Annotated in this window: 425 protein-coding genes, 7 tRNA genes and 11 pseudogenes (1 of these 443 only partly in view); 269 read left to right on the top strand and 174 right to left on the bottom strand. The window is 51.9% G+C overall.

Going from position 1 to position 461,373, the window contains the following annotated elements; genetic code table 11:
- Positions 1-7 precede the first annotated feature (7 nt).
- From LX59_RS02325 to LX59_RS15540, 4 genes are read right to left on the bottom strand one after another with little or no spacing between them, the layout of a single operon-like run.
- Positions 8-268, bottom strand: coding sequence for a hypothetical protein (locus LX59_RS02325; RefSeq protein WP_246118638.1), 261 nt, complete (start codon positions 266-268; stop codon positions 8-10).
- Positions 265-597 carry a hypothetical protein gene (locus LX59_RS02330; protein WP_144569801.1) on the bottom strand — a complete coding sequence of 111 codons (333 nt, stop codon included), beginning with the start codon at positions 595-597 and terminating at the stop codon, positions 265-267. The genes LX59_RS02325 and LX59_RS02330 overlap by 4 nt, the downstream gene beginning before the upstream one ends.
- Positions 597-866 carry a hypothetical protein gene (locus LX59_RS02335; RefSeq protein WP_144569802.1) on the bottom strand — a complete coding sequence of 90 codons (270 nt, stop codon included), beginning with the start codon at positions 864-866 and terminating at the stop codon, positions 597-599. The genes LX59_RS02330 and LX59_RS02335 overlap by 1 nt, the downstream gene beginning before the upstream one ends.
- Positions 863-1,036 (bottom strand): hypothetical protein, encoded by a 174-nt coding sequence (locus tag LX59_RS15540; protein ID WP_170234308.1) that lies wholly within the window; start codon positions 1,034-1,036, stop codon positions 863-865. The genes LX59_RS02335 and LX59_RS15540 overlap by 4 nt, the downstream gene beginning before the upstream one ends.
- 330 nt (positions 1,037-1,366) lie before the next feature.
- Between LX59_RS15540 and LX59_RS02340 the strand changes: the two genes are divergently transcribed.
- From LX59_RS02340 to LX59_RS02350, 3 genes are read left to right on the top strand one after another with little or no spacing between them, the layout of a single operon-like run.
- On the top strand, positions 1,367-1,645 hold the full coding sequence (locus LX59_RS02340) for a BrnT family toxin (protein WP_211354805.1): 279 nt from the start codon (positions 1,367-1,369) through the stop codon (positions 1,643-1,645).
- Positions 1,605-1,919, top strand: a complete 315-nt coding sequence (locus LX59_RS02345; RefSeq protein ID WP_144570248.1) for a BrnA antitoxin family protein — start codon at positions 1,605-1,607, stop codon at positions 1,917-1,919. The genes LX59_RS02340 and LX59_RS02345 overlap by 41 nt, the downstream gene beginning before the upstream one ends.
- Positions 1,920-1,954: 35 nt before the next feature.
- Positions 1,955-2,425 (top strand): DUF2442 domain-containing protein, encoded by a 471-nt coding sequence (locus LX59_RS02350; protein ID WP_144570249.1) that lies wholly within the window; start codon positions 1,955-1,957, stop codon positions 2,423-2,425.
- Positions 2,426-2,536: 111 nt separating this feature from the next.
- Here LX59_RS02350 and LX59_RS02355 read toward each other — a convergent pair whose 3' ends face one another.
- From LX59_RS02355 to LX59_RS02370, 4 genes are all read right to left on the bottom strand, one after another.
- Positions 2,537-2,812 carry a helix-turn-helix transcriptional regulator gene (locus LX59_RS02355; protein ID WP_144570250.1) on the bottom strand — a complete coding sequence of 92 codons (276 nt, stop codon included), beginning with the start codon at positions 2,810-2,812 and terminating at the stop codon, positions 2,537-2,539.
- 160 nt (positions 2,813-2,972) lie between these two features.
- Positions 2,973-3,944, bottom strand: coding sequence for a hypothetical protein (locus LX59_RS02360; RefSeq protein WP_144570251.1), 972 nt, complete (start codon positions 3,942-3,944; stop codon positions 2,973-2,975).
- Between the two features lie 78 nt (positions 3,945-4,022).
- On the bottom strand, positions 4,023-5,228 hold the full coding sequence (locus LX59_RS02365; RefSeq protein ID WP_144570252.1) for a tyrosine-type recombinase/integrase: 1,206 nt from the start codon (positions 5,226-5,228) through the stop codon (positions 4,023-4,025).
- Between the two features lie 173 nt (positions 5,229-5,401).
- Positions 5,402-5,488: transfer RNA gene (locus tag LX59_RS02370), tRNA-Leu, on the bottom strand.
- Positions 5,489-5,601: 113 nt separating this feature from the next.
- On the opposite strand from LX59_RS02370, the gene queA reads away from it, so the two are divergent.
- The 5 genes from queA to secF all read left to right on the top strand — a co-directional run bounded on the left by queA (position 5,602) and on the right by secF (position 11,038).
- Entirely contained in the window at positions 5,602-6,651 is a 1,050-nt protein-coding gene (queA, locus tag LX59_RS02375) for a tRNA preQ1(34) S-adenosylmethionine ribosyltransferase-isomerase QueA (protein WP_144570253.1), read from the top strand.
- An 11-nt stretch (positions 6,652-6,662) separates the two neighbouring features.
- Entirely contained in the window at positions 6,663-7,778 is a 1,116-nt protein-coding gene (tgt, locus tag LX59_RS02380) for a tRNA guanosine(34) transglycosylase Tgt (protein WP_211354818.1), read from the top strand.
- Between the two features lie 71 nt (positions 7,779-7,849).
- Complete coding sequence (gene yajC / locus LX59_RS02385; RefSeq protein WP_144570255.1) at positions 7,850-8,188, top strand: preprotein translocase subunit YajC; 339 nt, start codon at positions 7,850-7,852, stop codon at positions 8,186-8,188.
- 64 nt (positions 8,189-8,252) lie between these two features.
- Complete coding sequence (secD, locus tag LX59_RS02390; RefSeq protein WP_144570256.1) at positions 8,253-10,121, top strand: protein translocase subunit SecD; 1,869 nt, start codon at positions 8,253-8,255, stop codon at positions 10,119-10,121.
- A gap of 11 nt (positions 10,122-10,132) precedes the next feature.
- Positions 10,133-11,038, top strand: a complete 906-nt coding sequence (gene secF / locus LX59_RS02395) for a protein translocase subunit SecF (protein ID WP_144570257.1) — start codon at positions 10,133-10,135, stop codon at positions 11,036-11,038.
- Between the two features lie 59 nt (positions 11,039-11,097).
- On the opposite strand, the gene suhB is transcribed toward secF, so the two are convergent.
- On the bottom strand, positions 11,098-11,913 hold the full coding sequence (suhB, locus tag LX59_RS02400; protein ID WP_144570258.1) for a type III secretion system regulator SuhB: 816 nt from the start codon (positions 11,911-11,913) through the stop codon (positions 11,098-11,100).
- 125 nt (positions 11,914-12,038) lie between these two features.
- Here suhB and trmJ point away from each other — a divergent pair, with 125 nt between their 5' ends.
- The 4 genes from trmJ (at position 12,039) to purT (ending at position 15,274) form a co-directional block, all read left to right on the top strand.
- Complete coding sequence (gene trmJ, locus LX59_RS02405) at positions 12,039-12,788, top strand: tRNA (cytosine(32)/uridine(32)-2'-O)-methyltransferase TrmJ (protein WP_144570259.1); 750 nt, start codon at positions 12,039-12,041, stop codon at positions 12,786-12,788.
- Between the two features lie 105 nt (positions 12,789-12,893).
- Complete coding sequence (locus LX59_RS02410) at positions 12,894-13,502, top strand: CoA pyrophosphatase (protein WP_144570260.1); 609 nt, start codon at positions 12,894-12,896, stop codon at positions 13,500-13,502.
- A gap of 2 nt (positions 13,503-13,504) precedes the next feature.
- Positions 13,505-14,029, top strand: a complete 525-nt coding sequence (locus LX59_RS02415; protein WP_144570261.1) for a gamma carbonic anhydrase family protein — start codon at positions 13,505-13,507, stop codon at positions 14,027-14,029.
- A gap of 63 nt (positions 14,030-14,092) precedes the next feature.
- A complete protein-coding gene (purT, locus tag LX59_RS02420; RefSeq protein WP_144570262.1) occupies positions 14,093-15,274 on the top strand; it encodes a formate-dependent phosphoribosylglycinamide formyltransferase in 1,182 nt (393 codons plus the stop codon).
- 68 nt (positions 15,275-15,342) lie between these two features.
- Here the strand turns inward: purT and LX59_RS02425 are convergent, their stop codons facing one another.
- Positions 15,343-16,143: a cytochrome C assembly family protein gene (locus LX59_RS02425; protein ID WP_144570263.1), complete on the bottom strand. Its 801-nt coding sequence runs from the start codon at positions 16,141-16,143 to the stop codon at positions 15,343-15,345.
- Between the two features lie 156 nt (positions 16,144-16,299).
- On the opposite strand from LX59_RS02425, the gene ffh reads away from it, so the two are divergent.
- From ffh to LX59_RS02465, 8 genes are all read left to right on the top strand, one after another.
- Entirely contained in the window at positions 16,300-17,676 is a 1,377-nt protein-coding gene (ffh, locus tag LX59_RS02430) for a signal recognition particle protein (protein WP_144570264.1), read from the top strand.
- A gap of 162 nt (positions 17,677-17,838) precedes the next feature.
- Positions 17,839-18,090 carry a 30S ribosomal protein S16 gene (rpsP, locus tag LX59_RS02435; protein ID WP_144570265.1) on the top strand — a complete coding sequence of 84 codons (252 nt, stop codon included), beginning with the start codon at positions 17,839-17,841 and terminating at the stop codon, positions 18,088-18,090.
- A 5-nt stretch (positions 18,091-18,095) separates the two neighbouring features.
- Positions 18,096-18,632: a ribosome maturation factor RimM gene (gene rimM / locus LX59_RS02440; RefSeq protein WP_144570266.1), complete on the top strand. Its 537-nt coding sequence runs from the start codon at positions 18,096-18,098 to the stop codon at positions 18,630-18,632.
- A gap of 21 nt (positions 18,633-18,653) precedes the next feature.
- Complete coding sequence (gene trmD / locus LX59_RS02445) at positions 18,654-19,400, top strand: tRNA (guanosine(37)-N1)-methyltransferase TrmD (protein WP_144570267.1); 747 nt, start codon at positions 18,654-18,656, stop codon at positions 19,398-19,400.
- A 45-nt stretch (positions 19,401-19,445) separates the two neighbouring features.
- Positions 19,446-19,796, top strand: coding sequence for a 50S ribosomal protein L19 (gene rplS / locus LX59_RS02450; protein ID WP_144570268.1), 351 nt, complete (start codon positions 19,446-19,448; stop codon positions 19,794-19,796).
- Positions 19,797-19,895: 99 nt separating this feature from the next.
- Complete coding sequence (xerD, locus tag LX59_RS02455) at positions 19,896-20,786, top strand: site-specific tyrosine recombinase XerD (protein ID WP_144570666.1); 891 nt, start codon at positions 19,896-19,898, stop codon at positions 20,784-20,786.
- Positions 20,787-20,848: 62 nt separating this feature from the next.
- Positions 20,849-21,598, top strand: coding sequence for a thioredoxin fold domain-containing protein (locus LX59_RS02460; RefSeq protein ID WP_144570269.1), 750 nt, complete (start codon positions 20,849-20,851; stop codon positions 21,596-21,598).
- A gap of 20 nt (positions 21,599-21,618) precedes the next feature.
- Positions 21,619-22,599 (top strand): alpha/beta hydrolase, encoded by a 981-nt coding sequence (locus LX59_RS02465; RefSeq protein ID WP_144570270.1) that lies wholly within the window; start codon positions 21,619-21,621, stop codon positions 22,597-22,599.
- 67 nt (positions 22,600-22,666) lie between these two features.
- Here LX59_RS02465 and LX59_RS02470 read toward each other — a convergent pair whose 3' ends face one another.
- Entirely contained in the window at positions 22,667-28,687 is a 6,021-nt protein-coding gene (locus LX59_RS02470; protein WP_144570271.1) for a hypothetical protein, read from the bottom strand.
- A gap of 344 nt (positions 28,688-29,031) precedes the next feature.
- Here LX59_RS02470 and LX59_RS15835 point away from each other — a divergent pair, with 344 nt between their 5' ends.
- The 4 genes from LX59_RS15835 to thrC all read left to right on the top strand — a co-directional run bounded on the left by LX59_RS15835 (position 29,032) and on the right by thrC (position 32,810).
- Entirely contained in the window at positions 29,032-29,358 is a 327-nt protein-coding gene (locus LX59_RS15835; RefSeq protein ID WP_246118658.1) for a hypothetical protein, read from the top strand.
- Positions 29,358-29,951, top strand: coding sequence for an RNA-guided endonuclease InsQ/TnpB family protein (locus tag LX59_RS15840; RefSeq protein WP_246118659.1), 594 nt, complete (start codon positions 29,358-29,360; stop codon positions 29,949-29,951). Before LX59_RS15835 ends, LX59_RS15840 begins: the two co-directional genes overlap by 1 nt.
- 53 nt (positions 29,952-30,004) lie before the next feature.
- Positions 30,005-31,309: a homoserine dehydrogenase gene (locus tag LX59_RS02480; RefSeq protein ID WP_144570272.1), complete on the top strand. Its 1,305-nt coding sequence runs from the start codon at positions 30,005-30,007 to the stop codon at positions 31,307-31,309.
- A gap of 91 nt (positions 31,310-31,400) precedes the next feature.
- On the top strand, positions 31,401-32,810 hold the full coding sequence (gene thrC, locus LX59_RS02485; protein WP_144570273.1) for a threonine synthase: 1,410 nt from the start codon (positions 31,401-31,403) through the stop codon (positions 32,808-32,810).
- 57 nt (positions 32,811-32,867) lie between these two features.
- Here thrC and LX59_RS02490 read toward each other — a convergent pair whose 3' ends face one another.
- Entirely contained in the window at positions 32,868-33,542 is a 675-nt protein-coding gene (locus LX59_RS02490; RefSeq protein WP_144570274.1) for an FCD domain-containing protein, read from the bottom strand.
- 135 nt (positions 33,543-33,677) lie between these two features.
- Between LX59_RS02490 and LX59_RS02495 the strand changes: the two genes are divergently transcribed.
- From LX59_RS02495 to phnA, 4 genes are read left to right on the top strand one after another with little or no spacing between them, the layout of a single operon-like run.
- Positions 33,678-34,559 carry a PhnD/SsuA/transferrin family substrate-binding protein gene (locus LX59_RS02495; RefSeq protein ID WP_144570275.1) on the top strand — a complete coding sequence of 294 codons (882 nt, stop codon included), beginning with the start codon at positions 33,678-33,680 and terminating at the stop codon, positions 34,557-34,559.
- 1 nt (position 34,560) lies between these two features.
- Positions 34,561-35,334, top strand: a complete 774-nt coding sequence (locus tag LX59_RS02500) for a phosphonate ABC transporter ATP-binding protein (RefSeq protein WP_144570276.1) — start codon at positions 34,561-34,563, stop codon at positions 35,332-35,334.
- Entirely contained in the window at positions 35,327-36,136 is an 810-nt protein-coding gene (phnE, locus tag LX59_RS02505) for a phosphonate ABC transporter, permease protein PhnE (RefSeq protein WP_144570277.1), read from the top strand. Before LX59_RS02500 ends, phnE begins: the two co-directional genes overlap by 8 nt.
- Before the next feature lie 35 nt (positions 36,137-36,171).
- Positions 36,172-37,422 carry a phosphonoacetate hydrolase gene (phnA, locus tag LX59_RS02510; RefSeq protein ID WP_144570278.1) on the top strand — a complete coding sequence of 417 codons (1,251 nt, stop codon included), beginning with the start codon at positions 36,172-36,174 and terminating at the stop codon, positions 37,420-37,422.
- A 70-nt stretch (positions 37,423-37,492) separates the two neighbouring features.
- On the opposite strand, the gene rnt is transcribed toward phnA, so the two are convergent.
- Positions 37,493-38,161 (bottom strand): ribonuclease T, encoded by a 669-nt coding sequence (gene rnt / locus LX59_RS02515; protein ID WP_144570279.1) that lies wholly within the window; start codon positions 38,159-38,161, stop codon positions 37,493-37,495.
- Positions 38,158-39,201, bottom strand: a complete 1,044-nt coding sequence (gene pyrC, locus LX59_RS02520) for a dihydroorotase (protein ID WP_144570280.1) — start codon at positions 39,199-39,201, stop codon at positions 38,158-38,160. Before pyrC ends, rnt begins: the two co-directional genes overlap by 4 nt.
- 185 nt (positions 39,202-39,386) lie before the next feature.
- Here pyrC and LX59_RS02525 point away from each other — a divergent pair, with 185 nt between their 5' ends.
- The 3 genes from LX59_RS02525 to gloA all read left to right on the top strand — a co-directional run bounded on the left by LX59_RS02525 (position 39,387) and on the right by gloA (position 42,130).
- Positions 39,387-40,322 carry a flagellar protein MotY gene (locus LX59_RS02525; protein WP_144570281.1) on the top strand — a complete coding sequence of 312 codons (936 nt, stop codon included), beginning with the start codon at positions 39,387-39,389 and terminating at the stop codon, positions 40,320-40,322.
- Positions 40,323-40,415: 93 nt separating this feature from the next.
- Positions 40,416-41,633 carry an argininosuccinate synthase gene (locus tag LX59_RS02530; protein WP_144570282.1) on the top strand — a complete coding sequence of 406 codons (1,218 nt, stop codon included), beginning with the start codon at positions 40,416-40,418 and terminating at the stop codon, positions 41,631-41,633.
- Between the two features lie 104 nt (positions 41,634-41,737).
- Positions 41,738-42,130, top strand: a complete 393-nt coding sequence (gene gloA / locus LX59_RS02535; protein ID WP_144570283.1) for a lactoylglutathione lyase — start codon at positions 41,738-41,740, stop codon at positions 42,128-42,130.
- 83 nt (positions 42,131-42,213) lie between these two features.
- Here gloA and LX59_RS02540 read toward each other — a convergent pair whose 3' ends face one another.
- The 4 genes and pseudogenes from LX59_RS02540 to metG all read right to left on the bottom strand — a co-directional run bounded on the left by LX59_RS02540 (position 42,214) and on the right by metG (position 46,173).
- A complete protein-coding gene (locus tag LX59_RS02540; RefSeq protein ID WP_144570284.1) occupies positions 42,214-42,393 on the bottom strand; it encodes a PA3496 family putative envelope integrity protein in 180 nt (59 codons plus the stop codon).
- Between the two features lie 109 nt (positions 42,394-42,502).
- Positions 42,503-43,141, bottom strand: a complete 639-nt coding sequence (gene nth / locus LX59_RS02545; RefSeq protein WP_144570285.1) for an endonuclease III — start codon at positions 43,139-43,141, stop codon at positions 42,503-42,505.
- A gap of 719 nt (positions 43,142-43,860) precedes the next feature.
- Positions 43,861-44,049: pseudogene (locus tag LX59_RS16110) on the bottom strand (RnfABCDGE type electron transport complex subunit B); the annotation flags it as partial.
- Between the two features lie 78 nt (positions 44,050-44,127).
- A complete protein-coding gene (gene metG, locus LX59_RS02555; RefSeq protein WP_144570287.1) occupies positions 44,128-46,173 on the bottom strand; it encodes a methionine--tRNA ligase in 2,046 nt (681 codons plus the stop codon).
- A 338-nt stretch (positions 46,174-46,511) separates the two neighbouring features.
- Here metG and apbC point away from each other — a divergent pair, with 338 nt between their 5' ends.
- The 4 genes from apbC (at position 46,512) to LX59_RS02575 (ending at position 52,073) form a co-directional block, all read left to right on the top strand.
- Positions 46,512-47,603 (top strand): iron-sulfur cluster carrier protein ApbC, encoded by a 1,092-nt coding sequence (apbC, locus tag LX59_RS02560; RefSeq protein ID WP_144570288.1) that lies wholly within the window; start codon positions 46,512-46,514, stop codon positions 47,601-47,603.
- A gap of 35 nt (positions 47,604-47,638) precedes the next feature.
- The gene (locus tag LX59_RS02565; RefSeq protein ID WP_170234319.1) at positions 47,639-50,002 is read left to right on the top strand and encodes a putative bifunctional diguanylate cyclase/phosphodiesterase; all 2,364 of its coding nucleotides are present in this window, start codon (positions 47,639-47,641) and stop codon (positions 50,000-50,002) included.
- An 84-nt stretch (positions 50,003-50,086) separates the two neighbouring features.
- Positions 50,087-51,235 carry a pyridoxal phosphate-dependent aminotransferase gene (locus LX59_RS02570; protein ID WP_144570290.1) on the top strand — a complete coding sequence of 383 codons (1,149 nt, stop codon included), beginning with the start codon at positions 50,087-50,089 and terminating at the stop codon, positions 51,233-51,235.
- A gap of 43 nt (positions 51,236-51,278) precedes the next feature.
- A complete protein-coding gene (locus LX59_RS02575) occupies positions 51,279-52,073 on the top strand; it encodes an amidohydrolase (protein WP_144570291.1) in 795 nt (264 codons plus the stop codon).
- On the opposite strand, the gene LX59_RS02580 is transcribed toward LX59_RS02575, so the two are convergent.
- Entirely contained in the window at positions 52,063-54,726 is a 2,664-nt protein-coding gene (locus LX59_RS02580; protein WP_170234320.1) for a sensor domain-containing protein, read from the bottom strand. The two genes, LX59_RS02575 and LX59_RS02580, sit on opposite strands and share 11 nt — an antisense overlap.
- Before the next feature lie 256 nt (positions 54,727-54,982).
- Between LX59_RS02580 and LX59_RS02585 the strand changes: the two genes are divergently transcribed.
- The 8 genes from LX59_RS02585 to murB are packed head-to-tail and all read left to right on the top strand — an operon-like array spanning position 54,983 to position 61,789.
- Positions 54,983-57,214 (top strand): DNA internalization-related competence protein ComEC/Rec2, encoded by a 2,232-nt coding sequence (locus tag LX59_RS02585; protein WP_144570293.1) that lies wholly within the window; start codon positions 54,983-54,985, stop codon positions 57,212-57,214.
- A gap of 53 nt (positions 57,215-57,267) precedes the next feature.
- The gene (locus LX59_RS02590; RefSeq protein ID WP_144570294.1) at positions 57,268-57,903 is read left to right on the top strand and encodes a MotA/TolQ/ExbB proton channel family protein; all 636 of its coding nucleotides are present in this window, start codon (positions 57,268-57,270) and stop codon (positions 57,901-57,903) included.
- Positions 57,900-58,325, top strand: coding sequence for an ExbD/TolR family protein (locus LX59_RS02595; protein ID WP_144570295.1), 426 nt, complete (start codon positions 57,900-57,902; stop codon positions 58,323-58,325). The genes LX59_RS02590 and LX59_RS02595 overlap by 4 nt, the downstream gene beginning before the upstream one ends.
- Positions 58,325-59,335, top strand: coding sequence for a tetraacyldisaccharide 4'-kinase (lpxK, locus tag LX59_RS02600; protein ID WP_144570296.1), 1,011 nt, complete (start codon positions 58,325-58,327; stop codon positions 59,333-59,335). The genes LX59_RS02595 and lpxK overlap by 1 nt, the downstream gene beginning before the upstream one ends.
- Before the next feature lie 20 nt (positions 59,336-59,355).
- Entirely contained in the window at positions 59,356-59,541 is a 186-nt protein-coding gene (locus tag LX59_RS02605; protein ID WP_144570297.1) for a Trm112 family protein, read from the top strand.
- Positions 59,538-60,305, top strand: a complete 768-nt coding sequence (kdsB, locus tag LX59_RS02610; RefSeq protein WP_144570298.1) for a 3-deoxy-manno-octulosonate cytidylyltransferase — start codon at positions 59,538-59,540, stop codon at positions 60,303-60,305. The genes LX59_RS02605 and kdsB overlap by 4 nt, the downstream gene beginning before the upstream one ends.
- Before the next feature lie 3 nt (positions 60,306-60,308).
- Positions 60,309-60,773: a low molecular weight protein-tyrosine-phosphatase gene (locus LX59_RS02615; RefSeq protein ID WP_144570299.1), complete on the top strand. Its 465-nt coding sequence runs from the start codon at positions 60,309-60,311 to the stop codon at positions 60,771-60,773.
- Complete coding sequence (gene murB, locus LX59_RS02620; protein ID WP_144570300.1) at positions 60,770-61,789, top strand: UDP-N-acetylmuramate dehydrogenase; 1,020 nt, start codon at positions 60,770-60,772, stop codon at positions 61,787-61,789. The genes LX59_RS02615 and murB overlap by 4 nt, the downstream gene beginning before the upstream one ends.
- Here the strand turns inward: murB and LX59_RS02625 are convergent, their stop codons facing one another.
- On the bottom strand, positions 61,790-63,409 hold the full coding sequence (locus tag LX59_RS02625) for an FMN-binding glutamate synthase family protein (protein ID WP_144570301.1): 1,620 nt from the start codon (positions 63,407-63,409) through the stop codon (positions 61,790-61,792).
- Positions 63,410-63,570: 161 nt separating this feature from the next.
- Positions 63,571-67,080, bottom strand: a complete 3,510-nt coding sequence (rne, locus tag LX59_RS02630; protein WP_144570302.1) for a ribonuclease E — start codon at positions 67,078-67,080, stop codon at positions 63,571-63,573.
- A 676-nt stretch (positions 67,081-67,756) separates the two neighbouring features.
- Here rne and rluC point away from each other — a divergent pair.
- Genes rluC through LX59_RS02645 form a run of 3 tightly spaced genes read left to right on the top strand, consistent with a single transcriptional unit; the run spans position 67,757 to position 70,377 of the window.
- On the top strand, positions 67,757-68,713 hold the full coding sequence (gene rluC, locus LX59_RS02635) for a 23S rRNA pseudouridine(955/2504/2580) synthase RluC (protein WP_144570303.1): 957 nt from the start codon (positions 67,757-67,759) through the stop codon (positions 68,711-68,713).
- Positions 68,706-69,371, top strand: coding sequence for an HAD-IA family hydrolase (locus LX59_RS02640; protein ID WP_246118660.1), 666 nt, complete (start codon positions 68,706-68,708; stop codon positions 69,369-69,371). Before rluC ends, LX59_RS02640 begins: the two co-directional genes overlap by 8 nt.
- Before the next feature lie 13 nt (positions 69,372-69,384).
- Positions 69,385-70,377 carry a S49 family peptidase gene (locus LX59_RS02645; protein WP_144570304.1) on the top strand — a complete coding sequence of 331 codons (993 nt, stop codon included), beginning with the start codon at positions 69,385-69,387 and terminating at the stop codon, positions 70,375-70,377.
- A gap of 3 nt (positions 70,378-70,380) precedes the next feature.
- On the opposite strand, the gene LX59_RS02650 is transcribed toward LX59_RS02645, so the two are convergent.
- Entirely contained in the window at positions 70,381-70,962 is a 582-nt protein-coding gene (locus LX59_RS02650) for a Maf family protein (RefSeq protein ID WP_144570305.1), read from the bottom strand.
- 141 nt (positions 70,963-71,103) lie between these two features.
- Between LX59_RS02650 and LX59_RS02655 the strand changes: the two genes are divergently transcribed.
- The 14 genes from LX59_RS02655 (at position 71,104) to LX59_RS02720 (ending at position 82,496) form a co-directional block, all read left to right on the top strand.
- Positions 71,104-71,634: a YceD family protein gene (locus LX59_RS02655; RefSeq protein WP_144570306.1), complete on the top strand. Its 531-nt coding sequence runs from the start codon at positions 71,104-71,106 to the stop codon at positions 71,632-71,634.
- An 11-nt stretch (positions 71,635-71,645) separates the two neighbouring features.
- Complete coding sequence (rpmF, locus tag LX59_RS02660) at positions 71,646-71,828, top strand: 50S ribosomal protein L32 (RefSeq protein WP_144570307.1); 183 nt, start codon at positions 71,646-71,648, stop codon at positions 71,826-71,828.
- Between the two features lie 2 nt (positions 71,829-71,830).
- Entirely contained in the window at positions 71,831-72,856 is a 1,026-nt protein-coding gene (gene plsX, locus LX59_RS02665) for a phosphate acyltransferase PlsX (protein ID WP_144570308.1), read from the top strand.
- A 38-nt stretch (positions 72,857-72,894) separates the two neighbouring features.
- Entirely contained in the window at positions 72,895-73,830 is a 936-nt protein-coding gene (fabD, locus tag LX59_RS02670) for an ACP S-malonyltransferase (RefSeq protein WP_144570309.1), read from the top strand.
- 13 nt (positions 73,831-73,843) lie between these two features.
- A complete protein-coding gene (gene fabG, locus LX59_RS02675) occupies positions 73,844-74,584 on the top strand; it encodes a 3-oxoacyl-ACP reductase FabG (protein ID WP_144570310.1) in 741 nt (246 codons plus the stop codon).
- A 190-nt stretch (positions 74,585-74,774) separates the two neighbouring features.
- Positions 74,775-75,011 carry an acyl carrier protein gene (gene acpP / locus LX59_RS02680; RefSeq protein WP_144570311.1) on the top strand — a complete coding sequence of 79 codons (237 nt, stop codon included), beginning with the start codon at positions 74,775-74,777 and terminating at the stop codon, positions 75,009-75,011.
- Between the two features lie 158 nt (positions 75,012-75,169).
- Complete coding sequence (fabF, locus tag LX59_RS02685; RefSeq protein WP_144570312.1) at positions 75,170-76,414, top strand: beta-ketoacyl-ACP synthase II; 1,245 nt, start codon at positions 75,170-75,172, stop codon at positions 76,412-76,414.
- The gene (gene pabC, locus LX59_RS02690) at positions 76,411-77,244 is read left to right on the top strand and encodes an aminodeoxychorismate lyase (protein ID WP_144570313.1); all 834 of its coding nucleotides are present in this window, start codon (positions 76,411-76,413) and stop codon (positions 77,242-77,244) included. The genes fabF and pabC overlap by 4 nt, the downstream gene beginning before the upstream one ends.
- Entirely contained in the window at positions 77,234-78,295 is a 1,062-nt protein-coding gene (gene mltG, locus LX59_RS02695) for an endolytic transglycosylase MltG (protein WP_144570314.1), read from the top strand. The genes pabC and mltG overlap by 11 nt, the downstream gene beginning before the upstream one ends.
- The gene (gene tmk, locus LX59_RS02700; RefSeq protein WP_144570315.1) at positions 78,292-78,927 is read left to right on the top strand and encodes a dTMP kinase; all 636 of its coding nucleotides are present in this window, start codon (positions 78,292-78,294) and stop codon (positions 78,925-78,927) included. Before mltG ends, tmk begins: the two co-directional genes overlap by 4 nt.
- Positions 78,920-79,906, top strand: a complete 987-nt coding sequence (locus LX59_RS02705; RefSeq protein ID WP_144570316.1) for a DNA polymerase III subunit delta' — start codon at positions 78,920-78,922, stop codon at positions 79,904-79,906. The genes tmk and LX59_RS02705 overlap by 8 nt, the downstream gene beginning before the upstream one ends.
- Positions 79,907-79,938: 32 nt before the next feature.
- Positions 79,939-80,283, top strand: a complete 345-nt coding sequence (locus LX59_RS02710) for a PilZ domain-containing protein (RefSeq protein ID WP_144570317.1) — start codon at positions 79,939-79,941, stop codon at positions 80,281-80,283.
- Between the two features lie 31 nt (positions 80,284-80,314).
- Positions 80,315-81,100, top strand: a complete 786-nt coding sequence (locus LX59_RS02715; protein ID WP_144570318.1) for a TatD family hydrolase — start codon at positions 80,315-80,317, stop codon at positions 81,098-81,100.
- A 31-nt stretch (positions 81,101-81,131) separates the two neighbouring features.
- Positions 81,132-82,496, top strand: a complete 1,365-nt coding sequence (locus LX59_RS02720) for an amino acid permease (RefSeq protein WP_144570319.1) — start codon at positions 81,132-81,134, stop codon at positions 82,494-82,496.
- On the opposite strand, the gene LX59_RS02725 is transcribed toward LX59_RS02720, so the two are convergent.
- Positions 82,493-83,617: an aminotransferase class V-fold PLP-dependent enzyme gene (locus tag LX59_RS02725; protein ID WP_144570320.1), complete on the bottom strand. Its 1,125-nt coding sequence runs from the start codon at positions 83,615-83,617 to the stop codon at positions 82,493-82,495. The two genes, LX59_RS02720 and LX59_RS02725, sit on opposite strands and share 4 nt — an antisense overlap.
- 116 nt (positions 83,618-83,733) lie before the next feature.
- Between LX59_RS02725 and LX59_RS02730 the strand changes: the two genes are divergently transcribed.
- Complete coding sequence (locus LX59_RS02730) at positions 83,734-84,336, top strand: DUF4823 domain-containing protein (RefSeq protein ID WP_144570321.1); 603 nt, start codon at positions 83,734-83,736, stop codon at positions 84,334-84,336.
- Here LX59_RS02730 and LX59_RS02735 read toward each other — a convergent pair.
- From LX59_RS02735 to LX59_RS02760, 6 genes are all read right to left on the bottom strand, one after another.
- A complete protein-coding gene (locus LX59_RS02735; protein ID WP_144570322.1) occupies positions 84,333-84,743 on the bottom strand; it encodes a protease inhibitor I42 family protein in 411 nt (136 codons plus the stop codon). The two genes, LX59_RS02730 and LX59_RS02735, sit on opposite strands and share 4 nt — an antisense overlap.
- 75 nt (positions 84,744-84,818) lie before the next feature.
- On the bottom strand, positions 84,819-87,221 hold the full coding sequence (gene lon / locus LX59_RS02740; protein WP_144570323.1) for an endopeptidase La: 2,403 nt from the start codon (positions 87,219-87,221) through the stop codon (positions 84,819-84,821).
- 906 nt (positions 87,222-88,127) lie between these two features.
- The gene (locus tag LX59_RS16115; RefSeq protein ID WP_144570668.1) at positions 88,128-88,256 is read right to left on the bottom strand and encodes an RHS repeat-associated core domain-containing protein; all 129 of its coding nucleotides are present in this window, start codon (positions 88,254-88,256) and stop codon (positions 88,128-88,130) included.
- An 80-nt stretch (positions 88,257-88,336) separates the two neighbouring features.
- Complete coding sequence (locus LX59_RS02750; protein ID WP_144570324.1) at positions 88,337-89,170, bottom strand: RHS repeat protein; 834 nt, start codon at positions 89,168-89,170, stop codon at positions 88,337-88,339.
- A gap of 239 nt (positions 89,171-89,409) precedes the next feature.
- Positions 89,410-89,709 carry a GW dipeptide domain-containing protein gene (locus LX59_RS02755; protein WP_144570325.1) on the bottom strand — a complete coding sequence of 100 codons (300 nt, stop codon included), beginning with the start codon at positions 89,707-89,709 and terminating at the stop codon, positions 89,410-89,412.
- Between the two features lie 4 nt (positions 89,710-89,713).
- The gene (locus tag LX59_RS02760) at positions 89,714-93,982 is read right to left on the bottom strand and encodes an RHS repeat domain-containing protein (protein ID WP_170234322.1); all 4,269 of its coding nucleotides are present in this window, start codon (positions 93,980-93,982) and stop codon (positions 89,714-89,716) included.
- A gap of 508 nt (positions 93,983-94,490) precedes the next feature.
- Between LX59_RS02760 and LX59_RS02765 the strand changes: the two genes are divergently transcribed.
- Positions 94,491-96,548, top strand: a complete 2,058-nt coding sequence (locus LX59_RS02765) for a TonB-dependent receptor (RefSeq protein ID WP_144570327.1) — start codon at positions 94,491-94,493, stop codon at positions 96,546-96,548.
- A gap of 45 nt (positions 96,549-96,593) precedes the next feature.
- Here the strand turns inward: LX59_RS02765 and LX59_RS02770 are convergent, their stop codons facing one another.
- Complete coding sequence (locus tag LX59_RS02770) at positions 96,594-98,147, bottom strand: TerC family protein (protein WP_144570328.1); 1,554 nt, start codon at positions 98,145-98,147, stop codon at positions 96,594-96,596.
- A gap of 293 nt (positions 98,148-98,440) precedes the next feature.
- Between LX59_RS02770 and LX59_RS02775 the strand changes: the two genes are divergently transcribed.
- Positions 98,441-99,064: a glutathione S-transferase family protein gene (locus LX59_RS02775; protein ID WP_144570329.1), complete on the top strand. Its 624-nt coding sequence runs from the start codon at positions 98,441-98,443 to the stop codon at positions 99,062-99,064.
- A 4-nt stretch (positions 99,065-99,068) separates the two neighbouring features.
- Here LX59_RS02775 and metR read toward each other — a convergent pair whose 3' ends face one another.
- From metR to LX59_RS02795, 4 genes are all read right to left on the bottom strand, one after another.
- Complete coding sequence (metR, locus tag LX59_RS02780) at positions 99,069-99,992, bottom strand: transcriptional regulator MetR (RefSeq protein ID WP_144570330.1); 924 nt, start codon at positions 99,990-99,992, stop codon at positions 99,069-99,071.
- A 45-nt stretch (positions 99,993-100,037) separates the two neighbouring features.
- Positions 100,038-101,321 carry a hemolysin family protein gene (locus LX59_RS02785; protein ID WP_144570331.1) on the bottom strand — a complete coding sequence of 428 codons (1,284 nt, stop codon included), beginning with the start codon at positions 101,319-101,321 and terminating at the stop codon, positions 100,038-100,040.
- 160 nt (positions 101,322-101,481) lie between these two features.
- A tRNA-Met gene (locus LX59_RS02790) sits at positions 101,482-101,558 on the bottom strand.
- A 114-nt stretch (positions 101,559-101,672) separates the two neighbouring features.
- Positions 101,673-101,749: transfer RNA gene (locus LX59_RS02795), tRNA-Met, on the bottom strand.
- Between the two features lie 137 nt (positions 101,750-101,886).
- Here LX59_RS02795 and LX59_RS02800 point away from each other — a divergent pair.
- The 7 genes from LX59_RS02800 (at position 101,887) to LX59_RS02830 (ending at position 108,236) form a co-directional block, all read left to right on the top strand.
- Positions 101,887-102,861 carry a tRNA dihydrouridine synthase gene (locus LX59_RS02800; protein ID WP_144570332.1) on the top strand — a complete coding sequence of 325 codons (975 nt, stop codon included), beginning with the start codon at positions 101,887-101,889 and terminating at the stop codon, positions 102,859-102,861.
- A 71-nt stretch (positions 102,862-102,932) separates the two neighbouring features.
- A complete protein-coding gene (locus LX59_RS02805) occupies positions 102,933-103,502 on the top strand; it encodes a HupE/UreJ family protein (protein ID WP_144570333.1) in 570 nt (189 codons plus the stop codon).
- 62 nt (positions 103,503-103,564) lie between these two features.
- Positions 103,565-104,125 carry a 4Fe-4S dicluster domain-containing protein gene (locus LX59_RS02810; protein ID WP_144570334.1) on the top strand — a complete coding sequence of 187 codons (561 nt, stop codon included), beginning with the start codon at positions 103,565-103,567 and terminating at the stop codon, positions 104,123-104,125.
- A 2-nt stretch (positions 104,126-104,127) separates the two neighbouring features.
- The gene (gene cooS, locus LX59_RS02815; RefSeq protein WP_144570335.1) at positions 104,128-106,026 is read left to right on the top strand and encodes an anaerobic carbon-monoxide dehydrogenase catalytic subunit; all 1,899 of its coding nucleotides are present in this window, start codon (positions 104,128-104,130) and stop codon (positions 106,024-106,026) included.
- 10 nt (positions 106,027-106,036) lie between these two features.
- Positions 106,037-107,269: an NAD(P)/FAD-dependent oxidoreductase gene (locus LX59_RS02820; protein ID WP_144570336.1), complete on the top strand. Its 1,233-nt coding sequence runs from the start codon at positions 106,037-106,039 to the stop codon at positions 107,267-107,269.
- Complete coding sequence (locus LX59_RS02825; RefSeq protein ID WP_144570337.1) at positions 107,260-108,051, top strand: ATP-binding protein; 792 nt, start codon at positions 107,260-107,262, stop codon at positions 108,049-108,051. The genes LX59_RS02820 and LX59_RS02825 overlap by 10 nt, the downstream gene beginning before the upstream one ends.
- A 5-nt stretch (positions 108,052-108,056) precedes the next feature.
- A complete protein-coding gene (locus LX59_RS02830; protein ID WP_144570338.1) occupies positions 108,057-108,236 on the top strand; it encodes a hypothetical protein in 180 nt (59 codons plus the stop codon).
- Positions 108,237-108,326: 90 nt separating this feature from the next.
- Here LX59_RS02830 and LX59_RS02835 read toward each other — a convergent pair whose 3' ends face one another.
- From LX59_RS02835 to LX59_RS02845, 3 genes are all read right to left on the bottom strand, one after another.
- On the bottom strand, positions 108,327-109,403 hold the full coding sequence (locus LX59_RS02835) for a DUF4214 domain-containing protein (RefSeq protein WP_144570339.1): 1,077 nt from the start codon (positions 109,401-109,403) through the stop codon (positions 108,327-108,329).
- A gap of 49 nt (positions 109,404-109,452) precedes the next feature.
- Positions 109,453-110,214 carry an energy transducer TonB gene (locus LX59_RS02840; protein ID WP_246118673.1) on the bottom strand — a complete coding sequence of 254 codons (762 nt, stop codon included), beginning with the start codon at positions 110,212-110,214 and terminating at the stop codon, positions 109,453-109,455.
- Between the two features lie 101 nt (positions 110,215-110,315).
- Positions 110,316-112,055, bottom strand: coding sequence for a ShlB/FhaC/HecB family hemolysin secretion/activation protein (locus LX59_RS02845; protein ID WP_170234324.1), 1,740 nt, complete (start codon positions 112,053-112,055; stop codon positions 110,316-110,318).
- Positions 112,056-112,635: 580 nt separating this feature from the next.
- On the opposite strand from LX59_RS02845, the gene LX59_RS02850 reads away from it, so the two are divergent.
- From LX59_RS02850 to LX59_RS02870, 5 genes are all read left to right on the top strand, one after another.
- On the top strand, positions 112,636-115,674 hold the full coding sequence (locus LX59_RS02850; protein WP_144570342.1) for a two-partner secretion domain-containing protein: 3,039 nt from the start codon (positions 112,636-112,638) through the stop codon (positions 115,672-115,674).
- 43 nt (positions 115,675-115,717) lie between these two features.
- The gene (locus tag LX59_RS02855; protein WP_144570343.1) at positions 115,718-116,776 is read left to right on the top strand and encodes a FecCD family ABC transporter permease; all 1,059 of its coding nucleotides are present in this window, start codon (positions 115,718-115,720) and stop codon (positions 116,774-116,776) included.
- Entirely contained in the window at positions 116,776-117,546 is a 771-nt protein-coding gene (locus LX59_RS02860) for an ABC transporter ATP-binding protein (RefSeq protein ID WP_144570344.1), read from the top strand. The genes LX59_RS02855 and LX59_RS02860 overlap by 1 nt, the downstream gene beginning before the upstream one ends.
- A gap of 25 nt (positions 117,547-117,571) precedes the next feature.
- Entirely contained in the window at positions 117,572-118,675 is a 1,104-nt protein-coding gene (locus LX59_RS02865) for an ABC transporter substrate-binding protein (RefSeq protein ID WP_170234325.1), read from the top strand.
- Positions 118,676-118,803: 128 nt separating this feature from the next.
- Entirely contained in the window at positions 118,804-119,898 is a 1,095-nt protein-coding gene (locus LX59_RS02870) for a calcium/sodium antiporter (protein WP_281284831.1), read from the top strand.
- Here LX59_RS02870 and LX59_RS02875 read toward each other — a convergent pair.
- Positions 119,895-120,767, bottom strand: a complete 873-nt coding sequence (locus LX59_RS02875; RefSeq protein WP_144570347.1) for a LysR family transcriptional regulator — start codon at positions 120,765-120,767, stop codon at positions 119,895-119,897. The two genes, LX59_RS02870 and LX59_RS02875, sit on opposite strands and share 4 nt — an antisense overlap.
- 123 nt (positions 120,768-120,890) lie before the next feature.
- Between LX59_RS02875 and leuC the strand changes: the two genes are divergently transcribed.
- The 13 genes and pseudogenes from leuC (at position 120,891) to LX59_RS02940 (ending at position 136,026) form a co-directional block, all read left to right on the top strand.
- Positions 120,891-122,312, top strand: coding sequence for a 3-isopropylmalate dehydratase large subunit (gene leuC / locus LX59_RS02880; RefSeq protein WP_144570348.1), 1,422 nt, complete (start codon positions 120,891-120,893; stop codon positions 122,310-122,312).
- Positions 122,313-122,323: 11 nt separating this feature from the next.
- Positions 122,324-122,977: a 3-isopropylmalate dehydratase small subunit gene (leuD, locus tag LX59_RS02885; RefSeq protein WP_144570349.1), complete on the top strand. Its 654-nt coding sequence runs from the start codon at positions 122,324-122,326 to the stop codon at positions 122,975-122,977.
- Positions 122,978-123,055: 78 nt separating this feature from the next.
- Complete coding sequence (gene leuB / locus LX59_RS02890; protein ID WP_144570669.1) at positions 123,056-124,135, top strand: 3-isopropylmalate dehydrogenase; 1,080 nt, start codon at positions 123,056-123,058, stop codon at positions 124,133-124,135.
- A 59-nt stretch (positions 124,136-124,194) separates the two neighbouring features.
- Positions 124,195-125,304, top strand: coding sequence for an aspartate-semialdehyde dehydrogenase (gene asd / locus LX59_RS02895; protein WP_144570350.1), 1,110 nt, complete (start codon positions 124,195-124,197; stop codon positions 125,302-125,304).
- Between the two features lie 367 nt (positions 125,305-125,671).
- Positions 125,672-128,038: a motility hub landmark protein FimV gene (locus LX59_RS02900; protein ID WP_144570351.1), complete on the top strand. Its 2,367-nt coding sequence runs from the start codon at positions 125,672-125,674 to the stop codon at positions 128,036-128,038.
- A gap of 14 nt (positions 128,039-128,052) precedes the next feature.
- Positions 128,053-128,910: a tRNA pseudouridine(38-40) synthase TruA gene (gene truA / locus LX59_RS02905; RefSeq protein ID WP_144570352.1), complete on the top strand. Its 858-nt coding sequence runs from the start codon at positions 128,053-128,055 to the stop codon at positions 128,908-128,910.
- 68 nt (positions 128,911-128,978) lie between these two features.
- Positions 128,979-129,602 (top strand): phosphoribosylanthranilate isomerase, encoded by a 624-nt coding sequence (locus tag LX59_RS02910; RefSeq protein WP_144570353.1) that lies wholly within the window; start codon positions 128,979-128,981, stop codon positions 129,600-129,602.
- Positions 129,603-129,782: 180 nt separating this feature from the next.
- Positions 129,783-130,643: pseudogene (accD, locus tag LX59_RS02915) on the top strand (acetyl-CoA carboxylase, carboxyltransferase subunit beta); the annotation flags it as partial.
- 122 nt (positions 130,644-130,765) lie between these two features.
- On the top strand, positions 130,766-132,070 hold the full coding sequence (gene folC / locus LX59_RS02920; RefSeq protein ID WP_144570355.1) for a bifunctional tetrahydrofolate synthase/dihydrofolate synthase: 1,305 nt from the start codon (positions 130,766-130,768) through the stop codon (positions 132,068-132,070).
- The gene (locus LX59_RS02925) at positions 132,054-132,623 is read left to right on the top strand and encodes an SPOR domain-containing protein (protein WP_144570356.1); all 570 of its coding nucleotides are present in this window, start codon (positions 132,054-132,056) and stop codon (positions 132,621-132,623) included. The genes folC and LX59_RS02925 overlap by 17 nt, the downstream gene beginning before the upstream one ends.
- A gap of 74 nt (positions 132,624-132,697) precedes the next feature.
- Entirely contained in the window at positions 132,698-133,213 is a 516-nt protein-coding gene (locus tag LX59_RS02930) for a CvpA family protein (protein ID WP_144570357.1), read from the top strand.
- A 60-nt stretch (positions 133,214-133,273) separates the two neighbouring features.
- Positions 133,274-134,779 (top strand): amidophosphoribosyltransferase, encoded by a 1,506-nt coding sequence (purF, locus tag LX59_RS02935; protein WP_144570358.1) that lies wholly within the window; start codon positions 133,274-133,276, stop codon positions 134,777-134,779.
- Between the two features lie 35 nt (positions 134,780-134,814).
- Positions 134,815-136,026 (top strand): O-succinylhomoserine sulfhydrylase, encoded by a 1,212-nt coding sequence (locus LX59_RS02940; RefSeq protein WP_144570359.1) that lies wholly within the window; start codon positions 134,815-134,817, stop codon positions 136,024-136,026.
- Between the two features lie 50 nt (positions 136,027-136,076).
- Here LX59_RS02940 and ssuE read toward each other — a convergent pair whose 3' ends face one another.
- Complete coding sequence (gene ssuE / locus LX59_RS02945; RefSeq protein WP_144570360.1) at positions 136,077-136,601, bottom strand: NADPH-dependent FMN reductase; 525 nt, start codon at positions 136,599-136,601, stop codon at positions 136,077-136,079.
- A gap of 114 nt (positions 136,602-136,715) precedes the next feature.
- Between ssuE and LX59_RS02950 the strand changes: the two genes are divergently transcribed.
- Together LX59_RS02950 and LX59_RS02955 are read left to right on the top strand one after the other, a co-directional pair.
- Positions 136,716-137,606 (top strand): NAD(P)-dependent oxidoreductase, encoded by an 891-nt coding sequence (locus LX59_RS02950; RefSeq protein WP_144570361.1) that lies wholly within the window; start codon positions 136,716-136,718, stop codon positions 137,604-137,606.
- Entirely contained in the window at positions 137,603-138,406 is an 804-nt protein-coding gene (locus tag LX59_RS02955; RefSeq protein WP_144570362.1) for a hydroxypyruvate isomerase family protein, read from the top strand. The genes LX59_RS02950 and LX59_RS02955 overlap by 4 nt, the downstream gene beginning before the upstream one ends.
- A 20-nt stretch (positions 138,407-138,426) precedes the next feature.
- Here the strand turns inward: LX59_RS02955 and LX59_RS02960 are convergent, their stop codons facing one another.
- Positions 138,427-140,526 (bottom strand): carboxy terminal-processing peptidase, encoded by a 2,100-nt coding sequence (locus LX59_RS02960; protein WP_144570363.1) that lies wholly within the window; start codon positions 140,524-140,526, stop codon positions 138,427-138,429.
- Positions 140,527-140,691: 165 nt separating this feature from the next.
- On the opposite strand from LX59_RS02960, the gene LX59_RS02965 reads away from it, so the two are divergent.
- Complete coding sequence (locus LX59_RS02965) at positions 140,692-141,657, top strand: NAD(P)H-quinone oxidoreductase (protein WP_144570364.1); 966 nt, start codon at positions 140,692-140,694, stop codon at positions 141,655-141,657.
- Positions 141,658-141,832: 175 nt separating this feature from the next.
- Entirely contained in the window at positions 141,833-142,567 is a 735-nt protein-coding gene (locus tag LX59_RS02970) for a DUF2076 domain-containing protein (protein WP_144570365.1), read from the top strand.
- Between the two features lie 75 nt (positions 142,568-142,642).
- On the opposite strand, the gene LX59_RS02975 is transcribed toward LX59_RS02970, so the two are convergent.
- From LX59_RS02975 to minC, 5 genes are all read right to left on the bottom strand, one after another.
- Entirely contained in the window at positions 142,643-143,932 is a 1,290-nt protein-coding gene (locus tag LX59_RS02975) for a M18 family aminopeptidase (RefSeq protein ID WP_144570366.1), read from the bottom strand.
- A 75-nt stretch (positions 143,933-144,007) separates the two neighbouring features.
- Positions 144,008-144,643 carry an RluA family pseudouridine synthase gene (locus tag LX59_RS02980; protein WP_144570367.1) on the bottom strand — a complete coding sequence of 212 codons (636 nt, stop codon included), beginning with the start codon at positions 144,641-144,643 and terminating at the stop codon, positions 144,008-144,010.
- A 40-nt stretch (positions 144,644-144,683) separates the two neighbouring features.
- Entirely contained in the window at positions 144,684-144,938 is a 255-nt protein-coding gene (gene minE / locus LX59_RS02985; RefSeq protein WP_144570368.1) for a cell division topological specificity factor MinE, read from the bottom strand.
- Positions 144,935-145,750 (bottom strand): septum site-determining protein MinD, encoded by an 816-nt coding sequence (gene minD, locus LX59_RS02990; RefSeq protein WP_144570369.1) that lies wholly within the window; start codon positions 145,748-145,750, stop codon positions 144,935-144,937. The genes minE and minD overlap by 4 nt, the downstream gene beginning before the upstream one ends.
- An 89-nt stretch (positions 145,751-145,839) precedes the next feature.
- Entirely contained in the window at positions 145,840-146,571 is a 732-nt protein-coding gene (gene minC, locus LX59_RS02995) for a septum site-determining protein MinC (RefSeq protein WP_144570370.1), read from the bottom strand.
- 183 nt (positions 146,572-146,754) lie between these two features.
- Between minC and LX59_RS03000 the strand changes: the two genes are divergently transcribed.
- The 3 genes from LX59_RS03000 (at position 146,755) to LX59_RS03010 (ending at position 149,844) form a co-directional block, all read left to right on the top strand.
- Entirely contained in the window at positions 146,755-147,678 is a 924-nt protein-coding gene (locus tag LX59_RS03000) for a lipid A biosynthesis lauroyl acyltransferase (protein ID WP_144570371.1), read from the top strand.
- Between the two features lie 175 nt (positions 147,679-147,853).
- The gene (locus LX59_RS03005; RefSeq protein ID WP_144570372.1) at positions 147,854-148,171 is read left to right on the top strand and encodes a DUF485 domain-containing protein; all 318 of its coding nucleotides are present in this window, start codon (positions 147,854-147,856) and stop codon (positions 148,169-148,171) included.
- On the top strand, positions 148,168-149,844 hold the full coding sequence (locus LX59_RS03010; RefSeq protein WP_144570373.1) for a cation acetate symporter: 1,677 nt from the start codon (positions 148,168-148,170) through the stop codon (positions 149,842-149,844). The genes LX59_RS03005 and LX59_RS03010 overlap by 4 nt, the downstream gene beginning before the upstream one ends.
- A gap of 52 nt (positions 149,845-149,896) precedes the next feature.
- On the opposite strand, the gene LX59_RS03015 is transcribed toward LX59_RS03010, so the two are convergent.
- A complete protein-coding gene (locus LX59_RS03015; RefSeq protein WP_144570374.1) occupies positions 149,897-151,183 on the bottom strand; it encodes an NAD(P)/FAD-dependent oxidoreductase in 1,287 nt (428 codons plus the stop codon).
- 129 nt (positions 151,184-151,312) lie between these two features.
- On the opposite strand from LX59_RS03015, the gene LX59_RS03020 reads away from it, so the two are divergent.
- The 18 genes and pseudogenes from LX59_RS03020 to LX59_RS03105 form a co-directional block, all read left to right on the top strand.
- Positions 151,313-151,389 (top strand) — tRNA-Val (locus tag LX59_RS03020).
- A 298-nt stretch (positions 151,390-151,687) separates the two neighbouring features.
- Positions 151,688-153,613, top strand: a complete 1,926-nt coding sequence (gene thrS / locus LX59_RS03025) for a threonine--tRNA ligase (RefSeq protein WP_144570375.1) — start codon at positions 151,688-151,690, stop codon at positions 153,611-153,613.
- 18 nt (positions 153,614-153,631) lie between these two features.
- Positions 153,632-154,165 carry a translation initiation factor IF-3 gene (gene infC / locus LX59_RS03030; RefSeq protein WP_144570376.1) on the top strand — a complete coding sequence of 178 codons (534 nt, stop codon included), beginning with the start codon at positions 153,632-153,634 and terminating at the stop codon, positions 154,163-154,165.
- A 62-nt stretch (positions 154,166-154,227) separates the two neighbouring features.
- A complete protein-coding gene (rpmI, locus tag LX59_RS03035; protein ID WP_144570377.1) occupies positions 154,228-154,422 on the top strand; it encodes a 50S ribosomal protein L35 in 195 nt (64 codons plus the stop codon).
- A 24-nt stretch (positions 154,423-154,446) separates the two neighbouring features.
- On the top strand, positions 154,447-154,803 hold the full coding sequence (rplT, locus tag LX59_RS03040) for a 50S ribosomal protein L20 (RefSeq protein ID WP_144570378.1): 357 nt from the start codon (positions 154,447-154,449) through the stop codon (positions 154,801-154,803).
- Positions 154,804-154,902: 99 nt separating this feature from the next.
- On the top strand, positions 154,903-155,907 hold the full coding sequence (gene pheS / locus LX59_RS03045) for a phenylalanine--tRNA ligase subunit alpha (protein WP_144570379.1): 1,005 nt from the start codon (positions 154,903-154,905) through the stop codon (positions 155,905-155,907).
- 34 nt (positions 155,908-155,941) lie between these two features.
- Entirely contained in the window at positions 155,942-158,323 is a 2,382-nt protein-coding gene (gene pheT, locus LX59_RS03050; protein ID WP_144570380.1) for a phenylalanine--tRNA ligase subunit beta, read from the top strand.
- Between the two features lie 3 nt (positions 158,324-158,326).
- Positions 158,327-158,632 (top strand): integration host factor subunit alpha, encoded by a 306-nt coding sequence (gene ihfA, locus LX59_RS03055; RefSeq protein ID WP_144570381.1) that lies wholly within the window; start codon positions 158,327-158,329, stop codon positions 158,630-158,632.
- A 1-nt stretch (position 158,633) separates the two neighbouring features.
- On the top strand, positions 158,634-158,975 hold the full coding sequence (locus tag LX59_RS03060) for a hypothetical protein (RefSeq protein WP_144570382.1): 342 nt from the start codon (positions 158,634-158,636) through the stop codon (positions 158,973-158,975).
- A gap of 365 nt (positions 158,976-159,340) precedes the next feature.
- Positions 159,341-160,864, top strand: a complete 1,524-nt coding sequence (locus tag LX59_RS03065; protein ID WP_211354820.1) for a glucan biosynthesis protein G — start codon at positions 159,341-159,343, stop codon at positions 160,862-160,864.
- On the top strand, positions 160,857-163,406 hold the full coding sequence (gene mdoH, locus LX59_RS03070) for a glucans biosynthesis glucosyltransferase MdoH (RefSeq protein ID WP_144570384.1): 2,550 nt from the start codon (positions 160,857-160,859) through the stop codon (positions 163,404-163,406). The genes LX59_RS03065 and mdoH overlap by 8 nt, the downstream gene beginning before the upstream one ends.
- 74 nt (positions 163,407-163,480) lie before the next feature.
- Positions 163,481-164,626, top strand: a complete 1,146-nt coding sequence (gene earP, locus LX59_RS03075) for an elongation factor P maturation arginine rhamnosyltransferase EarP (protein WP_144570385.1) — start codon at positions 163,481-163,483, stop codon at positions 164,624-164,626.
- A gap of 422 nt (positions 164,627-165,048) precedes the next feature.
- Positions 165,049-165,735, top strand: a complete 687-nt coding sequence (locus LX59_RS03080; RefSeq protein ID WP_144570386.1) for a hypothetical protein — start codon at positions 165,049-165,051, stop codon at positions 165,733-165,735.
- Positions 165,736-165,749: 14 nt separating this feature from the next.
- Entirely contained in the window at positions 165,750-166,391 is a 642-nt protein-coding gene (locus LX59_RS03085; protein WP_211354809.1) for a DUF4198 domain-containing protein, read from the top strand.
- Between the two features lies 1 nt (position 166,392).
- Positions 166,393-166,956 carry a sigma-70 family RNA polymerase sigma factor gene (locus tag LX59_RS03090; protein ID WP_144570387.1) on the top strand — a complete coding sequence of 188 codons (564 nt, stop codon included), beginning with the start codon at positions 166,393-166,395 and terminating at the stop codon, positions 166,954-166,956.
- Positions 166,956-167,909 carry a FecR domain-containing protein gene (locus LX59_RS03095; RefSeq protein ID WP_246118661.1) on the top strand — a complete coding sequence of 318 codons (954 nt, stop codon included), beginning with the start codon at positions 166,956-166,958 and terminating at the stop codon, positions 167,907-167,909. Before LX59_RS03090 ends, LX59_RS03095 begins: the two co-directional genes overlap by 1 nt.
- Positions 167,910-168,006: 97 nt before the next feature.
- Positions 168,007-170,472, top strand: coding sequence for a TonB-dependent siderophore receptor (locus LX59_RS03100; RefSeq protein WP_144570388.1), 2,466 nt, complete (start codon positions 168,007-168,009; stop codon positions 170,470-170,472).
- 91 nt (positions 170,473-170,563) lie between these two features.
- Positions 170,564-171,874, top strand: a pseudogene (locus tag LX59_RS03105) (MFS transporter); the annotation flags it as partial.
- 5 nt (positions 171,875-171,879) lie between these two features.
- Here the strand turns inward: LX59_RS03105 and rdgC are convergent.
- Positions 171,880-172,800, bottom strand: coding sequence for a recombination-associated protein RdgC (gene rdgC / locus LX59_RS03110; RefSeq protein WP_144570390.1), 921 nt, complete (start codon positions 172,798-172,800; stop codon positions 171,880-171,882).
- Positions 172,801-172,994: 194 nt separating this feature from the next.
- Between rdgC and LX59_RS03115 the strand changes: the two genes are divergently transcribed.
- The 26 genes from LX59_RS03115 to nosR all read left to right on the top strand — a co-directional run bounded on the left by LX59_RS03115 (position 172,995) and on the right by nosR (position 192,030).
- A tRNA-Val gene (locus tag LX59_RS03115) sits at positions 172,995-173,070 on the top strand.
- Between the two features lie 13 nt (positions 173,071-173,083).
- Positions 173,084-173,160, top strand: a tRNA-Asp gene (locus LX59_RS03120).
- A gap of 82 nt (positions 173,161-173,242) precedes the next feature.
- A tRNA-Asp gene (locus tag LX59_RS03125) sits at positions 173,243-173,319 on the top strand.
- Positions 173,320-173,613: 294 nt separating this feature from the next.
- Positions 173,614-174,453 carry a BamJ family beta-barrel-assembly machinery protein gene (gene bamJ, locus LX59_RS03130; protein WP_144570391.1) on the top strand — a complete coding sequence of 280 codons (840 nt, stop codon included), beginning with the start codon at positions 173,614-173,616 and terminating at the stop codon, positions 174,451-174,453.
- A 69-nt stretch (positions 174,454-174,522) separates the two neighbouring features.
- Positions 174,523-175,251 carry an SIR2 family NAD-dependent protein deacylase gene (locus tag LX59_RS03135; RefSeq protein WP_144570672.1) on the top strand — a complete coding sequence of 243 codons (729 nt, stop codon included), beginning with the start codon at positions 174,523-174,525 and terminating at the stop codon, positions 175,249-175,251.
- A gap of 216 nt (positions 175,252-175,467) precedes the next feature.
- Positions 175,468-176,547, top strand: a complete 1,080-nt coding sequence (locus tag LX59_RS03140; RefSeq protein ID WP_144570392.1) for a hydrogenase small subunit — start codon at positions 175,468-175,470, stop codon at positions 176,545-176,547.
- A complete protein-coding gene (locus tag LX59_RS03145) occupies positions 176,544-178,346 on the top strand; it encodes a nickel-dependent hydrogenase large subunit (protein ID WP_144570393.1) in 1,803 nt (600 codons plus the stop codon). The genes LX59_RS03140 and LX59_RS03145 overlap by 4 nt, the downstream gene beginning before the upstream one ends.
- A gap of 15 nt (positions 178,347-178,361) precedes the next feature.
- Positions 178,362-179,075 carry a Ni/Fe-hydrogenase, b-type cytochrome subunit gene (cybH, locus tag LX59_RS03150; protein ID WP_144570394.1) on the top strand — a complete coding sequence of 238 codons (714 nt, stop codon included), beginning with the start codon at positions 178,362-178,364 and terminating at the stop codon, positions 179,073-179,075.
- Positions 179,076-179,138: 63 nt separating this feature from the next.
- Entirely contained in the window at positions 179,139-179,762 is a 624-nt protein-coding gene (locus LX59_RS03155) for a HyaD/HybD family hydrogenase maturation endopeptidase (RefSeq protein ID WP_144570395.1), read from the top strand.
- A gap of 2 nt (positions 179,763-179,764) precedes the next feature.
- Positions 179,765-180,082 carry a HypC/HybG/HupF family hydrogenase formation chaperone gene (locus tag LX59_RS03160; RefSeq protein WP_144570396.1) on the top strand — a complete coding sequence of 106 codons (318 nt, stop codon included), beginning with the start codon at positions 179,765-179,767 and terminating at the stop codon, positions 180,080-180,082.
- Positions 180,082-180,516 carry a thioredoxin domain-containing protein gene (locus LX59_RS03165; protein WP_144570397.1) on the top strand — a complete coding sequence of 145 codons (435 nt, stop codon included), beginning with the start codon at positions 180,082-180,084 and terminating at the stop codon, positions 180,514-180,516. The genes LX59_RS03160 and LX59_RS03165 overlap by 1 nt, the downstream gene beginning before the upstream one ends.
- Entirely contained in the window at positions 180,513-181,376 is an 864-nt protein-coding gene (locus tag LX59_RS03170) for a hydrogenase expression/formation protein (protein WP_144570398.1), read from the top strand. Before LX59_RS03165 ends, LX59_RS03170 begins: the two co-directional genes overlap by 4 nt.
- On the top strand, positions 181,373-181,591 hold the full coding sequence (locus LX59_RS03175) for a rubredoxin (protein WP_144570399.1): 219 nt from the start codon (positions 181,373-181,375) through the stop codon (positions 181,589-181,591). The genes LX59_RS03170 and LX59_RS03175 overlap by 4 nt, the downstream gene beginning before the upstream one ends.
- 3 nt (positions 181,592-181,594) lie before the next feature.
- The gene (hybE, locus tag LX59_RS03180) at positions 181,595-182,047 is read left to right on the top strand and encodes a [NiFe]-hydrogenase assembly chaperone HybE (protein ID WP_144570673.1); all 453 of its coding nucleotides are present in this window, start codon (positions 181,595-181,597) and stop codon (positions 182,045-182,047) included.
- Positions 182,044-183,090 carry a nickel-dependent hydrogenase large subunit gene (locus tag LX59_RS03185; RefSeq protein WP_144570400.1) on the top strand — a complete coding sequence of 349 codons (1,047 nt, stop codon included), beginning with the start codon at positions 182,044-182,046 and terminating at the stop codon, positions 183,088-183,090. The genes hybE and LX59_RS03185 overlap by 4 nt, the downstream gene beginning before the upstream one ends.
- Positions 183,083-183,424: a hydrogenase maturation nickel metallochaperone HypA gene (hypA, locus tag LX59_RS03190; RefSeq protein ID WP_246118663.1), complete on the top strand. Its 342-nt coding sequence runs from the start codon at positions 183,083-183,085 to the stop codon at positions 183,422-183,424. Before LX59_RS03185 ends, hypA begins: the two co-directional genes overlap by 8 nt.
- 2 nt (positions 183,425-183,426) lie before the next feature.
- Positions 183,427-184,362 (top strand): hydrogenase nickel incorporation protein HypB, encoded by a 936-nt coding sequence (gene hypB / locus LX59_RS03195; RefSeq protein WP_144570401.1) that lies wholly within the window; start codon positions 183,427-183,429, stop codon positions 184,360-184,362.
- 32 nt (positions 184,363-184,394) lie between these two features.
- Positions 184,395-186,707: a carbamoyltransferase HypF gene (gene hypF, locus LX59_RS03200; protein WP_281284832.1), complete on the top strand. Its 2,313-nt coding sequence runs from the start codon at positions 184,395-184,397 to the stop codon at positions 186,705-186,707.
- Positions 186,708-186,962 carry a HypC/HybG/HupF family hydrogenase formation chaperone gene (locus LX59_RS03205; RefSeq protein ID WP_144570403.1) on the top strand — a complete coding sequence of 85 codons (255 nt, stop codon included), beginning with the start codon at positions 186,708-186,710 and terminating at the stop codon, positions 186,960-186,962. It abuts the gene before it with no gap.
- Entirely contained in the window at positions 186,959-188,092 is a 1,134-nt protein-coding gene (hypD, locus tag LX59_RS03210) for a hydrogenase formation protein HypD (RefSeq protein ID WP_144570404.1), read from the top strand. The genes LX59_RS03205 and hypD overlap by 4 nt, the downstream gene beginning before the upstream one ends.
- Entirely contained in the window at positions 188,092-189,111 is a 1,020-nt protein-coding gene (hypE, locus tag LX59_RS03215; RefSeq protein WP_144570405.1) for a hydrogenase expression/formation protein HypE, read from the top strand. Before hypD ends, hypE begins: the two co-directional genes overlap by 1 nt.
- 9 nt (positions 189,112-189,120) lie before the next feature.
- The gene (locus tag LX59_RS03220; RefSeq protein ID WP_144570406.1) at positions 189,121-189,639 is read left to right on the top strand and encodes an ATPase; all 519 of its coding nucleotides are present in this window, start codon (positions 189,121-189,123) and stop codon (positions 189,637-189,639) included.
- Positions 189,636-189,821 (top strand): hypothetical protein, encoded by a 186-nt coding sequence (locus LX59_RS03225; RefSeq protein WP_144570407.1) that lies wholly within the window; start codon positions 189,636-189,638, stop codon positions 189,819-189,821. The genes LX59_RS03220 and LX59_RS03225 overlap by 4 nt, the downstream gene beginning before the upstream one ends.
- Positions 189,822-189,974: 153 nt before the next feature.
- Positions 189,975-190,208: a GNAT family N-acetyltransferase gene (locus tag LX59_RS03235; RefSeq protein WP_144570408.1), complete on the top strand. Its 234-nt coding sequence runs from the start codon at positions 189,975-189,977 to the stop codon at positions 190,206-190,208.
- Positions 190,177-190,479, top strand: a complete 303-nt coding sequence (locus tag LX59_RS03240) for a GNAT family N-acetyltransferase (protein ID WP_342779669.1) — start codon at positions 190,177-190,179, stop codon at positions 190,477-190,479. Before LX59_RS03235 ends, LX59_RS03240 begins: the two co-directional genes overlap by 32 nt.
- A 207-nt stretch (positions 190,480-190,686) precedes the next feature.
- On the top strand, positions 190,687-192,030 hold the full coding sequence (gene nosR, locus LX59_RS03245; RefSeq protein ID WP_144570410.1) for a response regulator c-di-GMP phosphodiesterase, NosR family: 1,344 nt from the start codon (positions 190,687-190,689) through the stop codon (positions 192,028-192,030).
- A 7-nt stretch (positions 192,031-192,037) separates the two neighbouring features.
- On the opposite strand, the gene LX59_RS03250 is transcribed toward nosR, so the two are convergent.
- The 6 genes from LX59_RS03250 to LX59_RS03275 all read right to left on the bottom strand — a co-directional run bounded on the left by LX59_RS03250 (position 192,038) and on the right by LX59_RS03275 (position 199,372).
- Positions 192,038-193,477, bottom strand: coding sequence for an ABC transporter ATP-binding protein (locus LX59_RS03250; protein WP_246118665.1), 1,440 nt, complete (start codon positions 193,475-193,477; stop codon positions 192,038-192,040).
- On the bottom strand, positions 193,474-194,268 hold the full coding sequence (locus LX59_RS03255) for an ABC transporter permease (RefSeq protein ID WP_144570411.1): 795 nt from the start codon (positions 194,266-194,268) through the stop codon (positions 193,474-193,476). Before LX59_RS03255 ends, LX59_RS03250 begins: the two co-directional genes overlap by 4 nt.
- Entirely contained in the window at positions 194,265-195,203 is a 939-nt protein-coding gene (locus tag LX59_RS03260; protein ID WP_144570412.1) for an ABC transporter permease, read from the bottom strand. Before LX59_RS03260 ends, LX59_RS03255 begins: the two co-directional genes overlap by 4 nt.
- Positions 195,200-196,732, bottom strand: coding sequence for an ABC transporter substrate-binding protein (locus tag LX59_RS03265; RefSeq protein ID WP_246118666.1), 1,533 nt, complete (start codon positions 196,730-196,732; stop codon positions 195,200-195,202). Before LX59_RS03265 ends, LX59_RS03260 begins: the two co-directional genes overlap by 4 nt.
- Before the next feature lie 26 nt (positions 196,733-196,758).
- Complete coding sequence (locus LX59_RS03270) at positions 196,759-198,930, bottom strand: TonB-dependent siderophore receptor (protein WP_144570414.1); 2,172 nt, start codon at positions 198,928-198,930, stop codon at positions 196,759-196,761.
- 67 nt (positions 198,931-198,997) lie between these two features.
- On the bottom strand, positions 198,998-199,372 hold the full coding sequence (locus LX59_RS03275) for a DUF2946 family protein (protein WP_144570415.1): 375 nt from the start codon (positions 199,370-199,372) through the stop codon (positions 198,998-199,000).
- Positions 199,373-199,569: 197 nt separating this feature from the next.
- On the opposite strand from LX59_RS03275, the gene LX59_RS03280 reads away from it, so the two are divergent.
- From LX59_RS03280 to LX59_RS03305, 6 genes are read left to right on the top strand one after another with little or no spacing between them, the layout of a single operon-like run.
- Positions 199,570-200,895 (top strand): MFS transporter, encoded by a 1,326-nt coding sequence (locus tag LX59_RS03280; protein WP_144570416.1) that lies wholly within the window; start codon positions 199,570-199,572, stop codon positions 200,893-200,895.
- 12 nt (positions 200,896-200,907) lie between these two features.
- A complete protein-coding gene (locus LX59_RS03285) occupies positions 200,908-201,729 on the top strand; it encodes an NADPH-dependent oxidoreductase (protein ID WP_144570417.1) in 822 nt (273 codons plus the stop codon).
- Positions 201,730-201,764: 35 nt separating this feature from the next.
- Complete coding sequence (gene nadE / locus LX59_RS03290; protein ID WP_144570418.1) at positions 201,765-202,595, top strand: ammonia-dependent NAD(+) synthetase; 831 nt, start codon at positions 201,765-201,767, stop codon at positions 202,593-202,595.
- A 13-nt stretch (positions 202,596-202,608) separates the two neighbouring features.
- The gene (locus tag LX59_RS03295) at positions 202,609-203,202 is read left to right on the top strand and encodes a BglII/BstYI family type II restriction endonuclease (protein ID WP_144570419.1); all 594 of its coding nucleotides are present in this window, start codon (positions 202,609-202,611) and stop codon (positions 203,200-203,202) included.
- The gene (locus LX59_RS03300; RefSeq protein WP_144570420.1) at positions 203,199-203,846 is read left to right on the top strand and encodes an MT-A70 family methyltransferase; all 648 of its coding nucleotides are present in this window, start codon (positions 203,199-203,201) and stop codon (positions 203,844-203,846) included. The genes LX59_RS03295 and LX59_RS03300 overlap by 4 nt, the downstream gene beginning before the upstream one ends.
- Positions 203,847-203,895: 49 nt before the next feature.
- Complete coding sequence (locus tag LX59_RS03305) at positions 203,896-204,234, top strand: zinc ribbon domain-containing protein YjdM (RefSeq protein ID WP_144570421.1); 339 nt, start codon at positions 203,896-203,898, stop codon at positions 204,232-204,234.
- 67 nt (positions 204,235-204,301) lie between these two features.
- Here LX59_RS03305 and LX59_RS03310 read toward each other — a convergent pair whose 3' ends face one another.
- Complete coding sequence (locus LX59_RS03310) at positions 204,302-204,862, bottom strand: gamma carbonic anhydrase family protein (RefSeq protein WP_144570422.1); 561 nt, start codon at positions 204,860-204,862, stop codon at positions 204,302-204,304.
- A 194-nt stretch (positions 204,863-205,056) separates the two neighbouring features.
- Between LX59_RS03310 and prfB the strand changes: the two genes are divergently transcribed.
- The 5 genes from prfB to tsaB all read left to right on the top strand — a co-directional run bounded on the left by prfB (position 205,057) and on the right by tsaB (position 210,745).
- Positions 205,057-206,152 (top strand): peptide chain release factor 2 gene (gene prfB / locus LX59_RS03315; RefSeq protein WP_144570423.1). Its coding sequence is split into 2 segments (ribosomal slippage): positions 205,057-205,128 and positions 205,130-206,152, totalling 1,095 coding nucleotides; the frame shifts between segments, so codons are not numbered across the junction.
- A gap of 85 nt (positions 206,153-206,237) precedes the next feature.
- Positions 206,238-207,740 carry a lysine--tRNA ligase gene (gene lysS, locus LX59_RS03320; protein WP_144570676.1) on the top strand — a complete coding sequence of 501 codons (1,503 nt, stop codon included), beginning with the start codon at positions 206,238-206,240 and terminating at the stop codon, positions 207,738-207,740.
- 51 nt (positions 207,741-207,791) lie between these two features.
- Positions 207,792-209,084: a flavohemoglobin expression-modulating QEGLA motif protein gene (locus LX59_RS03325; RefSeq protein WP_170234327.1), complete on the top strand. Its 1,293-nt coding sequence runs from the start codon at positions 207,792-207,794 to the stop codon at positions 209,082-209,084.
- 239 nt (positions 209,085-209,323) lie between these two features.
- Positions 209,324-209,971 (top strand): adenylate kinase, encoded by a 648-nt coding sequence (gene adk / locus LX59_RS03330; protein ID WP_144570424.1) that lies wholly within the window; start codon positions 209,324-209,326, stop codon positions 209,969-209,971.
- Between the two features lie 96 nt (positions 209,972-210,067).
- Positions 210,068-210,745 (top strand): tRNA (adenosine(37)-N6)-threonylcarbamoyltransferase complex dimerization subunit type 1 TsaB, encoded by a 678-nt coding sequence (tsaB, locus tag LX59_RS03335; protein ID WP_144570425.1) that lies wholly within the window; start codon positions 210,068-210,070, stop codon positions 210,743-210,745.
- A 9-nt stretch (positions 210,746-210,754) separates the two neighbouring features.
- On the opposite strand, the gene LX59_RS16120 is transcribed toward tsaB, so the two are convergent.
- Together LX59_RS16120 and LX59_RS03345 are read right to left on the bottom strand one after the other, a co-directional pair.
- Complete coding sequence (locus LX59_RS16120; protein ID WP_144570426.1) at positions 210,755-211,021, bottom strand: type II toxin-antitoxin system RelE family toxin; 267 nt, start codon at positions 211,019-211,021, stop codon at positions 210,755-210,757.
- Positions 211,008-211,241, bottom strand: coding sequence for a CopG family transcriptional regulator (locus LX59_RS03345; protein ID WP_144570427.1), 234 nt, complete (start codon positions 211,239-211,241; stop codon positions 211,008-211,010). The genes LX59_RS16120 and LX59_RS03345 overlap by 14 nt, the downstream gene beginning before the upstream one ends.
- Before the next feature lie 222 nt (positions 211,242-211,463).
- Between LX59_RS03345 and LX59_RS03350 the strand changes: the two genes are divergently transcribed.
- Both LX59_RS03350 and LX59_RS03355 read left to right on the top strand, forming a co-directional pair.
- Positions 211,464-211,730, top strand: a complete 267-nt coding sequence (locus LX59_RS03350) for a hypothetical protein (protein ID WP_144570428.1) — start codon at positions 211,464-211,466, stop codon at positions 211,728-211,730.
- Positions 211,723-212,598 (top strand): DUF72 domain-containing protein, encoded by an 876-nt coding sequence (locus LX59_RS03355; protein WP_144570429.1) that lies wholly within the window; start codon positions 211,723-211,725, stop codon positions 212,596-212,598. The genes LX59_RS03350 and LX59_RS03355 overlap by 8 nt, the downstream gene beginning before the upstream one ends.
- On the opposite strand, the gene LX59_RS03360 is transcribed toward LX59_RS03355, so the two are convergent.
- A complete protein-coding gene (locus LX59_RS03360; protein ID WP_144570430.1) occupies positions 212,595-213,311 on the bottom strand; it encodes a ribonuclease T2 family protein in 717 nt (238 codons plus the stop codon). The genes LX59_RS03355 and LX59_RS03360 overlap by 4 nt on opposite strands.
- Before the next feature lie 9 nt (positions 213,312-213,320).
- A complete protein-coding gene (locus LX59_RS03365; RefSeq protein ID WP_144570431.1) occupies positions 213,321-215,246 on the bottom strand; it encodes a transglycosylase SLT domain-containing protein in 1,926 nt (641 codons plus the stop codon).
- A 131-nt stretch (positions 215,247-215,377) separates the two neighbouring features.
- Here LX59_RS03365 and LX59_RS03370 point away from each other — a divergent pair, with 131 nt between their 5' ends.
- The 3 genes from LX59_RS03370 to LX59_RS03380 are packed head-to-tail and all read left to right on the top strand — an operon-like array spanning position 215,378 to position 218,618.
- Positions 215,378-217,279, top strand: coding sequence for an ATP-binding cassette domain-containing protein (locus tag LX59_RS03370; protein WP_144570432.1), 1,902 nt, complete (start codon positions 215,378-215,380; stop codon positions 217,277-217,279).
- A gap of 56 nt (positions 217,280-217,335) precedes the next feature.
- Positions 217,336-217,818 (top strand): MFS transporter, encoded by a 483-nt coding sequence (locus LX59_RS03375; RefSeq protein ID WP_144570433.1) that lies wholly within the window; start codon positions 217,336-217,338, stop codon positions 217,816-217,818.
- Positions 217,819-217,829: 11 nt separating this feature from the next.
- Positions 217,830-218,618 carry a class II glutamine amidotransferase gene (locus LX59_RS03380; protein WP_144570434.1) on the top strand — a complete coding sequence of 263 codons (789 nt, stop codon included), beginning with the start codon at positions 217,830-217,832 and terminating at the stop codon, positions 218,616-218,618.
- Here the strand turns inward: LX59_RS03380 and LX59_RS03385 are convergent, their stop codons facing one another.
- Together LX59_RS03385 and LX59_RS03390 are read right to left on the bottom strand one after the other, a co-directional pair.
- Entirely contained in the window at positions 218,619-219,797 is a 1,179-nt protein-coding gene (locus tag LX59_RS03385; protein WP_144570435.1) for a vWA domain-containing protein, read from the bottom strand. It abuts the gene before it with no gap.
- 14 nt (positions 219,798-219,811) lie between these two features.
- On the bottom strand, positions 219,812-220,654 hold the full coding sequence (locus LX59_RS03390; protein WP_144570436.1) for an AAA family ATPase: 843 nt from the start codon (positions 220,652-220,654) through the stop codon (positions 219,812-219,814).
- Between the two features lie 143 nt (positions 220,655-220,797).
- Between LX59_RS03390 and cysK the strand changes: the two genes are divergently transcribed.
- From cysK to LX59_RS03405, 3 genes are all read left to right on the top strand, one after another.
- Positions 220,798-221,772, top strand: coding sequence for a cysteine synthase A (gene cysK, locus LX59_RS03395; RefSeq protein WP_144570437.1), 975 nt, complete (start codon positions 220,798-220,800; stop codon positions 221,770-221,772).
- A gap of 64 nt (positions 221,773-221,836) precedes the next feature.
- Positions 221,837-222,664 carry a TOBE domain-containing protein gene (locus LX59_RS03400; RefSeq protein WP_144570438.1) on the top strand — a complete coding sequence of 276 codons (828 nt, stop codon included), beginning with the start codon at positions 221,837-221,839 and terminating at the stop codon, positions 222,662-222,664.
- A complete protein-coding gene (locus tag LX59_RS03405; RefSeq protein ID WP_144570439.1) occupies positions 222,664-223,251 on the top strand; it encodes a tRNA-uridine aminocarboxypropyltransferase in 588 nt (195 codons plus the stop codon). Before LX59_RS03400 ends, LX59_RS03405 begins: the two co-directional genes overlap by 1 nt.
- Here LX59_RS03405 and LX59_RS03410 read toward each other — a convergent pair.
- Both LX59_RS03410 and LX59_RS03415 read right to left on the bottom strand, forming a co-directional pair.
- On the bottom strand, positions 223,248-223,640 hold the full coding sequence (locus LX59_RS03410; protein WP_144570440.1) for a YbaN family protein: 393 nt from the start codon (positions 223,638-223,640) through the stop codon (positions 223,248-223,250). The two genes, LX59_RS03405 and LX59_RS03410, sit on opposite strands and share 4 nt — an antisense overlap.
- 10 nt (positions 223,641-223,650) lie before the next feature.
- Positions 223,651-224,238 (bottom strand): UPF0149 family protein, encoded by a 588-nt coding sequence (locus tag LX59_RS03415; RefSeq protein ID WP_144570441.1) that lies wholly within the window; start codon positions 224,236-224,238, stop codon positions 223,651-223,653.
- Between the two features lie 137 nt (positions 224,239-224,375).
- On the opposite strand from LX59_RS03415, the gene recQ reads away from it, so the two are divergent.
- From recQ to LX59_RS15545, 3 genes are all read left to right on the top strand, one after another.
- Positions 224,376-226,511, top strand: coding sequence for a DNA helicase RecQ (gene recQ / locus LX59_RS03420; protein WP_144570442.1), 2,136 nt, complete (start codon positions 224,376-224,378; stop codon positions 226,509-226,511).
- A 108-nt stretch (positions 226,512-226,619) separates the two neighbouring features.
- On the top strand, positions 226,620-227,054 hold the full coding sequence (locus LX59_RS03425) for a MarR family transcriptional regulator (RefSeq protein ID WP_144570443.1): 435 nt from the start codon (positions 226,620-226,622) through the stop codon (positions 227,052-227,054).
- A 53-nt stretch (positions 227,055-227,107) separates the two neighbouring features.
- Positions 227,108-227,281 carry a hypothetical protein gene (locus LX59_RS15545; protein WP_170234328.1) on the top strand — a complete coding sequence of 58 codons (174 nt, stop codon included), beginning with the start codon at positions 227,108-227,110 and terminating at the stop codon, positions 227,279-227,281.
- A 495-nt stretch (positions 227,282-227,776) separates the two neighbouring features.
- Here LX59_RS15545 and LX59_RS03430 read toward each other — a convergent pair whose 3' ends face one another.
- The gene (locus LX59_RS03430; protein ID WP_144570678.1) at positions 227,777-228,247 is read right to left on the bottom strand and encodes a MaoC family dehydratase; all 471 of its coding nucleotides are present in this window, start codon (positions 228,245-228,247) and stop codon (positions 227,777-227,779) included.
- Positions 228,248-228,420: 173 nt separating this feature from the next.
- On the bottom strand, positions 228,421-229,782 hold the full coding sequence (locus LX59_RS03435; protein ID WP_144570444.1) for a (Fe-S)-binding protein: 1,362 nt from the start codon (positions 229,780-229,782) through the stop codon (positions 228,421-228,423).
- A gap of 269 nt (positions 229,783-230,051) precedes the next feature.
- Between LX59_RS03435 and LX59_RS03440 the strand changes: the two genes are divergently transcribed.
- The 3 genes from LX59_RS03440 to hrpA are packed head-to-tail and all read left to right on the top strand — an operon-like array spanning position 230,052 to position 236,965.
- On the top strand, positions 230,052-231,722 hold the full coding sequence (locus LX59_RS03440; RefSeq protein WP_144570445.1) for an AMP-binding protein: 1,671 nt from the start codon (positions 230,052-230,054) through the stop codon (positions 231,720-231,722).
- A gap of 16 nt (positions 231,723-231,738) precedes the next feature.
- Complete coding sequence (locus LX59_RS03445; protein WP_144570446.1) at positions 231,739-232,932, top strand: MFS transporter; 1,194 nt, start codon at positions 231,739-231,741, stop codon at positions 232,930-232,932.
- A 55-nt stretch (positions 232,933-232,987) separates the two neighbouring features.
- The gene (hrpA, locus tag LX59_RS03450; RefSeq protein WP_144570447.1) at positions 232,988-236,965 is read left to right on the top strand and encodes an ATP-dependent RNA helicase HrpA; all 3,978 of its coding nucleotides are present in this window, start codon (positions 232,988-232,990) and stop codon (positions 236,963-236,965) included.
- Positions 236,966-236,990: 25 nt separating this feature from the next.
- Here hrpA and LX59_RS03455 read toward each other — a convergent pair whose 3' ends face one another.
- Positions 236,991-237,542, bottom strand: coding sequence for a hypothetical protein (locus tag LX59_RS03455; protein ID WP_144570448.1), 552 nt, complete (start codon positions 237,540-237,542; stop codon positions 236,991-236,993).
- Positions 237,543-237,846: 304 nt separating this feature from the next.
- Positions 237,847-238,077, bottom strand: a pseudogene (locus tag LX59_RS03460) (helix-turn-helix domain-containing protein); the annotation flags it as partial.
- Between the two features lie 124 nt (positions 238,078-238,201).
- Here LX59_RS03460 and LX59_RS03465 point away from each other — a divergent pair.
- From LX59_RS03465 to LX59_RS03540, 15 genes are all read left to right on the top strand, one after another.
- Positions 238,202-238,489 carry a hypothetical protein gene (locus LX59_RS03465; RefSeq protein WP_144570449.1) on the top strand — a complete coding sequence of 96 codons (288 nt, stop codon included), beginning with the start codon at positions 238,202-238,204 and terminating at the stop codon, positions 238,487-238,489.
- 306 nt (positions 238,490-238,795) lie between these two features.
- The gene (locus LX59_RS03470; RefSeq protein ID WP_144570450.1) at positions 238,796-239,377 is read left to right on the top strand and encodes a gluconokinase; all 582 of its coding nucleotides are present in this window, start codon (positions 238,796-238,798) and stop codon (positions 239,375-239,377) included.
- A gap of 189 nt (positions 239,378-239,566) precedes the next feature.
- The gene (locus LX59_RS03475) at positions 239,567-240,919 is read left to right on the top strand and encodes a GntP family permease (RefSeq protein ID WP_144570451.1); all 1,353 of its coding nucleotides are present in this window, start codon (positions 239,567-239,569) and stop codon (positions 240,917-240,919) included.
- Between the two features lie 209 nt (positions 240,920-241,128).
- Positions 241,129-242,346, top strand: coding sequence for an OprD family porin (locus tag LX59_RS03480; protein ID WP_144570680.1), 1,218 nt, complete (start codon positions 241,129-241,131; stop codon positions 242,344-242,346).
- 435 nt (positions 242,347-242,781) lie between these two features.
- On the top strand, positions 242,782-243,699 hold the full coding sequence (locus LX59_RS03490; protein WP_144570453.1) for a LysR family transcriptional regulator: 918 nt from the start codon (positions 242,782-242,784) through the stop codon (positions 243,697-243,699).
- 111 nt (positions 243,700-243,810) lie between these two features.
- Positions 243,811-245,469 (top strand): malonate decarboxylase subunit alpha, encoded by a 1,659-nt coding sequence (gene mdcA / locus LX59_RS03495; protein WP_144570454.1) that lies wholly within the window; start codon positions 243,811-243,813, stop codon positions 245,467-245,469.
- Positions 245,470-245,471: 2 nt separating this feature from the next.
- The gene (locus LX59_RS03500) at positions 245,472-246,350 is read left to right on the top strand and encodes a triphosphoribosyl-dephospho-CoA synthase (protein WP_144570455.1); all 879 of its coding nucleotides are present in this window, start codon (positions 245,472-245,474) and stop codon (positions 246,348-246,350) included.
- Positions 246,350-246,649, top strand: a complete 300-nt coding sequence (locus LX59_RS03505) for a malonate decarboxylase subunit delta (protein ID WP_144570456.1) — start codon at positions 246,350-246,352, stop codon at positions 246,647-246,649. The genes LX59_RS03500 and LX59_RS03505 overlap by 1 nt, the downstream gene beginning before the upstream one ends.
- The gene (locus LX59_RS03510) at positions 246,642-247,493 is read left to right on the top strand and encodes a biotin-independent malonate decarboxylase subunit beta (RefSeq protein ID WP_144570457.1); all 852 of its coding nucleotides are present in this window, start codon (positions 246,642-246,644) and stop codon (positions 247,491-247,493) included. Before LX59_RS03505 ends, LX59_RS03510 begins: the two co-directional genes overlap by 8 nt.
- On the top strand, positions 247,490-248,299 hold the full coding sequence (mdcE, locus tag LX59_RS03515) for a biotin-independent malonate decarboxylase subunit gamma (protein WP_144570458.1): 810 nt from the start codon (positions 247,490-247,492) through the stop codon (positions 248,297-248,299). The genes LX59_RS03510 and mdcE overlap by 4 nt, the downstream gene beginning before the upstream one ends.
- Positions 248,300-248,311: 12 nt before the next feature.
- The gene (locus tag LX59_RS03520) at positions 248,312-248,941 is read left to right on the top strand and encodes a malonate decarboxylase holo-ACP synthase (RefSeq protein ID WP_144570459.1); all 630 of its coding nucleotides are present in this window, start codon (positions 248,312-248,314) and stop codon (positions 248,939-248,941) included.
- Positions 248,938-249,870, top strand: a complete 933-nt coding sequence (gene mdcH, locus LX59_RS03525; protein ID WP_144570460.1) for a malonate decarboxylase subunit epsilon — start codon at positions 248,938-248,940, stop codon at positions 249,868-249,870. The genes LX59_RS03520 and mdcH overlap by 4 nt, the downstream gene beginning before the upstream one ends.
- A gap of 62 nt (positions 249,871-249,932) precedes the next feature.
- Complete coding sequence (madL, locus tag LX59_RS03530; protein WP_144570461.1) at positions 249,933-250,373, top strand: malonate transporter subunit MadL; 441 nt, start codon at positions 249,933-249,935, stop codon at positions 250,371-250,373.
- Positions 250,374-250,379: 6 nt separating this feature from the next.
- Positions 250,380-251,147: a malonate transporter subunit MadM gene (madM, locus tag LX59_RS03535; RefSeq protein ID WP_144570462.1), complete on the top strand. Its 768-nt coding sequence runs from the start codon at positions 250,380-250,382 to the stop codon at positions 251,145-251,147.
- A gap of 144 nt (positions 251,148-251,291) precedes the next feature.
- On the top strand, positions 251,292-252,707 hold the full coding sequence (locus tag LX59_RS03540) for a sodium:proton antiporter (protein ID WP_144570463.1): 1,416 nt from the start codon (positions 251,292-251,294) through the stop codon (positions 252,705-252,707).
- Between the two features lie 369 nt (positions 252,708-253,076).
- Here LX59_RS03540 and LX59_RS03545 read toward each other — a convergent pair whose 3' ends face one another.
- The gene (locus LX59_RS03545; protein WP_144570464.1) at positions 253,077-254,078 is read right to left on the bottom strand and encodes an RNA methyltransferase; all 1,002 of its coding nucleotides are present in this window, start codon (positions 254,076-254,078) and stop codon (positions 253,077-253,079) included.
- 161 nt (positions 254,079-254,239) lie between these two features.
- On the opposite strand from LX59_RS03545, the gene LX59_RS03550 reads away from it, so the two are divergent.
- From LX59_RS03550 to LX59_RS15860, 21 genes and pseudogenes are all read left to right on the top strand, one after another.
- Positions 254,240-254,791: a hypothetical protein gene (locus LX59_RS03550; protein ID WP_144570465.1), complete on the top strand. Its 552-nt coding sequence runs from the start codon at positions 254,240-254,242 to the stop codon at positions 254,789-254,791.
- 107 nt (positions 254,792-254,898) lie between these two features.
- Positions 254,899-255,393, top strand: coding sequence for a Fe-S cluster assembly transcriptional regulator IscR (gene iscR, locus LX59_RS03555; protein ID WP_144570466.1), 495 nt, complete (start codon positions 254,899-254,901; stop codon positions 255,391-255,393).
- A gap of 25 nt (positions 255,394-255,418) precedes the next feature.
- A complete protein-coding gene (locus LX59_RS03560; protein ID WP_144570467.1) occupies positions 255,419-256,633 on the top strand; it encodes an IscS subfamily cysteine desulfurase in 1,215 nt (404 codons plus the stop codon).
- A gap of 41 nt (positions 256,634-256,674) precedes the next feature.
- Entirely contained in the window at positions 256,675-257,073 is a 399-nt protein-coding gene (iscU, locus tag LX59_RS03565) for a Fe-S cluster assembly scaffold IscU (RefSeq protein WP_144570468.1), read from the top strand.
- Positions 257,073-257,396, top strand: a complete 324-nt coding sequence (gene iscA / locus LX59_RS03570; protein WP_144570469.1) for an iron-sulfur cluster assembly protein IscA — start codon at positions 257,073-257,075, stop codon at positions 257,394-257,396. Before iscU ends, iscA begins: the two co-directional genes overlap by 1 nt.
- A gap of 8 nt (positions 257,397-257,404) precedes the next feature.
- A complete protein-coding gene (gene hscB, locus LX59_RS03575; RefSeq protein ID WP_144570470.1) occupies positions 257,405-257,926 on the top strand; it encodes a co-chaperone HscB in 522 nt (173 codons plus the stop codon).
- 36 nt (positions 257,927-257,962) lie between these two features.
- A complete protein-coding gene (hscA, locus tag LX59_RS03580) occupies positions 257,963-259,825 on the top strand; it encodes a Fe-S protein assembly chaperone HscA (RefSeq protein ID WP_144570471.1) in 1,863 nt (620 codons plus the stop codon).
- A 2-nt stretch (positions 259,826-259,827) separates the two neighbouring features.
- Positions 259,828-260,166 (top strand): ISC system 2Fe-2S type ferredoxin, encoded by a 339-nt coding sequence (gene fdx / locus LX59_RS03585; RefSeq protein WP_144570472.1) that lies wholly within the window; start codon positions 259,828-259,830, stop codon positions 260,164-260,166.
- Positions 260,167-260,188: 22 nt separating this feature from the next.
- Positions 260,189-260,389: a Fe-S cluster assembly protein IscX gene (iscX, locus tag LX59_RS03590; protein WP_144570473.1), complete on the top strand. Its 201-nt coding sequence runs from the start codon at positions 260,189-260,191 to the stop codon at positions 260,387-260,389.
- Positions 260,390-260,487: 98 nt separating this feature from the next.
- On the top strand, positions 260,488-260,919 hold the full coding sequence (gene ndk / locus LX59_RS03595; protein WP_144570474.1) for a nucleoside-diphosphate kinase: 432 nt from the start codon (positions 260,488-260,490) through the stop codon (positions 260,917-260,919).
- Between the two features lie 15 nt (positions 260,920-260,934).
- Entirely contained in the window at positions 260,935-262,080 is a 1,146-nt protein-coding gene (gene rlmN, locus LX59_RS03600; RefSeq protein WP_144570475.1) for a dual-specificity RNA methyltransferase RlmN, read from the top strand.
- A gap of 8 nt (positions 262,081-262,088) precedes the next feature.
- Positions 262,089-262,859, top strand: a complete 771-nt coding sequence (gene pilW / locus LX59_RS03605) for a type IV pilus biogenesis/stability protein PilW (protein WP_144570476.1) — start codon at positions 262,089-262,091, stop codon at positions 262,857-262,859.
- Complete coding sequence (locus tag LX59_RS03610) at positions 262,856-263,890, top strand: RodZ domain-containing protein (RefSeq protein ID WP_144570477.1); 1,035 nt, start codon at positions 262,856-262,858, stop codon at positions 263,888-263,890. Before pilW ends, LX59_RS03610 begins: the two co-directional genes overlap by 4 nt.
- A 3-nt stretch (positions 263,891-263,893) precedes the next feature.
- Complete coding sequence (ispG, locus tag LX59_RS03615; protein ID WP_144570478.1) at positions 263,894-265,006, top strand: flavodoxin-dependent (E)-4-hydroxy-3-methylbut-2-enyl-diphosphate synthase; 1,113 nt, start codon at positions 263,894-263,896, stop codon at positions 265,004-265,006.
- Between the two features lie 8 nt (positions 265,007-265,014).
- Complete coding sequence (gene hisS / locus LX59_RS03620) at positions 265,015-266,298, top strand: histidine--tRNA ligase (protein ID WP_144570479.1); 1,284 nt, start codon at positions 265,015-265,017, stop codon at positions 266,296-266,298.
- A gap of 41 nt (positions 266,299-266,339) precedes the next feature.
- On the top strand, positions 266,340-266,993 hold the full coding sequence (locus tag LX59_RS03625) for a YfgM family protein (RefSeq protein WP_144570480.1): 654 nt from the start codon (positions 266,340-266,342) through the stop codon (positions 266,991-266,993).
- A complete protein-coding gene (bamB, locus tag LX59_RS03630) occupies positions 266,986-268,209 on the top strand; it encodes an outer membrane protein assembly factor BamB (protein ID WP_144570481.1) in 1,224 nt (407 codons plus the stop codon). Before LX59_RS03625 ends, bamB begins: the two co-directional genes overlap by 8 nt.
- A 99-nt stretch (positions 268,210-268,308) precedes the next feature.
- Complete coding sequence (gene der / locus LX59_RS03635) at positions 268,309-269,778, top strand: ribosome biogenesis GTPase Der (protein WP_144570482.1); 1,470 nt, start codon at positions 268,309-268,311, stop codon at positions 269,776-269,778.
- Positions 269,779-269,829: 51 nt separating this feature from the next.
- A pseudogene (locus LX59_RS15850) lies at positions 269,830-270,180 on the top strand (dCTP deaminase); the annotation flags it as partial.
- A pseudogene (locus tag LX59_RS15855) lies at positions 270,154-270,768 on the top strand (Hint domain-containing protein); the annotation flags it as partial. The pseudogenes LX59_RS15850 and LX59_RS15855, both read left to right, overlap by 27 nt.
- Before the next feature lie 6 nt (positions 270,769-270,774).
- Positions 270,775-270,993 (top strand): annotated as a pseudogene (locus LX59_RS15860) (dCTP deaminase); the annotation flags it as partial.
- A 95-nt stretch (positions 270,994-271,088) separates the two neighbouring features.
- On the opposite strand, the gene LX59_RS15685 reads toward LX59_RS15860, so the two are convergent.
- From LX59_RS15685 to LX59_RS03680, 8 genes are all read right to left on the bottom strand, one after another.
- On the bottom strand, positions 271,089-271,901 hold the full coding sequence (locus LX59_RS15685; RefSeq protein WP_211354811.1) for a nucleotidyltransferase domain-containing protein: 813 nt from the start codon (positions 271,899-271,901) through the stop codon (positions 271,089-271,091).
- Between the two features lie 87 nt (positions 271,902-271,988).
- On the bottom strand, positions 271,989-272,819 hold the full coding sequence (locus tag LX59_RS03650) for a class I SAM-dependent methyltransferase (RefSeq protein ID WP_144570484.1): 831 nt from the start codon (positions 272,817-272,819) through the stop codon (positions 271,989-271,991).
- Between the two features lie 92 nt (positions 272,820-272,911).
- Positions 272,912-275,059 carry a coiled-coil domain-containing protein gene (locus LX59_RS03655; RefSeq protein ID WP_144570485.1) on the bottom strand — a complete coding sequence of 716 codons (2,148 nt, stop codon included), beginning with the start codon at positions 275,057-275,059 and terminating at the stop codon, positions 272,912-272,914.
- 53 nt (positions 275,060-275,112) lie between these two features.
- Positions 275,113-276,279, bottom strand: a complete 1,167-nt coding sequence (locus LX59_RS03660; protein ID WP_144570486.1) for a nucleotide sugar dehydrogenase — start codon at positions 276,277-276,279, stop codon at positions 275,113-275,115.
- Positions 276,280-276,290: 11 nt separating this feature from the next.
- Positions 276,291-277,127, bottom strand: a complete 837-nt coding sequence (locus LX59_RS03665) for a glycosyltransferase family 2 protein (RefSeq protein ID WP_144570487.1) — start codon at positions 277,125-277,127, stop codon at positions 276,291-276,293.
- A gap of 158 nt (positions 277,128-277,285) precedes the next feature.
- Positions 277,286-278,311: an NAD-dependent epimerase gene (locus LX59_RS03670; protein ID WP_144570488.1), complete on the bottom strand. Its 1,026-nt coding sequence runs from the start codon at positions 278,309-278,311 to the stop codon at positions 277,286-277,288.
- 35 nt (positions 278,312-278,346) lie between these two features.
- A complete protein-coding gene (locus tag LX59_RS03675) occupies positions 278,347-281,745 on the bottom strand; it encodes a rhamnan synthesis F family protein (protein ID WP_144570489.1) in 3,399 nt (1,132 codons plus the stop codon).
- An 83-nt stretch (positions 281,746-281,828) separates the two neighbouring features.
- Positions 281,829-282,944 carry a tetratricopeptide repeat protein gene (locus LX59_RS03680; protein ID WP_144570490.1) on the bottom strand — a complete coding sequence of 372 codons (1,116 nt, stop codon included), beginning with the start codon at positions 282,942-282,944 and terminating at the stop codon, positions 281,829-281,831.
- Positions 282,945-283,262: 318 nt separating this feature from the next.
- On the opposite strand from LX59_RS03680, the gene LX59_RS03685 reads away from it, so the two are divergent.
- Entirely contained in the window at positions 283,263-283,568 is a 306-nt protein-coding gene (locus LX59_RS03685; RefSeq protein WP_144570491.1) for a DUF2288 domain-containing protein, read from the top strand.
- A gap of 86 nt (positions 283,569-283,654) precedes the next feature.
- Here LX59_RS03685 and LX59_RS03690 read toward each other — a convergent pair whose 3' ends face one another.
- From LX59_RS03690 to ppa, 3 genes are all read right to left on the bottom strand, one after another.
- Positions 283,655-283,936 carry a helix-turn-helix domain-containing protein gene (locus LX59_RS03690; RefSeq protein ID WP_144570492.1) on the bottom strand — a complete coding sequence of 94 codons (282 nt, stop codon included), beginning with the start codon at positions 283,934-283,936 and terminating at the stop codon, positions 283,655-283,657.
- Positions 283,920-284,255: a type II toxin-antitoxin system RelE/ParE family toxin gene (locus LX59_RS03695; protein WP_144570493.1), complete on the bottom strand. Its 336-nt coding sequence runs from the start codon at positions 284,253-284,255 to the stop codon at positions 283,920-283,922. The genes LX59_RS03690 and LX59_RS03695 overlap by 17 nt, the downstream gene beginning before the upstream one ends.
- 164 nt (positions 284,256-284,419) lie before the next feature.
- A complete protein-coding gene (ppa, locus tag LX59_RS03700; RefSeq protein WP_144570494.1) occupies positions 284,420-284,947 on the bottom strand; it encodes an inorganic diphosphatase in 528 nt (175 codons plus the stop codon).
- Positions 284,948-285,158: 211 nt separating this feature from the next.
- Between ppa and LX59_RS03705 the strand changes: the two genes are divergently transcribed.
- Both LX59_RS03705 and LX59_RS03710 read left to right on the top strand, forming a co-directional pair.
- The gene (locus LX59_RS03705; RefSeq protein WP_144570495.1) at positions 285,159-286,220 is read left to right on the top strand and encodes an RNA-guided endonuclease InsQ/TnpB family protein; all 1,062 of its coding nucleotides are present in this window, start codon (positions 285,159-285,161) and stop codon (positions 286,218-286,220) included.
- Positions 286,221-286,270: 50 nt separating this feature from the next.
- Positions 286,271-286,969, top strand: a complete 699-nt coding sequence (locus LX59_RS03710; protein WP_144570496.1) for a MarC family protein — start codon at positions 286,271-286,273, stop codon at positions 286,967-286,969.
- 1 nt (position 286,970) lies between these two features.
- Here the strand turns inward: LX59_RS03710 and eutC are convergent, their stop codons facing one another.
- From eutC to exaC, 4 genes are all read right to left on the bottom strand, one after another.
- Positions 286,971-287,801 (bottom strand): ethanolamine ammonia-lyase subunit EutC, encoded by an 831-nt coding sequence (gene eutC, locus LX59_RS03715; protein ID WP_144570497.1) that lies wholly within the window; start codon positions 287,799-287,801, stop codon positions 286,971-286,973.
- 11 nt (positions 287,802-287,812) lie between these two features.
- On the bottom strand, positions 287,813-289,201 hold the full coding sequence (locus tag LX59_RS03720) for an ethanolamine ammonia-lyase subunit EutB (RefSeq protein WP_144570498.1): 1,389 nt from the start codon (positions 289,199-289,201) through the stop codon (positions 287,813-287,815).
- 190 nt (positions 289,202-289,391) lie between these two features.
- Positions 289,392-290,540 (bottom strand): L-threonine dehydrogenase, encoded by a 1,149-nt coding sequence (yiaY, locus tag LX59_RS03725; RefSeq protein ID WP_144570499.1) that lies wholly within the window; start codon positions 290,538-290,540, stop codon positions 289,392-289,394.
- A gap of 180 nt (positions 290,541-290,720) precedes the next feature.
- The gene (exaC, locus tag LX59_RS03730) at positions 290,721-292,241 is read right to left on the bottom strand and encodes an acetaldehyde dehydrogenase ExaC (RefSeq protein ID WP_144570500.1); all 1,521 of its coding nucleotides are present in this window, start codon (positions 292,239-292,241) and stop codon (positions 290,721-290,723) included.
- A 241-nt stretch (positions 292,242-292,482) separates the two neighbouring features.
- Between exaC and mpl the strand changes: the two genes are divergently transcribed.
- From mpl to LX59_RS03745, 3 genes are read left to right on the top strand one after another with little or no spacing between them, the layout of a single operon-like run.
- The gene (gene mpl, locus LX59_RS03735; RefSeq protein WP_144570501.1) at positions 292,483-293,832 is read left to right on the top strand and encodes a UDP-N-acetylmuramate:L-alanyl-gamma-D-glutamyl-meso-diaminopimelate ligase; all 1,350 of its coding nucleotides are present in this window, start codon (positions 292,483-292,485) and stop codon (positions 293,830-293,832) included.
- Positions 293,829-294,467 (top strand): flavin prenyltransferase UbiX, encoded by a 639-nt coding sequence (ubiX, locus tag LX59_RS03740; RefSeq protein ID WP_144570502.1) that lies wholly within the window; start codon positions 293,829-293,831, stop codon positions 294,465-294,467. Before mpl ends, ubiX begins: the two co-directional genes overlap by 4 nt.
- Complete coding sequence (locus LX59_RS03745; protein WP_144570503.1) at positions 294,460-294,756, top strand: YceK/YidQ family lipoprotein; 297 nt, start codon at positions 294,460-294,462, stop codon at positions 294,754-294,756. Before ubiX ends, LX59_RS03745 begins: the two co-directional genes overlap by 8 nt.
- Here LX59_RS03745 and LX59_RS03750 read toward each other — a convergent pair.
- Both LX59_RS03750 and LX59_RS03755 read right to left on the bottom strand, forming a co-directional pair.
- On the bottom strand, positions 294,727-295,083 hold the full coding sequence (locus LX59_RS03750) for a cupin domain-containing protein (RefSeq protein WP_144570504.1): 357 nt from the start codon (positions 295,081-295,083) through the stop codon (positions 294,727-294,729). The genes LX59_RS03745 and LX59_RS03750 overlap by 30 nt on opposite strands.
- Positions 295,080-295,622 carry a lipocalin family protein gene (locus LX59_RS03755; protein WP_144570505.1) on the bottom strand — a complete coding sequence of 181 codons (543 nt, stop codon included), beginning with the start codon at positions 295,620-295,622 and terminating at the stop codon, positions 295,080-295,082. The genes LX59_RS03750 and LX59_RS03755 overlap by 4 nt, the downstream gene beginning before the upstream one ends.
- A gap of 209 nt (positions 295,623-295,831) precedes the next feature.
- Between LX59_RS03755 and LX59_RS03760 the strand changes: the two genes are divergently transcribed.
- From LX59_RS03760 to LX59_RS03775, 4 genes are all read left to right on the top strand, one after another.
- Positions 295,832-296,356 (top strand): rhodanese-like domain-containing protein, encoded by a 525-nt coding sequence (locus LX59_RS03760; protein ID WP_144570506.1) that lies wholly within the window; start codon positions 295,832-295,834, stop codon positions 296,354-296,356.
- A gap of 195 nt (positions 296,357-296,551) precedes the next feature.
- Positions 296,552-297,505: a serine O-acetyltransferase EpsC gene (gene epsC, locus LX59_RS03765; RefSeq protein WP_211354812.1), complete on the top strand. Its 954-nt coding sequence runs from the start codon at positions 296,552-296,554 to the stop codon at positions 297,503-297,505.
- A gap of 54 nt (positions 297,506-297,559) precedes the next feature.
- A complete protein-coding gene (locus LX59_RS03770; protein WP_144570508.1) occupies positions 297,560-298,492 on the top strand; it encodes a family 2A encapsulin nanocompartment shell protein in 933 nt (310 codons plus the stop codon).
- Positions 298,467-300,308, top strand: a complete 1,842-nt coding sequence (locus LX59_RS03775) for a family 2A encapsulin nanocompartment cargo protein cysteine desulfurase (RefSeq protein WP_144570509.1) — start codon at positions 298,467-298,469, stop codon at positions 300,306-300,308. The genes LX59_RS03770 and LX59_RS03775 overlap by 26 nt, the downstream gene beginning before the upstream one ends.
- 72 nt (positions 300,309-300,380) lie before the next feature.
- On the opposite strand, the gene LX59_RS15690 is transcribed toward LX59_RS03775, so the two are convergent.
- The 6 genes from LX59_RS15690 to gatC all read right to left on the bottom strand — a co-directional run bounded on the left by LX59_RS15690 (position 300,381) and on the right by gatC (position 305,772).
- Positions 300,381-300,707, bottom strand: coding sequence for a hypothetical protein (locus LX59_RS15690; protein ID WP_211354813.1), 327 nt, complete (start codon positions 300,705-300,707; stop codon positions 300,381-300,383).
- Between the two features lie 67 nt (positions 300,708-300,774).
- Positions 300,775-301,518, bottom strand: coding sequence for a hypothetical protein (locus LX59_RS03785; RefSeq protein ID WP_425457469.1), 744 nt, complete (start codon positions 301,516-301,518; stop codon positions 300,775-300,777).
- A gap of 140 nt (positions 301,519-301,658) precedes the next feature.
- Positions 301,659-302,288, bottom strand: a complete 630-nt coding sequence (locus LX59_RS03790; protein WP_144570510.1) for a hypothetical protein — start codon at positions 302,286-302,288, stop codon at positions 301,659-301,661.
- Between the two features lie 276 nt (positions 302,289-302,564).
- Entirely contained in the window at positions 302,565-304,013 is a 1,449-nt protein-coding gene (gene gatB / locus LX59_RS03795; protein ID WP_144570511.1) for an Asp-tRNA(Asn)/Glu-tRNA(Gln) amidotransferase subunit GatB, read from the bottom strand.
- Between the two features lie 11 nt (positions 304,014-304,024).
- Entirely contained in the window at positions 304,025-305,476 is a 1,452-nt protein-coding gene (gatA, locus tag LX59_RS03800) for an Asp-tRNA(Asn)/Glu-tRNA(Gln) amidotransferase subunit GatA (protein ID WP_144570512.1), read from the bottom strand.
- Between the two features lie 8 nt (positions 305,477-305,484).
- Positions 305,485-305,772 carry an Asp-tRNA(Asn)/Glu-tRNA(Gln) amidotransferase subunit GatC gene (gene gatC / locus LX59_RS03805; RefSeq protein WP_144570513.1) on the bottom strand — a complete coding sequence of 96 codons (288 nt, stop codon included), beginning with the start codon at positions 305,770-305,772 and terminating at the stop codon, positions 305,485-305,487.
- A 400-nt stretch (positions 305,773-306,172) separates the two neighbouring features.
- Here gatC and LX59_RS15550 point away from each other — a divergent pair, with 400 nt between their 5' ends.
- From LX59_RS15550 to tldD, 9 genes are all read left to right on the top strand, one after another.
- The gene (locus LX59_RS15550) at positions 306,173-306,328 is read left to right on the top strand and encodes a hypothetical protein (protein WP_170234329.1); all 156 of its coding nucleotides are present in this window, start codon (positions 306,173-306,175) and stop codon (positions 306,326-306,328) included.
- Positions 306,329-306,651: 323 nt separating this feature from the next.
- Entirely contained in the window at positions 306,652-307,689 is a 1,038-nt protein-coding gene (locus LX59_RS03810) for a rod shape-determining protein (protein WP_144570514.1), read from the top strand.
- 76 nt (positions 307,690-307,765) lie between these two features.
- The gene (gene mreC / locus LX59_RS03815; protein WP_246118667.1) at positions 307,766-308,686 is read left to right on the top strand and encodes a rod shape-determining protein MreC; all 921 of its coding nucleotides are present in this window, start codon (positions 307,766-307,768) and stop codon (positions 308,684-308,686) included.
- Positions 308,683-309,174, top strand: coding sequence for a rod shape-determining protein MreD (gene mreD, locus LX59_RS03820; protein ID WP_144570516.1), 492 nt, complete (start codon positions 308,683-308,685; stop codon positions 309,172-309,174). The genes mreC and mreD overlap by 4 nt, the downstream gene beginning before the upstream one ends.
- Before the next feature lie 51 nt (positions 309,175-309,225).
- A complete protein-coding gene (locus LX59_RS03825; protein WP_144570517.1) occupies positions 309,226-309,816 on the top strand; it encodes a Maf family protein in 591 nt (196 codons plus the stop codon).
- 44 nt (positions 309,817-309,860) lie between these two features.
- Positions 309,861-311,315 (top strand): ribonuclease G, encoded by a 1,455-nt coding sequence (gene rng / locus LX59_RS03830; protein ID WP_144570518.1) that lies wholly within the window; start codon positions 309,861-309,863, stop codon positions 311,313-311,315.
- Positions 311,316-311,364: 49 nt separating this feature from the next.
- Positions 311,365-315,195, top strand: a complete 3,831-nt coding sequence (locus LX59_RS03835) for a YhdP family protein (RefSeq protein ID WP_144570519.1) — start codon at positions 311,365-311,367, stop codon at positions 315,193-315,195.
- 38 nt (positions 315,196-315,233) lie between these two features.
- Positions 315,234-316,082 carry a carbon-nitrogen hydrolase family protein gene (locus LX59_RS03840; RefSeq protein WP_144570520.1) on the top strand — a complete coding sequence of 283 codons (849 nt, stop codon included), beginning with the start codon at positions 315,234-315,236 and terminating at the stop codon, positions 316,080-316,082.
- A 2-nt stretch (positions 316,083-316,084) separates the two neighbouring features.
- On the top strand, positions 316,085-317,527 hold the full coding sequence (tldD, locus tag LX59_RS03845) for a metalloprotease TldD (protein ID WP_144570521.1): 1,443 nt from the start codon (positions 316,085-316,087) through the stop codon (positions 317,525-317,527).
- Here the strand turns inward: tldD and yjgA are convergent.
- Complete coding sequence (yjgA, locus tag LX59_RS03850; protein WP_144570522.1) at positions 317,524-318,045, bottom strand: ribosome biogenesis factor YjgA; 522 nt, start codon at positions 318,043-318,045, stop codon at positions 317,524-317,526. The two genes, tldD and yjgA, sit on opposite strands and share 4 nt — an antisense overlap.
- 97 nt (positions 318,046-318,142) lie before the next feature.
- Between yjgA and pmbA the strand changes: the two genes are divergently transcribed.
- Together pmbA and LX59_RS03860 are read left to right on the top strand one after the other, a co-directional pair.
- Positions 318,143-319,489 (top strand): metalloprotease PmbA, encoded by a 1,347-nt coding sequence (pmbA, locus tag LX59_RS03855; protein WP_144570523.1) that lies wholly within the window; start codon positions 318,143-318,145, stop codon positions 319,487-319,489.
- 33 nt (positions 319,490-319,522) lie between these two features.
- A complete protein-coding gene (locus tag LX59_RS03860; RefSeq protein WP_144570524.1) occupies positions 319,523-320,101 on the top strand; it encodes a DUF4136 domain-containing protein in 579 nt (192 codons plus the stop codon).
- 12 nt (positions 320,102-320,113) lie between these two features.
- Here LX59_RS03860 and LX59_RS03865 read toward each other — a convergent pair whose 3' ends face one another.
- The 10 genes from LX59_RS03865 to LX59_RS03910 all read right to left on the bottom strand — a co-directional run bounded on the left by LX59_RS03865 (position 320,114) and on the right by LX59_RS03910 (position 327,084).
- On the bottom strand, positions 320,114-320,386 hold the full coding sequence (locus LX59_RS03865) for an HPr family phosphocarrier protein (protein ID WP_144570525.1): 273 nt from the start codon (positions 320,384-320,386) through the stop codon (positions 320,114-320,116).
- A gap of 2 nt (positions 320,387-320,388) precedes the next feature.
- Complete coding sequence (rapZ, locus tag LX59_RS03870) at positions 320,389-321,243, bottom strand: RNase adapter RapZ (RefSeq protein WP_144570526.1); 855 nt, start codon at positions 321,241-321,243, stop codon at positions 320,389-320,391.
- A gap of 8 nt (positions 321,244-321,251) precedes the next feature.
- Entirely contained in the window at positions 321,252-321,716 is a 465-nt protein-coding gene (gene ptsN, locus LX59_RS03875; protein WP_144570527.1) for a PTS IIA-like nitrogen regulatory protein PtsN, read from the bottom strand.
- Between the two features lie 16 nt (positions 321,717-321,732).
- Complete coding sequence (gene hpf / locus LX59_RS03880) at positions 321,733-322,032, bottom strand: ribosome hibernation promoting factor (RefSeq protein ID WP_144570528.1); 300 nt, start codon at positions 322,030-322,032, stop codon at positions 321,733-321,735.
- A 57-nt stretch (positions 322,033-322,089) separates the two neighbouring features.
- Positions 322,090-323,607: an RNA polymerase factor sigma-54 gene (locus LX59_RS03885; protein ID WP_144570529.1), complete on the bottom strand. Its 1,518-nt coding sequence runs from the start codon at positions 323,605-323,607 to the stop codon at positions 322,090-322,092.
- Between the two features lie 133 nt (positions 323,608-323,740).
- Complete coding sequence (lptB, locus tag LX59_RS03890; protein ID WP_144570530.1) at positions 323,741-324,466, bottom strand: LPS export ABC transporter ATP-binding protein; 726 nt, start codon at positions 324,464-324,466, stop codon at positions 323,741-323,743.
- On the bottom strand, positions 324,466-325,005 hold the full coding sequence (gene lptA / locus LX59_RS03895; RefSeq protein ID WP_144570531.1) for a lipopolysaccharide transport periplasmic protein LptA: 540 nt from the start codon (positions 325,003-325,005) through the stop codon (positions 324,466-324,468). Before lptA ends, lptB begins: the two co-directional genes overlap by 1 nt.
- Complete coding sequence (lptC, locus tag LX59_RS03900; RefSeq protein ID WP_144570532.1) at positions 324,992-325,561, bottom strand: LPS export ABC transporter periplasmic protein LptC; 570 nt, start codon at positions 325,559-325,561, stop codon at positions 324,992-324,994. The genes lptA and lptC overlap by 14 nt, the downstream gene beginning before the upstream one ends.
- A 21-nt stretch (positions 325,562-325,582) precedes the next feature.
- Positions 325,583-326,110, bottom strand: a complete 528-nt coding sequence (locus tag LX59_RS03905) for a KdsC family phosphatase (RefSeq protein ID WP_144570533.1) — start codon at positions 326,108-326,110, stop codon at positions 325,583-325,585.
- Positions 326,110-327,084 (bottom strand): KpsF/GutQ family sugar-phosphate isomerase, encoded by a 975-nt coding sequence (locus tag LX59_RS03910; protein WP_144570534.1) that lies wholly within the window; start codon positions 327,082-327,084, stop codon positions 326,110-326,112. The genes LX59_RS03905 and LX59_RS03910 overlap by 1 nt, the downstream gene beginning before the upstream one ends.
- A 297-nt stretch (positions 327,085-327,381) precedes the next feature.
- Here LX59_RS03910 and LX59_RS03915 point away from each other — a divergent pair, with 297 nt between their 5' ends.
- The 10 genes from LX59_RS03915 (at position 327,382) to hisC (ending at position 335,303) form a co-directional block, all read left to right on the top strand.
- On the top strand, positions 327,382-328,191 hold the full coding sequence (locus LX59_RS03915) for an ATP-binding cassette domain-containing protein (RefSeq protein ID WP_144570535.1): 810 nt from the start codon (positions 327,382-327,384) through the stop codon (positions 328,189-328,191).
- The gene (mlaE, locus tag LX59_RS03920) at positions 328,191-328,988 is read left to right on the top strand and encodes a lipid asymmetry maintenance ABC transporter permease subunit MlaE (protein WP_144570536.1); all 798 of its coding nucleotides are present in this window, start codon (positions 328,191-328,193) and stop codon (positions 328,986-328,988) included. Before LX59_RS03915 ends, mlaE begins: the two co-directional genes overlap by 1 nt.
- The gene (mlaD, locus tag LX59_RS03925; protein WP_144570537.1) at positions 328,988-329,467 is read left to right on the top strand and encodes an outer membrane lipid asymmetry maintenance protein MlaD; all 480 of its coding nucleotides are present in this window, start codon (positions 328,988-328,990) and stop codon (positions 329,465-329,467) included. The genes mlaE and mlaD overlap by 1 nt, the downstream gene beginning before the upstream one ends.
- A 21-nt stretch (positions 329,468-329,488) precedes the next feature.
- Positions 329,489-330,142 carry an MlaC/ttg2D family ABC transporter substrate-binding protein gene (locus tag LX59_RS03930; RefSeq protein ID WP_144570682.1) on the top strand — a complete coding sequence of 218 codons (654 nt, stop codon included), beginning with the start codon at positions 329,489-329,491 and terminating at the stop codon, positions 330,140-330,142.
- Entirely contained in the window at positions 330,139-330,453 is a 315-nt protein-coding gene (locus LX59_RS03935; protein WP_144570538.1) for an STAS domain-containing protein, read from the top strand. Before LX59_RS03930 ends, LX59_RS03935 begins: the two co-directional genes overlap by 4 nt.
- A 78-nt stretch (positions 330,454-330,531) precedes the next feature.
- Positions 330,532-330,768 (top strand): BolA family protein, encoded by a 237-nt coding sequence (locus tag LX59_RS03940; protein ID WP_144570539.1) that lies wholly within the window; start codon positions 330,532-330,534, stop codon positions 330,766-330,768.
- 101 nt (positions 330,769-330,869) lie between these two features.
- Positions 330,870-332,135 (top strand): UDP-N-acetylglucosamine 1-carboxyvinyltransferase, encoded by a 1,266-nt coding sequence (gene murA / locus LX59_RS03945; RefSeq protein WP_144570540.1) that lies wholly within the window; start codon positions 330,870-330,872, stop codon positions 332,133-332,135.
- 11 nt (positions 332,136-332,146) lie between these two features.
- Positions 332,147-332,782: an ATP phosphoribosyltransferase gene (gene hisG / locus LX59_RS03950; RefSeq protein WP_144570541.1), complete on the top strand. Its 636-nt coding sequence runs from the start codon at positions 332,147-332,149 to the stop codon at positions 332,780-332,782.
- 113 nt (positions 332,783-332,895) lie between these two features.
- A complete protein-coding gene (hisD, locus tag LX59_RS03955) occupies positions 332,896-334,206 on the top strand; it encodes a histidinol dehydrogenase (protein ID WP_144570542.1) in 1,311 nt (436 codons plus the stop codon).
- Positions 334,207-334,259: 53 nt separating this feature from the next.
- Positions 334,260-335,303, top strand: coding sequence for a histidinol-phosphate transaminase (gene hisC, locus LX59_RS03960; RefSeq protein ID WP_144570543.1), 1,044 nt, complete (start codon positions 334,260-334,262; stop codon positions 335,301-335,303).
- Positions 335,304-335,305: 2 nt separating this feature from the next.
- Here hisC and LX59_RS03965 read toward each other — a convergent pair whose 3' ends face one another.
- Positions 335,306-336,412 carry a S1C family serine protease gene (locus tag LX59_RS03965; protein ID WP_144570544.1) on the bottom strand — a complete coding sequence of 369 codons (1,107 nt, stop codon included), beginning with the start codon at positions 336,410-336,412 and terminating at the stop codon, positions 335,306-335,308.
- A 105-nt stretch (positions 336,413-336,517) separates the two neighbouring features.
- Here LX59_RS03965 and LX59_RS03970 point away from each other — a divergent pair, with 105 nt between their 5' ends.
- From LX59_RS03970 to cysN, 4 genes are all read left to right on the top strand, one after another.
- On the top strand, positions 336,518-337,276 hold the full coding sequence (locus LX59_RS03970) for a Nif3-like dinuclear metal center hexameric protein (protein WP_144570545.1): 759 nt from the start codon (positions 336,518-336,520) through the stop codon (positions 337,274-337,276).
- A gap of 136 nt (positions 337,277-337,412) precedes the next feature.
- Complete coding sequence (gene cysD / locus LX59_RS03975; protein WP_144570546.1) at positions 337,413-338,330, top strand: sulfate adenylyltransferase subunit CysD; 918 nt, start codon at positions 337,413-337,415, stop codon at positions 338,328-338,330.
- Positions 338,331-338,368: 38 nt separating this feature from the next.
- Entirely contained in the window at positions 338,369-338,713 is a 345-nt protein-coding gene (locus LX59_RS03980; protein ID WP_144570547.1) for a four helix bundle protein, read from the top strand.
- 70 nt (positions 338,714-338,783) lie between these two features.
- Entirely contained in the window at positions 338,784-340,685 is a 1,902-nt protein-coding gene (gene cysN, locus LX59_RS03985; RefSeq protein WP_144570548.1) for a sulfate adenylyltransferase subunit CysN, read from the top strand.
- A 55-nt stretch (positions 340,686-340,740) separates the two neighbouring features.
- On the opposite strand, the gene LX59_RS03990 is transcribed toward cysN, so the two are convergent.
- Positions 340,741-341,421, bottom strand: a complete 681-nt coding sequence (locus tag LX59_RS03990) for a hypothetical protein (RefSeq protein WP_246118668.1) — start codon at positions 341,419-341,421, stop codon at positions 340,741-340,743.
- Between the two features lie 353 nt (positions 341,422-341,774).
- Here LX59_RS03990 and LX59_RS03995 point away from each other — a divergent pair, with 353 nt between their 5' ends.
- A complete protein-coding gene (locus tag LX59_RS03995) occupies positions 341,775-342,995 on the top strand; it encodes a molybdopterin molybdotransferase MoeA (RefSeq protein ID WP_144570550.1) in 1,221 nt (406 codons plus the stop codon).
- Between the two features lie 98 nt (positions 342,996-343,093).
- Here the strand turns inward: LX59_RS03995 and LX59_RS04000 are convergent, their stop codons facing one another.
- The 11 genes and pseudogenes from LX59_RS04000 to fdhD form a co-directional block, all read right to left on the bottom strand.
- Complete coding sequence (locus LX59_RS04000) at positions 343,094-343,378, bottom strand: peptidylprolyl isomerase (protein WP_144570551.1); 285 nt, start codon at positions 343,376-343,378, stop codon at positions 343,094-343,096.
- A 178-nt stretch (positions 343,379-343,556) separates the two neighbouring features.
- Positions 343,557-345,017, bottom strand: coding sequence for a DUF262 domain-containing protein (locus tag LX59_RS04005; RefSeq protein WP_144570552.1), 1,461 nt, complete (start codon positions 345,015-345,017; stop codon positions 343,557-343,559).
- A 155-nt stretch (positions 345,018-345,172) separates the two neighbouring features.
- On the bottom strand, positions 345,173-345,607 hold the full coding sequence (locus LX59_RS04010) for a molybdenum cofactor biosynthesis protein MoaE (protein ID WP_144570553.1): 435 nt from the start codon (positions 345,605-345,607) through the stop codon (positions 345,173-345,175).
- A gap of 1 nt (position 345,608) precedes the next feature.
- A complete protein-coding gene (locus LX59_RS04015; protein ID WP_144570554.1) occupies positions 345,609-345,851 on the bottom strand; it encodes a MoaD/ThiS family protein in 243 nt (80 codons plus the stop codon).
- Positions 345,848-346,333, bottom strand: coding sequence for a cyclic pyranopterin monophosphate synthase MoaC (gene moaC / locus LX59_RS04020; protein WP_144570555.1), 486 nt, complete (start codon positions 346,331-346,333; stop codon positions 345,848-345,850). The genes LX59_RS04015 and moaC overlap by 4 nt, the downstream gene beginning before the upstream one ends.
- A 2-nt stretch (positions 346,334-346,335) precedes the next feature.
- Complete coding sequence (gene moaB, locus LX59_RS04025) at positions 346,336-346,878, bottom strand: molybdenum cofactor biosynthesis protein B (RefSeq protein ID WP_144570556.1); 543 nt, start codon at positions 346,876-346,878, stop codon at positions 346,336-346,338.
- Positions 346,879-346,933: 55 nt separating this feature from the next.
- Positions 346,934-347,977 (bottom strand): GTP 3',8-cyclase MoaA, encoded by a 1,044-nt coding sequence (gene moaA, locus LX59_RS04030; RefSeq protein ID WP_144570557.1) that lies wholly within the window; start codon positions 347,975-347,977, stop codon positions 346,934-346,936.
- An 84-nt stretch (positions 347,978-348,061) separates the two neighbouring features.
- Positions 348,062-348,997 (bottom strand): LysR family transcriptional regulator, encoded by a 936-nt coding sequence (locus LX59_RS04035; protein ID WP_144570558.1) that lies wholly within the window; start codon positions 348,995-348,997, stop codon positions 348,062-348,064.
- 88 nt (positions 348,998-349,085) lie between these two features.
- Positions 349,086-350,643, bottom strand: a pseudogene (locus tag LX59_RS04045) (L-lactate MFS transporter).
- Between the two features lie 100 nt (positions 350,644-350,743).
- Positions 350,744-353,062, bottom strand: a complete 2,319-nt coding sequence (locus LX59_RS04050; protein WP_144570561.1) for an FdhF/YdeP family oxidoreductase — start codon at positions 353,060-353,062, stop codon at positions 350,744-350,746.
- On the bottom strand, positions 353,059-353,928 hold the full coding sequence (fdhD, locus tag LX59_RS04055) for a formate dehydrogenase accessory sulfurtransferase FdhD (protein WP_144570562.1): 870 nt from the start codon (positions 353,926-353,928) through the stop codon (positions 353,059-353,061). Before fdhD ends, LX59_RS04050 begins: the two co-directional genes overlap by 4 nt.
- 171 nt (positions 353,929-354,099) lie before the next feature.
- Here fdhD and mobA point away from each other — a divergent pair, with 171 nt between their 5' ends.
- Together mobA and mobB are read left to right on the top strand one after the other, a co-directional pair.
- A complete protein-coding gene (gene mobA, locus LX59_RS04060) occupies positions 354,100-354,717 on the top strand; it encodes a molybdenum cofactor guanylyltransferase MobA (RefSeq protein ID WP_144570563.1) in 618 nt (205 codons plus the stop codon).
- Positions 354,707-355,240 (top strand): molybdopterin-guanine dinucleotide biosynthesis protein B, encoded by a 534-nt coding sequence (gene mobB / locus LX59_RS04065; protein WP_144570564.1) that lies wholly within the window; start codon positions 354,707-354,709, stop codon positions 355,238-355,240. The genes mobA and mobB overlap by 11 nt, the downstream gene beginning before the upstream one ends.
- A 52-nt stretch (positions 355,241-355,292) precedes the next feature.
- Here mobB and LX59_RS04070 read toward each other — a convergent pair whose 3' ends face one another.
- The 3 genes from LX59_RS04070 to folM all read right to left on the bottom strand — a co-directional run bounded on the left by LX59_RS04070 (position 355,293) and on the right by folM (position 357,588).
- A complete protein-coding gene (locus LX59_RS04070) occupies positions 355,293-356,177 on the bottom strand; it encodes a GT-D fold domain-containing glycosyltransferase (protein ID WP_144570565.1) in 885 nt (294 codons plus the stop codon).
- Positions 356,178-356,485: 308 nt separating this feature from the next.
- Positions 356,486-356,860 (bottom strand): dihydroneopterin triphosphate 2'-epimerase, encoded by a 375-nt coding sequence (gene folX, locus LX59_RS04075; protein ID WP_144570566.1) that lies wholly within the window; start codon positions 356,858-356,860, stop codon positions 356,486-356,488.
- Positions 356,861-356,877: 17 nt separating this feature from the next.
- Positions 356,878-357,588, bottom strand: coding sequence for a dihydromonapterin reductase (folM, locus tag LX59_RS04080; protein WP_144570567.1), 711 nt, complete (start codon positions 357,586-357,588; stop codon positions 356,878-356,880).
- Positions 357,589-357,667: 79 nt separating this feature from the next.
- Here folM and LX59_RS04085 point away from each other — a divergent pair, with 79 nt between their 5' ends.
- Complete coding sequence (locus LX59_RS04085; protein ID WP_144570568.1) at positions 357,668-358,120, top strand: flavodoxin; 453 nt, start codon at positions 357,668-357,670, stop codon at positions 358,118-358,120.
- Between the two features lie 155 nt (positions 358,121-358,275).
- On the opposite strand, the gene LX59_RS04090 is transcribed toward LX59_RS04085, so the two are convergent.
- A complete protein-coding gene (locus LX59_RS04090; protein ID WP_144570569.1) occupies positions 358,276-358,467 on the bottom strand; it encodes a hypothetical protein in 192 nt (63 codons plus the stop codon).
- Positions 358,468-358,832: 365 nt separating this feature from the next.
- Here LX59_RS04090 and LX59_RS04095 point away from each other — a divergent pair, with 365 nt between their 5' ends.
- The gene (locus LX59_RS04095; protein WP_144570570.1) at positions 358,833-359,285 is read left to right on the top strand and encodes a hypothetical protein; all 453 of its coding nucleotides are present in this window, start codon (positions 358,833-358,835) and stop codon (positions 359,283-359,285) included.
- 65 nt (positions 359,286-359,350) lie between these two features.
- Here the strand turns inward: LX59_RS04095 and LX59_RS04100 are convergent, their stop codons facing one another.
- Positions 359,351-359,797, bottom strand: a complete 447-nt coding sequence (locus tag LX59_RS04100) for a phosphate-starvation-inducible PsiE family protein (RefSeq protein WP_144570571.1) — start codon at positions 359,795-359,797, stop codon at positions 359,351-359,353.
- A gap of 315 nt (positions 359,798-360,112) precedes the next feature.
- On the opposite strand from LX59_RS04100, the gene nfuA reads away from it, so the two are divergent.
- On the top strand, positions 360,113-360,697 hold the full coding sequence (gene nfuA, locus LX59_RS04105) for a Fe-S biogenesis protein NfuA (RefSeq protein WP_144570572.1): 585 nt from the start codon (positions 360,113-360,115) through the stop codon (positions 360,695-360,697).
- A 45-nt stretch (positions 360,698-360,742) separates the two neighbouring features.
- On the opposite strand, the gene queD is transcribed toward nfuA, so the two are convergent.
- The 26 genes from queD to cspD all read right to left on the bottom strand — a co-directional run bounded on the left by queD (position 360,743) and on the right by cspD (position 390,429).
- Positions 360,743-361,102 carry a 6-carboxytetrahydropterin synthase QueD gene (gene queD, locus LX59_RS04110; RefSeq protein WP_144570573.1) on the bottom strand — a complete coding sequence of 120 codons (360 nt, stop codon included), beginning with the start codon at positions 361,100-361,102 and terminating at the stop codon, positions 360,743-360,745.
- A gap of 70 nt (positions 361,103-361,172) precedes the next feature.
- The gene (locus LX59_RS04115) at positions 361,173-361,670 is read right to left on the bottom strand and encodes a hypothetical protein (RefSeq protein ID WP_211354814.1); all 498 of its coding nucleotides are present in this window, start codon (positions 361,668-361,670) and stop codon (positions 361,173-361,175) included.
- Between the two features lie 230 nt (positions 361,671-361,900).
- Complete coding sequence (gene nuoN, locus LX59_RS04120) at positions 361,901-363,355, bottom strand: NADH-quinone oxidoreductase subunit NuoN (RefSeq protein WP_144570575.1); 1,455 nt, start codon at positions 363,353-363,355, stop codon at positions 361,901-361,903.
- Between the two features lie 22 nt (positions 363,356-363,377).
- Positions 363,378-364,901 (bottom strand): NADH-quinone oxidoreductase subunit M, encoded by a 1,524-nt coding sequence (gene nuoM, locus LX59_RS04125; protein WP_144570576.1) that lies wholly within the window; start codon positions 364,899-364,901, stop codon positions 363,378-363,380.
- Positions 364,902-364,925: 24 nt separating this feature from the next.
- Positions 364,926-366,770, bottom strand: a complete 1,845-nt coding sequence (nuoL, locus tag LX59_RS04130; RefSeq protein WP_144570577.1) for an NADH-quinone oxidoreductase subunit L — start codon at positions 366,768-366,770, stop codon at positions 364,926-364,928.
- Positions 366,767-367,075 (bottom strand): NADH-quinone oxidoreductase subunit NuoK, encoded by a 309-nt coding sequence (nuoK, locus tag LX59_RS04135; RefSeq protein WP_144570578.1) that lies wholly within the window; start codon positions 367,073-367,075, stop codon positions 366,767-366,769. Before nuoK ends, nuoL begins: the two co-directional genes overlap by 4 nt.
- On the bottom strand, positions 367,072-367,578 hold the full coding sequence (nuoJ, locus tag LX59_RS04140) for an NADH-quinone oxidoreductase subunit J (protein ID WP_144570579.1): 507 nt from the start codon (positions 367,576-367,578) through the stop codon (positions 367,072-367,074). Before nuoJ ends, nuoK begins: the two co-directional genes overlap by 4 nt.
- Positions 367,579-367,588: 10 nt before the next feature.
- On the bottom strand, positions 367,589-368,137 hold the full coding sequence (gene nuoI / locus LX59_RS04145; protein WP_144570580.1) for an NADH-quinone oxidoreductase subunit NuoI: 549 nt from the start codon (positions 368,135-368,137) through the stop codon (positions 367,589-367,591).
- Between the two features lie 10 nt (positions 368,138-368,147).
- A complete protein-coding gene (gene nuoH, locus LX59_RS04150) occupies positions 368,148-369,137 on the bottom strand; it encodes an NADH-quinone oxidoreductase subunit NuoH (protein ID WP_144570581.1) in 990 nt (329 codons plus the stop codon).
- Entirely contained in the window at positions 369,134-371,827 is a 2,694-nt protein-coding gene (gene nuoG / locus LX59_RS04155; protein WP_144570582.1) for an NADH-quinone oxidoreductase subunit NuoG, read from the bottom strand. Before nuoG ends, nuoH begins: the two co-directional genes overlap by 4 nt.
- Positions 371,828-371,915: 88 nt before the next feature.
- The gene (gene nuoF, locus LX59_RS04160; RefSeq protein ID WP_144570583.1) at positions 371,916-373,220 is read right to left on the bottom strand and encodes an NADH-quinone oxidoreductase subunit NuoF; all 1,305 of its coding nucleotides are present in this window, start codon (positions 373,218-373,220) and stop codon (positions 371,916-371,918) included.
- Entirely contained in the window at positions 373,217-373,717 is a 501-nt protein-coding gene (nuoE, locus tag LX59_RS04165) for an NADH-quinone oxidoreductase subunit NuoE (RefSeq protein ID WP_144570584.1), read from the bottom strand. Before nuoE ends, nuoF begins: the two co-directional genes overlap by 4 nt.
- Before the next feature lie 2 nt (positions 373,718-373,719).
- On the bottom strand, positions 373,720-375,501 hold the full coding sequence (gene nuoC, locus LX59_RS04170) for an NADH-quinone oxidoreductase subunit C/D (protein ID WP_144570585.1): 1,782 nt from the start codon (positions 375,499-375,501) through the stop codon (positions 373,720-373,722).
- Positions 375,502-375,552: 51 nt separating this feature from the next.
- Positions 375,553-376,224 (bottom strand): NADH-quinone oxidoreductase subunit B, encoded by a 672-nt coding sequence (locus LX59_RS04175; RefSeq protein ID WP_144570586.1) that lies wholly within the window; start codon positions 376,222-376,224, stop codon positions 375,553-375,555.
- Positions 376,225-376,236: 12 nt separating this feature from the next.
- Positions 376,237-376,647, bottom strand: a complete 411-nt coding sequence (locus tag LX59_RS04180) for an NADH-quinone oxidoreductase subunit A (RefSeq protein ID WP_144570587.1) — start codon at positions 376,645-376,647, stop codon at positions 376,237-376,239.
- Positions 376,648-377,076: 429 nt separating this feature from the next.
- Positions 377,077-379,062, bottom strand: a complete 1,986-nt coding sequence (locus LX59_RS04185) for a PhoX family protein (RefSeq protein WP_144570588.1) — start codon at positions 379,060-379,062, stop codon at positions 377,077-377,079.
- Positions 379,063-379,276: 214 nt separating this feature from the next.
- Positions 379,277-380,872 (bottom strand): isocitrate lyase, encoded by a 1,596-nt coding sequence (locus LX59_RS04190; RefSeq protein ID WP_144570589.1) that lies wholly within the window; start codon positions 380,870-380,872, stop codon positions 379,277-379,279.
- Positions 380,873-381,305: 433 nt separating this feature from the next.
- A complete protein-coding gene (locus LX59_RS04195) occupies positions 381,306-382,109 on the bottom strand; it encodes a secretin N-terminal domain-containing protein (protein ID WP_144570590.1) in 804 nt (267 codons plus the stop codon).
- A gap of 41 nt (positions 382,110-382,150) precedes the next feature.
- A complete protein-coding gene (locus tag LX59_RS04200; RefSeq protein ID WP_144570591.1) occupies positions 382,151-382,573 on the bottom strand; it encodes a GNAT family N-acetyltransferase in 423 nt (140 codons plus the stop codon).
- A complete protein-coding gene (locus LX59_RS04205; RefSeq protein ID WP_144570592.1) occupies positions 382,557-383,753 on the bottom strand; it encodes a ribosomal protein uL16 3-hydroxylase in 1,197 nt (398 codons plus the stop codon). The genes LX59_RS04200 and LX59_RS04205 overlap by 17 nt, the downstream gene beginning before the upstream one ends.
- Before the next feature lie 86 nt (positions 383,754-383,839).
- Positions 383,840-385,210, bottom strand: coding sequence for an adenylosuccinate lyase (gene purB / locus LX59_RS04210; RefSeq protein WP_144570593.1), 1,371 nt, complete (start codon positions 385,208-385,210; stop codon positions 383,840-383,842).
- Positions 385,211-385,296: 86 nt separating this feature from the next.
- Positions 385,297-385,923 (bottom strand): high frequency lysogenization protein HflD, encoded by a 627-nt coding sequence (gene hflD / locus LX59_RS04215; protein ID WP_144570594.1) that lies wholly within the window; start codon positions 385,921-385,923, stop codon positions 385,297-385,299.
- Positions 385,920-387,029, bottom strand: a complete 1,110-nt coding sequence (gene mnmA, locus LX59_RS04220) for a tRNA 2-thiouridine(34) synthase MnmA (protein ID WP_425457470.1) — start codon at positions 387,027-387,029, stop codon at positions 385,920-385,922. Before mnmA ends, hflD begins: the two co-directional genes overlap by 4 nt.
- Before the next feature lie 19 nt (positions 387,030-387,048).
- Positions 387,049-387,486, bottom strand: a complete 438-nt coding sequence (locus tag LX59_RS04225) for an NUDIX hydrolase (RefSeq protein WP_144570596.1) — start codon at positions 387,484-387,486, stop codon at positions 387,049-387,051.
- Positions 387,487-387,643: 157 nt separating this feature from the next.
- Complete coding sequence (locus tag LX59_RS04230) at positions 387,644-389,860, bottom strand: NADP-dependent isocitrate dehydrogenase (RefSeq protein WP_144570597.1); 2,217 nt, start codon at positions 389,858-389,860, stop codon at positions 387,644-387,646.
- Between the two features lie 338 nt (positions 389,861-390,198).
- Positions 390,199-390,429, bottom strand: a complete 231-nt coding sequence (gene cspD, locus LX59_RS04235) for a cold shock domain-containing protein CspD (protein ID WP_144570683.1) — start codon at positions 390,427-390,429, stop codon at positions 390,199-390,201.
- Between the two features lie 247 nt (positions 390,430-390,676).
- Here cspD and clpS point away from each other — a divergent pair, with 247 nt between their 5' ends.
- Together clpS and clpA are read left to right on the top strand one after the other, a co-directional pair.
- Positions 390,677-391,009 (top strand): ATP-dependent Clp protease adapter ClpS, encoded by a 333-nt coding sequence (gene clpS / locus LX59_RS04240; protein WP_144570684.1) that lies wholly within the window; start codon positions 390,677-390,679, stop codon positions 391,007-391,009.
- Between the two features lie 32 nt (positions 391,010-391,041).
- Positions 391,042-393,321, top strand: coding sequence for an ATP-dependent Clp protease ATP-binding subunit ClpA (clpA, locus tag LX59_RS04245; RefSeq protein ID WP_144570598.1), 2,280 nt, complete (start codon positions 391,042-391,044; stop codon positions 393,319-393,321).
- Between the two features lie 68 nt (positions 393,322-393,389).
- Here clpA and infA read toward each other — a convergent pair whose 3' ends face one another.
- The 4 genes from infA to trxB all read right to left on the bottom strand — a co-directional run bounded on the left by infA (position 393,390) and on the right by trxB (position 396,115).
- Positions 393,390-393,608, bottom strand: coding sequence for a translation initiation factor IF-1 (gene infA, locus LX59_RS04250; RefSeq protein WP_002553999.1), 219 nt, complete (start codon positions 393,606-393,608; stop codon positions 393,390-393,392).
- Between the two features lie 91 nt (positions 393,609-393,699).
- Positions 393,700-394,407, bottom strand: coding sequence for an arginyltransferase (locus LX59_RS04255; protein WP_144570599.1), 708 nt, complete (start codon positions 394,405-394,407; stop codon positions 393,700-393,702).
- A gap of 30 nt (positions 394,408-394,437) precedes the next feature.
- Positions 394,438-395,145, bottom strand: coding sequence for a leucyl/phenylalanyl-tRNA--protein transferase (aat, locus tag LX59_RS04260; RefSeq protein ID WP_144570600.1), 708 nt, complete (start codon positions 395,143-395,145; stop codon positions 394,438-394,440).
- 16 nt (positions 395,146-395,161) lie between these two features.
- A complete protein-coding gene (gene trxB / locus LX59_RS04265; protein ID WP_144570601.1) occupies positions 395,162-396,115 on the bottom strand; it encodes a thioredoxin-disulfide reductase in 954 nt (317 codons plus the stop codon).
- 161 nt (positions 396,116-396,276) lie between these two features.
- Here trxB and LX59_RS16035 point away from each other — a divergent pair.
- From LX59_RS16035 to crcB, 5 genes and pseudogenes are all read left to right on the top strand, one after another.
- Positions 396,277-396,873 (top strand): annotated as a pseudogene (locus tag LX59_RS16035) (DNA translocase FtsK 4TM domain-containing protein); the annotation flags it as partial.
- A 1,263-nt stretch (positions 396,874-398,136) separates the two neighbouring features.
- Positions 398,137-399,636 (top strand): annotated as a pseudogene (locus LX59_RS16040) (DNA translocase FtsK); the annotation flags it as partial.
- 15 nt (positions 399,637-399,651) lie between these two features.
- The gene (gene lolA, locus LX59_RS04275; RefSeq protein ID WP_425457471.1) at positions 399,652-400,302 is read left to right on the top strand and encodes an outer membrane lipoprotein periplasmic chaperone LolA; all 651 of its coding nucleotides are present in this window, start codon (positions 399,652-399,654) and stop codon (positions 400,300-400,302) included.
- Between the two features lie 7 nt (positions 400,303-400,309).
- The gene (locus tag LX59_RS04280; RefSeq protein WP_144570603.1) at positions 400,310-401,635 is read left to right on the top strand and encodes a replication-associated recombination protein A; all 1,326 of its coding nucleotides are present in this window, start codon (positions 400,310-400,312) and stop codon (positions 401,633-401,635) included.
- Positions 401,636-401,637: 2 nt separating this feature from the next.
- A complete protein-coding gene (gene crcB, locus LX59_RS04285) occupies positions 401,638-402,006 on the top strand; it encodes a fluoride efflux transporter CrcB (protein ID WP_144570604.1) in 369 nt (122 codons plus the stop codon).
- Between the two features lie 2 nt (positions 402,007-402,008).
- Here crcB and LX59_RS04290 read toward each other — a convergent pair whose 3' ends face one another.
- A complete protein-coding gene (locus LX59_RS04290; protein ID WP_144570605.1) occupies positions 402,009-402,311 on the bottom strand; it encodes a putative quinol monooxygenase in 303 nt (100 codons plus the stop codon).
- 32 nt (positions 402,312-402,343) lie between these two features.
- A complete protein-coding gene (locus LX59_RS04295) occupies positions 402,344-402,730 on the bottom strand; it encodes a nuclear transport factor 2 family protein (protein WP_144570606.1) in 387 nt (128 codons plus the stop codon).
- A 235-nt stretch (positions 402,731-402,965) separates the two neighbouring features.
- On the opposite strand from LX59_RS04295, the gene LX59_RS04300 reads away from it, so the two are divergent.
- Positions 402,966-404,216, top strand: a complete 1,251-nt coding sequence (locus LX59_RS04300) for a GGDEF domain-containing response regulator (RefSeq protein WP_144570607.1) — start codon at positions 402,966-402,968, stop codon at positions 404,214-404,216.
- A gap of 58 nt (positions 404,217-404,274) precedes the next feature.
- On the opposite strand, the gene LX59_RS04305 is transcribed toward LX59_RS04300, so the two are convergent.
- From LX59_RS04305 to metH, 6 genes are all read right to left on the bottom strand, one after another.
- Positions 404,275-404,493 carry a Txe/YoeB family addiction module toxin gene (locus tag LX59_RS04305; RefSeq protein ID WP_342779670.1) on the bottom strand — a complete coding sequence of 73 codons (219 nt, stop codon included), beginning with the start codon at positions 404,491-404,493 and terminating at the stop codon, positions 404,275-404,277.
- Positions 404,494-404,510: 17 nt separating this feature from the next.
- The gene (locus tag LX59_RS16125; protein ID WP_425457472.1) at positions 404,511-404,648 is read right to left on the bottom strand and encodes a type II toxin-antitoxin system Phd/YefM family antitoxin; all 138 of its coding nucleotides are present in this window, start codon (positions 404,646-404,648) and stop codon (positions 404,511-404,513) included.
- Between the two features lie 221 nt (positions 404,649-404,869).
- Positions 404,870-405,241: a lysozyme inhibitor LprI family protein gene (locus LX59_RS04315; RefSeq protein WP_144570608.1), complete on the bottom strand. Its 372-nt coding sequence runs from the start codon at positions 405,239-405,241 to the stop codon at positions 404,870-404,872.
- Positions 405,242-405,383: 142 nt separating this feature from the next.
- Positions 405,384-405,854: an RDD family protein gene (locus LX59_RS04320; RefSeq protein ID WP_144570609.1), complete on the bottom strand. Its 471-nt coding sequence runs from the start codon at positions 405,852-405,854 to the stop codon at positions 405,384-405,386.
- Between the two features lie 197 nt (positions 405,855-406,051).
- Entirely contained in the window at positions 406,052-406,444 is a 393-nt protein-coding gene (locus LX59_RS04325) for a hypothetical protein (RefSeq protein WP_144570610.1), read from the bottom strand.
- Between the two features lie 184 nt (positions 406,445-406,628).
- Positions 406,629-410,321 carry a methionine synthase gene (gene metH, locus LX59_RS04330; RefSeq protein WP_144570611.1) on the bottom strand — a complete coding sequence of 1,231 codons (3,693 nt, stop codon included), beginning with the start codon at positions 410,319-410,321 and terminating at the stop codon, positions 406,629-406,631.
- 290 nt (positions 410,322-410,611) lie between these two features.
- Here metH and LX59_RS04335 point away from each other — a divergent pair, with 290 nt between their 5' ends.
- Entirely contained in the window at positions 410,612-411,958 is a 1,347-nt protein-coding gene (locus tag LX59_RS04335) for an OprD family porin (protein WP_144570686.1), read from the top strand.
- Positions 411,959-412,289: 331 nt separating this feature from the next.
- On the opposite strand, the gene LX59_RS16045 is transcribed toward LX59_RS04335, so the two are convergent.
- On the bottom strand, positions 412,290-416,030 hold the full coding sequence (locus tag LX59_RS16045; protein WP_170234330.1) for a beta strand repeat-containing protein: 3,741 nt from the start codon (positions 416,028-416,030) through the stop codon (positions 412,290-412,292).
- A gap of 294 nt (positions 416,031-416,324) precedes the next feature.
- Between LX59_RS16045 and LX59_RS04380 the strand changes: the two genes are divergently transcribed.
- Both LX59_RS04380 and LX59_RS04385 read left to right on the top strand, forming a co-directional pair.
- Positions 416,325-418,625, top strand: coding sequence for a fatty acid cis/trans isomerase (locus tag LX59_RS04380; RefSeq protein ID WP_144570612.1), 2,301 nt, complete (start codon positions 416,325-416,327; stop codon positions 418,623-418,625).
- 80 nt (positions 418,626-418,705) lie between these two features.
- The gene (locus tag LX59_RS04385; protein WP_144570613.1) at positions 418,706-419,887 is read left to right on the top strand and encodes a phage head spike fiber domain-containing protein; all 1,182 of its coding nucleotides are present in this window, start codon (positions 418,706-418,708) and stop codon (positions 419,885-419,887) included.
- Between the two features lie 10 nt (positions 419,888-419,897).
- Here LX59_RS04385 and LX59_RS04390 read toward each other — a convergent pair whose 3' ends face one another.
- The 10 genes from LX59_RS04390 to LX59_RS04435 all read right to left on the bottom strand — a co-directional run bounded on the left by LX59_RS04390 (position 419,898) and on the right by LX59_RS04435 (position 431,334).
- Positions 419,898-420,581 carry a sulfite exporter TauE/SafE family protein gene (locus LX59_RS04390; RefSeq protein ID WP_144570614.1) on the bottom strand — a complete coding sequence of 228 codons (684 nt, stop codon included), beginning with the start codon at positions 420,579-420,581 and terminating at the stop codon, positions 419,898-419,900.
- Positions 420,571-420,771: a cbb3-type cytochrome oxidase assembly protein CcoS gene (gene ccoS / locus LX59_RS04395; protein ID WP_144570615.1), complete on the bottom strand. Its 201-nt coding sequence runs from the start codon at positions 420,769-420,771 to the stop codon at positions 420,571-420,573. Before ccoS ends, LX59_RS04390 begins: the two co-directional genes overlap by 11 nt.
- Positions 420,768-423,191: a heavy metal translocating P-type ATPase gene (locus LX59_RS04400; protein WP_144570616.1), complete on the bottom strand. Its 2,424-nt coding sequence runs from the start codon at positions 423,189-423,191 to the stop codon at positions 420,768-420,770. The genes ccoS and LX59_RS04400 overlap by 4 nt, the downstream gene beginning before the upstream one ends.
- Complete coding sequence (locus tag LX59_RS04405) at positions 423,191-423,706, bottom strand: FixH family protein (protein ID WP_144570617.1); 516 nt, start codon at positions 423,704-423,706, stop codon at positions 423,191-423,193. The genes LX59_RS04400 and LX59_RS04405 overlap by 1 nt, the downstream gene beginning before the upstream one ends.
- 27 nt (positions 423,707-423,733) lie before the next feature.
- Positions 423,734-425,131, bottom strand: a complete 1,398-nt coding sequence (gene ccoG, locus LX59_RS04410; protein WP_144570618.1) for a cytochrome c oxidase accessory protein CcoG — start codon at positions 425,129-425,131, stop codon at positions 423,734-423,736.
- 70 nt (positions 425,132-425,201) lie between these two features.
- The gene (locus tag LX59_RS04415) at positions 425,202-425,378 is read right to left on the bottom strand and encodes a cbb3-type cytochrome oxidase subunit 3 (protein WP_144570619.1); all 177 of its coding nucleotides are present in this window, start codon (positions 425,376-425,378) and stop codon (positions 425,202-425,204) included.
- Positions 425,379-425,443: 65 nt separating this feature from the next.
- Entirely contained in the window at positions 425,444-426,376 is a 933-nt protein-coding gene (gene ccoP, locus LX59_RS04420) for a cytochrome-c oxidase, cbb3-type subunit III (RefSeq protein ID WP_144570620.1), read from the bottom strand.
- 19 nt (positions 426,377-426,395) lie between these two features.
- Positions 426,396-427,007 (bottom strand): cytochrome-c oxidase, cbb3-type subunit II, encoded by a 612-nt coding sequence (gene ccoO, locus LX59_RS04425; RefSeq protein WP_144570621.1) that lies wholly within the window; start codon positions 427,005-427,007, stop codon positions 426,396-426,398.
- Positions 427,008-427,018: 11 nt separating this feature from the next.
- Positions 427,019-428,446 carry a cytochrome-c oxidase, cbb3-type subunit I gene (gene ccoN / locus LX59_RS04430; protein WP_144570622.1) on the bottom strand — a complete coding sequence of 476 codons (1,428 nt, stop codon included), beginning with the start codon at positions 428,444-428,446 and terminating at the stop codon, positions 427,019-427,021.
- Positions 428,447-428,643: 197 nt separating this feature from the next.
- Positions 428,644-431,334, bottom strand: a complete 2,691-nt coding sequence (locus tag LX59_RS04435) for a cation-transporting P-type ATPase (RefSeq protein ID WP_144570623.1) — start codon at positions 431,332-431,334, stop codon at positions 428,644-428,646.
- Positions 431,335-431,545: 211 nt separating this feature from the next.
- Between LX59_RS04435 and LX59_RS15890 the strand changes: the two are divergent.
- Both LX59_RS15890 and LX59_RS04445 read left to right on the top strand, forming a co-directional pair.
- A pseudogene (locus LX59_RS15890) lies at positions 431,546-432,346 on the top strand (AAA family ATPase); the annotation flags it as partial.
- 845 nt (positions 432,347-433,191) lie between these two features.
- A complete protein-coding gene (locus tag LX59_RS04445) occupies positions 433,192-435,171 on the top strand; it encodes a transglutaminase TgpA family protein (RefSeq protein ID WP_144570625.1) in 1,980 nt (659 codons plus the stop codon).
- Between the two features lie 30 nt (positions 435,172-435,201).
- Here the strand turns inward: LX59_RS04445 and LX59_RS04450 are convergent, their stop codons facing one another.
- On the bottom strand, positions 435,202-436,686 hold the full coding sequence (locus LX59_RS04450; protein WP_144570626.1) for a methyl-accepting chemotaxis protein: 1,485 nt from the start codon (positions 436,684-436,686) through the stop codon (positions 435,202-435,204).
- Between the two features lie 407 nt (positions 436,687-437,093).
- On the opposite strand from LX59_RS04450, the gene LX59_RS04455 reads away from it, so the two are divergent.
- Entirely contained in the window at positions 437,094-438,491 is a 1,398-nt protein-coding gene (locus LX59_RS04455) for an MltF family protein (RefSeq protein WP_144570627.1), read from the top strand.
- A gap of 9 nt (positions 438,492-438,500) precedes the next feature.
- Here LX59_RS04455 and greB read toward each other — a convergent pair whose 3' ends face one another.
- The 3 genes from greB to LX59_RS04470 are packed head-to-tail and all read right to left on the bottom strand — an operon-like array spanning position 438,501 to position 442,204.
- Positions 438,501-438,998, bottom strand: coding sequence for a transcription elongation factor GreB (gene greB / locus LX59_RS04460; protein ID WP_144570628.1), 498 nt, complete (start codon positions 438,996-438,998; stop codon positions 438,501-438,503).
- Between the two features lie 3 nt (positions 438,999-439,001).
- Positions 439,002-441,515, bottom strand: a complete 2,514-nt coding sequence (locus LX59_RS04465; protein WP_144570629.1) for an ABC transporter permease — start codon at positions 441,513-441,515, stop codon at positions 439,002-439,004.
- Positions 441,515-442,204: an ABC transporter ATP-binding protein gene (locus LX59_RS04470; RefSeq protein ID WP_144570630.1), complete on the bottom strand. Its 690-nt coding sequence runs from the start codon at positions 442,202-442,204 to the stop codon at positions 441,515-441,517. Before LX59_RS04470 ends, LX59_RS04465 begins: the two co-directional genes overlap by 1 nt.
- A 12-nt stretch (positions 442,205-442,216) precedes the next feature.
- Here LX59_RS04470 and LX59_RS04475 point away from each other — a divergent pair, with 12 nt between their 5' ends.
- The 5 genes from LX59_RS04475 to LX59_RS04495 all read left to right on the top strand — a co-directional run bounded on the left by LX59_RS04475 (position 442,217) and on the right by LX59_RS04495 (position 446,164).
- Entirely contained in the window at positions 442,217-442,828 is a 612-nt protein-coding gene (locus LX59_RS04475; RefSeq protein WP_144570631.1) for an arylesterase, read from the top strand.
- A 126-nt stretch (positions 442,829-442,954) separates the two neighbouring features.
- Entirely contained in the window at positions 442,955-443,968 is a 1,014-nt protein-coding gene (locus LX59_RS04480; RefSeq protein ID WP_144570632.1) for a L,D-transpeptidase family protein, read from the top strand.
- A gap of 88 nt (positions 443,969-444,056) precedes the next feature.
- On the top strand, positions 444,057-444,329 hold the full coding sequence (locus LX59_RS04485) for a GNAT family N-acetyltransferase (protein ID WP_144570633.1): 273 nt from the start codon (positions 444,057-444,059) through the stop codon (positions 444,327-444,329).
- Positions 444,330-444,478: 149 nt separating this feature from the next.
- A complete protein-coding gene (gene sigX, locus LX59_RS04490) occupies positions 444,479-445,075 on the top strand; it encodes an RNA polymerase sigma factor SigX (RefSeq protein ID WP_144570634.1) in 597 nt (198 codons plus the stop codon).
- Between the two features lie 96 nt (positions 445,076-445,171).
- On the top strand, positions 445,172-446,164 hold the full coding sequence (locus tag LX59_RS04495; protein WP_144570635.1) for an OmpA family protein: 993 nt from the start codon (positions 445,172-445,174) through the stop codon (positions 446,162-446,164).
- Between the two features lie 94 nt (positions 446,165-446,258).
- Here the strand turns inward: LX59_RS04495 and rapA are convergent, their stop codons facing one another.
- A complete protein-coding gene (rapA, locus tag LX59_RS04500) occupies positions 446,259-449,078 on the bottom strand; it encodes an RNA polymerase-associated protein RapA (protein ID WP_144570636.1) in 2,820 nt (939 codons plus the stop codon).
- A gap of 151 nt (positions 449,079-449,229) precedes the next feature.
- Here rapA and LX59_RS04505 point away from each other — a divergent pair, with 151 nt between their 5' ends.
- The 7 genes from LX59_RS04505 (at position 449,230) to LX59_RS04535 (ending at position 457,962) form a co-directional block, all read left to right on the top strand.
- Positions 449,230-449,541 carry an aspartate-semialdehyde dehydrogenase gene (locus LX59_RS04505; RefSeq protein WP_144570637.1) on the top strand — a complete coding sequence of 104 codons (312 nt, stop codon included), beginning with the start codon at positions 449,230-449,232 and terminating at the stop codon, positions 449,539-449,541.
- Between the two features lie 346 nt (positions 449,542-449,887).
- On the top strand, positions 449,888-450,853 hold the full coding sequence (locus LX59_RS04510) for a glucokinase (RefSeq protein WP_144570638.1): 966 nt from the start codon (positions 449,888-449,890) through the stop codon (positions 450,851-450,853).
- Positions 450,854-450,991: 138 nt separating this feature from the next.
- On the top strand, positions 450,992-452,275 hold the full coding sequence (locus tag LX59_RS04515) for a sugar MFS transporter (protein WP_144570639.1): 1,284 nt from the start codon (positions 450,992-450,994) through the stop codon (positions 452,273-452,275).
- Positions 452,276-452,378: 103 nt separating this feature from the next.
- On the top strand, positions 452,379-452,783 hold the full coding sequence (gene gloA2, locus LX59_RS04520) for an SMU1112c/YaeR family gloxylase I-like metalloprotein (RefSeq protein WP_170234331.1): 405 nt from the start codon (positions 452,379-452,381) through the stop codon (positions 452,781-452,783).
- A 92-nt stretch (positions 452,784-452,875) separates the two neighbouring features.
- Entirely contained in the window at positions 452,876-453,907 is a 1,032-nt protein-coding gene (gene gntR, locus LX59_RS04525; protein WP_144570640.1) for an HTH-type transcriptional regulator GntR, read from the top strand.
- A 97-nt stretch (positions 453,908-454,004) separates the two neighbouring features.
- Positions 454,005-455,831: a phosphogluconate dehydratase gene (gene edd / locus LX59_RS04530; RefSeq protein ID WP_144570689.1), complete on the top strand. Its 1,827-nt coding sequence runs from the start codon at positions 454,005-454,007 to the stop codon at positions 455,829-455,831.
- A gap of 397 nt (positions 455,832-456,228) precedes the next feature.
- A complete protein-coding gene (locus LX59_RS04535; RefSeq protein ID WP_144570641.1) occupies positions 456,229-457,962 on the top strand; it encodes a glycoside hydrolase family 13 protein in 1,734 nt (577 codons plus the stop codon).
- A gap of 102 nt (positions 457,963-458,064) precedes the next feature.
- Here LX59_RS04535 and LX59_RS04540 read toward each other — a convergent pair whose 3' ends face one another.
- Positions 458,065-458,934 (bottom strand): MurR/RpiR family transcriptional regulator, encoded by an 870-nt coding sequence (locus LX59_RS04540; RefSeq protein ID WP_144570642.1) that lies wholly within the window; start codon positions 458,932-458,934, stop codon positions 458,065-458,067.
- Between the two features lie 352 nt (positions 458,935-459,286).
- Here LX59_RS04540 and LX59_RS04545 point away from each other — a divergent pair, with 352 nt between their 5' ends.
- Both LX59_RS04545 and pyk read left to right on the top strand, forming a co-directional pair.
- The gene (locus tag LX59_RS04545; RefSeq protein ID WP_246118669.1) at positions 459,287-459,955 is read left to right on the top strand and encodes a bifunctional 4-hydroxy-2-oxoglutarate aldolase/2-dehydro-3-deoxy-phosphogluconate aldolase; all 669 of its coding nucleotides are present in this window, start codon (positions 459,287-459,289) and stop codon (positions 459,953-459,955) included.
- Positions 459,956-459,992: 37 nt separating this feature from the next.
- Positions 459,993-461,373, top strand: the 5' portion of a protein-coding gene (gene pyk / locus LX59_RS04550; RefSeq protein WP_144570643.1) for a pyruvate kinase. It continues 68 nt past the right edge of the window; the window shows 1,381 of its 1,449 coding nt (coding positions 1-1,381); it begins with the start codon at positions 459,993-459,995; its stop codon lies beyond the right edge, outside the window.

The raw sequence follows: 461,373 nt of genomic DNA on the forward strand, positions 1-461,373 counted from the left end.
GTCATGGTTAGTCCTCGGTGGGGGCGTTCAGCAGATCAGGGTCAAACTGGTCGCACAGCTCATAACCTGTTTGTTGCACCAGCACGGCTAGGGCTTTGGCTGCATTAGCTAAACCGCTTTCCAATTCATGATGCAGGTGGTGTTCACTACCATCGGCCCCCAGCAGATCAGCAATGGCGCTTAAACCAAGTCCGGCACAGGTCAGGGTATTGGCCCGCTCATAAGCCAAAGCATCATTGTGGCGGCGATTGATCGGAGGGCGGCTCATGGAGTCACCTCCAGCGCTTGAGCCAGACTCAGACGTTCTTCAGCACCTCGGCTTAAATCCGTCATCACCAGACTGAGGTTACCCAGCTCTTGGAGTAACCAGCCAAGGCTCATTAGCTCATCGGCATTTAAGCCAAAGTCTTGGTTGTGGGCGGCACTGGCGATGCACCAGCCAATGGCAGAAACACCCGTAGTCAGGGTGCCAAAGCATGAATCCGCTGCTTGTGTAATACGTTGCAGTCGCTCGGTCTGCTCAGTGGTTAGTGGGGTATTTCTAAAGGCTGGGGCGATGCTGTCCAGATCCACCAGTAACTCACGCAGGCGGCTCATTACTTCACCTCCTGTACGGCGTTTAGGGCGTTATCCAGTCGCTCTGATTCAGCGTTTAAATACTGAGAACAGTCGTGGGCCAAGTAATGCCCCAAGCGGGCCAGATCCTTGGCTACGTCCATACGGTTTTCAGCGGGGGATGAGGCATCCAGTACCGCCGGAATAGCCGCCATCAATGCCGTGAGCCAGCGGGTGTGCTCTACGCCATAACGGACGGTTTCTAGGCTTTCATCAGCTACTTGAGCGGCACTAAAAACAGGCTGTTTCACTGAACACCTCCTAGGGTTTCCAGCGCGCGGGCCTTGTTCATGTGGTCGTTGTAGCGATTAAGGCGGGTAGAGAGGGAGGAATCAGCGTGTAAGGCAGCTAAGGCCATGCGCCGATGGGCGATTGCCCGAATTTTGGACGGATTGAGGCTGAGGATATGACGTAGTGTCATGGGTGTAGCTCCTTGATTAATGGAGCTGCCACGAATCGCTGCTAAACGATTTTGGGTGGCAGCTGTACGCGGGTTAGCAGACCGGGAATCAAGGCACCCGGCAGGCGCAAGCGCCTCCCACGCACAGCCGCCATGACGAAACATTGCAGGCATAAAAAAACGCCACACAATGGTCATTGGGGCGCTGTTGCGCCTTGATTTGTTCGGGCTGCTAAACCCGTCCCCTGTCGCTTTCACAAGGGCAGGCACAGAGTAGCGGGGGTGGCCTGTGCTGGTCAAGGTTGCTCTATGTAGCGTACAGCCGTAGACTATTTTTGTAGTTACAGAAATATGGCTATAGATATTGAATTTGATCCCGCAAAAGCGGCTAAAGCTTTGGAGGATCGAGGGCTGGATTTCAGTAAAGCGGGCCAGATTTTCCAAGGTAAACATCTGACCAGACGGGATGATCGAGCTGATTATGGCGAAGACCGCTATAACACAGTTGGATGGTATGAAGGACGGTTGGTTTTCGTTACTTGGACACCGCGTGGCCAGAAGCGCCGTATCATCTCCATGAGGCACACACATGAAAAAGAGCAGCGAAAAATCAGACATCTCTTGGGTTGATCCAGACGATGCACCCGAAATTACAGATGATTGGATTGCCGAAGCGGACTTACTCCAAGGGGAAACGCTGATCCGCCGAGGCAGACCGCGCAAAATAAACCCTAAAACCCAAGTAACCTTACGCATAGATAGAGAGGTGCTCGACTTCTTCAAAGACACCGGCCCCGGTTGGCAAACGCGCCTGAATGAGGCTTTGTATCTGGTGGTGGCTAATGCCCAAGGGGAACGCCATGCCTCTAAGCTCAAACGGGGTTCTGCCAGTAAAAGAGCCTGATGAGTCGGTAGTCGGCTCTGATGAGGACATGAGCAATGACTACTCGTAATCCGCGTATTACCCGCGTTCAGCCCATTGCAGGGCAGCACAAACTCCAGATTGAGTTCAGCAACAGCAAGACCTATACCCTTGATCTGCTGGACTACCTTCAGAGCTTTACCATCCTCAAACCCTTGGAAGACTTGGAGCGGTTTGCTCAAGCCCAGATTGGGGATTGGGGCTTTGATGTGACATGGGGCGATGACTTGGAACTGGCAGCCACTACGCTGTACCGATTGGCCTTGGAGCAAGCGGGAGAAGTGATGCCGACCCAAGCCTTTCGCCAATGGATGTCGGCTAACAGTCTGTCGCTGACTACGGCAGCGGAGGAACTGGGTTTTACTCGGCGCACCATTACCGCCTACAGCAGTGGCAAGGCCATGATCCCCAAGCATGTGGCCTTGGCCTGTAAGGGCTGGGAAGCGCTGAACCGAAACAGCAGTGCCAATCAGCGTAAGCGAGTCTGAACAGGGCACCAGCAACCCCACATCCACAGGGTTTTGGTTATACTGGCTGTGCAATTTGCTGATTGTTTTAATGAGGCTGCTCTGACTGGCAGCCTTTTTTATGACTGCCATTTAAGCCACCTCGTTATCGTGACGCTCAGCAATACGGGCTTCCACCCACGCGACGACTTCTTCCTCAATCCAAACCGCAGACTTTGGCCCCAACATGACTTGCTTAGGGAGGGCTTCTAAGGAAATCCGGCGGTAAATCTCCGAGGTGGAGAGGGTGGTTAGTTCCCGGACTGCGGGCAGTTTGATAAAGCGGCGGACTGGGGCCAGCTCTTTTGGGGTTGAGGCTTCGCGTTGGGGTTCGCGCTGTTGGCGCAAGGGTAGGGCAATGGTCGGCATGTTTAGCACCTTGTTGGGTGGTGTTGGGAACATGGCCGTCATCTTGGCGAGTGCAGTGCAGGCGAAACAGGTCACAGCTTCCAGTAAAGGTGTGACACCTTTCAGGATTTTGGCTGTGGATAACTGCTAGAGGCGAAAGCACATCGGGCTTGGAAAGGTGTTACATCTTTTTTTCGGGATAGCGGGCAACTGCGCCCCCTCTCTTACGCGCAGGCCAGCCCAAAGCCCAAGTGAAACGCGATACCACCGAGTTGAGGGACTGGCCAAAGTGTTGGTCGAGCCAGCGCTGGCAATGGACTTTGAGGCCGATGCCGGTGTCGGTGACCAGATCCAAGGTGCCGTTTTCCGTGAGGTCACACCATGCGCTGACAAGGCGGCGACCTTCAGGAGGCGATAACGGATTATCGGGATTCATAAAGGCCACGATCCCGGCGTATTGATCCAGCACAGCTTGGAGCTGGGTAGTTCTGCGTCGTTCTTCAATCAGCGCTCTACGCCAATGCTCCTTTTCCTCAGCAATCTGCTGAAGCTGGGTATCTCGACCGATCAAGGCTTCTTTGAGACTTTGGGCTTTTAACTCAGCGTTGTGGCGGGCTGTGCGCTCGGTGTCCAGTTGTTGGCTGGCCGTGTGTTCACCTTCTGCACGTTGCTGGTGTTCACGAATGGCTAAACAGGTGGGGTCACTGCCTGAGATGAACTGCGGGCTATTTTGGGCTAAGGCCGTGTTGCCCTGCGTGGGGGCGCTGGCGGTCATGCTGTGCATGAGGCCGTTGGCGATCAGAGCGCGGTCGGTGGCTTCTTTAACCAGTCGGTCAATCCAGTAACGGGCTACTAGGACAGCACTGGCACGGGCTCTCCCCTGAGTGGTGGCCACCGTACTTGGGGTGCGTCCTTGGCCAAGAGCATCAAAGTATTCGGCGATGCCCCATAGGGTGAGTGCATCGGGTTTAGCCTGTACGTCAGAGGGGCCAACCAGTAGGGCACAGTCAGCCGGTAGCAGAGTGCCCGGTTTACTGAGGGAGCGAATGAGTTCCGCCAGTTCGGTTGCTAACAGGCGAGGGTTAAGAGGCTGGTGCTCTAGCCACTCATCAACAATTTGGCTCAAGGCTATGCGACCGGCACGCAGCTCCATTCCTTTCATTCCTCCCTAAAACCCGCTTCCATATCGAGTGAAGGGGGTATTGTGGGAGTTAAGGCTCTAGGATGGGGGTCAGGCACGCCGAATACTCACAATATTGCCCCCAGCACAGAGGGCATCTATTGAGTCTGCCCACTCCTGCATCATCTGGCGGCGTTGCTCTAAGTAGGCGGCATGGTTGTAGGTATCGCGGATCTCGTCTTGGTCGCCATGAGCCAACTGGCGCTCAATCCAGTCTCGGTTATAGCCTCGGCTATTGAGTTCGGTACTCAGTAAATGGCGAAAGCCGTGTCCAGTTTGGCGGCCTTTATAGCCCAGCTCTGCCAAGACTTTGTTTACCGTGTTCTCACTCATGGGGCGATTGGCATTGTTACGCCCTGCAAACACCAGCTTATAACCTCCGGTGATTTCGCGTAGCAGTCCCAAAATAGCGAGTGCCTGATGGGATAAAGGCACAGTATGAGGGCGGCGGGCTTTCATGCGTTCTTTGGGTATCGTCCAGACAGCATCATCCAGATCAAACTCACACCAAGGCGCGGCCCTTAGTTCGCCCGGTCTAACCCCTGTCAGCATCAGCAGTCGGATGGCGTAGCGAGTCATCACATGGATATTCGCTTGGTCTATCTGCTTGAGTAGTTCAGGGAGTTCAGTAAAGGGAATGCTGGGGTGATGGCGGGTAGGGGGCGCATGAGCTGCAACTACATCAAGGTCTGTTGCAGGGTTTGATTCGACACTGCCCTTAGCTAATCCGAAACGAAAAATTTGATTCAGCCACTGGCGGGTTTTCTTGGCGACATTATAAGCCCCTCGATCCTCAATACCTCGAACCAAACTCGCCAGTTCAGGGCGGGTAATGGTTTTGACGGGTCGATGACCTAAAACAGGTAGAAGGTCTGAAGCTATATAAGCAGCCGTCTTATCAGCCGTTGATTGAGCCCAGCGTGGAGCGCGGTAGGAGTGCCACTCCAAAGCCAACTCTTTAAAGGTGAGGCCATCTAGTTGCTGAGCTTCCTTTTCGGCTTGTCGCTCAAGGCTTGGGTCTTTGCCTTCAGCTAAGGTCTGGCGTACAGCATCGCGTAGTTGGCGGGCTCTTTGGAGGGTAACTGCTGGGTAGGCACCTAAAGCCAGCATTTTGGCTTTGCCATTGAAGCGATAACGGTAGCGCCACAGCTTGGAGCCGCTGGGTGTGATTTCCAGACATAACCCGTTGGCATCGGCCAACCGATACAGCTTGGCCTTGGGCTTGGCAGTGCGGATTGAGCTGTCTGAAAGCGCCATGAGCAGTCTGGGTGTGAGTAGATTTAATGACCGAACTCGGTCTACTCACGAATCTACTCACAATCTTCTGGGCTTACAAGGGAAGTTTGGGGAATACCTAGGAACTAAAAATCGCTCAAGGGCTGATTCTTCTAGGGATTTTGGAGGTTTGGGGAAGGCTTGAGAAGATTAAGTGGTGCCCCGGGAGAGACTCGAACTCTCACTCTGTCTCCAGAAACGGATTTTGAATCCGCCGCGTCTACCGATTCCGCCACCGAGGCACTGTGGGCGCGCAGTATAGAGATGAATGTACTAAAGGTCAATCAGTTCTCGTGGTTATTAAGCGGTCTTTCAGATAAGCTGTACGACTTTAAGCAAGTACCCGATTTTCTACATGCGCGTCGCTGACTTTTCCTTCGATTTACCCGAATCCTTAATTGCCCGTTATCCCTTATCCGAGCGTAGGGCCAGTCGTTTGTTGGTACTGGATGGAGTAACCGGGGCTTTAGAACACCATCAATTTGTTGATGTGCTGGATTACGTTCAGCCCGGGGATTTGATGGTGTTTAATGATACCCGCGTGATTCCAGCCCGTTTGTTTGGGCAAAAAGCCACCGGCGGTAAATTAGAGATCCTGATTGAGCGGGTATTGGATGAGCAGCGAGCTTTAGCCCATGTACGTTCTAGCAAATCTCCCAAGCCAGGATCGCGCCTTTTGTTGGACGGTTGTGCCGAAGCGGAAGTTTTGAGCCGTCAAGAGGCTTTATTTGAGCTGCGCTTTAATGAGCCTTTATTGCCTTTGCTAGATCGTATAGGCCATATGCCGCTTCCTCCTTACATGGAGCGCTTAGATGAGGATAGCGACCGAGAGCGTTATCAGACCGTCTATGCGCGTCACGCGGGTGCTGTTGCGGCTCCTACTGCAGGACTGCATTTTGACCCGTCTTTACTCGAAAGCTTGATGACTAAAGGCGTGGAAACAGCTTTTGTGACCTTGCATGTGGGGGCGGGTACTTTTCAACCGGTGCGGGTTGAGCGGCTGGAAGAGCATCTTATGCACACTGAATGGCTGAATGTCAGCGCAGAGGTGGTTGAGGCGGTTAAAGCCTGCAAAGCGCGGGGCGGGCGTGTGATTGCCGTGGGGACTACCAGCGTGCGCTCACTGGAAAGCGCTGCCCGCGATGGCGAGTTAAAACCCTTTACGGGAAATACCGATATTTTTCTTTATCCCGGTAAGCCTTTTCATGTGGTGGACGTGCTGATTACTAACTTCCACCTACCTGAATCCACCCTCATCATGTTGGTGTCGGCCTTTGCTGGTTATTCCGAAACCCTGAAGGCTTATGCTGAGGCTATTGCTCAGGGCTACCGTTTTTACAGCTACGGGGATGCCATGCTGGTGCTTCGCAACCCAAATGCCCGTGGCCCAGAGGATCATTCATGAGTCAGTGTCACATGAGCTTCGAGCTGCTGGCCACCGAGGGTCGAGCGCGGCGTGGGCGTTTGGTGTTCCCGCGTGGTGTGGTGGAAACCCCAGCCTTTATGCCTGTAGGTACCTATGGCACAGTTAAGGGCATGTTACCCCGCGATCTGGAAGCCATTGGTGCGCAGATTATTTTGGGCAATACCTTTCACCTGTGGTTGCGACCCGGTACCGACATTATTCGCGCGCATGGTGATTTGCACGACTTCGCCCAGTGGCAGCGGCCTATCTTGACCGACTCCGGCGGCTTTCAAGTCTTTAGCTTGGGGGCGCTGCGCAAGATTAAGGAAGAGGGCGTGTACTTTGCCTCGCCGGTGGATGGGCGCAAAGTGTTTATGGGGCCGGAAGAGTCCATGCAAGTGCAGCGTGACCTAGGCTCTGATGTGGTAATGATCTTTGACGAATGCACCCCCTATCCTGCCGATGAAGCCACCGCCCGCCAGTCGATGGAGTTATCTTTGCGTTGGGCGCTGCGCTCTAAACAGGCTCATGCTGATAATCCAGCGGCTCTGTTTGGCATTGTGCAAGGTGGTATGCACGAGTCTCTGCGCATGCGCTCCTTGGAGGGTTTGTGCGAGATTGGCTTTGATGGATTGGCGATTGGTGGTCTGTCCGTAGGCGAGCCTAAAGAGGACATGCTGCGCATTTTGGATTTCCTACCGCCGCAGATGCCAGCCGACAAACCGCGTTACTTAATGGGCGTAGGCAAGCCTGAGGATTTAGTAGAAGCTGTGCGCCGCGGTATTGATATGTTCGATTGTGTCATGCCGACCCGCAATGCCCGCAATGGCCATCTTTTTACCGATACTGGTGTAGTGAAAATCCGCAATTCAGCCCATAAGCACGACGATACCCCTTTAGATCCTACCTGCGATTGCTATACCTGCAAACACTTCTCCCGTGCTTACCTGCATCATCTGGATAAGTGCGGTGAAATGCTGGGGAGCATGCTGAATACCATCCATAATCTGCGCTATTACCAGTATTTAATGGCTGGTTTACGGGATGCTATCCAACAGGGTACATTGGCTGCCTTTGTCGACAGCTTCTATGCCAAGCGCGGATTACCCACACCAGCACTGGTATAAATAGATAAGAAGAAGTCCGGCTTTCTTGATTCAAGTAAGTACCTAAGTACGTTATGCAACAGGAGTAGTACATGAGTTTTCTGATTTCCGCTGCCCATGCTCAAGAGGCTGCCGCACCTGCTGCTGCGCCTGGTAACGAGATGATGAGCCTGCTGATGCTGGTTGGCTTCATGGTGATTTTCTACTTTATGATCTGGCGGCCACAGGCTAAGCGCGCTAAAGAGCACAAAAACCTGCTGGCCAGCCTGCAAAAAGGCGACGAAGTCATCACTTCAGGCGGTATTGCTGGTCGCGTATCTAAAGTGGCTGATGATTTCGTCGTAGTAGAAGTCTCTGATACGGTTGAGCTGAAAATTCAGAAAGGAGCCATCGTTGCTTCTTTGCCTAAGGGCACGCTGAAAGCCATCTAAGGTGTTCAACCTCTCATTTCAACGGGGCGCATTGAGCGCCCCGTGTCGTTAAGCGGGCTATGTCATGCTTAATAAATACCCTCTGTGGAAGTATGTCTTGATACTGGTCGTGCTGCTGTTGGCCAGTCTGTATTCTTTACCCAATTTGTTTCCGGACGACCCTGCGATTCAAATTACGGGGGCTAGCAGTGCGCGGGCAGTGACCCAAGCAGACTTAGACCAGACGCGTTCTGCGTTAGAGACTGCAGGTATTCAGGTTAAAGCCACTTCTTTATCGGAGCAGGGGCGGGCTGGTTTACTGCGCTTGGTTAAGCAAAGCGATCAACTCCCGGCTAAAGATGTGGTACGTAAAGCGCTGGGTGAAGACTTTGTAGTCGCTCTGAATTTGGCGCCTACTACGCCTGCTTGGTTGCGTGCCATTGGCGCTAACCCGATGAAATTGGGTTTGGATTTATCCGGTGGGGTGCATTTCCTGCTGGCGGTGGATATGGATAAAGCCATTAAAACGCGGCTGAATATCCAAGAGAACGAAATCAAATCCCTGTTGCGTAAAGAACAGGTGCGGTATCGCAGCTTACCGGGGCAAGATAAAAGCATCGCCGTGGGCTTTAGCGATGAAGCACAGTTAGAGAAAGCCCAAAAGCTGATTCGTGATAACTACAACGACTTTAACTTCAGCACCCGCACCTTAGATGACTTGCAGGTACTGGAGCTGAGCTTTACCGAAACGCGCTTGGCCGAAATTCGGGAATACTCCATCAAACAAAACTTGACCACCGTGCGTAACCGGGTCAATGAGTTGGGAGTGTCTGAGCCTTTGGTGCAGCGTCAGGGGGCTGACCGCATTGTAGTAGAGCTACCTGGTGTTCAGGATACAGCGGAAGCCAAACGTATTTTGGGTAAAACCGCTAACTTGGAGTTTCGTTTAGCCGCTTCATCGGATGCTCCTCGCGCTACCTCAGAAAGCTTTGAATTCCGTGAGTCAGGACGAGCACCTGCTTTATTGGAGCGGAGCGTCATCATCACCGGCGATCAGGTCAGTGATGCTCAAGCCAGTTTTGACGAGAATGGCCGCCCACAGGTCAATATTCGTTTGGATGGCTACGGAGGCGAGCTGATGAGCCGTGCCACCCGTACCAACGTAGGTCGCAGCATGGCGGTGCTGTTTATTGAGCAAAAGCCAGTTACTCGGACGGTACGCCAAACGGTGGATGGTGTAGAGAAAGAGGTTAGCGTCCAAAGCTTCCAAGAAGACAAAAAGATCATTAGTTTAGCCACGATCCAATCTCAGCTTGGCAGTCAATTTCGGATTACGGGCCTGAATGGACAGGGTGAGTCTTCGGAGTTAGCTCTGTTGCTGCGTGCCGGTGGTTTAGCGGCACCCATGTACTTTGCGGAAGAGCGCACCATTGGCCCAAGCTTGGGGGCTGAAAACATTGAGCTGGGGCTACAGTCCGCTGTTTGGGGCTTTATTTTCGTAGCCGTTTTTATGGTGGCAATTTACAAGCAGTTCGGAGTAATTGCGACCCTAGCCTTGCTGTTTAATATGTTCTGCCTAATGGCGCTAATGTCCATGCTTGGGGCCACGCTGACCTTGCCGGGCATCGCGGGTATTGTGCTGACCATCGGTATGGCGGTGGATGCGAATGTGCTGATCTTCTCGCGGATTCGGGAGGAAATTGCTCGGGGTATATCCATTCAAAGGGCGCTGCACGAAGGTTTTGATCGAGCCTTTTCCGCAATTTTGGACAGTAACCTTACTACGTTATTAGTAGGGGCTATCCTGTTCTCTTTGGGAACAGGGCCGGTAAAAGGCTTTGCCGTCACCATGTCGTTGGGGATCTTGACCTCCTTGTTTACTGCTGTGGTGGTAACGCGGGGTATGGTCAACCTGATATACGGTGGTCGTGACATTAAGAAGCTGTGGATCTGAGGAAGCAACCGATGAAATCGACGATTAACTTCATGGGTGTGCGCCGAATTGTCATGGGCTTCACCCTAGTGGTATTGGTTATTTCTGTCCTGAGTTTGGTCTTTCGCGGGCTGAATTATGGTCTGGATTTTACCGGTGGTACCTTGGTAGAGCTGAGTTATCAGCATGGCGTTGAGCTGGACACCCTGCGCGGACAATTGGCGCAAGCAGGCTTGGGTGACGCACTGGTGCAGAGTTTTGGCGTCAGCACCGATGTTGTGGTACGGATGGCCGGTGACGATGGAAAGGTAGGTCAGCATATTGCTCAAGTGCTGCAAGCGGCTGATCCCAGTAACCCGGTTACGGTTAAGCGGGTGGACTTTGTTGGCCCTGCGGTCGGCGAGGAGTTACGCGACCAAGGTGGCTTGGGCATGTTGCTGGCTTTAGGCGGCATCATGTTATACATGGCCTTCCGTTTTCAGTGGAAGTTTGGTTGTGGCGCGGTGTTGTCCCTGTTTCACGACACTATTATCGTGCTGGGCGTGTTCTCCCTGTTTGGCATTCCTTTCGATCTGACGGTATTGGCAGCGGTATTGGCCATGATCGCCTATTCGCTGAACGATACCATCGTAGTATTCGACCGTGTGCGGGAGAACTTCCGCATACTGCGTAAAGTTGAGCTGATCGAAAACATCAATATCTCTACCACCCAAACCTTGTTGCGTACCTTGGCCACCTCAATCTCCACGTTGTTGGTAGTGGGTGCGCTGATGTTGTTTGGCGGTGATAGCCTGTGGGGATTTTCGCTGGCACTGTTCATCGGCATTGTGGTGGGGACCACTTCGTCTATCTATGTGGCCAACGTCACTTTGATTGAGCTGAAGTTGACCCGTGAGGACTTAATTCCGCCTCCGGTGACGGAAGATGCTCGTCCTTAGGATGCCTTAAGGTAATAAAAACGCCCGGAAGGGCGTTTTTTTATGACTATGACTAGCCCTTAGCGTCTTAGGGCTGGAGGCAGGTGCGGTTGAATGTTGGTCAACACCGCTTTAAAACATTTGGTATTACCCGCAACAATATGTCCACGCTCCAAGAATTGGTGATCGCCGGTAAAATCGCTGACCAGTCCACCGGCTTCTTGGATTAACAAAGCTCCGGCCGCCATATCCCATTCGGCTAAACCAAACTCCCAAAAGGCATCGTAGCGGCCTGCTGCCACATAGGCCAAATCCAGGCTAGCAGCTCCTGCGCGGCGCAATCCTGCGGTTTGGCCGACTAAAGAGCGGAACATATTTAGATAGCTGTCTAGGTAGTCTAACTGTCCTTCGCGGAAGGGGAAGCCTGTAGCTAACAGAGCGCCCTCCAATCCTTTGCGGCTGCTGACGCGCAGACGTTTACCGTTCAGCGCAGCGCCTCGGCCTCGGCTAGCGGTGAATTCCTCTTGGCGTATAGGATCGAGCACTACGGCATGTTCCAAACGTCCGCGATACTTGCAGGCAATGCTGACGGCAAAATGGGGAACACCGTGGATAAAGTTAGTAGTGCCATCCAGAGGGTCGATGACCCACAGATAATCCGCACCATCCCCTGATCCCGGTTGCAGGCCAGTTTCTTCCCCTAAAATCCCGTGGGTGGGGTAGGCTTTACGCAGAGCAGCGATGATGCTTTGTTCGGCCGCATGATCGACTTCGGTGACATAGTCCTTGGCCTCTTTTTCGTTGATGGCGAGGACATCCAGGCGCTCAATGGATCGAACAATAAGTTCACCGGCGCCGCGAGCGGCGCGCAGCGCGATATTCAGCATGGGCTGCATGTTGCGTATACCTGGGCTTTTAAAGAAAGCTGGCAATTCTAGCAGAATACTGTTTTCAGGTAAGGGTTAGCGCGTGGACTGTAGTAAGCTTATACGTTCCGTTTTGCTGTTTGAGAGTATTTGCCTTGCTGCACAAGTTTCGTATTGTTTTGGTGAACACCAGTCATCCCGGTAACATTGGGGGTGCAGCGCGTGCCATGAAAACCATGGGATTATCCCGTCTTGTGCTGGTGCAGCCTGAGATTTTCCCCAGCGAAATTGCTGATGCTCGTGCCTCCGGGGCAACCGATCTTTTGCAGTCAGCACAGGTAGTAAACTCCCTAGATGAAGCTCTGGTTGGTTGTCAATTAGTATTAGGAACCAGCGCGCGAGAGCGGCATATTCCTTGGCCCCTATTAGAGCCCCGTGCCGCTGCCGAGCGTTGTGGAGCCTGTACCCAGCAAGGCGGAGAAGTTGCCTTGGTGTTCGGTCGGGAGCACGCCGGTCTGACTAATGAAGAGTTACAGCGCTGCCACATCCATATTCATATTCCCTCAGACCCCAACTTTGCCTCACTGAATTTAGCCGCAGCGGTGCAGGTTTTGGCCTATGAGCTGCGTCTAGTGGCTTTGAGCGCAGAGAAAGACTCAGTAGCGCCTGTCCATACCCCAGATCCTGACACTCAACCCGTTACCGCTGACGAGTTGGAACAGTTCTATCAGCACTTGGAGCAGACACTAATTGATATCCGCTTTCTTGATCCTGAGCGGCCGCGCCATTTGATGGCTCGTTTGCGCCGTCTGTATGGACGAGCTGATATTGAGCGGCTGGAGATGAATATCCTGCGCGGCATTTTGACCGAGACTCGGAAGATCGCTCGTCAATCCATCACATAATAGCGCCTGCTGCTTTTGAGGACTCCCGATTGAACAGTTCAAGGCTTGGGAGCCTCAAGTATTCGTGCCATGATGCCAATACGAATTTAAATCGTGGAGTTGGGCATGTTGGATTATTTACTCCAGCGTGTACGGGACTACGCTCCGGGTAGTGGCCCAGTGGGGTGCTTCTCAGAAGCCGCAGTACTCATGCCGATCACGCGCACTGATTCACCAGAACTGGTGTTAACCCTAAGGGCGAGCGGACTTTCTACCCACAGCGGTGAGGTGGCTTTTCCCGGTGGTCGGCGTGACCCTACTGATCTGAGTTTAAAGCATACCGCTTTGCGTGAAGCCGAGGAGGAGGTAGGTTTACCCCCCGGTATGGTTGAGATGATGGGATCGCTCACCCCCTTAGTATCGCGTTACGGCATCAAGGTTACGCCCTATGTGGGGTTGGTGCCTAACTACGTCGAATACCGCCCCAATGATGCCGAAATCGCCAGCGTATTTTTTGTGCCGCTGAAGTTTTTTTGCCAGCCGCCGCAAGAGATACAGTGGCGTATGGATGCTCAGGGCCAAGCTTGGCCTGTACCGAGCTATTACTACGATAATTATAAAATCTGGGGACTCACCGCTTTGATGATCATTGAGCTGGTCAATGTAGTCTGTGATGCAGGGGTATGCTTACAGCAGCCTACCTCACTGTCCCTAACTGCTATGAGGAGATCCTGAAAGTGAAATACCGTCTAGGCGAAGCCCAAGTAGAAGCCCATCCTGAGAGCTGGATCGCACCCAATGCCACTCTAATTGGCAAAGTGCGTTTAGAGGCGGGAGCCAGTGTTTGGTTTAACACTGTACTGCGTGGCGATAATGAGCTGATCCATATTGGTGAGCGCAGTAATGTGCAAGATGGCAGCGTATTACATACCGATATGGGCCAGCCTTTAACCCTAGGAAGAGGTGTGACTGTGGGCCATAACGTCATGCTGCACGGTTGCACGGTAGGGGATCATAGTTTGATTGGTATTAATGCGGTCATACTTAATGGCGCTAAAATTGGCCGCTACTGCTTGATTGGTGCTAATACCCTAATCCCCGAAGGAAAAGAAATTCCTGATGGCTCTTTGGTCATGGGTTCTCCGGGTAAAGTGGTGCGTACCCTGACGGATGAGCAGAAAAAAATGCTAGAAAAAAGTGCTGAAAACTACGTCCTTAACGCCCAGCGTTATGCCCGTGAGTTGCAGCCACAGGAAGATTAAATACTGCGTTTAATGCTGCGCAGCCTATATTTTTAACTACTAAAATCTCCTGCCGAGGAAGATATGCCCCATATAGGTACGCCCCTATCGGTGAGTGCAACGCGCGTTCTGCTTTGTGGCTCTGGTGAGTTGGGAAAAGAACTGGTCATTGAGCTACAGCGTCTGGGGGTTGAGGTCATCGCCGTTGACCGTTATGCCGATGCACCGGCTATGCAAGTGGCCCATCGTAGCTACGTTATTGATATGCTGGATGGTGCTGCGTTACGGGCGTTGATTGAGCAAGAAAAACCCCACTACATCGTGCCCGAAATTGAAGCCATCGCCACAGCTACCTTGGTGGAATTGGAATCCGAAGGCTTTACCGTCATCCCCAGTGCGCGTGCGGCCCACTTGACCATGAATCGCGAGGGCATCCGCCGTTTGGCGGCTGAGGAATTGGGCTTGCCCACCTCCCCGTATTTCTTCGCAGATACTGAAGCCGACTACCGTAAAGCTGCGGAGACTCTGGGCTTTCCCTGTGTTGTCAAACCCATTATGAGCTCATCGGGTAAAGGTCAAAGTGTCCTCAAAGGGCCAGAGGATTTAGCCACGGCTTGGCAATATGCCCAAGAAGGTGGTCGCGCTGGGAAAGGCCGTGTCATCGTAGAAGGCTTTATTGAGTTTGACTATGAAATCACCCTATTAACCGTGCGTCATACGGGTGGAACCAGCTTCTGTGCGCCTATTGGCCATCGTCAGGTCAAGGGGGATTACCACGAGTCTTGGCAACCCCAAGCGATGAGCGCCACCGCCTTATCTGAAGCCGAGCGTATTGCCTTACGCATTACCGAGGCGTTAGGTGGACGCGGGCTGTTTGGTGTGGAGCTGTTTATCAAAGGCGACCAAGTTTGGTTTAGCGAGGTTTCGCCACGTCCTCATGATACGGGCATGGTGACTCTGATTTCTCAGGATTTGTCTGAATTTGCCTTACATGCGCGCGCGATTTTGGGTCTACCCATTCCCTTGATCCGCCAGTTTGGGCCATCCGCTTCTGCCGTACTCTTGGTGGAGGGCGAGTCCGAGTCTTTGAGCTTTGGCAACTTAGCCACTGCTTTGAGCGAGCCGGATACTAACTTACGCCTATTTGGTAAGCCTTGGGTGAAAGGGCAACGGCGCATGGGTGTTGCTTTGGCGCGTCATCAGTCGATTGAGGAAGCACGGGGGCGCGCTCAGCGGGTAGCGGGTGCGGTGTCTGTGACCCTCTAACCTTGAATCAGCCCTAAACCAAGGAGTGCCTAACTCAGGGGTTTAGGGCTATCAAGGCATGATCTGGGTTAGATATGCAGGATAAATTCGCGTACCAGTTTGGTACCGAAGTAAGCCAGCATCAGCAGACAAAAGCCCCCTAGCGTTAAGCGAATCGCCGTTGGGCCACGCCAGCCTAAATAGTGGTGAGCTGCCAATAACAAACCAAAGACCAGCCACGCGAACAGCGATAACAGCGTCTTATGTACGAGGTGTTGAGCCAGCAGGTTATCGACGAAAAACCAGCCTGACAGCAAAGAAATACAGAGCAAAATCCAGCCTGCCCACAAAAAGCTGAACAGTAAATGTTCCATCGTTTGTAGGGGCGGGAAGTTACGAATAATGCCGTTAGGGTGTTTACGTTTTAATGCAAAATTTTGCAGCAACAGCAGCAAGGCTTGCAGTGCTGCCATAGTAAAAATGCCGTAAGCCAATATAGAAAACAGAATATGGGCCAGCATGCCGGGTTGTTCTGCAATAGGCGGTGCAGTGCCAGTGGGTGCAAACTGTGCCAATAACACCGCCAGCGCCGTCATAGGGAACAAAGGCAGTAGCAGGTTTTCGACGGGTAGGCGGCGCATCGCCAAAAAAATCAGCGAAACAACAGAGGCTGCAATCAGGCTAGAGGCGGTGAAAAAGTTCAGATTTAATCCAGCAGGGACAAAGAGATGCTGGGCAAGGCTCACCACATGCATCAACAGTGCTAGACCGCCAAGGGATACTAAAATAGAGCGATTAGGAGCAATGTGCTGTATCAGTCTTAGGCCTTGATATCCCGTGATACCGGCATAAAGACAGGCCGCTGTAAGGCTGGGTAGCAAAGAATGCATAAGTCTGAAAGCATGTTTTTAAGGGTCTTGAGTTTGGCACAAATTGTTCTTTGTGCAACAGCGATAAAGCGCACAAAACATAAAACCTAATGCTTGAAGTCGACACTAGCTTCTATAATCGTCTTCATCCATCACCAAAGCCTGCGTGGAATGGCCATGTTTGACAACCTGAGCGACCGACTTTCCCAAACCCTGCGTCAAGTAACTGGCAAGGCCAAACTAAGCGAAGACAACATCAAAGATGCTCTGCGCGATGTGCGTATGGCTTTGTTGGAAGCGGATGTAGCCTTACCCGTCGTTAAAGACTTTATTAATAAGGTCAAAGAGCGGGCTATTGGTACCGAGGTTTCCAAAAGCCTGACTCCAGGTCAAAGCTTTATCAAAATTGTTAAGGCTGAGTTGGAAGACCTAATGGGTAAATCCAACGAAGACCTAAACCTCAACGCAATACCGCCTGCTGTAGTGCTGATGGCGGGTCTGCAAGGTGCGGGTAAAACCACTACCGTGGGTAAGCTGGCACGCTTTTTAAAAGAGCGTAAGAAAAAATCTGTGATGGTGGTGTCGGTAGATGTATATCGTCCTGCAGCCATTAAGCAGTTGGAAACCTTAGCCCAAGAAGTTGGGGTAGTGTTTTATCCTTCAGAAGCCCATCAAAAACCTGCTGACATTGCCAAAGCAGCCATTCAAGAGGCCAAGCTTAAATTCATTGATGTCGTATTGGTGGATACCGCCGGTCGTCTGCACGTTGATGGCGAGATGATGCAGGAGATTGAGCAACTACACGCCCTGATCAAGCCGGTGGAAACCCTGTTTGTGGTAGATGCCATGACCGGGCAGGATGCCGCCAATACGGCTAAAGCCTTTAACGACAGTCTACCGCTGACGGGCGTTATTCTGACCAAGGTAGATGGTGATGCACGGGGCGGGGCGGCATTATCAGTACGCTCCATCACGGGTAAACCCATCAAGTTTGTGGGGATGGGGGAGCGTACCGATGCTTTAGATCCTTTCCATCCGGATCGGGTCGCCTCGCGTATTTTGGGCATGGGGGATGTGTTGAGCCTGATCGAACAGGCTGAGCAAAATCTGGACAAGGAAAAAGCCCAAAAACTCACCCAAAAGCTGAAAAAAGGCAAAGGCTTTGACCTAGAGGATTTCCGCGACCAAATTCAGCAAATGAAAAGCATGGGCGGATTTGGCGGAATGATGGATAAGTTACCTTCCATAGGTGGGGTTAATTTATCCCAAATGGGTAACGTGCAGGATGCGGCGGAGAAACAATTCCGGCAAATGGAAGCCATCATCAACTCAATGACCCCTGAAGAGCGCCGTAACCCTGATGTGGTTAGTGGTTCGCGCAAACGGCGTATTGCTTTAGGTTCTGGAACACAGATTCAGGACGTAGGCCGTTTGATTAAGCAACACAAACAGATGCAAAAAATGATGAAAAAAGTTACCGGAAAAGGCGGCTTAAGCAAAATGATGCGTGGTATGGGCAGCCTATTTCCGGGGGGCGGATTACCGAAACTCTAAGGCTTGAAGCCTAAATCAACAGGCTATGGGCTTGATCTTTGATCAAGCCTAGCCGAAAAGCCATTTGCAAACTGGTGGATAATCCTTAAAATACGCGGCCTTCTGGCCTTCATAAGGCCCAAGTATTCCAGATGTGTCGCATCACTACAGGATTATCTTCATATGGTAACTATTCGCCTCGCTCGCGGTGGCTCTAAAAAGCGCCCCTTCTATCACCTGACCGTAACCAACAGCCGTAATGCTCGTGACGGTCGTTTCGTTGAGCGTATTGGTTTCTTTAACCCCGTTGCAGCGGGTGCAGAGCCTCGTCTGTCCGTAAACCAAGAGCGCGTTAGCTACTGGTTAAGCCAAGGTGCTCAGCCTTCAGAGCGCGTTGCTCAACTGCTGAAAGAAGCGGCCAAGACTGCAGCCTGACCCTTATGACAACAGTACCTGCTGTGACTGATAATGTGCTGGTACTGGGGAAGATTGTATCGGTTCAGGGCATTCGTGGAGAAGTGAGGGTTTATTCTTACACTGATCCTATTGCCAATCTGCTGAACTACCGCTACTGGACGTTACGGCGCGGAACCGAGCTTAGGCGCGTTGAAGTAGCCCGTGGGCGTGTTCAAGGCAATGTGTTGGTGGTTAAGCTAAAAGGGCTTAACGATCGCGAGTTAGCACAAACCTACGCCGAGTTTGAAATTTATATTCCCAAACACGAACTACCTGAGTTGCCCGCTGGAGAATACTACTGGCATCAGCTAGAAGGCTTGAGGGTCATTGATCAAGCGGGTCAATGTTTGGGGCGTGTGGATCATCTGCTGGAAACCGGAGCTAATGACGTACTCGTAGTACGGCCCTGTGATGGCAGCTTAGATGATCGAGAACGGCTATTGCCTTACATCGACTCCTGCGTGCAACGGGTTGATTTAGAGCTAGGTGAGCTGCACGTGGATTGGGATGCAGACTTTTAAGGTTTGAGGCCAAATCCCAAAATGCGGATTGATGTGATTAGCTTGTTCCCAGAAATGTTTGCTGCGATTCAGGACTACGGTATTACCGGACGCGCAGTGAAGCAGGGAATTTTGAATCTGCATTGCTGGAATCCCCGTGCTTATACGGATGATCGTCATCAAACGGTGGATGACCGCCCTTTTGGGGGTGGCCCCGGAATGGTGATGAAAGTTGAACCCTTAGAACGGGCTCTGATGGATGTGCGGCAACAGGTGGGTACGCAAGCGCTCGTTGTTTATCTGTCACCTCAGGGTCGCCCTTTAGACCAAGAACGTGTTCGGGCTTGGGCAGGGCAACAGCAGGGATTAATCCTCATTGCTGGGCGTTATGAAGGCATTGATGAGCGTTTTATTGAAGCGCATGTCGATGAAGAGTGTTCCATTGGTGACTATGTGCTATCGGGGGGTGAGCTACCCGCCATGGTACTGATTGATGCCGTCACTCGGCTGTTACCGGGCGCTTTAGGGCATTCGGGATCGGCAGAAGAAGATTCCTTCAGTGATGGTTTGCTGGATTGTCCCCACTACACACGCCCTGAAGTGTATGCGGGGAAGGCTGTTCCTGAGGTGCTGCTCAGCGGCAATCATGAACACATCCGGCGTTGGCGTTTACAACAGTCCCTCGGTCGGACTTGGGAACGCCGCGCTGATCTTCTGGATAGCCGCTCGCTTTCTGGAGAAGAACAAAAGCTGCTGGATGAATACATTCGCCAGCGGAACGATAGTTAAGGTATCGATGGCTGCATTCATTAGACAGCCTGAAGGAGCATGAGCATGACCAACAAGATTATTCAGCGTATTGAAGCTGAACAAATGACTAAGGAAATCCCGGCTTTTGCCCCGGGTGACACCGTTATCGTGCAAGTAAAAGTAAAGGAAGGCGACCGTCAGCGTCTGCAAGCCTTTGAAGGCGTTGTGATTGGCAAGCGTAACCGCGGCCTGAACAGTGCCTTTACGGTACGTAAGATCTCCAACGGTGTAGGCGTTGAGCGTACCTTCCAAACCTATAGCCCATTGGTTGACAGCATCAGCGTCAAACGTCGTGGTGATGTACGCAAAGCCAAACTCTACTATCTGCGTGAGCTGTCTGGTAAAGCGGCCCGTATCAAAGAAAAACTGGCCTGATCCTCATTTACGGATTGCCCGTTTTCAGCTACAAAAAGCCCGTGTTGCCCACACGGGCTTTTTGTTTCTAAGGACTTTTTACCGCTAATGCCAGAGCTAATCCCCCTACATGACCCTCTAGTGGATCAGTTTTTAGACAGCCTTTGGTTAGAAAAGGGGTTAGCCGAAAACACACGCCAGGCCTATTCCAGCGACTTAGCTTTGTTTAATGCTTGGCTACATACTCAAGGCTTGAGTTTGATTCAGGTTGAGCGTGAACAGATTTTGGATCATCTGGCTTGGCGGGTGAACGCAGCCTATACCGCTCGCTCTACGGCGCGCTTATTGTCGGCATTGCGGGGGCTGTATCGCTATGCGCTGCGTGAACACCTGATTAAGCAAGATCCCACCTTGCGCGTGGGGATGCCTCGTGTGGGACGACCTTTACCTAAAGTAATGTCTGAGGCCCATGTGGAGGCTCTATTGCGTGCTCCAGATTTGGATACACCTCTAGGGCTTAGAGATCGCGCTATGCTAGAGCTGTTGTATGCCACCGGATTGCGGGTGACAGAGCTGGTGAGCTTAACCTTAGATCAGGTCAGTGTGCGCCAAGGCGTGTTACGTATCTTCGGCAAAGGTGGGCGGGAGCGCCTATTACCCTTTGGTGACGAAGCTCTGCACTGGATAGAGCGTTACCTCAAAGAGGCTCGAATGCACCTAGTGCACGGAGCCACTGAGGTTTTGTTTCCCAGTCAACGCGGTGAGCAGATGACCCGCCAGACCTTTTGGTATCGCATTAAGCTGCACGCTAAAGTGGCTGGTATCAGTGTGACCATTTCTCCCCACACACTGCGACATGCTTTTGCGACCCACTTGTTAAATCACGGTGCGGATTTAAGAACCGTGCAGATGTTGCTAGGGCACAGCGATCTCTCCACTACACAGATTTACACCCATATAGCCATCGTGCGTCTGCAAGAGCTGCATGCCAAACATCATCCGCGTGGCTAAGGCGCGTAGGATCAACCCCTGTGATATTCTGAACCATCAATCGCTCCTTACGAGGAATCTTTATGTCTGTGATTCGTGGGTTTTGGACTGCTTTAGCATTACTGAGTTGTACCCATTTAGCCTATGCAGACAGCCCCAGCAGCCCAGAGCAAGCTATCCGTAAAACCCTGCAATCTTTACAGTCGGATATGGTGGTGGAGTCCATCAGTAAAAGCCCTGTGGCCGGTTTATACCAAGTGGCTTTGCAGGGTGGTCGTCAGATTTATGCCAGCACCGATGGACAGTTTTTGCTGCAAGGCTATTTGTTTCAGTACAAAGAGGGCGCTGTGGTCAACTTGACCGAACAGGCGCAAGAGACGGCAGTGGCTAAGACTATTGCGGGTCTGTCAGAGCAGGAAATGGTGGTGTTTTCCCCTAAAGATCCCAAAACCACCATTACCGTGTTTACCGATACCGACTGCCCTTACTGCCAAAAGCTGCACGATGAAGTGCCAGAGCTGAATAAGCGCGGGGTGGCGGTTCGTTATTTGGCCTTTCCCCGTCAAGGCTTGAAAAGCCACGCGGCTGAAATCTTAGAGAGCGTTTGGTGTGCCAAAGATCGCCAAAAAGCAATGGATTTGGCCAAGGCGCGCAAAGAGGTTGATAAAGCCAGTTGCAGCGCCAGCCCCATTGCTAAGCAATATGCTTTAGGACAAAACATCGGTATTCAGGGTACACCGGCCATTATCTTGGCTAATGGACAGATTATTCCTGGTTATCAACCTGCTGCTGTTTTGGCTGATCAGGCGCTTAAAGCGGCTAAAGTTAATTAAATTCTAGGTCAAGGATTTTCATGGATAAACTATCAAGACGCTCGGTATTGTGGGCTGGTTTGAGTCTGGCTGCGGCTGGGCCTGTATTGGCTCAGACTCGCCCTCAAGAGACGCAGACTGAAGCGACTGCTACGGCCCAACGAGCACAGGCCATCGGTCAGCCAGCAGAGTTGATAGAAGATCCTCGGGTTGAAACCCTTGATCTAACCGTATCAGGCCATACTTGGCGGTTGTTGATCGGTGCTCCAGCGGTAGAGGTACCGCCCGAAGGTTATTCGGTACTCTATGTTTTGGATGGCAATGCCTGCTTTCCTATGCTGTGGCATGCACGGGAGCAACTGGCTCCCAAAGCGCCTGTAGTTATCGTGGGGGTCGGTTATCCCATTACTCAGCGTTTTGACGTGGTTCGGCGTTATTGGGATTTAACTCCAGAAACGGCGGCTGAATATCTGCGTATGCGGGGTTCAGCAGAGTCACGAAGCACAGGAGGGCAGGCCGTATTTCTGGACTTTTTGGCTCAGGAAGTCAAACAGGCGATCAGTCAGCGCTTTAAGGTTAATCCTAAGCAGCAGACCCTATTTGGGCATTCTTTGGCGGGGCTTTTTACCCTATACACGCTATTTAATCGTCCAACTCTATTTCAAAACTATGTCGCCGCCGATCCGGCTATTTGGTGGAATAATCGATCCATTCTGCACGAAGAGTCCGCGTTTAGGGCCGGTGTTTCCATCGCAGGCGGTGCTGTGGTTGATCCGTTACGGCTTTTGGTAGAAAAGTCGGGTCAAGCCCACGGCAGCCATACGCGCGAAGAAATCCAAGAGGGAATTGATATCGCTAAGGCCTTAGGAGGGCGATTAGCGAATATTAAAGGGTTGGATGTGTTTTATCGGGATTTCCCTGAGCATAGTCATCCTTCCATGATCGAACCCTCGGTGCGGGATGCTTTGTTGTTTCATATGCATCAGCAGCTCCCCGAGGACGTGGTGAAACTGACTGCTTAACTGCTTAACTGCTTAACTGCTTAGTAGAAGGGGAGAGCTTAGGGCTCCCCCTTCTATGTACCTAAGGCTAGGCCACAAAGTCATCCACACTAAGAGTGCTGGTACCCGTCAGCGTGATGACGAACTCTGCATCTGAGTCTGCATCGGTACTGCCGTACAGATAGCGAGCGTTGTTGGCAGCGTCCACCACATAACGCAACTGGCCGGAGGCATCGCTACTGCTGAAAGCGTCCGTACCGATAAACAGGAAGGCATCATCGGCAGCGGTGGTACTGTTAGCATCCAAGGCTGAGAGATCAATCAGATCACCCGTAGTAAAGTCGGTAATCAGATCACTTTGGGCTCTGGTTAAGCCAAGGTCAGACAGGCTCTCAAATACAAAACGGTCGTTACCCTCTCCTCCCGTCAGCTTATCGGCTCCAGCCCCTCCTACTAGGATATCGTCGCCACTACCACCAAGTAGGTTATCTTTGCCTGCACCACCATATAGAATATCGTCACCGGCACCGCCGCTGAGGTTGTTACCTGAAGCGTTGCCGGTCAGCAGATTGTTGAGGGCATTACCCGCCCCTGTAACGGCATTGCCGGTCAGCGTTAGGTTCTCCAGATTGTTACCCAAAGTGTAACTGACGCTGGAGAGTACACTGTCGATACCCTGATTAGCCGCTTCCACGATGATGTTAGTGGTGGCACTACCAATAATGTAAGTATCGTTGCCCGAACCACCTTCCAGTCGGTCGGTACCGGTACCGCCTTCTAGGGTGTCGTTTCCTGCACCCGCTCGTAAGGTGTCATTGCCGCCTTCACCGCGTAGGTAGTTAGCGCCACTGTTCCCAAGGATCAGGTTATTTAGGGCATTACCGGTGCCGTCAATGGAAGCATTACCGGTCAGGGTCAGGTTTTCTAGGTGATTACCAAGGGTATAGGTGACGCTAGATTGCACGGTGTCGATGCCCTGATTAGCCGCTTCAATAATCAGGTTTGTCGTGGCACTACCGATGATATAGGTATCGTCACCACTGCCGCCTTCTAGCTGATCGTTGCCAGCACCGCCTTCTAAGGTATCGTTACCAGCTCCACCTCGTAAGGTATCGTTGCCACCCTCACCGCGTAGGTAGTTAGCGCCACTGTTGCCGAGGATCAGGTTATTTAGGGCATTACCGGTGCCGTCAATGGAAGCATTACTGGTCAGAGTCAGATTTTCTAGGTGGTTACCAAGGGTATAGGTGACGCTGGATTGCACCGTGTCTGTACCTTGGTTGGCCGCTTCTACAATGAGGTTAGTAGCCGCATTACCAATGATGTAGGTGTCATCACCGCTGCCGCCTTCCAACCGATCATTGCCGATACCTCCTTCTAGGGTATCGTTGCCTTGACCACCGCGTAGAGTGTCGTTACCGCCTTCACCGCGTAGGTAGTTATTGCCGCTGTTGCCGAGGATCAGGTTGTTTAGGGCGTTACCTGTACCATCAATGTGGCGATTACCGGTCAGGGTTAGGTTTTCTAGGTGGTTACCAAGGGTATAGGTGACGCTGGATTGCACCGTATCCGTGCCTTGGTTGGCTGCCTCTACAATGAGGTTAGTAGCTGCATTACCGATAATGTAGGTATCGTCCCCGGAGCCGCCCTCCAGACGATCATTACCGGTACCCCCTTCTAAGGTGTCGTTGCCTTGACCACCGCGTAGGGTGTCATTACCGCCCTCACCGCGTAGGTAATTATTGCCACTGTTGCCTAGAATAAGATTGTTTAAAGCATTGCCTGTACCGTTGATGGCAGCACTACCCGTTAGGGTTAGGTTCTCAACGTAGTTGCCTAGGGTATAGCTGATACTGGCCAGTACGCTATCAGTGCCACCTGTAGCAGATGACAGCTCTATCACTAAATCGCCGGGGTTATCTACGATGTAGGTATCGTTGCCGCTACCACCCTCCATACGATCAGCGCCAGTACCGCCGTCTAGGGTGTCATTACCTTGGCCTCCGATTAGGGTGTCTTTGCCACCCCAGCCTTCTAGCAAGTCATTTCCGGCCTTTCCGTCAATACGATTGTCTCCAGCTCCGCCACGGAGTATGTCATCTCCTTCTGTACTAACAATTTGTGGGCCATCTGTGTAGGGGCTGGCTAGATCGACAATGTTGCTACTTAACTGGGAAGCTACGCTGGATAGATCTCCACCGTAATTGTTATTACCCCAGGTGACGATGGAGCCATCTTCTTTTAAGGCTACAAAAGCTCGGTTATTGGAGAAAATATCCACTACACCACTGGAGAGCTGGTCGGCAACACTGCGGCTATCGCCACCGTAATACCCGCCCCAAGTCACTACGGATCCATCGGATTTTAGGGCGGCAAAGGCTTCGTTATTGGAGTAGATTTTGACTACACCGCTGCTTAAATCCAGATCTTTGCCGCTATACGCATTCTTGCTGCTATCGCCGCCGTATGTGGCATCTCCCCAAGTAACAACAGAACCATCAGTCTTGAGTGCCGCAAACGCAGAGCTGGTTGAGAATATTTGAACGACACCACTGGATAATTTGCTTGAAATATCGACAGGATCTTCCTCCTTCTCTGGAGGCCAAATAATCTTCGAGTTACCCCCTGAGTTAGTATCCCCCCAAGTCACCACTGAACCATTGGTTTTAAGGGCTGCAAAAGCCCAATCCGTTGAAAATATTTGGCTAACACCGCTGTCGAGAGCGACACTACTGCTGTTTCCTCCTGCGGTATCCTTACCCCAAGTGACTACAGAACCATTGCTTTTTAGGGCTGCAAAAGCCTGATTGTTTGAATAAATGCCTGTGACACCAGAGGCTAGTTTCGTTGCGACACTACTGCTGTTACCGCCTTCAGTAGAATTTCCCCAAGTAACCACAGAGCCGTCAGTTTTGAGCGCTGCAAAAGCTTGAAGTGTGGCACTTACCTCAGTGACTCCGGAGGTTAATTGGGCGGCCACGCTATGGCTATTTCCTCCAGCATCATCTTCGCCCCAAGTGACTACGGAGCCGTCTTCTTTGAGCGCTGCAAAAGCGCGGCTACTGGAGTAAATATCCACTACACCGCTGGAGAGTTCTGCAACAACTTCGCTATGGTCTCCTCCGGAGTTGACGAGATTTCCCCCCCAGCTGACAGTAGCTCCGTTGTTTTTTACGGCGGTAAACGTAGAGTCGGTGGTGTAAATGTCTTTAACACCTTCCGATAGCTCGATGGCTACATAACGGCTATCCCCACCACTTGAGTCATCGCCCCAAGTGACCACTGAACCGTCTGATTTAAGGGCAGCAAAGGCACTTTTGGTGGCGAAAATTTTGGTGATATCCGCGGTTAATTTGCTAGCGACGCTACTAGTGTCACCTCCTGTAGCACTATTCCCCCAAGCAACTATAGAGCCGTCTTCCTTACGAGCAACAAAGGCGGAGTTAGTGGAACGTATTTCTACTACACCACTAGCTAATTCGCTGTTGGGTATCAGAATCAGAACAGGCTCATTGTCTTCGTTGTACACAGGTTGGCCATCTAGGTCGACTTTAGGCCCGCTGACTCTACTATCCGCCCCGTAATTATCATCACCCCAAGTGACCACAGAGCCATCTTGTTTAAGGGCGGCAAAAGCACCGTCAGTAGCAAATAGTTCTTCAACTCCGCTTTGGAGTTGAGTAGAAACGGTGCTGCTGTTTCCACCAGTGGTGCTGCTGCCCCAAGTGACCACAGAACCATCTTCTTTCAGGGCGGCAAAAGCACCGTCAGTAGCGAAAATTTCGACTACGCCGCTTTGGAGTTGAGTGGAAACGCTACTGCTGTTTCCGCCCGCGGTACTGCTGCCCCAAGTGACCACGGAGCCGTCTTGTTTAAGGGCGGCAAAAGCCCCATTACTGGCAAATAGTTCTTTAACCCCGCTGCTGAGTGAGCTAGCAACACTGCTGCTGTTTCCTCCCTGAGCTGCATTGCCTGAGGTAGTAACAGATCCATTGCTTTTCAGGGTTGCAGTGGCACTGTCCGTCGAGATTTTTTGTAGCTCATCGCTGTTTAAGGCTTCAGGCTCATCACTTCCACCGCCCCAAGTGACCACAGAGCCATTTTCTTTCAGGGCGGCAAAAGCGCCGTCAGTAGCGAAAATTTCGACTACGCCGCTTTGGAGTTGAGTGGAAACGCTACTGCTGTTTCCGCCCGCGGTACTGCTGCCCCAAGTGACTACGGAGCCGTCTTGTTTAAGGGCGGCAAAAGCCCCATTACTGGCAAATAGTTCTTTAACCCCGCTGCTGAGTGAGCTAGCAACACTGCTGCTGTTTCCTCCCTGAGCTGCATTGCCTGAGGTAGTAACAGATCCATTGCTTTTCAGGGTTGCAGTGGCACTGTCCGTCGAGATTTTTTGTAGCTCATCGCTGTTTAAGGCTTCAGGCTCATCACTTCCACCGCCCCAAGTCACTACAGAGCCATTTTCTTTCAGCGCTGCAAAGGCTCCCTCTGTAGCAAATAGTTTTTTGACTCCGGTAAGGTCGTTGGTGACATCGCTGGAGTCACCGCCATAGTCATTCCCCCAAGTGACCACCGAACCATTGGATTTTAAGGCCGCGAAGGAAGTGGCTGTTGCCGCAATGGTTGTGATCCCTGCGGATAAAGAAGTGGCAACTCCTAAGCTATTACCTCCTTCTTCATGACTCCCCCAAGTCACTACAGAACCATCCGTTTTTAGGGCAGCAAAGGCGTAGTCATTGGAAAAGATGGTTTCAATAGTTCCAAGCGCCACCGTTGTATTAACGGCCGAAATGGAGCCCCCTTGATCGTAGTTGCCCCAGGTGACCACAGAACCATCGCTTTTTAAGGCGCTGAAGGCACCGCCGTTGGCGTATATCTGAATCACTCCGCTACTGAGTTGAGCCGCTACTGCTTGACTGTTGCCGCCTTGCTCTGATGCTCCCCAAGTGACCACTGAGCCATCGGCTTTTAAAGCGGCAAACGCCTGTCCAGTGGCAAATATATCCACAACATCGGCGGCCAGTTTTGAACTGACACTGTTGCTGTTTCCACCGTCAACACTATTCCCCCAAGTGACTACGGAGCCATCTTCTTTTAGGGCCGCAAACGCGGAGTCGGTCACGTAAATTTGGACAACATCGGTTAGAACAGTAGCAACGTTGTTGCTATTCCCCCCCGCTGCACTCTTCCCCCAAGTAACTACGGAGCCGTCTTCCTTGAGTGCCGCAAAAGCGGAGTCGGTCGCATAGATGTGGGTAATATCTTTTAAAGCAGTAGAAACGCTGTTGCTATCGGCTCCCGCCGAACTGTTACCCCAAGTGACTACGGAGCCATCTTCTTTTAAGGCAGCAAAAGCCGATCCGGTGGCGTAAATTTGGACGACATCGGTTAGAGCAGTAGAAACGCTGTTGCTATTTCCCCCCGCTGAACTATTACCCCAAGTGACTACGGAGCCATCTTGTTTAAGGGCGGCAAAGGCTCCCCAACTGATATCGGTATCGTCGCCAAGAGGCTGTGAGGGGCCTGTGGCTACAATCTGAGTCACATCCGTTAATTTTGATGCAACACTTGAGCTATTACCGCCTGCCGTACTACTCCCCCAAGTGACTACCGAGCCGTCTTCTTTGAGTGCTGCAAAGGCTCCATGAGCCACTACATCACCGTTGGCATTTAAGGTGGTAAAGGCCGGCCCTGATGAGTAAATTTGTTTGACACCACTGCTCAGTAGAGCAGCGACCGCATCACTATTTCCACTTCCACCTGTCCCCGTGTTACCCCAAGTGACTACCGAGCCGTCTTCCTTTAAGGCAGCAAAGGCAGAGCTACTGGAGAAGATTTGTACAACACCGCTTGTTAAGTTATTAGAAACGGAGTCGCTATCTGCCCCGTAACTATCATCGCCCCAAGTGACTACGGAGCCATCGGCTTTTAGGGCTGCAAAGGCTTTAGTCGTGGAGAATATTTGCACCACATCCGTTAATTCTGAGGCTACGGCGCGGCTGTCTCCACCTGAATAGGCATAGCCCCAAGTTACAACTGAGCCATCAGCTTTTATGGCTGCAAAAGCATCTGTATTGGAGTATTGGCCTGAAGTACGTCCGGTACCCATGAGTTACATTTCCTGAGTTTTGCGTGTTGATGAACAGCCTCCATGCGTCACCACTTATATAAATATCACCTTAAAAACAGATAAAAGAGGTTGGCAAAATCCCATAGCTGGGGTTGATTTAAAGGAGGCGGCGTATCGTAATGCTACTACGTCTTAAGATTCTGGATGAGATTAATGGTCTAGCTTTTATGATTCTTGGAGTCTGTCTTACTATCCACTGCGCATAGATTGACTAACCGTAGTCTGGTTCGTAATGTGCGACTCCTTTGGAGTGGGCTTATCAGTCTTGCGCGAAAAATCCCGTACTTTAGTGCGGGGATGGATAGCGCGGGAGTGGGCGGTTTTTGTCTGCTTTTGACCTGCATCCCTACACCAAAGGCGCGAACAAAGAATTGGGGTTGCACTCTCAAACCTTACAAGAGATTGCCCGCGAATACGTCACACGCCGTAAGCAGTTTAATAAGTCCCGCCTGAACTGGCGCAAATCGGGCGGGGTTCGGCGTTCGCTGGGCTGGATACCCATCAATACCGGCGCGGCACGCTGGAAGAATGGACAGCTTTACCACAATGGCCATTACTTCAACGTGTGGGACTCCTATGGCCTGAGCCAGTATTCGTTTCGCTCCGGCAGCTTTAACGAGGATGCTCGTGGGCGCTGGTACTCAATGTAGTGGTTGAAGTAGAGGCTGTTGTTCCTGCGGGTCAGGACAAAATTGGGATTGATCTGGGCTTAAAAGACACCGCCACCTGCTCTGATGGCACGAAACTGGAAGCAGGCCGTTTCTATCGTGACTTAGAGCCCAAACTGGCCATTGCCCAACGCGCCAAAAATAAAAAGCGTGTGCAGGCAATACACGCTAAGATAGCCAACCGACGCAAAGATGCCCTGCACCAGTTCAGCCGACAGTTGGTCAATCGTGCCGGTGAACTCTATGTTGGTCATGTAAAACCTTCCTCACTCACTCAAACCAAGATGGCCAAATCCGTACTGGATGTGGGTTGGGGTATGTTGAAAACCATGCTGGAATACAAGTGCGCGGGCGCAGGCATTGTTTTTAAAGCAGTGAACGAGGCGTACACCACCCAAACCTGCTCGAATTGCGGCGCATTGCCCGATTCAAGGCCAAAAGGTATCGCAGGACTTGGAATAAGAGAATGGACATGCAGTGCCTGTGGTGTCAGGCACGACCGCGACATCAACGCGGCCCAAAACATTCTCGCGGTCGGGCATGGCCGTCCAGTGGTGGGAATCCCTGTCCTTTAGGCCGGGGAGGATGTCAAACAAAGGCTATTCCGTCGCAGAATGAGAGGATCAGCGTGAAACCGGTCAAGGTAGGAATCTGTGGGTTAGGCACCGTGGGTGGCGGTACCTTCAATGTACTTAAACGCAATGCGGGCGAGATTGCCCGCCGTGCAGGGCGTGAGATTGAAGTGGCACAGATTGCCATGCGCTCACCCAATCCCAAGTGCGATATTGCCAATACGCCCGTGGCCCAAGACGTTTTCGAGCTGGTCAATAACCCGGAAATCGACGTAGTAGTTGAACTGATCGGCGGCTATACCTTGGCCCGTGACTTGGTACTCAAAGCCATTGAAAACGGCAAGCACGTGGTCACCGCTAATAAAGCGCTGATTGCCGTACACGGTGATGAGATTTTTGCCAAAGCTCGCGAGAAGGGCGTGATCGTGGCCTTTGAGGCGGCGGTAGCCGGTGGTATTCCGGTGATTAAAGCCATTCGTGAAGGTCTGGCGGGCAATCGTATCAATTGGGTGGCTGGCATCATCAACGGCACGGGCAACTTCATCCTCAGCGAGATGCGCGAAAAAGGCCGTGCTTTTGAGGACGTGCTCAAAGAAGCCCAAGCCCTAGGTTACGCCGAAGCCGATCCCACTTTTGACGTGGAAGGTATTGATGCCGCCCACAAGCTGACCATTTTGGCTTCCATTGCCTTTGGCATCCCGCTGCAATTTGACAAAGCCTATACCGAAGGCATCACCAAGCTGACCAGTGCCGATGTAAATTACGCGGAAGCTCTGGGTTATCGCATTAAACATTTAGGCGTGGCGCGTCGGACTCAAGAAGGTGTTGAACTGCGCGTGCATCCGACTTTGATTCCTGCGGAGCGCCTGATTGCCAACGTCAATGGTGTAATGAACGCGGTAATGGTGCACGGCGATGCCGTCGGTCCAACCCTGTTCTGCGGTGCCGGTGCCGGCATGGAGCCTACCGCTTCAGCCGCAGTGGCCGACTTGGTGGACATCGTGCGGGCCATGACTTCTGACCCGGAAAACCGCGTGCCTCACTTGGCCTTTCAGCCAGACTCCCTGTCCGCTCATCCGATTTTATCCATCAGCCAATGTGAGAGTGCCTACTACCTGCGTATTCAGGCTAAAGACCATCCGGGCGTATTAGCGCAAGTGGCCACGATTCTGTCGGAGCGCGGCATTAACATTGAATCCATCATGCAGAAAGAAGCCGAAGAGCAAGACGGCTTGGTGCCTTTAATTCTGCTGACCCACCGTGTGATTGAGCAAAAAATCAACGAAGCCATCCAAGCGATGGAAGCGCTGGAAGGCGTTGCAGGCTCCATCGTTCGCATCCGTGTCGAGCAGCTCAACTGAGGCTGAAAGCTAGAGGCTGAGCGCAATAGGTAGCTTTGCGTCCGGCCTTAAGCCTCCAGCGCTTTCATCGGCTTAATTAAAGGTTTGATCTATGCGTTATATCAGTACCCGTGGCCAAGCACCGGCCCTGAATTTTGAAGATGTGCTGTTGGCCGGTTTGGCTTCCGATGGCGGCCTCTATGTGCCGGAAAACTTGCCGCGCTTTACGGTAGAGGAAATCGCTTCTTGGGCGGGATTGCCGTACCACGAGTTGGCCTTCCGCGTGATGCATCCCTTTGTGGCGGGTAGCATTCCCGATGCCGATTTTAAAAAGATTCTGGAAGCGACCTACGCCAACTTCGCCCACAGTTCGGTTGCACCACTGCGGCAACTGAACGGCAACGAGTGGGTGTTGGAGCTGTTCCACGGCCCGACCTTGGCGTTTAAAGACTTTGCCCTGCAACTCTTAGGTCGTTTGTTGGACTATGTGCTGGCCAAACGTGGTGAGCGCGTGGTGATCATGGGCGCGACTTCTGGGGATACCGGATCAGCGGCCATTGAGGGCTGTAAAGCCTGCGAAAATGTGGATATCTTCATCATGCACCCGCACAACCGTGTGTCGGAAGTGCAGCGTCGGCAGATGACCACCATTCTGGGCGACAACATCCACAACATCGCCATTGAAGGGAATTTCGACGATTGCCAAGAGATGGTGAAGGCCAGCTTTGCCGATCAAGGATTCCTAAAAGGCATCCGTTTGGTGGCGGTGAACTCGATCAACTGGGCGCGGATCATGGCCCAGATCGTGTACTACTTCCACGCGGCGCTGCAATTGGGCGGCCCAGCGCGCTCCATCGCCTTCTCCGTGCCTACCGGTAACTTTGGCGACATTTTTGCCGGTTACTTGGCGCGCAATATGGGCCTGCCGGTCAGCCAGCTGATTGTGGCGACCAACCGCAACGACATTCTGCATCGCTTTATGTCCGGTAATCGCTACGACAAGGACACGCTGCATCCATCGCTGTCGCCGTCGATGGACATCATGGTGTCCTCCAACTTTGAGCGCCTGCTGTTTGACTTGCACGGTCGCAACGGCGCGGCAGTCGCAGCTTTGTTGGATAGCTTTAAAGCCACCGGCAAGCTGTCGGTAGAAGAAGATCGTTGGACAGAAGCCCGTCGTCTGTTCGATTCGCTGGCGGTCAGCGATGAGCAAACCTGCGAAACCATTGCTGAGGTGTTCAAAACCACCGGCGAAATCCTCGATCCGCATACCGCTATTGGTGTACGTGCGGCACGGGAATGTCGTCGCAGTCTGGATATCCCAATGGTTATTCTAGGCACTGCGCATCCGGTGAAATTCCCTGAGGCGGTGGAGAAGGCCGAAGTTAAGGCAACCCTGAATCTGCCCGCACATTTGGCCGATCTGTTCCAGCGCCCTGAGCGTTGCACCGTATTGGCTAATGATCTGAAGGCGGTGCAAGCCTTTGTCAGTCAGCACGGTAATCGGGGTAAGCCGCTGTAAGTGGAGCGACAAAGTATTGCTGCAACCCGAACCTGCTTCTTTAAGCAGGTTCAGGGGTTAGGAAGATTGTGAGGCAGCTTGAAGGCGAATCAAGCTGTCTTGTGCGTGCTGACGCAAAAGCGCTTTGGACGCTGCAATATCCCGTGCGGCGATGGTTTCAAAGATGGTTTGGTGTTCTTGTAAAGATAGGGCGATGGTTTCAGGATTGTGCCGAAAGGTATAGCTTCTAAACAGCTTAAGCTGCACAACCAAACGCCGGTACGTGTCGTAAAGACTTGGGTTAGCGGTGTATTTAGCCAGCAGATCATGGAAGAGAAAGTTCAGCTCCGTGTAACAAGGAATGTCCTGCCGTGTCACCGTCAGCCTCATTTGCTCCACTACCTGTTGCAGGGATGCGTGAGTTTCTGGCGTTAACCTATGTGCCACTAATTCGCCAATTAGGGCCTCCAGCGGAATCCGTACCTGATAAATCTGCATGGCCTGTTCAAGGTCTAGTTGCCGAACACGAACGCCGCAGTTTTTTTCAAACTCCACTAAACCGCGCTCTTCCAGCATGCGGAAGGCTTCGCGCACGGGCCCCCGCGAAATGCCCAGATCGGTCGCGATACTGGCTTCACGCAGAGGTGTACCAGGAAGTAGCTGTCCCGCTGCAATTCGGCGCTCCAACTCCTCATGCACCAGGTTGGTTAGAGACTGTGTACGCAGCAATTTGATGGTTTCTGGAGCATTCATAGGCATCCCTAGCGTTAGAGCGATGGCCGAGCAATTGTAGCTGATTCGATCTCGCTATTGTAAATTGTCAACAATATGCAATATAAGCTTCTTAGCATGGAGCTGTACTGGTCTTATCTGAGGAGGTGATACAGCATGCTACGTCAGCGAATAACCCATGCCGTTTTGAGCGTTTTGTTATTAGTCAGCGCTGTGAGCGTTCAGGCGCAAAACATCAAACTGGCGGTGACAGATCTTGTGGGTCTTGAGGAATTACAGCGAGAGTTTGAGCCTTTCAAAAAAGAATTGGAGCGGGTTACTGGCCTTGGGATTGATTTTCTACCGGTTACGAACCGCACGGCGGCCTTGGAAGCCTTGCGTTTTAAAAAGGTGGATTTTTTGTTGGCGGGGCCAGCCGAGTATGTGGTGATGCAAAAGCGCGCCAATGCCAAGGTGGTGGTGGGGCTTTACCGTCCCAATTATTACTCTTTGGTGGTGGTTAAGGCCGATAGCCCGATTTTTTTGATACAAGAACTTAAGGGCCAACGGATTGGTGTGGGCTCGGTGGGATCTACTTCGCGTCACCTAGGGCCTATTCAGCTGCTAGCGAGTGCTGGTTTGGAACCCTTGAAGGACACCCAGATCACGCACACTAATCTGCGTTTAGCTTGGGAAGGGTTGAAGAAGGGCGACCTTCAAGCAGTTGGTATGGGCCGATCTGACCTAGAAGGCTTTTTGGCCCAAGAACCCAAGGATCAGCAAAACGCCTACCGAGTTTTGGCTCGTAGTGGGGACTTACCTAACGATTTGCTGATGGTCGGTGAGCATGTACCGCAGCAGACCTTAGAGCAAATGCGTAAGGCCATTGTAGATCACTCAGCAAGCCTGATTGCCAGCATCGCTCAGGGCGGCGATTACGTTAAACGCTATCAAGGCATGCGCTTTTTGATGTCGATCGCTGACAAGGATTACAACCTCGTACGCACTATGTATCGCACAGCCGGTTATCCCGAATATTCAGAATTCATCGGTAACTGACATGTCCGTATCCATCAATCATCCCGGTGAGGGTGTTGCGTTGCGGGTACATGGCCTTAGTAAGTGTTTTGCGGGTGCGACTCATCCAGTTTGGTCGGATGTTTCCTTTGATATTCCGCAGGGGCAGCGGGTAGCCATTATTGGGGGAAACGGAGCCGGTAAAAGTACCTTATTGCGCTGCTGTATGCGCTTGATCGAGCCAGATACCGGAGAGGTGTACTTTGGTAACCACAACATCAGCGGGCTACGTGGTCAGGCTTTGTCGAGGGTGCGCTCTCGAGTTGGCTTTATCTTCCAAAAGCATAATTTGGTTAATCGTCTTTCCGTCCTGACCAACGTATTGCACGGCGGCATGGCTTGGGCCAGAACTCCGCGTATGTGGTTTCAAGGGATAGCTGCCTGTGAGCATCGTGAGTATGCCTTGCATTGTTTGGAGCAGGTCAAGCTAGCGCATCTGTCCAAGCAATTGGCCGGTGAACTTTCTGGTGGGCAATCCCAACGCGTTGCTATTGCGCGGGCCTTGATGCAAAAGCCCGACATGATATTCGCTGATGAGCCGGTGGCCAGCTTAGACCCGCAAGCCGGTGAGGATGTGATGCAAGTGTTCTCCAACCTAGCACACACCCAATCGCTAACCTTGGTATTTGTGACACATCACCTAGAACATGCAGTGCGATATGCGGATCGGGTATTGGGCCTTCAGAATTTCGGCCTCAGTCTTGATGCGGCCAGTCACAGCCTGAGCGCATCACAATTGCGGGGGATGTATGACTGAAAAATCTCCCGTCAATCTCCCAGCGCGTTTTGAACGGCCCAGCCCCGGTTCGCTACTGGCTTTTTTAGCCTTTGTCGCACTACTGGCTTGGTCGATTTCAGCGGCGGGCATCTCAGTGTCGGAGTTACTCACGGGCCTACCCAATATGGCCAAAATTGCTTCTGAGATGATGCCGCCGGCAACGGATCGCCTCCAACCGATGATGTATTCGGTATGGGTTACCTTCCAAATGGCTCTGGTGGGCACCGTAATCGGTATTGGGATCAGCCTACCGCTGGCCGTGCTGATGTCTCGCAACTATACGCCCCATCAGGTCGTACGCGCGTTCATACGCAGTCTGGTCAGCTTTATCCGCACCATTCCTGACTTAGCATGGGCTTTATTTTTCGTGGCTTCCGTTGGGTTGGGCCCTTTTGCTGGCACCCTGACTTTGGTAATGGACACCATTGGTTTTTGCGCGCGCTTCTTTGCAGAGTCTATTGAGGAAGTTGAAGAAGGCCCGCCCGAGGCTTTAGCAGCAATCGGTGCTTCTAAGCTCTCGGTAATTCTGTGCGCGATCTTACCCATGAGTATGCCAAGCCTTATCAATACCGGCTTGTTTGCTCTGGAGAAAGCCGTGCGCTCATCCGTGGTTTTGGGATTGGTGGGCGCAGGGGGCATTGGGGCTGAACTGGCGACCTCAATGGAGCTTTTCCGCTTCGATCAGGCGGCCACCATCATTCTGATGATTTTTTTGCTGGTGCTAGGCGTGGAAAAAGTCTCCTCGCGGGCTCGTACCTCCTTGCTTAAAAAACGCCAATAAACGGCTTTTCTTGCGTTGTTTACAAAGGAAATAACATGACTCGTTGCGTCAATATCAACGGCAATTCGTATCAGTGGCCGAAGCGTCCAGTAGTGGTGGTCTGTATCGATGGTGGTGATCCTGAATACCTGAGCCAGTTTCTAGCGGAAGGTCTATTGCCCAATATTCAGCGTTTTATCTGTGAGGGATTTTCTACGCTAGCGATGGGCTCAATGCCATCCTTCACCTGCCCCAATAACATGTCCATTATTACGGGGACACCCAGTGCTCAACACGGTATTTCAGGAAATTTCTATTTAGATACGAAAACTTGGGAGCCGGTAGTGATGACCGGGCCGGAGTTGCTGCGCGGTGAAACCCTCTTGGCAGGTTTTGCCGCCGCCGGAGCCAAGGTGGTATCCATTACCGCCAAAGATAAGTTGCGCAAACAATTGGGCAAAGGTTTGGACGTTAGCCAAGGCCATGTGTCCTTTTCATCGGAGTACGCTGATCGCTGTACCGTGCAGGAAAACGGCATTGAGGCAGTGCTGGAATTTGTCGGTATGGCCCAGCCGTCCATGTACTCGATGGAGCTGTCTTTATTCGTGCTGGAGGCCGGTATCAAGTTGCTCAGAGAGCGGCGGCCTGAGCTGATGTATCTCTCGTTGACCGACTTTGTGCAACACAAGTGGAAGCCTCAGGATGCCGAAGCGCGTTATTTCTATCAGCAATTGGATGAAGCTTTTGGCCGTTTAGCTCAGGAAGATATTGTGCTGGGCCTTACGGCTGATCACGGTATGAGTGATAAAAGCGATGCCGCAGGTGAGCCTAACGTAATCTGGTTGCAGGATATTTTGGACGCTGAGTTTGGCGTGGGGGAAACCACGGTTATCTGTCCAATCACGGATGCTTTTGTGGCGCATCACGGGGCTTTGGGTAGCTTTGTGCGTGTATGGAAAAAGGAGCAGGTCAGCGTATCGGCGCTTATTGAGCGTATTGCTGCCCTAGAAGGGGTTGATTTAGCCCTGACTAAAGCGGCAGCTTGTCGTCTGTTTGAGCTTCCAGAAGACCGAGAGGCGGATGTGGTCGTGGTTGCCCAGAAAAACGTAGTCATCGGTGGCTCAGTTCAGCGGCATGACCTGAGTGGACTCAAAGGCCATCGCTTACGCTCACATGGCGGTCTGAGTGAAGCCAAAGTGCCTTTTATTTTAAATCGCCCCTTAAACCCTGAATACAAACAGCAACTGGCCCATCGGGAGATTAAAAGCTACCACCTGTTTGAGTTTGCCCTAAATGGTGTCGTGTAAGTTTTAGGGATTTTTGGGTGATAAAAAAGGCCCAATGACGGGCCTTTGAATGCTGAGGTTAAACTTAGGATTAATCCTCAAACTCTTCCCATCCGCCCATCTCCTTCCACCGATTGACAATGCCGCAGAACAGTTCGGCGGTTTTTTCGGTGTCGTAGCGGGCCGAGTGGGCTTCCCGACCATCAAAATCAATTCCAGCGGCTTGGCAGGCTTTGGCCAGTACGGTTTGGCCATAGGCTAGTCCAGCCAAGGTTGCCGTATCAAAGCTGGAAAAGGGGTGAAAGGGATTGCGTTTGATGCCACAACGATTGATGGCGGCATTTAAAAAGCCCAAATCAAAACTGCTGTTATGGCCGACTAAGACAGCACGTTTGCAACCAGTGGACTTTAAGGCTTTGCGTATTCCCTTAAAGATTTCGCCAAGTGCATAGTCTTCTTTTACCGCTTGGCGCAGCGGGTGGTTGAGCTTGATGCCAGTGAATTCTAAGGCGGCGGCTTCAATGTTGGCCCCTTCAAAAGGCTCGACACGGAAGAAGTAGCTGTGGTCAGGGTAGAGTAAACCTTGTTCGTCCATATTGACGGTTACGGCGGCGATTTCCAGCAGCGCATCGGTGACGCAATTGAACCCGCCGCACTCCACATCCACCACCACGGGCAGGTAGCCGCGAAAGCGGCGCGACATGGCGGTACGTGGGCGGTTGGTGTTGTTGTCCAGATCGTCTAAATCATCGTCACTCATGGGCGGTTCTCCAAACGCCAGCGCAGGGTTTCACCGGCGCGTAATGGAATCAACTCCTGCTCGCCAAAGGTAAGGCTACTCGGCAGTGTCCAGTCTTCACGCACCAAAGTGATGGTTTCAGTATTGCGCGCTAGACCGTAGAAGTCGGGGCCAAAGTGGCTGGCGAAAGCTTCCAATTTATCCAAGGCGTTGCGCTGCTCAAAGGCTTCGGCGTACAGCTCAAGGGCGGCTAAGGCGGTATAGCAACCGGCACAGCCACAGGCCGCTTCTTTGGCGTGGCGTGCATGAGGAGCGGAGTCAGTGCCGAGGAAGAACTTAGGATTACCGCTGGTGGCCGCATCCAACAAGGCGTGCTGGTGCGTGTTGCGCTTGAGGATCGGCAGGCAGTAAAAGTGCGGACGCACGCCCCCGACCAGTAAGTGGTTGCGGTTGTACAACAGGTGATGAGCGGTGATGGTAGCCGCTACGTTCGGGCCAGCCTCGGTGACGAACTGGGCAGCATCACGGGTGGTAATGTGTTCAAACACGACCTTCAAGTTGGGGAAGCGCTCGACGATGCGGGTCATCTGCTCGTCAATAAAATGTTTTTCTCGGTCAAAAACGTCAATTTCACTGCGTGTTACTTCGCCATGAACCAGCAATTTCATCCCTGTTTCGGCCATGACCTCTAAAACCGGGAAGATTTTGTCGATGGCGGTAACGCCGGAGGCGGAGTTAGTCGTAGCACCGGCGGGATACAGTTTGGCCGCCTGTACGATACCGCTGGCACTGGCTTGACGAATCTCTTCAGGGGTGGTGCTGTCGGTTAAATACAGCACCATCAGAGGTTCAAAAGTACTACCTTGGGGGCGAGCGGCCAGAATACGCTCACGGTAGGCTTGGGCCTCTGAGGCGTTGCGTACCGGTGGAACCAGATTAGGCATGACGATGGCCCGTCCGAACTGGCGAGCGGCATCGGCTACGGTTTGGGGTAAGGCAGCACCGTCGCGCAGATGGATGTGCCAATCATCAGGGCGCACTAGGGTTAGTCGATCAATCATGCAAAATTCCAAAAAGAACTCATTTAAAGGATGTCAGGCATGCTACCGGAAAAGCTTCTATAAAGGGTGCTAAGGCGGTACTAAGTCTTTGTTTTCCTATATCGGCTAAAGCCGGAGTACACTTCAAGTTCTGTCTATGCGGGTCGATAGATCAAACAGTCCCTTTGAGTTCTGGAGCCTGTGCCGTGCGTTCCTTTATCTTAATTCTGATCGGCTTACTGATGAGTTCGAGTCTTTCTGCTCTGACGTTCCAGACCCGCTTGGAAAAGGTGGCCTGGCAGGTTGAGGGCGATCAGTTTGAGTGCCGTTTGATGCAGCCTGTGACCGGTTTTGGGTCTGGTGGCTTTGTGCGGCGCGCTGGTGAGTCGGCTCGATTTCAGTTACATGCCCATGATCCTTGGTTCAGCCAAGGCTCAGCCCAATTAGTAGCTGCTGCGGCTCCTTGGCAGCCTGGGCGTACCGATGTGACCCTTGGGCAGGTATCGGTACAGTCTGGCGATAAGGTATTTACGAGTTCTTTTGAACAGGCAGGTCGTTTACTCAGTGGACTATTAGAGGGACGCAGCCCTTTAGTTCAGCATCGGCAACGCTACGGTGGTGGCCCACTGGAAGTGCGTTTACTGCCGGTGCGTTTTGAAAAGGCCTATCAAGATTATCTGGGGTGCACAGCTAAGCTATTACCGGTCAATTTTGATCAAGTCAGTCAAATGCAGTTGAGCTTTACCGGGGGCGATGTTGAGCTCAGTGAACAGGCTCAGCGTAATTTGGATCATTTGCTGATCTACCTTAAAGCTGACCCCAGCGTAAACCATATCCAGTTGGATGGACATTCAGATAACAGCGGTGATCGTTTGACTAATCGGGAGTTATCACGGCAGCGGGCTTTAGCGGTGCAGAATTATCTGGTGTCTAAAGGAATTCCGGCGGAACAGATTACTCTGCGTTTTCACGGCGAGCGTTATCCGCTGGTACCCAATAACTCCAAGGCTAATCGGGCTAAAAATCGGCGCGTGACCCTAAAAGCGGAACGGGTAACGCCTCAACCCACACCGCCCAGCGCTCCGGCAGGGGGTAGTCCAGACAACAAAGCAGCTCAGGCACACACGGCAGCCAGCTTGTGAGGTCTAATCTCTTATAAAGCCCGCCTCTTATAAAGCACCGCATGGAGCATGTAGAATCGACCCTTTCCGTAAATCCTCCGGGAGTGGATGGCAATGGCCGATGTAAAGAAGGTGGTTCTGGCGTACTCTGGTGGCCTGGACACCTCAGTGATCCTGAAATGGTTGCAGGACACCTACCAGTGTGAAGTTGTAACCTTCACCGCTGATTTGGGGCAGGGCGAAGAAGTGGAGCCGGCCCGTGCCAAGGCTCAAGCCTTGGGCGTTAAGGAAATCTACATTGATGACCTGCGCGAAGAGTTTGTGCGTGACTTCGTGTTCCCTATGTTTCGCGCCAACACCCTTTACGAAGGTGAGTACCTGCTGGGTACCTCCATCGCCCGTCCGCTGATCGCCAAGCGTCTGATCGAAATTGCCAACGAAACCGGTGCGGATGCCATATCCCACGGTGCCACCGGCAAAGGTAACGACCAAGTGCGCTTTGAGCTGGGTGCTTACGCCCTGAAGCCCGGCGTTAAGGTGATTGCTCCTTGGCGTGAGTGGGATCTGCTATCCCGCGAAAAACTGATGGACTATGCTGACAAGCACGCCATCCCGATTGAGCGCCACGGTAAGAAAAAATCCCCGTACTCCATGGATGCCAACCTGCTGCACATTTCCTACGAAGGCGGCGTGCTGGAAGACACTTGGACCGAGCACGAAGAGGATATGTGGCGCTGGACTAAATCCCCAGAAGCCGCTCCTGATACCCCCACTTATATCGAACTGACCTACCGTAAGGGCGATATTGTCGCCATTGACGGTAAGGAGCTGAGCCCCGCTCAGGTATTGACCGAATTAAACCGTATCGGTGGTGAAAACGGCATTGGCCGCCTAGATATCGTAGAAAACCGCTATGTAGGTATGAAGTCCCGTGGCTGCTATGAAACCCCCGGCGGCACCATCATGCTGCGCGCCCACCGTGCCATCGAATCCATCACCTTGGATCGTGAAGTAGCGCACCTAAAAGACGAGCTGATGCCGAAATACGCCAGTCTGATTTACAACGGCTACTGGTGGAGCCCTGAGCGTCTGATGCTGCAACAAATGATTGATGCCTCCCAAGCCACGGTGAACGGTGTGGTACGCCTGAAGCTGTACAAAGGCAACGTCATCGTCACCGGCCGTAAATCCGACGACTCTCTGTTCGATGCCAACATCGCCACCTTTGAAGAGGACGGCGGTGCTTACAACCAAGCTGATGCGGCGGGCTTTATTAAACTCAATGCGCTGCGGATGCGTATTGCGGCGGGCAAAGGCCGCAGTCCTTTATAAGAGGCTATAATCAGCCTGTGAAATCTTGCTGATAGATAGCCTATATAAAAAACAGCCCCGGCCTTGAGCCGGGGTTTGTTTTACACCCTGAGGAGAATCCGAATATGCGCCTATTGCATACCATGTTACGTGTTGGCGATCTGGAGAAATCCCTAGCTTTTTATACCGATGTCTTGGGCATGACCCTGTTGCGTCGTAAAGACTACCCCGATGGCCAATTTACGCTGGCTTTTGTGGGGTATGGCAATGAGGCGGAACAAGCCGTGATTGAGCTGACCTATAACTGGGGTGTGACTCAGTACGAGTTAGGCACCGCTTTTGGCCATATCGCGCTGGAGGTGGATGATGTGTACAAAGCCTGTGAGGACATTCGAGCACGGGGGGGCAAGATTGTGCGCGAAGCTGGCCCTATGAAGCACGGCAGCAGTATTTTAGCTTTTGTGGAAGATCCAGACGGCTATCGCATTGAGCTGTTATCTCCCAGCCGAGGCGATTAATTAGGCGGGTAATGAAAACGCCCTGTACTACAGGGCGTTTTTCTTAGTTAGGCAGGCAAGGAAATGGGGCGTTCATCACTTGATCATAGATCGTAGTCATAATCAGCCAGTTGTTTTTTTAAACGACGCTCTTCTAATAAATTGTCGATCACCCGACGCTTGGTCAAATTGTTTTTAGCCACCTCGACCGGCGCGTCAGAGGAGTCAGCCTCTTCATCAGCAAGAAAATCGTCTTCAAGCTCGATATCGTCTTTGTCAGCCACGTGCGTTACTCCATAGCTAAGCAAGTGCTCTTCGCGCACCTTATAACCACAAAGTTCGAGTCGGTAAAAAAGATTTTTTCAATCAGGCTGATTGATTTGTTTTAAAAAATTAATCGCTTGTTGTTTTGTCGGGAAAATCGCACAAATCTTCGATCCGACAGCTACCGCATTGGGGCTTGCGTGCCTTGCAAACGTAGCGCCCGTGTAGGATTAACCAGTGGTGAGCATCCATCAAAAATTCTTTGGGCGTGTTGCGTAATAGGTTGCGCTCAACTTCCAACACGTTCTTGCCGGATGCGAGCCCAGTGCGGTTACTGACCCGAAAAATATGGGTATCTACGGCTAAGGTCGGTTGGCCAAAGGCGGTATTGAGTACCACATTGGCGGTTTTTCGACCGACTCCGGGGAGTGCTTCCAATGCTTCTCGGGTTTGGGGAACCATGCCTTGATGCCGCTCTAGCAACAGGCGGCAGGTCTCAATGATATTTTTGGCTTTGCCTCGATACAGGCCAATGCTTTTGATGTAGGGCGTTAATCCTTCAACACCAAGGGCATAAATGGCTTCGGGGGTGTGGGCCACTGGGTAGAGCTTAGCGGTGGCCTTGTTAACGCCTACATCTGTTGCTTGAGCAGACAGAATCACTGCAATCAGCAGCTCAAAGGGCGACTGATACACCAGTTCACTGCGCGGGTGCGGGTTGTCTTGCTGAAGTCGCTGGTAGAGTGTGTGACGTTGAGCGGCATTCATGCGGAGGGCATCTCAGGGGTTGAAGATTGGGCAAGGTAATCGGCCAGTTGCTGCTCAGCCTTCTGCAAGCGAATACGCGCTTGTTGTAAAACGGCCGGATCAGTCAGGGGCTGCCGCTCAAACTTATGTACCGCCGCGCGCGCTAAGGCCAATTCAGTTTTTAAATCCCGCACTTGGGTAGAGACCGGCTGTTTGTAGCTGAGGACGCGCTCCGGTTGCGGGCGCTCAGTTGAGGCTTCGGCCTGATGGAGCGCTTGTTCAGCCTTCGCCACGGCTTGACGTAGCGGTGCTAGCTCAGCCTCTGTCACTCCGCGCTGCTCTGCCTGTTTTAAAGCGGCCCGCTGTTCGACTAGATGGACTTTGGCCTGATGAAGCTCATCTCTAGCGGCGAGATGGGGGCTGGGCGTAAGTGCCTGATTTAAGCGCTCCTGAGCCTGTTGAGCGGCCAGACGTAGCTTGGCTATCTGAGCTTCTAAAACAGGGCTTGGGCGGCGTTTAAATTGCTGCTCTGCCTTGCTTAGGGCAACCTGGGTCATACTGACGGCGGTTTTAAGCTTTTGGTGCTCGTCCGCTGTTTTAGTTACTACAGGTTTTGGGGTTGGGTTGAAGAGAACCGGAGTTTTTGAGGCGTTTGTCGTTTCCCCAAATTGGGCGGCGACACGCTTAAGTTTGCGTTGCTTGAGCCAGTCAACTCGTGCGTTTTCTACGGGCTGCATGGCGGGGCGTAACTCAATGCAGTCCATCGGGCAAGGTGTTATACAGAGCGCACAGCCCGTACAGTCGGCAGTGATTACGGTGTGCAAAAAGCGCGTGCTGCCCACAATGGCATCCACAGGACAGGCATTGCGGCACTTAGTGCAGCCAATGCACTCATCTTCCCGGATGAAGGCCACTTGTGGTGTGGGGGAGGAGGTTGTTGTATTCATGCTGAGGGAGTGGAGCCGCCGTTAAGAAGACTCAGACAAGAGCCTTCTTAACGACTTGTGTTAGTGAACGCGCTGACCGGGTTTAGCGCCCGCATCAGGGCTGAGCAGGAAGATTTCCTCACCGCCGGGGCCAGCCGCCAGCACCATGCCTTCGGACAGGCCAAATTTCATTTTGCGCGGCGCGAGGTTGGCCACATACAGCGTCAAGCGGCCTTCCAGCTTGCTCGGGTCTGGGTAGGCGCTCTTGATGCCGGAGAACACATTGCGCTTGGCATCGCCGATGTCCAGCGTCAGACGCAGCAGCTTGTCCGCACCCTCGACGAATTCGGCCTTTTCAATCAAGGCAATCCGCAGGTCTACGGCTGCGAAGGCATCGAAGTTGATTTCGGGGGCGAGGGGTTCTTTCACCAGTTCGCCGTTACCCGCAGGCGCAGCAGGAGCTTCAGCGGCGAGGTCTTCTTTAGAGGCTTCAATCATGGCATCAATGTTTGCAGATTCAATACGGGTCATTAGGGGGCTAAAGGCGTTGAGCTGATGGTTGGCTAGGGGTGTGCTCAAATCAGTCCAGCTCAAAGGCGCGACCCTGAGGAAGGCTTCGGCATCGCTGGCCAGCTTAGGCAGCACGGGTTTCAGCAGAATCACCAATTGGCGGAACAGGTTCACGCCCAGCGCGCAAATGGCCTGAACCTCGGCCTGTTTGCCTTCTTGCTTGTTCAGGGCCCAAGGCGCTTTGTCGGCGATCCAAGCATTGGCGCGGTCAGCCAGTGCCATGATTTCGCGCATCGCACGGGCAAAGTCACGGGCTTCGTAGGCTTCGGCAATGGAGGGGGCCGCCTGTTGGAACGTGGCCCAGAGTTCCGGTTCTGGATTGGCATCCACCAGAACGCCTTCGTTGCCCTTGAGGATAAAGCCGGCGCAGCGGCTGGCGATATTGACCACCTTGCCCACCAGATCGGCGTTGACCTTTTGCACGAAGTCTTCGAGGTTCAGATCGAGGTCATCCACGCTACGGCCCAGCTTGCTGGCGTAGTAGTAGCGCAGGTATTCCGGATTTAAGTGATCCAGATAGGTGCGCGCCTTGATGAAGGTGCCGCGCGACTTGGACATCTTCTGCCCATTCACAGTCAGATAGCCGTGGACGTTCAGGGCGGTAGGTTTGCGGAACCCAGCTCCTTCTAACATCGCAGGCCAGAACAGGGCGTGGAAGTTGACGATATCTTTGCCGATAAAGTGGTACAGCTCGGCGCTGGAGTCTTTGTTCCAGAACGCATCGAAGCTCAGTTCAGGGCATTTGGCGCACAGGTTTTGGAAGCTGGCCATGTAGCCAATGGGGGCATCCAACCACACATAGAAGTATTTGCCGGGCTCGTCGGGAATCTCGAAACCAAAGTAGGGTGCATCGCGGGAGATGTCCCACTCTTGCAGGCCGGTGTCGCTGTCCAACCATTCGGCGATTTTGTTGGCCACCGCTTCTTGCAAGGCACCGCTGCGCGTCCATTCTTTCAGCATGGCGGCAAATTCCGGCAGCTTGAAGAAGAAGTGCTTGGAGTCTTTAAGTACCGGTGTAGCCCCGGAAATCGCTGAGCGCGGATCTTTTAAGTCCGTGGGCGCATAGGTAGCGCCGCATTTTTCGCAGTTATCGCCGTACTGATCTTCAGCGCCGCATTTAGGGCAGGTCCCCTTGATAAAACGGTCGGCGAGGAACATGCCTTTGTCGGGGTCAAAATACTGGGTTACGGAGCGGGTGTTGATATGGCCCGCATCACGTAACTTAAGATAGATCGCCGCCGACAGAGCGCGGTTTTCTTCCGAGTGGGTGGAGTGGTAGTTATCAAAGGCCACGCCAAAATCGGCAAAGTCGGCAGTGTGTTCGGCCTGAACCTTAGCAATCAATTGCTCTGGAGTAATACCTTCCTTCTCGGCCCGCAGCATAATGGCAGAGCCGTGGGCATCATCGGCACAGACGTACCAGCATTGATGGCCGCGCAGTTTTTGGAAGCGCACCCAAATGTCGGTCTGGATGTACTCCAACATATGACCCAAATGAATCGAACCGTTGGCATAGGGCAGGGCGCTGGTAACGAGAATCTGGCGAGTAGGAGACATGATCGACTTAATCTGGGAAAGCGGGGAAGTGGGCCACTATAGCGAGTTATGTAGCTTTTTTCACCCGCTCTTAGGGAGGGACGGCGGTTAATAGAAAGGCTGGTATTTTAAACTAGCACTCTGCTATTAATTGAGTTGTGTGCAGTATTGAAATACGGCGCTGGTATAGCATAAAAATGCTAGAAAATGGATTTCATCAGCAGATATTTGGCATCTAAGGCTATTTTTTGCAAGACTTCACTCGAATTTAAGGGTTTAGTTCTGATGCGGTATACATTTTGTTACCGTGCGTGTTCCGCTAAATACGGCTTAACTTTGCCATTTTTGAGGGTGCAATTATGAGTTTTGTGAGCCGTGAATTGGTTGAGGCGACCCTAGCCCGTTTGAGTGATCCCCATTTAGATCAAGATCCTGTCAGCGCGGGTTGTCTAAAGTCTGTGGAGATTCAAGACGGACGGGTCTTGGTACAGCTCGAATTAAACTACCCCGCCGCCCAGTTTAAAAATGGTTGGGCCCAGATGTTGCGCATGGCGTTAGAGCATTTGGAGGGCGTAGATCAGGCTCAAGTCGAAATCAGTTGGAGCATACCCAGTCACTCCGGGGTTGTGGGTGTGCCTGCTGTAGCCCAAGTTAAAAATATTATTGCGGTGGCCTCGGGTAAAGGTGGTGTGGGCAAGTCCACCACAGCGGCTAATTTGGCCTTAGCTCTGATGCGTGAGGGGGCCCGGGTTGGGGTTTTGGATGCTGATATCTACGGCCCGAGTCAGGGGATTTTATTTGGAATCCCTGAAGGCACACGCCCCGAAGTTCGTGACCAAAAATGGTTTGTTCCCCTAGAGGCTTATGGAGTGCAGTTAATGTCCATGGCCTTCTTAACTGACGATCGTACCCCGATGGTATGGCGTGGCCCGGTGGTTTCTGGAGCTTTGCTGCAACTGATCAATCAGACCGCTTGGGACAATTTGGACTATTTGATTGTAGATATGCCGCCGGGAACGGGGGATATTCAACTAACCTTGGCTCAAAAGGTTCCGGTGGCAGGAGCGGTAATTGTGACCACACCACAAGACCTCGCCCTGTTGGATGCCTGTAAAGGAATTGAAATGTTCCACAAGGTCAATATTCCCGTGCTAGGGGTTGTGGAAAATATGGCCGTGCATGTCTGTACCCAATGTGGGCATGTGGAGCATCTGTTTGGCACTGGAGGGGGTGAAAAGCTAGCCAGCCAATATGGGGTTGGTGTGCTTGCTTCCTTACCCTTGGCTATGGATATTCGCACCCAAGCTGATGCAGGTCGTCCTACTGTCATTGCAGAGCCTGAAAGCCCCATTGCCCTGTTGTATCAGCAGTTGGCTCGTTTGGTAGGCGCTAGGTTGGCGCAGTTGGATCAGCGTTTAGATCCAATGCCAATGATTGAAATTGAACCCTAACTCAGGGCCTGATGATTGCTAGGGAGCTGGTCGTTTTGTTGCCCCATATACCTCAGAAGAGTCAGGCTATATCTCCAGACTCCCCAAGCTTTGTAAGCCAATGTACCGGGTTGACGGATGCAGAGCGGCAATTATTGTTGAGTTTAGAGTGCGGTGAGGTGAGCCCTATACCCTCAAGGGCAGAGGACTACCATCAATTGACGGCGGCTGAGCAGCTAGAAATCTTGCAGTTACAGCACGAAATTCTGGCCACCGTGGTTCAAAGCCGCGAATACATGGATGTACTGTGCCAAATCTGCCGTTTAGAGGAGCGTTTACTGCCAGACTCTGTGGCCTCTGTCATGCTGTTGGACGAACAACAGCGGCTAAATATTTTGGCAGCCCCCAGTATACCTTTAGAGGTTGCAGCACGTTTTAATGGCTTGTGTCCAGGGCCCTATGCAGGATCCTGCGGTAATGCAGTCTATCGCCGAGGGGGAATTTTTGTCAGTAATACGCTGATTGATCCCCGCTGGAAAGATTTGCGGCCTTTAGCTCAGGAGTTGGGCATTTTATCCTGCTGGTCAGTCCCCATTTGGGGATTACAAGGGCGTTTATTAGGTACCTTTGCCCTGTCTAGCTTTGTGCATCGTGAGCCGAGCATTTTTCACCGTAAAGCCTTGGAAATTGCCGCAGCCATTGTGGGCGTGGTGTTGGATCGTCAGTTTCAGACTGAGCACCTCAATCTGTTAGGCAAGGTGTTTGAAGGCAGCAATCAAGCCATCATGATTACGGGCCGACGGGCGCATATCCAGTCGGTAAACCAAGCTTTTATCCGCATGACTGGCTATGAAGCGATAGAGGTTCAGGGCGTGCGGCCAGGCCCTCAACTTCTGATTTCTGATCGGCATGGCTCCGCATTTTACAACGGCCTGTGGCGCACTCTGCTGCGGCGAGACTATTGGCAAGGCGAGGTTTGGATTCGGCGTAAAGATCAGGAAGTGTTTCCTACTTGGTTGAGTTTGACCTTGGTGCGTGATGGAAAGGATCAAGATATTACCCATATCGTAGGGTTCTTTTTTGATATCTCTGAGCAAAAAGCCACCGAAGATCGCCTTGCCTTTCTCATCGGACATGATGTGCTGACCGGATTACCCAATCGGTTGATTTTACGCACCCGTTTGAGCCAAATCCTTATGCAAGCGGAACGACGACACCACCGCGTAGCACTCCTGTACTTAGACCTAGACGGTTTTAAGAGTGTTAATGCCTCCTTTGGGGAGTTAGGTGGCGATGAGCTATTGCGGATCGCAGGTCATCGGATTGCGGATCAATTGAATGATGGCGTTTTGTTGGCGCGCTTGGACTCGGATGAGTTTGCTATTGTCCTACCTACCGTTACCGATTTGCAGCAGATTTCGTGGTTGGCAGAGCGGGTACTAAACAGTTTTGCCCAACCCTTCCAAATCTTCGAGCATGAATTGGACTGTACCCTGTCCGTAGGCATCTCTCTGTATCCCGAGGATGGTCTTGATCAAGATAGCCTGTTGAAAAATGCACGTAATGCGATGGAGCACGCCAAACGGGCTGGGCGCAATACCTACCACTTTTATGCCGAGTTTATGAATACCCATTCGGACGACTCCCTGATTCTGCGTAATAGCCTGCGTCAGGCGCTGGCCCGAGGCGAGTTCTTTTTGGAATATCAGCCCCAGATTGACCTATTGACGGGGCGCATCATTGGGGCTGAGGCGCTCGTACGTTGGATGCATCCAGAACGAGGACGTATTGGCCCTGTAACCTTTATTGAGCTGGCAGAGCAATGTGGTGTGATTATCCCGCTCGGAGAATGGGTATTGCAGGAGGCCTGCCGCCAAGGTGCGATTTGGCATCAGCAAGGATATTCCCTTGTGATAGCCGTCAATTTATCCAGTGTGCAATTTAAACGGGGTAATTTGGAGCACAGTGTGGTGCAGGCGCTTTCTGCTTCAGGGTTGCCCGCCCATTTATTGGAGCTGGAGCTGACCGAGTCGATTCTAATTGAGAACACCACCGGCGTATTAAATACGGTACAGCGCCTAAAATCTTTGGGCATTAAGCTGTCTATTGATGACTTTGGAACCGGTTATTCCAGCTTGGCTTACTTAACCCGCTTAGCGGTAGATAAGCTGAAGGTAGATCAGTCCTTTGTGCGTTTTATGACCGAAGTGCCGGCCAATGCGGCCATCATTCGAGCCATTATTCAGATGGCCCACAGTTTGGGGCTAAAAGCTATTGCAGAAGGCGTAGAGAATGATCGAGCGCGGCAGTTCTTGCTAGCAAATCACTGCGACGAGGCACAAGGCTATTGGTTTAGCAAACCGGTTTCAGCGCAGGATTTTGTAGCACTGTTGGAAGCAGAAGAGCAGCGGGATGTCTGAGGTCTATTTTGGGGTCTACGCGCCTGCTAGAGTTTATGTCACATTATTCACTCCACCATTTTGACCTCTATTTGGCCCACCCCCATGATTGCCAGTAAGCTGCCCCACGTGGGAACGACTATTTTCACGACCATGTCTCGTCTAGCAGCCGAAACGGGTGCGCTGAATCTATCCCAAGGATTTCCAGATTTTGACGGCCCACCTGCCTTATTAGAGGCGGTAGGGCGGCATGTGCTGGCTGGGCACAATCAGTATGCCCCCATGATTGGTTTACCCGCGCTGCGGGAGCAGGTTGGGTTAAAGATTCAACGCCTCTACGGTCGTATCCTAGATATTGAGCAAGAAATAACTATTACGCCTGGTGCCACCCAAGGGATTTTCTGTGCTATCCAAGCTTTGGTGCGTGCAGGAGACGAAGTGATCGTCTTTGATCCCTGCTACGACAGTTATGAGCCTTCGGTACAATTATCTGGAGGGCATTGCGTGCATGTGCCTCTACAGCCTCCAGAGTTTGCTATGGATTGGCAGCGTGTTCGGGAAGCTATCACGCCCCGTACCCGTTTGATTATCCTTAACTCACCCCATAATCCCAGTGGCGCGGTATTAAGCCCAACCGATTTAGACCAGCTAGCGGCCTTAATTCGGGATCGGGATATTTACCTGCTCAGCGACGAAGTCTATGAGCATCTGGTGTTTGACGGTCAGCAACATGCCAGTGTCCTGTGCCACGATGAACTGTACCACCGCGCCTTTGTAATCAGCTCTTTTGGCAAAACCTGCCATGTAACCGGTTGGAAAACCGGCTATGTGGTAGCTCCGCCCGCGCTCTCAGAAGAGCTGAGAAAGATACACCAGTACGTCAGTTTTGCCGGAGTTACGCCGTTACAGTGGGCTTTAGCTGAGTTTATGGCCGCTCACCCTGAGCATGTAACAGAGCTTCCGGGCTTTTATCAGCAAAAACGGGATTTATTCTGTCAGCAGCTAGCACATTCGCGCTTTAAATTTGTACCCACAGCGGGTACTTATTTCCAGATTGCGGATTATTCGGCAATATGCCCCGATCTCCCAGATTTAGAGATGGCTTTTTGGTTAACACGTGAGCAGGGCGTGGCCTGTATTCCAGTATCTGTGTTTTATCAACGGCCACCTGCCGACCTGCGTTTGGTGCGCTTTTGCTTTGCAAAACGCGAAGATACGCTACGTCAGGCTGCTGAACGGCTGTGCCGGGTATAGGACAGACTTGGCTGCGGGCACCTGTTTTTCTTTGGAGACTGTGATGCGTGACTTAGCTGCTCTGCCTGATCTTAAGTTAGCGCTGGTGCAAACCAGCATGCATTGGCAGGATACTGCCGCCAACCACGAGCATTTTTCGGCCCTGTTGGAGCAGGCACAGGGGGCTGACTTAATCATCCTGCCGGAAATGTTCACCACCGGCTATTCGATGGATGCGGTCGCCTTGGCTGAGCCCGAAGATGGGGTAACGCGCCAATGGATGCTTAATCAAGCTAAAAAGCTCAATGCCGTGGTCACTGGAAGTTTGATTGTTCGGACATCCGATGGCAGTTACCGCAACCGTTTGTACTGGGCCCGTCCAGACGGTACCCATGCCAGCTACGATAAGCGTCATCTGTTTCGCATGGCCGGTGAGCACAAGCACTACAGTGGCGGTGAGCGGCGTGTGCTGTTGGAAGTAAAGGGCTGGCATGTGCGCCCACTGATCTGCTACGACCTGCGTTTTCCAGTCTGGAGTCGCGATCCCTACGATACTGACTTGCTAATTTATGTGGCCAGTTGGCCTAAAGCGCGGCGGGATGCTTGGAATCGTCTACTCCCAGCGCGTGCGATCGAAAACCTTTGTTATGTAGCAGCGGTTAACCGAGTAGGTATGGATGGCAAAGGCTATCCTTACAGCGGTGACAGTCAGGTTTTAGATTTTCAGGGGGAAACGCTGTGTGCCGCACAGGAAGAGGATGGAGTCTTCCTAACCACGCTTACAGGTGCCGCTTTGGCCACTTATCGGCAGCGCTTTCCTGCTTATCAGGATGCCGATGCTTTTGAGCTTAAATTTTAGCCGTTTGAGTTTGGATAAGCTGTTGTTCAAAGCGATCGGCAGGGAGTGGGTAGCCAAACAGGTACCCTTGGAAGTTTTGGCATCCCGCTTCAGTGAGGGTTTGTCGTTGTTCGGGCTTCTCGACTCCTTCGGCTAATACTTCTAAACCAAGGCTATTACCTAAGGCACAGATGGCTCGAATAATCGCTAGGCTGTTGTCATCGTTAGGCAGTGATTGAACGAAGGTGCGGTCAATTTTTAGCTGATCTAAGGGTAAGCGGTGTAGATAGAGCATGGACGAATATCCAGTGCCAAAGTCATCAATAGAGAAGCGAATTCCCAGTACCCGTAACTCATCCATGCGCTGTGCAGCTAAGGGCATATCATCCAACAGCAAAGACTCAGTGAGCTCCAGCTTGAGTTGATGGGGATTGGCCCCGGTTTGTTGCAGAATTTGGGTGAGGTATTCCACAAAGTCCGGTTGATACAGCAAAGAGGCGCTGATATTGACCGCCACTACTAAGGAGGCCAGTTCTGTTTGATCAACCCAACGGGCTAATTGGCAACAGGCGTGTTGTAGTACATAACGATCTAAGGCAGGCGTTAAACCGGCTCTTCGGGCGCTGTCCATAAATTCGCCCGGGAGCAATAGGCTGCGTGTGGGGTGTTGCCAACGCACCAGCACTTCAGCCCCGATGAGCTTGGGCTGATGGTCGTATTGTGGCTGAAAATATAAAACCAGTTGCTGCTCTTCTAGGGCAATGCGCAAGTCCTCTTCTAAACCAAGGCGTTGGTTGAGTAGATCTTGCATTTGCGGATCAAAAAAGCGTAAGCGGTTCTTGCCCGCTTGTTTGGCTTCATACATGGCAATGTCGGCCCGCTTCATCAACTCTTCTACTTCTTGGGCGATACAGTCGGTAGTTGTGTCACGGAATAGGGCGATACCAATACTGGCACTGCTGTGCAAAATCAGATCATCAAGGGTGTAAGGCTGACTCAGGCTTAGTAAGATGCGTTCTGCGAAGTGGCTGACGTGTTGCTGGGCTTCTTGCACATTGGTTTTTAAGCCCTCTAGTACAATGACAAATTCATCACCTCCTAGGCGGGCTACGGTATCTCCTGCGCGTACTTTATCGGTGAGGCGGTGGGCTACTTCACACAGGAAGCGGTCACCCGCAGCGTGCCCGTGGTGGTCATTGATGTTTTTGAAGTTATCTAAGTCAAACATCATCAAGGCCGCATATTGGCGTGTCCTTGTACTGGTGCCTAAGGTTTGCTGGAGGCGCTCAAAAAGCAGGCGGCGGTTTGGTAAGCCTGTGAGCGGATCGTAAAAGGCTAAGCGGTGAATGTGGTGTTCAGCCGCTTTTTGCTGGCTGATGTTGGTTTGGGCAGACACATAGTGGGTAATTAGACCCTCTGTGTTGTATATAGCACTGATAGATACCCAAGCCGGATAGACCTCCCCAGTTTTACGCCGGTTTTGTAACTCACCTTGCCAGCTACCCGTGTTTAAAATGCTGTACCACATGGCTTGATACAGGCTTTTAGATTGCAGTCCTGAGCTGAGTATGCGGGTAGATTGTCCAATTACATCTTCTGGGGTGTAGCCCGTCATCCGACAGAAGGCTGGATTGACTTGAATAATCTGGTTTTTTGCATCTGCAATCAGCATCCCCTGCTGTGACTCAAAGGCAATGGCAGCCACTCGCTGTTCTTGCTCGGTTTGAATACGCTGTGTTACTTCACGGATAAGTACGGCCACGGCTGGAGGGCTGTCGGGAACTAAATAAATCCGGTGGGCACATCCTTCAAAAAAGCGGGTGCCTGTTGTAAGGGGGAGGTTATAGTCTAAATACTGCGTATTAGCGCTGGCTAAAGTTTTTTCGATTAACCGTTCAAATTGCTTGGCGGGCCAAGGGGGTAAAAAATCCTGAATACGCTGTCCCTGTACCTCCGTCATATTAGCGCTATCGAACGGGGGAATAGAAGGATAAGTAGGCCGAACTTCTAAGCAATATCCTTGCTGATCCAAAATCAGCAGCGTATCTGGGATTGCCTCAAGGAGTATGGCCAAAGGTGGTTCTTGTTCAACAGGTAACCTTGCAGGTTTCAAGCGTTTTAGGTGCAATAACCAACCCAAGCCCAGAACTAGAATGGGCAGCACTCCAAGGAAAAAAAGTCGAGTGAGCAAAATATTCTGAGCATTTAGCTCGGAAGACAGCCACGCTTTCTGAAGTAAAAGTTGGCCAATACCCAAGATTAGGCCACATCCCAGTAAAGGTAGAGGCTTAAATGAATCTTGCGGGCCTCGTCGAATGAGTTGATAACCTATACCCACACTGAGGGCCAGCAAGCTGCTGCTGACATTTAGGCCGATACTGTGGTTCTCTTGAAACGCGAGGGGAGTCAAACTGATGAGGCTGGCTAAAACAGCAACAGGTCTCTGGGCAAAAGCCGCTCCTATCAGCAGGGGAAGTGTGTGGAGACTTAGGGTAAATTCATTCCCTATATTAGGGGCAAGCCATAATCCCAACGCGCTGATTGCACCCAATAAACAGCCGTAGCGCAATTCTAATTGTGTGCCTTGAGCCTGCATCCAATTAGGGTAGTAAAGTTGTAAAAGTAGGCAAAGAGCCATTAATGCAATGGTATTCCCGAGCAGTATCTGAATCATAATTGTCATTATCCCGCTCGATGCGGTCAGAGTCACGCATATCAAAATGCAGTGAAGACTAGCTCCTGATTTTGCATTGGCAAGCCGCTTTAAGAAAATATTTTGAGAAACCCTCAATATTTTAAAGGGGAGCAAGTGGTTCTGAGTTTTTGACATTCTCCCCACTATACATTCTCCCCACTATCAAGGATGGGGCTTTCCGCGTATCTCGGTAAAATGCCCCGAATTCACTGGGGAGACTGAGCGGGATGTTCAGATGATAAGGCTTAGGGATTGGCTGTCGTTGCCTCTTGGATTGTTGACACTGCGCTTTCTGCCCGAGCTACCTTCCGCTTGGATTATAGGCTTGGGATTTTGTATCGCCTTGCTGCTATGGCCCTATGTTCGGCCTTTTGCCCTCTTTTTGCTGGGGTTAGGTTGGGCCTGTGTGCAAGGGCATTGGGCTTTAGAGCAACGCTTGCCCGCGTCTCACGATGGGCGAACATTTTGGCTTGAGGGACAGGTTGTAGGGTTGCCAGAGTACAGTGAATCTGTCGTGCGCTTTGATTTGGATTCAGTAACCTCCCGGCATATCGGGATACCTGCACGCATTCGGGTATCTTGGTACAAAGGCCCAAAGGTGCAGGCTGGTGAGCGTTGGCGTTTAGCCGTTACCTTAAAACAGGCCAGAGGAAGTATTAATCCCGGTGGTTTTGATTATGAGGCTTGGGCCTTAGCGCGGGGCTTGGGTGCGGTGGGAACCGTTAAAGCCGGCCAGCTTGTACAGGGCGCTGAGTCTTCCTTAGGTGGTTGGCGAGATCAATTAAGGACGCGTCTTTTAAGCATTGAGGCAACAGGTCGGGCGGGTGGCTTAGCAGCCTTAGTTGTGGGCGATGGCTCGGGTTTATCTCGTGCGGATTGGCAGGTATTGCAAGATACCGGCACTGTGCATTTGATGGTCATTTCTGGACAGCATGTCAGTCTGTTGGCGGCGGTATTGTTTGCTGGCGTAGCACTGCTATTCCGTTGGGGGATTTGGCCCCAAACGCTGCCTTGGCTCCCCGTCGCTGTAGGTCTAGCTTTATTCGGTGCTTTGGGTTATGGCTGGTTAGCCGGTTTTGAGGTTCCGGTACAGCGGGCCTGTTTGATGGTGGCTTTGGCTCTGATATGGCGTTTATGTTTTTGGCATTTGGGTGTCTGGCTGCCTCTATTAGTCAGTTTGACACTGGTTTTAGTGATCAATCCCTTGGTGGGCTTGCAGGCTGGATTTTGGTTGTCCTTTGCAGCGGTTGCCTTACTTATCCTTGGGTTTTCAGGGCGTTTAGGCCGTTGGACAGCCCTTGTCTCTTTATGGCGGGCTCAGTGGTTAATCGCTGTGGGCCTGTTACCGCTTTTGCTGGCTCTGTCGCTGCCCGTTAGCTTAACCGGGCCTATTGCCAATTTAGTCGCTGTACCTTGGGTCAGCATCTTAGTGGTGCCTTTGGCTTTATTGGGGAGCGCTTTGCTATGGATTCCTCCCTTGGCTGATCCTTTGCTGGGACTGGCGGGTTATTTATTAGAGGGATTGTTTCAGTTGTTAAGGGTTTTAGCGACATGGCAATCGGCTTGGCAAGCACCAGAGCTGAGTTGGGGGGTGAGGCTGTTATTAATCTTAGGCGCTCTGCTGATGGTTTTGCCGGCGGGTCTACCTGTGCGTACTTTGGGGTTGGTTCTGTGGCTACCTTTGTTCTTCCCATCCACAATAGTTCCAGCAGCAGGGCGAGCAGAGGTCTGGGTATTAGACGTGGGGCAAGGTCTATCGGTTTTGATTCGCACGGCTCAGCACAGCCTGCTATACGACACTGGCCCTCGTTGGGGCGATTTGGACATGGGCGAGCGGCTGGTGCTGCCCAGTTTGCGTGCCTTGGGTGTACAGCGTTTGGATCGCTTAATACTCAGCCATGAAGATAACGACCATGCGGGTGGCCTGCTGTCGATTGTTCAGACGATGCCCGTCCTTGAGGTGATGAGCGGTACTCAAGGTGCCTTAGCTCAGGGTTTAGGTGCTAAGGATTGCCAAACAGGCAGTACATGGGAATGGGATCAGGTGCGTTTTTCCCTGTGGCGTTGGGAGCAGGCCCGCGATGATAACCAGTCATCCTGTGTGTTATCGGTGGAAGCCTCTGGGGAGCGCCTGCTGTTGACTGGGGATATCGACCAGCGCGCTGAACGCGCTTGGCTTACCTCCGATGGAGCTGGTCAAGCGGACTGGCTTCTGTTGGGTCATCATGGTAGTCGTACTTCCAGTTCGGCTACCTTTTTAAAGGCAGTGCGACCTCAAGCAGCCTTGGTATCACGAGGCTGGGGCAATTCCTTTGGTCATCCACATCCTGAGGTTGTGCAACGCTTAGAATCCTTAGGGATTTCTCTGTTTGATACCGCAAAGCTGGGCGCTTTACGCTTGGAGCTGGGCGCTAGGGGCTCGCTTGAGGGGCTACGAGTGCGTCAAAGATTTTGGTTTCGCCTCTGAGTAATCCCAGCAGCGCTCTATGATAGAGTGCAGCAATTTATAGGAGGTGCTTTGTGTGGGAATTGATTGAGGCAGGCGGCTGGCTGATGTGGCCGATTTTGCTGTGTTCTGTGGTAGCCAGCGGCATAATTTTAGAGCGTTTGTGGACGTTACGAACTCGGCGGGTAGCACCCCCTAATTTACTGGGTGTTGCGTGGGGGCTGGTGCAGGAGAAGCGCTTAAATAATCGTGCGTTGAAAGAATTGCACAGTAACTCACCTTTAGGTGAGTTGTTTGCAGTGGGTTTGGCCAATGCCCGTCATGGCCGTGAGGTAATGAAAGAATGCCTAGAAGAAACAGGCGCTCGGATTGTTCACGACTTGGAGCGTTACCTCAATGCGTTAGGTACTATCGCTGCTACTGCGCCCTTATTAGGGTTGTTGGGCACAGTTTTGGGAATGATTGAGATTTTTAGCTCCTTTATGGGGACATCAGGTGCAGCTAACCCAGCCGTACTGGCCGGTGGTATTGCTAAGGCTTTAATCACTACCGCCGCCGGTTTAATCGTGGCTATTCCTGCCTTGTTTTTTCATCGTTACCTGCAACGTCGGGTGGATGAGCTGGTCGTGGGTATGGAGCAAGAAGCCATTCGCTTAGTCGAGATGGTTCAGGGTGATCGTGAAGTCAATCTGGATGAGGGCAAAGCGTGAAGTTCCGACGTAAGCCACGGGAAAACGTGGAAATTAATCTGGTTTCCCTGATGGATGTCGTCTTCATCCTATTACTGTTTTTTGTTGTCACCACCACCTTTACCCGTGAGACACAGCTTAAGGTTGATTTGCCGGAGGCCGTCAGTGGTACCCCATCGGAGTCATCAGCCGAGCGTAAGCAGTTGGAAATCGTGATTGATGTAACGGGAAACTTTTCTCTAAATGGCCAAGCCCTAGTTCGGAATGATCTGGACACCCTAATGGCCGCTTTAGAAAAGGAATCTGGGGGGGATAACAGTCTGCCGGTAATGATCAGCGCTGATGGACAGGCTCCGCACCAATCCGTTGTGATGGCGATGGATGCGGCAGGCAAGCTGGGTTTTTCACGTCTCAGCATCGCTACCTTAGAGGCCGCTCCCTGATGTCTTTGGCCCGTTGGATGCAAAAGGCTTGGTATCAAGGGCATCCCTTGATGCGCAGCTTAGCGCCCTTAGCAAGCTTATACCAATGGGTTGTGGTGCGTCGTCGCCAGCGCTTCTTGAGTGGGCAAAGTCCCTGTTATCGCGCTCCGGTGCCTGTGTTAGTGGTGGGGAATATTACCCTCGGTGGCACGGGTAAAACGCCGCTGATTCTGTGGCTGATTGAGCACTTACGGGCTCGTGGGCTGCGGGTTGGGGTGGTTAGCCGAGGGTATGGAGCCAAGCCGCCTAGCCTGCCGTGGCTTGTTCAGGCTGGGCAAGCGGCGCAGGTGTGTGGCGATGAGCCTCTGTTGATCGTTGAGCGCACCGGCGTGCCCTTGATGATTGACCCTCAGCGTCCTAGGGCTGTTGCCGCACTCTTAGCCCAGGAGCCGTTGGATATTGTGCTATCCGACGATGGGCTTCAGCACTATGCTCTAGGGCGCGATCTGGAATTGGTGCTGATGGATGAGCGCGGGCTGGGCAATGGTCGTTGCTTGCCTGCTGGGCCTCTACGAGAGCCGGCTGAGCGTTTACAGAAGGTGGATGCCGTGCTTTGCAACGGCGCTACAGAAGACACCTTAGAAGGTTTTGCCCTGCAGTTAGTGGCGCAGGATTTGGTGCAGCTCACGACAGGCCAGCGTTTTGCCCTAGAACACTTTCCAGCGGGGCAGACCCTGCATGCGGTGGCTGGGATTGGGAATCCAGCACGGTTTTTTGCCACGATTCGGCAATTGCGTTGGCATCCGATAGAGCATCCTTTTCCTGACCATGCTCGGTACCGGCCTCAGGATTTTAACTTTCAATCGGCCCATCCTGTGCTGATGACCGAAAAAGATGCCGTGAAATGCCAGAGTTTTGCCCAGCCAGACTGGTATTATATACGCGTACAGGCGCAGCCTTCCCCAGCATTTGTCCAGTGGCTTAATCAGCGGCTGGATACTCTGATTGTTCAATCATCCACACCTAGCTGAACAGGTGGCTTAGAGGTTGTATGGATAGCAAACTGCTCGATATTTTGGCCTGTCCCTTGTGTAAAGGCCCTTTAATTCTGACTTCGGATAAAACCGAGTTGGTGTGCAAGCACGATGCACTGGCCTATCCCATTCGTGAGGGTATCCCGGTGATGCTGGAAACAGAAGCCCGTACGCTGACGGTTGATGAGCGCTTGGATAAATGAGCACGCCCTACAGTGTGGTCATTCCTGCACGCTACGCCTCTACGCGTTTACCAGGCAAGCCGCTGCTGGAGATTGCAGGCTTACCTATGATCCAGCACGTTTGGGCGCAGGCTCGGCACAGTAGTGCGCAACAGGTGGTCATTGCTACGGATGATCCGCGTATTTTCGAGGTATGCCAAGGCTTCGGCGCTGAGGTTTTGATGACACGGCCTGAGCATGAGTCGGGTACGGATCGTTTAGCCGAGGTGGTGGCGCAGTTGGGATTAACTCCTGAGCGCATTGTGGTCAATGTGCAGGGAGATGAACCCTTAATTCCTCCTGCGGTGATTGACCAAGTCGCTGCTAATTTGGCAGCCCATCCTCAAGCGGCTATGGCGACCTTAGCCGAACCTTTGAGCACGGCGGAGGCGCTGTTTAACCCCAATGTAGTGAAGGTAATCAGCAATCAGCAAGGCATGGCCCTAACCTTTAGCCGTGCTCCCTTGCCTTGGGCGCGGGATGCTTTTGCTCAGGCTCCGAATCAAATGCCGGCTGATGTTCCTTACCGGCGGCATATCGGCATTTACGCCTATCGTGTCGGTTTTTTAGCCGACTTCGTTTCTTGGGGGCCGTGTGCCTTAGAGCAGACTGAGCGTTTGGAGCAACTACGGGCACTATGGCACGGTTGTTTGATCCATGTGGCGGATGCCTGTACCCCCATCCTTGCCGGTGTGGATACCCTTGAGGATTTGGAGCGAGTACGCCGTTTATTGGAGGCTCGTTAATTCATGCGCATCTTATTTGTGTGTCTGGGCAATATTTGTCGCTCACCCAGTGCTGAGGCGGTGATGCGCCATTACCTGCAACAAGCCGGTTTAGCCGAGCGTGTTCACCTCGATTCAGCAGGAACGGGGGATTGGCACATTGGTAAAGCGCCGGATGCACGAGCCCGCAGAGCGGGGCAGCAGCGTGGCTACGATTTAGACAGTCTAAGAGCACGCCAAGTGACTTCCAGTGATTTTCAGCAATTTGATTTAATTTTGGCGATGGATCGCAGCAACTTGACTGATTTAGAGCGCTTGCGTCCTGCTTTGGCATCGGCAGAGCTGGACTTATTTTTACAGCGCTATCAGTTAGCTCCGGCTGAAGTCCCTGATCCCTACTACGGTGGGCCTGAAGGCTTTGAGCAGGTTTTGGATTTACTGGAGCAAGGATGCGAGGCCTTGACGCAAGAAATCAGAGGACGACTGTGACCTTAGTAGTGCGTGAGCAGGTTGATCTGCGCCCCTATAACAGCTTTGCCTTGGCGGTGCGGGCGCGTTGGTTCGCTGAGCTAACCACGGATGAGCAGGCTATTGAGGCACTAAATATCAGCCAAACCTTGGATCGTCCTATCCGTGTATTAGGCGGTGGTAGTAATGTGCTTCTAACCTCTGATTTAGAGGCTTTAGTGCTGCATGTACGCACTCAAGGGATACGCATCCTCTCGGATGATGGGGCGCAGGTGATCCTAGAAGCTGAAGCCGGAGAGCTTTGGCAGGATGTGGTGCAGTATTCGTTGCAGCAAGGCTTGAGTGGGCTGGAAAACCTAAGTCTGATTCCGGGCACAGCAGGGGCCGCGCCCGTGCAAAATATCGGAGCTTATGGCGTAGAGCTGCGCGATGTCTGTGCAGGGCTGACGGCACTGGATTGCTATAGCGGGCAGCTTAAGGACTTTACCCCAGAAGACTGTGCTTTTGCCTATCGCGACAGCCGGTTTAAGCGAGAGGCCGGGCGGTGGTTGGTGTTGCGTGTGCGATTTTGTTTATCGCGCTATGCCCCTTTACATCTTGAGTACGGGCTAATCCGCCAACGCCTGCACGAGCAAGGCTGCACTGAGCCAACGGCGGCGGCGGTAAGTGCGGTGGTCTGTGCCATTCGCCAAGAAAAGCTCCCTGATCCCAAAATATTAGGTAATGCTGGAAGTTTTTTTAAAAATCCCGTTATTTCGGAGCAGCAAGCCCAGAGTTTGCGCGCTGCTTACCCTAATTTAGTGGCTTATCCTCAAGCTCATGGACAGGTCAAGCTGGCGGCTGCTTGGTTGATTGATCAAGCAGGATGGAAAGGATTTCGTGAAGGAGATGCAGGGGTGCATCGTCTACAGGCTTTGGTGCTGGTTAACTACGGTCAGGCTACGGGGGCACAAATCCTAGATTTGGCTCGACGTATCCAAGAGGATGTCGTCGAGCGCTTTGGGGTGTTGTTAGAGATGGAGCCTGTTCTCTTTTAGTTAGGCCCAACTCTGTGCTTTAGGGTCAGGGTCGAAGCTGTCCGCCCGAGCCATATTCCAAACCTTGGCGTAGAACTCATCACCCGGATCATCCCGCAGTAGAGCTCCGGGCTCTAAGAAGGTGTGAATCTGCGACAGCAGCTTAATCTCTGTGGTCGAGGTTCGGCGTGCTAAATGGCGGGCGGTGAGTTGATAGGGATACTCCAAGCCCGCCGCCGCCAGCAGCTCAGATAAGGCTTTTAGCGTGTTGCGATGGAAGTTGTGTACGCGCTCTGCCTTATCGGGAACCACTAGGGCGTGTTGGCGTAGGGGATCTTGGGTGGCAATGCCGGTGGGGCAGCGGTTGGTGTGACAGCTCTGTGATTGAATGCAGCCGAGGGCAAACATAAAGCCACGGGCCGCATTGACCCAGTCAGCCCCTAAAGCCAAGACACTGGCAATATCAAAAGCGCTGATGATTTTGCCGCTGGCCCCGATACGGATGTGTTGCCGCAAGTTAGTTCCCACCAGCGTGTTATGTACCAGCAATAAGCCTTCGCGCAGGGGAAGGCCAATATGGTTGGTAAACTCAGGCGGCGCGGCTCCAGTACCTCCTTCCTTGCCATCCACCACGATAAAGTCGGGGTAAATGCCAGTGTGCAGCATGGCCTTAACAATGGCCATAAACTCCCAAGGATGGCCGACACAGAGTTTAAAACCCACCGGCTTACCTTGGCTGAGCTTACGCAGTTGGACAATAAAATCCAGCAGCTCTAAAGGAGTGGCAAAGGTACTGTGGCATGAAGGAGAAACGCAGTCCCGATCCATAGGAACCCCGCGTGTGACTGCGATTTCGGGGGTAATCTTATGTTTGGGGAGAATGCCACCGTGTCCCGGTTTTGCACCCTGACTGAGTTTAATCTCAATCATCTTCACCTGAGGCAACTGGGCTTGTTGTGCAAAGCGCTCAGGGTCAAAGCGGCCTTGGCCATCCCGACAGCCAAAATAGCCAGTACCCAGTTCCCAAATCAGATCGCCTCCTTCTTGGCGATGGTAAATACTGATGCTGCCCTCTCCAGTATCGTGGGCAAATCCCCCCATACGAGCGCCTCGGTTGAGAGAGCGAATAGCGTTGGCACTTAAAGAGCCAAAGCTCATGGCCGAAATGTTAAACAGCGAAGACGAGTAAGGCTGAGTACACTGAGGCCCACCGATGTTGACCCGAAACCCTGAAGGATCTGTGGGTTTTTTGGGAATAACAGCATGTCCAATCAATTCAAAACCGTGGCCGTACACATCCAGCAAGGTTCCGAAAGGCTTGTCTGCATCTTCGTTTTTAGCCCGAGCATAGACTAAAGCCCGTTGGTTTTTGGAGAAGGGTAGCTTTTCAATATCGCCTTCAATCAAATACTGGCGAATCTCAGGGCGTATGGACTGAATAAGGTAACGGAGATTACCCAATACAGGGTAATTACGCCGGATGGCGCGCTGTGTCTGGAGTAAATCCAGAATACCGATGAAGGTCAAAGCAGCACAGGGCAAGGTGATGAACCAGAGCTGCTGTACCCAGGGTAGGGTGCCCAAGGTGAGAATAATACAGCCGATAAAGAAGGCATAACGGCTGAATATGGAAAAGTCCATGATAAGTCCCGGTTCCGATCGTCGAAATCGGGTTTAACTATTATGCCAACGCCATCACATTGCAAGCCTAGGTTGGGCTGAAGTATTGAGGGGCTTGGAAACAGCACAAAAGAAAAGGATGCTAAAGCATCCTTTTCTTGGGTTGGGCTTAGTATAAAGGCTTAGGATTCATTGGGTTGTGGATTGCTGGACTCGGCTTCTGACTCCTGCGGTTGGGGCGCAACGGAGTCTGCGGCCTTGTGCTTATGGCCATGACTCCGTTCCCGACGTGGACGAGCAGGTGCTTCTGTAGCCGTCGAACTAGGCGTGGATGCTGCTTCAGGAGCCTCAGTTGTTGAGGTTTTTCCATCCAATACTTCTATAGGACGTACTTGAGCGGCTTCTTGTGCTTGAGGTACCTGTGCCAGTAAGCGTTTTAGCTCGGCCTCAATGCTGTTCGAGTCTTCTTGAGTGCTAGGAGTTTCTGTCTCCGGCTCTGGAGTGGTTTGTTGCACAACTGAAGCAGGGACTGGCTCTGGTTCGGTTGTAGCAAACTCCACAGGGGCTTCCACCAATGCGGGTATCACCTCTGTGGGGGCTGGAGGTTCAATGGCTGCGGGTGTTTCCACTGCAACAACTTCTGGTTGCTGGGCTTCCTCAGGAAGGATGGTCGCCGCTCTAGGCTCTGGTTCCGGTTGGTTTAGGATCACCGTTACTGGAGCCTCAACGGGGGCCGTTACAATAATCTCAGCAGGCTGTGCAGCAACTACAACCGGCTCATTGGGCACAACTACAGGCTCTGGTTCTACTTGAGGAGCCGGTTGCTCAACTTGGGTAGCTGGAGCTATGACCTCAGGCTGAGTGGCCGCTTGTTGAGCCTTTTGCTGGGCTTCCAACTCCCGCTGACGACGACGGATTTCGCGGGGGTCGTTGGGCGCTCGGCCGGTATTACGGGGTGTGGGTTCAGGTGTTACCACAGGCTCTACAGGGGCTGGTGTTACAGGCGTGGATACCTGAGGCACTTCAGCCACAGTGACTGCAGGCGCAGGTACAGGCTCTGGGGCAGGAGCTGTTTCAGTGACCACTACCTCAGCGCGGGGAGTAACGACTTCGGTTTGAGTTGGCTGAGGCTGTGGCTCAGGTGCAGGGGTTGGAGCTGAAACTTGGGGCGCAGCAGCCGGCGGCTCAATAGCAGCCACAACTGCTACAGGCTCAGGTTTAGGCTCGGGGGCGGCAACAGGGGTCGGTGGTTCAGCCACTACAGGCACAGGTTTGACTTCTGGAACTGGAGCCGGAGCTTGAGTTGCGACTTTAGGCGCTGCTGTCTGATCTAAGGGATCATCGGACTCGTCGTTGAGCTCATCAGTACCGTTATCTGTAGAAACATCGCGTTGGCGTTCACGGCGATTACTGCGGCGGCGTTGGCCACGAGAGCGGCGGCGTGGACGATCTTCATCTCCAGAGTAGTCATCTTGGAAGTCTTCAGAGCCGCTATTTGCCTCAACCGCATTTTGAGTAGCGGGCTCTTCTGCCACGACTTCTTCTTCGTAGTAGGGTTTACGCTCTTCGCGCACGGGGCGTGGCTTGGGCTCAGGACGCTCAAAATAGCGTTCTTCAACAGCAGCAGGAGCCAGTGTTTCTGGTGCGGGGGCTTGGTTAAAGTATTCGTTATTGCTCAGGGGCGGGCGCAGTTCGCGCTTGCGCTCACGGTCTTCGCGAGGGTAACGATCTTCTCGTGCTGGACGTTCACGACGTACTGGTGGCTCGTACAGATCGGCTTCAGGCTTGCGCTCTTCCCGTACAGGCCGTGTTGGGCGTTCTTCCCGTGACCGATAGTCTTCAAAGCGGCTGTTATCACGCTCTCTGAAATCACGTCTACGGTGTTGAGGACGAGCGGGACGGCGCTCATCAGAACGACTGCTGCGCTCGATAATCTGTTTTTCGGGCTTTTTGTGCTCTTCAGCTCCATGCTTGCTGGCAAATAAGCTGACCAGTGACTTCACTAAACCTTTAAACACATTGGCTTGAGCGGCTAAAGGCGCTTGAATCTCAAGGGTTTTAGGTGTTTTAGGCGCTTCTTCAGGTTGGGCTGTGCGTTGGGGCGCAATTTTTACTGCCGCCTCCTGACGAATTAGAGTGCGCGTGCTGCTGACAGGCGCTGTTTCTTCTTCGACTGTTGTGCTAGGAGCCATTTCATAGCTGGCTTGACCGATGATCAAATCGGAGCTGTCATCGCGCAGGCGCGTCACTTCAAAATGCGGGGTCTCTAACTGAGCATCGGGCAAAATGAAGATGCGGGCACGGGTACGCAGTTCGATTTTGGTGATGGCATTGCGCTTCTCATTGAGTAAGAAGGCCGCTACTTGGAAGGGGACACGCGCTCGAACTTCAGCGGTTCGCTCCTTCAAGGCTTCCTCTTCGATCAGGCGCAAAATGGCCAGTGACAGAGATTCGACATCCCGGATGATGCCTTGACCGTTACAGCGTGGGCAGACAATACCACTGGTTTCGCCCAGTGAAGGCCGCAGGCGCTGACGAGACATTTCCAGCAAACCAAAACGGGAGATACGTCCTACCTGTACGCGCGCCCGATCTGCTTCTAGGGCTTCGCGCATCTTATCTTCCACAGCGCGTTGGTTTTTAACCGGCGTCATGTCGATAAAGTCGATGACAATCAGACCGCCGATGTCGCGCAGGCGCAATTGACGGGCGATTTCTTCAGCGGCTTCTAAGTTGGTTTGCAGGGCGGTTTCTTCAATATCGCCGCCTTTGGTGGCTCGCGCCGAGTTGATATCAATAGATACCAAGGCTTCCGTCGGGTCAATGACGATAGAGCCACCCGAAGGTAACTTCACTTCACGTTGGAAAGCAGTTTCGATCTGGCTCTCGATTTGGAAGCGGTTGAACAGAGGCACGCTATCTTCGTATAGCTTGATCTTGCTGGCGTACTGGGGCATGACTTGGCGGATGAAGCTTAGGGCTTCTTCCTGAGCCTCGACACTGTCAACCAGAACTTCGCCGATATCCTGACGCAAGTAGTCACGAATGGCGCGGATAATGACGTTGGATTCCTGATAGATCAGGAAGGGCGCTCGGTGTTCTTGGGAGGCCTCTTTAATGGCATTCCACAGTTGCAGCAGGTAGTCCAGATCCCATTGCAACTCTTGGCTGCTGCGACCTAAACCGGCGGTACGCACGATCAGGCCCATGTCCGCAGGGACGTTCAGGCCGTTTAAGGTTTCCCGTAACTCGTTACGTTCTTCACCTTCAATACGGCGTGAGATACCGCCTGCGCGTGGGTTATTGGGCATCAATACCAAATAACGGCCCGCTAGACTGATAAAGGTCGTAAGGGCTGCGCCTTTGTTTCCGCGCTCTTCTTTTTCAACCTGAACGATCAGCTCTTGGCCTTCGGTCAATACTTCGCGGATGTTAATCCGGCCTTCTGGAGGTCTGCGGAAGTATTCGCGGGAAATTTCTTTGAGGGGGAGAAAGCCGTGGCGCTCGGCTCCAAAGTCTACGAAGGCAGCTTCAAGGCTGGGTTCAACGCGGGTAATACGCCCTTTGTAGATATTGGCTTTTTTCTGTTCGCGGGAGCCGGACTCAATGTCCAGATCGAACAGGCGTTGTCCATCAACAAGTGCGACACGCAACTCTTCGGGTTGGGTCGCATTGATTAGCATTCTTTTCATGTAGTACCAATCATTTTCGAGCTATCCGAAAGGGACTGGCACACACGACTCTCACGGTCGGTGTTTGGTGCGTATCAGGGCTGCACCAAGCGGCCACTGTGTCTAGCAGCACTCGAACAAGCGGTGCCGCGACTACGTCTCCTGCTCTGTGTGTTAGGACAGAAGCACTGGGTCAGGAGGAGGAATCAGGTGCAGCCCAGACCAAACGTCATCAATAGACGAGTGCTGTATTATCTGAACACTGTGCATCTCCACCTAGGTTCTATACAGCTATCGTAATCGAGGTCTTAGCCTGTTGAGGTGCGAGTTGGGCAAAACCCAAACGACTCCTCACGCAGATTGCAGACCAATGTATTGAGCTACGATACTCTGATGAGAACCAACACTTATCCTTAGAAAATCGGGTGCCACTCACAAAATCGGGGAGCGGTTAGCTATGGGCGACCCCTAATCACAATGGGGTCGCAGTACAAATCGTGTATCCTTTAAGGTTGCTGCGATTGTCCGAAATTCGGGGAAGGCTCTTCAGCGGCCTTTTACATTCTTTGAACTGATTTTTCTGACTACAAAGTGGCAACGTGCCTAGTTACTTCATGTCAGGCCAGCCCAACTGGCTTTTTGACTATAGCAGTAACCTTGGAGTGCTTCAATTGTGCAAACTTGTTAAAATACGGCCATGACAACTCATACCGCTCAACCTACTGCCGTGCAATGGCTGGTGGTCGCTCCCGAATACGCAGGACAACGCATCGATAACTTTTTGCGTACTCAGCTTAAGGGTGCTCCTAAGACGTTAATTTATCGCATCTTGCGCACGGGCGAAGTACGGGTCAATAAAGGCCGGATTAAGCCTGAGTATCGCTTGCAGGCCGGTGACTCTATCCGTTTGCCGCCTTTGCGTTTAGCAGAACCTGATGAGGCTGTACCTGTAGCTCAGGCGTTATTACAGCGTCTTGAGGCAGCCATCCTGTATGAAGATAAAGGATTACTGGTGCTGAATAAACCCGCCGGTATTGCTGTTCACGGTGGCAGTGGTTTGAGTTTTGGGGTGATTGAGGCGATGCGCCAATTGCGTCCTGAGGCTAGCGAGTTGGAGCTAGTGCACCGTCTAGACCGCGATACCTCTGGTTTATTGATGATCGCTAAACGCCGTAGTGTGTTGCGCCATTTGCACCAAGCTTTGCGGAGTGAGGGTGGGGTAGATAAACGCTATATGGCGTTAGTGCGAGGCCATTGGGATAGCTCCAAAAAACAAATCAGTGCCCCTTTATTGAAAAATACCCTGCGCTCAGGGGAGCGTATGGTTGAGGTCAACCCTGAGGGTAAAGAGGCTTTGACTCTGTTTAAAGTGCTGCGCCGTTTTGGAAACTTTGCCACGCTGATTGAGGCTAGCCCCATTACTGGGCGCACCCATCAGATCCGGGTGCATGCTCGACAAGCTGGCCATCCCATTGGTGGTGATAGCAAATACGGCGATGAGCAATTTACTCAAACGCTGCGGGATTTGGGTGGTAAGCGTTTGTTTTTACATGCCTTTAGCCTAAAAATACCACTACCTGATGGCCAGCTATTACAGCTTGAAGCCGAGCCCGACGAGATTTGGAAACACACTGTGGAGAAGTTGGGTGCCTAACTCTGACTACGAATTGCTGATCTTTGATTGGGATGGCACCTTGGTCGACTCGATTGACCGTATTGTGGCTGCTATTCGTCATGCTGCTGCTGGCTGCGATTTACCGCGTTTAGATGAGGTGCCGATTAAGGGGATTATTGGGTTGGCCATTCAAGAGGCCATAGTAACCCTGTATCCCCAGTTGACGGGTACTCAAACCTTGACCGAGTTTCAGCGCCTGTATGCGGATCATTACCTGTCCCTAGAGGCTACGCCTTCGCTGGCTTATCCGGGAGTGGCCAAGACGCTACAGACTCTGCATCAACAAGGCTACCGCATGGCGGTGGCAACCGGAAAAACTCGGCGCGGTTTGGATCGTGTCGCTGCTTGTCATGGGTGGAGTGCTCTGTTTGAAACCACGCGCTGTGCTGATGAAACTGCCAGTAAGCCCCATCCCCGTATGTTGTTGGAGATTTTAGAGCAGTGCCAAGTGGCTCCAGAGCGGGCGATTATGATTGGTGACTCGGCATTTGATCTGCAAATGGCTCATAACGCAGGAATGGGGGCAGTAGCAGTCAGTTATGGGGCACAGCCTGTCCAGGTCTTGCAGCAGTATCCACACTGTTTAATGATTGACCGCTTTGAGCACTTGTTGCCTTGGTTGAATCATCGCCCATAACGAGGTTTTTGGCATGACGGATAATTGGAAGGCCCCTGAGGGTAAGGATAATGACTCTGAGGTGGGTAATAGCTGGAAGCTGTTAGAAAAAACACTATTAGCTGGAGTCCAAGAGCAGCGCCGTGCTCGGCGTTGGGGCATTTTCTTTAAACTTTTGACCTTTTCTTACCTGTTGGTGGTGGTGTTGCTGTTTTCACCTAGCTTGCAGATGGATCAGGCCAAACGCACGGGCAATCACACCGCCTTGATTGAAATCCGGGGCATGATTGCTGATCAAGAAGAAGCCAGTGCCGATAATGTCGTAGGGGCTTTGCGGGCTGCTTTCGAGGATAAGGCCACTAAGGGCATTATCCTGCGCATTAATAGTCCTGGCGGCACGCCCGTTCAAGCGGGCTATATTTACGATGAAATTAAGCGGCTGCGTTTGGACAAGCCAGAGATCAAAGTGTATGCCGTGATCAGCGATTTAGGAGCCTCAGGGGCCTACTACATTGCCAGTGCCGCGGACGAAATTTATGCCGATAAGGCCAGTTTGGTCGGATCTATTGGTGTGACGGCCACTACCTTTGGTTTTGTAGAAGCCATGCAAAAGCTGGGGGTGGAGCGGCGCGTTTATACCTCCGGAGAGCACAAAGGCTTCCTTGATCCCTTCCTTCCGCAAAAGTCCGCCGAAACGGAGTTTTGGCAAGAGGTGTTGCGTACTACCCATCAACAGTTCATCAGCAGTGTTAAACAAGGGCGGGGTGATCGGTTGAAGGTTGAAGGGCATCCCGAGTTATTTTCGGGATTGGTGTGGTCAGGCGAGCAGGCTTTGGCTTTAGGGCTGGTCGATGGACTAGGCAGTGCCAGCTATGTGGCGCGTGAGCACATTGGTGAAGAGAATATTGTGGACTTCACCATTAAGCCCACGCCCTTTGATCGCTTTGCGAAAAAGTTGGGAACCAATGTTGCGGATCGATTGGCCGTTTGGTTGGGCCTGCAATCAACAATTCCCAGTCTGCAATAGCGATTAGGGAATATTGATTCCTTCTTTTCTCAGTAGTTCAGTCAGCTTGATTAGGGGTAACCCTATCAGGCTGGTACTGTCTTCCCCCTCGGTTTTTTGAAATAGGCTCACGCCTAAACCTTCAGCTTTGAAGCTACCGGCACAATCGTAGGGTTGTTCTAGGTGCAAGTAGCGCTCAATTTCAGCCTCGCTCAGTGGGCGGAAATACACCTTGAATATCGTATGCTCAAGCTGTACTTGGTTCGTGCGGCTGTTTAATACAGCCAGTCCCGTAAAAAAGCTCAACATTTGGCCACTCGCTGCTTGCAGTTGGGCTTTAGCTTGGTCGAAATGGCCGGGCTTACCGAGTATCTTTCCTTCTAATACAGCTACCTGATCTGAGCCAATTATCAACTGATCCGCTTGGGCTGAGGGGTATAAGGCCTTGGCTTTAGCTTGGGCCAGTCGGCGCACTAGCTCTTCAGGGGCTTCATTTGGATAGGGGCGCTCATCGACATCTGGAGATTGCCAGACAAAGGGGAGTTTTAATCGAGCAAGAAGCTCTCGACGGTATAAAGAGCTGGAAGCAAGCAACAGAGGTGTCATGTTCAGGATGCTGTATGATGGAGTGTAAGGTGGTATATAGAGAACCAAGCGGCTTAGGATAAGCGCTATTTCCCTGCATGCTGTTCAGGAAACGGAATTCTTTTTGACAGGATGCAAATGCCTACATAGAATGCCGCGCCTATGTCAAAAGTATCCATACCCTTGCGTGTTGATCCGCGCAAAATGGCCGATCGGGCTGCCGTTCTCGAGGATGAGATACCTCTGTCCAGTTTTGCACGTCTGACGGAAGCCTTAGAAGACGTTCAGGGGCAGGTTCATCTGCGGATATCCTTTGGCCGCGATGAGCAGCGTACCGTCGTAGCGTACAGCGAGCTTGATGTGGTGGTCAAAATGGTATGCCAGCGGTGTCTGGATGTGGTCGAGCTACCGATTCATAGTGCATGTGAATATGCCATTGTGGAGCCGGAAGCCAGTACCCAGCACCTGCCCAAGAGCTATGACGTGCTGGAGGTAGGAGAAGATCCTTTGGATTTGCTGGCATTGGTAGAGGACGAGCTATTGCTTGCACTACCCATTGTTCCACTCCATGCCTCTGAAGATTGCCAGATGCTAGGTTCACAAGATGCTGAGCCTGAGGGTAAAGACGAGTCATCCCCAGCCTCTAGCCCCTTTAGTATACTGGCGCAATTGAAGCGTGATTCAAAAGTTTAGGAGTTGATTCAATGGCTGTTCAGCAGAACAAAAAATCCCGTTCCGCACGCGATATGCGTCGTTCTCACGATGCACTGGATGCGCGTGCTCTGTCTGTTGAAAAAACAACGGGCGAAGTACACCTGCGTCATCATGTATCTCCCGATGGTTTTTACCGTGGTCGCAAGGTCATCAGCAAAGGCGCTGATGCCTGATTTTGTCCACTACGGTCATTGCAGTTGATGCTATGGGTGGGGACTTCGGTCCCCACTGTATTGTTCCGGCTTGTCTGGAATGCCTCTCTGAAATGCCTTCTTTGCACTTAGTTCTAGTGGGGCAAGTGTCCGTACTTAAGCCTTTACTTGAGCCTGCCAAACAGAAGGTTGATTTCGCACGTATCTCTGTTATAGAGGCCAGCGAAGCGATTCGTATGGATGAGCGGCCTACCCAAGCGCTTCGGGGCAAGCCTCGTTCGTCCATGCATATTGCTTTAGAAATGGTGCGCGCAGGGCAGGCACAGGCGTGTGTCAGTGCCGGAAATACCGGAGCTTTAATGGCGGTTGCGCGCCATGTGTTAAAAACAGTACCGGGTATTGATCGTCCTGCTATTGCAGCGTCGATTCCAACGGAACAAGGATTTTGTTTGTTGTTGGACTTGGGTGCTAATGTGGACTGCAGCGCAGAGCACTTGTATCAATTTGCTCTGATGGGGTCGGTTGCGGCTCAGGTATCGGGCATTGCAAACCCCCGAGTAGCCTTGCTGAACGTGGGTACTGAGACGATTAAAGGCAGTCAGCAGGTTAAGCGTGCGGCACAGCTTTTATCCCAAGGGCAGCGCCTAAATTATCAAGGCTTTATTGAGGGAGACGGGCTGTTTCGAGGCGAAGCAGACGTTGTGGTCTGTGATGGTTTTGCGGGTAATGTGGTGCTGAAGTCCAGTGAGGGCTTGGCCCAGATGATTAGCCATAAGGTTGAGCACTTATTTAAACGCTCCCTATGGTCTCGGTTTGTAGGGCTGTTGAGCTTGCCTTTATTAATAGAGCTTAAGGCCGAATTAATGCCCTCTCGATATAATGGGGCCAGCTTCCTTGGCTTACAGGGTGTAGTGGTTAAAAGTCATGGTAGTGCGGGTCCTGAAGGTATTAAGGCGGCTATTCGTCAGGCTGTTCGGGATGTACAGCAAGATGTTCCAGGACAGTTACGCATGCGGCTGGAGCCTTTGTTGTCACAGAGTGCTTTTTAAAAAATCCAGTGCCTTAAATCCTATAAGAGACTTATAAGATGTCTGTAACCTTTGCCTTCGTATTTCCCGGTCAAGGCTCTCAATCCCTAGGCATGCTCTCTGGGATGGAGCAACATTCAGCAGTGGCCGAAACCTATGCAGAGGCTTCTGAAGTTCTTGGTTATGATCTGTGGGCTTTAACCCAGACAGGCCCAGAAGCTGTATTGAATCAGACGGATAAAACTCAGCCAGCCATTCTAACGGCCTCCATTGCGTTGTGGCGTTATTGGCAGGCAGAGACAGCCTTAGCACCGGCTGCTGTAGCAGGCCATAGCTTAGGCGAGTACTCCGCCTTAGTAGCGGCAGGCAGTTTGAGTTTTGCAGAGGCGGTTGCCTTGGTAGAGCGCCGTGGCCAGTTGATGCAACAGGCTGTTCCTGCTGGTGAAGGGGGTATGGCTGCTGTTTTGGGTTTAGAAGATGCCGATGTGATGGCTGCCTGTGATGAAGCGTCACAAGGACAAGTAGTCAGCGCAGTGAACTTTAATGCACCCGGACAGGTGGTGATCGCTGGGGCTTCAGAGGCAGTAGCGCGTGCGGTGGAAGCCTGTAAAGCACGGGGTGCTAAGCGGGCTATGTCCTTGCCCGTGAGTGTTCCTTCCCATTGTGCCTTGATGCGTCCTGCGGCTGAGCGTTTTGCGGAGTCGGTATCGGCTTTGAATTGGCAAACGCCTAAAATCCCGCTGGTGCAAAACGTTACCGCAGCAATACCCGCGGACTTAACTCAGTTGAAGCAGGACTTATTGGCCCAGTTGTATAGTCCAGTGCGCTGGGTAGAGTCCATCGTGACCTTAAGTCAGCAAGGGATCACGGATTTGGTAGAGTGTGGGCCAGGTAAAGTGTTGTCAGGCTTGAATAAGCGCTGTGTCAAAGGCATTGTGACCCATAATTTGGACACGCCAGAAGCTTTTGCGGCTACGCGTGTAGCGCTGGCCTAAACAGGAGAATGCTATGAGTCTGCAAGGCAAGGTGGCACTGGTAACCGGTGCTAGTCGCGGGATTGGCCAAGCCATCGCTTTAGAATTGGGCCGTCAAGGTGCTATTGTGATCGGAACTGCTACCTCTGCATCTGGAGCAGAGCGCATTGCAGATGTGCTGAAGGATCACGGCATTCAGGGTGCAGGGTTGGTATTGGATGTCAGTAATGATGAGTCTGTTAGCACGACTTTGGAGCACATTCAGCAGCATCTGGGACAGCCCGCGATTTTAGTAAATAATGCAGGCATCACCCGTGATAACCTCATGCTGCGCATGAAGGATGATGAGTGGTATGACGTGATTAATACCAACCTAAACAGCTTATACCGTCTATCTAAGGCTGTTCTGCGTGGTATGACCAAAGCCCGCTGGGGACGTATTATTAATATTGGTTCTGTTGTGGGCGCAATGGGTAATGCCGGACAGGTAAACTACGCGGCCGCCAAAGCGGGTCTTGAGGGCTTCAGCCGTGCCTTAGCCCGTGAAGTAGGTGGTCGAGGGATTACGGTTAACTCGGTAGCTCCAGGCTTTATCGACACGGATATGACCCGTGATCTGGCAGAAGCCCATAAAACAGCCTTATTGGGACAAATTCCCCTAGGCCGTTTGGGGCAGGCAGAAGAGATTGCCCAAGTAGTGGCTTTTTTAGCCTCTGAACAAGCAAGCTATGTGACGGGAGCGACTATTCCCGTCAATGGTGGCATGTATATGTAGTAGGTAAAGAACACAGAATTGCCTCGAAAATAACTTCGGCTTTACCCTAAAGCCGAGCGTTTTTTCGTAGGGAATTGGTTAAAGGCAGTTGCCCAGCAGGCTGCTTTTGGCTTGAAATGCGGAAAAAGCTTTCTATAAACTACCGCGCGAACCAGCTGGCTGAATTTTCCATAGGAGTTTAAACAAGTTTATGAGCACCATCGAAGAACGCGTCAAGAAAATCGTTGCTGAACAACTTGGCGTCAAAGCAGACGAAGTTACCAACAGTGCTTCCTTCGTCGAAGACCTGGGTGCCGACTCTCTTGATACCGTCGAGCTGGTTATGGCTTTGGAAGAGGAATTCGAAACTGAGATTCCTGACGAGCAAGCTGAGAAGATCACTACTGTTCAAGAAGCCATTGATTACATTACGACCAACGCTCAGTAACGCGTTCAGTCAGCTGTAATACTCGGCTTCGAGTCTGAAAAGCCGCACTGCCTTACACCAAGACAGTGCGGCTTTTACATAGTGAAAACGATTTTAAAAGCTGGTCCGTTTGCAGGCGGTTTAGAGGCAGGGCCGGTATCTAAGAAAGGAGAAGCGCTGTGTCGCGTAGACGCGTCGTGGTCACCGGGATGGGGATGGTTTCGCCACTGGGTAACGATGTGCCGAACAGCTGGCGGGGGGTTTTAGCCGGCCAGAGCGGTATTGCCCCGATCACCCACATGGACGTTTCGGCCTATTCCACTCATTTTGGTGGCGAAATCAAAGACTTTCAGGTTGAACAATATCTGTCAGCCAAAGAAGCCCGTAAGTTGGATTTGTTTATCCAATATGGATTGGCCGCTTGTTTTCAGGCGATGCAGAATTCAGGGATAGAGGTAACGGATGCCAATCGTGAGCGTATTGGTGTGGCTATGGGCTCAGGAATCGGAGGTTTAACCAACATCCAAGGTAACTGTGAGCTATTGTTGCACCAAGGCCCGCGCCGTATTTCTCCTTTCTTTGTCCCTGGTTCCATCATCAATATGGTGTCGGGATTTTTGTCGATTCATTTAGGTATTCAAGGCCCTAACTACGCCATTGCCACCGCCTGTACTTCGGCGACCCACTGCATTGGTCAGGCTTTCCGCAATATTCAGTACGGTGAGGCGGATGTGATGATTGCCGGTGGTTCAGAGCGCGCCTCCTGTGGCTTAGGCTTGGGCGGTTTTGCCGCTGCCCGTGCGCTGTCCACCCGTAACGACAATCCAACCGCTGCCAGTCGTCCTTGGGATCGTGGCCGTGACGGTTTTGTGCTCTCCGATGGCTCAGGGGCTTTGGTGCTGGAAGAGTTGGAGCATGCAAAAGCCCGTGGTGCGCGTATCTATGCTGAGCTGATTGGCTTTGGGATGAGTGGAGATGCCTACCATATGACGGCCCCGCCCGAAGATGGTGCAGGGGCGGCCCGCTGTATGCGTAATGCGTTGCAAGATGCTCAGCTAAACCCTGAAGCTATTGATTACGTTAATGCCCACGGTACTTCAACCCCAGCGGGTGATCGTGCTGAGGCAGCGGCGTTAAAGAAAATCTTTGGTGAACATGCCTACCGTTTTGCAGTGAGCTCCACCAAGTCCATGACCGGACATTTGTTGGGTGCGGCGGGTGCGGTAGAGGCTATTTTCACCGTGCTGTCTCTACAAGATCAGGTAGCTCCTCCCACCATCAACTTGGATGATCCAGATGACGGCTGCGATTTAGATTTTGTACCCCATGAGGCGCGCACTCTACCTATGGATATTGCACTGTCCAACTCTTTTGGCTTTGGAGGGACTAACGGCTCACTGATTTTCCGCCGTTTTTCCTCATGAGTTTGGTGTGGCTAAATGGGGTTCCTGCTACGGAAATAGCCTGTGACGATCGAGGGTTAGCCTATGGCGATGGTCTGTTTGAAACCCTCCGTGTACAAAATGGGCAGATTCCGCTGCTGGAGCGTCATTTACAGCGCTTAGAGTTGGGCTGTCAGCGCCTGATGATGCCGACCCATAAAGCTCAGTGGCAAGCGGATGTGTTGGCCTTTGCTGCTGAGTTGGGTACAGGTGTATGCAAGCTGCTGCTCACCCGAGGCAGTGGCTTGCGTGGCTATAGCCTTCCTGACCCCTGCCAGCCTAGATGCCTGTTGTTGGGATCTGAGTTACCCAAGTATCCCGTCGAGCGTTCGACGCAAGGGATTGCTCTATTTCCCTGCGCTACTCGTTTGGCAGAGCAGCCTTTATTGGCCGGTCTAAAGCACTTAAATCGTCTGGAACAGGTATTGGCTCGATCCGAATGGCAAGACCCCCAGTATGCTGAAGGTTTAATGCGAGATACTTCAGGACGAGTGATTGAGGGCGTATTTAGCAATCTATTCATGGTGCAGGCGGGGCAGTTGGTGACACCGGTACTAAGCCGCTGCGGGGTAGCTGGGGTAATGCGAGCAGAGTTATTGGCGGCGGCATCCAGTCTAAATATCCCCTGTGTGGTGCGGGACTTAGCCTATGTGGAGTTACTCAAGGCGGATGAGGTCTTTATGTGTAACAGCATTTATGGCATCTGGCCGGTGAATCGTCTGCAAGACTCTAGTTGGCCCCAAGGCCCGGTTACTCGTCGTTTACAAGAGCACCTTAGCTTGCTGTGGAGTACGTCCTCGAATGCTGCGTAAGATAGGCTATGGGTTGTTGGCGTTGTGTTTGCTGACGGCTTTAATGCTAGGGGTTGCACTATGGCTGCAACAGCAGGCGCTGGAGCAGGAGTTACATCTATCCGAAGCCCAGCTTTTGGACGTTGCACCGGGAAGCACGCCGGGACAACAGTTTTTGGAGTTAGAGCGTAATGGGCTGATTGAAGGCGCGTTTTGGTTACGTCTGTACTGGCGTTTGCACCATGCTGAAACCTCCCTGTATGCGGGTGAATATGCCTTGACACCCGGTATGCGTATGCAGGATCTGCTAGAACGCTGGTTAGATCGTGAAGTGGTGCAATACCACCTCACTTTGGTGGAAGGTTGGAGCTTTCGCCAACTGCGCGCTAATTTGGAGGCATCACCTAAGCTGGCCCAAAGCCTTGAGGGTTTGACTGATGAGCAAGTTATGGCGCAGTTAGGGTACCCTGACCTGCATCCTGAGGGCCGCTTTTTTCCAGACACCTATCAGTACACCAAGGGGGTAACGGATCTGGATATCCTAAAGCGGGCTTTTGCCCGTCTTGAGCGGATTTTGCAGGAGGAGTGGGCAAAACGTGCCAAAAACCTGCCTTACGATACGCCCTATCAAGCATTAATTATGGCCTCCATCATCGAAAAAGAGACGGGTGTACCGGAGGAGCGGGATCAGATTGCCGGGGTTTTTGTTCGGCGGCTGGAGAAGGGCATGCTGCTGCAAACCGATCCCACCGTCATTTATGGTTTGGGTGAGCACTATACTGGCCAGCTAAACCGTACCCATCTGCGCACGCCAACGCCTTATAACACCTATACCCAAGCGGGATTACCGCCTACTCCTATTGCCATGCCCGGTAGAGCAGCTATACAAGCGGCGTTGCACCCGGCGGCGGGGACTAGCCTGTATTTTGTGGCTAAGGGCGATGGTAGCCATGTGTTTAGCGATACCTTGGAGCAGCACAATCTGGCTGTCCGCCAGTATCAGCTCAATCGCAGGGCCGATTATCGTTCTAGCCCCGCACCTCGTCCTGCAGAATCGGAGCCCTCTGAATGACAGGATTCTTCATTACCCTAGAAGGCCCGGAAGGGGCCGGTAAAACCACCAACAGAGCTTGGTTGGCTGAGCAGCTACAAAAACAGGGACTCGAAGTCGTATTAACCCGCGAGCCCGGAGGCACTCCTTTAGCAGAGCAAATCCGTGATTTACTGTTGCACGGCAGTGATGAGGAACAGATGGACTCCACCACGGAGCTATTGTTGGTGTTTGCGGCTCGATCTCAACATCTAGCACAGGTGATTCGGCCCGCCTTAGCGCGGGGCGCTTGGGTGCTCTGTGATCGCTTTACCGATGCAACCTACGCCTATCAAGGCGGTGGGCGTAAGCTGCCTGTAGAGCGTATCGCCTTATTAGAGCGTTTAGTACAGGGCGACTTAGTACCGGATTTAACTCTACTGTTTGATTTGCCGGTTTCAGTAGGCTTGAGCCGTGCAGCCGCCCGAGGCCGTTTAGATCGGTTTGAGCAAGAGGGATTAGCCTTTTTTGAAGCGGTACGGCATAGCTATCTGCAACGGGCGCAGCAGTGGCCTGAGCGTTATCGTATTTTGGATGCCGCTCAGCCTTTGGCGCAGGTACAGCAGTCTTTAGCTCAACTGCTGCCAGAAATCCTGAAGCTGTCCCGTGGTTGAGCTTTATCCTTGGCAGCACACTCAGTGGGCTCAGCTAGCGAATCGAACTCAGCATCCCCATGCCTACCTGTTTCACGGGCCACAAGGCATTGGTAAGCATGTTTTGGCCCAGCGGTTAGGGCAGTTATTACTCTGCTCAAACCCTCAGCAGCATCAACCCTGTGGTCAGTGTAAGTCCTGCCTGTTATTAAGTGCGGGTAGTCATCCAGATTTTTACGCGGTGCAACCTGAGGAAGCTGATAAAGCCATTCGAGTGGATCAAATTCGGGCGTTGGTGGATTTTGTGGGGACTACCGCTCAGCTCGGCGGGCGTAAGCTGGTATTACTTGACCCCGCAGAAGCTATGAACACTCAGGCAGCCAACGCGCTGTTAAAAAGCTTAGAAGAGCCTTCTGGGGATACGGTATTACTGCTGGTCACTCATCAATTGAGCAGTCTTTTACCCACTATTCGTAGCCGATGTGTAAAGCAGGCATGTCGGGTTCCCTCACCCTCAGAGGCCGTTCGTTGGTTGCAAGCTCAACTGCCTGAGGTTTCGAAAGAAGACTTAGCTCAGCTCTTAAGTTTGGCGAGGGGCTTTCCGCTACAGGCTTTCCGTTTGCATGAGCAGGGCGCTGTGCAGTGGCAAAATCTGATGCTAGAGGAGCTGGATAAACTGCGGCAAGGTCAGCAATGGCCCAGTGCAGTGGCGGATGCTTGGCAAGCCATTCCCTTATTACTGATCTTTGATTGGTTTTATCAATGGACTCTGCTCTTGGTGCGCCAGCAGATCACCCGCAGTCCTTGTCAGACACCTAATCCCTTATTGAGGGATTATTTATATGAGCTCACCGCTCAGACCGAATGTACTCAGGTTTTGGCTTTTCAAGACTGGTTGTTACAGCAGCGCCATGCGGTGCAAAACCGTGCCAATCTAAATCGCACTTTGCTGCTGGAAGCCTTGCTGGTGCAGTGGTCAGACTTAATCAGCGCAGGCTAAAATCCAAGGATCTTTTATGCAGGAGTGTGCGTATGAACACCATGCCGACGGCAGAGCCACTGTCTTTGAGTATTAAAGATCGAGCCGTGTTGTATACCGCTTATATGTCCTGCGTGCGTCATGGCGGACTTTTTATCCCTACCAGTCGCCCTTCACACATCGGCGAAGAGATCGTTTTGTTGCTGGATTTAATGGATGAGGCAGAGAGAATCCCAGTAAAAGGGCGCATCATTTGGATTACTCCGCGTAATACTCAGGATAATAGAACTCAGGGCGTGGGCATCCAGTTTACCGAAGCTAACTCCTTAGCCAGAACCAAAATTGAAACCTATCTGGCTGGGGTACTGGCTTCAGAGCGCCCCACCCATACCATGTAATGGCTGATAGCCCTTTTTGAGAGCAACGACGATGTTGGTAGATTCCCACTGTCACCTTGACCGACTGGACTTGAGCGCTTTTGGCGGATCCTTGGACGCTGTTTTAGAAGCAGCCAGAGCTCAGGGCGTAGGGCATTTTCTGTGCATTGGCGTTAATGCAGAAAATGCCGCCAAGGTGAAGGCATTGTCTGAGCGTTACCCCGATGTGGACTGCTCCGTGGGCATTCATCCCTTGGACTTAGCAGAAAGCGGGGAGCCCCATTTAGACTGGCTGTTGGCAGAATTGAATCATCCCCATGTGGTGGCTGTGGGTGAGGTGGGTTTGGATTGCCATTACGGGCAGGATTCCTTAGAAGCACAAAAGCAATCCTTCCGCCTGCATTTGGAGGCCGCTCGCATTACCGGCAAGCCTGTTGTAGTGCACACTCGCGAAGCCCGCGCCGATACCCTAGCCCTGTTGCGTGAAGCCAATCTCCCGCAGGCCGGTGTGTTGCACTGTTTTACCGAGGATTGGGACATGGCCAAGGCGGCTTTGGATTTGGGATTTTATATTTCACTGTCGGGGATTATCACCTTCCGTAATGCGGAAGATTTGCGTCAGATTGCCCGCCGTATTCCCGAAGATCGCCTGTTAGTAGAAACCGATGCACCTTATTTAGCGCCGATGCCCTATCGGGGTAAGTCCAATTTACCCCAGTACGTGCGAGAAACTGCCAAGCTGCTGGCTGAACTGCGTGGCGTGGATTTAGAAACCCTAGCCGCCCAAACTACTGCAAACTTTAAGCGCCTCTTTCCCTTGGCCCGAGTCGCGGCTTAATGGGTTAGCAGCACCAGAGTGAGCCCCTGATATGACCGACACTGCGCTGCATCGAGGCTTATCAAACCGCCATATTCAGTTGATTGCCTTAGGTGGAGCCGTAGGCACGGGCTTATTTTTGGGTTCCTCCGGTGTGTTGGGCTTGGCGGGGCCGTCTCTGCTCTTAGGCTATGCCCTTGCAGGCTTAGTAGCCTTTTTCATCATGCGCCAGTTGGGGGAAATGGTCGTTGAAGAGCCGGTAGCCGGTTCTTTTAGCCATTTTGCCCATCGTTATTGGGGACGTTACGCGGGCTTTTTGTCCGGTTGGAATTATTGGGCCTTGTATGTACTGGTGGGCATGGCGGAACTGACTGCCGTAGGCAAGTACATACAATTTTGGTGGCCTGAAATCCCCACATGGCTCACGGTAGCCCTGTGTTTTGCACTGATCAATGCCGTGAATTTAACCAGTGTCAGAGCCTTTGGTGAGGCCGAATTCTGGTTTGCCCTGATCAAGGTGGTTGCCATTGTGGCTATGATCTTATTCGGGCTGTATCTGCTGTTGGGTGGCTCAGACCCCCAAGCCTCGGTGACTAATCTGTGGGCTCATGGGGGATTTTTCCCTTTTGGGGCCACGGGCTTGTTGATGTCTTTGGCCTTTATCATGTTCTCCTTTGGTGGATTAGAGTTGGTGGGAATAACCGCCGCTGAAGTACGCAATCCACAACAAGTGATTCCCAAAGCCATCAATCAGGTGGTGTACCGGATTCTGATTTTTTATCTGGGCGCTCTGAGTATTTTGCTGATGCTGTGCCCTTGGGATCAGTTATTGGCCCAGTTGAGGGCTGCGGGTGATCCTTACAGCAGCAGCCCCTTTGTACAGATTTTTGCCTTGATAGGGCGCGATTTGGCCGCCCATGTACTGAATTTTGTGGTGTTGACGGCGGCGTTATCGGTTTATAACAGCGCGGTGTATTGCAACAGTCGCATGCTGTACGGATTAGCGGTGCAGCAGGATGCGCCCGCTTGGTTAACTTATACCGATCGGCGTGGCGTGCCCGTAGCGGCTTTAGCCCTATCTGCCGCGGTGACTTTGTTGTGTGTGCTGGTGAACTATGTGTTACCCCAAGGTGCTTTAGAGCTGCTGATGTCCCTTGTAGTGGCAACTTTGGTTATTAACTGGGCCATGATCAGTTTGACCCATCTGCGGTTTCGTAAAGCCTTACAAACCCAAGGTATAGCCCCTCTGTTTCCAGCACTCTGGCATCCTTGGAGCAATTATCTGTGCTTGGCCTTTATGGGACTAATTGTGCTGGTGCTTTGGTTAACGCCCAGTGTTCGCCTATCGGTATTAGCCATACCCTTTTGGCTCGGCTTGATGTATGGCTGCTACCGTTGGCGTATGCGAGCCTCTTAACGCAGGGTGCGAATCAGGTCTAGGGTGTCTTCGAGTACCTGAATGGGTGTGTAGAAGTGGGGCGATAGACGAATGCCGCCGCCGCGTTGAGCACACACTACCTGATGGCTTTTGAGGTATTCAAACAGGCTGCTGTTATCGACTCCGGCCCGTCGAAACGTCAGGATACCGGCTTGGCGCTCGGAGGTTTTGGGGCTGAGCAGTTCAACGCCGGGAATGCGTTCTAACTCTTGTTGTAAAAAGCGGATGCGCTCTTGGATGCTTTGGGCCACTTCGACTAGGCTCACCTCTTCGAGTAGGCTTAGGCTAGCCTCTAAAGCCACAGCACCCAGCATATTGGGGCTACCACACTCAAAGCGTCGAGCGGTGCGAGCGGGTTGCCATTCGGTACGGTCGTAATCTCCGGCATGCTCCAGCATATGCCAACCGTATTCATGCAGACTGAGTCGTTCGCGCAGATCGCGGCGGCAATAAAACACCCCTAAACCCTCAGGGCCGAGCATCCATTTATGCCCATCGGCCATGGCAAAGGTGCATTGGCTGGCCTGTACATCAAAAGGCAAAGCTCCTAATTGTTGAATCGCATCCACGCAGAGTAGAACGCCGCGTTGTTGGCAGCCGGCTCCCAGTCGCTCTAAATCCATACGCAGGCCGCTGCCAAATTGTACCGCGCTGATGGACAGCACTCGGGTACGTGGCCCGCAGGCGTTTAACAAAGCGGCTTCAGGATCGCTGCCGGTAAGGCTGACCGCGATGACTTCCACTCCTTTGGGCCTTAAGGCTTCCCATACCACCCGATTGGAGGGAAATTCTTGGTCGCTAATCACCACTTGATCCCCGGCCTGCCAGTCCAAGCCAAAGGCCACAAAGGACAGCGCTTCGGAGGTGTTTTTAACCAGCGCAATATCGGCGGTACTGGGGGCATTGAGTAAACGCATTAAACGCTGACGCAGCAGTTGTTCAATTTTTAGCCACTCTGGATAATCCCGAGCCCCGATGCGTAAATTCTGCTCGGTAAAGGCTTTAACGGCTTCGGCGGCGCGCAAGGGCCAAGGCGCTACGGCGGCGTGGTTGAGGTAGCGTAACTCAGGGTTTTGGGGAAACTCGTGGCTAAACGACATACAAAGGCTCCGCAAGCGATGGGCAAATATCAGTCAAGGATGGCCCGGATACTGCAAAGAGAGCAAGATAAGGGTATAGAGTCCGCCAGTTTTCCGACGTTGAGGGAGCTACATACATGCGCTTGGTGATCCTGAGCCTTCTTTTGTTGTCTGTAAGTGCGTGCATGAAAGTCAGCGATATGGCGGATGGCACGGCCTACCATATGCGTGATGCCGGATTATTGGATCACAACACGACTACGCGCGTGTATAACCGGCGCTTGCAGCCGGACTCTTACATCTACATCGCCCAAGGGAGTTTCGTGCCGCCGGGCAAGGTCTATCCTCGACCTAATGTGGTGGCTGAAGAGGCATTTAAGGGGTTTGTTGAGTACTTTCCCATGATTCGCCGTGCCAATCGGCCCCAAAATTTGGAGGAGGCGCTGACCGAAGCTTTAAATATGGGAGCCAACTATGTGCTTTATACCCGCTTTGCCGCTGCGGATGATCGCGTGGGCAGTTTTGACGAGTTTAATAACCAAAGGGCTTTAGATCGGGTAGGTGTTGATAGTGGCGTGATTCAAGCCATGCTGATTGAAACAACCACCCGTTATCTGGTGGATACGGTACGGATTCACAATCGTGGAGGGCTGTTCAATATTTACGAGGCCCGCCCTGAGGATTTAATCAGAAGACCCTTTGAGGATTATGCCCAGACATTGTTGGGGTTAGGCGGCTAATCAGCCACGCTAATGCGACAATCGAACAAGCCGGCGGCTTCTCCTGTGGCTTCCCAAGGGCGTTGATAGCTCATCAAAATGCGCCCGGCTCCTTCCTGTTTGGCCTTAAAGCGCCAGCGGGCCGTGCCCTCTGCGCCGACTAAGCTGCCCTCAGGTTGCAGATAATCTTCGGGTGCAAGGCTGCTCAAAAGTTCGGAGGCATGGTCTTGGACTTTCCAACGAAATCCGGTAGAGGGATTGCTAGGGAGGTCTAGGGTAAGGTTTTGCCCAACTACTAGGTTAATGGGGCACTGATTGTCGTCAGTGACCCGAACATCAGCCGCTGAAAAAGGACGAGAGCTGCTACAGGCGCTCAGTGCCAGCATTAAACCTGCGGTTAAGGGCAGACGTAACAGGGTAGAGATCATCTTGAATCCAGTGGGCCGCTGAGGATAACTCAGCATAGCGGGCCTGAGGTTGAACCCCAAGGCCCGCCGTCAATTTTAGAACAGTACCTTGGCTACATCGGCATAACGTTTGGCAAAGTGTACCGTTAAGCCTTCTTTCAGGTATTCGGGTAACTCCTCAAAGTCCCCTCGGTTGGCTTCCGGCAAGATCAGCTCAAAAATCTTCTGCCGCCGCGCCGCGATCACTTTTTCTCGTACTCCACCGATGGGCAGAACATGGCCGGTTAGGGTCAGTTCGCCAGTCATGGCTACGCCTTTTTTCGGTGCTTGGTTACGGGCCAAGGAAAGCAGGGCACTGGCCATGGTAATACCGGCGCTGGGGCCGTCTTTGGGCGTAGCACCTTCGGGGACGTGCAGATGCACAAAGGCTTGGTCGAAAAATTCGGGGTCGCCTTTATAGTCTCTCAGGTGCGAGCTGATGTAACTGTAGGCAATCTCGGCGGACTCTTTCATTACCTCGCCCAGTTTGCCGGTGAGTTTAAAGCCACGATTCAGGGTGTGGATGCGCGTAGCTTCAATGGGCAATGTAGCGCCCCCCATGCTCGTCCAAGCCAGTCCGGTAATCACGCCCACGCCAGAGAGCAGTTGCTCGGTACGAAACAGGGGTTTACCCAGATAGTCTTCCAGATCCTTTGGCCCCACCCGCACATTCAGTTCGGGATCGTCCAGCAATCTGATCACGGTTTTGCGAATCACTTTGCCTAGTTGTTTTTCCAACTGACGTACACCGGCTTCCCGTGCATAACCTTCAATAATGGTTTTTAGCGCCCCATCGTTAATACCAATCCGGTTTTTAGGTACGCCGGTTTTCTCCAGCAATCTTGGCCACAAATGGCGTTTGGCGATGGCTAGCTTTTCTTCCGCGATGTAGCCAGAGAGACGAATCACCTCCATGCGATCCAGCAGCGGGCTGGGAATGGAGTCTAGGGTGTTGGCGGTACAGACAAACAGCACCTTAGACAGATCCAGCCGCATGTCTAAGTAGTGGTCGAGGAACTCCACGTTCTGCTCAGGATCAAGGGTTTCCAACAAGGCTGAGGCCGGATCACCTTGGTAGCTAGCGCCGATTTTGTCGATTTCGTCCAGCATGATTACCGGGTTCATCACCTCAACCTCTTTGAGGGATTGCACCAGTTTGCCCGGCATCGCGCCGATGTAGGTACGGCGGTGGCCTTTAATTTCCGCCTCATCGCGCATACCGCCGACGCTAAAGCGGTAGAAGGGACGGCCCAAGGATTCGGCAATGGATTTACCAATGCTGGTTTTACCCACCCCAGGTGGGCCAACCAACAGCAGAATAGAGCCGCTGATTTCGCCTTTGAACGCACCTACAGCCAAAAACTCTAGGATGCGGTTTTTAATGTCCTCTAAACCGGCATGGTGCTTATCCAACACCTTACGCGCGCGTTTTAGATCCAACTTGTCTTTGCCGTACACGCCCCAAGGAACGCTGGTGGCCCAATCCAAATAGTTGCGGGTCACGGCGTATTCGGGGGAGCCAGTTTCTAAAATGGACAGCTTATTGAATTCTTCATCCAGCCGCTTTTGTACGGTGGGCGGGATGTTCTTACCCTCCAGACGAGCGCGGAATTCATCGGCATCGGCACTCTTGTCGTCTTTGGAGATGCCGAGTTCCTGTTGGATGATTTTGAGCTGTTCTTTGAGGAAGAATTCGCGCTGACGTTCGCCAATTTTGCGATCCACTTCAGCCGAGAGTTCTTTCTGTAGGCGAGCGACTTCTACCTCTTTACGCAGGAGCGGTAGCACCTTTTCCATGCGTTTGAGGACAGGGACACAGTCGAGAACCTCTTGCAGCTCAGGGCCAGGGGCGGTGGTTAACGCCGCCGCAAAGTCAGTGAGGGGAGAGGGGTCATTAGGACTGAAGCGGTTGAGGTAGTTTTTCAGCTCTTCGCTGTACAGCGGATTAAGGGGGAGTAGCTCCTTAATCGCGTTGATCAGCGCCATGCCATAGGCTTTTACTTCGTCCCGTGGATCCTCCTCACTGACGGGGTAGTCCACTTCGACCAAATAGGGTGGGCGACGACGTAGCCAACTACGAATACGCACGCGTGCCATACCTTGGGCCACAAATTGCAGCTTTCCAGCCTCACGGGTGGCATGGTGGATTCGAACCATAGTGCCGTGGGTAGGCAATTGATCAGGATCGAAGCTGTCGGCATCGCTGGGCGGGTTTTCCATATAGAACAGGGCCATGCGCTGGTGCGGTGTTTTGGCCACGCGTTCTAAGGTTTCGGCCCAAGGATCGTCATTGACGATAACCGGCAACACCTGTGCAGGAAAAAAGGGACGATTGTGAATGGGGATGATGTACAGCTTATCCGGCAAGGTCTGCTCAGGCAGAGCCAAGCTGTTGCTGGAGATCACCTCGGGTGTATCGTGTTTGGCCTCGTCGTGTTCAAGGCGGGTATCGTCGGTCATGCTGTACCTAATCTTATTCCTTGATTTACCCCTAGTAGTAAGGGGGATTTAGTGGGTTTTCAAGGGGGGGTGTTTGAGCGATAAGCATGTCGAGCGGTTTTTTTAGAGGCGATGATTAAGCTTTGATCTGGTTTGCGTTAAAGCCTATTTATCGTTAGGCCTTTTTTAGCCTGCTAGGATGAATATCCTCGCGTATCCGTCAGGTTTTAAAGTACAGCATCGTCACGAGCAATACTAAAAAAATGACAATTAATACCTGTATCCAGGTTGGTGATTTTCTGTTTTGTTTTGATAGGGCTCCTGAACCAGTAGAAAACATATATTTCTCGAAGTTAATTGCTTGATTAATAAGTAAATGGATAATTATACCGATTAAGGTATACTGTAATAAGTTTGGCGAAATAACGATACTCCATATGTAAAATACTTGATTTAACGTATTGCTTTCAGCACCAAGAGCTAGCAAAAAACTATAATTAATCTAGGGTGTAATGTATTTCCGAATACCAAAGTAGTAATGGGTATAATTAATGATGTAGCAGCCAGTTTAAGTATATAGGTAGTCATTGGTGGTTTTTCAGTGTGTATTATTATTGAGTTAGTAGATTTTTTAGTCTAAAAAACGAGTGGTCAACTGTTAGTGCTATTAATTAATAGGTTTCTCGTATAAGCAAATTTTCAGTTCTCTGATCCAGCGTCCACCAGCGTCAAGACACGTATCTATTGAAAAATAGTCAATAGTAAAAAAGACTAGCGCAGCGATTCCAGCCAAACTGAATAGTACTGTTAATATAATTGAGCGATAACAAATAAAAATACTACGAAAGTTCTGATTAAAGCTGAGTGTGCCAAGTAATGCTAAAAGAATGATAATAATATGCTTACCTCTCAGTTGATAGGTCAGTTTCACAGTTTACCTTGTAGTGATTCAATTGAATTACTCTGCAAATACCGCCCGGTACTGGCATCGTAATAGCGATGCCAGTTGTACCAAAGCCCAGACGCCACGTCGAAGCATTGGCCGGGAAATCCAATATGGAGCCCACCGAATTTTGGTTGTTACATTTCGATTATAGGCAAAGTTGCTGGCTCTCCAGACGATGGCTTGGTTTTGGTCAGTGATGGCTTCGGCATGGCCTAAGTGATCGTTGATTGAGACCATTATTGGCGTAGTAAGTGGTTCCACCGCTATGGGTCACACTGCTCATGCGATCAAAAGCATCGTAAGTGTAGCTTTGATTGCCGCCGTAGCCTGATTTGGCGGTGGTATTACCAAGGCTATCAAAGGTAAAATTCTTAGCTCGACTGCCGGTAATGGTAGGGATGCGGTTATTTCCCGAGTTGGGTACATAGTCATCCACCGCTCCACCCCAAGTATGGGTCTCGCGGTTGCCATTGGCATCAAAGGTCCAAGACTGATCCCCGGCAGAGGAGGTGACCGAACCTAAGCGTCCTACTTCGTCATAGCCAAACAGCTGCTGAGGTAGAGCAGCGTTAATGCTATTAGTGACCGCTGTAATTTGGTTATTGTTGTTGTAGCTAAAGCCAAGCCCTTGAATAGAGGGGCTGGAAATCCCAGTTAAACGATCGTTAGTGTCGTAGGAATATTGACGTACCACACCGTTGCCAAAGGTAACTTTATGGATAGGGCGCAGGGGCTGTTGCTCGATAGTAGCAATGGTTTTCTGAACCCCACCGATCAACCCGGAAACCTTACTGACTTGGCTCCAGTTGTTGTACTCGTAGGTAATTTTATTGCCACCGGGATAGGTCAAAGATTGCAGACGGCTGTAGCTGTCATAGGCGTAGGTAAGGGTGTAATTGACCCCATTGATCTTTGAAACCTGTGTCTTTAAACGGCCCGCTGTGTCGTAGGTATATTGGGTATTACCGCTAGCATCGGTGATGGAGCAGGCTTTCCCGGATATTCTCTTACACCTTTGAGCCACTCATGTATATGTGGGTGGTCTGCGCCTTGGTGAGGCTTATCATAATCTCTGATAGGTGTGCCATCTGATCCATACTCTCTTCCTTTCTGAAGATCTTCATCATATCCAGTCGCTGAGCATCAATCTGGGCATTGCAAATCCGCAGAGTTATGGGTGTAGGAACCTCAATTCTGCGGGTTTGCTCTTTTTTCTCAATGCCTTCACGACAAAACATCAACAGGCCTTACTAAAGCCTAAAATTAACAGTAAGATAATTTTTTATTTTTGGTTAACATATAGTTACCTTCATTTACATAGCCAATCTTACCATTTGGTAAGTGAATTTTATATATTTGGTAGTGCTTTGCATCAATACATTGTATTACTTGAACCTGCTGGTTTTTCTGTAACTCTATAATGGGTTTTTTAGAGGGCGAAGAAACAGCATCTGGTAATGTTTTATATATTGGTACAACACCATTTGCTATTAAAAATAGATCTTTTTCCTGAAAGCATGCATTTAATGAAAAAGCTAATATAATAAAAATTAATCTAAACATATTATTAGCGTGCCCAAGGAGCGTCATGACCGAAACCACGCTGAGGGCCGGGATAAAATGTTGATCCACCATAATATGGTGAGTTTAATAAGTCATCGCCTATATTGACCGGAAATAAAGAGTTGGAAATAGATCTACCTAGAACCTCTTTTAAACAAGCTTTGTGTGGGTCACCACAGTTATTTCTAATGGCACTATAGCCTCCTCGATCCCTTGCATAACATTTTTCAAGTTTTTGTTCTTGTCCTGGGGCTAAGTTTAGAATAACTCCCGCACCAGAGCGAAAAGTGGACTGCCGATTGGCATAATCTGAAGCGTTTGGATACTTAGTATCCCAGCCATTTGGTCCCCAAGAATAGCTTCTTCCATTCACATTTGCAGATACATGCCCAAAGGAGGATGCAGTCCAACCAAAGGGCTGCCAAATAATTACTTCAGTGTGTAGTCCAAATGAGTCAATAAAACTAATAGGATTAGCGTTCGCATAAGTATAAGAGCTGATGCCACCCCCCAACCCAATAGGATCACTCTGCAAATACCGCCCCGTGCTCGCATCATAATAGCGATGCCAGTTGTACCAGAGGTCTGATTCAGGGTCGAAGTATTGGCCCGGAAATCGCAGATGAAGTCCACCGAAAGTATCCATTTTAGGGACTTGGTTATAGGCGGTAAGGTCAGCTCTCCAGACGATGGCTTGGTTTTGGTCAGTGATGGCTTCGGCACGGCCTAACTGGTCGGTGTGGGCGTAGTAAAGAATGTTGTGACGCACCACGCCAATAAGTTCGCCGCCCAGCCAGAGGTATTGGGTGCTGATGGAGGTGCTGTTATGGCCGGTTTCTCCTAAGAGTAGGCCGCTGGAGTCATGCAGATAGCTGACGTTGCCGATGGGGCCAGCACCACTTTTACGTACCCGTTGATTGAGACCATTATTGGCGTAGTAAGTGGTTCCACCGCTATGGGTCACACTGCTCATGCGATCAAAAGCATCGTAAGTGTAGCTTTGATTGCCGCCGTAGCCTGATTTTGCGGTGGTATTACCAAGGCTATTAAAGGTAAAACTCTTAGCTCGACTGCCGGTAATGGTGGGGATACGGTTATTAGCTGTGTTCGGTACATAGTCATCTACCGCTCCCGCCCAAGTATGGGTTTCACGGTTGCCGTTGGCATCAAAGGTCCAAGACTGATCCCCGGAGGGAGAAGTGGCTGAAGCAAGGCGGCCGACTTCATCGTAACTAAACTGTTGGCTTAGAGGTGTATTGATGCCGTTGGTGATCGCCGTGATGTGGTTATTGTTGTTGTAGCTAAAGCCAAGCCCTTGAATAGAGGGGCTGGAAATCCCAGTTAAACGATCGTTAGTGTCGTAGGAATATTGACGTACCACACCGTTGCCAAAGGTGATTTTATTGATAGGGCGCAGGGGCTGTTGCTCGATGGTCGCAATGGTTTTCTGAACCCCGCCGATCAACCCAGAAACCTTACTGACCTGGCTCCAGTTGTTGTACTCGTAGGTAATTTTATTGCCACCGGGATAGGTCAAAGATTGCAGACGGCTGTAGCTGTCATAGGCGTAGGTAAGGGTGTAATTGACCCCATTGATCTTTGAAACCTGCGTCTTTAAACGGCCCGCTGTGTCGTAGGTGTATTGGGTGCTACCGCTGGCATCGGTGATGGAGCAGACTTTCCCTTTGCCATAGGAACATTGGTCATAAGCTAGGCTAATGCTTTGACTGTTGGCCGTTTGGGTTAGAGGGCGACCCAGAAGATCTTGGGTAAATACGGTGGTTTTGCCCGCGTTATCGTTGATGGAGTCAACATTACCCGCGGTATCGTAGTAATAGTGCGTTGGGCCTGTATCCGGTGAGTTTTGGTACACCTGATTACCCAAACCATCCCAAGCCAGAGTCCAGGTGTTGTTTTTGGGGTCAATGTACTGATCTAACTGGCCTAGGGCACTGTAGACAAATTGCTCCACGTAGGATGATGGGCCGGGGCCGGTTATTTTTTTCACTTCCCCGTTGGCGTTGTACTCGTAGGTAGTAACACGCCCCAATGCATCTTGGGCGGTTTTGATGTTGCCATTGGCATCGTAAACATAGGTGAGGATCGTAGCACCACTGGCATTAGTGGCGGTTTTAATACGCCCTAAGCCATCGTAGGTATAGCCTTCGCGGAAGTAGACCGTTTGCCCGCCCGCATCCGTGATGGTATGGCTGGTCAACTTATCTTGATTGTTATAGGCGAAACGCTCCACATAGTTAAGTGATATGTACTGTGTGCTTAGTAGACCAACTGCGTTATAGGTTTGGTACAGCTTAGTACCATCGGGATAAGTGGTTTGGGTCGGTTGGTTGAAGCCGTTATAAATATAACTGGTGGTGATTGGCGTGTTATTGATGATCAAAGATTCAGAGCTAATACGCCCCTTGGCATCGTAAACCAGTTGTTTGTTCAGCCCCACAGGGTCAACCACGGTCTGTGCCAAACCTAAACCATTGTGGTTAGAGAATTGGACGATATGCCCAGCCGCATTTTTGTAGCTAAGAACATCACCACTGCTTGAGTAGGTAGTAACGGAAGTGGCTCCAGACTCGGGGCCAGATTGGGTGATGGTTGCAGGCATGCCGTTGGCGTGAAAAGTATAGCTGTAATTAAAGGTGCGCGTTTGGTCTTGGATCCCCAGATTGGTTCGATTGATATTTTGGACGCTCTGGATGCGCCCGCGCTGTGCACTGGATGCGGGATAGTAGGTAAAGATTGTTTCCGACTGAGGTGTATCGTAGGTGTTGTAGCGAATGATCTTCGAAATTCTATGATCAGCGTTGTATTCGTTGACGGTTTTTCGGGCCTCAGAAGTACCTGCAGCAGTGACAAGGTGGGTTAGTTTCTTGTTGGTATAGGTGTAGTCGGTCTTATTGCCCAGCCAATCTAGCTCATAGTCCAGATCGGTGCCGCTGTAAAAGCGCCGTGCCGTAGCCGCTCCGCAATCGGGTACAGTGCGGCTGGTCGAAGTCATCTTGCCGCCACTGAAGTTATAGGTGACCGGGATACCGCCGGGGCCAGTTACGATGGTTTTGTTGCTGCCATAGGAGAAAGTATCTTTATTGCCAGACACTAGTCCGCTTTCGGTGACTCGGTTGGCAGAGTCCCATTTGTAGGTGCTGTAGCGAACGCCATCAATGGATATACCGCTTAAAAGCTCGGTTTTTTTGGGTGATTCGCCATAGTGGTAGGTTCGATTTCCCAGTCCCGATGGATAGGTGACTTTGCTGACCATAAAGTGGTAGTTAGGATGGTAGCTGCCGTCTGTATCTGGAGCGTGATGGTACTCGTAGTTGTAATGGTTCCCGTCACTATCAATCACCTTGATTACGTATCTTTCGTCCCACTCAAAGGAAACTGAACGCCCTCCGGTATGAATCACGTTTTGCAGACGGAAATAGCCGGGTTGGTAGTTGTAAGTCAGGCCGATACCGTGCCGGTCTTTTCGGGATAGGATACGTCCCGCCTTGTCAAAGATTGAGACCACGCCACTGTCTGCGGTGACTTCCCAACCGTTGGCCAGCCTTTTAACCTTATTACTGGCTGTCCCAGAGCCCGTCCATTGAGCAGTAGGATCGGCATATTCGTAGATTTTAGCGCCATCAAACAGCTCGATATTGGTCAGAGCGTAACCGTCTAGGCTTAAAGGGCAGTCCTGTACCTGTACGCTTCCTCCGGGCCCGTAGCCACACCAAGTATCGCTATAAGCTTCCCCATAGCTGAACTGTAGGCGTACATCGTAGTTGGAGCTCCATCCAGCACCGAACGACCCTCCAATGACTCCGTTTCCACCCGGCAAGGTAGCGTAATAGCGTGTTAAACCCAGCGAGGCCATAGTGCTTGGTGGTGTGGCTGCGGTATCTCGCTCAATGCTGTAATCGTACTCCAGCCCCGTAGCACCGGGCTCAGGGCCAAAGTCATGCTCTGCCTGTCGCTTGGTGCCATTAGCGATCACTACAGGTTTGCAGGTGACATCGTCAAATAGATAGCGCTGCCGATCTCGCTGTGCGCTGTTGATATAGGGCACAAAGACTTCAGAGCTCCAAGGGTCGGGTCTTTGGATGCCCAAACAGCCGGACATAGATAAGCCCGTGGCCCAATCCAGCGAGCAGCCATTAGATCGGGTGCCTGTGGCTGTTATTGAATCCAGTTCAAGGGCTTCTTGCGCCTGTGATAGCCCAGATTCCAGCATTAGCCCCAGAATTAAGGAAAAGATTAACCCTTTGACACTCATGTCTTTAAAGCTCCACAAAAATGATTGGCCGCATCGTTTCGATAAAATCATTGGAGTTAACGAAGGCAGGCTAAAAAGCAGGCGAATAGAAAGCCAATGACCTTATGGCTATTAGGTTTTGGGTGTATTTGCAGGTAGGCGCAGGAGTCGAGGCTTAACGAGAAAGCAGTTAAAGACGTGACTTGAGCAGCGAGTGTATGGCTTGAGGGTTTGCAACATCCTTGATCCTTTCCCAGCATTCAGCGGGGCTTCTATCCCTAGTGTTTGAGATGCTTATATTTAAATAATAATTATTTTTATTTGTAATAGACAGTATCTATCAAAAAAATACTACGTAAGTCTCAGTAAAACTAAGGGATCTTGGATTATTGGGTAGTGTGAACGGGTGGGTATAGCAAATCTTTGATGGTGGGTTATTAGCGATTTTGGCGAGTTCAAGTACTATTAATTGTTATTTTATAACATAATGAGTTTATCCTGAAATCTGCCCATTAATCGGAGTGACTGCATGAATACCCGCCGCCATCCCCTCAGTTTGGCCGTGGCTTTGAGCCTATTTTCTTTAGAGCCTGTCGCTCAAACTCTGGACTTAGAGGCCACGGTCATCAGCTCCAACCCTCTGGATAAGCAATCACAGGAAATGACCACCGCCGCTGGAGTGTTGGAAGGCGATGCGTTGATCAAACGGCGGGAGGCTACCCTTGGGGAAACCCTGCAAAGCTTACCCGGAGTACAGTCCAGCAGTTTTGGCGCTGGCGTAGGGCGGCCTGTGATTCGTGGGCAAAGTGGGGCACGGGTAAAAATACTCAGCGATGGAGTGGATGTACTGGATGCCTCCAACGTCAGCCCAGACCATGCTGTGACCACAGAGCCCTCGTTGGCGCGGCGTATTGAGGTGCTCAAAGGCCCAACCACCTTGCTGTATGGCGGTGGAGCCATAGGTGGTGTGGTGAATGTGTTGGATGAAAAAGTACCTACCTACATCCCTGAGCGCGGCTATGAGGGTACGCTTGAGCTGCGAGGCAATACCGTCGCCAACGAAGGCACGGGCGTATTTGGTCTCACGACTGGCGCAGGCAACTTTGCCCTGCGTTTAGAGGGTGTTAAACGCCAAGCGGATGATTACGAGATCTCAGGTTCGCCTAGCAAAGAAGAGGGTTCTTTTAACGACACCCACAGCTTTACCTTGGGTACGAGTTTTATCGGTGATCGTGGCTATTTGGGCGTGGCTTATACCCGGCAAGACAATCGCTATGGACTGCTGGCTCATCAGCATGCGGACTGTCACCAGAGTGGCATGAATTGGGCTTGTGGGGAGGAGGATGAAGACGAGCATGGTCATGAGGATGAGCACGACCATGAAGAAGAGGAAGAGGGCCATGATCACGACCATAGCGGTGGATTGCCTTTGGTGGATTTGGAGCAAAAACGCTGGGACTTGCGCGGAGAACTCAGCGACCCACTACCGGGCTTTGAGCGCGCGCGGGTGCGGGTAGGCTATACCAACTACCAGCACAAGGAGATAGAAGGCGGCACTGTGGCCACCCGTTTTGATAGCGATGCGGTGGACAGTCGCCTAGAGCTGACCCACAAACCTCTGTTCGGTTGGAAGGGTGTGGTGGGTTTGCAACACATGCGCCGGGATTTTCAGGTCGAGGGCGAGGAAGCCTATATGCCCAAGACCGTGACTCGTAACCATGCGCTCTTTATCCTAGAGGAATACACCCGAGGCGATTGGCGCTACGAATTTGGGTTGCGCCGTGAATGGCAAAGCATTAATGCAGAAGAGACCCGCGATACCAGCCATCAAGGGAACTCTTGGTCGGTGGGTACGGTATGGAATTTTGCTCCCGAATATGCACTGGGTTTGTCCTATGCACGCTCCCAACGCTTGCCCACGGCTGAAGAGCTGTACTCCAAAGGCCCACACGCGGCTACCCGTACCATCGAGTTAGGCAATGTGGACTTGGATGAGGAAACCTCGCGTAATCTGGAGCTGAGTCTGCGCAAATTTGAAGGCTCGACCACCTTTAGTTTCAGTTTGTATCGCAACGCGGTGGATGATTACATCAATCCAACCGATACCCGTGGGGATATTGGTAACGGATACCGTCAAATGGAATATCGGCAAGAAGATGCAGTCTTTACCGGCATGGAAGGAGAAATCCGCTTTCAGGTGCTGGAAACTGCAGGACTCACTCTGTTTGGCGATCGAGTACGGGCTCGGCTGCGCAATGGGGGTGGGGATTTACCTCGTATTTCGCCGGCTCGCTTAGGGGCGCGTTGGGAGCAGCGTTTTGGTTCGGCTTGGGATGGAGAGCTTGAGTTTTACCGCGTCAACCACCAGCACCGAACCGCTGATTATGAGCGCGAAACCTCAGGCTACAACATGCTTTCTGCGGGGCTGAGCTATACCGGCTATTGGGGCTTGGATAGCCAATATATGGTTTATCTGCGCGGCAATAACCTGCTGGACGAAAAATGGCGCAACCATGTGTCCTACATTAAAGACGATGTGGTGATGCCGGGGCGCAATCTAACCCTAGGGATGCGTCTGAGCTTTTAACTCAAAGCCTCCTCATCACCTTTAGAGTGAGAGGAGGCTTTAGTATTAAGCGATGGGTTGCAGATGCAAAGCTGTGGCTCTACGATCTTGAACCTGTACCACGTCTAAGCGCCATCCTGCATATTCCATCTGGTCGCCCGCTACAGGTAGGCGATCCAGCAGGGTGATGGTCAGCCCGGCCAAGGTTTGATAATCCTCGGTCGGGGTGGCATTAAAGGCGATCCGATCCCGCAACAAGGCCAGATTGACCGCACCGTTGACGCGATAGCCTCCTTGCCCATCCGCCTCGATATCGGGGCCGTCAATTTCGCTGGCATCCGGGAGTTCCCCGGTGATGCCTTCCAAAATATCCGTTAGGGTCAATAAGCCCTCAAAGTCCCCGAACTCGTTGATCACAAACGCAATGTGCGAAGACGAGGCCCGTAACTGCTCTAAGGCACCCAGCACCGAGATGCTGTTGGGCAGGTTGATCGGTGTGCGGATTAGGTTTTCTAAATCCACCGGCTGGTTGCTGAGAAGGCCGCGCAGCAACTCTTTTTTATGCACATACCCCAAGGGTTTATCTGGATGTTCTTGCTGGATGACTGGCAGACGCGAGTGAACGGACAGCGCTAAATGCTGATATTGCTGCTCCAGCGGCTGATCCAGCTTAATAAAGTCCACTTCACGGCGATGTACCATGATTTTCTGAACCGATTGCTCAGCCATATTGAGTACGCTGTGGATCATCAAGCGTTCGCGTCGACCGAAGAGTTGTCGCTCCGGTGCGGTTCCCACCAAGTCGGTGATTTCTTCGCCCATCTCATCGGTTTCAAACTTACCGCCGAGCAGACGCAATACCGCATGGGCGGTGCGTTTGCGCAGGGTGTGTTTGCCTTGCCAAGTGCGTTGCCGTCTAAAGCGCGTCCACTGGTTAAAGGCCTCAACCAGGATTGAGAAGCCGATAGCCGCGTACAGATAGCCTTTGGGAATGTGATAGCCCATGCCTTCAGCGGTCAGACTGAAGCCGATCATCATCAAAAAGCCCAAGCACAGCACAATGACGGTCGGGTGCGCATTCACAAACTGAGTCAGCGGCTTACTGGCCAGCATCATCAGGATCATGGAGATGATCACGGCGATCATCATCACCGGCAGTTGATCCACCATACCCACGGCGGTAATCACGGCATCCAGTGAGAATACAGCATCCAGCACAATAATCTGGGCCACTATGGGCCAGAAGCGCGCATAACCCTGTTGGCTATTGCCTTGCGTGGCGTGCCCACCCTCTAGGCGCTCGTGCAGTTCCAGAGTGGCTTTAAACAGCAGGAATAAACCGCCGCCCAGCATGATCAGGTCGCGCCCTGAGAAGGTCACGCTGCCAAAACTGATCAAAGGTTGGGTCAGGCTGACAATCCAAGCGATGCTGGTCAATAAGCCTAGGCGCATGATCAGGGCTAGGCTGAGGCCGATCAGGCGGGCTTTGTCGCGCTGCTCTGGCGGCAGTTTGTCGGCCAGAATGGCGATGAATACTAGGTTATCAATGCCCAGTACGATTTCTAAGGTAATCAGCGTCAGTAATCCCAGCCAGATGGTGGGATCGGATAACCATTCCATCAGCACGTCTCCTGCTCAGTGGCAACACAGGGGCAGACGAGGGCCAGACGGACAGTGGCTGAATGCGGCTGGGGCGAAATAAGGGAGAAAGCAAAAGGCGATGTATAGATTGAGGCCAAAAGACTGGGGGGTTTATCTATGTCGCTGTCCATAAAAACTCATACAGGAATAAAGAAGAGAAAAGCATAGAAGAATCTATGCATAATCCTAAACGGGGATTCGTTACCATTTTTTACCTGTAGTGTGGAGCGGTCGGGTATAGCGGTTTAAATTTCATTCCTAGGAGACCTTGTATGATCTTTTTTTATACCCCCTATAGCTGCTCTATGGCGGCGCATTTAGCACTGGAACAAACGGGCGTTGACTATGAAGCTCGTTTAATTGATTTCACCCAAAATGAGCAGCGTTCAGAGGCTTATCTGGCCATCAATCCCAAGGGACGGGTTCCAGCGTTGCAGACGGAGTGGGGGATCTTGACCGAAACGCCCGCGATTTTGGCCTTTATCAGTCAGCGTTTTCCAGAGGCCAAATTAGCCCCGATTGAAGATCCATTTCGGTTTGCCAAGGTTCAGGAGTTCAACAGCTACCTGTGCTCTACGGTTCATGTGGCCCATGCCCATCGTCTGCGCGGGTCGCGCTGGGCGGATGATCCTAAGGCGATTGAGTCTATGCAGCAGAAAGTGGCACAGAACATGACCGAGTGCTTCACGCTGATCGAGCAGCAACTGTTGACGGGCCCTTACGTCATGGGCGCAGACTACAGCATCTGCGATATGTATCTGTTTACCATTTGCCAGTGGTTGGAGCGAGATGGCGTAGACATCCGGCGTTTTCCCAAAGTAGAGCAGCTGTGCCAGCAGATGCTGGAAAATCCGGTGGTCGCGCGAATCACCGCCTTATATCAGCCCGCTAGCTAAACCTTTAGCGGGTTTTAGCGGTGCTGACCCCTTCAAGAGTAGCGAAAGACGTATCTTTAGCGGTGAGCAGAAAGTCACGCATAAAGGAAGCATCCAGCATGTCCGCACGGATGGCCGCATGCAGGGTGGCGAATAACCCCTGTTCTCCAAGGTGTTTGGCGGTGACATAACCCCGGGCGCTGTATTCATGCAGTGCCCAGTTGGGTAAACAGCACACCCCACGCCCTGAAGCCACCAACTGCATCATCATCACCGTCAGCTCTGAGGTGCGAACTTGCGCCGGTTCCACGTCAGCCGGGTCTAAAAAGCGGGTAAAAATATCTAAACGGTCGCGCTCAACCGGATAGGTAATCAGGATTTCGTCCTTTAAGTCTTGGGCTTGCACAAAGGGACGATGGGCCAGTGGATGCTGATTGGCCACCGCCAGCAGAGCCTCATAGGTGAATAAAGGAATATAGGTAATGCCCGGCAGTTCAATCGGATCAGCAGTGACTACTAAATCCAGATCGCCACGCGCCAGCGCTGGGAGCGGAGCGAAGGAAAAACCCGAGGCTAGATCCAGTTCCACTTCGGGCCAAGCATCGCGGAATTGATCAATGGTCGGCATCAGCCACTGAAAGCAACTGTGGCACTCAATGGCCATATGTAAACGGCCTGCTGTGCCTCCTGATAGGCGGGATAGATCCCGTTCCGCGCTGCGTAGTTGGGGAAGCAGGGTGTCGGCTAATTGCAGCAGACGCAGCCCGGCACTGGTAAAGCGAACTGGGCGCGTTTTGCGGATAAACAGTTGCAATCCCAGTCGATCTTCCAATTCTTTGAGTTGGTGGGAGAGGGCTGATTGGGTCAGGTGTAAGCGCTCGGCAGCCTCTACCAGACTGTCAGTTTCGCGTAGGGCATGAAGGGTTCTCAGATGGCGAATTTCCAGCATGCCACATACTCTCGCGATTGATCAGTAAAGCACTAGCATAACGGATTAGGGGTGAATCGGGGTGGCTAGGACTTTATCAATTCGCTGGCCGTCCATATCCACGATTTCAAACCGCCAGTTGTGCCATAGCACCTCATGGCCAGTGCTGGGAATTTGGCCTAAAAGTAAAACCAGCATGCCGTTTAGGGTGTGATAGCGGGCGGTACCGGCAGGGGGTAGGCGAGGGAGTTTTAGGCAATCTTGTAATTCAAGGATGGGCATTCCCCCGTCCAGCAGCCAAGAACCATCAGCGCGTTGCACTGGGCTTGTGTCATCGTTATGGCACGCGGCCAGGGTTCCGGTCACGGCTTCTAAAATATCTTGTATGGTGATTAGCCCCTCTAGCTCGCCGTATTCATCTACCACGAACAGGATTTGGGTGTTGTGGTTACGAAACTCCTTTAATACCTCTAGGGCGGTAAGGTTTTCCGGTACATAGACGCAGGTTTGCAGATGCTGGTTGTAATCCAGAGGCTTTCCCTGTGCTAAGCAGGCCAGTGCTTGTTTGATGTGAATAAAGCCCTGTATTTGGTTGAGGTTGCCTTCACACACGGGGAATCGGGAGTGGGTGGAGTCAATCAGTAGATTCAGGTTTTCCTCGGCTGATCTACGGGTATTGATGAATTTGATGTCCGCCCGAGGGGTCATCAAAGAGCCGAGTTGACGATCATCCAAACGAAAGACGTTGCGCACCATTTCGTGCTGCTGGTGCTCAATCACTCCACTTTGTGAGCCTTCATCCAGCAGAGCTTGGATTTCCTCTTCGGTGATACAGGGTTGCTGGCCCTGTTTAATCCCCATCAAGCGCAGCAAGGCTTGGGTGGAGGCAGACAGCAGCACCACAAAAGGACGGCCTAAAATGGCGAGAAGTTGAATGGGGCGAGCCACCATGCAGGCAATGGCTTCGGGACTCAGTTGGCCCAAGCGTTTGGGAACCAATTCGCCAAGCACGATGGATACATAGGTGATGCCCAGTACCACCGAAGCAGTGGCCACAATCTGAGCGGTATCCTCAGACAGGGTTAGCAGTTGCAGCCATTCGGCCAAGGGTTTAGCGAAGACAGCTTCTCCAACAATACCGCTTAGGATACCAATGGAGGTGATGCCAATTTGAATGGTGGACAGAAAGCCGGTGGGGTCTTCCCCCAACCTGAGGGCGATATGGGCAGCGGGATTGCCCTCAGTGGCTTTTTTGACCAGCAGCGCTTTGCGGGCGGACACTAAGGCAATTTCGGACATAGCAAACAAGCCGTTCAACATGATCAGCCCAAGCAGTATCAGTCCTTCCATAACCTAGGCTCCCCGTAGAAATACAGGCTTTGACTATAACCAATCAAAGCCTTGCCTAGGGTTTGCCTTTTGTTGCGAGCTTTGTGCTGAGGCGTTCCAAGTTAAGAACTCAGAAGCCAGAAAACAAAAAGGCCCACGCAATGCGTAGGCCTTTTTAATATGGTTGCGGGAGCTGGATTTGAACCAACGACCTTCGGGTTATGAGCCCGACGAGCTACCAGACTGCTCCATCCCGCGTCTGAGTGGGCGCATTCTACAGATAAAATTCCCGTTGTCAACAAACTTGCGAGTGGCGGGTTTTGTGAGGCCTAAAAGCAAAAAGGCCCACGCAATGCGTAAGCCTTTTTAATATGGTTGCGGGAGCTGGATTTGAACCAACGACCTTCGGGTTATGAGCCCGACGAGCTACCAGACTGCTCCATCCCGCGTCTGAGTGGGCGCATTCTATAGATAAAAAAGCTACTGTCAACGAAAAATAATTTTTACTCAAATACTTACATCAATTAGGACTGAAATAAGCCCCATACAAGGTCGTACAATACCTATTTTGACTTCGGAGAGGCTGATGGCGGTTGCTCTAGCACCTATGGAGGGGCTGGTAGATGCCCTGATGCGCGATTTGCTGACCCGCATGGGCGGTGTGGATTGGTGTGTTACCGAGTTTGTGCGGGTCAGTCAACGCGTGTTGCCGAATTCCAGCTTTCATAAATTGGCCCCTGAACTCACCCAAGGCGCTTGTACTCCGTCAGGTACTCCCGTGCATGTACAGCTATTGGGCTCTGAGCCTCGTTGGTTGGCGGAAAATGCAGCGGCGGTAGCGGCCTTAGGGGCTCCGGTGATTGATTTGAATTTTGGCTGCCCAGCTAAAACCGTCAATCAATCGCGAGGCGGGGCGATTTTATTGCGCGAGCCGGAGCTATTGCACGCCATTGTGCAGGCCGTACGCCAAGCGGTGCCAGATTCCATTCCCGTCAGTGCCAAAATGCGTTTGGGCTACGATCGACCTGAAGAGTCTTTAGACTGTGCTCAAGCCTTGGTGGAAGGCGGCGTGGCCTATTTAGTAGTGCATGCCCGTACCAAACAAGAAGGCTATCGACCCCCGGCCCATTGGGAGTGGATCGCCCGCATTCAGGAGCAGGTTTCAGTACCTATATATGCCAATGGAGATATTTGGACTTTGGAAGACTGGCGGCGCTGTCGGGCGATCACTGGGGTGGAGCATATGATGTTGGGACGGGGTTTGGTGGCGCGTCCTGATTTAGCCCGTCAAATCCAACAAGCACAGCAGGGGGAGACGATAGAGGCTTTGGATTGGTCAGGTATTTATCCCTTGGTGTGTGAGTTTTGGGCCCGTATTCGCCAGCGCTTAGGTACGCGTTATGCGCCCGGTTGTTTAAAGCAGTGGTTGGGCATGCTGGCTTGGACCTATCCTGAAGCCGCTGCTCTGTTTGCTCAGATTCGGCGGGAGCAACACTGTGAACCCTTGGATGTCGTATTCGGTTTCAACAGCCACCTTTTAACCGGACTGTCATCTAGCTGACAGACATACCCCAACGAACTATTTAGGGTATCCCCCATTGGTACTCTATGTATTAAGTTCAGGAACCTCTTATGAACCTAAGTCGTTATGTGCCCCTAGGGGTTTTAGCCTGTTTTCCGGCGGTCGCTTTCGCACATCCTGGCCATATGGAACAGGGATTTATGGCGGGTTTGCTGCATCCTTTGACCGGAATGGATCATCTGTTAGCCATGCTGGCCTTAGGCATTTGGGCTGCGTTGCAGAAAGGATCTTTGCGGTGGGCCTTACCCCTGACCTTTTTAGGTGCACTCTCGCTGGGTTTCGTCATGGGGCATAGCGGCTGGACACTACCACAGGTGGAAACAGGGATTAGTCTCTCGGTGCTGCTGTTGGGACTTTTAGTGGCCGCAACGGTACGTTTACCTGCGTTTATCGCCCTGGCATTAGCCGCTGTTTTTGCTCTATTCCACGGTTACGCCCACGGATTAGAAGCAATCGGTAGTGTGCAGAGCTTTGCGGCAGGCTTCTTGCTGGCCAGTTTAGGTTTGCATCTGATCGGTGTTTTGCTAACCCTAGGCTTACAAAAACACCAACCTGTGGTGACACGCATTCTTGGGGCTTTAGTAGCCGCCAGTGGTGCTTTGATGGTAGTCGCAGCTTAAAAGAGCGGTAGCAACCGCCTAAGTGACTGAGCCTGTGCCTATAACATGATGAGGAAGACGCTGTGTCTAAAACCATCTTCACCATTCCTGAGCGCTGCGTGGCGTGCAAATCCTGCGAGCTGGCCTGTGCGGTAGAACATTCCTGTTCTAAAACCCTAGTCGGTGCCATGATGGAAAACCCACCACCTCAGCGCCGTATCAATATTGAGTCCGTGGGAGCCTTTACCTATCCCTCGCGCTGCCAGCACTGCTCTGAGGCTTCTTGCGTTTCTGCCTGTCCCACCGGGGCCATGCAACGCGATGCCCATGACGCAGTGTTTTCCGACTCCGACAAGTGCATCGGCTGCTGGATGTGCGTAATCGTCTGCCCCTTTGGCGGCGTGACGGCAGATCAAAGCAGCAAAAAAGCCTTGAAGTGCGACCGCTGCCCCGACCGTGTAGCCAAAGGCGAAGCGCCGGCTTGCGTCTCGGCCTGCCCGACTCAAACCCTGCTGTATGTCACCCCAGAAGAGTTCGCCACCGAACGCCGTAAAGCCACCGCCAAGGCGGCCTTTGCTAACAGTGAGCCAACCGCCCAGCCCAATGGCATGGATATCCTGCGATCCTTGAAGAGAGCTAACTGATTATGGACCAAAGCATCCTCCCCGTGATTGAGACCGCCCTGCTCAAAGTCGCCCATGACAAGGGTTTTGAAACCGCCCGCGACCGTTTGGAGGCCATGAGCCCCCAATGCGGCTTTGGTGAGCTGGGTACGTGCTGCCGTATTTGTTACATGGGCCCGTGCCGGATTGATCCCTTTGGTAACGGCCCTAAGACCGGCATTTGCGGCTTAACCCCCGATGCCATGGTCGCCCGCAATCTGCTGCGCGACACCGTGGGCGGTACCGCTTCCCACGTTGGCCATGCGCGCCATGTGCTGCTGACCCTGCGCGATACCCTGAACGGCAAAGCACCCTACCAAATCAAGGGTGTATCCAAGGTCATGGCGCTGGCAAAAACCTTTGACGTGCCGACCGAAGGCCGTGAGGTCAACGACATCTGCCGCGATCTGGTCAACATCGCCCTAGAGGACTTTGGCCGCCAAGACGAAGAGCCCAACAACTGGCTCAGCAAGCGCGCGCCACAAGTTGAGCAAGAGATGTGGAAAAACCTGGGGCTGATGTACTCCAACCCCCACAACGAAATCGAAACCGCGATGCATGCCACCTCCATGGGCAACGATGCCGACCCCATGTCGATGATGTTGCGTGTGTTGAAAATGAGCCTAATCGACGGCTGGACGGGCCTGACTCTCACCGTTGACCTGCAAGACATTCTGTTCGGTGTGCCTGAAATTGCCGTCACCGAAGCCGCCGTCGGTGTACTGGAAGAAAACAGCGTCAACATCGCCGCCCACGGCCACAACCCCGTGCTGTCAGAAAAAATTCTGGAGTGGGCCGCCAAACTGGAAGGCCAAGCCCGCGATCTGGGCGCGGATGGCATCAACGTGGTCGGCGTGTGCTGTACCGGCAACGAGCTGAGCATGCGCCACGGGGTACGCCTCGCCGCCCACAACTCGCAAACCGAGCTGATTTTGGCTACCGGCGCGGTGGATGCCATGGTAGTGGACATTCAGTGCATTTGGCCGCAACTGGCCCAAGTGGCGAAGTGTTTCGACACCGCCTTCATCACCACCGACGCCATGGTGCGCATCCCCGATGCCATCCACATTCCCTTTGAGCCGCACCACGCCGACGACAGCGCCAAGGAAATCGTCCTCAAAGCCTTGGATGCCTTCCGCCGCCGTAAGGGCAAGCCGGTCGATATTCCGCAGCTGAAAAGCCAAGCCGTGGCCGGTTTGTCGGTGGAAGCCATCATCAACCTGCTGTCCAAACTGAATGCGGAAGATCCGCTCAAACCGGTTCTGGACAACGTGGCCAATGGCAATATTTTCGGCTTCGTGGGCGTGGTGGGTTGCTCCAGCATCAAGTTCCGCGACAACGCCATGACCGAAGAAATGGTCAAACACCTGCTGCGCCAAAACGTGTTGGTTCTGACCACCGGTTGCACCGCCCACATCTGCGCCCAAGACGGCCTGATGACCAGCGAAGCCACTTACCGTTACTGCGGCGACGGCCTGAAAACGGTGTTGGAAGTGCTGGGCAAAGCCGCCGGTCTGGACGGCCCGCTGCCACCGGTGTGGCACATGGGCGCTTGCGTGGATAACTCACGCATCGTCGATCTGATGGTGGCCTTGGCCGAGCGTCTGGGCGTGAAAGTCGGCCAACTGCCTGCGGTCGGTTCCGCGCCAGAATTGGTACAGGAGAAAGCCGTGTCCATCGGCGGCTCCTTCTTGGCTTTGGGCGTGTCCTGCCACATCGCCCCCGCACCGAAGATTCTGGGTGGCCCGATGGTGACTCAGCTCTTGACCGAGGGTCTGCAAGACATTCTCGGCTCCGTGGTACGGGTTGAACTGGAACCCAAAGCGGCTGCCGATTGGATGGTGGCTCATATTGCGGAAAAACGCACCGCGCTGGGTCTGTGAGGATCGGCCGATGAAGATACTCATCATCGGCAACGGGCCAGCCGCCATCTCGGCGGCTGAAACCCTACGCGCGCAGGATAAGGGCTGCGAAATCGTCCTGCTGTCCAAAGAATGCGTGCCCTTCTACTCGCCCTGCCCCTTGGCTGAGTATGTGGAAGGCACAGTGTCGCGGGAACGTCTGTTCCTGCGCGCGCCCGACTTTTACGACCAGTTAGGACTTCAGATTCACTACGGTCAGGCCGTCACGCGCATTGATTCAGCGGCGCGCCAAGTCTGGGCCGGCGATCAGGCTTTTAGCTACGACCGTCTGCTGCTGGCGCACGGCTCCAAAGCCTTTGTGCCGCCCATTCCCGGATTGGCCGGTACTCAAGGCGTGTTCGAGCTGAAAACCCTAGCCGATGCCGAGGGCGTTCTGGCACGCATTCCCCAAGCTAAACGCGCGGTGGTGATTGGCTCCGGTTTTATTGGGTTGGAAGCGGTGCAGGCGTTGGTGCATCACGGTTTGCAGGTCACGCTGCTGGAAGCGCAAAACCATGTGCTGCCTTCGATGCTGGATCGGGAAATGGCCGACATCGTAGAACAGCAACTCATCCAACATGGGGTGATCGTCAAAACCAACCACTTGGCCGAGCGCGTGTTGAGCAATGCTCAGGGCGTATGCGGCGTGGTAGCCGGCGGCGAGGAAATCCCCTGCGAGTTGCTGATCTGTGCCGCCGGAGTACGCGCTGATTTGTCCCTGCTGGAAGGCAGTGGCATTGCCAGTAATCGCGGCATTCTGGTGGACGAACGGATGCAAACCAATGTGGAGGGCATCTACGCAGCGGGTGATGTGATTGAGCGCCCTGATGCGCCCGACAAACACCAAGTACTGCCCAACTGGCCCAACGCTGTGACCACAGGTCGAGTCGCGGCGCTGAATATGCTCGGCATTCCGCGCCGTCATCCGGGCTTGGAAGCGGTGAACGTGGTGCGGGTGTTTGGTTTGCCCATTGCCTCCTTCGGCGTGCAACAGAGCGAGCAGGTGTTGCGCTGGCACAACGGCCAAGGTGCGGTGCGGAAGGTGCTGGTCAGCCAAGAGCGCATCGTCGGTGGAATGCTGGTGGGCGAAGTCAATGGCACCGGCGTTTTGCATGAGCTGATGAAAAAAGGCGTCAATGTCGCCAAATTCGGGGAGCGTTTAACTCATCCCGGCTTCGGCTATATTCACAGCATGGAACCTCTGAGGGCCATCCGATGGGCTTAAAAATCGCCATTAGCGGCAAAGGCGGCGTGGGTAAAACCACCCTTACCAGTTTGCTGGCCGCTCACTATGCGGCGCAAAATCGTCGGGTGTTGGCCATTGATGCCGATCCTTCCCCCTGCTTAGGCCCCGCCTTGGGCTTTACCCATGAGGATTTGCAGTACCTGCGGCCCATCTCAGAAATGGGGGATTTGATCGCCGAGCGTACCGGTACCTCTACTGGTGGTGTGTTCAAAATGAACCCCAAGGTGGCGGATATTCCCGACCGCTTTGCCGCCCAACGTGACAACATTAAGCTGTTGCTGCTGGGCGCGGTACAGCAAGGCGGCTCCGGCTGTATCTGTCCGGCCAGCGCTCTGCTGAAGCAACTGGTACGCCATACCCTGCTGGAGCGGGACGAAGTGGTGCTGCTCGACCTCTACGCCGGCGTGGAACACCTAGGCCGCGCCACCGCTGATGCCGTGGATGTGATGCTGGCTGTCGCCGAACCCACCCACCGCAGCTTAGGCACAGTGCGCCAAGTACAGGTGCTGGCCAACGATATTGGTATTACGCAGGTCTTATTGGTGGGTAATAAGCTCAACGGCCCAGAGGACGAAGCCTTCTTCGCCGAGCACGCCAGTGATTTGCCGCTGGCTGGTTTTATCAGCCAATCAGCAGCGGCTATGGTGGCGGATCGCTCAGGAAAACCCTTGTACGATCTTTCCCCAGAGCTGGCCCAAGAGGTGGCTCGGATTGCTGCCGCTATTGAAGCCATCGCACCCGCTTCTTCAACCACGGAGTAACCGCCATGTGTGAAGACTGTCATTGCAGTGACCTAAAACCCAATACCCGCTCAGTGTTAAAGCCTCGGCAAGGGCGGCCCTATATCCATATTGATGGCAGCGTGCGCTATCAGCCCATTCAGAAAGAGCAGGAGCCCGTATCGAGAGCTGATACTTTAGAGAACGGGGAGGTGGGTAAGCTTTAATTGCTGCATTCAAGCTCCGAGGTTGGAGTAAATGCGTTGCAGTCCCTGTGGAATCGCAACGCATCCCTGTGCGCTCCAGGCGCTGGAACCTTACATATCGTGATCGGAATGATCATCTTCGGTTGGGGTTTGACCGATGATTTCGATCTCAGTGATAGGCTCTGGCAGTTTAATCACGGTTTTGGAGTTGGTGGTAGCCTCATCGCTGGATACGAAAAAGTATGCTATATCCCGTCGGGAGGCACCGTTGTCGAGGTGGTTTTCCCAGTAATCAGCTCCCTCTTGATCTGGTGTGCGGTATAAGGCTTTTTCATAGAGCATGTTTACGAACTGGCTGTTACTGAGTTCGCCGTGGGTGGTGGAGTATTCCTCTGAGTTTAGGAAACCATCAATAACTTCCAGTGGATTGGCACCCTTATCCAATGTATCCAACCAGAATTTGGCACCATCCGCATCGGGAGCTCGTCCAAGCAGCACTTCATACAGACGCATAGCGGCGGCATCCTCAGTATCATCAGTAATGACGAGGCTACCACCGGTGCCAAAGCTAATGATTTCAGTATCAAACAGGGTAGTGACCGCAGAGCTGGTGGTGTTGGTGATCTGTACGCTGCCATCTTCTAATACGTGATGGCTGTAGTTTTCACGAGCACCCGCCAAGCGTACGGTGTCGATGCCGTCGCCTGCATAAATACTGTCATTACCTTTGCCTGAGGCAATGGTGTCGTCACCGGAGCCGGTATACACCAGATCGTTGCCTTCACCGCCTTCCACTATGCTGTTGCCATTACCCCACATAGTGATGCTGTCATTGCCCAGACTGCCGACCACAATACCGCCCGCATGGTAGTTGATCACTTGATCGGGGTAGGTTTGCGTCCAGTCAATTTGGCTTTGTGGGGTATAGGCATTTTCAAACGCCAGCACCTTGCTGCCCAGCAAAACCGCATCCGGGATATTGGTCGAGTCCGTTACTAACAGCAGGTCGGGAGAGACTCCGGCGGGCGCTTGTAGGGTTTCACCATCCCAGTGGGCGACATAAAACTCGCTGGTACCTGAGGGCAATACTGTGGCATGGATGGAGCCTCGAATGGCAATCGGGGATACCGACATGGTGGGGTGCAGGTTTTGGGCGACAGTATTGGGGCCGTTGTAGTTAAACGCCATGATGATCTCTCCTGATGTGTGTTATGGGAGGTTATGCAGTGGTTTGGGACTAGCGACTCTGGGTGTTAAAAGAGATGGCAATGGACACCTCCATAGCGCGCGGCGGAGGTATAAAAGGAGCACTGGCTGAGGCGGCCTGTAGTGCATGACGGTCGAGGGCGGGATGTCCGCTGCTGCGGGCGATGCGTAACGAGCCGGATAGGATTGAACCGTCGGCAGCGATGCGAAAACTGATCACCGGAATGCCCTGACTGCCATCCCGCCGCGCCTCGCTGGGATAGATCAGGTTGCTTTGAATCAAGCGGCGAATGGTCTTTAGATATTGCTTGATCAGGTCGGCTTGTTGCGGCTGATGCGCGATGCTTTGTTGCATGTGCGCCTGCTGTTGCCCTTGGCCCGAATCGGTGCTTTCCTTTGTGGTTACTGGCGTAGCGGTGGGTTGCTTCGAGGTTTTTTCGGGTTTTTTCGCCACCGGCTGGGGTTTTTCCTGCACTTGAGGGCGCGCTGGTTTGTCGGGAATAGGGGTAGCCGAGGCTTTGGGAAGTGGGATGGCGTTGGGTTTGGTCACTACCACTTTGGGAGCGGGTGGTTGCGCTTCCCTTGGCTTGCTGGGCTCCGGTGTTGTATTGGGTTTGGAGGCTTCCTGAGTGCTGGTTGCAGCCTTTTGTGCATGGGTGCGGGAACCTGCCGAGCTTTGCTCGATTTGGCGCTCGGCGATAATGCCCTGAATCTCGATCACTAACCGATCTTTGGTAGGTGGTTGCACGGGGGTTGGCTGGTGCAGGATCAGAGCGGCCACGGCTGCGTGCATGCTCACGGAAAACACAAATCCTAGACTGATCCTGATTTTTGCTATGCCCATAAGCATTCATTACTAAGCAGCCGCTGGAAAAGGGTAGGGTTAAGAGGTGGTTAAAACTTCAGCCCCAGTTGCGCCAGAAAGCGGCTCTGGGTGTGGCGTTCACTGAGGTTGTCTTGGGGGCCAAGGGTTCGAGCAAACATCATGCGGCCAAATAAATATTTAGTGCTCAGGTTGTAGCTCAGGCCAATATCCTTCAGCTTGGTGCCGTTGCGTTCGCTGGTGTAGCTGGCATCTTCCTGATACACCCGCCCCATATCGAAGAAAATCCCCGCCGCATGCTCGATGCCAAACAGGCTGGGTAAGGAGCGGCGCAGTTCGCCATTGAACAGGTAGCCGCTGTCTTCGCTGATGCCTTCGGGGTAGGACTTCACCCCAGAAGTCCCAGAAATGCTCATTTGTTCGCTGCTGTCTAAATTGCTGCTCAGCGACTTTTGCGCACTGAGGGAAATCAATCCGGTTAAGGTGGGAGTGAGGGCCAAATTGCCCGACCAAGATAGGTTGAGCTTGCTGAAATCGCCCAGAGTGTCCGCGCCAGCTCGATTAAAGGCGCGATCTTCATGGCCTCGTATGTCTAAGCGGCCAAAGCTGATGCCGGCAAACAGGCTGCTGAACAGATCCATGCCGAGCAGGTCGCCAAAGTGATCCTGCTGAACGCCGAAGCGCGCTACCTTGATGCTGCGGGTGGTGGAAGTGTCTAGCTGTTTGATTTCATCCCGTAGGCTCTTTTTGGCTAGATTCAGCGACAGGTATAGGCTGTTTTGCCGGGTACGGATCACAGGATAAGACAAGGTGCCTTCGAAGATTTCTGAGGTGCCGTGGGCGTCCAGATCCGAATATTCTTCCCCCAGCTCATAAGTGGTGCGCGAGGCAGCCAGCGTCATGCGTAAACCATTGGGCAGCAGCGGAAAGGAGTAGGCAATGCGCCCGCTTTCCAGCCCTTGGGATTTGCGTTCTGAGGTCATACCGCTGATGGACAGACCATCGCCAAAGCCTAGTGGGGAGGCAATATCCAGACCGAAGCTCATCCGGTTTTTGCCGGTGTAGCGCGAGCCATGATTGTCGTACATCAGGTAGCCATTGATGAGGTCGCCGGGTTCGACGCTGACCTCAAAGTCCGAGGTACCATACTGTGCACCGGGCGCAATGGTGACGCTGGGCATGCTGGCACCGGGTAGGTCATAGATCAGCAGCATGGCCCGTTCTAGGCCATCACGGGTTACTGCACCGGAGGAGTCCTTAGTTTGCTGGTCTAGGATTTGTTGCAGAAAACGATCACTCACCCGCGATTGGTTAATGAGCTGAATCCTTCCGTACTCCCCCACGATCACCCGAATAGACAGCACACCCTCAGAGGCATCCTGTTTGGGGATGTAGGCTTTGGCCACCAGATAGCCTAGCTTTCGATAGTGTTGGGTAATCTGATTGGCTGCTTCGAGGATTTCTCCCATGCTCAGAGCGCGGTTCTGGTACGGAACCAGTAAGGCCAGAAGTTCTTGTTCATCCACAAATTGGGCGTTTTCTAACCGAAAGGCTTTAACAAATAAGGTTTTGCCTTCAGGTAAGACTAAGGAAGGTTCTTCTTGCAGCAGGATGGGAGCCTGAGGCGGTTGTTTGGGTAAGGGGGGTTTAGGTGGTGCAGAATCGCGAATGGCATCGGCACTGTCGTAATTGGGCAGGCTTTGGGCAAGGCTATAGCCTGAAAATAGGCCGCTCCCCACGAAGATTGCGAGCAAAGTCAGCAGATTGCGGTAGTTCAGGTTCCCTATAAATGTTCTGGATGAATGACTCACAAGTCTGCTGTCCCAATAAAAAATGAAAAAACCATCCCCTGCGCTGTCTGGACGACCGCGCATTCCACCCTTAAGGGTTTGTTGCTCTAGGAAGATTGGATGCCGAGGCGCTTAGGCCTAAGGGCTATCCTGACGGGGAGGTGGTGTGCTGCTGGGTTGAGGATTCATGGTGTTTTCTTCGCTTCAGTTAACACGAGTTCTGTTTGAGCCTCGTACGCTGTGGTGCTTTACCTAATACAAGGTATTAAGCAAGAAAAAGGCCATCATGGGCTATTTCGGTTTTATTTCAGACTATATGTATAGTTTTGTACATATATAAGGAGATTGACTTTCTAGTTCGGTGCTATTGAAATGGTACATTTATGACATTTTGTATTGTTGATGACATAATATGTTTTTATTTATACATAAAATAAAGCCTTCTAACCCAGATAAGCCCAGACTAGAGCGCGGCTGTGTGTAACGCCTGTCTTGTATCCATTGCGTTACTTTAAGTATTGATTCGGATTAAGTCTTAATAGGCTGGCCTGCTTTTTGTATAGCCTTGTATAGCTAAAATTGAGGAATACAAGGAAGCGCTATGGTTTCTGCTTCGTTCGGACGCTGGGAGGGCTGGCAGCTATCGCCCAAGGCTCGCTTGGTTTGGCTGGTTTCAATAGCGCTGTACAGCTTGTCTCCGGTGAGTCTTGCTGCCCCCGTGTTGGGTAATGGTGGCGTGGCCAGCGGTAGTGCGGTCATCAATCAATCGGGATCAGTGACCACCATTGAGCAATCCACGGCTAAAGCCGTCATTAATTGGCAGAGCTTTGGAGTGGCTCCTGCGGAAAGCGTCCAATTCAAGCAACCCAACGCTTCCTCTATTACTCTGAACCGGGTGATCGGTAATGAGCGCAGCGTGATTGAAGGCGCTTTGACTGCGAACGGTCAGGTGTTTTTGATCAACTCCAACGGCGTGCTCTTCAGTCAGGGATCGCGGGTTAATACGGCGGGTTTGGTGGCCAGTACCTTGGATGTGAGCGACTCAGATTTCAATGCTGGAGTCTTTCGGTTCAAGGGTAATGGTACTAAAGGCAGTGTCACTAACCTTGGCAGTTTGAATGCCAGTTCTGGTGGATACATTGCCTTGTTAGGCAGTGAAGTTTCCAACCAAGGGGTAGTGGTGGCCACGCGGGGAACCGTGGCCTTAGGTGCGGGTAGCCAAATTAATCTGCGCTTTGACGGCAATACCTTGCTGGGGATGGACGTAGAACAGGGAGTTTTGGATGCCTTGGTGGAAAACCAACAAGCTATCTATGCCGATGGGGGGCGAGTGATCCTAACCGCCCAAGCCGCCGATGATTTGTTGACCGCCCAAGTAAATAATAAAGGCTTGATTCAGGCCCAAAGCATTGATGACCTACTGGGCGAGGTACAGCTCAATGCGGGTCAAGGAGTGGTCAGTCTGGGTGGAAGCTTGGATATTTCCTCCGGCTCTGGCACGGGCGGCAGTATCAGTGCCCAAGGTCGCCGCTTTGCGCTGGATTCCAACACGCGCCTTTTGGCCAGCAGCCTGACCTTGACCACCCCAGATAGCTTTAGCCTCGGCACTAACACGGCAGACAGCACACTCAGCTTATCCACCGCTGAATTAGCGACAGCCCTGTCTCAACTATCGGTGAATTTAAGTGCTGCCCGTGGAAATCTTGAAGTCAATGCGCCCCTAAGCTGGTCGGCCAATACCCTAGGCTTGTATTCCAATCAAAATATCAACATCAATTCAGTGTTATCGGCTACCGATAAGGCCAGCTTTTTAGCTTCTTGGGGGCCATCTTCCCGTACTGCCGTGGCGAATTACGACGGCTATCAAGCCTTAGTCGATCCTCAGTTTAAAGAGCAGTTGTATAACATCAATATGGCCCTAGAGACGGATGCCGCAGGCCAATATACGGATCGCTTTGTCGGGCGGATTGATTTCAACAGCACAGGCCGTGTGCAACTGGGTGAGACGGGCAAGCTCCAGAGCTATCAGGTGATTAAAACCCTTGATGAGTTACGCACCGTTACAGCGAGCGGAAATTACCTATTAGGGAATGATCTGGACTTGGCCTCGGTCAGCCATTGGACGGCCTTGGCCGATGGTAAAACCTTTAACGGTAATTTCAACGGTTTTGGTCATCTGCTCACCAACCTAAAATCCAGCGGCGATGCTTTGTTTAAGTCGTTAGGGACGGCGCAATACAGCGGCAGCAGTTGGCGGAATACTAAAATCACTGGCCCCTCCATCAGTAATTTGGGCCTGACCGGAGTGGATATTCAGGCTATTGACGCAACGGATAACAGCATTGGCGCTTTGGTTGGCACGTCCAGCGGTATCCTGAACCATGTGTTTGCCAGTGGTCGTATTAATGTCAGCCAATCGCCGATGGCCAGCGGTTATGTGGGGGGTGTGGCGGGCCGTGTGCGTGGATTGGTGCAAAATAGCTACGCCAAGGTGGACATTACCAGCCATAACTATCTGTATGCCGGGGGCTTTGCGGGCCTGATTAATGGCAGCGCCCGCTTGGCCAATAATGCGGCCTTGGGGAATGTCAAAGTCACGGCTGATCCCGGCATGTTTAGCCTGAGTAGCATGATGGCTGCTGGAGGATTTGTTGGCAGCTTTGAGGGCGATACTCTGATTGACTCCTACGCCAGCGGTGCGGTGGAGGGGGGGTGGTATGTGGGCGGTTTCGTCGGTCAGATCGTCACGCCTGGAGTGATTTACCGCAGTCTAGCTACGGGCAGCGTGACTTTGGATGATCGCATCGGCCCTAACTACGATGCTTCCGCCTCCGAGTGGCGCAATACAGGCGCAGCCGGTGGCTTTGTGGGCTACAGCAACGGCACCATTTCGCGCTCTGCTTCTTCCGGTCGTGTGAGTGCTTTGTCCGGTAATACGCTGGCCTTGGGCGGTTTTGCCGGGTACACCAACAGCACCGATATTGCTTTTTCCATCAATAACTTCTGGAATTTAGAAACCAGCGGTATTGCCTTTATCGGGCGTGGCGAGGGTGTAATTCCTGACCACAGCTCCCACCACGGTGAAGGTTGGTCGAGCGGTGGCGGTAGTGAAACTCCGGTGGCGGATGCTTTGGGTTTAACCCCCGCCCAATTGCATCAAGGCGCACAGGGTTTGAGCGCGGATCAGTTTGCCAATGTGCAGCAATATCAGAATGGGCCAACGGGGCAGACAGTTACGCCGACCCCGGCTAATCCTCAGCCCTCGAACCCTTCGGGGCCACAAACTCCGGTTGATCCGGTGGTTCCAGAACCTAATCCCTCTACGCCGGGCAATGGTTCAGGAGGTAGTGGTGGAGGAGGTACTGGTAATGGCGGTGGTACGGGAGGCATTGCCCAAAATCCTCGTGCTCTGTTAGCTACTAACCAAGCCAACCGCATTCGTGAGCGCTATCAGTTAGAACTGGCCCACACCTCAGCGGCCAGTTTTAAAATGGCGGCTTCAGGTATGTCGATGCCACCCGCAGTGCATGAGCACATTCATTTTGACCACGACAAAGGCTTCTCGGCCAATATCCGTAGTATCTCCATCGACGGCGTACAGTTTGATCTGGAAGATGAAGATTCGGCTGATAACCCATAATGGCTTGCTGACGACGGTGTATTCAGCTTTGTAGGTGTTTTTAATGGGTCATTGGGTGCGTTTGCGGGGTTGGATAAATGAGCGACTGGTCGGACGATCCGTAGGTCTGTCCTTATTACTCCTGTTAGTACTGGTCAGCACTTTGGTGGCCTTGGGATCTGGTCGTTATGCGGTGGGTTTTTGGAATACCTTGGAGTTTTTCGGCACGACTTTGGGACTGGCCCAGATGGAGGCCGATCAGTTTGAGCTGCTGTACAGTGTTCTGATTGAAATTCGTTTACCCAGAGTCTTAGCCGCCTTGCTGCTGGGGGCGGCGCTGGCGGCTTCAGGGGCCGCCTTTCAAGGTGTGTTTCGTAATCCCTTGGTGTCACCTAACTTACTCGGTGTGTTGTCCGGCTCGGCCTTTGGTGCGGTGCTGGGTATGCTGCTAGGCGGAGGCTGGTTGGTGGTGCAACTGATGGCCTTTGTCTTCGGTCTGATAGCCGTAGCTTTGGCATTAAGCATTGCCCATACCTTCGGCAAGGGCTCGCTGATCATGTTGGTGCTGGGCGGGATTCTGTCCAGTGCGCTGTTTGCTGCCTTGGTATCCACCCTGAAGTATGTCGCTGATCCCTACAACGAATTGCCGGTAATCACCCTGTGGCTGATGGGCAGTTTGGCCTCGGTGGATTTAGACGAAATCCTTTGGGCCGCCATTCCTATGGGCCTAACTATGCTGCTGCTGTGCCTGTCCGGACGCTGGTTGGATGCCTTGGCAATGGGGGATGATGAAGCTAGAACTCTAGGCGTACCTGTCACCCTAGTACGTTATGGAGTGATTGCGGGCGCGGCCTTGCTCGGAGCATTAACGGTATCTCTAGCCGGAATGATCGGCTGGATCGGTTTAATCGTGCCTCACATTGCGCGGCTAATCTGTGGCCCCAGTCAGTGCCGAGTGTTGCCGGTGTCCATCCTGCTGGGAGCCAGCTTTTTGGTCTGGGCCGACTTACTGGCCCGCAGCCTGACCGACAGTGAAATTCCCATCGGCATTGTGACCGAGCTGCTGGGGATTCCGGTATTTCTGCTGGTGCTGCGTCGGACTCGTAAGAGCTGGGAGTCTTGATGGAGCCACAAGTGCTGTGTGCTAACGGGCTGAGCTTTAAACGCGGCCAACAGACTGTGTTGGAGGGCGTGGATTTATCCCTGTCTTCAGGGGATATGCTGGCACTCTTAGGCGTAAACGGAGCTGGAAAAACTACGCTGCTGCGCTGTCTGCTGGGGTTATTGAACCCTTCTGAGGGGCAGGTGACCTTAGAGGGTAAGGCGCTAAGCGATTGGCCTCGGCATCAACTGGCCCGTCATCTGGCCTATGTGCCCCAAGCCCATGTAGCGCCCTTTCCCTTTAGCGTGCGCGAAGTGGTGGCCTTAGGGCGCTTGCCTCATCAAAGGCTCTTGCAGGCGGAAACCCAAGCCGATGCTGAGGCGGTGGGCTTAGCCCTTGAACAACTAAGCATCACCGCCTTAGCTCAGCGGCCCTATACCGAATTATCAGGCGGGGAACGCCAGCTTACTTTGATTGCCCGTGCCTTAGCGCAGGGCGCGCGGCTGCTGATTATGGATGAGCCGGTCAGTGGGCTGGATTTTGGCCATCAGATACGGTTGCTGCGTCATCTGGAGCGCTTAGCCGCGCAGGGCTATGGCATTCTCCAGACCACCCACTATCCCGACCATGCTTTGGCCTATGCCAACCGGGTGGCCGTTCTGCATCAAGGACGTATCGAAGCGGATGATGTGCCGACCCAAGTGATTACCGTAGAGCGGATTCGTCGTTTATATCAAATAGATGTAGAGATTGTGCCGGTATCCAGTGGACGGCATGCCCTGATTTATTGAGTCACTTAGGTTTGGAGGGATGAGCGTGAGTAGTGTGCAGTCTGTATGGAGATTTTGGGCTTTTAGCGTGGGATTAACCTTGCTGTTGTTGGCCACGTCTGAGGTTATGGCCAAATCCGTGACCGATATGCTGGGGCGAACGGTTGAAGTACCCGATCGGATTGAGCGCGTGGTGGGTGCCGCTCCGCCCATAACTTCCCTGATGTTTGCTTTAGCGCCTGAGGCTTTAGTGGGCTTGAATATGCCCTTTGCCGCAGGTGATGAGCGTTTTATCGGCACTCGGTTGCCTGCATTGCCCGTGGTGGGCGGGATTTTGGGGCACGGGCGGCGCATGCAGCCGGAAAGCATTTTGGAGTTGCGCCCCGACGTGGCACTGGCTTTAACCGGTTCCATTGTGCCCCAAGCCAGTATTGACGAGACAATTCGCCTGTTTAAACAGGTGGGCGTACCGGTGGTATTTGTAACACTCGATACCTTGGCCGATTGGCCGCAAGCTTTCCAATTCGTTGGGCAATTGTTGGGGAAAGAGACGCGAGCTCAGGAGTTAGGCAGTTATATAACGGAGGCCATGGCCCGCGTGACTCAAGCGGTGGCTGATATACCAGAATCCTCACGCAAACGGGTGTATTACGCGCAAGGTCGGGACGGTTTAGCCACGGAGTGCGATACCTCCTTCCATGCCCAAGGGATTCGCTGGGCAGGCGGTTACAATGTGCATCGGTGCCCATCTAGCTCTTACATGGGCATGGAAGCAGTCAGCTTGGAGCAGGTGTTAGCCTACGCTCCTCAAGTCGTTATTGTGCAGGACAACAGCTTCTTGCCTCGTTTTCAGGAGCATGGCCCTTGGCGTAGGTTGCAGGCTCAGGTGCTGACCGTGCCTAAGAGCCCACTCAATTGGTTGGATCGGCCCGCCTCTTTTATGCTGGCTTTGGGCATTCAGTGGCTGACCCATGAACTGTATCCCGAGCGCTTTCCCTTGGATCTAAAAGGCACTACGCAGGCGTTTTATGCCCGATTTTTCGGAGTAACCCTGACGGATGCTGATTTTGATTCCCTGTTTGCCGTGCAGGGTGAAGGTGCAGCGGGTTCGATGCATCAGCACTCGTTACACCACCACGGAGCTGAGTAGGGTTTACGGCGATTAAAGGCTTCGCTGCTTCTGAAATATTTGTCATCTTATTCAAGCGGAAGCAGATGTGCTCCTGTCTTAAGATATGGCAGGCTGTTCATTCGGATTGCAGCATAGGAGCCTTTAGGGTGAATCTGGAAATCTTCTTTTATCTGGTTGCAGGGCTGGTATTGCTGGTCATGGGGGCTGAGGTACTGGTGCGTGGGGCTGCACGTTTAGCCGCCCAGTTTGGCATCTCTCCGCTGGTGATCGGTTTAACAGTGGTGGCTTTTGGAACCAGCGCCCCTGAAACGGCGGTCAGCGTGCAGTCTGCTTGGGCAGGACAGGGCGATTTAGCCATCGGTAATGTGTTAGGCAGTAATATTGCTAATGTGCTGTTGATTTTGGGTACCACGGCGGTAATTACCCCTCTGATCGTATCGCGCCAACTGATTCGGCTGGACGTGCCTTTAATGATCGCCGCTAGCTTGTTGACCTACGGCCTGTCCTTAGATGGGCAACTGAGTCGTTGGGATGGACTGATCCTCTTCACTGGCGTTTTGGGCTACACCTTGTTTTTAGTGGTATCTAGCCGCCGGGAGAATCAGTTACTTGCTGCCAATGATGAATTTGAGCAAGAGTTTGGCTTAGAGGAAGCACCCAGCCCTCAAAGTGGATGGCGCAATGCGGGGTTAGTGGTCGCAGGTTTGGTACTGCTGGTACTGGGCTCGGACTTTTTAGTTTCAGGAGCTACCGCTTTGGCCCGTGCCTTGGGGTTGTCTGAACTGGTGATTGGTTTGACCGTAGTGGCTGTGGGAACCTCACTCCCTGAGTTAGCTACATCAGTGATGGCCGCTATTCGGGGTGAGCGTGATATCGCAGTGGGCAATATTGTAGGCAGCAATATATTCAACCTGCTGTGTGTATTGGGCTTAGCTTCTTTAGTATCACCAACGCCGGTTCAGGTATCGGCTGCTGCCTTGGCGTTTGATTTTCCGGTGATGATTGGTGTGGCTGTAGCCTGCTTGCCGATCTTTTTTGTGGGTTATCGGATCAACCGTTGGGAAGGTTTATTGTTCTTAGGGTATTACTTGGCTTATACGGCTTATCTGATCTTAAACAGCAGTGGACAGCCCCATGCCCAATTGTTACTGCACTCGGTGCTTTGGTATGCCTTGCCGTTGACCGTCATTACTCTGTCTATTTTGGTATGGCGGGCTTGGGGACAGCCCGTTCAGCCTTAAAGCCGCTGTTTATCCAGCAGGCTAATAAAAGCCCGTGCCGCGTTGGAGAGGGTGCGCCCCGTGTGCAGGATGTAGCCCAGTTGCCGCTGAAGTTGAATCTCTGGCAAGGGTAAACGCACCACCTGCTCGTCCAACATGGTGCGCGGCAAGATGCTCCACGCCAGCCCAATTGACACCAGCATCTTGATGGTTTCCAGATAGTTAGTGCTCATGCTGATGTGGGGTTTGAGCTGCTGTTGCTCAAACAGGCGGCGCACAATGTGGTGGGTAAAGGTGTTTTCTCCCGGAAATACCGCCGGATAAGGAGCCACATCCGCCAGCGCCACCTGAGTATGGCGTGCCAGCGGATGACCGGGTGCCGCGACAAAATCCAGCGGATCTTCCCAAATTTGAAACGCTTGTATGGGCGCTGTGGTTTCGGGTGCTAGGGTAATGACCGCCAGCTCTGCCTGACCGTGTAAGACCTCCTCGTAGGCGATTTCAGAATCCAGAAAATGAATGTCCAAGGTTACCTGTGGGTATGCTTGGGTGAAGCTGCGGAGCAGGGGCGGCAGACGGTGCAAGCCAATATGGTGACTGGTGGCCAAGGTTAAACGCCCGCTGATATCTCCCTGAAGATTGGTCAGGGCGCGGCGGGTATCGTCCAACACCTGCAAAATTTGGTAGGCACGAGGCAACAAAGCCTGACCGGCTTCGGTCAAGCGAATGTCTCGGCCCAGACGATCAAAAAGCCGCACAGACAACTGCTGCTCCAGCGCCGCGATACGTTTACTGATGGCTGGTTGGGTTAAATGTAAGCGTTCACCGGCTTGGGAAAAGCTGCCGGTTTCAACCACGGTGATAAAGGCATTTAAACTGGCCAAATCCAAGGGTATTCATTCCTGATGAGAATCCATTAGATAAAAAATATGAATTTGAGTTATCTCTGGCAAGCCTCTAGCATCCCATCCTCAGCCTAAAAAACGACGAAACGCGCTGATGAGGACAGTCTGATGACCGGCAAAACGCTCTATGACAAACTGTGGGACATGCACGAAGTAAAGCGGCGGGATGATGGTTCGTCGCTGATCTACATCGACCGCCAAATTCTGCACGAAGTAACCTCGCCCCAAGCCTTCGAGGGTTTGCGTTTGGCCCATCGCCAACCTTGGCGTATTGATGCCAACATCGCCACCCCAGATCATAACGTGCCCACCAGCCCTGACCGCAAAGGCGGCGTAGGCACCATTGCCGATGAAGTATCCCGTCTGCAAGTACAGACGCTGGACGAGAACTGCGACCACTTCGGCATCCTTGAATTCAAAATGAACGACGTGCGCCAAGGTATTGTGCACGTGGTCGGCCCAGAGCAGGGCGCAACCCTGCCGGGTATGACCGTGGTCTGTGGCGACTCCCATACCTCAACCCACGGCGCTTTTGGTGCCTTGGCCCACGGTATCGGCACCTCGGAAGTGGAGCATGTGTTGGCGACCCAGTGTCTGGTAGCCAAGAAAATGAAAAACATGCAGGTATTGGTGGAAGGCCAACTGCCCGTCGGCGTGACGGCTAAAGACATCGTACTCGCTGTGATTGGCAAGATCGGCACCGCAGGTGGCACCGGCCATGCGCTGGAATTTGCCGGTAGTGCCATTCGTGACCTGTCCATGGAAGGCCGCATGACCCTGTGCAATATGGCCATTGAAGCCGGTGCGCGGGTAGGTATGGTGGCGGTGGATCAAAAAACCATCGACTACGTGAAGGGCCGTCCCTTTGCGCCCAAAGCCGAAGATTGGGAAGCTGCCGTTGCTCAGTGGCGCGGGCTGGTATCCGATCCCGATGCCCAATTCGATACCGTTATTGAGCTGAAGGCCGAAGACATCAAACCCCAAGTGACTTGGGGCACCTCGCCCGAAATGGTACTGCCGGTGGATGCCAGCGTGCCTGATCCTGCTCTGGAGGCCGATGCCGTGAAGCGTGACTCCATTGAGCGCGCACTGAAATACATGGGCTTGGGTGCGAATCAAGCCATTACCAGCATCAAGCTGGATCGCGTGTTTATCGGCTCCTGCACCAACTCGCGGATTGAAGATTTGCGCGAGGCGGCAGCCGTGGCTAAAGGCCGCAAAGTAGCCGCCACGGTGAAGCAAGCCTTGGTGGTGCCGGGCTCAGGTCTGGTGAAGGCTGAAGCCGAAGCCGAAGGTTTGGACAAAATCTTCATTGAGGCTGGTTTTGAATGGCGCGAACCCGGTTGCTCCATGTGTCTGGCTATGAACCCAGACAAGCTGGAAAACGGCGAGCATTGTGCCTCCACCTCCAACCGCAACTTTGAAGGCCGTCAAGGCGCGGGTGGCCGTACCCATCTGGTCAGCCCCGGTATGGCGGCGGCGGCGGCGGTCATGGGTCACTTTGTTGATGTGCGCGAACTGCTGAACTGAGGAGCGAACGGATGAAACCCTTTACCCAACACACTGGATTGGTCGCTCCGCTGGATCGTGCCAACGTCGATACCGACCAGATCATTCCCAAGCAATTTCTCAAATCCATCAAGCGCAGCGGCTTTGGCCAAAACCTCTTTGATGAGTGGCGCTATCTGGATGAAGGCCAGCCGGGGCAAGATTGCAGCAATCGTCCGCTGAATAAGGATTTTATCCTCAACCAGCCGCGTTATCAGGGAGCCAGCGTTTTACTGGCACGGGAGAACTTTGGCTGTGGTTCCAGCCGTGAGCATGCACCTTGGGCGCTGGAAGAGTACGGTTTCCGTACCATCATCGCGCCGAGCTTTGCCGATATCTTCTTCAACAACAGCTTTAAAAACGGTCTGCTGCCTATCATCCTTAAGGAAAAGGAAGTCGATGCCCTGTTTCAGCAGGCTTTGGCGACCGAAGGCTATCAATTGACCGTGGATTTAGCCTCCCAAACAGTGACACGCCCCGATGGTATCCAATACCCTTTCGAGGTAGATGCCTTCCGTAAGCATTGTCTGCTCAACGGACTGGACGATATCGGTTTGACGTTGCAGGATGCGCAGGCTATCAAAGCCTTTGAGGCGCGGCACAAGCAAAACAGCCCTTGGTTGTTTGGCGCAATTAAATCATCTTGAGTGATAAGCCCAGCTCCAGCAACGGAGGCTGGGCTTGTCCTTTGTTACCTAAAGGATCGTTTTTTCATGACCAACACTGTGACCAAGCAGATTCTGGTCCTCCCCGGTGATGGCATCGGCCCAGAAATTATGGCTGAAGCTCTGAAAGTGCTGCGTTTAGCCATCGACAAATTCCAGTTGGGACTAGAATTGGTGTTTGACGAGCTAGGCGGTGCGGCCATTGATAAGTACGGCGTGCCCTTGGCCGACGATACGCTGGCCAAAGCCAAAAAAGCCCACGCTGTGCTGCTCGGTGCTGTAGGTGGCCCGCGTTGGGATACCTTAGAGCGCAGTATTCGCCCTGAGCGCGGTCTGCTGAAAATTCGCTCCGAGTTGGGTCTGTTTGGCAACTTACGTCCAGCGATTCTCTACCCGCAACTGGCTTCGGCTTCCAGTCTCAAGCCGGAAGTGGTGTCCGGTCTGGATATCCTGATCGTGCGTGAGCTGACCGGCGGTATTTACTTCGGCCCGCGCGAAACCAAAGTGTTAGACAATGGCGAGCGCCGTGCCCAGGACACCTTGCCCTACAGCGAAAGCGAAATTCGCCGTATTGCCAAGGTCGGTTTTGAAATGGCCATGCTGCGCAACAAGCGCCTGTGCTCGGTAGACAAGGCCAACGTACTCGAGTCCAGCCAACTGTGGCGTGAAATCGTCGAGCAAGTGGCCAAGGATTACCCCGAGGTGGAGCTGTCCCATATGTATGTGGACAACGCCGCCATGCAGTTAGTACGCGCACCTAAGCAATTTGATGTCATCGTGACCGACAATATGTTCGGCGACATTCTGTCCGACGAAGCCTCTATGCTCACCGGCTCCATCGGTATGCTGCCTTCAGCTTCCTTGGATGCTAACGGCAAAGGCATGTACGAGCCTTGCCACGGCTCCGCGCCAGACATCGCCGGTAAAGGCATCGCCAACCCGCTGGCCACTATTTTGTCGGTGTCCATGATGCTGCGTTACACCTTTGCTCAGCCGGAAGCCGCTAGCGCCATTGAGCAAGCGGTGAGCGATGTGCTGGATCAAAACCTGCGTACCGCTGATATTTGGCTGGAAGGCATGCATAAAGTGGGCACCCGTGAAATGGGTGATGCGGTAGTCGCTGCGCTGGCGAAGTTGTAATCTTCCTTAACCCACACCCCCTAGGGTGTGGGCTTCTTTTTCAAAAATAAGGTGCTGGAATGAAACGTGTAGGTCTGATCGGTTGGCGCGGTATGGTCGGCTCTGTGCTGATGCAACGGATGCTGGAAGAGCAGGATTTCGATTTGATCGAGCCGATCTTCTTCACCACCTCCAATATTGGCGGCCAAGGCCCTGAAATTGGTAAGTCTGTTGCCCCGCTCAAGGATGCCTACAACCTTGAAGAATTAAAGAGCTTGGATGTAATCCTCACCTGTCAGGGTGGCGACTACACCAACGAAGTGTTTCCCAAACTGCGTGAAGCCGGTTGGAAGGGCTATTGGATTGATGCTGCGTCCAGTCTGCGCATGCAGGATGATGCCGTGATTGTACTGGATCCTGTGAACCGTAACGTCATCGACCAGTCGCTGGACTCGGGGGTTAAGAACTACATTGGCGGTAACTGCACCGTCAGTTTAATGCTGATGGCCTTGGGTGGATTGTTTGAAGCTGGTCTGGTGGAGTGGATGAGCGCCATGACCTATCAAGCCGCCAGCGGCGCAGGGGCTCAGAATATGCGTGAGCTGATCCGCCAAATGGGGGTGATTCACAACGCCGTAGCGCCCGAATTGGCTGATCCTGCCAGCGCCATTTTAGACATCGACCGCAAAGTGGCGGCGACTCAGCGTGGCGAAAGCTTCCCAGTGGATCATTTTGGCGTGCCTTTAGCCGGTAGCCTGATTCCCTACATCGACAAAGAGCTGCCCAGCGGCCAAAGCCGTGAAGAGTGGAAAGGGCAGGCCGAAACCAACAAAATTCTCGGCACTACCCATCCTATCCCGGTGGATGGCATCTGTGTCCGTATCGGGGCCATGCGTTGCCACAGCCAAGCCCTAACCTTGAAGCTAAACAAAGACGTGCCTATGGCGGACATCGAAGCCTTGATCAGCCAGCACAATCCTTGGGTCAAGCTGGTACCCAACCACCGTGAGGCCAGTATGAAGGATCTGAGCCCTACTGCCGTAACTGGCACACTGAGTGTTCCCGTAGGCCGCTTGCGCAAGCTGAATATGGGGCCGGAATACCTCGGTGCTTTTACTGTGGGTGACCAGTTGCTGTGGGGCGCAGCTGAACCTTTGCGCCGTATGCTACGCATTTTGCTGGAGCGTTAGCCGATATTATGGCCGAAATAAACGCCGCGTGATCGCGCGGCGTTTTGCTGATCGGCTAATGAAAGAAATGTAGACTGAGCAGAATAGATAGGTATATGTATCTATATATGTCATGGCAACTGGCCAGAAAGTAAGTCATTGATAAAAGCCTTTTTGTACAAGATACTTGCTACCCATTTGAGAATATTCAGAGCCAAAATAAACTAAGTTTTATAAGTTTTTGGCAGGGTCTCTGATATTTAGCCCAGACCGGCTTTATGGGGAAGTAAAGATCGGCGTTGCTTGGGTAGGTTATTCACCTCCGAGTCACTGTGGGTAATGACGGGAAGTCTTCTGAAGCCTCGAAAAACCAAATTAGGAAAACACTATGGTTCGGGTTCGCAATCTGGTATTGGCTATTGCAGCAGCCTCTGCTTTAACCGCTTCCAACATGGTTTTAGCCTTGGGAGTGGGAGAAATTCGTCTGGAGTCGTCTTTAAATCAGCCGCTGCTGGCCGATATTGAATTGCTGGATCTTCGTGGATTGATGGCTTCAGAAATTAAACCGAAGTTAGCCTCCGTAGAGGACTTTAAAAAGCTGGGCATTGAGCGGCCTTACACATTAACGGACTTAACCTTTACCCCGATGCAGCGCTCTGATGGGCGTTATGTCATCCGAGTGACCTCCAGTAAGCCCATGCGTGAGCCTTACTTAAGCTTTCTGGTTGAGGTTCTATGGCCCAGTGGTCGTCTGTTGCGCGAGTATACCTTGCTCTTTGATCCCCCCCTGTATGCACCCGAAGCAGCGACACAAGCGCCCCATTTGCCAGGCTCTAGGGTAGCTCCTGTTGCGCCTCCAAGTCCGAGTGCTGTAGCGGCAACACCTGCGGCGACACCCACACCTCCTATAAATACTCCTTCAGAGCGTGGGAGTACTTCGGGAGGGAGCTCGAACGGGGCTAGCGCTCCTCGGGCCACTTCGGTTCCCGCTCAGGTGCATCGCGCGCGTGGAAGAGAGTATCAGGTGGTGAGTCGGGATACCCTGTGGGGCATTTCCGAACAAGTACGGGAAGTGGGTTCCGTACATCAAAATATGGCGGCGATTTGGGACTTAAACCAAGAAGCCTTTGTGGGGGGCAATATCAACCGCATCCAAACGGGAAAGATTTTGCGCCTTCCAACGGCGGATCAAGTGACCAGTCGTTCCCATCCTGAGGCTGTGGTTGAGGTAAGCCGGCATACAGCCCGTTGGCGGCGCAGTCCAACGGCCTCTCAGGATGCGCGCAGTGTGGCAGCTACTACGCCAAACCGCCCAGAGCCAAAGGATAACCTGCGTTTGGTGGCAGCTGCCCACGCAGGCCGATCTGGGGCCGCAAGCCCGAGCGCTAAAAATCCTACGGAATCTAAAAATAACGATGCTGAGGTTCAGGCCTTACGTGATGAGTTGGCAACGGCTCAAGAGGGCTTAGATTCCAGCCGTCGGGAAAGTGAAGAGCTGAAAGATCGTCTGAATGATCTACAAAGCCAACTGGATAAACTCACCCGTTTAATGCAGCTTAAAGACAACCAATTGGCTGAGTTGCAAAACCAATTGGGAACGACCGCTAAAGCGCAAGCGGTTAAATCCGAGCAAGAGGATTCTTTAGCTCAATTCTGGACTAACCCTCTGTTATTGGGCGGAATTGGTGGCGGGGCGCTTATTACAGCGCTGTTAGCACTCTTGGCACGGCGTAAAGGAAGCGGGTCTCAAACGAATTTAGCCGCTCCTCAGGCTCGTCACCATGACGATGATCCGGTACTGACAACCACTCCCACTCCACTTAAATCTAAAGATCAGGATGACTCATTAGACCGTTTTGGGCTTACCGCGCCTCGCTCTTCGCGTACTGAAGATGTAGGGCTTGAGCTGTTGGATAAGGCTGAAACCTTCATGTCTTATCGGCAGTTTAATGAGGCAGCTTCCGTATTACGCAAGGCCGTTGTAGCCAATCCAGATCGACTGGAGCCTCATTTTAAATTGATGGAAGTGTACGGCGAATTACAAGATCGCGAAGGCTTTTTGCGTGAGGAAGCCGCACTGCGTGATTTAGGTGCTCCAGATACTCGAATTCGCAGCGTTAAAAGCCGTTTTCCAGCGCTGGGGGCTGTTGCGGCGCGCACTACAGCATCCGAGCGCCCCTTAGTTCATAACTCAGAAACGGCCGGTTTAGATTTTGAGGCTTTGTTGGATGAGTCAGCACATCCTGAAGTATCGGCGCGCTCCAGCCTGTTGGGGTCTGAAGATGATCGCCAGTCCAGCGATTTAGCGGCGGCTATGCGTGCGGCTAAACAGCGCGAAACGCTTCAATCTTCCGACGCTATGTCCCAAACGCAAACGAAAGCCGCTGAAGATCCCTTTGCTGATTTTGACTGGGAGTTGCCAGAGCCTAAACTGTCGTCTGCCTCGGTTCAGGCCGCCGCCAGCGACTCAAGTCCTGTACGCACCTTAGATATCAAAGAGGAAACGAGCCCAAGCCCTAAAGCTAAAGCCACCATGCCAGATGCTTTTGATTTATCCCAAGAGGAGCCACCTTCAGCGGCTCAAGCACCAGACTCAGACAATGAAGAGGTGACGACTCAGTTGGATTTGGCCAAAGCCTACGCGGAAATGGGGGACAAAGAGGGGGCTTTAGATATCCTCAAAGAGGTGATGAGCGAAGGCAGTGAGCGGCAAAAACAAATAGCACGTCAGATCGTGAGCACTCTGATCAAATAAGGTCTTCCTCGGCTGTGATTCAAGAAGTTACCCATATCCCTCAAACCTCCCTGTCCAGAATCGCCTTGGGCGTTGAGTATAGGGGGACTAAGTACCACGGATTTCAGCGGCAAAGCTCGGGTGTTCCCTCAGTACAAGAGGCTTTAGAGCGTGCCATTAGCCGTGTGGCCGGTGGTGCTGAAATTGCCTTGCGTTGTGCAGGACGTACCGATGCTTTGGTGCACGCCAGTGGTCAAGTGATACATTTTGATACAAATGTAGAGCGTAGTATGTTCACTTGGGTGATGGGCTGTAATGCCAATCTTCCATCTGATATCAGTGTGACCTGGGCTCAAGCTGTGCCCCCACACTTTGATGCACGTTTTAGTGCTGTGGCACGGCGCTATCGTTACGTTATCTATAATGACCCCATTCGTCCTGCCCATATGGCTGACGAGCTGACTTGGAACCATCGCCCCTTAGAGGTAGATCTGATGCGCCAAGCCGCATCTTTTCTGGTCGGAACCCATGATTTTAGTGCTTTTAGGGCCAAGCAATGCCAAGCTAAATCCCCGATAAAGACCTTGCACCATATTGAAGTGATACGACATAACCGTTTTATCGTGATTGATATACGTGCTAATGCCTTTTTACACCACATGGTGCGTAATATCGCCGGTGTGCTAATGAGCATCGGAGCAGGCGAGCAGCCTGTGGAGTGGATGCTGAACGTCTTAGAGTCACGGCAACGTAAAATGGGTGGTGTGACGGCCCATCCCTATGGATTGTATTTGGTGCGGGTTGAATATCCGCCTGAGTTTGATTTACCTCAGCGTTATTTAGGCCCGCATTTTTTGGCGGATTTAGCGGATGATCTGTCATCCAAGTCCTGATAATCGGCTTGCAGTACCCAAGGCTTTTGTTACCATTTTTGCCCTTACCCATGCCTAGGTAGTTCCCCTTGACCATTGTGCGCAGCAAGATTTGTGGAATCACCCGTGTAGAAGATGCTTTAGCCGCTGTTCATGCGGGAGCCGATGCTATAGGTCTGGTGTTTTATCCTAAAAGTCCTAGGGCCGTTAGCCTTGTTCAGGCGCAGGCTATAGTGCGGGCTTTACCACCTTTTGTGACCACGGTGGGTTTGTTTGTGAATAAGCCCCGTGCAGAATTAAATGCCTTACTGGCGCAAATCCCCCTAGATGTATTGCAGTTTCACGGCGATGAAACGCCAGAGGACTGTAGCGGTCATGGACGGCCTTGGTTTAAAGCCGTTCGTGTGCAGGCAGAAACCGATCTGCTGGCCCAGATGCAGGTCTATCAGGAAGCACAGGCTATTTTGTTGGACACCTTCGTGGCCGGTCAGCCCGGAGGTACAGGGCAGATTTTTGACTGGTCGCTGATTCCCAAGCACTTACCTAAGCCCATTATTTTGGCCGGTGGATTAACAGCAGATAATGTGCGACAAGCTATTGCAGAGGTACAACCCTACGCAGTGGATGTGAGTGGTGGGGTGGAACACAGCAAAGGCATTAAAGACCCCGAAAAGATGCGGGCCTTTATTGCTCAGGTACGTCAAACAATGTGACGACTGGCCTTAATGCACCGTCCAGTAATCAAACCAATGTGGATGCTTGATATAGGCGAGCCCATTTGGTGTGTGATGGTGCTTTACTTTAGAAGTTCAAGGGACATCTTCCCTTAATAGATGATGAATTATTCGGGTGTGCTGTGGAGCATGCCGAGTCGAAGTCGTGGAGAATAAGAGATGAGCAACTGGCTGGTAGATAAGCTGATCCCGTCGATCATGCGTTCTGAGGTCAAGAAAAGCTCGATACCGGAAGGACTCTGGCATAAGTGCCCGTCGTGCGATGCTGTGTTGTATCGTCCCGAGTTGGAGCGTTCGCTGGATGTGTGTCCTAAGTGTCAGCACCACATGCGTATTGGCGCACGTGCGCGTTTAAACATCTTCTTGGACGCGGAAGGGCGTGAAGAAATCGGAGCCGAACTGGAACCGACCGATCGCCTAAAGTTTCGAGATACCAAAAAGTATAAAGACCGCCTAGTGGCTGCTCAAAAGCAAACCGGAGAGAAAGATGCTTTGGTTGCCATGAGTGGCACTCTGATTGGCTTGCCGGTCGTAGCGGCGGCCTTTGAGTTCAGTTTTATGGGCGGCTCTATGGGCTCCATTGTGGGCGAGCGCTTTGTGCGGGCCGCCAATGTCGCGATGGAGCGTCGCTGTCCCCTAGTGTGCTTTGCCGCGTCAGGGGGGGCTCGTATGCAGGAGGCCTTGATCTCCCTGATGCAAATGGCGAAAACCTCGGCGGCTTTAGGGCGGATGCGCGAAGAGGGCTTACCCTTTGTTTCGGTACTGGTCGATCCAGTATACGGCGGTGTATCCGCCAGTTTGGCCACCTTGGGCGACATCATTGTGGCTGAGCCTAAAGCCTTAATCGGTTTTGCAGGCCCGCGTGTGATCGAGCAAACCGTGCGTGAAAAACTGCCGGAAGGCTTCCAGCGCAGTGAGTTTTTGCTGGAGCATGGCGCGATTGACATGATTATTCCGCGCCGAGAGCTGCGTCCTCGGTTAGCGCGTATTCTGGCCCAATTCCAAAACCTGCCGACCCCCGTAGAGGCTTTTGTGGAAGAGGAGGAGGGAGCCTTGGCTGCTGAGTCTTTACCTTCTCCCATCGCGGTTGCTGAGGCTATGGCGCAGGACGCTGAAGCCAACGAAGGTTTAACCGCAAAATCATGAGCCGAGCAAGCCTGAACGACTGGCTGTCTTACCTTGAGCAGTTGCACCCGCAAGCCATTGATTTGGGTTTAGATCGAGTGCGTTGGGTCGCTGAGCGCTTAGGTATTCAGCGCCCCGCGCCTCGTGTGATTACGGTTACTGGGACTAATGGTAAAGGCTCAACCTGTGCTTTTTTAAGCCAGTTGCTTCAGGCTCAAGGCTGGCGTGTGGGGGTGTATAGCTCTCCACACCTATTGCGTTATAACGAGCGCGTTTGCATCAATGGGCAAATGGTCACTGATGCGGCTTTGTGTCAGGCCTTTGAGCAGATTGAGCAGGCGCGTGGAGATACCTCTCTAACCTACTTTGAGTTTGGCACCTTAGCGGCTTTGCTGATATTTCAAGCGGCGGACTTAGGGGCTGTTATCTTAGAAGTAGGTCTAGGAGGGCGACTGGATGCGGTTAATCTGGTTGACCCGGATGTAGCCGTCGTGACCAGTATTGGCTTGGATCACACTGAGTGGTTGGGTAATACGCGCGAGAGCGTAGCCCAAGAAAAGGCCGGTATTTTTAGGCCGGGCATTCCTGTGGTGTGCGGTGATCCTAATCCTCCCGCAACCCTGCTTGCAGCGGCTTTAGAGCTTAATGCTCCGATCTGGATTCGCGGGCAGGATTATGGGCTGGAGCGAGCTCAGCAGAGTTGGCTCTGGTGGGGAACCAACCTACAGGGCTCAGCGTTGGCGTACCTAGATTTACCGGCGCTGTCTCTACCTTTAGAGAATGCTGCCTGCGCTTTGCAAGCCTTGGCTTTGATTCCCGGCGTTGTTTGGCCCGAGCATCCTGAACCTGCTTTAAAGGCAACTCAGATTACCGGGCGTCTGGATCGGCGAGTGATTGGTTATCAAGGGCGCAACCTGAGCCTGATGCTGGATGTGGGACATAATCCCCATGCCGCGCTTTATTTGAGTCAACAACTGTCTGCATTGCCTTCTGGTGGGCAGCGATACGCCTTATTTGGCCTCTTGCAAGACAAAGATTTAGAGGCTGTGTTGCAACCCCTGTTACCTCTCATAGATCATTGGGCCGTGGTTGCTTTGGATACAGCGCGCACTCGCTCAGCCGATGAGCTGTATCAGGCGTTGCACGAGAAGGGTGCATCAGTTTGTGCTTATGCTTCCATCCAGCACGCTTTGAAGGGGCTGCTTCCAGTGCTGGAGTCCGCTGACGAATTGTTGGTGTTTGGATCTTTTTACGCGGTGGCCGATGCTTTAAAGGAGCTAGACTCCATCGCTCAGGAGCATTTAGATGACATGGCTGGATAGACGGCTCCGGCAACGTATTGTCGGGGCTTTGGTGCTGGTTTCCCTAGCGGCAACCTTTTTACCTATGCTCTTAGATCGCGAAGATGAGCGCCGTCAGGTACAGGTGGAGGCTCCCCCTAAACCGGCTATGCCACCCATGCCAGCGGCCAGTGTGCAAGATCCTGTTGTGCCTGAAGCGACTCCCTTGGCTCCTCCTTCTAAGGCAGAGCCTCCAAAAGCTAGCGTTGCCGCAACACCTCCTGCCAAAGCAGCATCCACTCCTACAGCGTCGGCTAAAGCAGCAGCTCCTGAGCCTCGCTTAGATGCCTCAGGTTTACCCATCAGTTGGTCGGTGCAGTTGGCCAGCCTGTCTAATCGCGCTAGTGCAGAGGCTTTGGTGCAAAAATTGCGGGCTAATGGTTATAACGCCTATGTGCGTACCGTGACAGGGATGAACCGTGTGTTTGTAGGCCCGGTGGTGGAGCGCACCGAAGCGAACCGATTGCGTGATCAGCTACAGCAGCAACAGCAACTGAATGGCTTTGTAGTGCGTTTTCAGCCTGAGCGTGAGTAGACTTCGGCTTACTCCAAGCATTGACCTCTGTTAAAATGCCCGCTCTATCTTCCGCCACCGAATAGAAGCGCATCGTGTCTCTTATCTGGGTCGATTGGGTTATCCTTGCCATTATTATCCTGTCTGGCTTAATCAGCTTGAGACGTGGCTTTATTAAAGAAGCCTTGTCTTTGATGACTTGGATTGTCGCCGGCTTTATGGCTTGGAAATTTGGTGGGGCGGTTGCACCTTATTTTGCTTCTTACGTCTCTACACCTTCTGCTCAGGTGGTTGCCGCCTCTGTAGCGATTTTTGTAGTGAGCCTGCTACTCGGTGCTTTGGTGAGCCACTTACTGGATACCTTGGTGCGTGTCACAGGGCTTGCGGGTACTGATCGTTTTCTGGGAATGGCCTTTGGGGTGGCCCGGGGAATGTTACTGGTTGTCATTTTGGTAGGTCTGCTGAGTGTTGGCCCTGTACAGCAGGACGATTGGTGGCAGCAGTCTGTATTGATCCCGCATTTTTTGAGCATCGCGGACTGGTTAAGGGATCTGATTTCGCATTGGGGTGGGCAATGGATGGCCGGCTCTTCTGAGCCTGCGGGCAATTAATAGACTCACACCCAGCACTCTAATCCCTTATTTCCTGTTGCTATCGAGAGGTCCTCCCGCATGTGTGGCATTGTTGGCATTGTCGGCAAGTCGAGCGTCAATCAATCTTTATATGATGCACTGACGGTATTGCAGCATCGAGGGCAGGATGCGGCGGGCATTGTGACCTGCCACGATGGTCGCCTATTTTTGCGCAAGGATAACGGCTTAGTGCGCGATGTGTTTCAACAACGCCACATGCAGCGCTTAGTGGGGAATATGGGGATCGGTCATGTGCGCTATCCCACTGCCGGTAGTTCCAGCTCGGCGGAGGCACAGCCTTTTTACGTCAACTCGCCCTACGGCATTACGCTGGCCCACAATGGCAATCTGACCAACGTTGATCAGCTCAATAAAGAAATTTACGAGTCCGATCTGCGCCATGTGAATACCAACTCAGATTCAGAGGTGTTGCTTAACGTATTTGCCCACGAGCTGGCGGTGCAGGGCAAATTGCAGCCTACGGAAGAAGAAGTCTTTGCCGCAGTCTCTAAAGTGCATGAGCGCTGCCGTGGAGGTTATGCCGTAGTCGCCATGATTACCGGCTACGGTATCGTGGGGTTCCGTGACCCCAATGCTATTCGCCCCATTGTATTTGGCCAGCGCCATACAGAATCCGGGGTTGAGTACATGATTGCCTCGGAAAGTGTGGCTTTGGACGTACTGGGCTTTACCCTGATCCGGGATTTGGCTCCGGGAGAAGCCATCTATATCACCAGCGCAGGCGAGTTGTTTACCCGCCAGTGTTCGGATCATCCTCGTTATTCCCCCTGTATTTTTGAGCACGTTTACCTCGCTCGTTCTGACTCCTTTATGGACGGTGTGTCAGTCTATAAAGCCCGCTTGCGGATGGGCGAAAAGCTGGCGGAAAAGATCCTGCGTGAGTATTCCGATCACGACATCGACGTGATTATTCCCATCCCAGACACCAGCCGTACGGCGGCTATGGAGTTGGCGACCCGTTTGGGGGTTAAATTCCGCGAAGGCTTTGTTAAGAACCGCTACATTGGCCGTACCTTTATCATGCCGGGGCAAGCGGCGCGCAAAAAATCAGTGCGTCAGAAGCTCAACGCTATTCCGCTGGAGTTTAAAGGCAAGAACGTGATGCTGGTGGATGACTCCATTGTACGGGGCACAACCTGTAAGCAGATCATCCAGATGGCCCGTGATGCCGGTGCGCGTAAGGTGTACTTTTGCTCAGCAGCTCCTGCGGTACGCTATCCCAACGTCTATGGCATCGACATGCCCAGCGTGCATGAGCTGATCGCCCATAACCGCACCACAGAAGAAGTGGCGCAACTGATTGGGGCTGATTGGCTGTTGTATCAGGATTTACAGGATTTGATTGATTCAGTAGCTGGGCCTAAGGTCAAAATCAAAGAGTTCGACTGCGCGGTGTTTGATGGTCAATACGTGACCGGAGACGTGGATGAGGTTTACCTCAACCGTATTGAGCAAGCGCGTAACGATGCCAGCAAAGCCAAAACTAATGCAGTCAGTGCCATTATCGACCTCTACAACAGCTAGTTCTGTGTATGCAGGCAAACAAGGATACAGCAAGCATGTCAATTGAATGGGATGCCGGACGGCTCGACAGTGATTTAGAAGGCGCAGCGCCTGAAACCCTAGCGGTACGGGGTGGCCAATACCGTACTCCAGAGGGTGAGCACGGTGAGCCGCTGTTTTTTACCTCCAGCTATGTGTTTCGGTCTGCGGCTGAGGCTGCTGCGCGCTTTGCCGGTGAGCAACCGGGTAACGTCTATTCGCGCTACACCAACCCCACCGTGCGCACCTTCGAAACCCGTTTAGCGGCGTTGGAGCAGGGCGAACAGGCGGTAGCTACCTCTTCAGGTATGGCCGCGATCATGGCTACGGTGATGAGTCTGTGCTCAGCCGGTGATCATGTGTTGGTGTCGCGCAGTGTGTTTGGCGCTACGGTATCCCTATTCGAGAAGTACTTTAAGCGCTTTGGTGTGCAGGTGGACTATGTGCCGCTTTGTGATTTGAGCGCGTGGAAAGCTGCTTTTAAACCCAATACCAAACTGCTGTTCGTCGAATCGCCTTCTAACCCGTTAGCCGAGTTGGTGGACATTGCTGCTTTGGCCGCTTTAGCCCATGAGCATGGCGCGTTGCTGGCGGTAGATAACTGCTTCTGCACCCCGATTTTGCAACAGCCACTGGTATTGGGTGCGGACATCGTGGTGCATTCCGCCACCAAATACATCGACGGCCAAGGCCGCTGCTTAGGCGGCGCTGTGGTCGGTCGCCGGGAGCTGATGACTGAAGTAGTGGGCTTTTTGCGTACCGCTGGCCCAACCATGAGTCCTTTCAATGCTTGGGTATTCCTCAAAGGCTTAGAAACCTTGAGTCTGCGCATGAGGGCTCACTGTGCTACAGCGCTGGCTCTGGCTCTATGGCTGGAGCAACAGCCCGGTATCGATAAAGTGTATTACGCCGGTTTGCCCAGCCATCCGCAGCATGAATTAGCCAAACGCCAGCAAAAGGGCTTTGGCGCGGTCGTCAGCTTTGAGGTTAAGGGCGGTAAGGAAGCGGCGTGGCGCTTTATTGATGCTACGCGAATGATCTCCATCACTGCGAACTTGGGTGACAGTAAAACCACCATCACCCATCCTGCTAGTACGACCCACGGTCGTTTGTCACCGGAAGAGCGTGCTAACGCAGGTATCCAAGACAGTCTGATTCGGGTCGCGGTAGGACTTGAGGATTTAGAGGATCTGAAAAAAGACCTCGCCCGAGGATTAGCAGCACTCTAAGCCACTTTAAGGCCGAACACTTCCAGTTCGGCCTCTTTTAAGCGTGGTTTTTACGAAGCCACAGCACGAATCAAGCTGGACAATCCCTCATCAAGGCGCGCCTGTGCTTCCGCATCTAAGGTTAGATGCTCGTTTGCTACAAGAATTTGATGGTCGACAATATGGATGCTGGCCAACAAATGGCGTGCCCCTAAAGAAGCCAATACAGGTTTTAGGGTGTAATCCAGCGCTAAAGCATGGGCTAAGCTGCCGCCGGTGGCTAAAGGCAAAATAATCTTTCCGTTCAGGCCATCTTGGGGCAGTAGATCCAGAAAGGTTTTTAGTACCCCAGAGTAAGCCGCTTTATAAATGGGCGTGGCGATTACCAAAGCCGTTGCGCGGGCTACTTGATCTAAGGCGCGCTGAATCGCCGGATGAGTGTAATCGGCTCGAATCAAGGCTTCAGCGGGTAATTCGCGTACATCTAAAGTATCTACTTCAAGACCCAGGCTGGACAGTTGGTCAGCCAGTTGGTGCAGCACGCGGTGACTTTTTGAGGTCGCAGAAGGGCTGCCAGACAGCGTGAGAATGCTCATGCAAGACTCCTAACCTAAGATTTAGTAGGCTTTGCTTACAGCATACGCAATTTTTGCGGGGGCTTCAGGAGACTTCTAAGTCCAATTTGTCTGAATTGATACGGGAATTTTTATATGGCGCATACACTGCCTCGGCTCGGTTTTGCAGGCATTGGCTTGATGGGCTTACCCCTATGTCGTCGTTTGCGTTTAGCAGGCTATGAATTAACCCTTTGGAATCGTACAAAGGATAAATGCGCTCCTTTATTAGACCTAGGAGCCAAATTAGCCGCAACGCCCGCGGCTTTGTGTGAGCAGGCGGATGTAGTATTGCTGTGTTTGGCTGATACTCAGGTGGTACAGCAGGTGGTATTTGGGGCTCAGGGGATTGTAGAAGGTGCACGGCCTAATCAGTTGCTGGTCGATCATTCCAGTTTAGACCCTGCGGCCACCCGGCAGATGTCCGCTGAGTTGCTGTCCCGTACTGGAATGCGTTGGGTGGATGCGCCGGTTTCTGGCGGAGTAGCGGGAGCGGAAGCAGGCACCTTAGCCATTATGGCCGGTGGTCTGGTTGATGACATCGAACGGATTCGCCCAATTATGGCTCACTTAGGTCAGCGCCTAACCCATATGGGGCCGGTTGGGGCAGGGCAAGTGACCAAGGTCTGTAATCAGATGCTGGTGGCCTGCAATGCCTTAGTGATCGCGGAGGTGGTGGCTTTGGCGGAGCAGTCCGGGGTGGAGGCTCAGGCCATAGCCAGCGCTTTGGCCGGTGGTTTTGCGGACTCTAAACCCTTGCAAATTTTAGCGCCGCAAATGGCCAGCAGCCAGTTTGAGCCCATCAAGTGGCATGTGCGCACTTTACTTAAAGATTTAGATACCGCGGTTAAGCTGTCCCGTGAACAAAATTCAGCAACTCCTATGAGTGGTTTGGCCGCTCAATTGATGCGTCTACACGCGACTCAAGGTTATGCGGAGCAAGATCCCGCGACCCTTATTCAACTCTACCGGGAGCCGAGTCTATGAACATCGCCGCTAACTTATCGCTGTTGTTTACTGAGCGCCCCTTAGCTGAGCGGGTACTGGCCGCCCGGATTGCAGGTTTTTCGGGGGTGGAAATTCAATTTCCCTATGAGTTACCGGCGATTCGTCTGAAAGAGCTGCTAGAGCAGGCAGGATTGCCTTTGGTGTTAATTAACCTCCCCGCCGGGGATTTTATGACCGGAGGCTTAGGTTTAGCCGCAGTACCTGAACGCCAAGCTGAGTTCGATGCGGCATTACAGGAAGCTCTAACCTATGCCGCAATGGTTCGTCCGGCTGCAGTGAACGTACTGGCAGGGCGTTTGGCTGAGGGCGCTTCGCGCGAGCAAGCCTTGGCAACATTTATTACCAACTTGCGTAAGACCGCTGAAGCCTTTGCGGTATTGAATATCCCGGTACTGTGTGAGGCGATTAACCCTTTGGATATGCCGGGGTTTCTGGTGAATACTCCAGAAGACCTGCTGTATGTGTTGCAGCAGGTGAATCATCCCCAATGTTTGGCCCAGTTGGATCTGTACCATATGGCGCGGCAAGAGTTGGACATGGAGCAGGTGATCCAAAGTCTAGCTGGTCGTATTGGGCATGTGCAGTTTGCGGATTATCCGGGGCGAGGGGCACCTGGAACCGGGCATTTGGATTTCCCTCGTTTATTAGCGGCATTACAGCAGGCGGGTTATCAAGGCTGGCTGGGGGCAGAATACCGACCCGATGCAGCGGGGACAGAAGCAAGTTTAGCTTGGTTATCCCAATGGCAGGGATCGTTCAGAAGGCCCTCAGTCGTTTAGGGCTGAGGGCCTCTGGTTCATCAGATTTTTGAGTTGTTGTGAGCTACTCGGGCGTTTAAGCCTAAGTAATCCAACAAAACATGCCCTGTTTCAGTGAGGAAGGCATCTTCTTCTGGCTTCAGATCCTTATCTTCCTTGCTGGGTTTACCTAAGGCAGGCTCGTCCTGATCCAGCTTATCCAGAGGTTTTTCCCCCTTGGCTAAGCGGCGGGCGTTTTCAAAGGCCAACTGTTGTTTTTCGATCGTGCTTTGATAGGTGCGGCGTTTTTCTTCATTTAAGCTGACCGAAGTTTCCTGCATTAGTTTTTGGGAAAACGCCAGCCGCTCACGGATGTACACAAAGTCTGGGTTATTTTGCGTGCGTTGCTCGTGGCGCTTCTTCAGCTCATCAAAGTAAGGTTTGAAGGGATTACGCGCTAAAGGCAATACAGGACGAATGCTGTCCCAAGGCATGGCATGGGGGAGAGCGCTTTCGCCGATTTCCTGCGTATCCACGACCGAGGGGTAGCTGATATCCGGGATCACCCCTTGGTGTTGGGTACTTTGTCCCGAAACCCGATAAAACTTGGCTAGGGTTAACTTCAGCTCACCGTGGTTCAACGGCTGGATGCTCTGTACCGTACCCTTACCAAAGGTCTGCCCGCCTAAAATCAGGGCACGGTGATAGTCTTGCATCGCTCCGGCAAAAATCTCCGAAGCTGAAGCGGACAGGCGATTGACCAATACGGCCATCGGGCCTTTGTAGAACAGACCGGTTGAAGAGTCGTCGGTTAGCACATCAACTCGGCCATCGTTGTTGCGTACTAAGACCGTTGGCCCGCGATTGATAAACAGCCCCGTCAGCTCGTTGGCTTCTTGCAGTGAGCCGCCACCGTTGTTACGCAGGTCGATGACCAAACCGTCAACATGGTCTTTTTCCAGTTCGGTAATCAGGCGTTTAACGTCGCGAGTGGTGCTTTTGTAATCAGGATCACCAGCGCGCAGGGCTTTAAAGTCCAGATAGAAGGCTGGAATTTCAATCACCCCGAGTTTGTAGTCACGGCCATCATGCTGTAGGTTCAGGATGGATTTTTTGGCCGCTTGTTCTTCCAGTTTGACCGCCTCACGGGTTAGGGATACGACTTTACTGGTTTGGTCGCTGGGGGCATTACTGGCGGGGATCACCTCTAAGCGCACCACAGAACCTTTAGAGCCACGAATCAGCTTCACCACCTCGTCCAAGCGCCAGCCGATCACATCCACCATATCATCGCTGCCTTGGGCGACACCGATGATTTTATCCGCAGGCTGGATTTGCTTGCTTTTTTCAGCCGGGCCAGCGGGTACCAAGCGTACCACCTGAACGTACTCGTTATCGCTTTGCAATACGGCCCCGATGCCTTCCAGCGACAAGCTCATATTGATGTCGAAGTTTTCAGCGTTTTCAGGAGACAGGTATTGAGTATGAGGATCGTAACTTTGGGCAAAGGCATTAATGTAGGTTTGGAAAACATCCTCACCACGGGTTTGACGCAGGCGCGTTAATTGGTTTTTGTAGCGCTTGATCAGTAATTCTTGAATGTTTTTGGAGTCTTTTCCGGCAATCTTTAACCGCAAAACCTCGTCTTTAATCTTTTTACGCCACAGATCATTTAGCTCGGTGGTATTTTGAGGCCAAGGGCTTTTTTCGCGGTTGATGGTTAGGTCTTCATCGGCTTTAAAGTTTAGCTGGTCAATGCCCGCTTCCAGTAGGCCCAAAGCGTAGTTCAGGCGCTGGGTTTGGCGCTCCAGTTGGCGTTTATACATGGTAAAGCCGGGTTCTAGTTTGCCTTCTCTGAGGAAGTCATCAAACTGAGTGCGCCAAGACTCGAACTCCGCAATGTCTGAAGCCAAAAAATAGCTGCGGGATGGATCAAGGATTTCGAGGTAACCGTCGAAAATTTGCGATGAACGAGCATCATTGAGGGGCGGCTTGTTGTAGTGGTGGCGTTTAAGCAGCTCGACCACATTGAGGCTAGCGATTACTTGATCCCGGCTGGGTTGGAGGTAATCCCACTCATCAGTGCTCGGTTTAGCCAGCGAAAGCGTCGCCTGTAGGCCGAAAATCAGGCCAAGGAGCGAGCCGCTCAGCAAATATTTCATGGGGATAAGGCTCCCTGATAGGGTGGTATCAAGCCTATATTAGTCAGTAGGCCAGTAATTAAATATTTAATGTTTGGTATCAGGCTGTTAGGACTACAGCAGAGGCTGAGGTCGCGACAGGCAATCCGGCTCAATATAAGAAACATGTTCCAATATGGAGGCTGTATGAACGCATTGCAAGCAGTTGAAGGCCAGTTAGAGTGGGCGGAGCGTCCTGCACCTGTGTGTAACGCGGGACAAATTCGGATTAAGGTCGCTGCCGCTGGTCTAAATCGTGCCGATTTGTTGCAGCGAGCGGGTTTATATCCGCCGCCGCCCGGTGTCACTGATGTATTGGGATTAGAGTGTTCCGGTGTGGTGATTGAGGTAGTGGGAAATAGCCGTTGGCAGGTTGGCGATAAAGTCTGCGCACTGCTGGCCGGTGGTGGCATGGCTGAAGAGGTGGTGATTGAGGGCACTCAAGCTTTACCGGTTCCTCAAGGTCTTAATCTGATTGAGGCGGCGGTGTTGCCAGAAGTATATGCAACGGCTTGGCTGAACCTATTTGTGTTGGGCAAGTTGCAACCGGGAGAAAAAGCCCTAATTCATGCGGGAGCCAGTGGTGTGGGGTCTGCGGGTATCCAACTGTGCAAGGCCTTTGGTAATCCCTGTTGGGTGAGTGTGGGCTCTTTAGACCGTTTGGCTTACTGCGAATCCTTAGGTGCTCAGGGCGGTGTGCTGCGAGGCGATGGTTTGGAGGCGTTGCGGGATTTTGCTCCCTTCGACGTTATTTTGGATCCAGTGGGTGCTAAATACGCCCCACTCAACCTCAGTATTTTAGCTCTGGACGGGCGTTGGGTGATGATTGGTCTAATGGGTGGGCGCGAAACTACCCTAGATCTGGCTAAGTTGCTGTCAAAGCGCATCCACCTGATGGGTTCGACGTTACGCAGTCGGTCTTTAGAAGATAAAGCTCAATTATTGGCAGACTTAGAAGCTAAGGTATGGCCTCTATTTTCTTCAGGCTCCCTTTCTCCACGCTTAGAGCAGTCCTTTTCGATCAAAGATGTGGAGGCTGCTTTTGCCAGTTTAGCCACTAACAAGGTATCAGGAAAACTGGCTCTGGTGATTGATGAGCATTTGGCTGCCTAAGCGTTTGGAGGAACCTAAGCCCTTGGCTTGAGTCTTGATTGCACTGGAGTTGAAGTGCTTTGAAATGTTCTGAAATCACAGAGCAATACTGAACAGACATCGCCCTTCTTTATAGTAAGTGCCGATTCCGCCTCTACTTTTTTTGGTAGAGGTCATAGACCAGAGAGGAGTTTTTATGCAATCGCAAGAACAGCAGCTGATTGATGGTTTGTTTAACCGTGTTAAAGAAGCCGAACAACAAACCGGAGCGCGAGATGTTCAAGCCGAAACGCATATTCAGCAGCGCCTACGGGAGCACCCCGCAGCCCCTTACTACATGACGCAGGTTATCCTGATCCAAGAAGCGGCTTTGAAACAATTGGATCAGCGGGTTAAAGACCTTGAGGCTCAAGTAAATCAACTACAACAAGCCCAGCCTCGCCCTAGCAGTGGTGGCTTTTTGTCGGGCTTGTTTGGCGGTGGTAGCAGCACTCCTGCTCCTCAAAATAACACAGCCGTTGCGCCCGCTAACCAAGGTTGGGGACAACCCGCTCGTCCCGCACCGGGCTCATCTCTATTTGGTGGTGCTGGTGCAAGTCGGGGTTGGGGACAGCCCGCTGCTCCTGCTGCCAGTGGCGGCGGTGGTTTTATGGCGGGTGCTATGCAAACCGCACTGGGGGTTGCAGGGGGGATGTTATTAGCCCAAACCATCTCCAACCTGTTCCAAGATTCTAGCCCTGAAGAGATTACAGCTACCCTGCAATCAGATGCACCTGCGGTGTCAGAAGCTCCGGCAGCTCCAGAGTCTGAAGTGGCTGCGGCTGACTCGTCGGCAGGTTTTGCAAATGATCCTTTCCAACAAGCCAGCTACGAGCCTGAGCCTGAAGAAGATTTCTTCGATGAAGGCGGTGATGACGATAGTTTCGTCTAACTCTGATAACTCAGAGCATCGCGGGCTTTTGGTAAACATCAGGGGCTATGCAAAATAGCCCCTGATGTTGATGCTTTAGGGAAGTTCTGGGGTAGCGTAAAAAGCAGTCAGTACTTTGACCAGATGGGTTAGGTCATGACTGCCTGCTAGTTCACGGATGGAGTGCATGGCAAAGGTAGGCAATCCAATATCTAAAGTACGGATACCCAATTGGCCTGCAGTGATAGGGCCAATGGTCGAGCCACAGCCCATATCTGAGCGCGTGGTGAAGCATTGCACCGGGATTTCTTCGGCCAAACATAGGTGCCGGAAAAATCCCGCCGTCTCGCTGTTGGTCGCATAGCGCTGATTGGCGTTAACCTTAATCACTGGGCCAGCATTGAGTTTGGGGCCATGATTAGCATCGTGTTTATCCGGGTAGTTAGGATGCAGTGCGTGGGCGTTATCGGCGGATATGAACAGCGAACGGCTGATCGCCCGCAATAAGCTGTCTTCTTTGGGGAATAGACGTTGCAGCGTTTGCCGCAAGAAGGGGCCATCCGCTCCACAAGCTGAAGTAGAGCCGATTTCTTCATGGTCGTGGCATACCAGCAAGCAGGTTTCCAGAGGGCTAGTGCGTAATAAGGCTTGTAGGCCAGCGTAGCAAGACAGCAGGTTATCCAGTCGCGCTCCGGCGATGAAGTCTTGATTCAAGCCGATTAAAGCCGCCGGTTGGGTGTCGTAAAGGCTTAGCTCGTAATCCAATACCACATCAGCAATGAGACCGTGTTCGCGTCCTAGTTGGTCGGCTAGCAAGGCTCTAAAATCCAATCCATCTTGATTGGGTACCTGAGCCAAAATGGGGGGTAATTCATTTTGAGCATTAATAGCCCAGCCTTTATTGGCTTCACGGTTTAAGTGAATGGCTAGGTTGGGAATGGTTGCAATGGGGTGATGGAAGTCAATCAGTTGGCTTTCAATGCGGCTGTCTCGGCTAAAGGTAACGCGCCCTGCAATGGATAGATCACGGTCAAACCAAGGTGCCAGTAACGCACCGCCGTAGACTTCGACACCTAACTGCCAGAATCCTTGGTTTTGTAATTCAGGCTGTGGTTTTACCCGTAGGCAAGGGCTGTCGGTATGGGCTCCCACTAACCTCATGCCTCGTTCTGTAATAGGCTGAGTTCCCACCTGAATGGCAATGATGGATGAGTCATTGCGGGTGATGTAATAGCGGCCTCCGGCATCAATATTCCATGTGTCGCGTTCATCAAGCCGTTTGAAATTAGCCGCGTGCAGTAAGCGCACTAAGTTGGCGGTGGCATGGAAGGGGGTAGGAGAGGCTTTGAGAAATTCAATGAGACCTTGATTGAGTTCTTCGTGCATCAGGCAGGCTCCGGTCAGCTATGAACCGGATTCTAGCCTATTTATCTCCTAAGCTCCTGATCTAAGTGGGCTGGATCAAAAAGGGGCTGCACTCTCAAAGCTGAGAGGCATTCGAGTATCTGGGTGTGTGAGTGTTAAACGGCAGGCGTGCAGGCATAGTCTTGGGTAAGCGTGAAGTGCTTGCTCGTGGGCATACAAACGATCCCCCAGCAATGGGTGGCCTAGCGAGAGCATATGCACCCGTAGTTGGTGGGAGCGCCCTGTGACCGGTGTAAGCTCCACACGCGAGTAGTCCCCATAGCGTGCTAGGACTTGCCAGAAGGTGAGGGCATAACGGCCTTCCTGCATATCCACAACATGGCGTGGTTTGGTAGGTGGGTCGTAACGCAAAGGAAGCTCAATTTGGCCGCTGTCTTGGGGAGGATGTCCCCAACATAGGGCGGTGTACGCCTTATCTATTTCGCGATCATGAAATTGCCGTGATAACTCGCGGTGGGCATCTGCATTCCGGGCTAAGACAATCAAGCCCGAAGTTTCCCAGTCTAGGCGATGCACAATACGCGCTTCGGGATAACCATGTTCTTGTAGGCGTGTGACCAAACAATCACGGTTATCCTCAGCACGGCCAGGGACGGACAGTAATAACGTAGGTTTTTCTACAACCAGCAAGGCACTGTCTTGATGGATGATGCGAATTTGGCTCAGTGGCACAGAGCGTTCCTATCAAGTAGTACCAAGCAGGTTTGGCTCATTAGCGTTCAGGAAGCGTCACATTCAATTCCAGAATGGAGCAATTCCCCTGATTTTCCAGCGCGACCTGAACTTGATCATTGTCCACATTAACGTATTTGCGAATCACCTCAAGCAGCTCTCTTTGTAAGGCTGGCAGGTAGTCAGGTTCGCAGCGTTGATTACGCTCATGGGCAACGATAATTTGCAGACGCTCTTTCGCGATGGAGGCAGGAGTTTGCTTCTTGCGTTCACGAAAGAAGTCCAGAAGATTCATTCACGACCTCCAAAAATACGTTGCAGGAATCCATGCTTTTTAACATCTAAAAAGCGATGTTCAACATCTTTGCCTAATAGCCGATCTACGGCATCGCTATAGGCTTGGCCTGCGTCACTTTCGTCATCCAAGATGACAGGAATACCTTGGTTAGAGGCCTTTAAAACTGATTTTGATTCAGGAATAACTCCGAGCAGGCGGATGGATAGAATTTCTTCCACATCCTCAACGCCGAGCATTTCACCTTTTTCCACTCGATCTGGGCTGTAGCGAGTCAGCAACAGACGTTCTTTAATCGGTTCTAAACCTAGCTCAGCCCGACGAGATTTGCTGGCTAATAACCCAAGCATACGGTCAGAGTCTCGTACTGAGGAGACCTCAGGATTGGTGACGACTATGGCCTCATCAGCAAAATACATGGCCAGATGGGCACCTTTTTCGATACCCGCAGGGGAGTCGCAGATTACGAAGTCGAAATTACTGGCCAGTTCGCTGATAACACGCTCCACACCTTCAGTGGTCAAAGCGTCTTTATCACGAGTTTGACTAGCGGCCAAAACATATAGGTTTTCCAGACGCTTATCTTTGATCAGCGCTTGGGCGAGGGTGGCATCCTCTTGGATAACGTTGACGAAGTCGTAGACGACACGCCGTTCGCAACCCATGATGAGATCCAGATTGCGTAGGCCGACATCAAAGTCGATGATCACGGTTTTATAACCGCGCAAAGCAAGCCCTGTGCCGATTGACGCGCTGGTCGTTGTTTTGCCAACACCACCCTTGCCGGAGGTGACTACGATAATCTTGGCCAAGACGATTTACCTTATGTGCTGTTTGGGAGCCGTTATACCTTAAAGGTATGTCTCTTAATTGGATCTAAAACAATTTTGCAGAGTATCCGTTAAAGGGGGCGGAGGTTCAATGTATCCCCTTCAAGGCTAATTTGGGTCGCCTCCCCCCAGAGAGGGTGACGGCGTAAGTCTTCAGCTACTTTGTAACAACCTGCAATAGAAAGCATTTCTGCGGCCAGTTGCTTGCAAAAAATCTGAGCTGAGGTATTTCCTTTAATGCCTGCTAAAGCGCGTCCTCGTAAAGGAGCATAAACATGAATATTTCCATCCGCTAACAATTCTGCTCCCGGACTGACGGGGGCCAAAACGATTAAATCCCCCTGAGTATATACTTGCTGCCCTCCACGAATGGGTTGGTTGATGATGCGAGCAGGTTTATATACAGGTTCTAAAGGGGGTGCAGGTTTAGGAGCGCTACTTTCATCGCTTGGAGGGAGTGGGCGTGTTTTGGGCTGTGCCCCCATGCCTGGCAATATAGGGAGATTGAGCCGATATGCTGCTTCCAAATGCGCAGGATGGGTAGCACGCAGTCCCAAAGGACAGAGTCCATGCTTACGACATAACTGCATCAGCGCGGCCAGATTGAGCTCGCTAGATTCAGGAGGAAGCCGATCCAGGGCCAGCACAAGCGGGGTGTTGCTAAAAAATTGGGGCGCACGCTCAACTTTTGCGGCTAATTGCCAGTCTAAGCGCTCTAAGTCGTTGTGCTCTAGCTCCAGTACGGTGACGGCCAGCATGCTGCCTCTAAGCTGAAACACGGGGTTTTGCTCTGCCTGAGTCATGTTTGATCTGCTGATGCTAAATGGCGACGACTTATAGCGGGATGTGCTTCATGCTGCAAGTGGTGCTTAAAAATAAAGGAGTTTGACCAAGGGGTTTGAGATTGGCTTTGCATTTTAAGCCCAAGGAGTATCCCGATGTTCTCGTTAAAGTTTTTCTTTATTTTGTCACAGTTAGGCTTTTGAATGGATCGTCCAAAGTTTCGGTTGTATTTTCTTCATCCTCGTTTTTGGTTCACTTGGCTTTGGTTAGGAGCCCTTTGGCTGTTGATTCAGCTTCCGTACTCATTCATTTTGAAGCTAGGACGCGGTTTGGGCTATTTGATGTATCCGATAGCCATCTCACGCCGAGAGATTGTGCGCCGCAATTTAGAGCTGTGCTTTCCTGATTGGTCTTTAGAACAGCGTCAGCATCTTTTACGCGAAAATTTTGCCTCCACAGGGACGGCCTTTTTGGAAATGGCCATGAGTTGGTGGTGGCCCAAGCAGCGCTTAGCACGCCTAGCCCATATTGAAGGCATAGAGCATTTGGCTGAGGCTCAATCTGAGGGGCAAGGAGTTATTTTAATGGCCTTGCACTTTACAACCTTGGAGATAGGAGCCGCACTACTGGGACAGAAGTACACCATTGATGGCATGTATCGTAAGCACAAAAATCCTTGCTTTGACTACATACAGCGCCGAGGGCGTGAGCGTCATAACTTAGACTCTACCGCTATTGAGCGTGGAGACATCCGAGGCATGCTTAAGGCATTGCGGGCTGGACGGGTGATTTGGTATGCCCCAGATCAGGACTATGGACGGCAACACAGTGTTTTTGTGCCGTTATTTGGGGTTACAGCAGCAACCGTAACCGCGACCAGTACATTTGCCCGTTTGGGTCGAGCTAAAGTTGTGCCTTTTGTTCAACAGCGCTTAAAAGATGGATCAGGTTATAAGCTAATTATCTATCCTGCGTTGGAAAACTTTCCGGCACAAACAGAAGAGGCCGATTGTTTACGCATTAATCAGTGGGTGGAATGGGCGGTACGCCAGCATCCTGAACAGTATTTATGGGCGCATAGACGTTTTAAGACACGTCCTGTGGGAGAGGTTGGCTTATACCAATAAAGTATTTATTTAATTAATATCGACTGGGTCAGAAGACTTTAAGTCCTAAAAACATTGGCTTTCTAAGATTTCAAAGGCTATACCTTGGTCTGGATTAATACTTTTGTCGATTGGCTTCAGTACTAGGCCAGATTAGAGTTAAATCGGCTCCGCCATAGCTTAGGATAAAAAAAATATGCAAGAAACTAACGACGACATCCAAAGGATTTATGAAGATCCGCGCTTTAAGGAATTAGTTGCTAAGAAAAGTGGCTTTGCCAACTTATTATCAGTAATTATTCTGGGTGCGTATTTTGCGTTTATTCTGCTGATCGCATTTGACCCAAAACTGCTTGGAATACCTGTGGTTGAAGGATCTCCCATTACCTGGGGTATTCCTATGGGGGTCGGTATTATTCTGCTCTCCTTCTTGCTGACAGGCGTATATACCCTGCGTGCTAATGGCGAGTTTGATAACTTGACCAAGGAAGTTTTGAGCGAGGTGCAGAAATGATTGCGCGTGCGGTATTAGCGACAGCGTTATTAGCAGCATCTTCTGCGCTTTTAGCAGGGGAGGCTATGACGGGTGAGGTACAGAAGCAGGCCACCAACTGGACGGCCATTCTGATGTTCCTAGCCTTTATCGTAGGTACTATGGGGATTACCAAGTGGGCCGCTAAGCGGAACACTTCTACCTCTGACTACTACACGGCAGGCGGTGGTATTACCGGTTTCCAAAATGGTTTGGCGATTGCGGGTGACTATATGTCCGCAGCCTCCTTCTTGGGAATTTCTGCACTGGTATATAGCAGTGGTTATGATGGCTTGATCTACTCCATCGGCTTCTTGGTTGGTTGGCCGCTGATTCTGTTCATCATTGCCGAACGTCTGCGTAACTTGGGTAAGTTTACCTTCTCCGATGTGGCTTCCTATCGCTTAGGACAGACTGAGATTCGTCTGTTGTCGGCGTTTGGTTCCTTGGTGGTGGTGGCTTTCTACCTGATCGCTCAGATGGTGGGTGCCGGTAAACTGATCCAACTGCTGTTTGGTTTGGATTACATGGTTGCCGTGGTTCTAGTCGGCGTGTTGATGATTGTTTATGTATTCTTTGGTGGCATGCTAGCCACTACTTGGGTGCAGATCATCAAAGCTGTTCTGCTGTTGTCAGGTGCCAGCTTCATGGCCTTTATGGTTCTGAAGTCTGTGAATTTTGACGTTGTCAAAATGTTCTCCGATGCCATTGCTATCCATCCAAAACATGATGCAATCATGGCTCCTGGTGGACTGGTTTCTGACCCTATCTCTGCCATCTCCTTGGGTATGGCTCTGATGTTTGGTACCGCTGGCTTACCACACATTTTGATGCGCTTCTTCACCGTTGCGGATGCTCGTGAAGCCCGTAAGAGCGTGTTCTACGCTACAGGCTTTATCGGTTACTTCTACATCCTAACTTTTGTGATTGGTTTCGGCGCTATCTTGCTGGTTATGACTAATCCTGAGTTCAAAGATGCTGCCGGTGCCATTGTAGGTGGCACTAACATGGTTGCTGTCCACCTAGCGAGTGCTGTGGGTGGTAACGTGTTCCTTGGCTTTATCTCTGCGGTTGCCTTTGCCACCATTCTGGCCGTAGTAGCTGGTTTGACTCTGGCCGGTGCTTCTGCGGTGTCCCATGACCTGTACGCTTGCGTAATTAAAGGTGGCTACACCAAAGATGGTGGTCGTGCGACTGAAGATGATGCCATGCGCGTAACCAAGATCACTACCTTGGCTCTGGGCGTAGTTGCTATCCTGCTGGGTATCATCTTCGAGAAACAAAACATTGCCTTCATGGTAGGTCTGGCCTTCTCCATCGCTGCTAGCTGTAACTTCCCTGTGTTACTGCTGTCTATGTACTGGAAAGATCTGACTACCCGTGGTGCTCTGATCGGTGGTGCCTTGGGCCTGCTTACAGCACTTGTGCTGACCATTCTGAGCCCAACGGTTTGGGTTGATGTACTGGGTAATACCAGCGCTATCTTCCCCTGGAAATACCCAGCGCTCTTCTCTGTAACAACAGCCTTCGTAGGTATCTGGTTCTTCTCGATCACCGATAAGTCCAAAGCTGCTCAAGAGGCTCGTGCCAAGTTCATCCCTCAGTTTGTACGTTCGCAAACTGGTTTGGGTGCTGCTGGTGCTTCGGCTCACTAATACTGAGTTGTAATAAAAAAGGCAGCCTTCGGGCTGCCTTTTTTTGTGGTCGTTAAAATCCGATCCGATCCCGTAAGCTGTAGTACAGTGCCCCTAGTGCGGTTAATGGAGTGCGTAGGTAGTGGCCCCCGGGAAATGGGTAATGGGGAAGGCTGGCAAAAGCATCAAAACGTTCTGCCTGCCCCTGAATAGCTTCGGCCAGTATTTTTCCGGCCAGATGGGTATAGGTTACGCCATGCCCGCTACAACCTTGAGCGTAATAGATGTTATCGGTGAGACGGCCCACTTGGGGTAAGCGAGATAGGGTGAGTAAGAAATTGCCTGTCCAAGCATAGTCAATCTTGACCTGAGCCAGTTGTGGGAAGGTTTTCAGCATCTTAGGGCGAATGATGTTTTGGATATCTCCCGGATCGCGAGCGCCATAGGTCACTCCACCCCCATAAATCAGGCGACGATCTGCAGATAAACGGTAGTAATCCAGTAAATAGTTACAGTCCTCAACGCAGTGGTTTTGCGGTAATAGACTTCGGGCGAGCTCAGGGGAAAGCGGTTCTGTCGTTATCACTTGACTGCCGCAGGGCATGGATTTAGCAGCCAATTCAGGAGCTAATCCCGTGTCTAAGTAAGCATTACCGGCAATAACCAGAAATTTGCACCGCACCTGCCCTTGGGGTGTATAGACAATCGGTTGAGGCGTGCGATCAATGCGTAAGGCTGGAGTCTGCTCGTAAATGGTTCCACCCAGTGATTCAAAGGCTGAGGCTTCGCCCAAAGCAAGGTTCAATGGATGGATATGGCCTCCCATATGATCCAGCATTCCACCGATGTAGCGGGTGCTACCCACATATTTTTGTAGTTCCTGGTGGTCTAATAATTCAAGTTGTTGGTATCCGTAACGCTGCCAGAGCGTTTTTTGTTGCGCTAAATGGCGCATTTGTTTAGGGGTAAAAGCTGCAAAAATGCCACCATTGTGTAGGTTACAGTCGATTTGATAGCGGCTAACCCGTTCCCGAATAATTTGGCTGCCTTCAAAGGCCATAGCCCCAATAAGTTGAGCTGCTTGGGTGGTGGTGGATTGCTCCACCGTATCAAGGTCACGGCTGTAGCTGTTAACGATTTGCCCACCGTTGCGTCCTGAGGCTCCAAAGCCTACTTTGATGGCTTCCAACACCACAACTCGGTATCCTGCTTCAGCAAGAAACAGTGCTGTAGAAAGCCCGGTATAACCTGCTCCTATGACACATACGTCTGTTTCTATGTGTTCTGAAAGACTAGGGCGATTAGGTGCAGGCTGGGCGCTCGCTACATAGTAGGAGTTTGGATAGGTAGTCTCAGTCATAAAAATTCCTAGAGTTGTTCAAAGTCGAAAAAAGAGCATGCCTTAGTCTGTATTACAGAAGATATCGGTCTACTGTGGGTGAAAGTTCTTGACTCTGAACTTATTTTCCATAGAATGGCGCGCCATTGAAGGCACATAGCTCAGTTGGTTAGAGCACCACCTTGACATGGTGGGGGTCGTTGGTTCGAGTCCAATTGTGCCTACCAAACAAAGGTTTGTAGATGCTTAAAACTGCAAGCCGTTATAAAAAGCCCGCCTAATGCGGGCTTTTTTGTTCCCAAAACGGGCAGGAGAAGATTGGATACTCAGTGACTTGAATCTTGCGCTGATGCTAGACTTCTCCGGCTTTATGGTTTTTTTGATGTAAATTTTTAGTGTTCCAGTGATTGTGGCTCGTATATCCAAAATTGCTACCAGAGTAAGGTAGCAGGATAGAGGTCGCTTACTGGCTTAATCCCACCCATGTGGCCTTTGGTAGGGGTCACCACTAGGAGAGGAGGCGCCATGCCCATTATTACTCTTCCCGATGGCAGTCAACGCTCATTCGAGCAATCGGTATCTATTCTTGAAGTTGCACAATCCATTGGCCCCGGATTGGCTAAGTCCACGTTAGCCGGTCGGGTTAACGGACGCTTGATGGATGCCTGTGATCTGATTGAGCAGGATGCGACGCTACAGATCATCACCCCCAAAGATGATGAAGGCTTAGAGATTATTCGCCATTCCTGTGCGCACTTGGTAGGACATGCGGTGAAGCAACTCTATCCGAGCGCCAAAATGGTGATTGGGCCGGTGATTGATGAAGGGTTTTACTACGACATAGCGACCGATCGCCCCTTTACTCCAGAAGATCTCGCCGCCATCGAGCAGCGTATGAAAGAGCTGATCGATAGGGACTACGATGTCATTAAAAAAATGACTCCTCGGGCTGATGTGATCGAAGTATTTAAAGCGCGGGGTGAAGACTATAAGTTGCGCCTTATCGAGGATATGCCCGACGAGCAGGCGATGGGTCTGTATTTCCACGAAGAATACGTGGATATGTGCCGTGGCCCGCACGTTCCGAATACGCGCTTTCTCAAGTCCTTTAAGCTGACCAAGTTATCAGGCGCTTACTGGCGCGGAGATTCTAAAAACGAGCAATTGCAGCGCGTTTACGGAACGGCTTGGGCCGATAAAAAGCAATTGGCCGCTTACGTTAAGCGTATAGAAGAGGCTGAAAAACGCGACCACCGCAAGATCGGTAAACGTTTAGACCTGTTTCACACCCAAGAGGAAGCTCCGGGCATGGTGTTTTGGCACCCTAATGGCTGGACGATTTATCAGGTGTTGGAACAGCACATGCGCCAAGTACAGCGCGAGCATGGCTACCAAGAGATCCGTACACCCCAAGTAGTAGACCGCGTGCTGTGGGAAAAATCAGGGCACTGGGCGAACTACGCGGAGAATATGTTCACCACTGAGTCGGAAAGCCGTGATTACGCTATTAAGCCCATGAATTGTCCTTGCCATGTGCAAGTATATAATCAGGGGCTTAAAAGTTACCGCGAGTTGCCCCTGCGTTTAGCCGAGTTTGGTGCTTGTCATCGTAATGAACCTTCCGGTGCTTTGCATGGCATCATGCGGGTGCGCGGTTTTACTCAGGACGATGCTCATATCTTCTGTACCGAAGAGCAGATGCAAAGCGAGTCTGCGGACTTTATCCGTCTAACCCGTCAGGTGTATGCGGACTTTGGCTTTGAAGATATTCAGCTAAAACTTTCAACCCGTCCTGAAAAGCGTGTAGGCTCTGATGATCTTTGGGATCGTGCTGAAGCGGCCCTAGCCGCTGCTTTGGATGCGGCTGGTTTACCCTATGACTTGCAGCCGGGTGAGGGTGCATTTTATGGCCCGAAAATTGAGTTTTCTCTCAAAGATTGCTTAGGTCGTGTTTGGCAGTGTGGTACCTTACAGCTAGACTTCAACTTGCCCATTCGTTTGGGTGCAGAGTACGTTAGCGAAGATAACGGCCGTAAAAATCCTGTCATGTTGCACCGGGCTATCTTAGGCTCCTTTGAGCGCTTTATTGGTATCCTGATTGAACACTACGAGGGATCATTCCCCGCTTGGTTAGCACCGCAGCAAGCAGTGATTATGAACATCACCGATAAGCAGGCGGATTTTGCACTCAAATTAGAGCAAAAGCTAAATCAACAAGGATTCCGCGTTAAGGCTGACTTGAGAAACGAAAAAATCGGCTTTAAAATTCGCGAGTATACTTTGCTCAAGGTTCCCTATCTTTTGGTTATTGGAGATCGGGAAGTTGAGACAGACAGTGTCGCTGTGCGTACCCGAGAAGGGGTGGATCTAGGTTCCATGCCAATTGAGCGCTTCACTCAGCTACTGAATGAGGCAATAGCTCAACGCGGGCGGCAAGAAAAAACGGAGTAATTAACTATTAAGCGTGAAATGAGACAAGAAAAAAGAACCCAACCGAAAGCCCCAATTAATGAGAACATTTCGGCACGCGAGGTTCGGCTGATTGGTGCAGATGGCGAACAAGTTGGTATCGTCGCCCTAGAGGAAGCACTGCGTATCGCAGAGGAAGCCAAGTTAGACTTGGTAGAAATTGCTGCTGATGCTGTCCCGCCTGTCTGCCGAATCATGGATTATGGCAAGCACCTGTTTGAGAAAAAGAAACAGGTGGCTGCGGCCAAAAAGAACCAAAAACAGGTTCAAGTAAAAGAAATCAAATTTCGCCCCGGTACGGAAGAGGGTGACTATCAGGTTAAACTGCGTAGTCTGATCCGCTTCCTGAACGAAGGGGATAGGGCTAAGGTGTCTTTAAGATTCCGAGGCCGTGAAATGGCCCACCAAGAGTTGGGTTTGGAGCTGTTAAAGCGGGTTGAAGCCGATCTGGCCGAGTTCGGCACAGTAGAGCAGCAACCTAAGCTAGAAGGCCGTCAGTTGATGATGGTTTTAGCTCCTAAAAAACGCAAATAACCCCCTAGGGCAGTGGCAGGCCCTATGGTTATGTTTTGTTCTTAAATGCGGAGTATCCGAACATGCCAAAAATGAAAACTAAAAGTGGTGCAGCCAAGCGCTTTAAGAAGACAGCGTCTGGCTTTAAGCACAAGCACGCGTTCAAGAGCCACATCTTGACCAAAATGAGCACCAAACGTAAGCGTCAGCTGCGCGGCTGCACTCTGGTACATCCTTCGGATGTGGCCAAAGTTGAGCGTATGTTACGTCTGGCTTAATCTGGTTTTTAGAGGAAGAAGTTCATGGCTCGTGTTAAGCGTGGCGTTATTGCCCGTCGTCGTCATAAAAAAATTCTGAAGTTGGCTAAAGGTTACTACGGTGCGCGTTCTCGCGTATTCCGCGTAGCTAAACAGGCCGTTATCAAGGCCGGTCAATATGCTTATCGTGACCGTCGTCAGCGGAAGCGTCAGTTCCGTGCCCTGTGGATTGCTCGTATCAACGCCGGTGCGCGTCTCAATGGCCTGTCCTACAGCCGTTTTATCGCCGGTTTGAAAAAAGCAGCCATTGAAATCGACCGTAAGGTATTGGCTGATCTGGCTGTTAACGAAAAACTGGCCTTTGCTGCCATTGTTGAGAAAGCCAAGGCTGTTCTAGCCTGAGTCTTCCCAATAAACTGCTGGGTTAGTGCCTGGTAGTAAAGCCCATTCAATAGGGGAAGAGCCTGTGCTCTTCCCCTATTTTGTATCTGGAGTACCCTCATGGAACACCTGGATGCGCTGGTCTCTCAAGCGTTAGAGGCTGTGCAGCACACTGACGACATTAACGCCTTGGAGCAGCTCCGGGTGCAGTACCTTGGGAAAAAGGGCGAGCTGACTTTAGTGATGAAAAGTCTAGCAGGCCTGTCTGCGGAGGATCGTCCCAAGGTTGGAGCCTTGGTCAACCAAGCCAAGGAGCAGGTACAAGAAGCGCTGAATACACGCAAGCAATTGCTGGAACAGCAAGCCTTAAGCGCTCGTTTAGAGGCTGAGCGCATTGATGTCACCCTCTCGGGACGTGGGCAGCAAACGGGAGGTTTGCATCCTATTACCCGTACTTTGGAGCGTATTGAGCAAATCTTTGGAGCTATTGGTTATTCGGTAGCTGAAGGCCCAGAAGTTGAGGATGACTACCACAACTTTGGCGCACTCAATATTCCCGATCATCACCCAGCGCGGGCGATGCATGATACCTTCTACTTTAATACTCAGATGCTGCTGCGTACCCATACTTCCTCGGTACAAATTCGCACGATGGAAACCCAGCAGCCGCCCATCCGTATTATTTGTCCGGGGCGGGTTTATCGCTGTGACTCGGATCAAACCCACTCCCCGATGTTCCATCAGGTAGAAGGGCTATTGATTGACGAAGAAGTCAGCTTTGCAGATCTGAAAGGTACCATTCAAGCCTTCTTACAGGCCTTCTTTGAGGCTGATTTAGAGGTACGTTTCCGTCCTTCCTTCTTCCCCTTTACTGAGCCTTCCGCAGAGGTGGATATTCGCCGCGTGGTAACACGCAATGGGGAAGAGCGGGCCGAATGGTTGGAGGTATTAGGCTGCGGTATGGTGCACCCTAATGTATTGCGTATGGCGGGAATTGATCCTGAGCGTTATCGAGGTTTTGCATTTGGTATGGGGGTAGAGCGCCTGACCATGCTGCGCTATGGCGTGAGCGATCTGCGGGTGTTTTTTGATAATGATCTGCGCTTCCTTGAGCAGTTCCGCTAACCCTTTAAGCCTCGTTAATTTCTAGGAGAGCTGGATGAAATTCAGTGAGCAATGGTTGCGGACTCTGGTTAATCCGCCCGTTTCCCGTGATGAGCTAGTCGCCCGTCTTTCTATGGCGGGTTTGGAAGTAGAAGAGGTTACTCCAGTTGCTGGCGCCTTTAGTGGCGTAGTAGTGGCTGAAGTGCTTTCTGTTGAGCCTCACCCTGATGCCGATAAACTGCGCGTTTGCCAAGTATCCAATGCGGTGCAGACCCTGCAGATCGTCTGCGGTGCTCCCAATGTTCGAGCCGGTTTAAAGGTGCCTTTGGCCCAGTTAGGCGCGAATTTACCCGGTGACTTTAAGATTAAGCCCGCCAAACTGCGCGGCGTCGAGTCTCAAGGCATGCTGTGTGCTGCCTCTGAACTCCAGCTAGTTGGTGACTATGGCGATGGCCTATTAGAGCTGCCGAATGAGGCTCCTGTAGGGCAGGATCTGCGCTCGTATTTAAATTTAGATGATGTCAGCATTGAATTAAGCCTGACCCCTAACCGGGGTGATTGTCTGTCCTTGACCGGATTAGCTCGTGAAGTGGGTGCTTTATATTCGGTACCTTGGACGCCTGTCAGCCTTGAGCCTGTGCCGGCTACCCATGATCAGGTGTGTGCGGTTGAGGTACTTAACCCTGAAGCCTGTCCCCGTTATTTAGGGCGTGTTGTGCGCAATGTGGATCTTTCCATTGCCACGCCCAACTGGATGAAAGAGCGCCTCAGTCGCTCAGGGGTGCGCAGCATTGATGCTGTAGTGGACATTACCAACTACGTGATGCTGGAATTGGGGCAGCCGATGCATGCCTTTGATCTGGCTGAAATTCAGGCTGGCATCCGTGTTCGTTTAGCCGAGGAAGGCGAGCCACTGCGTCTTTTAGATGGCCAAGAAATTAAACTGCGCTCCGATACTCTGGTCATTGCTGACCATCAGCGGGCTTTGGCTATTGCGGGTGTGATGGGTGGAGAGCACTCGGGTGTGTCCAGTAAAACCCGTGATGTATTGTTAGAAAGTGCCTTCTTTGATCCGGTAGCCATTGCGGGCAAAGCGCGCTCTTACGGATTGCACACAGACTCTTCGCATCGTTTTGAGCGTGGCGTGGATTTTCAACTGGCGCGTCACGCGATGGAGCGCGCCACCGCTCTGATGGTCGAACTACTCAAGGCTGAGCCCGGCCCGATTGTAGAGCAGGTTAGTGATGCTTCTCTACCCAAGGTTGAGCCGGTTGTGTTGCGTAGCGAACGCATTAATCAGGTTTTGGGCTTGCACCTAGAGTCTTCAGTGGTTGAGCAGCTATTAACGGGCTTAGGTCTTGGCGTTACGCTCCAAACTCAAGGGCAATGGTTGATCTCCGTGCCCTCGCATCGCTTTGACATCAGCATCGAAGAGGATCTGATTGAGGAGCTGGGCCGCCTGTACGATTACGACCGTCTGCCCATCCGTTATCCGCAAGCCCGTCTAGCACCCACCGCCAAAACAGAGGCTCGTGTCAAGGTATCAGATATTCGTCGCCGTCTGGTGGCTAGAGGTTATCAAGAAGCTATTACCTACAGTTTCATTGACCAAAAGTTGTTCGCGTTATTTGAGCCAGAGCAATCACCGTTGGTATTGGCTAACCCCATTTCAGCGGATTTGGCGGCCATGCGCTCTTCCCTGTGGCCGGGATTGGTTAAAGCCTTGCAGCACAACTTAAACCGTCAGCAATCCCGGGTACGTTTGTTTGAAACCGGATTGCGCTTTAAAGGTCAGTTGGGTGATCTCAAACAGGAGTCTATGCTGGCCGGCTTGATTACCGGCAGCCGCTTACCAGAATCTTGGGCCAATGCTAAAGATGCTGTGGATTTTTACGATCTTAAAGCGGATGTGGAAAGCATCCTAAGTTTAACTGGATCTTTGGATGCATTTTGCTGTGTTGCGGCTTCCCATCCGGCATTGCATCCGGGGCAGTCTGCTCAATGGTGGCGTGGCGATCAATTAATGGGCTACTTAGGCGCACTGCATCCTGAACTGCTAAAAACCTTGGGGATTGACCAGCCTGTTTATGTCTTTGAGTTAGAGCTGGCAGTTTTAGAGCAAGGCACCTTGCCTCGTTATAAAGAGTTATCGCGTTTCCCTGAAGTGCGGCGCGATTTGGCTTTAGTCGTGGATGAGCAGGTTGCAGCAGGTGCTTTGTTAGAGCAGGTGCGTTCAGTTGCCGGTGAATACTTAACTGCATTGCGTCTGTTCGATGTTTACCAAGGTAAAGGAATCGAGCCGGGTCAAAAAAGTTTAGCGCTTGGCTTGACCTGGCAACACCCGTCCCGCACCCTGAACGACGAAGAAATTGCAGCCTGTATGCAAGACATTCTAGGATTAGTAACGGAACAATTTGGGGCCACTTTAAGGATCTAAAGCATGGGAGCTTTGACGAAAGCGGAACTAGCAGAACGTCTAAACACTGAGCTTGGCTTGAGTAAGAAAGAGGCCAAAGATCTAGTCGAACTGTTTTTTGAAGAAATTCGTCAGGCTCTGGAGCACAATGAGCAGGTCAAGTTGTCTGGTTTTGGCAATTTTGACCTGCGCGATAAGCGCCAACGGCCAGGGCGTAATCCTAAAACGGGGGAAGAAATTCCAATCAGCGCGCGGCGGGTAGTCACTTTCCGTCCGGGCCAGAAGCTTAAAGCACGGGTTGAGGCTCATACGCAGCCTGATAAGTCCTAATATGCCCTACATGCTTTCTCAGAGTTTGCCTAAGGATGCTGACCTCAGTAACCCTGCGGTCATGCCCTATCTGCTGCGTTTATGGGATCAGCCACAACTCACCACATACTCGTTAATTGAGTCTTCCCCTTATCGGCCACAGAAGGCTCCCATCGCCGAGGGTATTCAGGCTTCGTTGCATACCTTCTCTAGGCTATCTGTGTCGCACCAACCGATGGTGGAGTTGGAGCCCAAGACACTAAGGAATCCTCTGCTCATTCAACAGCTTATTCTGGAGTTGGAAGACTTACATCAATACTTAGCCATGCCCGTGATTTCTAAATCAGCGTCTATCCCTGAGTAAAGTTTTCTAAAGGAACTCATTGATTATTCCGAAAGCTTCATCAAGGTAACTGTTTATTAACTCGTTTTCTGTATGTAAAGCCCAAAGAGTGGGTGTTTTAGCTCGGTCAGGTGGGCTATATGGCCTCTTAATGGCTTTTTATTTTCTCCAATGCGCTTAGCTATCTTCCAAGATGCCAGAAGATGTCTATGATTGCTGCGCTTGTATCCGCCCTGAGATATTTCAATGGAACCCCTTAGGGTTGTAAGGGGTCGGACAGCATAGAACGACTAGAGCGTGCCCCTGTGTTGGGCATGCGTTTGTACACCGATCAGGAGACTGCGTTGTTGCACTATTTATACCGCAAGCCTGCCAAACTCAAAATGATGGCTCTAGGTGTTTCGGCAGCGTTAAGTATGCTGGCCTCCCACGCATGGGGCTTTAGTCTGGATGATGTCTCTGTTCAGGCAGAAAAGCTGGCTGGAAGAGCTTTTGAGACCCCGAAAAGCAATTTACCCAGCTTGTTTCGGGATATGAAATTCGCGGATTATCAAAAAATCCGTTTTAAAGATGATATGGCCTACTGGGGACAAGATAAGACTCCGTTTAAGCTGAACTTTTATCATCAGGGTATGCACTTTGATATTCCGGTGAAAATCAACGAAATCACAGCTACTCAAGTCAAAGAAATCTCCTACAGCCCAGATTATTTCGATTTTGGCAGCCTAACGGTAGATCCTGCTGCTGTAGCGGGTTTAGGGTTTGCTGGATTTAAAGTGCGCTATCCGCTGAATACTCCTGACCGTTTGGATGAGTTAGTCACTTTATTAGGGGCGAGTTACTTCCGCGTTGTGGGTAAAGATCAGGTGTATGGTCTTTCTGCGCGTGGGTTAGCCATTGATACGGCTTTGCCCTCTGGTGAGGAGTTTCCTCGGTTTAAAGAGTTTTGGATCGAATATCCTCAGCCTGATCGACGTAACCTAATCATCTATGCGCTCTTGGATTCGCCCCGTGCCACGGGCGCGTACCGTTTTCAAATCACCCCCGGCCCGGACAGCGTTGTCGATGTTGAGGCGCGAGTGTATTTGCGTGACAACGTAGCTAAACTCGGCATCGCTCCTCTGACCAGTATGTATTTGTTTGGGCCTAATCAGCCTAGCCGCCAAGTAAATTATCGCCCAGCACTGCATGACAGTAATGGTTTAGCCATTCATGCCGGTAATGGTGAGTGGTTATGGCGGCCTTTGAATAACCCTAAGCGCCTATCGGTAAGCACCTTTACGGTCGAAAACCCTAAGGGTTTTGGTTTGCTACAGCGCGGCCACAATTTCAGCCAGTACGAAGATTTAGAAGACCGCTATGATCTGCGCCCCAGCGGTTGGGTTGAAGTAGTCGGTGATTGGGGTAAGGGTCGTATCGAGCTGGTAGAAATCCCTACACCGGATGAAACCAATGACAATATCGTGGCGTTCTGGACACCCGATCAGCTACCTGAAAAGGGTAAACCCCTCGACATTAAATACCGTTTGCGCTTTACCCTCAATGAGCCGGCACTGCACAGCCAAGATTTGGCTTGGGTAAGCCAGACTCGTCTATCTACAGGCGATATCAAACAATCCAATCTCATCCGCCAATCGGACGGTAGTACGGCTTATATCGTGGATTTTGAAGGGCCTGCCCTAAAAAATCTGCCTCCAGAGGCCGAAGTGGCAGCACAGGTTAGCTTGGGAAATAATGCCGATTTAGTAGAGACCTCAGTGCGTTATAACCCAGTCAATCAAGGGCGGCGTTTAATAGTACGCCTGAAAGTTAAGGACGCTTCTAAGCCCGTAGAAATGCGAGCTGCATTGGTCGAGGGTGAAAAAACCTTGACTGAAACTTGGAGCTATCAGTTGCCAGCTAATGAATAAACCTATGGAAACCGCGCTTCCCGATCATTATTTAGATTTGTTACCCCTCTCTGTGGAGGTGCGGGCCGACTTAATGGCCCGTCTTGCAGCCTGTACCTCGGATGAGGAGAAGTTGGTAGCAATCCATGCTGCCTTGGCCGGAGTCCTAGAAGGCTCTGTGTTGGAGTCTGTTAAAGCCCGTCTGTTATTGGGTTGGCCATCAGAGCTTAAGGATGAGTCACTGCTGTGCTCTGATGCTCAAGGACATACGGCGATTCGTTCAGCTCCTCCTATTGTTCGAGCGCCTATGGTGCCGGAGCCTTGGCGTACCAACCCCATTGTGCGTTTGTGGCAGCGTTTAACCGGGCAATCCTCAGAGCAGCATTCAACATCGACCACAGAACCCGATGATCAGTCCAGTTGGCGCAAGGTGGGTGCCCGGCGGCGTTTGGTGCTAGTGGTACTGATGCTAATCCAGAGTAGTGTCGCGATCTGGTATATGAAGCAAGTCCTGCCTTATCAAGGGTGGGCCTTGATTGATTTGGCAGAGATATCCCATCAGGGTTGGGGGGAGTCCTTCCGACAAGTTCTGCCCTATGTACTGCAAACCAGCATCTTATTGTTGTTTGCCATTTTATTTTGCTGGGTATCAGCAGGCTTTTGGACGGCCTTAATGGGCTTTTGGCAACTGGTGACTGGGCGGGATCGTTACAGCGTGAGTGCCAGTTCGGCGGGTGATGAGCCCATAGCTCCTGAAGCACGGACCGCTTTGGTGATGCCAATTGCCAACGAAGACGTTTCCCGTGTGTTTGCCGGTTTACGGGCCACCTATGAGTCGGTAGTAGCAGCCGGGCAGATTGAGCACTTTGATGTATTTATCCTCAGCGATAGTAATGACCCAGATAAGTGTGTCGCTGAGCAAAAAGCATGGTTAGAACTGTGTGACGCAGTGGATGGACATGGACGTATTTTTTATCGTCAACGTCGTCGCCGTGTGAAGCGTAAGAGTGGCAATATCGACGATTTTTGCCGTCGTTGGGGCAGTCAGTACCGCTATATGGTGGTCTTGGATGCCGACAGTGTGATGAGCGGTGATTGCCTGAAGCGTTTAGTGCAACTCATGGAAGCCAATCCGACCGCAGGTATCATCCAGACTGCTCCTAAAGCCTCCGGTATGGATACCCTGTATGCTCGTTTGCAGCAGTTTGCTACGCGGGTGTATGGGCCGTTATTTACCGCAGGGCTGCATTTTTGGCAGTTAGGTGAATCCCACTATTGGGGACACAACGCCATTATTCGCATTGAGCCCTTTATGAAGCACTGTGCCTTGGCTCCCTTGCCGGGTAAAGGGGCTTTTGCGGGCGCTATTTTGTCCCACGACTTTGTGGAGGCTGCATTAATGCGGCGCGCAGGTTGGGGCGTTTGGATTGCCTATGACCTACCCGGTAGCTACGAAGAATTGCCTCCGAACTTGCTGGATGAGTTAAAAAGGGATCGACGCTGGTGTCACGGCAACCTGATGAATTTCCGGTTGTTTTTTGTTAAGGGGATGCACCCTGTACACCGTGCGGTGTTTTTAACGGGTGTGATGTCTTATCTATCAGCGCCCCTGTGGTTCTTATTTTTAGTGTTATCGACCGCGTTGCTGGCCGTACACAAATTGATGGAGCCACAGTACTTCTTCCAGCCGAAACAGTTGTTCCCCGTTTGGCCGCAATGGCGACCGGATGAGGCTATTGCTCTGTTCTCGACCACCATAGTGCTGTTGTTCTTACCGAAACTACTCAGTGTCATTTTGATTTGGCTGCAAGGCGCTAAGGAGTTTGGCGGTAAATTCCGTCTGTTGCTGTCCATGCTGTTAGAGATGCTGTTCTCCGTATTGCTGGCTCCGGTGCGGATGTTATTCCATACGGTGTTCGTGACCGCCGCGTTTTTGGGTTGGTCGGTGCAATGGAATTCTCCTAAACGGGACGATGATGCAACGCCTTGGAGTGAAGCCTTTTCCCGACACGGTTCCCAAGTATTGCTGGGTGTTGTTTGGATGGTGGGTGTTGCAGAGTTGGATGCCGGCTTCTTGTGGTGGTTATCGCCTATTGTGATTTCCCTAATTCTCTCGGTTCCAGTCTCCGTGTATTCCAGTCGTGCTTGCTATGGGGTTGCAGCACGCCGCTATCAACTGTTCCTAATCCCGGAAGAGTATTCACCACCGCGTGAGCTATTAGCCACGGATCAGTACTGCCAACACAATCGGGCTAATGAGCTCACCCAAGGCTTTTTACGCGCGGCTGTTGAGCCTTTGCTGAATGCTTTAGTCTGTGGCATGGGACGTGCGCGACACGCCAAATCGGTGAGGGCAGCGGAAACACTGCGTGACTCACGGATTACCAAGGTGCTAGAAGCTGGCCCTGGAGTCACTTCTGAGGTGCACTGGACTTTGCTGAGTGATCCTCGGGGTATGGCACGTCTGCACCGCAAAATTTGGGCAAATCCGTCCTACAGAAGTTGGATCATTGCCCAGCAGCAGTTGGCTGAAACGGGAACCTTGCCCCATACAGGTTCTTAATAGCAGAAACTACGCCGTAAAAAACACCTGCTTAGGCAGGTGTTTTTATTTAAAGGCTGAGTTGGGAGGTATTGATGCCGCATGTGGGAAAGCGCTGGGATATTTTTTGCGCCGTTATTGATAACTTTGGAGATATTGGCATTTGTTGGCGTTTAGCGCGTCAGTTAGTCGCTGAACACGGATACGCGGTGCGTTTATGGGTGGATGATCTGTATAGCTTTGCACGTCTTTGCCCTGAGGTTAATCCTCGATGTGTTGTTCAGCAGCATCAGGGCGTTGCGATCCATCATTGGCGCAAAGAGGCTTTTATAGAGTTCCAGCCCGAAGCGGTGGTGATTGAAGCCTTTGGATGCACGCTACCTGATTCTTTTATTGCGGCTATGGCCGCTCAGCCTAACCCACCGACTTGGATTAATTTGGAGTATCTGAGTGCAGAGGATTGGGTGGCAGACTGTCATGGTTTAGCTTCTCTGCAATCTTCAGGGCTCAAGAAGTTCTTTTTTTTCCCGGGGGTACAGCCTAAGACAGGCGGAGTCTTACGGGAGCCTGCTCTGTTAGATCAGCGGAACACCTTCAAGGCTCAGCCTCAGACTCAGCAGCGTTTTTTGGCGGACTTAGGGATATCTGTAGCGCCCAATGAGCGCCTAATTTCCGTTTTTGCCTATGAAACTCCCGGGATTAAACCTTGGCTAGAGTTGCTGCAACAAGCTACCCAGCCGACGCATTTGTTGATTCCTGAAGGGCGGGTTTTGACCAGCTTTGCGATGGCATTAGGAGTGGATGCCCTCTGTCCGGGAACTCATATTCAGCAAGGTTCATTACATCTTTGGGTTTTGCCGTTTTTAACTCAGGAGGATTACGATCGTCTGCTGTGGTGCTGCTCCCTAAATATTGTGCGGGGGGAGGATTCGCTGATTCGCGCTCAATGGGCTGGAGTACCCTTGATTTGGCATATTTACCCTCAGTCGGATCAAGCCCATTGGGGAAAATTAGAGGCATTTTTTCAGCATTACACCCATAGCATGCCACCGAGTGCTGCCACAGCGCTGTGGCAGTTGTGGCGATCTTGGAACGCTTTTGAGGGGTTGGAGCAGGCTTGGTCTGCATTAGAACCGTATGAGCAGGATTGGTCGCAGGGTGCTGCTGTTTGGTTGGATACACAGAGTCACCGCCCAGATTTAGCCAGCGCCTTGGTTAAATTTGTAACAGATCAATTCTGAAATAGAAAGCACAAAAAGCGACAAGTACAACTTGTCGCTTTTTGTGCCTCCCACGTCCATGAGGCATCGTCCTGATGAGTCGCTATCCTGCGAGGTTCCTAGCAACCGGCCTTGGCTGCTTTGCTAATCCTTTAGCCTTGGTTGAGACTCACTTTACTGTAGTGCTTGGGTAGAAAAAATCGGTGATTCGCCCAATTTCTTGTAGGTCATAACCTACAACCTGCGTAGGTTCGTATTCTTTAGTTAATCTTATCTTTGAAATGATCTCTCTAATATGAGGGTTAATGCCTTTAAATTTGATAATAATTATTATTAAATAATGCTAGAAAAGCTTTCTTTCGTGTAATAAGTCGCGGGGACTGGGCTAATAATCAAGGTTTGGCTTAGCAACAAGGCTGAATACTAAGGACGAGGATTTGTTTGTGAAAAAAATGCGGGTGTTGAGCAGTCTTCTATTGAGCATATTGGCCGGTTGTGCATCACAAGATCAGTCGGCACAAAAAACACAGGCCGAATACTTAGCCTTAGTTCAGTCTACAAATGAGGCAGAAGCCAAAGCTAATGCAACGGCTAAAGCCGTGACAGGTGCAGTAGCTGGTACTCAAGAAGGGGAGAAAACCCCAGGCATGATTGAAGTATCGGACGAAAACCTTAGCGCCATGGCTCGGCATATGGTGGCTGATATTCCCAATGCATCGCGTGTGGACACCAGAGGTGGCCCAGCCCGTATCGTCTTAGATCAAAGTTATTTCACTTTAGAAAATGGTCTGGTGATGGATAAGGTTTTGTTCACCCACCGTTTACTGGCTGAGTTTAAGAAGACTCGGGCGCGGCAATTGGAGTTTACAGACCAACGCAGTGGTTCCGGTTTAGGCGGAGGATCTTCACGGGGGACGAGTAAAAAAAGCAGCTCCAGCGGAAATACGGGCGGCTCTTACCGTTTAGAGGGAACCTTTACCGCCTTACCACCTGCTGCCGACCAATTTGATGCCCAAACCTACGAGTTCCGCTTGGTAGATACCAGCAGCAGCGCGACCGTTTGGATGGGTAATTTTGATATCAGCACCCCTTTGAGTGCGGTGGAACAACAGCAACCTACTAAAAAATAAGAGGATTTAAACCTATGTTCGCAATGAGCCGTACTCGTACTCTGTTGGCATCTTTGGTGTTAGTGGCGCCCTTTGCCCAGGCGCACATGCTGTGGTTGGAGCGTCCTAGTGACAGCCTGACCCAAGCTTATTTTGGTGAGTTTGTAGATGATGTGCGGGAAACCCAAGCAGGCCCACTAAAGCGCTTTGAAGGCTTAAAAGCACTGCAAGCCGGGAAAACACTGGACAGCCAAGCTAAGGATTCCAGCTTTGATTTTGCCACCAGCGGCTCAGCGGACGTGCGTTTAAGCAAAGCTTTAGTGCATAAAGACACTCGTGTGATTTTTGATGCTAAAGCCGGTCGCCATGAGACTAAAGCGGATGACAGTCTAACGCTGGAGTTAGTGCCTGAAGCTGCTGACAGCAATACCCTGACTCTGATGTTCCAAGGTAAGCCGCTTGCTAAGACTGAAGTGACGGCTGTATCTCCGCAAAAATGGAGCAAATCCTTCCGTACGGATGAGCAAGGTAAAATCACCCTTGAAACGCCTTGGCCGGGAATCTATGTGTTAGAGGTGGCTCATACGGTAGAGGCTAAGGGGGAGCAAGAGGGTAAAACCTACGAGAAGACCCGTTATGTTCATACCCTGAGCTTGTTGGTTCCAGAAAAGGGCTGAAATGCAGCCCTTATCCCTTGAAGGACGGCCTATTTCAACAGAGCAAAATTCAGACGCTGATTTATCCGATCACTATCAGGAAGTTGGCCAGCTGTATCAGCACCATCAAGGTTGGTTAGTCGGGTGGTTACGTCAGCGTCTGGGTTGCTCACACCATGCGGCCGATTTGGCTCAGGATACCTACCTTAGGTTACTCAATGGCCGTTTGCCGGAGCTGCGAGAGCCTCGGCATTACTTAGTAACGGTCGCCAAAAGGGTCATGGTGGATCACTTTCGGCGCTGGGCTTTAGAGCGTGCTTATCTGGAGGCTTTGGCCGCCCAACCAGAGCTTGAGGAGCCTTCACCGGAAAGCCGTGTGCAGCTTATGGAAACCCTATTGGCACTGGATGCCATGTTATTGGGGTTAGGGGAAAAAACTCGGCAGGCATTCTTAATGGCTCAGCTTTTGGGCATGGGTTACGCCGAAATTGCCGAGAAGTTGGAAGTCTCCGTCAGCTCTGTGACTAAGTACATAGCCAAAGCCACGGAGCAATGTTTGCTCTTTGCTTTGGATGCCGACCTCTGATGAGTATAAACAACCAACAACAGCGTGAGGCTCTGCGTATGGCGGCCCATTGGAGCGCCGTGTTAGGAGCAGAACGGGTGCGCGCTGAAGATCGGCAAGCTTGGCAAGATTGGTGTCAGCAATGCCCAGAAAATCGGTGGGCTTGGCAACGATTGGAGCAATTACAACAACAATTACAAGGCGTTACGGGCCCTTTGGCCTATCAAATGATTCAGGACAGACCGAATTTAGGACGCCGGGCGGCCCTCAAAGCTTTGTTATTGACGGGAGGCACTTCCGCTTTATTGTGGGGCGTTTCCCGACAACTACCTTGGACTCATTGGATGGCGGATCAGCGCAGTGCTACCGGTGAGCGTCGATTATTGGTCTTGGATGATGGTTCGCGTCTGACTCTGAATACAGCCAGTGCCGTAGATATTCATTTTGATGAGCAGCATCGCCAAGTCAGTTTGCTGGCCGGGGAGATTCTTGTAGAAACAGCTCCTGATTCCATGGCACGTCCATTCTGGGTGATGACCCGTGATGGCTTAGTTCAAGCGCTGGGAACACGCTTTGTGGTGCGCGAATATCCAGAGCATATGGAGGTGAACGTGCTAGAACATGCCGTCAACCTCTACCCCCATCGAGGCGCTGAGCATATGGTGCGGGCAGGCCAATCGGCTCGTTTTAATACTCAGCGAGTACTTGAGGTGAACGGCTTAAATTCTACTGCTACGGATTGGCTGCGTGGGCGATTGGTGATTGATAATTGGCGTTTGGAGGATTTATTAGCCGAACTCTCTCGCTATCGGCCGGGGTATTTATCCTGCGATCCTACTGTGGCTGACTTACGCATTTCGGGTGTTTTTCCGCTGGATAATACCGATCAAGCCCTCATGGCCATCAGTCGGGCCTTGCCTGTGGTACTGGTTTCCCGCACGCACTACTGGGTGCGTTTACAGCCACCTGTCTAACGGCTGAAAAAATTTTCGGCGGCATTGTCGATTTTAGTCCTCTGATACGACTCCTTAGCGAATGAAATAAATTCCTATCTCTAAGGAGTCCCATCCCATGTCGTCCCCTGTGCCCCATGCGGTACTTAAACCCTTGGTTACTGCGTTGCTTAGCACCTCATTGAGCCTGTCTTCTGGATTTTTAATCCTGCCCTTAGTGCTACACAGTGCATCGGTTAAGGCAGAAATACGCCAGTTTGATGTACCCGCTGGGCCTTTGGGACAAGCGCTCAGCCGTTATGCCAGCCAAGCCGGCGTTGTGCTTTCTTTTGAGGCTGGGTTGACCCAAGGACGGCAGAGTGCAGGATTGAAGGGGGCGTATGAGATTACTCAGGGCTTTAATCTGCTCTTAAAGGGCACAGGTTTAGCCGTGCAGTTTTTGGACAGCAAAACTGCCCGTCTTGAAGTCATTCCCAGCCATGAAAGCAGCATGGCGTTGGATAATATTTCCGTAGCGGCTACCCAGCGTTTAGGCGCGACTACTGAGGATTCAGGCTCCTACACCACCGGCCCCATGAGCACCGCGACCAAACTACCGTTGTCCATTCGGGAAACGCCGCAGTCCATCACCATTATTTCTCGCCAGAGGATGGACGACCGCAAGATCGAAACCCTGAACGATGTATTGGAGGAAACGCCGGGCATTACCGTACAAAAGACCAGTCCGCAGCGGGCGTACTATTACGCTCGGGGATTTAACATCGACAACATCATGTACGACGGTTTACCGACCAGTCAGAGCTACCCCAACGACGATGCCATCGCCTCAGCCAATATGGCCATGTACGACCGAGTGGAGATTGTGCGCGGCTCTACTGGCTTGGTTCAGGGCGCGGGTAATCCTTCAGCAGCAATTAACTTGGTACGGAAGCGACCTACAGCGGATACGCGTGTTTCCATTACCAGCAGTGCTGGTCGTTGGGATGATTATCGCACCGAAATAGATGCCTCCAGCCCGTTAAACAGCGGCGGTAGCATTCGTGGGCGCACGGTATTGGTGTATCAAAATAAGGACAGTTTTCGCGATTATGAAGAGAATGAGAGTTCCTTATTTTACGGCATTCTCGAAGCCGATCTCTCGACTAGAACGGTGCTGACGTTCGGGGCTTCTTATCAAAAAGAAAACAATGGCGGCACTGCTTGGGGTGCTTTACCAGTTGCCCGCAATGGAAACAGTTTGCACCTGCCGCGCTCCACTAACTTGGGCAGTGAATGGGAATACTGGGATAAAGACACTACCTTTGCTTTTAGTGAGTTAAACCATAGTTTTGATAACGGTTGGAAGTTGCGTTTTGCGGCCACTAAAATTTGGTCTAGGTTAAATATGGGCGGAACCTATATCGGTATGAATAGCGACGATACTTATAATCAGCGCTATGGAAAGTATGATTATGTCAGCGACCAAAGTAGTTATGATTTTTTTGCCAGCGGCCCCTTTCAATTATTGGGGCGTGAGCATGAGTTAGTTGTTGGAGGAAGTAAGCGTGAAAGTTATTTTGATGGTCACGGTGGGGGCACAATTACTCGCTCTGTATTAGATATCTATACTTGGGATGCTAATGCGGTATCTGAGCCAGAAGTTAATCAATCCAGTTATAAAAATAATGAACATAGCAAGCAAACGGGTACTTATTTAACTACGCGCTTAAACTTAACCGATAATTTGAAATTTATTTTGGGTGGCCGTCTGGACTGGTATGACTTTGATAATAAATGGAAAGCCTATGGTACGCGCACCAAGTATAAAGTAACTCGCGAAGAAACCCGCTATGCAGGATTAATCTATGATTTAGACGAAAATCACTCCATCTATGCCAGCTATACAGATATTTTTAAGCCGCAAAGCAGTACCGATGGCAGTGGCAATGTTATTGCGCCTATTGACGGTAAAAACTATGAAATGGGATTCAAAGGTGAATACTTTGATGGCGCATTAAATGCCAGTATTTCCATCTACCAATTGGATCAAAAAAACCGTGCTCAAGCAGTGGCTGATCAGGCCAATGACTGTCCTTTATATCCCTATACCACCTGTTACGAGGCTTCAGGAAAAGTACGTAGCCGAGGGATAGATCTGGAAATTAACGGAGCTTTAATGCCTAATTGGCAAGTTGGAGCAGGTTATACTTATGTGTCCACTAAATATAAGCAAGATGCTGATGAAAGCAGAGAAGGATCACTCTATGATACGGATATTCCGCAGCATATCTTAAAAATATCTACGACGTACCAATTACCGGGTGCACTCAATCAGTGGTATGTAGGCGGTAGTTTGTATCGGCAGAATACTATTTATAATAAAGGTGTAAGCAATGGTGTTGACTATTACATTGAGCAGGATGCTTATACCTTAATTGATTTAATGCTGCGTTATAAAATGAGCGAATATTTTGATACCCGCCTCAATCTTAATAATGTATTAGACCGCAAGTATTATCAAAGTATTTCTGGCAGCCCAACTTATGGAACAAATGTATACGGAACCCCACGTAATGCTGTTTTGACCATGAAATATACTTTTTAACCGCAGTGAATGGGGTTGGCTAGTTAAGGCCATAAACTGCTTTTAGACTATGGACTTTTGGGTCGCGTACTCAATCGAATCAAGGAGTCCTATGAGCCAGTCCCAATTCAGCCTACTGCGCAGTCGGCGGTTTTTGCCCTTTTTTATCACCCAGATGCTGGGCGCTTTTAACGACAACCTCTATAAACAGGCATTGGTTTTGGCGGCTTTGTTTAAGCTCGGCACCGAGTTGGACTCTAGCCTGCTGGTTAACCTCTGTGCGCTGCTATTTATTCTGCCGTTCTTCTTGTTTTCGGCTTTGGGTGGATTATTGGGTGAGCGCATGGCTAAGGATCAGCTCATGCGCCTACTCAAGCTGGCCGAATGCTTGATTATGCTATTGGGCGCTATTGGCATTTTATGGGGCCATTTGAGTTTAATGCTGGTGGCGCTGTTTTTGATGGGCACTCAGTCCGCTCTATTTGGGCCGGTTAAGTACTCGATTCTGCCGCAACATTTGCAGCGCCAAGAGCTGTTAGGCGGCAATGCGCTGGTGGAAACTGGCACCTTCCTAGCGATCTTAGGGGGTTCCTTATTTGCGGGCTTACTGGTAGCGGGTGAAGCCTATGCCCAATGGGTGGCTTTTTTCGTTTTACTGATTGCCGTATTAGGGTATCTGGCCAGTCGTTGGATTCCACCAGCTCCTCCAGCGGTTCCGGGTTTACCGCTACATCTGAATCTGTTTCGGGAAACCCAAAGTGTCTTGCGCTTAGGGTTATCTCGGTCGCCGCTGATTTCCCGTTCTTTGCTGGGTAATTCGTGGTTTTGGTTTATCGGCGCACTCTATCTGACCCAAATTCCCGCCTACGTCAAAGAGATATTGCAAGGAGACGAAACCCTAGTCACCTTGATTTTGATGCTGTTTTCTGTAGGCATTGCCTTGGGTTCGCTGCTGTGTGAGCGGCTGTCCGGGCGGCGTTTGGAGGTAGAGGTCGGCTTAGTACCCCTCGGTGCCTTGGGGCTTAGTGTATTCGGCCTGCTGTTGTGGTGGCACTCGGCATCTATTGTGCCGGTGTCTGAGATGCGCCTTGGATTGGCCGCGCTAACCCAAGATTTTGGGATCATCTGGGCGTTGTTGGATATTTTAGGGCTGGGTATTTTCGGCGGGATTTATATTGTCCCTCTGTATGCCTTGATCCAAGAGCGCACCCAAGAGCAAGAGCGTACCCGGGTGATTGCGGCCGGAAATATCCTCAATGCCGTCTTTATGCTGGGTTCCGCGATTTTAGCCATGATTGTGTTAACCGGGCTGGGCCTAAGTATCCCAGAGCTGTTTTTTTTGGTCGCGCTGCTCAATGCGCTGGCTAATATTTACCTGTGCTGCGCCGTACCCGAGTTTTCGCAGCGGATACGGCAATGGTTACCCAATTAGCCTTCGCTGGGCAGTTCTTCGCCGCCTAAAGCCTCAATAAGGGCGGGTAAAAACTGGCTGAGGGTCAGCATCATCAGGCTAAAGCTGGCATCTTGCTGAGCGAGATCCTCATCGCCGCCTTCTTGCTCCGCCTGTTCTTGCAACAGATCGTCAAAGCGCAGGCGTTTGAGGCAGAGTTTTTCATCCAGCACAAAGGACAGCTGATCCTGCCAGCCCAATGCCAATTGAGTAACACGTTTGCCCGCTTGCAGATGCTGTTGAATTTCCTCGCTGGTCAGGTCTTGGCCCTTGCAGCGGATGCTGCCGCCGTCTTCGTGGGTATCTTGCAGCTCGCATTCATTGAGTAGGTTTAGGCTGTGGCTGGCTTGGCACTCCTGTACCCAGCGGGTGAGGGTTGCAGAGGGGGCCACTTTAAGGCTTAGAGGCCGCACCGGCAGAGAGCCCAGAGCTTCGCGCAGGGTTGAAAGTAAATCCTCCGCTTTTTTCGGGCTGGCACTGTCGACCAAGATCCATCCTTGTTGTGGCGCTATGGCGGCCCAAGTGGTGGCTTTACGGATAAAAGCGTGGGGCATCAGAGTGTGCATCAGCTCTTCTTTAAGCTGATCGCGCTCTTTTTTATACACCTTGCGCATCTGCTGGGTTTCAATTTCGTCGATTTTTTCCTGCAGCTGATCTCGCACCACGCTGTTGGGCAGAATGCGTTCTTCTTTGCGGGCGGCGATCAGTAGAAAGCCATTACTAGCGTGTACACGGGGCAGATGTTCTGCTTTGCCTAAGGGGGCGGTGAAGCCATAGGTGCTGGGTTCTTGGCTGGGGCAGGGGCGGGCCGCTTTGGTATTGAGGGCGGCTTCCAAGGTTTCGGGGTCTAAGGGAATAGAGCGGGTGAGGCGATACACAAGTAAGTTACGAAACCACATGGAGCCTAGATCCTTTAAAAAAGCAAAGTTGCATTATTCCCTGTAGTGCTTACAGAACCAATGCTGGCGCGCTTTCAAGACCGCTTTGAGAGGGTACTTTGTGGGACATTATTCAAATATTTAAATTTTTTTGAAAAAAGTACTTGCGTACCTGCGTTTCACTCTCTAAAATGCGCACCACTTCGAGAGCACAAGGGTGATTAGCTCAGCCGGGAGAGCATCTGCCTTACAAGCAGAGGGTCGGCGGTTCGATCCCGTCATCACCCACCACTCGAGGTAATGCGCAGCGGTAGTTCAGTCGGTTAGAATACCGGCCTGTCACGCCGGGGGTCGCGGGTTCGAGTCCCGTCCGCTGCGCCACATTAAAGAGTTTAGCGTAGACTGAAGCGCAAAATTCTAGCAGAAAAAGCGACTCAAGCAGTCGCTTTTTTTACGCAACCACGCAGCGGTAGTTCAGTCGGTTAGAATACCGGCCTGTCACGCCGGGGGTCGCGGGTTCGAGTCCCGTCCGCTGCGCCATACCTCAAGCAAAAAGCCCCTTTTAAAGGGGCTTTTTGCTTTCCGGTTTTTTAATCCTAGACTTTAACCCGCATTAGAGTTCAAACATCTGCGCTGCTCAGGGTGCTGCATCTTTGCTTGATCGAACCACCTAGGCGATACATGCGACAAACCCAGTTCCTGAGCTTGAGTTTTCCAGACTCGCTTCGGAATGGGTTGACTCAAACGATCCTTGATTTCCCCCTAGCCAGTGTTCCTGAGTGCCTGCTACTCTGATCCACTCTTTCGCCCTTGTGGCGCCTCTAAGGACATCACATGAAATTCCAACGTTTGACACCTGCGCTGGCCCTTGTCGGTCTGGTTCTGGCAGGGTGTGAACAGCAGCAGGCCGGTGTCGAACTGAGTACTTCAGTACAAAAGGCATCCTACGGTATTGGCTTAAATATGGGGAAAAGCATGCTGCAAGACGGCATAGAGGATCTTGATCCTCATGCAGTAGCAGCCGGAATTCAGGATGCGCTGAATAAAAAGAAACAGCAGGTCTCAGACGAAGAGTTGATGCAAGCCTTCACCCTCTTGCAAGCCAAAGCCGAAGAGCGCATGGCTGAGCAAAGTGAGGCAAACCTTAAAGCAGGTCAGAAATACCTTGAGGACAACGCCAAGCGTCCCGGCGTTAAAACCACAGCCTCTGGTTTGCAGTACGAAGTCATTAAAGCAGCCGCTGAAGGTGAACAGCCTAGCTTGGATGATATCGTCACTGTTCACTACGAAGGCCGTTTAATTGACGGTACCCTGTTTGACAGCTCCATTGAGCGAGGTAGCCCTATTGATCTGCCGGTAGGTGGTGTAATTCCTGGCTGGATTGAGGGTTTGCAGTTGATGCATGTAGGGGAGAAGTACAAACTCTATATCCCCAGCAAGTTAGCCTACGGTGAGCAAAGCCCAAGCCCAGTGATTCCAGCCAACTCCGTCTTGGTGTTTGAGTTAGAGTTGCTGAGTATTAAAGACTTGAAAGCAGCCCTAGCCACTGATGCTGAAGCACCTACTGAAGAAGTAGAGTCGGAAGCAAAAGAAGCCGAAGCCGCTGAAGCTCCTAAAGCCGAAGCTGCTCCTAAAACCAAGGAACTAGCTCCTGCTCAGCCTAAAGTTGAGTAAGAGGATTTGCGTGTGACTCCGGTAAATACAGTCTCAGAAATCCTTTGGCCTCCTAAGTTTTTGGAGGCCATGCGGAGTGCTCAGCACTGGGTGGTATTTACCGGAGCAGGGGTATCAGCGGAAAGTGGTATTCCGACTTTCCGCGATGCCCTTACAGGGTTGTGGTCGAATTTTGATCCAGAAGATTTAGCCACAACTGAAGCGTTTTTGCGTGACCCCGATTTAGTCTGGGGTTGGTATGAGTGGCGACGTGCTAAAGTGCTCAAAGTTGCGCCTAATCCAGCCCATCAAGCCATTGCTGAATTAGCTCGGCATGTTCCTCGTTTAACCCTAATTACCCAAAATGTGGATGACTTGCACGAGCGTGCGGGTAGTCCTTCAGTGCTGCATCTGCACGGCAGTTTGCACCATCCGCGCTGTATGCGTTGTGCCAAGGCTTTAGACCCTCCGCAGCCTTTGGATACGAGCCAGGGTGAGCAGCTTTTAGCGCCGCCAGTTTGTGTAGATTGCGGCGGGCTGATACGTCCCGGAGTGGTCTGGTTTGGTGAAATGTTGCCCGAACAAGCCCTAACGCAAGCTTTTGAAGCGGCTGCTCAGTGCGATCTGCTGTTGTCGGTGGGTACGTCTGGTGTGGTGTATCCCGCTGCGCAAATTCCTCAGTTGGCGGCACGTTCTGGCGCTTGGGTTATACATATTAATCCGCAAAATTTGGCGCTGGGGTCAGAGCGCGAATTCCAGCTAACCGGCGCAGCAGGGGCGCTCTTGCCTTTATTGGTGCAACAGGTGCTGGCCGATTGATTAGCTGATCCATGATTTCAGGCATTTTTTTCGGCCTCGGGTTGAGTACAATGCTGCCCAATTGAACCATGACAAAGTTTGTTCACCATCCAACAGAGCCAAGAGATGTTGCTCTGTTGCGTTGGGAGGATTTTGTAGCAGCTTCCATCTTTCGCTGGGCCAGAGGGGACACCGCTGAGAATGTCCTCCCGGTACGGCAGCCTTTAGGGAACCGGCATGTCTCAACTCGAAACTTTTTACGAGGTTATGCGCCGTCAAGGTATTACCCGGCGCAGCTTCCTCAAATATTGCAGCTTAACCGCTGCGGCCTTGGGTCTTGGCCCGACCTTTGCGCCGCGCATTGCCCATGCGATGGAAACTAAGCCGCGTACTCCAGTGCTGTGGATTCACGGTTTGGAATGTACCTGCTGCTCGGAATCCTTTATTCGCTCCGCCCATCCTTTGGTGAAGGATGTGGTGTTGTCGATGATCTCTTTAGATTACGACGATACCCTGATGGCGGCCGCAGGACATCAAGCCGAAGCCGCCCTTGAAGAGACCATGCGTAAATATAAGGGCGAATACATTCTGGCGGTGGAGGGCAATCCACCCCTGAATGAAGACGGCATGTTCTGTATCGTTGGTGGTAAGCCCTTCTTAGATCAGCTCAAACACGCGGCTAAAGATGCTAAAGCGGTGATCGCTTGGGGAAGCTGCGCGAGCTGGGGTTGTGTACAAGCCGCCCGCCCGAATCCAACCAATGCCGTACCGATCCACAAAGTGATTACCGATAAACCCATCATCAAGGTGCCCGGTTGTCCGCCGATTGCTGAGGTGATGACCGGTGTTATCACCTACATGCTGACTTTCGGCAAGCTGCCGGAGTTGGATCGTCAAGGCCGTCCGAAGATGTTCTACGGTCAGCGCATTCACGATAAATGCTACCGCCGTCCCCATTTTGATGCGGGCCAGTTTGTGGAGGCTTGGGACGATGAGGGTGCGCGTAAGGGCTATTGCCTGTACAAAGTCGGCTGTAAAGGCCCAACTACCTATAACGCCTGTTCTACTGTGCGTTGGAATGAAGGAACTTCCTTCCCCATCCAAGCCGGTCACGGTTGTATCGGCTGCTCGGAGGATGGCTTCTGGGATAAAGGCTCGTTCTATGATCGCCTGAGCAAAATTCCACAGTTTGGCATTGAGAAAAATGCTGACCAGATCGGTATGGCTGTAGCCGGTGGTGTAGGAGCGGCTGTTGCCGCCCATGCCGCTGTGACTGCTATCAAACGTGCCCAGCAATCTAAGGGAGATCAGGCATGAGTTTGAATGCCAGCCAGCTCGATAACTCGGGCCGCCGTATTGTCGTTGACCCAGTTACCCGCATCGAAGGCCACATGCGTTGCGAAGTGAACGTCAACGCCGACAACATCATCACCAACGCGGTATCCACTGGTACCATGTGGCGCGGTCTGGAGGTGATTCTCAAGGGTCGCGATCCCCGCGATGCTTGGGCCTTTGTGGAGCGCATTTGTGGCGTTTGCACTGGAACCCATGCCCTGACCTCAGTGCGCGCGGTGGAGGATGCGCTGGGCATCCAAATTCCCTATAACGCGCACATCATCCGCAACCTGATGGATAAAACCCTTCAGGTACACGACCACATCGTGCATTTTTACCACCTGCACGCGCTGGATTGGGTCAACCCAGTGAATGCGCTGAAGGCCGATCCTAAAGCCACTTCTGAGCTGCAACAGAGCTTGGCTCCCGGTAATCCCAAGTCCAGCCCCGGCTATTTCCGCGATGTGCAAAACCGCCTGAAAAAATTCGTCGAGAGCGGCCAGTTAGGTCTGTTCAGCAACGGATACTGGGATAACCCCGCCTATAAATTACCGCCGGAAGCGGATTTGATGGCGGTGACGCATTATCTGGAAGCACTGGATTTACAGAAAGACATCGTCAAAATCCACACCATCTTCGGGGGCAAGAACCCGCACCCTAACTATATGGTCGGCGGTGTGCCCTGTGCTATTAATCTGGATGATGTGGGGGCTTCCGGCGCGCCCATTAATATGACCAGCCTGAATTTTGTGCTGGAGCGCATTAAAGAAGCTCAGCACTTTGTGAAGAATGTCTATCTGCCGGATTTGATGGCTGTGGCGACCATCTACAAAGATTGGTTGTACGGCGGTGGTTTGGCCGGTCAAAACCTGCTGTCTTACGGCACCTTTACCCGCCTGCCGGGGGATAAGTCTACTGATCTGCTACCCGCCGGTGCCATCATCAACGGTAACTGGAACGAAGTGTTGCCGGTCAATGTGCGCGACCCTGAGGAAATACAGGAGTTTGTCACCCACTCTTGGTATCAGTACGCCGACGAGAGCAAAGGCTTGCATCCTTGGGATGGCGTTACCGAGCCTAAATTCGAATTAGGCCCGAACACCAAAGGCACCAAGACCAACATTGAAGCCTTGGACGAGGCCCATAAATACAGCTGGATTAAAGCCCCACGCTGGAAGGGTCATGCGATGGAGGTTGGCCCACTGGCACGTTATGTCATTGCCTATGCTTCAGGCCGTGAGAACGTCAAAGAGCAGGTAGATCGCTCGCTGTCGGCCTTCAACCAAGCCACCGGTTTGGATTTGGGGCTGAAGCAATTCCTACCTTCCACTCTGGGCCGTACCTTAGCGCGGGCTCTGGAGTGCGAGCTGGCCGTAGATAGCATGTTCGACGACTGGAACGCCCTGGTCACCAACATCAAAAACGGTGACCGTGCGACTGCCAACGTGGAGAAATGGGATCCCAAAACTTGGCCGAAAGAAGCCAAAGGCGTGGGCATCAATGAAGCGCCGCGTGGGGCCTTGGGCCACTGGATCAAGATTAAAGACGGCAAGATCGAGAACTATCAGGCCATTGTTCCCACCACTTGGAACGCCTCACCGCGTGACAACAAGGGCAATATCGGTGCCTATGAAGCCTCGTTGCTGAACACACCGATGGAGCGTCCGGATGAGCCGGTGGAAATCCTGCGTACCCTGCACAGCTTTGATCCCTGTCTGGCCTGCGCGACGCATGTGATGTCGCCGGACGGTCAAGAGCTGACCCGAGTGAAGGTACGCTAACCCAAGGAGCCTGCTATGACACAGGAACATGCGTTACACACTGGGGAACAGGTACGCAAACAAACCGCCGTCTATGTGTACGAAGCGCCGGTGCGCCTCTGGCACTGGACAACAGCTTTGTGCATCGTGATTTTGAGTGTAACCGGCTATCTGATTGGCTCACCCTTACCCACTATGCCCGGTGAAGCCATCGACAATTACCTGATGGGTTACATCCGTTTTGCTCACTTTGCTGCCGGTTATGTGCTGGCTTTGGGGCTGATCGGGCGTATCTATTGGGCTTTTGTCGGCAATCACCATGCCCGCGAGCTGTTTTTGGTGCCGGTACATCGGATCAGTTGGTGGCGTGAGTTGTGGCACGAAGTACGCTGGTACCTGTTTTTAGAAAAGGTGCCGAAAAAATACATCGGCCATAACCCTTTGGGGCAATTGGCCATGTTCAGCGTCTTTGTGCTGGGGGCTATCTTCATGATTATCACCGGCTTTGCTCTCTATGGAGAAGGCTTAGGGGTAGGAAGCTGGGCCGATCAAGCCTTTGGCTGGGTGATTCCCTTACTTGGTCAAAGTCAGGATGTGCATACTTGGCACCATTTGGGCATGTGGTACATCATTGTTTTCGTGATGATCCATGTGTATCTGGCCATTCGTGAGGACATCATGTCCCGACAATCGCTGGTATCCACCATGATCGGTGGCTGGCGCATGTTTAAAGACGATAAACCCGACTGATACTCCCATTCCCAAGGCTTGATATCCCTTCAGCCTTGGGAAATTTGCCCTACAGGTTATTTCATGAGTGGCAGTATTCTGATTTTAGGCATCGGCAACCTGCTCTGGGCTGACGAAGGCTTTGGCGTGCGTTGTGTAGAATTGCTCAACAGCCGCTATCGTTTTCCCGAACCGGTGCAACTCATGGATGGCGGAACCCAAGGGTTGTATCTAGTGCCCTATGTGCAGCAGGCGGAAATCCTGATCGTGTTTGATGCGGTGGACTACGGCTTAGCTCCCGGCAGCCTAAAAATTGTACGCGATGACGAAGTACCCAAATTTATGGGCGCTAAACGTATGAGCCTGCATCAAACCGGGTTTCAGGACGTATTGGCGCTGGCTGCTTTTAGTGGCTCCTATCCCAAAGAGTTGCTGTTGATTGGCGTGCAACCGGAAGAGCTGGACGATTTTGGCGGCAGTTTGCGCGAGCCTGTGCGTGCTCAATTAGAGCCCGCGTTGCAGATTGCCTTAGATTTTTTAGCCGAGCAGGGTGTTGTACCGGAGCAGCGTGCAGCGGATGATCCGGCAACGGAGCTAGCACCAGAACCCTTAGCACTAACGCCCTATGAGCATGGCCGCCCGGATGAGCAATGTGCTTATCGTCATGGGGATATTCGCTTTATTCCGCAGCCCAGTGAGCAGGATTAAGCATGTGTATCGGTATTCCTATGCAGGTGGTAGCGCTAGAGTCCCTGCGTGCTTTATGCACAGCGGATGCTGAAACCCGTTGGGTGGATATTCGTCTGATTGATGTGCCCCAAATCGGTGACTGGCTGCTGGTGTTTTTAGACAGCGCCCGCGAAATCCTAACCCCCGAACGAGCAGGGCAGATTCAAGAGGCTTTGCTGGCCCTGCAAGCGGCCAGCCGAGGAGATTTTGAAGCCCTGAGCCGTTGCTTTGCTGACCTCAATCGCGAACCCGAATTGCCGGAGCATTTACGCCCATTTCCCGCTGGAGGTTCTCGCTGATGACCCACCCCTTATTTCAGCGCCTGATAGATTTGGGTATTCCGCAGCTCGGAGAAGCCGATTGTGAGGCTTATCTACAGGCCCAACCCCTGTGTGTGCTGTTTTTGCATGAGGATCCGCAGCGTTTCCCCGAATCCCTAGACGTAGCCGTGGTGTTGCCCGAATTACTGAAAGCTTTCCCCATGCTCAGTGCCGCCTTGGTAGAGCGGGCCTTGGAGCCTAGGTTGCAGGCACGTTATGGGTTCACACTCTGGCCGACCTTGGTCTTTCTCAAACACAGCCAGTATCTGGGGAGCCTGTCGCGGATGCTGGATTGGGACGCATATCTGAAGCAAATTCCGCCGCTACTGGCGCGCACGCCACAGATTCCGCTGCAAACTTTAGCTGTTAATAGCCCAGTGTCAGGTTGTTCCAGCGCGGGAGATGCTCTGTGAATCCTGAATTGCCGTTATTGGCCGGAATGGGTGCAGGCGCTCGTCACGAAGACGATGGCCTGAGCTATATGCCGATGCCGCAGGAGATGAACACCTTTAACGCGCCGCTGCTGCCAGAGTCCGAGATATTGGAGCAGCATCCGCAGGTGTTGCGCTATTTAGAGCACGTCCAGATTGCCTTGGAGTGCTGGCCCTCAAATCCGCAGCAAGCTCCCTTGGTGTTGGACGATTTACCGGAGGTTGCCGTCAGGCTGATCCAGCAAATCTTGGGCGAGGGCGAAGTATCTATCCAATTGCAAGGCCCACAGCCCGCACGTATCCAAGAAACCCTGTTGGCTGGATTGTGGTGGGTGCAACAGCTAGACCCTGAAGGTCATCCTATCCAGCAATGGTTAGAGGTGGCTGATATTCCGGCCTTGGTATCTGAGCACAGCTTTGCCGGAGCGCGTTGGCCCTTGGTAACCGATTTACCCGAGGGTTTAGTTAATGCAGGCCCGGTACTGATAGAGCTGTTAGAAGCGGCTGACCGGCAGCAAACTCAGTCCTGTAATGCTGGGCTCCATGATGAGCCCCATGTGGTCAATCTATCCTTACTGCCTTTTTCGCCACCGGATCACCAATTTTTGGCCCAATATTTAGGCATAGGCCCGGCTTTGATTCTTTCGCGTGGCTACGGCAATTGCCGCATCCAAAGCACGGCCACGCCGGGGATTTGGCGGGTACAGTACTTTAACAGCGGCGATCAACTGATCCTCGATACCCTAGAGGTGACGAGTATGCCTCAAGTAGCCTGTGCTGCCACTGAGGATTTGGCCGACTCCGCCGAGCGCTTGCGCGAAATGCGCGAGGTATTGCTGTGAGCACCCGCTTTGAGGGCAGCTATTTGGGCGATGACCAGCGCCTCTCGGATGATGCAGTACTGGAGTGCAAAATCTGCTGGTATCAGTACGATCCGGCCCAAGGCGACGAGGTGTGGCAGATTCCTGCCGGAACGCCCTTTAGCCAGCTTCCAGCCCATTGGTGCTGCCCACGTTGCGAAGGCGCGCGTGAGCAATTTATGGTGGTGGATGTTTAAGTGATCAGCACCGCCCCCGCCATTGAAGCCTATTTTCAGGCCGTGCATCAGCGTATGGCCGATTTGCCGGTGGTAAATCCGGCTCTGCGGGTGGAGCTGCTGGGTTGGCAAGCCATTGCCGAGCATGACTGGCTGGGGGTGCTGATTACCCCTTGGTGCATGAATCTGTTTTGGCAGTCCGCAGCCCATCAGCATGCACTAAAGGGCGATACCCGGTTGCTGTCCTTGCCGAGCGGGGACTATGAGTGCCTGCTTCATCAAGCAGAGGGCTTAGGCACTTACGCCACTGCTTCCCTGTGTTCACCGATGCAGGATTTTAACGCTCAGGATGAAGCACAGCAGCTGGCCGAGCAGATTTTAGATTTGCTGTTAGCCGAGCTTACCCGTACTCCTACAGCAGGCGTAAGCCGCCGAGGTTTGTTTCAGCGTCTGCTGGGGCAGGAGGCTGAGGTATGAGCCTCAGCGGTCAACTCAGTATTCGGCTTGACTGCCAAGATCAGGTAGTGCGCTCGGCTCAGGTGGTATTGCAGCGCCCGGTGGTGGCGATCAGCCAACTCTTGGTGGGATTATCACCTGTGGCCTTGTTAGAGCGCATTCCGCTGTTGTTTGCCCTCTGTGCGGGTGCGCAGCAGGTAGCCGCCGTGCGGGCCTTAGAACAGGCAGTGAATTGGCAGGCCGCACCAGAAGTGGAGTTAGCGCGTAGTCGTTTAACCGAATTGGAGCTGATCCGCGAATCCCTAGTGCGGCTGGTGCAGGATTGGCCGTTGCCCTTACCCCTAGCGTCCCTGAAAGCGCTGCTCCAACGCTGTCAGCAGGGCATTAATGAATTGCAGCCTTGGCTGGGATTTCGGGTGCAGCCCATGCTGCACGATCCCCAACCATTGCACCGCTGTATGACGGAGTTGCAAGCCCGCTGGCCAGAGGTGGAGGCTTGCGCCCAAGGTGATTGGTTATCGCCGCATCCAGCGCTGTCTAGCCAACATCCTCAACAGCCCTTGCCTGATGTTTTGGATTTACTCGGTCTAACGGCATTACTGCCTAATCTGCGTTTGGGGCAGATGGAAGCAGAGATTAACGGCCAACCGCGTACCACGGGCCCCGCGGCGGCGGCTCAAGCGGGTGTTAGTTTAGGGGAGCAGTTAGTTCAGCGAGTACAGGCCCTGATGCGCCGCGCTGCTCAGGCTGTTGCTGGTCTGAACCATCCTCCAACCATTGCTTGCATTCCGGGTTTAGAGGCTGGGGAAGGAGTGGGGCGGGTTAAAACGGCACGTGGCTGCTTGTTACAGCGGGTTCAGGTGCAAGGCCAGCAGGTGCGCCAATGGCAAATGATCGCCCCTACCGATTGGAATTTTCACCCACAGGGCGTGCTGACGCGCCAACTGAGCGGCTTGGTTCTGCCGACTGATCCCGCTGAGGCTGAAGCGCTGGTGCGAGCCTTGGTGCTGTCCATTGATCCCTGTGTGGATTTTGTGCTGCATTGGGAGTCGAGTCATGCATGAAATGTCCATTGCTGAAGGCTTGATTCAGCTCTTGGAAGACCAAGCTCAAAGCCAGCAATTTACACGGGTCAAAACCCTATGGCTGGAAATTGGGCCTTTAGCAGCCGTGGATGCCCACGCGCTGCACTTTTGTTTTGAGGCCGTGGCCCGCGATACCTTGGCTGAAGGCGCACTCTTGGAAATTATCGAACTGCCGGGGCGGGGCTGGTGCTTGGGCTGTAACGCCCTAATCCCGATTCGGCAACGCTACGACAGCTGCCCTCAATGTGGCAGCCATCAGGTACAGGTCACGCAGGGCGACGAGCTGCGGGTCAAAGAGTTGGAGGTGGACTGAGTATGTGTACGGTTTGCGGTTGTGCCCCGGGAGAAACGCGGATTGAGGGTCATCATCACCCTCATTCGGACGATCATCACCATGATCATGCCCACCCGCACGATCACACACACAGCCATTCCCTATTGCTGCAAAAGCCTGCGGCGGCCAGTCCTTTGGTGGTGGAAGGCTTAAACCTGCATTTTGGCAAAGGCCCAGCGCGTGCCCATGCACCGGGGTTGAGTCAAAGCCGCATGCTGCGGATTGAGCAGGATATTCTGGGTAAAAACGACCGTTATGCCGCCGAAAACCGCGCCCGCTTAGAAGCGCAATCGGTGTTTGCACTGAATCTGGTTTCCAGTCCCGGCTCGGGTAAAACCACCTTGCTGACCCGCAGCATTGAGCAACTGGATCGCCGCTGGTCCTTAGCGGTGATTGAAGGCGATCAGCAAACCGACCACGATGCCGAGCGCATTCGGGCTACGGGTGTGGAAGCCATCCAAATCAACACCGGCAAAGGCTGCCATCTGGATGCTCATATGGTGGGGCAGGCTCTGGAGCGGCTTAAAAGTCTGGAAGGCGGGGTACTCTTTATTGAGAACGTCGGCAATCTGGTATGCCCAGCGGCCTTTGATCTGGGCGAGGCGCACAAGGTCGCCATCCTCTCGGTGACGGAGGGTGAGGATAAGCCGCTCAAGTATCCGGATATGTTCCATGCCGCCGATTTGATGCTGCTGAACAAGGTGGATTTACTGCCGCATCTGGATTTTGACGTGGACGCTTGCATTGCCTATGCACGGCGGGTGAATCCGACCGTTGAGGTGATCCAAGTCTCCGCCCGCACCGGCGAAGGCATGGCCGATTGGTTGGCGTGGATCGAACGCCGCCGAGCTGCGCGCATCCGTATTCGGATTGAAGCCTTGCACGCCCAAGCCAAAGCGTTGGAGTCGCTGCTCTGAGTGATTCGCCAGCGCAATGGCAAGGCCAGCGTTTGTACCTCAGGGGGCAGGTGCAGGGAGTGGGCCTGCGTCCGCACCTGTTCCGCTTGGCTACCGAGCTGGGCTTAACCGGACAGGTATGCAATCAGGGTGCGCAGGTTTGCCTTGATCTGTACGGGCCTGCTCAGGTGTTGGCAGGTTTTGAGGCGCGGTTGCGGGCTTCGTTGCCGCCTCTAGCGCGCCTAGATGAGCTTCGTGCCGAGCCGCTGCCCGCTGAGGCCGTTCCGTCTGAGTTCCTGATTGTGGACAGCCAAAGCCAATCCGCAGATGCCCCGCTGGCCATGCCCTTAGATGCCGCTGTCTGCCCTGAGTGTTTGGCAGAGTTGTTTGATCCGGCGGATCGGCGTTGGCGTTATCCCTTTATCAACTGTACCCACTGTGGGCCACGTTACAGCCTGATACGCGCCTTGCCCTATGACCGCGCCCAAACCAGCATGGCGGCGTTTCGTCAATGTCCAGACTGTGCGCAGGAGTATCAAAATCCAGCCCATCGCCGTTTTCACGCCCAGCCCAATGCCTGCCCTGAGTGCGGCCCGAAACTGTGGTGCGAATCCAAGGGCGGCGAGGTTGTAGCGGGCGATCCGCTGGTCTTGGCGGTGGCTGCTTTGGCGCGTGGGGAAATTCTAGCCCTGCGCGGCGTGGGCGGTTTTCATCTGGCCTGCGATGCGCGCAATGCTGAGGCGGTGGCACGGTTGCGTCAGCGCAAACAGCGCCCTGCTAAACCTCTAGCGGTAATGGCGTTAAATCTAGCCTCTTTAGAGGCGCTGGTGCAGCTCAATCCTGCGGCTCGTGAGGCCTTGACCAGCACCGCTGCGCCCATTGTTTTAGCCGATTTTCAACCGAAAGCCGCAAGCCCATTAGCGCCCAATCTTGCGCCGGATTTGCGCTGCTTGGGCGTGATGCTGCCCCATACGCCGCTGCATTGGCTGCTGTTTCACGAATACTTAGGGCGACCGATGGGGACGGATTGGTTGACTCAGCCGTGCCCACTGTATCTGGTGATGACCAGCGCCAACCGCAGCGGAGCGCCACTGATTGCTGATAACGCGCAGGCCCGCACTCAACTGGCCGACATCGCCGATCTATGGCTGATGCACGACCGAGAGATTATCAGCCCCTGCGATGATTCAGTAGTCGATGGACGAGGATGGGAGCCAATCCCCATTCGTGCCGGCCGAGGATTTGCGCCGCTAATTCTGCCTTTACAGCACTCTGGCCCCTCGGTATTGGCGCTGGGCGGCTACCTGAAAAATACCTTTTGCCTGACCCAAGGCGACCAAGCCTGCCTGTCGGTGCCGATGGGTGATTTGGATGATGCCGAGGGCTGCCGTGCTTTAGCCCCGCGCATTGAACAACTACGCCAGCAGCTTGGGGTACAGCCGGAGCACATCGCCTGCGACCTACACCCTGACAGCCACACGGCGCGCTTGGCCCAACAATTGGCGGCGCAATGGCACATTCCCTTGCATCCGGTGCAACACCATCAAGCCCACATTGCGGCGGTGATGGCCGAGTACGCTTTAGAAGGCCCGCTCTTGGGGTTAGCCTTGGACGGCAGCGGTTTGGGTTGGGATGGTCGTTGGCGCGGTGGTGAGTTGTTGCGTGTGGAGGCCAGCGGTTTTCAGCCTTTGGGTGAGTTAACGCCCTTGGCCTTGCCCGGTGGCGATCAAGCCGCCCGTGAGCCGTGGCGTATGGCCGCTGCTGCCTTGCATGCCTTGGGTCGTAGCGCCGAAATCCCGCCGCGTTTTGCCGAATACGCTGGCAGCAATGTGGTGATACAGATGCTGGTGCGGGGTTTGAACTGTCCACTCAGCCACAGTATGGGCCGCGTCTTCGATGCCGTGGCGGGCTTGCTAGGCTTGGGTGCGCGTCAGCAGTTTGAGGCTCAAGCCGCCATGCGCCTCGAAGCCTTGGTCGAGCAGCTCCCTGAGCAGCCGCCCAAACTCTGGCAGATCAACGCCGAGCAGCAACTCAGCCTTTATCCCTTGCTGGCCGAGTTGGCGGATGGATCTTACAGCCCACAGCAGGGTAGTGAGCTGGCCCATGGCGTTATCATTGCCGCCCTGTGCGATTGGGTGCAGCAAGCCAGCCAGCACACTGGCTTAAAACAGCTGGTGCTGAGCGGTGGTTGTTTCCTCAATCGCTGGCTGCGCGAGGGTGTGGCAGCGGGTTTAAGGGCTCAGGGGTTAGAGGTTTTTATCCCGCGTCGGGTGCCGGTCAACGATTCGGGTTTGGCGCTGGGACAGGCGTGGGTGGTGCAGATGGCTTTGCGTCATCGCTCAATGAATACAGATGAGGTGCGGTAGATGTGTTTGGCCATTCCGGTTCGGATTGAGGAGGTGCTGGATGAGCACAATGCGCTGGCGGAAATCGGGGGGCTGCGTAAAAGCATCAACATCAGCCTGTTGGACGGCGTTCAGGTGGGCGACTATGTGATTTTGCATGTGGGCTGCGCGCTGCAACGCCTGAATCCTGAAGAAGCCGAACGCACCTTGGCGTTGTTGGAGTCCCTCGGCCAATTGGAGGCCGCCCGCCAAGCTGCGCTGGAAGGCCAACCATGAAGTATGTGGACGAATTCCGCGACGGCGACAAAGCCCGCCAATTGGCCGCCTGCATCAAAGCCGAAGCGCGACCGGAGCGCGCCTACCGGTTGATGGAGTTTTGCGGCGGCCATACCCACGCGATTTTCCGCTACGGTTTGCCGGATTTACTGCCGGAGAATGTACAGCTGATCCACGGGCCGGGTTGTCCGGTATGTGTATTGCCCATTGCGCGGCTGGATAAAGCCATTGCCTTGGCCCGCCATCCGGAAGTGATCCTCTGCACCTACGGTGACTTGCTGCGCGTTCCCGCTTCCAACCGCCAAACCCTGCTGAAAACCAAGGCCGAGGGCGCGGACATCCGCATGCTCTATTCGCCCTTGGAGGCGCTCAAGCTGGCCGAAGACAACCCGACACGCGAAGTGGTATTTCTGGCCATCGGCTTTGAAACCACCACACCGCCCACCGCTTTATTGGTGGAACACGCCCGTCAGCGCGGCCTGAGCAACCTGTCCATCTTCTGCAACCATGTGTTGACCCCACCGGCCATGCACGCCATTTTGGCCAGCCCCGAATCGGAAGCGGGGATGCTGCAACTGCACGGCTTTATTGGCCCTGCCCACGTCAGTACCGTAATTGGCAGCCAAGCCTATGCGGAGTTTCCCGCCCGTTACGGCACGCCGGTGGTGATTGCCGGATTCGAGCCGCTGGACGTGCTCCAAGCTCTGCTGATGCTGGTGCGCCAACTCAACCAAGGCCGCTCCGAGGTGGAAAACCAATTCACCCGCGCCGTCACCGAGCAGGGCAACCTTAAGGCCCGTGCTTTGATGGATCAGGTGTTCGAGTTGCGCTCGACCTTTGAATGGCGCGGCCTCGGCTTTTTGCCCGACAGCGCCCTGCAACTGCGCCCCGAATACGCCGCCTTTGATGCCGAGCGCCGTTTTGAGCTGCCGGAACTGCCCGCCCAAGAACACAAAGCCTGCGAGTGTCCGGCCATTTTGCGCGGCGCGAAGCGTCCCCAAGACTGCCGCTTGTTCGGCACGGCCTGCACCCCCGCCAATCCCTTGGGCTCGTGCATGGTGTCCTCCGAAGGCGCGTGCGCCGCTTATTACACCTATGGCCGCCATTTGCGCGCGGCAGGAGCCCAGTGATGGCGCTGAATTTAAACGGCTGCGTGGAAATGATCCACGGCGGCGGCGGACGGGCCAGCGCCGAGCTGATCCGCGAACTCTTTGCCCAAGCCTTCGACAACGAATGGCTGAACCAAGGCAACGACCAAGCCCAATTCACCCTGCCCGCCGGACAGGTAGTGATGGCCACCGACAGCCATGTGATTGCGCCGCTGTTCTTCCCTGGTGGCGACATTGGCAGCCTCTCGGTACATGGCACTTTGAATGATGTGGCCATGTCCGGCGCGAAGCCCTGCTATCTGGCTGCCAGCTTCATTCTGGAAGAAGGCTTTCCGCTGGCTGACCTGAAACGCATTGTCGATTCGATGGCCAAGGCTTCCCGCGAAGCCGGAGTGCCCATCGTCACTGGCGACACCAAGGTAGTGGAGCGGGGCAAGGGCGATGGTGTCTTTATCACCACCACCGGCGTGGGCGTGGTTCCCGAAGGGCTGTACCTCTCCGGCGATCAAGCGCGCCCCGGCGACAAAATCCTGATTTCCGGCAGCATTGGCGACCACGGTGTGACCATTTTGTCCCTGCGCGAAGGCTTGGGCTTTGAGGCCGACATCGGCTCCGACAGCCAAAACCTCGCGCTCTTGGTGGCGGCGATGTTGGAAGCGGTGCCGAGCATTCGCTGCCTGCGCGACCCAACCCGTGGTGGCTTGGGCAATACCCTCAACGAATTGGCCCAACAGTCCGGCGTGGGCATGCAGTTGGAGGAGGCTGCCATTCCCGTGCGCGAGCCTGTGCGTGCCGCCTGCGAGTTCTTGGGCCTTGATCCGCTTTATGTCGCCAACGAAGGCAAGTTGATCGCCATTTGCCCCGCCGAACACGCCGAGCAGCTCCTAGCTGTGATGCGCGCCCATCCCCTTGGCCAACAGGCCGCCATCATCGGCACCGTGCAGGAGGATGCCCAGCAGTTTGTGCAGATGCGTACCCAGTTTGGCGGCCAGCGCATGGTGGATTGGTTAAATGGGGAGCAGTTGCCGAGGATTTGTTGAGGAGGTGTTGTGGGTAAGAAAATTATCATCATTGCGGGGCCGAATGGCGCAGGAAAGACAACCTTTGCCCGATCCTTTCTGCCAGCGGAGGCACAGTGCCCGCGCTTTATTAATGCTGATTTAATTGCGGCAGGATTGGCTCCTTTTGCGCCTGAGAAGGCAGCGGTGAAAGCAGGTAAGTTGATGCTTTCAGAGATTGCAGAGAGCGTAAGTCGTGGTGATAGCTTTGCCATTGAAACCACACTGTCGGGGCTGACTTATCTGCGCCATATCCGTCAGTGGCAACAGCAGGGCTATCACGTTTGTCTATTTTTTCTAGCCTTGCCCTCAGCTGAGGTTGCCGTTGCACGGGTGGCTGAGCGAGTGAAGCAAGGGGGCCACCATATTCCTGAGGAAGTGATTCGTCGCCGTTTTGCCGCGGGCCGTAGTAACTTTGAGCGCCATTACCGCCCACAGGTTGATGCTTGGGCACTGTATGATAATTCCGGAGTGGAGCCTTTAATGCTCGAATGGGGAGAGAAAGAATGACGCAGCAAGAATTAGCTAAAGCAAAAGACCCTGATCTGCGGGCCTCGTTACAGGCTATTAAGCGTGCTGCTGAGCTGGCCCGACAAACAGCCTTGCAAACAGATACCGGCATTGTGGTTGTTGAAGGGCAGAAAATGGTGCATGTATCGGCTCAGGAGTTGCGGCAAGAACGGGTTCTGTGAATGACATTGGAACGGTACAGGAAGACGCTCAGCAGTTTGTGCAAATGCGTACCCAGTTTGGCGGCCAGAGCATGGTGGATTGGTTAAATGGGGAACCGTTGCCGAGGATTTGTTAGGCTCGCTTTTCTTTCTTCTGTCTAATAAGGATAAATTATGCTCATACTGAGAGAATATAGAGAAGCCGATATCCCCTTATTAGTTGACTACCTAAATGATCTTAGGGTTCGTCAATATTTAACTTCGGCAATACCTGATCCTTATAAAGAAAGGGATGCAGAGTTCTGGGTTAAAAAAGGAAGCAAGGAGCATATTATTCGTGCTATAGAATTTAATGGGCAATATGTAGGAGACATTGGTGCCTTTCTCGGACGCCTTGAGACGCCTTGAGCGAAGTCGGACAGCTGATGTGGGGTATTGGATCGCCCAACCTTTTTGGGGAAAAGGAATAGCGACACAGGCTTTAGCTCAGCTTACGCAGCATATCTTCAAAGAAACTGACATTATCCGCTTACAAGCCCTTGTGTTTGACGGAAATATAGCCTCTTGCAGAGTATTGGAAAAATGTGGGTATATTCAAGAGGCATTTTTAAAATGCGCTGTTTTTAAAGAGGATCAGCCCATAAGTACTTATTTATATTCTTGCTTAAATATTCCGTAAGAGATTTTAAAATATTTGTTTTTATTTTATATAATATTGCTTATATGCTACGAATAGGTACTGGGTATTAATAGTAAATACAAATCCGGTATAAGTGTAAAATTAAAGCATCTGACTAAAAATATCTTTTTACCCGTCTTGAAAATTTCCATCGGATGCCGATAACTAATAATATATAGGAGTACTTTTACTCACTCAGGGGGGCATATGACAACACTTATACAAAAACACCGCCCACGCTTATTGTTAGTAGACGATGATCGAGAGGTACTCAATCGCTTATGCCATTTGCTGAGAAATCAGCCTTATGACTTAGCCACAGCCACCGATGGCACGCACGCTTTAGCCTTGTTTAATGAGATGCCCTTTGATCTGGTGCTAGCCGATGCCCATATGCAGGGTATGGACGGCCCCACCTTGCTCACCCAGATTCACAATCAAAATCCAGACACGATTCGCATTTTGCTCACAGCTCATCCTGAGCTAAACATGCTGGTAACAGCGTTAAATGAAGGGCATATCTACCACTTTGTACACAAACCTTGGGACGACAACGAGCTCTTGCTAACCCTGCGCCAAGCCATAGCCCATCAAGACATTGAGCGCGAGCGGCAGGCGTTGTTAGAAACGGTTCAAGTGCGTAACCAAGAGTTAAACGAACTCAATACCCATTTAGAGCAGCGAGTGGCGGCGCGCACCGCTGAACTACAGCAAACGGCGGATATGCTGGACTTGGCCTATGAAGAGCTCAGGCACAGCTATGTGACCAGTACGGAAGTATTCTCCCTGCTGATCAACCAGCGGGTGCCGGTGGAAAAGCAAACCAACAAAGAAGTGATCGGTCTTACTCGTGCGTTCTGTCAGCACCTGAAATTAGATGAAGGCCAAACCCAAGACATCGTAATGGCGGCGGCCTTGTACAACATTGGCAAACTGAGCTGGCCTGATGCGCTGCTCGAAATGCCCTCAGATACTCTGTACAAAAAAAGCCGCGATATGTTCCGAGCCTATCCGGGTCGCAGCGAAAGCTTATTTATGGCCTTGGAGCCGCTACAGGATGCACGGGCGATGATCCGTCACCATCAAGAGCGCTGGGACGGTAAAGGCTTCCCCGATAACATTAAAGAAACCGAAATTCCCTTTGGTTCGCGCCTAATTAAGCTGGTGATTGATTTTATCGAGCTGCAAAAAGGATTGGTCTTGGAGCGCCAATTCAATCAGGACGAAGCCTTGCTGCTGATGCGTAAATTCAGCGGCAAAATCTACGATCCAGATCTGATAGAGCCCTTTGTCACAGTCTGCACTCAGATTGTGCCTAGCCTCTGTGTAAACGACCCGGATGTGAAGGTTTTTAACACCCATCAGCTAAAACCCGGTATGAAACTCGCCCGCAGCCTGAATGCCGACAGCGGTTTATTGTTGTTGAACGAAGGCAAGGTATTAACAGCCCTGATTATTGAGCGTTTGATCGCCTTTGAAGCGGCGGAGAAGACTCAATACAGCCTATTTGTTAGGGAGCCTGCCTTCGTCAGTGAGATCGTGAATAGCTAAACTTAGCTCACGGAAGGCTTAAGCAGCGTTGGGTGTGACAGATTTTATGCACGAGGGCCGGGTCATGGCTAACCAGCAATACAGCGCATTGATACTCTGTGGCCACTTCCACTAAGAGCTGTAACACGTCGCGGGCGGTGATGGGGTCAAGTCGAGATACGGGTTCATCGGCAAACAAAAATACAGGCTCCATCAATAACACCCGCGCCAAGGCTAGCCGCTGAAGTTCTCCTCCTGATACTTGGTGGCTGTGGCGCTGTAACAGGTGAGTACTCAGATTCAAGCGTTCCAAGAGTGCGGGCAGGCGTTTTGCGTCTAAACGGTGTAGGCGAATGAGGTCGTCAAAGAGCTGGGCCAATTTAACCTGAGGGGCAAAGCTGGCCGGAGGATCTTGGTAGAGTTTGAGATAGCGCTGGGGGGCAAATCCTCCCCGTCTATATACCCGCCCTGAGTCGGCGGGCAATAGGCCTAACAGAATATCGCCTAGGGTGCTTTTACCGCACCCGCTGTCTCCGGTAAGGCCAAGGATTTCGCCCCGCCGAATCTGTAGGCTTAGATGTTCAAACAGTCGCTTATTTCCCCGCTGTTTACTCAGCTCCTGTGCCTCAAGAATGGGGGTAGCCTGTTGTATGTTTGGCAGAGGATAGGGAGGCCAGCGGGCGGGTTCAGCTTCTATTAGTTGTCGGGTGTACTGACAGGCAGAATCATCCAATACCTGTTTAATACGCCCATCGTCCAGCAATCGCCCGGATTTCATGACCAGTATGCGCCCACCCAATTGGCGCGCCACGGCTACGTCGTGGGTGATGGTCAGCAGAGTGCCTTGGGTGGATTTTTTGCACAAGAGCTGTACCAGAGCTTCACGGCAGCTTGTGTCTAAACCCTTGGTTGGTTCGTCGGCCAAAATCAGGGAAGCACCCGCAGCGGTAGCGGCACAGAAGGCTAAACGCTGTGCCATGCCGCCCGACAGTTGATCCGGGCGTTTGTGTTCAGCCCCCTGCAACCCCACAGCCAGAAGGTCTTGGGTAGCTTGGTGATCGGCGCTATCTGGCTTACGGCCTTTAACGCACTGGTAAACCTCGGATACCTGTTCTTGACTAGGCATTAAAGGATCAAGGGCATGCCAAGGCTCTTGGGGTAGCAGCGCGATCCTACGTCCCCAGAGTTGTTCGCGCTCTGTTTGGGGGAGTGCATCAAGATCCTGTCCTGCAATGCGTATGCGGCCTTGGTGGTACAAAGGCTTGGGCAAAGTCCCCATAATGGCCTGCATCAGCAGGCTTTTGCCGGCTCCCGTTTCCCCTAAAATGGTTAGGCGCTCACCGGGATAAAGGCTAAAGCTCAGAGGTTCTAGCAGCAGCTCGGGGGCTTGATTTTTGGCTTGAGGACGGGAAAACACACAGAGGTTTTCCACCTGCAATAAGGGGATTATCGGTTGTGAGCCAGTCATGAGCGTTTTCCCCCTGCCAGCAAATTAAGACTGAGTACCAACAAAAATACCGCCAATACCGGCTGTGCCAGCACCCAAGGAGCATCGCTGTAATAGGGGAACAGCTCCACCATCATTAAGCCTAACTCTGCTGTGGGCGGGCGGACACCCACAGAAACAAAGCCCAGCGCCGCCAGAGCCAAAATCGCATTGGCGGCTCCAAAGGCCGCTAGGGTGAATACGGGGGATACCAACGCGGGCCAAATATGACGGCGGAAGCAATACCACCGCCCAAAGCCCAGCATGTGGGAAGCTTGCATGGCGGAGGATTGAATCTGAGTACGGGTAATGGCGCGCACCACCCGGAAATATTCCACCCAAAGTACCAAGGAAATAGCCAGATACAGCATCAACAACGAACCGGGAGCCAAACCCGCAAACAGCAGAATCAGTACCAGTCCGGGTAAGGCCAACAGCATGTTGAGGATAAAAGACAGCAGCCGATCGGCCCAGCCTTGCCACCAACCTGCGACCACGCCCAGCAGTATGCCCAGCGTGGCGGAAGTCAGTACACAGATCAGGCTGAGGATTAGGGAGAGGCGCAAGGCCGCCCCCATCCGAGCCAGCATACTGCGGCCAAACTGATCCGTGCCTAAGGGCTCTTGTAGACTAGGGAGGGCAAAGGCTTGGTCAAGGCGCTGTAGATAAGGGGCTGTGCCGTGCAGTAGGGCTTCCAACAGGGCAAAAGCCAAGAGTAATAGCAGCAGTCCGGCCCCGATTTTTTGGCTGGTTTTGAGTTTAAGTTGCCTCATGATTCAGCCCGTCCTCGTGGATCAATCAGATGGCAAGCGATATCGACCCAAAGGTTCAGTACCACAAACAGCAGGCCCAAGCTCATGGCCGCGCCTTGAATCATGGGCACATCGCGATTGAACACCGCATGGGCTAGACCGTGGCCTAAGCCAGGCCATGAAAACAGGGATTCAATCATCACAATGCCTTCTATCAGCGTGACCAACTGGATGCCCAAAAAAGCCACTACGGGTAAGGCGGCATTGCGAAGCCCATGTCGAATCAGCGTTTGGCCAAAGCTTAGACCCTTGATGCGGGAGAATTGGAAGAAGGCCGAATGAATGACCTCCACCCCGGCATGGCGTATCACCCGACTGGACAAAGCAGCCAACACCAGCGCCAAACTGATGGCCGGAAGAATCAAAAAGCGCGGCCCATCAAAACCAGCCACAGGGAGCCAGCGCAGTTGCAAGGAAAAGATCAGCAGCAGTACTAAGCCGACCATAAACACAGGCTGAGCCCGTAATAACACCGACATCAGCAAACTGGCTCGATCAAACCAACAGTTTTCGCGGATGGCGGCGTAAATCCCAATAGGGAGCGCCAGCAGCAAGGCTAATAGCATAGCCGTGACAGCCAGCATCAGCGTGTGCTCCAGAAAGTGCATCAATTCATGGGCGATGGGTAAGCCGCTGACCAGTGAGTTCCCAAAGTCAAAGCGCATCAGATCCAGCAGCCAGTTGAGGTACTGTTCCCATACTGGCTGATCCAAACCCAATTCGATTTCCACGGCTTGGGCGGCGGCTAGGTTGAGGTTGTCGTACCCATAACGGCCTGCGGCTACCCGAAAAGCCATATTGCCGGGCAGCAAATGCATCAAGATAAAACTGAGCGTGCCCACACTCCAGCATACAAGAGCGGCCTGTCCTAGGCGCAGGAGTAACAGCCTCATCATGGGGTTGCGAGCCTCATGTCAGAAAGGTGGTAGTTGCGCTCATAGGGGTCAAAGCTGAAATGCTTCACCCGCTGCGCGGTGGCGGTTTGCTGGGTGTAAAACAGCACCGGAATGGCTGGCAGTTCGTCTACCAACATCTGCGCCGCTTGCTGGGCTTTGCGTTGGTATAGGGTTGCATCCTGCTCGGCCTCCAGTTCGTGCAGTAGTTGCGGGAAGGCGGTATTGTTCCAATTCATGCCCCCCCAATCCCCATTGCCTTGAGCGCCAAAATCCAGCAGCAACAGGCTTAACGGATCGGCCACAGTACCGTAATTGCGGGCGATTAACGCCAGCTCAAGGCTGCCGTCATGGTGGGCAGAAGGAATGCCGCTGGAGTTCACCACACTTAACCCCATATCAATCCCCAGCGCCCGCAGTTGCGCCTGAATCGCTGTACCGATCACCAACAATTCAGGCCGGTCGGCATAGGTAATCATCTTGAGCTGAAAGCGTTGGCCCTCGCGGTGCAGGATGCCTTGTTCATCCGCTTGCCAACCCAGCTCCTGTAACAGGGCTTGAGCCTGTTTAAGATCCTGAGCGATAGGCGCTAAGGCCGGTAAATGCCAATCTTTGAGCATCGGCGGAATCAATTGATTAGCTTCTGTGCCCGGTACGCGCAGCACATGGGTAGCGATTCCTGAACGATCCAAAGCCAGACTAATGGCTTGGCGGGCTTTGAGGTCTTTGAGGTAGGGATGACCGGCATTGAGCTTAATCTGAATGGTGCGCGGAATCAGCTCCGAATGCACTTGGGCATCCTTGCGCCGTTTGAGTAAATCCAAGCTGGCCGGATCGAGGGTGTACACGATATCGGTTTGCCCCGCCATCACCTGTAGGGCACGACTTTCGGCGCGGTGGCCGGTTAAGTACAGCACCTTGGGAATCTGCGCCACCTTGCCCCAATAGCCCTCAAAGCGCTGCACTAAAAGGCGGTGCGGTGGGCCAAACTCAATCAATCGGTAGGGGCCGGTGCCCTGCATCCAAGTTACTTGGCCCTCGGCGTTATAGGAGGCGGGTGACAGAATCACCGCTGAAAAGTGAGCCAGCACCGCCGGTAAAGGCTGGTGAGGACGGCTGAGTTGAATGCTGAGCTTTAAGGGTTCCTCAGCCGTGATTTGGGTGATGGGCAGGGTATTTAGGATGCCGGGTTTGGTACGCGCAATTTCCAATGCCTGCACTACGGTTTGAGCCTCTAAAACCTGGCCATCATGGAAGCGAACGCCAGATCGGAGCTGAAACTGCCAGCGCAAACCGCCATCCTCTGCCGACCAATATTCGGCTAGCCCCGGCAGTAAATGGCCATCGGGAGCCACTTCTACCAAGGTTTCGGCAACTTGCAGCCGTGTATAGACGTAGCCGGTGCGGGAAGGGTCTTGGCTGGTGAATTCAAACGGCCCGCTGATGTTTAGGGTTTCTGGGTCTTGATTGGGTTGGCAGGCGCTTAGGACAAGCGCCAAAGTCCATAAAAGACCGTATCTTAGAACAGGCAAAACAAGCTCCTTAGCTCGAAAAGACATTACAGATTTAGCGCCAGAGAAATGCTCAGGTTGCGCGGCTCACCCGGCATCACCCACAGATTGCTGTAGGAGCGCTCGTAAAAACGCTTGTCAAACAGGTTATTGAAATTCAGACCTAGGTTGATCTGCTGAGTGACAGGAATGCGGCTTATCAGATCCAAGGTGGTGTAGGAGGGCAGCTCGAAGGTATCGACGGTGTTACCGGAGCGCCGACCTACATAATTGACGTGGCCGCCCAGTTCCAGACCGCGCCAAGGGCCATCGGGCAAGGTGTAGATGGCCATCAAGCTGCCGCTGTTTTGCGGAATATTGAGCAAGCGCGTTCCTTTTTCTAAGGTATTGTCTTCCCTGATTTCGGCGGAAATGTAGGCATAAGCGCCAATAATGCGCCAATCGTCAGTAATCTGGCCGCTAAATTGAAAATCCATGCCTTTGCTGCGCACCTTGCCAGCGGTCATTTGGTAGCTGGTGTCCGTAGGGTCAGTGGTCAGCACGTTGCGTTTGATGATGTGGAAGGCCGCCAACGTCATGCTTAGGCGATGGTCGAACAAATCCAACTTGATCCCGGTTTCGTAGCCACGGCCTTTTTCTGGCTCAAAGGTGCCACCGTTTTTATCCATGCCGGTGTTGGGTTTGAAGGAGCGCGAGGCGTTGGCAAAAACACCCAATTCTGGGGTGAGCTGATACAGCAAGCCTACTCGTGGCGTGACTTCTTCTTGGGTTTGTTTGGCGCGCGTGCTTTTAACTTGGTTGTTTAGGCGGTGTTCGTAGTGCTCGTAACGTGCGCCGACCAAAGCCTGTAGACGCTCGGTGAGTTTGAGTTGGTCTTGGAAGTTAAAAGCACGGGAATATACTAGCTCATTGGTGTGGGTACTGCGTCCTGTGGGGCCGGTGCTAAAGGTGGGATGTGGTGTACCGTAGATAGGTTCGTATACGCTGAGGGTATGGGTAGGGCGAGAGCGCAGCATGCGTTCTTCTTTGGCGTAGCGCTCAACCTCAGTACCAAACAGCAGAGTGTGTTCAATGCCGCCGGTATGGAGTGTGCCGCGCAGTTCCAGTTGGGTGATTGCGTCCTGCCACTCGTAATCGCGGTGGCGCTGTTCGCGGTTTAGGGTTTGGTAATCGGCTGAAAGACTGCTGGCTTCGGTGGAATAGCCCTGCATCCGACCTTGCTTGTAGTGGCTGGCTAAACGCAGTGTCCAATCCTGATTCAGGTCGTGCTCTAGCTCGGCTTGCAGGGTTTCGTTGTTGTTGCTGATTTTGCCGTCGTTAGGTTCGCCGAAGAAGGCGGAGCGGGACACATGGCTTAAGTGTCCTCCCGGTGCAATCACGCCTCGGTCGAAGGTTTGTCGGTTGCGCACGATTTCCGATTGAACCAGCAAACGGGTATTGGGCCGCAGTTCCCAGCTAAAGGAGGGCGCAAACAACTGGCGCTCGCCGGAGCGGTAATTGCGAAAACTCTGCTTATCTTCCGCTGAGGCATTGAGGCGGAACAGCATCTTGGCCTCATCGTCCAAAGGCGTGTTGAAGTCCAGTGCTGAGCGGTACTGATCCCAACGCCCAGCACTCAAATTAATACGGGTGAAGCGTTCAGCCTTGGGTTTTTTGCTGACCAAATTCACCGTACCGCCGGGATCGCCGCGTCCGTATAGGCTGGAAGCAGGGCCTTTGAGTACGTCCACGCGCTCAATATTGGCCGTATCGGGGGTGTTCATATAGCCCCGATTCACGCTGAAACCATCGCGGTAGAACTCGGAGGTGGTCAAACCGCGAATGCTGTACTCATACATCGTCAGGCCGCCAAAATCGTTTTGGCGCGAGGCTCCGCCGGCAAAATCCAGCGCTTTTTCCACCCGATGTACGTTCAAATCTTCCAGCACCTTGATCGGAATGGCGCTGATGGATTGGGGAATATCGCGGAGGTCGGTATCGGTTTTAGTGGCGCTGCGGCTGCGCAGTACGCGGTAGCTCTGTGTTGTTTCTTGATCTTGAGGGCTGCTTGAGTGCCCGCTAATAACCACCGCATCCAGTAACGTGGGTTCTTCACCGGAGGCGTTTGGCTCGCCAGCGGCTTGGCTCAGGCTAGGGCATAAACTTAGGGTCGCCCCGCCGAGTGAGCCGAGGATAAGTGCTAGGGGCGATGAAAATAGGGTTGCTAAAAAAAACCGCATAATAGATGTTCATCCACGCAATAAAGTGGGGTAGGCCCAAAAAGGCGTTGTGATCCTGATTCATCTGTTATGCGGAATAGGGTGGGCTGCGAGCACGTCTTGGGTGCGGGTCTGAAGAGCGCTTGGGCGATTCAGACTGATCCGGGGTAGCAGGAGCATGGAAGGCCAGCTTTAAAAGCCAACAAGCTCTGGTAGGAATAAAGGGAACCTTGAGGATCAGTTGGCAATAACTGCAACTGTCGAGCTTGTGGTATGGATGTCCAAAGGGAAGAGGAGCTTGGGGCGTTTCGGACTGTACTGAGTGCTGCGCCCCACAGAGGATTAAAGGCGGCTCAAGGTCAGATTGCTGTTTTAGATGAGCCCATAAGGGCATAACCCAAAGCAGACACAGGGCAAAGAGGCCACACCAAGCCATCTTGAATGATAAGGCTTGACGCATCATGTGGGGCGCGTCCCTGTGTCAGAGCGAGTATCCATAGGCCAACAGTGAAAAATACAGAAAATAGGCACACTTGTAGCATGGTGGCCATACAGAAGTCTGTCATCTAGCTGACATCTTCGGCGGGAGCCTATCAACAAAGGTTTTGGATAGAATAGAACACTTACTCCTTAGTCGCTCTCGTCTGAGATTTATCCTCCATGTCCAGCCAGTATTCCGGTTCTGACTCTGTGGCGCGCCCTTTAAGCCGTGGCGATTTGAAGACTCTATCGCTGTCGGCCCTAGGTGGTGCGCTGGAGTTTTATGATTTTATCATTTTCGTGTTTTTTGCCACGGTGGTAGGGCAGCTCTTCTTCCCCGCCGAAATGCCGGAGTGGCTGCGCCAAGTACAGACCTTTGGCATCTTTGCCGCTGGTTATTTAGCCCGTCCCTTGGGTGGGCTAATCATGGCGCACTTTGGTGATCTGCTGGGGCGCAAGCGGGTGTTTACCCTCAGTATTTTTCTAATGGCTGTCCCCACACTGTGCATGGGGCTATTACCTACCTATGCAGATATCGGCATCGCTGCGCCCTTGGCGTTATTGGCTTTGCGAGTCGTTCAGGGGGCGGCCATTGGTGGCGAGGTGCCCGGCGCTTGGGTCTTTGTGGCTGAGCACGTTTCGGATCGGCACACAGGCTTTGCCTGTAGCACGTTAACCGCAGGATTAACAGCGGGTATTTTGCTGGGTTCTATTACCGCGACCCTAATTAACCACCTATTTAGCCCGCAACAGGTGGCCGATTATGCGTGGCGTATACCCTTCTTACTCGGTGGCGTGCTGGGACTATTCTCGGTGTATCTGCGCCGCTGGTTGCATGAGACTCCCGTTTTTGCGGAGCTGAAACAGCGCCAATCCTTAGCCGACGAGTTACCCTTGAAGGCTGTGATTCGAGCCCATCGGCCTGCGGTGTTCTTATGCATGTTGCTGACCTGGGTGCTGTCGGCGGGGATTGTCGTAGTGATTTTGATGACTCCAAGCCTGTTGCAGACACAGTACGGCATCAGTCCGACCGATGCGTTGCAGGCTAATAGCCTAGCCATCGTTGCTTTGAGTGTGGGCTGTGTATTAGCTGGCTGGATTGTGGATCGTATTGGGCCGGGACTCACCTTTATGGGCGGTGGGCTCTTGTTACTGCTCAGCACGGCGCTGTTTTATGGCTATTTAGCCCAGCATCCAGACTGGTTATTGCCGCTGTACGGCTTAGCGGGTTTCTCTGTGGGAGCCATTGGAGCCATCCCGATGGTGATGGTAAAAGCCTTTCCAGCGGCTGTACGCTTTTCAGGGTTATCCTTCTCCTACAATCTGGCCTATGCCCTGTGCGGCGGTTTAACGCCGATATTGGTCAGCCTGTTATTAACGTGGAGCCCGATGGCCCCCGCTTATTACGTTGGCAGTCTGTGTGTGCTGTTTATTCTGTTAGGGTTGTGGTTATGGCGTGGTACTGAAACGGCCCGCGTGATTTTAAATCCTGTTCAGATCCTCTAATTGGAGTTTTTCATGGATGCACTGAGCCTTTTGCAAGCCCGTTACGGCATATCGGACGTATCACGCTCAAAATCTTGGTCGCCCCTGATCGAGCAATTGTTAGAGCATCGCTCGGTACGCCATTACTTACCTGATCCGGTGACGGATGATCAGCTCCAAGCGATGATGACAGCGGCGCAGTCTGCTGCCAGCTCTTCTAACCTACAGGCTTGGAGCGTGGTAGCGGTGCGTAACCCCCAAACTCGTGCCTTATTAGCCGAATGCGCAGGTGGTCAGGCCCATGTAGCTGAAGCGCCCTTGCAACTGGTATGGCTGGCGGACTTGGCACGCCTTGAGCATCTGGCTGCCCTGAATGAGCGCCCTTCAGAAGCCATTGATTATTTAGAAATGTTTGTGATCGGAGTGATTGACGCAGCCCTTGCCGCCCAGAATGCAGTGGCCGCCGCTGAATCGCTGGGGTTAGGCACGGTGTATATCGGTGGTATGCGTAATCAACCCGAGCGCGTGGCCGAATTATTGAAACTACCGCCTAAAGTGGTAGCCGTATTTGGTCTTTGTGTGGGTAGACCTGACCCCAGTAAACCGGCTTCCATTAAGCCGCGTCCGCCACAAAGCTTGCAGCTTCACCAAGAGCAGTATCAGCCCCTTAGCGCACAGGAAGCCGACATTGCCGCCTACAACGACAGAATGGCGGCTTTCTATATGGAACAGCAGATGAACGTAAAAGGCACTTGGGCCGTACATTCAGCCAAACGCATTGCTGGCCCTGATGCGCTTTCTGGACGGGATCGGTTGCAGGCTGCGTTAAAAACCCTAGGCTTTATGCTCAAGTAAAGAGCCATGTCCAGTCTGGCTCAAGGAGTAGTTTTGTGAACAATCGTCAGCGTGAAATCGCGACTGCGTTAAAGGTTCGTCCTCCCTTTAGTGGCCCAGAAGAGGTACAGGCTGAGATTCAGCGCCGTGTGGCCTTCATCCAGCAATGTTTGCGTGATGCTAAGATGAAAACCCTAGTACTTGGCATCAGTGGCGGCGTGGACTCCACCACCACGGGCCTACTGTGCCAACGCGCTGTGCAAGAAATGCGTGCTGCCGGAGAAGGCGAGGACTACCGCTTTATCGCGGTGCGTTTGCCCTACGCTGTGCAGCACGATGAAGACGAAGCCCAGTTAGCCGTAGATACCATCCAACCCGATGAATGCCACACCGTTAATCTACATGGCATGGTGCAAGAATTAGCGGCAGCCACCGGCGAGCTGGAAAAGCTCTCGCCATCCGTACGTGACTTTGTACTAGGCAATACTAAAGCTAGGATGCGCATGGTAGCTCAGTACACCATTGCTAATGCGCGCCAAGGTTTGGTGGTTGGCACCGACCATGCCGCCGAAGCGGTGATGGGGTTTTTCACCAAGTTTGGTGATGGGGCTTGCGATCTCACACCACTTACCGGATTGGTCAAAAATCAGGTACGCACTTTGGCAGCGGCCTTAGGTGCTCCTGAGCAACTGGTGCATAAAGTACCCACGGCAGATTTAGAAGAACTACACCCCGGCAAACCCGATGAAATGGCCCACGGGGTTAGTTATAAAGACATTGATGCTTTTCTACTCGGGCAGGAAATTCCCGAATCCATCGCTGCTGCGATCATCGCCACCTACGATAAAACCGCCCATAAGCGCGCTTTGCCAAAAGAGCCTAGTTAGAGAAAGTTAAGTGATGAGTATTGAGTTATTACCAGGGTCTATAAGAGATAATTATGAGACTTATGAATGGAAGCACGCTTGTGCAATTTTGAAAGAGGATTTTCCGGAAGAGTGGAAAAATATTATTTCGGTCTTAAGTGAGTTTAAGTTGTATAAGTCTTGGATTACTAGTCCAGGAGGGCAAAAATCTAAAATATCTGACTTTATTGATAGTTATTTATATGAGTTAGGTTGGGTCGAAAAGGATTTTTCGACAAAGGTGGTTGTGGATGGAGTTTCTGTCGAGACTCCAACTCACAGAGTTGATTGCTTTAAAAATCGTATAGCACTTGAAATTGAGTGGAATAATAAAGATCCATTTTACGATCGAGATTTGAATAATTTTAGACTCCTATTTGATCTGCGGGCAATTAGTGTTGGTGTTATAATAACTAGATGTGATGAGTTACAAGACATATTTAAAAATTTGGGCAAAGGATCTTCATATGGAGCCTCAACGACCCATATGGGGAAACTAATTCCTCGTATAGAGGGTGGTGGTGGAGCAGGTTGTCCAATTTTAGTCTTTGGAATATCAAAAAATTTGTACATTGAGGATGAGAGATGAGTGCATCTGATGATTTATTAGCTGAGGCGGGGGGCAGAAAGTTTTCGACTGTTTTAGCGGATCCTCCTTGGCAATTTCAAAATAGAACAGGAAAAATAGCCCCAGAGCATAAGCGGTTGGCTCGCTACCCAACAATGTCCTTACAGGAAATTAAAGATTTACCTGTTGAGGCTATTGTAAAAGATGCTGCCCATCTTTATTTATGGGTTCCGAATGCCTTACTGCGCGAAGGTTTGGATGTAATGAGCCATTGGGGTTTTACTTATAAAACCAACTTGATTTGGTATAAAGTACGCAAAGATGGTGGTCCTGATAGACGAGGAGTTGGTTTTTATTTTAGAAACGTAACTGAGGTTATTTTATTTGGGGTGCGTGGAAAAAATGCGCGTACTTTACAGCCAGGACGGAGCCAAGAAAATATAATTTCATCTCAAAAGAGAGAGCACAGTCGTAAGCCAGATGAGCAGTATGATCTTATAGAGGCTTGCAGTCCTGGGCCTTTTATTGAATTATTTGCTCGTGGCCCTCGTAAAGGCTGGTTTAGTTGGGGGAACCAAGCTGACGAATATACCCCAGACTGGGATACTTATTCCAATCATTCGCAATCAAATATCATACCTATTAGGCAAAAAAAACTGCTTTAACTAGCTTTTTGGATTGTTGATTTAATTAAATAAAAGTACGGAATATTTAATGAGCGGTTTACCCCAGTGCCCAAAATGCAATTCAGAATATACCTACGAAGATGGAGCCCTCTACATTTGCCCCGAATGCAGTCATGAATGGGATCAAACCCAAGTGGCGGAAGCAGAGGCTGGGTCAGTCATCAAAGATGCGTACGGCACGCAACTGGCAGACGGTGATAGCGTAACCGTGATTAAGGATTTAAAAGTTAAAGGCTCCTCCTTAGTGGTTAAGGTAGGTACTAAAGTTAAGAACATTCGTCTGGTGGGCGGCGATCACGATATTGATTGCAAAATCGACGGCATCGGAGCCATGAAGCTGAAATCCGAGTTTGTCAAAAAAGCCTAATTCTAAGTTAAATATCAGTGGTGGCATGGCGACTGCCACCACTTTTTTCACATGCTAAAATGCGCGGTTAAAATTCGTTTTGTAAGCACTTATAGGCTAAGACTAAGTCAATATTGGTACGGGCGACATCTTCCGAAAATTCAGCGGCTGATATATGCACGGGGGGATACTGAGTTAAATCCGTATTAGGGCCAATATGCTCTGTTGGTGGAACATAAAAGTTATCGGGTAAGTTACAGCCATCAACCACAGAGTTATGTCTTACAACGCATCCATCGCCTAAATTACAATTAAACAATACGCTATTAAAGCCTATAAAAACTCGATTTCCTACCGTGCAAGGGCCATGTACGATGGATCTATGGGCAATGGAAGTAAACTCCCCAATTTGTACTAACGCACCCGATTTAGAGTGAATCACTACGCCGTCCTGAATATTAGAGTTAGCACCTATAATAATAGGCTCCATATTACCTTCAGCATCCGTTTCATCGGCTCTTAGCACGGCGTAAGGGCCAACGAATACATTATCTCCAATAATTACTTTGCCACAGATAATGGCCGTCTTATCGATATAGGCGGATTCAGAAATAATAGGAAGATCACCGGATGGATTTTTACGAATCATTGAAACGTCCATAGTGCTGTAGATTTGTTATGTTATAACATATTAAATATTAATCCAAAATGAATAGATACCGATGGAAAAGGGCCACTGTGTTTTGGGGAGCGGCGTAAATTTAAGGACAGCACTGGTTTGTTTTGGTAGGTCTATATTATGATGCGGAGTTTTGAAATATTTGACCGAGAGCACAGGCCGTCATGGAAATCAACCCGATCCTGAACAGTATTAAGGATTTATCCGAACGCACCCAAGCCATTCGGGGGTATCTTTGACTACGATCTTAAAGCTGATCGCCTGACCGAAGTCAACCGTGAGCTAGAAGATCCCAACATCTGGAACAACCCAGAATACGCGCAGAATTTGGGACGTGAGCGGGCACAGTTAGCCCTGATCGTTGAAACTCTGGACGAACTGACCAGTGGTCTAGCAGATTCCCGCGATCTGTTGGATATGGCAGTCGAGGAAAACGACCAAAATGCCGTCGATGATGTGGCGGCTGAGGTGGATCGGCTGCGGGAAATTCTGGAAAAGCTGGAGTTTCGTCGCATGTTCAGCGGCGAAATGGATCCCAACAACGCCTATCTGGACATCCAAGCCGGTTCCGGTGGTACCGAGGCGCAAGACTGGGCCAACATGCTGCTGCGCATGTACCTGCGTTGGGCGGATAAACACGGCTTTGACAAGGAGATTGTCGAGCTGTCCGAAGGTGAAGTGGCGGGCATTAAGAGTGCTACGGTGCACATTCGTGGCGAATATGCCTTTGGTTGGCTGCGTACCGAAATTGGCGTCCACCGCTTAGTGCGTAAGAGTCCCTTTGACTCCGGCAACCGTCGCCATACCTCCTTCTCGGCGGTCTTTGCGTCGCCGGAAATCGACGACAACATCGAAATCGACATCAATCCGGCGGATTTGCGTATCGATACCTACCGCTCTTCCGGTGCTGGTGGTCAGCACGTAAACACCACGGATTCGGCGGTGCGGATTACCCACTTGCCCACCAATACCGTGGTCTGCTGCCAGAACGAGCGCTCTCAACACGCCAACAAAGACCGCGCCATGAAGATGTTGCGCGCTAAGTTGTACGAGTTGGAAATGATGAAGCGCAACGCTGCGGCCCAAGCCTTGGAAGACACCAAGTCTGATATCGGTTGGGGCCATCAAATCCGCTCCTACGTGTTGGATCAGTCGCGGATTAAAGACCTGCGTACCGGCATCGAAAACAGCAACTGCGATGCGGTGCTGGACGGCGATCTGGACGAGTTTATTGAAGCCAGCCTGAAACAAGGGCTGTAACTGCACGAGCGAGCAGCTCCTCGTGACGGGGGCTGATGTGTGCCCAGCGGGAATTGCCCGCCCCATTGAGAACGATACGACGACCATGAGCGAACAACCGCTAAATCCGCATGCCATCCACGAGGAAGAAAACCAGCTGATCGCCTTGCGTAAGGAGAAGCTGGCTGCTGAGCGTGCCAAGGGCAACGCCTTTCCTAATGACTTCCGCCGCGACAGCTATTGCAAGGATCTGCAAGAGCAGTATGTCGCCGCCACCAAGGAAGAGCTGGAAGCGGCGGCGATTCCGGTCAAGGTGGCCGGTCGTATCATGCTCAATCGGGGTGCCTTTATCGTCATCCAAGATTTGAGCGGCCGTATTCAGCTGTATGTGGATCGTAAAGGTCTGCCTGCTGAAACTCTGGAAGCCATCAAACATTGGGACTTGGGCGACATCATCGCCGCTGAAGGCCCGCTGGCGCGCTCGGGCAAGGGCGATCTGTATGTGCACATGACCTCCGTGCGTTTGCTGACCAAATCCCTGCGCCCGCTGCCGGATAAGCACCACGGTTTGACCGATACCGAGCAGCGCTACCGCCAGCGTTATGTGGATTTGATTGTCAACGAAGAGGCGCGCCATACCTTCCGCGTGCGCTCTCAGGTGATCGCCCACATCCGCAAATTCCTCAACGAGCGCCAGTTCCTCGAAGTGGAAACCCCGATGCTGCAAACCATTCCCGGTGGTGCGGCGGCCAAGCCTTTTGAAACCCACCACAATGCTTTGGACATGCAAATGTTCCTGCGTATTGCACCGGAGCTGTACCTCAAGCGTCTGGTGGTCGGTGGTTTTGAGCGGGTGTTCGAGATCAACCGTAACTTCCGTAACGAAGGCGTTTCCACGCGCCACAACCCCGAATTCACCATGTTGGAGTTCTATCAGGCTTACGCCGATTACGAAGACAACATGGATTTGACCGAAGCGCTGTTCCGCGAACTGGCCGAGCTGGTGCTGGGCACTACCGACGTTCCTTACGGCGACAAGGTATTCCACTTCGGCAAACCCTTTGCGCGCCTGTCGGTGTTTGATTCCATCCTGCAATACAACCCTGAAATCAGCGCTGCCGATTTGCAAGACGTTGAGAAGTGCCGCGCCATCGCCAAAAAGGCTGGGGCTGATGTGAAGGGCTTTGAAGGTCTGGGCAAACTGCAAACCATGATCTTCGAAGAGCTGGTGGAGCATCGACTGGAGCAGCCGACCTTCATCACTCGTTACCCCTTCGAGGTGTCACCGCTGGCGCGCCGTAGCGACGATGACCCAAGCGTGACCGACCGTTTTGAGCTGTTCATCGGTGGTCGTGAAATCGCCAACGCCTATTCCGAGCTGAATGATGCAGAGGATCAGGCCGAGCGTTTCCACCAGCAGGTGAAAGACAAGGATGCAGGGGACGACGAAGCCATGCACTTCGACGCCGACTTTGTGCGCGCGCTGGAGTACGGTATGCCCCCGACCGCCGGCGAGGGCATCGGTATTGACCGTTTGGTGATGCTGCTGACCAACTCGCCTTCCATCCGGGACGTGATTTTGTTCCCGCACATGCGGCCTGAGCAGTAAACTCCCAGCTTTGCGGATCCTGCAAGGGATCCGCCTCAGCCGGAGGTAAGGATGAGCGCGGCGGAACTGACCGAGTATCAGCGTCTGGTACGCACCCTGTCGGATCGCATCGTTGAAGCACAGATCCCTATTCGAGTGCTGGATGCGGTGAAGTGGACGGACAGTCTGCGTCAGGGATTTTTTGCGGCCAAGGGTAAAGCCTTACCGGCTGTGGATCGTGCTTACTACGAGAATCGTCCCCTAGGTTTTGACGCGGCGGCTAAAAAGCAGGAATTTCAGGCCATTGAGCGGGATATTACCCGTTATATGGGGCAATTTAGCCCTGTGGGCCAGATCATGCGCCGCATGTGCAAAGAGTACCGTATGGTGGTACGCATGCTGGAGGCGCGCGGTACAGCGGATTTTGGCTTGATCTCTCAGGATTTGTACGGCTCCGCTACCGATGCTTTTCATGCCGGTGATCCTACCTTGGCGGATCTGGGCTTGATGCTGTCGCGCTATCTGGACAACATCGACCGCCGCAGCGATTTAAAAGACGAACCCAAAACCCTGAACTCCAATCAGGCGGTGGAGCTGCTGCAAAGCCGCTTGGATCAGGTGTTTGGCGTGGGCGGAAACGTGATTCAGGTATTTGAGTCCGATGGCATTGTGGCCGATGCCGCTGCTGGAGCCGACTACATCAAAATCCGCCGCGATGCCCTGTTCAATCAGCGCGACATTCGGGCGTTAGAGGTGCACGAAGGTTTAGTGCACGTGGGCACCACCCTAAATGGGCAAAATCAGCCGATTTGCACCTTTCTGGCGAAGGGGCCGCCGTCTTCCACCATCACTCAAGAGGGCTTGGCCATCTTGATGGAGGTGATCGCCTTTGCCTCCTATCCGACCCGTTTGCGTCGTTTGACTAATCGTACCCGCGCAATTCATATGGCCGAAGAGGGTGCGGACTTTATTGAGGTGTACCGATTCTTCCGCAGCCAAGACTACAACGAAGAGGAGGCCTATACTCAAACCAGTCGCGTATTCCGAGGCTCTACGCCCCAGGGTTTGCCCTTTACTAAGGATTTGTCCTATTTGAAGGGCTTTATCATGGTGTACAACTACATTCAGTTGGCGGTGCGTAAGGGGCGCTTGGAGCAAATTCCGCTGCTGTTCTGTGGCAAAACCACTTTGGAAGATATGCGCACCCTGCGCCAGTTGGTGGAGGAGGGTATGGTGATTCCGCCCAAATATCTGCCATCGCAGTTTGCTGATTTAAATGCGCTCTCGGCGTGGATGTGTTTTTCTAACTTTTTAAACCACCTCAGCTTGGATCGGGTAGAAGCGGATTACGCCAATATTCTGTAGCAGTGGAGAAATGTAATAAAATTCGGCAGGCATTAGACTATGGTCTAATCTGTCTTATTCCAGACAGGCTGGCCATTTTGGTTTTGTGCGCATACGCCACACGCTGGCTTGTGGGGCATCCCGTTGCTTGTGTATGGTGTCGCCCCTCTTAGAGACTGCGTGCTGTACCCGCTACCTGTCTGAGCGAGCGCAACAGTTTTCCTAAGCGGCGGTTATTTTTACTTTCGAGGAGCTATCCAATGCGTGTGATTCTGCTGGGCGCGCCCGGTGCGGGTAAAGGCACTCAGGCTCGTTTTATCACCGAGCAGTTCGGCATTCCACAGATTTCCACCGGCGACATGCTGCGTGCTGCTGTGAAAGCAGGCACTGAGCTGGGATTAAAAGTGAAGGATGTGATGGAGAAGGGCGGTTTAGTCTCTGATGATCTGATCATTGCCCTGATTGAAGAGCGTCTGACCCAAGCAGACTGCGCCAAGGGCTTTTTGCTAGACGGTTTCCCACGCACTATTCCCCAAGCGGAAGCGCTGAAGAAAGCCGGCGTTACCTTGGACAAAGTGCTGGAAATCGCCGTAGAAGACGAAGAAATCGTGCAGCGTCTGTCCGGTCGCCGGGTGCATCCAAACTCAGGTCGTGTGTACCACATTGAGCACAATCCGCCGAAAACTGCGGGTAAAGACGACGTGACTGGCGAAGATCTGATTCAGCGCGACGACGATAAAGAAGAAACCATCCGTAAACGTCTGGCTATTTACCACGATCAAACCAAGCCGCTGGTGGATTTCTACCAAGCCTTGGGCGCTACCGAAGGCAAGCCGAGCTACGCTTGTGTGGCGGGTGTAGGCACCGTGGATGAAATCGCCACCAAGGTTCTTGCAGCGCTGAAATAAGCCGTTTAGTACCCTCCCAGCGGGGCAGAGTAGAAGCATCTTGGGCTTCTGATACACTGCCCCGCTTTGTTCTGCCCTGTTTTTGGATAACTACCCATGACCACCTTACTGGCACTCGATACCGCTACGGAAGCCTGCTCGGTCGCGCTTCTGCATCAAGGCCAGATACTCAGCCACTATGAAGTTATTCCGCGCCTGCATGCTCAGCGAGTGTTGCCTATGATTCAACAGCTTATGGCTGAGGCGGGTTTGCCTTTATCCGCGCTAGAAGCCATTGCTTTTGGACGCGGGCCGGGAGCCTTTACGGGGGTGCGGATTGCTGTGGGGGTGGTGCAGGGCTTGGCCTTTGCGCTGGATCGCCCTGTGTTGCCTATTTCCAATCTGGCCGCTATTGCCCAACGCGCATGGCGTGAGCAGGGCGCACAGCAAGTAGCTGTAGCCATTGATGCCCGCATGGACGAGGTGTATTGGGGCTGCTATCAAGCCCACGAAGGGGTGATGCAGTTGCAAGGCTTAGAAGCCGTATTGCCACCGGAGCAGGTCAGCTTGCCGCGTACTGCTGAGGGCGATTGGTTGGGTGCAGGTACGGGTTGGACGTATGCGGCGCGGATTCCTGTAGCTTCAGTAGGCTTAGAGGTCGGTTTACTGCCCCATGCCCAAGATTTGCTGACCTTAGCTCTTCCCGCTTGGCAAAAAGGCGAAGCTGTAATCGCTGATGAGGCACAGCCGGTTTATTTGCGGGATAAGGTGGCGACTCCAAAGAAGTCTAGTTAGGGGTAATACTTAACTACTTTGTTGGTACACGCTAGAGCGATGTCCAACCTTGATTACGCTTATAACCAGTTCTGCATCCCGTATTTCGTAAATGATGCGGTACATTCCTTGTCGCACTCGGTATTTTTCAGCTCCCGTGAGTTTTATGCACCCCTCTGCCCTTGGATCAGCCGCTAGAGCCTCAATCCTCGCTAGAATTTTTTTCACATCTGTACTTGGAATACTACGTAAATCCTTGGCAACAGATTTCTTAAAAAGAATTTTATATTTTGCCATCGGCCTGTAATTCGTTGATTAGGGCTTCGTAGGTCATTTCGGGTTCGTCGTTTCGTTCAGCAATGGCTTCCAGATCTTGCTGATCTTCGGATATTAAAAGCCGCACCGCTTCATCAACGATTTCTGATACAGAGACTTGGGAGATGGCGGCTTTCATCTTTAAGGCTTGGTGAATACTGGGTTCAAAATACACAGTGGATCTTTTGGATAATTCGCTCATTAGATATCGCTCTAAAGACGTGACTAAATTCAGTTTTAGCGTTTTAGCGTTTTAGCGTTTTAGCGTTTTAGCGTTTTAGCGTTTTAGCGTTTTAGCGTTTTAGCGTTTTAACTGTAGACCATTTTCTCAAGTTTTACTGAATTTGTTTCGCCCTTAGTGGAAATGCTTTAATGCCTTTCTCTTATTTCGCCCTTAGCCACCTTGAGGATGTAGCAATCCATCATGCGTATTGAAGGCTCTTCCTCATTTCCGGTTCCCAGTCGGCGGCCGAATACACCGGCTCCAGCTTCAGGACGTACTCAATCGGAACAGCCTGCACGCTCTCGCGCACAGGCCTCAGGGCGCACAGCCCAAGCGCGTCCTGTGACGGTGGAAGGGCTATCTTTCTTGGCCGCCCAAGCCTTGGCCAGTTACACCGAGATTGCAGGCTTTGATACGCCAATGCCGGAATACACCGATCTGTTGATGGGCGTGGATCTGTATGTCTGAGCGGGGCTTGCCCTATGTGTTGGGCTGCCCTTCATGGAGCGAAGCGGCATGGCAGGGTGCGCTGTATCCGGCTGGGGTATCCAGCTCAGCCTTTCTGGAACACTATGTGCGCGTGTTTAACGGAGTAGAAGGGAATACCACCTTTTATGCCCGTCCTTCTGCGGCTACAGTTCAGCGCTGGGCCAGCATCATGCCGCCTGATTTTCGCTTTTGTGCCAAGTTTCCGCGTGATATCAGTCATGCTGAGGATTTGGGCACAATGCAGGCAGCAGCGGTTGATTTTGTGCATTTGCTGGCCCCGTTAAGTAGCCGATTAAATCCCCTCTGGCTGCAATTGCCCGCTCGTTTTACAGCGCTGCGTTTGCCGGAGCTGGTGAGCCTGTTGGAAACCTTGACTCCTTTGAGCATTCCCTTAGCCGTTGAAGTACGGCATCTGGAGTTTTTTGCCAAAGGTGAGGCCGAGCGCAGTCTCAACCGTTTATTGCGTGACTATGGAGTAGAGCGGATTTGTCTGGATTCCCGCGCTTTGTTTAGTTGCAGCTCTTCTGATCCTGCGGTGCTACATGCCCAAGGACGTAAGCCGCGTTTGCCGGTGCGACCCGCCGCTTTAACCCAGAGTCCGCAAGTGCGCTTTATCGGTCGTCCTGAGTTGGAAGCCAATGATCCCTTTCTAAAGCCTTGGATCGACAAGTTGGCGGAGTGGATAGAAGCTGGATTAACGCCTCATATTTACCTGCATACACCGGATAACCGCCGAGCGCCGGAGTTAGCGCGCCGTTTTCATGGGTATTTGATGGAGCGCTTACCGGGGCTGCCCGAGCTGAATTGGCCAGAGCCCGAGCAGCGCCAGCCCAGTTTGTTCGATTAGCCTTTAGGCGTGACGAATACCCGTTGCTTATCGGGGGTGCGGCTGTTGGTGCAGGTGGTGAAACGGTAGTTCAGGTCGTAGCAGATAAAGACTTCTCTAAAGGCATTTTTAGAGCCGACCTGCACAGCCACCGCATCACGAGGCAGCTTCAGGCTTTGGTTGGCCTGCACAAAGGCCTGAATGATTTCTCCAGCGGTGGTATAGCCATCGGCGTTCACTAAGCGGCTAAGGTCAGGCTTAGTCAAAGCTTGAGATAGGGCGCGGATTTTGTCGAAGTAAGCGGGCGCGCTCAAGCCACTGCAACTGCCGTGTTTTTGCCATTGCCCTTGAATCAGCCCAATACTCGGTACAGTGCATAGATTCTTTTGTACGGTGGCTTTATCCACCATTGATTGCTCACAGTGGCGCGGATGATCGCACTTGTCTTTGGCATTGGAGTTCTGTGGCCAAAGACCATGAACCACAAAGCCAAACTTGTTTTTTTCACATTGGAAGCGGAAGTCTTCAGAATCGTGCTTGGTACTAGCACAGTATTGGGGCGACCAAGACAGCGCCAGCACAAAGGAGTCCGGGCGACTGTTATTGGCACAGTCAATCTTTTGCAGCTTAGGCGCTGGAATACTGCTGGGTAGGTTGCAAGCTTCCTGCGCCTGTACTCCTTGACTGGACAGGAGAAGGCTTGCCGCAACTAACAGCGGTTTAAGGTACTGCATGATTCTTCCTTAAGGCTCGTCAAAAAAGCGCTCGTGCCACTCCACCAAGGGTTGGGGGCGGTTGTTCAGTTTTTGGCTGTAAATGACCGCATAAGACAGCACGTTTTGCACATATTGACGGGTTTCATCAAAGGGGATGCTTTCAATCCACACATCAAAAGACAGATGTCGCGCATCCTTCAGCCACTGACGCACACGTCCCGGCCCTGCGTTATAAGCGGCGGAAGCCAATACACGGTTGCCGTTAAACTGGCCGTATACCTGACTCAAATAAGCGGCACCCAACTGAATATTGGTGCTGGGGTCTAAAACCTGTTGGTCCGATTTTAGGGGGATACCAAAGCGCTTGGCGGTTTCTTGGGCGGTGGCAGGCATTAATTGCATCAGGCCGCTGGCCCCTACTGAGGAGCGGGCATCGGTCATAAAGGCGCTTTCTTGGCGGGTAATGGCAAACACCCAGCTTGGCTGTATTTCACGCTGTTGCGCAGCGTTGACCATATGTTCCCCGTGCGCCATGGGGAAACGTACCTCTAAATCATCCCAATATTGCGCCTGACTGATGCTGCGAATGGCGGGAAAGTACCAGCCCATCTCGTAACCCATGCGGGCTTGGGCGACTAATTCGTCACGCTGGAATACGTTGCTGGTGTGATACCACTCACGGCGGGCTTCGGTGATTTGGCCTCGGGCATAAAACTCCATAGCGCGCCGGATGATGGCTGAGTTGCGTACCCGATTGACCAGTTGCGGGCTCAGCTCCATGGGTTGATGGCGGACTTGATAGGTAGTGCGAATACGGTCGGCGGATAAAAAGCCGTAAAAGTCGCGTTCTTGGGCTACAGCTTGGTAGAGCAAACGGGCTTTGGCATCGTCCTTATGGGACAGCTCTAAGCTACGGGCTTGCCAATAACGCCAACGGTTGGTACTGGCTAATTCCAGCGGTAAACGGCTGGTGAGTTGATAAGCTTCATCCCAACGCCCTAGGCGCAGCAGCAGGCGCGCCCGCCATTCGGTCAGGGTTGCGTCTTGGAGTTTGGGATCGTACTGGGCCATGATGTCTAAGGCGCGCCGGTCAAAGCGTTTGGCTAAACGCAAGCCAATTTGACGGGCTAAGGCTGCCTGTTCATCCTCAGAAAAGGCCACACGACGAGCATAAGCCTCCAACAGATCGGCGGCTTGATCGACGTTTTGCTTCACCAGTTGCTTTAAGCCTGCGCCTACCGCATCGCCCATTTCTAAGCTAGAGGGTACAAAACGCTCCGGCTGATTGAGTAACTGTGGCTTCTGGGCGGTATCCAGCATCAGTTGCCCGGTGGTTTGCCAGCGGCTGGGCAGTTGTTTAATCAGCGCTCGGGCCAAACTGGTGTTGTTCGCGTCTACTGCCAGCTTAGTGCGTTGCCAGAGTTTATCGTCCGTCAGTGCGCCACTGGCGGCCCAGCGGCTGAATAAAGGATCGCAGGCATTGGGTTGGGAATCACCCACCATCCATAGGCGCTCAGCAACGGCATAGCCTTCAGGGGTTTTGCCTAGAGCCAATAACGCCTGCCCGTACAGACAGTCCAATTCCGCGAATTTTAGGTTCAAATCGTAATGGCGGATGAAGTTTGACCAATCGCCGCGCTCTGCCAGTAATTTTAACCAGCGCATTTTCATCCAACGGATTTGCGGCAGATCGCCGTGCTCCAGTAAAAAGGCATCTACTTCGGCACTGCTGGCGGTATTAAGACGTGCGGTCAGTTCGGTATAGGCCAGATAGGGCTCAAGGGGGTAATCGCTTAAGGCTCCTTGGTAGGCTTGATACACGGAGGCATCGCCTTTGGCCAAAGCTTTTTGAGCGGCATCATAATACTGGCGTTGTTGCTCTAAGGTGGCTGCTTGTACGGAAGGCAGTAAGCTCAGGCTAAGGCAACACAGTAAAAGCAGTCGACGGCGCATGGTAGTTCCGGCAGGAAGCGTGGGAAGGGCGTAGCTTACCTTGCTCCTTGGGTGAGCGAAACGCATCCACTGTATTCCAGAAGTAACAAGAAAGCCTCTGCTAGAATGGAAACCCTGTTCTGGAGGTAACCATGACCCTGCTTAAATTCACCGACGTTTCCTTGGCTTACGGGGCGATGCCCTTGCTCGACCATGTTTCTTGGCAGATTGCTCGGGGCGAGCGCGTATGCATTATTGGGCGTAACGGCACGGGGAAATCCAGCCTATTGCGCTTGGTGAAAGGTGAGCAAAAAGCCGACGATGGTGAAATTTGGCGCGCTCCAGCCCTTAAGATTGGCGAACTCCCTCAAGAACTGCCTCTAGCCGATGAGCGGAGCGTCTATGACGTGGTGGCCGAAGGTTTAACCGGAGTCGGTGAGCTGCTAGCCCGTTATCACCACCTGAGCCAAAACATTCAGAGCGACGATGACCTCAACCAACTGATGCAGGTGCAGCAAGAGCTGGAAGCCCGCGATGGTTGGCGTTTGGGGCAATTGGTAGAAAGTATTCTCAGCCGCCTGCAACTCCCGGCGGATAAAAGTCTGGCAGAGTTGTCGGGTGGGTGGCGGCGGCGGGTATTGTTAGCGCAGGCCTTGGTTTCTGAGCCGGATTTGCTGCTGCTGGACGAGCCCACCAACCATCTGGACATTGGGGCCATCGCTTGGTTGGAAGAGGCGCTGAAGGGCTTTAACGGCGCGGTGCTGTTCATCACCCACGACCGGGCGTTTTTGCAAAATCTGGCCACGCGGATTCTGGAGTTAGACCGGGGTCACCTGATTGACTGGAACGGCGATTACGCCAGCTTCTTAGTGCATAAAGAACAGCAACTGGCGGCTGAAGAAACTGCCAATGCCTTGTTCGATAAAAAACTGGCGCAGGAAGAAGTGTGGATTCGCCAAGGCATTAAAGCGCGGCGTACCCGTAACGAAGGCCGAGTACGCGCCCTAAAAGACCTGCGGGTTGAGCGCAGCGAGCGCCGAGACCGCCAAGGGAAAGCCAGCTTTCAGATTGAGGCTTCGGATAAATCTGGCAAGCAAGTGATTGTGGCTGAGCACCTGAGCTTCCAGCATCCAGAAGGCGGTGAGCTGATTAAAGACTTCTCACTGGTGATTCAGCGCGGTGATCGTTTAGGGCTGTTGGGGGCTAACGGTACGGGCAAAACGACCTTGCTCAAACTTCTATTGGGTGAGCTGCAACCCACCTCTGGCACAGTGGAAATTGGGACTAAGTTAGAAGTCGCCTATTTCGACCAGTTGCGCGGTCAGCTTGATCCGGAAAAGACGTTGATTGATAACTTGGCTGAAGGACGAGACTTTATCACCATCAACGGTCAAAGCCGCCATATCATGAGCTATCTGGGCGATTTTCTATTCAGCCCACAGCGGGCACGCTCTCCGGTTAAGGCATTATCGGGTGGTGAGCGGGCGCGTTTGCTGTTAGCCAAGTTATTCAGTAAACCCGCTAACCTGCTGGTGCTGGACGAACCCACCAACGATTTGGACGTAGAAACCCTAGAGCTCTTGGAAGAAGTGCTGCTGGAGTTCACCGGCACCGTATTGATGGTCAGCCATGACCGGGCGTTTTTGGACAACGTCGTTACCAGCACTTTAGTGTTTGAAGGCGAGGGTAAGGTGCGCGAATACGTGGGCGGCTACCAAGATTGGTTACGCCAAGGTGGATCGCCGCGCTTATTAGGGGTGGCAGAAGAAAAGGCCGCAAAAGCCAAAGCTCCAACCCCAGTCGCTGCGCCTCAAGCCGCAGCCGCCGAGCCAACGAAGAAAAAACTTAGCTATAAACTGCAACGTGAGCTGGACGAATTACCGGCGCGGATTGAGCGATTGGAGGCCGATATGGAGCAATTGCAGGCGCAAATGTCTGATCCCAACTTTTTCCAAAAATCGGCCGCGGAAACCAACGCCGCCTTAGCCCGCACGGAGGCCATGCAGCAGGAGTTAGATCAATTGCTGGAGCGTTGGGCCGAGTTAGAAGGATAACTTGTTGTATGATCCAAGCTTGCCCGCTGTGAACGGCTGTTACGAGGTCGCTGCTGATGTTTGAGAATGACTATCCTCTGGCTTGGTCAATCTATTTACTGGGAGCTTTAGGCGGGCTCTTGGTCTGGTGGCGCTTAACGCGTTGGATGTGGCGTTGGTTGCGCGAGCCGCTCTGGATATTGGGCGCAGCGCTGCTGCTAACCCCTACGATGGTGGACGCAGAGCGCGGTTTGCACGCGCCTGCGATTGCGATTACCGCCATGGATCTGCTATTTGGCATGGGCAATAGCGTATGGCGTGCTGTTTCGGATCTGGTGCTATCGTTGTTGATCGGGCTGGCGATCTATTTGGTATTCGTTGCGGTGCGTTGGTTTTGGCAGCGCCAATACCTAAGCCTTGAACACCAAGAACCGCTGGACGAGGCTGACACCGAGTATTACCTGTTTGCAGAGCGACACAGGTACAGTCCGCCTCATCCGTCTTTGGAGTCAGCGTCATCGACTCCTAGAGCATCAAGCCGTATTGAGCCCCGTCTCTGAGGTAGTGATCTATGTGTGAACTGTTAGGGATGAGCGCTAACGTCCCTACGGACATCCTGTTTAGCGTCACCGGACTGATGCAACGTGGTGGACGAACGGGCCCCCATACCGATGGTTGGGGTGTGGCTTTTTATGAGGGCAAAGGGCTGCGTTTATTTCAGGACACTCAGCCCAGTGCCCACTCTGAAGTGGCTGAGTTGGTGCAGCGCTATCAGATCAAAAGTGAGCTGGTGATTGGGCACATTCGCCAAGCCAATGTCGGGGATGTCTGTTTGGCCAATACCCATCCCTTTATTCGCGAGCTATGGGGGCATTACTGGTGCTTTGCCCATAATGGCCAGCTCAAAGAATTCAATCCGCCCCAGAGTTTTTACCGTGCGGTGGGAGCTACCGACAGTGAGCGGCTGTTTTGTGATCTTTTGAACCGTATTCGCCAGCAATTCCCGGAGCCGGTGGAGGTAGAGCAGCTATTACCACTGCTGACCCAAGCCTGCGCGGAATACCAAGCTCAGGGGGTATTTAATTGCCTGATGAGCAATGGGGATTGGCTGTTCAGCTTTTGCAGCACCAAATTGGCTGAAATCACCCGTCGCGCTCCCTTTGGCCCGGCGCACCTGAAGGACGCGGATTTAAGTGTGGACTTTCACGCCGTTACCACGCCCCATGACATCGTAACGGTGTTGGCCACCGAGCCCTTAACCGAGGAAGAGACGTGGACACGCCATCCTCCCGGTACTTGGGTACTGTGGCGACAGGGCGTGAGTGTGGCGCGTGGCCAAATCAGCTCGTCTCCGCCCTAGCTATTTGGCCAGATAGCGCATCCCCTCCTCCAGTCCGGCCAGTGTCATGGGGTACATGCGCGGGCCGATCAGCTCCTGCACCATGCCGATGGATTGGGTGTATTTCCACTGCTGTGGCTGGAGGGGGTTAATCCAGATCAGCTTGGGGAAGTGCTCGGTAAAGCGCTGCATCCACTGATAACCGGCTTGCTCGTTCCAGTGCTCGACACTGCCGCCGGGGTGGCTGATTTCGTAGGGCGACATGGACGCATCACCGACAAACACCACTTTCCAATCCGGGCCGTAGGTGTGCAGTACATCCAGCGTGGGGGTAATGTCGGAAAAGCGTCGGCTATTGTCGCGCCATAAGCCTTCGTAAATGAAGTTGTGGAAGTAGTAATACTCCAGATGTTTGAACTCCATGCGGCAGGCTGAAAATAAGTCCTCACAGACTTGAATGCAGCCATCCATAGAGCCGCCGACATCAAACAGCAACAGCAGCTTCACTGCGTTGCGCCGTTCCGGGCGCATCTGAATATTGAGCATGCCGCCATCGCGGGCGGTGTGTTCGATGGTGCTGTCGAGGTCGAGTTCTTCGGCAGCCCCGCTGCGTGCGAACTTGCGTAGGCGGCGCAGTGCCATTTGGATATTGCGGCTGCTGACTTCGGTTTGATCGTCTAGATTGCGGTATTCGCGCTGTTCCCACACCTTAACCGCTTTGCCTTGGCGCTGTCCGGCATCACCAATGCGGATGCCTTCCGGGTGGTAGCCGCCAGAGCCAAAAGGGCTGGAGCCGCCGGTGCCGATCCATTTGTTGCCGCCAGCGTGGCGTTCTTTTTGTTCGGCCAAGCGTTGTTTGAAGGCTTCCAGCAGCTTATCCAATCCACCGAGGCTTTTCAGGGCGGCGCGGTCTTCTTCGCTGAGTTGGCGTTCAAACTCTTTACGCAACCAATCCTCAGGGATTAAAGCCTGTAGCGCCTGATCCACGTCGTGTAAGCCGTTGAAGTAGATGGAGAAGGCACGGTCAAAACGGTCGAAGTAGCGCTCATCCTTGACCAAAATCGCCCGTGACAGCCGGTAAAAATCGTCCATATCCGCGAACACCAAGCCTTGTTGCAGGGCTTGCAATAAATCCAACAGCTCGCGAATGGACACCGGCACCTTGGCCGCGCGCAGTTCGTCAAACAGGCTGAGCAGCATGGCGCATCCTCCGGTTAGCTTTTACGGCGGCTCATAAAGGCCAGACGCTCAAGGAGTTGTACGTCCTGTTCGTTTTTCACCAAGGCTCCGGCCAAGGGTGGAATGGCTTTGGTGGGGTCGCGTTCCCGCAATACGGCTTCGCCGATTTGGTCAGCCATCAGCAGTTTTAACCAATCTACCAGCTCCGAAGTGGAGGGTTTTTTCTTCAGCCCCGGCACTTGGCGCACGTCAAAAAAGATATTTAACGCCTCGTTGACCAGCTCGTTTTTGATGTTGGGAAAATGCACATCCACGATTTGTTGCAAAGTGGCGCGGTCAGGAAAGGCGATGTAGTGGAAAAAGCAGCGGCGTAGGAAGGCATCCGGCAGTTCTTTTTCGTTGTTGGAGGTGATGATAATGATGGGCCGCTGTTTGGCCTTGATGGTTTCGCCGGTTTCGTAAACGAAGAACTCCATCCGATCCAGCTCTTGCAGCAGGTCGTTGGGGAATTCGATGTCGGCTTTGTCGATTTCGTCGATCAGCAGAACCACGCGCTCATCGGTTTCAAAGGCTTCCCAGAGTTTGCCTTTTTTCAGGTAGTTGCGTACTTCGTGTACGCCTTCTACGCCCAGTTGTGAGTCGCGCAGACGGCTCACGGCATCGTACTCGTACAAACCCTGATGGGCTTTGGTGGTGGATTTGATGTGCCAGGTCAGCAGGCGCGTATTAAAGGCTGAGGCCAGTTGTTCAGCGAGTAGGGTTTTGCCGGTGCCGGGTTCACCCTTGATCAGCAGCGGGCGTTGCAGGGTAATGGCGGCATTGACGGCCAGTTTTAGGTCGTCGGTGGCCACATAGGAAGTAGTACCTTCAAATTTCATCAGCAAACTCCGAAAAGTAAATCCATTCTATAACCAATGGGTTGGTGCTCAGAGATACAAGGCATAAGCGTAGGCTGGACGATCTTGATGGGGGAGCCTAGGCTGATGCCCCTGATGTCGTCTACATAAAAACGAGAATCCCTATGAGCCGTATATTCGCAGATAACGCACAATCTATTGGCAATACTCCGCTGGTCAAGATCAATCGTTTAGGCCCACAGGGTGTAACTCTGCTGGCGAAAATCGAAGGCCGCAACCCAGCCTACTCGGTAAAGTGTCGTATCGGAGCGGGTATGGTGTGGGATGCCGAAGCCGATGGTCGCTTAAAGCCCGGTATGACCTTGGTCGAACCCACTTCGGGTAATACCGGCATTGGTTTGGCCTTCGTTGCGGCGGCTAAAGGTTACAAATTGATTCTGACCATGCCCGCTTCCATGAGCTTGGAGCGCCGTAAAGTGCTGAAAGCCTTGGGTGCTGAACTGGTGCTGACCGAGCCCGCTAAAGGCATGAAAGGCGCGATTGAGAAGGCCACTGAAATCGCGGCCTCCAATCCTGAGCTGTATTTCCTGCCGCAACAGTTTGAAAATCCCTCTAACCCCGCCATCCACGAAAAAACCACCGGCCCCGAAATCTGGAATGATACCGATGGTGAAATTGATGTGCTGGTATCGGGCGTAGGTACCGGCGGCACTATTTCTGGCGTATCGCGTTACATTAAAAAAACTCAGGGTAAGGCCATTCTGTCGGTGGCGGTGGAGCCTGCGGGTTCCCCTGTGATCAGCCAAACGCTGGCTGGCGATGAGGTCAAACCTGCACCGCATAAAATTCAGGGCATTGGGGCGGGATTTGTGCCTAAAAACCTCGATCTGTCCTTGGTGGATCGGGTAGAGACTGTCACCGACGACGAAGCCAAAGCCATAGCTCTGCGCCTGATGCGTGAAGAGGGCATCCTGTGCGGTATTTCCGGGGGCGCTGCCGTAGCTGCGGCCTTGAAGTTGGCCAATGAGCCCGCACAGCAAGGCAAAACCATTGTGGTGGTGTTGCCAGATTCAGGAGAGCGCTATCTATCCTCCATGTTGTTTGATGGATTGTTTACCGAACAAGAATTGGTGCAGTAACCTAGGATAGACTGTTAAGGGGGCCTATGTTGGCCTCCTACTCTACTATCGGGAACTAGGATTCATGTCCGAGCAGGATCATCAGCGTTTTATTGGTCGTCTCTCACTGGAAAGCGGAACGGGTGAGGGCGGTTCTTTGTCTGACAAACGTATTCGTCTGCTGGAGTTGATTGACGAATTGGGCTCCATCAATCAGGCCGCTAAATCTGTCCCGCTGTCCTACAAAGCAGCTTGGGATGCCATTGATGCGATGAACAATATGTCGGCCCAACCCCTAGTGGTTCGGGTCAGTGGTGGACGGCAGGGCGGTGGAACCCAGCTCACGGATTATGGCCGCCGCTTAGTCGCTATGTACCGTGCCTTGGAGCTGGAGTATCAGCACGCGCTGGATCAGCTTAGTGATTGCATGACGGACGTACAGCGCGGTGACGTGCAAGACTTTCAGCGCTTGATGCGGCGTTTATCGTTGAAGACCAGTGCTCGCAATCAATTCTCAGGTATCATCACTGGCCTGCGCGATGGCGGTGTGGATTACGAAGTCCGTCTGCGCCTAGATGCTGAAACCGAGATTCTGGCGGTGATTACCAAAACCAGCGCCGAAAGCCTGCATCTGACCATTGGTAAAGAAGTCTTAGCCTTTGTGAAGTCCTCCTCAGTGCTACTGAGTAGTGAGCCTGATACGCACCTAACCGCCCGCAATCAACTCTGGGGCGAGGTGGTAGAAATTCACCAAGGCTCGGTAAACGATGAAGTCAGCTTGCAGTTGCCTTCAGGACGCACTGTAACCTCAGTGGTCAGCCATGAAAGCTGTCAAAGCATGGACATTGTGGTGGGTAAAAAGATTTGTGCCTTCTTTAAGGCTTCCAGTGTGATTTTGGCGGCTTACGATTAATGGCTGCTCGCCTGCGCTGTGTACGCTGCCAGCGCCCTCTAAGTCATTGCCTTTGCTCCTTAATTCCGAGCCTTTCTAGCCGCGTACAGGTGCAGATTCTGCAACATCCGGATGAGGCTCGGCATGCTTTAAACACAGCGCGCTTGGCCGTTTTAGGACTGGAGAGGGCCAACCTATGCTTGGGAGAGCAATTTCCTCATCTGCCTATTGATTCGGGGACTTATTTACTTTTTCCCGGCCCTGAGGCGCGTTCTCTGAAGGAGCTGACTCTGGCCGAGCAAACTGCTGTTGAGCGACTGATTGTACTGGATGGAACTTGGCGTAAAGCCCGTAAACTGCTGTACCTAAATCCAGCCCTGCAAGCCTTACCGCAACTAAAGTTGCCTGAGGGTTGCCGATCGCGTTACCGGGTGCGTAAAGCGCCCCTGCCCGATGCTTTGTCAACCTTGGAAGCCATAGTAATAGCCCTCAGTCTTATCGAGCGCAGTGAGCGTTTTGAGGCGTTGCTGGTGCCCTTTGAGGCTCTGATTGAAGGGCAAATTGCGGCTATGGGGACAGAGGTGTATCAGCGTAACCACGGTTGTTAGCGTTGAATCACCCGCGTTTTTTGGCGCACGATCCAAATCGTCACCAGCATTGCTGTCAACAGCATCCCCATGCGTGCCCAGAAAATGGGAACGATCCAGCAGGAAATACTGATGCTCATCCACATCAGGCCAATAGCGTACACCTTGCCCTTTAGGGGAATGCCTTGGCCATCCAGATAGTCTCGAAACCAAGGCCCAAGGCGCGGGTGACTGATAAGCCACTGATAAAAACGCTCTGAGCTACGGGCAAAGCAGGCGGCGGCTAAGAGTAAGAAGGGCGTAGTGGGCAGTAAAGGGAGAAAAATCCCCAACACCCCGAGCACAATGGCCAGCCAACCCGCTCCCAAAAGAACCATACGGACTAAAGGGTTAGGGTGTGGGCTTGGCATAGGGAGTCGATCAGTGGGTGCGGGGCTTGAGCAGAGCAGGTTTTTCTGCCGGTGCTTGGCACAGTAGATAGAGCGCCGTGAGTATCTCAGGTATCTGCGCCACCATTTCGTCCACTAAGTCATAGTCTTGGGCGATGTCAGAAAATTCAGGCTGCTCATCAAACAGCCCCGAGCCCACCATAATGGGCAACAGCAGTTCGCTGACTTCTTCTTCGGCCTCTTCAAACCAAACTGATTCGCGCAGGAATACGCCTTCCATAAAACCGATACACCAGCCGCGCAAATCGGAGGCGTCGGGGTCATCGCCTAAATCTAACTCGCAAGGCAGCTCAATATCTTCATCGCTGGCCAGTTGGCGACCAATATGAGCTTTGAGCTGAGCCAGTGTATCTTCAATGGCTTGGCGTTCAGTGTCGTCAACGTATTGAGGGGGCTCGGCAAAGAGTGCATCAATCCACTCAAGCTCGGAAATTTCTTCAGGACAAATGCTTAAGGCCGTTAGATAGCCGTGGGCAGCGATGTAATCCAGCGCTTCTTCGTGCAGGTCATCAGCATCAAGAAACACTTGCAGACGGGTAAGTTGCTCGGCGAAAGACATCTGGAAATTACCTTGGAGAAGACTGTAAGGGTTTGGATTCTAGACCAGCCCTTAGGCTCTATCCACCGAATATAGGCTGAACTACGTCTTTAAATGAGGGCTTTGCGTATAATACAGGGGTCATCGTGGAGACCGGCATGCTCGACCCAGCCCAGCAGATTCTGAAAGAAGTTTTTGGTTATGACCAGTTTCGAGGGCATCAAGCCGCGATTATCCAGCGCTTGGCCGGTGGTGGAGATGCCTTGGTATTAATGCCCACCGGCGGCGGAAAATCCTTGTGTTATCAAGTGCCTGCCCTGTTACGCGATGGCTTGGCCGTGGTGGTCTCCCCCCTGATTGCTTTGATGGAAGATCAGGTGGCGGCCCTAGAGGAGCTTGGGGTAGCGGCGGTGGCGTTAAACTCCACCCAAACACCTGAGCAGCAACGGGATATCGCTGATCGGCTGCGTCGGGGTGAGATTAAATTGCTGTATTTAGCCCCCGAACGCCTCGTTCAGCCGCGTATGTTGGCTTTTTTGCAGCGCTTGCCCTTAGCCCTGTTTGCTATTGATGAGGCGCACTGTGTATCCCAGTGGGGGCACGATTTTCGCCCAGAATATTTACAGTTAGGACAGTTAGCTGAGCTGTTTCCTCAGGTTCCGCGCATTGCATTGACCGCCACAGCCGACAAGCGTACCCGCGAAGAAATCGTCCAGCGCCTGCATTTGCAGCAGGCGGAGTTATTTGTATCCAGTTTTGACCGGCCTAATATTTTTTACCGCATCGTGCTTAAAGATCAGCCGCGTCGTCAGCTATTAGCTTTTTTGGAGGAGCGACGGGGTGAGGCCGGCATTGTGTATTGTCTGTCACGGCGTAAGGTGGAAGAGGTAGCCGCTTTTCTTGTCCAACAGGGTTTTGCAGCCCTGCCTTACCACGCCGGTTTGCCCAGTGAGCAGCGAACGCTACATCAGCGCCGCTTTCTTAACGAAGAAGGCGTAATCATGGTAGCCACCATCGCCTTCGGTATGGGGATTGATAAGCCCAATGTGCGTTTTGTGGCTCACTTGGATCTGCCCAAATCCTTAGAGGCCTATTATCAAGAAACCGGGCGCGCAGGCCGGGATGGACTGCCCGCCGATGCTTGGATGGCTTATGGGCTTCAGGACGTACTGCTGCTTAAGCAGATGCTGGCCAATTCAGAAGGGGATGATCGCCACAAACGGGTCGAGCAGCACAAATTAGAGGCCATGCTGGCTTTGTGTGAGGAAACCCGCTGCCGCCGCCAAGTGCTGTTGGCCTACTTTGACGAAGTGCTGCCTCAGCCCTGTGGCCACTGCGATATCTGTGTGGACGGCATCGAAACTTGGGATGCTACCGAACCGGCGCGGCAGGCGCTGTCTGCGATTTACCGCAGTGGTCAACGCTATGGTGTAGGGCATCTGATTGACCTTTTATTAGGCCGTGAAAATGACCGTGTACGCAGTTTGGGCCATCAACATTTGTCCGTATTTGGCATAGGCCAAACGCGCTCCGAGGCGGACTGGCGCTCCCTATTCCGTCAGTTAATCGCACGGGGTTTAGTCGACGTAGATTTGGATGGCCACGGTGGACTGCGTTTAGCAGAAAGCTGCCGCCCTTTGTTGCGCGGAGCGGCTAGTTTGCAGCTACGGCGAGATGTAGGTTGGAAACGCCAAAGCGTGCCTCAACATACATCCAGCGTGGCCAGTCAGGGTGTGCGTGCTGAGGAGCGTCCCCAATGGGAAGCTTTACGCGCCCTTCGCCGACGTTTGGCTGAAGAGCAGGGCGTTCCACCTTACATTATCTTCCCGGATGCCACGCTGATTGAAATGCTGCGCCGTAAGCCGCGTACTCTAAAGGATCTTGCCCAAATCAATGGCGTGGGAGCCCGCAAGCTAGAGCGTTATGGCGCAGATTTTCTAGCCTTATTGCTGGGGCAACCCAGTTCAAAACCTCCAGCGGTTACCGATTGGCGGCACGAAGTGGTCTGTTTGGCGGCGGCAGGGATGAGTCCTGAACAAATTGCCCTGCAACTGAACTGCTCTGAGTCTAAAGTTTATCCCGTATTGGCTGAAGCTATTGCTGAACAATTGCTCAGATTAGAACAGGCACTGGATATTCCTGATGACTTATTAGGCGATATTCAAGATTTATTTTTGGCAGGAGAGGAGGGTTTACCCTCAGTTGCCTATGTGTCGGAGCAATTAAATCATCAGGTTGCCACAGGGATTTTGCAGTGCATCCGCGCTGCCTTGCTGGTTGAGTGTGGAGATTGAGCGATTGCACTTGAAGCACGAGGCTGTCATTCTCGCAAAAGCAACCAAAGTCTTTAGTTGGCTAATAATGAGCCTGCGTAACCCTGTATTGGATTGGACATTTAAGTAATGCCCCAAAAGCCCCCTGTTCGATTTGGCCCCCTTCTGGCGTTATTAGCGCGCTCTTGGCGTGCAGAATTAGATCGCCGTCTGGCACATTTGGGTTTATCTCAAGCGCGCTGGCTGGTGTTATTGCATGTTTCCCGTATGTTGGAACCACCCACACAACGCGAGTTGGCTCAAATTGTGGGTGTTGAAGGCCCCACTTTGGCGCGCTTACTCGATAGTTTGGAGAGCCAAGGTTATGTTCGACGCTTGTTGGTTCCTGAAGATCGACGGGCCAAAAAAATTGTGCTAACCGATGAAGTCCAACCCCTGATCCAACAGATCGAGGCGATTACCGCACAGATGTATCATGATCTATTGTCGGGGATTGACGAGTCAGATTTACAAACCTGTATGCGGGTACATCAGACGATCCTAAGAAACCTTAATCGTTCTTAAGGAGGCCTTGAGGCTGGACTGGTGTAGCGCACCTGTTTCGAGGAGGACGATTGATGAGTACTTTGGCTGACTTAGCCTTAGAGCGTGAAAAGCGCATCCATAACATCCACGAGCGCCGCCTTGAGGATGTACGCAAAGCCTTTGAGCGCGCCTTGCCGCTAAATACCCCTGCCCCAAAAAATAAGAAAAAGGCGGGCAAGTCGAGCAAAAAACCAGGGAAAAAGTAAAAGACTACCCTGCGTCGCCCTAAGTTCGGATTTTAAATTGACTTATATCAAGTATCACTCCGGTCCTTTCATCCGGGGTGATGGCACTTGACGCGGGTCAATGCTTCCTATTCGTTCTCTGCTATTGTTTGATACAGATACGGGGGGCATCCCGAAAAGTGCAAGCTAAAAAGAGCAGCCGACGAGATCGGGGCCAAGGGGGGGAGATGGTTGACAATATGATATTCGCAGGGGTGATTACAGCCTGCCTAATGGTCGCCTTTTTGGGCAACTGATCTAGGGCTGTATTTAAGACACTCCATCCTGCATCTGTAGTTCATCTCAGAAAGCACGCTTAAGACGTGCGCAGGAGCAAACAATAAAGGCACGCAAGGCAATTGGGCGGCTCCGGTCGCCTTCTTTTTTTGCATAAAATTTATGCCGCCTATTAAAGCACTACGGATTTGGATCAGCAAGAGCGGGTTAGGCTCTGCTGATCAGCTTGTATACCTCGACTTAGCCAATCTGAATGGGTGGTAATGGACTCAGTTCTACTTCCTGCTGCTTACGCGGTGCCATCACCTGAGCTTCACCCTCAACTAAAACCGTACCGCTCTGATTCAGAACGCGGGTAGCGATACGTACTGTAAATTTGGGCAGTTTTTCCAGCACCTCTAATTCTACGGTTAGGGTATCGCCGATTCGGGCAGGATGAGTAAAAGTTAGGCTTTGGCCCAAGTAAATGGAGCCCGGCCCCGGTAGCTTGCACGCAATAGCCGCGCTGATGAGTGAGCCACTGAGCATGCCGTGGGCGATGCGTCCCTTAAAGATGGTTTTGGCCGCGAACTCAGGATCAAGGTGCAGGGGATTATGGTCGCCTGATACTTCGGCAAAGAGTATTAAATCGCGCTCCTCAATGGTTTTGCTGTATTGAGCCTTCATGCCGGGCTCTAGGGCATCGTAGGGTATATTGTTAATGGTTGTCATAGTCATGGGGAGAAAACCCGGGGGTCATCGGGCTGGGATAGCACGGCAGAAACTGCCCCTTATTCTCATAAGCTCCTATGCAGCGATGCTATCTTGGGGTTTTAGGTATGGTTTTTATACGGAGTTTTTAAGGCTCCTGTGTTGATGTTTAACACAGGAGTGATGCAGTTGGTCTATGCCTGAGTCGGTTCAGCCAGCGCATCCCGTAGTAATTCAGCCAAATGTTTGGGGCGCGCCTCGCTATGGCTACGAATTTGGTGACGGCATGAGAAGCCATTGGCGACTACTGAGGCTTCCGGTTGGGCGCGTAATGCCGGTAACAAAGCCTGCTCTGCCATTGTGGTAGACATTTGGGCGTGTTCCGCTTCAATGCCGAAGGTACCTGCCATACCGCAGCAACCCGCCTCAATCAGGGTGAACTCGTGCTCAGGGATCAGTTTGAGCACGCGGCGGACGGCTTTCATGGCTCCCACGGCTTTTTGATGGCAATGACCGTGTACTAGCGTATCTTTAGGCAGCCTTTTTAAGGCAAGGTTGAGGCGTTTAGCGGTACTTTCGCGGGCTAAAAACTCTTCAAATAGCAGGGTGTGTTTGCTGACCCGATCTACCGCATCGCCTAGTCCGAGCGCTTTAGCGTCATCGCGCAAACCTAACACACAGGAAGCCTCTAAGCCCACAACGGTTCGGCCCGCTTCCACATGGGGCAGCAGTGCCTCTACAAGGCGTTTGGCTTCGGCGCGTGCTTGATCAATCATGCCTTGGGCCAGATAGGTACGCCCGCAACACAGCGGACGTTGCGCTTCTGGAGCCCCAACCTTGGGTTCAGCGATTTGGATACGATAACCGGCGGCCTGTAGCACCTCAATCGCGGCTTCTGCGATTTGAGGTTCAAAATGTCGGGTGAAGGTGTCGATCAGGAGTACGATTTCGGTTGCGCCCTCGGTTTTAGGGGGCTTAAGGGCTGCTTCGCTATTTTTGAACGCTTTTAGGGCGGGTTCTGGGAGTGGGCGTTGGGCCGCCAAGCGGAAGATTTTTTCCGATACCCAAGCCAGTAACGCGCTGCGGTTGCGCCAATGAATCAGACGGCGTAACCCATTGGCATAATGCAACCAGCGTGGCGTATGGGCAAACAGGCGGCTGCGTAGACTCAAACCTTGGCGCGCGGCTTTTTGAGCCAGATATTCCACCTTGATCAGGGGCATATCGACGTTGGCTTCACACTCGCGCTTGCATCCTTTGCAGGACACGCACAGATCCATGGCTTCAGCCAACAGCGGATCGGCTAGGGCGCGTTCGGGGAGTTCGGCATTTAGGGCGGCTTTGAGTAGCTGTACCCGTCCACCGGTGGAAAAGTGCTCATTTCCGGTGATGCGGTAGCTAGGACACATCACTTGCTTGCCTTCAGCCTCACACTGGCGGCTGTTGATGCATACCGCAATGGCCTTGGCAAAGTCTTCCCCGTGTTTGGGGATGTCGGCATAGGCATCGCCCATACCGGAGTCTTTATATTCAGACCAGTCCAGAAAATGCTTCATCACAGACCTCCTGTAAGGAGGAGGCAACAGCGTGGGAAATGCGAGGAAAACAAAAATAAATTCATGATGTGCGGCTAAGGTCACGGAAAAAGTAGACTAATCCTAAGCAAGAGGCAGTCCAGATACCAGCCTGAGGGTCGCAGCGGTAGCTAAAACAAGGCTAAAGGGTGGCTGGATTTGACTTCTGTGGCTAAAACGGCGGCAATGCTTCGTAGAGTCAAGTCCTATGGGTCGTCATTGCAGTAGACACAACAATAAGGAGTATCCCCATGACTGAGGATTTTTGGGCCGATAAGTATCCAAGTGGTCTGGCTCGAACCATTGATCCCGATGCGTACCGGAATGTTTTGGTGGCCTTGCGTGCCTCCTGTACCCGTTTTGCGGATCGCCCCGCCTTTAGCAGTTTGGGAAAAACTCTGACCTATGCGGACTTATATCGTCTATCAGGATACTTTGCGGCTTGGCTGCAAAATAATACGGATTTGAAACCGGGGGATCGGATTGCGGTGCAGTTGCCGAATCTGCTTCAGTATCCTGTGGTGGTGTTTGGCGCGTTGCGTGCCGGTTTGGTGGTGGTGAATACCAACCCTCTGTACACAGCCCGGGAACTGGAGCATCAGTTTGGGGATGCCAAGGTGCGTGCTTTGGTGTGTTTGAACACCACGGCCCACAGTGTGGCGGAGATTTTACCGCGTACCCAGATTCAATACGTGTTGATTAGCGAAGTCGGGGATTTACTCAATCCTTGGAGGCGTTTTTGGGTGAACGCGGCGGTAAAGTATCTGAAGAAAAAGGTTCGTCCGTATCAGATTCCTCAAGCCATTTCGCTTAGAGCAGCCTTGCATCAAGGTCGGGGCCAAAGCTTGCAGGATCATGACCCCGATCCTGAAGAGGTAGCCATTCTCCAATACACCGGAGGCACTACGGGGTTGGCTAAAGGAGCCATGCTCACCCACCGCAATCTGATTGCCAATATGCTGCAATGTCGGGCCATTATGAGTTATGGCTTGGAGGATGGACGGGAGGTCATGGTGGCTCCCCTGCCTCTGTATCATGTGTATGCCTTTACCCTGCATTGCATGGTGGGAGCACTGATTGGCAGCCACAGTTTGCTGATTGTTGATCCGCGCGATCTGTCCACCCTGATTAGAGTGTTGCACCGTTATCCCTTTAGCATTTTTGTGGGCTTGAATACCTTATTTAGTAATCTATGTCATCGTTTGGATTTTCAAGCCTTGGACTTTTCGCGTCTTAAGGCCACCTTTTCGGGAGGGATGGCCTTGCAGCAAAGTACCGCCCTTGAGTGGCAGCAGATAACCGGCTGCGCTATTTCAGAAGGCTACGGTATGACCGAAACCAGCCCCGTAGTAGCGGTTAACCCTTTTCAGAATATTCAACTCGGAACCATAGGTATTCCAGTACCTTCCACCGATTGCAAAGTGATTGATGAGCAGGGCGTTACCTTGGCGCTTGGCTCCTTGGGTGAGCTGTGCGTGCGTGGCCCGCAGGTTATGAAAGGTTATTGGCAGCGCCCTGAAGAAACCGCTCAGGTACTGGATGCAGAGGGTTGGATTAAAACTGGAGACATTGCCCTGATTCAGCCCGATGGCTATATCCGCATTGTGGATCGTAAAAAGGACATGATTTTAGTGTCTGGTTTTAACGTTTATCCCAATGAGCTGGAAGAGGTGCTCGCAGCGTTACCGGAAGTGCTGCACAGTGCTGCTATCGGTGTCCCTGACTCCCACTCTGGGGAAGCCATTAAGGTATTTGTAGTGGTTAAACCCGGTATGAGCCTAACCCATGAACAGGTGATGCAGCACATGCAGACCAATTTGACCGGCTATAAACGCCCAAAATATGTAGAGTTTCGCGACTCCTTGCCCGTAACGAATGTGGGTAAAATCCTGCGGCGTGCGTTGCGCAATCCCGATAGCTAGTGTTTGAGGTACATCCATGTCTGAGTCAAATCCGCCTGTGTTGGAGCCCCGTCTGGTATTGCTGATGGCACTGGCCACGGGAATTGCGGTCGCCAGTAATTACTATGCTCAGCCGCTGTTGCACAGCATCGCGGTGGACTTTGGGGTGAGTTTCGCCCAAGCGGGTATGGTGGTGACTACGGCTCAGCTCAGCTATGCCACTGGGCTGCTGTTGCTAGTGCCTTTGGGCGATTTGCTGGAGCGGCGGCGGTTGATCGTGGGTATGTTGATCCTAGCGGCTTTGGGATTATCCCTAAGTGCTTTTGCTTCCAACCTGCCTTTATTACTGTTGGGTACCGCCGTTACTGGACTCTTTTCGGTAGTCGCTCAGGTGCTGGTGCCCTTTGCAGCCACTTTGGCCCATCCAGAGGAGCGAGGAAAAGTCATCGGCAGTTTAATGACCGGCTTACTGCTGGGCATTTTATTAGCCCGTACCGTTGCGGGAAGTTTGTCCTCCCTTGGCGATTGGCAGGCTGTCTACGGACTGGCGGCGGGCATGATGCTGATCATGGCCGCGGCTCTGTATCGTAACCTGCCCGAAGCCCATCCTTCGGTGCGCTTAAGCTATCCTCAGTTACTGCTGTCTGTCGCCCACCTACTGCGAGATGAACCCATACATCGGCAGCGTACCCTGTTGGGCTTTTTGTGCTTTACCAGCTTTGCCCTGTTCTGGACACCTTTAGCCTTCCTGCTTTCCAGCCCGCCCTATGAATATTCGGATGCCTTAATTGGTGTGTTTGGTCTAGTAGGTGCCGCCGGAGCGTTGTCGGCTAACTGGGCCGGTCGCATGGCGGATCGGGGACGTGCTGTGCTGGTCACCACCGCCATGCTGGTGCTGATATTGCTGTCTTGGGTGGTATTGAGCGCCGGTGGCTCCTCAGTATTGGCTCTGATTTTAGGTATTTTGATGCTGGATTTAGCGGTTCAGGGATGCCACGTCAGCAATCAGAACACCATCTACCGTTTACAGCCTGAGGCGCGCAATCGCCTGAACGCCGGTTATATGACCGGGTACTTTTTGGGCGGTGCCATCGGCTCCTTGCTGTCGTCGTTTTTGTATCAGCATCAAGGTTGGCTGGGTGTCTGCGTTGCGGGTGGACTGATCAGTCTTCTGGCCTTGGGCCTATGGTGGAAAGGCCACAAACTGGAATCAAGCGTGCAAACGTCCTGAAACCTCGGAGAATCTGCGACAATAGCCGTTTTAGATTCTATCTATACGGCTGTCCATGACCGCGCTGACTGCTTCCGTTGATTTCTCCCAGCTATTTAATAACCTCGACTGTGCCCAAAGCCTTGATCGCCACCGCCTGCGCTGTGATTTGCTGGCGCTGAAAAAAAAGCCGGATGAGCAACGGCTGGCCCGATGGTTGGAGCGTTTCCAAGCTTCCTGTGCCAAGGTGGAGGCGCGTCGTCAAAGCCTGCCGCACGTCCAGTACGACGACAGTCTGCCCATCGCTGCCCGCCGAGAGGAAATTAAAGCGGCGGTACAAGCCCATCAGGTGGTGGTGATTGCGGGGGAAACCGGCTCTGGTAAAACCACCCAGTTGCCCAAAATCTGCCTTGAGCTGGGGCGGGGGATCAGCGGGTTGATCGGCCATACTCAGCCCCGTCGTTTGGCCGCGCGTAGTGTTGCTACCCGTGTGGCCGAGGAGTTGGGCACGCCGCTGGGCGAGGCGGTGGGCTATCAGGTGCGCTTTGAAGACCAAAGCACCGAACGCAGCCTAATTAAGCTGATGACCGACGGTATTCTGTTGGCCGAAACCCAGCACGACCGCTTCCTCAATCGCTACGACACCCTGATCGTGGACGAAGCCCACGAACGCAGCCTGAACATCGACTTTTTGCTCGGCTACTTGAAAACCCTGCTGCCGCGCCGTCCTGACCTTAAGGTCATTATCACCTCGGCGACCATCGATCTGGAGCGTTTCTCCCGCCATTTTAGCGACGCGCCCATTATTGAGGTTTCAGGCCGTACCTATCCGGTGGACGTTTGGTATCGCCCTTTAGCGGCGGAAGTAGATGAAGAGGGTGAGCAGCTGATCGACGATTTAACCGTGGATCAGGGCATCTTGGCAGCGCTGGATGAAATCGAAGCCCATGAGCGTTCCGTAGGGCAGCGTCCAGGGGACGTGCTGGTGTTTTTACCCGGCGAACGGGAAATCCGCGACTGTGCCGAGGTATTGCGCAAGGCCAATCTGCGCCACACCGAAGTCTTGCCGCTGTATGCGCGTTTAACGCCTGCCGAGCAGCAGAAAATCTTCCAAAGCCGTCCGGGGCGCAAAATCGTCTTGTCCACCAACGTGGCGGAAACCTCGCTGACGGTGCCCGGTATTCGTTATGTGATCGACAGCGGCACGGCGCGCATCAGCCGCTACAGCTACCGCGCCAAGGTGCAGCGCTTGCCCATTGAGGCCATCTCCCAAGCCAGCGCCAACCAACGTAAAGGCCGCTGCGGGCGGGTCGAGCCGGGCATCTGTATTCGTCTGTATTCCGAGGAGGACTTTTTAGGCCGTCCGGAATTTACTGACCCAGAAATTCTGCGTACCAACTTAGCTGCCGTCATCCTGCAAATGCTGCACCTGCGTTTGGGACGGATTGAGGACTTCCCCTTTATTGAGCCGCCAGACGGTAAGGCGATTAAAGACGGTTTCACCCTGCTGCATGAACTGGCCGCAGTAGATGAGCAAGGCCAGCTGACTGCGCTTGGGCGGCAATTGGCGCGCCTGCCGATTGATCCGCGCTTGGGCCGTATGCTGTTGGAGGCGGCTAAGCAGGGCAGTTTGGACGAGCTGTTGATCGTCACCAGTGCGCTGTCGGTACAAGATCCGCGTGAGCGGCCCATGGATCGCCAGCAAGCGGCGGATCAAGCCCACGCTCAGTGGAAGGGCAAAGAGCCGCAATCCGACTTTGCGGCTTTAATCGCTCTCTGGCACGGCTTTGAGGCGCAACGCCAAGCGCTCGGCTCTAATGCCTTGCGTAGCTGGTGCCGCAAAAATTTCCTCAACTACCTGCGCTTGCGCGAATGGCGCGATGCACACCGTCAGTTGACTCTGCTGAGCAAGGAGCTGGCGCTGTTTCCGGCGCAATCTACTCAATCTAAATCCGCCGAACCCGCTTCCAGCGAAGGCGAAGAAGCCAAACTACCGAGCATCGACTACGCCGCCGTGCATAAAGCCATTCTGTCGGGTTTGCTCAGTCACATGGGGCAAAAAACCGAGGAAGGCGACTATCTGGGCGCGCGCCAACGGCGGTTCTGGATTCATCCCTCCAGCGTGATTGGGCGCAAAAAGCCGCAATGGTTGATGGCCGCCGAGCTGATGGAAACCACCAAGCTGTTCGCGCGTATGGTGGCGCGGATTGATCCGGAGTGGATTGAGCCCTTGGCCGGTCATCTGATTAAACGCAACTACCTTGAGCCGCATTGGGAAAAACGCCGAGGCCAAGTAGTAGCCTATGAGCAGTTGACCCTGTACGGATTGATCATCGTCGGGCGGCGTCCGGTGCATTATGGCCCCCATGATCCAGCAGTGGCGCGGGACCTATTCATCCGTGAAGGCTTAGTGCGCGGAGAGATTCAAAGCAAAGCCCGCTGCTTGAGTGCCAACCGTGCCTTGCTGGAGCAACTGGACACTCTAGAAGCCAAGGCCCGTCGCCGCGATATTTTGGCCGACGAAGAAACGCTGTTTGCCTATTACGAGGCACACATCCCTCAAGATATTTACCAGACCGCCAGCTTTGACCACTGGTACAAGCGCGAAAGTGCCAAACAGCCTAACTTGCTGATCATGCGCGAAGAAGACGTTCTGGCGCGCGAAGCCCACGAAGTCACCGCCGCTCAATATCCGGATATTTTGCGCCTTGGCGAGTTGGAGCTGTCCCTCAGCTACCAATTTGAGCCGGGGCACGGACGTGATGGCGTGACGCTGCGCGTTCCTGCGCCCCTCTTGGCCCAATTGCCGGCAGATCGCTTAGTTTGGCTGGTACCGGGCTTGCTGGAAACCAAAGCCATTGCCTTGGTGCGCAACCTGCCTAAAGCCGTGCGTAAAAACTTTGTGCCCGTGCCGGATTTTGTTAAAGCAGCGTTGGATAAAATCACCTTTGCTCAGGGCAATCTCTACGCATCTTTGGGGCATGAGCTGTACCGCATGACCGGCGCACGGATTTCTGAGGAAGCTTGGGATGAAGCGGCGGCCCAGCTAGAGCCACATCTGCACATGAACCTTGAGGTGGTGGATGCTCAGGGCAAATACCTCGGCGAAGGACGGGATCTGGAAGCCCTCATGGCGCGCTTTAATGAGGCGGGGCAGGCGGCCTTGGCCTTGCCTAGCCGCAGTGCCGAATCTACCCCTGTGGCCGCGAAAGACTTTGCACTCGTGGCTGAAAGCGCGCGCCAAAGCATTGCCGGTTTGGCCATGACCGTGTATCCGGCGCTGGTGGAGGAGCAGGGGCAAATCCGCGAAGGGCGTTTCCCCACCCAAGCTGAGGCCAATTGGCAGCACCGCCGTGCTTTGCGTTACCTGCTGCTGCAACAGTTGGCAATTCCGGCCAAGGCCTTGCGCACCAAGCTGCCGGGGCTGACGGATTTAGGCTTGCTGTACCGAGATATCGGTAAGCTGGATACTTTGGTGGATGACATTCTGCTGGCTAGCCTAGATCAGTGCGTGTTGGCAGATGAACCCACGCTGCCCCGTGATGGCAACGCCTTAGCTACTCTTGCTCAGCGCAAACAAGCCGACTGGCCGAGCCAAGCCAGTCAACTGGCAAAGCGCGTCTTGGAGATTCTCAAGCTGTGGCACGGACTGCAAAAGCGCTTTAAAGGCCGGATTGATCTGTCTGTAGCCATGGCCTTAAACGACATCAAACAGCAGCTCAGCCAGCTCATCTACCCCGGCTTTGTACGCGAAACCCCCATTGAGTGGCTGAACGAATATCCGCGCTACCTAAAAGCCATTGAGCAGCGTTTGGATAAGGTGGGCAGCCAATTGCCACGCGACCGGGCGTGGACAACCGAGCTGACCGGCTATTGGGAGCAATACCAAGCTCGCTTGGCTAAGCACAGCCAAGAGGGTAAACGCGACCCTAACTTACAGCTCTACCGCTGGATGTTGGAGGAATACCGTGTGTCCCTATTTGCCCAACAACTAGGAACGCGCCAGCCGGTTTCGGATAAGCGACTGGCTAAGCTGTGGATCGAAGTGGAATAGGCAGAGAGTCCCTGCCTAGACATAGTTAAGGGGTTTTTGAGGCGGGAGCAGGGGTTGGGCTGTTTGGGGTTACGAACAGCCGTTTAGTGACAGCCAGTGCCTGCTCAAAGGAAGGGTATCCACTGCGGGCCACGTCCAACTGAGTGTACGCCTTACGGTATTGATCCGCTTTGGCCGCATCCCGAGTCTTGATTAAGTAGGGCTCATCGTAGATGCGATACAACAAGGCGACCGCATGGGGGTGTTGCAGAGCAGCAGCTTGCTCTAGGTTCTGGATAATGTCTGGGGTATTTGTGGGATTTTGGCGAATGCCTAGGAGTGCTCGATAGAAGAAAATCTCACCCCGTTGATCCTGCTCTTGGCTTTGTAGACGATCCAATAAGGCAGAAGCCAGTTCAAGTCCCTGTTTATCACCCGAAGTGATTAGGATTTTGGCCTGCATGAGATCGTTCTGATACAGCAAGTGCTGCTTATGGCACTGGGCCTCGTCGTTCCAAGACCAATAAAAATGACAGGTGTTGATGTTAGAGCAACCAGTTAGGGCCAGTGCAAACCCTATTACCAGTGGTGTCTTCATGCAGCCTAGACTCCTTGGAGTGCAAAACTTCGCGGCTACCCCGTGTCCAGTTAGGGGATCAAGCAGCAACGCGAGGGATCAGCGAATGATATGTCGCTCTGTCAGGTTAAACCAGGGCTATGGGGTGTAGAGAGCGCAAGGATTGACATAATACCGAGGTCAGCCGTCGTTATGCCAGCGGATATAACTTGTTCCTTTCTTCCTAAGCTTTTTACCTAATCAGTAATCTGTGTCCTACCGTTTGGAGTGTACTTTTTTGTGGATACCGTTCGGACATGCTCGAATCCATAGATTCTTTTACCAGCAGGGGCTCAATCTCAATCAGTAAACGATGAGGATCTGCATTGATGTTGCGAGTGACTTCCAAAAACTCTATGACATCTAACCTGCGCTCACCCCGCTCAAACTTGGAAACATAAGATTGCGGTCGTCCTAGTTTTTGTGACAGTTCCTGTTGGGTCAAATGCGCAGCCTTACGTGCCTCAATGAGCAATGAAAGCAGGTGCCGGTATGGAGCACTGTGGATTGTCTTCATTTGGTTTGCCGGATGGATAGCCGACAAATCCAATAAACCTAAATCAGGTTTATCCCAAAATGGGTTTATCCTGACCCTTTGATAGGCTTCGAACCACCTTTTTATCAGTGGAGCGGAGCACATCATGGAGTCGGCAAGGACGCTTTGGAGTCACCCTGTATCTCAGGCTAGTGACCCGCATGTGATTAGCCGATCCAAGTTTGGGCGTTTACGCATTCGCTTTGATGGTGGATGCAGCTACCCAACCATGTTGGATTCGTTGCACGCAGTCTATAAGCGTACTGGAGGTTTGATTGCTCCCGGGGAGACACTGTCTGGCCCTGACTGGATCAATCGAATTATCGAAAATGGGTATCCTATTTCAGATCAGGAAAGAACATCCATTCTCACCCTGATGTGGGCTTTGCCTTGATGTGCGTCTTTGTCTGGCATATCAGTGAGCCTCTTGGGCGTTGCTCTAGGGTCTGCTAAGACGGAAGTTAGGCTATTCCCAATGTTACCTTTGCTGGGTTCAGTTGGTTTGGTTGGCTTGCCAAATGAAAAATCGCACTTTAAGATTTCGCTGTCTCATGTTTATGCCGAGCCTAGGTAGGCATATTTTGGCTGACTTAGCATGAGATCTTGGAAAATTAAGATAAAAAGCAAAGCGTTACTGATAATTTCCATAAGGTTTGTGAGTTTTCGCTATAAGATAGCGCTACCTAATCTGAGGTATCATATGCATCTTTCTATTCCTGCTATCGTGGTCATGGGCGTTGCTGGGTGTGGTAAATCCAGTGTCAGCCAAGCACTTTGCGAACTCAGCGGAGCCTTTGCCATTGAGGGTGATGCCTTTCATCCCCCTGAAAACATTCACAAAATGAGCGCCGGTATTCCTTTGACCGATGACGACCGCAGTGGCTGGCTGGATATCCTCTGCCATGAGCTGCAAGCGGCCATCAAGGCTGGTCAATACCCGGTGTTGTCTTGCTCTGCCTTAAAGCGCCGTTACCGCGAGCGTTTGCGACAAGCAGTGCCCGGACTAGGTTTTATCTACCTAGAGCTCACTCCCGCTGTGGCAGCACAGCGCGTTGCTGAGCGCCCTGGTCACTTCATGCCGGTCAGTATGATAGACAGCCAGTTTGCTGCCCTAGAGTCACCTCAGAACGAACCCCTTACCTTGACACTAGATGCCACGCGCATGACGGTTACTGAGTTAGCTGCTGCTGCTCATCAATGGTGGCAGGGTTGTCATCATGCTCAAATCAAGCCTTTTTGGAATTCAAAAGATAGCGTTATCTTTATGGGTGTTAATAAGTAAGCGCCCTATGGTTAGCATATTTCCATGTATTAAGGCCGAAAATAAAGGCTAACAATACAGAGTATTCTTTTTTTATCCGGTGTTATGGAGTCTTTGCATGATACGACTTAGTTGATAGGTATTTCCTAGATAAAGATAGCGCTACCAAAAAACTCCCGCGCAATAATAATGACAATAGGAGCTTCCCCCATGTTGGGCTTATCCCATCAAAGCTTTTTGCTGCTCAACGCTGCGATCGCCATTATTGGCTTGATTGTTCTGATTACTCGCTTCAAGTTGCACCCCTTTATCGCCTTGATTATTTCGGCCCTGTTTCTCGGCTTGACTTCCGGTATGCCAGTGGAAAAGGTGGTCAAATCCTTCCAGGAAGGCTTCGGCAGTGTGCTGGGCTTTGTCGGGATCATCCTAGCCTTGGGCACTATGCTAGGTAAGATGATGGCTGAGTCCGGTGGCGCTGATCAGATCGCCCGTACCCTGATCACCGCTTTTGGCAAAGAACGGGTGCAGTGGTCGATGATGTTTGCCGCTTTTTTAGTCGGCATTCCGCTGTTTTTTGAGATCGGCTTTGTGCTGCTAATCCCCTTGGTGTTTATCGTGGCCCGCCGTACCGGCGTATCTTTGATTAAGATCGGTATTCCTCTATTAGCAGGTCTTTCAGCGGTGCATGGTTTGGTTCCACCGCACCCCGGCCCCCTGCTGGCCATCGGTATTTTCGGTGCTGATATTGGCAAAACCATTCTGTACGGGTTGATTGTGGCACTGCCCACTGCAATCGTGGCCGGGCCGATTTTTGCCTCCTTTATCTCGCGTTATGTTCCCGGTAAAGCTTCACCTGAATTGATGGAGCAGCTAGCCCATGAGCCGGAAGCCAGCAATCTGCCGAGCTTTGCTGTGACGCTGATGACTGTGCTGCTGCCAGTGTTTCTGATGTTGCTGAAAACCTTTGCCGATGTGGTCTTGGTTGAGGGGCATATTCTGCGTATCTGGCTGGATATGATTGGCCACCCGATCAGTGCGCTGTTGCTGGCTCTATTGCTATCGCTGTACACCTTTGGCTATGCACGAGGTTTTGAATCCAAGCGCGTCCTACGCCTCGTTGAGGAAAGTTTGGCTCCCACAGCCGCTATTGTGATGATCATTGGTGCAGGCGGGGGCTTTAAACAGATGTTGGTGGCCAGTGGGGTGGGGGATGTAATCGGTGAAATGGCCGTCAGTGCGCAGCTTTCACCTATTGTGCTGGCTTGGTTGGTAGCAGCGCTGATCCGTATTGCTACAGGTTCGGCTACCGTGGCCACCATTACGGGCGCGGGCATCGTCGCCCCAGTGGTTGACTTGATCCCCGGTGTCAATCGGGAGCTGCTGGTGTTGGCCACAGGCGCAGGCTCTTTGATTCTCTCCCACGTCAATGATGCCGGTTTCTGGATGGTTAAGCAGTACTTCAACATGACGGTTAGCGAAACCTTCAAGACTTGGACGGCCATGGAAACCCTGCTGTCGGTGGTCGGTTTGGCCTTAACGCTGCTGCTGTCGCTAGCACTCTAGCTAAAGCGGCTTCAAGGGTGTCTGACCTGTTCTTGGGGTGCAAAGCCCCAAGACTCAGATACCCCATTCTCATAGAGATCGTTTTCACCGGAACACACTTATCACCTGAGCGCTGCCCCACAAGGCGGTGGGACTGGAGTTTTGCCGTGAACAATAAAAACAAAAATCTAGGCTGCACACTAAAAATCAGTGCCTTATTAGGCTTAGTTATGAGCTTGGCCAGTAGTGGCACACAGGCTGAATTTTTTAAAGAAGCCAAAGCCAATCTCAATTTGCGTAACTTCTTTATCAATCGTGACTTTAAAGGCGATAACGCTAACCGCAGTAAAGCGGAAGAGTGGACACAGAGTTTCATCCTCGACTTTAAATCCGGTTATACCGAGGGGCCATTGGGCTTTGGCGTCGATATTTTAGGCTTACAGTCCTACAAATTAGATGGCGGAAAGGGTACGGGCGGCACTCAACTACTACCGGTGGGCAAGGATAATAAGCCGGTGGATCAGTTTGGGCGTCTTGGTATAGCCGGTAAGCTGAAGTTTTCCAAAACCGAATTAAAAACCGGTGAATGGGCGATGGTCTATCCGGTTCTACGCTCTGATGACGGGCGCTCACTGCCACAAACCTTCCGGGGCACAGTAGTTACCAGCAAGGAAATCAGTGGCGTAACAGGGTATGCGGGCCATGTTACGGGTAACAGCCCCCGGGATGATTCTGGCATGGAAGATATGGCCATCGCTGGAACGAACCCCAAAACCAGTAAAGCCAAGTCAGATGATTTTAATTTCGCGGCGCTTGAATATAACTTCAATAATAAACTCAGCACCCTGGGTATTTGGTATGCGCGTTTAGAGGATATTTATAAGCAGCGCTATGTTCAATTTCAGCACAAACAACCCCTAAGCGAAGGGCTGTCACTGAACGCCAATATCGGCTATTTCGATGGCGAGGAAGACGGCAAAGCACTGGCCGGTCAACTGGATAACAAGGTGTTCTCCGGGCTGTTCTGGCTCACGGCAGGCAACCAGAAGTTTTACCTTGGTTTGCAGCGGGTCAGCGGCGACACAAAATGGCTACGAGTGAACGGCAGTAGCGGCGGCACCTTGGCCAACGATGGCTATAATTCCAGCCACGACAACGCCCGTGAGCGTTCTTGGCAACTGCGCTATGACTACGACTTCGTCGGCCTTGGCGTACCGGGCCTGACCTTTATGATGCGCTACCTACAAGGCCACAACATCCATGCGGGCAATCGCAGCGATGGGGAAGAGTGGAATCGTGAAAGCGAACTGGCCTATGTAGTACAAAGCGGGGCGATGAAAAATATGGCGTTTCGTTGGCGTAACACCACCATTCATCGCAACTGGGGCACTAATAACCAATACGATGAACAGCGGGTCATTATCAGTTATCCCCTGTCGTTGTTTTAGCGGGATTACCGGGGCTCTTTGGGTTTTGAAATGAGAGTATCTTGAACTTTTGCTAGGCTTTGAAACATCTCTTATCAGGGAGTGGAGTATGTCATGGAATCGACAAACCTAAGGTTGGGTTACTCTTTGTTTCAGGCTAGAGTGATAGCCCCGCATACGATTCGCCGCTCCAGATTTGGGTATTTAAGCATTCGGTTTGATAGCGGATGCAGCTACCCTGCAATGTTGGAGTTATTGCGAGCCGTTTATAAGCGCACCGGATGTTTAATCGCTTCGGGGGAGGTTCTTTCTGGCCCAGATTGGATTAATCGTATTGTCAAAAAAGGCTACTGTATTTCAGATCAGGAAAGAGCATCCATCCTTACCCTGATGTGGGCTTTACCCTAAGAGCCCATATCTGGGCTGACTGGGGGCGTGGCGTTGATTGAGGCTCTTATGCGTATTGATGAAGAGTTAACCTTTAAAAAGTTAGAGGTTTTTTTAATCTTCATGAAAAGCGGCAATCTGTCCCGCGCCGCTTCTGAATTGGACACCAGTACCGTCAGCGTGCATCGCGCTATTCACTCGCTGGAAAATGCCCTGCGTTGCCCTTTATTTCGCCGTGAAGGTCGTAAGCTAGTGCCTTTAGAAAGCGCCCATGTTTTGGAAGAGCACGCCAGCAAGCTGCTCAGTGATACCCAGACTGCCATTCGGCTAACCCGTGAAGCCGCTGGTTTTTCGGCTGAGCGCTTTAAGCTCGGCGCGTTGTATTCCCTCACGGTAAAAACCGTACCCGAACTGATTATGGGGCTGAAAATCCGCCGCAGTACCCTAAATATTGATTTGATCTTAGGTTCCAACATTGATTTGCTGTACCGCCTCAAGCATCTGGAATTGGATGCCATTCTGGTATCCATGAACGACAGCGTGGTTGATCCCGACTGCGATTCGGTACCCCTGTTCCATGATGATATCTTTCTGGCGGTGCCGGTGGATTCGCCCTTTTCTGCTGAGCAGGAAGTGGATTTACAGGTGTTGCAGGACGCGACCTTTATCACCCTGACGCAGGGCTTTGCTACCCATCAGGACACCATTCGAGTGTTCCAGCGGGCTGGTTTTAATCCCAAGGTGGCCATGCAGGTAAACGATATTTTTACCCTGCTGAGCATGGTCAGCTCTGGGGTGGGTTACGCCTTATTACCGGGACGGGTGGCCGCCGTTTACGAAAATCGGATTCGTTTAATTCCCCTCAAAGCTAGATACCACATGCAGCAGCAGATCGGGGCTATGTTCCTAAAAAGCCGTGAACGCGATCCTAACTTGCTGGCATTTTTGGCTGAATGTCGACTCTATACCAAGCGGCATGAAGGCTGAAAAATACTTCAATCATTACGCTTAGATTAATGATTGACCGCTGTGCTTGATTGAACAGCCCCCGTGCCAAGCCTACTGTGACTCCACGACAGCGGAACTCGTGGAGTAGCTATGACAACAATAATTCCCCCGCCGAACTGGTCGCGGCGACGTGCTGAAAAGCAGCGGCGCTTAGCACAGGTGCGCACTCTGGCGGATGGCGTGGTACTGCCCACCGATAAAATAGTGACCGCCTTGGAAGCCTTACTGGCCCCCGGCGATCGGGTGGTGCTGGAGGGTAACAACCAGAAGCAAGCGGACTTTCTGTCCCGCTCCTTAGCCAAGGTAGATGCCAGAAAACTGCACGATCTGCACATGATCATGCCCAGCGTCAGCCGCTCAGAGCATTTAGACCTGTTCGAGCGTGGCATTGCCCGTAAGCTGGACTTCTCCTTTGCTGGCCCGCAAAGCTTGCGCATCGGTCAGTTGATGGAAGACGGTTTGCTGGAAGTGGGGGCGATTCACACCTATATCGAACTGTATTCGCGCTTGGTGGTGGACTTAATCCCTAACGCCGCGCTGGTGGCTGGCTTTAAGGCCGATCGCCACGGCAATATCTACACCGGCCCCAGTACCGAAGACACGCCGGCGATTTTAGAAGCCGCCGCCTTCTGCGATGCCATTGTTATCGTGCAGGTTAACGAATTGGTGGAAGACACCACCGATTTGCCGCGTGTAGACATTCCTGCCTCGTGGGTGGACTTTGTGGTGGTGGCGGATAAGCCCTTCTACATTGAGCCTTTGTTTACCCGCGACCCGCGCCACATCAAGCCGGTGCATGTGCTGATGGCGATGATGGCCATTCGCGGTATCTACGAAAAACACAATGTTCAGTCCCTGAATCACGGCATTGGTTTTAACACTGCTGCCATTGAGCTGATTCTGCCCACCTACGGCGAATCGCTGGGACTGAAAGGCAAAATCTGCCGCAACTGGACGCTTAACCCGCATCCGACCCTGATTCCGGCCATCGAAACCGGCTGGGTGGAAAGTGTGCATTGCTTCGGCACCGAGCTGGGCATGGAGCACTACGTCGCGGCGCGCCCGGATGTGTTCTTTACCGGACGCGATGGTTCCCTGCGTTCTAACCGCCTGATGTGTCAGTTGGCCGGTCAGTACGCGGTGGATCTGTTTATCGGTGCCACCCTGCAAGTGGACGGTGATGGTCATTCTTCTACCGTGACCCGTGGTCGTTTGGCCGGTTTTGGCGGTGCGCCCAACATGGGCCATGACCCTCGTGGTCGTCGCCATGCTACCCCCGCTTGGCTGGACATGACGGAGCCGGTCACTTTGCTGGAGCGCGGCAAAAAGCTGGTGGTGCAAATGGTGGAAACCTACCAAGAAGGCGGCAAACCCACCTTTGTCGAGCAGCTGGATGCAGTCGAAGTGGCCAGAAAAACCGGCATGCCGTTGGCTCCGGTGATGATCTACGGCGACGACGTAACCCATCTGCTGACTGAAGAAGGCATCGCCTACCTCTACAAGGCCAAAACTTTGGAAGAGCGCCAAGCCATGATCGCGGCGGTGGCGGGCGTGACCAGCATTGGTCTGCGTCATAACCCCAAAGACACCGAGCGTATGCGCCGTGAGGGTCTGATTGCTCTGCCAGAAGATTTAGGCATCCGCCGTACCGATGCCACCCGTAACCTGTTGGCGGCGAAGAGTATCGCCGAGCTGGCCGAGTGGTCGGGTGGGCTGTATCAGCCACCGGCTCGCTTCCGGAGTTGGTAATCATGAACGCACAGGCCGCACGACAAGAACAGGCATGGGCCGACCGTTTGGCCGATCAAGCGGTGCAGGCTTTGTTGGATGAGGTCGCACTGTCGCCTAAACCCGCTTTGGTGGATCAACGTGGTAGCGGAGCGCACCGGGATTTAAATCTGGGTCTGATGCAGGCTTCGGCTTGGTCGTTATGGCCGGGATTTCAAGCCATGGCTCAAGCGGCTCAGGCCGAAGGGCAGGTGACCCCGGGGCTGCGCGAGTGCATCGGTCAGTTGGGCCGTGAAGCCGAAGCCGAAATGCTACGGGTAACGGATGGGGTGAATACCCATCGAGGGGCCATCTGGGCGTTAGGGCTGTTGGTCACAGCGGCGGCCATTGCCCCCGATCTGTGCGAAGCCAAAGCCGTAGCCTATCGTGCGGCCGCCTTAGCGCGGTTACCGGATCGCCAACTACCGGCTCAATCCACCAGTCATGGTCAGCGGGTAATGCAGCGTTACGGCGTGCGCGGCGCACGGGGTGAGGCCCAAGCGGGTTTCCCCAGTGTAGTGCTGAATGGTTTACCGCAGTTGCGCGCCAGCCGTAGGGCCGGTGCCATCGAAACCAATGCTCGTTTGGACGCGCTGCTGGCCATCATGGCCACGCTGGAAGACACCTGTGTACTGCACCGTGCCGGTTTAGACGGAATGCTGTGCATGCAGCAAGGCGCCCGCGCAGTCTTGGAGTCCGGTGGCAGTGCCAGCTTGCTGGGTCGTCAGCACCTGCGCGCCTTAGATCAAACCCTTGTGGCCTTAAATGCCTCCCCCGGTGGTGCCGCTGACTTGCTGGCCGCCACCCTGTTCCTAGATGCGCTGGAATCTGATGCCCAGCGCTTATATGGGAGAGATTGCTAATGGAAACCCTATCTTTTTCCTTCCCCGCCCGCCGCACGGCACAGGGCCGCGCCCAAGTGGGTTGCGTGGGCTCTGGGGATTTGGAAGTGCTGCTTGAACCGGCGAACGATGCCCAACTCAGCATCCGCGTACTGACCTCGGTGAATGGCAGTTCTGAGCGCTGGCAACAGCTGTTTGAGCGCATGTTTGCCGGTCAGGATTTGCCCGCCCTGAAGGTGGAAATCAACGATTTTGGCGCGACCCCCGGTGTGGTGCGGCTGCGTCTGGAACAAGCGCTGGAGGAGGTGAGCCATGACTGATGTGCAAGCACTGTTGGCCAGCCAAAGTTTTGTCGAGCTGAGCGCCCGTCAGCGTGTCACCGCACTGCTGGACAAAGGCAGTATGCGCGAACTGCTGGGGCCTTTTGATCGCATTAAATCCCCGTGGTTAGAGGCTCAAGGCATCGTCACCCAATCCGATGACGGTGTCGTAGTGGCTAAGGGCACGCTGGACGGCCTACCCGTGGTGGTCGCGGCCATCGAAGGCAGCTTCCAAGGCGGCAGTCTGGGCGAAGTCGGTGGCGCGAAAATCGCTGGTGCTTTGGAGCTGGCGGCGGAAGACAACCGCAACGGCATTCCCACCCGTGGCCTGCTGCTGCTGGAAACCGGCGGCGTGCGTCTGCAAGAGGCCAACTTAGGTCTAGCCGCTATCGCGGAAGTCCACGCGGCCATTGTCGAGCTGCGCCAATATCAGCCGGTGATCGGTGTGATTGCAGGGCCAGTAGGTTGCTTCGGGGGGATGTCGATTGCGGCGGCGCTGTGCAGCCATCTGGTGGTCACTCGTGAAGCGCGTTTAGGCCTCAACGGCCCGCAAGTGATTGAGCAAGAGGCGGGGATTGAGGAGTACGACTCCCGCGATCGTCCTTTCATCTGGAGTATGACCGGCGGCGAGCAGCGTTACGCCTGCGGTCTGGTCGAGGCCTATGTGGCCGATGACACCCAAAAAGTGCGTGCCGAAGTACAAAACCTGCTGCAAAACCCCGGTGAGGTGCTGCCGCGTAGCCGTCGTCACCAAGCCTTCTTGCAGGTCTTAGCCAAGGTCGACACCACTCCACAAGCCGATGCCGCCACGGTGCGGGCGCTGTATCAAGGAGCCCTGTTATGAGCCATGAAGCTTCTCAACGCGGCCTGAACTGGCTGCACGCCTTGACCGGTGGTGCGGCCGCTAAAGCGGGCTATGCAGCCTCGGTCAAAGTGGTCGATGCGCCCTTGGGTAACGAAACGGCCTGCTATATCGCTGTAGTGGCGGATGCAAACAATCCTTTCCCGCGTGCCCGTCAGGGTGAAGTGGGCCTGCTGGAAGGCTGGAATCTGGCCCGCGCAGTGGATGAAGTGGTTCAGGCCGATCAAAACGCCGAGCGCAAACGCCCCATCATCGCGGTGGTGGATGTGCCCAGTCAGGCCTACGGTCGGCGCGAGGAAGCCTACGGGATTTACCAAGCCCTTGCAGGCGCGGTGGACGGCTATGCGCGGGCGCGTCTGGCCGGTCATCCGGTAGTGGCGTTACTGGTGGGCAAGGCTATGTCCGGTGCCTTTTTGGCCCACGGCTACCAAGCGCAACGCCTGATCGCCCTGCGCGATCCGGGTGTCATGGTGCACGCCATGGGCAAAGAATCCGCCGCCCGCGTCACCCTGCGTACTGTGGAGGAACTGGAAGCTTTAGCGGCCAAGGTTCCGCCCATGGCCTACGACATCGACAACTACGCCACTCTCGGTTTGCTGTGGAAGACTCTGGACGTGAATCAGATTGAGCAGCCCCAAGCCGCTGATCTGAGCAGCGTACAGGCTACCCTTCAAGCCGCAGTGCAGGACATTCGCCAGACCGGTAATGACCTCAAAAGCCGCTTGGGGGCTGCGAACCGCGCAGCCTCCAGCCGCGTGCGCGAAGCCCTGCGCGCACAGTGGGCCTAGAGGAAGTCGGCCATGACCGCATTCACCGCCCATCGTCCCCATGACCTGCTGTGGGGTTTTACCCCCAGCTTGTTGGAAGCCGGTACGCCTGATTGGGTGGCTGAGGTGCTGAGCCAAGGTCAGCCGGTGGTGGTGCGCCGTGCCGTGGCGCGAGTGGGATGGGTAGCGGTGGGCATTCGGGGGGCTGAACGCCATCAGCGGCAAGCGGCTTGGATGCCGACCTCAGCAGTAACGGCCGTTATTACCCCTGAACAGTTGGTGGCTAAGGTTTTAAGTCTGGAGCTGGAGGAGCCTGCCCTGCAATTGCTTCAGCAGCTCAACCCGCTGATGGAGGCATTAGGTCTGGCTTGGGGGGTAACCGGCGGAGCAGCCTATCAACTGGCTACTGGCATTAGGGTGCTGCATCCCGGCAGCGATTTAGATGTGCTGATTCGCACCCCTCAGCCGTTCAGTCGTCCTCAAGCCGCTACCCTGTGGGCGCGTCTGGAGCGTCTGACCTGCCGAGTGGATGTGCAGCTTGAAACTCCCGCCGGAGCCATTGCTTTGCGCGAATGGGCGGGTACGGGATCACAGGTGCTGCTCAAAGCACTAGAAGGGCCGCGTTTGGTCGCCAATCCTTGGCAATGGGAGGAACGGGTATGAGTACGCTGTTTGCCTTTCCCGGTCAGGGCGCACAACAACCGGGCATGTTGCACCAACTGCCGGATGCGCCAGAGGTTCGGGCCTGTTTGGACGTGGCGCGCGCCCAACTGGGTGATGAGCTGGACATCCTCGACACGCCTGAAGCCCTGCAATCGACCCGTGCGGTGCAACTCTGTTTGCTGTTGGCGGGAGTTGCTAGTGCGCGTCTGCTCATCGCGCGTAGGGCCAAGGTGGACTATGTGGCCGGTCTGTCCATCGGGGCCTATGCCGCTGCGGTGGTGGCCGAGGCGCTGAGTTTGGAGGATGCCCTGCATCTGGTGGCCTTGCGCGGCAGTCTGATGGAGCAAGCCTATCCGCAAGGCTACGGCATGACCGCCATCATGGGCTTAGAGCGACCACAGGTTGAAGCCTTGCTGGCAGAAGTGAACCGCCCAGCCCAGCCGGTGTACCTCGCCAACGTCAACGCCAGCAACCAACTGGTGATTGCCGGTAGTGAAACCGCGATGCAGGCCGTCGCTGAGCGCGCGCGGACGCTCGGTGCTGGAGCAGCGAAGCGGTTAGCGGTATCAGTGCCTTCCCACTGTGCGCTCTTGGCGGAGCCGGCAGCGGAATTGGCACAGGCTTTTGCCAAGGTGTCTATAGAGAGGCCACGTCTGCGTTACCTCAGCAGCAGCTCAGCGCGTCTGATCCTAGATCCAGAGCAGCTGCGTGAGGATTTGGCCTTCAATATGTGTCGGCTGGTGGACTGGCAGGGAACCCTACGCAATGCCTATGAGCGCGGCGTGCGTCTGCATCTGGAGTTAGCACCGGGCACGGTGTTAGCCGGGTTAGCACGCCGGGTGATGAAACAGGGACGGGTGCTGTCCTTTCAGGGCACGCGCTTGGACACGCTGGACGCGCTCTTGCGCGAGGAGGGTCATCCCCACTGAATGCTGAATAGCAGTCTTTCGTTGCACAACAAAAACAATATTCCGTACTAAGGACAACAAAAATGATTATTTACGGCGTGGCTTTACTGTCTATCTGTACCCTGACCGGTATGTTCATCGGTGACATGCTGGGGAAAATGCTGGGTTTAACCTCCAACGTGGGTGGTGTAGGCATCGCGATGATCCTGCTCATCTGGGGCGGAAGTTACCTGACCAAGCGTGGATTACTTTCTCCGAAAACGGGGCAGGGCATTGAGTTTTGGAATGCCATCTACATTCCCATCGTAGTGGCCATGGCGGCACAGCAGAACGTAGTGGGCGCATTAAGTGGTGGCCCAGCAGCTATTTTGGCGGGTCTGGCGGCAGTCAGTCTGGGCTTTGCGCTGGTGCCGGTATTAGATCGTCTAGGCGGGCGTTCAGAGCCTTTGCCGCCCAAGGAGTCGCCTAAAAGCGAATCCCAAGATCTGAATACTGCCTCCCTGTCTGTCTCTGCCCAAAGGTAAGCCGCTATGGTCATCGAATCCTTAACAAAAGTAGTCAATGGTTACGGTTTGGTCAGTGGTTTTGCCATCATCGGGGCGACCATGTGGCTCTCGTATTGGATGTCAGCGAAGTTCACTAAGGGCCGCTTACACGGTTCGGCTATAGCCATCCTGATTGGATTGGTGCTGTCGTATGTGGGCGGAGTCTACACCGGAGGCCAGAAGGGATTGGTGGATGTCCCCTTGCTGTCTGGTATTGGCATCTTAGGCGGCGCTATGTTGCGGGACTTTGCCATCATTGCGACTGGCTTTGGGGTTGATCCTAAAGAACTGCGCCGGGCCGGTATCAGTGGCGTGTTGGCATTACTGATTGGGGTGTTCGCCTCCTTCGCAGCCGGTGCAGGTGTGGCCTACGCCTTTGGCTATACCGATGCCGTGAGTTTAACCACCATCGGCGCTGGAGCGGCTACTTACATTGTCGGCCCGGTAACGGGTGCGGCCATTGGTGCGACTTCTGAGGTGATTGCGCTGTCCATCGCAGCCGGCTTAATCAAGGCCATTGTGGTGATGGTGGCAACGCCTTTCGTAGCCCCGATGATTGGCCTGAACAGCCCACGATCTGCGGTAATCTTCGGCGGCTTAATGGGAACCTCCAGCGGCGTAGCGGGTGGTCTGGCCGCCACGGATGAGCGCTTAGTGCCCTACGGTTGTCTGACTGCTGCCTTCTACACGGCTTTAGGTTGTCTGCTCGGCCCATCTTTGATGTTCTTCCTCTTCCGAGGCTTGTTCGGTTAATCTCGCCGAAGTCCTTGGTATCTGGGCTGCCTAGGTTGGGTGGCCCAACTCTTATGTAACAAAACACCTTTAAAGTCTTGGTTTTTCAAGCAGTTGGCGTGCTTTCTGCCTCCTGAATTGGGCTGTTTATTAAGAGAAATCACTATGAAGCGACTGTTATTCCGCCCTTGGAGCTGGCTAGTGCTATGGCTGTTGTCTCCGGCCGCCATGGCAGCCGATTTGGATGGCTCCACCTTGAGCCTACTTTGGACTGCGCCTTTTTTGGGCATTTTGCTGTCTATTGCCCTTTTTCCGGTCATGGCTCCGCAAGTGTGGCACCACCACTTCGGTAAGATCACGGCCGGATGGACGCTACTGTTTTTATTGCCTTTTGCTTTAGTCTATGGAATAGGTACGACCGGAGGGCTGGTATCCCATGCCTTGGTCACTGAGTACATCCCCTTCATTATTTTGCTGTTTGCCCTCTACACCATTTCCGGCGGTATTTTAATCACCGGAAACCTACACGGCTCGGCAGCCCTAAATACCAAAATCTTAGCCGTTGGTACGCTGTTGGCTTCGTTAATGGGTACTACGGGTGCAGCCATGCTGTTGATCCGTCCATTGTTGCGGGCTAACGATAACCGCCGCCATCAGGTGCATGTGGTGGTGTTCTTTATCTTCTTGGTGGCTAACGTGGGCGGCGGTTTAACCCCGCTGGGCGATCCACCGCTGTTCTTGGGCTTTCTCAAGGGTGTGGACTTTATGTGGACGGTGCAGCATATGGCCGTTCCGGTGTTCATGACTTCGGTGATTCTGCTGGGCCTGTTCTATCTGTTAGACCGGCACTTTTTTACCCGTGAAGAAGGCCATCTACTACGAGACCCAACCCCTGACACGGCAAGCTGGGGTATACAGGGAACCCGCAACTTTTGGCTGTTGGGCGGAGTAGTGGCGGCTGTGCTGCTGTCCGGCGTTTGGAAGCCAGGTATTAGCCTCAATCTACTGGGCACGCCGGTTGAGTTGCAAAACTTAGTGCGAGATAGCCTCTTGGTAGGTTTGGCGCTGATGTCGCTGGTCATGACTCCTAAACCTGTACGTCAAGGCAATGAGTTTGACTGGGGGCCCATCCTAGAAGTGGCTAAGCTGTTTGCAGGGATTTTCGTCACCATCGCCCCCGCAATTGCTATTTTGCGTGCAGGTGAAGCAGGCGCTTTAGCCTCAGTGGTACATACCGTATCAACCCCAGAGGGTGTGCCGATTAACCCGATGTACTTCTGGATGACCGGATTGCTGTCCAGTGTGCTGGATAATGCGCCAACCTATCTGGTGTTCTTCAATCTAGCGGCTGGTGATGCCCAAACTCTGATGCACCAATTGCCGGACACACTGTTGGCTATCTCTATGGGTGCGGTGTTTATGGGCGCAGTGACTTACGTGGGTAATGCGCCGAACTTTATGGTTAAAGCCATTGCGGAGCAGCGCGGTGTGCCGATGCCAAGCTTTTTCGGTTATCTGCTGTGGTCGCTGGCTTGCCTCTTACCTTTATTTGCCTTGCAGACGGTGATTTTTTTCACCTAGGTCTAAAAGTTAATAGAGGTTGAAGCTGGAAGAGATACCCGGTCATTGATCGGGTGTTTCATTTTTGGAGGGAGAAAGCGGAGGGAGCTCTGGTGGGGCCTCCCAGCGAGCGCACAGCAAAGAGGCTGCACGCACATTCTGGGTTACTGCAAATCGAGCTTAGAGCTCAGTGGCATCTTCGCTGTCATCAGGATAGTCCTGCTCACTAGCATGCCATTCGAGGATTTCTTCTTGGTAATCATCCATTGTGTTTACTCCTTGTTAGAGATTTTGTGATTATTAGCCTTTGTGTTGACCACCTCTGTAGTCTAAAAATTCCCAGTGAACCCTTGATGACAAAGACAAGAGCCGATAAGCGGTAGGTTTAAGCTAGGAAGCGCGGGCTCGTAACTGTCCGCAGCCTCCTTCTACCTCCTGACCTGCTGAGTGGCGCACCTTGGTCAACACGCCTCGGCTGTGCAGGTAATGCACCATGTGCCGAATGTGCTCTAGGGACGGCCGTTGGTATTGATCTTCGGGCATCGGGTTGTAGGGAATTAGGTTGAGAATAGCGTACTTTCCTTTGAAGAGCTTTAGCAGACTATCCATTTCATCCTGAGTATCATTAATACCTGATAGCAGCGTCCATTGGTACTGAATCGGATGGCCGGTCTTTTGGGCATAGTCTTCGCCCAGTGCCATAAGCTCAGCAGGATCAATGAGTTGGGCTTTTGGAAGTAGCTGTTGGCGTAGCTCAGGTTTGGTTGTATGTAAAGACAGCGCCAGCGCCGGTTTGACCGAGCCTTGGGTCAGGCGCTCAAAAATCCGTCGATCCCCAACGCTGGAGAACACGAGGTTTTTGTGCGCGAAGCCGCCTTCTGTACCGAGCCATTCAATGGCTGTAGCTACGCGCTCTAAGTTGTGGGCAGGTTCTCCCATACCCATAAAAACTACGCGCCGCACAGGTCGCAAGCGGCGGCCCAAAACGATCTGAGCTAGGATTTCACTGGTATCTAGTTGGCGTATCAGCCCACCACGGCCCGTCATGCAGAATAAGCAACCAACGGCACAACCCACTTGGGTAGACACACAAATACCGTCACGAGGTAGTAGGACGCTCTCAATTTTTTGCTGATCCTGCAATTTCAGTAAGAGGCGCACCGAGCCTACTGCATCAGGGTGTTGGGTTTCTAACTGAACTATCTGTTCTAAGCACTGTTGCAGTTCAGGCAAGGCGTGACGGACAGAGAGCGGTAGAAAGTGTTCTGCTGGCTGGTGACGTGGCCCGGCATCAAGGGATAGCCCGTGCAACCAAGCGCGTAGGATGCGTTGCTGGTGGAGGTTTTTAGCACCGCATTGGCTTAAATACTGTTGGATGTGTTCAAAGCGCATGAAAGCAGGAAGTCCTGTCAAAACAAAAGAGGCAGCCCAGATTTGCGAGTCTATCGTTGCTTATGGATACATAGACTGTCCATGCCCAGTCCCCGATAAAGTCGCAGCATGGTGTAGCCTAAGCACTTTTTAAACTTGTGTTGAGCATTTGGGAGGTGCGGATGCGTTATACCGGTTATCTGATGGTTGCTTCGATTTTGCTCGGGGGATGCAGTGCCTTATCCCTAGACTCCTCTCCTAAAGGCTTGGATGGTGTCGCTTGTGTAGGCTCGGTGCCTGCAAATTATCCCGGCTTAGTTCCAGATACTAATGCCGAGTTGCTGGCTGAGGCTCAGGAAGCCACGGGCGAAGCCGGTGTGTGCTCTGGGCAAATCTTTAAGGTAGTTGAGCCGATAAAAGTCTATCGTGTGTACGATCAAGACCGAGGGGCATCTTACGATGGCCGTTGGTGGGCACTCAGTGTTCCAGCAGGCTCCCGTGAGCAGTACCGTAAGGATTACGCCATTTGTCCTGAATGGAGCGACCTAGATGCCTTGGTCTCTTGTAAATTAACGCCCGGAGCCCAAGTAGTGATTGGCGTTACCCAAAGTGCGCGTTGCCAAACCGAGACCTATCCCAAAACGGATAAGTTGCAACTCTATGTAGCCAACAATGCGTGGACGGAAACCCTGTTCGTTGAGGATTGTACAGACGAAGGTGAGTGGCCACGTTGAAACTTAAGGGTAGGACTTAGGTCGAGTATAGGGTTAGGGAAAATAGTTGATAAAAATACTAGGAAATACCATACTGCCCATCAAGCAATTCGCGCAGGTGTCTACCGATGCGACTCACTACAAAAGGCCGTTATGCTGTGACCGCCATGTTGGACTTGGCCCTACATGCGCAAACGGGTCCCGTGTCTTTAGCCGATATTTCCAGCCGGCAGGGTATCTCGCTGTCTTATCTGGAGCAGTTATTTGCTCGGCTAAGGCGTAATGGATTAGTCACCAGTGTTCGAGGGCCAGGCGGTGGATATTGTCTGGCACTACCTAAAGACCGTATCCAGGTTGCACAGGTGATTGATGCGGTGGATGAGTCGGTAGATGCCACCCGATGCCAAGGTCGAGACGACTGCCATTTGGGTGATCCCTGCTTGACGCATTATCTGTGGCAGGATCTGAGCGCCCGTATCCATGAATTTTTAAGCAGCATCAGTTTGGCTGAGTTGGTGGCCCGTGCTGAGGTTCAGCAAGTAGCCTTACGCCAAGAACGCGAACTGGCCTGTAGCCCTAAACGTCCGGTGCTGGATAGGATTGAAGCGATTGCCCGCGATTGACCCCCAGCATAGACAGGAGATTCCGATGAAATTGCCCATCTATCTCGACTACTCCGCCACTACTCCAGTGGATCCGCGTGTAGCTGAGAAAATGATCCAATGCCTGACTATTGAAGGCAACTTTGGCAATCCGGCTTCCCGCTCCCATGTATTTGGTTGGCGGGCTGAGGAAGCCGTGGAGCAGGCTCGTCAGCAAGTGGCGGATCTGGTCAACGCAGACCCTAGGGAAATTGTGTGGACTTCAGGGGCCACAGAATCCGATAACTTGGCGATTAAAGGGGTGGCCCACTTCTATAACACCAAGGGCAAGCACATCATCACCAGCAAGATTGAGCATAAAGCGGTGTTGGATACCTGTCGCCAATTAGAGCGCGAAGGGTTTGAAGTCACCTACTTAGACCCCAGTGAGGATGGCTTGATTACGCCGGATAAAGTCGCCGCCGCGTTACGGGACGACACCATTCTGGTTTCCATCATGCACGTCAACAATGAGATCGGCACCATCAACGATATTGCCGCCATTGGCGAGCTGACGCGGGCGCGCAATATTCTGTTCCATGTGGATGCGGCCCAATCCACGGGTAAAGTAGCCATTGACCTAGAACAGCTTAAAGTGGATTTGATGTCCTTTTCTGCCCACAAAACCTATGGGCCTAAGGGGATTGGTGCTCTGTATGTTCGTCGTAAACCCCGGGTGCGTTTAGAGGCTCAAATGCACGGTGGTGGTCATGAGCGCGGCATGCGCTCCGGCACTTTGGCGACCCATCAGATTGTGGGGATGGGTGAGGCTTTTCGGGTTGCTAAAGAAGACATGGCCGCCGATGCCGAGCACGTTCGGACGTTGCGAGATCGCTTCTACGATAAAGTGGGGCATCTGGAAGAGCTCTATGTGAATGGCAGCATGGAGGCTCGGGTGCCGCATAACCTGAACCTGAGTTTTAACTTTGTAGAGGGCGAATCCCTGATTATGGCCTTGAAGGATTTGGCCGTATCCTCAGGCTCAGCCTGTACTTCAGCTTCATTAGAGCCCTCTTATGTACTACGGGCTTTAGGACGCAATGATGAACTGGCCCATAGCTCTATTCGTTTTACCTTTGGGCGCTTCACCACAGAAGAAGAGATCGACTACGCAGCGGCTAAAGTCTGTGAGGCTGTTAGCAAACTGCGTGAATTATCGCCTCTGTGGGATATGTATAAAGACGGCATCGACCTATCCAAAATTGAATGGAAGGCGCACTGAGCGCTGATAACTTTGGCTCTGACTCCTAAGAGGATTGCATCATGGCCTACAGTGATAAAGTAATTGAGCATTACGAACACCCCCGCAATGTCGGCAAATTTGATGCCGAAGACCCTGACGTGGGAACGGGTATGGTAGGGGCTCCCGCTTGTGGTGATGTGATGCGCCTACAAATTAAGGTAAATGAGCAAGGCGTGATTGAAGATGCCAAGTTCAAAACCTACGGTTGTGGTTCAGCCATTGCTTCGAGCTCCTTAGCTACTGAATGGATGAAGGGCAAAACCCTAGAAGAAGCAGAAGCGATTAAAAATACTCAGTTGGCCGAAGAGTTAGCATTACCACCGGTAAAAATTCACTGCTCAGTGTTAGCCGAGGATGCGATCAAAGCGGCTGTGCGCGATTATCGTGAAAAGAAAGGTTTAGCGAAGGAGGACCACTAATGTCCATTAGCATGACACCCAAAGCGGCCCAGCATATCAAGCGCTCTTTGGAAGCCCGTGGTAAAGGTGTTGGGATTCGCTTAGGTGTACATACTTCCGGCTGTTCGGGTATGGCCTATGCCTTAGAGTTTGTAGATGATCTGGCCCCTGAAGATCAGGTTTTTGAGAGCGAAGGAATCAAGATCATCATTGATCCTAAGAGCCTCGTCTACCTAGAAGGCACCGAGCTAGACTTTACCCGTGAAGGGTTAAATGAAGGTTTCAAGTTCAACAACCCTAACGCCCGTACTGAGTGCGGTTGTGGCGAAAGCTTTAGCGTGTGAGGTCAATCGTGGCTCCTTCCAGCTATTTTGCGCTCTTTGACATTCCGCCAGCCTTTGACCTTGATTTGGCGGCCTTGGGAGATCGCTATCGGGCGTTAGCCAAGGACACACATCCTGATCGCTATGCAGATACCGACGATGCTACCCGCCGTCAAGCGGTGCAGCGTTCAGCCTCGTTGAATGAAGCCTATCAAGTGCTGAAAACTCCCGCATTGCGGGCTCATCACCTGCTAGCGTTGCAGGGTCGAGCTATGGATCTGGAGGCTACGATTCAAGATCCTGAGTTCTTGATGCAGCAGTTAGCCTGGCGTGAAGAGCTGGAGGCTTTACAAGAAGCTGTTGATTTATCAGGGATTAGTGCTTTTAAAAAGCGTCTGTACAACACCCAACAGGATTTAGCCGAGGCATTTTCAGCCTGTTGGCAAGATGCTGCACAGAGCGCTAAGGCTGAGCGACTCATACGGCGTATGCAGTTTTTAGACAAGCTGTCCCAACAAGTGCGCCAACTAGAAGAGCGTCTCGACGACTAGCCCTGTCGCCGCTCTGTAGCGGCTGGAGTACATACTATGGCCCTACTGCAAATTTCTGAGCCCGGTCAAAGTGCTCAGCCCCACCAACATCGGTTGGCTGTGGGGATTGACTTGGGAACCACCAACTCACTGGTTGCCACGGTGCGCAGTGGTGTACCCGAAACCCTAGCCGATGTTCAGGGTGAGGTTATTTTGCCCTCCGTAGTGCGCTATCTGCCTGAAGAGATTTGGGTGGGACAAGCAGCTAAAAACAGTGCTGCCCAAGATCCTCTAAATACCATTGTTTCGGTGAAGCGCCTGATGGGGCGCGGCTTAGCCGATGTCCAACAACTCGGTACCCAAATGCCCTACCACTTTGTGGCAGGTGGCTCGCAAATGCCCTTTATTGAAACTGTTCAAGGCCCGAAAAGTCCGGTTGAGGTATCTGCGGATATTTTGCGTGTCTTACGTCAGCGGGCGGAAGATGCGTTGGGGGGCAGTTTGACAGGCGCAGTGATCACCGTACCTGCGTATTTTGACGATGCCCAACGTCAGGCGACTAAAGATGCTGCCACCTTAGCTGGCTTGAATGTACTGCGCTTACTTAATGAGCCCACAGCCGCCGCGGTCGCCTACGGTTTGGATACTCAGGCTGAAGGTGTGATTGCTGTATACGATTTGGGGGGCGGCACCTTTGATATTTCCATTTTACGCCTCTCCAAAGGTGTGTTTGAGGTCATGGCTACCGGCGGTGACAGTGCTTTGGGCGGTGATGATTTCGACCATGCCATCGCGGATTGGGTAATCAAAAACTCAAGTATTTCGGCCAACTTATCGCCCGCTGAGCAACGCACCTTGCTGGATAGAGCTTGCCGCGCTAAAGAACAGCTCAGCCAAGAGCAGCAAGTTGTGTTGCAGTTTGGTGATTGGCGCGGAGACTTAACCCGTATCACCTTCGAAACCCTGATTGAGCCGCTGATTTCCCGTAGTTTAAAAGCCTGTCGTCGGGCTCTGCGCGATGCCGAAGTGGAGGCCCAAGAGGTTCAAGCCGTCGTGATGGTGGGTGGTTCAACCCGCGTGCCTAAAGTGCGCCAAGCGGTTGCCGAATTATTTGATACCGAACCGCTGACCAACATTGACCCCGATAAAGTAGTGGCCATTGGCGCAGCGATTCAAGCCGATGCCTTAGCCGGAAATCGTCAAGATGACGGCGATATGCTGTTGCTGGACGTTATTCCTCTGTCTTTAGGGCTAGAGACGATGGGCGGCTTGATGGAAAAAATCATCCCGCGCAACACCACTATTCCTGTGGCGCGTGCTCAAGAGTTCACCACCTATAAAGATGGCCAAACCGCCATGATGATTCATGTGCTGCAAGGTGAGCGCGATCTGATTTCCGACTGTCGCTCCCTAGCGCGTTTTGAATTACGCGGTATTCCTCCGATGGTGGCTGGTGCAGCTAAAATTCGCGTGACCTTTCAAGTAGATGCTGATGGCTTACTCAGTGTTTCGGCGCGAGAGCAAAGTTCTGGGGTCGAGGCCAGTATTCAGATTAAACCCTCATACGGCCTGACGGATGCTGAAATTGCCCGGATGCTGGAAGAATCCCTAACCCGTGCCACCGAAGATAAAAACGCTCGGACTTTGCGCGAGCAACAGGTGGACGCTTGGCGTTTGTTAGAGGCGGTAGATTCTGCGTTAACTACTGATGGTGAGCGGCTGCTCAATGCCAATGAACGGGAAAGTATTGAGGCCGCTATGCTGCGTTTACGAGCTGCCGTTGATGAACAGGATGCGGGCGTGATTGAACAGCGTATAAAACACCTAAGCCAAGTTACCGATGCTTTTGCGGCACGGCGAATGGATGATTCCATTCAAAAAGCTTTGGCTGGGAAAAATTTGGACGAAATCGAGACGTAACGATGCCCAAAGTCACCTTCTTACCCCATGCTGAACACTGTCCCGCCGGAGCCGTTATCGAAGCCCGCACCGGCGAGTCAGTCCTGGATGCAGCGCTGCGTAATGGCATTGAAATTGAACATGCCTGTGAAAAATCCTGTGCCTGCACAACCTGCCACGTCATTGTGCGTAAAGGTTTTGAGTCGCTGAAAGCCTCAGATGAGTTGGAGGATGATTTACTAGACCGCGCTTGGGGTTTGGAGCCCACGTCGCGTCTATCCTGTCAGGCTAAGGTGGGGGAGGCCGATTTATTGGTAGAAATTCCCCGCTACACCCTCAACCAAGTCTCAGAAGGACACTAGCTGATACAAGGGGAGCGTCGCTATGAGTCTAAAATGGACCGATGTACAGGAAATTGCCCTGCAACTGATGGAGCAAAAGCCAGATATAGATCCGCATTACCTGAATTTTGTGGATTTGCATCAGTGGGTATTGGCGCTCCCTGACTTTACCGATGCACCTGATCACGGTGGCGAAAAGGTGTTAGAGGCGATTCAAAGCGCTTGGATTGACGAAATGGATTGACCGGGAATAAGGGCGCTCACTGCTACGCATTTCCCCCTAATTTGCGTATACTCCGCAGGCTGTATTTCGTCCCAATCTTTTTCGCTTTGGAGCTTTTCATGGCTGTTGAACGCACTCTTTCCATTATCAAGCCGGACGCTGTCGCCAAGAACGTCGTCGGTGAAATCCTGTCCCGCTTCGAGAAGGCTGGCCTGCGCGTCGTCGCCGCGAAAATGGTACAGCTATCTGAGCGCGAAGCTGGCGGTTTCTATGCTGAGCACAAAGCGCGTCCTTTCTTTAAAGATCTGGTTTCCTTCATGACTTCTGGCCCTGTGCTGGTTCAAGTTCTGGAAGGTGAAGGCGCCATCGCTAAAAACCGTGAGCTGATGGGTGCTACCAACCCCAAAGACGCGGCTGCCGGCACCATCCGTGCTGATTTCGCCGTTTCCATCGACGAAAACGCCGTACACGGTTCTGATTCTGAAGCTTCTGCTGCGCGCGAAATTTCCTACTTCTTCGCCGCTACTGAAGTCTGCGAACGCATTCGCTAAGCACAGGATATTCCCGTGACAACACCGACCGGCAAAATCAATCTGTTGGGGCTGACGCAGCCGCAATTGGAGCAATTCTTCGAATCCATAGGAGAAAAGCGCTTTCGTGCCGGTCAGGTCATGAAGTGGATTCACCACTTCGGCGTGGATGATTTCGACGCTATGACCAATGTGGGCAAGGCTTTGCGCGAGAAGCTCAGAGCCTGTGCCGAAATTCGTGGGCCGGAAGTCGTCAGTCAGGATATTTCCAGCGATGGCACCCGTAAGTGGGTGATGCGTGTGGCTTCCGGCAGCTTGATTGAAACCGTGTATATCCCGCAAAACGGGCGCGGTACGCTGTGTGTGTCTTCCCAAGCGGGTTGTTCTTTGGATTGCAGCTTTTGCTCCACCGGCAAACAGGGCTTTAACAGCAACCTCACGGCGGCCGAAGTGATTGGGCAAGTCTGGGTGGCTAATAAATCCTTTGGCAGCGTTCCGGCCAAAATCGACCGTGCCATCACCAACGTGGTGATGATGGGCATGGGTGAGCCGCTGCTGAACTTCGATAATGTGGTCGCCGCCATGCAGATCATGATGGACGATCTGGGCTATGGTATTTCCAAACGTAAAGTGACGCTATCCACCTCCGGCGTAGTGCCCATGATTGAGGAGCTGGCTAAGGTGGTGGACGTATCACTGGCTTTGTCGCTGCATGCGCCCAATGATGAGCTGCGCGATCAGTTAGTACCCATCAACCGTAAATATCCTCTGGCTGTACTGCTGGATGCCTGTCAGCGCTACATCTCGCGCTTGGGTGAAAAGCGGGTGCTGACCATTGAGTACACGCTACTTAAAGGGATTAACGATCAACCCGAACATGCCCAGCAGATGGCCGCTTTATTGGCCAATATTCCCTGCAAAATCAATCTAATTCCCTTTAACCCATTCCCGCATTCTTCCTATGAGCGCCCGAGCAATAATGCCATCCGGCGTTTTCAGGAGCTGTTGCAACAGGCGGGGCATAACGTGACCATCCGCACCACACGCGGCGAAGACATTGATGCAGCCTGCGGTCAGTTGGTGGGTAAGGTGCTGGATCGTACTCGGCGTTCGGAGCGTTATCTGTCAGAGCGGCAAGCCTCGGATGTGCAGACCAACCAAGTTTTGGTGCAGTCCTCCTGAGGCAGCTTATGGGGATGCGCCAACTGAGTCTGATATTAGTATTCAGTAGTTTGCTGGGCTGTGTTTCCGAAGGGCCAACCCGACCTTTGGACACGGAGCAAGGTCGTCGTGAAGCGCGTGATGCTTACGTCAAGTTAGGGCTGGCCTATTTGCAGCAGGGCTCTACCTCCCGGGCTAAATTACCGCTCAGTAAGGCATTGGAATTAGATCCCAATAGTGCAGAAACCCATGCCGCCTTGGCTTTGGTGTTTCAAACCGAGCTGGAAACTAAGTTAGCTGACCAGCATTATCGGCAGGCTATTAGTGCCAATCCAACCGCTCGTATTCTGAATAATTATGGCAGTTTTCTTTACGATCAAGGGCGTTATGAGGAGGCCCTAGCACGTTTTCAGCAGGCCACTAATGACCCTCTGTATCAAGAGCGTGGGCGGGTTTTTGAAAACCTAGGGTTAACCTCCTTAAAATTGGGTCAAACCGAGCAAGCGCGTGAATATTTTAACCGGGCTTTACGTCTGGATAACCAGCAGCCTATGGTTTTGTTAGAGTTAGCTGCACTGTCGTATGACAGTAAGGATTACATAGTAGCCAAACGCTACTATGATCAGTACCGTGTTCAACAGACGAATCAACAAACACTGCCCGCACGGAGTCTGCTGTTGGGAATTCGTTTAGGGCGCGTTTTTCAAGATCAAAATCAGATCAAAATCCTGTCTATGCAGCTCCAGCGTTTCTATCCGGCCTCGCCGGAGTACAACACCTATCTTTCGGAGCAACAATGAACACGCCGCAATTTGATGCCTCGGCGTTGGCGAGTATGCCAAATCCGGGTGAGCTATTACGCGCGACCCGCGAGCAGCACGGACTGTCTCTGGCCGGCGTATCTTTGCAACTGAACTTACCCGAACGTACCTTGGCTCAAATTGAGGCCGGTGATTTTTCACACCTGCCCGGCCATACTTTCGCGCGGGGTTATGTACGCGCCTACGCTAAGTTATTAGATCTTGACCAAACTCAAGTGGTCGAGCTGTTTGATCGCTACACCGGCACCGATGCTAAAGGCAGCCAAGTCCAAAGCCTTGGACATATTGAGGAACCTACGCGCTTATCTTCGATTGGCCTGCGCTTGGTGAGTTTAGTGCTGCTGTTTTTATTGGCTACTCTTGGATTTTTCCTGTGGCAAGAAAACAATCTGACCTTGCAGGTATCCCAGATTACCAACTCATTGCGGCATGTTGAGGTAGAGGCAGCGGATGGTTCTGTTCAGGTGCATTCTTTAGAGGATACGCCAGAGCCTCCAACGCAGGCTACTGCACTCTCGGTAGGCACGGCCCACAGTATTCCCTTACCCTTAAATACGGGGCATACGATACCCGCTCCCGTCCGCGAGCCTGAATCTAAACCTCAGACAGCTAAGCCAGAGCTGGTTCAGCATACGCCTGCTACGCCGCTGTCTCAGCTTCAGCCTGTTCAGCAGCCCACCGAGCCTAAGCCAGAACAGCCGCACAGTCTGGCTCCTACGCCGCCTCAAGCGGATACAGGAGCGGTGGCTCAGCCACCTGCCGCCAGTTCAGAGCGCCCTTTAGTGCTGCATTTCAGCGCCGATTGCTGGAGTCGTGTTGTCGATGCTGATGGGCGTGTGTTGTTAAATGGCTTAATGAAAGCCGGTGTGACCCAAGCCCTACAAGGCAAAGAACCCTTTAGCGTGCAATTAGGCTTTGCACGCGGTGTTCAGGTAATCTACCGAGGCACTGAGGTTGATTTAGCCCCCCATACTCGGGGCTCGGTCGCCCGTTTTAAGCTGGGACAATAAAGCATGCACTCAGAATCTCCGATTAAGCGGCGTAAATCACGGCAAATCTTTGTTGGAAAGGTTGCTGTGGGGGGGGATGCCCCGATTAGCGTGCAAAGCATGACCAACACTAATACCTGTGACGTGGAGGCCACTGTGGCCCAAATTCGTCGTATGGAGCAGGCGGGTGTGGACATTGTGCGCATTTCCATCCCCAGCATGGAGGCCGCCGAAGCCTTTGGTCGTATCCGTCAGCAGATTGAGCTGCCCCTAGTGGCGGATATTCATTTCGATTATCAAATTGCCCTGCGGGTTGCTGAGTTAGGTGTGGATTGCCTGCGGATTAACCCTGGTAATATTGGCCGTGAAGATCGGGTCAAAGCCGTGGTAGAGGCGGCCCGTGATCGGGGTATTCCTATTCGTATTGGCGTGAACGCCGGTTCGCTGGAAAAAGACCTGCTCAAGCAATACGGTGAGCCCACCGCAGAGGCTTTGGTTGAGTCGGCCATGCGTAATGTGGAGCATTTAGACCGTCTAAATTTCCCGGATTTTAAAGTCAGCGTTAAGGCTTCCGATGTATTTATGGCGGTAAAAGCCTACCGACTGCTGGCGGAAAAAATCGAACAGCCGTTGCATTTAGGGATTACCGAAGCCGGTGGTCTGCGTTCGGGGACAGTAAAGTCCGCCGTGGGCCTAGGTATGTTATTGGCCGATGGCATTGGCGATACTCTGCGCGTTTCCTTAGCCGCGGATCCTGTTGAAGAAGTTAAGGTCGGTTTTGATATCCTTAAATCGCTGCGTTTGCGGTCACGCGGGATTAATTTTATCGCCTGTCCTAGCTGCTCGCGGCAAAACTTCGATGTAGTCAGTACCATGAATGAGCTGGAAAAGCGCCTCGAAGATCTGCTGGTTCCTATGGATGTAGCCGTGATTGGCTGTGTGGTCAACGGGCCGGGAGAGGCCAAAGAAGCTGTGGTTGGCCTAACCGGCGGCACACCCAATAATCTGGTGTACATTGATGGCAAGCCTGCGCTTAAGCTGAGCAATGACAATTTGGTCACTGAGCTAGAACAACTGATTCGTCAAAAAGCGGCTGAGAAACAACAGGCCGACGCAGCGGCTGCTGCGGAACACTAAGGAATTTCATGAGCAAGACCCTGCAAGCTATCCGTGGCATGAACGACATTCTGCCAGGACAAACCCCTGTGTGGCGCTATCTGGAAACCAGCTTCGCCCGATTGCTGGATCAATACGGCTACAGCGAAATCCGCTTGCCGATTCTTGAGTTCACAGAACTGTTTGCGCGAGGCATTGGTGAAGGTACCGATGTGGTGGATAAGGAAATGTACAGCTTCCTTGACCGCAACCAAGAGTCCCTAACTCTGCGTCCTGAAGGTACCGCGGGTTGTGTGCGTGCAGTGCTGGAGCATGGTTTGACCGGTGGCGGCCAAGTACAAAAACTCTGGTACGCAGGCCCGATGTTCCGCTACGAAAAGCCGCAAAAAGGCCGCTATCGTCAATTTCATCAAATGGGTGTAGAGGTGTTCAATCAGCCCGGCCCAGATATTGATGCTGAGTTGATTATCCTCACCGCGCGGCTGTGGAAAGCCTTAGGCGTATCTGAAGCGGTAAGTCTGCAACTGAACAGCCTCGGCTCCTCTGAAGCCCGTGCTCGGTATCGGGATGCGCTGGTGGCTTACCTGCAACAGCATTTTGACCAGTTGGATGAGGACAGCCAACGCCGTCTGACCAGCAATCCGCTGCGGATTTTAGACAGCAAAAACGCCCAAACCCAAAGCCTACTGGTAGAAGCCCCCACCCTGTTTGAGTATCTGGATGAAGAATCCAAAGCCCACTTTGAGGGCTTGAAAGCGCGTTTGGATGCCGTGGGTATTGCCTACGAGATCAACCCTAAACTGGTGCGTGGTCTGGACTACTATGGCCGCACCGTTTTTGAGTGGGTGACGGATAAACTAGGAGCCCAAGGAACCGTCTGTGCCGGTGGTCGCTACGATGGCTTGATCACCCAGTTCGGTGGTAAGCCCACTCCAGGCGTTGGTTTTGCCATGGGCGTAGAGCGTCTGGTATTACTGCTGGAAACCTTGGACTGTGTTCCTAAATCCCTAACACCTGCGCCCCACGCCTACCTGTGTGCCTTCGGTGAGCCCGCCGAGCAAGCAGCCCTTAAATTGGCTGAAGAGCTGCGTAATAGCCTTCCTAATGTGCGCTTGCTGGTCAACTTGGGTGGCGGAAGCTTTAAAAGCCAATTTAAAAAAGCCGATAAAAGTGGGGCTAACTACGCCCTGATTTTGGGCGAGGATGAATTGGCAAAACAGGTGATCGGCTTAAAACCGCTGCGCAATGATGAGCCACAACAGCTAGTTGCTTGGGCTGATTTAGCCCAGCAGATGGCCGATTATTTGAACTGAACTCAGATCGAACCTGCATGGAATGTGAGGAGTAGCAGTAGGTGAGCATAAGCGAAGACGAACAACTGGAGCAGTTAAAAGATTGGTGGCAGCGCAGCGGAAAGCCGTTATTAGCAGGCTGCCTCTTAGCCCTGATTGGGGTATTGGTTTGGCAATACTGGCAGCATCGCACCCTAGTACAGACCCAAAATGCTTCTATCCTGTACCAGCAACTGATGAATGCCACCCTAGGCGCAGAAACTCCCGATAAGGCCGAAGTAGCCCGCTTAGGAAATCTGTTAAAAAACGACTACGCCAACAGTCAGTATGCTCAGTACGCACGGTTGTTTTTAGCTAAGGTGGCCGTAGACGCAAAGCGCCTTGATGAAGCGGCTACCGAGTTAAGAGTATTGGTTGAGACTGCTAAAGATACGACCGTCAAAGAGATTGCCCGCGAGCGTTTGGCCAGAATTTGGATCGCCCAAAATGAGCCACAGCGCGCTTTGGATATGCTCTCTGGGACTACTGATCCTGTATTTGCGGCAACCCGAGAAGAACTGCGCGGGGATATCTTGGTGCAGTTGGGGCGTGTGGAAGAAGCTAAACAGGCCTATCTAAAGGCTCAGGCGGCACTGCCCGCCGAAGTTTCTCCTGTACTATTGCAAATGAAGCTCAACGATCTGGCTAAACCTGAGGATACTCCAAGCAATGCCTAACCGGATCTGCGCTCTGTTATGGATCATCCTAGCGAGCTTTTCTCTAGGAGGTTGTGGTCTGATTGAGACGGCCAGCGATACGGTGAATAGCCTGTTTAACTCTGATGCTAACGAGCCAGAACCCGCTCCGTTACCTGAGTTTAAGCCAGAGGTTGAGTTAGTAGACCGCTGGAGTGCGCGGGTTGGGGTGGGGCAAGGTAAAACCTACAATCAGTTGGTGCCTGCGGTATACGGCAACGAAATTTTTGCGGCTGATGTAGAAGGCTTTGTCATTGCTTTGGATCGTTTCAGCGGTGATGAAAAGTGGAGTCGCGAAACCCTGGAGCCTATTTCAGGCGGTGTGGGAGTTGGCTTTGGTTTGGTGCTCTTTGGTACCTTGAAAGGCGAAGTGGTAGCGCTGGATGTCGATAATGGCACTGAAAAGTGGCGTGCTAAAGTCGATGGCGAGGTGTTATCTCCGCCCTCCGTCAATGGGGACATTGTTCTGATTCAAACTCAGAACGATAATCTCGTTGCTCTGGATATAGATACGGGGCGTAAGCGTTGGAGCTATGAAAATACGCCTGCGGTTTTGACCCTACGCGGTACCAGTACCCCACTTTTAACTAATAGCTTTGCACTGGCGGGCTTATCCAGCGGCAAGATAATCGCCCTGGATACCCAGCGAGGGTTCCCTATTTGGGAGCAGCGGATTGCGATTCCCCAAGGGCGCTCAGAGTTAGAGCGGGTAGTGGATATTGATGGAGATATGCTGCTCTCAGCGGGTGTCTTGTATGCCGTGAGCTATCAGGGGCGTGTAGCGGCTATGGATGTACAGAGTGGGCGTATCCTTTGGCAAAAAGATGCCTCTAGTTACAGAGGAATCGCTAAAGGCTACGGCAGCTTGTATTTGAGTTTGGCCGATGGGCAAATCCAAAGTATTGATGAGCGCACCACTACGGTACTTTGGAGTAATAAGGCCTTAGAGCGTCGTCAGTTATCTGCGCCCGTAGTGTTTTCCAGCTACATTGCAGTTGGCGATAAAGAGGGATATCTGCATTTGCTCAGCCAGATTGATGGACGTTTTGTTGCACGTCTAGAAATCAACGAAAGTGGTTGGCAGTTTGTACCCACTTCTGGCGTGCGTGTAGCCCCTGTCGTCGATGGAGACTGGCTGTACTCCTACGGAAACGACGGTAGCTTGATTGCGTTAACCCTAAAATCCAAAGACGAATAGGGTTTAGGGCGCTTTTTCTAATTAAAAGCATCTATTAAGATTTTGGCCGCTGCTAACCAGCGGCCTTTGTATTTTCTGACTCAGACGCTGGAGAGCCGTATGGTTCCCGTAATTGCTTTGGTAGGTCGGCCCAATGTGGGCAAATCTACCCTGTTCAACCGCTTGACTAAAACCCGTGATGCCATCGTGGCCGAATATGCAGGGCTGACCCGCGATCGCCAATACGGTGAGGCTAGCTGGCAGGGACGCACCTACATTGCCATCGACACGGGCGGCCTGACCGGAGACGAAGAAGGTATTGATGCCAAAATGGCCGAGCAGTCGCTGTTAGCGATTGAAGAGGCTGATGTGGTGCTCTTTATCGTGGACTCGCGCGATGGCTTAACACCACCGGATTTAATGATTGCGGAGCATCTACGCAAACGGAATAAGCAAGCCTTACTGATCGCTAACAAGGTTGATACTCTAGATCCAGATATTGCCCGCGCTGAGTTCAGCCCCTTAGGTTTGGGGGATGCGATCCCCATCGCTGCGGCTCATGGACGCGGCATCCAAGCCATGCTAGAGGCCACCTTAGGCCGTTTCCCTCGCGATAATGCCGAAGAAGAGGCTGAGCCAGAGGTTGTTGCTGAAGGTCAGGAACCTAAACGTATTCCCGGCCCCAGCGAAAAAGACGGTATTAAGATCGCCATCATTGGCCGTCCTAACGTGGGCAAATCCACTCTGGTCAACCGAATGCTTGGTGAGGAGCGGGTGATTGTCTATGACCAAGCCGGTACGACTCGCGATAGTATCTACATTCCCTTCGTGCGTAATGACGACGAAAAATACACCCTGATTGATACTGCTGGGGTGCGTAAGCGCGGCAAGATTTTTGAGGCGGTCGAAAAGTTCTCGGTGGTTAAAACCCTGCAAGCCATTCAAGATGCCAACGTGGTGATCTTTGTGATGGATGCGCGAGAAGGCGTAGTAGAGCACGATCTCAACCTGCTGGGCTTTGTGCTGGAAACCGGCCGGGCGTTAGTGATTGCCCTGAATAAATGGGATGGCATGGAGCCCAGCCAGCGTGACTATGTAAAGGTCGAGCTGGAGCGGCGTTTGCTGTTTGCCAACTTTGCCGATATTCACTTTATCTCTGCGCTGCACGGTACGGGTGTTGGGCATCTGTATCGTTCGGTGCAGGAGGCGTTTAAATCCGCCGTAACCCGCTGGCCGACCCATCGCCTAACCCAGATTCTGGAAGATGCAGTGCAAGAACATCAGCCGCCCTTAGTCAATGGTCGGCGTATTAAACTGCGTTACGCCCACTTGGGGGGAGCCAACCCGCCTTTGGTGGTCATTCACGGCAATCAGGTAGAAGCCGTTCCTAAGTCCTATACCCGTTACTTGGAAAATACCTACCGCCGTGTGTTAAAACTGGTAGGAACGCCGATTCGGATTGAATATAAAGGCAGCGCAAACCCCTATGAAGGCAAGAAAAATACCCTGACGGAACGGCAAGTCAACAAAAAACGCCGTTTAATGAGCCACCATAAAAAAGCTGAGAAAAAACGCAAAGATAAGCGTTGATGTCATCAACTGAAACATGCCTACCGCATACGCATACATAGGAAACGCCCCATGAGCATCAAACCCGATAAATGGATTCGCCGCATGGCCCTAGAGCACGGGATGATCGAGCCCTTTGTGGAAAATCAGGTGCGGATGCGGGGGGATGAGCGGCTGATTTCTTACGGCGTTTCCAGCTACGGCTATGATGTGCGCTGCGCCGACGAGTTTAAGGTGTTTACCAATATTCACTCCGCCACTGTTGACCCTAAAAACTTTGACGAAAAAAGTTTTGTGGATGTTAAAGGGCCGGTGTGCATTATTCCCCCCAACTCCTTCGCACTGGCTCGCACGGTGGAGTACTTCCGTATTCCACGTAATGTGCTGACTATTTGTTTGGGGAAATCGACTTATGCCCGTTGTTTTCGAGGGGATACGCGCGTTGCCTTGGTGGATGGAACCGCACCAACCCTAGAGGAAATGGCCCGTCGAGCAGAGCAAGGTGAGCTTTTTTGGGGTTATAGCATCGGTGAGAACGGTCGCCTTATCGTAACCCAACTTCAGGCTCCTCGTTATATTGGGCGAGATAATCTAGTTGAAGTCATACTGGATAACGACCGTAGTATTTTCGCTACACCGGATCATCTCTTTATGCTGCGCGATGGCCGTTGGAAGGCAGCGGCTGAACTCGAACCCAATATGTCCCTGATGCCGTTGTATCGGCAGTTAGTCCGGGGTTATGAGTCCGTGTATCAACCCATGACGGGGTACTTTATTCCGAAGAAAAATCTCGTTAACGAGTGGGGAGGTAAAGCAAACTTGACGGATAAACAGACTATTAATTTTTCCGGCAACCTAACATTGCCCCCTCTAACAACAGCTAGTGTTCAGCACTCTTCTTATCTTAACCATAAAGTTAAATCGGTACGCTCGGTGGCCGGTGAGCATGATGTTTACTGTTTGACCGTACCAGAAGCCGGAAACTTTGCTTTGGAGGACGGCGTGTTTGTGCATAATTGCGGCATTATCGTAAACGTAACGCCCCTAGAGCCTGAGTGGGAAGGGCATGTAACCTTAGAATTCTCCAACACGACCACCTTGCCTGCAAAGATCTACGCTCATGAGGGGGTGGCTCAAATGCTGTTTTTAGAGTCCACGGAAGAGTGCGAAGTATCCTACCGTGATCGTGGTGGAAAATATCAAGGACAGCTTGGGGTGACTTTGCCGAAGGCTTAGCTTTTGCCCTTCCTGCGACAGGCTCAGGGCAGGGGCAGGCTACCTATTTTGAGCAAGCCCCACACTGAGCTCGTCGAAGGAGGGGCAAGGGAGAGTCAAAGTGTTAAAGGCTCCGGCCAATCTCCCTGAATATTCAAGCTGTGGCTTAAGCTCAGGTTAATCGCATTGTAGGTGTCAATAAAGTGCGGAATAAGCTGCCGTGCTGCATAGAGCGCTTGGATTAAATCCTCGGCGGCTGGTTGATATTCATGCACCATCCGGTTGCGGAGTGTGCGCGCTGCTAACCAGTCTTGAGTAGACCAAAGTAACCCAAGTTTTTCGGCACGGTTAAGGTTATCCAGAGCACTCCCTGTGCGTTCGGCTAAAGCTCTAAGACAGGCGGGAATTAACTTATCGCCTAGGTTATCTTGCAGTCGGGTAAAGCGGGATACGAACGCTTCTAAAGTTTCTGAGGCCGCATCATTTTGTTCTAATCCGCTGAACCAATCAGAGTTAAGTTCGTAGGCGAATAAGCGTTTTTCGGCACGTTGTAACCAAGAGGCTTCGCGGCGTACCACTTCCATAAGGTTCAGTAAACGTAAGTGCTCTGGATTATAGGGCGAGGTCAGCTCAATACCCTGTGTTTTAGCGATGCGGTGTATAGGGCTCAGTTGGGTATTGGGGTCAACCACTAAAATATCGAATTTTTGTTCGCCGAGCGCTATTTGTAAGGCTGCATCCAAACGGGCTGCGGCCAATATGCGATTTTCTAGGGCCTGATCCGTTTCGATCAAGAGGTCAATATCGCCCCCTCGTTGCTGATTGTTGACTCGCGAGCCAAACAGCCAAATCCGAACACTTGGCCCTAGTTCTTGACGGGTTAGGGCGATAATGGTTTCTTGTTGGGAATCTGTGAGGCGCATGGACATTGTGATCGTATCCATTAATGACTAGCAGATTTACTGCATATTGATATTTATTGGTATGACACTAAAGCTTAGTAAGTTTTTAGAGATTTATTTGGCTTTATTGGGTATTTTCAATGATTCTTTTATTCTTTGGAATAAGCTTGATTTAAGTTTTTGTGGTGGAGTTTTGCTATAAGTTCCATCCAGTTGCTTAACGGGGTAAACTAACTCTGTTTTTCCTACCACATGGCGTTTTCCAAGTTCGTTAAGCTCGCGCTTCTGACGAGTAATAATACACATTGAGTTGATAAACTCTATTGAATGTATTTCTGACAATATGGACTCATCTAATGTATCTGGGATATCAAAATCGGCTAATAGTTGTCTGCGTGTATATTTCAATCCCCAGTGCTCAAAATTTAGTATATCTACCAATGCCTTAAAAAAACTGATGGAGGACTTTTTATAAAAAAGGCCACCTTGGTAGTTTTTCCAATAGCTGCAATGTAAATCTTCAGCTATAAAAATCCCACCTGACTTTAAGTGTGGGAATAACGTACAAAAAGTTTTGACTATATCGTTGCTTGTGTGGGAGCCATCATCAATGATTATGTCAAAACTGGGAGCAATGGAAAGCAGTTCTTCAAGCGTTTTAGAGTTTGTAATGTCACCAATAACCAGATGGACTTTGGGAGTGTCGAACTTTATTTTTCCACAATCAGAATTTATATCACATCCTAAGATTTTGTCAGCATTAGGAAAGTATTTTTCCCATATTTCTAATGAGCCCCCATTTTGGACACCGATTTCGAGTAGGTTTATAGCAACTTGTTTTTTAGGGAAAAATATATGCTCATATTTAGATAAATATATGTTCCATTTATCAGAAATGAGTCCGTTGTGCTCTTTGCAAATACTCTGTAGTGTATGTTTTTGCATTAGGATACTCCTTTACATAAGAACTAGTTTTTAACTAGCTGCGGGTGCTTTTAGCGAGCATTCCCGCAGGAGCCTGGTTGGATGCCTGTTAATCAATGATTTTGAGTAACTAAACGGCTGATAACATGGCGAGCACGGTTTAGGGTTTGTTGTGATGAGCCTAAATGAGTTTGTATAAACTGATTGAATTGATCGTATTGTTGTATTTTTGCATTAAGCTGCTCCACTTGTTGTAGCAGTTGCTGCTTTTCTTGTTGAAGTGCACTGTGCTTTTTATCCAGTATTTCTAATTGTTGTTTAATTTCTTGCTGGTTATTTTGGGAGGATGCTCGTTCTTGTTGTAACTGAGTAATCACTAAGCGTGCTTGATTAAAGGTTTGTTGCGAGTCTTTAAGCTGTTCCAGCATAAAGTTATTAGCTTGGCGGTACTGTTCTAATTCAGATATTGATTGGTGATTTTTGTGTATTTCCTGTTCTAATTGCTCTATGTGGCTTTGTTTTTGTTCTACTTGGTTTCGCAGTTTTATGATGGTAGTGGTAGCTTGAGTCAGGATTTGATGAGAGGCTTTAAGCTGCTCATCTATATTGGTATGGGCTTGCTGATATTGTTTAAGCTCTAAACTTAATTGATTGATTTTTTGAGTATCTAGCTCAATTTTAGAACTCTGTTGGGTATTTTGAAGCTTATATTGTTCTAGCGCTTTATTTAAGCGTAATACTACAGAGCTAGCAGAGGATAGGGTTTGCTGAGTATCGCTCAAGTGTTCTTGTAAATGAGGGTTAGCCAGATAGTAGCGCTCTAGTTCTTCTTGAGTTTGGTGTAGTTGTTCAAGTATTAGCTCATTTTCTGAGGTCAATGCTTGTATATCAGCCTCATTTTTTTGTTGGCTGTGTTTTAGTTGCTCTAGCTCGTGTTGGGATTGTTTTAACTGTGTCGATTGATTATTTAGTTCGGTTTCTTTTTGTGCTAGATTCTGTTGCAGATGTTCTATGGTGACTAATTTTTGTTTGTTATCAAGGTAGTAGTTTTCAAGCTCTTCCTGTATTTGATGTAGCTGTGCAATGATTAGCTCATTTTCAGCCGTTATAGATTGCAACTGAGCAGAGTCTTGTTGAGCGTGTTGCAATTGGTTTTGAAGTTCTTTTATCCTTTGCTCTTGTTGAGTTAGGATTTCGGCATGATTTTTAGATAGCTGAGCGTTGGTTTGTTGTTGTTTTTTGAGTTCGTCTTGAGTTTGTTGTAATTGGGTATTTAGTTGCTGGTTCTGATTTTGTAAGGATTGTTTTTCCTTAACTATAGTAGTTTTGTTGTATTCTAATTGAGCTTGAAGTTCTTTTAGTTTTTGTCCCTGATGGGTTGATGCTTCGGTATGGTTTTTAGATAGCTGAGCATTAGCTTGTTGTTGTTTTTTGAGCTCATCCTGAGTTTCTTGTAAAAGAGTATTTAATTGCTGGCTTTTGGTATTAAAAAGCGCTTGCTCTTGGGTAAGTTTGGATAATTTTTTTTGAGTATCATCTAAATCCTTGGATAGTTTTTTACTGATAACTTTCTCCTGTTCTAATGCCAGTGATGTTTCAGATAGCTGTTGTTTTTGTTTAGCATACTGGAGCTGTATATCTTCAACTTCACTGTGCTTTTTTTGCAGTTGGGTGAGCTGATTTTCTAAAATGACTAGCTGACCTGTTTCTTGAACCAGCTTGGCAGCAGTGAATAAATTGGTTTTAGAAAGTGGTGGATAGATATTATTTTCTTGTGGCTTTTGCTTGTTGGGAGTCCAACTGGAGGCTTCTAAGTTTTTTAATAGAGTCCATTGTTTTTTAGCGGTATGGCGGAATAGGGCGGCCAATAAAACTTGGTATTCATTAGATGTATTGGGTTCTTTGGTAGGGAATACTGATAGTTCTAAACCAAGCTTTGAGGCCAGTTGAGCGGGTGTGACCGCCTCGATATTGATTAGCAACAAGCGTTCGCCAAGAGCGCGGCGCAGTAAAAGTATGGCTTGCTGCTGCTGTTGCCATACATCAAGCGCTTCATCTGCTGTTTTTGGATCTATTAAGATATTCCAAGGTGTACGGTAGAGCCATACACCCAATGTATTTTGGTTTTGTTCAACATATTGTTGAAGGTTTTTAATGAAATCCTCTGACTTCTGCCAATTTAAATCAATGGGTGATTCAGATGTAGGACTCCAGTAACTATGAAAATCTTGTTCGGACAACCCGGACAGGGTGATATTCATATGAGTGTGCTCCATAAAATAGGATTGCCTCATTTAAGCTGATCTATGCTAGTTTAATCCAAACCAAAAAGATCTCTAGTATATACTTTATCGGTAACATCAGTGATTTCACTGGTCATGCGATTGGCAACAATAACGTCAGATATGGTCTTAAATTCATTAAGATCTTGGATAACCCGTGAATGAAAAAACTGTTCCTCAGTTAATACGGGTTCGTAAACTACTACCTCTATACCCTTGGCTTTAACGCGCTTCATGATTCCCTGAATGGAGGACGCTCTAAAGTTATCGGAACCTGATTTCATAATTAGGCGATAAATGCCCACTATTTTAGGTTTGCGCTTAAGGATAGAGTCAGCAATAAAGTCTTTACGAGTTCGATTAGCTTCTACAATGGCTTGAATTAAATTATTGGGAACATCATTATAATTAGCCAATAGCTGCTTAGTGTCTTTTGGTAGGCAATAGCCACCATAGCCAAAAGAGGGGTTGTTATAGTGGTTGCCGATACGAGGATCCAGTCCTACTCCTTGAATAATTTGCCGGGTGTCTAATCCATGTATTTCGGCATAGGTGTCTAGCTCGTTAAAATAAGCAACCCGCATGGCTAAGTAAGTATTAGAAAATAGCTTTATGGCTTCGGCCTCCGTGCTGTTGGTAAAGAGCACGGGTACATCTTTTTTAATAGCTCCTTCGAGTAATAAATCAGCAAATTTATGGGCTTGCTCAGAGTTATCGCCGATAATAATTCGTGAGGGATAAAGATTGTCGTAAAGAGCCCGTCCTTCGCGTAAAAATTCAGGAGAGAAAATAATTTGATCTGTTTTGAACAGTTGACGCATCCGTTGAGTAAAGCCAACGGGAACTGTGGATTTAATAATTAAAGTAGCTGCTGGGTTAATAGATAAAACATCTTGTATTACAGACTCTACAGAGCTGGTATCGAAATAGTTTGTTTCTGGGTCGTAGTTGGTTGGTGTGGCAATCACTACAAAATCAGCATTTGTATAAGCTTCTAGCTTATCCAGAGTCGCTTGCAGTTGAAGGGGCTTTTTCTGTAGGAATTCTTCAAGCTCTAGGTCGATAATAGGAGACTGATGATGGTTGAGTAATTTTACTTTTTGAGGGTCAACGTCTAAAGCTACTACTTCGTAATGTTGGGCGAGTAGCACTGCATTAGAGAGACCGACATAGCCGGTTCCTGCAATAGTAATTTTCATAAAATTTATACTCAACTTTGTTTAAGAGGAGTGGAGTAGGGTAACTGAAGATCAAGGGATTTTAGCTTTTCTTCGAAAGAGGGGATATATTCACAATCCCACTGTGCAAATTGTTGGAAATATTCTTTTTCTGATTGAATTAAGTATTGTGTTAAATGGTGTCCTGAGCCCTTGTATGACTTTAAAGTATCATGCTCGTAATTATCTAAAGTGCTATTATTATCCAGCTTCTTTTTTGCATGGTATTGCATTGTATCTAAGGTGTTTCTATAGTGAAAGTGAAAGTAAACAATATTCGTTTGGAGAGTAACTCCAGTCTTTGTTATTCCATGATGGAAACCATGATCAAGTTTTTGACAGCTACCTTGCGCAAAGAAAAACTTTCTTTGATTAGCTACATTTCTATAGAAAGAAGGCTTTACCGGATTACTCGTTGGGCAGCCGCCAATTTTTAATTGATCAGGGGATCTTTCATATATAGATAATGCCTCAGATATTTCTTCCAATGTATATACGTAGTTTCCATTTAGCTTTGCGGACAAGAACTCATCACAATCAAGTGGAAAGTAAAAGTCATATGGATTATTTTTATCCAGTTCTTTTATTAAAGCTGCAAAAATATCCCCTTTGTTTTTAAAGTCTTCAGGAGAGCATTTATCAAAAATGCAGTTTGCACCTAAGTTTTTTGCAAAAGATAATGTAGACAATGTTTGCTTATCATCAGAGCCATTATCGTAGATAAACAAGTTTGTGTATCCAAAAATAGAACCATGGTATTTTACCCATGGTAAAATTAGATCAGCTTCATTTTTCAGCATCATGATTATGCAAATTTTGTATTTTTTCATGGCTTTCTTTATTCCTGATTTTAAATGGTAATGTGTAGTTGAATTTTAAATTAATCCAGTTTTTTATAGGAGGGCTCTGTATTTTTAGTTAAACTCATCCTATTTTCGGCATACTCATGATGTTTCCTAATGTGAGTGCCAGTAGGGCAAGCTTATTGTTAACTATTAATTCCATAATAATTACGATACCATTCAATAAATTTTTTAATTCCAATATTTATGTTTGTTTTTGGTTTGTATCCAGAGAGTTTGTGTAACTGGTTAATGTCAGCAAATGTTTCTAACACATCACCATCTTGTAATGGCATAAATATTTTGTTCGCTTTACAGTTTAAATTTTCTTCTATTTTTTTTATGAATTCAAGTAAGTTGATTGGGCTATTATTTCCGATATTGAGAACTTGGAACGGTACATTACTTATGTGAGGGAGGGGGTTCTTGGGAGTAAAACTTGGTGTCGGTTTTGCTGGATTATCTATACAATAAATAATTCCATCAACTATATCATCTATGTATGTGAAATCACGCTGCATTTCTCCATTATTATAAACATTTATAGGCTTTCCATCTAAAATAGCTTTAGTAAAAAGAAATAAGGCCATGTCTGGTCGTCCCCAAGGACCATAAACAGTAAAAAAACGTAACCCAGTTGTAGGTATATCGTATAAATGACTATATGTATGAGCCATTAGCTCGTTGGACTTTTTTGTCGCTGCATATAAACTGATCGGATGATCGACATTATCTTCTTCTGAAAATGGAGTTTTTGTATTACTACCATATACGCTAGAGCTTGATGCATACACTAAGTTTTTTATTTTATGCGTTCTACAACCCTCTAAAATATTTAGGAAGCCGTTGATATTACTATCAATGTATGAGTAAGGGTTTTTTATTGAGTATCGAACACCAGCTTGTGCAGCTAAATTAAGAACGCAATCAAATTTTTCTTTTAGAAATAGTTCTTGGATTGCTTTGCGGTCGGCAATATCTATTTTGGAAAAGTGAAAATTTTTGAAGTTTCTATGTTGTTTGATAACATCAAGCCTAGAGTGCTTTAAATTTACATCGTAATAATCATTTAGGTTATCAATTCCAACTACCATATCACCGCGCTGTAGCAGACTTATACACGTATGCATTCCTATAAATCCAGCTACACCTGTAAGAAGAATTTTTTGCATGATATCTTTGCTTTGGTTAGGAGACTAGCTGTTGTTTAGAAGTTCTTAATTATTTTATCGAATTCATTTATTATATGATCCATAGACGACCTTAGTTTTATTTCATTCATTATTTCCGATGCATAATTCCAATTGCTTTTATTGTAGTCTGACTTTGCATTATCTATTACAGAAAGTATTTCTTCTTCGGTAGGAGTATTTGATACCAAATATGGATAGTCTGATCCCAAGTAGTATTCTGCATCTCCTTCATTTGCTTGTATTATTATAATGGAATTTGAAGCGGCAGCAGTAAATCCTTTTAAGAATGGTTTAAATCCGTCAATCCCTCGTTTTTGACGAACTGCATAGTGACAATTAAATTTGGGTATTAAGTCGATCCATGAGTCATCTTGGATACTGGTGTCAACATTGATAAATTTTACAAACTTTTCTATAGATTCTGTTTTTTGAGTATTGAGTAGTTCCCCAAAATATCCAATTTCACATGAGTTAAACTCTAACTTAGTGGGTTTAATTTTATTTATTACTCTTGGGTCTACATGGTGTGTTAAGTGGAAAGACGGTATTTGGGGGATATTTAGCATGTAATGCTTGTACCCAAGTATTGAAGATGCAATTAAGGCATCAGCAAAGTCAATTTTATTTTTGTCTGGTATGTCATCTACAAAATCGTAAAGTAGAATATTATTGTGTGATTTTAGTTTTTCTAAATCTTGTACAGATGAGTCTTTTAAGAAGCCTTTAGTAATAAAAATAATGCAATTTTTTAATTGATTGGAATCACTTGTATAGGTGACATTTTTACCTCTTTCTATATAGTGGTTTTTAATTAGCTTAGAGAGTTGCTCGCCTCTCATTACTGTAGAGCCGGATTTTGCATACTTTTCAGAGTACAAAAATACAATATTCCTATTTTGTTTTATTGTATTAGTTATTTGTTGTTTTTGGGGGGCCTCAAAATTATGTGGAACTTTTACAAAAAAACAATTGTCTCGAGACGAGCCAAGCCTTTCTGAGAATACATGAGGTTTAAGATTTGTGCTCCACATCAAATACCCAAGACTGACTTGGTCACGATATGATCCATTAAGTATTTCAGTCCACCAGTCATCCATAAAATTACATACTTCTTTATTAATATGTGATCTCCAAATGAAAGAGCCTTCCGTTAGCCCTGTATTATTTGGTAGTCCTAGCTGATCATATTTTTTTATTTGTGCTAATAACTTCACAGGCTCGTGGCGCTTACTAGTTACTATGGCAATATATTCTTTAAAAATATCCCTTCTAAATGGATGACGCCACATCACAAAATCATTGGCATTTAGACATAAATTTATTAGTAAATTTATTCTGCCTAAAAATAAAGTATTTGCATCTACAAAGAGAGAATATTTATATTCTTTTAGATATTTATGTGGAAGTATTTTGTATATTTTTGCACTTAAATTACTTGATTTAAACTCCGGTGATACAAGTCTGATATTCCATCCCATAGATGGCCTATCTCTGTCGGTGAAGCAGATAAAATCTATGTCATGCTTTAGTGGGATAATTGGAAGTAAATCATCTATATCTCCGAATAATGTCGTGTATATACAGATAGATTTTCTTTCTTCGCTTTTTATTGTTTTTCTGAAGCCTGAATTATTTATTATTTGGAAGTCTTCATTGTTTTCATCTGTTGGTCTATCAATTCTTAATATTGTTTTTTTACATCTTTCTGGAATTCCTTGCTTTGAGTTAATTAGTTTCCAGTAATTTATCCATAATTTTTCAGCATTATTCCAATTTTTTAATAAAATTTCACAACTTGCTAAAATTTCTAGTGATGCTCTAGTTACCCCATAATTTTCTTTTATAGTTGTAGCAATATCTTTAGATTTTTCTATATCCTGATTCAACCATGTACGCTCAAGTAAGTCGTAGTTCTCTAATTCTCTTTGGTATACGCCATTTAAATATTCATGTACTACATCAATACTTGATTTTGTTTTTGCTGATTTTATAAGTTTTGGAATTTTATATGGATTAAAATTTTTTGAAAAAACGTTTTCTAAATTTTCCTTAGATATTGGTTTTTTTAATAATTCAATTAAGTCGCTAGGATTTTCTTTCCATTTTGTATTTAGTAGATTCTCTATAAAAGCCAGCTCGATCCAATGTTCATTTTCTGGTAAGCCAATACGCCCTTCGCGTTTACCATGGTTGATAAAGTGAATTAAAGCTGGTTCTCTACTTCTCGCAATGTCTTTATATCTTGTGAGATAATATATAGAGTTAAACTTTTCAGATGGATTTGCAAGAAACAAGTCACCATGCATTAAATAATGGGTAATAGAGTCTTGATCACTTGGTATAGTATTTATTGGTAATTGATTTCTGTAGTATTCATCGTTAAATAAATCTGATTTTTTTATTGCTGCTGTCCAATACTGTTGGTTTTGAATATTTTTATATCGAATGATATGGGTTCCGCTTCCTGTTCTATATATTGGATTTTCATTTATTGAAAAATTATCTATAACTCTCAAAGAGTAGTTTGATGTATCTTCCGTTTGTTGATAGGTGACGGCTATCTCAAGATTCTCTATGGCTGGTAGTGCCCCGAAAAATCTTTCCATTGCATGAGCATATGTGCCATCTCCACCAGTTTTAGCTTCTTTCGAGCTTGAAAGTAGCTCATAAATAGTGTGGAATTTTTCATCAAAAATTTTTAAGAGGCTGCCTTTAATCCAAAAAATTGTTCCAGCAATAAATCCAAACTCACTTTCTGGCTCTGGAAGATTTAAGCATTTTAAAATGTTCCTAAATGCTTCTCTATTATTATACATTAATAAGTCAGCGGATCGAAAAAATATCTCAGCTCCAATTAGTCCAACATCATTATGTTGTATTGATCTAATCGCTTTTGAAGCAATTTCTGTAGAGCCAATTACGCTATCTAATAAAGCTTTCCCGTGGATTGCTTTTTCTTCGGTTTTATCATTTTTAGTATGTAGTTTTAATACTGAACTATATTCCCACAGTCTGGCTTTTTTAGTGGCAATAATGAATGGAAGTACATCCATTCCCTCGTTTTCAACTATAAATACTATGGCTGAATTGTAGTCATTAGTTATTTTTTTTGAAATGGAGTCAAACAGAACTTCCGTAGTCGTTACAATTAAATCAAAATCTATATCTAGGTTTTTTAAATATGTATTAATTCTATCCCACAAATGCTCATAAAACACATGTACAACTATGGCGGTGGTCTTTATTGGATTCCTTCTTTCTAGTATTTTTTTTTCTGCTAAATTTATGTTGAAATTTATGATATGTCCAAGTTTGGTGTTATTTTTTAGAGCTAAGCTGTATAGATAAATAGATTTCTCGAATTTTTTAGCTCTAAAGCTATTGTTTGCTTGTGTTAGATAGTTAATTTGCATTTTTGGTTACTTTAAAATTTTTATTGACAGTTATGTTAATGTCTGGCTGATAAATTTTAATGAGCTTAAGTACTGAGGCTTTATTAAGTGTTTTTGTTGACTTTATTAGATTTTTGCGACTTTTGGGATGTTACGTCGAAATCCTCTATAGTAAACTCTAATATGCATTGGGCTTTAATGAAAGCTTGAAGTTGAGATAGTCCAAGTAAGTTAGGATCGAATTTTATGTTTTTTTTGCTTATGAGTACATTGCCTAAAAGCTCGAAGGCTAACTTATGTTCTGGATTGTCTAACAGTAGAGGTTTTAGAATAGAAATGGCTTCTTCATATTTTTTAGCAGCAGTCAGTTTTTCAATACGAATCGGTAATCCAATTTCTTGTACCTGCTCTAAACGAGTTTTTAACGAAACACTTTCAGGATTTGTTTTTAAAGCCTCCTGCAAACTCTGCTCTGCCTCGTCATACTTTTTAAGTAACCGCTGGGCATTAGCTTTACCCAGTAAAGCCCAGTGTAGTTTTGAATCTAAAGTGTAAGCTTTTTGAAAAGCATTAATAGCTTGCTCATACTTCTTAGCCAGTAAATGAGTCTCACCTAACTTGTAATGGCACAGGCTATTCTCACCCAATTCTTTTGCAAGGTTACTCCAAGTTTTTTCGGCTTCCTCTAATCGTCCAGTTTCTTGAGCTAAGGTTGCTTGTTTATTGAGTGCTTTAATTTCTTCTGGTTTTTTAGCTACTTTATTAAATGCAGGTTGCTTTAGTAGATTGTCTAGTAGGGCTTCACCTTCTGCGCGGCTAATTAGGTCAAAGTCATAGGGGCTTTTTGCAGGTTTTAGTTGAAAGGTGCCAAAGACAATCCCTGTTTCTGCATCGCGAGCACTGAGAGTGTGGGGTTTTCCATCCAATATCTCGTAAGAGAGGTTTAATAGAAAGCGGTGGTGCCCATCACCGATTTTGGCTTTGGCTAAGTCGGGGCGGAATTGATCTGCTAAGCCATAGGCTACAACACGGTTTTCGCTAACAATCTCAACCATCAAGCGTTTTTTAGGGGTATCGGCATTATAGGCCCAACCTACGGCTTGATTATTGGGCGCACCATCTAAAGAGCCTCGAATTTGGGCTTTGGCTTTTGCTGTTGTTTTAGGGGCAGGAGTGGTTGCAGCAGGGGTTGAAGCGGGTTGTTTATTAGCGGTGCTCATGGCGATTAGTCTGCTTAAAAGTAGTTGTTGATTGCCACACAGGAAGCGGGGCAGGGGTTTTTTTGAGGGCTTGGAAAAAGGGTTTGGCAGATCATCCTTAAACTAAAATTCCTTAAAAGAAGGCTCTACTGAATAAGGCAAAGCGTACAAGCATTACTCAAGTATTATGAATGCTAATCTATTGCTGGCGTTCCAATATCTTGAAAGCCTGTACTTGTCGGATTTGTTAGCCCTTTAAGAGCAGCCAGTAACCATAACTAAAGTATAAATCTAATACAATATGGGTTGATTAAAGTTACCCCCGTAAAGGAGTTCTCTGTGTCTGAAAATGACCTATATTTCAAATTACTGAACGAGACAGCCAGCATCACTTGGCCAGAATTAGAACCTTTTTTTGCGCGTGGAGTTTTGCTCTGGGTAGCGGCTTCTATGGATTTGGTAGCAGCCGCTCAAGCCTTGGCTGAGGATAACAAATCTCAGGTAGCCTTATGGATTGACCAGCAGCAATTGATGCCGATTTCTGTAGACCAAGCGCAAGATTGGCAAGCCTGCAATTCAGAGCTTTGGGCGGTTGTGGTAGCTCCTTGGGTGTTGGTGCAGGAGCGTCCTTCGACCCTTCGGTAAACTCAGGGCTCAGGACGGGTTTCGGTGGGTTTTGGCTGGTTATTTGTTGGCGAAATCCCACATAACCAGCGCCCTTAGTCTTTTGATTATTTAGGTATTAGGCGAATTTCAAGCTCACAGCCCACAGCGGCTGCGTATTTGCGTAATGTTGATAGAGAGGGAGAATGTTTACCTCCTGCTTCAAGGCGTGCAATTGCAGGAGCTTTGGTGTGCATTTTCTCTGCAACTTCGGCTTGGGTAAGGCCTGCTTGTTCGCGTGCATGAAGAAGCTCATAAGCTAGTGCATATTCTTCTGCTAAGGCATCATAGTTTTCTTTGACCTTTGGGTTGGATAGTGCGCGTTGTTTTAGTTCAGCGTGAGTGAGCATTTTTGACCTCCTGCATGCGAGTCAATGCAATATTCAATTCACGATTGGGTGTTTCTTGGGTCTTCTTCACAAAGCTATGAAGCACCATGATCTGCTCTCCGACCTGAAAGCAGTAAAAAACACGTCCGATACCTTCGCGCCCTTTTGGACGTAACTCGAAAAGCCCATTTCCCATAGCGCGAGAGTGAGGCATACGCAGTGATGGGCCAAATACCTCAAGCATATCGGCCAAACGAAGGTAGCTGGCTAGAATGCTGGGCGGCAAAGTGAGTACATCATGTTGGACGGACTCGGAGTAGTAGGTGATTGTGTAAGGCATGCCGAAAAGTAACAAATTTGTTATCTATTGGGCAAGTGGTATACACCGAGTGTCTAGCTAAAACTTTGCCTAGAGCTTTTCTTGAGCCTATCGAAAGAGTGAAGGAAGGAGAAGACGACATAAAAAAGCCGACTTGTGGTCGGCTTCACGGGGTAGGGCGTTGCTTACTTCTGGTAGGCTGCCACTGCCTTAGTGATTTCTGCGCGGGCAGCTTCTGCGTTGCCCCAGCCATCAACCTTCACCCATTTGCCGGGTTCGAGGTCTTTGTAATTTTCGAAGAAGTGCTTGATTTGCTCCAGCAGCAGGGCTGGTAGATCAGTGTATTCTTTGACTTCTTTGTAGAGTACGGTGAGTTTGTCGTGGGGAACAGCGATTAGCTTAGCATCGCCGCCGCCTTCGTCGCTCATAAAGAGTACACCTACAGGGCGGGCACGGATTACGGCACCCGGAGTTACGGGGTAGGGCGTTACCACTAACACATCCAGCGGGTCGCCATCATCGGCTAGGGTATTGGGGATATAGCCGTAGTTGGCTGGGTAGAACATCGGGGTGGCCATAAAACGATCTACAAACAGGCAATCGCTGTCTTTGTCGATTTCGTATTTGATGGGCGCGTGGTTGGCCGGGATTTCGATGGCAACGTAAATGTCGTTCGGCAGGTCCTTGCCAGCCGGAATCTTGCTATAACTCATAAGCGTTGGCTCCATGACCGGCGCAGGGGCCGGAGGCTCGTATCATGGGCGGCGATTATAGGCGTATTTATTTAATTTTGGCCATGCTGTCGTAGCCTTTCCTTGTTATAAGTCTTGCGCGAAAAACCCCGTACTTTAGTGTGGGGATAGATAGCACTGGAGGCGTAGCCTCCCCAAAGTGGCCTTAATTCAGTTCAGTTAGCAGTGACCTATGAAGCAGACCAAGACCCTCAAGGTTCGGGTTCGAGATAAGCATGTTCCGCTCTTGCAACAGATGGCTCGGAGTGTGAACTGTGTCTGGAACTATCTGAACGAACTCAGCACTCGATCCATTCGAGAGCGGGGTCGGTTTTTGTCTGCTTTTGACCTGCATCCTTACACCAAGGGCGCGAACAAAGAATTGGGATTGCACTCTCAAACTTTACAAGAAATCGCCCGCGAATACGTCACGCGCCGTAAGCAGTTTAAAAAGTCCCGCCTGAACTGGCGTAAATCAGGTGGTGTTCGGCGTTCACTGGGCTGGATACCCATCAATACCGGCGCGGCACGCTGGAAGAATGGACAGCTTTACCATAATGGCCATTACTTTAACGTGTGGGACAGCTACGGCTTGAGCCAATATGCATTCCGCTCCGGCAGCTTTAACGAAGATGCCCGTGGGCGCTGGTATTTCAATGTAGTGGTTGAAGTGGATGCTGAGATTTCAGCCGGTCAAGACAAGATCGGCATCGACTTAGGCTTAAAAGATATCGCCACCTGCTCCGATGGTGTAAAACTGGAAGCGGGGCGTTTCTATCGTGATTTAGAGCCCAAACTGGCCATTGCTCAACGCGCCAGAAATAAAAAGCGCGTGAAGGCGATCCACGCCAAAATCGCCAACCGACGCAAAGACGCGCTGCACCAATTCACCCGTAAGCTGGTAAAGCGTGCCGGTGCAATCTACGTTGGTAATGTGAAACCTTCCTCACTCACTCAAACCAAGCTGGCCAAATCTGTACTGGATGCGGGTTGGGGTATGTTGAAAACAATGTTGGAATACAAGTGCGCGGGCGCAGGCATTGTTTTTAAAGCAGTGAACGAGGCGTACACCACCCAAACCTGCTCGAATTGCGGCGCATTGCCCGATTCAAGGCCAAAAGGTATCGCAGGACTTGGAATAAGAGAATGGACATGCAGTGCCTGTGGTGTCAGGCACGACCGCGATATCAACGCGGCTAAAAACATGCTCGCGGTCGGGCATGGCCGTCCAGCAGTGGGAATCCCCGTCCTTTAGGGCGGGGAGGATGTCAAAAGGCGAGATGTACTGATTTTTGAGGGTTTTCAATGTTGTGGCTGCATGCGTTGACCGTATTTATGGGCTTTTTTGCCATCATGAATCCCATTGCTAATGTGCCTATTTTCCTGAGTTTGACTGCGGACAACTCAGCACGGGAGGTACGCTCCATCGCCCGCCGGTCTTTGCTGTTGGCCTTTGGCATTGTGTTGATATTTGCGGTAGCAGGAAATCTGATTTTTCAAGTATTCGGCATCAGCCTAAACGCCTTTCGCATTACCGGTGGTTTATTGGTGTTTCTGATTGGTTTCCATATGCTGCAAGGCAGCCCGTCCCGGGTACAGAATGTTAAAAACGCAGATAACCCTGTAGATCAGGATGCAGCATTGAGTGTGGCCATTACCCCTTTGGCGATGCCGATTTTAGCCGGCCCCGGCACCATTGCTACGACGATGAACTTTGCTGCGACCGGAGGCTGGTTGGAGCTACTGATTACTGTGGCAATTTTTGCGCTCCTGTGCTTTATCACCTACGGGCTATTTTTATTTGGCCGTTCCTTTGTGGAGTTTATTGGCCAAGAAGCGCTGGCGGTGATTACTCGGATGATGGGTTTGATTTTGGCGGTAATGGGCACTCAGATGCTGATTGAAGGCATAGGGGCCACTTGGGAGGACTATCAAAAGGCCAATAACCCAGTGCTGGCTCCGGTTCCGATGCAGGTTTGTTGGCCGGGATCAGGCTCTGCTTGAGTTAGGGCAGGAGAAAATTCTTGTGGTGGCCAGAGGTGCTTAATTGAGGCAGTTGAGTGTCATCCTTTAGGGTTACTCCAGAGCATTGGCGGCGATCCGCTTCGCGTATCAGACCTAATAAACGGTGTACTGTTAGCGGATAGCTTAGGCCGTCTTGTCGGATATTGGAGATGCAATTGCGTTGCGCATCAGTGCATCCGATTTGGGGGTTATAGGTGAAATACAGTCCTAAGCTGTCTGGGCTGCTGAGTCCAGGTCGCTCACCCAATAAAATCACCGACATGCGTGCTTTTAAGCGCTGGCCGATATCGTCCGCAATGGCTACGCGGCCCTGTTCTACTAAGGCAATGGGGGACAAGCTCCAGCCTTCTGAACCACAGCGTTCTTGAATCAGTTTGAGTACGGGTAGGGCATGGCGTTCTACTGCGAGGGCGGATAAACCGTCAGCAATGACGAGGGCCAGATCGTAGTTTTGGTTGGTATGCTGCTGTGCATAGTGTTCTAGCTGTTGCGCGGAGGCTGCATCCAGTTGGCGGCCTAAATCAGGGCGTTGTAGATAGCTTTGTCGATCGCTGGCGGCACTGTGCAGTTGCAACAGCGGTAATCCTAAAGCGCGAATCTGTTTGGCCAGCAGTTCAATGGCCAAACTTTGGTGTACCGCGTCGCGGGCGGCGGCGTGGGCGAGTTGAAATTCAAGCTGGGCCTGAGTAGGTAAGCTAGTCCCAGCGCGTCCCAAGGCAATGCGGGCAGAGGTCAATTGGCGTAGAGCTTGCCAAGGATTTTTCGTCACTGGGGAAGAGACAGAGAGGGGAATCTCGGGATGCTGTGCCATAGGAGCTGTCCTCAGTGGTTGAGGGCTGGAGCAAAGAGTTTAGGTAGACTCTGGGAAAGAGTGAGCCTCTGACCTTGTTGCTGCAAAATCTCTTGCTGGGCCAACCAATCGGCAAATTCAGGTGCTGGGGCTAGTCCTAATAACTGGCGCAAATACAAGGCATCGTGGAAGGAGGTGCTTTGGTAGTTGAGCATAATGTCGTCGGCCCCCGGTACGCCCATGATGAAATTCACGCCCGCTGTGCCTAGCAGAGTCAATAGCGTGTCCATGTCGTCTTGATCGGCTTCGGCGTGGTTGGTGTAGCAAATATCGCAGCCCATGGGTACGCCGAGCAATTTGGCGCAGAAGTGGTCTTCCAGTCCGGCGCGGATAATTTGTTTGCCGTTGTACAGATATTCCGGGCCGATGAATCCGACTACGCTGTTCACCAACAGCGGCTTGAACTGGCGCGCTACGGCATAGGCGCGGGCTTCGCAGCTTTGTTGGTCTAGGCCGTGGTGTGCGTTGGCGGATAGAGCGCTGCCTTGGCCGGTTTCAAAGTACATCAGGTTTTGGCCGAGGGTGCCGCGTTTTAAGCTCAATCCGGCTTCGTAGCCTTCCTGCAACAGCGCCAAATTAACCCCAAAACTGGCATTAGCTGCTTCCGTACCGGCAATGGATTGGAACACCAAATCTACCGGCGCACCCTGTTCAATGGCCTGTAGAGTGGTGGTGATATGGGTCAACACGCAGCTTTGGGTGGGAATTTGGTAGCGCTGACGGATGGCATCCAGCATGTCCAGTAAATCGCGGATGGCACTGGGGTTGTCGGTGGCGGGGTTGATGCCAATTACCGCATCGCCATTCCCGTACAGCAGGCCATCCAACAGACTGGCCGCGATTCCAGCGGGATCATCCGTTGGGTGATTGGGTTGTAGGCGGGTAGCCAGATGCCCGCGTAAGCCTAGCGTATTGCGAAATTGGGTAACAACACGGATTTTTTGCGCTACTAAAACTAAATCCTGTACCCGCATCAGCTTGGAAACGGCAGCCACCATTTCTGGAGTTAATCCCGAGGCGAGGGCTTTGAGGCTGGCTTCGTCGGCCTGTTCGCAGAGCAGCCAGTTGCGGAAATCTCCGACGGTTAAATGGCTGACGGGGGCAAAGGCGGCGGCATTGTGGGTATCCAGAATCAGCCGTGTCACCTCATCTTGCTCATAGGGGATCAGCGCCTGATGCAAGAAAGTGTTAAGCGGCAGTTCGGCGAGGGTCATTTGCGCGGCGACTCGCTCGACATCGGTTTGAGCAGCGATGCCTGCGAGTTGATCTCCAGAACGGAGGGGGCTGGCTTTGGCCATCACCTCTTTAAGGTCTTTGAAGTGCCAACGCTGTCCTGCAAGGGTTTGGGTGTAACCAGACATAAGCCGCTCCATGCCATCAGGAATATCCGCAGCATAGACCAGCGATTGACAGAATGGGAGCTTAGAAGAGCTAAGCCGCCAGAGGGATTCTGGCGGAAGCTCGGTTCAAAGCCGCAATGCACAGGGGGAGGGCGCTGTGGCACTGAACCAAAAGACCCAGACGTGGGTGGGAGCACGTCTGGGTGGGGGATTAGAAGGCCGCGAGGAAGATGCCTTCGATTTCAGCTTGGTTGGCAGGACGTGGGTTGGTCAGGCCGCACGCATCTTTGAGGGCGTTAGTAGCCAGTGTGGGGATGTCTTCTTTCTTGGCACCCAGTTCAGCCAGACCGCTGGGGATGTTGATGTCTTTGGACAGGGTGCGGATGGCCGCCAGAGCGGCTTTAGCGCCTTCTTCAGCCGACAGGCCAGTTACATTGACACCCATAGCTTTAGCGATATCGCGCAGGCGGTCAGGGCATACGCTGGCGTTAAAGCTTTCCACATGAGGCAAGAGTACCGCGTTACACACACCATGCGGCAGGTCGTAGAAGCCGCCCAGTTGGTGGGCCATGGCGTGTACATAACCCAGTGAGGCGTTGTTGAAGGCCATACCGGCTAGGAACTGAGCGTAAGCCATGTTTTCACGGGCAGTGATGTCGCTGCCGTTGGCTACGGCGTTGCGCAGGTTGGTGGCAATCAGCTCCACGGCTTTCAGAGCGCAGGCATCGGTGATGGGCGTAGCGGCGGTGGATACATAAGCCTCAACCGCGTGGGTTAGGGCGTCCATACCGGTAGCAGCGGTCAATCCCTTGGGTTTGGCAACCATCAGGCCTGGATCGTTGACCGACAGCAGCGGAGTTACGTTGCGGTCTACGATGGCCATTTTTACATGGCGGCTTTCGTCAGTGATGATGCAGAAGCGGGTCATTTCACTGGCGGTACCCGCTGTGGTGTTGATGGAGATCAGCGGCAGTTGAGGCTTGCCAGACTGGTCTACACCTTCGTAATCAGCGATTTTGCCGCCGTTAGCTGCAACCAGAGCAATGCCCTTGGCGCAGTCGTGGGAGGAGCCACCACCCAGAGAAATCACAAAGTCACAGTTGCTGCTTTTCAGCAGTTCCAGCCCCTTCTCCACGTTACCCACCGTGGGGTTGGGTTGAGCGCCATCAAAAACGACGGCAGCGATATCTTGTTGACCGAGTAGATCGACGATCTTGGCGGCAACACCGAACTTGGCTAGGCCAGCATCAGTCACGATCAGGGCTTTTTTGAAGCCGTAGTTACGGATGGCAACCATAGCCTCTTCCAGACTGCCTGCGCCCATCATGTTTACGGCTGGGATGAAAAAAGTGCTGCTCATGGGTGATTTCCTCAGTTTATTGTTTTTACACAACCTATGGGCGTACTGCATGATGCAGGGCCGAAGGCTAATTGCTCTAAGTTGTGGTTTTGTTTACTGATCGAGCCTTGTGGGTTCGATCTTCCTTTCTCGGTTTGGGTGAGGCTGGAGATCTGTGCAGGATCTCCAGACCATCGGGGTTTAGAAGAAGCCCAACGGATTGATGTCGTAGCTGACCAGCAGGTTTTTGGTTTGCTGATAGTGGTCGAGCATCATTTTGTGGGTTTCGCGGCCTACGCCGGACTTTTTGTAGCCACCGAAGGCGGCGTGAGCGGGATACAGGTGGTAGCAGTTAGTCCAGACGCGACCAGCTTTGATGCCACGGCCCATGCGGTAGGCGCGGTTCATGTCGCGCGTCCACACACCAGCACCCAGACCAAACTCGGTGTCGTTGGCGATGGCCAGTGCTTCGGCTTCGTCTTTGAAGGTGGTCACACCGACTACGGGCCCGAAGATTTCTTCTTGGAACACGCGCATCTTGTTGTGGCCTTTAATCAGAGTCGGCTGGATGTAGTAGCCGTTGGCCAAGCTGCCTTGTAGCTGTTCTGCCGCGCCGCCGGTGAGAATTTCAGCCCCTTCTTCGCGGGCAATGTCCATGTAGGACAGGATTTTCTCAAACTGCTGCTGGGAAGCCTGAGCACCGACCATAGTGTCGGTATCCAGCGGATTACCGCGCTTGATGGCCTTAATTTTTTTCATTACCTCGGCCATAAACGGCTGGTAGATGGATTCTTGTATCAGGGCGCGGGAGGGGCAGGTACAAACTTCGCCTTGGTTGAAAAAAGCCAGCACCAGACCTTCGGCGGCTTTTTCGATGAAGGCGGGTTCAGCCTTCATGATGTCCTCAAAGTAGATGTTGGGGGACTTGCCGCCCAGCTCTACGGTGCTGGGGATGATATTTTCTGCCGCACACTTGAGGATGTGGGAGCCGACGGGAGTAGAGCCGGTGAAGGCGATTTTGGCAATGCGTTTGCTGGTGGCTAAAGCTTCACCGGCTTCGCGGCCAAAGCCGTGTACTAGGTTTAAAACACCAGCGGGCAGCAGATCGCCGATCAATTCCAGCAGTACGGTGACAGACAGCGGAGTTTGCTCGGCTGGCTTCATCACAATGCAGTTACCAGCGGCTAAGGCGGGAGCTAGTTTCCAAGCGGCCATCAGCAACGGGAAGTTCCAAGGGATGATTTGACCGACCACGCCCAGCGGCTCGTGGAAGTGGTAAGCCACGGTGTTTTCGTTGATTTCACCGACGCTACCTTCTTGAGCACGGATGCAACCGGCGTAGTAGCGGAAGTGATCAGCAGAGAGAGGTACGTCAGCGTTCAGGGTTTCACGAACGGCTTTACCGTTGTCCCAAGTTTCAGTAACAGCCAGCAGCTCTAGGTTTTGCTCAATGCGGTCGGCAATTTTCAGCAGGATCAGGGCGCGATCTTGGACCGAGGTACGGCCCCAAGCATCGGCAGCGGCATGGGCTGCATCCAGTGCTTTCTCCACGTCTTCAGCGGTGGAGCGTGGGAATTCGGCGATGACTTCGCTGTTTACCGGAGAGGTGTTGGTAAAGTACTGACCTTTAACCGGGGCGACGAATTCACCACCGATGTAGTTGCCATAACGCGGCTTGAAGGTAACGATGGAGCCGCTGGTTCCGGGTTGGGCGTAGATCATGTGGGTGGCCTCTCTGAGTGTTAAGTCCGGCCCGCATGGGCCTGTTGATGGATCACATCTTTGCAGCCAGCTCCCTTGAGGGGTATGCCCCGATGGGACTGTAAGTATGGTGCTTTGGTAGTAAAAAACCTCAGTCGTATAAGGTGCATATCAGATGGGTGGTTAGGGATACCTGAACCTAAGGTGTGGTGTTACCCTGCACCCCAGTTGTACGGGGCTTTTCCCGAGTTAGAGGTCATACATGCATATTCATATTCTGGGCATCTGCGGCACCTTTATGGGCTCGTTAGCGGTGCTGGCTAAGGCGCTGGGCCATCAGGTAACCGGCTCAGATGCCAACGTCTATCCCCCGATGAGCACTCAGTTGGAGGCTCAGGGCATTGGCTTGATGCAAGGCTATCTGCCCGAGCATCTGGAGCCGGTGCCCGATCTGGTAGTGATTGGCAATGCCTTATCGCGGGGGAACCCAGCGGTAGAGTATGTGCTGAATAAAGGCTTGCCCTATGTCTCTGGCCCGCAATGGTTGGCTGACCATGTGCTGCAAGGCCGTTGGGTGCTGGGCGTGGCCGGAACTCACGGTAAAACTACTACTACTAGTATGCTGGCGTGGGTGTTGGAGCATGCAGGTATGAGTCCGGGTTTTTTAATCGGTGGTGTACCGCAGAACTTTGGCGTTTCCGCGCGTTTGGGCGATACGCCCTTCTTTGTGGTCGAGGCTGATGAGTACGACAGTGCCTTCTTCGATAAACGCTCTAAGTTTGTGCACTACCATCCGCGCACCGTGATTTTGAATAACCTTGAGTTTGATCACGCAGACATTTTCCCCGATCTTCCGGCCATTGAGCGCCAGTTCCATCATCTGGTACGCACGGTTCCCAGTGAGGGGTTGATCATTCATCCTGAGTCCGAAGAGGCCCTCAAGCGTGTGCTGACGATGGGCTGCTGGACACCGGTGCAAACCACGGGTGGTGAAGGTCAATGGCAAGCGCGATTGCTGACGGAGGATGCTTCACGCTTTGAAGTGCTGTTCGACGGTGAAGTGCAAGGTGTGGTGGATTGGTCACTAACCGGCCAGCACAATTTGGCCAACGCTTTGGCAACATTGGCTGCTGCGCGCCATGTGGGCGTTACTCCAGCTCAGGGTATTGCCGCCTTGGCCGCTTTTAAAGGCGTTAAGCGGCGTATGGAAAAGGTCGCTGAACCCAATGGCATCAGCATTTACGACGACTTTGCCCACCATCCCACCGCCATTGCTACTACGCTGGATGGCTTGCGTAAGCGCGTGGGAGATGCACCGATTATTGCCATCATTGAGCCCCGTTCCAACTCCATGAAATTGGGTGCACACCGCGATGGGTTGCCAGATTCGGTTGCCCAAGCTGATCAGGTGCTTTGGTACGCGCCGCCGAATTTGGGCTGGGATATTGCAGCCACCGCAGCGGCCTGCCCGGTTTCCGCTCAAGTCTGCACTACCTTGGAGGCCATCATCGAACAGGTGAAGGCACAGGCAAAGCCCGGCACTCAGGTGGTGATTATGAGCAACGGCGGCTTTGGTGGTCTGCACGGCAAACTGGCTGAGGCTTTAAAATGAGTGGCCCGGAGCGCATCACCTTAGCCATGACCGGCGCTTCTGGCGTTCAGTACGGTCTGCGTTTGCTGGATTGTTTAGTGCGTGAAGATCGGGAAGTGCACTTCCTGATCTCTAAGGCTGCGCAATTGGTGGTGGCAACCGAAACTGATGTGCGCTTACCCGCCAATCCCCAAGCCTTGCAAAGCTTTCTCACCGAATACACGGGCGCAGTCTCGGGACAGATTCGGGTGTTTGGCAAAGAGGATTGGATGGCTCCGCCCGCATCCGGTTCGAGCGCACCCTCGGCTATGGTGGTGGTACCTTGTTCGACGGGAACCCTGTCCGCCATTGCCACAGGAGCCTGCAATAATTTGATTGAGCGCGCCGCTGATGTGGCCCTAAAGGAGCGGCGCAAACTGATTTTAGTACCTCGGGAAGCACCTTACTCCAGCATTCATTTAGAGCACATGCTCAAGCTATCTAACTTGGGTGCAGTGATTCTGCCAGCTTCACCGGGCTTTTATCATCAGCCGCAGACCTTGGATGATTTGGTGGACTTTATTGTCGCCCGCATCCTCAATCAGTTGGAAATTCCCCAAGACCTGTTGCCACGTTGGGGAGAGCATCATCTGATTACGGGTGAGGGGGATGATTAACCAGCGTGCATTCGTTGCCTTGCTGGTGCTGCTGTACGCTCTGTCAGGCTGCGCCAGCTTCCGCACCTTAGATGCCGCCAAACCAGGTAAGCCCCTGATTTATTCGGGTACTCGATTGGACTGGTACCATCTGAATGGCGGCTGTTGCCCTATGGATCGCTTTGGGGCTGAACCACCGACTTACGCCTTATTGGATTTACCCTTCAGTTTTGTGGCGGATACGCTGGCCCTTCCGGCAACTATTTGCGCTGAGTTAGGGCTAGGTTTGAACGTCAGCGGTGGCCTCTGAGGAAGTCTCCCCAATATGCAGAGCCAGCCAGATTGTGGGCTCATCGGGGCTGGTAAAAGCCACCCGATGACGCAATCGCGCAGGGATCAGCAGATGATCCCCTGCTAGCAGCCGCACAGGTTCTGAGCGATCTTCCAGTTGCAATAGGGCTTCACCGCTTAATACCAGCACCCACTCGTCCCACGATTGGTCGTACCAAAAATCGGCTGGGCTGGTTTGGCCAAAGGACACAATACGTTCCACCCGACAACCGGGCACTTTGAGGATGTCCTCAAAGCGCTCGGCATCTTGAGTGTTGGGTAAGGAGTTAAGCAAGTTGGCGATCATTTGGCCGGGCCGCTCCAGATTAACGACTTCACGTCATAACCTTGCTCAGTGGCCACCTTGAGCAGTATGTCGCGATCCGCTTGGGATAATTGGGGTTCACGGGCCAGCAGCCAAAGGAATTTATGGTCTGGGCTGCCTACCAAAGACATTTTGTATTCAGGATCTAAGTACAGCACCCAATAGTGGCCGCGTGTCATCCAAGGCAAGAGGTAGCTAATGAGGTTATGGAAACGCACCCAAAAACGGCTGGTTTGGCCTTCTTCTTGTGGCCAAGCAGTGCCTTCGGCTTCTTGGATGAGCCCTTTATCCGTGCGGCAGCGGTTGATAACGGATAGCTCATCTTTGCCTATCACCTGATACTGGGCTTCCGATTGCAGGCAATCGCGTTGGTACACCATAGGCAAACGAGCGATCTCATACCAAGTGCCTTGGTAACGGTTGAGATCCACGGAATCAACGGTTTTAGGGGGATTAGGGCCATAATCTGGGTTGCAGCCCGTTAATATGATCATCATCAATAAGCTAAGCAGCAGGCGCATGATGGAAACCTCTTGGCATAGGATTTTGTCCTCGTTATAGGCAGTGCCTCTAGGTGCGTCAACCAAGCCTTGGGCTTTAACTCGGCTCGCACGCTGAAGAACAGAGTTTTTAATATTCTTTATATTTATATATAATGAATAAATAGTTATTTTTTTGGAATAAAAGACAGGCGTAAAGTGCGGTTATTCCATTTGGGGAGACGCTACAAATGCCTGCTGTCGCTCAAGCCACTACGGCTGTTATTCAAGACGTCCGGCGCCCCACCGATTTGCGTGGTGTGCTGGAAACCGATCCTAAAATTCTTTTAGACCGCGCCTATGCACGCGGGCGTGCTCAAGGACTGAATTACGCCGGAAGCCTGTATCCACCGGAGGCTTGGAAACTGGTGCAATCTGGTTTGGCGGTACTCTTGGACGTACGCACCCTTGAGGAGCTTAAATTCGTAGGTCATGTTCCTGATACTCAACACCTTGCTTGGCAAACTGGCCCCAGCATGCTGAAAAACCCGCGTTTTTTACGGGAGTTCAAGGCACGTTTTAAACCCGATCAAATCATCGTTTTACTGTGCCGCAGTGGTAAGCGCTCGGCAGCGGCAGCACAAGCCGTCAGCGCGGCGGGTTATACGCAGGTGTTTAATGTACTGGAGGGCTTTGAGGGTGACCTTGATCTTCAGCAGCAACGTGGAGAACAGGGAGGGTGGCGGCATTGGGAATTACCCTGGATTCAAGACTGATGAGCCGCTACATAGAGCACAAAATCTCAGATAAGAATTTTTTCTAAAACTAATCGATATTACCAAAAGTAAGCACCTTAGATTAGGATGATCTAACAGTGCAGGCCAAACTTTGCCCCGTATTGTGCTGAGTTTTGGGGTGAGTCTGTTAGGAACGCTGGTACTCACCTCGCTTAGCGTATCAGGATGCCCGCAATGACCGATGCCTCACATACTGATTTACCTCGTCCGGTTAACTGGCAGTTAGGCCGGATTGTGGATGAGTTAAAAGCCGCTCGTACGGATTGGCGCACCCAAAGCGGTCGCCCGCTGGAGTTGGGGATTCGAGAGTTACCGGCTCGGGCTGCGATTAGGGAAATTATTGAACAGCTGATTGGTGCGCTGTTCCCCATGCGCCTCGGGCCAGTGGATTTACGCAAGGAAAGTGAGGATTTTTACGTAGGGCACACCCTAGATCGAGCCTTGGATGCCTTACTCGGCCAAGTGCGTTTAGAGTTGCGCTACTTCGCCCGTCAACGGGGTGAAACCAACGGTGAGTTAGCCTTGCAGGAACAGGCCACAGCCATTGTGCAGGATTTTGCCAATGCCTTACCCGGGCTGCGGCGTTTGCTGGATACCGACGTACTGGCCGCTTACCAAGGTGACCCAGCGGCGCGCAGTGTGGATGAGGTGTTGTTGTGTTACCCCGGCATTTTGGCCGTGATTCATCACCGATTGGCGAATCATCTGTATAAAGCCGGTCTGCCGTTGTTGGCGCGGATTGGTTCGGAAATCGCCCACTCGGCCACCGGAATTGATATTCATCCGGGGGCGGAAATCGGGCACAGTTTCTTCATCGACCACGGTACTGGGGTGGTGATTGGAGAGACAGCCGTTATTGGCGACCGAGTCCGCATTTATCAAGCGGTGACTCTGGGCGCGAAGCGGTTTGAGGTGGACGACAGCGGGCAACTGGTTAAAGGCCAGCCGCGTCATCCGATTATTGAAGACGATGTTGTGATCTACGCTGGGGCTACTATCCTCGGGCGCATCACCATCGGTAAGGGCTCCACCATTGGTGGAAACGTTTGGGTGACCCGCAGCGTGCCAGAAGGCAGCAATATCACCCAAGCGACCCTACAGCAACATGCGCCAGGCAACGAGCGGTAGTCTTTGACGAACCGGCCGGTCCTCTGCATTCACCCGACTGTTTTGGAGTGATTCATGAGTGATCAACAGGATGTACGTCTGGCCCTTGGCGACAGTGCTGCGCGCCAGTTAGCCAATGCCACTAAGACCGTACCTCAGCTTTCCACCATCAGCCCCCGCTGGTTGGTGCACCTGCTGCAATGGACGCCGGTAGAGGCGGGTATTTTTCGTCTGAACAAGGTGAAAAACCCGCTCAACGTTCAAGTCGCCTGTTCTCAGCGCGACGAGGCCGTATTACCGCAAACCTTTGTGGATTATGAAGATCAACCTCGTGAATATTTCCTGAATGCGGTTACCACCATTCTGGATGTGCACACCCGTGTTTCCGATCTGTACAGCAGCCCGCACGACCAAATCCGTGAGCAACTGCGCCTGACCATCGAAACCATCAAAGAGCGTCAGGAAAACGAGCTGATCAACAACCCCGAATACGGTTTGTTGGCCAGTGTCGATCCGGCTCAGCGTATTTCCACCCTGACCGGTGCGCCTACCCCTGATGATCTGGATGAGTTGATCACCAAGGTGTGGAAAGAGCCCGCTTTCTTCCTCGCCCATCCGCTGGCTATTGCGGCCTTTGGTCGTGAGTGCACCCGCCGTGGTGTGCCGCCACCCACCGTCAGCCTGTTTGGTTCCCAGTTCCTGACCTGGCGCGGTCTGCCTTTGATTCCGTCGGACAAGGTACCGGTAGATGAGGAAGGCAAAACCAAGATTCTGCTGCTGCGTGTGGGCGATCAGCGTCAGGGCGTAATCGGTCTGTATCAGCCCGGTGTGGCCGGTGAGCAAAGTCCGGGGCTGTCGGTGCGCTTCATGGGCATCAACCGCAACGCCATCGCCTCCTACCTGATTTCTCTGTACTGCTCGCTGGCGGTACTGACGGAAGATGCGTTGGCCGTGCTCGATGACGTGGAGGTCGGAAAGTACCATGCCTACCCAGACACCTACCAATAATCTGCCCCCTGTGCCCGAAGCACAGGTTCCGGCGGGTTTACCTGACCTTGGCGCGCTGACGCAGCTGGCTAACCAGCTGTTCTCCAGCCTGCCGGGTGGGGGTGGGGTGACGGCGTTGCATGCGCCTTCTATTCCCACCAGCGCGCCGCCGCCCGCTGAGGCAGCAGCGGTGCAGACTCCGCAGGAGTTGCAACCGGCGGGTGTGGCGGATGGCTTGGATTTGGGTACCCCAGCCGCCTATACGGCAGCGATTCCGGTGGTATTCCCCACGGCGGGCGGGCTTGCGCCCTCCGCCAGTGGTGCGCCTATTCCGGGCAGCCCTACACCCTATTACTTTTTAGGTTCGCCTGAGACTCAGGGCGCTGCGCGGGGAACGGAGGTTCCGGCCGCCAGCCCGCAGCCTTACGCCAGCACTTCGGACGATTTGGCGGCGGTTTTTGAGTCGGTGCTGAAGTCGCCAGAGCCTGCGGCCCGTTCAGAGCGCAGCTCAGCGGCAGCGGCTCCGACAGCTTCCCGCTCCAGCGGTCACGGCTTCTATTTTTTAGAGCCGGGATTGGCGCGGCGGGATAAAGCGCCGGACAGCCGTCACCAACCCTCAGCGCAAAAGCCCTTTGATGTGCAGGCGGTGCGGCGGGATTTTCCGATCCTGTCGGAGCGGGTGAATGGTAAGCCGTTAGTCTGGTTCGATAACGCCGCCACCACGCAAAAGTCGCGTTCGGTGATTGAGCGGGTCAGCTACTTTTACGAGCACGAAAACTCCAACATCCACCGTGCTGCCCATGAGCTGGCGGCCCGTGCCACGGATGCCTACGAAAATGCCCGCAACATTGTGGCGCGTTTTATTGGTGCCTCGGCGCAGGAAATCATCTTCGTGCGTGGCACCACGGAAGGCATCAACCTGTTGGCCAATACCTTCGGCCAGCAGGAGATCGGTGAGGGTGACGAGATCATCGTTTCCCATTTGGAGCACCACGCCAACATTGTGCCTTGGCAGTTACTGGCCAAGCGCAAAGGCGCCAAGCTGCGGGTAATTCCCGTGGATGACAGCGGGCAAATCCGTCTGGACGAGCTTGCCAAACTGCTTAATCCGCGTACCAAGCTGGTATCCATCACCCAGGTTTCCAACGCGCTGGGCACGGTCACGCCGGTGGCGGAGGTGATTGCGCTGGCCCACGCGGCGGGCGTTAAGGTGCTGGTGGATGGGGCGCAATCTATTGCCCACATTAAGGTCGATGTGCGGGCCTTGGATGCGGACTTCTTTGTGTTCTCAGGACACAAGATTTTCGGTCCTACCGGTATTGGTGTGGTGTACGGCAAGAAGGCACTGCTGGATCAGCTACCGCCGTGGCAGGGTGGCGGCAATATGATCGCGGACGTGACCTTCGAGCACACGGTATTCCAAGAGGCTCCGGCGCGTTTTGAGGCCGGTACCGGCAATATCGCCGATGCCGTGGGTTTGGGTGCGGCACTGGAGTACGTGGAACGGGTCGGGCTGGATAACATTGCCCGTTACGAGCACGACCTGTTGGAGTACGCCACTCATGGTCTGTCCCGCATTCCCGGCTTACGCCTGATTGGCACGGCGGCTCACAAGGCTAGCGTGGCGTCCTTTGTCTTGGAAGGCTACCGCACCGAAGAGGTGGGCGCGGCGTTGAACAAGGAAGGTATTGCAGTGCGCTCCGGTCATCATTGCGCGCAGCCGATTTTGCGGCGTTTTGGGGTTGAGGCCACGGTGCGGCCGTCCTTTGCCTTTTACAACACGCTGGATGAAATCGATTTGCTGGTGCGCACGGTGCGCAAACTAGCTAAGCGTTAAGGTTGCTCGTGTGAAGGAAACGAATCCCCGGTGGCTCCGTAGCGACCGGGGATTTTTTATCCTTGGAGTTTCTCAGCGGCGAATATAGCCCCAACGGTTGTCCCGATCCCGATCCCGATCCCGATCCCGATCCCGATCCCGATCCCGATCCCGATCCCGATCCCGATCCCAGTGATGGTTGCGTTGGTGTTCGTAGTGGTGGCGGTAAGCTTCTTTATGTTTCCAATAGGCGCGTGGAGGCTCAGCGCGGTGGTAATGATGATGGTGGTCGTAACGCTCTTGGTGGCGGTAGTAACTTGGGCCTCCTCGTTCATAACCACGATGGTCATCATGGGAATAAGCGATGCTTGCGATAGCACAGCTGGCCACAATCAACATCAGCTTAGTGAATAGGCGCATGAAATCAGTCTCCTACGGAACGATCCGTTACTGATTAGGCAGCGAGGCACGCAAAAAGTTGTGGCTGTTATTGCACCGGTAAAAAATTGATAAACAATAGGCTGTGGGCGTAATTAACCCCTATACGCCGGTTTTGTTCTTCCAAAACCTGCACCATCAGATCCAGACGAGCGACGATTTTTCCAAACTCCACGGCAAAGCTTAGGTTACGCCCGTCTTCGGATATTTCGTTGGAGAGCAGCAGCGGTTGCCCTTGAACATCTTTGCGTTGGGACAGCAGCCAAGCTGCCTTCTCCATATTCCGCGCTGCATTGTGTATGTATTGAGCCTCTACCTTGTCGGTTAGGTAGAACTCAGTGCGGCCGCCGTGGGCGGTAATCAGCATAGTGGCAATGGCGTAAATAAAACCGCCGACCCGATCACCGTTAAAGTGGGGGCTTAGCACATAGCTTAAAGCCTGTACTTCTTTGAGCCCTTGCAGTGCGGGTAAGGCTTGGTTGTGTTCAATGGCATGGCGAATCTTTTGTTCTGCAATATCTATATTGGGGTAACCGCTTTTATGCAGTTCGCGCGGATTGCGTTGATAAAGCTTATGCATCAAGCGGTACAGACTATTGAGGTTATCCCGCATGGCCAGCGTGGACATCCGATCGAAAGGGCTCTGAAACACCTCACTAGCCCGAGCAGGGGCTACTTGATGGGTAACTGGCGCTGTAGTTCCACCACAGGCACAGAGCGTTAGGCTAAGTCCAGCGATCAGGTTTATAGAAATACAACGCGCACAGTGTTGCCAGACTTGTGATGTGGTCAAAGGAAAGGGCTCCTTGCCATGCTCAGAGAACTCCAAGGAAAAAGAAGCCCTATATATTAAGGGCTTTAAGAGAAAATGACGATTTATGTGGGAGTATTAGCGAACTGAAAGGTTCAATTTAAATCGTTAGTCTAAAAATGTTATTGATTGCTCAATTCGGTATGAGCTTTTTGGCGATGAAATATATAAGAGCCGTAGGCAATAAAAATATAACCCAGTAACTCCAAGCCTTCTTGTAAGGCTGCTTTATAGTCGTAAGAGTATTCAGCGATCATAATATGCTTCCAGATCATACGGCCACTTCCGAAAATACGGCTGAATACTAAAACGATGAGTACTCCAAAAATAATATGGTAGTAAGCCTTGGTATCAATAAAATAAGCCATAGGTCTTAATACGGATTTTTTACCCAAGGTACTGGCATATAAGATACAAACCGTGGATAAAAGCATTGCCGGCCAGAACCAAAAGCCGTGATACACATAGTCAAATAAGCCATCCTGCTCGCGAATCAGCATACAGCTGAAAAAGCCAGCGACTAGCACGCAAAACCCTCGATATTCTGGGAATTTCCAGGCGTGAAGCCAGAAAATAAAGGAGCTAGCGAAGAGTAGTAGGGTTTGACTGACTTGAGTTACTGATAATTCTCCTACCGTTTTTAAATTCAACATATCAAATAAAACAGCGGCAGGTACAAAGGTTACCAATAAAGCTAGAGTTATAAACTCGCTTATGGCTTTAGTTATAATTGATTTAGGTTTCGACAGCATAATAGTTTAATTCCAGTTATTGAGTTAGTGCATTGGTGTAATTGGTTGAGTGTTTGATGCCTCCTGAAGAGTTAGTGTGAAATTAAAAATATATAAAATGCTGATAAATAAATTTTCTCAGCTGCTTAATGTTTATTTTTATTGGTTTGACAGTATTAGATAGGGTTGAGCTGGAGTAGTTGCCGAGTTATGTGTGCAACCTACAGGGTTATAGTAAAGGGGTTAAGGGCGGCTCAGCCATTGACTGATTGTTTGATGAATGGGCCGCCCTTAATCTTAACCTTCCAGCTTTTGCTTCAGCAGCTCGTTGACTTGGCCGGGGTTGGCCTTGCCTTTAGAGGCTTTCATGGCTTGGCCGACGAAGAAGCCGAACATCTTGGCCCGCTTGGCTTCGTCGCTGGCACGGTACTGCTCCACTTGCGCGGCATTGGCAGCCAGTACTTCGTCCAGCATGGACTCAATGGCGCCCGAGTCGGTGACTTGCTTCAAGCCTTCCTTCTCAATCACCTCATCAGCGGTGGCGCCTTTGCCGGCGGCCAACGCTTCAAACACGGTCTTGGCGATCTTGCCGGAGATGGTGTTGTCCTTGATGCGCAGAATCAGGCCGCCCAGTTGCTCAGCAGAAACGAGGGATTGCTCGATCTCCAGCCCATCCTTGTTTAGCAGGCTAGACAGCTCGCCCATCACCCAGTTGGCGGCCAATTTGGCATCGCCACAGGCTTGCTGTACTTGCTCGAAGTATTCGGCCATTTCCCGGCTGGCAGAAAGCACGCTGGCATCGTAAACGGACAAACCAAACTGGCTTTGGAAACGGTCGCGTTTTTGCGTTGGTAGCTCGGGCAAGCTTTGACGCACGGCGTCGAGGAAATCTTCCTCTAAACGCACTGGCAGCAGATCGGGGCAGGGGAAGTAACGGTAGTCGTTGGCTTCCTCTTTACCGCGCATGGAGCGGGTTTCGTCCTTGCTCGGATCGTAGAGGCGGGTTTCCTGCACCACTTTGCCGCCGTCTTCGATCAGGTCGATTTGGCGCTGAATCTCGTGGTTGATGGCCTTTTCGATGAAACGGAAGGAGTTAACGTTCTTAATCTCCGCCCGCGTACCGAAAGCCTCTTGGCCTTTAGGGCGCACCGAAACGTTGCAGTCGCAGCGCAGCGAGCCTTCGGCCATGTTGCCGTCGCAAATGCCCAAATAACGCACCAGAGCGTGAATGGCTTTCACATAAGCCACGGCTTCTTTGGCGCTGCGCATGTCGGGCTCGGAGACGATTTCCAGCAGCGGCGTTCCGGCACGGTTGAGGTCGATACCGGACATGCCGTGGAAGTCTTCGTGCAGACTTTTGCCTGCATCCTCTTCCAAGTGGGCGCGGGTGATGCCAACGCGCTTGATGGTGCCGTCTTCGAGGCTGATGTCCAGATGGCCTTTGCCCACCACTGGATGATCCATCTGGCTGGTTTGGTAGCCTTTGGGCAGGTCGGGGTAGAAGTAGTTTTTGCGCGCGAAGACGTTGGTGCGGCCAATTTCGGCCTCAATGGCCAGACCGAACTTCACCGCCATGCGCACGGCTTCTTGGTTCAGCACCGGCAGGGTGCCGGGCATGGCCAAATCGACCAAGCTGGCTTGGGTGTTGGGTTCAGCACCAAAGGTGGTGGCACTGCCGGAAAAAATCTTCGACTGGGTGCTGAGTTGGGCATGGATTTCCAGCCCGATCACGGTTTCCCATTGCATCTGTGTATTCCTCAGAATCCGCTCGGGGCTTGGGTGTGCCAGTCAGTCACCTGCTGGTATTGGTGGGCAACGTTGAGCAGGCGACCTTCTTGGAAGTAGGGTGCCAACAATTGCACACCGACCGGCAAGCCATCGACAAAGCCCGCAGGCATGGACAGGCCCGGAATGCCAGCCAAGTTGGCGGTGATGGTGTAGATGTCTTCCAAATAGGCCGCGACCGGATCGCTGCTTTTCTCGCCCAGTTTCCACGCGGGGTTTGGCGTGGTCGGGCCGAGGATGACGTCCACTTCGTTGAAGGCGCTGACGAAGTCATTTTTGATCAGGCGGCGGATTTTCTGCGCCTTGATGTAGTAGGCATCGTAGTAGCCTGCCGACAGGGCATAGGTGCCGACCATAATTCGGCGTTTAACTTCCGCACCAAAACCTTCCGCCCGCGAGCGCTTGTACAGGTCTTCAAGGTTCACAGGGCTGTCGCAACGGTGGCCATAACGCACACCATCAAAGCGCGACAGGTTGGAGCTGGCCTCGGCGGGGGCGATCACATAGTAAGCGGGAATGGCGTGTTGCAGATTGGGCAGGCTGATGTCTTTGACGGTCGCACCGAGTTTTTTCAACTCTTCTACGACGGCCAAGATGGCAGCACCGATGCGGCTGTCCAGTCCGGCCCCGAAGTACTCTTTGGGCAGACCGACGCGCAAACCGCTGAGTGGCTGATTCAGGCTGGCCAGATAATCATCGACGGGCTGATCGACGCTGGTGGAGTCTTTGGGATCGAATCCCGCCATGCTGCCCAATAACAGGGCACAGTCTTCGGCGGTGCGCGCCAGTGGGCCACCTTGGTCAAGACTGGAGGCGTAGGCAATCATGCCCCAACGCGAGACGCGGCCATAGGTGGGCTTGAGGCCAGTCAGGTTGGTCAGAGCCGCCGGTTGGCGAATAGAGCCGCCAGTATCACTGCCCGTTGCGGCCGGAATTAAGCGTGCGGCAATGGCGGCGGCTGAGCCACCGGAGGAACCACCGGGAACGCGGGTTAAATCCCAAGGGTTTTTCACTGGGCCGTAGTGGCTGGATTCGTTGGCCGAGCCCATGGCGAACTCGTCCATGTTCAGTTTGCCGAGGCTCACACAGCCCACAGCGGCCAGTTTTTCTACCACGGTGGCGTTATAGGGCGCGATGAAGTTATCCAGCATCTTAGAGGCGCAAGAAGTGCGCACACCCTGGGTGCAGAACAAATCTTTGTGGGCGATGGGTGCGCCTAAAAGCGCCCCAGTTTCACCGGCAGCACGGCGCGCATCGGCGGCTTTGGCTTGGGCCAGTGCTTGCGCTTCAGTAACGGTGATAAAGCTATTCAGCTGTGGGTCGAGTTGCTGAATGCGACCCAGCAGGCTGCGGGTCAGCTCTTCAGCAGAAAAGGTTTTTTCCGCAAGGGCGCGGGCGATGTCGCTCAGAGTCAGGTTGTGCATGCTCATTCTTACTCAATCACCTTGGGCACCAAATAGAGGCCGTTTTCCACTGCTGGAGCAATAGCTTGATAGGCGGCGCGCTGATTGGTTTCCGTTACGGCATCGGCGCGTAAACGTTGTACGGCTTCCAGCGGATGGGCCAAGGGCTCAATGCCGTCGGTATTCACGGCCTGCATCTGATCGATCAGACCCAAAATGGAATTCAGGGTGGCGGTAGTGTGGGGCAGTTCAGCCTCATCCAGACCCAAGCGGGCCAGATGGGCGATCTTCTCCACTTCGGAGCGTTCAAGCGCCATGAAAATGCTCTCCGTAGGGGCGTGGAATAGGAACGAAAATAAGCTGCTACTTTATTGTGCGTGATTATGGGGGAAAAGCTCAAAGTCTGTGCAGGCTTAAGTGATCTTTAGACAGCCAATTGAGTGAGGCAAAAGCGCTGTGTGGGCTGTATAGGGCGCTCGTTCGGTATTTGTAAGGAATTTAAGAGGTCTCTAAACAAATTGGCATTGTCATTGCTTGATCTATATCAAGAGTTAAGACAGGCTTTAGCAATATTGAAGCAGGTATTACTCAACTGAAGCTGCTTCGACGTTTGTTCTGTTGCGCTTTATGAGTAAAAAGCTTGAATTTGATTGATCAAGATTACTTGACTTAACAATTTCACATTGACGTTTTAAGTTAGATGGTATGGAGATGTTTATGAAACGCAGCGCTCGCTTGTTGACCTTAGTAGTTTTGGCCGCTTCTTTACACGGTTGCTCTCTGTGGTATTTCGACCACGATTACGATGCCGCCCAACACTCTGCCCAGTTGACTGAAAAAGCGACTAAAGAGCGTACTTTAGCGGCGCTGTAAAACCGGGGAAGCCTCGTGCGACGGGTGCGAGGCAGGTATCCCCCAATTGTGTGAAATGCTCGTATCTAATTCGTCCCTTCTGCTGTTTTGCTCCGCATGTTGAACTCAGGGCTGTTTAGTGAGTCCCACTAAGCTAGGCTGAGTTATTCTGTAGTGAGTCGTTGCTATTTATCTGTGTTGAGTGTTTGGTTACTCGCGCTAAAAGAGATAGCATTGATACCCTTTAGCTAGCCCTATACTCTAGTGAATGTACCTTGCCCAATGGCAGTGCCGTTGTTAGAGTTTCCCGCAATTTTTCTACGCTTTTGCCTCAGGCCTTTTTCATGTTCAAAAAACTGCGTGGCATGTTTTCCAGTGATTTATCCATTGATCTGGGGACGGCCAATACCCTTATATATGTCCGTGATCGGGGCATCGTTCTGGATGAGCCTTCAGTGGTTGCCATTCGAACCCACGGCAACCAGAAAACGGTGGTTGCGGTAGGTACTGAGGCTAAACGGATGCTGGGAAAAACCCCCAGTAACATCAATGCCATCCGCCCGATGAAGGACGGTGTGATCGCTGACTTCAGTGTCTGCGAAAAAATGTTGCAATACTTCATTAATAAGGTGCACGAGAACAGCTTCTTACAGCCTAGCCCTCGGGTGCTGATCTGTGTTCCCTGCAAATCCACTCAGGTGGAGCGCCGTGCGATCCGTGAGTCTGCTTTAGGCGCTGGTGCCCGTGAAGTCTTTTTGATCGAAGAGCCCATGGCTGCGGCTATTGGTGCAGGTCTTCCGGTTGAAGAGGCTCGCGGTTCCATGGTGGTGGACATCGGCGGTGGTACTACCGAGATTGCCCTGATTTCCCTGAACGGCGTGGTATATGCCGAGTCCGTGCGCGTGGGTGGTGATCGTTTCGATGAGGCTATCGTCACCTATGTACGCCGTAACTACGGCAGCTTGATCGGTGAGGCCACCGCCGAGCGTATCAAGCACGAAATTGGTACCGCTTATCCCAGTGAAGAACTGCGCGAAATAGACGTGCGGGGCCGTAACTTGGCGGAGGGCGTTCCGCGCAGCTTTACCCTGAACTCTGCTGAAGTGTTGGAGGCTTTACAGGAATCCTTAGCCAGCATCGTACAGGCGGTACACAGTGCCTTAGAGCAATCACCGCCTGAACTGGCATCGGATATTGCGGAGCGGGGCTTGGTGCTGACCGGCGGTGGGGCTTTACTGCGGGATATTGATAAGCTGTTATCCCAAGAAACCGGTTTACCCGTTATCGTGGCTGAAAATCCTCTGACCTGCGTAGCGCGGGGCGGTGGTCGTGCCCTTGAGATGATGGACGGCCATGCGATGGACTTACTCTCTACTGAATAAAACCTGAGCCTGTGCAACCTGCCGGTATGGAGAGACCACCATCAAACTGCTATTTGCCAAAGGGCCTTCTTTGGGGGTGCGTCTTTTAGTTTTTACGGGACTGTCAATCAGTTTGATGGTCACGGATGCTCGCCTTGATACGCTAAAGCCTTTACGGGCCCAAATGAGTTTAATTGTAGCGCCTCTGTACTGGTTGGCCGGAGTACCGGGGCGCGCTTGGGATGCGGCTACTGAGCAATTTAGTAGTCGCAGCGAGTTGCTGGCGGAAAATGAAAAGCTCAAAGCTGAAATGCTGTTGCTGCAACGCCGTTTGCAGAAACTCGCTGCCTTGACCGAGCAAAATGTGCGCCTACGCGAACTCTTGAACTCTGCGGCCTTAGTGGATGACAAGGTATTAGTCGCTGAGTTAATCGGCGTTGATCCCAATCCTTACACGCACCGCCTAGTGATCGACAAAGGTGAGCAAGACGGTGTTTTTCTCGGGCAGCCGGTATTGGATGCACGGGGTTTAATGGGGCAGGTGGTTGAGGTGATGCCCTATACCGCTCGTGTACTGTTGCTGACGGATACAACCCACAGTATTCCCGTGCAGGTCAATCGGAACGGTTTGCGGGCTATTGCCAGCGGTACAGGTTATCCCGACCGTTTAGAGCTGCGCTATGTGGCTGATACCGCCGACATCCGAGAGGGTGATTTACTGGTGAGCTCTGGATTAGGCCAGCGTTTTCCGGCGGGTTATCCCGTGGCTACAGTGACAGAAGTCATTCGCGATACAGGGCAGCCTTTTGCGGTGGTACGTGCTATACCAACGGCTGCTTTAAACCGTAGTCGCTACCTATTACTGGTCTTTTCTGATCGCAGAACGCCAGAAGAGCGCGCAACGGATTCTGCTTTAGCACAAAAGCATGTAGATCATCAGCAAACGGCGGCACCCGTTACAGAGGTTAAGCCCTCCACTGAGAAAAAAACCGAACCTCGGCGGAAGCCCGTGGAATGACAATACATAAAAGAAGTAATACCGAGCTGATTTGGCTGTCTTTATTTTTGGGATTGATCCTAAGTGTTATTCCTATGCCCGCGTTTTTAGAGCTAGGACGACCTTTGTGGCTGGCTCTATTGCTGAGTTATTGGACGCTCTATTTACCCCATCGCGTTGGCATGACCAGTGCCTGGTTGTGTGGATTAGCGTTGGACGTATTGCAAGGAAGTGTGCTTGGGCAGAATGCTTTAGTGCTGGTATTGGTGAGTTTCTTAGTGCAACTATTACAGCAACGGCTCCGGGTATTTCCGATTTGGCAGCAGTGTTTGGTGTTGCTGGTTGTTTTAGGTTTAGCTCAGTTGGTGCAGCTTTGGTTGTACGTATTAGCTGGGAATCATCCACCCCCGATCTTGATTTATTTATTGCCTGTGCTGGTTAGCGCCTTGCTTTGGCCATGGCTGTTTGCCATCTTACGAGGCGTGCGTATTTACGGGCGAGTTACCTGATTGATAACCGGGCTGATCCTGCAATGGGTGAGGCTCATTAGGGAAGTATTTATGCTAGGGCTGTATCTTGCATCAACCTCGCCACGTCGTGCTGAGTTGCTGCGGCAAATCGGAGTGGAGTTTCAGCCGCTGGCCGTTTCTGTTGATGAGTCGGTTAAGCCGGGAGAGCCGCCAGAGGTTTATGTGGAGCGTTTAGCCCGGGCGAAAGCTCAAGCCGCTCAGCCGATGTTGACTGAGCTTATGCCTTACGCTCTTGGTGCGGATACCACCGTAGTATTAGAGGGGCAGATTTTAGGTAAGCCTAATGATCGAGAGCACGGCCTTGATATGTTGCGCGCCTTATCAGGGCGGACACATCGGGTATTAACGGCGATTGCCCTGAGCAGTCAGCAGCAGTGTTTGTCGCAGTGGGTTGCTACAGAAGTCACCTTTCGCCGTCTATCCGAGGCGGAAATTATGGCGTATTGGAATACAGGCGAGCCCCGTGATAAAGCGGGTGCTTATGGTATACAAGGATTGGGTGCGGTCTTCGTGCAGCATATTCAAGGCAGTTATTCTGCGGTAGTGGGATTACCCCTGTGTGAAACAGCCCAATTACTCAATAGCCTCGGTATTCCCTGTTGGGAAAAAGCAACCTACTGATGTGGCATTGGCTTTATAAACAGAATAAGCGTTGAGATTGGGCAATGAGTGAAGAAATCCTAATTAATATTACTCCAATGGAATCACGGGTTGCCTTGGTGGAAAACGGCGTACTGCAAGAGTTGTACGTTGAGCGAACTCAAAAGCGCGGCATTGTTGGCAATATTTATAAAGGTAAGGTGGTACGCGTATTACCGGGTATGCAGGCTGCCTTTGTGGATATCGGTTTGGATCGAGCGGCCTTTATCCACGCCTCAGAAATTTCAACCCGTGAAGGGGCTGCGGTTGAACCGATTAGTGCGCTGGTACATGAAGGACAAGCCCTTGTGGTGCAGGTTACTAAAGACCCCATCGCCAAAAAAGGCGCACGTTTAACCACCCATTTATCTATTCCTTCACGTTATTTGGTGTATATGCCCAATACCAGCCATGTTGGGATCTCACTCAAGATTGAAGATGAAGAGGAGCGCGAGCGCCTTAAGCAAATTGTGGCCAATGCCATGAGTGTGGAAGGTATCGTAACGGGAGGTTTCATCTTACGCACGGCAGCGGAAGGGGTGCGCGCGGAAGAGATTTTAGCCGATGTACGTTATCTCAGCCGTTTATGGGAGCAAATTGCGGGGCAAATGAATACGGCTCCGGCTCCTTCCGTCATTTACGAAGATTTAGTGCTGGCCTTACGCACCCTACGCGATCTGGTATCGCTGCGTACTGAAAAAATACGCATTGATTCGCGAGAAAGCTTTGTGCGGGCCAGCCAGTTTGTATCTGAGTTAATGCCGGAGTTGATTGATCATCTGGAACATTATCCGGGTGAGCGTCCTGTATTTGATCTGTATGGTGTAGAGGATGAAATTCAAAAAGCTTTAGAGCGCAAGGTAGCGCTTAAATCAGGCGGCTACCTCATTCTCGATCCTGCCGAGGCGATGACCACCATTGATGTGAACACTGGAGCTTTTGTTGGGCATCGTACGCTGGAAGAAACCATCTTCAAGACCAACTTAGAAGCTGCTACAGCCATCGCTCGACAACTACGATTACGTAACATTGGCGGCATTATCATCATTGATTTTATTGACATGCAGGATGAGGAACATCGCCGCCAAGTATTGCGCACCTTAGAAAAGCAACTAGAACGAGACCATGCCAAAACCAACATCATCGGAATTACCGAGTTAGGCTTGGTGCAAATGACCCGCAAGCGAACTCGGGAGAGCCTTGAGCAAATCCTGTGTGAGTCCTGCCCTAGTTGCCAGGGGCGCGGTAAGCTGAAAACCCCGGAAACTGTCTGCTACGAAATATTTCGGGAGATTTTGCGTGAAGCGCGAGCCTATCAGGCCGAAGGATATTTAGTGTTGGCGAATCAGAAAGTCGTGGATCGTTTATTGGACGAAGAGTCGGGGAATGTCGCTGATTTGGAGAGTTTTATTGGTCGTCCTATCCGCTTTCAGGTAGAAATTAACTATTCTCAGGAACAATATGACGTGGTACTGCTCTGAGCGTGGCAGAACATAAAGATAGCCCCGGACTGTATCGGAGCCCGTGCGGATGATGAATTACTCCAGAGGACTGCCGCGCGGTGTGCTGTGGGCTCTGTCTATTGTATTGATTGTGCTGGCGTTGCTGATCAGTTTAGGGCGGCAGCTATTTCCTATTATTGCTGAGTACCGTGAAGACATTGCAGTACAGGTGCAGTCGGTCTTAGGCGTACCTGTTTATATTGGACAGTTGGAAGGTTCTTGGGTTGGTTTTTTACCGCGTTTGGTCGCTCAAGAGGTACGCCTTGGCACTGAAGGCCAAGAGCTGCGCTTGGGAGAGGTAGAGGCTACTTTAGACATCATCGCTAGCCTCAAGGCGCGGAAACTGCTACTTGGACAAGTAAACTTCAGTAAGTTAAAGCTGGGATTGCAAGAGGATGAGCAGGGTGCTTGGTACGTCCAAGGCATGTCACGGGATGCACCACCCACACCTGTGGCGGATGTGCTACGCATACTCCAACACCTTCCTAGCATCAGCCTGCGAGACAGCCAACTGAGCCTCCAAGCTTTTGGGGAGCCTGAGCGTGTTCTGGATCAGATGGAGCTTAGCCTGATGGCTGAGCCTGGGCAGGAAGGGTGGCAGCTTCAAGCCACAGGCCTGGTAGCCGTAGGCCAACCTCTATCTTTAAACGTCACTTTGCATACTACGCCAGATACTTGGCCACAGGCGCGTTTAAAAGCTTATCTCAAGCTGCCTAGTTACGATTGGGCTTCTTGGATACCTAAGCGCTTGACCGGCGCTTGGAAGTTGCAGCATATACAAGCTGGAGCCGAGCTTTGGGTTGAGGGACAGCTACAACAGCAGATGCAGGCAGCTTTGCGTGTGCAGGCTCCCTCCATAGCCGTGAGTTATGCTGAGGGGGCTACCACTGTATTTAAGAATGTGAGCACAACCCTGCACTGGAAGCAGACAGAGGGTCAACAAAATCAAATTTTGCTGGATCAGTTGCGATTGACTCAAGGCACTCAGGTTTGGAAACCGATGCAACTGGGCGCTGAGTCATTTCCTGTGGGTTCAGGACAGCAAGGATGGCGTGTTCAGCTTGATACCTTGGAGGTGAATGCCTTAGCCGGTTTGCTGGAGCAGCTAGTACCGCTGTCTGTAGATCAGCAGCAGTTACTCAAGGATCTGCATCCCAAGGGTTTAGTGCGTCACCTGAATCTGTTGGTGGATCCCTCTCAGCCCGAAGCTAAACACCTACAGTACGCAGCGAATTTGGAGCGAGTGAGCTTTTCCCACCACGGTTGGATACCAGCGGCTGGAAATGTGTCTGGCAGTATTCGTGGGGATGCCGCACAAGGAGCCCTGAGTTTTGATAGCCCAGAATTTAGTCTGCACCTTAGTGAACTCTTTCCACAGGCTTGGCATTATCGACAAGCTAAAGGGCGCTTAGAATGGAAGATTGATGATCAAGCCGTAACCTTGATTGCGCCCCTAATTCAGCTAGAGGGTGAGGAGGGTAAGATTGCGGGTGATTTCCTCATTCGCCTCTACGATGATCCTAAAGCAGAAAGCTATATGGATTTGCGCGTAGGGATGCATGATGGGGATAGCCGTTTTGCCGGGCGTTATTTACCCACCCAGTCGCCTGCTTTATCTAAAGATTTGGTGGATTGGTTAAATACTGCCATCAAGGGTGGGCGTATCCATCAAGGCTACTTTCAATATCAAGGCTCTCTAAACAGCGATAGTCCCGATATTGCTCATACCCTAAGCCTTTACTTTGACCTCTCCGAAATTGACTTGGACTATCAGAAAGGGTGGCCACGCTTGCAGGCGGGGCGCGGCGAGGTTTTTGTGGAGGATAAGGGAACCTTCGTGCGTTTACCCGAAGGGCGCATACTCAACAGCAAGGTGCGAGATGCTACGGCTTGGATCGCTCAGACCTCCGATCAGCCCATCCATTTGATCATTAAAGGTCAAGTACAGGGTCGCGTGGCAGATGCCTTAAGTATTTTGCGCGCCGCCCCTTTAGAGGCTGAGGACATCTTTAATACCTGGCAGGGCGATGGATTGTTAGATGCCCAATTAGACTTGGATATTCCTTTAACAGGCCAAGCAGAGCCTTGGGTGGTAGTGGACTTTTCAACCCAAGGCGCTACCTTGGTCATGGCGCAGCCCAACTTACGCCTAGAACAGCTCTCTGGAAAATTCCGCTACGACAGCAATAAGGGCGTGAGTGCTTCTGCGATGGAGGCAAAAGTTCTGGGAGGGCGCGTCAATGCTCGCTTGATTGAGGCAGGACATGCCGGTGATCCTATCGGGCGCATTGAGGCTTGGGGCGATGTGTCTGCCCAAGAGCTGAGTAAATGGTTGGGGTTAGGGCAAAGTCTTCCGGTACGCGGGCAGTTTCCGTTTCAATTAACGCTGACCTTAGCCGATCAAGACAGCCAACTTCTGATTGACTCCTCCCTAGAAGGGTTGGCCTTGGATTTGCCTGCGCCCTTTGGTAAGACGGCTCGAAGCCGTCGTGATACCAGTCTGCGTATGACCTTACATGGACGTGAGCGCCGTTATTGGGTGCAGTACGCTGATTTAGCTTCTTTGTCTTTTGCGGCACCGCCCGATAGTTTGGATCGTGGGCGGGGCGAGCTGCGTTTGGGCGCAGGCTCAGCGCGCTTACCTCCTACGGCTGGGTTACAGGTTCAGGGGACTTTGGCCACCTTAGATGTGGATGACTGGCAGCGTTGGTTAAAACGTTTTGGCGTGACTGATCAACTGATGCAAGCCTCTAATGCGGCCTCATCAGGTGCAGATCAGAATGTCTTACTCAATAGCGTCACCGTTAAAGTCGGGCGATTTACTGGCTTTGGGATGGATATTGATAATTTAGGGGTAAGCCTGAAGCGCCAGACCCAAGCTTGGCAGTTAGGGGTGAGCAGTGATCAAATTACAGGACAGTTGCTACGGCCTGATGCCAAGGGGCAACCTCTGAACCTGAATGTTCAATATGTTCGCTTACCGGCAACAACAGCTCCCGTCATAACGACCTCCTCTCGTGATCCCTTGGCAGATTTCGACCCTAAAGTTATTCCTGCGGTAGATATTCAGATTCAAGAGGTTTGGCAGGGCCAAGATTCACTGGGGCGTTGGGCGCTAAAATTACGCCCAACTGAACAAGGAGTAAACTTCAATGACGTATCCGTCAACCTTAAAGGCTTAAAGGTTGAGGGGAACGGCGGTTGGAATACAGGGCGTAGCTGGTATCAAGGGCGAGTACAGGGCAAAAATTTAGCCGATGTGCTTAAGGCTTGGGGATTTGCTCCTTCTGCCAGTAGTGAGCACTTTCAGGTAGATATTGATGGTCATTGGCCTGGCTCACCCGCAGCCTTAGAGGCAAAAAATTTTTCTGGGCTCTTCCGGGCTCATCTGCAAAAAGGACAGTTTGCTGAGTTAGATACCCAAGCATTGCGGGTCTTTGGTCTGTTGAACTTTGAGGCCATTGGGCGACGTTTGCGCTTAGATTTTACCGACTTAGTGGGTAAGGGTCTCAGTTACGATGAAGTGAAGGGGCAGCTAACGGCGACTAATGGCGTATATCGAACCAGTCGACCTGTCACCCTGAAAGGGCCGTCTACAGACATTGAGCTAGACGGAATCTTAGATCTGGCCCATGAGCGTATTGATGCCCGTTTGATGGTTACTTTGCCGGTAACGGGTAATTTACCCTTAGCCGCCGTTATTGTGGGAGCACCCGTAGTGGGCGGAGCCGTTTGGGCCGTGGATAAGCTGCTAGGGAATCGAGTTTCTCGGTTAGCCACGGTGCAGTATCGTGTGAAAGGGCCTTGGCTTGAACCAGATATTACCTTTGATAAACCCTTCACCAAGCCACGCTCTTAAGAATGTCCTACTACCCGTTGTCCGCTTGAGGTGTCCGCATGTCTTTAGCCGTCATCCAAATGGTGAGTCAGGATCAGATTAGCGAAAATCTGAATATGGCCCATCGTTTGCTGGAGTCTGCCGCTCAGCAGGGGGCGCAGTTGGCGGTATTGCCAGAAAACTTTGCTGCTATGGGGCATCCGGATCTGCGCGCCTTAGGGCGTGCAGAGGCTATGGGGGCTGGGCCTATTCTGCCTTGGCTATCCCAAACAGCTCGGGATTTAGGGCTTTGGATTGTAGCAGGGACTATACCTTTGCCTCCAGAAGGCCAACCCGATGCTAAGCCCTGTGCCTGCTCGTTGTTGATCGATGCCCAAGGACAGCACGTAGCACGGTATGACAAGCTGCACCTGTTCGATGTTGACGTAGCTGATCGCCAAGGGAGCTATCGTGAGTCCGACAATTACACCCAAGGACAGCAGATTGTTGTAGCCGATACTCCTTTAGGTCGATTGGGGCTAACGGTGTGCTACGACCTGCGCTTTCCACAACAGTATCTTGCTTTACGGCAGGCAGGGGCCGAGTTGATTACTGCACCCTCAGCCTTTACCGCCGTCACCGGAGCTGCACACTGGCATACCTTAATTTGTGCACGGGCCTTGGATAGCCAATGCTATATCTTGGCTCCGGGACAAGCAGGGCTGCATCCCGGTGGTCGTCAAACTTATGGCCATTCCGCTATCGTAGATCCTTGGGGACAGGTACTCTGTGAACATGCACAGGGCGAAGCGGTATTACTGACTCAAGGAAATCCCCTTGAGCAAACAGCCATCCGTCAGCGTATGCCGCTTTTGAACCACAGTCGTTTTGCCGTGCCACGCCTCGCCGGGGCGGACACTCCGGAGTGAATATGACCAATTTGCTGTTACCGGCTGCCGAGCGTTTATTGACGCCAGGCAGCCTGAGTATTGAATCCTTACCTAGCCTGTTGAGCGAGCTGCATACCCCCGGTATTGATGCGGCGGATCTCTACTTTCAAGACCGTGTCAGCGAGTCTTGGGTGTTAGAAGACGGGATTGTGAAGGAAGGCAGTTTCCACTGGGAGCAAGGGGTTGGCGTGCGCGCCCTATCCGGTGAAAAGACCGGCTTTGCCTACAGTAATGCAGTGAACGCACAGGCTTTACGTCAGGCGGCCCAAGCCGCGCGCTCCATTGCCCGCGCTGGACAGCAGGGGCATATGGCTGTGCAAAGCCCCGTGGCTATGCAGCCTTTGTATATACAGGGAAACCCTTTAGATGACCTCACACGGGCTGAAAAAGTCGCCTTGTTGCAACGCATTGATCAGGCCACCCGCGCTCTTGACTCGCGTATTCAGCAAGTGAGCGTCAGTCTGGCCGGGGTTTGGGATCATGTACTGGTGGCGGCTATGGACGGCAGCTTAGCGGCAGACATCCGCCCGCTGGTGCGCTTTAGCGTCAGTGTGATTGTGGAGCAAGGCGGTCGGCGTGAACGAGGCAGTCATGGTGGCGGCGGTCGTACCGGTTATCGTTACTTCCTCGACCAAGATCGGGCAATGGACTATGCCCGCGAAGCCGTGCGTCAGGCTCTGGTGAATTTGGAGGCCATAGCTGCTCCGGCCGGTAGCATGCCCGTGGTGTTAGGCCCGGGTTGGTCGGGCGTATTGCTGCACGAGGCCGTAGGGCATGGACTGGAGGGCGATTTTAACCGTAAAGGCAGTTCAGCCTATAGCGGACGGCTGGGACAGCAGGTGGCCTCTAGTCTGTGTACCATTGTGGACGATGGCACCTTAGCGGATCGGCGCGGTTCTTTGACCGTGGATGATGAGGGGACGACCACTCAATGCACCGTATTGATTGAGAACGGCATCCTAAAAGGCTACATGCAAGACAAGCTGAATGCTCGGCTAATGGGCGTGGCACCTACGGGTAACGGACGGCGCGAATCTTATTCCAGCTTGCCCATGCCGCGGATGACCAATACCTATATGTTGGCCGGTGAGTCCGATCCGCAGGAAATTATCGCCTCGGTGAAAAAGGGGATTTACTGCGCCAGTTTAGGTGGTGGTCAGGTGGACATTACCAGCGGCAAATTTGTGTTCTCTACCAGTGAGGCCTACTTGATTGAGGACGGGAAAATCACCGCGCCCGTTAAAGGCGCAACCCTGATCGGTAATGGCCCTGAGGTGATGACCCGCGTGTCTATGTTGGGTAATGATTTATCTTTAGACAGCGGCGTGGGAACCTGCGGTAAAGATGGCCAATCGGTTCCGGTGGGCGTGGGTCAGCCCACCTTGAAACTGGATGCCATCACCGTTGGAGGAACCGGCAGTTAGCGCAAACCACGCTGAAGCTCATCCAACTCACGGATGTATTTGAATACCTTGCGTGAGGCCGCCGGAGGTTTATTGTGGGCGGCTTCATGTTGGGCTTGGCGAATCAATCCCCGTAAGTGTTGACGCTCGGTTTCAGGATACTGTGTGACAAAGGTTTCAAACACGGCATCGCCTTCAGCGATTAAGCGGTCACGCCAGCGTTCTAAAGCGTGAAAACGTTCGTTGTACTCGCGGCTGGAGGAGTCAAGCTGATTGATCAAGGCCATAATGGCTTCAATGTCTTGATCGCGCATGAGCTTGCCGATGTACTGGATATGGCGTTTGCGCGCAATGTGGGCTTTGTGCTTGGGTGCTTCATCCAAAGCCTTGCGTAGAGGTGGCGACAGAGGCAGTTTGTCTAATAGGTCAGCTTTGAATGTGGTAAGACGTTCACCCAAGTCTTGTAGCGCCAGTAACTCGCGTTTGATTTGGGTTTTGCTTTTTTCGCCAAAGGCATCGTTATCGAAAGAATCAGACATGGGAAGGATCCATCAAAGAATCCGCCCATGATAACAGCAGCCGCAGAAGCCGTGCGCCTCGACGTACCCTGAGCTCTGTACAAGATTGGGAGTAGTTATGACTGAAGTAGCGGGTGTAGGCCCAGCCGATTTAGACGGGCTGCGTGCTAAAGTGCAGCAGATTATTGAGGAAGCCAAACGCCAAGGGGCTACTGCCAGCGAGGTTTCGGTTTCGATGGAGCAAGGGCTTTCAGTCTCGGTGCGCCAACGGGAAGTAGAAACGGTAGAGTTTAATCGTGATCAAGGCTTTGGTATTACTCTGTACTTGGGGCAGCGTAAAGGCTCAGCCAGTACCACCTCTAGCGGTGAGGATGCAATCCGGGAAACCGTAGCCGCTGCCCTTGCCATTGCACGGCATGCGTCAGAAGACAGCTACGCCGGTTTGGCTGAGGCCGAATTAATGGCAAATAATGTCCCAGACTTGGACTTATTCCATCCCTGGGCCATTAATCCCGAGCAGGCCATTGAGCAGGCATTAAGCTGTGAAGCCGCAGCTTTTGACACCGATTCGCGGATTCGTAATGCGGATGGTACTAGCCTAAGTACCCATCAGGGTTGTCGAGCTTACGGCAATAGCCATGGTTTTATCGGAGCCTATGCCAGCACCCGACACAGCCTAAGTTGCGTCATGATTGCTGAGCAAGAAGGCCAGATGCAGCGAGATTACTACTACGATGTCAATCGGCGTGGTGAGGCTTTATTAGATCCTAAATTGATTGGTCAGCGGGCGGCTGAGCGTGCAGTACGTCGTTTAGGCGCTCGCCCAATACCTACCTGTGAAGTCCCTGTACTCTTCGCCCCTGATATAGCGGCTGGCCTGTTGGGGCATCTGTTGAGTGCTATTTCAGGAGGCAATCTGTACCGAAAAGCCTCTTTTTTAGAGGGCTCTTTGGGTCAATCGCTTTTTCCAGACTGGTTTACTTTGGACGAGCATCCCCATCTTTTGGGGGCTCTAGGCAGTGCTGCCTTTGATGGTGATGGGTTGGCGACCTACGCTAAGCCTTTTGTAGAGCAGGGTCGGTTAGTGTCCTATGTGTTAGGTACTTACTCAGGGCGCAAATTGGGTATGCCCAGTACGGCAAACTCAGGGGGTGTACACAATGTGCAAGTGACTCATGGTGACGAAAGCCAAGCTGATCTTATTCGTCGTATGGGACGAGGATTACTGGTCACAGAGTTAATGGGGCAAGGACTAAACTTAGTAACAGGGGACTACTCGCGGGGGGCCGGTGGTTTTTGGGTCGAGCAGGGAGAGATTCAATTTCCGGTACAAGAAATTACCATCGCCGGTAACTTGCGCGATATGTTCCTAAATATCCAAGCCATTGGTAACGACTTGGAAACACGGGGTAATTTAAAAACCGGCTCGGTGTTGATTGAAAAGATGATGGTGGCGGGACAGTAAAAGCCTTGCTAAAACGAGGTTAGGAGGTGTGATATGCAACGTGCTCTAGTGACCGGATGCTTGGTTTTGTTGGGGTTATTAGCTTTGGCTGCATGCCAGAGTGACCTCCAACTCAGCCGAGATTACGATCCTCAGCGAAACTTTGCGGCTTATCACACTTGGGCTTGGCGAGAGCCCGGACTGCAATACAGGCCGGATGATCCTCGGATTAAAAGTGATCTTACCGAGCAGCGGATCAGAGAGGCACTGGGCGAGCAATTGGTTGGGCAGCTCAATTTACAGCCAGTTAAAACCGGTACTAAGCCGGATCTTTGGGTGCAGGTTTGGTTGATTGTCGATGATCGTCAAAACTTAGTGACCACCAATTACGGTGGTTATTGGGGGGGATACTGGCGAAATTATCGGGGTGCTTCAGGTTATACGGAAACCCAAGTCATGGATTACAAAGTAGGTACGATACAGGTGGATTTCTTTGACGGAACAGATGGAAAACTGGTTTGGCGAGGACAAGCTGAGCAGACGTTACGCCGTTTACCACCAAGTATTGAGGAGCGCACCCACGCTATTCATGAGGCCGTTGCTAAAGTATTGTCCCAATATCCTCCTCGTTAAACAGACGAGATTTTATTCCCCTTCCTCAAAATAGTTGTCAATCAGCGCGACCAAGGCCTGTAAGGCTTGGTGTTCATCTTCGCCTTCTGTGCGCAGATGCAGGGCTGTGCCCTGATTGGCAGCCAACATAATCACCGCCATAATATTTTTGCCATTAACCAAGGTATTGGGGCAGCGGCCTACTTGTACGCTGCATTGAAATTGGCTGGCTGTGGTTACAAATTTAGCTGCTGCTCGTGCATGCAACCCTAATTTATTCACAATGATGGTTTGGCAGGTGAGCATGTTCAGCTTAACTCCCGATGACGTACTTGGATGTTTTTTAGGCTCTTTTTCAGGGCCTGACCCAAGCGCTCAGCCAGATAGACTGAGCGATGTTGTCCTCCTGTGCAACCTATAGCCACAGTAACATAAGCTCGGTTGTTGGCTGCAAAGCGAGGTAACCATTTTTCCAGATAGCTGAGGGTATCTTGGTAGAGTTCCTCAACCTCGGGTTGAGCCGTTAAGTAATCAATAACAGGGCGGTCTAAACCAGAGTATTCGCGTAAGTCCAGCCGCCAATAGGGATTGGGTAGGCAACGCACATCAAATACTAAGTCAGCCTCAACGGGAACACCCCGCTTAAATCCAAAGGACTCGATAAGAAAGGCTGTACCTGGCTCGGTACGATTCAATAATCGTAGCCGCAGCATATCCCGTAACTGATGTAAATTCAGTTTCGAGGTATCAATGCGTAAGTCTGCTAAATCCGCCAGTGGCTTGAGTAACAGGGCTTCATCTTGGATGGCCTCAGCTAATGCACGGATCTCGGAGGTGAGGGGATGACGGCGGCGGGTTTCGGAAAAACGCTTAAGCAGCGTCAGCTCATCGGCATCTAAATAAAGCACATCCGTATGAAGGTTGGGATCTTGGCGGATGCCCTGTAGTAGCTCTGGAAAGCGTTCCAGTTGACAGGGTAGGTTACGGGCATCTATGGAAACGGCGAGCGAGGATTTTCCTAAATGCTGGCTGGCTTGCTCTAATAAGCTGGGCAAGAGCCCAGCAGGTAGGTTGTCAATGCAGTAAAAACCATTGTCTTCGAGTACGCCTAAGGCTGTACTCTTGCCGGAGCCGGAGCGACCACTGACAATAATTAGGCGCATGACACATCCTAACGGGTATTTTGAGCGTCAATCACCGTCTGATACAGGCTTTCGTTTGTTGGAGCCTGGCGTAAGCCTAGGCGTACCTCCTCGCGATCCAACATACTGGCAATTTGGCGCAAGAGTTCAAGGTGCTGATCCGTGGCTTCTTGAGGAACCAGCAGCACAAAAAGCAGATCAACCGGTGCTCCATCAATAGCATCGAAGTCTACAGGAGCATCCAACCGTAGCACAGCACTTAAGGGCGCTGTGCAGCCTATGAGGCGACAGTGGGGAATGGCAATACCATTGCCAAACCCCGTTGATCCTAGCTTTTCACGTGCCACTAGACTCTCGAAAATCTCTTGAGCATCAAGGTCAGGCAGATCACTGGCTACAAGCTTTGCGATTTGCTCCAGTACGCGCTTTTTGCTGCCCGCCTGAACGCCGATGAGGGTTCGTTCAGGAGTCAGAATATCTTCGAGTCGAATCATAGTGGGATATTAGTCGTTAGGCACCTTGATGACGGTCGAGCTGCTTTTCTTTATGCTTGATCAACTGGCGATCCAGCTTATCGACCAGGAGGTCGATGGCAGCATACATATCTTCATGCTCGGCGTTGGCTACCAGTTCTCCACCCGCTACATGCAGTGTAGCTTCAGCTTTTTGAGCTAGCTTTTCTACCTGTAGAATGACTTGGGCACTGATGATGCGGTCGAAATGACGCTCCAATCGGCTGAATTTTTCATCAATGTATTGACGTAGAGCGTCGGTTACATCTAGGTGATGGCCGCTGATGTTGACTTGCATACTGCTTCTCCTTATTCAGAGAGCACATTGATGCTCTCCCTATAATCTGGTGCCCCTTCAAACCAAGCGCTTGCGTTCACTGGAGGGTGCAATTCCAAGCGATTCTCGATACTTGGCTACGGTACGTCGGGCTACCTGAATACCTTGCTCTTCCAGTAAACCAGCGATCTTGCTATCACTCAATGGCTTTTTAGGATTTTCTGCGGCAATAAGTTTTTTCAAGATGGCACGGATAGCTGTTGAGGAGCATTCACCCCCCTCTGAAGTGCTGACGTGACTGGAAAAGAAATATTTCAGCTCGTAAATGCCGCGGGGGGTGTGCATGTATTTTTGAGTGGTCACCCGGGAGATGGTGGACTCATGCATACCAACAGCCTCGGCGATATCGTGCAACACCAGAGGTTTCATAGCTTCTTCACCGTATTCTAAGAAGCCTTGCTGATGCTCAACAATTTGGCTGGCAACTTTCATCAGGGTTTCGTTACGGCTTTGTAAGCTTTTAATAAACCAGCGCGCTTCCTGTAGTTGATTGCGCATAAAGGTATTATCGGCGCTGGAGTCAGCACGGCGTACTAAGTTAGCGTAGTGCGCGTTGACTCGTAGGCGAGGCATAGCTTCCTGATTAAGCTCTACCAGCCAGCGCCCTGTGTATTTGCGTACGATGACATCAGGAACAATGTACTCAGGCTCTGTCTGTTCAATCTGAGATCCGGGGCGAGGGTTTAGGCTTTGGATAAGCTCAATGACCGCTCGTAGCTGATCTTCCCGAAGCTTCATGCGGCGCATCAATAGACTGTAATCCCGGTTGCCTAAGGCTTCAAGGTAGCTTTTGACCAGCTGTTGAGCCTCGTTCAACCAGGGGGTGTCAGCGGGCAGTTGGCGTAACTGTAATTGAAGACATTCTTGAAGATTTCGAGCGCCAATGCCTGCTGGCTCAAACTGCTGGATGCGGTGCAACACCATCTCGACTTCATCCAGATCAATGTCCAGCTCAGGATCTAGCCCAGCGTGAATTTCCACCAGCGTATCTTCCAGATAGCCTTGGCTGTTGATGCTATCAATCAGGGTAATAGCAATCAGGCGATCGGTATCGCTCATCGGTGTGACGTTTAATTGCCACAGCAGATGCGTTTGTAGGTTTTCCCCCGCTGAGGCTTTGGCGGTGAAATCCCAATCCTCTTCATCATTGCTTGGGAGGTTACTGGCACTGGTTTGATAAATATCTTCCCAAGCAGTATCCACAGGCAATTCGCTGGGAATACGGTCTGCCCAATCGTTGTCACCCTCTCCAAAGGCTTCTTCTGAGGGGGTAGCCGATTCATAGTGCGAGTCTTGGGTAAGGTTGTCTGTCCTAAATTCTGAATCAGGCCCCTGATGTTCTGAGGAGTCGGCCATAGTATCTTGGCCAAAGTCCTCGCCGTCGTCTTGACGCTCAAGCATGGGATTGGCTTCGAGCGCTTCTTGGATCTCTTGTTGCAAATCTAAGGTAGACAGCTGGAGCAATCGAATAGCCTGTTGCAACTGCGGGGTCATCGTCAGTTGCTGGCCCATCTTCAAGACTAGCGTTGGTTTCATGGCAAAGGCGGCTTGTTGTGCTGGAGTTCGGCGTGAACGCCCGTTCGACCATCAGAGCCAAAGGCTCTCTTTAAAGCAAATTATGTGCCTAATTATAGACCATTTACCCGATAGCGGACACCGATATTGCACATCAAAGACGGAATTCATGACCTAGGTAAACGTCTTTTACCTGTTGGTTGCTCAGGATGGTTTGGGCATCGCCTTCAGCAATAATGTGTCCATTACTGACAATATAGGCGGTTTCACAGATATCCAAGGTCTCACGCACATTATGATCAGTAATTAAAACGCCAATACCCTTACTTTTAAGATGGTGGATGATCTGTTTGATGTCTCCCACAGAGATGGGGTCGACCCCGGCAAAGGGTTCGTCCAACAGAATAAACTTAGGGTCTGTAGCCAATGCCCGAGCGATTTCAATCCGGCGGCGCTCACCCCCTGAAAGGCTCATGCCTAGGCTTTGTCTTAGGTGGGTGACATGAAATTCTTGCAGTAGGCTTTCTAAGGTCTCTAAGCGCTGGGCTCGTGTTAGGTCTTTGCGGGTTTCCAAAATCGCCATGATGTTATCGGCTACGCTGAGCTTGCGGAAAATAGAGGCTTCCTGCGGAAGATAGCCAATGCCTGCACGCGCCCTGCCGTGCATGGGCCGGAACGTAATGTCTTGATCGTCTATGAGGATATTGCCCTGATCAGCGCGCACCAGACCTACAATCATGTAGAAACAGGTGGTTTTGCCTGCTCCGTTTGGGCCCAGTAATCCAACGATTTGGCCGCTTTCAATCGAGAGACTGATATCACGAACAACGGGCCGACTTTTATAGCTTTTAGCAAGGTGTAGGGCTTTGAGGGTAGCCATTAGGGCGTTTGTCCTTGGGGGCTGCTGCTCTTGGGTTGAATGACCATATCAATACGTGGGCGAGGCGCTGTTACTGGTGTATTTCCAGCGCGCCCTGCGTTGACGATTTGCCGCTGGGTATCGTAGACGATTTTTTCACCTTGGAAGGTGCTGCCTTCTTGAACGATTTTGGCTTGGTCGATCAGAACAATACGGTTATTGGCCACAAAGTACTGAAGCGTTAGTGCATAGGCTTGAACAATGGATTTGTTCACCGCCGGTTTTTGCTCGTAATAGGCTGGAGTGCCTAGGGCGGTGAATACATTGAGCTCACCACTTGGGGTGCGTGTAATGGTGACAGTATGTCCTGTCACCTTCATCGTGCCTTGGGTGATGATGACGTTTCCACGGTACACCGCAATACCATTACGGTCATCTAACTCAGCAGAGTCAGCCTGCACATGAATGGGCTGGTTGCGATCTTCGGGCAAGGCCAGTACCTGCGAAGTGCAAGAAAGTGATAGCAGCGCAAGTAAAATAAGTCGGTTAGCGAAGCTCATACTGGCCTCTTACATGGGATAACAAGTGCATCTTGCCTACATCTAAGTAGGCTTTCATACCGACAGCAGTAGTCACGCCATTGGTGGTATCAATTTTAACTGGTTGTTGGGTTTGAGCGTATTGCTTATCGGGAAATACCGTCATCCGCGTACTGGTGAGAATAATGGGCTGATTTCGAGCGTCAGTGCGTTCAACCCGCACTTGATCAATCAGCTCAATTTCAGTGCCGTTGGGAGAGACCTCTCCACGAGCGCTGCGAATACGCCAAGGAATATCCATGCCACGGTATAAGTGCATATCGGGTTGCGTGAGTAGACTGATGTCCGTGGATTTTAAGTGCTCAAATTTCTCAGAAACCAGATCGTACTGACGTTTTCCATCTGCTCGATATTGGATGGTGCGTGAATTGAGGGCAAAAAAATCTACATCGTTATCGGTGATGGAGTAGGGCTTTTTTTGAAAGCTATCCGGGCCGATATTCCAGTAACCAACGGCAGCCAGCAGCAGGATAGAAGGAATCCACAGTAATAGGGTTTGCACACTGGGCATACGCATAGACCGACTTCCTCTCCTATCTTAGAGGTAGGCCGCTTGGGCTGCATTCAGAGTACCTTGAGCGCGCATAATCAGCTCACAGTACTCTCGTGCGGCTCCTTCACCACCGCGTGCTTGGGTCACTCCGTGGGCGTGTTGACGGACGAAAGCATCCGCATTGGCCACGGCTATCCCCAAACCCACACGGCGGATGATGGGTAAGTCAGGTAGATCATCACCTAGGTGGGCTACTTGTTCAGGACTCAGTTGAAGTTTATGCAGCAGTTCATCAAGTACAATGAGCTTATCTTCGTGCCCTAAGTACAGATGATGAATGCCCAGTGCAGTCGCCCGTTGTGCCACTGCTGTGCTGTGGCGACCACTGATAATGGCCGTGGTCACTCCTGAGCGAATCAGCATTTTGATGCCTTGGCCGTCTAGGGTGTGAAAAGTTTTGAACTCACTACCGTCGGGTAACAGATAAAGTCGGCCATCGGTCAATACACCATCTACATCAAAAATAGCCAAACGAATGGCTTTGGCGCGGGTGAGAAGGTCGATTGTATCCATTAAATAACTCCGGCGCGTAATAAGTCGTGCATATTTAGAGCACCGATAGGACGGTTTTGCTCATCAACCACAATCAGCGCACTGATTTTATGTTCTTCCATGATATTCAACGCTTGGGCAGCGAGTATATCGGGAGTCGCGGTTTGCCCTTTGGGGGTCATGACTTCTTGTATCTGGGTATGACGAACATCTATGCCACGATCAAGGGCACGTCGTAGGTCGCCGTCGGTAAAAATTCCAGCTAATTGACCTTCGGAGGTTTCAACTACAGTCATACCTAGCCCCTTACGGCTCATCTCTACCAAGGCATCGCGCAAGGAAGTGCCCACTGAGACTCGCGGTAATTCAGTCCCTTGGTGCATCACATGCTCGACTTTAAGCAGCAAACGGCGACCTAGGGCTCCTCCAGGGTGGGAGAAGGCAAAATCCTCAGCCGTAAAGCCACGGGCTTCAAGGAGTGCAATGGCTAAGGCATCTCCCAAGACCAGCGTTGCTGTTGTAGAGGAGGTGGGGGCTAGGTTAAGCGGGCAAGCTTCTTGGGTCACTTGGGCGTCCAAGTTCACTGAGGCGGCTAAAGCTAGGGTGGAATCCTTATTGCCTGTAATACTGATCAGGGTATTGCCCTGACGTTTGATGAGTGGCAGTAAGGTCAGAATTTCGGAGGTGGTACCTGAGTTTGATAGAGCCAGAACCAAATCATCACGGGTAATCATACCCATGTCGCCGTGGCAGGCTTCGGCCGGATGCACAAAAAATGCGGCTGTTCCGGTACTGGCCAATGTGGCTGCGATTTTGCGCCCGATATGACCTGATTTGCCAATCCCTACTACCACTACGCGCCCGGAACAAGCAAGAATTAGCTCACAGGCGGTTGCAAATGGGGTTCCAATGCGACTTTTTAACTGCGTAATGGCCTTAAGTTCTAGGCTGATGGTACGCACAGCAGATTGAATCAGTGCAGAGTGTTGGGTCATGGATAAAAGGCAGGCGACAAAAACAGGGCTCAAGTATACCGATAAACCCGGTTAATATGGCGCAAAATTGACAAGGATGTGGCTATCTCAGATAGAGTTTATGTGAAAAAAACGTGAAAAAAAGGCTGTTCTAGGTAGGTTGGATTCGACGTATGTGTTATTGGCTATTCTTGGGTCGTTGGGCGCTCGGTGCTATAGTGCCGTCCCTGATAGCCCTGCGCCCCTGTCTTCCATACTGGAGCAGGTTGTAATAGACGTGCCTTGAATAGAACCAAGCAGGCTACAGAAGGAGATCGGATGAGTTCCGTCAACGCGAATGCTGTTGAGCTAAAAGGCGTGACCTTCAAGCGCGGCAGACGAAGCATTTTTAAAAATGTCGACATTACCATTCCTCGTGGAAAGGTAACGGCCATCATGGGGCCATCAGGATGCGGCAAGACAACTTTGTTGCGTCTGATTGCGGCTCAATTGATGCCACATCGAGGTGAAATCTGGGTGGCGGGACGTAACCTACCTGATCTGTCGCGTACGGAGCTGTTCGATATGCGTAAACAGATGGGGGTTTTGTTCCAAAGTGGTGCTTTGTTCACAGATCTTGATGTGTTTGAGAACGTAGCTTTTCCACTGCGCGTGCACACCAAACTACCGGATGACATGATTCGTGACATTGTCTTAATGAAGCTGCAAGCCGTAGGGCTGCGCGGTGCCATTGAGTTGATGCCCGATGAGCTTTCTGGTGGGATGAAGCGGCGTGTCGCTTTGGCTCGAGCCATTGCCCTTGACCCCCAAATCCTCATGTATGATGAGCCCTTTGCTGGACAAGACCCCATTGCCATGGGTGTTTTAGTTCGGTTGATTCGCTCACTGAATGACGCTTTGGGTATTACCAGTATTGTGGTATCCCATGACTTGGCCGAAACAGCCAGTATTGCTGACTACATTTATGTAGTGGGTGATAGTCAGGTGTTGGGACATGGTGTCCCTAGTGAGCTGATGGAGTCGGATAATCCGCAGATTCGTCAGTTTATGAAAGGGTTGGCTGATGGCCCCGTACCCTTCCATTTTCCTGCGCGGGATTATCGTTGTGACCTGTTGGGAGAAGCTTGATGCGTAAAACCCCTCTGATCGAGCGTGTACGTCTGTTTGGGCGTGCAGGTTTCGATGTGGTTGAGGCTATAGGCCGCTCAGTGCTGTTTTTGTTCCACGCTATTTTGGGACGCAGTACGGCGGGCAAAGGTTTTCAGCTATTGGTTCAACAACTGTATTCAGTGGGTGTGTTGTCCTTAGCGATTATCGTAGTTTCCGGCATGTTTATTGGCATGGTGTTGGCCTTACAAGGCTACAACATTCTGGTGAGCTATGGTTCGGAGGAGGCTGTTGGGCAGATGGTTGCCTTAACCCTACTGCGTGAGCTAGGGCCAGTGGTTACTGGGTTGTTGTTTGCAGGCCGTGCCGGTTCCGCCCTAACTGCTGAAATCGGCAATATGAAATCCACAGAGCAATTATCCAGTCTTGAAGTGATTGGAGTTGATCCTTTGAAATACATCATCTTGCCGCGTCTTTGGGCTGGATTTATTTCAATGCCTCTATTAGGTGCCATCTTTACCGTAGTCGGTATCTGGGGTGGTGCTGTGGTGGCTGTGGATTGGCTAGGTGTGTACGAAGGCTCCTACTGGGGCAACATGCAGAACAATGTGGACTTTCACAGCGATGTTCTGAACGGTGTCATCAAAAGTGTGGTCTTTGCCATAGTCATCACTTGGATTGCGGTATTCCAAGGCTATGATTGTGAGCCCACTTCTGAAGGCATCAGCCGTGCAACCACCTGTACCGTTGTTTACGCCTCGTTGGCAGTTCTCGGTCTTGACTTCATCCTGACCGCCCTGATGTTTGGAGATCTTTGATGCAAACCCGTTCCCTGGAAATCGGTGTTGGCCTGTTCCTATTGGCTGGTCTTTTTGCGCTGGTGCTGCTGGCTTTGCGTGTCAGTGGCCTGTCTATGACCGACAGTGAAGGTACCTATCGTGTCTACGCCTACTTTGACAATGCTGCCGGTATTGGCCCAAGAGCCAAGGTTGCATTAGCGGGCGTTACCATTGGTAAAGTTGTATCGGTTGACATTGACCATGAAACCTTTAAAGGTCGTGTCACCATGGATATCAACAATACCATCAATTACTTGCCGCTTGACTCTACCGCGTCCATCTTGACCGCTGGACTTTTGGGCGAGCGCTACATTGGTATCGGAGTGGGTGGAGAGCCTGATCTACTCAAGGATGGAAGCACCATCCATGATACGCAATCTGCGATGGTACTTGAGGATCTTATTGGTAAATTCCTACTCAATACTGTGAATAAATCTGATAGCAACTCAGAGAAGTAACAAAAGAGGGCTGTTCTTATGTTGTTAAATGCCTTGCGCCGCGGTTTGCTGATTGCTTTAGCCTGCTTGCCCCTATTTTCCCATGCGAATGCTTCTTCACCTAATGAAGTGATTCAAAGCACAACCACACAGCTTTTGGATAACCTGAAAGCCAATAAAGAGCGTTACCGTAAAGACTCCAGCGCTTTTTACAGCTTCCTTGATGGCTTGTTAGGGCCTGTGGTGGATGCTGAGGGTATTTCTCGTAGCATCATGACGGTTAAGTATTCTCGTGGTGCTTCGCCTGAGCAAATAAAGCGCTTCGAAGAGAACTTTAAGCGCAGTCTGTTCCAGTTTTATGGCAATGCTTTGCTGGAGTACAACAACGAAGAAATTCGTGTACTACCACCTAGTGGCAAGCAACCAGAACCTGATCGTGCCAGCGTCAGAATGGAAGTAGTAGGTAAGCACGGTGAGATCTATCCGGTTGAGTACACTATGGTTAAACAAGACCAATGGCGTGTGCGCAACGTGATCATCAACGGTATCAACATCGGTAAACTCTTCCGTGATCAGTTTGAAGATGCTATGAACCGTAACGGTGGTAATTTGGATAAGACCATCAATGGCTGGGGCGATGTTGTTGCTAAAGCTAAAGATGTTGCCGAAGCTGAGCAAAAGGCAGCGGGCAAATGACTGAGGGCCAAGTGACCTTAGATACGGCTGCGGGTGTTCTTTCCTTATCAGGAGAGATTAACTACCGCAATGGCCCCGCCTTACGTCAATCTGGCTTGGCTTTGATGCGTCAAGCCCCGGCTGAGATGCCTTTGGTGATTGACTGTGGCGGTGTTGATAAGTCAAGCAGTGTTGGAATTGCTTTATTGCTGTCCTTTATGCGCGATGCTAAAGCGCGAGGTATCAGTCTAAGCATCGCCAACCTACCTGAAGACATGCGGCATATTGCTGACGTTTCAGGTTTGTTGGATATTCTGCCACTGGCCGCCTGACTAGACCGGGCTTCGCAGCCAGCATGCTTTTTTGTATGATGGCTGCTCCCGGTATTCGGGTAATGATTGAGGTGGAACATGCGGGCTGAAGTAAAAAGCCTTCTGGAGCAAAATATTCCAGGAGCCTATGTAGTGGTCGAGGGTGAAGGTTGTGATTTTTTACTGAGTGTTGTGAGCGACGAACTAGCAGCACTGAGTCCTATCAAACGCCAGCAAAAAATCTATCAGCATTTAAATCCTTGGATTGCTGACGGCCGTATTCATGCGGTGACTATGAAGTTTTTCTCTCAGGCTGAATGGGCTGCGCGTACCTAACTCAAGCCTGAGTGTGTATCCCTTCTTAACAATGGTCTGGATTTGCAGGCCATTTGTCTTGCTCAATCCTATCGTGCTTTGGCGGTAGACACGGACAATTTATGGACAAACTGATCATTACCGGCGGTGTGCGCCTGAATGGTGAAATTCGTATTTCCGGGGCTAAGAATGCGGCTCTGCCCATTTTGGCGGCTACCTTATTGTCGGATTGCCCTGTAACCGTGCGTAATTTGCCCCATTTGCACGACATTACCACCATGATTGAGCTGTTTGGCCGCATGGGGGTGCAACCCGTAGTCGATGAAAAGCTGGGCGTGGAAATTGATGCTACAGCCATTCAATCCTTGGTTGCGCCCTACGAGCTGGTGAAAACCATGCGCGCCTCTATTTTGGTATTGGGGCCTATGGTGGCACGTTTTGGTGAGGCTGAGGTTGCTTTGCCCGGCGGCTGTGCCATTGGTTCGCGTCCTGTAGACCTGCACATTCGTGGTTTAGAAGCCATGGGCGCAGAGATTATCGTCGATGAAGGCTACATCAAGGCTAAAGCTCCAGCGGGTGGTCTGCGGGGAGCCCATTTCTTTTTTGATACCGTGAGTGTAACCGGTACAGAAAACGTGATGATGGCTGCGGCCTTGGCACAAGGTCGTAGCGTACTGGAAAATGCCGCCCGTGAGCCAGAAGTGGTGGATTTGGCAAACTTTCTAAACTCAATGGGAGCCAAGATCACAGGGGCAGGCACAGACACCATCACCATTGAAGGCGTTAAACGCTTGGGAGGCGGTAGCTACAGCGTGATGCCTGATCGAATTGAAACCGGAACTTACTTAGTGGCTGCTGCCGCTACACGCGGGAATATTCGTTTAAAGGATACCGACCCCGGCATTTTGGATTCCGTTTTGATTAAATTGCAGGAAGCCGGAGCTCGGATTGAGACCGGAAGTAACTGGATTGAACTGGATATGCAAGGGCGCAGACCCAAAGCGGTAAGCATCCGTACTGCTCCTTATCCAGCCTTTCCAACGGATATGCAGGCCCAGTTTATTTCCCTGAATGCTATTGCTGAGGGAACCGGCACCGTCATTGAGACGATTTTTGAAAATCGTTTTATGCATGTGTATGAAATGGGTCGCATGGGGGCTCAGATTCAGGTCGAAGGTAACACGGCCATTGTTACCGGCGTTGAGCGCTTAAAGGGTGCTCCAGTCATGGCCACGGATTTACGGGCATCGGCCAGCTTGGTGATTGCTGGCTTGGTGGCAGAAGGGGATACTCTGATCGACCGTATCTACCACATTGACCGTGGTTACGAGTGCATCGAAGAGAAATTGCAGTTGCTTGGGGCGAAAATTCGCCGCGTTCCGGGTTAAAGGATATGTCCATGCTGACCATCGCCTTATCCAAAGGCCGGATTCTTGACGATACGCTGCCCCTGTTGGCAGAGGCGGGGATTGTGCCCACCGAGTCGCCGGACAAGAGTCGCAAGCTCATCATCCCTACGACCCAAGAGGATGTGCGCCTGTTAATCGTGCGTGCTACCGATGTGCCGACCTATGTGGAAAATGGCGCTGCGGACTTGGGTGTGGCGGGTAAAGACGTATTGATGGAGTTCGGTGGCCAAGGTTTATACGAGCCGCTGGACTTAAAAATTGCCAACTGCAAGCTAATGACGGCGGGTAAAGTTGGCGCGCCCGAGCCCAAGGGTCGCCTGCGGGTAGCGACAAAATTCGTCAATGTGGCGAAGCGTTACTATGCGGCTCAGGGTCGTCAGGTGGACATTATCAAGCTCTACGGTTCGATGGAGCTGGCTCCTCTGGTGGGTTTGGCGGATAAAATCATCGACGTGGTAGATACCGGAAATACTCTGCGCGCCAATGGACTGGAGCCACAGGAGCTGATTGCGCCCGTCAGCTCCCGCCTGATCGTCAATAAAGCCTCCATGAAGATGCAACACGCGCGCATTCAAGCCCTAATCGATGTGTTAGCGCGTGCGGTTGAAGCCCGACACCGGAACTGAATCAGGCCATTAGGCCATGCGCCTTCCGTGTTGATGACTATTTCTCGGGTGCCCGCACGGTAGGCTTGTTAGTCTAGCGGCTCCGAGACCCTGTCATAACACGAGGCATTGCCATGACTGCTCCCATCGCCCTTCGTCGTCTCAACGCTGCTGATCCAGACTTTGCCCGCCATCTGGATCATCTGTTGAGCTGGGAAAGTGTTTCGGATGACGCGGTAAACCAGCGGGTACTGGAGATCATTCAAGGCATTCGTAGCCGAGGTGATGCCGCACTCTTGGAATACACTCAGCGTTTTGACGGTGTGACCGCTACGAGTATGGCTGAGCTGATTCTGCCCCGTGCGCGTCTGGAACAAGCCTTTGGACGTATTCCCGAAGCTCAACGCCAAGCTTTAGCCGTATCGGCAGAGCGGATTCGCCTGTACCACGAGCGTCAAAAGCAATCCTCTTGGACGTACACCGAAGCCGATGGCACGGTATTAGGCCAGCAAGTTACGCCCTTAGATCGCGCAGGACTTTATGTTCCGGGCGGGAAAGCGGCTTATCCTTCCTCGGTATTGATGAATGCCATTCCAGCTAAAGTTGCGGGTGTGGCTGAAGTGGTCATGGTGGTGCCGACGCCGCGTGGAGAGCTCAACGAGCTGGTACTCGCCGCTGCCTATGTGGCCGGTGTGGATCGTGTGTTTACCGTAGGCGGTGCTCAAGCGGTAGCGGCTCTGGCTTACGGTACAGAAAGCGTGCCGCAGGTGGATAAAATCGTCGGCCCCGGCAACATTTATGTGGCTACCGCCAAGCGCCATGTATTTGGCCAAGTGGGCATTGACATGATCGCGGGCCCGTCAGAAATTCTGGTGGTTTGCGACGGCCAAACGAATCCCGATTGGATTGCCATGGATCTGTTCTCCCAAGCCGAACACGATGAGGATGCTCAGTCCATCTTGGTATGCCCGGATGCTGCTTTTTTAGACGCGGTGGAAGCCAGCATCAATAAGCTGCTGCCGACTATGGAGCGGGCACCCATCATCCGTGCCTCCTTGGAGGGGCGTGGCGCTCTGGTTCAGGTCTCGGACATGAACCAAGCCATGACCGTTGCCAACCGCATTGCGCCGGAGCACTTGGAGCTGTCAGTGGCTGATCCTCAGCAGTGGTTGCCACAGATTCGCCACGCCGGGGCCATCTTCATGGGTCGCTATACCGCCGAGGCTTTGGGCGACTACTGTGCGGGCCCTAACCATGTTTTGCCGACTTCGGGCACCGCGCGTTTTTCTTCGCCGTTGGGGGTGTATGACTTCCAGAAACGCTCGTCGCTGATTTTCTGTTCCGCTGAGGGCGCTTCAGAGTTGGGCAAAACCGCCTCCGTTATGGCGCGTGGTGAATCGCTCACGGCCCACGCCCGCAGTGCGGAATACCGTATTCAGGACTGATCCCTTTTATTGTGCGACCCGGCCTTAGGCTGGGTCTGTGAGGAGTATGGGCCATGAGCAAATTCTGGAGCCCCTTTGTAAAAGATTTGGTGCCCTATGTACCGGGTGAGCAGCCGAAAATGACTCGGCTGGTGAAGCTCAATACCAACGAAAACCCCTATCCGCCATCGCCTAAAGCCCTAGCAGCGATACAGGCGGAGTTGAATGATTTGCTGCGCCTTTATCCTGATCCCAATAGCGACCGTTTAAAGCAAGCGGTGGCCAGCTATTACGGTATCCAAACCAATCAAGTCTTTGTGGGGAATGGTTCTGACGAGGTGCTAGGGCATGCTTTTCTCGGACTATTCCAACAGGCTGAACCGCTGCTGTTCCCCGACATTACCTACAGTTTTTATCCTGTGTACTGCGGTCTGTATGGCATCCGTTTTGAAACCCTAGCGCTGGATGAGCAGTTCCAAATTCAGGTTGAGGATTTCAAGCGGCCTAATGGCGGCATTATTTTCCCCAATCCGAATGCACCTACAGGTCGTCTGTTGCCCCTAGAGGCCATTGAGCGCCTGTTACAATTCAATACCGAGTCCGTAGTAGTGGTGGATGAAGCCTACATTGATTTTGGTGGGCAGACGGCCATTGCGCTGGTGGATCGTTACCCGAATCTGTTGGTGATTCAAACGCTGTCTAAATCGCGCTCTTTGGCCGGACTGCGGGTCGGTTTTGCCGTAGGGAATCCCGATTTGATTGAGGCGTTGGAGCGGGTTAAAAACAGTTTTAACTCCTACCCACTGGATCGCTTGGCTATTGTCGGGGCAGCGGCTGCTTTTGAAGACAGAGAGCACTTTGAGCAAACCCGCCAAGCCGTGATCCAAAGCCGCGAGCTGTTGACCGCAGAACTACAGGCGAGGGGCTTTGAGGTATTGCCCTCGGCGGCTAACTTTATTTTTGCCCGTCATCCACAGCAGGATGCGGCACAAATCGCTGCAAAGCTCAGGGAGCAGGGCGTGATTGTGCGCCACTTTAAAACGGCGCGTATTGAGCAATTCCTGCGTATTACCGTCGGTACTCCAGAGCAAAACCAAGCGCTTTTGGATGCACTCTGAGGTTATTGCGTTTGCAAGGGTGGGCGTATGCCCACCTCTGCATTCAGTTGTAGGCGATTATTGCCGCGCAATACTTCTAGTTGCAGCATGTCGCCGGGGCGAGCACGGGCGACTTGATTCATCGCTATGCGTCCATCAATGCTAGGGATGTGGTCAATGGCCAATAAAATATCCCCTCGGCGCAGTCCGGCACGTTCCGCCGGGCCTTGTTCGTACACGCTGCCGATTAAAATGCCCCCCTGTAGCTGATTTTTCTTCAGTTGAGCTTCTAAAGCGGGTGTTAAGGCTTGAACCTCAACCCCTAACCAACCTCGGATCACCTGTCCGTGTTGGATGATAGATTGCATCACCTCTAAGGCTTGTGCGGTAGGAATGGCAAAACCAATGCCTTGAGAACCACCGGAGCCCGATAGAATCATAGCGGCGTTAATACCGATCAAATTCCCTAGGGCATCCACTAAAGCGCCCCCTGAGTTGCCTCGATTGATAGCCGCATCGGTTTGGATAAAATCCTCGTAGGTGTTGAGCCCCAGATGGTTGCGTCCGGTAGCACTGATGATTCCAAGGGTTACTGTTTGCCCAACCCCAAAGGGATTGCCGATGGCCAGAGCAATATCGCCGGTGCGAGCCTCTTCAGAGCGACCAATGCGGATGACGGGTAGCTGAGGCAAGTCTATTTTCAGTACCGCTAGATCAGTTTCAGGGTCGTTACCAATCAGGCGTGCTTGGGTTTCGCGGCCATCTTTTAGGGCCACAATAATTTGCTCAGCATTAGCAATCACATGATTGTTGGTCAGGATATGACCTTCCGCCGTCATGATGACCCCAGAGCCCAAACTAGACTCCATGCGTTGTTGGCGGCTTAAATCTCCCGAACCTTGGCGTGTGGGAGGAGTAGTGTTGTTCAGGTTGCGTTTTAGGGTATAGAGGTTCACCACCGCTGGCATGGCCCGCTCAACGGCATCAGCATAGGAATACACTTTTGGAGTGGACAGTAACGAAAAGCGCTCTGGCAACCCTACCCATTGAGGATAGCGTTCGATTAACAGCAAAGCCGCCAGTAAGCCAGTCACTATGGGCCAGCCAAAAAAGCGTAATGTTTTGAGCATCGAGCGTTTATCCTGCGGGTTGCGGGGTGGGTGTTGTGGCCCTAAGGCGCTGCATTATACGGATGCCCATGCAGAAAACACTGATGGCACATAGAGGAGTGTTCCATGCCGGTTACCCTAAAAAAACTAACTGATGAAGCCAGTCGCTACTTAAACGCACATAAGATTTCTGATTATTGTCCTAATGGCTTGCAAGTTGAGGGTAGGCCACAGGTTCAGCGTTTAATTACGGGTGTGACAGCTAGCCAAGCCTTGCTGGATGCAGCGGTGGAGGCCAAAGCGGATGCCGTACTGGTGCATCATGGCTATTTTTGGAAAAACGAAGCGCCCTGTGTGGTAGGGATCAAGCAGCGCCGCCTTAAAACTCTGTTGGTCAATGACATCAGCTTGTTGGCGTACCACCTGCCTTTGGATGTACATCCTGAAGTCGGCAATAACGCCCGCTTAGCGCAGTTACTGGGCATTGAGGTGGAATCCAGTTTAGAGCCCGATAATCCGCGCTCCGTAGGTTTGATCGGGCGTTTGCCTGAGCCTCTGCCAGCAGTGGCTTTTGCCCAACGTATTACCGAGGTATTGGGCCGCGAGCCCTTGATGGTGGCCGGTCAAGGCCTCATTCAGCGCATTGGCTGGTGCAGTGGCGGTGCGCCCGGTTACATCGAGCAAGCCATTGCTGCCGGTGTGGATGCCTATTTGACCGGCGAAGCCTCAGAGCCAGCGGTACATCTGGCGCGTGAGAGTGGCTTGAGCTTCTTTGCAGCAGGGCATCACGCAACGGAGCGCTGTGGTGTGCAGGCGCTGGGCGACTATCTGGCACGCACCTTTGGCATTGAGCATCAGTTTATTGATTGCCCTAACCCGGTGTAATTCAGAGTGAATCTAAAAAATCGGGCATATGTTTAGACTGTTATGGTCTATACATATCCCTGATTAGAATATCGGGCCATGTTAAGATGGGTCATTTCCCGACCTTTGGGTCGTCAACTGCCTTTCGTGAGTAGCCATGGTCGATAAACTGACGCATCTCAAGCAGCTGGAAGCGGAAAGCATTCACATCATCCGTGAAGTCGCCGCTGAATTCGATAACCCGGTGATGCTGTATTCCATCGGCAAAGACTCCGCCGTGATGCTGCATCTGGCCCGTAAAGCCTTCTTCCCCGGCAAACTGCCGTTTCCGGTGATGCACGTGGATACCCGTTGGAAGTTCCAAGAAATGTACTCCTTCCGCGACAAGATGGTAGCGGAGATGGGCTTGGATCTGATCACCCACGTGAACCCCGAGGGCATCGCGCAGGACATCAACCCCTTCACCCACGGCAGCGCTAAGCACACCGACGTGATGAAGACCGAAGGCTTAAAACAGGCCTTGGATAAGTACGGTTTTGATGCGGCCTTTGGTGGTGCTCGCCGTGATGAGGAGAAGTCCCGTGCTAAAGAGCGCGTCTACTCCTTCCGTGACAGCAAACACCGTTGGGACCCGAAAAACCAGCGTCCTGAACTGTGGAATGTCTACAACGGCAAAGTGACCAAGGGCGAGTCCATTCGCGTGTTCCCGCTGTCCAACTGGACGGAGCTGGACATCTGGCAATACATCTATCTGGAAGGCATCCCGATTGTGCCGCTGTACTTTGCCGCTGAGCGCAAGGTGATCGAGAAAAACGGCACCCTGATCATGATTGATGACGACCGCATCCTTGAGCACCTGAGCGACGAGGAAAAGGCACGCATCCAGACCAAAATGGTGCGCTTCCGTACCCTAGGTTGCTATCCCTTGACCGGTGCGGTGGAGTCTACCGCGACCACGCTGCCGGAGATCATTCAGGAAATGCTGCTGACCCGCACTTCCGAGCGCCAAGGCCGCGTCATCGACCATGACCAAGCCGGCTCGATGGAAGAGAAAAAGCGTCAAGGCTACTTTTGATTTTGGCAAACAACGCTTAAGGCTGGAGGCTGAACGAAATGGATTTCGAGCGGCTGGATGTATGGAAACTCTCAGCAAGGCTTTCAGTAGATGTTTATCGCGGTTTAGCAGGCTGTCGTGACTTTGGCTTTAAAGATCAAATGACGCGCTCAGCCCTTTCTGTACCCAGCAACATTGCCGAAGGCATGACGCGGGACGGCGATAAAGAAAAGCGTTATTTCTTGAGTATGGCCAAGGGTTCCTGCTCCGAACTACGGACGCAAGTTTATATAGGGGTTGAAGTCGGTTTTATTTCCAAAGAGCTGGGGCAGGATTGGATTCAGCGTTGTAAGCGCATCGCCGCCATGCTTTCGGGATTATTGAGACGGTTTCAACAGCCATAGATTCGAGGCAGTTTGGAGTGCTTTTGCGTTAAGCCTCCAGCTTTAAGCCTCCAGCGATTAGAGAACGTATATGTCCCACCAATCCGATTTGATCGCCGAAGATATTCTCGCCTATCTGGCCCAGCATGAGCGCAAAGAGCTGCTGCGTTTTCTCACCTGTGGCAACGTGGACGACGGCAAAAGTACCCTGATTGGCCGTCTGTTGCACGACTCCAAGATGATCTATGAAGACCATCTGGAAGCCATCACCAAAGACTCGAAAAAAGTCGGCACTACTGGCGATGAAGTGGATTTGGCGCTGCTGGTCGATGGTCTGCAAGCCGAGCGCGAGCAGGGCATCACCATTGATGTAGCCTACCGCTACTTCTCCACCGCCAAGCGCAAATTCATCATTGCCGACACCCCCGGCCATGAGCAGTACACCCGTAACATGGCCACCGGCGCGTCCACCTGTGATCTGGCCATCATCCTGATTGATGCCCGTTACGGCGTGCAAACTCAGACCCGCCGCCACAGCTACATTGCTTCTCTGTTGGGTATTCGCCACATCGTCGTCGCGATCAACAAGATGGACTTGCTGGGCTTCGATCAAGGCGTGTTTGAGAAGATCAAAGCCGACTATCTGGCCTTTGCCGATCAAATCGGCCTCAAACCCAGCAGCCTGTTCTTTGTGCCCATGTCCGCTCTGAAAGGCGACAACGTAGTCAACCGCAGCGAGCAAGCGCCTTGGTACGATGGCCAGTCGCTGATGGAAATTTTGGAAACCGTTGAGATTTCCGGCGATCGCAACCTGAGCGACATGCGCTTCCCCGTACAGTACGTTAACCGTCCGAACCTGAACTTCCGTGGCTTTGCCGGTACGCTGGCCAGCGGTATCGTGCGTAAAGGCGACGAAGTGGTGGCTCTGCCGTCCGGGAAGGGCAGCAAGATCAAGTCCATCGTTACCTATGAGGGTGAACTGGAGCAAGCAGGCCCTGGTGAAGCCGTTACCCTGACGCTGGAAGACGAAATTGACGTCTCCCGTGGCGATATGCTGGTGCATGCTGACAACCGTCCGCAAGTGACGGAAAACTTCGAAGCCATGCTGGTGTGGATGGCCGAAGAGCCCATGCTGCCGGGCAAAAAATACGACATCAAACGCGCCACCAGCTATGTGCCGGGCTCTATCCCCAGCATTCTGCACCGCGTGGATGTGAACACACTGGAGCAAACTGCGGCCAGCGCCCTGCAACTGAACGAAATTGCGCGCGTGAAGGTCAGTTTGGATGCGCCCATTGCGCTGGACGGCTACGAATACAACCGTACCACCGGCGCTTTTATCGTCATCGATCGTATGACCAATGGCACTGTGGGCGCGGGCATGATCATCGCCGCTCCGGTCGTGGGTCAGAATGCCAGCGTTCACCACGGAGCTTTGGCTCATGTGGCGACTGAGGAGCGTGCCGCGCGCTTTGGTCAGCAGCCCGCGACTGTGCTGTTCACCGGCCTGTCCGGTGCGGGTAAAAGCACCTTGGCTTACGCCTTGGAGCGCAAGCTGTTTGATGCCGGCCGTGCGGTCTATGTGTTGGACGGCCAAAATCTGCGCCATGACCTGAACAAAGGTCTGTCTCCCGACCGCGCCGGACGTACCGAAAACTGGCGGCGTGCGGCCCATGTGGCCAAGCAGTTCAACGAAGCCGGTTTGATTGCCCTGGCCGCTTTCGTAGCCCCGGATGCCGAAGGCCGCGAACAAGCCAAAGCCCTGATCGGGGCTGAACGCCTGATTACAGTGCATGTGCAGGCCTCGTTAGCGGCGTGCCGTACCCGCGATCCTCAGGGGCTGTATGCGGCGGGTGGAGATAACATTCCCGGCGAATCCTTCCCTTATGATCTGCCAGTTGATGCGGACTTGGTGATTGACACTGAGCAAACTTCGGTTGAGCAGGGCGTTAAAGAGGTATTGGCTCTGTTGCGCCAACGGGGTCTGATCTAAACCCATCCATTCTTCCAGCCTTATCCTATGTCTATGGGGTAAGGCTGGTGCCTGTTTAAAATTCCCGAATCAAACGAATTCCTAATTCCGGTTGGGCAGATTCGCCGCGCTCTCGATTCAGCCCCACGCCCAGTTGTAGGTTCATATTATGGGTGAGCTTTTGGTGTAGTTGAGGCATTAGTAATAAGTGACCATCACGACCACCTAAATAATTAACCTCAAGTCCCAAGGTGGTACTTTGAGTGGCCTCGTAAAACAGTGCATGGTTCAGAATCGGATTATTGCGGTCGTTGGACGATAGGCTCAAATCAGAAACACCCAGCATACTCATACTGCTCCAGCGCTGGTTAAAACGATGGCCGAGGGTGTACACAAAGCTGTTGGAGTATCTGTGTTGATGGCGGTCATAAATGCCTAAATACTGAGCACCATGTACTGAGCGCCCGCCATTAAAAGTGCCAAAGGTCGCTTGCAATCCCAGCTTAAACTCGGCTAATCGGCTGTTTTCGGCAGGAAACTCGAACTCAATGGCTAAACCATCGGCAAAGGTGTATTCCACTTCAGGTGCCCAATGAGTATTACCATCTTTGCCTGACCAAGGGGTGGTGGTTAATACGTTGGCCTCTAACTCTCCCTGTTTGGCTCCTAGAGGGCGCATCATGTCGAACACCATAGGTTCGGGGATATGCGGATAAGCTGTGCTGGCATCGGGGGATGCCAGAGTTGTAGTTGCCAACAAGCATCCCGCTATCACTAAGTTGGAGCGTATTAAATTCAATCTATTCATCATCTTTTGAGTGAGCAGGTATTTCTGACTGAAATCCCAAACATTGTCGGATATTCAGCCGGAGTTAGCCGCTATCTTAGAAGCTGAATGAAGTGTGAATAAGCGGGAATAAGTACACAAAATCTGGCAATTTAGTGCGTTAACTAAGGCTTAAAACTAAGGAATGGTTAAGGATATTATGATTGAGGTGTGTCGCCAGCCGCTAAAAGCTGGTGTCCTATCCTTAGCTCAGGCATCCTTGCAAAAATATTACCTGATCCATCTGGCCATGTACGGCATGGCATTTGAGGCGAGGATTTTTCATGTCCCTAGACCCCTGTGCCGAACCGGCATTACTGAATGTCAGTGCCTTGCAACAAAAGTTGCTGGAGTCTCTATCACCGCTACCCATTGAAATCCGTCGCCTAACCGATAGTCTCGGTATGGTATTGGCTGAGTCTATTTGGGCTCAGGTGGCCAACCCTCGTTTTGATAATGCGGCTATGGATGGCTTTGCCTTGGGAGCCGATGCGGTTGCCCATGCCCCCGGTGTGTTCCCTCTATCAGGGCTGCGTTTGGCCGGCAGTGATAACAGTACTGCCTTAGCCCCCAACGCAGCGATGCGGATTACTACCGGAGCACGAGTGCCACAAGGCACAGTCTCTGTGGTGATGCAAGAACACTGTTCAGCCACCGAGAACGAAGTCACCGTGCTGCAAGGTGTTAAGTCTGGCCAAAATATTCGCTGGCAAGGGGAGGACATTCAGCCCGGTCAGTGCCTATTGGAGGCCGGAACCCGTATTCAGGCCCGCCACATCATGCTACTGGCCAGCCAAGGCTTAGCTGAGGTGCGGGTGCATCGCCAGCCGGTGGTGGCCGTAATTTCTACGGGTGATGAGCTGCGCGCACCGGGCATGGCCTTGGGGGAGAGCAGTATTTTCGACAGCAATCGCCCCTATCTGCTGGCCCGTTTGCATCAGGCCGGTGTGCGGGTGATTGATTTGGGCATTATTCCCGATGATCCGCACAAAATCCGCGAAGCCTTAAACGAAGCCGCCCATCAGGCGGATTTAATTGTCAGTTCGGGCGGGGTTTCTGTGGGCCAAGCCGACTGGTTAAAGCGCTGCATTGAGGAGCTGGGCGAGCTGCTGCACTGGAAGGTCAAACTCAAACCCGGCAAGCCCGTCGCTTGGGGAAAGGTGAAAGGTACACCTTTTTTGGGATTACCGGGCAATCCAGTCTCCACGCTGGTATGTGGGGAGCTGTTTTTAATCACTGCCCTCAATCAATTGGAGGGCTCCCGTCAACCCTTGCCGCGTTTTGTACGTTTGCCCATTGCCCGCGACTACAAACGCAAACCGGGGCGAGATGAGTTTTTGCGCGCTGCCTTGGTCTACAACACCGAACCTTCGCAGGTGGAAATTCTCAGTGATCAGGGCTCAGCATCCCTCGCGGGTTTAGCCCGAACCGATGCTTTACTGCACATAGCCGCAGACGTGGCCGAGATTAAAGGTGGAACGCTGGTGGATGTGTTGTTGCTGTAATAAAGCGGGCTATAGGTAAGAGGTTTTAGGCGGAAGGCGGGTAGATTGCCCATCGGCGAATCCACCCTACAGGTTAAGGGTTTGTACCCGCAGCACCCTTAATCCTGACGGCTGGTCACTTCGAGCAAGTGATAACCGAACTGGGTTTTTACCGGGCCTTGCACGACATTGAGCGGCGCGCTGAATACCACGACGTCAAACTCTTTCACCATTTGGCCGGGGCCAAAAGAGCCGAGGTTGCCGCCGTCACGACCGGAAGGGCAGCCGGAGTGCTGGCGGGCGATCTCAGCGAAATCAGCACCACCTTCGATGGCTGCTTTCAGCTCATTGCACTGGGCTTCGGTGTTGACGAGGATGTGACGGGCGGTTGCTTTCTTGGCCATGGGGGACACTCTGTTTAGGTTAAGGCGCTGAGCTTATGAGATAGTTATGACCTATTGCTCTAGCTTCAACGGGCACTCGTCGGGTTAGCGGGCATGATACAATTTATTAGCTCGATATGATGGTAGATTGTCTATTGGCGAATCCACCTTACGAGGTGCTGAGACACTTGATAATGTGTTAAGCACTAAAGTAGGAGTTTATAATTTCTGATGCTTCTTGTGCATGGACTTCGTTATTGATTTCATAAGTAACTCCTTTTTTTTGCAGAATTTTTTGAATGACTTTAGTTTGCGAGCTTGTAGGCTTACAGTCTAAAATCATTTTGTCATTGATATTTATCGGCATGTTTGGAGACTCAGATGTGTAAAGTTTTTTTACCACGTCAAGGTTTGATTTGGTAAAACTACTTTCTGATAAAGTTAAATAAATAGCATATTTCTCAATGCGTTCTCTATACTCTAAATTTTCAAACATGGTTGGTTTTGCTAGTAAGATTGCAATTGCATACTCCAAAAATGTGACTTGACCAATATCAAGCAACCCTTCTTCATTCATCCACTCAACGATTTCAAGAAATTTATTTCCTTGTTTTTCCCAGCACCCAAACCAAAAGCTAGAACCTCGCGCTAACATGGATTGCTTAGATATGGCAGGTATAGTGTTTTTCTCAAGTAAGTTTGCGATTTCAAAAATACGTATAATTCTAGCTAAGTTTTCAAACTTGCCATTATCCTTGTACTCTAAAAAATTAAAGACTCCATGTCGTTCATGAGAAGTTGACTTTATTTCACTACTAAGATAATCAGATAGACCATCTTTATGTTTTTTATCTTCAAAGGATTGCGCATTGATTAAGTCAAATAAGGTTAATTTTTTTCCCGTGGTATTCACCTTCTCAAATACTCGTATAACTATGCCAAGCTCTGATTCGCCATCAATTTTCATGGCGGGAATCTTATACTCTCCTATGACGCCAAGAACAGATGTTACATAGTTTTTATAGTCAAAGAATTTGGTTTTATTTTTTGATTTAAAACCATCAAACCATTGTTCAAAAAAGTCATCAATAACTTCACTGTATCTTTTTTCTATTACGCTCTCTCCAGAAATGAATCTATTATAGTGGCGTGTCAGTTGCTTTCCTTTTCCCTTGCCAACACTGAATGCCCGGCAAAGCTCCATGTAATTATCCGTAATAACTCCTGATAGTTCTGTGAGTTTTTTTACACTGGGGATTTCAAGTATTTTATCTTCGGGAAACTTATCTAATAAAAGTGCCAGTAAGTCGAAGTAAAACTCATCATCCCCATTATTCTTTGGTAGGAATAATTTTGCTATTGATGTCAGTCTTTGTTGTCCGTCTAGTATATAATATTTTGGCTCATTATTTTCTTCTTGGTTGTATTCTTTCTTAATGTTTTCGATTAGCGAGTGTGCACTGACTTTCAAATTTCCATTTTCTGGCATAATCAACAAAGATGAGATTGGATAGCCTCGAATAATAGAGTCTCCGAGCTCTTCAATAGCTTTCCTTTTCCAAACAAAATCTCTCTGAAATTTAGGAATTAGATAGATGTTTTTATCTATATTTTTAACAATTGCCTGTAAGCTAACGTCTATGTTTTGAATACTACTCATAAAAATTCCTTCTTAAAGAAATAAAGCTCTAATCAGTTGAATAGCACGATCTAAGCATTATTTGCTGTCTGAGAGTGGCCTGTACTATTCTGGAAACTGGCTTTAAACCCTATCTGATTTCTCTTTGACTCGTCTACGGCATTTTACTATCACACCTACCGCTCCGCCCTCTGCGCATCACTGCCTTTCGCCTCTACCCACTCACTACGCCCGTCGTGGTAATGCACCTTTTTCCACAGTGGAATGCGGGATTTCAGGGCGTCCATTAAAAACTCGCAGGCGGCAAAGGCTTCGGCGCGGTGGGCACTGGTCACGCCGACCCAGACAATGGGCTGGCCCAGTTCAATGCGGCCCACGCGGTGAATCAGCAGTACCTTGGCCAGTGTCCAGCGCTGCTCGGCTTCGGCAACCAACTGCTGCATGGCTAGTTCGGTCATGGCGGGGTAGTGGTCGAGTTCAAGGGCGATCACCTGTCCATCGTCGCGCACCGTGCCGCAGAAGGTCACGGCGGCTCCGGTTTCCCCGTTCGGGCTTTCCAGTTGGGCGTTGAGGGCGTTGAGGTCGAGGGGCTCGCGTTGTAGGGCGATCATCCTAGCCTCCGGTGACGCGGGGGAAAAAGGCGACTTCCTGCACATCGGCCAAGGGCGTGCTGTCGGGGCTAAGGCTTTGATCCACCGCCGCCATCTGCGCATAACGGCTAAAAGCCTGCTGCCATTCCGGTGACTGGGCCATGAGCTGCTGGCGCAGTTCGCCCAGCGTGGCGGCGGGGGTGGGCCAGTCCAGTTGCTCCACACCGAGCTGTTCTTTCAGCGCGGCAAAAAACAGAACTTTCATGGGCTGCACTCCGGATGTTGCCAATGGCCGGTTTTGCCGCCGGTTTTTTCCCGCACCCGTAGGTGTTCGATGGTCATGGCCGGATCGACGGCTTTGCACATGTCGTACAGGGTCAAGGCAGCGACAGAGGCGGCGGTGAGGGCTTCCATCTCCACGCCGGTTTTACCGTCTAAACGGCAGCGGGCTTCGATGTGGACGCGCTGTTGTTCGGGTTCGGCAGTCAGTTCGACCTGTACTTTACTCAGCATCAGCGGATGGCAGAGGGGAATCAGTTCGGCGGTGCGCTTGGCGGCTTGAATGCCCGCAATCCGCGCCACGCCGAACACATCGCCCTTGTCGAAACCGCCCTCAAGGATGCGCTGCAAGGTGCTGGGGTGCATGTGCACCCAAACTTCGGCCACGGCTTCGCGGCGGCTGATGGCTTTGTCGCCCACGTCCACCATGCTGGCGCGGCCTTGGGCATCCAAGTGGGTCAGTTCCATGCTTAGGCTCCGTGGTGGTGATGGCCGCCGATGAGGTGCGGAACAAAGTTGCAGGGCTTGGTGCGGGCGTCCAGTTGGTTGGCGATGATTTCATCCCAACCGGTGCGGCAAGCGTTGTTGCTGCCGGGCAAGCAGAAAATCAGGGTGTTGTTGGCGAATCCCGCCAAGGCGCGGCTTTGCAGGGTGGAGGGGCCAACCTGAGCGATGGAGACTTGGCGGAACAGTTCGCCAAAGCCTTGGATGTGCTTGTCGAACAGTACGCCCAAGGCTTCGGGGGTGCTGTCGCGGCCTGAGAAGCCGGTGCCGCCAGTGGTCAGAATCACTTGGATGCTCGGATCGGCGATCCACTCGGAAACACGAGCGCGCAGGCGGTAGATGTCGTCTTTTTCAATCGCGCGGGTGATCAGCTTATGGCCTGCATGGGTCAAGCATTCGACCAGCAGATTGCCGGAGGTGTCGGTTTCCGGCGTGCGGGTGTCGGACACGGTGAGCACGGCAATGGACAGGGGCACAAAAGCGGCTTCGGCGTGGTGGTGGGCAGACATAAAAACTCCTCAGGCAGTGGTTTAAGCCGCAACAATGAACAGCTACATACTAGCTTTAGCCACCGATGGCGGCGAAGTGTCTATTACCGCCGCTTTGTTCCAACAGCAGCGGGTGTTGCTCGGCTTTGAGGTGCAGCAGTTGCTGTAGGCGTTGTTGCAGTTGCGGCAATTGTTCCGGCGATTGCAGCAGGTCGCGCAGGCTGTGGCCTTGTTCGGTGAACAGGCACAGGTGCAAATCCCCGCGTGCCGATACCCGCAGCCGGTTGCAACTGGCACAAAAGCTGGGGGCGTAGGGCAGGATAAAGCCGATACGCCCGGCGTAATTCGGGTGCCAAAACTCACGGGCTGGGCCAGAGTCCTCTGAACGCGGTAGTTCTTGCCAGCCTTGTTGCATCAATTGCTGCATCCAGACTGCGCCGCGCAGGTGGTGCTGTTGGTAGTAGTCAGCGTTGTCGTTGGTGCGCATTAACTCGATAAAGCGCAGGGTCAGCGGACGATCGCGCAGCCAATTCAGAAAGGCGGGCAGTTCGCGGTCGTTTTGGCCGCGCAGTAATACGGCATTGACCTTGAGTGTCCACTGATCGGCCAGTGCCTGGTCAATATCACCCAGCAGTTGGCTCAGACGGTCGTGGCCGGTAATCAGGGCAAAGCTGTCGGCAGTCAGGCTGTCCACTGAGATGTTGATTTGATCCAGTCCGGCGGCTTTCCAGTCATCTAAAAGGCGGGCGAGTTTAAGGCCATTGGTGGTTACAGCGACTTGGGTAATGCCGGACGTGGCTTTGCAGTCTTCAATAATCTGCGGCAAATCCTGACGTAACGAGGGCTCGCCTCCGGTTAAGCGGATTTTGCGCGTACCAAGGCGGGCAAAGGCACGGACGATGTTTGTCACTTCTGCACTGGTTAAAAACTGCTCGTTGTGGGTGCGCTGGTAGCCGTCGGGCAAACAGTAAGTGCAGCGCATGTTGCACACATCGGTCAGAGACAGACGCAGGTAGCGGAACTGACGACCCCAAGAATCTTGTAGCGAGTTCGGTTGATTGAGGGTGTCCGTTGGAGCCTTTCCATGTGCATTTTGGTCACTAATATTGATTTTTGTCATGGATAAGTTGCTCTAAATAGGATACGCACTGAAAACACGCTAATGGGCTCTGAGGGGCCTGTCCAATCGCTGATACTGATTTAATCATTGATGGCCTCTATAGCGTAGGCATAACGAATTAGGCTGTTGAGGCTGGAGTGTGTTGACCCAATGCTCTGCCTGCTGCATTAGTGTGCGGGTAAGGGAGTTGTTTTCCGTTGCACGGCAAATCAGTCCTAGAGGCATGGGGTTGAGGTGTACGGCTAAAGTATGTACCCGCAACGACTCAAGACGGGGCGAGATGGATACCCCCAAAGGCATCAGGCTGCAACAGAGGCCAACATTCACGCACTCAATTAAGTGGTCTACAGAGTCGGACTCAATCACCGGCTGTAAGGTAACGCCTTGACCAGCCGCGCTGCTGTCTAATCCTTGACGAAAGCGCATAGCGGTACTGAGTAGCCCCAAAGGTAAGGCGGCGATTTCATCCCAACTCAGGGGTGGGCGATCCTCTAGGTCAAACCAGTCGGGGTGATAGAGCAGACCAATGGATGGATTCCCTAAAGGCAGCGTGCGGTAGCGTTCAATGCCGGTTTGCTGCAAGTAGCTGAGGCCGATGTCTAGGGCATTGTGCTCTAACTGCTCCAAAATAGCCCCTGAGCTCAAAGAATGCAGTTGGAAACGCACCATAGGCGCTTGTTGCCGAAGATGTCTGAGTAGAGGTAACAGGCACACATGGCTTAGAGGCACCATACCAATGCGCAAGGTTCCGACTAAGGCTCCTCGCAGGCGGCTGGCTTCAGTTTTCATGCCCTCGTAGGCGCTGACCACCTGTTTGGCCCAAGCCAGCAGGCGCTCACCCTCAGGGGTAAAGCCCTCAAAGCGTTGGTTACGGATGACCAAAGGCACACCCAGTTCATCTTCAAGGCGTTTTAGGCGCATGGATAAGGTAGGTTGGGTGACATGGCAGGCATCGGCGGCCTGACTGAAGTGCTCGTACTGATCTAAAGCACAAAGAAACTGTAATTGCTTAATATCCATCCGGCCTCTCCCCTGAACGGCTGTGGCGGGCAGAGCATTGTGAGCTGTTCCGACTGCCACGGCTAAGCCCCGGCAGTCGGTAAGCGGATTAGCTAAACAAAGCCATGGCCTTCTTTAATGTTTGGAATATGCCCCAAGCCAGTGGGATGCTGACATAAGCCCAAAACAGAATGGCTAGTACCTTCTGACTATTATCGCCGGAGGTACTGGTGGTGGTATCAATTAGGGTAGAAGAAGTAGTCATCAGCATATTCCTCGCAGGACTATTAAGCAGGGCTTAAGCCTTTGTTGGGTTCTTCGTCGTTCATGTGGTGTTTTTCATGCACCGGATGCATCAGGGCATTGATGGCAAAGCCCAGCACCAACAGACCGGCCATGATGTACATGGTGATGGTGTAAGCGTCGGCTTTAGGCACACCCTGAGCAATTTGGTATTCGCGTAGGTAGTTGACCAACACCGGGCCTAATACCCCCGCCGTAGCCCAAGCGGTCAGCAGACGACCGTGAATACCACCCACATAACGGGTACCAAACACATCCGCTAGATAAGCCGGAATGGTGGAGAAGCCCCCGCCGTACATGCTCATAATCAAGGCGTAGCAAGCGATAAACAGCACAATGTTGCCGCTCTGACCCAGCGTTGGCACTAAGGCGTACAGCAGTGCCCCGGCGAAGAAGAACAGGGTATAGGTCATCTTACGGCCAATGTAATCTGAGACCGAAGCCCAGATAAAACGGCCACCCATGTTAAAGATACTCAGCAGTCCCACAAAACCAGCAGCGGCTAAAGCAGTGACTGTGCCTTGGAACATCTCCTGAATCATCACTGAAGCCTGTCCCAATACGCCAATACCGGCGGTGACGTTCAGGCACAGAATCAGCCACAGCATGTAGAACTGCGGGGTTTTCAGCGCTTGGTCAATGTGTACATGGTTACTAGTGACCATGCGGGATTGAGTCACCGGAGGCGTCCAACCTTCAGGTTTCCAACCCTCGCGGGGAATGCGAATAGTCAGAGCGCCTAGCATCATGGAGATAAAGTACACCACCCCCATGACTAAGAAGGTTTCGGTCAAGCCTGTTGAGGTAGCGGTTTTGAAGTAGTCCATTAAGGCGACTGAGGCGGGCGCTCCGATGAGCGCACCCCCACCAAAGCCCATAATGGCCATGCCGGTGGCCATACCGCGCCGATCCGGGAACCACTTCAGCAAGGTAGATACCGGCGACACATAACCGAGCCCTAACCCAATACCGCCGATTACCCCGTAACCGAGGTAGATCAGCCAGATTTGATGCAGCCAAATACCCAGTGCCGATACCAAAAAGCCGCCACCGAAGCAGCAAGCCGAAGCAAACATAGTGGTGCGGGGGCCGACTTTTTCCAGCCATTTACCACCAAAAGCTGCTGAGATGCCGAGGAATACAATGGCCAGACTGAAAATCCAGCCCACTGATGTTAGTTTCCAATCGTCGGGGGTGGATTGGGTCACGCCCACAATACGGGTCAAAGGTTCGTTGAATACGCTGAAGGCATAGGCCTGCCCAATACATAGGTGTACGGATAGGGCAGCCGGTGGAATCAACCAGCGGTTGTAACCGGGAGACGCAATAATGCGCTCCTTAGAGAAAAATCCGGGATCGCTCATGGGCGTGAAGTCCTCTGATTGTTGGGGCACACAGCTAGGGGTTAATGCAGGAATGCCTCGACAAAGAACCGCGCTGTTCTTTGTCGAGCCTACGGGTACATCAGATAATTCGCGTGCTTTGGTTAGGCTCCAGCACTACCGCAATACTCTTGGAGGTTGGGGTATGGCTGTAATCGCCTACGCTGCTCAGGGGGACTAAGGGATTAGTCTCTGGGTAATAGGCCGCCACGTTGCCAGCGGGGATGCTGTAGGGCACCAGTTTAAAGCCATCGACCCGCCGTTCGCGGCCATCATTCCATAGGGAGCGAATGCTGACTTCTTGGCCTTCGGTAAAACCTAAGCGTTGCAAATCGGCAGGGTTGATAAACACCACTTTGCGCTCGCCGGTAATACCCCGGTAACGGTCGTTTAGGCCATAGATGGTGGTATTGTACTGATCGTGGGAGCGCAGAGTCTGCATAATCAGCGTGTTATGGGTGATCAGATCCGCTGCAGCACTGTGCAGAATATGCTCAGGTAAACCATGAGTGTGGACGATGGCTTTACCGGCTGGTGTATTCCAACGATGCTCGCGGGCGCTGTTGCCCAGATAAAAGCCGCCGGGCGCGGCGATCTTGTGGTTAAAGTCGCTGAAACCGGGGATCACATCTTGGATGAGATCGCGGATACGGTCGTAGTCTTCCACCACCGACAGCCAGTCAATCGGGAAGCTACCCAAGGTGGCCTGAGCCATGCCCGCAATAATGGCTGGTTCAGAACGCATCTCTGTACTAAGTGGCTGAAGCACACCCGCTGAGGCATGCACCATGCTGAACGAGTCTTCTACCGTTACCCGTTGTGGGCCGGTTTTTTGGATGTCCTGATCGGTACGTCCGAGGCAGGGCAGAATCAGGGCTTCTTTACCCGTTACCAGATGGGAGCGGTTGAGCTTGGTGCTGATTTGCACCGTCAATTCGCAGTTACGCAGGGCTTGCTCGGTGACTTCAGTATCGGGTGTAGCGGCAGCAAAGTTACCGCCCAAGCTGATAAAGACGCGGCTGTCTTTGTTCAGCATAGCCTGAATAGCTTCCACCACGTTGTGCCCTGGCAAGCTTGGAGCCTCAAACTCAAAGCGTTGGCTGAGCTTATCCAGTAGGAGTTTTGCGGGCTTTTCGTTAATGCCCATCGTCCGGTCGCCCTGCACGTTGCTGTGGCCGCGCACTGGGCAGGCTCCTGCCCCCGGCTTACCGATGTTACCGCGCAACAGCAGCAGGTTGACGATTTCGTGGATGCTGGGCACTGAGTGCTTGTGCTGGGTGATGCCCATCGCCCAAGTGCAGATCACGCGCTCGGAGCGGGCGTATACCTGCGCAGCGTGGGTGATTTCTTCACGGGTTAAACCGGACTGATCAAGGATTTTCTCCCAAGGTGTGGCTTCTACCTGCTTCAGGTAGTCGTCCATGCCTTGGGTGTGCTCGGCGATAAAGGCGTGATCAAATAGGGCCTCGCCTCGGGCTTGGGCCTCGGCTTCCATCTCGATCAGCACTTTGACCATACCGCGTACCGCTGCCATATCGCCGCCCAATTTGGGGATGAAATAAGCGGTATTCAGTGGAGTGAAGCCATTGGTGAGCATTTCCACCGGATTTTGTGGATGCTGAAAGCGCTCTAAACCGCGCTCTTTCAAGGTATTAAAGCACAGCACCTGTTTGCCGTTTTTGATTACTTCACGCAGGGTATCCAGCATGCGCGGGTGATTGGTGCCGGGATTTTGACCGAATACAAAGACCGCATCGGCGTGCTCGAAATCGTCGATTTCTACTGTGCCTTTGCCGATGCCGATACTGCTGATCAAGCCGTAACCGCTGGCCTCGTGGCACATATTGGAGCAGTCAGGGAAGTTGTTGGTGCCATATGCACGGGCGAACAGCTGGTACAGGAATGCCGCTTCGTTGCTGGCACGGCCGGAGGTGTAAAACTCTACGCGATCGGGGGTGTCTTGGCGTTTGAGCACCTCCGCAATCAGAGCAAAGGCATCATCCCAACTGATGGGCTCGTAATGATCCGTGGTTGGGTTGTAGCGCATTGGCTCGGTCAGACGGCCTTGGAACTCCAAGAAGTAATCCGTTTGCGCATACAGAGCACTGACACTGTGTTGAGCAAAAAAAGCGGATCCAACAGTGCGGCTGGTGGCTTCCCAGTTCACGGCTTTAGCGCCGTTCTCGCAGAAACGTACCATACCCGGTTTATGCTGCTCACCCCATGCGCAGCCGGGGCAGTCAAAACCTTGGGATTGGTTAGTTTTGAGCAGGGTACGCAGGTTGCGGGTAGCGTTTTTGCTTTGCAGCCAGTGGTGTTGGGTAGAGATGAGCGCCCCCCAGCCACCGGCCGGGCCGTGGTAGGGCTTGTAATAGGCATCGGTTGCGTGTTTGTCGCTCATAGAGTCTCCGGGAGCCGCATTGAGGGGCCGGCGTAGAGACGCGGGCCGCTGTGTCTGGGTAGGTGGATAAGGTTTAGGCCGTAATGGCGGGCTAGCTGTACCGCCAAATCACTGGGGGAAGCCAAGTGAATGAGAGTGGATAGCCCTGCGCGTACCGCTTTTTGAATCAACTCAGTGCTGCAACGGCTGCTCATCAAAGCCGCATGTCCTTGCAGAGAGCGCCGAGTGCGCAGGCTGTGGCCAATCAGCTTGTCCAGTGCGTTGTGGCGGCCAATATCTTCGCGGCAGAACAGGGCTTCGCCTTCGGGGGATAACAGGAGCGCAGCATGAATAGCCCCCGCTTGACGACCCAGTATTTGCCATTGGCCAAAATGGTCACGCCAATGCAGCAATTGTTTGGCATCAGGCAGCGGTGCATTGGAAAGTTTAGGTAGCTCGGGCAGAGCAAGGCTCAGGGATTCAGTGCCACAAATTCCGCATCCTGTGGCACCGCGCCGGAATTGGCGCTCCTGTTTAAACTGGGCCAATTGACGTGCGCTTAATTGCACATCGGCATTTAGTGCGGAGCGGCCATCGGTCAGTATGTGCGGTTCTAAGTGCCAATCCAGTAGGTCGCTGGCGTGTTGAATAATGCCTTCACTGAGGGAAAAGCCGAATAAAAAATCTTCTAAGTCCTGCGGTGTCACCATCATTACTGCATGGGCTAAGCCATTGTAGTTGATGGCCAGAGGTAACTCGGTGATTAGCTGGGTATGCCGAGCCGCGTGATCAGTTAAGTCCAGATAGCCCATACTAGACAGCCCGGCGGGTAAGGCAGCAGGACAAGTCGTCGCTGTGGCAAAGGGATCTATCTTGACTGAGATCATAGATTTATGTCGCTGGATAGGATAGTCGGTATAAAAAAAGCTAAATCGGTACGAAATATTCGTCCAATTGCCAATGTCGATGTCCTAGTAGATGCGGTCTATGAGCGCAGGGGCTTGTCAGGCGTTAAGCTATCTGCTTATCCGCTCCTATTTGAATGGAAGCCCCGATCTATGCGTGAAACTTCATATCCCATTACGGTGGCTGTGCTGGCCGGTGGTCAAGGCAGTCGAATGGGGGGACTAGACAAAGGTATGATGTCTTTTCAAGGTTTGCCTTTGGTGCAGCAGGTTTTGGAACGCTTAAAAGCCCAAACAAATGCCCCCATATTCATCAGTGCTAATCGTTCTTTGGCGCAATATCGGGCTTTGGGTTATCCCGTTGTCGAAGACATTGCTTCAGGTTTTCAGGGGCCGCTGATGGGGCTATTGTCAGTCTTGCGCGTCAGTTCCACTCCTTGGACGCTGTGTGTGCCCTGTGATACGCCTTTTTTACCCGCTGATTTGCTGGTGCGTTTTGAACAGGCTCTGGTTGAGCAACACCCGGAAAATCCTTGGGATATTTTGATAGCGGCTGATCCTAGACAAACTCATCCGGTAATAGCCCTGATCCGCACCGCTTTGGCGGATGACCTTGCAGCATTTTTGGCTTCTGGAGAACGGCGAATGATGGCTTGGTATCGGCGGCATTCGTGGCAAATACTGGAATTTGCACAGACTCAGGCTTTTCAAAACCTTAATACTTTGGAGGACTTAGCCGCCGCAATTGAGGGCAAAAATAATGGACTTTGACCACAGTCGCTATGATTTACCCTTGTTGGGTATTGTTGCTTACAGTGGCACCGGAAAAACCACCTTGATTGAGGCCTTGTTGCCGATGTTATCCGCGCAGGGTATACGGACAGCAGTGATTAAACATGCCCACCACGATGTAGATGTGGATACCCCCGGCAAGGATACGCACCGCTTTCGTATGGCGGGAGCCATGCCGGTAGTTCTGGCTACAGCAAAGCGTTTTGCCGTGATGATGGAAACACCCGATCAAATGGATGATCTGGATTTGCCCTTATTGCTGGATTATGTCCTGATATCCAAGCCTGATCTGGTATTGATCGAAGGCTTTAAACACTGGCCTTTACCTAAGTTGGAACTACATCGTCCCGAATTAGGAAGGCCTATTCAGGCTTGGAATGATCCTTGGATTAAAGCCGTAGCCAGTAGTGAGGTAATATCGGTACCAAGCGGAGTTGAGGTTTTACCCCTGAATGATGTGATGACAATTGCAGCTTGGATCAGCACTTGGGCCCTTAGGTGAGCGATTTTTCTTGTGCTGGTATCGCTCGGATTAAGGCCTGTGTACTAGAGGGTTAATACAGGTATTCAAGGATTTGTGCTGCATATACAGCATCAAGTTCTGGGTGTGAGCCTTCGTTAAAATGCTTAGCTTCGCTGACATCTTTACCCGGAATAGGTACTTTTTCCGTGGCTTGTTGCAGAAACCATTCATACTCGATATCTAAGTGTCCGATGTCGATGGCTTGATAACCGAGATTGCTCAGATCATAAGCCAGTACGGTAGCTGTTGGGCCTAATGCAATCAGTACTAACTCATCTTTTTGAATCAGTTGCGTGCAGCGGTGCAGTAACTGATCGTAAACATCATAGGCATCTTTACTCTTAGTAATTATGCGGCGAATGGTGGTAGTTTCTGCTAATAGGTCATTACCAACGCCTATTTTCGAAGCAGCACCCTCTACGATAAAAATACGTCTATTTTTGAATAACTCTTTGAACTTTTGGAATAAAAGATCCTGAGTTTTGTTTTTTTGGTAGTCGATATAGGGTCTAGTGACGTTGGTGTTGGCATAGATTTTATTGATATCTATGTAGTTTAAGTAAATGGAAAAGTACTTGTTAAACATATTTTTCCAGAATACTGAAGCTTTTTTATTAAGATTGTTTTGTTCAATTAAGGGCTTAGGTAGTGCAATTAGACAGTTATCCTTGGACGTAGTGAGAATAGCTTTTAACCGATCGGCAAGAGATTGGTCAAAGCGCTGAAATCTGAGTGAGCGCCCATGCAACAGATTGAGCTCTCCATCCCCAAATCGGGCGATGGATTTTTTATGCTGGATGATTTCATCAAGGGTTTGGTTAGAGTCTTGTATCACAGGAATTTTATTACAGTACTTATAGTAAGTGAACTTTATTAAATACAGTAAATTGATTTTTATCTTTCTTGACTTTTTCATGGGTTTGGGCGTGTTTTAAAGCACGTTCTTTTTGAGGTAAGTGTATTTTTCGTATCATAGGTCTTATGTAGGATAGTTTATAGCAAAAGTTATGTCATTTTAATGTGAAGATGGATATTAAACCAAAGGCAATTTGGATTATATATTGGTTTACATTAACATGCCGACATGTATAACTTCAGCTAAATATGAGCATAAGCTTATAGTGCTGTAGCTAAACTATTAAACGTAGCGAATGTTTCCTTATGGCGCTGCCCTGTTCATTTGAATTGAAATAGGCCGCGCCTGCACAGATGGGGTTATCAGCCTTAGCCTCGACGGGCCGCTAAACTGATGGATACGGATTCAGCAAAACGTAAGGCATGGGGCTTATCGACTTCGACTTGGGCATAAAGCACGGTATCGTAGGTCATAACTAAATCGAGTATTTCTTGTGTTAGGCGTTCCAGTAAGGCAAACCTATTGTTTTCCACATGCTGAATAACGGCTTTAGTGATGGTGCGGTAGTTCAGCGCATGTTGAATGTCGTTAACCTGTACCGCATCACTGGCCGGATATACGATGCTCAGATTAATAATGACATCCTGTTTATTGAGAATTTCTTCCTCCTTAATACCTATGTAGGTGCGCAAGCTCAGATTCTTGATGCGGATGCGCGCCATTCCCGGTTCCAACTGTGGCATATAACTCTCCATAGGGCTTAAATCAGATGGCGACCCCCATTGAGGCTGAGGGTAGTGCCAGTTAAGTAGGGATTATCCAGCAGATAACGCAGGCTTTGATAGACTACCTCCGGGCCGGGTTCAATATGCAGGGCCGACTTTGCTAGGGCTGCCTGTCGGTATGCCTCATCATCATTTGAGTTAAAACTAATCAAGGCTGGAGCAATACCATTGACCTTGACTTTGGGGGCTAACAAAGCTGCAAAGGAGAGGGTAAGGCTTTCTAATCCGGCTTTACTGGCCGTATAAGCGATGCGTTTGGCACTGCCTTTGCGCGTGACATCATCACTGATGTGGACGATATCGGCAGGACTCTGTTGTTGCAGCAAATCCGCGCAACCCAGATTAATAAGGTATGGAGCCAGCATATGTACGCAAAATAAGCGCTGGAATATTGCGGCCTCTTGCCCGGAGGTATCCGCCGACCATTCAGAGGCATTATGGATAATAGCGCGCAGCGCGTTAGTCTGTGTTTTAAGGTTTTGGATAAAACTTTGAATTCCCATCTCAGAAGAAAAGTCAGCCGCCAGTGTGATGACTCCGCGTTGGCGTAGCTCTTCGAGCACAGGTCGTTCACGGCGGTAGCTAATGATCAACGAATGCCCATCATCCAGTAAGCGATGAGCACAGTGGAGGCCAATTCGCTGTGCTGCACCGGTGATCAAAATGGGGGCAGAGGCGTTAGGCATATTCTCGTTCCTTGGTGGAGGCGACAGGCGGCTAGGCTCAGGTTACTCTGAATGCCCAAACCTTCGCGAGGGAGCTATTGTGAATATTGCCATTATATCGGGATCGGTGTTTGGTACAGCAGAACGCGTGGCGCGCCATGCACAGGCGATGTTGGAGCAAGCAGGGTTCAAAGTCTGGTATGAGCCACAGACAAGTTTAACGGCCGTACAGCAGTTTGCACCTCAAGCCTTGCTGTTTGTAACCTCGACCACAGGACATGGTGAATTACCCAACAACTTGCTGCCTTTAGCCTTAGAGGTGCGAGATACCTTACCGGCCAGTTGGCGAGGCTTACCTGGCGGAATTATTGCCTTGGGCGATAGCAATTATCGCAAGACTTTTTGTCAGGGGGGCGAGCAGATTCGAGAGTTGTTTTCTGAGCTGGGTGTGCGCGAAGTGCAGGATATGCTGCGCTTAGATGCTAGCGAAACGGTCGATCAGGAAACGGATGCTGAGCCTTGGATTGAATCTTTTCAGCAAGCCTTGGCTTAGTTAGCAAGGTATTGTGAGCGCCTGAAGTATCAAGGCGCTCACTGAGCAGTGGGTAGATTCGACTCTGGATTAATTTTAAATAGTTAATAGGGCACAGTTCAGAGTCGTTGGATCAAATCAGTCTTCACGCAAGATCAACACGTACACACATCTTATTATTGGGCTGTAACCCTTTTGCTACCCTGAGCGGCTTGCCGACCTGCTTGATACAGCCGTTCAAGCGTGGGGCGGTAGGCATTCCATTCATCGTCCCAATCCAGATGGTTTTTACGGTAGCCTGCGTTAAAAGCAGCCTGTTCAGCTTCTTCACGTGTTGCGTGGGCATAAATAATGGTAGTTGCAGTCATGTTTACCTCCTGTATTGAACAACAAGGTTTTAGCCTGTATTCACTGTGCTTTGACCAAGCATCAGCGCTATAATTCGACAGAAAATGTGTAAGCAATTTTTTTGCCACATAATGATTGATGCAGACTTTATAACCTGAGTTAGCGCAGCTTTTCGCAATTTTGGGTGTGTTAGTTCAGAAATGTAACGCGTAGATACATCTCAAGCCCCAAGGTTTGCACCTTCTTGGCTCGAACTATGCTCAAGGATTGATCATCCGCTCTACCGCACGGATCAGGGCAATATTCACTTAAAGGTAAAATATTCGACACTGTGCAATCTTGTTAGGATTGATCACTAACTCAAACGAGCTATTAGAGATATCCCATGAGTCAGTCAGAGAATACGCTGTTTTACCATGTGGCTCCTAAGGGTCTTGTGAGTGGCAGTATTATTAAACCGGGTGCTTGGGGACAATTAATTAAAGCTCAGGATAGTTTTGGCCCTATATCTATTTTAGAGTATTTATTAGAGGAAATACGATTAACTCAATACTCCGATAAGCCCAGTCGTTTGGAGTCAGTATTTGCTCTTGAAACACTCCAAGAGGCTGAGTATTACCGAGCTAATTATGCTCCCTTGAGTAGTATCTATCAGGTTACAGTAGATACAACGGATTTACCTCTACATCGAGGTAATTATGATTTTGGTCATCCCTCTGGGCCTAAGTTTATTGAACAACTGCATCAAACAGCAGCATTGTATTGGATACAATCTGATGTTCAGCATGTGGAGATACTCATTCCTGCTGCTGTGAAGGTAGTACAGCGGATCAGTTAGTATACTCAGAGCGCCATTAGGTGAGTGGCCCGTGTTTCTGTAAACGGGCCTTAATGCATTAAACGCTATTCCTGTTTATTTTGGATGGAGGTGTTTCCTTTACGGGCGATGTACCAAAAAATTAACCGGATGAATCCTAAAGAAATTAAAAAAACAGAAAATGCATAAATAATATTAGCTTCAGCTTTATGCTCAAAAAGAGCAATCATGATTTCGCGTACTATAAAGATGATTGCTGCATCAATAAGAAATGAAATACGTATTTCATGGGTTTCATGGTAATCCACTAGGGATTTGGACAGCTCAATGAGTACATAGAGTGTTAAAACTCCAGTAATTAGCTCAGTGTAGTTTCTGGTTATTTCCTTAAACTCGAATAAATTCCAGACGGTAGTGATTAGTTGTAGAGTGCCAATAATTATGCCTAAAATTATAAAAACTAAAATGATGCAAAATACACCACTGACTACCTTATCGTAGACGGATTTAATTCTTTCATTGAGTAGGTTCATATTGGTTGAGTACTCGCAATGGCTATTTTTATCAAGCAATTGTTCATGTCTGCTTGGGCCATGCTTATTTTACTCTTAATGTTACAGATTGTGTTTTAAGCTTCGGTGGCTGTTGGCTTAGGGGTTTTAACAGCGTTGATATTGACTTGAAAACATCGGTCGTCCCTGCTTTATGAGGTAGGCCACTACAACCTTGGTCTAGGAGCGCTAAGATTTTTGGCGGATAGTACGCTTTGGGTATACTTGACTAAATCTGTAAGTCTTTTCTGAACCCCTTGGCTGGCGTACACTGGCCAAAAATCATCAGGAGTTGCCATGAGTGCTATTGCAATTACCGAAGCCGCCCAAGAGTATCTGGCAGGCCTGTTAGCCAAACAAAGTGCCAAAGATATGGGGATTCGTATTTTCATCAGCCATCCGGGCACGCCCCATGCGGAAAGCTGCTTAGCGTACTGCCGTTTTGGTGAGCAGCAGCCGGACGATATCGCCATCTCACTGAAGGACTTTATGGTCTGGATTGATGGAGTGAGCGAGCCCTTCTTAGAAGATGCGCTGGTGGATTACGCAACGGATGCTTTGGGTGGTCAACTGACCATCAAGGCGCCTAATGCCAAAATTCCCATGATTGATGACAGCAGCCCTCTACCCGAACGTATCAACTACTACCTGCAAACTGAGATCAACCCCGGTTTAGCCAGCCACGGCGGGCAGGTCAGCTTGGTTGAAATTGTAGAGGATGGGGTTGCTATCATGCGTTTTGGGGGTGGTTGCCAAGGGTGCAGCATGGTGGATGCGACCTTAAAAGAAGGGGTTGAGAAAACCCTGATGGAGCGCATTCCTGACCTAAAAGGCGTGCGTGATATCACCGATCACACCAATAGAGAAAACGCCTTCCTATAAGGCGTGTATGAAAAGGCGACATCGGAAGTCGCCTTTGATAGAGCCTCAATCCCCGCCGGTATATTCGCAGCCGCTGGTGCAGGTTTCATGAATACGGATGCGCGATAGCTCAGGCAGAATGGGTTTTAGCCGCTGCCAAATCCACTTGGCAATATTCTCACTGGTTGGATTTTCCAAACCGGGGATTTCGTTCAGATAGTGGTGATCCAGTTGTTCATAGATGGGCTTAAAAATTTCTTTTAGCTCACCGAAGTCACGGATCCATCCTGTGGCTGGATTGACCTCGCCCTTGATGTAAATGGCTACTCGAAAGGAGTGCCCGTGCAAGCGCCCACATTTATGCCCTAAGGGAACAAAGGGCAGGCGATGGGCTGATTCAAAGGTGAATTCCTTAAAAATTTCCACGTCAATAGAGCTCACAGGCGGAAGAAAGTGGGTTTGGGATTATCCGCTGTTGAGGGAGGGGGCGCAAAGGTCAAAGGTTGTGGGAGTGCCCCGTTTTATTGTTAGACGAGTATTTATCCAAGGTGGGTAGTAGTAGCCGGCTAGCGTATTTTTTATCACCCCATGTGAAGGCGAATGTTTCGCTGACCTCATGCCAGTTTCCACTTGGATGCCCTGATCCATGATTGGCTCCCATACATGAACACTCACAATGCAGGCCTAATGCATTCCAACAAGCGGGGGCACACTTTTGTTGTTCACGATATAACTGAATTAGGTAAACACCGCTAAAATGGCTGAGTAAGTGATGTGCAAGATCGTCATACCAAGCAACAGGTGTTTCCCAGCATTTAAATTGCTTATTCCACTTTGGTTTGTGTCTTTTATTATTGCGGATGATGTCAAAGTTATTGAGGTGATTATCACCAGGTAGCTTTACAAGTAGCGGTTCTCCTGATTTTCTTTTGAAGATCACAGGCGGGTTAGCCTTGTGCCAAATCTCCCTAAGTTTTTCATCCTTTATCTGCATTGCAATTACTTCTCCAATATTCCTCTAATATTTAACTTTGGATTATCCATTTCGATAGAGTTATTGGTTATCTATCTTGTTGTACTCTAAGGCTGCTTAATTAATTGTGTTGGTAATGATGGCATTTTGGTTTTTGTCAGGCAAGAAATTAGGCTGCTTCTATCTGAACCGTTTTCCATAATAAAAAACCCAGCACAAGGCTGGGTTTTTTATTAAGCAGATGTAGCTCGTTATAAACCAGCCAATCCCGTATGTTGCACCAGATCCAACAGCGGTTGTGGATACAGACCGAGGATCAGGGTTAAGGCGGCAACCAACATCAGCATAATACCGCCTGCTTGTTGGCCCCAGCCGGTAGGTGCATCGTGGTGGTGCATACCCGGTTCGCGCAGGAACAGAGTAATCATCACCCGCAGGTAGTAGAACACGCCAATGGCGCTACCTAAGACCATCGCACCCATCAGCCACCACAGCTTGGCATCCACGCCAGTGGCCAGAATGTAGAACTTACCGATAAAGCCCGCCGTGAGCGGAATACCCGCCAGCGACAGCATCATCACCGTCAGTACCGCAGTCAGATAAGGCCGACGCCAGAACAGGCCACGGTAGTCGTACAGTGCATCGGCATCGCGCTCTTTAAAGGGCGTAGAAACCAGCGTCACCACACCGAATGCGCCCAAGCTGGTCAGCACATAGGCCGTCAGATAGACACTAATGGCTTCCATACCCATGCCGTTGCTGGCAATCAGAGCCACCAGCAGATAGCCAAAGTGAGCAATGGAAGAGTAGCTGAGCAGACGCTTGAGGTTGTTTTGCAACAGCGCCAGCAAGTTACCCACCAGAATGGAGGCAATGGCGATCAGGGTCAGCAGGGTATTTAACCAACCTTCGGCGGTCGCAGGAGACAGCTCCAGCAAACGCACCAACACCGCAAACACACCGACCTTGCTGGCCGTAGCCAAGAACGCACCCACCGGAGCCGGAGCGCCTTGATAAACGTCGGGTGTCCACAGGTGGAAGGGAACCAACGACAGTTTAAAGGCCAGACCCACCAGCATCAGGCCAATGCCCATGCGAGTCAGATCAGTAACCGCGTTTTGGCCGATGACCGAGAACACCAGACTGCCGGTTTCACCGTACAGCAGCGCCATACCAAACAGCAGGAAAGCCGAGCCGGTGGCAGACAGCACCATGTACTTGATGGCTGCTTCCAGTGAGTGACGGTTGAAGAAGGCATAGCCCACCATACCGTACAGCGGCACTGACATCAGCTCCAGACCAATGAACAGACCTGCCAGATGCTGAGTGCTAACCAGCACGATGCCGCCGGTAGCCGACAGCAACATCAGCAGATACAGCTCCTCACGGTTGCCCGGAAAGCCCGCTTGCTCAGTCTTACCCATATAAGCATGGGTCAGCGTTAAGCAGGCTAAGGTGGAGACCAAAATCAGCGCGGTATAAAACAGGCTGAAGTTGTCGACCTGTAGCAGCGGCGTTACCGCAGTGGGTGCAGCGTTTAAGGCGGGAATGATGGACAGTAACGCCAGATTCAAACCCACTGTAGAGATGATAAAGCTCAGTTGATGACAACGTCGCCAAGCGATACCCAGCATCACAGCGATGGCGGTAGCGCCTACTACCAGCAAAGGCAGTAGGGCGACGAAATGGGATAAAGTCAGTTGCATAGTGGAAGTATCCATTGTACGACTACCGCACCAGTTGGTTCAGGGCAATGCCCAGCCATTGCTGAACACCGTTCATGGTCGCAGCGGAAGCATCCAGCACCGGTTGCGGATAAACACCCAGCAGGATCAACAGCACCGCCAACAGCAGTACCATGCTCAGCTCACGGCAGTTCAGACCCGGCAACGGCTCTTCAGAGCGGGCGGGGCCAAAGTAGGCGCGATGAATCATGATCAGCGAGTACACCGAGCCCACCACCAAGCCGAAGGTACCAATCACGATCACCCAAGGCGCCGTGGCAAAGGTACCCATCAGCACCAAGAATTCACCGACAAAGTTACCCGTACCCGGTAAACCCAAAGAGGCTGCTGCAAAGAACAGGCTGATCGCTGGTAACCAAGGCAGACGCGCCCACAGGCCGCCCATTTCACGCATATCACGGGTATGCAGACGCTCGTACAACTGGCCACTGAGAATAAACAGCGCCGAAGCCGACAGACCGTGCGCCACCATCAACACCACTGCACCTTGCAGCGCTTGGATGTTGCCGGAGTAAATACCAATCAGCACAAAGCCCATGTGCGACACGCTGGAATAGGCAATCAAGCGCTTCATGTCGGTTTGGGCGAAGGCCACAAAGGCACCGTAGAACACACCGATCAGCGCCAAGGTCATGGCGATGGGCGCGAATTCAGCGGAAGCCTCAGGGAACAGCGGAATGGCAAAGCGCATCAGACCGTAAGCGGCGGTTTTCAGCAGAATACCCGCTAAGTCCACCGAACCGGCGGTGGGCGCTTGGGTATGAGCATCAGGCAGCCAAGAGTGTACGGGAACCACTGGCATTTTCACCGCGAAAGCGACGAAGAAGCCCAGCATCAGCACATAGTCCACGCCTTCAGGCAGTTTGGCTTTCAGCAGGGTCGCGTAATCAAAAGTGAGTACGCCGGTAGCCTGATAATTGACAAACACCAGTCCCAGAATGGACAGCAGCATGATCAGACCGCTGGCCTGAGTGAAGATGAAGAACTTAGTCGCGGCACTGATACGGCTGTTGCCTGCACTTCCACTATGACCCCAGAGGGCGATCAGGAAGTACATGGGAACCAGCATCATCTCCCAGAAGAAGAAGAACAGGAACAGGTCGATGGCCAAGAACACACCCACCACGCCGCCTAAAATCCACAGCAGGTTGAGGTGGAAGAAGCCGACCCGATGCTGGATCTCTTTCCAAGAGCAGAACACCGAGAGCACACCCAGCAAGCCAGTGAGCACGATCATCAGCATGGACAGGCCATCGAGGGCCAGATGAACGCTAATACCAAAGCGCTCAATCCAAGGCTGCTTAAACTCTAAAGTCCAAGCAATGCCGGTGCTGGGCGTGGGAGCCAGTTGGTAGTTCCCTGTGGCCCAAAGCCAGAGGCTCAGGAGCAGGAGTAAGCTCACGCTGATTAAAGCAATCCAGCGCGGTAGATTTTTGTCGAAGCGCTCGGTGAACCAGCACAGGAGGCCGCCGACAAAGGGGATAAGGATAAGCCAGGGCAGAATCATGACGAATTCGAGTCCTTGCACAAATCAGAGCAGAATGATGCCGAGCAACAGCACGCCACCCGCCACGAGGGAGAGGGCATACCAGCGCAACTGGCCGTTTTCGGTGCGAACCGTCAGAGCATTGCCTTGGCGGACTAAATAGGGCAGCACACCAATACCTTGATCTACAGGGTCTTTGCCCAACGCGCGGCAGACCAGCAGATAGGGCTTGACGAATAGCAAGTCATACAGCCAATCGAAGCCCCACGCGGCATACCACAGCGCACTGAGCTTGCGGCCCACAGTGGTTTGCGCCAGCTTAGTCACCAGCGTGCGTTTGCCTAGGAACAACAGCGCAGCGATCAAAATACCGGCAACCGCAATACCACCCGATACGAATTCCAAGGTGTGTTTGGCATCGCCACCGGCATGGCCTACGCTTTCGGGCAGAACGCCGTGCAGTGGAGGCGTGATCCAAGCACCGACTGCGGTAGACAGCACAATCAGAACCAGCAAAGGCAGGTGATGGGACAGACCGTGACCGCTATGGGCATCCGTCTTAGCTTCACCGTGGAAGGTGATAAAGATTAGGCGGAAGGTGTAGATGGAGGTTAAGAACGCACCCAACAGACCGGCAATCAACAGCAGGTTATGGCCGCTGGCTAAGGCTTCCCACAGGATTTCATCCTTAGAGTAGAAACCGGCAGTGACCAAAGGCAGAGCCGCCAGCGCCGAACCACCGACCAAGAAGCTGAGGTACGCCAGCGGAATCTTCTTCCACAGACCGCCCATCTTGAAGATGTTCTGCTCGTGGTGGCAGGCCAGAATCACCGAACCGGAAGCAAGGAACAGCAGCGCCTTGAAGAAGGCATGGGTCATCAGGTGGAAAATCGCCGCGTCCCAAGCCCCCACGCCTAACGCCAAGAACATATAACCGATCTGGCTCATGGTGGAGTACGCGAGGATACGTTTGATGTCGGTTTGTACCAGCGCGGCAAAACCGGCCAGCACCAGCGTTACACCGCCGACGATGCCCACCAGTTCCAGAATGTCTGGAGCCAACAGGAACAGACCGTGCGTCCGGGCGATCAGATACACACCGGCAGTCACCATGGTGGCGGCGTGGATCAGGGCCGAAACTGGCGTTGGGCCTGCCATCGCGTCGGCCAACCAAGTTTGCAGCGGCAATTGAGCGGATTTACCGACCGCACCACCCAGCAGGGCCAGAGCGGCCAATGTGACCCACAAGTCACCTTGGGCAAACTTCTGAGGCGCGAGGGTCAAGACTTCCTGAATATTCAGGGTGCCTAACTGCACAAACAGAATGAACAGACCAAAAGCCATAAACACGTCACCCACGCGGGTCACGATAAAGGCTTTCAGTGCGGCATTGCCGTTGTTGCGATCTGAGTAGTAGAAGCCGATCAGCAGGTAGGAGCACAGACCCACGCCTTCCCAACCGAAGTACAGGAACAGCAGGTTATCGCCCAGCACCAAGAACAACATGCTAGCGATAAACAGGTTGGTGTAGGCAAAGAAGCGGGAGTAGCCCACTTCACCGCGCATGTACCAAGAGGCGAACAGGTGGATAAAGAAACCCACCCCCGTCACCACGCCAAGCATGGTTACGGACAGTCCGTCCAGATACAGAGCGAGGTCGGCGGAGAAGCCGGGAACGGCCATCCACTGCCACAATAGCTGATGGTAAACGCCACCTGAGGGTGGGTTGCTCAGAAAGTCCGCGATCACCCACGCACTGGTCAAAGCCGACAGAGCCACCGAGCCCACGCCGATCAGCGCTGACTTATTCTCCGACCAGCGGCCGCGTGAAAAAGACAGCAGACAAAAGCCGATCAGCGGAAATACAAAGGTTAGGAATAAAAGGTTCATCCGCGCATCTCACTGGCTGCATCAATGTCCAGGGTGTTGAAGCGGCGATGCAATTGCAGCAGGATCGCCAATCCAATGCTGGCCTCAGCAGCCGCCAGCGTAATCACCAGGATGTACATGATTTGTCCGTCGGCTTGAATCCAGCGCGCGCCTGCGACCACAAAGGCCAGCGCCGCAGCGTTCATCATCACTTCTAGACTCATCAGCACGAACAAAATATTGCGCCGTACCATCAGCCCCAGCAGGCCAATACTGAACAGCACTGCGGCCAAGGCGAGGCCGTGCTCCATGGGAATACCGTTCATGACAGCTCCTTGGCTTCTGGACGACCTAAGTGGAAAGCCGCTACCAATGCAGCCAACAGCAGCATGGATGCCAGCTCTACCGCCAACAGGTAAGGCCCGAATAAATGAACACCAACCGCTTTAGCATCGACGCTTTCGCCGGTAATGGTGGCCGTGACATCGCTGCTAAACAGCACATACAGCAGCTCAATCAGCAGAACCAAAGACAAAGCAGCGGGGCCAAACCAAATGCCGGGCTTCAACCATTGACGCTCCTGCGCCATGGTGGAGCTGCCGAGGTTGAGCATCATCACCACGAACACGAACAGCACCATGATGGCACCGGCGTAAACGATGATTTCCAAAATCCCCGCAAAGGGCGCGCCCAGCGAGAAGAAGCACATGGCCACAGCCAGCAGCGAGATGATGAAGTACAGCAAGGCATGTACCGGATTGGTATGCGTCACCACCCTGAGGGTCGCGAGCACGGCAATACCGGCGGAAAAGTAAAAAGCAAATTCCATCGTCATGTCCTCAGGGCAGCAAGCCTTTCACGTTGATTGGAGCTGCCTCGTTCTGAGCCGCACCCTTAGGCTTGCCGGTGATGGACAAACCAGAAACGCGGTAGAAGTTGTACTCCGGATACTTACCGGGGCCAGAGATCAGCAGGTCTTCTTTCTCATACACCAGATCCTGACGACGGAAGTCCGCCATCTCGAAGTCTGGAGTGAGCTGAATCGCCGTGGTGGGGCACGCCTCTTCGCACATGCCGCAGAAAATGCAGCGCGAGAAGTTAATGCGGAAGAACTCGGGATACCAACGACCGTCCTCAGCCTCAGTTTTCTGCAAGGAGATGCAGGAAGCGGGGCAGGCGACAGCGCAGAGGTTGCATGCCACGCAACGTTCTTGGCCATCGGGATCGCGGGTCAGAACAATGCGGCCACGATAGCGTGGAGGCAGATAGACCGCCTCTTCCGGATATTGCAGGGTGTCACGCTTGCGGAAGGCATGGGAGAACACCATGACCAAGCTGCGCAGTTGCGTGTAGGTACCGTGCAGAATGTGAATTATGGATCGAATCATCGGACAGTCCTCACTGGGCGGCCAAAACGAGCGCGCCGGTCACCAGCAGGTTAATCAGGGTCAGAGGCAGGCAGACCTTCCAGCCAAAGGCCATCACTTGGTCATAACGCGGACGCGGTAAAGAAGCGCGCAGCAGGATGAACAGCATGATGAAGAAGCCGGTTTTCAGGGCAAACCACAGGAAGGGCACTTCCGGTAGCAGACCGAAGGGGCCATGCCAACCACCGAAGAACAGAGTCACCAACAGAGCCGACACCATCACGATGCCGATGTACTCACCCACGAAGAACATGCCCCATTTCATACCGGCATATTCAATGTGGTAACCGTCGGCGATTTCCTGCTCCGCTTCGGGCTGGTCAAAGGGATGACGGTGGGTGACTGCCACGCCAGCGATGAAGAAGGTCGCAAAGCCCAGAATCTGCGGGATGATGAACCAGACATTTTGCGCCTGATAGTCCACGATATCGCGCATATTGAACGAACCGACCTGCGCCACAATCCCCATCAGCGAGAGTCCTAAGAACACCTCGTAAGACAGGGTTTGTGCTGAAGCGCGCAAAGCACCGATCAGGGCAAATTTGTTGTTACTCGACCAACCGGCAAACAGCACCGCGTACACGGCCAAGCCCGCCATGGCGAAGAAGAACAACAGACCGATGTTCAGATCCGCAACGCCCCACGTCGGAGTGACAGGGATCACCACAAAGGCGATCAGCAAGGCACTCATAGCGACCACAGGGGCGAGGGTGAAGATCAGTTTATCCACGAAGGGTGGATTCCAGTCTTCTTTGAAGAACATCTTCACCATGTCCGCGCCGAGCTGGAAGGCACCAAAGGGGCCAACTCGGTTCGGGCCATAGCGGTCTTGCCACAGGCCCAGCAGACGACGCTCTACCCAACTGAGCAGCGCACCGCACACCACCACCGCCAGCATGATGACCAGCGACTTCAGGATTTGAATGACGATGTCCGCCATTTCCGGAGACAGCCAGCTCATTGCACGCACTCCTCAATCGCGTCGATGACCAGTCCTGCTTTAACAGGGATGGCGGAAATACCTACTGGCAGTCCGATCAGGCCCGGTTGCAATTGCGTGCTGAGGTTCAGGGTGACGGTCAGCGATTGCGTGTCACTGCGCAGTTGAACCTGTGCGCCATCTTTCAAGCCCAAACGCTCGGCATCTTCGCTGGAAACCACAGCATAAGGCGCTGGAATGCGGCTTTGCATGACGGGTGTCAGGGCAGACATCTCACCGCTGCCAAAAATGTGGTGCACCGGTACGCTGATAAAACGTCCAGCTTCCGGTTGGTAGGCTGCACACACGCTGAACCAGTGGCTGTCTGCACCGCTAGGCTCAATCAAACGCACGCCGGGATCACCCGCGCGCAGATGGCCGCCCACTTCGTCTTGGAATTTGTTCCACGCCGAAGGCGAGTTCCAACCCGGAGCCCAAGCAAAGGGAATTTGCTGCCGCAGTTCTTGAGTACCGGAATAACCTTCCATGGAGAAGGCAAAGGCGGTGTCTTGATCCTGCGGAATGCGGGGCTCGTGGACGTTGATCTTAGCGCGCATGGCAGTACGGCCACTGTAACGGAGCGGCTCGCGCGCCAGCTTCAGACCTTTAATCCGGAATGAGGCTTTGGGCGCTGCATCACGAATACCGGCCAAGGCGGGCACCGCAGCGGCGCAGGCTTCGGTGGCGTGATCCAATAATGTCCAGTCGATGGCTTGGCCTTTCAGCGCTGAGCTGAGGCCATGCAACCAACGCCAGCTTTCGCGTACTTGATCGCCGGGCTTGTAGAACGTGGGATCAAAGACTTGGAAGAAGCGTTGGGCGCGACCTTCTTGGCTGACCAGTGTACCGTCGGCTTCCGCGAAGGTAGCGGCGGGCAACACAAACTGAGCTTTCTTCAAGGTCTCCGTTTGCTGATGATCCAGCACCACCAAGGTGGACACTTTGCTCAGTGCCTCGTCAACCCGTTGGGCATCCAGACGGCGGTAGAGATCATTTTCCAGCACGAACAGCGCATCAGCGGTGCTCAGGTCAAGAACGCTTTCTAACGGCTTACCGCCCAGCAGCGCCAGACCCAGACTGTTGGCTTCAGGAACCACCAAGCTGATCGAGGCCGCTTTTTCACGGTTTTTCAGCGCTTTGGCGATGTTGGCTGCGGCTTCCAGAATGGCGCGAGAACCCAAGGAGCTACCCGCTACCAACAACGGACGACGGGCGGCCAACAGGGACAGAGCCAAGCTTTGGGCTTGGGCCAGAACCTCATTGCTCAAACCTGTGACGACAGGCGCGGTGTTGTCGATGAAGTGCGCGACGGCAAAACCAAAGCGCGCCAGATCGGCTGGGGCAGCGTGCAGCGTGTCGGCTACGTCATCCAAGCGCGTTTCTTGGGTGCTGGCAATAAACACGGGATACAGCGCATTTTGGGCGACGTTTTTCACCGCCAAAGCGTGCCAATCCTGAATCTTCATACCGGCAGCGATTTCAGTCGCTTTGCCTTTAGCGGCTTGACGCACAGCCAAAGCAATCCGAGGCGCGGTTTGGGTCAGGTCTTCACCCAATACAAACACTGCGTCATGGGCTTCGACATCGCGCAGGGTAGAGGTGGGCAGCGGGCCGTTTTGCAGGATATCCAGCGTCAGCTCCAGCAGCTCTTGCTCAGATTGAGTCAAGCCGGTGGAGAAGTTCTCTGCGCCGACCAGCTCTTTAAGGGCATGGTTGCTTTCTAAGCTGGCACGCGGCGAGCCGATACCGACCAAACGGCGAGCTTTCAGGCGATCCGATAACCGAGCAAAGGCGGTATCAATGCTGAGGGCTTGGCCGTCCAACAGCACTTGGCGAGGACGATCTGTGCGGTTGACGTAGCCATAACCAAAGCGGCCACGGTCGCACAGGAAGTACTGGTTGACCTCACCGTTGAAGCGGTTTTCGATCCGACGCAGTTCGCCGTAGCGCTCACCGGGGCTGATGTTACAGCCGGTGGAGCAGCCGTGGCAGATGCTCGGCGCAAACTGCATGTCCCACTTGCGGTTGTAGCGCTCGGAGTGGGTTTTGTCGGTGAAGACACCGGTGGGGCAGACTTCGGTCAGGTTGCCGGAGAATTCGCTTTCCAGCACGCCGTCTTCAACGCGGCCAAAGTACACGTTGTCGTGAGCGCCATATACGCCCAGATCCGTGCCGCCGGCATAGTCTTTGTAGTAACGCACGCAGCGGTAGCAGGCGATGCAGCGGTTCATCTCATGGGCGACGAACGGGCCGAGCTCCTGATTTTGGTGGGTACGTTTGGTGAAGCGATAACGGCGCTTGTTGTGGCCGGTCATCACCGTCATATCTTGCAGATGGCAGTGACCGCCTTCTTCGCAGACTGGGCAGTCGTGCGGGTGGTTGGTCATCAACCATTCAACAACACTGGCACGGAACTTCTTGGCTTCTTCGTCTTCGACGGAGATCCACATGTTGTCCTGTACCGGCGCCATGCAAGACATGACCAAGCGGCCGCGCTTGTCGTTTTCATCGTTGTACTGGGTAACAGCACATTGGCGGCACGAGCCGACACTGCCCAGCGAGGGGTGCCAGCAGAAGTAAGGCACATCGAGCCCGAGGGATAGACAAGCCTGTAACAGGTTGTCTGACCCATCGACCTCATAGGTTTTGCCGTCTATGTGAATAGTGGCCATGAGCGTCTCTTCCTACCCGCCGAAACGGGAATGGCTATATAAAAAGCGTTACCGGCCCGATGGACTACTGCCTCGGGCCTAAACCGAATCAGGCGAGGCCCGCCTCAAACTCGGCTCGGAAGTACTTGATCGCGCTGCCTAAAGGCTCGACCGCACCGGGTGCGTGGGCACAGAAGGTTTTGCCCGGGCCGCAGCTGCGTACTAAGTGTTCCAGTAGCTCGATGTCTCCTGGTTCGCCTTGGCCTTTTTCTAGGGCACGCAATATTTTTACGTTCCAAGGCAGACCGTCACGGCAAGGCGTACACCAGCCGCAAGACTCACGGGCGAAGAACTCTTCCATGTTGCGCAGCAGGGAAACCATATTGATGCTGGTATCTACGGCTAGGGCGAGGCCTGTACCCATACGGGTGCCGACTTTGCCAATGCCACCGGCATACATGCTGGCTTCCAGATGTTCGGGCAGTAAGAAGCCTGTACCTGCGCCACCGGGCTGCCAGCACTTCAGGGTGTAGCCATCGCGCATACCACCGGCGAAATCTTCAAAGAGTTCGCGGGCGCTGATGCCGAAGGGTACTTCCCAGATGCCGGGGGTTTTCACCTTGCCGGAGAAGCCCATGAGCTTGGTGCCCATGTCTTCACTGCCGGGACGGGCCAGCGACTTGTACCAATCCACGCCGTTGAGGACGATGGCGGGCACGTTGTTCAGGGTTTCCACGTTGTTGACGCAGGTGGGTTTACCCCAAACACCGGCGGCGGCTGGGAACGGTGGCTTGGCGCGTGGGTTAGCACGGCGGCCTTCCAGCGAGTTAATCAGCGCAGTTTCTTCACCGCAGATGTAACGGCCAGCACCGGTGTGCACGAACAGCTCAAAGTCGAAGCCAGTGCCGAGAATGTTTTTCCCCAACAGGCCAGCGGCCTTGGCTTCATCGATGGCGCGGTTCAGGTTACGCGCTGCGTCGACGTATTCACCGCGCAGGAAGATGTAACCCCGGTAGGTTTTCAGCGCGCGCGCACTGATCAGCATGCCTTCAATCAATTGATGGGGCAGTTGCTCCATCAGCATGCGATCTTTCCAGGTGTTGGGCTCCATCTCATCCGCGTTACACAGCAGGTAACGGGTGGTGATGCTGTCATCGGCAGGCATCAGACCCCATTTCACGCCGGTGGGGAAGCCCGCACCGCCGCGACCTTTGAGGCCGGAGTCTTTCACTTGCTGCACGATGTCCGCTTGGGCCATTTCCAGCAAGGCTTTGCGGGCGGCAGCGTAACCGTTCTTCTGGCGGTATTCGTCCAGCCAAACGGGTTCGCCATCTGCGCGCAAGCGCCACGTCAGCGGATGGGTTTGCTCCTGACGGGCAGAGCTATTGATCGGGCCGAAGGATGCGAGTGTCATGGATATTGCTCCAGCAGGGCGGCCATCCCTTCGGGCGTAGCATTGCCGAAGGTGTCCTCGTCGATCATCAGGGCTGGGGCTTTGTCGCAGTTACCCAAGCAGCACACGGGCAGCAGGGTAAAGCGGCCATCGGCGGTGGTTTGACCCAAGCCAATGCCCAGCGCGTTCTGAACGCTTTCCAGCAGGGTTTCATGGCCGCCGATGTAGCAGGTCATGCTGTCGCACACACGGATGATGTGGCGACCCACTGGACTGCGGAAGATCTGGCTGTAGAAGGTTGCAACGCCTTCCACATCGCTGCCGGGAATGCCGAGGATGTCCGCAATGGCCGGAATAGCACCATCGGGAACCCAGCCCCGTGCTTTTTGCACGATCTTCAGCGCCTCAATAGAGGCCGCGCGTGGATCTTCGTAGTGGTGCATTTCGTGCTCGATGGCCGAGCGCTCGGTTTCGCTTAACACGAAACGGTCAGTCTGAATCAGTTCTGTCGGGCTCATGATCAGCGGTCCACGTCAGCCATGACGAAGTCGATACTGCCCAAATAGGCAATCAGGTCAGGGATCATGCTGCCGCGAATCACCGCCGGAATCTGTTGCAGGTGTGCAAAGCTCGGCGTGCGAATACGGGTGCGGTAGCTCATGGTGCCGCCATCACTGGTTAGGTAATAGCTGTTGATCCCTTTGGTGGCTTCGATCATTTGGAAACTTTCGTTAGCCGGCATCACCGGGCCCCAAGACACTTGCAGGAAGTGGGTAATCAGGGTCTCGATGTGTTGCAGGGTACGTTCTTTCGGTGGTGGCGTCGTCAGCGGGTGATCCGCTTTGTACGGGCCTTCGGGCATGTTTTTCAGGCACTGCTCAATGATGCGCAGGCTCTGACGCATTTCGCCCATTTTGACCATGCAGCGGTCGTAGGCATCGCCATTGGCCGCCAGCGGAACTTCGAACTCGAAGTTTTCGTAGCCGGAGTACGGACGGGCTTTACGCAGGTCAAAATCCACGCCGGTGGCACGCAGGCCAGCACCGGTAATACCCCACTCCAGCGCTTCTTTGCTGTTATACGCGGCAACGCCTTGGGTACGGCCTTTGAGGATGCTGTTTTGCAGCGCGGCTTTTTCGTACTCGTCGAGGCGCTTGGGCATCCAGTCAATGAATTCTTTGACCAGTTTGTCCCAGCCGCGTGGCAGGTCGTGGGCGACGCCACCGATGCGGTACCAAGCCGGATGCAGACGGAAACCGGTGATGGCTTCGACCACTTTATAGGCGCGTTGACGGTCGGTGAAGGTGAAGAACACCGGAGTCATCGCGCCCACGTCCTGAATGTACGTACCCAGATACAGCAGGTGGTTCAGGATGCGGAAGAACTCAGCCATCATGATACGGATCACATCGACCCGCGCCGGAACGGTAATACCGGCCAGCTTCTCAACCGAAAGCACGTACGGCAGGTTGTTCATCACCCCGCCCAGATAGTCGATCCGGTCGGTGTAGGGGATGAAACTGTGCCAGCTTTGACGCTCGGCCATCTTCTCAGCACCACGGTGGTGGTAGCCGATTTCAGGCACGCAGTCGACGATCTCTTCACCGTCCAGTTGCAGCACAATCCGGAAAGCACCGTGGGCCGAAGGGTGGTTCGGGCCCAAGTTCAGGAACATGAAGTCTTCGTGTTCCTTGTGCTGCTTCATGCCCCATTTAGAAGGCTCAAAGCGCAGGGCTTCCTGCTCTTGATCTTGCTTGGCAGCGGTCAGAGTGTAGGGATCGAACTCGGTGGCACGGGCTGGGTAGTCTTTACGCAGCGGGTGACCTTCCCAGGTTGGCGGCATCAGCAGACGAGTCAGGTGCGGATGGCCATCGAAGGTGATGCCGTACATGTCCCAGACTTCACGCTCGTACCAGTTGGCGTTGGGCCAAATGTTGGAGGCGGTCGGCAGGTTCATTTGCCCTTCAGAGAGCGCTACCTTGATCATCACGTCGCTGTTACGCTCCAGTGACATCAGATGGTAGAACACGCTGAAGTCAGCAGCCGGCAGTCCCTGACGATGGGTACGCAGCCGCTCATCCACACCATGCAGGTCATACAGCATGACGTAGGGGCGGGGCAGTCCACGCAGGAAGCTCAGCACTTCGATCAGTTTTTCACGGGGTACCCAAACTACCGGCATGCCGGTGCGGGTTCCTTGTAGGGTGAGCGTCTGCTCGCCGAAGCGGGCAGTCAGCTCGCCAACAACATCCGGGTCATCGGCCTTGTACGGCGGGATGTACAGCGCCTGTTCTGCGGTCATGATTCAAATCACTATGGTCAAGGGGTAAATGCCTTTGTCAGTCAGGGCGGATTAGACTTCGTCCGGACTGCGCAAATTGGTGACTTGGATACGCTGCTCGCGGCGCACTTCACGCTGCGAAGGCATCTCAGCCCGATATACGCCCTGATCGCCCACTACCCAAGACAGCGGACGGCGCTCTTGGCCGATGGAGTCTTGCAACAGCATTAAGGCTTGCAGGAAGGCCTCGGGGCGGGGTGGGCAGCCGGGTACGTACACGTCTACGGGTAAGAATTTGTCGACACCCTGTACTACGGAGTAGATGTCGTACATGCCACCGGAGTTGGCGCAGGCACCCATGGAAATCACCCACTTGGGTTCGAGCATTTGCTCGTACAGGCGCTGAATCACCGGAGCCATTTTGATAAAGGGCGTTCCGGCAACCACCATGAAGTCAGCTTGGCGCGGTGAGGCTCGGATTACTTCGGCCCCGAAGCGGGCGATATCGTGGGGCGCGGTAAAGGCTGTGGTCATTTCCACATAGCAGCAAGACAGACCGAAGTTGTAAGGCCACAGGGAGTTTTTGCGTCCCCAGTTGACCGCCTTCTTCATCACATCTTCCAGTTTACCCATGAAGACGTTGCGATGAACCTGTTCTAAGGGATCATCAACCAATTGGCGTTCCCCGATGGGGTAGTGCGTATTGGTCGCATTGGGGTCTATTCGAGTTAGTTTATACTGCATGACAAGGCCTCTTTACTTTTGCTGTTCTTGTCGTGCTTTGCGGCTAGCAGGGGACCAATCTAGAGCCCCTACACGGCAAAGATAAACAAGGCCAGCCAGTAGAATTGCGATAAAAATAGCTACCTCAATAAATCCAGCCCAGCCGCTTTCGCGTACTGAGACAGACCAGGCGAATAGGTAAAGAGCCTCGACGTCGAAGATAACGAACAACATCGCGACTAAGTAGAACTTGGCGGAGAGGCGAAGGCGGGCTGAGCCGGTGGAAACAATCCCTGATTCAAAGGGTTCGTTCTTGCTGCGTCCCCAGGCTTTGCTACCGAGGAGGCTGGATACACCTAGCATGAACAAACATAGGGCACAGACACCCAATAAAAAGATACCCAAGCCCCAGTTATGGGCAAGGGAAGAACCTGCATCAGGCATGTTGAACTCCAAGAAGAGGGAACTTGTTATTAAATTGGCACGTTAAAAGTAATTTAACGCAATAGAAAACTGCGCAAATTTTAGTGCCTATTTATAAGCCTCTTCAAGGAACTTATTTAGTCTTGCTGGGACATTAATTTCGTATTGCTTTGAGTGTGTCTCGTTGTAAATTCTAATATTCTTGTGTTTGTTCATTGATTTATATCAATGAACATTAATTTATTGATTCATATTTAATCTTTTTTAGAGCTAAAAAGATTTTTGAGCATTTTTTATATTTTCATGTGTTATATGAAAATATATAGGATCTTTCGTTTTAATACTAAGGTACTGTTATTTGTTGATAATTATTATCATGTGTTAATTATTGATTTTTGTCGTGAGGTATTGATATTTTAAGCAAAAAAAATACCAATACCCGGACTAAGCTTATATTAATGGTCGATTGTTAGTACGGTTAATTACTAAAGTGGCTGAGCGCGGACGTTTGTCTTCACCCGAGGGCCAGTGACTGGTAAATCGTTTTGAGGTAGAGCCTTCGCCGGGATGTTGGATATTAATAAACAAAGTACGAAAGTCCGGTGTGGCCGTAATACCTGTAACTTCTGCACCGATTGGGGCTACTAAAAAGCGTTTGGTTTCGCCAGTCGTGGGGTCGGAAACCAACATTTGGTTGTTACCAAAGGGGCCAGAACTGAGTTGATCACCACTCATATCGGTTTGAATCCACAAGCGGCCTGCTGGATCGAACCACAGACCATCGGGACTGGCCAAAATATTCTCTGCTTGTAAGAATTGCTCTTGTATTTGACCTTCTTGTTCAGGGCCGGCTAGCAGATAAATACTCCAATTAAAATGGGTACCTGAATAATCTGGGCTGCTTTCCTGCCAGCGAATGATGTGTCCATAAGGATTAGGACTGCGCGGATTAGCAGCATCTGCGGTTTTGCGTGCACTGTTATTGGTCAGGGTAAAGTACACTTCTCCCGAGATTGGGTTGATGGCTCCCCATTCAGGGCGATCCATTTTGGTGGCTCCGGCAACATCAGCCGCCAGTCGAGTATTGATCAGTACCTCGCCTTGGTCACTGAACTGAACGCCCTTGGCGGTGCAGGCTTTTTGAAAGTCGGGATCTCTAAGATCCAGAGCCAGCCAATCACCCGTACCGTCTGCATTGAAGCGAGCTACGTACAGGATACCCTCATCCAGTAAACGGCTATTGTCTGAGCGCGGACGATAGGGGTTACGGCTGACGTATTTATAGATGTACTCGTTGGCTGAGTCATCGCCGGAATAGCACACCAGCCTTTGCCCTGGCTCAGTGGGGGCGAAAATAATGCCTTCGTGAGCAAAACGCCCTAATGCAGTGTGCTTGATAGGGGTAGCGTCAGGATTAAAAGGATCAATCTCTACTACCCAACCAAAGGTGTTGGGCTCATTGCGGTAGTCTTTCAATGGACTGTCCGCTTGTTGGCTGGCATCGAAGCGCTGGAATTCATCCCCGGTTAGGGTTTCCCAGCCATAGCGGGTGGTTTTTTGAATCCCGTAGCGGCTGTGTTCGCGAGGTGGTTCTGCATCTTGGTTAGAGAAATAACCCGCCCAATTTTCTTCACAGGTCAGGTACGTGCCCCAAGGAGTGTGGCCGCTGGCACAGTTGTTTAAGGTGCCTCGGCTGGTAGTTCCGCTGGGGCTGTAGCGCGTTTGCATGAGCGCGTGGCCTCGGGCTGGGCCTTCAATGCGCATGGGGGTAACGCCGGTAATACGTCGATTACGGGTTGAGGGCAACACAGACCAACGTCCTCGGCTATCGCGTTGGATTTCTACCACCGAAACTCCGTGGGCGTTGATTTCTTTGCGCACTTCATCGGCGTTGGTGCGTTCACCCACTGTTGATAGGGTTGGGCCATTGGGATGCAGTAATTGCGGGTCAATGTACTCGTGATTGACTACCAGTAACCCGTGATCGCTGCGCTTGCCTGCTCCGACCTGAGCATCAATGGGGAAAAAGTGCATGCCATCATGGTGCATGCCCGTTTGCTCCGCCTGATCTTGGGCCGTGTTGCTGGCGTCTTCCAAAAAGCTGGGGTAACGCCCCGTAATGGGTGTTCCCCAAGGAATAAAAGCTTCGCCACTAAAGCCTTCAGGAAGTTGAATGCTGTCTGCGCGGCTGATGGGAATAGCCTCAAACGGGAGGCGGGTGATTGGACTGGGTGTTGTTTCGGTCTCTGCCGATTCTGCCCGTGCTTTAGGTATAAGACTTACCCCCATAAAGCTAAGGGCGCATAAAGCAGCACTGCCTTTAATCAGTTGGCGGCGGCTTTGGGCTAATACGTCATTGAGGTGCAAGTTGTTTGAGCTATTGGCAGGCGGTTCACGGTGCTGTGCGTTGATGGCGGTCATCTTGTCGTGATTCATAGATCTCATTTTCGATCTTTGTGCTGTTTTATTGGGGAGCACTCCGACGCTAACGAGGAAATAAGACAGTCCGATGACAGTTTGAGGTGAGTGCTGAAATATTTGATACGCGGTAAGGCATAAAAAAAGCCCCGTATTGCTACGGGGCCATCAGTTGCAGCGCTAGAACCTAGAGAGGGCAGATTCTAGCTATGCTCGGGTTGAACTGTTCCGATTAGTGGAACTGGTTCATGGTGTTGTCTTTACCACCAGCCTTCAGAGCCGCTTCACCAGCGAAGTACTCTTTATGGTTGTCGCCGATGTCGGAGCCAGCCATGTTCTGGTGTTTAACGCAGGCGATGCCTTGGCGAATCTCTTGACGCTGAACACCTTTAACGTAGGCCAGCATGCCTTCTTCAGCGAAGTAGCCTTTGGCCAGGTTATCAGTGGACAGAGCCGCGGTGTGGTAGGTTGGCAGCGTGATCAGGTGGTGGAAGATGCCAGCCTGAGCAGAGCCGTCGCGTTGGAAGGTACGGATCTTCTCGTCGGCGATCTGAGCCAGTTCGGTGGCGTCGTATTCGGCGCTCATCAGTTTGGCACGGTCGTAGGCGGAAACATCTTTGCCTTCGGCTTGCAGGGTATCGAATACTTGCTGACGGAAGTTCAGAGTCCAGTTGAAGGACGGGCTGTTGTTGTAAACCAGCTTGGCGTTGGGGATGACCTTACGGATTTCATCCATCATGCCTTTGATCTGGCCAACGTGGGGCTTCTCAGTCTCGATCCACAGCAGGTCAGCACCGTTTTGCAGCGAGGTGATGCTGTCCAGAACGCAACGCGCTTCACCGGTTCCTTTACGGAATTGGAACAGGTTGGAAGGCAGACGCTTCGGACGCAGCAGCTTGCCTTCGCGCTTGATAACTACATCGCCATTGCCCAGCTCGGCTGCGGAGATTTCTTCGCAATCCAAGAAGGAGTTGTACAGATCGCCCAGATCGCCTGGCTCGTTGGTCACGGCGATTTGCTTGGTCAGGCCAGCACCCAAGGAGTCAGTACGGGCAACGATGACGCCATCGTCAACACCCAGTTCCAGGAAGGCATAGCGAACGGCGTTGATTTTGGCCAGGAAGTCAGCATGCGGAACGGTTACTTTACCGTCTTGGTGACCGCACTGCTTCTCATCCGATACTTGGTTCTCGATCTGGATGCAGCAGGCACCGGCTTCGATCATTTTCTTGGCCAGCAGGTAGGTAGCCTCTGGGTTACCAAAGCCAGCGTCAATGTCAGCGATGATCGGTACGATGTGGGTTTCGTAGTTGTCGATCTGAGCTTGGATTGCGTCCGCCTTGGCTTTGTCGCCCGCAGCACGAGCTTCGTCTTGAGCGGTGAACAGCAGATCCAGTTCACGGCTGTCGGCTTGGCGCAAGAAGGTGTACAGCTCTTCGATCAGACCAGAAACCGCAGTCTTTTCGTGCATGGACTGGTCAGGCAGTGGGCCGAAGTCAGAGCGCAGGGCGGCAACCATCCAGCCAGACAGGTACAGGTACTTTTTGTTGGTGGTTTTCAGGTGTTTCTTAATGGAGATCAGCTTTTGCTGACCGATGAAGCCGTGCCAGCAGCCCAGAGATTGGGTGTACAGGCCGCTGTTGGCATCGTACTCAGCCATGTCTTTACGCATGATGGCTGCGGTGTATTTGGCGATATCCAGACCGGTTTTAAAGCGGTTTTGGGCGCGCATACGAGCAACGGATTCGGGGTTGATCGCGTTCCAGCTGCTACCGAATTTTTCTTTCAGGGCTGCAACGGCCTTGATGTCATTTTGATAAGCGGACATGTTCAATCCTTTAAAAAATTGGGTGTGGTTGAGCATCTATAAGTGTTTTCAACCTGGAACTTGCGTGCCACGCTGTTTTGCCACAGCCAGCAACACGCCACAGAGTGTCGAGCGGTAGACTACTTAAGCTTAGGCTACGTCATCGGATTTTAGGGGGAGCGCCCAGAGGTTGTTGTAATCGCTCTAGTACACTACATTTCAAAACCCTTATTTTTCGTAGTCCTGCCCATTGGTAACTACCTAGTCTCATACGCTCTGCCTTGTAGGCAGTGCGCTGCGGAATGGCCCAGCGGATGGCTGGAGCTCACTCCGAAGACCCTTTTACCAGGTCCCCTGTTTAGCGGGAGCGAGCCCATGATGCTTGGTTAGAGAAGGTTCGTCAATGGTTTTGTAGTGGATTTTTTTACTCACTACATATCGACTTTCGGAGGATTTAATCCAGCAGCTCAACCCTGATACGCAAAGATTGGTTCTGGCTACCTTGGGTGGAGTAGTGGCGCAAAATGCCGTCCCTCTGGCTGCTGGCGTTTTCGTCGATACCGCTGACAGGAATCCATTCGCCCAAACGACCACTGACACGAGTCTCAGTGCTTTGTAGGTCTAGGACTTCGGGGCGATTGTGGTTAACGCGGTCGCGCTGGGTACTTAGGTTGATCTGTACCCAATCCCCATTGATCGTGGCCGTGGCGTAAAAGCCGCGCATCACATTGTGGTATTCGGTATTTTGGTAAGGATCGCCGTAGCGATCCGTATTGGTATTAGTCAGCGGAACCCGCTGCCCAACTTCTAATAGGGCCGGATAGCCTTCGGTGGCTTGAACCTGCTGTATACCACCATCACGGCTGCTGGTGTTGCGGCGGATGATACGCACCTGATTGCGCTCACTGTGGCCAGACTGAACACTCACTTCGCCGGTGTTGATGGAGCCATCGACTTGATACCCCTGTCCTCGATTGTTGGAGAAGTCTTGAGTATCGACGCTGATCAGCAGTCGGCGTGGGACTCGATCCAGTTCTTGCAGGGTTTGGCGCAGCTCTTGGATAACCTCAGAAGGGGCAGTGACCACCAGTTGATTACCCTGAGCGGCTAAGCGCCCTTGTCCTCCAACGACGGATTGGGCTATGGGGAGTAACTCGTCTGCACTACGGTAGTTTAGGCTTATGACCTCCGTAGCAGCCTGCACCGATGAGGCTAATAGGCTTAAACCCAGTACCCACGCCAGTAAGCGCAATCCCATAGATCAGACCTCCGATGGTCAGAGCCCAGTGAGCTACCGGACTAAGGGCGAATCATATCTACATGAGGAATGCCCGCATCCATAAAGGGTGGGCTGATAACGCGAAAACCTAAACGCTGATAAAAGTACACGGTACGGGCTTGAGCGGCTAGACGTTGTGGGTGCACGCCACGGCGCTCCGCTTCGCTGATGACCGCGCGCATCAAATTAGCCCCCAGATGGCGACCCCGCCACGGGCTGAGGACGGCTAAGCGTCCGATTTGCCCATTGGTCAGTAAACGCGCTGTACCTATGGCTTGTTGGTCGATCATCATCAAAAAATGGGTAGCGTCTTCATCCTCGGCATCCCACTCCAGATCTTCTGGAACCGACTGTTCTTGAATAAACACCTGTTCGCGGATGTGGCGTAGGGCCGCTTGATCCTGTTGCCAGTTCGTCAGGCGGACTTCAATTTCGGTACTCATGTTCATCGTCCTCCGCTTCAGAGAAGCTCAGTGAACCTTGTTTTAATAATTCCACTAACAGCTGAATAGCTTCTGAGTCGTCCAGCCAAGGCGCTAAGTTATCGGCATAGAGTGCTTCAGCCTGACACAGTAGGCGGGTCAGCTCGCTAAGATGACCGGAGAGCAAACGGCTCTGACCGCTGGCAAACAACAGCGGGCCAAGGTCAATTTCAGCCCACGCCAGTCGTGCACAGGGATTGCGTACCAGCAGGGCACCTTGATGCAATGCGGCTACCAAATCAGCTTCGGTTATTTGCTCTGGGCCTGCAATCTGATCCGGATAACGGGGCTCAGTCATGAACTGGCCAAACCAGGTCATCAGTAAGCGATCGTCGCTTAGGTGTTCAGTGATCAGTGTTCTCAGGCGCACTAGCGTATCAGCTTGAATTTGGTAAGGATCAGAGACTGGACTAATGTCGGTATCGGTGTAGCGCTCGTCCTCGGAGGTAAATTGGGCTACAAAATCGGTAAAGTGGGTTAAGACTTCGCTCACGCTCGGCGCTCTAAAGCCGATGGAATAGGTCATACATTCATCCACAGCAATGCCATCGTGGGCGATGCGCGGGGGGAGGTAGAGGATGTCGCCGGGCTCTAAAACCCATTCGTCGGTTTGGGGAAATTCGGCCAGAATTTTTAAATCTGGATGATCGGCCCTAGGGTTGCTTTCATCACAAAAATCCCCGATTCGCCAGCGGCGTTTGCCATAACCTTGCAGCAAGAAGACGTCGTAATTGTCGTAGTGAGGGCCAACGCCGCCGCCGGGTGCAGCGTAGCTGATCATCACATCGTCTACGCGCCAATCGGGTAAAAAGCGGAAGGGTTTGATCAGTTCTGCGACTTCGGGCACCCACTGGTCAACAGCTTGAACCAGTAATGTCCATTGGCGTTCGGGGAGGTTTTGATAGATGTCATCGTCGAAGGGGCCGTGGCGTAACTCCCAAGGATATGCGCCCTGTTCGATAACCAAGCGGGATTCTACTTCTTCTTCAAGGGATAAACCGGCCAGTTCGTCGGGGGACAGCGGGCTTTCAAAACCGGGAATGGCTTGGCGGATTAACAAAGGTTTTTTTTGCCAGTAGTCGCGCAAAAATTGGCGCGCCGTTAAACCACCCAGTAATTGCAAAGGCATATCCGGATTCATAGCCGTACCTGTTCGATAGTAAATTGAGTTAATCCTAAACGACAACGCCCGGACAAGCGCCGGGCGTTGGAGTCGCAGGGGAGACGTTAGACGCGTTTGGCTTGGGTCGTGGCGTTACCGATGTAGCGCGCTGGTGTCAGTTCACGCAGCTCTTGCTTGGCGGCATCGGGGATGTCTAGGGTATCAATAAAGACACGCAGACCTTCGGCTGTAATGCCTTTGCCGCGCGTCAGTTCTTTGAGCTTCTCGTAGGGGTTGGCTACGCCATAGCGGCGCATCACGGTTTGGATGGGCTCGGCCAGCACTTCCCAGCAGGCATCCAGATCTTCGGCCAGACGTTGGGCATTCAGCTCCAACTTGCCAATACCTTTCAGGCTGGCTTCGTAGGCGATTAGGCTGTGGGCAAAACCGACACCGAGGTTACGCAGCACGGTGGAGTCAGTTAAGTCACGTTGCCAGCGGGAAATCGGCAGCTTGGTTGCCAAGTGCTGGAAGATCGCGTTAGCAATGCCCAAGTTGCCTTCGGAGTTTTCGAAGTCAATCGGGTTGACCTTGTGCGGCATGGTGGAAGAACCAATCTCACCGGCTACGGTTTTTTGCTTGAAGTAACCCAGAGAAATGTAGCCCCACACATCGCGGTCGAAGTCGATCAGGATGGTGTTAAAGCGTGCTACCGCATCGAACAGCTCGGCGATGTAGTCATGCGGCTCGATTTGGGTGGTGTAGGGGTTCCAATTTAGGCCCAGATCGCCTTCGATAAATTCGCGGGCATTGGCTTCCCAATCCACATCCGGATAGGCGGAGATGTGGGCGTTGTAGTTACCCACGGCACCGTTAATTTTACCCAGCAGCGGAACGGCGGCGATTTGCGCCATTTGACGCTCTAAGCGGTACACCACGTTGGCCAGCTCTTTACCCAGCGTCGTGGGGGAAGCCGGTTGACCGTGGGTGCGCGACAGCATCGGCACATCCGCCAGATAGTGGGCCAGCGCACGGATGGCATCCGCTACTTGACGCATGGTGGGCAGCAATACGGTATCGCGGCCATCACGCAGCATCAGGGCGTAGGACAGGTTGTTGATGTCTTCCGAGGTGCAGGCAAAGTGAATGAATTCTTTCACCTGAGCCAGTTCCGGCAGTTTTTCCACCTGTTCTTTGAGCAGGTACTCCACTGCTTTCACGTCGTGGTTGGTGGTCAGCTCAAAGGCTTTAACGCGCTCGGCGTATTCAATGCGGAAGTCATCCACCAGTTGATTCAGCAATTGCTGAGCCTCGGCAGAAAAGGGTGCGACCTCGGGGATTCCAGCGTGGGCGGCCAGACGTTGCAGCCAGCGTACCTCGACCAGTACGCGGTAACGGATCAGACCGTATTCACTGAAGATGGGGCGCAGGGTGCTGGTTTTACCGGCGTAGCGGCCGTCAACGGGGGAGACCGCAGTGAGCGAGGTGAGCTGCATGGGCATTCTATCGAGTTGCTGAAAAAAGGCGCACAGGATACATGAAACCGCTTTACACCGTACCCTTAACTTTTGGGCTGTTAGTTTCAGGCACTGCGCCGTAATCTGGGGTAAGCGGCATCCAGCATCTTGCGACGGCTGAAAATCAGTTGCCAGCGATGACCGCCCAGTTGGCGCCATAAGCGGGCTGAGCGAATACCCGCTAGCAGCAGGGCGCGGACTAAGGCCGCAGTGTCGGGTTGTTGCAGGTAACGAATGTCCCCCTGCACTTGAATCCGGCGACGGAAGGTGCTGAGGGTATCCTGATAGAGCCCACCAAAGGCCGCGACCACGTTATCGTGGGTGATGCCAAAGTGTTCCACCTGTAGCTTGATTTGATCGAGGCGTTGGCCAATGCGCTCTAGCATATCGTCACGCCGATTCAGATGCCGCTCCAAACCGATCATAGCGAGGGCATAGCGCAGGGCATCCCGTTGCAGGATGTTGTTGTCCCGCTCTAGGGTACCGACTAACAAACGATAGCCTTCATGCAATAGCAGGTCATCACCGCCGTACACATCCAAGGTCGTTGCAGGGTTGCGTACCAATAGGCTGTTTAATAAGCAGGCCAGTGCTTGTGGGTTGGTTTGTCCAGTACGAGCGATCTGTTCTACTAAGGTGGCCGCTTGAAAGACGGCTCCTAAGGCAATGACCTGTTCTTGCAGTTTATTCATGCGCTGTGCTCCTCCGTCCAAGGCTGAGTAGCCTCAATGACTCCTCCGCCGAGACAGACTTCTCCCTCGTAAAATACTACCGATTGGCCCGGTGTAACGGCGCGCTGAGGCTGATCGAAAAACACCCAGTGGCCCTCTGTGGATCTAGGTTCCAGCCTACAGGCTTGGTCGTTTTGGCGGTAGCGTACTTTGGCGTTAAGACGGCGCGGGCTATGGAGCTCAACGGGATTAATCCAGTAAATCTGGGAGACCAAAAGCGCGCTGGAAAATAAGCGCGGGTGTTCGTTGCCTTGGCCTACGACCAACACGTTGCGCGCCATGTCTTTATCTAGGACGTACCAAGCCTCTTCAGTCGCTTCTTTTAGGCCACCGATACCCAGCCCTTGGCGCTGGCCCATGGTGTGGTACATCAAGCCATGATGCTGGCCGATGATCTTGCCATCTGTGGTTTCGATATTGCCGGGCTGGGCGGGTAAGTACTGTTTGAGAAAGTCTCGGAACCGGCGTTCACCAATAAAGCAAATGCCAGTTGAATCTTTTTTGCGGGCGGTGGCTAGTCCATGCTGTTCAGCGATGACACGGACTTGGGGTTTTTCCAGAGCACCGACGGGGAATAGACTCTGGGCGATTTGCGCGCCGCCCACTGCATGTAGGAAATAACTTTGGTCTTTGTTGGGATCAAGGCCTTTGAGCAGTTCGCTACGTCCTTCACAGTCACGACGACGCACATAATGGCCCGTGGCAATGGCCTTTGCACCGAGCATCAGTGCATAGTCGAGGAAGGCTTTAAACTTGATTTCTCGGTTGCACAGGATATCCGGGTTCGGCGTGCGTCCGGCTTTGTATTCGGCCAAAAAATGCTCAAAGACATTATCCCAGTATTCAGCGGCGAAGTTGGCCGTATGCAGCTTAATTCCCAGTTTGTTGCAGACTGCTTGGGCATCGGCTAAGTCTTCTTTGGCGGTGCAATAGTCCGTGCCATCGTCTTCTTCCCAATTTTTCATAAACAAACCCTCCACCTCATAGCCTTGTTGCTGGAGGAGAAGGGCTGAGACTGAGGAGTCTACGCCGCCGGACATACCGACGATGACGCGGGTCGCCTTCACATGAATATCCTGTGGTTAATCAAAAAATCAGGGATAGGGGATAACGGTGTCCCGCCAGATACTGTTCGATCACGGTGAGCACCATAGGGCTGCGTAGGCGATCACTGGCGGCTCGAATTTCGTCCATGGTCATCCAAACGGCACGAACAATACCGGTATCCAGTAGACGCTCAGGGTCGTGGCTTAGGGCACGCGCATGGAACGCAGTCCTGCAATAGGTGACACCATTGCGCGGTGAGGTATAAAGGCCTAGTCCTACTACTCCCTCAATTACTACCGTCCAGCCAGTTTCCTCAAGGGTTTCGCGGCAGGCGGCTTCAATCAGGCTTTCATTGGGCTCTAAGTGGCCAGCGGGTTGGTTCAGCACCAAAGCATCATTTTGTCGTTCTTCCACCAGCAAGAAGCGGCCATTGTCTTCGACAATGGTGGCTACCGTGACGTGAGCGTACCAATCCATAACTGATGTCCGCAGATGGGCTTGAGGTTGGTCATTATACGCCATATGAGCCTATTGGCTGATAGGCGGTAAAGAATGCAAAAACCCCAGCTAAAAAGCTGGGGTTTTTGTCTAGCTCCGTTGCTTATAGTGGACAAGGCCCACTACAGTCGTCGGATTAGAGGGCTGCCAGAGCGGCGTTCAGCGTAGCGCTGGGACGCATGGCGGCGCTGGCCTTGTCGAAATCGGGGTGGTAGTAACCGCCGATGTCGATGGCTTTGCCTTGAGCCTTGTTCAGCTCATCTACGATCTTGGCTTCGTTCTCGGTCAGCGCTTTGGCCAGAGGAGCGAACTGAGCTTGCAGTGCGCTGTCTTCGGTTTGAGCGGCCAGAGCCTGAGCCCAGTACAGAGCCAGATAGAAGTGGCTGCCACGGTTGTCCAGCTCGCCTACCTTACGGGAAGGAGACTTGTCGCTGTCCAAGAACTTGCCGTTGGCTTCGTCCAGAGTTTTGGCCAGAACCAGCGCTTTGGGGTTCTTGTACACAGTGCCCAGATGCTCCAGAGAAGCAGCCAGAGCCAAGAACTCGCCCAGAGAATCCCAACGCAGGTGGTTTTCTTCCAAGAACTGTTGAACGTGCTTCGGAGCAGAACCGCCCGCGCCGGTTTCGAACAGGCCGCCGCCACCCATCAGAGGTACTACAGACAGCATCTTGGCGCTGGTGCCCAGTTCCATGATCGGGAACAGGTCAGTCAGGTAGTCGCGCAGTACGTTACCGGTCACGGAGATGGTGTCCAGACCTTTACGGATACGATCCAGAGAGTACTGGGTAGCCGCTTCCGGAGACATGATTTCGATGGTCAGGCCGCTGGTGTCGTGGTCTTTCAGGTATTTCTTAACCTTCTCAGCCACTTGCATGTCGTGAGAACGGTTAGGATCCAGCCAGAAAATGGCAGGAGCACCGGTAGCACGAGCGCGGGTAACAGCCAGTTTCACCCAATCTTGGATTGGAGCGTCTTTGACTTGGCACATACGCCAGATGTCACCGGCTTCTACGGCGTTTTCCAGCAGCACAGCGCCGCTCTCGTCGGTTACACGCACCACACCGTCCGCAGGGATTTGGAAGGTTTTGTCGTGAGAGCCGTACTCTTCGGCTTGCTGAGCCATCAGGCCGACGTTAGGCACGCTGCCCATGGTCACAGGATCGAAGGCACCGTTCTTTTTGCAGTCTTCGATAGTGACTTGGTAGACACCGGCGTAGCAGCGATCAGGGATGATGGCTTTGGTGTCTTGCAGCTTGTTGTCGGCATTCCACATTTTGCCTGAGTCACGGATCATGGCAGGCATGGAAGCATCCACGATCACGTCGCTAGGAACGTGTAGGTTGGTGATGCCCTTATCGGAGTTCACCATCGCCATGGCTGGACGAGTAGCGTACAGCGCCTTGATATCGGCTTCGATTTCAGCTTGCTTGTCAGCGGGCAGCGTTTTGATGCGCGCGTACAGGTCGCCGATACCGTTGTTGGCGTTGAAACCGATTTCTTTCAGGGTTTCAGCGTGTTTTTCCAACACTTCTTTGTAGAAAGCGGTGGTGATGATACCGAACATGATGGGGTCGGAGACTTTCATCATGGTGGCTTTCAGGTGTACGGAGAAGAGTACGCCTTGAGCTTTGGCATCAGCAATTTGCGCTTCGATGAAGCTGGTCAGCGCCTTTTTGCTCATCACGGAAGAGTCGATGATTTCGGCATCTTTAACCGCTGTTTTTTCTTTCAGGACTTTAACGCTGCCGTCTTTGCCAACCAGTTCAATCTTGACGCTGCCGGCTTTGGCGATCAGAGCGGATTTTTCGCTGCCGTAGAAGTCACCGCTGGTCATGTGTGCCACGTGGGACTTGGAGTCAGCCGCCCAAGCGCCCATTTTGTGGGGGTGCTTGCGGGCGTAGTTTTTGACCGACAGAGGCGCGCGACGGTCGGAGTTACCTTCACGCAGAACCGGGTTTACGGCGCTGCCTTTGATTTTGTCGTAGCGGGATTTGATGCTCTTTTCGGCATCGGTAGTGGCTTCTTCTGGATAATCAGGAACTTTATAGCCTTGAGCTTGCAGTTCTTTGATGGCCGCTTTGAGCTGAGGCATCGAAGCACTGATGTTCGGCAGTTTGATGATGTTGGCTTCAGGCTTGGTGGCCAGTTGGCCCAGTTCGGCCAGATGGTCGGAGATTTTTTGCGCTTCGGTCAGGCTTTCAGGGAAGTTCGCAATGATTCGTCCAGCCAGGGAAATATCACGGGTTTCAACTTCGATATTCGAAGATCCGGTGAACGCTTTGACGATGGGCAGCAGGGAGTAAGTGGCCAGTGCTGGGGCTTCGTCGGTCAGCGTATAGATAATCTTGGACATGTTTTGCGTTGACTCCTCTCTATGGATTACTGCAACTGCACAATCTTGCGGGCACAGGGTAGGCGAACCTGCCCAAAGGTAGCAATGTGCGCAAGATAACGACCGAGGCTTTGGGAGGGTGTCTCCACAGGCTTCGGGACAGTTGGCGGGGGGTAAAGGTAAAAGGCGGGGAGGCCAGGAGTAGTCCGGTCTGCGAAAGGGGGGAAGGTGGCGGCAAACAGGGCGCTCATATTTCCAGCAGTGGCTCCGGGACGATACGAATGGGGGGATTATACACTCAGTCCTTCGTAGCGCTTATATTTCTAAAGTCGAGGGTCTTAAGGCGCATAGACGAAATATTAGCCCTTGGTAGGTTCGGTGTGTGGCTCCATCAGACGGATATTAACAGCATGCAGTCCCTTTGGCCCTTGAGTGATTTCAAAATGCACGGTTTGTCCTGCTTTGAGGGTGCGATAGCCGTCCATTTGAATGGCTGAGTAATGGGCAAATAAGTCCTCACTGCCTTCATCAGCCACAATGAATCCATAACCCTTGACATTGTTGAACCACTTGACTTTGCCGCACAGCATACTTTTTTCCTCTGCAAAAGACCCCATCTGGAGTAACATCCATTGCGAGTGATGAATGCTTGTGTTACCTCTTGACGCACACATCAACTCGTGGTTAGTGCTACAACCAAGTTGTTCGTTTGTATCACCCTTTTGCAGATAGTCAAGGCGCAGCGTTCTGCTTTGTGCAGGCGCTCTCTAAACAGGGGCTCTATGAGCCTGAAACCCTAACTAACCTGGTGCTTGCACTGTGCCGTTTCAACCCAAAATGGGCTCGGACCATCCGGCCCAGCATGAAGATGAAGAAGGCGGTTTAGCGCTTCAAGAGGCTAGGCCCCAACTTAAGGCTCCGTCCCTATATCGGGTGGTTATGCTTAATGATGACTACACACCGATGGACTTTGTGATAGAAGTGCTGGAAGGCTTCTTCAACCATAACAGGGAGTCAGCAACAAAGATCATGTTGACCGTTCACACTCAAGGCAAGGCAGTTTGTGGCGTGTTTACTCGTGATGTGGCAGAAACCAAAGCCACCCAAGTGAATGAATATGCGAGGGAGTGTCAGCACCCACTGCTGTGCCAGATAGAGAAAGACGGTTGACCCAACGTTTGGGTTAATTGAGGTGAAGGCTTATGTTGAATCGTGAACTTGAAGTCACTCTGAATCTGGCGTTCAAAGAAGCACGCAGTAAGCGCCATGAATTCATGACGGTAGAACACCTCCTGCTGGCGTTATTAGATAACGAAGCGGCCGCTTTGGTTTTGCGGGCTTGTGGTGCTCACATTGATAAGCTGCGTCATGATCTTCAGGAGTTTATTAACTCCACTACACCTCTGGTTCCGTCCCATGAAGAGGAGCGTGATACCCAACCGACCTTGGGCTTTCAGCGCGTATTGCAACGTGCGGTATTCCATGTACAAAGCTCTGGCAAGCAAGAAGTAACGGGCGCTAATGTTCTGGTGGCGATTTTCAGTGAGCAAGAAAGTCAAGCGGTGTTCATGCTCAAACACCAAAACATATCCCGCTTGGATGTGGTGAACTTCATTGCTCACGGTATTGCTAAGGTACCGGGCTATACGCCTCAACCAGAGTCTCCCGAAAGCGAAACTCATGACGAGGAAGCGGGCGAAGCAGCGGCTACCAGTCGTCCGCTCGAAGCCTATGCGTCAAACTTAAATGAGCTGGCACGCCAAGGCCGGATTGATCCCTTGGTAGGGCGCGATCAAGAAGTGGAGCGCGTTACCCAAATTTTGGCGCGGCGGCGTAAAAATAATCCGTTGCTGATCGGTGAGGCAGGGGTGGGTAAAACCGCGATTGCCGAGGGTTTAGCCAAGCGCATTGTGGATCGCAAAGTCCCCGATTTACTGCTGGAAAGCGTGGTCTATTCCCTCGATATGGGCGCTTTGCTGGCAGGTACTAAATATCGTGGTGACTTTGAGAAGCGCCTAAAGGCTCTGTTAGCCGAGCTGCGTAAGCGTCCCCACGCTATTTTATTCATCGACGAAATTCATACCATCATTGGTGCTGGCGCGGCTTCCGGCGGGGTGATGGATGCCTCGAACCTGCTCAAACCGCTGTTATCATCGGGTGAGATTCGCTGCATCGGCTCTACCACCTTCCAAGAGTATCGCGGGATCTTTGAAAAAGACCGCGCCTTGGCCCGTCGCTTCCAAAAAGTCGATGTGGTTGAACCCTCTGTAGAAGATACCATCGGTATCCTCAAAGGCTTGAAATCGCGCTTTGAAGAGCATCATCAAATCCAATACACCGATGAGGCTTTGCAGGTTGCGGCAGAGTTGGCTGCTCGTTACATCAACGACCGCCATATGCCGGATAAAGCTATTGATGTGATCGACGAGGCGGGCGCTTATCAACGGCTGTTGCCACCAGAACTGCGCGCTAAAGTGATTGATGTGCCCCATGTTGAAGACATTGTGGCCAAAATTGCGCGCATTCCGCCTAAGCACGTCAGTACCTCGGATAAAGAGCTGCTGCGTAACTTGGAGCGCGATCTGCGTTTGACCGTCTTTGGTCAGGACGATGCTATTGTTTCCCTGTCTACGGCCATCAAGCTGTCGCGAGCCGGGCTCAAAGCGCCGAATAAGCCTGTAGGCTCCTTCTTGTTCGCTGGCCCAACGGGTGTGGGTAAAACCGAAGCCGCGCGTCAATTGTCGCGGGCCTTGGGTGTCGAGCTGATCCGCTTTGATATGTCCGAATATATGGAGCGACATACCGTATCCCGTTTGATCGGTGCGCCTCCCGGCTATGTGGGCTTTGATCAGGGCGGTTTGTTGACCGAAGCCATCACCAAAACACCGCATTGCGTGTTGCTGTTGGATGAGATTGAGAAAGCCCATCCTGAAGTCTTTAACCTGCTGTTGCAGGTGATGGATAACGGAACCTTGACCGATAACAACGGACGTAAGGCGGATTTTCGCAACGTCATCTTGATTATGACTACCAACGCCGGTGCTGAAACCGCTGCACGGGCTTCGATGGGTTTTACCCATCAAGATCACACTACCGATGCCTTGGAGGTGATCAAGAAGAGCTTTACCCCAGAGTTTCGCAACCGTCTGGATGCCATTATCCAGTTTGGCCGCTTGAGTTTGGAAACTATCAAAAGCGTGGTGGACAAATTCTTGGTGGAATTACAGGCTCAATTGGAAGACAAGCATGTGATTCTGGAGGTTTCCGACGCGGCGCGGGGTTGGTTAGCTGAGCATGGCTATGATCCGATGATGGGCGCGCGGCCGATGGCGCGTTTGATTCAGGAAAAAATCAAACGGCCCTTGGCTGAGGAAATCCTGTTTGGTGAGCTATCTGAGCAAGGTGGGGTAGTACACATTGACCTCAAGGGCGAGGATTTAGTCTTTGAGTTTGAGACAGCTCAAGAAGAAGCAACCGCTTAGATTTAAGTTAAGTACAAAACACAAACGCCCAGCTCTGCTGGGCGTTTTGCTGTGGGTACCGGCCCCTATTAGCGGGCGCGGTAAGTGATGCGGCCTTTGCTGAGGTCGTAGGGAGTCAGTTCCACACGCACCTTATCGCCAGTTAGGATACGAATATAGTTCTTGCGCATCTTGCCAGAGATATGCGCGGTAACGACATGCCCGTTCTCCAACTCCACACGGAACATGGTGTTGGGCAGGGTGTCGACGACAGTACCTTCCATTTCGAAGCTGTCTTCTTTCGACATGCAGTATGATCCTCGGTGTTTAATAATAGCTCGGGATAGCCCGAAAAAATGCGGCATATTCTGCCTGATCTATCAGCTTACGCCAAGGTTTTCAGGTGAGACGTAACCAGCGGTGGTTAATACGCAGTTCAATAGGGCGGTACTCAGTCTTGTAATTCATCTTGCGACAGTCTTTGATCCAGTAGCCTAAATACAGTGCTTCTAGTTGTTGACGGGCGGTTTCTTGGATTTGCCATAAGATAGCGTAGCGGCCTAGGCTGCGGCGTTCTTCATTAGGGTCGTAAAAGGTGTATACCGCAGACAATCCACAGGGGAGTATGTCGGTAACGGCAACGGCTACCAACTGATTTTGAGCGCGAAATTCATAAAAACGGCTAAAAGGCCAGTCCGAAGCTAAAAAGCTTTCAAATTGCTCGGGGCTGGGAGGGTACATATCGCCGTCTGCATGGCGTGCCTCAATATAGCTTCGGTACAGTGCGTAGTATTCATCGGTAAAGCGTGGTAACGCCGGACTGACCGTAAGATCAGCATTACGTTTTAGGATGCGCTTTTGTTGTTTTGTGGGGCTAAAGTCGTTGACCGGAATGCGGGCAGGAATGCAGGCCGTGCAGCCTTCACAGTGTGGACGGTATAGGTGTTCGCCACTGCGTCGAAATCCCAGAATAGACAGCTCGCTGTATAAGTCGGTTTCTATGGGTTCATGGGGATCAAGAAAAAGGGTGGTAGCCTGTTGATTGGGCAGGTAGCTGCACTCGTGGGGTTGGGTGGCATAGAACTTGAGACGGGTCAAAGAGGTCATGATCCATACTCCAGACAACAGCTTATCAGGTCAGAGGCTACGGGTTGAGGTGGCCGCTAAACCACCCCAGTGGCTACGGCTGGGATCTTCTATATGTTCATGGAGCATCTGGGCAAACTGGGTTCTAGGAATGCTAGAGGCTCCAAAACTGGCTAAATATTGGGTGGGCATTTGGCAGTCGATGAGTATAAAGCCCCAGTCAATCAGTTGTTGCACTAAGGTTACAAAGCCTACTTTAGAGGCATTGGTAGTGCGGCTAAACATGGACTCTCCAAAGAATAGCCGCCCCATCGCTAATCCATAGAGTCCACCGACTAAGGTTTCCTGCTGCCATACTTCAACTGAGTGGGCGATGCCCTGCTGGTGCAGCATGTGGTAGGCGCGCTGCATCGGTTGGGTGATCCAGGTTTTATCGGTGTAGTCCCGTGGCTCTGAGCATCCCTGAATCACTTCAGAAAAGGCTTGATCAAAGGTCACTTCAAAGGGTTTTTGGCGCAGGGTTTTGGCCAGACTACGGGATATGTGCAGTTGGTCGGGATACAGCACTGTACGCGGATCGGGTGACCACCAGAGCAAAGGCTGGCCGTCCTGATACCAAGGGAAGCATCCATGCCGATAGGCGGCTAACAAACGCTGGGGCGACAGATCCCCCCCCACAGCCAGTAGGCCGTTGGGATCGCGCAATGCCCGCTCTAGGGGTGGAAACTCTAGGTTATCAGGACGTAACCAGTTCAGCATAAATGCCCCGTATGGATCAGTGGCCTTTCTCTAAATAGCGTTCGGTATCCAGAGCCGCCATACAGCCAGCACCGGCTGAGGTAATGGCTTGGCGGTAAATCGAATCGGCAACATCACCCGCAGCGAATACACCGGGAATGTTTGTGGCGGTGGCATTGCCCTCTTTACCCGCTTTGGTGATCAGATAGCCATTGTTCATGTCGAGCTGACCTTCAAACAATTGGGTATTGGGTTTATGGCCAATCGCGATAAACACACCCATCAGCGCTAACTCGCTGGTATCGCCGGTTTGCGCGTGTTTTAGACGCACGCCAGTAACGCCGGAGTTATCACCCAGAATTTCATCTACCGTCTGATTCCAGTGCAGACGAATATTGCCGCTACGGGACTTCTCCAGAATCTGATCTTGCAGGATTTTTTCCGAACGCAGGCTGTCACGGCGGTGAATCAGGTGTACTTCTTTGGCAATATTAGACAGGTAGAGTGCTTCTTCGACCGCCGTGTTACCGCCGCCCACTACCGCCACGACTTGGTTGCGGTAGAAAAAGCCATCACAGGTAGCGCAGGCAGATACACCGCGTCCGGCAAAGGCTTCTTCAGAGGGTAGGCCCAGATATTGCGCTGAGGCTCCGGTGGCGATGATCAGCGCATCACAGCTATAAGTGGCACTATCGCCTGCAAGAACAAAAGGCCGCTGTTGCAGATTCGCTGTATGGATATGATCATAGGCAATCTCGGTATCAAAACGCTCGGCGTGCCGCTGCATACGCTCCATCAATACTGGGCCGGTTAACCCCTCGACATCGCCGGGCCAGTTGTCTACCTCGGTGGTGGTGGTCAGTTGGCCACCGGGCTGGATGCCTGTAATGAGCAGGGGCTTTAAATTAGCGCGCGCCGCGTATACGGCTGCTGTGTAGCCAGCAGGGCCTGAGCCAAGGATGATCAATCGAGAATGCTTGACTTCACGCATGAAAAGCCCTCATAAGCCATTGTTTATAGTGGTAAGAACTGCCCAAGCAGAGCAGTGTAGGTCTAGGGTATGGTACACCGAACCTAAGCCAAGCCCTAGCCACAGGAACCCAATGGGCCAGGAGTTGATAGAATCCCATGTTTCAGCCACAGACTGAAGAAATGAATGCCCAAGAGCGTCGGAAGTTAAATCCCTTGAGAAAAACAGCTCCCTCATCACCCAAATTCAGCTTAGGCCAGCAGATTGTGTGGCGTTTTAGGGAGTTGTTAGCGCTAGCCTTGGTCGGCTTGTCCCTATTTTTATGGGTGGCTTTGCTGGATTACGATCAGGATGATCCAGGCTGGACTCATACCAGTCGCGCCGATCAAGTACATAACTCAGCAGGTGCAGCGGGTGCTTGGTTTGCAGACGTAAGTTTTACCGCCTTTGGTCTGGTGGCTTACCTGTTTCCGATTCTGTGTGCTTTTCTAGCTTTTCGGGTGTTTTATACCCGTCGTCAGGCTGGTTTAGGGGTACTAGCCTTTACAGCGCGCCTAGTCGGTATGGTGCTGCTGGTCTTAGCGAGCGCGGCCTTGGCAGAGATTCACTTTAATCCAGACCCGCATTTGCCCATCCAGTCGGCGGGGGGGGCTTTGGGTAAAAGTTTGGGGCAACTGATTGACAACAGCCTCAATACTCAAAGCAGTACCCTGATTTTCTTGGGTTTTTTCCTAGTCGGTATCTCGCTATTTGCCAATATTTCTTGGTTTGGCATCATGGATTTAATTGGCAAGATTGCCTTGGATTTTTTGGAGTTACTGTACGGTGGAATGGTTCGCCTGTTGGGATTAGACCGACCCAAGCCTAAAAGGCAAAAACCTGAAGTACCGGATTTGGCCGATGATCCAGACCCTAGAGAGCGCTTTGATCAAGATTATTTACCGATCTCAGAGCAGGATGAGCGCGATGCCGTACTGGCCCTAGAGCTGGATAACAGCATTGTGTTGGACGATCAGGATGAGGAAGACAGCAAAACCCCACTCCGCAAGCCGGTTCCTATTGACGCAGCGCCTGTGAGTTTGAGCAAAAACACTAAAGAGCCTGCACGTCCACAGAGCAATACACCAACGGCGGCTTGGCTTGATCCCAGTGCAGAAGAGCCTATGTCTGACTGGAAAGAAGAGCCACCGATTAAGCTCAAAGCCTTCACACGGCCTGCTTTTTTAAAACCGAGCATATCGCCTGAGCAAGAAGAGCCTAAAAAAGCAGCATCTTTAGACGCTACTTATGATTTGGCTGCTGAGGGTGAATCAGGCTCGGTATTTGAGCGCCAAGAGCCCAGCATTGGTTTAGAGCGGAGGGAGACTCGCCCTACAGATCCCATCCGTGCGAGTCGCGATGATGAGCCAGATTCTGGATTGCATGCAGAACCTGACGACTTAGATGACTTCTTTGACCTCAGCAATGATGAACCTAAGACTCAAGGGGGCCGCCAAGAGCCTGTGTTGAACTTGGATAAATCTGAAGCTCCCAGCAAAGAGTCTTTAGCATTGTTGGCTTCACGCTTAGTCGAATCGGATCGTCATGCCAAAATTGCTGAGCGTCGAGTAATACAAGGAGCAGGTTCATCCGAACTGCCGCCCGCTTCAGTGATGGCCAGTATGCCTGCTTCGGTGTTTAGTGCTAAAGCTCCATCTTTCTCTGCAACTTCTGCGGAAGATGAGCAGAATATTCCGACGCTTAAGACAAAGGATCAGTATCAGGAGGAAGAGGATTGGCGCGATGAAGATATTCCGCTTCTAAATCAGCCTATAGTGGAAAAAGATCCTTATCCTGTGGCTTCTTATCAGAGCCCACCGCCTAAGCATGAGCCCTTGATAGAGGACTCAGAAGAGGAGGAAGCCCTCGCTCCTTGGATGCAGCCTAAAACCAGTAGTGCAGATCGGCTAGCGCCAGTAGAGGTTGAGGATTGCTCAGACTCTGAGGATGCAGAAGAGGATGACTTCCAACCCCAGTATCAGGAAAAAGACTCTGTATGGGCGGGCAGTCTACCGCCAATTTCCTTGCTCGATCCGGCTCAGGAGCCTCAAAATCAATGCACGGAAGAGTCCTTAGAGGCAACTTCGCGTCTGTTAGAGATTCGCCTTAAAGAGTTTGGTGTTTCGGTGACGGTAGAGGCGGTGCATCCGGGGCCAGTGATTACTCGGTTTGAAATTCAGCCGGCTCCGGGCATCAAAAGCAGCCGTATCTCTAATTTGGCTAAGGATTTGGCCCGTTCATTGGCGGTACCTAGTGTGCGGGTGGTGGAAGTGATTCCGGGGCGTACTACGGTCGGGATTGAAATCCCCAACGAGCACCGGCAAATCGTCCGCTTGTCCGAGGTGCTGTTCTCTGAAGTCTATGAGCAAGCCAGCTCACCCGTACCCTTGGCTCTGGGGCATGACATCAGCGGTCATCCTGTGGTGACGGATCTGGCTCGTATGCCGCACTTACTGGTGGCTGGTACTACGGGCTCAGGCAAGTCGGTAGGGGTCAATGCCATGATCCTCTCCATTTTGCTTAAGTCCACGCCGGATGAGGCGCGTTTAATCATGATCGACCCCAAAATGCTGGAGTTGTCGATTTATGAAGGTATTCCCCATCTACTGTGTCCGGTAGTGACGGACATGAAAGAAGCCGCTAATGCGCTGCGTTGGAGTGTGGCTGAAATGGAGCGCCGCTATAAGCTGATGGCCGCAGTAGGGGTGCGTAATTTGGCGGGCTTTAACCGCAAGGTGAAGGAAGCCGAAGAAGCCGGTAAGCCGATGACCGATCCTCTGTTCCGTCGTGACAGCATGGACGATGTAGCTCCGCCGCTCCACAGTTTGCCGACTATTGTGGTGATTGTGGACGAGTTTGCCGACATGATGATGATTGTCGGTAAAAAGGTAGAGGAGCTTATTGCCCGTATTGCCCAAAAAGCGCGTGCAGCGGGAATTCATTTGATTTTGGCCACTCAAAGACCTTCGGTAGACGTGATTACGGGCTTGATTAAGGCCAATATTCCCACCCGTATTGCCTTCCAAGTGTCCAGCAAGATCGACTCACGCACGATTCTGGATCAAGGGGGCGCGGAGCAACTCTTGGGTCACGGTGACATGCTGTATCTGCCGCCGGGTACAGGGCAGCCGATTCGAGTGCATGGAGCCTTTGTCTCCGATGAAGAAGTGCACCGTATTGTAGATGCTTGGAAACAGCGCGGTCAGCCGGATTACATTGAAGAAATTCTAACCGGCGTTGAAGAAGCTGGTAGCGGTTTTGAGGGTAGTACGGGCAGTGGCGAAAGCAGCGAAGGTAGCGAAGAAGATCCGCTATACGATGATGCGGTGTATTTTGTGACCGAAAGCCGCCGCGCCTCGATTTCGGCCGTGCAGCGTAAGTTCAAAATCGGTTACAACCGCGCCGCCCGTATGATTGAAGCCATGGAAGAGGCGGGTGTCGTAAGTTCAATGAATACCAACGGTTCGCGCGAAGTGATTGCGCCGCCTCCAGTTCGTGATTGAGGAAGCTTAATGCCCATGGCAAAACACAGTTGGCTGTTGTTACGCGCTCTGCTGGTGCCTGTACTTGTGTGGATGGGTTTGGTTCATGCCCAAGCGGCAGCTCCGGCGAATACCTCGGTACAAAAGCTTTCAGAGTTACTCAGCCGTGCCCAAACCCTGAGCGGGCGTTTTTCGCAGCTCTCCTTAGACAGCAGCGGTACCCGCTTGCAAGAAAGCAAAGGCGAGATGAGTTTGAAACGCCCTGGTCAGTTTTATTGGCATACCGATCAGCCTATGGAGCAGGTACTGGTATCCAACGGGGAAAAAGTCTGGCTGTATGACCCTGATTTAGAGCAAGTCACCATTCGTAAGCTGGATAAGCGCCTGACCCATACACCTGCTTTGCTGTTGTCCGGTAGCTTGGCCAACATCAGCGAAAATTTTGATGTATCTCATCGTGAAACCGGCGAAATCGCAGACTTTACCCTCAAACCCAAGGGTAAAGACAGCATGTTCGATAGCCTGCGTCTGTCGTTTCGTAATGGGGTCATCAACGATATGCAGTTGGTGGACAACGTAGGCCAGCGCACCAATATCCAGTTTTCTGAGATCAAACTGAACCCTAATTTGCCTGCTAACCGGTTTGTGTTTGAAATTCCCAAAGGGGTGGATGTGATTTCGGAATAGTGCTCTCGTGGATTTATTTGAGCCCTCGGCCTCCTTTGATACACGCCCGCTGGCCGCACGGATGCGGCCCCAAGCTTTGGCAGACTATGTAGGGCAGGAGCATCTACTGGCCTCGGGTCGCCCTCTGCGAGAGGCCATAGAGCGCAACACTTTATATTCCATGCTGTTGTGGGGGCCACCGGGGGTTGGGAAAACCACCTTAGCCTCTTTGCTGGCTCAGCATTTGGGATTACATGCCATACTGCTGTCGGCAGTGACCGCCGGTGTACGTGAGGTGCGCCAAGCGGCTGAACAGGCGCGTCAGCAACAGCGTACAGGCCAACGAACGCTGTTGTTTTTGGATGAGGTACATCGCTTTACCAAAGCGCAGCAGGATATTTTGCTGCCTTATCTGGAGGATGGAACCCTGATTTTTATTGGGGCTACCACTGAAAATCCTTCCTTTGAATTGAATGCAGCGCTCTTGTCTCGATTGCGTGTGCATGTACTTAAGCCCTTGGATCAAACCGCCCTTATGTCACTGATTCAGCGGGCACTTAAAGAGCCGCAGGGAGTGCAACAGCCCTTAGCACTGTCTGACCCTCAGCAGCTTGCTTTATGCCATGCGGCCGATGGCGATGGGCGGCGTTTGTTAAATCTGCTGGAGGCTGCTGCTGATTTAGCCGATCCCCAAGGCAAACTCTCAGACGGCCTGTTGAGCGAAGTTTTAGCCCATCGCCCTCAGCGCTTTGATAAGCAAGGTGATGTGTTCTATGAGCAGATTTCAGCGCTGCATAAATCGGTACGCGGTTCAGCGCCTGATGCGGCCCTGTACTGGTATGCCCGTATGCTGGAAGGTGGCTGTGATCCTTTGTACATTGCGCGGCGCGTTGTGCGTATGGCCAGCGAAGACATTGGGAATGCAGACCCCAGAGCTCTAAGCCTGTGCTTGAGTGCGTGGGATGTACAGGAGCGTCTAGGTAGTCCAGAGGGGGAGTTAGCCATCGCACAAGCCATTGTATATCTAGCTTGCGCGCCCAAGAGCAACGCGGTGTATCTGGCCTTTAAACAGGCTCGTCAGGCGACAATGGGGCAGGAGTCCTTAGAGGTTCCATTACATCTGCGTAATGCCCCCAGCAGTCTGATGCAGCAGCTCGGCTACGCGGATGGCTACCGCTATGCCCACGATGAGCCAGAAGCTTATGCCGCTGGGGAAGATTATTTTCCTAAGACCATGTCACCCGCCCAATATTATCAGCCAGTTCCTCGTGGGTTAGAGCTAAAAATTCGTGAAAAACTGGAGCATCTGCGTCAATTGGATGCCCAAAGTCCGCTAAAGCGGCGTGAGGATTGAATATGCAGGCATTCTTTGCAGTAGCCATAGGTGGCATCTTAGGCTGCTCCGCCCGTTATGCTTTGGGGTTGTGGTTGGTTGAGCGTTACCCTAAATACTTTTTCTTGAGCACTTTATTGGTCAATTTGTTGGGCTGCTTAGCGATTGGTTATTTGTATGCACTGTTTCTGGCCCGCCCTGATTGGCCTGTAGTAGTGCGCACAGGGCTGATGGTTGGTCTTTTAGGCGGGTTTACCACTTTCTCCAGCTTTTCTCTGGATACCCTACGCCTAGTGGAGCAGGGCCAGCTACTAATGGCTTTAGGATATCTAAGCTTGAGTGTAGGTGGCGGTTTGTTAGCCACCAGCCTCGGCATACAGCTAGCCCGATGATGCTAACCGCAAGTTTTATAGGTATGTACTGATACTGAGGTGGTGAGCGCTGGTAACTGCTCTTTTAAAGCCAGTAGGTAGGCTTGTTGACTGTGTAGATCGAAAGCCGCTTGATCTTGAAAGTGCTCAATCATGGTAAAAAGTGCGGGGTTTTCTAGGGACTGATGTAGGTGATAACTCAAGCAGCCCGCTTCCGCCCGAGTGGGTTCTAGCATCCCCAATAAGGCACTTTTCAAAGCAGCTTCTTGCCCCGCGATGGCTACAAAGTGGGCGACACAGGTTAAAACCTTAGATTCAACCATCATAATGAACCCTTGTTTGCGTGGGTTTACAGGATTTAGACCACTACAGTACCCTGATGGTAGAGCATCTTCCAGCCTTGTTCAGTGTTTTGCCACAGCGTGGCGCGGCGTGATAGGCGCGTGGCCTGTTGTAGGCTGTAGGTGATAAGAAAATGCTGTGTTTCAATGGGACGAATCTGATAGTCAAAAGTATGCCAAGGCTCTTGAATGGGATTTTGTTGGCGCGCCTTAAGCACACTGAGTACAAAGGCTCGATCATAGATTTTTCCTGAGGCCCCTACTTCCCAAAAATCTTGCACTAAAAGCCGCTCGAAATGCTCAGAGCAGGCTCCTGAGTTAGCACAGTAAATCAGGGGCTCTAAGGCTTTGAGTTGTTCTAAAATCTGGGTTAGATCCGTAGGGATTGGCGTGTTATTAACCATATAGTAGAAGAACTCATTCCAAATGGCATAGAGGAGTGGAGAAAGAGAGATTGCTTTTAAATTCTTTACTTCATACTACATTATGAAAAAAATATCAAAAATCATTGAAGGTTGAATTCAGTCTGAGATGAGGCAGAGTTTATTTTTACCGATTTTTATAGGAGGCATTTTATTATAAAGGCGTTAGATTTTTACTAAAGTTAAGGATAGTAATTGTTTAAATAAAGGAGGAGGCATGCACAGTATTTTGGTTATCGAAGACAGTCCATTACTGCTGAAAATAATGGCGCACTTATTTAATCAACATAAAGAATGGCAGCCGGTATTTTGTGCCTCTTATCAAGAAGCAGAGTTACTACTTGAAACCTCAGCTAGCTTGTTTTTTGCGGCTTTTGTGGATCTTCATTTACCCGATGCCCCTAATGGAGAGACTATTGATTTAGTCATGGAGTATCATTTGCCCTGTATTGTGCTAACAGGTAGTTATAATGAGCGGCGGCGTGATGAGCTGCTGATGAAAGGTGTGGTTGACTATATCTTAAAAGAAAACTACCGCTCCTATGAGTATGCATTTAGGTTATTGCAGCGTTTAGAGCGCAATGCCTATGTAAAAATATTAATTGCAGAAGACTCAGAGGCCACACGTAAGTATATTAGAACAATACTTACGCCTCAGTGTTATCAGATTATTGATGTTTCAAGTGGCAACCAAGCGCTTGAGGTTTTAAAGAGCCAGCCCGATATTGATTTAATTATTATTGATCACAGTATGCCAGGGTTGACAGGAGTTGACTTGGTTAAGATTTTACGCCAAAAAATGTATTACAACGAAATCGTTATTATTGGTTTATCAGCGGACGTGCGTGGTTCACTCAGTGCTATGTTTATTAAGCACGGAGCGGATGATTTTCTGCGTAAACCCTTTTACCCCGAAGAGTTGACCTGTCGTATTATGTCCACCTTAGAGCGGCGTGATTTAGTACGAGCGCTGCGTAAAGCAGCACAGTTTGATAGCTTAACAGGGTTGAATAATCGGCGTAACTTTTATGACGAGGGTATAAAGCTTTTCCAAGAGGCGGGTCGCAATAAGCGCCAACTAAGCGTTGCTATGATGGACTTGGATTTCTTCAAAAAAATTAATGATAATTTCGGTCACGCTACGGGAGATGCTGTTTTAGTAATCTTTGCTAAGGCTTTAATAGCTTATTTTCCTACTGCCTTAATTGGACGCTTGGGGGGAGAAGAGTTCGCCATGATCATAGATGAACCTTTAGAGGCTATTATCCATATGCTGGAAAATTTAAGAGAGCATTGTGCAGAAGTTAAATATGCACTAGAGGCTCCACCTCTTTCGTTTAGTGCTGGGGTTTATCAGAATCATACAGGTAGTTTGGAGTTGTTTTTACAAGAGGCTGATAAATATTTATATCAGGCAAAGCACAGTGGGCGTGGGAAAACCTGTAGTATTCTTTCGCTCTGTATTTAATTAAATGTACAGTGAGTATTAATGATTATGGGTGGATAAAAACTATTAATAGTCGCCATCAGCGTCGTCGGGTATCTTCAACGGCATACACAAGGCGGTTGGTGTCATCAATACGGCGAGACCAAAAACCAGCGAGGTTCATTTTTAGTGGTTCGGGTTTTCCTATGCCTTCAAAAGGGGAGCGTTTAATCTCCTCAATCAGTTTGTTAATTCGTTTTAGAGTTTTCTTATCTTGATTTTGCCAATAAAGATAAGTGTTCAGTGTTCCAAGCTTCATCCGTCCAAGTAAGTAATCTACTCATCCAGCAGATCTCGCTCCTGAACTTGGGTGGTTCGGTATTGTTCAATGGACTTGGCTAAGTGTGTTGCATTGGCCGGTGATTTCAGTAGATGAACGGTCTCCATGAGGCTGTTGTAATATTCTAACGACATGACAACAGCATCTTCAGCATCACGGCGGGTAATATAGTACAGTCTGCATCGTTAACTACTTGATCTAATACAGATTTAAGATTGTTACGGGCTTCCGTAAAAGAAATGACTTGCATGGTAGTCTCCCCATGATCTGTGCAACTTAAAGTACAAGTATAATGCTTTTCCTGAGTTGTACAATTAGATGTACAGATTGCGGTCAGCTTTGGTACGTTTGGTTCTCAAAGCTGGCTGTTGAGGCAACCTGAGCTTTTGCACTCGCGGATACGGTCTTGCAGAAACTGTGAGCGTTGGATGGTGGTAGAAGTGGCACAACCAAGATTGACGTAGAAGCCGGTGGCATCTTTTCTGGAGCACTCAGCGTTTCGAGTGTTCAGCCAAGACAGTTGGCCACTCTTGAGCTTTGCCTTTCCGGTAGCGTCTAGCAGGGGAACAAGGGTTCTGTAGTTGGCATTTAGTTCGCGGTCTGCTTCTTGGTAAATTTTATTCAAGCAGTACAGCCCATCAAAATCATCTTTAGGGTTATCGCAGGCCTCATTGGCAAGGCTAAGGCCAGAAAATACAAGCGCGAAAATAGCAAAGGTCAGTTTCATGATGTCTCCGAATTTAGGGCTAATATTTATGTTCGATTGTTCGATTGTTCGATTGGCCGTCTTTGGTGTGGATGTTAACAAGAGTCAATGAAAAAGCGGGGTTTTAGCCCGCTCAGGTAAGCGAATGCAGGATTGCTACTTGCTAGGCGCTTTCGAATTTAACTGGCTCAGAGCCTGTGCTTACTTTTTTTATGACAACTGTCCCAGCTAATTTATCGTGCCATCCTTGTTTTCTTTTATCAAAAGCAACCCAGATAATTCCCAGAAAGAGTGGAATTATTGAAATAAGGTAAGCGAAATAACGGCCAATTAACTGAGCTGGGCTTGCAGGGTTTCCCGTTTTAGCGTCAACAATTTTTGCTGATACTGCCATTTTTCCTGGGGTAGCCTGCTTAAATATCCAGAAAATAATGACCGCTACGGTAGGAAAAACCCATGAAATTAGAATATCTGCAGGGCCAGCAAATATTCCGGAATTTTCATCTGTGTAGTAGCACCATCCGTATATATAAATAAGAGCGGGAGCTGTGATGAGAAATGTTAGTATCGTATCAATTATTGAGGCCCCCGCTCTTACCCAAAAACCGGCATATTCGTATTCATTAGTATCCATGTGTTTAACTCCTTGTTGGTTATAGAAAATAATTAGAATAACAACTGAAAAAGTACAGTTATTGATTTTTGAAAAGTGAGTATTCGTTGATACGGCGATAGGTACTTATCCAGGTTTTAACGGTGGCTCATGGTTTTTAGTATGGAGCCAATGGAGTATGTACTTTTGCTTAACCTATTTGCTTGCAGGGTTAAGCATTATTTAGCTTTTTCCCATATACCCTGTGCGTCGCGATAGTGAACCATATCGCCAAGTAATACTCGAAATGCGGTACCGTCATTTAGGCGACCCTCGCCAGAACCATTCACTAAATTCGTTCCTGTACGAAGAATAATAACCTCTCCATATCTTCCATCATTACAAGTTACTTTTGTTTTTAGCATGCGTGATTGTGTATATTGGTCGTATGTTCCGTCACAAGCAAGTCCATCTAAATTTGATACTTGAAATGTTCCGCTAATTATGGTTGCCACTGCTTCACCGAGTAAGGGTTTACTCCCATCGGATACTTCAACAAGGATTCCTGTGCGTACAGCGCAACTTGTTAATAATACAGTTGAGCATAGGATGAATAAATTGATCTTCTTCACAAATTATTCCTTTGAGTATGTTATTAACTCAGTTTTCATTTCATAACCAAACTACTGTTAGATCCCACTTGGTATGTAATGGTTCAAGTGGGTCTAGTGAGTAGTCTTCCTTGCTGATTAAGTGAAGCTTTTTTAAATTACATAGCTATTCACAAAGAAGCTTTTTTATCGTTGCAATTTACTTTTAAACCTCATACCCCAAATTTGGCGCTAACCATTTTTCGCTGGTCGCATCGGTTTGGGCTTTGCGCGCGCTGTAGCTTTGCACTTGGTCTTTGTCGATTTTGCCCACGGCGAAGTATTTGGCCTGCGGATGGGCAAAGTACCAACCGCTGACCGAGGCGGCGGGGAACATGGCGTAGTGCTCGGTTAGGCCTACGCCGCACTGTCCTTGTGGGTCGAGGATTTGGAACAGGGTGCCTTTTTCCGTGTGGTCGGGGCAGGCGGGGTAGCCGGGGGCGGGGCGAATGCCTTGGTAGTGCTCGCGGATCAAGCCTTCGCTGTCCAATTGCTCGGTGCTGGCGTAGCCCCAGAAGTCTTTGCGTACCCGCTCGTGCAGCCATTCGGCGCAGGCTTCGGCCAGTCGGTCGGCGAGGGCTTTGACCATGATGCTGTTGTAGTCGTCGCCTTGGTCTTGGTAGTGCTTAGCCAGTTCTTCCGCGCCGATGCCCGCCGTGACAATAAAGCCGCCGAGGTAGTCGGTTTTGCCGCTGCTTTGTGGGGCGATAAAGTCAGCTAAAGACAGGTTGGGTTGGCCATCAGGCTTGTGGGTTTGCTGGCGCAAATGGTGCAAAGTGGCCAGCGGGCTGCCATCGGTTTGGCTGAGGGCAATATCGTCCTCGTTGATTTGCTGCGCAGGCCAGAAGCCGAGCAGGGCTTTGGCGCGGATCAGTTGGCCGTCGATCAGCTTCTTCAGCAGGATTTGCGCGTCTTGATAGAGCGCCGTAGCCGCTTCACCGACGATTTCATCGCTCAAGATGCGCGGGAATTTTCCGGCCAAATCCCAAGCCATAAAGAACGGCGTCCAGTCGATGTAGGGCACCAGTTCGTTAAGGTCGATATTGTCCAGCGTTTGGCTGCCGGTGAACTTCGGCACGGGCGGCTGGTAGTTAGCCCAATCCAGTTGCAGCTTATTGGCCACGGCATCGCTGTAGCTCAGGCGCTCGGTGCGGGCTTGGCGTTGACCCATGCGCTCACGGATTTCGGCGTATTCGGTGCGGACTTTTTCCACATAAGCGGGCTTGAGTTCTTTGGACAGCAAGCTGGTGGCCACACCTACGGCGCGGGACGCATCGGTGACATACAGTACGGCGTCGTTGTGGTATTGCGGTTCGATCTTCACCGCCGTGTGCGCTTTGGACGTGGTCGCGCCGCCGATCATCAGCGGGATGCTCAGGCCTTGACGCTGCATTTCCTTGGCCACATGCACCATTTCATCCAGCGAGGGGGTAATCAAACCGGACAGGCCGATGATGTCGCATTTTTCGGCCACGGCGGTTTGCAGAATCTTCTCGCAGGGCACCATCACGCCCAAGTCAACAATGTCGTAGCCGTTACAGCCGAGCACCACGCCGACGATGTTTTTGCCGATGTCGTGTACGTCGCCTTTCACCGTCGCCATCAGGATTTTGCCCTTGGCTTCGGGTTTGTCGCCTTTTTCTTCCTCAATAAAGGGAATCAGGTGGGCCACGGCTTGCTTCATCACCCGCGCGGATTTCACCACTTGCGGCAGGAACATTTTGCCCGCGCCGAACAGGTCGCCAACCACGTTCATGCCGGACATCAGTGGGCCTTCGATCACCTCAATAGGCCGTTTGCATTGCTGGCGGCATTCCTCGGTGTCTTCGACGATGAAGGTGGTGATGCCTTTTACCAGCGCGTGTTCGAGGCGTTTGTCCACCGGCAGGCTGCGCCATTCTTCGGTTTCGGCTTCTTTCACGCTGCCGTCGCCCTTGTATTGATCGGCGATGGCGAGCAGGGCTTCGGTGGCGTTGGGGTGGCGATTCAGCACCACATCTTCAACTTTCTCGCGCAGCTCTTTGGGAATCTCGTCGTAGATTTCCAACTGACCGGCGTTGACGATGCCCATGCTCAGGCCGTTCTGGATGGCGTGGTAGAGGAAGACCGAGTGAATGGCCTCGCGCACCGGATTGTTGCCACGGAAGGAGAAGGAGACGTTGGACACGCCGCCGGAACTCAAAGCATAGGGCAGGTGGTCGCGGATGTAGGCGCAGGCGTTGATGAAGTCGACCGCGTAGTTGTTGTGTTCCTCAATACCGGTGGCCACAGCGAAGATGTTGGGATCGAAGATGATGTCTTGCGGTGGGAAGCCAACTTCGTTGACCAAAATATCGTAGCTGCGTTGGCAGATTTCTTTTTTGCGCGCTTCGGTGTCCGCTTGGCCGACTTCGTCGAAGGCCATCACCACTACCGCCGCGCCGTAGCGTTTACACAGCCGCGCGTGGTGTTTGAAGGGCTCGATGCCTTCTTTCATGGAGATGGAGTTGACGATGCCCTTGCCCTGAATGCACTTCAGGCCCGCTTCGATCACTTCCCATTTGGAGGAGTCGATCATGATCGGCACGCGGGAAATGTCCGGCTCGGAGGCGATCAGATTGAGGAAGGTGACCATGGCCGCCTTGGAATCCAACATGCCCTCGTCCATGTTGATGTCGATGACTTGGGCACCGGCTTCCACTTGCTGGCGGGCCACGTCGAGGGCTTCGGCGTAGTTTTCCTCGCGGATCAGGCGCGCGAACTTGGCCGATCCGGTGATGTTGGTGCGCTCACCGACGTTCACAAACAGCGAGTCGCGGCTGATGTTGAAGGGCTCTAAACCGGCCAAGCGGCAGGCTTTGGGAATTTCTGGAATGGCGCGCGGCGGGTATTTGGCCACGGCTTCGGCAATGGCTTTAATGTGCGCCGGAGTGGTACCGCAGCAGCCCCCGACGATGTTCAAAAAGCCCGAGGCGGCAAACTCGGCCACCACTTCGGCCATTTGCGCGGGGGTTTCGTCGTATTCACCAAAGGCATTGGGCAAACCGGCGTTGGGGTGGGCGGAAACGTAGGTGTTGGCCTTGGTAGCCAGTTCTTCCACGTAGGGACGCAGGTCTTTGGCCCCCAAGGCGCAGTTTAGGCCGACGGAAATAGGGTTGGCGTGGGCGATGGAGTTCCAAAACGCCTCGGTGGTCTGGCCGGACAGGGTACGGCCTGAAGCATCGGTGATGGTGCCGGAAATCATGATCGGCAGCTCGATGCCGTCTTCTTCAAACACTTGCTGCACAGCAAAGATGGCGGCCTTGGCGTTGAGGGTGTCGAAGATGGTTTCGATCAGGATTAAATCCGCGCCGCCCTCAATCAAACCACGGGTGGCTTCGGTGTAGTTCTCCACCAGCTCGTCAAAGGTGACGTTGCGGTAGCCGGGGTTGTTGACATCGGGGGAGATGGAGCAGGTACGGCTGGTTGGGCCAACCACACCGGCGACAAAGCGCGGACGATCCGGCGTTTCGAGGGTTTTGGCGTCGGCGACTTGGCGGGCTAAACGTGCGCCTTCGACGTTGATTTCATACACCAAATGCTCCATGCCATAGTCGGCTTGGGAGACTTGGGTAGCGTTGAAGGTGTTGGTTTCGAGGATGTCGGCACCGGCATCCAGATAAGCTTTTTCGATGGCTTGAATCACATCCGGACGGGTCAGGAGCAGCAGGTCGTTGTTGCCCTTCACATCCTGCGGCCAGTCGGCAAAGCGGGTGCCACGGTAGTCTTCCTCGGTCAGCTTGTAGGTTTGGATCATGGTACCCATGCCGCCGTCGAGCATGAGGATGCGTTCCTTGAGGGCGTTTTGGAGGGCCTGAAGGCGAGCGGCGCGGTCGGACATGGGGGATACCTAAAAAGCGTGGCTGAAAAACTGAGCATGATAGCAAAGTTGCTGAGTCTTCTGAGACTGGCCTGAGCTTTAGGGTATGAATCGGGACGGAAAGGTAAGCAGGGTAAACGTGGAGGATAAAACTGCTTAAATCCCTTGTCCTAAACAAGTTTCTTTAGATTTTTTCCAGACTGAAATGTTTATGTCATAAAGCTTTTCCAGAATGCCCCCAGACTTTTAATACAATAGATGGGGGATATCTCATGCTGAATCAGCAGGCCACGGGCACAATGCCGCGTTGGATGGTTCGGACGGTTAAATCGAAAAAGACTGTACTGGGTGGTCTGGGTTTAGCATTACTGACGCAACAAGTAGGTGCTGCTGGTTTTTTTGAGGACAGCAAAGCCGATTTAACATTGAAAAACTTCTACATCAACCAAGACCAACGTCATGGTGGTGGTGCACGTGCGGAGGAGTGGGGCCAAGGCTTCTTCCTGCGTTATCAATCCGGTTTCACCCAAGGCTTGGTTGGCTTTGGTCTGGACGCTGAGATGCTCTACGGTTTACGTTTAGACAGCGGTGGTCGTGCGGGTAAAGCAGGTATCACCCGTACTCCGGGTACCATGTTCCCCTTAGATCATGATGGTTCCGCTGAAAATGGCTTTGGGCGTTTGATTCCCACCGTTAAGATGCGTATTTCTGAAACCATCTTCCAATACGGTGGTTTGACGCCTAAGTTGCCGGTAGTCAACTCCAACGATGGCCGTCTGTTACCCCAAACTTTCTTGGGGGGGCAGGTCACTTCTAAAGAAATTAAAGATCTGACTATGGTCGCCGGTAAGCTGGAGCGCTCTTACGAGCGGAACTCCAGTAATAGCGAGCCGCTCTCCATTGGTGGTGGCTACAACAACTCGGCCAGCCTGAAAGATCGCTACAGCAACGAGTTCTACTACGCCGGCTTTGACTACAAGCCGATGAAAGACCTCACCGTGCGTTACTATTTTGGTCAGTTAAAAGATTTTTACGACCAGCACTTTGTGGGCTTGGTGCATAAGATGAGCCTGCCAGTAGGCTCTTTGACCACGGATCTGCGCTATTTTAATAACGATTCCGATGGCGAAAACTCCAGTAAATCGGGTCGTGCCGAGGGATGGCGCAGTGCCGGTTATTGGTCTGCGGGCGATCCCGATCAGTACGAGGTTGATAGCAGCCTGTGGAGTGCCATGTTTACCTATGCTCTGGGTGGACACTCAGCCAGCTTGGGCTTCCAGAAAATTACCGGTGACAGCGATTTCGTGTACTTGCTGAAAGGCCAAGGAAGTTCGCCGTTTATCATTACCGACATGCAATCCCAGAAGTTTACCAACGCCGGTCAGCAGACTTGGGTAGCTAAGTACGGCTATGACTTTGCATCCTTGGGGGTTCCTGGTTTGAAAGCCAGCGTTGCGCACGCTAAAGGTCGTGAAATTGACGCAGCAGATGGCAATAACAAAGAGTGGGAAACCGACTATCGGGTGGATTACGTGATTCAAAGTGGTTATCTGAAAGGCTTGGGCCTGACCGCTCGTCATGCAATGTTCCGCAGTAATGATACGACCGACCGCGATGAAACCCGCCTCTTGGTGAACTACACCATTCCGCTGCTGTAAGTCATTCCGCGCTTGGTTTGGAGTGGGTGACTGCTCTGTCTCCTGATCCCATCCCCTGAAGTTATCGCAGAGGATGGGATATCAGCCTAAAGCACTCAGTATCAGACGATAAAGTCTTCTGCCTCCAGAACGCTGGTGCCAGTCAGTGTCAGCATAAATTCAGCGTCTGAGTCTGCGTCAGTACTGCCGTACAGATAGCGGGCATTGTTGGCGATATCCACTTCGTAACGTAGTTGGCCCGTGGCATCAGCAGCTCCTTGAGATTGGGTAACTTCAGCCGGCTGGCTGGAAGGGAAAGAATAAGGTCGTTAGACCTTATTCTCTGATGTCATCAAACTATAAAATCATCTGCACTGACGGCACCTGTGCCGGTTAGTGTGATCACAAATTCTGCGTCTGAATCTGCATCGGTACTGCCATACAGATAGCGAGCGTTGTTGGCGGCATCCACCTCGTAGCGTAACTGGCCGGTGGCGTTACTGCTGAAGGCAGCGGTACCGATAAACGAAAAGGAGTCGTTGGCCGCTGTAGCACTGTTGGCATCTAATGCTGAAAGGTCGATGAGATCACCACGAGCAAAGTCCGTGATCAGATCGCTTTGTTCCTTAGTCAGGCCAAGGTCGGAGAGAGACTGAAAGACAAAACGGTCGTCACCCGCGCCGCCAGTGAGTTGATCCGCCCCGGTGCCACCGACCAGCACATCATTGCCACTCCCACCGAGCAAGTTATCTTGGCCCGTACCACCGTATAGGGTGTCATTACCTGCGCCACCGTTCAGGTTGTTGCCCAAAGCATTACCCAGTAACACGTTATTCAGGCCGTTACCAATACCGGTGATGGCACTGCCCGTCAGGGTTAGGTTTTCTAGGTTATCGCCTAGGGTATAGCTGACGCTGGAGATAACGCGATCAATGCCCTGATTAGCCGCCTCAACGATCAGGTTGGTAGCGGCATTACCCACAATATAGGTATCGTTCCCAGACCCCCCCTCCAGACGATCATTGCCGGTGCCACCTTCTAGGGTATCGTTGCCCTGACCACCGCGTAGGGTGTCGTTCCCGCCTTCACCACGCAGGTAGTTGTTGCCACTGTTGCCTACAATGAGGTTGTTTAGGGCGTTGCCGGTACCGTTGATGGAGGCATTACCGGTCAAGGTTAGGTTTTCAACATAGTTACCCAGCGCATAGTTGATGCTGGCCTGTACCGTATCAATCCCCCCAGCAGCAGAAGAAAGCTCAGTGACCACATCCCCAACGTTGTCTACGATGTAGGTGTCGTTACCAGAGCCTCCTTCCAGACGATCCGCTCCGGTGCCACCATCCAAGGTATCGTTGCCTTGGCCCCCGCGTAGGATATCGGCTCCAGCTCTACCCTTGAGTAAGTTTGCCGCACTGTTACCCACCAACAGGTTATCCAGATTATTGCCCGTACCGTTGATAGCGCGAGTACCGGTTAGGGTCAGATTTTCCAGATGATTGCCTAGGCTGTAGTCGACGCTGGATTGAACGGTATCAATCCCCTGATTAGCGACTTCGATAATTAGGTTGGTGGCTGCGTTACCAATAATATAGGTATCGTTGCCAGAGCCCCCTTCGAGACGATCAGTACCGGTACCGCCTTCTAGCGTATCGTTACCTTGACCACCGCGCAGGGTGTCGTTGCCGCCTTCACCGCGTAAATAGTTATTACCGCTGTTGCCGATAATCAGGTTATTTAGGGCATTGCCAGTACCGTTGATGGCTGCAGTTCCGGTTAGCGTCAGGTTTTCGACATAATTGCCCAAGGTATAGCTGATGCTAGCTTGTACCGTATCAATGCCTCCAGCGGTAGAAGCCAGCTCAGCCACCACGTCACCGACATTGTCTACGATGTAGGTGTCGTTGCCGGTGCCGCCCTCTAAGCGATCAGCCCCGGTACCGCCGTCCAAAGTGTCATTACCCTGTCCACCCCGTAGGACATCATTGCCGCCTTCACCGCGCAGGTAGTTGTTACCACTGTTGCCCACAATCAAGTTGTTTTGGGCATTACCCATCCCTCTGAGTGCGCCGTTGCCAGTCAGAGTTAGGTTTTCGACGTAGTTACTCAGGGTATAATGGACACTGGACAGCACGTTATCGATACCGCCTGCCGCTGAGCTTAACTCGACGATAACGTCCCCAATGTTGTCCACTATATAGGTATCGTTACCGGAGCCACCTTCCAGTCGATCTGCTCCGGGGCCACCGTTCAGGGTATCGTTCCCCTGACCACCGATCAGTCGGTCGCTGTCCGCGCCACCTTGCAAATAATCATTCCCTGCACCACCTGCTAGGGTGTCATTGCCAGCACCGCCATTGAGGAAGTCATTGCCGCTGCCGCCTTCCAAATTGTTGTTTCCATTACCTCCGAAGCGGGAATCTGCGGCTTTTTGGGCAATGGTTTCCAAACTCCAAGTGGTACCGTTGGGAAACTTAATTTGTTGAAGGTTGTTGTAGTTGTTTTTGGGATCATTCTCGTAAAAAAAGCGCTCTACGGTAACGGTTTCCGAGGTATCTATGATCTCAATGATCAGATTATTACCACTTTTATAGGTCGCAATATCAGACTCCGAAATGCCCGATTTAAACTGCAGAACGTTGAATTTTCCGGACGAATTACCGTTATAGGTCGTAGAGTCGTAAAAATCCGTTATGGTGTCGTGGCCATCCCCTCTACCGAACAGATAGGTATCGTTGCCGGTACTGCCGTTGAGAATGTCGTTTCCACCTCGACCATCCAAGACATCACCGTATGAGGTTCCTTGGAAGCGTTCATCGGCCTCAGTCCCAATAAAGGCTTTGGCTCGAATCTCGGCTAAATCCCATAGGGTGCCGTCCTGAAAAATGATTTGCTGTAAGTTGTTGTAGTTATTGACAGGGTTATTATTGTAGAAAAAATCCTCCACAGTAACGCTGTCAGAACTCCCCACTTTGATAATCAGATTATTATTATCACGGGAAGCTGTTACATCTGAGACACTGACATTGGCCTTAAATTGCAGGGTATTGAGTTTACCGGATGAGTTGCCGTTGTAAGCAGTGGAGTCGTAGAAATCCGTTATGGTGTCATGGCCATCGCCTTTGCCGAATAAATAAGTATCGTTACCGGCATCACCGTTAAGGGTATCGTTTCCACCTCGACCATCTAATACATCAGCGTATGAGGTGCCACGGAAACTTTCGTCAGCCTGAGTTCCAATAAAGGCTTTGGCGCGTATATCTGCTAAATCCCAAATAGTTCCATCTTGGAAGGTGATTTTTTGTAAATTGTTGTAATTGTTGTTTGGGTTGTTATTGTAGAAAAAGTCCTCCACGGTAATACTGTCAGCACTACCGACTTTGATGATCAAGTTATTGTTATCACGCTGGGCCGTTACATCCGAAACACTGACATTAGCCTTAAATTGCAGGGTATTGAGTTTACCGGATGAGTTGCCGTTGTAAGCGGTGGAGTCGTAGAAGTCCGTTATAGTGTCGTGGCCATCGCCCTTACCAAACAGATAAATATCGTTGCCGGTGCTGCCGTTGAGAATATCGTTGCCGCCCCGTCCATCCAGCACGTCTGAGTATAGGGTTCCCTGAAAGCTCTCATCCGCGTCAGTTCCAATAAAGGCTTTGGCGCGTATATCCGCTAAATCCCAAACCGTTCCATCTTGGAAGGTAATTTGTTGTAGGTTGTTGTAACTGTTGTTTGGATTGTTATTGTAGAAAAAATCCTCCACGGTGACGCGATCCGTAGCACTAACCTGAATAATCAGGTCATTGGTACTGCGATAAGCACTAATGTCAGAGGGGCTGATATTGCCTTTGAACTGTAAGGTGTTGAGTTTACCCGAGGAATTTCCGGTATATGCTGTGCTATCCCAAGAGTCGGTTATTGTATCTTGGCCATCGCCTCTGCTAAAAACATAGACATCATTTCCAGTGCCGCCGTTTAGAATATCATTGCCCGTAAGACCCTCCAGAGTGTCATTTCCAGCGTTCCCGTTAATTTGATCGTCAGAATTTGTTCCGCGAAGTAGGTCACTGGATGAGGTTCCATTAATTACGGCCATTAGGTGCTCCTTTAGTTGAGATGGCTGAGATGTATTAGTTTTTATACATATAACCTCTCCGAGTTTCAAAAATTTAATTAGTTTAATATCTCGTCTGGTATTACCAGAGTTGCTGTTTGATTCCGTAGTGATTGCAGCAAAAAGCAAGCTTGATATTTATTTAATATCAGTCTTTATTTAGAAGAATACTTGATGGAAAGTGCTTATTTATCAAAGGTACTGTTGTTCGGTAACAAGCAGAAGGCTAACATTTGGGCCATTTTTGGAGCCTGCGGGATAGGATCGTTTTGCCAAATGAAAACGAAGACATCTCTTCTGTTGTTATGGATCCTCATCTTCTGTGGAGGGAGTCTTAGCCTTGAGGCGCAATCCCTATCCTTTCAGCGCGATATTCAGCCGATTTTTGCTGCTAAGTGCGTTGCTTGCCATGCCTGCTACGATGCCCCTTGTCAGCTTAGTCTAGGCAGTGGATCTGGGCTATTGCGAGGGGCTACTAAGCTGCCTGTTTATGACGGGGTGCGTACACAAGACCAAGCCACCACGCGCCTATTTGTTGATGCTTCTGATGAGTTTGGCTGGCGGGAGAAAGGCTTTTATTCGGTTTTAAAGGCTGCCAATAACGGCTCATCGGCTGCACTTTTACAACGTATGTTGGAGTTAGGTCACAGCCAACAGTGGCCAGCCAATGCCCCTTTACCTAAGACCTTGGATATTGGTATTAACCGCCAAAATGTGTGTCCTTTACCGGCTGAATTTAATGAGTTTGCTCGTAAAAATCCCGTCTTGGGTATGCCATTTGCTGTTACGGGTTTGACTCAGGACGAGTACGCTACCCTACAAAACTGGTTGAAGCAGGGCGCGCCTATGGATGAACAACCCCCACAATCCACCGCCCTTGAGCAACGATATATTAATGATTGGGAACAGTTTTTTAATGCCCGCGATGAGGTTCGAAAGATACTGGTTAGCCGTTGGTTATACGAGCATCTGTTTTTAGCTCATCTGTATTTTGAGGGCAGTGAATCAGGACATTTTTTTGAGCTGGTACGTTCTAAAACGCCTTCTGGCCAGCCCATAGAACCCATTGCTACCCGCCGACCTAATGACGATCCGGGCGCTGAGTTTTACTATCGTTTGCGGCCGATACAGGGCGTTATTGTCCATAAAACACATATTACCTATGCCTTGAGCCCCCAAAAACTGGAGCGCATCCAAGCGTTATTTTTGGGCGAAGATTGGTCAACCCATTGGACTCCGAATTATGGAACCTATGAGCAGGCCAATCCCTTCCTAATTTTCGCAGCAATTCCCGCCCGTGCGCGTTATCAGTTTATGTTGGACGATGCCGAATACTTTGTGCGCACCTTTATCCTCGGCCCTGTGTGTCGTGGGCAGATCGCGACGGATGTGATCCGAGATAATTTTTGGGTGATGTTTCAAGATCCACAACAGGATCTGTTTGTCACCGATGCTCTGTTTCGTAGTCAGACAATGCCTTTATTGCAACTGCCGGGGCTGACGGGTTCTTTGGCCGAACTACCTTTGCTGTGGCAGTCCTTTCGCAGTAAACGCAACAGCTATGCACAGTTGCGTAGGGAGCGTTATGCCAAAGCCCCAGCACCGGATTGGTCGCATCTATGGCAGGCTAATGACAATGCGTTGTTGAGTATTTTTCGCCACCACGACAGCGCTTCAGTGCATAAAGGGTTAGTTGGTGGTGTGCCGCAGACACTTTGGTTAATAGATTTTCCGCTATTTGAGCGTATTTACTATCTATTGGTAGTGAACTTCGACGTATTTGGTAGCGTAGCCCATCAAGCACAGACTCGTTTGCACTTCGATCTACTGCGCAATGGGGCTGAGAAAAATTTCCTCCGCCTGATGCCGAAGGAGCAGCGACAAAGCTTACTGGATGATTGGTATCAGGGCAGTGGCCAGTTACGGGTATGGTTGGATTATCCAGCATTGGATGTAACGACTCCAACAGGACTCGCTTTATCAAAGGCTGATGCGCGTCAGGAGTTTGCCTTGCTTTTGTTAGAGCGCTTATCAGCGATTAATGCGGCTCCTGATCCCATCAACCGTTGTGTGCAAGGTAATTGTCATCGCCCCGACCTGCCTCCCGACTTGGCTAAGGCTGAGCAAGGGCTAGCCCGTCTATCAGACAAACCCGCCAGTCTGTTACCCGTGATTAAGTATCTACCAGAGGCCACTTTATTACGGGTGACTTTGCCTGATGGTCAGCGCGAGGTGTACAGCCTGTTACGCAATAGAGCGCATACCAATGTCGCTTTTATGCTAGGGGAGTCGTACCGTTATCAGCCAGACTTGGATACCCTGACGCTTTATCCGGGGGTGTTGAGCAGTTATCCTAACTTCATTTTTAGCCTGCCTGCGTCCGAGGCCGTTCAGTTTGTGGATACTTTGCAACAAGTACAGGATGAGGCGGCTTTTCTACAACTGGTAGCTCGTTGGGGGATTCGTCGTACTCACCCGGAGTTTTGGCATCACTTCCATGATTTAAAGGCCTATGTGAACGAACGAGACCCCATAGCAGTCGGAATATTGGATATGAACCGTTATCAGGATTTTTAATGTGATCTGTCTGACTGACTGTATTTCCATTATCTTGATAGGCCTGAACCTTTTAGCACTTTGAATTTGGATGGAACTCTATGGGCTTTTTTTCGTGGCTTTTTTCTAAGAAAAGTGTAGAAGCCAAACCCGCATCAGCTTCGTTACTACTGGATTTTGCAGCACAGAACTATCGTGCTGGAGCTTTTGGCTCAACGGATCTAAAGACTAAGGCTTTGGCTGAGCTGGTGACTTTAACGCGCGCATCTGGGGCGGGTCGCTACAACGCCCAAGGCTATTTTGAATGGCTGCCTGAGCAGACCCCTCGTTTGGATCATGATCCTGTTACTAAAGCCCCCTTGGGGTTGTTAATCGGCTCACAACGGGTGAACCGTAATGGGTTTTCGACGGCTTTTGATTCTTGGCAACCCAGTCAGATGGATGTATATCCCAACGCCCAACAAGGGTTGGACGGGCAACAGTCTGCTGTTCGCTTAGTCGCTAAGGCGGTCTTGGCCGGGCATAACATTGGTGCACCTATTGGTCCAGTAGTTGCTGGGCAAGAATATGTTGTGCGAGTACGGGCAAAATCCGATGGACTGCGTTATTTAGTCTTTAATAGCAACGCCAAGTTTTTTGGTACCCAAGATTCGGCTTGTTTTGATCTGGTTGATGGGGTGGTAACGCTGCAAAGCGCGAATAATCGTGCCAGTATTCGGGCTTTATCAGAGGGTTATTGGGAGTGTACTTCGGTATTGAAAGCCTTTGAGGAGGGTAAAGCCTCTGTTTATTGGGTAGTAAGTTCTGTACCTGAGCCTAAGGTTCGTCCTGATCGCTTTGTGGGGGATGAGGAGGCTGGACTCATCCTATGGGGGCCGGAGTGCTCAGAAGGTTCCTCAATGGATACAAGCTACATTCCCACGACTACGGCTGAACCCGTAACCCGACTGGCAGATGAGGCTCTATTACTCTTAGGTTCTTGGTTTAATGCGGAGACTGGAACTTTTATTCTGGAGCATGACGTACCTCTAGGAAAGGTGTTGTTGTCCAGTGGTGATCAAGTAGTGACCTCCGTAGGTGTAGGTCGAACCGCTCTGGCCTATGATGCTAAAGGTTATTACCTAAGCCATAATGCAGGTACTTACGGTACTCATAAGCCGATTAACTTTGTTGATGCCCTGCGCTTGCTGGCGAGTGCTACAGACTCAGCAGATGCTCATTTGAAAAAGCTGACCTACTACCCGCGTATTGTGACTCAAGCGGAGCTGGTTGCTTTAAGCTGAGATTAGCCAGCTACTCATGGCCCATCAGCCCATGTTGATGGGGCCATTCAGGAAGGCTCCACAAACCAAAGATAATGATGAGCAGGCCCGCCGCCCAGCGAAGCTTTTTTTGCTGCAACCAATACTTTAGGCGTTCTGCCGCAAATCCTGTCACCAAGAGCGCCGGGCAGGTTCCTAAACCAAAAGCCAGCATCAGCCAAAGACTGTACCGGCTATCACCTTGGCTGGCCGCCCAGAGTAGGCTGCTGTACACCAAGCCACAGGGTAGCCATCCCCAGAGCATTCCCGCTATAAAAGCTCGCGATAAGCTACGAATGGGTAAAACACGAGCAGCAAAGGGTTGTAAGTAACGCCATAACTTATGGCCTAGTTGTTCTAGGTACTTGAGGGGAACGCCCCATCCAGCCATATATAAGCCCATACCTATAAGCAGTAGGGCTGCTAAGGTTCGTAGCAAGAGTGCAGCGGGGCTGTTTGCGATTACCCAACCTAAACTCCCCATGAGCAAACCTGCTACGGCATAGCTGCAGATACGGCCTAGGTTATAGCTGAGTAAAAACAACAGGCGGTTCGGATGGGCTGCTGATTGGGTGCTGAGTGCTGCCATAAGCCCTCCACACATACCCAGACAATGCCCACTGCTTAACAAACCAAGCAATAAAGCTGAGATGAGCAGAGAAACTTCAGGCATCATGGGGCTCTTGGGCGGCTGAGGTTTGTTTTGGATTGAGTTGGCGTTTTTCCTCTTCGCCGTCGAATACAATCTGGTGTGCTGGGCTGTCTAAATCCTCATATTGACCGTTATCAATAGCCCAGAAAAACAGCCAAATAACGCCTATCAGGATGAGTACAGCGGCTGGAATCAAAACGTAGAGTGCGGTCATGGGCTACTCCTAGGGACATCAGGGAGGCGTGATAAACGCAAGGCATTGAGTACGACCAGCAAGGAGCTTAGGGACATCCCCAACGCGGCCCACAGTGGCGTAATCCAACCCAAGGCTGCGAAAGGAAGTACTACCGCATTGTAGGCACAGGCCCAGAGAATGTTTTCGATAATGATACGTCGGGTTTTTTGGGCAATCTTGAAAGCTTGAGGCAAGCGGCTCAGATGGTTAGATAGCAGTACCATATCAGCCGTGATTTTAGCTAAGTCGGCTCCAGAGCCCATTGCTACACTGATGTCGGCCGCTGCTAAAACGGGAGCATCATTCACGCCATCTCCCAGCATCAGAACCCTATGCCCTTGGGCTTGTAGCCTTTGCACATAGGCTAATTTAGCACTGGGCGGTAGATTGCCTTCTGCCTGTGTAATTCCAAGGCTTTGGGCAACCTCTTGAACCCTAGGCGAACGATCACCTGACAGCAGTATGGGGGTCCAACCCTGTTGCTTGCACTGATGTATTAGCTCGGAAGCCTCAGGTCGCAAAGAGTCTTCCAGCAAAAACCAAGCGAGTGGCCCTTGGGGGTTAGCCAATAGCAAATATAGACCCTGTTGGGTGGGGGGCTCGGGTGGATTCCTTCCATACAGTGCGGCCGCAAACTGGGGTTGACCGATACGCAGTACCTGATTGCCTGCCATGCCCTGCAATCCAAAGCCGGGGTAGCTCTGTACTTGGTGGGCTGCTTCATGGCTTTGTCCAAAGGCTCGGGCAATAGGGTGCTCGGAATGCTGTTCTAAGGCAGAGGCTAGGGCTAAACACTGAGCCTGATTTAAACCCGCTAAAGGTTGAATGGATTCTAGGGTTAAACGGCCTTCGGTTAGGGTTCCGGTTTTGTCCAGTACCAGCGTATCAATACGATTGAGCCCTTCCAGTACATGGCCTCGGGTAATCAGCAAGCCGAGGCGATGCAGTGTGCCGGTAGCGGTGGTTAGGGCCATAGGGGTTGCAAGGGATAACGCACAGGGGCAGGTGGCTACCAGCAGCGCTAATACGATCCACAGCACACGGGAAGAGTCTAGCTGCCACCAAATCAAGCCCACAATGGCCGCAATACACAGCATGCTGATCAGAAACCACTGAGCCACTCGGTCAGCTATTTCTGCCAGTTTGGGTTTTTCTGATTGGGCGCGCTCCAGCAGTTGTACGATGGCCGATAGACGGGTGTGATTGCCTAAAGCTTCCACATTCAGAGTGAGAGGGCTTTCGATGTTAAGGGTTCCAGCGGTTACGGAATCCCCCGCTTGACGCGCTAGGGGTAAGTATTCGCCGGTGAGTAGGGATTCATCGACGCACGACTGGCCTTGGATGATTCGCCCATCTACAGGAATGAGATTTCCCGGCGGCACTAAGATCCGATCGCCGACCTGTACCTCCGTCAGCAAAACCCGTTGCGTTAGCCCCTGTTCATCGAGTTTCAGGCAGGAAGCCGGCAATAATTTGACTAACTGAGTGGTTGCTTCAGCAGTACGCTCACGGGCACGGCGTTCTAAGTAGCGTCCTGTCAGTAACAACAGGGCAAACATGCCCACCGTATCGACATACAGTTCCCCCTGTCCGCTGATGCTAGACCAAAGCCCAGCTATATAGGCTCCGGCAATGGCTAAGGAGACGGAAACATCCATACTCAGATGGCTTGTACGCAGGTCGCGTACCGCCCCGCGAAAAAAATCCGCACAGCAATAAAAGACTATTGGGGTGGTTAAAATCAGCGCTGTCCAGCGCAAAATGCGATCCATACCTACCGATAAGTCCAGATTAAATTCAGGCCAAGTGGCCATGCTGGCCATCATGACTTGCATCCACAGCAAACCAGCTACCCCGATTTGACGTAAGGCGCGGCGGTTTTCGTAGGCCATGCGTTCGGTGGCTTGGTCGGGCTGGTAAGGGTAGGCCACATAACCAATGCGCCTTAATTCTGCGATTAGGTTGCTGAGGCTGTGCTGGTGCGGCTCCCAACGCAGATAGAGGCGATGGTTGGAGAGATTTAAACGTGCTTCATACACTCCGACTAATGAACGTAGATGGCGCTCAATTAGCCAACCACAGGCCGCACAGGTAATACCTTCTACCAATAGGCAGACGGAGAGGGCGCTTTCTTGACGTGCTACGAACTCTTGCTGTACATCAGGACGGTCGTAGAGGGCCAGTTCGTCCTCCAGTACCTTGGGCAGGGTATTGGGGTTGATGGCTTTATCACTGCGCTGTTGGTAGTAGCTGTTTAACCCGCTGGATACGATGGTTTCTGCTACCAATTGACAGCCTAAGCAGCAGAACGAGCGCAACTCACCCAAGACCTGAGCCTGAAAATGCACAGCCTGTCCGATGGGTAAACCACAGTGGTAGCAGGTGGTAAGTTCAGACATCAGGGCGTTAATTCCAAGGCTTGACCGGATTTAAGGTAATGCTCTGCATATAAGCGCCACTCTTGCCCCTGTTGTTGGCCCAAAAGCTCGATAAAGCGTCGTCCTCGTATGGAGTCGGTAGCTGATTCAGGCAGGTAGCCTTGATACTGGTTTTGCTCGGTGCGTTGTAGCACCAAACGGCGATCGCGCTCCGGTTGGGTGGGGGATATTAGGTTGAGCCGCAGTTGTTCCGGCAGGCTGTTACCACTGAGGCTAAGTTGGGCTCGGCCTTGCTGCTCATCCAATACTAACTGAGCACGGATGCCCAAACGCTGGGCTAGCTGTTCACGCTCCAAAGAGCGGTTAATTCCTTTGCCCACCTCGTAATAATTAGTGACCACTAAATGCTCTGGGTGAGTCAGGGCTAAGGTGAGTAAGGTGGTACCGGTTAGCACGGAGGTCGCCAAAATTCCGATCACAAACCAAGCCCAAAATTGAGTGTACCAACGTGAGCTCGTCTTGGAGTCAAAGGGCATAGGGTTACTCCTAGCAAAAATGGGCTCCTAGCGAAGCACAGGGCCGACAAAACGGCTGTCGGTTTCGTCTTGAATGGAAGCATCTTCAAGGGAGCGAATATGAAACCGGATAGTGTTGGCACTCGAAGGCAGGCGCTGTGGATCTAGGGATAATTCAACGGGAACCGTTAACACCTCACCGGCTTTAGCGGGAATGGGATTACGTCCTTGATAGTGCAAACCCTCAAGCCCTGACACTTCAACGATAAAGGTTTGGTCGTTTTGGGCTTTGTTCATGATGCGTAAGCTGTAGACGTTTTCGATCTGACCTTGATTATTTTCGCGAAATAACACCCGGTCTTTAAGAACATCCAGTTTGACCAACGGGCGATGGATGACCGCGTAGCTAAACAGCCCGATCATCAGGCTTAACACCAAGGCATATCCCACCAAACGTGGGCGTAGGATGTTTGTCTTAGCCCCTGAGAGTTGATGTTCGGTGGTGTAGCTGATCAGTCCCTTGGGATAGTTCATTTTATCCATCACCGAATCGCAGGCATCCACACAGGCTGCACAGCTAATACAGTCGATTTGCAGGCCATTTCGAATATCAATTCCCGTAGGGCAGACTTGCACACAAAGGGTACAGTCGATGCAATCTCCTAGCCCTTGGGCTTTGGGGTCGGAGCCTTTTTTACGGCTTCCGCGTGGCTCCCCGCGCTCTGGGTTGTAGGATACGATCAGGGTATCTTTATCGAACATCACACTTTGAAAGCGGGCGTAGGGGCACATATAAATGCACACCTGTTCGCGCAAAAAGCCCGCGCTGCCGTAGATGCCAGCAGTTAAGAATACCGTCCAAAATAACGGCCAGCCGCTCAGTTGTAGGCTGAATAACTCCGAGAGCAAGGTGCGAATGGGATAGAAATAGCCCACAAAGGTAGCTGCTAACACAAAGCTGATCAGCAGCCATAGACTGTGCTTGGCGATGCGTCGCCGCAGCTTATTCAGGGTCATGGGGGCATTATCGAGGCGAATGCGTTGGTTACGATCGCCTTCTGTAACCTTTTCGACCCACATAAACACCCAAGTAAACACGCTTTGCGGGCAGGCATAGCCGCACCAAACGCGGCCTGCAAAAACGGTGATAAAGAACAGGCCAAAGGCGCAAATAATCAGCAGCCATGACAGCAGCATAAAATCCTGTGGCCAAAAGGTAGCCCCGAAGATGTAGAACTTGCGTTCGGGAAGGTTCCACCAAACCGCTTGATGCCCATCCCAAGGAATCCAAAGAGTGATCAGAAAGAGTGCAAACAATAGAATGCCCGCTAATAAGCGGATGTTGCGAAAGCGTCCTGTAAATGCCCGGTGGTAGATTTTTTTATGGCTGATGTATAGGTCAACCGATTCAGGCTCTTTGTTATTGGAAGCATCGTTCTGAGTCATGGAGGTCACCACGGCGGAAGCTAAGGTCCGATCGATGCGTGCCGACCGGTATCCAGGGTGCGGGTTGGGTTCAGGCTTTGGGGTCGTTTGGATCGCGTTTGTGGGGATTGGGCTCGTCCGCAAAGGGCAGTTGAGCGGCTTCGTCAAAGTTTTTTTTGCGCTTACCACTGTACGCCCAAATGACTAAGGCGACAAAGGCCAGCATGATCAATAGGGTTCCCAGTCCGCGCAGGGTTCCAGTATCCACAGCATCTACTCCTGATCGGTTTGATGATGGGCAAACAGCCAAAGCCATTTGCCCTTATCCAGTGATTACTGATCCTTCACTGTGGGTTGGTGTGACAGGCTGTACACATAGGCAGCCAACAGGTGGACTTTGTCTTCTCCTAAGTAAGGCTGTTGGGCGGGCATCTGTCCATTGCGGCCATAGCGAATGGTTTGTTGGAGCTGGGCTAAACTAGAGCCATAAATCCAGCCACTGGGTTGGGTCAGATTGGGGGCTCCTAGTAAGGCCATGCCTTCGCCTTGGGCTCCGTGACAGACCACACAGGTGGTGCTGTAAATGGTTTTACCGGCTTCCAGATCCACTTGGGTGTTTTCCGGCAGCGGTAATCCCGCCAGACTGTGCCGCACATAGGCAGCCACGTTTTTAACACCAGGCTCACCCAAGGCGGCCAACCAAGGCGGCATAGCGGCTTTACGTCCGTGCAAAATGGTGGTTTTGATGGTGTCCGGGTCGCCGCCCCAGCGCCACAGGTTATCGGTTAAGTTGGGAAAGCCGTGGGCACCCTTGGCATCCGAGCCGTGGCAGATGGAGCAATAGCTGGCGTATAAGCTAGCTCCCATGCTTAACGCCGTGGGGTCTTGGCTGACTTCAGTAATGGGGAGGTTGGCGTATTTAGCAAACAGTGGCCCGTACTCTTTTTGAGCCTCGGCCATTTCTTTTTCCCACTCCTTAACCTGCGTCCAGCCGCCTTCGTATCCGGGCCAGAGGCCTTTCCAGTTACCCAATCCCGGGTACAGGATTAGGTAAACAATGCCAAACACCAGTGAGACCAAAAACAGGTTAAACCACCATTTGGGCAGAGGATTATCGTATTCCTCAATACCATCAAAAGCGTGGCCAAGGGTTTGGTTGGTTTTTGAGGCAGACTCTCCCTTGCGGGTGGCAAAAATCAGCCAAAATAAAGCGGCTAGGGTGCCTAGGGTTAGCAGGCTGATGAACCCACTCCAGAATGTGCTCATGCTGTACTCCTTTGGGGGCTCAACGCTTGGTGGTAATAGCAGTGCCCAATACCTGTAGATAGGCAATCAGTGCATCCATTTCAGTCTTGCCTTTGACGGCAGAGCGAGCGGCTGCAATGTCCTCATCGGTATAGGGAACGCCTAAAAACCGCAGGGCCGTCATTTTGCGTGCGGTGTCTTTGCCATCTAAGGTGTGTTCTACCAGCCAAGGATAAGCAGGCATTTTAGATTCAGGTACCACATTACGCGGGTTGTACAGGTGAGCACGGTGCCAATCGTCAGAGTAGCGTCCACCTACGCGGGCTAAGTCTGGGCCGGTGCGTTTGGAACCCCAGAGGAAGGGATGATCCCAAACGCTTTCTCCCGCCACTGAGTAATGGCCGTAGCGCTCCGTTTCAGCACGGAAGGGGCGAATCATCTGGGAGTGACAGCCGACGCAACCTTCACGGATGTAAATATCACGGCCTTCCAGTTGTAGGGCCGTGTAGGGTTTCATCCCCGATACGGGTTCATTGACCACATCTTGGAAGAACAAGGGGACTATTTGCGTCAAACCACCCACGCTGATCGCCAGCACCATAAAGAGCGCTAACAGACCGACGTTTTTCTCAAGTTTTTCATGCTGCTTCATTGTTATTATCCTCAGGCTATCTGCGTGGCTGCATCGTACTGAGCGGGTTTAGAAGCCATGACCGTGCGAGCGGTGTTATAGGCCATCAGCAACATGCCCAACAGGTAGATGATTCCCCCAAGCAGGCGTACTACAAAACCGGGATGACTGGCTTCTAGGGCCTCGACAAAGGAATAGGTCAGGGTGCCGTCATCATTGACTGCGCGCCACATCAGCCCTTGCATAATGCCGTTGACCCACATAGAGGTGATGTAAAGCACGATACCAATGGTGGCCAGCCAAAAGTGGGCGCTAATTAGGGAGACGCTGTACATCTGCTCACGGCCAAATACCCGTGGAATCAGATGGTATAACGAGCCAATGGAAATCATGGCCACCCAGCCGAGTGCTCCGGCGTGTACGTGCCCAATTGTCCAGTCGGTGTAGTGGGATAGGGCATTGACGCTCTTAATCGCCATCATCGGCCCTTCAAAGGTGGACATGCCGTAAAAGGCTAAGGACACCACTAAAAAGCGCAAAATGGGGTCGCTGCGCAGCTTATGCCAAGCACCGGACAGGGTCATCATGCCGTTGATCATGCCGCCCCAACTGGGAGCCAGCAGAATTAAGGACATCACCATGCCTAATGACTGAGCCCAATCAGGGAGTGCAGTGTAGTGCAGATGGTGCGGGCCCGCCCAAATGTACACGCAGATCAACGCCCAGAAGTGCACGATGGAGAGGCGATAGGAGTACACGGGGCGCTCGGCTTGCTTAGGCACGAAGTAGTACATCATGCCTAGAAAGCCTGTGGTCAGGAAAAATCCTACCGCGTTATGGCCGTACCACCACTGCACCATGGCATCGGTGGCTCCAGAATATAGGGAATAAGACTTCAGCCAGCCGACGGGAATTTCCAAGTTATTGACGACATGCAGCAGCGCCGTCACCAGAATAAAAGCCCCGAAAAACCAGTTACCCACATAAATATGCTTGACCTTGCGCTGCATGATGGTGCCGAAAAACACAATGGCATAGGAGATCCACACCACAGCGAGCAGAATATCTATGGGCCACTCTAATTCCGCGTACTCTTTGGACGAGGTATAGCCTAAAGGTAGGGTAATAGCTGCCAGTACAATCACCAGTTGCCAACCCCAAAATGTGAAGGCGGCAAGGCGTGGAGCAAACAAAGTGGTTTGACAGGTGCGCTGGACGGTGTAGTAGGAAGTGGCAAACAGCGCACAACCTCCAAATGCAAAAATCACCGCATTCGTGTGTAAGGGCCGTAAGCGTCCGAAGCTAGTCCAAGGAAGATCAAAGTTGAGGGCGGGCCAAACTAATTGCGCAGCGATGAGTACACCAAGCCCCATGCCAATGATTCCCCAAATCACCGTCATCAGGGCGAATTGGCGAACCACCTTATAGTTATAGGTGGTACTTATTGTTGTAGTGTTCATGTACGGGCTTCCATCCACGGTTGTAAGTGCTGTGCCAAGAAAGCGGGCGAAGCATGAAGAAAGCCTAGGTTCTTGGCATTGACTGGAGTCAGTATCAGTAAATTGCCGCAAAATCCAAGTAGAGATCTGATCAGCATCGGGCAAAAATTTCTTAATTAGGCTGTTTTGCCCGATGCTTAGGAGAAACGCTGCTTGGATTACACAGACACTTTCCTACGACGTAGCTGCCACTTCTCCAACTCTGAGCCTAGCAAAGTCAGAGAGCCTGCCAAAATGATTTGTAGCCAAGCCCAACCACTGAGGGCGGTAGATCCAAAAAGCTGTTGGAGCGTGGGGTGGTAGGTGTAAAGCACTTGTAACAGCGTACAAGCACCCACACAGATCAACACCCAGCGATTGCCTAACAGCCCCTGCCAATTCAGCACACTGGCCACCAGATAGCGACTGCTGAATAGGTAGAACATTTCGCCCACCACAATCACATTCACCGCCATGGTACGAGCGACTTCTAGGGAAGTGCCTATATGGAGTTCCCACAGGAATAATCCCAAACTGCCTAGGGTCATCAGTAAAGAAACCATGACCACCCGCCAGATGAAGAATCCGGTCAATATGGGTTCTGAAGGTGGGCGTGGAGGGCGGTGCATAATCCCGCGCTCAATGGGTTCAGCGGCCAGTGCTAAGGCGAGGGTGCAGGCGGTGACCATGTTGACCCACAGCACCTGTACGGGCGTTAACGGCAAAGCCAGCTCGAACAAAATAGCAGCAATCACGATAATGGCTTGGCCGCCGTTGGTAGGCAGGATGAAGAGGATAGATTTTTTCAGATTGTCGTAAATGGCGCGGCCTTCGCGCACGGCATTGCTGATGGTGCTGAAATTGTCATCCACTAACACTATGTCGGCGGCTTCCTTAGCGGCTTCTGTACCCTTGTGGCCCATGGCAATACCGACATCGGCGCGCTTTAATGCAGGCGCATCGTTGACTCCATCGCCGGTCATGGCTACCACTTGATGGCAGGCTTGCATGGCCTCTACAAGGCGCAGCTTATGTTCTGGGCTGGCCCGCGCAAAGACATCCACCTCCATGACTACTTGGCGCAGTTTGGCATCGTCCATGACCGAAATTTCCGCACCGGTGAGTACGGGTTTACCCTGACCAATGCCCAGTTGAGCACCAATAGCGCGGGCGGTTTCGGCATGGTCGCCGGTAATCATTTTGACTTGGATGCCGGCAGTGTGGCATTCCTTAACCGCCTGTATGGCTTCTTCGCGGGGCGGGTCAATGATGCCCACGAGTCCCAATAGGGTGAAATCCCCGGATTCAATGTCAGAGAAAGCTAGACTGTCTTGATCTGAGGTCACTGATTTTTCGGCAATCGCCAGTAAACGTAAACCGCGGGCCGCCGTGTCGGTAGCCATACGTCGCCAATAGTCAGGCTCCAGAATTTGCTGACCACAGAGGGTGCGTTGATGGCTGCACAGCTCCAAAATCCGTTCTGGCGCGCCTTTGAGGAAGATGCGTCGTACCTGTTTAGTGCCATTTAAGGTGGCCATAAAGCGGTGTTCGGATTCAAAGGGAATGGAGTCTAACCGAGGCCATAACTGAGCTTCTGTTTCAGGGCTTAATCCACCTTTGCGCGCTAGAGTGAGGAGTGCGCCCTCAGTAGGGTCGCCTTCCACACACCATTGCTGGTGCTGCTCAAAGAGTCGTCCATCATTACAGATCAGCGCCGCGCGGCATAAATCAGTCAGCGGGGGCTGTTGATCGGGAACCACTGTTTGCTGATGGGTTACGAAGTTTCCCATAGGTAAGTAACCAATTCCGGTAACTTCGTAACTGGATTCGGAGACAATCACCCGTTGTACCGTCATTTCATTACGGGTCAGGGTTCCGGTTTTATCGGTGCAGATAACCGTAACTGAGCCTAGGGTTTCCACGGCGGGTAAGCGTCGCACAATGGCGCGCTGTTTGGCCATTTGCTGTACACCCAAGGCCAGCATAATGGTGATGATGGCGGGTAGTCCCTCGGGGATGGCCGAGGCGGTTAGGGCCACAGACATGATGAACATTTCGGCGGCATCGTTACCACGCCAGAAGGTTCCTAACGCAAAGGTGGCCGCAACCAACAGCAGAATAATGACCGCCAACCAGCGGCCAAAGCGGTCTATTTGGCGTAATAAGGGGGTGGACAGTACCTGTACATTGGCTAATAGACTGTTGATCTTACCCAGTTCAGTTTGAGAGCCCGTGGCGACCACCAATCCCCGAGCTTGGCCGTATACCACTAGGGTTCCTGAGTACGCCATGCAATAGCGATCACCCAAGGGCGCTTCATCCGCAACGGGCTCAATGGACTTTTCAACCGCAAGGGATTCTCCCGTGAGCGCGGCTTCCTCAATGCGTAGGTTGTGTACTTGGAACAGGCGCAGATCCGCCGGAACCTTATCGCCGGAGCTGAGTAACACCACATCTCCGGGTACTAGGTGGCGGGCATCAATTTCTTGGCGCTGACCGTCACGCAGCACCGTGGCGTGGCTGGTGAGCATGTTGCGGATGCTTTCTAAGGCGGCCTCGGCTTTACCCTCTTGAATAAAACCGATGAGGACGTTGACCAGTACCGCGCCCAAAATAACGCCACAGTCCACCCAATGGCCTAGGAAAGCAGTGACCACCGCCGAGGCCAGCATGATGTAGATGAGGATGTTGTGAAATTGCCGCAAGAGGCGTGTTATCGGCCCTTGTTTCGGGGGCGTTGGCAGGCAATTGGGGCCTGTTTGTTGCAACCGTTGTTGAGCACTGGGCTGGGACAGTCCATGACGTTGAGTTTCCAGTGTACTGAAGCAATCCTTATCGCTTAGGTTATGCCAGAGAGGGGTGTCATTCATGCAGAGGTTCCTAGGGTAGCCGTTTGAGGATAATCCTGTATCGGTCTGAGGCTTGGGTGGTTAAAACCCATGAAGGGAACCCTAGACAATCAACACCTTAAAACACAACCCAATCGGTCAAAGGATTGTGTCAATAAAGATTGCTCAGGCTGGCTAAGTAGCAGAGTCTTTGGCATAAGTGGGGTCACTGTTATTGGGGGAGTTTGTAAGGATGCATGCACAATTGGAGCAGTGCCTTGCGCGCGTGAATCAGGTGATATTGGGAAAACCTCAGAAGGTACGTTTGGCCCTGACCTGTTTGTTAGCCAGAGGCCATCTGTTGTTGGAGGATGTGCCGGGAATGGGTAAAACAACCCTCAGCCATGCCTTGGCGCGGGTGTTGGGTTTAACCTTTCAACGCATCCAATTTACGGCGGATTTGCTCCCCGGCGATATTTTGGGCACCTCAGTATTTGATCGGGAGCGCAGTGGCTTTGTATTCCATCCCGGCCCTATTTTTACCGAGCTGGTGCTGGCAGATGAAATCAACCGAGCTACTCCAAAAACTCAAAGTGCGTTACTAGAAGCGATGGAGGAAGGCCAAGTCAGCATTGAGGGCACCACCCGCGCACTGCCTGATCCGTTCTTTGTGATTGCTACGCAAAATCCGCTGAGTCAGGGGGGAACCTTTGCCTTGCCAGAATCCCAACTCGACCGTTTTTTAATGCGTTTATCCCTAGGCTATCCCAGTACAGAGGCCGAGCGGGCTTTGCTGATGGGGGCATCACGACAACAGCGCTTGACGGAGTTACAGCCAGTATTGGATCACTTGGGATTACGGGCGGCCCAAGATGCTGTCGTACAGGTTATTGCCAGTGAAGCTTTGATTGATTATGTGCTGCGCTTATTAGCCGCTACCCGAACTCAAGCCGGTTTTAGCGCTGGGCTTTCACCTAGGGCTGGGTTGGCCTTACTGACTAGGGAGCCTGGAGGGTGGATATCCTTGGGCTGGCGTTCGATTTATGTCTTACCAACCGCCACAGGCCTTGCGTTTGTACTCTCGCTGCTGGTGATGTTGTTGTTGGCGATTAATTATCAAAACAGCTTGGCCTATGCGCTGTGCTTTTTGTTGGGCTCGGTATTCATACTCAGCGTGATTCCCGCATGGCGTGCTTTATATCAGCTCAGGATACGGGCTATGGATAGTCCGGCTGTTTTTGCGGGGCAGCAGGCTCAGTGTCATCTGCGCTTAGAACCCTTTTTTGCTGATGGAGCAGTGCGTTTCGGGTATTCCATAGCGGCGTTAAAACCTCCAAGCTTTTTGGCAGAGGCCGTGGGTTGTTTTCAGCAGACCCTGCAAACGACTCAACGGGGTTGGTGTTATGGCGGCGTGATTCGTGTGGAAAGCCGAGTACCCTTTGGTCTATGGGTGGCTTGGAGTTGGGTTGATCCTGAGTGGCGTGTTTTGGTGTATCCCAAACCGATTCCGGCTCAACTTATAAAAAATCCCACCAGTTCTGATCAAGGAAGTCCGCAAACTCAGTCCGGCATGGGGGATTATAACGGCGTGCGTACTTGGCAACCGGGTGAATCCATGCGCCGTTTGGATTGGAAAGCCTTCTCACGGGAGAAGGGCTTATTGGTTAAGGACTTTGTGGCTTTATCTTCCACAGACACTGACTTGTTGGATTTTGATGCTTTCAGCGGGGACACAGAGCAGCGCTTATCTCATTTATGCCATGAGTTGTTACTGCGTGCTCCAACGCTAAAGCCTTTCAGTGTGCATGTACCGGGTAAACGCCTTGGCCCCGATTGTGGTGCGGCCTATGTGCAGTCTTGTTTGCAAGCGCTGGCTCTGTATGGCGTTAAGGAATCCCCATGAGCCGGACGGCCACCGATTTAGCCCCAGACCTAGTGTATGGCTTGTTGGTGGCCCAACTGCTGGTGGTACTGCCGCATATGCTGCATCTGCCCCTCTGGATCGTTGCATTAGAGCTGGGTTGTTGTGGGTGGCAATGGCGGATTGTCCGTCAGCAAGCTGACTACCCTTCAAGCTTATTCAAAGTGCTGCTGGTTCTAAGCTGTGTGCTAGCCGTCTACCTATCAGGAGGTACCTTGATGGGGTTAGAGGCGGCCACGGCCTTGTTGGTGTCTGCACTGATATTAAAAACTTTGGAAATGCGTTCCCAACGAGATGCTTTGGTGGTCATCTTTTTGGGGTTTTTTACGCTGGTGACTGGGTATCTGTTTGAGGATGGGCTGCTAGCCGCCCTGTACACTTTATTACCTGTAGCCCTGTTGTTGGCTCTGTTAGCGGCGATACAGTCACCTCAAGGGACGAGTATTCGAGCCCATGTAAAACAGTCGGCCCGCGCCTTGGGGCAGGCCACACCCTTTATGCTGTTGTTATTTATCTTGGTTCCGCGCCTTGAGCCTCTGTGGCATTTACCCGAACCCAGTCAAAAAGGAATTACGGGATTATCGGATCGACTCCAGCCTGAGCAAATCACAGAGCTGGCGCAGTTGGCTGAAGTAGCCTTTCGAGTCAATTTTGATCAGGGTACGCCACTGCAAGAGCAGTTGTATTGGCGGATGATTACCTTTGGCGTGTTTGATGGCCAACAGTGGCTACCCACTTTGGAAGCCCAGCAGGATCAAAGCCCCAACTGGCAAGCCCAAGGCCCTAGGCTGGACTATCAGATTGTGATGCAGCCTAGTCTACGTCCTTGGGTGCCGGTGTTGGATGTACCAGAGCAGTCCCATTTGGGCGAGGCCCGTATCCAAGGGGATTTCCACTTTGAGCAAAATCGGCCAATCAGTCGCCCTATTTTGTATCGAGTACAGTCTCGGCCACAGGTTTTACTAGAGCCTAAATTCTTATCTCCAGAGGTACAGCAGCGCGCCCTGCAATTACCGGTTCAGGGTAACCCCTTAGCCCGTAGTTGGGGTGAGGCTTTACACGGGGAATTTACTGACCCAACACAACGCGCCCAAGCGATTTTGCAGCGTTTTCATACCGATCCTTTCCATTACAGCCTAAAAACGCCTGCTATGGGAGCTGATCCCATTGATGCTTTTTTATTTGAGCACCGTATTGGATTTTGTGCCCATTACGCCCAAGCGATGACCTTTGTGCTGCGCGCTGCGGGTGTTCCTGCGCGTATCGTTGCCGGTTATCAAGGTGGCCGCTTTAATGCTGAGGGCCAGTATTGGCTGGTGCGCCAGTTTGATGCCCACGCTTGGGTGGAGTATTGGATCGAAGGCTTGGGATGGGTACGCGCTGATCCGACCTTTGAGGTAGCCCCTGAGCGCATTCAGTGGGGCTTTGAGCAAGCGTTAACTCAGGTGCAGAGGTTTTTGCCGGATGCCCCTGAGCATATGCGAGCTTTGGGGCGATCCAACTGGGCCAACCAACTGGGATTGGTTTGGGATGATGTCAATCACGCTTGGCAACGTTGGGTGCTCAATTACCAAACAGAACAACAGCAGCGTTTTTTGAGTGCAAGTTGGCAATGGCTGGTGCGGCATATAGAGGCGCTACTGGGCGTTATGGCCCTATTCCTAGTGTTAGCAGGAGCCGCTTGGTGCTATCAGCAACGCAGACGGCGCATGTTGCATCCTCTGCAATCGGTGTGGCGTGATTACGAGCGTCAATTGATCGCTTACGGAATAACCCGTAAGCCCGCCGAGGGGGTACGCCATTTTGCTCAGCGGGCCGCTCAAGAGCTTCCAGCACAAGCCAAAGCCATTTTTGAGTTTTCAAACTTGTATGAGTTGTTATGTTACGGCGGGGTATCGGTTAATCCTGAGCACATTAAGCGATTACGCCAATGGATTCGGCAGCTAAAACCTACTTGAGTTAAAAGCTGCCATTGATCCCTACTGACCTTAGAGTTTCAGTTGGCCGATGGCCTTGCCTAAACTGCCGGAAAGTGCCGCTAGCTCTGAGCTGGTATGAGCTGAAGTCTGAACTTGGCCTACGGTCTGCTCACTCACATCTCGAATCCCGCCTACCAAATGGCTCAGATCGGTAGCTGCTTGAGCTTGTTCACGAGCGGCTACAGCGATTTGAGTATTACTTTCGCGAATTTGGCTAACAGATTGGGTAATGGCCTCTAAAGCTTGATTAGCCTCATGGGCTTCCTGAGCACAGAGATCAGCACGGGATGAGCTGTCTTGCATAGACTGAACAGCCTCATGGGTGCGCTCTTGCAGCTCTAACACCATATGCGTGATTTCATCCGTTGAATCCTGAACCCGACGGGCAAGATTGCGCACTTCATCCGCTACCACCGCAAAACCTCGGCCCATATCACCTGCACGAGCGGCTTCAATCGCCGCATTGAGGGCCAGTAAGTTAGTCTGCTCCGCAATACCATGAATCACATTAACGACCGTATTGATTTTTTGGCTGTCCTCAGCCAGCTTCTGAATAGTCGCTGCTGTACTTTGAACGCCGGTAGAAAGCGTACCAATGGATTTTTCAACCCGAGAAACCACCCGTTGTCCTTCATGGCTGAGGTGATCTGCTGTTTGCGATTGAGCACGAGTATCGTCAGCATGCTGAGCGATTTGCTGTACGGTAGAACTCATTTGCTGAATGGCCACTACCGCCTGATCCGTTTGCTGTTGTTGGCTATGCATTCCTTGATGCACTTTGCGCATATTTTGGGTGAATTGCTGGGTACTTTGATCCAGTTGTTGAGCTGCCTCGGTAACCGTACGCACAATGCGGCGATATCCCGCCTGCATGGTGTTAAAGGCTTCTGCCATCTGGCCAACTTCGTCATGACCATTGACTAGAACCTTGGCAGAGAGATCACCGGTGCGCTCCACATGCAGCATTACATCTTTGAGCGCATTCAGGTGTTGTAGCAAAAATCGGATTAAAATCTGCGAAAACGCCAGCAGTATGGTCATTAATAAGGCCACCATGCCCGCATAGTTCAATAAATGGTCGAGCAGTATTTGACCCATAGGTGGGGCTAGGGCAGTAACAGCAAGCTTTTGTCCGCTGTTGTGTTGAATCAGCTGCGCTCCAACCAGACTGGGTTCAGAAGAAAAAATGCGAGTTGGGTTGTCTGCTTGAACCCACCCTAGCGTGTTTTCTAACGAAATTCCCCCGACTTTCACCGTTTGGCTTGGTTGAAATCTATGTACTGATTTGGGCAGCTCTCTGGGGAGCGCTTCTGATGCAGGCCATAGGCTAAGCACCTGCGCTAACTGTTGTGCTGCCCGGATAGAGTCCTGTTCGCGGGTGTTTTGCTCAAGGTGGATGGCATAAAAAACCAGCAGTAGCGTGGTGATGAAGGCGACCATATTGACCGCCCAAAACTTGTACTTCAGAGATAGATCTTCCACACGAATGCCCATGTCTTCCCTCAATTGTTATTCAATCGACAATAAACACCACTGCATGGGGGTATTATGTCTGAACGGAGAAAAAGCAGAAATTTTCTTAGGTTAAAATATTTGATGGATGCCCTATTTTTGCCGGTGGAAAACAAGGAGTACCGATTTGAGTGCCCGGTTTTGGATATGGATCAACAAATAAGCGCAAAGATTTCTGTAAAACCTGAAATGGGCCGCTTGGTGAACCTTTAGAGACATCAACAGTCCTTGTAATGCTTGCTGATTAAAGTGAGGAGAATCCCCGTTAGTTATTGATATGCGGCGCCCCTGTTACGGAATATTCACTCGGATCGTTACATTTAAGGCACAAGGGTATTTAGGTCGCGCACGTATCACAACTCTATTAATAGATTAGTAGGATCGTTTGAATGTCACGACTTAGCACTACTTTGGCCGCAGTATGTTGGCTATCAATTTCAAGCCCTATTTGGGCGGCCCCCGTTGGGCCGGCAGAGTTTACCCCCAGCCAAAACGCACAAATCCGCGATTTAGAGCAGATTCGTCGCTCTGGAGAACTGCGTGTATTGGTGAATCAAAGCCGCAACAGCTCAGGAGAGGTAAAGGGGCAAGCTATTGGTGTGGAGGCGGTTCGCTTGCGGGCTTTTATTCAGCATTTGAACCAGCAAGGTGGAGCCAATCAGAAAAAGAAAATTTCCTTACGCTTGATTCCAAAGCCTAAAGACCAACTGTTGGGCGCTTTGCAACGCGGGGAGGGGGATATGGTCGCTCCCGGTGAGTTATTAGATGCCTCACGGATGCCGCAAGTGGTGCCTAGTCGTTCCATTGTGTCGCAAGTACCGATGGTTCTGGTGACAGGCGCTCAACGCGCTTCCAGTTTAGATCGGTTGTCTGGGCAATCACTGGCATTGTCACCGGGGAGTGCTGCGGGAGCCGCTTTGACGCGTGTGAATCGCCAACTGATCAGTCAAAAAAAATCCCCTGTAAGGGTGGAGTGGGTTGATCCTAGTTTAGCGGTAGAAGATGTTTTAGAGATGGTACAGGCCGGCATCTATCCCGCAACTCTTGTAGAAAAAACCATTGCCGAGCGTTGGTTAAAGGTGATGCCTAAGTTGCGCCTAGGCACAGAGGTACGTCTGGACAACCTGCAAGATATGCATTGGTTTTTCCGTAATGACTCAGGACAGCTACAAGCAAGTGCCGATCAGTTTTTGAGGGATTATCGGGCTCCTGCTAACCAAGATGCGGCCTTTAACCAAGTTTATAGCGGTCTATATCGTGTGCATCAGCCCCTAGACTCAGTGGGGCGTGAGCGTTTGGAGCGTGTGCGCCCAACCTTGCAACGTTACGCCGATAAGCATCAGATGGACTGGTTGGGTTTAGCGGCTTTGGCCTTTAAAGAGTCTACCTTAAACCCTTCTGCACGCGGTGCTTCAGGGGCTGTGGGGTTGATGCAAGTTACCCCGAGTGCAGCGCGTAGTGTTGGAGTCAGCGGTATTCATCAGCTAGATAACAACGTGCAAGCCAGTGCACGTTATCTGGCGGATATTCGGCGTAAATTCTTCTCCAGCCCTAAGCTAAACGAGCGTGAGCGATTAGCCTTTACTTTGGCTGCTTATAATCTTGGCCCTCAACGGGTACAAAAACTGCGTGATGAAGCCCAACGCCGTGGACTCAATCCAAATCAATGGTTTTTCCAAGTGGAGCGTATTGCTATGGAAACCGTGGGCATGGGCGTTGTGAGTTATGTAAACAGCGTGAATAAGTATTTTCTAGCTTATGCGCGTGAGCGGCGGGCCCTGGAGTGAGCCCGCTATTTACTCGTAGTCAATCTGGGTGACATACCAGCTTTGTATTCCCGTAGGTGTGTTCACTTGAACTTCAGCATCCCGTGTTTTACCCAGTAAGGCACGGGATAACGGGGCATCAATACTGATAAGCCCCTGTTTAAGGTCAAGTTCATCCGGGCCTACGATGCGGTAACGCTGCTCGGTTCCCTGCTCATCTTCCAAAGTAACCCAAGCGCCAAAGTAAATCCGCTCTGGGTCGGCAGGGGGTTCCTGAACGACCTTGAGTTGTTCTAAGCGCTTGGTTAAGAAACGCACCCGGCTGTCGATTTCGCGCAGCATTTTTTTGCCGTAGGTGTATTCGGCATTTTCAGAGCGATCTCCTTGAGCAGCGGCCTCAGTGACCGCCTGTGTCACTTTGGGGCGTTTAACGTGCCAAAGCTCGTGCAGTTCTTGGCGCAGCTTGGCTTCTCCTACAGGCGTAATCAGAGGCGTTCCTGCTGTACGGGGTGGACGATAGCGGCTCATGGATCAGTGTTCACGTAATAACTCAAGGGGGCTAGCCCGCAGCACTCGGTTGGTACCCAGTAGGCCCGCAGCACTGATGATTAGGGCTCCTAATAGGGGAAGACAGAGTAACCAAGGATGCGGTTGCCAATCCATACCCAATAGCTTGTGATACAAAATGGCAGTGATCAGTTCACAGCCTAAAAAGGCTATAAAACCACTGGCTGCACCCAAGAACGCAAATTCGGTTAAACGGGCTCGTTGTAATAACTGACGTTGTGCTCCTAAAGCGCGCAAAATGGCTCCTTGGCGCATGCGCTCATCCAAAGTCGCTAAAAGTCCTGCCAGCAGTAGAATCACGCCTGCTGCCAAAACAAATACCAATAGACTCTCTACTGCTAAGGATACTTGCGCCAAAATACTTTGCAGTTGGGCCAGCAAAGCATCCACTTGAATCAAGGTAACGCTCGGAAAATCCCGCGCTAACTGCACTAAGGCGGTATTGGCCTGAGCAGATAGGTAAAAACTGGTCATGTAGGTGGTGGCCAATCCCTCTAAAGATCCCGGCTCGAAAATAACGTAAAAGTTGGGTTGAAGGCTGTCCCAGTTTACAGAGCGCAGGCTACTGACCTGTACCTCCCGTTGCTCACTCCCAAAATCGAAGGTGAGGCGATCTTGGAGCTTAATACCTAAGCTTTCAGCCAGCTCCGCATCTAAAGACACACGCGAAAGTTCCTTATTGGGCGTAGAGGGCCACCAGGTTCCAGACAGCAACTGGTTGCCCAAAGGTAATTCTTGGCTCCAAGTGACATTAAGCTCCCTGCGAATGGCCCGTTCACCCTGTGAATCAGGGCGCGCCCGCTGCTCAGCCGATGAGCCATTAATCTGAGTGAGGCGACCGCGAATGACCGGGTATAGGCTAGGCGTTTGTCCGGTGACTTGGTCGATACGCTGACTAAACGCCTGTTGCTCGTCAGGTTGGATATTGATGGCGAATTGGTTGGGAGCCTGTTCGGGTAATTGTTCACGCCAATTACTGATCAGCTCAGCGCGCAACAAAATGATCAGCGCCATACTGAGCAAAATAAGCCCGAAAGCTAACACCTGCCCTACGGTGCTGAGGGAATGGCGAATCAGTTGCCCCAATCCTAAACGCCAATGCAGCGGGGCTTGTTGTAGGGCATTTTTGAGCGCTTTAAGTCCCCAAAGTAGCGCTGCTCCAACTACTACGGCGATTATACAAGCCCCTCCTAGTACCACAAAAATAAGCTGAGTATCTAACCTCAGTTGCCACATCAGGATGAGCAGTGCGATTAATGCAGATCCTTGAGCTAACCAGCGGCTGATAGGCATTGGTAGTGAGTCTTGGCGTAAAATTCTGGCGGGTGGAACCTGTCCTAGCGCTGCTAATGGCGGTAAGGCAAAGCCAATTAGCATGGTAAATCCTGTACTGAGCCCCAGTAGCGCAGGCCCTAATCCTGTGGGGGGCAGCTCAACCTGCACTAGGTTGCGTACTAGGTAAAACACAAAATATTGGAAAGCCCAGCCGAGGATGGCTCCGATCACGCCTGCTCCCAACCCTAAGGCTCCCAGTTGTACGGCATACAGTGACAGGCTCTGTGAACTGGTTTGTCCTAGGCAGCGCAGTAAGGCACAGGCATCTAAGCGACGATTAGCAAAACGGGTAGCCGCTAAAGCCACCGCAATACCCGATAGTAAGAGGGTAATGAGGCTGGCTAAATTCAGGTAATGCTCTGCCCGTTGTAAGGCAGTGCCCACCCGTTGTCCGCTACTTTCTTTAACCCCTTGAACGCGCTGTCCCGGTTCTAAATGGGCTTCTAAATACTCTTGGTATTTTTCTAGGGCGGGAGGCGATCCAGCCCAAAGATCGCGATACCGCACGCGACTGCCTGGTTGAACGACATCTGTGGCGGGTAAGTCGTCTAAATGCATCAATACATGGGGCATCAGGCTGTAAATATCAGCGGCTTGATCGGGTTCTTGGGTGAGGATGCGGGTTACTTTCAGGGAAATACGCCCGATTTCAATCAGATCCCCTAAGTGAACATTAAGCGCATCCAACAGACGCTGTTCGGCCCAGACTTCGCCGGGTTGCGGATAGCCCCCGCTTTGGGGCGCTGGGTCAGCCGCTGTTTGGCTGATTATCTGACCGCGTAGCGGGTAGGCCGCATCCGCCGCCTTAATGCTGGATAGCTGTAAATACTGCTCCGTGGAAACGACAGAGGAAAATTCCACGACATGGGCATGTTGCAACCCTAGGTTTAGACTTGCCTCTATTTGTTGTGGCGTGGCCGCCTGCGCACCGCTTAAACGCAGATCAGCACCCATGAACTCAGCGGCTTGCCCCTGCATGCTGGCTTTTAGACGAGCACTCAAGTAACCAATGGAGGTGCTGGTCGCCACGGCGATCACGATGGCCAAAAACAGGATATGAATTTCGCTGCTGCGCCGCTCACGCCACAGTTGACGAAGGCCCAGCATTAGGCGGTGTAGGCTAGTACGAATGATGGACTGCATCAGGCTACTCCATGCTCTGAGACCTGTCGGCCTCCTTCTAGCCGTAACTGTTTTTGACAGCGTTGGGCTAAGCGTTCTTCGTGGGTAACTAACACAAGGGTCGTGCCCTGTTCGTCATTCAATTCGAACAGTAGATCGCTGATGTGCTGACCTGTGGCTCGGTCTAAATTCCCGGTGGGTTCATCGGCAAATAAGATTTTGGGTTGACAGGCAAAAGCGCGTGCTAGGGCTACTCGTTGTTGTTCACCACCGGAAAGCTGGCGAGGATAATGGTGTAGGCGTTTACCTAATCCAACCCGTTCTAACAGCGCGGTAGCCTGTTGGCGCGGCTGGCTGCTTCTTTGTTCCAACTCCAGAGGTAGCATGACATTTTCGAGCGCGGTCAGGCTTTCGAGCAGTTGAAAAGATTGGAATACAAAACCTACCTGTTCTGCGCGTACCCGTGCCCGTTGGTCTTCATTGAGCTGCCCTAAATCATATCCGGCCAAAGCTACGCTGCCTTGGGAGGGGAGATCCAATCCAGCGAGTAGTCCCAGTAAGGTGGATTTACCAGAGCCAGAGGTACCCACAATGGCTAGGCTGTCGCCTGCCTCTAACTGAAAAGAGATGTCATCTAAGATACACAGATTGCCTTCCTCGATGGATACCACTTTGCTAAGGTGCCGAGCACTAAGAATGCAGTGAGTCATTGGAGAGGTCCGATGCGTAAAGGGTTACTCGGAGTGGCCTTCCTGCTGCTTTGTGCTATGCAAGGCGCACTGGCTGGAACACTTTTAGTGGTGGGAGATAGTATCAGTGCTGGTTTTGGCCTGAAAACAGGGCAGGGTTGGGTGTCTTTGTTGCAAGAGCGTTTAAAGGAGCAGGCCGCGGACTGGGTAGTTGTCAACGCCTCAATCAGCGGCGACACCACAGCCGGTGGCCTGTCCCGCTTGCCGAAGTTATTGGATCAACACCAACCTGAAGTGGTTATTTTAGAGCTTGGAGGTAATGATGGCTTACGAGGACAAGCCCTCAATAAAATGCAACAAAATCTTGCGACTATGATTGATTTATCTCAAACACAGGGTGCTTCCGTTTTGCTGCTGGGTATGCGTTTGCCACCTAATTTAGGCGTGCGTTACACCCAGAGTTTTGCACAGGTTTTCGACGCACTGGCTGAGGGCAAAAAGGTGGCTTATTTGCCCTTTTTGCTAGAGCGTGTTTGGGATCAGCCAGGCTTAATGCAGTCGGATGGCATCCATCCCACGGCCCAAGCACAAGAGATATTGCTGGACAACGTATGGCCAGAATTACACCCCTTGCTACAGAAGTAGTGGATGAGCTTCAGGTAATTACGTCATTCAAATATTATACTAGCGCCTAAGCAACCCTGATGAGTCCACTGGGGTTGATGTCGCATTAATTTCTGGTCATTGTCCATTTACTCAAGGATCTGTCTGATGTGGTCGCATCCGTCTGCAATTGCCCGTTATTTTGGGCTTTCCATCTTGCTGGCTGGTTCCTGCGAGGCATTAGAACTGCCTCTGCCGCCTCCGGGGCAAGATGTTGTAGGGGAGATTCAGGTCATCAAAGCCAAGTATGAGGATACCTTTGCCTCTTTGGGTGAGCGCTATGAGCTGGGTTATTTGGAGTTAGTGGCTGCAAACCCCGGCGTTGATCCTTGGCTACCGGGTGAGGGTAAAGACATTATTTTGCCCACCCGTTTCATATTGCCTTCGGTTGAGCGTGAAGGAATTGTGATTAATTTGGCTGAGTACCGGATGTATTACTTTCCGGCGGGCAAAAACGTAATGCATACCTATCCTTTAGGTATTGGGCGTGAAGGTTGGCAATCTCCCATAGCCGTTACCAGCATTGTTGGTAAAACGCCTAACCCAGCTTGGTATCCACCCGCTTCCATTCGTGCTGAACATGCAGAGGCAGGAGATCCTTTACCGACTGTAGTGCCAGCGGGGCCAGATAATCCCTTAGGGCCGTTTAAATTTAACCTAGGTTTATCGGGTTATTTGATCCATGGCTCTAATAAAAAGTTTGGAATTGGCATGCGAGTCAGTCATGGCTGTTTCCGTATGCTAAACAATAATGTTTTAGAGTTGGCGCAGATAGCTAATGTGGGAACTAAAGTCCGGATCATTGATGAGCCTTATAAGTTTGGTTTAGATGATGGCAAGCTTTACTTAGAGGTGCATGCACCTCTTGAAGAAACAGAGACTCCTACACTTTCAGTATTAGATAAGAATGCCAACATTGTTAGTTCGTTGTTGAAATTTGAACAAAGCGTACCCAACTTACGTTTGGATTGGGAAATAGTCCGTGAAGTAGTAGCGGCAGAAGAAGGAATACCGATCCTCATTGCTGAGCCTAAGGACACAGTGGCCACTAATGGCAATGTTGATCCCCTGAGCACCGCTGATCAGGCTACCGAACAGCCGCTCCCCAACGGGGGAATTTAAGCTATGCTGAATAACAGGGAGGAAAGGCACAGTTCTAAGTGGATGTGTGTCGGGCAAATCACCTACACGCAGACGAGCAGGGGGAGATATGGCAACAGTTCCTTTTGATATTGTGCACAATCAAGAACAGCACCGCTTTGAGACCCATATAGATGGGCACTGCGCTTACTTAGCCTATGCTGATTTAGGCAAGCAGACACTAGACTTTTATCGAACTTTTGTTCCCGATACTTTGCGCGGCTTAGGGATTGCTGCTGCTTTAACAGCACAGGCTCTGGATTTTGCACAACGGGAGGGCTACAGCGTAATTCCTTCCTGTTCTTATGTAGATGCTTATATTAAGCGCCATGTAACACACTGAATTTTTTTGTGTTTATTTTATAGGCTTAACATGTTTTTATCAAAAAGTTTGAATCGGATTGACGATTAAGAAAGTACAAAAGTCTGATACAATATGGGAGCCATCTTTTTGGGATGGATGGTGAATAACTCGCGGACTGGCCAAACGTCTTGACTAAATTCTTTCATTTTTCAGGGGATGAACCGGAGCTAAGCCAGCTTTCTGATGAGGAGTTGGTTCAAAAAGCTCACGGTGAGCTATTCCACGTAGCACGAGCAGCCTATGAAGAGCTCATGCGGCGCTATCAGCGCACCTTGTTTAAGGTGTGTGCTCGTTATTTAGGTAATGAGGTGGATGCCGATGATGTAACTCAGGAGGTGATGTTAAAAGTGTTGTATGGCCTGAAGCGTTTTGAAGGGAAATCCAAGTTCAAGACTTGGCTATATAGCATTGCCTATAACGAATGCATCACTCAGTACCGAAAGGAACGTCGTAAGCGCCGCCTGCTTAATGCTTTAACTCTGGAGGCTCCTGAAGAGGCTTCAGAAGAAAAAGCACCTAAGCTAGAAGAGAAAGGTGGATTAGATCGCTGGTTGGCACATGTTGGTCCAATAGAGCGGGAGATCCTCATTTTACGCTTTGTTGCTGAACTGGAATTTCAGGAGATTGCTGACATCATGCATATGGGATTGAGTGCTACCAAGATGCGCTATAAAAGGGCTTTGGATAAACTCCGCGATAAACTTTCAGGAGCCAGTGAAATTTAGCTCTTATTGTATGGTCTGAGCTGAAAGTGAGCTTTAGTGAGTTTTAGCTGCTTTTGGTTTGAGTGACGTTAGTCAGTTGCCGATGAGGATTTACGAATGAAATTGAAAACTACCCTAGGTGTTCTTGTAGGATCTTTAGTGGCGGGTGCTTCTTTGAGTGCTTTTGCTCAAGGCCAAGGTGCTTTTGAGGTCGAGGCTTTTTCTAAGTACTACCAGCCCCAAGGCTCCCGTGACCTAGAGGACGGCGGTGGTTTGTTTGGCGCGAGTGCCAGTTACTTTTTGACTGATGACGTTTCTTTGGGCATTTCCCACGGCGTGTATCGTGATCTGAACTCCAATCATCCTATCGACAATGGTAGCCATAAAGACATCAAGGGCAGTCTGACTTCTGTTGATGCGGTGTACCACTTTGGACAACCAGGAGCCGGTCTGCGTCCTTATGTTTCTGCGGGTTTAGCCTATCAAACGATTGGCCAAGCGGATCGTAGTGGACGCGATAAGAGTACCTTAGTAACAGCAGGTACAGGTTTGAAGTACTACTTCACCGATATGCTGTTTGCTAAAGCTGGTGTGGACGGAACCTATAACATTGACGACGGTTACAGCGAATGGATGGGTGGCATCGGTATCGGTATGAATTTTGGTGGTTCGGGTCGTAAGGTAGCTGCTGCTCCAGCGCCTGAGCCCGTAATGGCTGCCGCTGCAGTAGCGGAACCTCCACAAGAACCTATGGCTGAGGTTGTGCGGGTTGAGCTGGACGTGAAGTTTGACTTTGATAAAGCTGTGGTTCGTAGAGAGAGCTACAGAGATATCGAAGACTTGGCTAACTTCATGAAGCAGTATCCTACTACTACCACCGTAGTTGAAGGGCATACTGACTCCGTAGGTACTGATCAGTATAACCAACGTCTGTCCGAGCGCCGTGCTCAAGCGGTGCGCCGTGTTCTGGTTGACCAATACGGTGTTGCTTCCAACCGCGTTGACTCTGTAGGTTACGGTGAGTCTCGTCCAGTGGCTGATAACGCTACTGAGGCAGGCCGTCAGATCAACCGTCGCGTAGAGGCTGAAGTAGAAGCACAAATTAAATAATGATTTATTTAGTTTGTTAGCCTTCTAAGTATCCAGGCTCAGATAAAAACACCGGTTTTAAACCGGTGTTTTTTATTGGCTGTCTTGTATATTGCTATCCCGCTACCAGCACGCGAATAGCTTCCAAGCGCAGAGCGGCTTTATCCAACATTTGTATTCCTTCTGCTTGTTGTTTTTGCAGCACCTGAATTTCATCGTCACGAACGCTGGGGTTTACGGCTTTTAATGCTGTGAGCCGTGCCAGTTCTTCATCTAGGTTAGCAATAAAGTTTTGACGGGCTTGGGCTACTCGCACAGTATGCTGTGGGGCCGTCTTTGCCTCTGCTTGGGCAATTAACTGGCTTAGTGGGTCGCGTTGAGCCTGTATAAATTTGTTGGCGTTACTACGAGATACGCTCTCTAACTGATCGTTTAGAGTGTCAAAGGAAACCTTTGTTGCTAAATCATTTCCTTTTGCGTCCAGTAAGCAGCGTAGTGCGATGGGTGGTAAGAATCGGGTGAGTTGCAGTGCTTTAGGGGCAACCACTTCACTGACAAACAACACCTCAAGCAGCAGTGTACCGGGCTTTAGGGCTTTATTTTTAATAATAGCTACAGCAGTATTTCCCATTGAGCCGGAGAGCACTAAGTCCATGCCGCCCTGTACCATAGGGTGTTCCCAGGTCAGAAACTGCATATCTTCCCGTGATAGGGCAAGGTTACGGTCGTAGCTGATGGTTACGCCTTCATCGTTGCCTAATGGGAAGCTGGCATCCAGCATTTTTTCGCTAGGGCGCAAAATCAAGGCATTCTCTGAGTGGTCTTCGCTGTCGATGCCAAAGGCATTAAACAGTGCCTCCATATAGATAGGTAATTGAATATCCTGATCTTGTTTTTGGATGGCTTCTAGCAGCTCTTTACCTTGGTTGCCACCGGATGAGTTGAGCTCCAGTAGCCGGTCACGCCCCTTGTGTAACTCCTGCTCCAGAGTTTGGCGCTCTTGGTGTGCCTCTTGTATTAGTGCTTCAAGCTGCTGCTGATGTCCGCTTTCAAGTAGGGGAAGCAGACGTGCGCCATAGCGGTGTTGAAGACTATTACCCGTGGGACAAGTATTTAAGAATGCGTTGAGCGCCAAGTGATACCACTGGAACAGACGATGCTGTGGCGTATCTTGCAAGTAAGGCACATGTAGCTGAATAGTGTGTTTTTGGCCAATGCGATCTAAACGGCCAATACGTTGCTCTAATAGATCGGGGTGAGCCGGTAAATCGAACAGCACTAAATGATGAGAAAATTGGAAGTTACGGCCTTCACTACCGATTTCTGAGCACACCAGTACCTGAGCACCAAACTCTTCATCCGCGAAATAGGCCGCTGCACGGTCGCGCTCCAGAATGCTCATGCGTTCATGGAATACGCTGGCCGGAATACCAGAGCGGACGCGCAGGGCATCCTCCAAATCCAAAGCGGTTTCTGCGTGGGCGCAGATCACCAATACTTTGTATTTGCGCAACATCTTAAGGGTGTCGATCAGCCATTCAACCCGTGGATCGATATGCCACCAGCGTTGCTCTTCTGAGTCAGGCGTAAATTGGGTTTCAGGATAGAATTCAGTAGCGGTGCTGTATTGAACAGGCCGTGGTAGCGGATAAGGATGCAACTCGCGTTTAGGAAAACCCTGTATTGCGGCTCGAGTATTGCGAAATAGCAGGCGGCCAGTACCGTGACGATCCAGTAATTCGCGAATCAGGCGTGCTTTAGCTTGAGGATCTGTTTGAGCGGCTTGAAGTAGGGTTTCGCCTTCTGCTCCTAAAAAGTTGTGAATGCTCTGGTGGGCTTGAGGCGAGATTTGGCCTTGATCCAGCAGTTCCTGTACCGCTTCGGCTACAGGCTGGTAGTGACTGCTTTCGCTTAAAAAGGCTGAAAGACTGTGGAAGCGGTTGGGGTCAAGCAAACGCAAACGCGCAAAATGGCTCTCTTGGCCCAGTTGCTCCGGTGTTGCTGTGAGCAGTAAAACACCGGGAGTCTGTTGGGCGAGCTGCTCCACTAAAGCGTATTCAGGGCTAGCTCCTTCGGGATGCCACACTAGATGGTGAGCCTCATCCACAACCAACAAATCCCAAGTGGCCGCTAAAGCAGCTTGTTGGGCTTTAGGCGCTTCTGTGAGCCATTCCAGAGCCATCAAAGCCAGTTGAGTATCTTCAAAGGGGTTATCAGCATCACTGGCGCTGAAAATCTCCTGATCGAACAGGCTCACATTCAGGTTGAAGCGGCGGCGCATCTCCACCAGCCACTGATGTTGTAGGTTTTCGGGCGTCAGGATTAGCACGCGCTGAGCCCGACCACTGAGCAGTTGGCGGTGCAAAATTAAACCCGCTTCGATAGTCTTTCCTAGGCCCACTTCGTCGGCTAGTAAAACCCGAGGTGCTACACGGTCGGCCACTTCACGGGCGATGTGCAGTTGATGGGGAATAGGTTGCACACGCGCCCCTGTTAGTCCCCAAAGAGGCGATTGCAGCAAACGGCTTTGGTGTTCGAGGGTTTTGTAACGCAGCCCAAACCAGTTTAGGGGGTCGATTTGCCCTGCAAAGAGTCGGTCACTGGCGACTCGAAACTGAATAAAATTAGAGAGCTGTGTTTCTGGGAGACTGCGGGCTTCGTTTTGGTTGGTTAACCCGTGGTAGGTTAATAAACCCTGCCGTTCTTCAACTTCTTGTACGGTCAGAGTCCAGCCTTCAAAGTGGGTGATTTGATCGCCCGGGGTGAAGCGAACTCGGGTCAGGGGTGCATTACGGGCGGAATATTGACGGGTTTCGCCGGTGGCAGGGTAGAGCACGGTCAGTAAGCGGCCATCCTGAGTCAGAATAGTGCCCAGACCTAGCTCTGCTTCACTGTCGCTGATCCAGCGTTGTCCGGGTAAGTATTGCTGCGCCATAGTGTCTCCGACCCCATAAAAAAGCTGGCTATTGTAACGAAATACCCCTATTAGGGCGACTTGTGTCCTGGGATTGCTCCAGCAATCTTAAGTCTGGCCGATACTAAAGGAAGGATCTTATAGACTGTAAGTTGTACAGGAGGAACATCGCATGTTGCCCCCCATGCCCTTGAGTTTAGTGCCTGTAACGGCTCAGCAGGACATCCCCAAGCCACGTCCTGATATTGCTCCGGTGACTCCGACACAGCCCAGTGCTCGTGAAAGTATGCTGACGTTAGATAAGCGTCACCCGCAAGACACCCCAGAACTGATTTATGAGGAGCAGCAAAGGCGACGTAAGCAACGCCAAGAGCACCAAGCCGAATCCGGGCCTGAGGGTGTAGCAGTGGAGGAGTATTTGGAAACAGAGGAGCGCGAAGTGGAAGAGCAGCGTCAAGGTCTATGGATAGATACTCAGGCTTAGGGTAGCAACATCGCGGTTCTGCTTTTTTCTATGGCCTCAGCCGGTGGCCCTCAATCGTCATGCGTAGATTGGGCTAGGTTTTCCGCAGCTTTGCCTGTGCTTATCGCTGAGTGATGCGATACGGACTTGCGCTCATACGTCCATGAATCAAGTTTTTAAGCTGGTATGTTGTTTTATTACAACATACTGATTGATTTTTGCCTTTTTCATATGGTTACATAAGAATGTATTTATAAAATAACAATATTGGATTTGGTGCTATGACTGTCAAACTTGACTGCTTTAGATACAGCTTAATCCCGACCAATCCAAGCCTTGCATTCAGCCTGATACAGGAGCATTTATTGTGAAGCCGGCATTGGTTGGAGACATCGGTGGTACTAACGCACGTTTTGCACTGTGGACTGAAGGGCATATTAGTTCAGTGCAGACCTTAGCCACTGCACAGTTTGAAACGCCCGAAGTAGCCATTAGGCATTACCTGTCCTCCCTAGGGAGGGTACCCCAACAGATTGCCGATCTATGTTTAGCCTGTGCTGGCCCAGTGTCAGGTGAGCATTTTCGCTTTACCAATAGTCATTGGAGCCTAAGCCGTACTGGGTTGAGCCAGGCTTTGGAGTTGGATCATCTCTTACTCATCAATGACTTCACAGCCATGGCCTTGGGCATGACACGCCTGCATGAACAGCAGTGTCGAGTTATTCGCTCCGGGCAGGCTGACCCCAATAGCCCTATTTTAGTGATTGGCCCCGGTACGGGATTGGGGGTCAGCACTTTGGTTCCTGAGCCCAATAATGGCTGGCGCGTATTACCTGGAGAGGGTGGTCATGTAGATTTGCCCGTAGGGAGCTTGCGTGAGTTAGCTCTCTGGCAACAACTCTTTTCTGAGTTTGGTCATGTGCGGGCGGAGGATGTCTTAAGTGGGCGTGGCTTGGTTCGGCTGTATCGTGCCATTTGCACCTTAGATCAGCATCAAGCCCATTTAGATACACCCTCTGAAATCAGTAAAGCTGCCTTGGCAGGAGATCCCGTAGCCATAGAAGTGCTTAGCCTGTTTTGCATTTGGTTGGGGCGCGTGGCGGGCAATGCCGTGCTAACCACAGGAGCACGCGGCGGAGTTTATGTGGTAGGTGGAGTTATTCCGCGTTTTTCCGATTTCTTCTTAGCCAGCGGTTTTGCTGACAGCTTTTGCGCTAAAGGCTGTATGAGCCACTACCTTGAGCAGGTTCCGGCTTGGTTAGTCACAGCAGAATATCCAGGGTTAGAAGGTGCGGGGGTTGCACTTGAGCAACTCTTAAACAAGTCGGCTTGAAGGGAGTTTTCTCTAGTCTTAATAGATAGCGCTACCTTAGTTTCGGTTTAAGGAGATTTTTCACAGATATAACAGACTGTGGTTTTTGTATTGATTTCGTTGAACACCACCAACAAGTACAACAAAGGATTCTCTTTCATGGCCGCCATCGACATATCCGTCAAAGGACAAGAGGTTGCTTGTTCCGATTCGCAACAGCGCCTGAGCTTATTTGTATTTGCGTTATTTTTTATTTTCGGCAGTTTGACCAGCTTAAATGATGTGCTGGTACCTAAGTTAAAAAGTCTGTTTAGCCTCAGTTACACCGAGGCTATGCTGGTGCAGTCAGCGTTTTTCTTTGCTTATTTTGTGGCCTCCATTCCAGCGGGTTTACTGATAGCGCGCATCGGTTATATGAGGGCTGCTGTGGTTGGATTAACCACTATGGCTGCCGGGTGTTTGTTGTTTATTCCAGCGACCAGTGCCGCATTTTTTCCAGCCTTTTTAGGGGCTTTGTTTATCCTAGCCGTTGGGGTAACAGTGGTGCAGGTAGTGGCCAATCCACTGCTGTCTTTGTTGGGGCCTGTGTCTACTTCCCATAGCCGTTTAACCTTGGCGCAGGGCTTTAATTCGTTGGGAACTACGGTAGCTCCCTATGTTGGTGCGATTTTGATTCTGGGGGCTTTTAATGAGGTGGATACTAGCAGTCTGTCAGCCTCTGAGTTGACTGCTTTTTTAGCCGAAGAAGCCAGTGTTATTAGCCATACTTATATAGGGATTGCCCTCATCATCGCTGTGGTGACCCTAGTGGTTTGGTTGCAAAGAAACCAGCTTAAATCAGTATCTGATCAGCAGCCCCATAACTTCTTCTCTACCTTGACCTTACTCAAACAACCCCGTTTTGCCTTTGGAACGGCAGGTATCTTTTTATATGTGGGGGCTGAGGTCACCATTGGCAGCTTAATGACCGATTATTTGATGTTGCCCTCTACCATGCATTTGTCAGCAGAGGATGCGGGTAAACATGTAGCCCTGTATTGGGGTGGCGCTATGGTAGGCCGCTTTATTGGCTCTGCGCTGTTGCGCCGTTATTCGCCCGGTAAGCTGTTGGCGTTTGTGGCCAGCTCGGCCATTGTCCTCATTTCGATCTCTGCCAATACCACAGGCAGCCTCGCGGGTTGGACGTTGCTGGCCGTAGGACTGTTTAATGCCATTATGTTTCCCACCATCTTTACCTTAGCTTCTGAAGGTTTGGGTGAGCGCGCCGCTGAGGGTTCGGGTTTAATCTGCTGTGCCATTGTAGGGGGTGCCATCATTCCACCGCTGACAGGTTTTGCGGCGGACTTATCTACCTTAGCGGCTGCTCTATTCGTACCCGCCTGTTGCTACTGTGGCATCGCTTCCTATGGTTGGTATGCCCGCCGTCCCTATGCTCAAGTTTGATCGCTAAGCTTTTTGTTTTGCTCCAACATCCCAGGTCGCTTCCCCCACCTTTAGACCTGGGATTTTTTTATCTCCTGTCATGGGGCGCTCAGAGAACCTTGCCATGTTGAATCTGTGCCGTATTCATCACGCTGCGATTATTTGCTCCGATTATCCTCAATCAAAACATTTTTATACTCAGGTATTAGGGCTAAAAGTTTTGGCAGAACATTACCGTGCAGAACGCCAGTCGTATAAGTTGGATCTGCAACTGCCTGACGGGGCACAGGTGGAACTGTTTTCTTTTATAGGCGCACCCCCTAGGCCGTCTTATCCTGAGGCCTGCGGCCTTCGTCATCTGGCCTTTGAAGTTGAGGATGTGTCATCCTGTCGAGACGAGTTGGAGCAACAGGGTATTGCTGTTGAACCCATTCGGATTGACCCCTATACCCATAGGCGTTTTGTGTTTTTTGCAGATCCTGATGGTTTGCCTTTGGAGTTATACGAGGCTCCTACTCAGTCATCTTAGGCTTGCATGGAACTCGGTTCGTACAGCCGCCAAACAGAGCGTCTTTAAGGTATGGGATTTACCTAAAGTCGGTTTGGAGGTTTTGCTGGCCAATGAGCCCTCCCAGATATGATAAAAGCACGCGCACCAAAGGACGACCCACCCTCAAGGAGGTTGCACAGGTAGCCGGTGTCAGTCCTATTACTGCGTCCCGTGCTTTGCGGGGCATTTCTAGTGTGACCGAAGAATTGGCCGTCCGCGTTCATAGCGCAGCCGAACAATTAGGTTATGTGGTCAATCCCGCCGCAAGAGCCTTGGCCTCTGCTTGCAGTCAGACCGTTGCGGTCATAGTTCCTTCCCTAGGCAATCAGTTGTTTATTGAAGTGCTAGAGTCCATCCATCAAGTGATGCGACCTCATGGCCTAGAGGTTCTGATCGGTAATGCCCACTACTCCCGTTATGAAGAAGAGGATCTGATCCGTCAGTACTTGGCGCATCAACCACAGGGTTTGCTGTTGACGGGGTTTGAACGCACCGAAGGCGCTCGTCGTTTACTGGAAGCCAGCCAAATTCCTTGTGTGTATATGATGGATTTGGATTCGGGCGTAGGACTGCACTGTGTAGGCTTTTCACAGGTGCAGGCCGGAGCAGCAGTCGCTGAACACCTATTAGCACGCCAACGGAAACACATCGCTTTTGTGGGCGCTCAGTTGGATCAGCGTACCTTATTAAGGGCAGAGGGGTTCCGACATCGTTTGCAAAAGGCGCGCTGCTATAACCCTATGTTAGAGGTACTGACTCCGCAGCCTTCTAGCATTGGCTTAGGCTGCGAGCTCTTTGCCCAACTGATGCAGCGTTACCCACAGGTAGATGGCATTTTTTTTGGTAATGATGACCTAGCCCAAGGTGCTTTATTAGAGGCGCTGCGTATGGGCATTTCTATTCCACAGCAAGTATCCATAGTGGGTTTTAATGATTTGCCTTCGTCGGCGTTTACGGTGCCGCGCCTAACCAGTATTCGTACTCCTCGTGCAGCCATAGGCCAACGGGCGGCTGAATTATTACTAAGCCTGATCGAGGGGGATACTATTGGTCAACGAACTCAAGACTTAGGTTTTGAGTTGATGGTGCGGGAAAGCAGTTAGCGGTGTTTTTTTACGCATAAAATGATTGATAATCTGGACTTGTTCGCTTTCAATGCTAATAATCTTGTTTTAATACAAAAATAACGGAGTCCAGATGATGCATCCCCGTGTCCTTGAAGTGACTGAACGCCTGATTGAACGCAGCCGTGCTACCCGCCAAAGCTACCTAAGCTTAATTCAGCGTGCCGCTGAATCCGGCCCGCAGCGGGGGCATTTGCAGTGTGCCAACTTTGCCCACGGTGTTGCCTCCTGCGATAGCAGCGACAAACAACGCCTGCGGCTGATGGACTCCGCCAACGTAGCCATTGTCACCGCCTACAATGATATGCTTTCAGCCCACCAACCCTATGCCCATTATCCTGAGCGTATCAAACAGGTACTGCGTGATATTGGGTCTGTGGGGCAGGTGGCTGGGGGCGTTCCGGCTATGTGCGATGGTGTAACCCAGGGTGAGCCGGGCATGGAGTTAGCCTTGGCTAGCCGTGAAGTGATCGCCTTATCTACGGCGATAGCGCTATCGCATAATATGTTTGATGCAGCTTTGTATTTAGGTATTTGCGACAAGATCGTTCCCGGGCTACTGATGGGGGCGTTGCGCTTTGGTCACTTGCCCGCAGTATTTTTGCCTAGTGGCCCTATGCTGTCTGGGCTATCTAATAAAGAAAAAGCTGATGTACGCCAACGCTATGCTGAAGGTAAAGCCAGTCGTGACGAGCTGTTAGAGTCAGAGATGAAGGCTTATCACGGTGCGGGAACCTGTACCTTCTACGGTACTGCTAACACTAATCAGATGCTGATGGAGGTGATGGGCTTGCACTTACCCGGCTCCTCCTTCGTCAACCCCGACACCCCGCTACGCCATTTATTGACCGATGAAGCGACACGGCAAGTCACCCGCCTAACCCAACAAGGTGGCCAGTTTATGCCGCTGGGACAACTGGTGGATGAGCGGGTAATCATCAATTCGGTAGTGGCTTTGCACGCTACGGGAGGCTCCACCAACCATACCTTGCACCTTCCGGCGATGGCGCAAGCGGCGGGTATTCAACTGACGTGGCAGGATATGGCCGATCTGTCCGAGGTTGTGCCCAGCTTGACCCGAGTTTATCCCAACGGTAAAGCGGATATTAACCACTTCCAAGCGGCAGGTGGGGTAGCCTTCTTAGTGCGAGAACTCTTGGATGCTGGTTTATTGCACGAAGACGTAGAAACCGTGGTTGGGCGTGGGCTGCGTCGCTACACCCAAGAACCCTTTATCGACGGCGAACAACTGGTGTGGCGCGATGGCCCACAACAGAGCTTAGATGAGCAGATTTTACGCCCTGCGACTAACCCCTTCTCCCCTGAGGGCGGCTTACGGGTCATGAGCGGCAATCTGGGACGCGGAGTGATGAAGGTTTCTGCGGTCGCTCCTGAGCATCAAGTGGTTGAGGCACCGGCCCGTGTGTTTGAAGACCAACAAGCTTTGGCTGAGGCTTTCAAAGCCGGTGAGTTGGAGCGAGATTTTGTAGCGGTAGTGCGTTTCCAAGGGCCACGTAGCAACGGTATGCCGGAATTACACAAATTAACCCCTTACTTGGGCGTGCTCCAAGACCGAGGCTTTAAAGTGGCTTTGGTGACGGATGGGCGTATGTCGGGTGCTTCTGGCAAAGTCCCAGCAGCCATACACCTATGCCCGGAAGCCATTGACGGTGGGATTTTAGCCAAGGTGCAGGATGGCGATCTGATCCGTGTGGACGGCCAGAAGGGCATACTTGAGGTTTTGGTGGATACGGCTGAACTGGAACGCCGTCCTGTAATAGCGCCCAGTCATCTGGGTGAGATTGGTTGCGGGCGTGAGCTTTTTGCCTTTATGCGCGCGGCGTTCAGCTCCGCCGAACAGGGAGCTAGCGTATTTACGGCCAGTCTTAAATCCTTGCACTAAAGCTGCTCTATTCCCCAGCGCAAGGCTGCATTGGCCGCCAGCGCCTCTAAAATCCTTGACGGAATAATCCTTGAGGATGTGGACATATAAGTGTCCATGTCCTCGGACGGGGGATGTTCGTGCCGAGGTTATCTCTTTAAGCCCAGAACTAATGGCGCTGCCTCCAGCAGTTGAATATTAAATGTTGTTTTATTGCAAATATTTTTGGTGTTAAGTGTATTTATATATGCTATATAAGTATTGTTGTTTGTAATAAAACAATAAATACATCGGCTTGAGGCTACTAAACCTTGTGAGGTGATTCATCCTTCTGGTCTGAATGTATTGAAGAAATTATAGGGCGTAAGAGACGCGCCCACAGCTTGCTTACCCATAATCCTAACAATAGGAAGCTTGTATGTTTCGTCGTAAATTTCTGACTACGGCTCTTGCGACTGCGGTCGCTTTATCCATCTCTTCCCTTTACGGAAGTGCCTACGCAGCTAACTTACAACCTACCCAACCCAAGGAAGATTGGGCTCGTGACTCAGTAATTTACCAAATTTACCCACGCTCTTTTGCCGATAGCGATGGTGATGGTATTGGTGATCTACCGGGTATCGTCTCGCGGCTGTCCTATTTGGATAAGCTGGGTGTAGATGCACTCTGGCTATCGCCCTTCTATAAATCACCTCAAGCCGACGCTGGTTACGACGTGGCCGATTATCGGTTGGTTGATCCGATGTTTGGCAGCAATGAAGACTTCGAGCGTCTACTGAAGGAAAGCCATGCGCGGGGTATGAAGGTGATCGTAGACCTAGTCCCCAACCACACTTCCGACGAACATGCTTGGTTTCAAGCAGCATTGAAGGCCAAACCCGGTAGCCCCGAACGCGCTCGTTATATTTTTCGTGATGGCCGTGGTGAGAACGGTGAGCTGCCGCCCAACAATTGGCCGAGCGTGTTTGGTCAGTCGGCGTGGGATCGAGTACCGGGCGAAAAGCAATGGTATTTGCACTTATTTGACAGCAAGCAACCCGATCTGAACTGGGAAAATCCGGTGGTGCGCGCCGAGTTCGAGCAGGTACTACGTTTCTGGCTGGATCGCGGCGTGGATGGCTTTCGGATTGATGTGGCACATGGCTTGATTAAAGAGCCGAAAATGGCCGATTTGGTGATAGAAGAAGGTCGGGAGAACGCTGGTGCTCTGGTCGGCCCCATGTGGGATCAGGAGGGTGTGCATGAGATCTACCGCTCATGGCGCAAAATTCTCGACGAATATCCAGGTCAGCGGATTATGGTGGCTGAGGCTTGGGTCAGTCCGCGTGAACGACTGGCTCAGTACATTCGTTCTGATGAGATGGATCAAGCCTTTAACTTCGACTATCTGATGACCCAATGGGATGCGACTGCGTTCAAGAATGTTATCGACAGTTCGATAGCCTTAACTACTACGGTGAAGGCTCCGACTACTTGGGTGACTTCCAACCACGATGTGGTACGTGCGCCCTCGCGTTACGGCTATAGCCTGAAAGACCAAGGTAAGTATGCTCTGCCCGGTAATGGCATTGGCCCCAATACTCCGCAGCCGGATGAGGCACTAGGCCTGCGTCGCGCTCGTGCTTTGGCCATGTTGACCTTAGCCTTACCCGGTTCGACCTACATCTATCAGGGGGAGGAGCTAGGCTTACCTGAGCACACCACCATGGAAGATAAATACCGTCAAGATCCTATGTTCCTGCGTACTAAGGGTGAAGAAATCGGGCGTGACGGTTGCCGTGTCCCTCTACCTTGGAAAGCTGATGCGCCATCGTTCGGCTTTGGCCCAAGCAACAAAACTTGGCTACCTCAGCCTGCTTCGTATGCAGGTTATGCAGTAGATCGCCAAGAGAAGCAGTCTGATTCCACCCTGAACCTGTATCGGAATCTTCTGAAGCTGCGTCACGAGCATAGGTTAGGTGACGGCAAGTTACACTGGGTTGAAGCCGATAAGGACGTGCTGGCCTTCGATAATGGGGATATTCGTGTCGTAATCAATCTGGGAGAACAGACTGCGGCGTTACCCAGCGGTAGCCAGGTACTGCTATCCAGCGAAGCCTTACCTGAGGCAGGCAAGCTTCCAGCTAGTACAGCAGTGTGGCTAAAGCGCTAAAATTTTAAAACTTTTGGGCATAAGTTAAGGCATGGGTGTATCCCTAGGTTGCAACAGCGCCATCCTAGGAGTACGCCCGCTTAATTCTTCAACGGTCTGAGACTAAAGTGACTCCTTATCATTGGGATAACGGGTCGAGTTTAGGCTCTCCTTGATTTTGCGTAGATGGGGTTGGAAGTCTGCTCCTCGGCGTAAAGTTACCCCAGCAGCCAGTACATCCAGCACCGTCAGTTGAATAATTCGTGAGGTCATGGGCATATAAATATCCGTGTTCTCAGGCAGAGGAATGTCCAAGCTTAGGGTGCAAACCTGAGCTAAGGGTGATCCTGCTGCCGTCAAGCCCAGCACCGAGGCTCCGTTTTTGCGGGCTAACTCTGCTATATCTACCAACTCACGGGTGCGCCCGGTGTAGGAAATAATTACAAACAAGTCCCCCGTATGGGCCACAGAAGCCAGCATACGCTGCATCAGAACATCGCTGTGGGCCGAAACGGCGAGGTTGAAGCGGAAAAACTTATGCTGTGCATCCTGCGCCACTGAAGCCGAAGCTCCAAGCCCGAAGAAATGAATTTGGCGTGCTTGTACCAACAAGTCCACGGCTTTATCAATGGTCTTGGGGTCTAGCATTTGGTAGGCACTGTCCAGCGAAGCCATGGTGCTGCTGAAGATTTTGCGCGTATAGGCTTCGGGGCTATCGTTGGCCTCTACGGCACAACTGACGTAAGCGGCACCGCTGGCCAAACTCTGGGCGAGCTGTAGCTTTAACTCAGGGTAACCACTGATCCCAAATGAGCGGCAAAAGCGATTAATCGTCGGCTCACTGACCTGAGCGGCCTGGGCCAGCAAAGCAATGCTGTAGCGGGTGGCTTGCTCAGGTGATTGCAAAATGACTTCAGCTACCTTGCGCTCAGCCTTATTTAGATCTTTTAGGCGCGTTTGAATCCGTTCCAGCAGATTACGAGCATTATCCATATCAATTCCTAGGAACAGAGGGCAGTGGCTACTTTAACCTAAGCCTTTACAGTCTGTGGAGCGAGCCCGCGCTGTTTTGTGGGATATTGTTTTTATTACATCAAATGTTGATTGATTTGATAAAAAATGCTTTTATTGATCCGTAGGTGTTGTAAAAAAACAAAAATCCTAAGCCATTGCTTTATAAGCACCAACGTCTTGGTAACTGCTGTATGCCGACTCTGATCCTTTACGTTTTTTGGGTAGCGCTATCTTATAGCTTATCCATGCTGCGTATCTCGCTCTGCCAATTCATGGCGCTTTGTGGCAAGGCTGTGAATTTTTCTCATTGCTCCTTTGAGGACTCACTGAAATGAATAGCCAAGCTCATCCACAGCCTTGTATGGCAGAAAAAACGGCTCTGATCGACCAGTGGTGTCGAAACGCCAAAATTCTGCCAGTGATCACCATTGAACGGGCCGAAGATATTTTGCCCATGGCCGATGCTATTGCCGCTGGTGGTCTGAACACGCTGGAAATAACCCTGCGCTCTGAATGGGGTTTGGAAGCCATTCGCCTGTTGCGCGCAGAGCGGCCTCAGATGTGTATTGGGGCCGGTACAGTGTTAGACAACCAAATGCTGCATGAGGCTATCCAAGTGGGGGCTCAATTTATTGTGACTCCGGGTAGCACACCAGAGCTGCTCCAAGCCGGACGTAACTATTCTGTGCCTTTATTACCCGGTGTGAGCAGTGCCTCAGGCATTATGCTGGGTTACGCCTTAGGTTATCGGCGTTTCAAACTGTTCCCCGCGGAGATTGCGGGCGGAATTCCTGCGCTTAAAGCGTTCAGCGGCCCCTTCAACAATATTGCCTTTTGCCCCACTGGGGGGGTTAACCCAGACAACGTCCGGCAGTACATGGCCCAACCCAATGTGATGTGCGTGGGGGGCACTTGGATGTTGGAGCGAGCTTGGGTTCAAGCCCGTGATTGGTCTCGCATTCAAACATCCTGCCGTGAAGCCCTTGATGCTTTGAATTGATGGCCTGCCGTGATCCATTTCTTAAGGACTAAATATTATGCTGCGTAGAACAAAAATTGTGGCTACCCTCGGCCCAGCAACTGAATCTGTGGAAGCCTTAGAAGGGCTGATCCGCGCCGGAGTAGATGTAGTACGTTTGAATTTTTCCCACGGAAAAGCGGAAGAACACATAGCCCGCGCTACCCGAGTCCGGGAGATTGCGGCGCGTTTAGGTCGTTTTGTAGCTATCTTGGCTGATTTGCAAGGGCCGAAAATCCGTATCTCGCGCTTTGCCGAAGGTAAGGTACAGCTACAAAAAGGTCAGACCTTTATTCTGGATGCCCAGTTAGACAAAAACGCCGGTGATGCTACTCAAGTGGGCATCGACTATGAGGCTTTGATTACCGACAGTCAGCCGGGTGACATTCTGCTGCTGGATGATGGTCGTGTCGAGTTAAAAACCCTAACCGTAGAAGCCCATCGTTTGATCTGTGAAGTATTGGTAGGCGGGCCTCTATCCAATAACAAAGGCATCAACCGCAAAGGCGGCGGCCTTTCCGCTTCCGCCTTGACCGAGAAAGACTGCGAAGACATCAAGACAGCAGCCAGCATGCAGGTCGATTATCTGGCTGTGTCCTTCCCGCGTGATGCCGCAGACATGCAGTACGCGCGCCGTCTGATGCAAGAGGCGGGTGGTAATGCCGGTCTGGTGGCCAAGATTGAGCGCGCCGAAGCGGTAGCCGATCCTCAAGTGCTGGACGACATCATTTTAGCCTCTGAGGCCGTGATGGTAGCGCGTGGTGATCTGGGTGTAGAAATCGGCGATGCAGAATTGGTGGGTGTGCAAAAGCGCATCATTGAGCGCGCCCGGGTGTTGAACCGCGCAGTAATCACGGCGACCCAGATGATGGAAACCATGATTACCCAGTCTCTGCCGACCCGTGCCGAAGTCTTTGACGTGGCTAACGCGGTACTGGATGGCACCGATGCGGTAATGCTGTCGGCGGAAACGGCGACCGGTGCTTATCCGGTAGAAACCATCGAAGCTATGAACCGCATCATCCTCGGCGCGGAAAAGCACCCGCTGGCGCATCGCTCCAAGCACCGTATGGATCAAGTATTCCACAAAATCGACGAAACCATCGCGCTCTCAGCTATGTACGCCGCCAACCACCTAGAAGGTGTGGCCGCCATCATCTGTCTGACCGAAAGCGGCGATACCCCACGCCTGATGTCGCGGATTCGCTCCCATTTGCCGATTTATGCCTTCTCCCCTCATCCTGAAACCCAAAGTCGGGTAGCACTGTTTCGGGGTGTGCACCCTATACCCTTTGATACTCAGCGGAAGGGTGAGCCAGACCTAAATGCCAAAGCCGTACAGGAGCTGGTGCAGCGTCATTTGGTGTGTGATAGCGATCTGGTACTGCTGACTAAAGGTG

This window comes from Azomonas agilis, assembly GCF_007830255.1.
Classification (GTDB): domain Bacteria; phylum Pseudomonadota; class Gammaproteobacteria; order Pseudomonadales; family Pseudomonadaceae; genus Azomonas; species Azomonas agilis.

What these genes read in the sequence shown, in the direction of transcription:
- LX59_RS02325 (WP_246118638.1), bottom strand. Translation starts at nt 268, where the DNA reads ATGAGCCGCCCTCCGATCAATCGCCGCCACAATGATGCTTTGGCTTAT.
- LX59_RS02330 (WP_144569801.1), bottom strand. Translation starts at nt 597, where the DNA reads ATGAGCCGCCTGCGTGAGTTACTGGTGGATCTGGACAGCATCGCCCCA.
- LX59_RS15540 (WP_170234308.1), bottom strand. Translation starts at nt 1,036, where the DNA reads ATGACACTACGTCATATCCTCAGCCTCAATCCGTCCAAAATTCGGGCA.
- LX59_RS02340 (WP_211354805.1), top strand. Translation starts at nt 1,367, where the DNA reads ATGGCTATAGATATTGAATTTGATCCCGCAAAAGCGGCTAAAGCTTTG.
- LX59_RS02345 (WP_144570248.1), top strand. Translation starts at nt 1,605, where the DNA reads ATGAAAAAGAGCAGCGAAAAATCAGACATCTCTTGGGTTGATCCAGAC.
- LX59_RS02350 (WP_144570249.1), top strand. Translation starts at nt 1,955, where the DNA reads ATGACTACTCGTAATCCGCGTATTACCCGCGTTCAGCCCATTGCAGGG.
- LX59_RS02355 (WP_144570250.1), bottom strand. Translation starts at nt 2,812, where the DNA reads ATGCCGACCATTGCCCTACCCTTGCGCCAACAGCGCGAACCCCAACGC.
- LX59_RS02360 (WP_144570251.1), bottom strand. Translation starts at nt 3,944, where the DNA reads ATGGAGCTGCGTGCCGGTCGCATAGCCTTGAGCCAAATTGTTGATGAG.
- LX59_RS02365 (WP_144570252.1), bottom strand. Translation starts at nt 5,228, where the DNA reads ATGGCGCTTTCAGACAGCTCAATCCGCACTGCCAAGCCCAAGGCCAAG.
- queA (WP_144570253.1), top strand. Translation starts at nt 5,602, where the DNA reads ATGCGCGTCGCTGACTTTTCCTTCGATTTACCCGAATCCTTAATTGCC.
- tgt (WP_211354818.1), top strand. Translation starts at nt 6,663, where the DNA reads ATGAGCTTCGAGCTGCTGGCCACCGAGGGTCGAGCGCGGCGTGGGCGT.
- yajC (WP_144570255.1), top strand. Translation starts at nt 7,850, where the DNA reads ATGAGTTTTCTGATTTCCGCTGCCCATGCTCAAGAGGCTGCCGCACCT.
- secD (WP_144570256.1), top strand. Translation starts at nt 8,253, where the DNA reads ATGCTTAATAAATACCCTCTGTGGAAGTATGTCTTGATACTGGTCGTG.
- secF (WP_144570257.1), top strand. Translation starts at nt 10,133, where the DNA reads ATGAAATCGACGATTAACTTCATGGGTGTGCGCCGAATTGTCATGGGC.
- suhB (WP_144570258.1), bottom strand. Translation starts at nt 11,913, where the DNA reads ATGCAGCCCATGCTGAATATCGCGCTGCGCGCCGCTCGCGGCGCCGGT.
- LX59_RS02410 (WP_144570260.1), top strand. Translation starts at nt 12,894, where the DNA reads ATGTTGGATTATTTACTCCAGCGTGTACGGGACTACGCTCCGGGTAGT.
- purT (WP_144570262.1), top strand. Translation starts at nt 14,093, where the DNA reads ATGCCCCATATAGGTACGCCCCTATCGGTGAGTGCAACGCGCGTTCTG.
- LX59_RS02425 (WP_144570263.1), bottom strand. Translation starts at nt 16,143, where the DNA reads ATGCATTCTTTGCTACCCAGCCTTACAGCGGCCTGTCTTTATGCCGGT.
- ffh (WP_144570264.1), top strand. Translation starts at nt 16,300, where the DNA reads ATGTTTGACAACCTGAGCGACCGACTTTCCCAAACCCTGCGTCAAGTA.
- rpsP (WP_144570265.1), top strand. Translation starts at nt 17,839, where the DNA reads ATGGTAACTATTCGCCTCGCTCGCGGTGGCTCTAAAAAGCGCCCCTTC.
- rimM (WP_144570266.1), top strand. Translation starts at nt 18,096, where the DNA reads ATGACAACAGTACCTGCTGTGACTGATAATGTGCTGGTACTGGGGAAG.
- trmD (WP_144570267.1), top strand. Translation starts at nt 18,654, where the DNA reads ATGCGGATTGATGTGATTAGCTTGTTCCCAGAAATGTTTGCTGCGATT.
- rplS (WP_144570268.1), top strand. Translation starts at nt 19,446, where the DNA reads ATGACCAACAAGATTATTCAGCGTATTGAAGCTGAACAAATGACTAAG.
- LX59_RS02460 (WP_144570269.1), top strand. Translation starts at nt 20,849, where the DNA reads ATGTCTGTGATTCGTGGGTTTTGGACTGCTTTAGCATTACTGAGTTGT.
- LX59_RS02465 (WP_144570270.1), top strand. Translation starts at nt 21,619, where the DNA reads ATGGATAAACTATCAAGACGCTCGGTATTGTGGGCTGGTTTGAGTCTG.
- LX59_RS02470 (WP_144570271.1), bottom strand. Translation starts at nt 28,687, where the DNA reads ATGGGTACCGGACGTACTTCAGGCCAATACTCCAATACAGATGCTTTT.
- thrC (WP_144570273.1), top strand. Translation starts at nt 31,401, where the DNA reads ATGCGTTATATCAGTACCCGTGGCCAAGCACCGGCCCTGAATTTTGAA.
- LX59_RS02490 (WP_144570274.1), bottom strand. Translation starts at nt 33,542, where the DNA reads ATGAATGCTCCAGAAACCATCAAATTGCTGCGTACACAGTCTCTAACC.
- LX59_RS02495 (WP_144570275.1), top strand. Translation starts at nt 33,678, where the DNA reads ATGCTACGTCAGCGAATAACCCATGCCGTTTTGAGCGTTTTGTTATTA.
- LX59_RS02500 (WP_144570276.1), top strand. Translation starts at nt 34,561, where the DNA reads ATGTCCGTATCCATCAATCATCCCGGTGAGGGTGTTGCGTTGCGGGTA.
- phnE (WP_144570277.1), top strand. Translation starts at nt 35,327, where the DNA reads ATGACTGAAAAATCTCCCGTCAATCTCCCAGCGCGTTTTGAACGGCCC.
- phnA (WP_144570278.1), top strand. Translation starts at nt 36,172, where the DNA reads ATGACTCGTTGCGTCAATATCAACGGCAATTCGTATCAGTGGCCGAAG.
- rnt (WP_144570279.1), bottom strand. Translation starts at nt 38,161, where the DNA reads ATGAGTGACGATGATTTAGACGATCTGGACAACAACACCAACCGCCCA.
- pyrC (WP_144570280.1), bottom strand. Translation starts at nt 39,201, where the DNA reads ATGATTGATCGACTAACCCTAGTGCGCCCTGATGATTGGCACATCCAT.
- LX59_RS02530 (WP_144570282.1), top strand. Translation starts at nt 40,416, where the DNA reads ATGGCCGATGTAAAGAAGGTGGTTCTGGCGTACTCTGGTGGCCTGGAC.
- gloA (WP_144570283.1), top strand. Translation starts at nt 41,738, where the DNA reads ATGCGCCTATTGCATACCATGTTACGTGTTGGCGATCTGGAGAAATCC.
- nth (WP_144570285.1), bottom strand. Translation starts at nt 43,141, where the DNA reads ATGAATGCCGCTCAACGTCACACACTCTACCAGCGACTTCAGCAAGAC.
- metG (WP_144570287.1), bottom strand. Translation starts at nt 46,173, where the DNA reads ATGTCTCCTACTCGCCAGATTCTCGTTACCAGCGCCCTGCCCTATGCC.
- apbC (WP_144570288.1), top strand. Translation starts at nt 46,512, where the DNA reads ATGAGTTTTGTGAGCCGTGAATTGGTTGAGGCGACCCTAGCCCGTTTG.
- LX59_RS02570 (WP_144570290.1), top strand. Translation starts at nt 50,087, where the DNA reads ATGATTGCCAGTAAGCTGCCCCACGTGGGAACGACTATTTTCACGACC.
- LX59_RS02575 (WP_144570291.1), top strand. Translation starts at nt 51,279, where the DNA reads ATGCGTGACTTAGCTGCTCTGCCTGATCTTAAGTTAGCGCTGGTGCAA.
- LX59_RS02580 (WP_170234320.1), bottom strand. Translation starts at nt 54,726, where the DNA reads ATGATTCAGATACTGCTCGGGAATACCATTGCATTAATGGCTCTTTGC.
- LX59_RS02585 (WP_144570293.1), top strand. Translation starts at nt 54,983, where the DNA reads ATGATAAGGCTTAGGGATTGGCTGTCGTTGCCTCTTGGATTGTTGACA.
- lpxK (WP_144570296.1), top strand. Translation starts at nt 58,325, where the DNA reads ATGTCTTTGGCCCGTTGGATGCAAAAGGCTTGGTATCAAGGGCATCCC.
- LX59_RS02605 (WP_144570297.1), top strand. Translation starts at nt 59,356, where the DNA reads ATGGATAGCAAACTGCTCGATATTTTGGCCTGTCCCTTGTGTAAAGGC.
- kdsB (WP_144570298.1), top strand. Translation starts at nt 59,538, where the DNA reads ATGAGCACGCCCTACAGTGTGGTCATTCCTGCACGCTACGCCTCTACG.
- LX59_RS02615 (WP_144570299.1), top strand. Translation starts at nt 60,309, where the DNA reads ATGCGCATCTTATTTGTGTGTCTGGGCAATATTTGTCGCTCACCCAGT.
- LX59_RS02625 (WP_144570301.1), bottom strand. Translation starts at nt 63,409, where the DNA reads ATGGACTTTTCCATATTCAGCCGTTATGCCTTCTTTATCGGCTGTATT.
- rne (WP_144570302.1), bottom strand. Translation starts at nt 67,080, where the DNA reads ATGAAAAGAATGCTAATCAATGCGACCCAACCCGAAGAGTTGCGTGTC.
- rluC (WP_144570303.1), top strand. Translation starts at nt 67,757, where the DNA reads ATGACAACTCATACCGCTCAACCTACTGCCGTGCAATGGCTGGTGGTC.
- LX59_RS02645 (WP_144570304.1), top strand. Translation starts at nt 69,385, where the DNA reads ATGACGGATAATTGGAAGGCCCCTGAGGGTAAGGATAATGACTCTGAG.
- LX59_RS02650 (WP_144570305.1), bottom strand. Translation starts at nt 70,962, where the DNA reads ATGACACCTCTGTTGCTTGCTTCCAGCTCTTTATACCGTCGAGAGCTT.
- LX59_RS02655 (WP_144570306.1), top strand. Translation starts at nt 71,104, where the DNA reads ATGTCAAAAGTATCCATACCCTTGCGTGTTGATCCGCGCAAAATGGCC.
- rpmF (WP_144570307.1), top strand. Translation starts at nt 71,646, where the DNA reads ATGGCTGTTCAGCAGAACAAAAAATCCCGTTCCGCACGCGATATGCGT.
- fabD (WP_144570309.1), top strand. Translation starts at nt 72,895, where the DNA reads ATGTCTGTAACCTTTGCCTTCGTATTTCCCGGTCAAGGCTCTCAATCC.
- fabG (WP_144570310.1), top strand. Translation starts at nt 73,844, where the DNA reads ATGAGTCTGCAAGGCAAGGTGGCACTGGTAACCGGTGCTAGTCGCGGG.
- acpP (WP_144570311.1), top strand. Translation starts at nt 74,775, where the DNA reads ATGAGCACCATCGAAGAACGCGTCAAGAAAATCGTTGCTGAACAACTT.
- pabC (WP_144570313.1), top strand. Translation starts at nt 76,411, where the DNA reads ATGAGTTTGGTGTGGCTAAATGGGGTTCCTGCTACGGAAATAGCCTGT.
- mltG (WP_144570314.1), top strand. Translation starts at nt 77,234, where the DNA reads ATGCTGCGTAAGATAGGCTATGGGTTGTTGGCGTTGTGTTTGCTGACG.
- tmk (WP_144570315.1), top strand. Translation starts at nt 78,292, where the DNA reads ATGACAGGATTCTTCATTACCCTAGAAGGCCCGGAAGGGGCCGGTAAA.
- LX59_RS02710 (WP_144570317.1), top strand. Translation starts at nt 79,939, where the DNA reads ATGAACACCATGCCGACGGCAGAGCCACTGTCTTTGAGTATTAAAGAT.
- LX59_RS02715 (WP_144570318.1), top strand. Translation starts at nt 80,315, where the DNA reads ATGTTGGTAGATTCCCACTGTCACCTTGACCGACTGGACTTGAGCGCT.
- LX59_RS02720 (WP_144570319.1), top strand. Translation starts at nt 81,132, where the DNA reads ATGACCGACACTGCGCTGCATCGAGGCTTATCAAACCGCCATATTCAG.
- LX59_RS02725 (WP_144570320.1), bottom strand. Translation starts at nt 83,617, where the DNA reads ATGTCGTTTAGCCACGAGTTTCCCCAAAACCCTGAGTTACGCTACCTC.
- LX59_RS02730 (WP_144570321.1), top strand. Translation starts at nt 83,734, where the DNA reads ATGCGCTTGGTGATCCTGAGCCTTCTTTTGTTGTCTGTAAGTGCGTGC.
- LX59_RS02735 (WP_144570322.1), bottom strand. Translation starts at nt 84,743, where the DNA reads ATGATCTCTACCCTGTTACGTCTGCCCTTAACCGCAGGTTTAATGCTG.
- lon (WP_144570323.1), bottom strand. Translation starts at nt 87,221, where the DNA reads ATGACCGACGATACCCGCCTTGAACACGACGAGGCCAAACACGATACA.
- LX59_RS02755 (WP_144570325.1), bottom strand. Translation starts at nt 89,709, where the DNA reads ATGTTTAGATTAATTTTTATTATATTAGCTTTTTCATTAAATGCATGC.
- LX59_RS02760 (WP_170234322.1), bottom strand. Translation starts at nt 93,982, where the DNA reads ATGAGTGTCAAAGGGTTAATCTTTTCCTTAATTCTGGGGCTAATGCTG.
- LX59_RS02765 (WP_144570327.1), top strand. Translation starts at nt 94,491, where the DNA reads ATGAATACCCGCCGCCATCCCCTCAGTTTGGCCGTGGCTTTGAGCCTA.
- LX59_RS02770 (WP_144570328.1), bottom strand. Translation starts at nt 98,147, where the DNA reads ATGGAATGGTTATCCGATCCCACCATCTGGCTGGGATTACTGACGCTG.
- LX59_RS02775 (WP_144570329.1), top strand. Translation starts at nt 98,441, where the DNA reads ATGATCTTTTTTTATACCCCCTATAGCTGCTCTATGGCGGCGCATTTA.
- metR (WP_144570330.1), bottom strand. Translation starts at nt 99,992, where the DNA reads ATGCTGGAAATTCGCCATCTGAGAACCCTTCATGCCCTACGCGAAACT.
- LX59_RS02785 (WP_144570331.1), bottom strand. Translation starts at nt 101,321, where the DNA reads ATGGAAGGACTGATACTGCTTGGGCTGATCATGTTGAACGGCTTGTTT.
- LX59_RS02800 (WP_144570332.1), top strand. Translation starts at nt 101,887, where the DNA reads ATGGCGGTTGCTCTAGCACCTATGGAGGGGCTGGTAGATGCCCTGATG.
- LX59_RS02805 (WP_144570333.1), top strand. Translation starts at nt 102,933, where the DNA reads ATGAACCTAAGTCGTTATGTGCCCCTAGGGGTTTTAGCCTGTTTTCCG.
- cooS (WP_144570335.1), top strand. Translation starts at nt 104,128, where the DNA reads ATGGACCAAAGCATCCTCCCCGTGATTGAGACCGCCCTGCTCAAAGTC.
- LX59_RS02820 (WP_144570336.1), top strand. Translation starts at nt 106,037, where the DNA reads ATGAAGATACTCATCATCGGCAACGGGCCAGCCGCCATCTCGGCGGCT.
- LX59_RS02825 (WP_144570337.1), top strand. Translation starts at nt 107,260, where the DNA reads ATGGGCTTAAAAATCGCCATTAGCGGCAAAGGCGGCGTGGGTAAAACC.
- LX59_RS02830 (WP_144570338.1), top strand. Translation starts at nt 108,057, where the DNA reads ATGTGTGAAGACTGTCATTGCAGTGACCTAAAACCCAATACCCGCTCA.
- LX59_RS02835 (WP_144570339.1), bottom strand. Translation starts at nt 109,403, where the DNA reads ATGGCGTTTAACTACAACGGCCCCAATACTGTCGCCCAAAACCTGCAC.
- LX59_RS02840 (WP_246118673.1), bottom strand. Translation starts at nt 110,214, where the DNA reads ATGCACGCAGCCGTGGCCGCTCTGATCCTGCACCAGCCAACCCCCGTG.
- LX59_RS02850 (WP_144570342.1), top strand. Translation starts at nt 112,636, where the DNA reads ATGGTTTCTGCTTCGTTCGGACGCTGGGAGGGCTGGCAGCTATCGCCC.
- LX59_RS02855 (WP_144570343.1), top strand. Translation starts at nt 115,718, where the DNA reads ATGGGTCATTGGGTGCGTTTGCGGGGTTGGATAAATGAGCGACTGGTC.
- LX59_RS02860 (WP_144570344.1), top strand. Translation starts at nt 116,776, where the DNA reads ATGGAGCCACAAGTGCTGTGTGCTAACGGGCTGAGCTTTAAACGCGGC.
- leuC (WP_144570348.1), top strand. Translation starts at nt 120,891, where the DNA reads ATGACCGGCAAAACGCTCTATGACAAACTGTGGGACATGCACGAAGTA.
- leuD (WP_144570349.1), top strand. Translation starts at nt 122,324, where the DNA reads ATGAAACCCTTTACCCAACACACTGGATTGGTCGCTCCGCTGGATCGT.
- asd (WP_144570350.1), top strand. Translation starts at nt 124,195, where the DNA reads ATGAAACGTGTAGGTCTGATCGGTTGGCGCGGTATGGTCGGCTCTGTG.
- LX59_RS02900 (WP_144570351.1), top strand. Translation starts at nt 125,672, where the DNA reads ATGGTTCGGGTTCGCAATCTGGTATTGGCTATTGCAGCAGCCTCTGCT.
- folC (WP_144570355.1), top strand. Translation starts at nt 130,766, where the DNA reads ATGAGCCGAGCAAGCCTGAACGACTGGCTGTCTTACCTTGAGCAGTTG.
- LX59_RS02925 (WP_144570356.1), top strand. Translation starts at nt 132,054, where the DNA reads ATGACATGGCTGGATAGACGGCTCCGGCAACGTATTGTCGGGGCTTTG.
- purF (WP_144570358.1), top strand. Translation starts at nt 133,274, where the DNA reads ATGTGTGGCATTGTTGGCATTGTCGGCAAGTCGAGCGTCAATCAATCT.
- LX59_RS02940 (WP_144570359.1), top strand. Translation starts at nt 134,815, where the DNA reads ATGTCAATTGAATGGGATGCCGGACGGCTCGACAGTGATTTAGAAGGC.
- ssuE (WP_144570360.1), bottom strand. Translation starts at nt 136,601, where the DNA reads ATGAGCATTCTCACGCTGTCTGGCAGCCCTTCTGCGACCTCAAAAAGT.
- LX59_RS02950 (WP_144570361.1), top strand. Translation starts at nt 136,716, where the DNA reads ATGGCGCATACACTGCCTCGGCTCGGTTTTGCAGGCATTGGCTTGATG.
- LX59_RS02955 (WP_144570362.1), top strand. Translation starts at nt 137,603, where the DNA reads ATGAACATCGCCGCTAACTTATCGCTGTTGTTTACTGAGCGCCCCTTA.
- LX59_RS02960 (WP_144570363.1), bottom strand. Translation starts at nt 140,526, where the DNA reads ATGAAATATTTGCTGAGCGGCTCGCTCCTTGGCCTGATTTTCGGCCTA.
- LX59_RS02965 (WP_144570364.1), top strand. Translation starts at nt 140,692, where the DNA reads ATGAACGCATTGCAAGCAGTTGAAGGCCAGTTAGAGTGGGCGGAGCGT.
- LX59_RS02970 (WP_144570365.1), top strand. Translation starts at nt 141,833, where the DNA reads ATGCAATCGCAAGAACAGCAGCTGATTGATGGTTTGTTTAACCGTGTT.
- LX59_RS02975 (WP_144570366.1), bottom strand. Translation starts at nt 143,932, where the DNA reads ATGCACGAAGAACTCAATCAAGGTCTCATTGAATTTCTCAAAGCCTCT.
- minE (WP_144570368.1), bottom strand. Translation starts at nt 144,938, where the DNA reads ATGAATCTTCTGGACTTCTTTCGTGAACGCAAGAAGCAAACTCCTGCC.
- minC (WP_144570370.1), bottom strand. Translation starts at nt 146,571, where the DNA reads ATGACTCAGGCAGAGCAAAACCCCGTGTTTCAGCTTAGAGGCAGCATG.
- LX59_RS03000 (WP_144570371.1), top strand. Translation starts at nt 146,755, where the DNA reads ATGGATCGTCCAAAGTTTCGGTTGTATTTTCTTCATCCTCGTTTTTGG.
- LX59_RS03005 (WP_144570372.1), top strand. Translation starts at nt 147,854, where the DNA reads ATGCAAGAAACTAACGACGACATCCAAAGGATTTATGAAGATCCGCGC.
- LX59_RS03010 (WP_144570373.1), top strand. Translation starts at nt 148,168, where the DNA reads ATGATTGCGCGTGCGGTATTAGCGACAGCGTTATTAGCAGCATCTTCT.
- LX59_RS03015 (WP_144570374.1), bottom strand. Translation starts at nt 151,183, where the DNA reads ATGACTGAGACTACCTATCCAAACTCCTACTATGTAGCGAGCGCCCAG.
- thrS (WP_144570375.1), top strand. Translation starts at nt 151,688, where the DNA reads ATGCCCATTATTACTCTTCCCGATGGCAGTCAACGCTCATTCGAGCAA.
- infC (WP_144570376.1), top strand. Translation starts at nt 153,632, where the DNA reads ATGAGACAAGAAAAAAGAACCCAACCGAAAGCCCCAATTAATGAGAAC.
- rpmI (WP_144570377.1), top strand. Translation starts at nt 154,228, where the DNA reads ATGCCAAAAATGAAAACTAAAAGTGGTGCAGCCAAGCGCTTTAAGAAG.
- rplT (WP_144570378.1), top strand. Translation starts at nt 154,447, where the DNA reads ATGGCTCGTGTTAAGCGTGGCGTTATTGCCCGTCGTCGTCATAAAAAA.
- pheS (WP_144570379.1), top strand. Translation starts at nt 154,903, where the DNA reads ATGGAACACCTGGATGCGCTGGTCTCTCAAGCGTTAGAGGCTGTGCAG.
- pheT (WP_144570380.1), top strand. Translation starts at nt 155,942, where the DNA reads ATGAAATTCAGTGAGCAATGGTTGCGGACTCTGGTTAATCCGCCCGTT.
- ihfA (WP_144570381.1), top strand. Translation starts at nt 158,327, where the DNA reads ATGGGAGCTTTGACGAAAGCGGAACTAGCAGAACGTCTAAACACTGAG.
- LX59_RS03060 (WP_144570382.1), top strand. Translation starts at nt 158,634, where the DNA reads ATGCCCTACATGCTTTCTCAGAGTTTGCCTAAGGATGCTGACCTCAGT.
- LX59_RS03065 (WP_211354820.1), top strand. Translation starts at nt 159,341, where the DNA reads ATGGCTCTAGGTGTTTCGGCAGCGTTAAGTATGCTGGCCTCCCACGCA.
- mdoH (WP_144570384.1), top strand. Translation starts at nt 160,857, where the DNA reads ATGAATAAACCTATGGAAACCGCGCTTCCCGATCATTATTTAGATTTG.
- earP (WP_144570385.1), top strand. Translation starts at nt 163,481, where the DNA reads ATGCCGCATGTGGGAAAGCGCTGGGATATTTTTTGCGCCGTTATTGAT.
- LX59_RS03085 (WP_211354809.1), top strand. Translation starts at nt 165,750, where the DNA reads ATGTTCGCAATGAGCCGTACTCGTACTCTGTTGGCATCTTTGGTGTTA.
- LX59_RS03090 (WP_144570387.1), top strand. Translation starts at nt 166,393, where the DNA reads ATGCAGCCCTTATCCCTTGAAGGACGGCCTATTTCAACAGAGCAAAAT.
- LX59_RS03095 (WP_246118661.1), top strand. Translation starts at nt 166,956, where the DNA reads ATGAGTATAAACAACCAACAACAGCGTGAGGCTCTGCGTATGGCGGCC.
- LX59_RS03100 (WP_144570388.1), top strand. Translation starts at nt 168,007, where the DNA reads ATGTCGTCCCCTGTGCCCCATGCGGTACTTAAACCCTTGGTTACTGCG.
- rdgC (WP_144570390.1), bottom strand. Translation starts at nt 172,800, where the DNA reads ATGTGGTTTCGTAACTTACTTGTGTATCGCCTCACCCGCTCTATTCCC.
- bamJ (WP_144570391.1), top strand. Translation starts at nt 173,614, where the DNA reads ATGAAATTCCAACGTTTGACACCTGCGCTGGCCCTTGTCGGTCTGGTT.
- LX59_RS03135 (WP_144570672.1), top strand. Translation starts at nt 174,523, where the DNA reads ATGCGGAGTGCTCAGCACTGGGTGGTATTTACCGGAGCAGGGGTATCA.
- LX59_RS03140 (WP_144570392.1), top strand. Translation starts at nt 175,468, where the DNA reads ATGTCTCAACTCGAAACTTTTTACGAGGTTATGCGCCGTCAAGGTATT.
- LX59_RS03145 (WP_144570393.1), top strand. Translation starts at nt 176,544, where the DNA reads ATGAGTTTGAATGCCAGCCAGCTCGATAACTCGGGCCGCCGTATTGTC.
- cybH (WP_144570394.1), top strand. Translation starts at nt 178,362, where the DNA reads ATGACACAGGAACATGCGTTACACACTGGGGAACAGGTACGCAAACAA.
- LX59_RS03155 (WP_144570395.1), top strand. Translation starts at nt 179,139, where the DNA reads ATGAGTGGCAGTATTCTGATTTTAGGCATCGGCAACCTGCTCTGGGCT.
- LX59_RS03160 (WP_144570396.1), top strand. Translation starts at nt 179,765, where the DNA reads ATGTGTATCGGTATTCCTATGCAGGTGGTAGCGCTAGAGTCCCTGCGT.
- LX59_RS03165 (WP_144570397.1), top strand. Translation starts at nt 180,082, where the DNA reads ATGACCCACCCCTTATTTCAGCGCCTGATAGATTTGGGTATTCCGCAG.
- LX59_RS03185 (WP_144570400.1), top strand. Translation starts at nt 182,044, where the DNA reads ATGAGCCTCAGCGGTCAACTCAGTATTCGGCTTGACTGCCAAGATCAG.
- hypA (WP_246118663.1), top strand. Translation starts at nt 183,083, where the DNA reads ATGCATGAAATGTCCATTGCTGAAGGCTTGATTCAGCTCTTGGAAGAC.
- hypB (WP_144570401.1), top strand. Translation starts at nt 183,427, where the DNA reads ATGTGTACGGTTTGCGGTTGTGCCCCGGGAGAAACGCGGATTGAGGGT.
- LX59_RS03205 (WP_144570403.1), top strand. Translation starts at nt 186,708, where the DNA reads ATGTGTTTGGCCATTCCGGTTCGGATTGAGGAGGTGCTGGATGAGCAC.
- hypD (WP_144570404.1), top strand. Translation starts at nt 186,959, where the DNA reads ATGAAGTATGTGGACGAATTCCGCGACGGCGACAAAGCCCGCCAATTG.
- hypE (WP_144570405.1), top strand. Translation starts at nt 188,092, where the DNA reads ATGGCGCTGAATTTAAACGGCTGCGTGGAAATGATCCACGGCGGCGGC.
- LX59_RS03225 (WP_144570407.1), top strand. Translation starts at nt 189,636, where the DNA reads ATGACGCAGCAAGAATTAGCTAAAGCAAAAGACCCTGATCTGCGGGCC.
- LX59_RS03235 (WP_144570408.1), top strand. Translation starts at nt 189,975, where the DNA reads ATGCTCATACTGAGAGAATATAGAGAAGCCGATATCCCCTTATTAGTT.
- nosR (WP_144570410.1), top strand. Translation starts at nt 190,687, where the DNA reads ATGACAACACTTATACAAAAACACCGCCCACGCTTATTGTTAGTAGAC.
- LX59_RS03250 (WP_246118665.1), bottom strand. Translation starts at nt 193,477, where the DNA reads ATGACTGGCTCACAACCGATAATCCCCTTATTGCAGGTGGAAAACCTC.
- LX59_RS03255 (WP_144570411.1), bottom strand. Translation starts at nt 194,268, where the DNA reads ATGAGGCAACTTAAACTCAAAACCAGCCAAAAAATCGGGGCCGGACTG.
- LX59_RS03260 (WP_144570412.1), bottom strand. Translation starts at nt 195,203, where the DNA reads ATGATGAGGCTGTTACTCCTGCGCCTAGGACAGGCCGCTCTTGTATGC.
- LX59_RS03270 (WP_144570414.1), bottom strand. Translation starts at nt 198,930, where the DNA reads ATGCGGTTTTTTTTAGCAACCCTATTTTCATCGCCCCTAGCACTTATC.
- LX59_RS03275 (WP_144570415.1), bottom strand. Translation starts at nt 199,372, where the DNA reads ATGATGCGTCAAGCCTTATCATTCAAGATGGCTTGGTGTGGCCTCTTT.
- LX59_RS03280 (WP_144570416.1), top strand. Translation starts at nt 199,570, where the DNA reads ATGTCCAGCCAGTATTCCGGTTCTGACTCTGTGGCGCGCCCTTTAAGC.
- LX59_RS03285 (WP_144570417.1), top strand. Translation starts at nt 200,908, where the DNA reads ATGGATGCACTGAGCCTTTTGCAAGCCCGTTACGGCATATCGGACGTA.
- LX59_RS03295 (WP_144570419.1), top strand. Translation starts at nt 202,609, where the DNA reads ATGAGTATTGAGTTATTACCAGGGTCTATAAGAGATAATTATGAGACT.
- LX59_RS03300 (WP_144570420.1), top strand. Translation starts at nt 203,199, where the DNA reads ATGAGTGCATCTGATGATTTATTAGCTGAGGCGGGGGGCAGAAAGTTT.
- LX59_RS03305 (WP_144570421.1), top strand. Translation starts at nt 203,896, where the DNA reads ATGAGCGGTTTACCCCAGTGCCCAAAATGCAATTCAGAATATACCTAC.
- LX59_RS03310 (WP_144570422.1), bottom strand. Translation starts at nt 204,862, where the DNA reads ATGATTCGTAAAAATCCATCCGGTGATCTTCCTATTATTTCTGAATCC.
- lysS (WP_144570676.1), top strand. Translation starts at nt 206,238, where the DNA reads ATGAGCGAACAACCGCTAAATCCGCATGCCATCCACGAGGAAGAAAAC.
- LX59_RS03325 (WP_170234327.1), top strand. Translation starts at nt 207,792, where the DNA reads ATGAGCGCGGCGGAACTGACCGAGTATCAGCGTCTGGTACGCACCCTG.
- adk (WP_144570424.1), top strand. Translation starts at nt 209,324, where the DNA reads ATGCGTGTGATTCTGCTGGGCGCGCCCGGTGCGGGTAAAGGCACTCAG.
- tsaB (WP_144570425.1), top strand. Translation starts at nt 210,068, where the DNA reads ATGACCACCTTACTGGCACTCGATACCGCTACGGAAGCCTGCTCGGTC.
- LX59_RS16120 (WP_144570426.1), bottom strand. Translation starts at nt 211,021, where the DNA reads ATGGCAAAATATAAAATTCTTTTTAAGAAATCTGTTGCCAAGGATTTA.
- LX59_RS03345 (WP_144570427.1), bottom strand. Translation starts at nt 211,241, where the DNA reads ATGAGCGAATTATCCAAAAGATCCACTGTGTATTTTGAACCCAGTATT.
- LX59_RS03350 (WP_144570428.1), top strand. Translation starts at nt 211,464, where the DNA reads ATGCGTATTGAAGGCTCTTCCTCATTTCCGGTTCCCAGTCGGCGGCCG.
- LX59_RS03355 (WP_144570429.1), top strand. Translation starts at nt 211,723, where the DNA reads ATGTCTGAGCGGGGCTTGCCCTATGTGTTGGGCTGCCCTTCATGGAGC.
- LX59_RS03360 (WP_144570430.1), bottom strand. Translation starts at nt 213,311, where the DNA reads ATGCAGTACCTTAAACCGCTGTTAGTTGCGGCAAGCCTTCTCCTGTCC.
- LX59_RS03365 (WP_144570431.1), bottom strand. Translation starts at nt 215,246, where the DNA reads ATGCGCCGTCGACTGCTTTTACTGTGTTGCCTTAGCCTGAGCTTACTG.
- LX59_RS03370 (WP_144570432.1), top strand. Translation starts at nt 215,378, where the DNA reads ATGACCCTGCTTAAATTCACCGACGTTTCCTTGGCTTACGGGGCGATG.
- LX59_RS03375 (WP_144570433.1), top strand. Translation starts at nt 217,336, where the DNA reads ATGTTTGAGAATGACTATCCTCTGGCTTGGTCAATCTATTTACTGGGA.
- LX59_RS03380 (WP_144570434.1), top strand. Translation starts at nt 217,830, where the DNA reads ATGTGTGAACTGTTAGGGATGAGCGCTAACGTCCCTACGGACATCCTG.
- LX59_RS03385 (WP_144570435.1), bottom strand. Translation starts at nt 219,797, where the DNA reads ATGCTGCTCAGCCTGTTTGACGAACTGCGCGCGGCCAAGGTGCCGGTG.
- LX59_RS03390 (WP_144570436.1), bottom strand. Translation starts at nt 220,654, where the DNA reads ATGAAATTTGAAGGTACTACTTCCTATGTGGCCACCGACGACCTAAAA.
- cysK (WP_144570437.1), top strand. Translation starts at nt 220,798, where the DNA reads ATGAGCCGTATATTCGCAGATAACGCACAATCTATTGGCAATACTCCG.
- LX59_RS03400 (WP_144570438.1), top strand. Translation starts at nt 221,837, where the DNA reads ATGTCCGAGCAGGATCATCAGCGTTTTATTGGTCGTCTCTCACTGGAA.
- LX59_RS03405 (WP_144570439.1), top strand. Translation starts at nt 222,664, where the DNA reads ATGGCTGCTCGCCTGCGCTGTGTACGCTGCCAGCGCCCTCTAAGTCAT.
- LX59_RS03410 (WP_144570440.1), bottom strand. Translation starts at nt 223,640, where the DNA reads ATGCCAAGCCCACACCCTAACCCTTTAGTCCGTATGGTTCTTTTGGGA.
- LX59_RS03415 (WP_144570441.1), bottom strand. Translation starts at nt 224,238, where the DNA reads ATGTCTTTCGCCGAGCAACTTACCCGTCTGCAAGTGTTTCTTGATGCT.
- recQ (WP_144570442.1), top strand. Translation starts at nt 224,376, where the DNA reads ATGCTCGACCCAGCCCAGCAGATTCTGAAAGAAGTTTTTGGTTATGAC.
- LX59_RS03425 (WP_144570443.1), top strand. Translation starts at nt 226,620, where the DNA reads ATGCCCCAAAAGCCCCCTGTTCGATTTGGCCCCCTTCTGGCGTTATTA.
- LX59_RS15545 (WP_170234328.1), top strand. Translation starts at nt 227,108, where the DNA reads ATGAGTACTTTGGCTGACTTAGCCTTAGAGCGTGAAAAGCGCATCCAT.
- LX59_RS03430 (WP_144570678.1), bottom strand. Translation starts at nt 228,247, where the DNA reads ATGACAACCATTAACAATATACCCTACGATGCCCTAGAGCCCGGCATG.
- LX59_RS03435 (WP_144570444.1), bottom strand. Translation starts at nt 229,782, where the DNA reads ATGAAGCATTTTCTGGACTGGTCTGAATATAAAGACTCCGGTATGGGC.
- LX59_RS03440 (WP_144570445.1), top strand. Translation starts at nt 230,052, where the DNA reads ATGACTGAGGATTTTTGGGCCGATAAGTATCCAAGTGGTCTGGCTCGA.
- LX59_RS03445 (WP_144570446.1), top strand. Translation starts at nt 231,739, where the DNA reads ATGTCTGAGTCAAATCCGCCTGTGTTGGAGCCCCGTCTGGTATTGCTG.
- hrpA (WP_144570447.1), top strand. Translation starts at nt 232,988, where the DNA reads ATGACCGCGCTGACTGCTTCCGTTGATTTCTCCCAGCTATTTAATAAC.
- LX59_RS03455 (WP_144570448.1), bottom strand. Translation starts at nt 237,542, where the DNA reads ATGAAGACACCACTGGTAATAGGGTTTGCACTGGCCCTAACTGGTTGC.
- LX59_RS03465 (WP_144570449.1), top strand. Translation starts at nt 238,202, where the DNA reads ATGGAGTCGGCAAGGACGCTTTGGAGTCACCCTGTATCTCAGGCTAGT.
- LX59_RS03470 (WP_144570450.1), top strand. Translation starts at nt 238,796, where the DNA reads ATGCATCTTTCTATTCCTGCTATCGTGGTCATGGGCGTTGCTGGGTGT.
- LX59_RS03475 (WP_144570451.1), top strand. Translation starts at nt 239,567, where the DNA reads ATGTTGGGCTTATCCCATCAAAGCTTTTTGCTGCTCAACGCTGCGATC.
- LX59_RS03480 (WP_144570680.1), top strand. Translation starts at nt 241,129, where the DNA reads ATGAGCTTGGCCAGTAGTGGCACACAGGCTGAATTTTTTAAAGAAGCC.
- LX59_RS03490 (WP_144570453.1), top strand. Translation starts at nt 242,782, where the DNA reads ATGCGTATTGATGAAGAGTTAACCTTTAAAAAGTTAGAGGTTTTTTTA.
- mdcA (WP_144570454.1), top strand. Translation starts at nt 243,811, where the DNA reads ATGACAACAATAATTCCCCCGCCGAACTGGTCGCGGCGACGTGCTGAA.
- LX59_RS03500 (WP_144570455.1), top strand. Translation starts at nt 245,472, where the DNA reads ATGAACGCACAGGCCGCACGACAAGAACAGGCATGGGCCGACCGTTTG.
- LX59_RS03505 (WP_144570456.1), top strand. Translation starts at nt 246,350, where the DNA reads ATGGAAACCCTATCTTTTTCCTTCCCCGCCCGCCGCACGGCACAGGGC.
- LX59_RS03510 (WP_144570457.1), top strand. Translation starts at nt 246,642, where the DNA reads ATGACTGATGTGCAAGCACTGTTGGCCAGCCAAAGTTTTGTCGAGCTG.
- mdcE (WP_144570458.1), top strand. Translation starts at nt 247,490, where the DNA reads ATGAGCCATGAAGCTTCTCAACGCGGCCTGAACTGGCTGCACGCCTTG.
- LX59_RS03520 (WP_144570459.1), top strand. Translation starts at nt 248,312, where the DNA reads ATGACCGCATTCACCGCCCATCGTCCCCATGACCTGCTGTGGGGTTTT.
- mdcH (WP_144570460.1), top strand. Translation starts at nt 248,938, where the DNA reads ATGAGTACGCTGTTTGCCTTTCCCGGTCAGGGCGCACAACAACCGGGC.
- madL (WP_144570461.1), top strand. Translation starts at nt 249,933, where the DNA reads ATGATTATTTACGGCGTGGCTTTACTGTCTATCTGTACCCTGACCGGT.
- madM (WP_144570462.1), top strand. Translation starts at nt 250,380, where the DNA reads ATGGTCATCGAATCCTTAACAAAAGTAGTCAATGGTTACGGTTTGGTC.
- LX59_RS03540 (WP_144570463.1), top strand. Translation starts at nt 251,292, where the DNA reads ATGAAGCGACTGTTATTCCGCCCTTGGAGCTGGCTAGTGCTATGGCTG.
- LX59_RS03545 (WP_144570464.1), bottom strand. Translation starts at nt 254,078, where the DNA reads ATGCGCTTTGAACACATCCAACAGTATTTAAGCCAATGCGGTGCTAAA.
- LX59_RS03550 (WP_144570465.1), top strand. Translation starts at nt 254,240, where the DNA reads ATGCGTTATACCGGTTATCTGATGGTTGCTTCGATTTTGCTCGGGGGA.
- iscR (WP_144570466.1), top strand. Translation starts at nt 254,899, where the DNA reads ATGCGACTCACTACAAAAGGCCGTTATGCTGTGACCGCCATGTTGGAC.
- LX59_RS03560 (WP_144570467.1), top strand. Translation starts at nt 255,419, where the DNA reads ATGAAATTGCCCATCTATCTCGACTACTCCGCCACTACTCCAGTGGAT.
- iscU (WP_144570468.1), top strand. Translation starts at nt 256,675, where the DNA reads ATGGCCTACAGTGATAAAGTAATTGAGCATTACGAACACCCCCGCAAT.
- iscA (WP_144570469.1), top strand. Translation starts at nt 257,073, where the DNA reads ATGTCCATTAGCATGACACCCAAAGCGGCCCAGCATATCAAGCGCTCT.
- hscA (WP_144570471.1), top strand. Translation starts at nt 257,963, where the DNA reads ATGGCCCTACTGCAAATTTCTGAGCCCGGTCAAAGTGCTCAGCCCCAC.
- fdx (WP_144570472.1), top strand. Translation starts at nt 259,828, where the DNA reads ATGCCCAAAGTCACCTTCTTACCCCATGCTGAACACTGTCCCGCCGGA.
- iscX (WP_144570473.1), top strand. Translation starts at nt 260,189, where the DNA reads ATGAGTCTAAAATGGACCGATGTACAGGAAATTGCCCTGCAACTGATG.
- ndk (WP_144570474.1), top strand. Translation starts at nt 260,488, where the DNA reads ATGGCTGTTGAACGCACTCTTTCCATTATCAAGCCGGACGCTGTCGCC.
- pilW (WP_144570476.1), top strand. Translation starts at nt 262,089, where the DNA reads ATGGGGATGCGCCAACTGAGTCTGATATTAGTATTCAGTAGTTTGCTG.
- LX59_RS03610 (WP_144570477.1), top strand. Translation starts at nt 262,856, where the DNA reads ATGAACACGCCGCAATTTGATGCCTCGGCGTTGGCGAGTATGCCAAAT.
- ispG (WP_144570478.1), top strand. Translation starts at nt 263,894, where the DNA reads ATGCACTCAGAATCTCCGATTAAGCGGCGTAAATCACGGCAAATCTTT.
- hisS (WP_144570479.1), top strand. Translation starts at nt 265,015, where the DNA reads ATGAGCAAGACCCTGCAAGCTATCCGTGGCATGAACGACATTCTGCCA.
- bamB (WP_144570481.1), top strand. Translation starts at nt 266,986, where the DNA reads ATGCCTAACCGGATCTGCGCTCTGTTATGGATCATCCTAGCGAGCTTT.
- der (WP_144570482.1), top strand. Translation starts at nt 268,309, where the DNA reads ATGGTTCCCGTAATTGCTTTGGTAGGTCGGCCCAATGTGGGCAAATCT.
- LX59_RS15685 (WP_211354811.1), bottom strand. Translation starts at nt 271,901, where the DNA reads ATGTCCATGCGCCTCACAGATTCCCAACAAGAAACCATTATCGCCCTA.
- LX59_RS03650 (WP_144570484.1), bottom strand. Translation starts at nt 272,819, where the DNA reads ATGCAAAAACATACACTACAGAGTATTTGCAAAGAGCACAACGGACTC.
- LX59_RS03655 (WP_144570485.1), bottom strand. Translation starts at nt 275,059, where the DNA reads ATGAATATCACCCTGTCCGGGTTGTCCGAACAAGATTTTCATAGTTAC.
- LX59_RS03660 (WP_144570486.1), bottom strand. Translation starts at nt 276,279, where the DNA reads ATGAAAATTACTATTGCAGGAACCGGCTATGTCGGTCTCTCTAATGCA.
- LX59_RS03665 (WP_144570487.1), bottom strand. Translation starts at nt 277,127, where the DNA reads ATGAAAAAATACAAAATTTGCATAATCATGATGCTGAAAAATGAAGCT.
- LX59_RS03670 (WP_144570488.1), bottom strand. Translation starts at nt 278,311, where the DNA reads ATGCAAAAAATTCTTCTTACAGGTGTAGCTGGATTTATAGGAATGCAT.
- LX59_RS03675 (WP_144570489.1), bottom strand. Translation starts at nt 281,745, where the DNA reads ATGCAAATTAACTATCTAACACAAGCAAACAATAGCTTTAGAGCTAAA.
- LX59_RS03680 (WP_144570490.1), bottom strand. Translation starts at nt 282,944, where the DNA reads ATGAGCACCGCTAATAAACAACCCGCTTCAACCCCTGCTGCAACCACT.
- LX59_RS03690 (WP_144570492.1), bottom strand. Translation starts at nt 283,936, where the DNA reads ATGCTCACTCACGCTGAACTAAAACAACGCGCACTATCCAACCCAAAG.
- LX59_RS03695 (WP_144570493.1), bottom strand. Translation starts at nt 284,255, where the DNA reads ATGCCTTACACAATCACCTACTACTCCGAGTCCGTCCAACATGATGTA.
- ppa (WP_144570494.1), bottom strand. Translation starts at nt 284,947, where the DNA reads ATGAGTTATAGCAAGATTCCGGCTGGCAAGGACCTGCCGAACGACATT.
- LX59_RS03705 (WP_144570495.1), top strand. Translation starts at nt 285,159, where the DNA reads ATGAAGCAGACCAAGACCCTCAAGGTTCGGGTTCGAGATAAGCATGTT.
- LX59_RS03710 (WP_144570496.1), top strand. Translation starts at nt 286,271, where the DNA reads ATGTTGTGGCTGCATGCGTTGACCGTATTTATGGGCTTTTTTGCCATC.
- eutC (WP_144570497.1), bottom strand. Translation starts at nt 287,801, where the DNA reads ATGGCACAGCATCCCGAGATTCCCCTCTCTGTCTCTTCCCCAGTGACG.
- LX59_RS03720 (WP_144570498.1), bottom strand. Translation starts at nt 289,201, where the DNA reads ATGTCTGGTTACACCCAAACCCTTGCAGGACAGCGTTGGCACTTCAAA.
- yiaY (WP_144570499.1), bottom strand. Translation starts at nt 290,540, where the DNA reads ATGAGCAGCACTTTTTTCATCCCAGCCGTAAACATGATGGGCGCAGGC.
- exaC (WP_144570500.1), bottom strand. Translation starts at nt 292,241, where the DNA reads ATGATCTACGCCCAACCCGGAACCAGCGGCTCCATCGTTACCTTCAAG.
- mpl (WP_144570501.1), top strand. Translation starts at nt 292,483, where the DNA reads ATGCATATTCATATTCTGGGCATCTGCGGCACCTTTATGGGCTCGTTA.
- ubiX (WP_144570502.1), top strand. Translation starts at nt 293,829, where the DNA reads ATGAGTGGCCCGGAGCGCATCACCTTAGCCATGACCGGCGCTTCTGGC.
- LX59_RS03745 (WP_144570503.1), top strand. Translation starts at nt 294,460, where the DNA reads ATGATTAACCAGCGTGCATTCGTTGCCTTGCTGGTGCTGCTGTACGCT.
- LX59_RS03750 (WP_144570504.1), bottom strand. Translation starts at nt 295,083, where the DNA reads ATGATCGCCAACTTGCTTAACTCCTTACCCAACACTCAAGATGCCGAG.
- LX59_RS03755 (WP_144570505.1), bottom strand. Translation starts at nt 295,622, where the DNA reads ATGCGCCTGCTGCTTAGCTTATTGATGATGATCATATTAACGGGCTGC.
- LX59_RS03760 (WP_144570506.1), top strand. Translation starts at nt 295,832, where the DNA reads ATGCCTGCTGTCGCTCAAGCCACTACGGCTGTTATTCAAGACGTCCGG.
- epsC (WP_211354812.1), top strand. Translation starts at nt 296,552, where the DNA reads ATGACCGATGCCTCACATACTGATTTACCTCGTCCGGTTAACTGGCAG.
- LX59_RS03770 (WP_144570508.1), top strand. Translation starts at nt 297,560, where the DNA reads ATGAGTGATCAACAGGATGTACGTCTGGCCCTTGGCGACAGTGCTGCG.
- LX59_RS03775 (WP_144570509.1), top strand. Translation starts at nt 298,467, where the DNA reads ATGCCTACCCAGACACCTACCAATAATCTGCCCCCTGTGCCCGAAGCA.
- LX59_RS15690 (WP_211354813.1), bottom strand. Translation starts at nt 300,707, where the DNA reads ATGCGCCTATTCACTAAGCTGATGTTGATTGTGGCCAGCTGTGCTATC.
- LX59_RS03790 (WP_144570510.1), bottom strand. Translation starts at nt 302,288, where the DNA reads ATGCTGTCGAAACCTAAATCAATTATAACTAAAGCCATAAGCGAGTTT.
- gatB (WP_144570511.1), bottom strand. Translation starts at nt 304,013, where the DNA reads ATGCAATGGGAAACCGTGATCGGGCTGGAAATCCATGCCCAACTCAGC.
- gatA (WP_144570512.1), bottom strand. Translation starts at nt 305,476, where the DNA reads ATGCACAACCTGACTCTGAGCGACATCGCCCGCGCCCTTGCGGAAAAA.
- gatC (WP_144570513.1), bottom strand. Translation starts at nt 305,772, where the DNA reads ATGGCGCTTGAACGCTCCGAAGTGGAGAAGATCGCCCATCTGGCCCGC.
- LX59_RS15550 (WP_170234329.1), top strand. Translation starts at nt 306,173, where the DNA reads ATGAAACGCAGCGCTCGCTTGTTGACCTTAGTAGTTTTGGCCGCTTCT.
- LX59_RS03810 (WP_144570514.1), top strand. Translation starts at nt 306,652, where the DNA reads ATGTTCAAAAAACTGCGTGGCATGTTTTCCAGTGATTTATCCATTGAT.
- mreD (WP_144570516.1), top strand. Translation starts at nt 308,683, where the DNA reads ATGACAATACATAAAAGAAGTAATACCGAGCTGATTTGGCTGTCTTTA.
- LX59_RS03825 (WP_144570517.1), top strand. Translation starts at nt 309,226, where the DNA reads ATGCTAGGGCTGTATCTTGCATCAACCTCGCCACGTCGTGCTGAGTTG.
- rng (WP_144570518.1), top strand. Translation starts at nt 309,861, where the DNA reads ATGAGTGAAGAAATCCTAATTAATATTACTCCAATGGAATCACGGGTT.
- LX59_RS03835 (WP_144570519.1), top strand. Translation starts at nt 311,365, where the DNA reads ATGATGAATTACTCCAGAGGACTGCCGCGCGGTGTGCTGTGGGCTCTG.
- LX59_RS03840 (WP_144570520.1), top strand. Translation starts at nt 315,234, where the DNA reads ATGTCTTTAGCCGTCATCCAAATGGTGAGTCAGGATCAGATTAGCGAA.
- tldD (WP_144570521.1), top strand. Translation starts at nt 316,085, where the DNA reads ATGACCAATTTGCTGTTACCGGCTGCCGAGCGTTTATTGACGCCAGGC.
- yjgA (WP_144570522.1), bottom strand. Translation starts at nt 318,045, where the DNA reads ATGTCTGATTCTTTCGATAACGATGCCTTTGGCGAAAAAAGCAAAACC.
- pmbA (WP_144570523.1), top strand. Translation starts at nt 318,143, where the DNA reads ATGACTGAAGTAGCGGGTGTAGGCCCAGCCGATTTAGACGGGCTGCGT.
- LX59_RS03860 (WP_144570524.1), top strand. Translation starts at nt 319,523, where the DNA reads ATGCAACGTGCTCTAGTGACCGGATGCTTGGTTTTGTTGGGGTTATTA.
- LX59_RS03865 (WP_144570525.1), bottom strand. Translation starts at nt 320,386, where the DNA reads ATGCTCACCTGCCAAACCATCATTGTGAATAAATTAGGGTTGCATGCA.
- rapZ (WP_144570526.1), bottom strand. Translation starts at nt 321,243, where the DNA reads ATGCGCCTAATTATTGTCAGTGGTCGCTCCGGCTCCGGCAAGAGTACA.
- ptsN (WP_144570527.1), bottom strand. Translation starts at nt 321,716, where the DNA reads ATGATTCGACTCGAAGATATTCTGACTCCTGAACGAACCCTCATCGGC.
- hpf (WP_144570528.1), bottom strand. Translation starts at nt 322,032, where the DNA reads ATGCAAGTCAACATCAGCGGCCATCACCTAGATGTAACCGACGCTCTA.
- LX59_RS03885 (WP_144570529.1), bottom strand. Translation starts at nt 323,607, where the DNA reads ATGAAACCAACGCTAGTCTTGAAGATGGGCCAGCAACTGACGATGACC.
- lptB (WP_144570530.1), bottom strand. Translation starts at nt 324,466, where the DNA reads ATGGCTACCCTCAAAGCCCTACACCTTGCTAAAAGCTATAAAAGTCGG.
- lptA (WP_144570531.1), bottom strand. Translation starts at nt 325,005, where the DNA reads ATGAGCTTCGCTAACCGACTTATTTTACTTGCGCTGCTATCACTTTCT.
- lptC (WP_144570532.1), bottom strand. Translation starts at nt 325,561, where the DNA reads ATGCGTATGCCCAGTGTGCAAACCCTATTACTGTGGATTCCTTCTATC.
- LX59_RS03905 (WP_144570533.1), bottom strand. Translation starts at nt 326,110, where the DNA reads ATGGATACAATCGACCTTCTCACCCGCGCCAAAGCCATTCGTTTGGCT.
- LX59_RS03910 (WP_144570534.1), bottom strand. Translation starts at nt 327,084, where the DNA reads ATGACCCAACACTCTGCACTGATTCAATCTGCTGTGCGTACCATCAGC.
- LX59_RS03915 (WP_144570535.1), top strand. Translation starts at nt 327,382, where the DNA reads ATGAGTTCCGTCAACGCGAATGCTGTTGAGCTAAAAGGCGTGACCTTC.
- mlaE (WP_144570536.1), top strand. Translation starts at nt 328,191, where the DNA reads ATGCGTAAAACCCCTCTGATCGAGCGTGTACGTCTGTTTGGGCGTGCA.
- mlaD (WP_144570537.1), top strand. Translation starts at nt 328,988, where the DNA reads ATGCAAACCCGTTCCCTGGAAATCGGTGTTGGCCTGTTCCTATTGGCT.
- LX59_RS03935 (WP_144570538.1), top strand. Translation starts at nt 330,139, where the DNA reads ATGACTGAGGGCCAAGTGACCTTAGATACGGCTGCGGGTGTTCTTTCC.
- LX59_RS03940 (WP_144570539.1), top strand. Translation starts at nt 330,532, where the DNA reads ATGCGGGCTGAAGTAAAAAGCCTTCTGGAGCAAAATATTCCAGGAGCC.
- murA (WP_144570540.1), top strand. Translation starts at nt 330,870, where the DNA reads ATGGACAAACTGATCATTACCGGCGGTGTGCGCCTGAATGGTGAAATT.
- hisG (WP_144570541.1), top strand. Translation starts at nt 332,147, where the DNA reads ATGCTGACCATCGCCTTATCCAAAGGCCGGATTCTTGACGATACGCTG.
- hisD (WP_144570542.1), top strand. Translation starts at nt 332,896, where the DNA reads ATGACTGCTCCCATCGCCCTTCGTCGTCTCAACGCTGCTGATCCAGAC.
- hisC (WP_144570543.1), top strand. Translation starts at nt 334,260, where the DNA reads ATGAGCAAATTCTGGAGCCCCTTTGTAAAAGATTTGGTGCCCTATGTA.
- LX59_RS03965 (WP_144570544.1), bottom strand. Translation starts at nt 336,412, where the DNA reads ATGCTCAAAACATTACGCTTTTTTGGCTGGCCCATAGTGACTGGCTTA.
- LX59_RS03970 (WP_144570545.1), top strand. Translation starts at nt 336,518, where the DNA reads ATGCCGGTTACCCTAAAAAAACTAACTGATGAAGCCAGTCGCTACTTA.
- cysD (WP_144570546.1), top strand. Translation starts at nt 337,413, where the DNA reads ATGGTCGATAAACTGACGCATCTCAAGCAGCTGGAAGCGGAAAGCATT.
- LX59_RS03980 (WP_144570547.1), top strand. Translation starts at nt 338,369, where the DNA reads ATGGATTTCGAGCGGCTGGATGTATGGAAACTCTCAGCAAGGCTTTCA.
- cysN (WP_144570548.1), top strand. Translation starts at nt 338,784, where the DNA reads ATGTCCCACCAATCCGATTTGATCGCCGAAGATATTCTCGCCTATCTG.
- LX59_RS03995 (WP_144570550.1), top strand. Translation starts at nt 341,775, where the DNA reads ATGTCCCTAGACCCCTGTGCCGAACCGGCATTACTGAATGTCAGTGCC.
- LX59_RS04000 (WP_144570551.1), bottom strand. Translation starts at nt 343,378, where the DNA reads ATGGCCAAGAAAGCAACCGCCCGTCACATCCTCGTCAACACCGAAGCC.
- LX59_RS04005 (WP_144570552.1), bottom strand. Translation starts at nt 345,017, where the DNA reads ATGAGTAGTATTCAAAACATAGACGTTAGCTTACAGGCAATTGTTAAA.
- LX59_RS04010 (WP_144570553.1), bottom strand. Translation starts at nt 345,607, where the DNA reads ATGATCGCCCTACAACGCGAGCCCCTCGACCTCAACGCCCTCAACGCC.
- LX59_RS04015 (WP_144570554.1), bottom strand. Translation starts at nt 345,851, where the DNA reads ATGAAAGTTCTGTTTTTTGCCGCGCTGAAAGAACAGCTCGGTGTGGAG.
- moaC (WP_144570555.1), bottom strand. Translation starts at nt 346,333, where the DNA reads ATGGAACTGACCCACTTGGATGCCCAAGGCCGCGCCAGCATGGTGGAC.
- moaB (WP_144570556.1), bottom strand. Translation starts at nt 346,878, where the DNA reads ATGTCTGCCCACCACCACGCCGAAGCCGCTTTTGTGCCCCTGTCCATT.
- moaA (WP_144570557.1), bottom strand. Translation starts at nt 347,977, where the DNA reads ATGACAAAAATCAATATTAGTGACCAAAATGCACATGGAAAGGCTCCA.
- LX59_RS04035 (WP_144570558.1), bottom strand. Translation starts at nt 348,997, where the DNA reads ATGGATATTAAGCAATTACAGTTTCTTTGTGCTTTAGATCAGTACGAG.
- LX59_RS04050 (WP_144570561.1), bottom strand. Translation starts at nt 353,062, where the DNA reads ATGAGCGACAAACACGCAACCGATGCCTATTACAAGCCCTACCACGGC.
- fdhD (WP_144570562.1), bottom strand. Translation starts at nt 353,928, where the DNA reads ATGATCTCAGTCAAGATAGATCCCTTTGCCACAGCGACGACTTGTCCT.
- mobA (WP_144570563.1), top strand. Translation starts at nt 354,100, where the DNA reads ATGCGTGAAACTTCATATCCCATTACGGTGGCTGTGCTGGCCGGTGGT.
- mobB (WP_144570564.1), top strand. Translation starts at nt 354,707, where the DNA reads ATGGACTTTGACCACAGTCGCTATGATTTACCCTTGTTGGGTATTGTT.
- LX59_RS04070 (WP_144570565.1), bottom strand. Translation starts at nt 356,177, where the DNA reads ATGAAAAAGTCAAGAAAGATAAAAATCAATTTACTGTATTTAATAAAG.
- folX (WP_144570566.1), bottom strand. Translation starts at nt 356,860, where the DNA reads ATGCCACAGTTGGAACCGGGAATGGCGCGCATCCGCATCAAGAATCTG.
- folM (WP_144570567.1), bottom strand. Translation starts at nt 357,588, where the DNA reads ATGCCTAACGCCTCTGCCCCCATTTTGATCACCGGTGCAGCACAGCGA.
- LX59_RS04090 (WP_144570569.1), bottom strand. Translation starts at nt 358,467, where the DNA reads ATGACTGCAACTACCATTATTTATGCCCACGCAACACGTGAAGAAGCT.
- LX59_RS04095 (WP_144570570.1), top strand. Translation starts at nt 358,833, where the DNA reads ATGAGTCAGTCAGAGAATACGCTGTTTTACCATGTGGCTCCTAAGGGT.
- LX59_RS04100 (WP_144570571.1), bottom strand. Translation starts at nt 359,797, where the DNA reads ATGAACCTACTCAATGAAAGAATTAAATCCGTCTACGATAAGGTAGTC.
- nfuA (WP_144570572.1), top strand. Translation starts at nt 360,113, where the DNA reads ATGAGTGCTATTGCAATTACCGAAGCCGCCCAAGAGTATCTGGCAGGC.
- LX59_RS04115 (WP_211354814.1), bottom strand. Translation starts at nt 361,670, where the DNA reads ATGCAGATAAAGGATGAAAAACTTAGGGAGATTTGGCACAAGGCTAAC.
- nuoN (WP_144570575.1), bottom strand. Translation starts at nt 363,355, where the DNA reads ATGCAACTGACTTTATCCCATTTCGTCGCCCTACTGCCTTTGCTGGTA.
- nuoM (WP_144570576.1), bottom strand. Translation starts at nt 364,901, where the DNA reads ATGATTCTGCCCTGGCTTATCCTTATCCCCTTTGTCGGCGGCCTCCTG.
- nuoL (WP_144570577.1), bottom strand. Translation starts at nt 366,770, where the DNA reads ATGAACCTTTTATTCCTAACCTTTGTATTTCCGCTGATCGGCTTTTGT.
- nuoK (WP_144570578.1), bottom strand. Translation starts at nt 367,075, where the DNA reads ATGAACGGTATTCCCATGGAGCACGGCCTCGCCTTGGCCGCAGTGCTG.
- nuoJ (WP_144570579.1), bottom strand. Translation starts at nt 367,578, where the DNA reads ATGGAATTTGCTTTTTACTTTTCCGCCGGTATTGCCGTGCTCGCGACC.
- nuoI (WP_144570580.1), bottom strand. Translation starts at nt 368,137, where the DNA reads ATGATTCGATCCATAATTCACATTCTGCACGGTACCTACACGCAACTG.
- nuoH (WP_144570581.1), bottom strand. Translation starts at nt 369,137, where the DNA reads ATGAGCTGGCTGTCTCCGGAAATGGCGGACATCGTCATTCAAATCCTG.
- nuoG (WP_144570582.1), bottom strand. Translation starts at nt 371,827, where the DNA reads ATGGCCACTATTCACATAGACGGCAAAACCTATGAGGTCGATGGGTCA.
- nuoF (WP_144570583.1), bottom strand. Translation starts at nt 373,220, where the DNA reads ATGACACTCGCATCCTTCGGCCCGATCAATAGCTCTGCCCGTCAGGAG.
- nuoE (WP_144570584.1), bottom strand. Translation starts at nt 373,717, where the DNA reads ATGAGCCCGACAGAACTGATTCAGACTGACCGTTTCGTGTTAAGCGAA.
- nuoC (WP_144570585.1), bottom strand. Translation starts at nt 375,501, where the DNA reads ATGACCGCAGAACAGGCGCTGTACATCCCGCCGTACAAGGCCGATGAC.
- LX59_RS04175 (WP_144570586.1), bottom strand. Translation starts at nt 376,224, where the DNA reads ATGCAGTATAAACTAACTCGAATAGACCCCAATGCGACCAATACGCAC.
- LX59_RS04180 (WP_144570587.1), bottom strand. Translation starts at nt 376,647, where the DNA reads ATGCCTGATGCAGGTTCTTCCCTTGCCCATAACTGGGGCTTGGGTATC.
- LX59_RS04185 (WP_144570588.1), bottom strand. Translation starts at nt 379,062, where the DNA reads ATGAATCACGACAAGATGACCGCCATCAACGCACAGCACCGTGAACCG.
- LX59_RS04190 (WP_144570589.1), bottom strand. Translation starts at nt 380,872, where the DNA reads ATGTCCGCTTATCAAAATGACATCAAGGCCGTTGCAGCCCTGAAAGAA.
- LX59_RS04195 (WP_144570590.1), bottom strand. Translation starts at nt 382,109, where the DNA reads ATGGGATTGCGCTTACTGGCGTGGGTACTGGGTTTAAGCCTATTAGCC.
- LX59_RS04200 (WP_144570591.1), bottom strand. Translation starts at nt 382,573, where the DNA reads ATGAGTACCGAAATTGAAGTCCGCCTGACGAACTGGCAACAGGATCAA.
- LX59_RS04205 (WP_144570592.1), bottom strand. Translation starts at nt 383,753, where the DNA reads ATGAATCCGGATATGCCTTTGCAATTACTGGGTGGTTTAACGGCGCGC.
- purB (WP_144570593.1), bottom strand. Translation starts at nt 385,210, where the DNA reads ATGCAGCTCACCTCGCTCACTGCGGTCTCCCCCGTTGACGGCCGCTAC.
- hflD (WP_144570594.1), bottom strand. Translation starts at nt 385,923, where the DNA reads ATGAATAAACTGCAAGAACAGGTCATTGCCTTAGGAGCCGTCTTTCAA.
- LX59_RS04225 (WP_144570596.1), bottom strand. Translation starts at nt 387,486, where the DNA reads ATGGATTGGTACGCTCACGTCACGGTAGCCACCATTGTCGAAGACAAT.
- LX59_RS04230 (WP_144570597.1), bottom strand. Translation starts at nt 389,860, where the DNA reads ATGTCCAAGATTATCTATACGCTGACCGACGAAGCCCCAGCACTGGCC.
- cspD (WP_144570683.1), bottom strand. Translation starts at nt 390,429, where the DNA reads ATGCTGTGCGGCAAAGTCAAGTGGTTCAACAATGTCAAGGGTTATGGA.
- clpS (WP_144570684.1), top strand. Translation starts at nt 390,677, where the DNA reads ATGGGCTCGGACCATCCGGCCCAGCATGAAGATGAAGAAGGCGGTTTA.
- clpA (WP_144570598.1), top strand. Translation starts at nt 391,042, where the DNA reads ATGTTGAATCGTGAACTTGAAGTCACTCTGAATCTGGCGTTCAAAGAA.
- infA (WP_002553999.1), bottom strand. Translation starts at nt 393,608, where the DNA reads ATGTCGAAAGAAGACAGCTTCGAAATGGAAGGTACTGTCGTCGACACC.
- LX59_RS04255 (WP_144570599.1), bottom strand. Translation starts at nt 394,407, where the DNA reads ATGACCTCTTTGACCCGTCTCAAGTTCTATGCCACCCAACCCCACGAG.
- aat (WP_144570600.1), bottom strand. Translation starts at nt 395,145, where the DNA reads ATGCTGAACTGGTTACGTCCTGATAACCTAGAGTTTCCACCCCTAGAG.
- trxB (WP_144570601.1), bottom strand. Translation starts at nt 396,115, where the DNA reads ATGCGTGAAGTCAAGCATTCTCGATTGATCATCCTTGGCTCAGGCCCT.
- lolA (WP_425457471.1), top strand. Translation starts at nt 399,652, where the DNA reads ATGGCAAAACACAGTTGGCTGTTGTTACGCGCTCTGCTGGTGCCTGTA.
- crcB (WP_144570604.1), top strand. Translation starts at nt 401,638, where the DNA reads ATGCAGGCATTCTTTGCAGTAGCCATAGGTGGCATCTTAGGCTGCTCC.
- LX59_RS04290 (WP_144570605.1), bottom strand. Translation starts at nt 402,311, where the DNA reads ATGATGGTTGAATCTAAGGTTTTAACCTGTGTCGCCCACTTTGTAGCC.
- LX59_RS04295 (WP_144570606.1), bottom strand. Translation starts at nt 402,730, where the DNA reads ATGGTTAATAACACGCCAATCCCTACGGATCTAACCCAGATTTTAGAA.
- LX59_RS04300 (WP_144570607.1), top strand. Translation starts at nt 402,966, where the DNA reads ATGCACAGTATTTTGGTTATCGAAGACAGTCCATTACTGCTGAAAATA.
- LX59_RS04305 (WP_342779670.1), bottom strand. Translation starts at nt 404,493, where the DNA reads ATGAAGCTTGGAACACTGAACACTTATCTTTATTGGCAAAATCAAGAT.
- LX59_RS16125 (WP_425457472.1), bottom strand. Translation starts at nt 404,648, where the DNA reads ATGTCGTTAGAATATTACAACAGCCTCATGGAGACCGTTCATCTACTG.
- LX59_RS04315 (WP_144570608.1), bottom strand. Translation starts at nt 405,241, where the DNA reads ATGAAACTGACCTTTGCTATTTTCGCGCTTGTATTTTCTGGCCTTAGC.
- LX59_RS04320 (WP_144570609.1), bottom strand. Translation starts at nt 405,854, where the DNA reads ATGGATACTAATGAATACGAATATGCCGGTTTTTGGGTAAGAGCGGGG.
- metH (WP_144570611.1), bottom strand. Translation starts at nt 410,321, where the DNA reads ATGTCCGACCGCGCCGCTCGCCTTCAGGCCCTCCAAAACGCCCTCAAG.
- LX59_RS04335 (WP_144570686.1), top strand. Translation starts at nt 410,612, where the DNA reads ATGGTTCGGACGGTTAAATCGAAAAAGACTGTACTGGGTGGTCTGGGT.
- LX59_RS16045 (WP_170234330.1), bottom strand. Translation starts at nt 416,030, where the DNA reads ATGGCCGTAATTAATGGAACCTCATCCAGTGACCTACTTCGCGGAACA.
- LX59_RS04380 (WP_144570612.1), top strand. Translation starts at nt 416,325, where the DNA reads ATGAAAACGAAGACATCTCTTCTGTTGTTATGGATCCTCATCTTCTGT.
- LX59_RS04385 (WP_144570613.1), top strand. Translation starts at nt 418,706, where the DNA reads ATGGGCTTTTTTTCGTGGCTTTTTTCTAAGAAAAGTGTAGAAGCCAAA.
- LX59_RS04390 (WP_144570614.1), bottom strand. Translation starts at nt 420,581, where the DNA reads ATGATGCCTGAAGTTTCTCTGCTCATCTCAGCTTTATTGCTTGGTTTG.
- ccoS (WP_144570615.1), bottom strand. Translation starts at nt 420,771, where the DNA reads ATGACCGCACTCTACGTTTTGATTCCAGCCGCTGTACTCATCCTGATA.
- LX59_RS04400 (WP_144570616.1), bottom strand. Translation starts at nt 423,191, where the DNA reads ATGTCTGAACTTACCACCTGCTACCACTGTGGTTTACCCATCGGACAG.
- LX59_RS04405 (WP_144570617.1), bottom strand. Translation starts at nt 423,706, where the DNA reads ATGCCCTTTGACTCCAAGACGAGCTCACGTTGGTACACTCAATTTTGG.
- ccoG (WP_144570618.1), bottom strand. Translation starts at nt 425,131, where the DNA reads ATGACTCAGAACGATGCTTCCAATAACAAAGAGCCTGAATCGGTTGAC.
- ccoP (WP_144570620.1), bottom strand. Translation starts at nt 426,376, where the DNA reads ATGAGCACATTCTGGAGTGGGTTCATCAGCCTGCTAACCCTAGGCACC.
- ccoO (WP_144570621.1), bottom strand. Translation starts at nt 427,007, where the DNA reads ATGAAGCAGCATGAAAAACTTGAGAAAAACGTCGGTCTGTTAGCGCTC.
- ccoN (WP_144570622.1), bottom strand. Translation starts at nt 428,446, where the DNA reads ATGAACACTACAACAATAAGTACCACCTATAACTATAAGGTGGTTCGC.
- LX59_RS04435 (WP_144570623.1), bottom strand. Translation starts at nt 431,334, where the DNA reads ATGAATGACACCCCTCTCTGGCATAACCTAAGCGATAAGGATTGCTTC.
- LX59_RS04445 (WP_144570625.1), top strand. Translation starts at nt 433,192, where the DNA reads ATGAGCCGGACGGCCACCGATTTAGCCCCAGACCTAGTGTATGGCTTG.
- LX59_RS04450 (WP_144570626.1), bottom strand. Translation starts at nt 436,686, where the DNA reads ATGGGCATTCGTGTGGAAGATCTATCTCTGAAGTACAAGTTTTGGGCG.
- LX59_RS04455 (WP_144570627.1), top strand. Translation starts at nt 437,094, where the DNA reads ATGTCACGACTTAGCACTACTTTGGCCGCAGTATGTTGGCTATCAATT.
- greB (WP_144570628.1), bottom strand. Translation starts at nt 438,998, where the DNA reads ATGAGCCGCTATCGTCCACCCCGTACAGCAGGAACGCCTCTGATTACG.
- LX59_RS04465 (WP_144570629.1), bottom strand. Translation starts at nt 441,515, where the DNA reads ATGCAGTCCATCATTCGTACTAGCCTACACCGCCTAATGCTGGGCCTT.
- LX59_RS04470 (WP_144570630.1), bottom strand. Translation starts at nt 442,204, where the DNA reads ATGACTCACTGCATTCTTAGTGCTCGGCACCTTAGCAAAGTGGTATCC.
- LX59_RS04475 (WP_144570631.1), top strand. Translation starts at nt 442,217, where the DNA reads ATGCGTAAAGGGTTACTCGGAGTGGCCTTCCTGCTGCTTTGTGCTATG.
- LX59_RS04480 (WP_144570632.1), top strand. Translation starts at nt 442,955, where the DNA reads ATGTGGTCGCATCCGTCTGCAATTGCCCGTTATTTTGGGCTTTCCATC.
- LX59_RS04485 (WP_144570633.1), top strand. Translation starts at nt 444,057, where the DNA reads ATGGCAACAGTTCCTTTTGATATTGTGCACAATCAAGAACAGCACCGC.
- LX59_RS04495 (WP_144570635.1), top strand. Translation starts at nt 445,172, where the DNA reads ATGAAATTGAAAACTACCCTAGGTGTTCTTGTAGGATCTTTAGTGGCG.
- rapA (WP_144570636.1), bottom strand. Translation starts at nt 449,078, where the DNA reads ATGGCGCAGCAATACTTACCCGGACAACGCTGGATCAGCGACAGTGAA.
- LX59_RS04505 (WP_144570637.1), top strand. Translation starts at nt 449,230, where the DNA reads ATGTTGCCCCCCATGCCCTTGAGTTTAGTGCCTGTAACGGCTCAGCAG.
- LX59_RS04515 (WP_144570639.1), top strand. Translation starts at nt 450,992, where the DNA reads ATGGCCGCCATCGACATATCCGTCAAAGGACAAGAGGTTGCTTGTTCC.
- gloA2 (WP_170234331.1), top strand. Translation starts at nt 452,379, where the DNA reads ATGTTGAATCTGTGCCGTATTCATCACGCTGCGATTATTTGCTCCGAT.
- gntR (WP_144570640.1), top strand. Translation starts at nt 452,876, where the DNA reads ATGAGCCCTCCCAGATATGATAAAAGCACGCGCACCAAAGGACGACCC.
- edd (WP_144570689.1), top strand. Translation starts at nt 454,005, where the DNA reads ATGCATCCCCGTGTCCTTGAAGTGACTGAACGCCTGATTGAACGCAGC.
- LX59_RS04535 (WP_144570641.1), top strand. Translation starts at nt 456,229, where the DNA reads ATGTTTCGTCGTAAATTTCTGACTACGGCTCTTGCGACTGCGGTCGCT.
- LX59_RS04540 (WP_144570642.1), bottom strand. Translation starts at nt 458,934, where the DNA reads ATGGATAATGCTCGTAATCTGCTGGAACGGATTCAAACGCGCCTAAAA.
- LX59_RS04545 (WP_246118669.1), top strand. Translation starts at nt 459,287, where the DNA reads ATGAATAGCCAAGCTCATCCACAGCCTTGTATGGCAGAAAAAACGGCT.